Genomic DNA, 454388 nt, shown 5'->3' with positions numbered 1-454388 from the left:
CGCCCGGCAGTACCACCGGCCAGGCGGGCGATGTCGCGCTCGGCGCCACGCAGCAGCGGCAAGGTGGCATCGGCCAGTTGCAGCAGGCGCAGGCCGGCACTGGTGAAGCGGATCGGCTTGGTCTTGCGCATGAACAGCTGCATGCCCAGGCGCTCCTCCAGCTCCTTGAACTGATGGGACAGTGCCGATTGGGTCAGGTGCAGACGCTCGGCAGCCTCCACCAGGCTGTCGGCTTCGCGCAGGGCATGCAGGGTTTTCAGGTGGCGAATTTCCAGCACCGCAGGGCTCCATGAGTAAATTTTGAGATGAACACGAATTTATTGAGTTTGTCTCATGTTGGTCTGGCTGTCGACAATAGCGTCATCTTTTACAGGGAGGACGTTTTCTCATGGCACTGGCCCACAACCTTGGTTTCCCACGCATCGGCGCTGACCGCGAACTGAAAAAAGCCCAAGAGGCCTACTGGAAAGGCGATCTCGATCAGGCCGGCCTTGAAGCCGTTGGCCGCGAACTGCGCGCCCGTCACTGGCAGATGCAAAAAGACGCCGGGATCGAGCTGCTGCCGGTGGGCGATTTTGCCTGGTACGACCAGGTACTGAGCCATTCGCTGGCCTTCGGTGCCATCCCCGAGCGTTTTGCCAGTGCCTTGGGCAGTGATGGCCTGCCGACCCTTGATACCCTGTTTGCCATGGCCCGCGGCGCCAGCACCTGCTGTGGCGGCGCCCATGGGCAAACCCAGTATGCCCAGGAGCTGACCAAGTGGTTCGATACCAACTATCACTACCTGGTCCCGGAGTTCAGTGCCGACCAGCGCTTTGTCCTCAGTTGGGATCAGCTGTTCGACGAAGTCGCCGAAGCCCGGGCCCTGGGCCACGCGGTCAAACCGGTGCTGATCGGTCCGCTGACCTACCTGTGGCTGGGCAAGGCCAAGGGCGGCGAGTTCGACAAGCTTGACCTGCTGGAGCGCCTGCTGCCGGTCTATGGCGAAATCCTCAGCCGCCTGTCGCGCCAAGGCGTGGAATGGGTACAGATCGACGAGCCGATCCTTGGCCTGGACCTGCCGCAGGCATGGAAGAACGCCTTCGAGCGTGCCTACCACATCCTCCAGTACTCACCACTCAAGAAGCTGGTCGCGACCTACTTCAGCGGCCTGGAAGACAACCTGGGCCTGGCCGTCGGCCTGCCGGTGGATGGCCTGCACATCGACCTGGTGCGCGCCGCGGAGCAACTGCCAGCGGTGCTCGATCGCCTGCCGAGCTACAAAGTGCTGTCGCTGGGTGTGGTCAACGGCCGCAACGTCTGGCGCTGCGACCTGGACCAGGCACTGGAACAGCTGCAACAGGCCCAGCAACGCTTTGGAGCCAACCTGTGGGTCGCCGGCTCCTGCTCGCTGCTGCACAGCCCGGTGGACCTGGGCCGTGAAGACAAACTCGACGCCGAACTGAAAAGCTGGCTGGCCTTTGCCGTGCAGAAGTGCGAAGAAATCGCCGTGCTGGCCAAGGCTCTGGATACCCCGCACCTACCGGCGGTGCAGAACGCCCTGAGCCACAGCCGCATCGTACAGAAGAGCCGTACCGAGTCGCCACGCATTCACAAGCCGCAGGTTCAGGCCCGCCTGGCTGCGGTTACCGCTGCCGACAGCCAGCGCCAGTCAGCCTTTGCCCAACGTATCGAGGCTCAGCGCCAGCGCCTGCAACTGCCGGCCTTTCCGACCACCACCATTGGCTCGTTCCCGCAGACCTCGGCGATCCGCCTGGCGCGCCAGGCCTACAAGCAGGGCAAGCTGTCGGCCAACGACTACACCGACGCCATGCACAGCGAGATCCGCCATGCCGTGCAGGTGCAGGAGCGCCTTGGTCTGGACGTTCTGGTGCACGGCGAGGCTGAGCGCAACGACATGGTCGAGTACTTTGCCGAGCAACTGGACGGCTATGCCTTCACCCGTTTTGGCTGGGTCCAGAGCTACGGTTCGCGCTGCGTCAAACCTGCGATCATCTACGGCGACCTGAGCCGCCCGCAGGCCATGACTGTGGCGTGGATCGAATATGCCCAGAGGCTGACCAGCAAGGTCATGAAAGGCATGCTGACGGGCCCGGTGACCATGCTGATGTGGTCGTTCCCCCGTGAAGACGTGTCGCGCAAGGTCCAGGCCGAGCAACTGGCCCTGGCCATTCGCGACGAAGTGCAGGACTTGGAAGCGGCCGGCATCAAGATCGTGCAGATCGACGAAGCCGCGTTCCGCGAAGGCTTGCCGCTGCGTCGGGCGCAATGGCAGGAGTACCTGGACTGGGCGGTTGAGGCTTTTCGCCTGTGCGCAAGCGGCGTGCGCGACGAAACCCAGATTCACACCCACATGTGCTACAGCGAATTCAACGATGTGATTCAAGCCATCGCCGCCATGGACGCCGATGTCATCACTATCGAGACTTCGCGTTCGGACATGGAACTGCTGGAGGCCTTCGAAGCCTTTGACTACCCCAACGACATCGGTCCAGGCGTCTATGACATCCACTCCCCGCGAGTGCCAGATACCGCAGAGATGGTCGCGCTGATGCGCAAGGCGGCCGCACGAGTGCCCGCCGAGCGTTTGTGGGTCAACCCCGATTGCGGCCTGAAGACACGTGGCTGGCCGGAAACCGAGGCGGCGCTGGTCAATCTGGTGGCGGCGGCGCGGCAGTTGCGGGCAGAGCTGGCGTAAGGAGAACACCGGCGAGCCAGGACGGCTCGCCGGTGTTGCTGCAGTTTACAGGTGGGAAAAATGCATTTCAGCGGTCTGCGCTGAAATTACTCCACGCCAGACGGTGTCAGCACTGTTTGCTTGTTGCCACTGGGCACCCCGGTAGCGGTCTGCTGCGCGCTTGAGGTGTTTGGCATTGGCATTGGTGAACGGTGTTTGCGCTTTGCTGAAATGGAAATGGGCATACCAGAGTACGGGTTGCCCCGCAGCCGTCAGATCGCGGATCACGTATTCCTGCAGGTAATCGCGCGTTTTGAGCAATTGACGCTCCCCCTCGCGAGCGATGTCAACCTGCTGCTGTTCGAGCAAGTACAACAGATGGCCCTCATTGGGTTCGGCGCCGAGTTTGATCTGGGCGATGCGCAGCTCGACGCCTCGTTGACGTAACGCGGCTGCCTGGGTGCGCAGTTGTGCCGGTTGCGCAGCGGCCGTATCCAATTGCTGGATACGTCGTGCGCAATGCTCCAGTTCCTCAGCCTTGGTGTTCATCACGTGTTCAAGATCTGCTGGCAGCATGCCCTGACGCTGATAGCCATCAACACGCAGTCGATAATTGTCCAGCCCGCCGATCAGCTCGACAACAGTGCTTTGGAGGTCACGAAGCTCATTGGCACGCACGGGTGCCGGTGCGAGTTGGCGCTGCCAACGATCACCACTGGGGTGGTAGACCCTCAGGGCGTCGCCTTCTTCGCTCCGGGTGATGATGTGGCCGGGAAGTTGGTCGGTCGGCGGGATGTAATCACCTACCCGGTATTGCTCATCCACGGTCTGGAACAGGCGTGGGCCGCTATGGTTGCCGTGGGTGGCAGGCGCGGAATTGGGCAGACGGCGTATCTGCTTGTCGGTTTGGGCAATCAGCGTGTCCAGGTTCTGATGCAGTTGTTTCAGGTACTGCTCATCGAACATCTCGGGAAAGCTGGCGTAAGTGCTTCGTAGCTTGAGTTGGTACTGGCGATAGGCAGCATTGGCTTGCTCGTAAATGGCTTTACGTTGTTGGGCATTGGTCGCAATCTCTTGCAAGTTGACCAAAGTACCGCGCATTTCCTGAACGTCTTGTTCGAGCTGCCGCAGTTGCCGGTGCAGGTAGTCGGCCACGACCGAGGTGTTCTGGTAGCGTCGGGCGGCAATCATCAGGTGTGGAGATTTGTAGAACACGAAAAAGGCATCGCCGAGCTGTCGTTCAAGTATCGAGATCGATTGCGCCAGCGAGGTGAAGCTTTTCAAGTCATCCAAGTAGTCCTGGTGTGCTGGGAAGTGTTGTTTCAATGCTTCAATTGCGTTATCGAATTGCTGTCTGGAACTGGCAAGAAGCGCTCGGTATTCGTCGGTTGCGGGCTCCAGGGCCGCAAGTCTCTGGGCATTGTTCGCCTGGGCTTGTTTTGCACTGGCAAGTTCGGTTTTGAAGCGTGCATCGGTGTGGCTGGAGGGGCGCGGCGTTTGGGTGTTTCGGTGCCAGAGGGTGAGCTCACCCATGTCCGAGGCTAGCCGCTCTCGTAGGTCCAGTATTTCAACGGTAGTTTTGCGCAACTGCCGAAGTAACGGTGCCTGGTCAAGCAGATCGTCCAATGAGTCCAGCTGATAGCGAGTCTCCAGGGCGGCCTTTAGCAATGGTCGCGAACGATTGGCCTTCAGATTGATGGCATGGATCAATCGTTCGCAGATGAGGTTGGCGGTACGCGACATCTGTTGGTTACAGATAAGTTTTTGCGCGCGATTGCTGACTTCAGCATATTGCGCCAAGGTGGCATAGCTTTTCTTGGCGGCGAGGATGTCAGCCTGGCAGCGCTGCTCCAGAACCACCGGCATCTGCAGTTTTTCTGCAGGCAGGGCTGCCTCGTACCGCACGAATTCCTGGTTGGTACGTTGTATGCTGTTTTGCAGGTCCAACTCATCCGTCGCTGTTTGCAATGACAGCATGCGCTGGCGTCGGTAGTGCCTGTCGACCCAGATGCGCGGAAGTCTGTGGCGAATCGATTCCGGCCAGTAGGGGTCAAGCCGGTCAAAGGTTCGGCCGACAGACTGGAGCGCGCTGGCAGCAACGCCGCCACCGGCGCCACCGCCGTACAGGTGCACGCCATAGAGGGCGAAATGCGTATCCCATTGCCCTTCGGCCGAGAGTGCGATTGGGCGTTTCCAACCCTTGGTGGATGTCCCTTGCAAGCGCCAGGTATGGGCAGTGGTGTCCCATTGCACCTGGCATGGACGGTCGCCAATCAGAATGAAATCACCTTCGGCGTGGCGATAGATGCCCTGAAAACGACCCTCGGTGCCCAGCGTTGATGCAGACAAGGTGATGGGTTTCTCGTACTCATAGCCATCGAAGCGTCCCAGCAGGGGCTTGCTTGGGGGGGCTGCGAGAATGTTCTGCCGCAGCGCAGGGCTATCCAACTGGCGCAACTGGCGCAGCTTGGTCAAGCGACGAACCGCTGTGACCTTGGCGGGAATGGCAGGCAGCAGGTCCACGGCGGCATCGACCAGGCACATCAAGGCTGTGCCCAGTTCGTTCAGCGCCCGGTACGGCTGACCATTGACCAGCAGCGACCTGGCTTTGGCGCACGCATCAAAAAAGTCATACAGGCTGATCAGGCTACCCAGCACAGGTACGAAACTGAGCGTCATTTTCAGGTAATTGAACACCATGCCGCTCTGATGGGCGTAGTTTTCCAGCCAGAGCTCATCGTTGGAGCGCGAGGTTGCTCGATGAGCCTCGACCATCCGCCCCATTTGCGCGTCAAGCAGATGTTCGCTCAGTGAAGTGCTCCTCGGCCAGTCCGGCCCCAGCCCGATCATGCCGCTGTACCTGTTCTGCAATGCCTGGCGCATCCAGGCGCGATGGCTTGCAGGGCTGCCCTGCAAGGTGCGACTGGCGAGGTAGTCGATTTCACCGCTCTGCTTGGCCAGCTGATAAAGCCCGTCGCGTGCCGCTTCCAGGCTTGAATATTGGCGCAGGGCCAGAGACGGATGATCGGGACGGTAGAGCAGGGTGATACCGCTGTTGCGGTCGCTGATGAACGTCACCCCTGAGAGGGGGATCGCCTGGCCCTCGGTTTCGGGGTAACTGCCGGTCAGGTGGGCGGGAACCAGGCGAATGTCATACCCTTGTACTATGTAGTACGCAGCGCTGCTGGCGGTCACGCAAAGGTCGAAAATCCGCTGCCCTGTATCCGTCAGGTTGCCCTGCTCGCGGGCGATCAGGCTCTGAAGCTTGAGCATTTGTTCGATAGGCTTGGCCAGGCTCTCGCGACGGTATTGGCGCTCGAACGGCGTCTCCTCGGCGTCCAGGAACAGCCGGCGAATCTTGTCTTCGTAAAGTTTGGCAAGGTCCAGTTCACCGCTGAGCTTTTCCACATAGGCCTTGGTGATAGCGCTGTTCAAGCGTGCTCGCACTTCACTGTTGCTGGATCGGCTTTCCACTCTCATGAACTTCAACCGATTGCTCACTGTGGTATCGACGTTTTGCAGAAGCACGGTTTCCAGCAGATGATCGTGGCGCAGGGTACTGGGTAACAGCTGTATATCGGCTGCTACGGGGACCTGACCCGGCAAACCGGGGGCGGGTGGCGTCGGTACTTTTTCTTCCGAGGTGGTGTCCGGCAGGTTGAGCACGATGGCACTGCCGTCATGGCTGGGAAAATCAGCTTTCAAACGTTTTAGCAGGTGTTGACGGCAAAACAGCAGGCGATTGGGCAAGTCCCGGCTTATTACGCTCTGGGCCAGTTGCATGGCCTTGAGGTAGTCGACGATGTGCTGCTTGATCAGCACACGCTTGGCGTCCGATAGCGTGCTGAGCCAATCGGGCAGGGTCGCACCGGCCAAGGTGAGCGATTGTTTCTGTTCCTGCAGCATCCGGTAAGCCTGTTCACGGGCGGCATGCTGGGGAATCTGCAGTCGCTGTTCGAGGTCTTCACGGATGGCGGCGAGGGCATCCTGTGCCGGTGTTCCATTGGCGGCGGTGATTGCTTTGAGCTCCGCTGCTTGGCTACGGCTCAGGTGCAGGTCAAGTATCTGGCTGAGGACGTCGCCGGAAACCGGCTTGAGTCTCAAGGACTGCGCCGCAAGTTTCTGCACCCCCAGGCAACTTTCCAACACCTGGGTGTTCGCGCATCGCAGCAAGCCGCCGTGCTTGCCTGGCCAGTACAGGAGCAGGGTAGGCGGGGTGGCGAGACCTTCCTGCGCTGGGTTGCGGGCTATGACCAGCAGGGTATCCAGCGTATGTTCGCGGGGCTGCTCAACGACCTCTACCTGTTCGCTTTGGCTCAGAATCACATGGTTGGCAACGATGCTGGAACCCGGCTGTGGGAACGACTGTCCTTGATCGAGCAAGGTTTCTACCCAGCCCAGCTCTTCGCTGTCGATTTGCCCAAGCAGATGCTGAAAGCGGGCGTGGGCTCGCAGGCCGGTGTGATGGGCAGCAATCAGTTCGGCATTGGCGACGGGGGGCGCTTGACTGGTTCGCCAGGTGTCGTTGGCCAATTGATCGGCGATGGCACTCAGCGCAGCTTGCGTGGCGCTTTCCAGGGCGGTGTAGTGCGTATTCAGGGCGCTCTCGGAGACATCGCTCATCAGTTTGAGCTGGCTGCGGATCAATTGTGAACGCAGGGTTTGCGGCAGCTCATCTCCCAGTCCACCGAAGTCGTGCAAGGACGGTGCCGGGGTTGCGTCCAGATCCATTGTCGGCAGCGTTGGTGGCGCGCTTAGCAGTGACGTCCGGCGCCGGTCCAGGTCAAGGCTATCGGCCATGGACAAGGTAAATTCGGCCTGGCGCTGAAGATCGCTGCCCGGATTGTAATCCAGTGATTTCAGCTGTTTGCTCAAAAGGCCATCCACAAGCGTATCGAAACCGCCAACCAGGCCATCCTGTGCCTGGTAGCTGATGCGGTCGCCCTTGTTTCCTGCCAGCAACGTGGCCTCCAGATCCGCAGAGGTCGCGAATCGGGAAAAAGCGGGCTGGCTGTCAGGTTGGTAGAGGATGCGTGCTGGATCGTCTTCGATGCTGAACAGCATCAGCCCCGGCATCGCCTCGGCATTTTTTTGCAGCGTCTGGATCGTCAGTCGTTTGTCATCCAGGCGCAGCCACTCGGGGTTGTCGAGTACACCGATCACCGGGCGCAGAGCCTGGTGGGTGATGCTGCCCATGGTCTGGGCGGCCTGCATGGCCATCTGCAAGTGCCCCTTGTAGTGGGCCAGGGCATGGTTGCGGCGGCTGACCGGCGTACCCTCGGCGCGTGCGTCCCAGTACTCGTGCCAGCGCTGACGGACACTGGTAGGGATGTCCAGCTGTTGGAGTCGGGACAGCAGTTGGCTGGGACTCAGTTGTAGCAGTGGACTACCCGCTACCCGGCCAAAGACCTGGGCATCCTGGTCCAACTTCGTGGGCGGGGTCGGGTAATGGCGCGCGAAGGCAGCAAGGACAATCAGGTTGATGAAGGTGCGCGAGCCATTGGGCTCGAACAGCAGTCCGGTGACTTCAGGGTCCGTTTTGAAGTGGTCGCGCAGGGTCGTACGCAATGCTTCACGCACCCCCGGAGCATTGGCGACAAGTGTATTGAAGTTCTCACGGTGCACATTCCACTGGCCGATGCAGCGCTGCAGTGAGCTTGGATCAAGCCAGTTTGCGGGGGCGACGTGAGCAGGGTGAAGGGGGCTTGAGGCTGCGTCGTCGAGTGTTTCGCTCATGTTGGAATCTCCTGTCTGACCGCGCCGAAAATGGCGAGGGGCTATTGGACAGGACCCGCTTGTTCGCGCAGTGGTAGATAAATATCGGCACGACCATTGAGCGAGCTTCATCAAATTGTCACGCAACTGTGGCAGCGCGCTGGAACAAACTTCATCACACTCGCGCTCTACTGGGGATTTGCATTCTGGTGTTTGAGTCATGCGGGCGTTGCTGTTTTTACTTCTTGTTCTGTCGAGTGCATCGGCGGCCCTTGCCGGGGCGCGCTGTGATACTCAGGTGCCTGTGCAGCAGGCTCAACTGGCGCAGGTGAACCTGGTCTACCAGAGTGTCGGCCGTGCCTCGGATCCTGCGTTACTGCTGGTCATGGGCCTGGGCGGGCAACTGATCCATTGGCCCGACGACGTGGTCCAAGCCCTGTGCGAGCAGGGGTTCCGGGTCATTCGCTTCGATAACCGCGATGTTGGCCTGTCGAGCTGGAACCAGGCGCCGGCCAGCGCCAACCTGAGCTTCGAGCTGCTGCGTTTCAAGCTGGGGCTGTCGGTCGCCGCCCCTTACAGCCTGGCTGACATGGCCGAGGATGGCCTGCAGTTGATGGACGCCTTGGGTATCGAGCGTTTTCATGTGTTGGGCGTGAGCATGGGCGGGATGATTGCCCAGCATTTGGCGGCCATGGCCCCGCAACGGGTCGAGAGCCTGACCCTGATCATGTCCAGTTCCGGTGCTCAGGGCCTGCCGACGCCAGCACCGGCACTGGTGCAACTGCTGGCGCGGCGAGGGGCGCCGGATCGTCATACCGCCATCGAGCAGCAGGCCGACTTGCTTGCTGCCCTGGGCAGCCCTGAGGTAGCCGACGATCGCCAGGCACTGGTGCGCCAGGCCGCGCAATCCTACGACCGGGCCTTCAACCCTGAGGGCGCCAAACGCCAGATCCTGGCGATCCTGGCCGAGCCCAGCCGGGTTGAATTGCTCAATCGCCTGCGGCTACCGACCCTGGTGGTGCATGGCACGGCGGACCCGCTGCTGCCTGTGATGCACGGCGTGCACCTGGCCGCGCATATCCGTGGCAGTCAGTTACGGCTGATCCCGGGTTTGGCTCATCGTTTTCAGGCGCCGTTCAAGGGGGCGTTGCTGGGCGCAGTGTTGCCGTATCTGCAGTCGCAACGGCTGGCCGATACTCATCTTGCGGTGTACTGATCGCGGGGCAAGCCCTTCAGTGCAGCTTCACCCACAGGCTCACCAGCACTGTCGCCGCCACCAGCCAGGCCAGTGCCGCAAGCGCCAGTGCCGCCTCCAGGCGCAGGCGGTCGACCAGCAGGTACAGCGCCGCCAGGTAGACGAAGTAAGGGATGATGGACCACATGCCGAACACGATGGTGCTCTTCAGATCGTCCAGTGAGCGGCCTTTGCCGACGATGTAATGGGCGATCAGGGCGAAGGTCGGAAACAATGGCACCAGCCCGGCAATGTAGTAGTTGCGGGTTTTCGCCAGGGCGGCAAGGATCACCACCACGGCGGCGCCCAGGCAGGCTTTGAGTATCAGGTCCACAGTGCGTCTCGTTTCAGCGGTGGGTTAGCCCAGGCCATACTTCTTCACTTTGTCGAACAGGGTGGTCTTGGCCATGCCCAGCTCCTGGCTGGCCTGGCTGAGGTTGCCGCCGGTGCGCTGCAGGGCATCGCCGAGCAGGTTGCGCTCGAATGCCTCGACCGCCTCGGCAAAGCCCAGGCCCTGGTTGGTACTGGCGTCGGTCTTTTTGAATGCCGGCAGGCCCAGGGCATAGCGTTCGGCAACGTTGCGCAGTTCGCGGACGTTGCCTGGCCAGTCGTGGGCCATTAGCCGCGACAGGGTCTGGCTGTCCAGTTGCGGGGTTTCCCGGTCGAAGCGTAGCGACGACTGCTGCAGGAAGTGCTCGAACAGTTGCAGGATGTCTTCGCGGCGCTCGCGCAGTGGTGGCAGCTCCAGGGTCACTACGTTCAGCCGATAGTACAGGTCGCTACGAAACTGCCCGCTCTGGCCCAGGGCGTTGAGGTCGGACTTGGTCGCGGCAATCACCCGGCAATCGACGGCTATGCTCTGGTTCGACCCCAGGCGCTCCAGGGTGCGTTCCTGCAACACGCGCAGCAGTTTGATCTGCAGGTTCAGCGGCATGCTTTCGACTTCGTCGAGGAACAAGGTGCCGCCATTGGCGTGTTCGATCTTGCCGATCCGGCGTTTGCCGGCGCCGGTGAAGGCGTTGGCCTCATGACCGAAGATCTCGCTCTCGAACAGGTTCTCCGGCAACCCGCCGCAGTTCAGCGCCACGAAGGGTGCGCCCTGGCGGCGGCTGAAATCATGCAGGCAGCGCGCGACCAGCTCTTTGCCGGTACCGGTTTCGCCTTCGATCAGCACGTTGGCCGAGGTGTCGGCGACGTTGGCAATCAGTTCTCGCAGGTTCTGCATGGCCGGCGAGCGGCCGATGATCCGCCCCTCCAGGGTACTTTGCTCAGCCAACTGGCGGCGCAGGGCGAATACTTCCCGGGACAAGCCACGCTGCTCCAGGGCACGGCGCACCACTTCGACCAGGCGTTCCGGGGCGAACGGTTTTTCCATGAAGTCATAGGCGCCGTTGCGCATGGCGCCTACCGCCATGTCGATATCGCCGTGGCCGGTGATCAAAACCACCGGCAGGCTGCGGTCGCGGGCTTTCAGGCGGCTGAGCAGTTCCAGGCCATCGATGCCGGGCAGGCGGATATCGCTGACGACGATACCGGCAAAGTCATCGCCGATGCGTTGCAGGGCTTCTTCGGCACTGCCAACGCCTTCGCAGGCGATGTCTTCCAGGGCCAGTGCCTGCTGGCAGCCGAGCAGCACATGCGGGTCGTCTTCGACGATCAGGACGGTAAGGGGCGCTTGGTTCATAGGGACTCGGCTGATTCAGTGGGGGCATTGACCAGCGGCAGGCTGAGCACGAACGCGGTCCCGCCGCTGGCGGGGTGTTCGACACTGAGGCTGCCCTTGGCGGCGGCGGCAAGGCTGGCGGACAGGGTCAGCCCCAGGCCCAGGCCGTGCTCTCCCGGTTTGGTAGTGAAAAACGGTTCAAACAGGTGCTTGCGTGTTTCGTCATCGATGCCGTGACCATTATCGCGCACTCGCAGGCGGTACTTGTCGCCTTGCAGTTCGCCTTCAAGCCAGAGCTGCGGCAAGGGCTGCGCGGCCATGGCATCGAGGGCGTTGCCGATCAGGTTGACCAGGATCTGCTCGAGGCGGGTCTGGTCGATGGCCAGTTGCTGATCGTCGTAGTGACTGTGCAACTGCAGGTGGCAGCCGGCGATACGGTTGCCCAGTACCTGCAGGCTGGCCTCGACGGCTTTGTTCAACGAGGCCTTGCCGCTGTCTTCGCCGCGGCGGGCGAAGGAGCGCAGGCTGGCAGTGATGCGGCCCATGCGGTCGATCAGGTCGTTCATGGTGCGCAGGTTGGTGCTGACGGTTTCCAGTGCGCCACGCTCAAGAAAACGCACGCTGTTGCCCGACAAGGTGCGCAGGGCGGCCAGGGGCTGGTTCAGTTCATGGGCGATGCTGGTCGACATCTGGCCGATGGCTGCCAGCTTGCCGGCCTGAACCAGCTCGTCCTGGGCATGGCGCAGGGTCTGCTCGGCATGCCGGCGTTCGCGAATCTGGCCCTTCAGGCGCTCGTTGCTGGCGCGCAAGTCGGCGGTGCGCTCGGTAATTTTGCGCTCCAACTGGCTGTTGGCTTCTTCCAGCGCTTCACGGGCGGCCAGGCGGGTGGCAATCACTTTGCGCCGTTCGTTCCAGGCAATCAGCAAGATCGCCAGCAGGGCGAAGGCGACGCCGACCAGGATGCCTTGGACCATGGACTCGCGGCGCAGGTCCTGCAAGGGTGTGAGCAGAGTGAAGTGCCAGGGGGTGTCGTTCAGGCGCCGGGTTTGCGCAAGGTAAGCCACTTCGCGGCGACCATCGCCCAGTTCGGCATTGGCCGGGAAACTCAGTTTCTCGATGCCGTCGGCAAGTTTTTCACGCGACAGCGGTTGCAGTTCGTTCAGCGGCCACCAGTAATACTGCAGGCTGCGCGCCAGGCGCTCCTTGATTTCCGGGGTCAGTGGGCGCACTGACTTGAGCCGACGCGCCGGGTCGCTGGAGAGGATGATGATGCCGTTCTCGTCACTGACAAAGGCCTCCAGGCGTGCCCGTTGCCAGCGTTCTTCCATGGCCTCCAGGCGCACTTTGATCACCGCCACGCCAATGATCTTGCCGTGCTCTTCCAGGCCGTGGGCGAGGAAGTAGCCCGGCTCGCCGGTGGTGCTGCCGATGCCGTAGAAGCGCCCGGGCTGGCCACGCACGGCGTCCTGGAAGTAGGCGCGGAACGACAGGTCTTCACCGAGGAAGCTGTCGACATCGCGCCAGTTGCTGGTGGCCTGGACCCGGCCGCTGGTGTCGAGGACAAAGATCGCCCGGCTGCGGCTGCGGCGGTTCAGGCCCTCAAGGTATTCGTTGACCGCCTGGCGGTGTTCGCCGTCGGGTTCGGTGAGCAGGCTGGAAACGCTGTTTTCAAGCTCCAGCAGGCTCGGCAGGTAGGTGTACTTGTTGATTTCGCTCTCGACCGCGCGCGCGTGCAGCTCGAGCTGGCGCTCGCCGTTTTCGCTCAAGGTGCGGATGCCGTTGTGTTCGCTGATCATGAAGCCGGCCACACCCAGGCCGATCATCAACAGGACGATCAGGGGCGGGAACAGCAACTGGCGGATCAAACGGGGTTTCACGGCAAGGGCAGGCTTGGCAGGGCGAAAGAGCGTAGGGTCGCATTTCATCACAGTAGCCCGGTAACTAACAGCGCTGCCTGCCCGGCGTACACCGGACAGACAGCGTTGAGACCTCAGTGTTGCAGGATTTTGCTGAGGAAGTGCTGGGTACGCTGGTCGCGCGCGCTCTGGTCACCAAAGAACTCTTCCTTGGTGCAGTCTTCGATGATGTTGCCTTTGTCCATGAAGATCACCCGGTTGGCGACCTTGCGTGCGAAGCCCATTTCATGGGTTACGCACATCATGGTCATGCCTTCGTGGGCCAGCTCGACCATCACGTCCAGTACTTCGCTGACCATTTCCGGGTCCAGCGCCGAGGTTGGCTCGTCGAACAGCATGACGATCGGGTCCATCGACAGGGCGCGAGCAATGGCCACACGCTGCTGCTGGCCACCGGACAGTTGCCCTGGGTGCTTCTTGGCGTGGGCGCTGAGACCGACGCGCTCAAGCAGGGCCAGGCCCTTCTTGGTCGCTTCGGCTTCGCTGCGGCCCAACACCTTGCGCTGGGCAATGGTCAGGTTCTCGGTGATGGTCAGGTGCGGGAACAGCTCGAAATGCTGGAACACCATGCCGACTCGCGAACGCAGCTTGGGCAGGTTGGTCTTGGGGTCGGCAATCGAGGTGCCATCAACGATGATGTCACCCTTCTGGAACGGCTCCAGGGCGTTGACGCACTTGATCAGGGTCGACTTGCCCGAGCCCGACGGGCCGCAAACCACCACCACTTCGCCTTTCTTGACCTCGGTGTTGCAGTCGGTCAGAACCTGGAAGTCGCCGTACCACTTGTTGACGTTCTTGATGGAAATCATACGGTTATCCTTTTCTGCAGACGCTTGACCAGGAAGGAAGCGGAGAAGCTGATGACGAAGTAGACGACACCGGCGAAGATCAGAAACTCGTTGGAGCGGCCAACGATGTCACCACTGGCGCGTGCCGAGTTGAGGAAGTCGACCAGGCCGACGGTGTAGACCAGCGAGGTGTCCTGGAACAGGATGATGCTCTGTTGCAGCAGCAGCGGGGTCATCTTGCGAAACGCCTGGGGCAGGATGATCAGGCGCATGGTCTGGCCGTAGGTCATGCCCAGGGCCTGGGCTGCGCCCATCTGGCCCTTGGAAATCGACTGCACGCCCGCCCGGACGATTTCACAGAAGTACGCCGCCTCGAACATCATGAACGCCACGACGCAGGAGGTGAACGCACCGACCGGGGTGTCTTCGCCAGTGATCCAGCGCAACACGAACGGCACCGCCAGGTAGAACCAGGTGATCACCAGCAGCAACGGGATGGAGCGGAAGTAGTTGACGTAGGCGCCGGCAAAGCGTGACAGCAGCTTGTTCGATGACAAGCGCATCAGCGCCAGGATCGTGCCCAATGCAATGCCGCCAACAATGCCCATGACCATCAGTTGCAGGGTCATTTTCATGCCGTTCCACAGGCCCGGCATCGCTGGAATGATGTCACTGAAGTCCATTATTTGCCCCCCACGGAAATCAGGCCGGGTACGGCGACTTTCTTCTCGACCATACGCATCAGCAGCATCAGGCCCATGTTCAGGGTGAAGTAGATCAGGGTTGCCAGGGTGAAGGCTTCAAACAGGTTGGCCGAGAACTCGGCGGTCTGTTTGGTCTGCGCCAGCAACTCCATCAGGCCGATCAGCGAGGCCACCGAGGAGTTCTTGAACACGTTCAAGAATTCCGAGGTAAGCGGCGGAATGATGATCCGGTAGGCCTGTGGCAGCAGCACGTTCCAGTACACCTGCGGCAGGCTGAAGCCCATGGCGCGGGCAGCGGCTTCCTGGCCGCGGGGCAGCGCCTGGATACCGGTGCGTACCTGCTCGCACACCCGCGCGGCAGTGAACAGGCCCAGGCAGATGACCACGCTGATCAGTGCCGAAGTGGTCGGGTTGAGGTCTTGCTTGTACCACTCCTGCAGATTCTCGGGCAGCAGGTCAGGCACCAGGAAGTACCAGATGAACAGCTGCACCAGCAGCGGTACGTTACGAAAGAGTTCCACGTAGGCGGTGGCAATGCCCGATACCAGACGGTTCGGCACGGTACGCATGACGCCGAGTACCGAACCCAGCAGCAATGCAATGATCCAGGCGGCAATGGCAATGGCGATGGTCCAGCCCAGGCCGGTGATGTACCAGTCCAGATAGGTTTCGCTGCCCACGCCAGTGGACTTGAAGAATACGCCCCAGTCCCAGTTGTAATTCATCGGGGTCTCCCCTCAGATCGGTTTATTACGGGCACCTTCGAGCATCCGGGGGCGCTAGCGCCCTCGGATGAAAGGTTAGACACAAACTAGCTGGGGATCAGGACTTCTTGTCGTCTGCAGCTTTGTCGGTAGGATTGGCGATCAGCGCCTTGAGCTCGTCGCTCATCGGGAAGTTCAGGTTCAGGCCTTTAGGTGGGACTGGCTGGTTGAACCATTTGTCGTAGATTTTGTTGATCTCGCCCGATTTGTAGAGGTCAACGATGGCCTTGTCGACGGCAGCCTTGAACGGTGCGTCATCCTTGCGGACCATGCAGCCATAGATTTCATAGGACTGCGGGGTGCCGACGATTGCCCAGCCTTTGGGGTTCTTGGCCTTGGCCATTTCACCGGCGAGCAGCGCGTCGTCCATCATGAAGGCCACGGCGCGGCCTGACTCGAGCATCTGGAACGACTCACCATGGTCCTTGGCCGAGATGACGTTCATCTTCATCTGCTTGTCGGCGTTCATGGCCTTGAGGATGCGCTCGGAAGTGGTACCGGCGGTGGTTACCACGTTCTTGCCGGCCAGGTCCGGGAAGTCCTTGTACTTGGCGTTTTCTGGTTTGCCTTCTTCTGCCTTGGTCAGCAGGCGGGTGCCGACTTCGAAGATGCCGACCGAGAAACCGACCTGCTGCTGGCGCTCGACGTTGTTGGTGGTCGAGCCACACTCGACGTCAACGGTGCCGTTCTGTACCAGCGGGATACGGGTCTGGGAGGTGACCAGGTTGTATTTGACCTTCAGGTCCGGCTTGTTCAGGTCCTTTTTCAGGGCCTCGACGATTGCCAGCTGGATGTCATGGGAGTAACCGACGGGTTTGCCCGAAGCGTCGGCGATGTAGGAGAACGGAATGGAAGCGTCACGGTGCCCCAGGGTAATGGTGCCCGACTCGTTGATCTTTTTCAGGGTGCCGGTCAGTTCGGCAGCGAAGGCTGGCGTGCTGATCAAAGCGGCCGCAACAGCGGCGCCCAACAGATGGGGAACGATACGCATCAAAATTTCCTCGACGTTGTTTTTTTTATGAAGCCGTTGGCGGGCTCTTTCGTTCAGCGAACACTGCAGTGAAGCGTTTTGCGCATTCGGGTACTGAGTGTAGAGCATGACTCGTGCCAAGCCCTGATGTCGATCATAACGCCCTGAAAAAACGGGGGATTAATCTTTTTTGACGGCTTGTGCGAGGTAGGATTCGTCCGGATGACCGAATCAGGCGGTGTTTTTCGTTCGGAAAACCGAATCGCGGGGCAAGTCGGGCCGCCGCATCGCCGCTCCTACCAAATAGGGTAGGAGCGGGCTTGCCCCGCGATATGTTTCAACTGCTCAGGCAGCTTGAACCCGCGCGCGGTTCAGTTCCAGGCGCTGCAGGTAATCCTGCAAGGCCTGTTGTTCAGAGGCAGTGGTAAACAGCCCCAGCTTGCTTCGGCGCCAGAGGATATCGTCGGCATTGACCGCCCACTCCTCGCTGCACAGGTAATCCACTTCCCGGGTGAACAAACCACCACCAATGGCTTCACCCAGGTCCTGCGGGCCCTGTACGCCTTCAAGCAGGCGCCAGACGCGGCTACCGTAGGTGCGCGCCCAGCGCTTGGCAATCTCGGCCGGCAACCAGCCACAGCGGGCCAGGATAGCGTCGACCAGTGCCTGCGGGGTGCTCATGTCTTCGCCGCCCGGCAAGGGTGCGCTGGCGGTCCAGCTGCCGCGCATCTGGGTGAAGAAGGGCGCAAGCTCGCCCATGGCCGACTCGGCCAGTTTGCGGTAGGTGGTCAGCTTGCCGCCGAACACCGACAGCAGTGGAGCTTCACCGCTGCTGGCCGACAGTGCCAGGGTGTAGTCGCGGGTAACGGCCGACGGGTTGTCGGACTCGTCGTTGCACAGCGGGCGAACGCCGGCGTAGGTGTGGAGGATATCGGCGCGGCTGAGCTGATGGTTGAAGTGCTCGTTGACCACTTTGAGCAGGTAGTCGGTCTCGCCTTCGGTGATCGCCACCTTGGCTGGGTCGCCGGTGTACTCACGGTCGGTGGTGCCGATCAGGGTAAAGCGTTCCAGGTACGGAATGGCGAAGACGATGCGCTGGTCTTCGTTCTGCAGGATGTAGGCATGTTCGCCGTCGTACAGTTTCGGCACGATCAGGTGGCTGCCCTGGATCAGGCGGATGCCGTACGGCGCTTGCAGTTGCAGGTCGTCCTGGATGAACTTGGCCACCCACGGCCCAGCGGCATTGACCAGTGCGCGGGCACGAATCGACTGCTGGCTGCCGTCGGCGTTTTCCAGTTGCACGTTCCACACGCCATCGACCCGGCGAGCGCTGATGCAGCGGGTGCGGGTGCGAATGTCGGCGCCTTTTTCACGGGCGGCCATGGCGTTGAGCACCACCAGGCGGGCGTCATCCACGGCGCAGTCGGCGTACTCGAAGCCGCGGGTGATGCCAGGCTTGAGCGGGTTGCCCGGGCCGAAGCGCAGGCTGTTCGATGCACCAAGCTGCTTGCGCTTGCCCAGGTGATCGTAAAGGAACAGGCCGGCACGGATCATCCACGCCGGGCGCAGGTGCGGACGATGGGGCAGCACGAAACGCATCGGTTTGACGATGTGCGGCGCCTTGGCCAGCAGTACTTCGCGCTCGGCCAGGGCCTCGCGCACCAGGCGGAATTCGTAATGCTCAAGATAACGCAGGCCACCGTGGATCAGCTTGCTGCTGGCCGAGGAGGTGTGGCTGGCCAGGTCGTCTTTTTCGCAAAGGAACACAGAAAGACCGCGTCCGGCTGCATCGGCGGCAATCCCCACACCGTTGATGCCGCCGCCAATTACGGCGAGGTCATAGAGTTCGGCAAGGGCGGGCGATGGCAAGCTGGATTGGGACACGGGTGGCCTCCTGAAGGTCTTTCCGATATCGAATTTGAACGCTAATGTTCACTTTCGAAAATACTAGCGCAACAAAATGCGGCTCGCCAGTCACTTCCCATAGAAAATACTGATCAGATGACAAATAAATGAAAAATAACGAACATTCGCGCTGCCACCGTTGCGATGGCAGCGGGCAGTGGCTCAGACCACGTCGAGGCGGATCTTGTACTGGTTGAGCAATTGCGTGAGGGCGGGCACCGGCGCCTGGTCGGTGACCAGGCAGTCGATCAGGCTGATCGATCCCAGGCGCACCATGGCGTTGCGGCCGAACTTGCTCGAGTCGGCGGCGAGGATGACCTGGCGGGCATTGGCGATGATCGCCTGGGATACCCGGACTTCCTGGTAGTCGAAATCCAGCAGGCTGCCGTCTTCATCGATGCCGCTGATACCTACCAGGGCGAAGTCGACCTTGAACTGGTTGATGAAGTCGACGCTGGCCTGACCCACAACGCCGCCATCGCGGCGCACATTGCCACCGGCCAGCAGTACTTCGAAATCATCCTTGGCGCTGAGGATCGAGGCCACGTGCAGGTTGTTGGTGATGATTTTCAGATGGTTGTGGTTGAGCAGGGCGCGGGCGATGGATTCGGTGGTGGTGCCGATGTTGATGAACAGCGAGGCGTGATCGGGAATCTGCGCGGCAATGGCTTCGGCGATGCGCTGTTTCTCGTCGCGCATCTGGTCGGCGCGCATGGCATAGGCGGTGTTTTCGATACTGGAATCGTAGGCTGCGCCGCCGTGGTAGCGGCGTAGCAGATTGACTTCCGCCAACTGGTTGATATCACGGCGGATGGTTTGCGGGGTGACGACGAACAGCTGCGCCATTTCTTCGATACTGACATAGCCGCGTTCGCGGACCAGTTCGAGGATTTGTTGTTGGCGAGGAGGCAGATTCATGGGCGGTCCTTTGGGGCAGCCGGGCAAATTTCGCCATGAAAACAGCTTGAGCTTCAAGCCGCAAGCTACAAGCAAGAGCAACAGCGGTGCGCGGACTGCTTTGCTTCTTCTTGCAGCTTGAGGCTTGCAGCTTGCCGCTGCTTTAATCTTCGTGCGGTTCCCAGTCGCGAGTGCGATCCACGGCCTTCAACCAGCCGGCATAGAGTTTCTCTTTCTGCACTTCGTCCAGTTGCGGGCTGAACTCGCGCTCGATGATGGCCTTGCCGCGCAGTTCATCCAGGCTGCTCCAGAAGCCGCAGGCCAGGCCCGCCAGGTAGGCGGCGCCCAGGGCAGTGGTCTCGCGCATTTGCGGGCGCTCGACGCAGGTGCCGAGGATATCGGCCTGGAACTGCATGAGGAAGTTGTTGGCCACAGCGCCACCATCGACCCGCAGTTCGCTCAGGCGTTGGCCGCAGTCCTGTTGCATGGCATCGAGCACATCGCGGGTCTGGTAGGCGATCGACTCCAGGGCGGCGCGAATGATGTGATCGACCTTGACCCCGCGGGTCAGGCCGAACAGCGCACCACGGGCATATGGGTCCCAGTACGGCGCGCCAAGGCCGGTGAAGGCGGGCACCAGGTACACGCCGTTGCTGTCCTTGACCTTGCTGGCGAAGTATTCGGTGTCGTGGGCGTCGTTGACGATCTTCAGCTCGTCACGCAGCCACTGCACCGTGGAGCCACCGTTGAACACCGCACCTTCCAGGGCGTAGGCCACTTCACCACGCGGGCCGCAGGCGATGGTGGTGAGCAGGCCGTGGGAGGATTTGACCGCCTTGTCGCCGGTGTTCATCAGCAAGAAGCAACCGGTGCCGTAGGTGTTCTTGGCCTGGCCGGGCTCCACGCACATCTGGCCGAACAGCGCGGCCTGCTGGTCGCCGGCGATGCCGGCAATGGCGATACCGCTCTTGGTGCGACCGTAGACTTCCGAGGAGCTGCGTACCTCGGGCAACATCTGCCGCGGAATGTTCAGCACCTCAAGCATCTTCTCATCCCACTCCAGGGTGTGGATGTTGAAGAGCATGGTGCGCGAGGCGTTGGTGTAGTCGGTGACGTGCACCTTGCCGCCGGAGAATTTCCAGATCAGCCAGCTGTCGACGGTGCCGAACAACAGATCGCCGCGCTCGGCGCGCTCACGGGCGCCTTCGACGTTGTCGAGGATCCACTTGAGCTTGGTGCCGGAGAAGTAGGGGTCGGTGACCAGGCCGGTGGTCTCGCGGATGTATTCCTGCAGACCTTCGCGCTTGAGTTGCTCGCAGATCTCGGTGCTGCGTCGGCACTGCCAGACAATGGCGTTGTACACCGGGCGACCGGTTTCCTTGTCCCAGACCACCGTGGTTTCACGCTGGTTGGTGATACCGATAGCCGCCACCTGGTCGTGGCTCAGGCCTGCCTGGGCCAGGGCTTCGACCATGGTCGCGCTCTGGGTGGCGAAGATTTCCATCGGGTCGTGCTCGACCCAGCCGGCTTGTGGGTAGTGCTGTGCGAATTCGCGCTGCGAGGTGCCAACCACGTTGGCATCGCGGTCGAAAATGATGGCCCGCGAACTGGTCGTGCCCTGGTCCAGGGCAATGATGTAGTTCTTGTGCTGGGTGTCTGTCATATCGTTGGCCTTGCACTCAATAGGGTAGAGATCAGGGCAGGGCGAGCCTGGCTCGCCACTGCAGGCATCAGGATGCCTGGGTCTTGCCCTGAGGGTTGGCGTCGGTCTGGGCGCTTTCGCTCTCGGCAACCGGCAGGTTTCGGGCGATCACGCCACGATAAAGGGCTGCCCCAAGGCTTGCCCCTATGATCGGCGCAAAAACAGGAATCAGGAAATAGGGAATGTCACGACCGCCCGTAAAAGCGACTTCGCCCCAGCCGGCGAGGAAGGTCATCAGCTTGGGCCCGAAGTCCCGCGCCGGGTTCATCGCAAAGCCGGTCAGCGGGCCCATGGCACTGCCGATCACGGCGATCAGCAGGCCGATCAGCAGCGGTGCCATGGCGCCGCGCGGCAGGCCATTGTTGTCATCGGTCAGGGCCATGATCACCGCCATCAGTACGGCGGTAATGATTACTTCGACCAGGAAGGCCTGGCCGGTGGACAGCGCCGGGTGCGGGTAGGTGGAGAACACCGAGGCCAGCTCCAGGCTGGCCTGGCTGCCGCGGATCATTTCATGGGCCTGTTCGAAATCGAAGAACAGGTTGCTGTACAGCGTGTAAACCAACGCCGCACCGCAGAAGGCACCGGCGATCTGGGCGACGATATAGAACGGCAGCTTGTGCTTCTCGAAGCCGGCGAACAGGCACAGGGCGATGCTCACTGCCGGGTTCAGGTGCGCGCCGGAAACCCCGGCGGTCAGGTAGATCGCCATGCTGACGCCGACGCCCCAGATGATGCTGATTTCCCACAGGCCAAAGCTGGCACCCGCAACCTTGAGCGCAGCGACGCACCCGGTGCCGAAAAAGATCAGCAGCGCGGTGCCGAGAAATTCGGCCATGCACTGGCTTGAAAGTGTTGGTTGTCGCAGAGCAGTCGTCATTCGTTACCTCGGTTCTTGTTGTTGTGAGGCGCAGTGAGCGCTCGACAAAAACCCGACAGAAATCCCCATTTCGGTCGGGCGGCGGCAGAAAATGCACCTTATCGGAGCATGGCTATATTCAGAATCGAAAAAATATAGACAAGAAACGCTTATGTCAAAGGTCGAAAGTGAACGACCATTCACAATCTGACTATTGGTGGCGGTGATGGGCGTTGGTTGCGCTTGGGGTTTTGCCCTAAAGTAACCGGCGAAATGGCATTCACCCTTCTGCTTGGAGTCCTGCATGACCCCCGCCCTGGATCTGCTGAAAAAGGTTCGCGCCGACCACCACATTCACAGTTACGCGCATGACCCCAAGGCTGCTTCTTACGGCCTGGAAGCGGCTGAAAAGCTCAACCTTGAGCCTGCGCGGGTATTCAAGACTCTATTGGCCAGTAGCGAAAAGGGCGAGTTGCTGGTGGCAGTAGTGCCGGTGGCCGGTAGCCTGGATCTGAAGCACCTGGCCCAAGCTGCCGGGGTCAAGAAGTGCGAGATGGCCGACCCGGCCGCGGCTCAGCGCGCCACCGGTTACCTATTGGGCGGGATCAGCCCGCTGGGGCAGAAGAAACGCCTGCGTACCTTCATTGACCAGTCGGCTCAACTGTTTGAGCGCATTTACGTCAGTGCTGGCCGTCGGGGGCTGGAAGTCGAGTTGGCGCCGGGGGTGCTGGCCGAGCATACCCAAGGCACATTTGCCGCCATTGGCCGTGAATGATTGCCCGCTCCTGTGGGAGCGGGCTTGCCCCGCGATTAATCTTGATCAGACCGCCGAGCTATACCGGCGAACGCCGTTCTCCGGCACCGGCAGCTGCGCCGCCACGCTGCCGGGCACTGCGAACACCACCAGGTGGTCCGCAGCCACTTCAATGCTCACTTCGCTACCGACCTGATGGTCGTTGTGGCTCGGGAAGATCGCTTCGAGCTGGCTACCAGTAGGCAGTTGCAGGCGATACAGGGTCGAGGCACCGAGGAAGCTCTTGCCGACAATCAGCGCTTTGAGCTCGCTGTACGGGGCATGGATGATGTCGTCCGGGCGCAGCAGCACATCCACGGCGCTGCCAGGCGTCAGCGTATAGGCCCGGTTGCCGCGCAGCTCGCCCAGCTCGGTGCGTACCGACTCCGGGCTGGTCAACTGGCCGCGGATGAAATAGCCCTGGCCAATGAAGCTGGCCACGAATGGCGTCAGTGGTTCGTGGTAGAGGTTGTAGGGGGTATCCCACTGTTCCAGGCGACCTTCCTTGAACACGCCGACATGATCACTGACGGCGAAGGCTTCTTCCTGGTCGTGGGTCACCAGAATTGCGCTGGTGCCTCGGCTCTTGAGGATGTCGCGCACTTCGTGGCTCAGGCGCCGGCGCAGCTCTACGTCGAGGTTGGAAAACGGCTCATCGAGCAACAGCAGTTGTGGTTCAGGTGCCAGTGCGCGAGCCAGGGCCACACGTTGCTGCTGGCCGCCGGAAAGCTCGTGGGGGTAGCGTTTGCCCAGGCCGCCGAGCTTGACCAGCTCGAGCATCTCTTCGACCACCTGGCGCTGCTGCGGGTGCTTGCCGATGCCGAAGGCGATGTTCTCGGCCACGGTCAGGTGCGGGAACAGCGCGTAGTCCTGGAACACCATGCCGATCCGGCGCTTCTCCGGGGCCAGAGTGAACCCGGCCTTGGAGATGACCTCGCCGCCCAGCTGGATCTCGCCTTCGTGCACCGGCTCGAAACCGGCGATGGCGCGCAGGGTGGTGGTCTTGCCGCAACCTGAGGAGCCCAGCAGGCAACCAATGTCGCCAGCGTTGAGGTGCAGGTTGAGGTTCTGGACGATGCGCTGCTCGCCATAGCCACAGGCGAGCTCGCGCAGGTTAAGCAGTAAAGGTTGACTCATGCGTGGTGATAGGCCGGTTCAACAAGAAATTCGAGAAGCGCCTTCTGTGCATGCAAGCGGTTTTCGGCCTGGTCCCAGGCGACCGAGCGTGGGTCGTCGAGCAGGTCCAGGCTGATTTCCTCGCCGCGATGAGCGGGCAGGCAGTGCATGAACAGGGCATCGGGTGCTGCCAGGTCGAGCAGTTCGCGGGTTACCTGGTAAGGCGCGAACAAGGCCAGACGTCGTGCAGTTTCCTCTTCCTGACCCATGGAAGTCCAGACATCGGTGCTCACCAGGTGGGCACCGAGTACGGCATCCTTGGGTTCACGGAAGATCTGCACGCGCTCACCGGCCTGGGCCAGGAACTGCGGATCGGGCTCGAATTCGGCCGGGCAGGCGATGCGCAGCTGGAAGTCGAACTGAATGGCCGCCTCGATATAGCTGTTGCACATGTTGTTGCCGTCGCCGATCCAGGCAACGGTCTTGCCTTGGATCGCGCCGCGGTGCTCGAGGAAGGTCTGCATGTCGGCCAGCAACTGGCACGGGTGCAGGTCGTCGGACAAGCCGTTGATCACCGGTACCCGCGAGTTGGCGGCGAACTCGGTCAGGGTGCTGTGGGCGAAGGTGCGGATCATCACCGCATCGAGCATGCGCGACATGACGATGGCACAGTCGCCAATCGGCTCGCCACGGCCCAGCTGGGTGTCCCGTGGCGAGAGGAAGATGGCCTGGCCGCCGAGCTGGATCATGCCGGCTTCGAACGACAGGCGGGTGCGGGTCGAGGATTTTTCGAAGATCATCCCCAGTACGCGGTTTTTCAGTGGTTCGAACAGTACGCCGCGGTTACGCAGGTCCTTCAGCTCGATACCTCGACGGATCACACTGAGCAGTTCGTCGGGTGTGAAGTCCATCAGGGAGAGAAAGTGCCTAGCGCTCATGGTTGACTACCTTTTTGCAACAGACCGCAGGTCAGCGATACCGGTTTTTCAAAACAACGGGAGTGACCTGCGGCGAAAGCCGCACGGGGCGACGAATTAGGGGAAGACGCAATACTATAATTAAATGTCGCGTCATACCAAGAGGGGGATTCGTCGCCGATGTTTCAGGCGGTGTCTTAACCCATTGGTCAGAAGCTTTTTTTATACGTTACACCAGGGTTTTACACTGCCTGCCAGCGCCTTGGCAAACCCGGCAGCGGCCCGGCGCCGGATCGTTGTACCTGATGGCTTAAGATTCACGCCACGAACCTCTCTGGTGCGTGGGCAGGGGCGGGCCCATAGTCAGGTTCATTCCAGACGCCCGAAAGAGGTGGCCATGAACAAGACGCTGCATTACCGTGCCTGTCATCTGTGCGAAGCCATCTGTGGCTTGACCGTCGAAGTCACTCACACGCCTGGCGCTGCCCCGCGCATCAGCTCGATCAAAGGCGACCCCCAGGACAGCTTCAGTCGCGGTCATATCTGTCCCAAGGCGGTGGCCCTGCAAGATATTCAGAATGATCCTGATCGTCTGCGCGGACCGCACAAACGCGTTGCTGACCGCTGGCAAGCGATCAGTTGGGATGAGGCCTTCGAGCTGGCCGCACAGAAGCTATGGGCCATCCAGCAAGCCCATGGACAAAACGCCGTGGCTGTCTACCAGGGCAACCCCAGCGTGCACAACTACGGGCTGATGACCCACAGCAACTACTTTCTCGGCCTGCTCAAGACCCGCAACCGCTTTTCGGCCACTTCGGTGGACCAGTTGCCGCAACACCTGACCAGCTACCTGATGTACGGCCATGGCCTGTTGCTGCCGATCCCGGACATCGACAACACCGGGTTCATGTTGATTCTGGGCGGCAACCCGCTGGCCTCCAACGGCAGCATCATGACCGTGCCGGATGTCGAGAAGCGCCTCAAGGCGCTTCAGGCCCGTGGCGGCAAGCTGGTAGTGGTCGATCCGCGCCGTAGCGAGACGGCGGTCATGGCCGACCAGCATCTGTTCATTCGCCCAGGCGCGGATGCGGCGCTGCTCTGCGGCCTGCTCAACACTCTGTTTGCCGAGGGGCTGACCCGCCCATCGGCATTGCCGGTCACGGGTCTGGAGCAGGTGCAGGCAGCCATTGCACCGTTCACTGCCGAGGCGATGAGCCAGCTGTGCGGTGTCGAGGCCCCGGTGATTCGCCAGTTGGCCCGGGACTTTGCCGGCGCCGACAAGGCGGTCTGTTACGGGCGCATGGGGGTTTCGACCCAGGCCTTTGGCACCTTGTGCCATTGGCTGGTGCAGTTGCTCAACCTGGTCAGCGGCAACCTCGACCGGGTCGGTGGTGCCCTGTGCACCGAACCTGCGGTGGATCTGGTGGCCAGCACCTCGGGCGGGCATTTCAATGTCTGGCAGAGCCGGGTCTCGGGGCTGCCCGAGTATGGCGGCGAACTGCCGGTGGCGGCCCTGGCCGAGGAGATGCTGGTCGAAGGCGAGGGGCAGGTCCGCGCCCTGGTGACGGTCGCGGGTAATCCGGTACTGTCCACACCCAATGGTCGGCAGTTGGAGCGGGCCCTGGACGGCCTTGAGTTCATGCTCAGCATCGATCTGTACATCAATGAGACCACCCGGTACGCCGACCTGATCCTGCCGTCCACCTCGGCACTGGAGAACGATCACTACGACACCACCTTCAACCTGTTCGCGGTCCGCAACGTCAGCCGTTTCAATCGGGCCATCCTGCCCAAGCCCGAAGGCGCGCTGCATGACTGGGAGATCTTTGTCGGCCTGGCCAAGGCCTTTGCCGACCTGGCTGACAAGCCGTTGAAGCCCACCTTGGCGCCTGCGCAGATGATCGATATCGGCCTGCGCCAGGGCCGCTATGGTGACGCCTCGGCGTTCAAACTGTCGCTTGCGACCCTTGATCAGCACCCGCACGGCATCGACCTTGGAGCGCTGCAGCCGAACCTGGCGGCACGCTTGAAGACCGCTGACCAACGGATTCAAGCTGCACCACAGGAAATTCTCGACGACTTGCAGCGTTTTGCCCGGCAACAGCCGCTGGCGGCCGATCAACTGTTGCTGATCGGGCGACGCCACGTACGCAGCAACAATTCCTGGATGCACAACTATCATCGGCTGGTGAAAGGCAAGCCTCGTCATCAGTTGTTGATGCATCCGGATGACTTGGCTGGCCGCCAGTTGCGCGACGGCCAGCGGGTGCGGGTCAGTTCGCGGGTCGGGGAGATCGAGGTCGAGGTGCAGGCGTGCGACGACATGATGCCAGGGGTGGTCAGCTTGCCCCATGGCTTTGGTCATGCCCGTGCCGGGGTGCGCATGGGTATCGCCCAGGAACAGCCTGGCGCCAGCGCCAACGACCTCACCGATGAGCGCCAGCTGGATGCGTTGTCAGGCAATGCGGCGCTCAACGGCGTGCCAGTACAGGTGGTTGCGGCTTGATATCGGCAAGGCCGAGCGTCCTGGCCGGCTTTCCGATACAATGCGTCACCGTGCCGACAACCAGGTCGGAAAGTTCAGCCGCGAGGTGCTTCATGGATATCATCGAAACAATCAAAGAGCAGATTGCCAACAACACCATTCTGCTTTACATGAAAGGCTCGCCGAATGCCCCGCAGTGCGGCTTTTCGGCCAAGGCGGCGCAAGCCGTGATGGGTTGCGGCGAGAAATTCGCTTACGTGGATATCCTGCAGAACCCGGAAATCCGCGCCAACCTGCCAAAGTACGCCAACTGGCCGACCTTCCCGCAACTGTGGGTTGGCGGTGAGCTGGTCGGCGGTTCCGACATCATGGCCGAGATGTTCGCCAACGGCGAACTGCAGACCCTGATCAAGGACGCTGCTGCCAAAGCTGAGGCGGCCAAGGCCTGACCCCAGGTTTGGTCAAAAAAAGCCCCGCAGTGCGGGGCTTTTTTTGTGCCTGTAGGGCAGGGCGGTTAACTTACTCGCCCATCTGCGACTGCAGGTAATTCTCCAGGGTGATCTTGTCGATCAGGCTCAGCTGGGTTTCCAGCCAGTCGATGTGCTCTTCCTCGGCTTCGAGGATGTCTTCGAGCAGTTCACGGCTGCCGAAGTCGCCAACGGTCTCGCAGTGGGCGATGGCGGCCTTGAGGTCGACCAGGCCTTTTTGCTCGATCTTCAGGTCGCACTCGAGCATTTCCTTGGTGTGTTCACCAATCAGCAACTTGCCCAGGTCCTGGACGTTGGGGATGCCTTCGAGGAACAGAATGCGCTTGATCAGTTTGTCAGCGTGTTTCATCTCTTCGATGGATTCTTTGTACTCGTGCTTGCCGAGCTTTTCCAGACCCCAGTCTTCGTACATGCGGGCATGCAGGAAGTATTGGTTGATTGCGACCAGCTCGTTTCCGAGGATCTTGTTGAGATGCTGGATGACGCTAACGTCGCCTTTCATGATGGGGTCCTGCCCTATAAATGTGTCTATAAAGGCAAGTTTGAGCCTCGCAACTTCTACTGTCAAACCTAAGTTATTGAATAATAAATGAAAATTAATCGGAATAAGAATGTTTTTGTTCCGCGTTAAACTCCTAACTACTTGAATTACAGGCATAAAAAAACCGGACCCTGGGTCCGGTTCTTGGAATGTGCTGAATTATGCTGCAGTAAATTCTACAGGATAGGGCAGGGCAGCCTGGCTGACCTGAAGCTCGGTGAGGGTTTCGCGCACCACCTGTTTGGCCAGGCAGGCACATTTGCCACACTGGCTCGCCACGTTGGTGGCGCTTCTGACTTCCTTGTAACTGCAGCATCCTTCATAGATCGCATCGCGGATCTGTCCGTCGGTCACGCCAACACAAAGACACACATACATAGGGCTGACCATCGCTGGTAAAGGCTCAATGCGAAGAAGCTTAATGTTAATGAGAATGCTTGTCAAAGCTCTTTCTGCAACGGCCGGGCTAGAGCGACCGACGGCAGATTGTCGAGCATTCGGACTGAAACTCGGCGAGCAGCGCCGGGCGGTGTATGATGGTCGGCCATTTCGCTGCCGGGCCGCTGCATGCTGGCCCGTGCAAGATGATTCCACCCCATCAGGAGATATCGCATGAGCGTACTCGTTGGCAAAAATGCCCCGGACTTCACCGTTCCAGCTGTTCTGGGCAACGGCGAAATCGTCGACAGTTTCAACCTGGCTTCGGCCATCAAGGGCAAGTACGGCCTGGTGTTCTTCTACCCGCTGGACTTCACCTTCGTCTGCCCGTCCGAGCTGATCGCGCTGGATCACCGCATGGCCGAATTCAAGGCGCGCAACGTTGAAGTGATCGCGGTGTCGATCGACTCGCACTTCACCCACAACGCCTGGCGTAACACCCCGATCAATGCCGGTGGCATCGGTCAGGTCCAGTACATCATGGCGGCTGACATGAAGCACGACATCGCCAAGGCCTACGACGTAGAGTCCGAAGGCGGCGTCGCTTTCCGTGGCGCTTTCCTGATCGACGACAAGGGCGTTGTCCGCTCGCAGATCGTCAACGACCTGCCGCTGGGCCGTAACATGGACGAGCTGCTGCGTCTGGTTGACGCCCTGCAATTCCACGAAGAGCACGGCGAAGTCTGCCCTGCCAACTGGAAAAAAGGCGACAAGGGCATGACCGCTTCGCCAGAAGGCGTTGCCGCTTACCTGAGCGAGAACGCTGGCAAGCTGTAATTGCCAGGCATAAAAAACCGGCCTCGATGGCCGGTTTTTTTATGCCTGTAGGAGCGGGCTTGCCCCGCGATAGCTTTCTGTCAGCTACACCGCATCGCGGGACAAGCCCGCTCCTACAACATCAGTCGTTGAAGTCCTGCCAGCCGCCCATTTCCTTCCAGCGGTTGACGATGCCGCAGAACAGCTCGGCGGTCTTCTCGGTGTCGTAACGCGCCGAGTGCGCTTCACGGCCATCGAAGTCGATGTCGGCGCTCTGGCAGGCCCGCGCCAGCACGGTCTGGCCATAGGCAAGACCGGCCAGGGTGGCGGTGTCGAAGCTTGAGAACGGGTGGAACGGGTTGCGCTTCATGTCGTGGCGGGCCACGGCGGCGTTGAGGAAGCCCAGGTCGAAGCTGCTGTTGTGGCCGACCAGGATCGCCCGTTTGCAGCCGTTGGCCTTCAGTGCCTTGCGCACGCCACGGAAAATGTCGGTCAGGGCCGACTCTTCGCTCACCGCCATGCGCAGCGGGTGGTCAAGCTTGATCCCGGTGAACTCCAGGGCTGCTTGCTCGATGTTGGCGCCTTCAAAGGGCTCGACGCGGAAGAAATAGGTGTGTTCCGGGAACAGGAAGCCTTTCTCATCCATGCCGATGGTGACGGCGGCAATCTCCAGCAGGGCGTCGGTAGCGCTGTTGAAACCACCGGTTTCAACGTCGACCACTACCGGCAGGTAACCGCGAAAGCGTTCAGCCATTGGATGGCGCGGACCGCCGCCATGACCTTCCTGGTCGTCTTCGTACTGATCTTCGCTCACTCAGTTTCCTCCAGCAGGCGCCAGCGCAATTGTTCACCGGCGCGCAGCGGAATAACGGTCTGCTCGCCGAACGGCAAGCTGCTTGGGGCGGTCCAGCTGTCGCGGACCAGGGTAATGGTATCGGTGTTTGCCGGCAGGCCGTAGAAGGCCGGGCCGTGCAGGCTGGCGAAGCCTTCGAGTTTGTCCAGTGCGTTACGCTGCTCGAACGCCTCGGCGTACATCTCGATGGCGGCATAGGCGGTGTAGCAGCCGGCACAGCCGCAGGCGGCTTCCTTGGCGTGCTGGGCGTGGGGGGCCGAGTCGGTGCCGAGGAAGAACTTGCTGTTGCCGCTGGTGGCGGCGTCCAGCAAGGCCACCTGGTGGGTATTGCGCTTGAGGATCGGCAGGCAATAGAAGTGCGGACGAATCCCGCCCACCAGCATGTGGTTGCGGTTGTACAGCAGGTGCTGGGCGGTGATGGTCGCGCCAACGTTGGCCGCAGCCTCGTTGACGAACTGCACGGCATCGCTGGTGGTAATGTGCTCGAACACCACCTTGAGGGTCGGGAAGCGCTCGACCACTCGGCGCAGGTGTTCGTCGATGAACAGCTTCTCGCGGTCGAACACGTCGATTTCGCTGCGGGTCACCTCACCGTGGACCAACAGCAGCATGCCGACCTCGGCCATGGCTTCGAGCACCGGGAAGATCTTGTCGACGCTGGTCACGCCGGAATCGGAGTTGGTCGTCGCACCGGCCGGGTAGAGCTTGGCAGCATGGACAAAACCTGTGGCCTTGGCTGCGCGGATTTCCTCGGGCTGGGTGCGGTCGGTGAGGTACAGCACCATCAGCGGCTCGAAACGGCTTCCGGCAGGGCGTGCGGCGAGGATGCGCTCACGGTAGGCAGCGGCTTCGGCGGCATTGCGCACCGGTGGTACCAGGTTGGGCATGATGATTGCGCGGGCAAAGGTGCGCGCAACGTCGCCGACGGTATGTGGCAAAACAGCGCCATCACGAAGATGGATGTGCCAGTCGTCGGGACGCAGGAGGGTCAGGCGGTCGGACATTGGGGATTCCAGGCGGGTCGAACTCAAGGTGAATGCTACCGGAAAAGCCGGTTACGAGCACTCGCTATCAAGTTTTGCCGCGCTCGACCGATAGCATGCAGGTATACCGTGAAAATCTGTGGAGCCGCCCGTGCGCCAGCGTTATCTAGCCCTGCTCAGTGTGTTTGCCAGCATGCCCGCCATGGCACTCACCTTCCAGACTCGTCTGGAGAACATCGAGTGGAAGGTCGAAGGCGATCAGTTCGAATGTCGGCTGGTTCAACCCATTGCCGATTTCGGCAGCGGTGAGTTCGTTCGTCGCGCCGGCGAGCAGCCGACGTTCCAATTGCGATCAAGCAGCAATGTCCTCGGCACCGGCAACGCCACCCTGCTGGCGGCGGCTGCGCCGTGGCAGCCCGGGCGTGGCGATATCAACCTGGGGGCAGTGCGCATGGCCCGCAGCGGCGTGCTCTTTACCAGCTCCCAGGGCCAGGCCAGCCGCCTGATCAATGGCCTGCTCGATGGCCGCAGCACGGTGGTGCGCAACTACGCCGGCGAAGCCGGGCGGGCCATGGAAGTGCGGGTGCTGCCGGTCAAGTTCAGCAAGGCCTATGGGGACTACCAGGCCTGTGCGGCGAAACTCTTGCCGATGAACTATGACCAGGTGCGTCAGGCGCGGGTCGGCTTTCCGGGTGGTGGTATCGACCTGGACAGCGATGCCCGCGCACGCCTGGATGTAATCCTCGATTTCCTCAAGGCCGACCCGACGGTCAACCATATCCAACTCGACGGTCACTCCGACAACAGCGGCAATCGCCTGACCAACCGTGACCTGTCCCGGCGCCGGGCGCTGGCGGTCATGGAGTACCTCAAGGCCCACGGTGTCCCCGAAGAGCAGATCACCCTGCGCTTTCATGGCGAGCGCTATCCGCTGGCGAGCAACAACAGTGCAGCCAACCGCGCGCGCAACCGGCGGGTGAACATTGAGCTGGATCGGGTCACGCCGGTCGAAAAGCCGCAGGAAAAACCTGTCGAGCCTGTGGCCAAGCCACCGGTTGCACCGGCTGCCGCAACTGAAACGGTGAAGCCTGCAAGCAAGTCCTGAGCTGCGACCGTCCGTCGCAGCCTCGACAATTTTTGTCGCTTTGTCGTCACAAGCTGTCGCCCCACTGTAATTTTTGTCGCAAGGCCGGTAGAATCGACGGCTTTCCGTACAACCCCGTGGAGTGATGGCATGGCGGACGTAAAAAAGGTCGTACTGGCGTATTCCGGCGGCCTTGATACTTCGGTGATTCTCAAGTGGCTGCAGGATACCTACAACTGTGAAGTGGTGACCTTCACCGCTGACCTGGGTCAGGGCGAAGAGGTCGAACCGGCCCGCGCCAAGGCTCAGGCCATGGGCGTCAAGGAAATCTACATCGATGACCTGCGCGAAGAGTTCGTACGCGACTTCGTGTTCCCGATGTTCCGCGCCAACACCGTCTATGAAGGCGAGTACCTGCTGGGTACTTCCATCGCTCGTCCGCTGATCGCCAAGCGCCTGATCGAAATCGCCAACGAAACCGGGGCCGACGCCATCTCCCATGGAGCGACCGGCAAGGGTAACGACCAGGTCCGTTTCGAACTGGGCGCCTACGCGCTCAAGCCGGGCGTCAAGGTCATCGCGCCGTGGCGTGAATGGGACCTGCTGTCCCGTGAAAAGCTCATGGACTATGCCGAGAAGCACGGTATCCCGATCGAACGTCATGGCAAGAAGAAATCGCCGTACTCGATGGACGCCAACCTGCTGCACATCTCCTATGAAGGTGGCGTGCTGGAGGATACCTGGACCGAGCACGAAGAAGACATGTGGCGCTGGACCGTCTCCCCTGAGAACGCCCCTGATACCCCGCAATACCTGGAACTGACCTACCGTAACGGCGACATCGTTGCGCTGGACGGCGTCGAAATGACCCCGGCCACCGTGCTGGCGACGCTGAACAAGATCGGCGGTGCTCACGGTATCGGTCGTCTGGACATCGTCGAAAACCGTTACGTCGGCATGAAGTCCCGTGGCTGCTACGAAACCCCGGGCGGCACTATCATGCTGCGTGCTCACCGCGCCATCGAATCGATCACTCTGGACCGCGAAGTCGCTCACCTCAAAGACGAGCTGATGCCGAAATACGCCAGCCTGATCTACACCGGTTACTGGTGGAGCCCTGAGCGTCTGATGCTGCAGCAGATGATCGACGCTTCGCAGGTCAACGTGAATGGCGTTGTGCGCCTGAAACTGTACAAGGGCAACGTTATCGTTACCGGTCGCAAGTCCGACGACTCGCTGTTCGACGCCAACATCGCGACCTTCGAAGAAGATGGCGGCGCCTACAACCAGGCCGACGCGGCGGGCTTCATCAAGCTCAACGCCTTGCGCATGCGCATTGCAGCCAACAAGGGTCGGACTCTGGTCTGATCGCGGTAGCTCAGAAAACCCCGGCTTGCCGGGGTTTTTTTTGCCTGGACTATATGCAGGTAACTTCAGGTCTTGTTCAGCGCCTGAGTTATCAAGGTGATTTGAGCGCCGGTATTGAGGTTGTACAGAATCCATGTGTTGCCTGTCGGCTGGCCGGGTTTGATTGCTTGTAATGTGAAAAACTCCATGAGTTCACTGGCTGCCGGACCGCTCAGGGTGATGGACACTGTACTTTGCTCGGTACTGTCCGCTTTCAAGAACAAGGCGTTAGTGGGCTCGCCCCTTGTACTTATTGAAGTAACAGATTCCTTCGCTGGAGGCGCAGGCTCCGCCATAACTTGCATTTGCGCAGCGGCCGGCGCAGCGATTGTGTCGGTAACGGGATCGCTTGACTCGGGGGAGTACAGGGATTTGTTATTGAAGTTCAAGGTGAGAAAGAACAATACCGTGAGAAAGAACGGAAATCCCACCAGGAACCAGGTGTAGATGCCTTGGCTATCGGCACTGAGAAACGGCAACGAGGCCAGCGCCGAAGCCTCGATGACCCCAGCCAGAATCGCGATGACTGTCAGTGGGTGTTTCGGCTCGATCTTGCTCATGCACAGGCTACCTTGCTCGGCGACTCAGGTCCTTTATGGCAACAGGGTTTAACACATAGAACGGGCTGATCTGCAGTGTGACGTATTTCTTCGGGTGGTGTTATTGTCCAGGGCTTGTGCAAGGCGGTTTTGCATAATATTTGGATGCTGTTTTTATCAATCAGTGTTATAGGATTTTTCCTTCAGATAATAAGGCTGTGTGTAATAGTTTATTTTGAGTTCTAGTGATACCTTTATTCAGGAAGTGTTGGAAATGCGCGACATTGTTTAATTGCTGCGTCTTCGCAATGCTATTGAAATAGCGACGTGTAGGATAATTCTCATATGGCTGTAGGGCGCGTCTCTGCATGCAACTACTGGTTAGTGGCGCAATGTAATAAGTCATGCATCTAGGCTATTGTGAGTTCTCAAAAAAATAGAACAGCGAACAATTGGATTTGCCCATGAATAAAGTCCTGATCGTGGATGATCATCCGGTCATTCGCCTGGCTGTACGCATGTTGATGGAGCGGCATGGTTATGAAGTCATTGCGGAGACGGACAACGGCGTGGACGCGCTGCAGTTGGCGCGAGAGCATGGGCCGGACATCGTCATTCTTGATATCGGCATCCCCAAACTTGATGGACTTGAGGTCATCGCCAGGTTGACCGCCAATCACACCGGCATCAAGGTGCTGGTTCTCACCTCCCAGGCGCCCGGGCACTTTTCCATGCGTTGCATGCAGGCGGGTGCTGCCGGCTATGTCTGCAAGCAGCAGGACCTCACCGAGCTGCTCAGTGCCATCAAGGCGGTACTTTCCGGCTACAGTTACTTTCCCAACCAGGCGCTGCACTCGGTGCGTTCGAATCTTGGAGGTTCGAGCGAAGCAGATATGGTCGAACGCTTGTCGGGGCGGGAGATGATGGTGCTGCAGCAACTGGCCCGGGGCAAGACCAACAAGGAGATTGCCGATGGAATGTTTCTCAGCAACAAGACGGTCAGTACATACAAGACGCGTTTGTTGCTCAAGCTCAATGCGCGCTCGCTGGTTGACCTGATCGAACTGGCGCAGCGTAACGGCCTGGTTTGAGACACCCAGAAACAACAAAGCCTCCATTCAGGAGGCTTTGTTGATTTATGAACGTCGATCCGTCAGAGGTCGAAGTCGAAATCGGCCAGCTGTCTTTTCAAGCGACGCTCTTCCAGCATGTTATCGATGGTGCGGCGCTTGCTGAGGTTGGTCTTCGCTACTTCCACCGGCCTCTCGTCATCTGTGTCATCAGTGAGGGAGTCATCATCCAAAACCAGGTCTTCTTTATCGGTGCTCATAAGTCACTCCAAGCCAAGAGGGCCATTGGCGCACCTTATAGCGAGAAATGTTGACCGGGTAAAAAAGATTTTTTCAATCGACTGAGCAGGGTTTTCACTATCCGCTCAATCGTCCGAGGTTTTCTCCTTGTACTCGCACAAATCTTCGATGCGACAACTTCCACAGCGGGGCTTGCGCGCCTGGCACACATAGCGCCCATGCAGGATCAACCAGTGGTGGGCATCTAGCAGGTAAGCCTTGGGTACGAACTTCATCAAGGCCTTTTCAACCTCGAGGACTGTCTTGCCCGGAGCGATCCCGGTGCGGTTGCTGACCCGGAAAATATGCGTGTCGACGGCCATGGCCATTTGTCGAAACGCAGTGTTGAGCACCACGTTGGCGGTCTTGCGACCAACTCCGGGCAGGGCTTCCAGCGCCTCCCGGGTTTCTGGCACTTGGCTGCCGTGCTGCTCGATCAGCAGACGACAGGTTTCAATGACGTTTTTCGCCTTGCTGTTGTACAGGCCAATGGTCTTGATGTAAGCCGACAGGCCTTCGACGCCCAGGGCATAGATCGCTTCGGGGGTATTGGCAACCGGGTACAGTTTGGCCATGGCCTTGTTAACACTGACATCGGTGGCCTGGGCCGAGAGAATCACTGAAATCAGCAGTTCGAAAGGGCTGGTGTAGGCCAGCTCGGTTTTCGGCTCGGGGTTGTCTTCATGCAGCCTGCGAAAGATTTCCAGGCGTTTGGCGGCATTCATGGGGTCAAAGCGTTCCTTGACGACGTGAAGGGGCTCGCCTCTGGCAAACCCGGTTGTACAAGGCCAGTAACAGGCCCAGAAGAATCAGCGCACCCGGCAACAGGTTGGCCAGGCGCAGGTTGGCAACCTCGGTCAGGCCCTGGCGAACCAGGCCCATGGCAATGCACAGCAGGGCGAACGCTGCCAGTGTGAGCGCTGTACTTCGCCAGCGCAGGTCATCGTCACGGACGTACTCGAACAGCAGGCATTGTACGGCGACCAGCGCAGGATAAGAGCCCAGGGCAAGCGAAATGGGCAATCCCCAGGCACGCAGGCCCAGTTCCAGGCAGGTGACCAGCGAGGCTGCCAACAATGTGCTGGCAAGCAGGCCCGCGGTGCCGGCCAGCATCTTGCGCAACGGCGTCATGCTCAAGCGGTGCAGGCTTATGATCAGCACGCTGCACAGGGCGATCACGCAAGCTTGCAACGCCGTCTGGGTGGCGCCCAGCAGCGGCGCGATCAGTATCGTGAGCAGTCGGCTATTCATCGGCGCCTCCTGAGAGCAACTGCTGGCGATACTCATCGAAGTAGCGCAAGGCATCATGGCTGGCCTGGATGACTGCGCGGGAAGTCACGGTAGCACCGGCAAGCTGGTCGAACTGGCCATTGTCACGTTTGAGTGCCCAGGCGGTGTCCGAGGTGTTCTGCCGGCTGATGCCGGTAAAACCCTGCAACCAGGTGTTGCCAGGTTCCACCAGCTTGCCGCCCAGGCCTGGGGTCTCATGCTGCTGCAAGACTTTGATCGCCATAAGGCGACCGTTGGCGTCAATGGCGATCAGCAAGTCGAGCGGGCCGCCATAACCCTGACTCTGGCTGTGCAGCACAATAGCGCTGGGCTGGCCCTGCAAGGTGGCCAGATAGCCGCCGAGCAGGCGGCTGTGATCGAGGTTGGCAGCGGGTAGCCGCAAGGGGTGGTGCAGGGGTTGGTTGTCATAGCGCTGCGCTGGTAGCAGGCTCAACCAGCGTTGCGCCTTGAGCTGTTGCTCGGCGGTGGTAATGCGCGGGGCCGTGAAGTGCTGCCAAAGCACCACGCTGCCCAGGGTCAGCAGGGCCAGGGCCAGTAACACCGCTGCGCTACGCAGGGGGGAGGTGTTCATTTGGCCTCTCCCTGCCAACGCTCGAGCATCGGTACGCAGAGGTTCATCAGCAGCACGGCGAAGGCTGTGCCATCCGGGTAGCTGCCCCAGGTTCGAATCAGGTAGATGAGCACACCTGCGCCCGCGCCAAACAACAGCTTGGCCCTTGGGCTCCGTGGCCCTGAAACCGGCTCGGTGATGATAAAAAATGCTGCCAGCATGGTCGAACCCGAAAACAGATGCAGCAGCGGCGAGCCGTTGGAGTCCGACCCCGAGCCGTTCCAGCACAACAAACTGGCCACAAACAGGCTGGCCAGTAATCCCACCGGCGCATGCCAGCTGATCACCTTGCGCTGCAACAGCAGCAAACCGCCAAGCAGGAAGGCCAGGTTGACCACCTCGCTGCCCCGCCCGCCAACGTGACCAAAGCCCGGATGGCTGGCGAACAGCTCGTCCATGGTCAGGCTGCGGTTGTTGCGCAGCCCGTCGAGTACCGTGGCCTGTGCCCAGGCATCCACGTGTTCGCCCATGGGCAGGCCAAATACCTGTTCCAGCGTATCACCCAGGCCCAGTACCTGGGGGCCTGGCCACAGGGTCATGTGTTGCGGGAACGACACCAGCACCAGCGCGTAGCCAAGCATCGCCGGGTTGAACAGGTTCTTGCCGACACCGCCATAAAGTTGCTTGCCCAGGGTAATGGCAGCGCTGGCGGCAATCATCGGCAACCACCAGGGTGCATAGGTGGGCAGGGCTGCGCTGAGCAGCACGGCAGTGACCAGGGCGCTGCCGTCGTTGAGTGCCGGCAGGCAGGGGCGTTGTTGCAGTTTCAGCAGCACCGCTTCGCTTGCCAACGCCGCACTGGCGCACAGCAGCAGATTGAGCAGCAGCCCCCAGCCGTGTAGCCACAACAGGGTCAGCAACCCTGGGGCGCAGGCCAGCAACACCAGGCTCATGGTGCTGCGCAGGCGCTCGCTGTTATCGGCCATCGCCGGCTACCGGTTGCAGGGCCTGCAGGCGGGCCTGGGCCTGTTGCGCTGCGTTCTCGAGCTCTGCCAGTTGTGCTTGCTGGGCCGGTTCAGGCATATCGCCAAAAGCTGTCCTGGCCTTGTTCAGTTGCGCCCGGCTCATGGCTGCAGCGATCTTCGCTTGCTTGAGTGCGGTATCGGCGGCAGCGGCCTTCTGTGCCTTGACCCGTTCGATGGCAGCTTTGATCGGGTCGTCGACAACGGCGCTCGCGGGGGCAGCGCTGGCGTTGGCGCTACGCTGGCTGCGGGCCAGGCGCTCGGCCTGTTTGCGTGTTTCGTCGCGCTGCAGGCGCAGGTTGCGTTGCTCAAAGCGGCGTCGGGCCTGGTTGCGCTTGTGCTCGCGAGCTGCCAGCGCTTCGGCGCTGTGAGCCAGGCCGCCGACAATCGGCACGACATTGCTGTCGGTGCTCACCGGCAACAGATCAATGCAATCCACCGGGCACGGCGCCACGCACAGGTCACAGCCGGTGCATTCGGCGCTGATCACGGTGTGCATCAGTTTTGCCGCGCCGACGATGGCGTCCACCGGGCAGGCCTGGATACATTTGGTGCAGCCAATGCATTCGGCTTCGCGAATGTAGGCCACTTGCGCCGGTGCGCTGCCACGTTCGGGGTCGAGTTCGAGCACCGGAACCTGCAGCAGCCGGGCCAGGGCAGCGATGGTTTCGCCGCCGCCCGGAGGGCATTTGTTGATCGCTTCGCCCGCTGCCAGGCCTTCGGCATAAGGCCTGCAGCCAGGGTGGCCACACTTGCCGCATTGGGTCTGCGGCAGCAGGGCGTCGATGCGTTGAATCAGGCTCATGAAGTCAGTAATCCGTTGAAGCCGAGAAACGCCAGGGCCATCACGCCAGCGCCGATCAATTCGATCGGCAGGCCGCGAAAGACCGTGGGGATATCGTCATTGTCGCTGCGTTGGCGCAGATCGGCGAACAGGCTCAAGGCCAGCCAGAAGCCCAGGCCGCAGGCCACGCTCCAGCCCAGGATCTGCGTAACGCCATGGTCACCGGCATTGGCCTGAAGGCTCAAGCCCATCAGGGCCAGGTTGCTCAGCAGCAGTGGCGGCAAGCCGGCGAAGGGCAGGGCGGGCAGCAGACGCGTCAGCAATTTGAGTACAGGCGTGATCAGCAGGACGCTCAGCACCAGGAACATGATCAAGTACAGGTACTCAAGCTGCAGGGGTCGCAGCGCCAGGCGATGAAGCAGTTGCCCCAGCCCGGTCGCCATTACCAGTAACAGCAGGGTCGAAAGCCCCAGGGCATGAACCTGGCGCCGTCTCTGCTCGGGGCGGGTGTGCAGCAGCGGGTCGATGGCCAGCCCCTGGTGCAGGACCAGGTTATTGATCAGCGCGGCGCTGATCAGGGCCAGGATGAGTTCGCTCATGAGGGGGCCGAATGCTGAGGCTGAACGCCATTATCCGGCAATGACGCGAGGATGAGAACGCCCCGGCCGCAATCGGCCGGGGCGTAGGCCTTACTTGATGCGCTGACCGGGCTTGGCACCGCTGTCAGGGCTGAGCAGGTAGATCTCTTCACCGCCGGGGCCTGCGGCCATAACCATGCCTTCGGAGATGCCAAAGCGCATTTTGCGCGGCTTGAGGTTGGCGATCATCATGGTCAGGCGACCTTCGAGCTTGGCCGGGTCCGGGTAGGCCGACTTGATGCCGGAGAACACGTTGCGCTGTTCGTCGCCGATGTCCAGGGTGAGGCGCAGCAGCTTGTCGGCGCCTTCCACCGCTTCGGCCTTGAGAATCAAGGCAACCCGCAGGTCGACGGCGGCGAAGGTGTCGAAGTCGATCTCGGCCGACAGCGGGTCCTTGCTCAGTTCGCCATTGCCAGTGACAACGCTGGTCTGGCTGGCGGCCAGGTCTTCCTTGGAGGCAGCGGTCATGGCTTCGACCTTGGCCGGCTCGATACGGCTCATCAGCGCCTTGAACGGGTTGAGCTGATGGTTGCTCAGGCGGGACTCGTGGTCGGCCCAGGTCAGTGGGGCGACGTTGAGGAACGCCTCGGCGTCGGCGGCCAGCACTGGCAGTACCGGCTTGAGGAAAATCACCAGTTGGCGGAACAGGTTGATGCCCTGGGCGCAGATTGCCTGGACTTCATCCTGCTTGCCTTCCTGCTTGGCCAGCGACCAGGGTGCCTTGTCGGCAATCCAGGCGTTGGCGCGGTCGGCCAGGCCCATGATCTCGCGCATGGCGCGGGCGAAGTCGCGGCCTTCGTAGGCTTCGGCGATGCCTGGGGCGGCGGCGAGGAAGGCTTCGGTCAGCTCTGGTGCAGCGTCGCCTGCGACCATGACGCCATCGTTACCCTTGTGGATGAAGCCGGCACAACGGCTGGCGATATTGACCACCTTGCCGACCAGGTCGGAGTTGACCTTCTGGATGAAGTCTTCCAGGTTCAGGTCGAGGTCATCGACGCCGCGGCCCAGCTTGGAGGCGTAGTAGTAGCGCAGGTACTCCGGATCCAGGTGATCCAGGTAGGTGCGGGCCTTGATGAAGGTGCCACGGGACTTGGACATCTTCGCGCCGTTGACCGTCAGGTAACCGTGCACGTTGATCGCGGTCGGCTTGCGGTAGCCGGCGCCTTCGAGCATGGCAGGCCAGAACAGGGCGTGGAAGTTGACGATGTCCTTGCCGATGAAGTGGTACAGCTCGGCTTTGGAGTCCTTGTTCCAGAACGCGTCGAAGTCCAGCTCCGGGCGGCGGGCGCAGAGGTTCTTGAAGCTGGCCATGTAGCCGATCGGCGCGTCCAGCCAGACGTAGAAGTACTTGCCGGGCTCGTCAGGGATTTCGAAACCGAAGTACGGCGCATCACGGGAGATGTCCCATTCCTGCAAGCCTGAGTCCAGCCATTCGGCGATCTTGTTGGCCACCGCGTCCTGCAGGGTGCCGCTGCGGGTCCACTGCTGGAGCATGGCCTGAAAGTCCGGCAGCTTGAAGAAGAAGTGCTGCGAGTCCTTGAGTACCGGTGTGGCACCGGAGATCGCCGACTTGGGATTCTTCAGCTCGGTTGGGGCATAGGTGGCGCCGCATTTTTCGCAGTTGTCGCCGTACTGGTCTTCAGTGGCGCACTTGGGGCAGGTGCCCTTGATGAAGCGGTCGGCCAGGAACATTTTCTTGTCCGGGTCGAAGTACTGGGTGATCGAGCGCGTGGCAATGTGCCCGGCTTCCCGCAGCTTGAGGTAGATCTGGCTCGACAGCTCGCGGTTTTCTTCGGCGTGGGTCGAGTGGAAGTTGTCGAACTCGACCAGGAAGTCGGCGAAATCCCCGCTGTGCTCGGCCTGGACGGCGGCAATCAGTTGCTCGGGGGTGATGCCTTCCTTCTCGGCGCGCAGCATGATGGCCGAGCCGTGGGCGTCGTCAGCGCAGACGTAAATGCACTGGTTGCCGCGCAGCTTCTGGAAGCGCACCCACATGTCTGTCTGGATGTACTCGAGCATATGGCCAAGGTGAATGGAACCATTGGCATAGGGCAGGGCGCTGGTGACGAGAATCTGACGTGGCTCGGACATGGGGGCTCGGCTACTTTTTTCGGCTACTTGAGATGAAACGGTGATCGGCCACTATAAAACGCCGGGAAATTTATTTCACCCCATGGACGTATCTGAAGCGGGATGACGGGTTAGCATAGTGGCCTGTTTTGCTCAGTCTTTATCACGGGAGTCTCCATGAGTGCCGTCACTCGCGCAGCCGTCGAAGCCGTTCTTGGCCAATACACCGACCCTTACCTGAACCAGGACCCGGTCAGCGCCGGGTGCGTCCAGGCCATCGATATCCAGGGCGATCGCGTCAGCGTGCAACTGCAGCTGGGCTACGCCGCCGGGTTGTTCAAGAACGGTTGGGCGCAGGTTCTGCAAACGGCTGTCGAAGGCATCGACGGGGTTGCCTCGGCGCAGGTCGTGATCAACTGCGTGATTGCCGCACACAAGGCCCAGGCGCAGATCCCGGGCCTGGCCAACGTCAAGAACATCGTCGCCGTGGCCTCGGGCAAGGGCGGTGTCGGCAAGTCCACCACCGCCGCCAACCTGGCCCTGGCCCTGGCCCGCGAAGGTGCGCGGGTGGGGATTCTCGATGCTGATATCTATGGCCCGAGCCAGGGCGTGATGTTCGGTATCGCCGAAGGCACCCGGCCGCAGATTCGCGATCAGAAGTGGTTCGTACCGCTCAAGGCTCATGGCGTCGAGGTCATGTCCATGGCCTTTCTGACCGACGACAACACGCCGATGGTCTGGCGCGGGCCGATGGTTTCCGGCGCCTTGCTGCAACTGGTGACCCAGACTGCCTGGGACGACCTCGATTACCTGGTGATCGACATGCCGCCGGGCACCGGTGACATCCAGTTGACCCTGGCGCAGAAAGTTCCGGTGGCCGGTTCCGTCATCGTCACCACGCCACAGGACCTGGCACTGCTCGATGCCAGGAAAGGCGTGGAGATGTTCCGCAAGGTCAATATCCCGGTGCTGGGCGTGGTCGAGAACATGGCGGTGCACATCTGTTCCAACTGCGGCCATGCCGAACACCTGTTCGGTGAAGGGGGGGGCGAGAAGCTGGCGGCGCAGTACGGCGTCGAGCTGCTGGCATCCCTGCCGTTGTCGATGCTGATCCGCGAGCAGGCCGACAGCGGCAAGCCGACGGCGATTGCCGAGCCGGAAAGCCAGATTGCCATGGTGTACCAGGAGCTGGCCCGTCAGGTCGGTGCACGGATCGTGCTGCAGGAAGCGGCGGCACCGGCGATGCCGAATATCACCATCAGCGAAGACTGAGGTCAATTCATCGCGGGACAAGCCCGCTCCCAAAGATGTGGGAGCGGGCTTGCGCCGCGATGGGGCCTAAATCCAGGGCATAAAAAAAGCCCCACCTGTTAAGGGCGGGGCTTTCTTCAAGCTGTAAAGCGGAAGTTAGATAACTTCTACTTCTTCAGCCTGCATGCCTTTCTGACCGCGGGTAGCGATGAAAGAGACCGCTTGGCCTTCTTTCAGGCTCTTGAAGCCGTCAGCCTTGATGGCTTTGAAGTGTACGAACAGGTCGTCACCGGATTGTGGGGTGATGAAGCCGAAGCCTTTTTCATCGTTGAACCACTTAACGGTACCGGTTTGGCGATTGGACATGGTCTGTCTCCTTGGACAAAGTTAACTACGACTCAGGAAACGCCCTGGCCGAGACTGAGTGCAAAGAGGCAGAAAATTCATGAAGATGGGTTGATCGAGATCTTGCATCAGGTAGATATTCTCAGTGACACGTGCAGCACAGTGGCGTCACCTTAACCCTTTTTCCATAACGTGCCAATGGTCTTGTGAAGCTTTCTCATAATTCATGACTGACGGTGCTGCGGGCTCCCTTGCAGGCCCCGTGATACAAGGATCCGACGGTTGATGGCGCATGGAACTTTGAACCCGGCGCCGGGCCCGGTAAGATGCCCCACAGAATTTTTTCACCACGCAATTTCAGGACACCCCGCCATGAGCATCAAATCGGACAAGTGGATTCGCCGCATGGCGCAGGAACACGGCATGATCGAGCCGTTCGTCGAGCGCCAGGTGCGCGGCGAGAGCGACAACCGGCTGATCTCCTTCGGCGTCTCCAGCTACGGCTACGACGTGCGCTGCGCCGACGAATTCAAGGTGTTCACCAACATCAATTCGGCGACCGTCGATCCCAAAAACTTCGATGCCGGCAGTTTTGTCGACGTCAAGAGCGACGTCTGCATCATCCCGCCAAACTCCTTCGCTCTGGCCCGCACTGTCGAGTACTTCCGTATTCCGCGCAATGTGCTGACCATCTGCCTGGGCAAGAGCACCTATGCCCGTTGCGGTATCATCGTCAACGTCACCCCGCTTGAACCCGAGTGGGAAGGCCACGTGACCCTGGAGTTCTCCAACACCACCACGCTGCCGGCGAAGATCTACGCCAACGAAGGCGTGGCGCAAATGCTGTTCCTCGAGTCCGATGAAGAGTGTGAAGTGTCCTATAAGGACCGTGGCGGTAAATACCAGGGCCAGCGCGGCGTCACCCTGCCACGCACCTGAGGCGACAAAGCGAGGGAATTCCTCGCCGCCAGCAGACTCCAATGAGATGAACTGTTGCGCCCGGCACCAGGCCGGGCGCAGGTCACTCAGGAGCGCCTCATGAAACTCGACCCGACCATCAGTGCCAAGCTGGCCGTGCTGCAGCCCAACAGCGTCGGGGTGCTGGCCTGGTCGTTACTGGCCCATCCACACCCGCACAGCCTGCAGGCGGGTGGCGTGCCAGGCCAGCCTGATCCCGACACCCCCGACTCGCCGCAACCGGGCGATCATCCGCCGATGGAGCCGGGTGAGCCGACCTTGCCTGACGAGCCACCACCGGCGCCTGTCGCTTGACGCTTACTTGAGATTGCCGCTGAGGAACTGACGCAGGCGTTCGCTTTTCGGATTGCCCAGCACCTCGTCCGGCGGTCCTTGCTCCTCCACCAGGCCCTGGTGGAGGAACATCACTTGGCTTGCGACTTTGCGTGCGAAGGCCATTTCGTGAGTGACCATGATCATGGTCCGGCCTTCTTCGGCAAGGCCCTGAATCACCCGTAGCACTTCGCCGACCAACTCCGGATCGAGGGCCGAGGTCGGCTCATCGAACAGCATGACTTCCGGCTCCATGGCCAGGGCCCGGGCGATCGCCACCCGTTGCTGTTGACCGCCGGACAGGAACGCCGGGTACTGATCCGCCACCCGCGGCGCCAGGCCGACCTTGTCCAGGTAACGGCGGGCGCGCTCTTCAGCCTCATGCTTGCTGACCCCCAGCACCCGGCGCGGCGCCATGGCGATGTTTTCCAGCACGCTCAGGTGGCTCCACAGGTTGAAGTGCTGGAACACCATGGCCAGGCGTGTGCGCAGGCGCTGCAGTTCGTTCGGGTCGGTGACATGCAGGCCATGATGGTCCTGGGTCATGTGCACCGGTTTGCCGTCGAGGGTCATGCTGCCTTCGTTGGGTTGTTCGAGAAAGTTGATGCAGCGCAGGAAGGTGCTCTTGCCCGAGCCGCTGGCACCGATCAGGCAGATTACGTCGCCGGTCCTGGCCTTGAGTGAAACACCCTTGAGCACATGGTGATCGCCGTAGCGTTTGTGCAGGTCTTCGATGGTCAGTTTGTACATGCGCAGGCTCTAAAGGTGAAGGTTCAAGGCGACAGCAGGTAGCCGCTGCGGTAGGCCTGATTGCCTGCCACATGGGCGATGACCATGCCAGCGGTGGCCATGCGCCGTAGTGAGCGGGCATAGAGCAGGCCGGCCTGGGTGTTGCGTACCGGGGTGACGCGATCGCTCAGTGGGTCGATGACTTCGGCGATCAATTCACCGGCCTGCAGGTACTGGCCAGGTTTGACATGGAACACCAGCAGGCCGCCCATCGGGGTGGCCACCGGTTCCACGCCGGCCAGCGGTGTTGCCGGGTAGGGCAAGGCGGGCAGCGCGGCCGGCTCGCCTTCGATGGCGCCGTAGCGGGTCAGGTAGTCAAGGATCGCCGTACAGTCCTGTTCGGCCAATGGGTGGCTGACGTCGCCCTGGCCGCGCAACTCGACGGTCACCGAAAAACTGCCCTGGGGGATCGGGAACTGCTTGCCGAAACGTTGTTGCAGTTGCCACCAGACCAGGGTGAAGCACTCGTCGAACGATTGCCCGCCCGAATCGGTGGCCAGCAGGCTGGCCTGGGCACCGAGGTAGCGCGACAGCGGCTCGACCTGTGGCCAGGCCTCCGGTGTTGTGTACAGGTGCGCCACGGCTTCGAAGTCGCAGTGCAGGTCGAGCACCATCTCGGCGTCACAGGCCAGCCGTTGCAGGGTCAGGCGCTGGGATTGCAGCGGGGTGTGGGCAGTATGGGCATCCAGGGCGCGGCGCAGGCTTTCGCGGATCAAGGCAATGTTGTGCTGCGCATCCTGGCTCAGGTGCTCGGCAATCTGATCGCCAATCTGGTCGCTGAGGTCGACGAAATGGCGGTTGAAGTTCTCGCCGCTCTGCAGCTCGTAACGGCCCAATGGCACATCCATCAGCACCTGTTCCAGGCCTACCGGGTTGGCGATCGGTACCAGCACGATCTCGCGGCGCAGCAGGCCCTGGGCTTCAAACTCGGCCAGGCGCTGCTTGAGGTGCCAGGCCACCAGCATGCCGGGCAGTTCATCGGCGTGCAGCGAGGCCTGGATATACAGCTTGCCGGCGCCCCGGGGGCCGAAGTGGAAGCTGTGGATCTGGCGGGCGATGCCTGGAACCGGGGCCAGAATGTCGTGAGTCGAGTGATGCATATCAGTCCTAGTGGGTCGGTCCTAGAAAAGCCAGCCAGCGACGTTCGGCGATGCGGAACAGCCCTACCAGGGCGAAGGTCACGCACAGGTAGATCAGTGCGGCGATGCCGAACGACTGAAAGGTCAGAAATGTGGCCGAGTTGGCGTCGCGGGCGACCTTGAGGATGTCCGGCACGGTGGCAGTGAAGGCCACCGTGGTGGAGTGCAGCATCAGGATCACTTCGTTGCTGTAGTACGGCAGCGAGCGGCGCAGCGCCGACGGCATGATGATATAAGCATAAAGTTTCCAGCCGCGCAGGCCATAGGCCTTGGCGGCCTCGACTTCCCCATGGTTCATGCTGCGGATCGCCCCGGCGAAGATCTCTGTGGTATAGGCGCAGGTGTTGAGGGCAAAGGCGAGGATGGTGCAATTCATCGCATCGCGGAAAAAGCTGTCGAGCAGCGGCTGGGCACGCACTGCTTCCAGGCTGTAGATCCCGGTGTAGCAAATCAGCAGCTGGATATACAGCGGCGTGCCGCGGAACAGGTAGGTGTAGAACTGCACGGGCCAGCGAACCCAGAAGCGCGGCGACACCCGGGCAATCGACAGCGGGATCGAGACCACGAAGCCGATCGCCAGGGCTGCAGTGAGTAGCCACAGAGTCATGGCCAGGCCGGTGATGTGGGTGCCGTCGGTGTAGAGGAAGGCGCGCCAGTATTCCTGCAAGAGTTCGATCATCGGACGGCCTCCCGGGTGCCGACGTTATAGCGCCGTTCCAGCCAGCGCAGGGCGATGTTCGAGGCGCTGGTGATCAACAGGTAGATGAAGGCCGCGACCACCAGGAAGTAGAACAGCTGGTAGCTGCTCTTGCCGGCGTCCTGGGCGGCCTTGACCAGGTCGGCCAGGCCGATGATCGACACCAGGGCCGTGGCCTTGAGCATGACCATCCAATTGTTGCCGATGCCCGGCAGGGCGAAGCGCATCATTTGCGGGAAAACCACGAAGCGAAAGCGTTGCAAGCGTTTGAGGCCGTAGGCGGTGGCCGCTTCGACCTGGCCGCGGGGCACCGCGAGGATGGCACCGCGGAAGGTCTCGGTGAAGTACGCACCGTAGATGAAGCCCAGGGTGATGACCCCGGCGGCGAACGGATCGATCTCGATGTATTCCCACTCCATGGCGTCGGTCAGGGTGGTCAGCCAGGTTTGCAGGCTGTAGAAAATCAGCAGCATCAGCACCAGGTCAGGTACCCCGCGGATCAGCGTGGTGTAGGCCTGGGCGATCAGTCGCAGCGGGCGCAATGGCGAGAGCTTGGCGCTGGCGCCGAGCAGGCCCAGGCCGACGCTGACCAGCAGCGACATGAAGGAAAGTTTGATGGTCATCCAGGTGCCCTGCAGCAGCAAGGGGCCGAAGCCCTTCAAACTGAGTGCCGAGAGCCCCAAAAACTGCAGCAGGTCTTCGAACATGAACCGAACCTATGCCAGGTGGTAAGCGGTGAGTGTGGGAACGGGCTTGCCCCGCGATTGCGATTGGTCAGTCACATCGCATCGCGGGGCAAGCCCGCTCCTACTTGTTATTTGCCGCTGTAGAGGTTCAGGTCACCGAAGTGCTTTTTCTGGATCGTGGCGTAGGTGCCATCGTCGTGTAACGCTTTGATACCTTTGTTCAGGAGAGCCTGGAGCTCAGTGTTACCTTTTTTGATACCGACCGCAGTCTTGGACGGCAGCAGTTCGTCGTCGACCGGTTGGCTGACTTCATAGTCGGCGCCTTTTGGGGACTTGAGAAAGCCCAGTTCTGCCTGGAGCATGTCCTGGATCGAGGCATCCAGGCGCCCGGACGTCAGGTCGGCATAGACCTGGTCCTGGTTGGCGTAGGCCTGGGTCTTGACCCCGGCCTTGTCCAGCACGGCCTTGGCGTAGGCTTCCTGGATGGTGCCTTGCTCATAGCCAACGGTCTTGCCCTTGAGCGAGGCTGTGTCTGCGCTCAGGCCGGAACCTTTCTTGAACACCAGGGCAGTAGGGCCGGAGAACAGCTCACTGGAAAAGTCGATGACTTTTTCCCGCGCCGGGGTCACGGTCATGGACGAGATGACGCCATCGAACTTGTTGGCCTTGAGCCCCGGAATCATGCCGTCGAAGTCGCTTTCAACCCACTTGCACTTGACCTTGAGCTCGGCGCAGATGGCATTGCCCAGGTCGATATCGAAGCCGACCAGGTTACCGTCGGCGGCTTTCGATTCGAATGGAGCGTAGGACGGATCGACGCCGAAGCGCAGCTCCTTGTATTCCTTGGCCAGGGTGTTCCCCGCAGCCAGACACAACGCGAGTGCGGAAAGCGTCAGCCATGCTTTTTTCATTGTGTGTCCTTGGATTAGCAAAGTGTTGGGGTGGCACAAAGCCGTTACCGGTCGATGCCAGACAACACAGTGATAGCAAGTTTCACACCATATTCCAGGCCAGCCCCACATTCTGTGGGAGCTGGCCTTGCCAGCGATGGGCCGCAGCGCGGCCCTGAAATACCTTAGTACCGCGCATCCACCGGCTTGCCACCCTTGGGCCAGTCCTTGACCTTGTCCGGGAAGTCCGGCCGTGGCTGCTGCGAGAACCAGGCCGCGACATCCACCGCCTCCTGGTCGCTCAAGCCACCCTGGCCGAGGGGGAACTTCTCGTGAAAGCCAATCGGCATGTTGCGTTTGACGAAGGCGGCGGCGGTATAGGTGCGGGCCATGCCAGCGCCGATGTTGAACGACTGATCGCCCCACAGCGGCGGGTACACCAGGCTGCCGTCTTCACGGGCCAGGCCTTCACCGTTGCTGCCATGGCATACCGCGCATTGCTCGGCGTACACCTGTTTGCCGTTGTCCAGGTCCGGTTTGATCGCCGTATCGATCTTGCCAACACCGCGTCCGGCCACCTTGTCACCCGGTTGAGTGTTCATCTTCATCCAGTCGAAATAGGCCACCATCGCCTGCATGTCCGCCGATTGTGGCGGTATCGGCTTGCCATTCATCGAGCGGCGGAAGCAACCGTTGATGCGCTCTTCAAGAGTGACTTCCTTGCCCGCCCGGGGGGCGTAGCTGGGGAAGAACGCCGAGACACCGACAAATGGCGAGCCGTCGGCGACGGTGCCGGCGTTGAGGTGGCAACTGGTGCAGTTCAACGCGTTACCGACGTTATCGGGCAGCAATTCTCGGGTTTGCAGATGCAGGCGCATGCCACGGATCACCTGGTCGGCGTTGGCCGCCGCAAGCAGGTTGGCCAGGCGCGGGGTTTCGAACGCCGTCGAGTCGGTGGTTTGCGGGTTGAGCTGGTCACGCAGGGTCTTCACCTGCTTGGCGGTGATGGGCGAGCTGTTGTTGCCCCAGCGGCTGCGTACGAAGCTAAGGATTTCAGCGATTTCCTCATCGGCCAGGCGGGCGAACCCCGGCATGGTATAGACCCGTGAGTGGGTGGCGGTTTGCGCGGTTTCCCAGCCCGTGAGGGTGATGTGCAGCAAGGAGGTCGGGTTGGCCGAGGCGATGCTCGGGTTGCCGGCCAATGGCGGGAACAGGCCCTTGACCCCGTGGCCGTCGGGGCGGTGGCAATCGCTGCAGAACTGGGTGTAGCCCAGGCCGCCACGGCTGCTGAACAGGTCGTCCGGTGCGCTGGCTGCGGCCAGCGGAATATCCGGCATCGGCAGATCGTCCTTGCCCGGCGGCAGGGACTTCAGGTAGCTGGCGATGGCGACCAGGTCGACGTCACTGAAGTGCTGGGTACTGTGATGGATCACGTCGGCCATGTTGCCCGACACCGTGGCAAAGCGGTTCTGCCCGGTCTTGAGCAATTGTACGGTGTCTTCCACGGTCCACAGGTTGCGCAGGCTCAGGGCGCGCCAGTGTTCCACGGTTTCGCCGGCGAGGAAGTGCTTGCCGCTGCTACCGGCGTCGCTCATGGCCTTTTCCTGGAAGGCGATGCCGCGCGGGGTATGGCAGGCACCACAATGGCCCAGGCCCTGCACCAGGTAGGCACCACGGTTGAGCACTTCGTCCTTGGCAGGGTCGGGCGCGAAGGGTTCGGTGTCGACGAAGGCGAAGTTCCACAGCGACAGGCCCCAACGCATGTTGAACGGCCAGCTCATGTCGGCTTCCTGGTTGGACTGGCTGATCGGCGTCACGCCCTGCATCAGGTAGGCGTACAGGGCGCGCATGTCCGCTTCGCTCATTTTCGCGTAGGACGGGTAGGGCATTGCCGGGTAGAGGTTGGTCCCGTCGGGGGTAACCCCTTCGCGCATGGCCTTGTCGAACTGCTCGAAGCTGTAGCGGCCGATACCGGTGTCCGGGTCGGGGGTGATGTTGCTGGAGTAGATGGTGCCCATCGGCGTTTTCAGTTGCAGGCCGCCGGCCATTTCCGGGGCTTGCGGGGCGGTGTGGCAGGCGATGCAGTCACCCAGCTGGGCGATGTACTTGCCTCGGGCAAGCAGTTCGCTGTCGGCCGCCGCTGCCGGGGGCGGCTCGCTGGCGAGTACGGAGAACGAGAACACGGTCGTGGCCACCAGGGCCAGACGGGAGAAGGCGGATGCCATTGCATTATTCCTTTATTCACCTGGCCTGGGGTGGTCCCCTGGGCACAGGGCTGCAATCGTTTTTATGGTTCATCAGGCAGAGGCAGGTGACGAAACCTGGCTCAGTTTCGTTGTAAGGGATTTAAACGCGGGGGCTGTTGATATGGATCAGCGCAGCCGGCATTGCACCGGCTGCGCGTGCTATCGAGGGGTTACTTGCCGGGCACCAGGGTCAGGCGCTTGTTGCCGTAGGCGCGGTCGAAGTTCTGCGGTTGCAGCGGCAGGCTCATGTAACGGCCTTTGAACCAGGCATCCAGGCCATCGGCAAAGTGCGGGCTGGCCGGGTTGCCGGATTGGCCGCTGCTGCTTTGCAGTTGCAGCGGCTCGACCTGGCCGAAGTCCACCACCAGGCGCAGGGACGGTGCCAGCTGTGCGTTGAAGTCCTTGCCCCAGGCGTAGGGCGCAAGGTTCAGCGTGCTGTGGTCACCGCCACTGGCCAACGGGCTGCGGCTGAGCGCATCGCCCAGGCCGTGGAAGGTCGGCACCGGCCAGCGGTACTGATGCAACTTGCCCCACTGCCAGGCGCGCCGGTCATTGCCCAACTGCGCTTCGCCAGCGTTGACGGCCGCTGCCAGGCTACGAGCGAGGATGGTCGGCTTGTCTTCTTTTTGCGCGGTTTTCTGGTCGTCCCAGAACGGGCTGTCTTCGCGGCCGAGCAAATGGTCGGCCTGGGCCGAGTAGGACAGCCGGGCATTGCCGACGAACATCTGCCAGCTCGGGCTGGACTCGGGGCCCAGTTCGTCAAGGAAGGTCAGTTTGGCACTTTCCTGCAGGAACAACTCATACAGGGCGGCATCTGCCGAGGTGGTGCTCAGCCGACCGTCAAAGGCCATCAGCCGGGTGTAGGCCTCACGGGCCTTGTTGCGCTGCTCGGCAGGCAGGGCGTCGATCGCCTGCTTGAGCGGCTGGGCCATGCCGGGGGCTTCGAACATCTTTTTCAGCTTGTCGGCAAACAGCGTGGTCTGGTCGCTTTGCATCAGCATCAGGCTGCGGCTGTCGTGCTTGCCATTGCCGGCCAGCTGCGCCAGGCGCTCGGCGCGCTCGGGGTAGTACCAGCTGTTGGACAACTGCATGCCATAGCCTTTGGGCACACTGCGCTGGTTGGCATTGCCGATCCAGCCCTGGGGCGGGTCCTGGTCGTAGGGATGGAGCATCGGGTCGGCGTAACCGTCCCAATCGTAACGCCCGTCCCAGCCCGGCGAGGGTAGCAGGCCCTGGCCTTCTCGGCGGTTGGGGAAGCGTCCGCTGACCTGCCAGCCGATGTTGCTGGCGTCGGCAAACACGAAGTTCAGCGCCGCGGCGCCAATTTCACGGATGTTGTCAAAGGCGCGCTCGACATTCTGTGCCCGCGACAGGTTGAAGAACGCATCCAGGCTTTGATCGCCCTTGAGCTCGGGCATGCGCAGGGCCAAGCCCAGGCTTGCGTTCTGTGGCTGGCCGAGCAGGGCGCCGTGGCGGGTGTCGTACAGGGTTTCACGCAGCGGGCGCTGGCCCTTGATGAAGAAGGTTTCGTTGCGGGCCTGGGCCGGCAACCATTTGCCGTCGGCCTGGTACATCAGGCGGCTGCCTTCCTTGCGCAGTTTTTCCAGGAACAGGTCCTGGTTGTCGGCCATCACCGCACTGGCGCTCCAGGCCAGCTTGCCGTTGTAGCCCGAAAGTACCAGCGGCAGGCCGGCAATCGACACGCCTGCGGCCTGATACTTGGGCGAGCGGATCTGCACCGGGCTCATCGCCCAGGCGCCGAGGGTATCGCTGGCCATCAGGCTCTTGCCACTGCGGCTGCGCTGTGGGGCAATCGCCCAGTTGCTCGAGCCGGCAGTGCCGAGCAGGTTGAGCGCGGCCAGTTGCTCGCTGACGGCGGTCAGAGGCGCCAGGCCCGCGAGCTGGGTGTTCAGGTTCAGGCCTTTGAGTTTGTCGGTTTCGCCCAGGGCCAGCGGCTCGTCGGGGTAGCTGGGCAACAGCCAGGCCAGTTTGTCGGTACCGACTTTTTGCGCCAGGCCCAGGGCGGCGAGCTCCTCTTGCAGGTTGACCGACTGACTGAAGTTGTACAGGCAGAAGATCAGCGCCGAGTCTTCGGGCTTCCAGTACTCCGGGCGGTAACCGGTCTGTGCCAGTGGCGCTGGCAGCTTGTCGCGGTAGCGGAACAGGTAGGCGTTGACGCCGCGGGCGTACACCTCGAAGAAGCGCTTGAGACGGGGCGAGGCATCGGCGTACAACTGGTTGGCGCTGGCCTTGAGGTTGGCCGCACGCATCAGGCGGTCGACTTCCAGCACGTCGGCACCGGCCATTTCCGCCAGGCGGCCCTGAGCCAGCAAGCGCATGCCGACCATCTGCCCGATACGGTCACCGGCGTGGACATAACCCAGGGCGAACAGCGCGTCGTGGAAGTTGCTCGATTCGATCAGCGGCATGCCCATGGCGTTGCGGCGCACCGAAACATTCTGCGCCAGGCCCTTGAGCGGCTGCACACCTGTGCTCGGTAGTACGCTGTCACGCTGGCCGGCCATCTGGCAGCCACCCAGGCTGAGCAGCCCAAGCATCGCAACGGCTACGCCGAACCGGGGGGTAAAAGGGGGAAGGGCTGGCGCGGCCATGATCGGGCTCCTGCGGGGCGTGGCGGTAAAAGGCGCTACGTTAGTGAGCGCGAACACGCCATGCAAGCACAGTGCAGCCTTTATTTTCAGTCGCTGACGAGGTGTCGAGCCAGAAAGGGGACTAGCGGTCGCACCTGTACAGGGTACAAGCGGCGACCACTGTCAGAAGGCGGCTATCAGGCGCCGTGGCACTTCTTGAACTTCTTGCTGCTGCCGCATGGGCACGGATCGTTGCGGCCAACGTCCTTCAGGGCGTTGCGCACCGGCTCCTGGTGGCCGTGGTTGCAGTTCGGGCCGTGTACATGGCCATGGTCATGGTCGTGATGGTCATGATCGTGGTTGCAGTCTGGGCCATGGACATGGGGTTGCTGGGTCATCTTGGGTTACTCCGGAATAAGATCGCCGGGAATTATCTCACCACTGCGCGACAAGTGCAGGTCGCGGGCGAAGAATAATCCGCTGACCAGTTCACCTTCCAGGCGATAGCGCAATGGACCCTGGTTGCCTTTGAGCAGCTTTGCCAGGGGTTTGACCTGCTGCCAGAGGTTGGTGCGCACGGGGATCTTGAAGGTGCGCCGGGCGTGCGGGCCGACACTGCGCCACAGGCTGGCTTCGCCTTCGGTCAGCGGCAGGTCGTTGATCAGCACCTTGTAACCCAGGTAGCGGATGAACAGGCGGCTGTCGTTAGGGTTGTCGACCTGCACATGGAGCACGAACTCCTGCTGCAACAGGCGCATCTTCAAGGGTTCGACCTTGAGCAGATGTACCTGCGGGTCCTGATAGTCATCACCCAGCCAACTGGCGCAGCCCACCAGTTGCAGGAGCAGAGCGCCGACCAGCAACAGGCGGGCCATCAGGTTCAGCTTCCCAGGTAACTGGCGCAGCACTTCTTGAATTTCTGCCCGCTGTTACACGGGCAGGGATCGTTGCGCGTGGCCTTGAGGCCGACGGTGGGGTCAATGAAGTACCACTTGCCCAGGTTTTGCACGAAGGCCGAGCGTTCACGATGGCTATGTTCGCCGTCGTTATCGTGCCAGCGGGCGGTGAAGGTGACGAAGGCATGCTCGGGCTTGCCGCCGAACACTTCGGCGCTTTCCACTTCAAGGCCCAGCCAGGTGCTTTGCTGGCTCCAGGCCTTGATTGCCTCGCGATCAAGGCCGGCTTGCTGGGCCGGCAGGGTGGTGGCCACCAGATAGTCGACCAGGCCCAGCACATAGGCGCTGTAGCGCGAGCGCATCAGGGTCCGGGCGTCGGGGGCTGGCAGCCCTGCGTGATAATGCCCGCAACAGGTATCAAGCAGATCGCCACTGCCGCAGGGACACACCGAGACACTCATCGCTTCACCACCAGTACTTGCCAAAATTTTCCGGGTTGGCCCAGAACCTGGCGTTGAGCCAGTCCGGGACCTGCTTGTATTCACGTAGATCATAGGTGAACAGGTTCAGAACCTGTGAGTCACGCTGAAATTTCTCGCTGGCCTGCAGGGCCAGGGCAAAAAAGTCGGTTTCCTGCCAACCGCAGGCGCTCAGGTCGGCCAGCACCGCTATGCGGCTGGCATTGAGGTTGCGGATGCCGCCGAGCAGTTGCAGGCCATCGCGCTTGCTCAGGTGCTCGAGGCAATCGACCAGCAGCGCCAGGTCGAAGCGCTGGGTTGCCAGCTCCTCAGGCAGCGGGCCCGGTCTGGCCACGGCGATGTGCACCTGCGGATGCGCCTGGGCGAACGCTTCTAGCGCTGGGAATCGCTCGCCTATCAACAGCAGGCGTTGCGGCGCCTGGCGCTCGAGCAGGGCGGCAAGGGCTTGCTGCGGAGTACGCTGGGAAAAACCGTCAATCATCGGGAATCCTCGGTCAGATGCCGCAAGACTAACGGTCTGGTGCCACTTGGCATAGTGCTGCGCGGTCGCATCATGGCCTATTGCTGGCGGATATCAATGAGCGGGTCTTTACTCCCAGAGCATCGGTATTGCACCGATTCCCCCTAGGAGATGCAACAAAATGAGCATAGTACGCACAGCATTACCTCTGGTTCTGCTAACCAGCGTGTTGACTGGTTGTGCAGGTTTGCAAAAAACCGACTGGCCGAAGTGTGCTGCCGTCGGGGGTGTAGGCGGCGCAGCCCTGGGCGCTATCGAGAGTTCCAGCTGGGCTGGCTGGGGTGCGCTGATTGGCGCAGGCATGGCCGCGGGCTACTGCTGGGCCCACGGCGATGGCGACGAAGATGGCGATGGCGTTCCAGACAGCCGTGACAAGTGCCCGGGCACGCCACGCGGCGTGCAGGTCGATGCCAACGGTTGCCCACCGGAGCCGGTGGCAGTCGTGGAAGAAGTGGCCGTCGTCAAGGAGGAGGTTATCGTCATTCGCGATGTTCACTTCCAGTTTGACTCGGCCAAGCTGACCGCCAAGGACAAGGAGCGCCTCAACACCATCGCCACTCGCCTGAAAAACGAAGCGCCGAGTGCCCGTTTGAGTGTTACCGGCCACACCGACAGCAAAGGATCGGACGCCTATAACCAGAAGCTCTCGCAGGACCGCGCCCGGTCGGTGACGGATTATCTGATCGAGAGCGGTGTGCCGCGCAGCAGTTTCGTCTCGGTGCAGGGCGCGGGTGAAACCCAGCCGGTTGCCGACAACGCGACTGCAGATGGACGGGCGCAGAACCGTCGCACGGAAATTCGTATTGAGCGCTGAAGCGCCAGTGGCCTGCGGCTTGAGAAGTGCCGCAGGCCGGTCTTTACTCCTGTGTGACCGGTAGAGGCCGGTGACACAGGAGCAATTCTCATGAGTGTTCTTTCCAAGGCCACACTGCCGGTCCTGCTGGCTGCAAGCCTGCTTTCCGGTTGCGCGACCCACAGCGATGGCAGTGCCCCACTCAATCAAAGGACCTGGCCTGTCTGCAGCCTGCTTGGCGGGCTGGTCGGTGGCGGCCTGGGCGCCATCGAAAGCTCGGCCTGGGCTGCTGGTGCAGGTGCTGCTGGCGCGATTGCCGGTGGGCTGATCTGCTATGCCCAGGACGGTGACGAGGATGAAGACGGCGTGTTCGACCGTCGCGATCGTTGCCCCGATACCCCGGCCAATACCCCGGTCAGTCACACCGGTTGCCCGTTGCCGCAGTATCCGGTGACGCAGACGGCCCCAGAGCCTGCGCCAACTTCGGAGGTGATTACTCTCGACGACCAGGGGGCGGTGATGTTCGCCTTTGATTCGGCGCAGTTGACCGAAATGGCCCGTCAGAAGTTGCAGACACTGACCGGCAAGCTCACTGGTGCCAATGTAGTCAGCATCAAGGTCATCGGCCATACCGACAGCCAGGGTTCTGATACTTACAATCAGGCACTCTCCGAGCGGCGCGCCAGTAGCGTTGCCGAGTACCTGATCAGCCAAGGGATATCACCGTCGAAGGTGACCAGCCAGGGCCGTGGCGAGAGCGAGCCGATCGCCGATAACGCGACTGATGCAGGGCGCGCGCAGAATCGCAGGGTGGAATTGCACCTTAATTGATCAAGCCTCTGGCACAAGGCGCGTATCAGCCGTTACTGTTGCAGGCGATGTCAGCATGGCTGGCATCGCCACCGAAAAATAACAACGGGGGCATCCATGAAAGGCTTACTGGGGTTGGGCAAGGCCTTGACCGTAGTGTTCTGGTGGGTGGTGCTGGTTAACCTGCTTATCCCGCAGGAACATCCCTTCCATCTGCTGATCAATGCCGCCGGTGCTGCCTTGCTGGGCCTGCATGTGCTGGAGATACTGATATTCAATGGTTGCCTGCGCTCGCGCAGCCACCGTTGGTTCGATCGCTTGCAGATCCTGTTGGTGGGTATTTTTCACGTCCTTTCGATTCCAGCCCCCCGCAAGGAAGCTGCCCATGCGTAAATTGATCCTCCTGGCTGCGCTGTTCAGCCCTCTGGCACTGGCTGACGCAATCAGCGTTGCCGCCCATTCGGTGTTGCGCCTGCCAAACACCTCCAGCGTCGTGCATTTGCAACGCCTGGACGTGGCTGATTCGGCCACGTTGTTGTTGCCTGCGAGCCTGGTCGACTTCAAGGTCGATGAACTGCACCTGGGCCATGAAGCGCGGATTGCCATTGTCCCGGCGCAGGCCGCCCTGCAGATCGAGATCAAACGGGCGAGCCTGGGCGAGGGCAGCCAGCTTGTCGCCCATGGCGCGCCGGGTACTTACGAAAAGGCGGCAAAGGCTGGACGCAACCTGGAGTTGCAGGTGCATGAGCTGCAGGCTTCGACCCTGGCCATTGATGCCCGTGGCGGCGCCGGTGCTCCGGGATACGTCGGGCTTGATGGCGCCAACGGCAAGCCGGGTGGCTGCACCTGGGGCCAGGCCAGCCGTGGCGCCAATGGCGACAATGGCGGCAATGGTCATGATGGTGCCCCGGGTGGCCGGGTGCGGCTGGCGCTGCCTGCGAGTTTCCCGGCCGAGCGCATCGTGGTTCAGCTCGATGGCGGCGCGCCGGGCGTGGCAGGTGCTGCCGGTAAGCCAGGTGCCGGTGGTGCGAGCAAGGGTTGCCTGGTCTACAGCACCGCTGGCGGCGCTGCGGGCAAGCCCGGCATGGCGGGGCAACCGGGCTCGGCGGGGGCGGCTGGGGAGTTGATCCTGCAGCGCCTGTAAATGTGGGAGCGGGCTTGCCCCGCGAAGCAGACACCGCGATGGTTGGCACGGGCTTCGCCCGTGTTCGCGGGCAAGCCCGCTCCCACACGAATCTCGCCAGCTTTTAAAAAGCTGTGTAAAACAGTTCTCTCACCGAATAATTACCAAAGCACCCCACCCGACAGCACCACCGCAATCCCCAGCACCAGGTTGAACCCGACCATGCGCCGAATCCTGGCCATGGCCGCCGCTCCCGCAGGCCAGTCTTGGGCCTGTACCGCCTTGCTCAGTTCAGGGTACAGCAACGACTGAATGCGAAAGAACACGGCGAACATCGCAATAGCACCACCGATCATCACCTGGACATGCCGCGGAGTCGTTTCGAAGCTTGCGTATCGGGAGTTGATCATGATCACGCCGCTGATCGCCAGCAGCGCAATTGCTATCCATACCCATACGAAAAAACGCTGAAACACTTCTACCCACAAGCGCAGGCGAGCAGGGCCATCCAGGGCTGCAATCGCCGCTGGACGCAGGATCAGCCAGGCGAAGAACATCCCCCCGACCCACACCAGGGCGGCCAGAACATGCAGGCTATAGGTCAGGGCAAACACGGGCATGGGGATCTCCATTCGGCGTAAAGGGCAATAGCGGGGTATGATAGCGACCCAATCGAAACACTGAAAATTTATCCAGCCCTTCGGGCGCCCCGACACCATGATCAGCAACGAACTCAAAACCACGATTCAGGGCGCCTATTCGCGTTTTCTCGAAGCCAAGAGCCTCAAGCCGCGCTACGGCCAGCGCCTGATGATCGCCGAAGTGGCCAAGGTGCTCGGCGATATCGACTGTGACGATGAAGGCCGGCGTGTTGGCGAGCCGGCGGTGGTCGCGGTCGAGGCCGGTACCGGTACCGGCAAGACGGTGGCTTACAGCCTGGCTTCGATTCCGGCGGCCAAGGCGGCCGGCAAGCGCCTGGTGATCGCCACCGCCACGGTTGCCCTGCAAGAGCAGATCGTCTTCAAGGACCTGCCCGACCTGATGCGCAACAGTGGCCTGAATTTCAGCTTCGCCCTGGCCAAGGGCCGGGGCCGCTACCTGTGCCTGTCGAAACTCGACGTGCTGCTGCAAGAAGGCCAGGCGCAATCGGCCACCGCGCAGTTGTTTGAAGAGGAAGGCTTCAGGATCGAGGTCGACGAGGCCAGCCAGAAGCTGTTCACCAGCATGATCGAGAAGCTCGCCGGCAACCGCTGGGATGGCGATCGCGACAGCTGGCCCCAGGCCCTGGAAGACCAGGACTGGGCGCGCCTGACCACTGACCATAGCCAGTGCACCGGGCGCCATTGTCCGAACTTCGGCCAATGCACTTTCTACAAGGCCCGCGAAGGCATGGGCAAGGTCGATGTGATCGTCACCAACCATGACATGGTCCTGGCTGACCTGGCCCTGGGCGGCGGCGCGGTGCTGCCCGACCCGCGTGACACCATCTATGTGTTCGACGAAGGTCATCACCTGCCGGACAAGGCGATCGGCCACTTCGCCCATTACACCCGCCTGCGCTCCACCGCCGACTGGCTTGAGCAAACGGCCAAGAACCTGACCAAATTGCTTGCCCAGCACCCGCTACCGGGCGACCTGGGCAAACTGATCGAGCAGGTGCCGGAGCTGGCCCGCGAGATCAAGGCCCAGCAGCAGTTCATGTTCAGCGCGTGCGAGCAGGTTGCCGATTTCCGCCCGGGCGAAGACACGGAGGGCCGCGAGCGGCCGCGCCATCGCTTCGAAGGCGGTGTGGTGCCCGAGCACATGCGCGAGATGGGTATCGAGCTGAAGAAGGGCTTTTCGCGGCTCAACGACCTGTTCACCCGGTTGACCGAGCTGCTCAAGGAAGGCATGGACGCCGAGGTCAGCATCGGTATTCCCAGCCACCAGGCCGAAGAGTGGTACCCGTTGTTCGGCAGTCTGCTGATGCGCGCCCAGGGCAACTGGGAGCTGTGGACCGCCTTTACCGCCGAAGACCCCGAAGACAGCCCGCCCATGGCCCGCTGGCTGACCCTGGCCGAGAGCGGTGCGCTGTTCGATATCGAGGTCAATGCCAGCCCGATCCTTGCCGCCGAGATGCTCCGACGCAACTTGTGGAACGTCGCTCATGGCGCTCTGGTGACCTCGGCGACCCTCACTGCACTGGGCAAGTTCGACCGTTTCCGCATGCGTGCCGGGCTGCCCAAGACCGCCGTCACCAGTGTCGTGCCAAGCCCGTTCCATCATGTCGACGCCGGCGTGTTGCGCGTTCCGGACCTGCGTGCCGATCCGCGCGATGCCGCCGCCCACACGGCGGCGATTATCCGCGACCTGCCGGAACTGGTGGAAGGTTCGCGCGGCTCGCTGGTGCTGTTTTCCTCGCGCAAGCAGATGCAGGACGTGTTCGACGGCCTGGACCGCGATTGGCGCAAGCAGGTGTTTATCCAGGGCAACCTGTCCAAGCAGGAAACCCTCAACAAGCACAAGGCGCGGGTCGATGGCGGTGATTCCAGCGTATTGTTCGGCCTGGCCAGCTTTGCCGAAGGTGTCGACCTGCCAGGTGCCTATTGCGAGCACGTGGTGATTGCCAAGATCCCGTTCGCCGTGCCGGATGACCCGGTCGAGGCGGCCCTGGCCGAATGGATCGAGGCCAGGGGCGGCAATCCGTTCATGGAAATCGCCGTGCCGGACGCCTCGCTGCGGCTGATCCAGGCCTGCGGGCGCCTGCTGCGTACCGAAGAGGACCGCGGCACCATCACCCTGCTTGATCGCCGGGTGGTCACCCAGCGCTATGGCAAGGCTATTCTCAATGCGCTGCCGCCGTTTCGCCGGGAAATTTCCTGAAGCCCGGAGCGCAAGGCTCCGGGCGTTGTCTATTACTCAATTCAAGGCCCCATGGGCCCTCAAGGAGAGTTCCAGCCCTATGATTCGCCGTACCTTGCCTGCCGTCTTCGCACTGTTGTTCAGCTCGCCGCTGTTGGCCGCACAACAGACGCTGTTCAGCTTCGTTCGCCCGGCCGCCGTGGTCAATGTGGTGACCGAGGATGCCAGCCTGCCGCAGTACAACGCAGAGCAGACGGCCGAGGGCGAGGTGCTGCGCCGCGTGGTGTTCAACCCGGTGCAGCAGCCCAAGCTGCGCCTGAGCCCGCAAAGCGGGGCCTGGGACTGGTCCAGCGCCACGGCCATGACCTTGCGCCTGCAAAGCGCCATGGACTGGGCGCTGACCGTCGATGTGACGGTACAGAGCAGCGACGGCAAGACCCTCACCAGCCGCATCGACCTGCCAGCGGGCCCGGCGCAGACCGTCTACGTGCCGCTCAAGGCCAGTTCGCCCCTGAGCCAGGGCATGCGCGCCGGGCCGCCGATGCCCTGGGTGCATGAAGGCCAACGGGTATTGCTGACCAGCAGCTTTGGGGAGGTCGATCTCAAGCAGGTGGTATCGGTGACCTTGTCGATGAACAAGCCCAATGTTGCCCAGAGCATCCTTATCGAGCGCGTCGGTACCCAGGATGACGAGCTACTGCAAAAGGCCGTGTACAGCGACTTGATCGACGCTTATGGCCAGTCCACCCGCGACCGCTGGCCGGAGAAGATCGTCAGTGACGATCAGCTCAAGGCCGCCACCAGCCGTGAGCAACAGCAGCTCAAGGGCTGGCTGGGCGAACGCGGCAAGCTCAAGCTGGACAAGTTCGGCGGCATCGCTGAAGGTCCGGCCTTCGAGGGCAAGGGCTTCTTCCGCACCGAAAAACGCGAAGGTCGCTGGTACCTGGTGACCCCAGAAGGGCATCCTTTCTACTCCCTGGGCGTCAACACCGTGGCCGCCGACGGTGGTCGCACCTATGTGGCCGGGCGCGAAAGCATGTTCAGCGCGCTGCCTAAAACCGGTGAGGCGCTGGCGCAGTTTTATGGCGAGGGCAACAACAACGACGGCAACGGCTCGGCCCGTGGCCGCAACTTCAATCAGGGGCGCTGGTTTGACTTCTATGCCGCCAATATCGAGCGCAGCCATGGCATCCCGTGCACCGCGCAGGCGGCCAGCGACAAGGCCCCTGCGGTTGAATGCCCGGTGGCAAGCTTCGACAAGCAACGCTGGCAGGGGCATACCCTCGACCGCCTGCAGGCCTGGGGCTTCAATACCCTGGGTAACTGGAGCGAGCCGGCGCTGGGCCAGGCCGGGCGCATGCCCTACACCTTGCCGCTGTCGATTGTCGGCGACTACACCAGCATCAGTACCGGCATGGACTGGTGGGGCGGGATGCCCGACCCGTTTGACCCGCGCTTTGCCATGGCCACCGAACGTGCGGTGGCGATTGCCGCTCGCGACCACCGCGACGACCCGTGGCTGATCGGTTATTTTGCCGACAATGAACTGGCCTGGGCTGGCCCCGGTGATGACCCCAAGGCGCGCTATGCCCTGGCTTATGGCACCTTGCGCCTGACCACCGACGTGCCGGCCAAGCGTGCCTTCCTCAAGCAGTTGCGCGACAAGTACCGCAATCAGGCCGGGCTGTCCAAGGCCTGGGGTATCGACCTGCCCGCCTGGGAGTTGATGGAAGACCCAGGGTTCGAGCCGCCGCTGCCAAGCCCTGAACACCCGGAAATCGAGGCCGACTTCAAGTACTTCCAGAAGGTCTTCGCCGAAACCTATTTCAAGACCATTTCCGACTCGCTGAAATGGCATGCGCCCAATCACCTGCTACTCGGCGGCCGCTATGCCGTCAGCACCCCGGAAGCGGTCGCTGCTTGCGCCGAATACTGTGACGTCATCAGCTTCAACTTCTACACGCCCAAACCGCAGGATGGTTATGATTTCGACCAGCTCAAGGCACTGGACAAGCCGGTGCTGGTCTCCGAGTTCCAGTTTGGTTCCCGTGACCGTGGGCCGTTCTGGCCAGGGCCGATGGAAGTGGCCAAAGAAGAAGGCCGTGCACCTGCCTATGGCAGTTTTCTCAAGGCCGCGCTGGATGAGCCTTCGATTGTCGGCGTGCACTGGTTCCAGTACCTGGACCAGCCGGCCAGCGGTCGCCTGCTCGATGGCGAGAACGGCCACTTCGGTCTGGTCGGCATTACCGATGTGCCGTTCCAGGGTTTTGTCGACGGCGTGCGCAAGAGCAACCTGCAAACCCAGGCGCAATTTGGAAAGACCCTGCCAACTACAGAAAAAGGCGCCGCAGTGCCCTGACAGCGGTCGCCGGACGGACCGCCCGGCTTCTGTCTGTTCCCAAATCGTGCGCAGGCTGAAACAATGCACACCTTTTGAAAAGCCGGTTTCACGGGAGTTGCTGGGTGCAGATTCAGGGTCATTACGAGCTTAAGTTCGAAGCGGTACGTGAAGCCTTTGCGGCGCTGTTCGACGATCCTCAGGAGCGTGGCGCGGCGCTGTGCATCCAGGTCGGTGGCGAGACCGTCATCGACCTGTGGGCCGGCAGTGCTGACAAAGACGGCGCCGAGGCCTGGCACAGCGACACCATCGCCAACCTGTTTTCCTGCACCAAAATGTTCACCGCCGTGACCGCCCTGCAACTGGTCGGGGAGGGCAAGTTGGCCCTGGATGCGCCGGTGGCGCGCTACTGGCCCGAATTCGCCCAGGCCGACAAGCAAGGGATCACCCTGCGGCAACTGCTCAGCCATCGCGCCGGTGTGCCGGCCCTGCGTGAGTTGATGCCAGCCGAGGCCCTCTACGACTGGCAAACCATGGTCCAGGCGCTGGCTGCCGAAGCGCCGTGGTGGACCCCTGGTACCGCCCACGGCTATGCGGCCATCACCTTTGGCTGGCTGGTTGGGGAGTTGATCCGCCGCACCGATGGCCGCGAGCCTGGCGAGTCGATCGTCGCTCGTACCGCAAGGCCGCTGGGCCTGGACTTTCATATTGGCCTGGGCGAAGAGGACTTCCCCCGGGTCGCGCACATCGCCCGCGGCAAAGGCAACATGGGTGACGAGGCGGCCCAGCGCCTGCTCCAGGTCACTATGCGCGAGCCGCAAGCCCTGTCGACCCGGGCCTTTACCAATCCGCCAGGGATGCTTACCAGCGTCAACAAACCCGAGTGGAGACGCATGCAGCAACCGGCGGCCAACGGTCATGGCAACGCCCGCAGTCTCGCTGGCTTCTATGCCGGGCTGCTCGATGGCAGCTTGCTGGAGTCGGAGTTGCTGGATGAACTCACGCGTGAACACAGCCTGGGCCAGGACCAGACCTTGCTGACCCCGACCCGCTTTGGCCTTGGCTGCATGCTCGATCAGCCCAACGTTGCCAACGCCACCTTCGGCCTGGGCGCTCGCGCCTTCGGCCACCCTGGGGCGGGCGGCTCGGTAGGCTTTGCCGATCCGGAACATGATGTTTCCTTTGGCTTTGTTACCAATACCCTGGGCCCCTATGTGCTCATGGACCCTCGGGCGCAAAAGCTGGTGCGTGTTTTGGCCGGCTGCCTTTGATCGGTTAACCCCGATGTGGCTTGAACCCTTTGGCTATTCTGAATTCCAAAGCCCTGCATTGCTGGGCCAAATTTCTTTCATTTTCATGGTGTATCGCTGATGTCTTCGCATAAATCCTTAGCTCTCGCCCTGTGTCTGGCCGTCACCGGCTGCGCGCAGCATCCTCAGAAAGACGGGGCCGCTGATGCCGGATTCAACTGGTGGCCGTTTGGAGCGGATCAGGTCGTCGACAAGGAAGTGAAGGAAGTGGTAACCGAAAAAGTCGCCAAGGCCGACGCCAAGTCAGAAAACGCCAGCCGCTGGTGGTGGCCGTTTGGTGACAGCGACAAAAGCAAAGTCGCCGCCGCCCCCAAGATCGACCACAAGGCCACTCAGGCCTGGCTGGACAACTACGAGCCGAAGCTGCGCGAAGCCATCAAGGACAGCAAGTTCGAAGTCGAACGCCGTGAAGATGTGCTGGTCGTGACCGTGCCGGTCGACAGTTCCTACAACCCGGACCGCCCAGCCATGCTTCTGCCGGTCACCCTGGGCCCGATCACCCGTGTGGCCAAGGCCATCGAGACCGACAAGCAGACTGCCGTACTGGTCCTTGGCCATGCCGACACCAGTGGTGTTGCCGCAGCTAATACCAAGCTCAGCCAGGAGCGAGCCCAGTCGGTCGCCGCCATCTTCCGCCTCAGCGGCTTGCAGCGCGATCGCCTGATGTTGCGAGGCATGGGCTCGGAAATGCCGCGCGCGGCCAACGACAGCCTTGAAGGCCGTTCCCTGAACCGCCGCGTCGAACTGGTGCTGACGCCGCAGAACACCATGGTTGCGCTGCTGGCCAAGTACAAGCAGCCAACCCCGACGCCTGCTGAACTGGTTGCCGTGCAGGATGCCAAGGCACCCGCCAAGGCGGCGGCGAAACCGGCTGCCAAGCCTGCGGCCAAGGCGCCCGCGAAAAAAGCCACAGTTGCCAAGAAAGCCACACCCGCCAAAGCTGCTGCCAAGAAGCCCGCAGCAAAGCCTGCGGCGAAAAAGGCTGCCCCTGCGGCGAAAAAAGTCGCTGCCAACACCAGCCCTGCGAAGACCAACTGATCGTCAAGGAACGCAGTAATGACCCAGTCACTGGCCGATATGCGCCGCGATTACACCCGTGATGGCCTGACCGAAGAGCAGGCGCCGGAACAGCCCTTCGCGTTGTTTCGTCAGTGGTTCGATGACGCCGTGAAGACCGAGCAGCCTCCGGTGGAAGCCAATGCCATGACCCTGGCGACGGTGGATGCCGATGGCCGCCCACATTGCCGGATCGTCCTGCTCAAGGGCCTGGACGATCAGGGCTTCACCTTCTTCACCAACTATGACAGCGCCAAGGGCCAGCAACTGGTGGACAACCCGTTCGCGGCCATGACCTTCTTCTGGCCGGCGCTGGAGCGCCAGGTGCGTATCGAAGGCAAGGTAGAGAAGGTTACTGCGCAGGAATCGGACGAGTATTACCAGGTTCGCCCGCTGGGCAGCCGTCTGGGGGCCTGGGCCTCGCCGCAAAGCCGGGTGATCGCCGACCGCGCCGAGCTGGAGGGCCTGGTCAAGGCCACCGAACAGCGTTTTAGCGACAGCCAACCGCATTGCCCGAAGCACTGGGGTGGTTATCGTCTGCTGCCCGAGCGCATCGAGTTCTGGCAGGGGCGTGCCAGCCGCCTGCACGACCGCCTCAACTACCGCTTGCAGCAAGGCAACTGGCTGCGTGAGCGTCTCGCGCCTTAATCGGCCTGGTAACCGGCGGCCTCGCGTTCCAGCCAGGCCGCCAGTTCACTGCGTTTGACCTTTTGTGTCTTGGCGCTGTCCAGACGTTGTAGCATGAAAGCCTTCTTGCCTTCGTCCTGGCCTGCCAGCGACAAGGCCAGGTCGCGGTCCATCCAGCGCTTGATGCGAACGTAGATCCACCAGTGGAAGTACAGGCCTGCCACGGTGGTTATAACGACGATGAAGTAATCCATGTCTATCCTTGCGCTAGAAGTTTCTACAGGCTGCCCCGATAGCACAGGCTGTACGGAAGCTGAATGGAAGCAATTTTACCCCGCATGTGTCGTGACAGTCGTCAATGCGCGGAGTCTAATGAGCATCTGTCTTACGGAGATCATCCAATGCGTAAATCTGTTCTGCTGCTGGCAACCCTCACCACCATGTCGATGCTGCTGGGTGGTTGTGCCTCGAGCCTGACTGGCGATTCGTACTCCCGAGATGAAGCGCGCCGTGTGCAGACCGTGCGCATGGGCACCATCGAGTCCCTGCGACCGGTAAAAATCGAAGGTACCAAAACCCCGATCGGCGGTGGTGCCGGTGCGATCGTCGGCGGTGTCGCCGGTAGCGCGGTGGGTGGTGGTCGCGGCAGTATCGTTGCCGCCGTGATCGGTGCCGTGGCCGGTGGCCTGGCAGGTTCTGCAGCCGAAGAAGGCCTGACCCGCACCCAAGGTGTCGAGATCACCGTGCGTGAAGACGACGGTAGCATGCGTGCCTATGTGCAGGCGGTGCAGCAGAACGAAATCTTCCGTGTCGGCGAGCGGGTACGGATTATGACCGTCGACGGTACCAGCCGGGTGACTCACTGAGTTTTTCACCCCCATTAAAAACCCCGACGCGGCAATGCCGGTCGGGGTTTTTTATTGCCGTAAGGCTCAGGCCGTGACGGGCTTGCGACTCGACAGCGCGGTGATGCCATAGCCGATCAGCGCTGCAAGAATGGAGCCGGTGAGAATACCCATGCGGTCCATGCCGGCGTACTCGCTGCTACCTGGTAAGAAGGCCAGGGAGCCGACGAACAGACTCATGGTGAAGCCGATGCCGCAGAGAATCGCTACCCCCAGCACCTGGCCCCAGTTGGCGCCCGCAGGCAAGGCGGCCATGCCGGCCTTGATCGTCACCCAGGCGAAGCCGAACACCCCAAGGGTTTTGCCCAGCAGCAGGCCCACGGCAATACCCATCGGCACGTGGTGGGTGAAGCTTTCGAGGGTAACACCGGTGAGCGACACGCCGGCATTGGCAAAGGCGAATAGCGGCAAGATGCCATAAGCGACCCAGGGGTGCAGGGCATGCTCCAGGCTCAGCAGCGGCGAAGGCTCGGCGTTTTTGGTGCGCAATGGAATGCACAGTGCCAGGGTGACGCCCGCCAGCGTGGCATGTACGCCACTCTTGAGTACGCAGACCCAGAGGATCAGGCCGACCACCATGTACGGGCCGAGCTTGACCACGCCCATGCGGTTCATGGCGATCAGTACCAGCAGGCAGGCTGCCGCCAGGCCCAGCGACAGGCTCGACAAGGTGCCGGAGTAGAACAGGGCGATGACGATGATTGCACCCAGGTCGTCGATGATTGCCAGGGTCATCAGGAACAATTTGAGTGAGACCGGTACACGCTTGCCCAGCAGGGCCAGCACGCCAAGGGCGAAAGCGATGTCGGTGGCCATGGGGATGGCCCAGCCCGCCACAGCGGCCGGGTTGTCCTTGTTGAGGAACCAGTAGATCAGCGCCGGCACTACCATGCCGCCGATGGCAGCAGCACCCGGCAGGACGATCTGCGAGGGCTTGGACAGGTGGCCGTCAACCACCTCGCGCTTGACCTCGAGGCCGATCAACAGGAAGAACAGGGCCATCAATCCGTCGTTGATCCACAACAGCAGGGGCTTGGCGATTTTCAGCGCGCCGACCTGGGCGACCACGGGCACATCCAGCAGGCCGTTGTACAGGTACGACAGCGGCGAGTTGTTGATGATCAGGGCCAGGGCAGCTGCAGCAATCAGTAATAGACCGCTGGCAGCTTCCAACTGAAAGAAACGAGTGAAAGTGCTACGCAGGGGCAAGGGCAATCTCCATGAAGGTTCTGATAGGGCCACACCCTACCCTGAGGGGATATTCTTTAAAACAAAAACTATATTCGTTTTTGTTATAAGCTGTAACCAACTCACGCCAAGCAGCCTAGCAGTTGCGGTCGATAATTCACCGTGGCTGTATCTGTGGGAGCTATCAGAATTTTCCTAATATGTTCTGCTGAACTTCGTCTTTTATTGCCCGAGAATCGACCATGAACGATCACCGCCAGTGGGCCCGTGAAGCGATCCGTATTATCGAAGCGGATTTTCAACGCAGTGCCGACACCCATCTGATCCCGCTGCCGTTGCCTGGCTTTCCCGCCGTCGAGCTGTATTTCAAGGACGAGTCGAGCCACCCCACCGGCAGTCTCAAGCACCGGTTGGCGCGTTCATTGTTTCTGTATGCCCTGTGTAATGGCTGGTTGCGCCCGGGAGCGCCGGTGATCGAAGCGTCCAGCGGCTCGACGGCGATTTCCGAAGCCTATTTTGCACGCCTGCTCGGCCTGCCTTTCATCGCCGTGGTACCTGCCAGCACCTCGCAGGAAAAGATCGCCCAGATCGCTTTCTACGGTGGTCAGAGCCACCTGGTACAGGATCCGACACAGATCTACGCCGAATCTGAGCGCCTGGCCCGGGAAAGCGGCGGGCACTTCATGGACCAGTTTACCTATGCCGAGCGCGCCACCGACTGGCGGGCGAACAACAACATCGCCGAGTCGATCTTTGCCCAGATGCATTTTGAGCAGTTTCCCGAGCCGAGCTGGCTGATTTCCAGTCCGGGCACGGGCGGCACCACCGCCACCCTGGGCCGTTATGTACGTTATCGCCAGCATGCCACGCGGGTGCTGTGCGCCGATGCCGAACGCTCGGTGTTTTTCGACTGCTACACGAGCGGTGACCGCTCCTTGCGCCTGGACTGTGGTTCGCGCATTGAGGGCATCGGCCGGCCGCGGGTCGAGGCTTCGTTTTTACCGCAGGTGATCGACGCCATGGTCAAGGTACCGGACGCCTTGTCGCTGGCGGCCATGCATTACCTGGCACAGCGCCTGGGGCGGCGCGTCGGGGGCTCGAGCGGCACCAACCTGATCGGCGCCCTGGCGGCAGCGCAGCAGATGCGCGCCAAGGGGGAAGCCGGGTCGATCGTGGCGATTCTCTGCGATGGCGGCGATCGCTATGCGACCACCTACTATGACCAGGATTGGTTGAGCGGGCAGGGGTATCAGCTGGAAGGGTTGATCGAGGCGGTGACGGCTTGTGTCGAGCGTGGCGAGGCGTTGCCTGAGTCGGTGTTGCGCGAGGGCGTCTAAGAGCTATCGCGGGTCAAGCCCGCTCCCACAGAGTGTTTGCATCTCTTGTGGGAGCGGGCTTGCCCCGCGATAGCCCTATCAGGCCTGCAGCCCCAGCATGCTGCGCGCCACTGCTTCAGCAATGCGAATCCCGTCAACACCTGCCGACAGAATCCCGCCGGCATACCCTGCACCTTCACCCGCCGGGAACAGGCCCTTGAGGTTCAGGCTCTGCAGGCTGGCGTCACGGGTGATGCGCAGCGGCGATGAGGTACGGGTTTCGATACCGGTCAATACCGCATCAGGCAGATTGTAACCCTTGATCTGCCGATCGAAAGCCGGCAGCGCTTCACGAATGGCTTCGATGGCGAAGGCCGGCAGGCTCGGGGCCAGGTCGCCCAGGTTGACGCCCGGCTTATAAGACGGCTCGACACTGCCGATGGCCGTGGAAGGCCGCCCGGCAACGAAGTCACCGACCAGTTGCGCCGGCGCCTGGTAGTTGCTGCCACCGAGTACGTAAGCGAGGGCTTCGAGTTTTTCCTGCAGTTCGATGCCGGCCAGCGGGCCGCCCGGGTAGTCCTGCTCAGGGGTGATGCCAACGACAATGCCGGAGTTGGCATTGCGCTCGTTACGCGAGTACTGGCTCATGCCGTTGGTGACCACCCGGCCCGGCTCGCTGGTCGCGGCAACCACGGTGCCGCCCGGGCACATGCAGAAGCTGTAGACCGAACGGCCGTTCTTGGCGTGGTACACCAGCTTGTAGTCGGCGGCGCCAAGTTTCGGGTGGCCAGCGTACTTGCCCAGGCGTGCCTGGTCGATCAGCGATTGTGGGTGCTCGATACGGAAGCCAATGGAAAACGGCTTGGCCTCCATGAACACGCCGCGGGCATGCAGCATGCGGAAGGTGTCACGGGCACTGTGGCCCAGGGCCAGGGCCACATGCCGCGAATGCAACTGCTCGCCGCTTTCCAGGACCACGCCATTGAGCTGGCCGTCGTCCATCAGCAGGTCGGTGACTTTCTGTTCGAAACGCACTTCGCCGCCCAGGCTGATGATCTCTTCACGCATCTTCTCGACCATGCTGGTCAGGCGGAAGGTACCGATGTGCGGCTTGTTGATGTAAAGGATTTCGTCCGGGGCGCCGGCCTTGACGAACTCGTGCAGGACTTTGCGGCCATGGTGCTGTGGGTCTTTGATCTGGCTGTAGAGCTTGCCGTCGGAGAAGGTTCCGGCACCGCCTTCACCGAATTGCACGTTCGACTCGGGGTTGAGCACGCTTTTACGCCACAGGCCCCAGGTGTCCTTGGTGCGCTGGCGCACTTCCTTGCCACGTTCGAGGATGATCGGCTTGAAGCCCATCTGCGCCAGCAGCAGGCCGGCAAAGATCCCGCACGGGCCGAAACCGACAACGATGGGACGCTCCTGCAGGTCGGCCGGGGCCTGGCCCACCACTTTGTAGCTGACATCGGGAGCGATGTTGACGTTGTGGTCGTCGGCGAACTTTTGCAGCAGTTCGGCTTCGTTGCTCGCGTTCAGGTCGATGGTATAGATGAACAGCAGCTCGCTGTTCTTCTTGCGCGCATCGTAGCTGCGTTTGAACAGGGTGAAGTCCAGCAGTTGCTCGTCGCTGATCCCTAAGCGTTGCACGATGGCCTCGCGCAGGGCTTCATCAGGATGATCCAGCGGCAGCTTCAGTTCGGTGATTCGTAACATGGCAGGGTCCAGTATCCCGGCCATGAACGGCCGGCGGCTTTACACAAACCGCCAAGTATAAGCTGTTAGCCACCTTTGCAGGCAGGTTAAACGCAGGCGCCGATGATCAGTCGTTGCGCGAGCCGCCGTAGTAGGCGCAACCGCGCAGGGTCTGGCCGTTCACCCGCAGCTCGGCGCTCAGGTGCTGGACGCTGCCGGTGGCGCTGTCGACGCAGCGTTGCGGGGCGACCCAGAGCTCGACTTTCTGGCCGTTGGCTTCGGTGCTCAGGCTGAAGCGACCGTCGGGCAGTTGCTCCTCCAGGTAAGGCACGGCCAGCGACGGTTGGCCAAGACGCTCCAGGACCATGCCCTTGCCGCCGGCCTTGAGGCTCCAGTCTGGCTCATGGCCGCTGGCGCGCAGGGTCAGGCGCTTGAAGTTGGGGTCGCTGCAGGCACTGCTGGAGTGCTCCACGCGGTACAGGCGTTGCACATTCAACTGGCCGTCGTTGCCGGCCTTCTGGCTGGCAGAGAAATTCCCGCGCACATCGGCGAACAGCGTGCCGGGGGTGGCTGCCAGTGCGCTAGCTTCCTGCAGCAGGCCGGTGTTGCCGCTGTCATTGACGGCAAAGCGGCGGGTTTCTTCGCAGGGCTTGAACAGCAGTTGTCCGCCCTGGGCCGTCAGTTCGCCCTGCAGGCGGGTCTGACCGGTGGTGGAGGCGGCTTGCGGCTTTTCAGCCAGCAGCTGGCAGCCGGCAAACAGTGGCAACAAGGCGACAAGCAACAGCGAAGGGGCGGCACGCATCAAGCAAACTCCAGCATCTCGAGCAAAAGGTGCCGCCACGTTACGCAGGCTAACCGCCGATCACAAGCGTTAGCCCACCTGGTAGATCTGGCCGCTCTGCAAGCCTTCGACGCTCTTGGCATAAGCCAATGCCACGTCGGCGGCCGGCACCGGTTTGAATCCGCGGAAATACGGGGCATAGGCCGACATGGCTTCGACCAGTACGGTGGGGCTGACGGCATTGACCCGCAGGCCGCGAGGCAATTCGATGGCGGCGGCCTTGACGAAGGCATCGAGGGCGCCATTGACCAGCGCGGCCGAGGCGCCGGAGCGAATCGGGTCACGGTTGAGGATGCCGCTGGTAAAGGTGAACGAGCCACCATCATTGATGAACTCGCGGCCAATCAGCAGCAAGTTGACCTGGCCCATGAGCTTGTCATCCAGGCCCAGGGCAAAGTGTTCCGTGCTCATCTCCTCCAGGGGGGCGAAGGTCACGTTGCCGGCGGCGCAGACCAGGGCATCGAAACGTCCGGTCTGTTCGAACAGGCGGCGGATCGAGGCGCTGTCGCTGATGTCGACCTGGTAGTCGCCGCTGCTGCGGCCGATACGCAACACTTCATGGCGTTGCTCAAGCTCAGTGGCAACCGCCGAACCGATGGTACCGTTGGCGCCGATCAACAGGATTTTCATTGAACTGTTCCTCGTGGGTATGTGGAGTCAGGCTCAAGTCTAGGGTGGATTTTTCTGTAGATAAGCGTGCTAATAGGCAACCTTTGGTTTTCGTGTGGAAACAATCCATGAGCGACCTCGACGACCTCGCGGCCTTTGCCGTATTGATGGATGCCGGCAGTTTCACCCAGGCCGCGCAACAACTGGGTTGGAGCAAGGGGCAACTGTCCAAGCGCATCAGCGCCCTGGAGGCCAGCCACAGCGTCATATTGCTGCACCGCACAACACGCAGGCTCAGCCTGACGGCGGCTGGCGCCATGTTGCTACCTCAGGCGCAGGCACTGGTGCGGCAGATGGAAGGGGCGCGGCAGACCCTGGCCATGCTCAAGGACGAACTGGCGGGCCCGGTGCGTATCACCGTGCCGGTGTCGTTGGGCGAGACGTTTTTTGAAGGGCTGTTGCTGGAGTTTTCCAGCCGTTACCCGGATTTGCAGGTCGAGCTTGAGCTGAACAACGGTTATCGCGACCTGCTGGGAGATGGCTTCGACCTGGCGATTCGCACTGAAGTCGAGGATGACGCGCGCCTGGTTGCCCGCCCGTTGCTGGCCATGCAGGAGTTGACCTGTGCCAGCCCGCAGTATCTGCAGTGTCACGGCGAGCCGCGAGTGCCGGCCGAGCTGGGCAGCCATCGTTGCCTGCTCAACAGCCATTACAGCGGTCGTGAAGAGTGGTTATACCACCAGCAGCATGAACTGTTGCGGGTGCAGGTGGCTGGCAGCTTTGCCAGCAATCATTACAGCCTGCTGAAGAAGGCGGCGCTACTGGGCGCGGGGATCGCCCGTCTGCCCTCGTACATGCTGCACGCGGAACTGGCTGACGGCCGTTTGCAGTGGTTGCTGCGCGATTATCAGACGCGCAGCGTACCGTTGTTTCTGGTGCACCCCTATCAGGGCGGGATGCCCCAGCGGGTCCAGGTGCTGGCCGATTACCTGCTGAGTTGGTTCAGGCGCGGCAGTCAGGCATTGCAGACCCTGTAGGGTTTACATCTTGTCGTCGTGCATTTCGTTTTTCATCATCTTGTCGTTCTTTTCCATCTTTTTTTCCTTGGTCATGTCCATCTTCTTTTCGTCGGCCATTTTCTTGTCCATTTTCATGTCCTTGTCCATGCTCGCCTCCTTGCTCATGTTCATGTCATCGGCGGCGTGCACCAGGGGCAGGAAGGCCAGGCCCGAGCCCAGGGTGAGGATGAGGGCAGCGCTGCGAAAGGTCTTGTTCATGCTAAGGCTCCAGTAGAGGGAAGAGGTGAGGGCCAGTGTTCTGGCTCACCTGCAGCACTAGAGTCGCGTGCCCTGGAAGCGTTACAGCGGGCATGAAAAAAGGCCCGAAGGCCTTTTTTCATGTGTTGCACAGCGCCCATCAGCCACCCAGGTAAGCGTCGCGTACCTTGGGGTCGGTGAGCAGCGCTTCGCCGGTGCCTTCCATCACCACCCGGCCGTTTTCCAGTACATAGGCGCGGTCAGCGACCTTCAATGCCTGGTTGGCATTCTGCTCGACCAGGAACACCGTTACGCCATCACGGCGCAGTTGCTCGATGATGTCGAAGATCTGCTGGATGATGATTGGCGCCAGGCCCAGCGAAGGCTCGTCGAGCAACAGCAGTTTGGGCTTGCTCATCAGCGCCCGGCCGATGGCGAGCATCTGCTGCTCGCCCCCGGACATGGTGCCACCACGCTGGCTGAAGCGCTCCTTCAGGCGCGGGAACAGTTGCAGGACCTTGTCCATCTGCTCCTGGTAGTCGCCCTTGTCGGTGAAGAAGCCGCCCATGGCCAGGTTCTCCTCCACGGTCAGGCGGGCGAACACGCGGCGGCCCTCAGGGACCACGGCGATGCTTTTGCGCATGATGTGCGAGGACGACTGGCCGACCAGCTCTTCGCCCAGGTAGCGGATGCTGCCGCTGCTCGCCTGCGGCGAGCCGCAGAGGGTCATCAGCAGGGTCGACTTGCCGGCACCGTTGGCACCGATCAGGGTGACGATCTCACCCTGGCGGATCTCGACGTTGACGCTGTGCAGTGCCTGGATTTTGCCGTAGAAGGTGGAAACGTTTTCGAACTGCAGCATTTACGCTTCCCCCAGGTAGGCTTTGATCACTTCAGGGTTGTCGCGGATCTGTTCCGGCGTACCGTCGGCCAGGGGCGTGCCCTGGTTGATCACCACAATGTGGTCGGAGATGCTCATGACCAGCTTCATGTCGTGCTCGATCAGCAGCACCGTGACATTGTGCTCTTCGCGCAGCACGCTGATCAGCGCCTTGAGATCCTCGGTCTCTTTCGGGTTCAGGCCGGCCGCCGGTTCATCGAGCATGATGATCCGCGGACGGGTCATCATGCAGCGGGCGATCTCCAGACGCCGTTGCTGACCATAGGCAAGCGTGCCGGCGGGACGGTTGGCGAACTCGAGCAGGTTGACCTTCTCCAGCCAGTACCGTGCGTACTCCTTCGCTTCGAGCTCACTGCGGCGGAAGGACGGGGTCTTGAGCAGACCGGCGAGGAAGTTGGTATTGAGGTGCCGGTGCTGGGCGATCAGCAGGTTTTCCAGGGCGGTCATCTCTTTGAACAGGCGCACGTTCTGGAAGGTCCGCACCACGCCCTTGCGGGCGATCTCATGACCGGCCAGGCCCTGGATCGGTTGACCATCGAGCAGGATGGTGCCTTCACTGGGCTTGTAGAAGCCGGTCAGGCAGTTGAACACCGTGGTCTTGCCGGCGCCGTTCGGGCCGATCAACGCCACCACCTGTTTTTCCTTGACGGTCAGGGCCACGCCGTTGACCGCCAACAAGCCGCCGAAGCGCATGCTCAGGCCGCTGACTTGCAGAATTTCGCGGCTCATCGGCGCAGCTCCATATGTGGACGTTGCATAGGCAGCAGGCCTTGCGGACGCCAGATCATCATCAACACCATCAGCGCACCGAACATCAACATGCGGTATTCGCTGAATTCGCGCATCAGTTCAGGCAGCAGGATCATCACGATGGCCGCCAGAATCACGCCCAACTGAGAGCCCATGCCGCCCAACACGACGATAGCGAGGATGATGGCCGATTCGATGAAGGTGAACGACTCCGGTGTCACCAGGCCTTGGCGCGCGGCGAAGAAGCTGCCGGCGAAACCGGCGAAGCAGGCACCCAGGGTGAACGCCGACAGCTTGATCACGGTAGGGTTCAGACCCAGCGCGCGGCAGGCGATCTCGTCTTCACGCAGGGCTTCCCAGGCACGACCGATCGGCATGCGCAGCAGCCGGTTGATCACGAACAGCGCCAGCAGTGCCAGCAGCAGTGCTACCAGGTAGAGGAAGATCACCTTGTTGATCGAGTTGTACTGCAGGCCGAAGAACTCGTGGAAGGTCTGCATGCCCTCGGCGGCCTTGCGTTCGAAGGTCAGGCCGAAGAAGGTCGGTTTCTCGATGTTGCTGATCCCGTTTGGACCGCCGGTAAGACCGGTGAGGTTACGCAGGAACAGGCGGATGATCTCACCGAACCCCAGGGTCACGATGGCCAGGTAGTCACCGCGCAGACGCAGTACCGGGAAACCGAGCAAAAAGCCAAAGGTCGCCGCCATCAGGCCGGCAATCGGCAGGCAGATCCAGAAGCTCAGGCCGTAGTAGTGCGACAGCAGGGCGTAGCTGTAGGCGCCGACGGCGTAGAAGCCGACATAACCCAGGTCGAGCAGGCCCGCCAAACCGACCACGATGTTCAGGCCCAGGCCCAGCAACACGTAGATCAGGATCAGGGTGGCGATGTCGACCGCGCCGCGCGAGCCGAAGAACGGCCAGACCAGGGCAACCATGATCAGGCCGAGGATGACCCAGCGCTGAGTCTTGGGCAGGGTCAGGAAGTTGCTCACCGCCGGCGAGATCAGCTTGCGATCGGAGCGCCGCCGAGTAACGGTACTCCACTGCTTGTCAAACAGCACACGCAGGAACATCAGCACCGAGCACACGGCAATCACCGTGATAGTGAACGGCCCCTGACTGTGAACGATCAGGTTGATGCCGTCGATGCTGAGCTTGAGTCCCAGTACCGGGAAGGCCACGGCCCAGACCAGCAAGGCGCTGAAGAACGCCTGTTTGAGATTTTTGTTCATACTTTTTCAACCTCCGGACGGCCGAGAATGCCGGTCGGACGGAACAACAGCACGAGAACCAACAGGCCGAACGCCACCACGTCCTTGTACTGGTCACCGAAGATATCGGCACCAAAGGCTTCAGCCACCCCCAGCACCAGCCCACCGAGCATGGCGCCCGGAATACTGCCGATGCCGCCCAACACTGCCGCGGTGAAAGCCTTCAAGCCCACCAGAAAGCCGGCGTTGGGGTTGATCACGCCGTACTGCATGCTCAGCAGTACCGCCGCCACGGCGGCCAGGGCCGCACCGATGACGAAGGTCAGGGCGATGATGTTGTTGGTGTTGATGCCCAACAGGTTGGCCATCTTGATGTCTTCGGCACAGGCCCGGCAGGCCCGGCCCAGACGCGAGCGGGAGATGAACAGGGTCAAACCGGTCATGGCCACCAGGGTGACGATGAAAACCAGGATCTGCATGTAGGAGATCAGCACTTCCTCTGCGCCGCCCGGGCCGAAGGAGATGCTCCCAGGGATCAGGTTGGGGATGGACTTGTCCTTGGAGTCCTGGGATAGCAATACGGTGTTTTGCAGGAAAATCGACATACCGATGGCAGAAATCAGCGGGATCAACCGGTTGCTGTTACGCAACGGACGGTAGGCGACCCGTTCGATACTGTAGCCATAGGCACTGGTTACGAAGATCGTGGCGACGAAAGCGACGGTCATCAATATCGGCAGTGAATCAATACCCATCATGGCCAGCCCGGCAAGGGCAATGAACGCCACGTAGGAACCAATCATGTACACCTCGCCATGGGCGAAGTTGATCATTCCAATGATGCCGTAAACCATTGTGTAGCCAATGGCTATCAAGGCATAGGTGCTGCCAATGGTCAGGCCATTAACCAGCTGTTGGAAGAAGTGATAGATCTCAGGCATTACAGCGCTCCTAAAAACCTGATACGCATTTCACTGGTGGGGATGCCCCCGGCCCGGTCGTGTGGTCTTGGCCACTTTGGTACAGGCACTGTCAGCGAACCGCTGGTGACGGTTTTAAGATTTTCAGGTGAACCCGCTCCCGGATCGCGGGAACAAGGTCCATGAACCTCGTAAAACAAAGCCCACTGCTCGCACAGTGGGCTTGTGGTCATGTAGTCAGACGGGGTTACTGAGGAGAAACTTCGGTTTTAGGTTTGCCGAAATGCCATTCGTAGACCACGAATTTGAAGTCTTTCAGGTCGCCTTTGGCGTCGTACGACAGGTCACCGGTCGGGGTCTTGAAGGTACCGGCATGGATGGCTGCTGCTACCTTGTCGGAGTCTTCGGACTTGGCGGCCTTGATGCCTTCGGCGATCAGCTGGACAGCCGAGTAGGCCGGGAATACGAACGGGCCGCTAGGGTCTTTGCCATCTGCTTTGATAGCGTCGGCGATGGCCTTGTTCGCAGGGTCGGCATCGAAGGACTTGGGCAAGGTGACCAGCAGGCCTTCGGAGGCACCCTGGGCGATTTGCGAGATGGAGTCGTTACCAACACCTTCGGGGCCCATGAACTTGGCGTTCAGGCCTTTCTCTTTGGCTTGACGCAGGATCAGGCCCAGCTCCGGGTGGTAGCCGCCGTAGTAGACGAAGTCGACGTTGGCTTGCTTGAGCTTCTGGATGATCGAAGAGAAGTCCTTGTCGCCGGCGTTGAGGCCTTCGAACACGGCAACCTTGACGCCTTTGCCTTCGAGGGTGGTTTTGACGGCGCTGGCGATACCTTCACCGTACTGCTGTTTGTCGTGCAGTACCGCAACCACTTTCGGTTTGACGTGGTCGGCGATGTAGTTGCCGGCCGCCGGGCCCTGGGCGCTGTCCAGGCCGATGGTGCGGAAGATCAGCTTGTAGCCGCGGGAGGTGATTTCCGGGCTGGTGGCAGCCGGGGTGATCATGATCACGCCTTCATCTTCATAGATGTCGGACGCAGGCTGGGTGGAGCTGGAGCACAGGTGGCCGACCACGTACTTGACGCCGTCGTTGACCACTTTGTTGGCGACTGCCACGGCCTGTTTAGGGTCGCAGGCGTCATCGTATTCTTTGGCTTCAAGCATCTTGCCGTCGACGCCGCCCTTGGCGTTGATGTCCTTGATGGCCTGTTTTGCACCGATGAACTGCATGTCGCCGTACTGAGTGACCGGGCCGGTTTTCGGGCCGGCGATGCCGATCTTGATGGTATCGGCTGCAAACGAATGGCTGGCAACCCCGGCCAGTACCATTGCGGCAAACAGCTTGGAAATCTGCTTAGTAGCCTTACTCATAGTGCTCCACTCATTCTGTTGTAATTTTTATAGTCCTGGCGGCCAGAGCTTGAGGACCGGATCAGGTTCCATGGGAGGCCACGCCTCGCCACAGACCCGGATAACCCCCGGATCGGCCCTGGCAACTGTACCGGTACAGTGTAGAGCGCTGCTTTGTCGCTTGAAAAGCAGGCCCGCTGGGGCAAAAACCGGGGGTGTCGCCTAATCGACAGAAAGTTATATAAATGCGCCATCGTTTTGCCAGTTACTCTGGTCAAACCCGGGCATTTACCACCTTGTCGATCAATTACTTATTTTGAAACTGGGTTTTTCTGCAAAAATACCGACCTTTACTGCGGTCGAATTATTTCTGGTAGGAACCCATGACTGATCAAGCAAGCACCCTCTATGCCAAATTGCTCGGCGAGACGGCAACAATCGAGTGGAAAGCGCTGGAGCGTTTTTGGGCCAAGGGTGACCTGATTTGGGTCGACCCGAGCCTGGACCTGATCAAAGTTGCACAGGCAATGGCCGAAAACCGTAGCGATGCCTTTGCTAAGTGGCGTGATGATGGCACTGTCGGCGCGGTCACTGCGCAGCAGGCGCTAGACCTTCAGAGCCGCGATCCAGAGATCTGGGCAGTGGTCGTTTCGCCGTTTATCGTGATTCAGGAGAAGGCCAAAGGCTGATCGCGCGCCAAATTGGTGCGTGAAAATGCACAGCGAGGAGGTTTTGGTGCGCGGGACTGTTCAGCCAGGGTGGCTGTTGGTAACAGTTGGGTGTGCCGAGACAGTGCGGTAACAGTCTGATCGCGGGGCAAGCCCGCTCCTATGTGTAGGAGCGGGCTTGCCCCGCGATGCTTTCAATCAGTAATCAACTTTTCCGGTATGACTGTTCAACGAGATCACCCGGGTCTTGCCAATGCGGTGGCGGTAAATCTCACGCAGGTACTTCACCGCTTTCTTCACGCATTCGCGTGACAGCCGGATGTCATTGATCGAGACGAACTTGCTCTTGTCGTTGATCAGCTCGCGGTATTTTTTCTCGTACATCGGTTTGATCGCGTACCAGTTGGTATCGAGGATCTTCGCCGGGTTCTCGAACTCGTTGAGCAGGTCGTCGATGCGGTCTTCATCGAAGACGTCGCTGGTGATGAACTCGAGGACGGCATTGTCCAGGGTATCGTCGAAACGGTACGGGTTACGCGCAAAGCAGCGCTTGATGAAAGCCACGATCAGGGTCAGGAAGTCGTCTGACAGGCATGGGCTCTTGGCAATCAGGGTGGTCAGCGACAGGTTGGCCGAGGCACCGATCACCAGTGCATAGCGCTTGAGCGTGGTGTTGGGGAACAGGCTGTTGAGATGAGTCTTGAGCCGGTTCAGGTCCATGTAAGACAGCTTGTAGTCCTTGGGCAGGGACACGATCGACACAACCGACGAGCAGTTCTTGAAGAAATGCAGGTCGTGCAGCGCCGCCGCGTCATAACCGGAGGCCTGGTATTGCTCAAGGGCGGCGCGGTAGCGGCTGGACTCGATGGGCAGCAGGCTGATGCCTTCGATCGCCTGGGTCACCTTGTTGAAGTGCGGCAGGTCGATGGAGCGGAAGAACAGATCGTCGATGTTCAGCCTTGGTTGTTCTTTCTCGAACACCTTGAACTTGTCCGAGCTTGGCGACGGCTGTTCCGGTACTACCGATTCGGCATAGGCAATCGCCACCGGGCCTGCCAGGCTCATGAACAGGTCGTTGGCATCCAGGCGGATGGTTTCGCCAATGTCGATGCCGGCGCGACGGAAGTAGTTCTGGTCGTAGTCGGTGGTGACCGCCTGGGCGGTGAGGATGTTGAAGATCTGCTGGGAGATGTACTGGTTGGCGTGCTTCTCCATGGCATTGACATCAATGTTCTGGATGTTGCCGTCATCGTTCGCTTCGGCGTAGCGCATGATGTCGTTGGAAATCAGCATCATGGCGTTCCAGGGGCGGATACGACCCATGACGCTGGCTTCGCTGCTGTCCTCGTTGTCGAAGTTGTACGAGAAGTCCCACTCTTCGGACAGGTACTTGCACAGCAGCCGGCCGGCGTTGATGTGCAGGGCTTCGGACATTTCGCTGCGGTGATCGGAAATATTCGGCAGCACGCAGATGCCGCTGGTGAAGATCGGCTCGAAGACAAACGAATGACCGCTCTTGCCGTCGTTTTCGTCGGCCGGCTTGGTGTCGAAGGTCTTGTTCATGTACGAATACTGCTGGGCCAGGCCGAACTCCGAGGCCATGCCCGAACCGGTACCGCCACCGGCACTGAAGATGTAGAAGTACAGCCGCGACTGGTTGGCCTTGATCCCGCAGGAGTCGATCAGGTAGGAGTGGATCAGCTTCCAGTCGGCGCTGGAGAAGCGCTGGGTTTCCTTGTTGAGAATGATCTTGGCCAGGTACTGGCCGAGAATCGGCGCGTTACCGGCACCGCCTGCATGGACTTCGGAGAGGTCCATGATCTTCATTTTGCTGTAGTCGCGGATGAACCCGCTTTTTTCACCCTTGCGCGAAAAACGGATGCGGCCGGCGATGTCCTTGTCCAGGTCACCGAGCATTACCAGCGGCTCTACCAGGAACACTGGCTTGGCGCTCTTGTTCTGCACCAGGCGCAGGTTGTTGCGAATCCAGCGCGCGGGGCTGTAGTTCGGTTCGCTGCTGGCGCGGTCTTCGTTGTTGAATTCGTTGAGGTAAAAGGTCCTGGCGTTGTATACAAGTTCTGCAACATCCAAGGCGATGTTCGAGCCACAGCGGCCCAGGCCGATCAGGCACACCGAAGGGAATTGCTGGTCCAGGCGCAGTTGGGTGTCGTCTTCGACATGCACGCTGGGCGGGAACACCAGGTCACGCAGGCCGTCCAGGTTATCGAGGATGCGCTGGATATCGGTTTCGGTGTAGTACAGGTACTGCTGCGGGTTAAGCGTCCGCGGGCTGTAGTAACTCGAGCCGGGAGCGCTGTACGCGGGAGTGGATGAAGTCAGCTCGGAAACCGCGTTGGCAGAAGTAGTCTTGGAGGTCATTTTGCGCCATTTGCCTGGGGGTGGGTGGCTGTTCTAGTAGGTAGCATAGAGCCATCACTGGGTAAGGTTCGCGACTGTATCAGCGCGCATTTGGCGTGAGCGATAGGGGGGCACCCTATGCCGATGTAAGAGTTTTCCTTGTCACGCCTGCAAACTGAATCGTCCGATCAGTCAACTTCTTTAATTTGTCTGGAGCTATTCATGAGCACTGCACGTCCTTTGTTGGGGTTTGCCGGTATCGGTCTGATGGGATTGCCCATGTGCCGGCGACTGTTGGCAGCGGGTTATCCGCTGACGGTCTGGAACCGTTCGCCGGACAAATGCGCCGAACTGGTCGAGGCCGGCGCACGTCAGGTGGCAACCCCGGCCGAGCTGTGTCAGCACGCCGATGTGTTGATGCTGTGCCTGGCCGATACCGCAGTGGTACGCGAGGTGGTGTTTGGCCACGAGGGAATTGCCGCAGGTGGCAAGGCCGGCCAGTTGCTGGTGGATTTCTCCAGCCTGGAGCCGACGGCCACTCGGGAAATGGCCAGTGAACTGGCGACCAGCACCGGCATGGGCTGGCTCGATACACCGGTATCCGGCGGCACCCCGGGCGCCGAAGCCGGCACCCTGGTAATCATGGCCGGTGGTACGGCGGCAGATCTTGATCGGGTGCGGCCGATTTTGCTGACCCTCGGCCAGCGGGTCACCCACATGGGGCCGGTAGGCGCAGGGCAGGTGACCAAGGCGTGCAACCAGATGATCGTTGCCTGCAATGCCTTGGTAATTGCCGAAGTTGTAGCGCTGGCCGAGCAATCGGGCGTAGACGCCCGCCTGATCGCCGAAGCCCTGGCCGGCGGTTTTGCCGATTCAAAACCCTTGCAGATTCTCGCCCCGCAAATGGCCGAAAGCCGTTTCGAGCCAGTCAAGTGGCACGTGCGGACCTTGCTCAAGGACTTGGACAGCGCCGTGACGTTCTCCCGCGAGCAGGGCTCGGCGACGCCGATCAGCGGCCTGGCCGCGCAACTGATGCGCTTGCACGGTAGTCAGGGCTATCTGCAAAAAGATCCGGCGACATTGATTGATCTGTACCGGCAAAAGGATTGAACCGCTCCAGTGCCTGTTCATGGCGCTGGTTGAGTTCGCCCAGCACCGGGCGCAGCTCGCCCAGCGGTAGCGGTCGGCTGAGCAGGTAACCCTGGAGGTAATCGCAGCCATGCTGGGCAAGAAACTGGTACTGCTCGATGGTCTCGACACCTTCGGTGATGACTTGCAGATGCAGGGTATGGGCCATGACGATGATCGCCTGGACGATTTCCATGTCCTGTCGGCAGCGCGGTACATCTTGAATGAATGATCGATCGATCTTCAGCGTGTCCAGCGGCAGGCGTTTGAGGTAGGCCAGTGACGAGTAGCCGGTACCGAAGTCATCGATCGACAGCGATACACCCTGGGCCCGAATACCCTTGAGCAAGGCGATGGTGTTGTGAATGTTGCCCATCAGGGCGTTTTCGGTGACTTCCAGCTCCAGTTGGCGCGCCGGGATCCCGGCTTGGCGCAGAGCGTCCTCGACTTCCCAGGCCAGCTCTTCGCGAGCCAGGGTCAGCGCCGAGCAGTTGACCGTGACTTTCAGGCCGTCATAGCCATGACGGTTGAGCTGGGCGAGGTCGGCACAGGCATGGCGCAGTACCCACAAGTCCAGGTCGGCTATCAGGCCGTTGGCTTCGGCAATACCGATGAAACGGTCGGGGCTGAGCAATCCATGCTGCGGGTGCTGCCAGCGTACCAGCGCTTCAAGCTTGGCGACCTGGCCGGAGTGCAGGTCAAAAATCGGTTGGTAATGAATGCGCAAACCACGCTCTTCGAGCAGGGCGATACGCAGTTCTTCCTCTAGTTGCAGTTCCAGGGTTGCCCGGGTTTTCAGGTTACTGTTGAAGAAGTTGAGGATGTTGCGCCCGCAACCCTTGGATTGATACAGGGCCAGGTCGGCGTTTTTCAGCAGTTCTTCGCAACTGTGGCCGTCATCGGGGAATACGCTGATGCCGATGCTGGTGGTCATGACCATGCGCCGCCCGGCCAGGTCGATCGGCTCTTTCATCTTCTGCATGATGCGCTGGGCCAGGTGCCGGGCCTCATCACGGCTATGCAAGGCAGTGAGGATGCAGAACTCGTCGCCGCCAAACCGGGCGACCACGTCCTGGCTGCGGGTGGCGGTCTTTATCTGTGCGGCAATCACCTTGAGCAACTCGTCGCCCGCATCATGGCCAAGGCTGTCGTTGATGCGTTTGAAGTGGTCAATGTCCAGGAACATCACCGCCAGCATGCCATCATTGGCCGTTTGCTCGGCCAGGCGCTCGGCGAACACCTGGTTGAAACCCCGGCGATTGACCAGGTTGGTCAGTGCATCGTAATGGGCCGCCTGCTGCAGCGATACCCGCGCCTGGTCCAGTTGGCTAAGCAGTACGTTGACCCGGCGCAGGTCATGCTCCTTGCTTTGCAGCTTTTTGTCCGACAGTGCCGCGCTGATGCTGCTGGCGCTGATCAGCAGGGTAATAAAGGCAATCGTCAGGCTCAGTTGCAGGCTGTTGTCACTGACTGGCAGCGACAGTGGCGTATCGGGAGGGATCACCAGGGTCAATGCCGCCATCCCCAGCAGATGGGTAGCGACAATGCCGGCGGCGAGTATCAGGCTGGCGCCATATTTCATCACCAGGTAGAGCGTACCGCTGCCGTTACGAAAAAAACGCGCGAACAACAAGGCAGCAAGGCTGGTGGCAATGGCGGCGGCAGCCGAGGCTGCGACCAGGTCCGGGCGATAGAACTGCTGCGCAGTGGAGCGCATGGCGGCCATGCCGGTGTAGTGCATGGCAACGATACCCAGGCCAAAGCACACCGCTGCTTGCACATAGTGACGCGGCTGCAGTTCCTGGCGGCCCAGGGTATTCATGGCCATCCAGGCGGCCAGCAGCATGATCAACAACGAGGCGCCGGTCAGGGCGACGTCGAAGTGCACGTCCAGCGGGGTTTGCAGGGCCAGCATGCTGACGAAATGCATGGCCCAGATGCCGCCGGCCAGGCAGCAAGCACCTAACAGACGCCACTGGCGCTGGGCTGCCGGGAGTTCGACATGGCTCAGGCGCTCGGCCATGTCGAGTGTGGCGAAGCTGCCGGCACAAGCGATCAGGAACGCAAGCAGCAGCAGGTACGGGTTATGCCTGCAATCAATTAGGATTTGTCCGGTTGCCGGAAGTTCGGCGAGCATTTGCAGCCCCAGCCACTCCATAGCATCTCTCTTGGTCGAGTGTGCACGCGTGCCCCCATACCTCACTTGGAGACCGTTCTGCAGGAGTATAGGAAGGGATGATTAGTCCATCCTGAATAATGGCCAATTGATCTCTATGATTTGTTCATTGAGGTAATAGCGTCGGGTTCTAAAAGTGCAAATGGTTACAATTACCCGGTATCAGTGCGGTCAATGGTGGCAGACAGATCGCAGATTGCCTTCTAGATTGAGTCCGGCGTGCTGGAAAGCCCCGAACAATAATAAAGAGGGACTGATCGATGCAGAGCTCCACTCAAGCGGCGAACGCCTGGCGAATCCTGTTCCTGTTGTTTCTGGCCAACCTGTTCAACTTCTTCGATCGCACCATTCCCGCCATCATCATGGAGCCGATCCGCCTCGAGTGGCATCTGAGCGACTTCCAGATCGGTCTGATCGGCACTGCCTTTACCTTGGTCTACGCGATTGCCGGGCTACCACTGGGGCGGCTGGCCGACAACGGCTCGCGCAGCAAATTGATGGGCTGGGGTCTGGTGGCCTGGAGCGGGTTGACAGCGGTCAACGGCATGGTTGGCAGCTTCTGGAGCTTTTTGCTGGTGCGCATGGGGGTGGGGATCGGCGAGGCCAGTTATGCGCCGGCGGCCAACTCGCTGATCGGTGACCTGTTCCCGGCGCAGCGGCGGGCGCGGGCCATGGGTATTTTCATGCTCGGGCTGCCGCTGGGGTTGCTGCTGGCGTTCTTCAGCATTGGTGCAATGGTGCAGGCTTTTGACAGCTGGCGGGCGCCATTCTTCATCGCTGCAGTGCCGGGGCTGTTGTTGGCGGTGTTCATGTTCATGATCCGCGAGCCGGCGCGCGGGGCGGCAGAGCCGGTGGCGATTTCCCAGGCGCCACTGGACCGCCCCTTACGGAGGCTGTTGAGCATACCGACCTTTTGCTGGTTGGTGCTGGCGGGGCTGACCTTCAATTTTGCCAGCTACGCGTGCAACTCATTCATGGTACCGATGCTGCAGCGCTACTTCCTTCTCTCGCTGCAGCAGGCTGCGGTGGCCACCGGTTTGATTGTCGGCCTGACCGGCCTGGTGGGCCTGACCCTCGGTGGCTGGATTGCTGACAAGGTGCACCAGCGCTTTGCCAACGGGCGCTTGTTGTTCGGGGCCTTGAGTATGCTGGTAGCGACTGTGGCGACAGCCTGGGCGTTGCACGCCGGGCGGACCGAGATCGGCGTGTTCGTGGCCGTGTTTGGGGTTGGCTGGCTGTTTGCCTATAACTTCTACACCTGCGTTTACACCGCGATTCAGGATGTGGTGCAGCCACGACTAAGGGCTACGGCGATGGCATTGTTCTTTGCCGGGCTGTATCTGCTGGGTGGCGGCCTGGGGCCGGTGGTGGTCGGCGCGCTATCGGATCATTTTGCGCTGACAGCGATGCAGGCGGCGGGGGCAGTGCAGATGAGCGAGGCGTTCAAGGCTGAAGGCCTGCATGGCGCGATGTACCTGATACCGATTGCGTTGATGTTGACGCTGGGGTTCCTGTTGCTGGCCTCGCGGTGTTTTAGCCGGGATGCGCAACGGATGAGGGAAGGGATGGTGGCGGATAGTGAGGCGCTGGGCATCAAGCCTGTGGTGGCTTGAAAAACATCGCGGGGCAAGTCGCACCGCCGCTCCCACAGCGACATCCTGTGGGAGCGGCGGTGCGACGATTCGACTTGCCCCGCGATTGATTCGACGCGAATTAACCGGCGACCAGCACCCGAATCGCTTCCAGACGCAGCGCCGCTTTTTCCAGCATCGCCAAGCCTTGTTCACGTTGCTTGCGCAGCGCCTCGATTTCGCTGTCGCGCACGCTTGGGTTGACCGCTTGCAGCGCAGTCATGCGCGCCAGTTCTTCGTCGGTTTCCGCTGCCAGTCGCCGCTGGGCCTCAGCAACGCGTTCGGCATGCCGCGGCATGATCTTGGTTTCGCCACTGTTGATTCGTGGCGCCAGCACATCGCGCTGGGCCTGGATGAACTTGTTGGCGCTGGCCTTGGGCACGCTTTCGAGCTGGTCGTTGAGGGTCTCGAACGAGACCCGCGAAGCCAGATCATTACCGTTGGTGTCGAGCAGGCAGCGCAAGGCCGCCGGTGGCAGGTAACGGCCCAGTTGCAGGGCACGCGGCGCCACAACCTCACTGACGTACAGCAACTCCAGCAGGACAGTACCCGGCTTGAGCGCTTTGTTCTTGATCAAGGCTACCGAGGTGTTGCCCATCGAGCCGGACAGCACCAGGTCCATGCCGCCCTGGACCATCGGGTGCTCCCAGGTGATGAACTGCATGTCTTCGCGTGACAGCGCCTGGTTGCGGTCGTAGGTGATGGTCACGCCTTCGTCGTCGCCCAGCGGGAAGCTGGCGTCGAGCATTTTTTCGCTCGGTTTGAGGATCAGGGCGTTTTCCGAGTGGTCTTCGCTGTCGATGCCAAAGGCGTCGAACAGGGTTTCCATGTAGATCGGCAGGGCGAACTGGTCATCCTGCTCAAGGATCGCTTCGACCAGTTCCTGGCCTTCACCGGCGCCCCCGGAATTGAGTTCAAGCAGGCGGTCGCGGCCACTGTGCAGCTCGGCTTCAAGGCGCTCGCGCTCGGCACGGGCTTCGTCCACCAGCGCTTGCCATTCATCGTCGTCACCGCTTTCGAGCAGTGGCAGCAGGCGTGGGCCGAACTGATGTTGCAGGGCGTTACCGGTCGGGCAGGTGTTGAGGAAGGCGTTCAGGGCCTGGTTGTACCACTGGAACAGACGCTCTTGCGGGCTGTTCTGCAGGTGCGGAACATGCAGCTCGATGGTGTGCTTCTGGCCGATCCGGTCCAGACGGCCGATACGCTGCTCAAGCAGGTCCGGGTGGGCTGGCAGGTCGAACAGCACCAAGTGATGGGCAAACTGGAAGTTGCGGCCTTCACTGCCAATTTCCGAGCAGATCAATACCTGGGCACCGAACTCTTCGTCGGCAAAGTAGGCGGCGGCGCGGTCACGCTCAAGGATGCTCATGCCTTCATGGAACACCGTGGCTGGAATGCCGGAACGCACGCGCAGGGCGTCTTCCAGGTCCATGGCGGTTTCGGCGTGGGCACAGATCACCAGGACCTTGACCCGCTTGAGCATCTTCAGGGTGTCGATCAGCCAGTCGACCCGTGGATCAAAACGCCACCAGCGCTCCTCTTCACCGCCTTCGCCCTGGGACTGGAAGGCCACTTCCGGGTACAGCTCGGCGTGCTCGCCCAGCGGCAGCTCCATGTACTGGTCGGGGTTGGGTAGCGGGTAGGGGTGCAGGTTGCGTTCAGGAAAGCCCTGAACGGCGGCGCGGGTGTTACGGAACAGCACCCGGCCGGTGCCGTGGCGGTCCAGCAACTCGCGGATCAGGCGGGCACTGGCCTGGGTATCGCCATCGTTGACCGCTGCCAGCAGGGCTTCGCCTTCGGCGCCGAGGAAACCTTCGATGGTGGCGTGGGCCTTGGGCGACAGGCGGCCTTCGTCGAGCAGTTCCTGTACCGCTTCGGCTACCGGGCGATAGTGTTCGCTCTCGGCGCGGAAGGCGGCAAGGTCGTGGAAACGGTTCGGATCAAGCAGGCGCAGGCGCGCGAAGTGGCTGTCCTGGCCCAGTTGCTCCGGGGTTGCGGTGAGTAGCAGGACACCGGGGATGATCTCGGCCAGTTGCTCGACCAGGGCGTACTCGGGGCTGACCTGGTCTTCATGCCAGACCAGGTGGTGAGCCTCGTCGACCACCAGCAGGTCCCAGCCGGCGGCGAACAGTGCATCCTGGGCCTTTTCGTCTTCGGTCAGCCATTCCAGGGCGACCAGCGCCAGTTGGGCATCCTCGAAGGGGTTGCTGGCGTCGCTTTCGATAAAGCGCTCGGCATCGAACAGCGCGACCTGCAGGTTGAAGCGCCGACGCATTTCCACCAGCCATTGGTGCTGCAGGTTCTCCGGAACCAGGATCAGCACGCGGCTGGCGCGGCCCGAGAGCAACTGGCGATGAATGACCAGGCCGGCTTCGATGGTCTTGCCCAGGCCCACTTCGTCGGCCAGCAGTACCCGCGGGGCGATGCGGTCGGCCACTTCGCGGGCGATGTGCAACTGGTGGGCGATCGGTTGTGCGCGGGTGCCACCCAGGCCCCAGAGCGACGATTGCAGCTGACGGCTGGTGTGCTCCAGGGTGTTGTAGCGCAGCGAGAACCACGGCAGGGGGTCGATCTGCCCGGCGAACAGACGGTCGCTGGCCAGGCGGAACTGGATGAAGTTCGACAGCTGGGTTTCCGGCAGGGTGCGGGCCTGGTTCTGGGCGTCGAGGCCATGGTAGACCAGCAGGCCGTCGACATCCTCGACCTCGCGCACGGTCAGCTTCCAGCCCTCGAAATGAATGATCTGGTCGCCCGGCGAGAAACGCACGCGGGTCAGGGGCGCATTGCGCAGGGCGTACTGACGGGTGTCGCCAGTGGCCGGGTAGAGCACGGTCAACAAGCGGCCGTCCTGTGCCAGAACGGTCCCCAGGCCTAGCTCGGCTTCGCTGTCGCTGATCCAGCGTTGCCCCGGTTGATACTGCTGCGCCATACTGCCTGACTCCCGCCATGAAAAGCCGACTATCTTAACGGATAGCTCCGTGCAGACCAAAGAGTCTAGCAACTTCATCGACGAAAACCGCTGTCGCCAATGAGGGCCCGATACAGCCATGCCGATCTCCAACCCGTGGTTCATCCGAACGCTGGCCGTGGCGGGACTGCTACTGCTGGGTGCCTGTGACAAGAAAGGTTTCGAAATACTTGCGCCGATTCCCGCAGCGCAACTTGAAGCACTGGGCGTGCAATCGCCGGTGCAGAGCGTGCATTACCGCGACCAGGAGGGCGAAGGCTTGCTGGTGCTGAGCCGCAATGACGACCAGGTCCGCGACGAGGAAACCAATCAGGACGTCGATCGTGTAGTGCTCAGCGCAACACGCTATGAGCGCCAGGCCGATGACAGCTTCAAGCCGCACTGGAACATCGAGAGCGAAACCACGTGCCCCGGGCTCGACCTGGATGTCGGCTTTTACACCGATGTCAGTGGCGTCAGCGACCTCGACAATGACGGCGTGGCTGAACTGACCGTTGCCAGTCATGCCTTCTGCGGCGGTGGCGTCGATCCCCATGAGCTGCGTGTCGAGCTGCGCGAGGGCGAGGCCAGCTATGCTATCAATGGCCAGTCACTGATTGCGATCGAGGGCGAGGAACCCTATGGCGGCGAGCGCGAAGACAGCCCTTCGCTGCAGAGCGCGCCACAGGTGCTGCGCGATCATTTGAACGAGGTCTGGAATAAAGTGCTCAAGCGCCCGTGGAGCGAGGCCCAGCCTGCCCCGGCGGACGAGGAAGAGGACCAGTAACGGATAACTGTGACGTCACCCACACATTTGACCGCTGCTAGCTCAAGGCCCATGGCCATCAGCCGACATAGTTGGCGACAGGAGAACATCCCATGCTGCCGCCCCTCATCCCGCTCAGCGCTGCACCCGTGACACAGCAACTGGATCCGGTAAAGCCGACGCCGGACATCAAGCCCGTGGTCCCGGCGCAGCCGACTTCCAGTGACAGTGCCATCGACCTCAAGCACCGCGATCCGGAGCAGTCTGCCATTCTGCTGCGTGAAGAGCAGCGCCGTCACCAGCGCCGGCGCCAGTCGAGCCAGGATCAAGAACTCTATCAAGCGCTGCCCGGCGATGAAGTCAACGCCGACAACACCGTACCGGTAGCGCCCCTGATGGGCGAGCAGCCACGCCAGGGGCTGTTGGTGGACATCGAAGTCTGAGGGAGATGCAGCACTGGTCAGCGCCGCCTGCAGCCTGCATTATTGAGGCACCGCAGTCCGCTTTCCGAGCCCCCCATGAGCCAAGACGACAACCTGATCGACCTCGGTGCCGAACGAGCCCGAAGGGTCCACGACCGCAATGAAAAACGCCTGAACGAAGTTCGCCAGGCGTTCGAGCAGGCCATGCCGCTGGGCAAGGCGAAAAAGAAGCCCAAGGGCAAACCCAAGAAGCGTTGAAAACTTGATGCAGGTCAACCCTGCACCCGCCTTGCGCGCCCGGTTCCGGGCGCTATTGACCTCGGTCAATTTCCTCCCCCGCCCCATTCGTTACCTTAAGCCCATCGGACAGGTTCAGGCGAATGGAGGCCGACATGTTCTTCGATAATGTGGTTATCGCTGGAGTGGTTACAGTCGGGCTGATGTTGCTGTTCTTCGTCGGATTCGGAATTTTCATCTGGAAAGACTCGAACAAGCGCAAAGAGCGCTGATCCTTTCCAGTCACGAGCACGCAAGGCATTTAGGGCGACTTCGGTCGCCCATTTTTTTTGCCGGTGAAAAATCCGGTCAGTACCTCTGGACTATCAATAGTTAGCTAGCTAATAATTGTGCCCTGAACTTATTGTCTGATTCTGTCTATCTTTACACCACCGTCGTTCAAGGTGCGTCCCGTGCCCATCACGTTGCAGGCCCTGCTGGCGCCGAACAAACTTGCCGTGCAATTTGCCCTCAAGACCCTTTTCGGTGGTGGCCTGGCCCTTTGGCTGGCGCTGCGCTGGGGGTTGGAGCAACCGGCCTGGGCGCTGATGACCGCATTCATCGTCGCCCAGCCCTTGTCGGGGATGGTGGTGCAGAAGGGCCTGGCGCGCTTGCTGGGGACCTTGGTCGGCACCGTCATGTCGGTGCTGTTCATCGGTGCCTTCGCCCAGACGCCCTGGCTGTTTTTGCTGGCGCTGGCCCTGTGGCTGGCGCTGTGTACCGCCTGTTCCACCTTGCTGCGTAGCGCCTGGGCCTACGCATTCGTGCTGGCGGGGTACACGGTGGCAATTATCGCTTTGCCGGCGGTCAATCATCCGTTGCTGGTGTTTGACCAGGCGGTAGCCCGTTGCACCGAGATCTGCCTGGGGATTGTCTGCGCCACAGTCACTAGCGCCTTGCTCTGGCCCATGCGCGTCGAACAACAACTGAGCGGGCAAGCGCATCAGGCCTGGCAAAGTGGCTTGCAGGCCGCCAGTGCTGCGTTGCTCGGTGAAGAACAGGGGCGCAAGGGCCTGCTGGAAATCCTCGGGCGCATCGTCGCTGTTGACGCTCAACGTGAGCACGCCTGGTTCGAAGGCCGGCAGGGCCGCCAGCGGGCGCGGGCGATTCGCGGATTGAGCCAGAAGTTGCTGGTGCTGTTGCGTATTTCCCGCTCGGTACGCCGACAGTGGCGTCAGTTGGACGAGCAGCAGGCGCAGCACATGGCGCCATGGTTCGAAGAGGTTCACGGGCTACTGGCACGCCCCGACCAGGCTGGCCTGCTGTTGTTGCGCCAGCGGGTCTGGGATGCGGCCCATGACCCGCGCATCAGTTCTGCCGAGCACTACTGCCTGGCGCGCCTGAGCTTGCTGCTCGACAACGCCATGGCTGCAACCCTGGCCCTGCGTGCGGTGGAGGAGGGCAGCGCGACAAGCGAGGTGGCCGACAACCTGGCGGTCCATCGCGACCTGTCGCTGGCCTTGCTGTTCGGTTCACGCAGCGCCTTGGCGTTTCTGGCCATGGCCAGTTTCTGGCTGGCTACCGCCTGGCAGGCAGCTCCCGGAGGGTTGGTACTGACCTGTGTGGTCTGCAGCCTGTTTGCCAGCCGCGAGAATGGCGCACAGATTGGCATGAGTTTTCTGCGCGGGATCCTTCTGGCCATACCGGTCGCGTTTGTGGTCGGGCAGATCCTCCTGCCGGAGCTCAGCAGCTTTGCCATGCTCTGCCTGGCCATGGGCGTGCCGCTGTTCTTCGGCGCCCTGGGCATGGCCAATCCGAAGATCGGCGCCACGGCGACCTCCTACTGCCTGCACTTCATCGTGCTGGTGGCGCCGTTAAATGTCATGAACTTCGATGTGGCCTTCTTTCTCAACAGTGCCCAGGCCATGTTGATGGGCGTGGGGGCAGCGGTGCTGGCGTTCAAACTGCTGGTACTGCGCAACCCGGCCTGGCATGGAAAGCGCTTGCGCGCCGCCACCCAGAGCGACCTGGTGCGCCTGACCCGGCGTGACCTGCGCGGCGCCGACAGTTGGTTCGGTGGGCGCATGGCCGATCGCCTGCTGCAACTGGCTCGGCATTACACGGCCTTGCCCGAGCACGAGCGCGAGCGTTGGGACGATGGTGTACACGGCCTGGACATGGGCGATGAGCTGCTGCACCTGCGCCTGTGCCTGGCGGTTGCCGGAGCGCCGCTGGTGGCTGCCGAACGTGAGTATCTGCAACAGCTTGAGTCAGTCCTGGCCAGCGGCCCGGCCCCAGGCCGTGGCGCACGCCTGGACGCTGCCAGTGAGCAGTTCATCGAGGCTTTGCAAGCTGCTCCGAGCAGTGACCCGTTGCGCCTGGCAGTCGGTGCAGTCCTGCAATTGCAGAAGAGTTGGGGCCAGTGGTGCCGTCGACAGGAGGAAATTCATGGGCTTGCGTGAGTGGGCGCTGGGCGGCGTATTGCTCAGTCCGTTTCTGATTTATGTGCTATTGGCCCTGCTGCTGACCGGTGTGGTGCGCTTGCTGTTGCGCTACACCCCGCTGGGCCGCTGGGTCTGGCATGAGGCATTGTTCGACTGCGCGCTGTTCGTGTGTATTTTGACCCTGGTGACCCACGTGCTGGGGCCGTTATAAGGAGTGTGACCATGCGTGCTGCCGTACGTATCGCAGTAACCCTGTGCCTGGTGGCGGTGGCCATCTTTGCCGGCTGGAAGCTCTGGCAGTACTACATGCTCACGCCCTGGACCCGAGATGCGAAAATTCGCGCTGACGTGGTGATCATCGCCCCGGATGTGTCCGGCTGGGTGCGGGAGCTGAAGGTGCATGACAACCAGCAGGTCAAGTCTGGCGAGCTGCTCATGTCGATCGACCGCGACCGCTTCGAGGCTGCCCTGGACAAGGCCAACGCCGTGGCCGAAACCCGCCAGCAACAACTGCGCTTGCGCGAGCACGAAGCCTCGCGGCGCGCTGCGCTGGGGCCACAGGCAATCAGCGCCGAATTGCGTGAGAACGCCCAGATCAACGCCGCCGTCGCCCGTGGCCAACTGCGCGAGGCCCAGGCCGAGGTCAAGGTGGCGGCCATCAACCTGGCCCGCAGCCAGGTCAAGGCGCCACGCAGCGGGCACATCACCAACCTGCGCCTGGCCGAAGGCAACTACGTCAATGCCGGGCAGCCGGTGATGGCCCTGGTGGATGATTCGACCTTCTATGTCCAGGCCTACTTCGAAGAGACCAAGCTGCCGCGCATCCGCGTTGGCGACCCGGTCAAGGTCTGGCTGATGAGCGCTGGCGAGCCGATGCAGGGCCAGGTCGAAAGCATCAGTCGCGGCATCACCGACCGCAACGCCAACCCCGACAGCCAGTTGCTCGCCGAAGTCGAGCCGACCTTCAATTGGGTGCGTCTGGCCCAGCGCATTCCGGTGCGGATCAAGCTCGACCAGGTACCCGAAGGGGTCAAGCTGAGCGCAGGCATGACCGCCAGTGTGCAGGTGCGCGAAGATCAGTTGACACGCTGATCAAGGCTGCTGGCGGGTCGCGGCCAGGACGATTTCGCGAATACACACGTGTTGCGGTTGCCCGTAGGCATAGGCAATTGCCTGGGCAACATCCTCGGCGCTGAGCACCTGGCCGCCCATCTCGGTTTTCCAGGCCTGGTAACCCTGCTTGATCGTTTCATCGGTGGTGTGGCCGAGCAGTTCGGTCTCCACCGCGCCAGGAGCGATGGTTACCACGCGTACGTTGTGGGCAGCGACTTCTTCGCGCAGGTTTTCCGAAATGCCGTGAACGGCAAACTTGGTACCAACGTAGGCCACATGGTTGGGGAAGGTCTTGCGCCCGGCCACGGAACTGACGTTGATGATCGTGCCGTGGCGGCGCTCGATCATCCCGCCCACCAGCGCATGAATGCCGTTGAGCAACCCTTTGACGTTGACCTCAAGCATCTGCTCCCACTGGGCCGGATCCTGCTCGTGCATCTGCCCCAGCAGCATCACCCCGGCATTATTGACCAGGGCATCGGCGGGGCCATACAGCGCCTGGGCGTCGTTCACTGCGCTGACGAAGGCCTGGCGATCGCTGACATCCACGGCGCGGCACAGGCAATTGGGCAGTTCCAGTGCTTGCAGGCGGTCCAGACGGCGCGCCAGCAACAGCAGCGGGTGACCGGCGCCGGACAGCAAGCGTGCGGTGGCTTCGCCGATACCGGAGCTGGCACCGGTGATGATGATCAGGGGTTTGTGCATGGTCGTCTCCAAGGCATAATCGTTTTCAATGACTCTAGTGTAAGAACGCAAATTGCCTTTGAAAAACGGCATATTTCTAGAGGTGGCATCGGAAATAACTATGGATATTCGTCACCTCAAGGCGTTTCTCGCGGTGTTCGAGGAGCGCAACATCACCCTGGCCGCCCAGCGCTTGTGTGTTGCCCAGCCGACGTTGTCGGTGACCATTCGCCAGCTTGAGGATGAGTTGGGCGTGGCGTTGTTCCTGCGTAAGGCTCGTGGCGTCGAGGTCAGTGAGCACGCCCGGCAGTTGTATCCGCAGGCCCGGCGCATGGTTGCCGACGCCCAGGCCTTGAGCCGGCGCTTTCGCCAGCAAGAGCAGCGCCTGCCCTTGCAACTGGGCGTGGAGGCGGACATCGCCAGCAGCCAGGTTGAAGCTTTCGTTCGCCTGGCCACGCAGAGCGTTCCAGGTTTGTGCTTGACCCTGCTCGATGGCTGCGTAGGCGATGTGCGGCTTGGCGTTGAGGCTTTGTGCTGTGAAGACGAGCTGTTTCTGCCGTTGTGGGAAGAACCCTTCGTTCTGGCCATGGCTAACGGCAGCAACCAGCCCGAGCGCTGGATCAGTTGCCCGCAGCACTATGCTCATCAGCGTTTGCTTGGTTTCTATGCCGGGGCGGAGCAGGCCGGGCATGCTGGCTCGTTGCAGCAGGCGCTGCCGATGGTAGCGGCGGGGCTGGGCGCAGCATTGCTGCCGCAATCGTTGGTCGAGCGTCACCCCGGGTTGCACTGGCGTCCCAGCCCAGGTTCGGCGCTGACCCGGCGGGTCGGCCTGTGCTTCGCGGCTCAGGCCCTGCAACTGCCGGTACTGGCGCAGTTGCATCAGGCGTTGAGTGCTTGACCAGAGCGATGTGTACGGAGGGTCATAGGCTGGCTGGCTGATCTGTTGCGGGTACAACCCGATCCAATGGCAGGCGGAAGGTGAACAGCGTCCCGGCTTCGGCGCTCGATATCACCTCCATGCGTCCGCCATGCGCCAGGGCAATCTGGTTGGCAATGTACAGGCCCAGGCCCAGGCCGGGCTGTGGAGCATCGTCGCGAGGCCGCGTAAAAGGCTGAAACAGTTGCGCCATGACCTGCGGGGCAATGGGCGTGCCGAGGTTGTGCACACCCAGGACGAAAACCTGGTCGCGGATGTCGGCCATGACGTCCACCGGGCTATCGGCCGCGCCATGGACCAGGGCGTTGGCGACCAGGTTGGACAGCAGCTGGGTGACCCGTTCACGGTCGCAATGCATGCCGCCCAGATCGCTGATGTTCAGGCGGATCAAGCGCTCGGGGTGTATTCGCTGCAGCTCCGAGGCGACGTGCTTGAGGGCTTCAGCCAGGTCCGGACAAGCCTGGACGTTGATCATGATGCCGTTGCCCAGGCGGCCACGGGCAAAGTCCAGGACATCGCGTACCAACTGGTTGGCGCGTCGACCGCAGGTCAGGATGTGCTGGGCAATCGCGCGGCTCTTTTCATCCTGCAGGCGTTGGCTCAGCAGCTCGGCGCCAGCGGTGATGGCAAACAGCGGATTGCGCAGGTCGTGACCCAGGACGGCGATGAACTGCTCACGCAGATCGGCGATGGCGCGTTCTTCTACCAGTGCCTGTTCGGTCTGCTGGGCGTTCTCTTCACTTTCCATCTGGATCGACAGCAGTCGGGCGAAGGACTCCATCATCGGTTGGATGGCACTGCCTTTGAGTTCGGCAGGCAGGGGGTCAAGGGCGCAGATGGTGCCAAAGAAACTGCCGTCGGTGCGAAACACCGGCACCGAGATGTAGCTTTCGAATTTGTACTGGCGTGGGGTGTGGTGGTTGCAGTACAGCTCGTCGGTACTGGCCTTGTCGATCACAATGGTCTGGTGGCTGGCGCGGATCTCATGGCACAGGGTGGTGATCAGCTCCAGTTCGCCACCGACCTCCAGGCCAAAGCCCAGCGAGTCGAGCACGGCGCAGGCGGTCCAGTTGCTCTCGGTGACCCGGGCAACCGCCGCAAAGCGCATGCCGGTGGTCTCGCAGATGACCTGCAAGATGGCAGGTACTGCGTTGATACGGCTGATCGTGGCGATATCGGAAGTAACAGGGGTGTTCATGAATCATCCACGTTCGCTGACTGCAGGAAGGCGTTGAGAAGGTTAAGTCTAGCGAGCAACGGCTACTGCGGTGAAAAATCCTTTACCGAATGCGATGAATTTACATTAACCTTGGTTCCCGAGTTGCCCGGCAGAGTGCAACCACTTGCGCCCAGCGTGCCAATCCCCTTTTCAAGTGAGGTTTGACATGCACATCACATCCCAGGACATCTGCGCCGCTGCCGATCAGCTCAAGGGCTTCGTCGGGTTCCATCGCAAGCTTGGCAAACACATCGTGCGTTTTAGCGAAGACTCGTTCGGCATGGACGTGGCGGACGACAACATTATCCCCAGCAACGAATTTGTCTGGCAGGCCGCTGATGGCGAGGTCATGACCCTGAGCCGGGCGTTGATCGAGATTCTCTTGGCACAGAATGTCGATGAGCGGCTCAATGTTACCGAGCCGCTGCGGGTGTACCTGCGTCGCAAGGACTTGCCGCAGATCGCTGCGCAGCGACGGCTGCGGGCCTGATCGCGGGGCAAGCCCGCTCCACTGCTGGAGCGGCGATGCTTTCAGCCTTGCGCCGCCCAGACCGGCGGGATCCGCCCGCGCCAGGGCAACGCCTGTTCCAGTTGACCGGCCAGGCTCAGCAGCAGGCGCTCACCTGCTGCCCCGGCAGTAAACTGCATGCCAATCGGTAAGCCACTGGCCGCATCCTGGTACAACGGCACCGACATCGAGGGCGTGCCGCAAATGTTGGCCAGGGCAGTGAAGGGTGAGTGGTCGAACACCCGGTGCATCCAGCCCAGACCGTCAAGCGTTTCCTGGCCGGCGTTATAAGCCCCGATCACCGGCGGCAAGGTGCTGAGGGTTGGGCTGAGCAGCAGATCAAAGCGCTGGAAGAACCCGCCCAATTGCCGACTGACCAGGTTGCGCTGGTCCATCGCGGCCAGCAGGTCGGTGGCTGACAGCCCTTTACCATAACGGTGCAGGGCCAGGGTTGCCGGTTCCAGCCAGTCACTGTTGAGCGGGCGGCCGGTCTCGGAGCCCAGGCCATCGAGCCAGGCTGCGGTATTGCTGGCCCAGAAGCGCGCGTTCATCTCGACGAAAGCCTCCCAGGACAGGCCGATGTCCAGGTCCACGTGTTCGCAGTGGTGCCCCAGGTTTTCCAGGGTCTGGAGCAACTGCTCAAGCGCCTCGACCATCAGCGGATCGCTGTGCTGGCCATTGAGCGGATGCCTCTGCACGGCGATTCTCAAGGCCTCAGGCGCTTGCTTGAGCGCACTCAGGTAGCTGCCTTGTGCTGGCGCCGACAGGAACGGATCGCCAGCTTGCGCCCCGACCATGCAGTCGAGCAGCAAGGCGCTGTCGCGCACCGAACGGCTGAGTACGCCCTGCACTGCCAGGCCATTCCATGCTTCGTCCAGGAAGGGGCCCATGGAAATCAGCCCGCGGCCGGGCTTGAGCCCGAACAGACCGCAGGCCGCCGCCGGAACCCGGATCGAACCGCCGCCATCAGTGGCATGGGCAACCGGCACCATGCCGCTGGCGACCGCTGCCGCCGAGCCGCCGCTAGAGCCTCCGGCGCTGCGATTGAGGTCCCAGGGGTTGCGGGTCGGGCCGCACAAGCGGGATTCGGTGGTGGTGCTGATGGCCAGTTCAGGGATAGTTGTGCGCCCCAGGGTGAGCAACCCGGCTCGGCGAAAACGCTGCATCAGGAATGAGTCGGCAGTGCTGCCAGTACCTTGTGCCAGACGACTGCCGAACTCATGGGCACGTCCTTGCATGCTGATCGCCAGGTCCTTGATCAGAAACGGCACACCGTACAGCGGCCCTTCAGTTCGCGTGGGCAGCGATTCATCGTGCCAGTGTTCGGCCAGGGCGTTGACCTGCGGCTCCATGCTGGCGATCGCCTGCTGTGCGGCGGCTTGCACCTGATCGGCACTGACGTGCCCTTGAGCAATCAGTTCGGCCAGGCCGATGGCATCCAATTGCACATATTCACTCACCTTCATTGCGCACTCCCGGAACAATTGACGATAAAATACCGGTGGGTATCGAGCGATACTCATTGGTATAGAGTGATACTGATTAGTATCGTCGTCAACTGGAGTCTGCCCATGCGTTCGCAACGAATCGCCCGCTTGCCCCCGCGAGAGCGGGTCCTGGATGCCGCTCACGCCCTGTTTTCCAATGAAGGCATCAGCCGCGTCACGGTCGATGCCATTGCGGCCAAGGCTGAAACCACCAAGATGACCCTGTACCGGCATTTCGAGTCCAAGGAAGTGCTGGTGCTGGAGTGGCTGCGCCTGTTGATGGCCGAGTACGACGAGCTATGGGGGCGTCTGGCCGAGCAGTTCAGCGGTCAGCCGGCGCGGCAGATCCTCGGTTTTGCCGAGTTTCTGGTTCAGGAGCCGGTGCTTTCTTCGCACCGTGGTTGTGCCTACACCAACACCCTGGCAGAGCTGCCGGTGTGTGACAGCCCGGCGCGCGAGCTGATCGAGGCGCATAAGCGCCGCCAGGCGGCGCGCCTGGTGCGTTTGTGTGAAGAGGCAGGCTTGGCCGAGCCGCAGCAGAGCGCATTCGAACTGACGCTGCTGCTGGAGGGGGTACAGATCGTTGCGCAGAACAAAGGCTTTGACCAGGTCGGCCCGAACCTGCTCAAGCTGATACGGGGCCGATTGGGCTTGCCTGCCTAAGAAACGTCGGCGCGGCTGTTTTCTGAGGATTGCAGCAGCGCTTCGAAGGCCAGTTTGTCGATCGGCTTGCTCAGGTAGTAGCCCTGCACCTCATGGCATTGCTCCTTGCCCAGGGCCTTGAGTTGCTGCTCGGTTTCCACCCCTTCGGCAGTCACGGTCAGGCCCATGGCCTTGCCCAGGTTGATGATCGCCTGAACCACCGCGCGGTCGTTGCCGTCGCTGCTGAGCCCGGCGATAAAGCGCTTGTCGATCTTGATGCTGTCGAACGGGTAGGTGCGCAGGTAACCCAGCGACGAGTAACCGGTGCCGAAGTCATCCATGTTCAGGCGCACCCCCAACTCCTTGAGCGCGTTCATGGTGCCCAGTGCGCCTTCGATGTCGTTGAGCATCACATTCTCGGTGATTTCCAGCTCCAGGCGCTGGGCCGGGAAGCCGGTCTCGACCAGGATCTGGTGAACATCCTTGACCACATCGCTGCGCGAGAATTGCGCCGGAGACAGGTTGACCGAGACCAGTAGCTGCGCCGGCCAGTTGCGTGCGGTTTTGCAGGCTTCGTGCAGCACCCAGCGGCCCAGGGGCACGATCAGGTCGGTCTGCTCGGCCAGGGGAATGAACGTATCCGGGCCCAATAGGCCTTCGATTGGATGCTGCCAGCGCACCAAAGCCTCGACCGAGACGATCTCCAGGGTTTCCAGGCGATAGCGTGGCTGGTAATGGAGGACGAACTCGTTGTTCTTCAGCGCCTTGCGCAGGTCGTTTTCCAGTTGCCGGCGATACTGGATCTGCTCGTTCATCTCCGGGGAGAAGTAGCGCCAGGTGTTCTTGCCTTCGGCCTTGGCGTGATACAGGGCGATATCGGCGCAGCGGATCAGCTCGCCAGCATCAGTACCCTGCAAGCGCGTTTGCGCCACGCCCAGGCTGGCACCGATGTGCAGGGCCTGTTCTTCGTAGTAGATCGGTTGGTGCAGGTTGTCGATCAGACGGGCACAAAAGCGGTCGATCTCGTTGCGGCTGTCCATGCCATTCATCACCAGCACGAACTCGTCGCCGCCCAGGCGTGCCACCAGGTCGCCGTCACGAGTCGATTCGCGCAGGCGTGCGGCCACTTCCAGCAGCACGGCGTCGCCAGCGGGGTGGCCAAGGGAGTCGTTGATCGGCTTGAAACTGTCCAGGTCCAGCAGCAACAAGGTCAGCGGCGTGGCTTCCTGGCCCTTGAGCAGTGCCTGGTCAAGAAAGCGCGAGAGCTTGTTGCGGTTGGCCAGGCCCGTCAGTGCGTCGTGCATCGACAGGTGCTGGATGCGCGCATGGGCGGCCACTTCATCGGTGATGTCGCTGGCAGTGCCGCGATAACCGACCAGTTTGCCGTCGAACACAATCGAGCGCGCCGAAACCCGGCAAAAGCGCATCTGAGCGGTGTGGTCGCGGTAGGCGCAGCGCAGGTTGGCGACCTGTGGCGAGTCGGCATCGGCCTGATTGTCGAGCCACTGGATCAGCGGCGTGGTTTCGCAACTGAGCAACTGGTTGAGCGGCTGGCCCAGCCAGTCTTCGCTCTGAAAGCCCGTCACGGTGACAAAGCGCTGGGACAGGTAGCTCAGGCGATGATGACGGTCGGTTTCCCAGATCCAGTCCGATGCCGCCTCGGCCACTGCGCGAAACCGCTGCTCGCTGGCTTCCAGCGCCTGGTTACTGGCCTGCAGGCTGCGCAGGTTGGCGTCGATTTCGCGTGACGTGCGCAGGGCATAGCGGAAGAAGTACACCATCAGCAAGCCCAGTACCAGCATGGCGCCGAGCAGCGGCGGCAAGACCGCCCAAAGCAACTGATCGCCCGGACGCGGGGTAATCCAGTCGAGCCGGTAGCCGGTATCGCCCAGCAGCAAACTGGGTTGATCGGCCAGCGGTGCGTCGGCTTTTTCGATGTGCATGCCGGCCAGGCCGACGCCGGTGCCCAGGTGTGTGAGTTTTTCCGGGGTCAGTTGATCGACAAAAAGCATGACTGAGGTGGTTTGCGGATCGATTGACAGCACTTCATCATCCGGGCGAATGGCCGCGGCCACCAGCACTGCCGGCCAGCCATTGAACAGCACGTGCTCGGTGATCTGCTGGCGCTCGGCAGCGACGTTGCGCGCCTTGGCAATGATCGGCGCCAACGGATTCTCTATATAGGTGCTGGCCGGCGCCTTGCTCAACTGGCCCTTGAACAGGGCGTACTTGGTGGTCTGGTCATCGACGACGAATACCCCTTCATAGCCGCTGGCGCCGTACAGCGAGTCGCCGACGTTCTTCTCTTCATAGGCCCAGTGCAGGTCGGGGCTGCCATTGAGATGATCGTAGGCGGCGTTCCACACCGCATAGCTGGAGAGAAACTGGCGCGATGACTCCAGGCGCTGGTCCAGGGCTTTGTGGGCGTAAAAGCTGCTTTTATCCCGCTCGTTGGTATTGAGTATGGTCGCGATGTTGATCAACGCTCCCAGAGCAATCAGGCAGGCCAAGGCGAACAGCGCGGCGATGGCTTTGATGAGCTTGCCCGTCTGCAGGCTCGGGCGTTGGCTGGTTGGCGGAGCGTCGGCAATCCTGTCCATGCGCGGGCTGATCCTTGTTGAGCTGCATCCGGCGGCCATGCCGCACGGACGAAGGTTCACTCAGGATAGGCCAGCTTCAGCGTGGTGAGGTCGCAATGGGCGAAATTGACCTGGTTACGCCCGGCTTTCTTGGCGCGGTACAGCGCTTTGTCGGCTTCATTGAGCCAGGCTTCCGGGTCGGGCAGGGCATCGTTGCAACTGGCCAGGCCAATACTCAGGCTGATGCGCAGGTCCGGCAACTGCGGGTTGCGGTAGCTGCCGACCCGCTCGCGCAGTCGCTCCATGCTTTGCCTTGCGCTGTCCAGGCGGGTGTCCGGCAGGATCACACAGAACTCGTCGCCGCCGTAGCGCCCGGCCAGATCGTCCTCGCCCAGGGTGCGCTTGAGTTCATTGCTCAACTGATGCAGGACACAATCGCCGACCACGTGGCCATAGGTGTCGTTGATGGTCTTGAAGTGATCGATGTCGATGATCGCGATCACCGCGTCGCGCCGTTGTTGCTGGCAAATCTGGAACTTGAGCTGCAGCAGGTCTTTCCATGAGCCGTGGTTGAGCAGGCCAGTCAGGCTGTCGGTGCGGCTCAGTGCGCTCAGGCGACGTTTATGTTCGGCCAGCTTCATTGCCAGGCTGTAGCACACCCAGCCGACGGCCATGGGGTAAAGGGTCAGCATCGGCAGGCAGGCATAAACCTGCAGGGTGGTGGCGTGCAGTTGCAGCCCGGGGCCGAACAAGGCAATCGACAGCAGCATGCCCAGGCCCTGGATCAACAGGCCTTTGAAAAACAGGCGCTGACCACCGGCGGCGAAGTTGTTCATGGCCATCATTGCCAGGATGGTCACGCTCGGTAGCGGGTTGAATTGCAGGGTAGCGGTCCAGAACCCGCCCATCAGCGAGTCCAGTTGCAGGTTGCGGTACTCGCCGTGATAGGGGACGTTGGCGCGCAGGGCCAGTTGATAGGCCAGGTGCGGCCAGACCAGGCCGTTGAACAGCAGCAGGCCCCAAACCCAGGAGGGTAGGGCAAGGTTGGCGATCCCTGCCATGACGCTGAGCATGCCGATCCCCAGGCCGATGATGCGCGGCAGGTAGATCCTCCTGACAAATGAAAGTCCCTTGCCGCTTCTTTTTTCCATCATGGATGCTGGTCTGTTCCGGGGGCGCCGTTTATCGCATAAATTCTGCCAATATTGTTGAACAATCGCAGGCTATTGAAAAATGGCCTTACAAGCCATTTCACGGTTGATCCAATCACTGTGGGGTAACATGAAACTTACCTTCATCCTTGGAGTGTTTCTGCTCATGGCACCGCTGACCCCACAGGCCGGTGAACCGGCGCAACGCCAGGATGGGCGTTACCACAACCAGGCGCAGTTGCCGCAGGACGGCATGTTGAAAAAACTGCGCATCGGCTTGAAGTACCTGTTTCTGAAAAAGCCTGCCGACACCCGTCCCAGTGTCAGCATCGCCGTGCAACCCCTGAGCCGCCTGCAGTTGCTCGAGGCGCCGGACCACAGCGTCTGGCGCCTGGGGCATTCCACGGTACTGTTGAAACTGCGCGAGCGCTTCTTCATTACCGACCCGGTGTTCGCTGAACGCGCCTCGCCCGTGCAATGGGCCGGCCCGCGGCGTTTTCATCCGCCGCCACTGAAGCTTGACGAATTACCGCCACTCACCGCGGTGATCTTGTCTCACGACCATTTTGATCACCTCGACGAGCAGGCCATCCGCCAACTGGCAGAGCGCGCCGAGCACTTCATCACGCCGTTGGGCGTGGGGGACATCCTGATTGGCTGGGGTGTGCCGGCGGCCAAGGTCCGGCAGCTGGACTGGTGGCAGGAAACCAGCGTCGAAGGCGTGCGTTTAGTCGCAACCCCCGCGCAGCATTTTTCCGGGCGCGGTCTGTTCGACAGCAACAGTACCCTGTGGGCGTCCTGGGTGATCATCGATGAGCAACTGAAGGTGTTTTTCAGTGGCGACACCGGTTACTTCGACGGCTTCAAGGCCATCGGCAAGCAGTACGGCCCCTTCGACCTGACCCTGATCGAAACCGGCGCCTACAACGTCAACTGGCCCGATGTGCACATGCAGCCCGAGCAGAGTCTGCAGGCGCACCTGGACCTGCGCGGGCGCTGGATGTTGCCGATCCATAACGCAACCTTTGACCTGTCCAGCCACAGCTGGCATGAACCTCTCGACCGCATCCTGGCCTTGGCCAACGCAGCCCAGGTGCAATTGAGCACACCGCAGATTGGCGAACGGGTCAGCATCGAGCAGCCCCATAGCGGGCCAGCCTGGTGGCAGTCCAAGCCCCAGCGCGAACTGCGCAAGGGCGGCGAACGGGTGCTGGCGGCGCGAGAACCTTAGGTTTTGCTGCTTGTCGACGGCGATTTTTGCTGATCGGCAGAGGGTGGTTTGCCACTGTCGCTGCGCACCTGCGCGTGGCTGATCAGGGCGAAAATAAAGCTGCCGCCAATGATGTTGCCGACCAGGGTCGGTACGGCGAAGTCCAGCCAGAATGTGGCCCAGCTGGCTTCGCCGGCCCACACCAGGTATGACACTTCCACAGAGCCGACCACGATATGGGTGAAATCACCCAGGGCCATCAGGTAAGTGATCATCAGGATGATCCAGACCTTGGCGCTCTCCATCGACGGGATCATCCAGACCATGGTGGCGATCATCCAGCCGGAGATGATCCCTTTGGCGAACATCTGGTTCAGGTCGTTCTCCATGACCTTGCGGCCGACGTCGAGGAAGGCGATGTCGGTCTTGCTGTCGAAGATCGGCAAGTTGAGCATCACGTAGGCCACCAGGATGGTGCCAGCCAGGTTGCCGAGCAGTACAACTGACCATAAACGCAGCAAACGCCCGAAATTACGCATGCTCGGTTCGGTCATCACCGGCAGCACGGCGGTCAGGGTGTTTTCGGTAAACAGTTGCTGGCGGGCCAGGATCACTGCAAGGAATCCCGCCGAGTAACCGAGGCTGGCGATCACCTGACTGCTGTCATCTGCCGGCAAGCGTGAATAGAACAGCCCCATGGCCATCAGCGACAGGCCCATGGTCAACCCGGCGGCCAGCGCCGACCAGAACAGTGCGGCGAGGGTACGTTCAAGTTCCTGGTCACCCTGGTAACGAATGATCTCGTGCAACACCGCCGCGCGGGGTGGCTGGTTATTGCTGACTTCCTGCTCTTCGTCCGCAGACAGGCCCGGGGTTTTGCCGCTTTGCGCTTGGCTCATGGCGGTGGCTCTTGTGTAGGGTGCCTTATCTACAGATCGACGCCACGTTGATTAGTTGCCTGCCTGCAGCGTGTCGAGTGCCAGTTGCGCGACACTCAGGGGCGTGCGCGCGTCCTCAAACAAGTCATCCTCCAGGAACCAGGCCGCCGATAAGCCACCCCAGGCGATGATCCATTGCAGCATGCGCTGGCGGGGCAGGTCGGCCACTTGACAAACAATCTGCAAGCGTTGATGAAACAGCACTGGGTTGGTAGCGATGGCGTGGCTGGGGTCGCAGAAAAGATTGGCGTAGTCGAATGCGCGCTCGCCGTACAAACGCTTGGGATCGATGGCCAGCCAGCCTTTTTCACCGAAGTCGAGAATGTTGGCGTGGTGTATGTCGCCATGCAGCACGCATTCTTCCTGGGGGGAGTCGAGCAACTGCCGGGCGATATCGGCACAGGATTGATACAGGCCTCCCTGTTGTTCGGCGGCTGGCCACAAGCCGGCAAACCAGGGGCGTAACTCGACCAGGGGCGGTAGCGGTTTGTGACGTGGGGCGTGCAAGCGTGCGATGGCCGCACAGAGGATGCGCGTGGCTTCGGCGTCACGTCCCTGCTCGGCGTAAGCGGTCAGGGAGTTGGGGCCTTGCGCGCGCTCAAGCAACAAACCGTGATCGGCATGCTGCAGGACTGCGGCGGCGCCATTACCGTCCCACCACTTCATCAACAGGGCGCCGAATTGCTCCTCCGGCTCATGGGCAACCTTGAGCATTGCCGCCTTGCCTCTATAAAGGACGGGTAGCAAATGACTGCTATGGGTGATGATCGGCTCTCCATCAGCGATCAGCTCCCAGCGTTGTACGTAAGGTTCGAACATGGCGACCTCCTTTTCCGGCGCTTCTATCTATATAAAGCGAGTGATTATGCCTTTGTTTAATGGTTTTCAAATTAGCCCTTGACGTCCGATTTGGTTTCTCTATAATTCGCCCCACTTCCGGCGCAGTCGGAACTTAAAACTCCTTGAGTTTCAATGAGTTAGCAGTTCAGGGTGGTGTTGGAAGGGCTTCGATCGAAAGATCGCTAGCGGTGAAAAAAGGCGGTTGACAGCGGATTGAAACGCTGTAGAATTCGCCTCCCGCTAACGAGAGATCGCAGCGAGTCAAGTGCTTGAAGTGAAACGAAAAACTTCAAAATAAACGCTTGACAGATCCTGAGGAAAGCGTAGAATGCGCGCCTCGGTTGAGACGAAAAGCTCTTAACCAACCGCTCTTTAACAACTGAATCAAGCAATTCGTGTGGGTGCTTGTGAGTTCAGACTGATAGTCAAAAAGATTATCAGCATCACAAGTGGCTACACGAAAATCGAAAGATTTGAAAGTAAGTCATTTGAGATTGCTGAGCCAAGTTTAGGGTTTTCTCAAAACCCAAGCAGTATTGAACTGAAGAGTTTGATCATGGCTCAGATTGAACGCTGGCGGCAGGCCTAACACATGCAAGTCGAGCGGATGAGAAGAGCTTGCTCTTCGATTCAGCGGCGGACGGGTGAGTAATACCTAGGAATCTGCCTGGTAGTGGGGGACAACGTTTCGAAAGGAACGCTAATACCGCATACGCCCTACGGGGGAAAGCAGGGGACCTTCGGGCCTTGCGCTATCAGATGAGCCTAGGTCGGATTAGCTAGTTGGTGAGGTAATGGCTCACCAAGGCGACGATCCGTAACTGGTCTGAGAGGATGATCAGTCACACTGGAACTGAGACACGGTCCAGACTCCTACGGGAGGCAGCAGTGGGGAATATTGGACAATGGGCGAAAGCCTGATCCAGCCATGCCGCGTGTGTGAAGAAGGTCTTCGGATTGTAAAGCACTTTAAGTTGGGAGGAAGGGTACTTACCTAATACGTGAGTATTTTGACGTTACCGACAGAATAAGCACCGGCTAACTCTGTGCCAGCAGCCGCGGTAATACAGAGGGTGCAAGCGTTAATCGGAATTACTGGGCGTAAAGCGCGCGTAGGTGGTTCGTTAAGTTGGATGTGAAATCCCCGGGCTCAACCTGGGAACTGCATCCAAAACTGGCGAGCTAGAGTAGGGCAGAGGGTGGTGGAATTTCCTGTGTAGCGGTGAAATGCGTAGATATAGGAAGGAACACCAGTGGCGAAGGCGACCACCTGGGCTCATACTGACACTGAGGTGCGAAAGCGTGGGGAGCAAACAGGATTAGATACCCTGGTAGTCCACGCCGTAAACGATGTCAACTAGCCGTTGGAATCCTTGAGATTTTAGTGGCGCAGCTAACGCATTAAGTTGACCGCCTGGGGAGTACGGCCGCAAGGTTAAAACTCAAATGAATTGACGGGGGCCCGCACAAGCGGTGGAGCATGTGGTTTAATTCGAAGCAACGCGAAGAACCTTACCAGGCCTTGACATGCAGAGAACTTTCCAGAGATGGATTGGTGCCTTCGGGAACTCTGACACAGGTGCTGCATGGCTGTCGTCAGCTCGTGTCGTGAGATGTTGGGTTAAGTCCCGTAACGAGCGCAACCCTTGTCCTTAGTTACCAGCACGTTATGGTGGGCACTCTAAGGAGACTGCCGGTGACAAACCGGAGGAAGGTGGGGATGACGTCAAGTCATCATGGCCCTTACGGCCTGGGCTACACACGTGCTACAATGGTCGGTACAGAGGGTTGCCAAGCCGCGAGGTGGAGCTAATCTCACAAAACCGATCGTAGTCCGGATCGCAGTCTGCAACTCGACTGCGTGAAGTCGGAATCGCTAGTAATCGCGAATCAGAATGTCGCGGTGAATACGTTCCCGGGCCTTGTACACACCGCCCGTCACACCATGGGAGTGGGTTGCACCAGAAGTAGCTAGTCTAACCTTCGGGAGGACGGTTACCACGGTGTGATTCATGACTGGGGTGAAGTCGTAACAAGGTAGCCGTAGGGGAACCTGCGGCTGGATCACCTCCTTAATCGACAGACATCAGCTGTCTTATGAGCTCCCACACGAATTGCTTGATTCATTGAAGAAGACGATATCGGTAACAGCTCTTGACTGGGTCTGTAGCTCAGTTGGTTAGAGCGCACCCCTGATAAGGGTGAGGTCGGCAGTTCGAATCTGCCCAGACCCACCAGTTTCTTGTTGGGGCCATAGCTCAGCTGGGAGAGCGCCTGCCTTGCACGCAGGAGGTCAGCGGTTCGATCCCGCTTGGCTCCACCACCCCTTTGTTACCATGTCAAAGCTTAGAAATGAATATTCGCTTCGAATATTGATTTCTGAACTTTTTCAGAATCGTTCTTTAAAAATTTGGGTATGTGATAGAAAGATAGACTGGACAGCACTTTCACTGGTGTGTGTTCAGGCTAAGGTAAAATTTGTGAGTGATTACAAATTTTCGGCGAATGTTGTCTTCACAGTATAACCAGATTGCTTGGGGTTATATGGTCAAGTGAAGAAGCGCATACGGTGGATGCCTTGGCAGTCAGAGGCGATGAAAGACGTGGTAGCCTGCGATAAGCTTCGGGGAGTCGGCAAACAGACTTTGATCCGGAGATCTCTGAATGGGGGAACCCACTCAGCATAAGCTGAGTATCTTGTACTGAATACATAGGTGCAAGAGGCGAACCAGGGGAACTGAAACATCTAAGTACCCTGAGGAAAAGAAATCAACCGAGATTCCCTTAGTAGTGGCGAGCGAACGGGGACTAGCCCTTAAGTGGCTTTGAGATTAGCGGAACGCTCTGGAAAGTGCGGCCATAGTGGGTGATAGCCCTGTACGCGAAAATCTCTTGGTCATGAAATCGAGTAGGACGGAGCACGAGAAACTTTGTCTGAATATGGGGGGACCATCCTCCAAGGCTAAATACTACTGACTGACCGATAGTGAACCAGTACCGTGAGGGAAAGGCGAAAAGAACCCCGGAGAGGGGAGTGAAATAGATCCTGAAACCGTATGCGTACAAGCAGTGGGAGCCTACTTGTTAGGTGACTGCGTACCTTTTGTATAATGGGTCAGCGACTTATATTCAGTGGCGAGCTTAACCGAATAGGGGAGGCGTAGCGAAAGCGAGTGTTAATAGCGCGTTTAGTCGCTGGGTATAGACCCGAAACCGGGCGATCTATCCATGGGCAGGTTGAAGGTTAGGTAACACTGACTGGAGGACCGAACCGACTACCGTTGAAAAGTTAGCGGATGACCTGTGGATCGGAGTGAAAGGCTAATCAAGCTCGGAGATAGCTGGTTCTCCTCGAAAGCTATTTAGGTAGCGCCTCATGTATCACTGTAGGGGGTAGAGCACTGTTTCGGCTAGGGGGTCATCCCGACTTACCAAACCGATGCAAACTCCGAATACCTACAAGTGCCGAGCATGGGAGACACACGGCGGGTGCTAACGTCCGTCGTGAAAAGGGAAACAACCCAGACCGTCAGCTAAGGTCCCAAAGTTATGGTTAAGTGGGAAACGATGTGGGAAGGCTTAGACAGCTAGGAGGTTGGCTTAGAAGCAGCCACCCTTTAAAGAAAGCGTAATAGCTCACTAGTCGAGTCGGCCTGCGCGGAAGATGTAACGGGGCTCAAACCATACACCGAAGCTACGGGTGTCACTTAGGTGACGCGGTAGAGGAGCGTTCTGTAAGCCTGTGAAGGTGAGTTGAGAAGCTTGCTGGAGGTATCAGAAGTGCGAATGCTGACATGAGTAACGACAATGGGAGTGAAAAACTCCCACGCCGAAAGACCAAGGTTTCCTGCGCAACGTTAATCGACGCAGGGTTAGTCGGTCCCTAAGGCGAGGCTGAAAAGCGTAGTCGATGGAAAACAGGTTAATATTCCTGTACTTCTGGTTATTGCGATGGAGGGACGGAGAAGGCTAGGCCAGCTTGGCGTTGGTTGTCCAAGTTTAAGGTGGTAGGCTGAGATCTTAGGTAAATCCGGGATCTTAAGGCCGAGAGCTGATGACGAGTTGCCATTAGGCGACGAAGTGGTTGATGCCATGCTTCCAAGAAAAGCTTCTAAGCTTCAGGTAACCAGGAACCGTACCCCAAACCGACACAGGTGGTTGGGTAGAGAATACCAAGGCGCTTGAGAGAACTCGGGTGAAGGAACTAGGCAAAATGGCACCGTAACTTCGGGAGAAGGTGCGCCGGTGAGGGTGAAGGACTTGCTCCGTAAGCCCATGCCGGTCGAAGATACCAGGCCGCTGCGACTGTTTATTAAAAACACAGCACTCTGCAAACACGAAAGTGGACGTATAGGGTGTGACGCCTGCCCGGTGCCGGAAGGTTAATTGATGGGGTTAGCTAACGCGAAGCTCTTGATCGAAGCCCCGGTAAACGGCGGCCGTAACTATAACGGTCCTAAGGTAGCGAAATTCCTTGTCGGGTAAGTTCCGACCTGCACGAATGGCGTAACGATGGCGGCGCTGTCTCCACCCGAGACTCAGTGAAATTGAAATCGCTGTGAAGATGCAGTGTATCCGCGGCTAGACGGAAAGACCCCGTGAACCTTTACTATAGCTTTGCACTGGACTTTGAATTTGCTTGTGTAGGATAGGTGGGAGGCTTTGAAGCGTGGACGCCAGTTCGCGTGGAGCCATCCTTGAAATACCACCCTGGCAACTTTGAGGTTCTAACTCAGGTCCGTTATCCGGATCGAGGACAGTGTATGGTGGGTAGTTTGACTGGGGCGGTCTCCTCCTAAAGAGTAACGGAGGAGTACGAAGGTGCGCTCAGACCGGTCGGAAATCGGTCGTAGAGTATAAAGGCAAAAGCGCGCTTGACTGCGAGACAGACACGTCGAGCAGGTACGAAAGTAGGTCTTAGTGATCCGGTGGTTCTGTATGGAAGGGCCATCGCTCAACGGATAAAAGGTACTCCGGGGATAACAGGCTGATACCGCCCAAGAGTTCATATCGACGGCGGTGTTTGGCACCTCGATGTCGGCTCATCACATCCTGGGGCTGAAGCCGGTCCCAAGGGTATGGCTGTTCGCCATTTAAAGTGGTACGCGAGCTGGGTTTAGAACGTCGTGAGACAGTTCGGTCCCTATCTGCCGTGGACGTTTGAGATTTGAGAGGGGCTGCTCCTAGTACGAGAGGACCGGAGTGGACGAACCTCTGGTGTTCCGGTTGTCACGCCAGTGGCATTGCCGGGTAGCTATGTTCGGAAGAGATAACCGCTGAAAGCATCTAAGCGGGAAACTTGCCTCAAGATGAGATCTCACTGGAGCCTTGAGCTCCCTGAAGGGCCGTCGAAGACTACGACGTTGATAGGTTGGGTGTGTAAGCGCTGTGAGGCGTTGAGCTAACCAATACTAATTGCCCGTGAGGCTTGACCATATAACACCCAAGCAATTTGACTACTCGAAAGAGCATCAGATTGCGGTGTTGTGAAGACACAAAGCCGAGAATTTGTACCTCACAAACCATCACATACCCGATTCGCTGGAGTGTCTTAAACAAGACCTTCTGGCAACAGAATTTCTTGACGACCATAGAGCATTGGAACCACCTGATCCCATCCCGAACTCAGAAGTGAAACGATGCATCGCCGATGGTAGTGTGGGGTTTCCCCATGTGAGAGTAGGTCATCGTCAAGATTAAATTCCGAAACCCCTATCTGCGCATGCAGGTAGGGGTTTTGTCTTTTCCGCGCTCACAAAAATCTACGGGGCTGTGGGAGCGGCGATGCGGCGACCCGACTTGCCCCGCGATGCGATGTACCTGACAGAGAGCTATCGCGGGGCAAGGCCCGCTCCCACAGATCCGGTGTATATAGATCCAAGGGGGAAGATCACGTGGGAGCCGCGGGCCCCACGTGATCTCAGGCAGGTCGCTCAGACAAAGCGCTGAGGCACCGCGCCACGCGGCAGGCGGCTGCTGCCGGGCAGGCTGGTCAGGCGTGCACGCCAGTTGGCTTTGAAGCAGAACATGCTAGGGGCAGGGCTGGCATTGGCTGTACGCTGTTTGCGCAGCTCTGCCAGGGATGGGGTGGATTTCTTGGCCGAAGCCGGCGAATCCGTCTTGACCAGGGACCGCTGACAGGATTTGCAGGAAACCAGGTCAGGGGTGGAGGTGCTGGTGAGGTTATTACCGGCGCGACCGCAGGCGACGGTGTCGCTGCTGGTTGAGTAGTGCATTACCAAGCTGTACATCTCCAAACATATGAACAAAAGCCCTCTATTTTCGCACAGGTTGGCGGCAGATGCGGCGCCATCGTCAATGCGGTGCCGCAGGCTTGAGTCACACGCTTGGAGATCAGTGTTGGTTACAGCGGGGAGATGGTTCCAAGTGCGCCAATCGCAATGGCCAGCGCCAGAAAACCCACGACGAAGAATGCAAGCTTACCCATTGAGCGCTCCAGATGAAGGTTTGCGGTGCAGCGCCAGGCTGCAGCCGCGAAATACGCCCGGTAGAGCGAGGCGCAGGAACATTTTCCCTCTGGCGCTGTTACCGAAACAGATTCAGATGACGCTACAAAATACGGATCAGATTGGCCCGGACACTGTGGCTTCACGCCGCCAGGCACCTTCAGGTACTTCAATCTCACGCTCGGCTTGTGCCAACGCCAGCTTCAATCCCTCTACACCAAAGGGAATGCAATAAGCCGGCTTGGCCCGTTCGAACCGCCAGCTGTCATCCAGGCCTCCGGCATCAACCGCGTCGTAGCCCAGGTCATCGAGCAGCGTACTCACCACCGATTTCGCTTCACCATCGTCGCCGGCAATGGGCAGGGCACGCCGATCCGCGGCGCCCCGCAAACGTGCGTCTTTCTCCAGGTCCTGAGCAAGAATCGCGTTGAACACCTTCACCACACGCGAACCTGGCAGGTGCTCGGCCAGCAGACGAGTGGTAGTGGTTTCGAATCTGTCCAGCGCGGGAAAACGGCCGTCACGATCCGGGTAGTAGTTATTGGCGTCCATGACGATCTTGCCCTCCAACCACCGGGCCGGCACGCTATGGTAGTGGGCGAAGGGAATCGCCACCAATGCCAGCTCAGCGAATCGCGCAGCCTCCTCTGCATTGCCCACTTCACAGCCAGCAATGCCGCTGCGCACGCTACTCATGGTCTGCGGCCCACGTGAGTTGCTGAGCATCACCTCATGCCCGGCCGCCAGCGCCAGCTGTGCCACTGCCCGACCGATAAAGCCCGCCCCGATTATGCCGATACGCATGTCCTTGCTCCGTTGCTTGATAGGAGCGGATATGATGATTGGCAACCAGATGGAGATAAATTATCGATCTGGATCAAGTGTCGTTACCAGGAGTATGGAATCATGGATCGTCTGACCAGCATGGAAGCCTTTGTCGTGGCGGCCGAAGCCGGCTCCTACGCCAGCGCGGCGCTGCGTCTGGGCATGTCAGCACAGATGGTCGCCAAGCACGTGGCCGCTCTTGAGCAGCGCCTGGGCGCTCGCTTGCTCAACCGTACTACTCGGCGGCAGAGCCTGACCCAGCTTGGCAGCGCTTACTACGAGCGCTGCAAGCATATCCTCGGCGAGGCGCAGGCAGCCGATTCCCTGGCGCAGATCATGAACGACATGCCTCGGGGCAAACTGAAGGTCAGCGCGCCGGTGACCTTTGGCTCCTACAGCCTGATGCCGCTGGTGACCGACTTTTTGCGTCAGTACCCGCAGGTCGAGATAGACCTGCATTTGACTGACCGTCTCGTTGACCTGGTGGAGGAGGGCTTCGAGGTGGCGTTTCGCATCGGTCCGCTGAGCACGTCCAGCCTGACTGCAAGGCCGCTTGCCCCCTATCGGCTGGTGACTTGTGCCGCGCCGGCATATCTGGCGGCGCGTGGTGTACCGCAAAAACCCGCCGATCTGCATGAGCATGAATGCCTGGGGTATGCCTACTGGTCACGCCCCGCCGACCAGCAATGGCAGTTCATCCAGGGCGATACGGTACACAAGGTCCAGGTAAGCAGCCGTTTGCAGGTCAACGAGAGCAGGGCACTGATGTCGGCGGCGCTTGATGGCTTTGGCATCGTACTGGGCCCTGAGGACTTTCTTCGACCAGCGCTGTGCAGTGGCGAGCTGGTGCGGGTGCTGGTTGATTACCAGGCGCCCAGTCGACCGATGCATCTGCTGTACACGGCCAACCGGCAGCGAACCGCCAAACTGCGTCGATTCATTGAGGCCGTAATGGAGCGCTTCGCGGTGTCGTGATGATTATGGAAGTGAGGTTCAGCTTTCCATTCAGTATAAATAATGATTATCATTAACGATTATTTCTTGTGTCTAGATGATCATGCATACCAAGGAAGTAGTCGTCAGCCTCTATCGGGAACATTGCGGCTGGCTCAAGGGATGGTTGCAACAACGTTTGGGCTGCTCCAGCGACGCTGCTGACCTGGCGCATGACATCTTCGTCAAGGTACTCAACCGCAACCTTGATGACCTGCGTGAACCGCGAGCCTTTCTCAGGACCATCGCCCACGGTCTGATGGTCGACAAGGTGCGTCGCAAGGAACTCGAACGTGCCTACCTGACAACCCTGCAGCAGATGCCTGAAGCCCTGGGTGCGTCGCCTGAGCTGACCTGCTCGATCCTCGAAACCCTGTATGCCCTGGATCGAATGCTTACCAGTTTGCCGGTGAAAGTGCGTCAGGCCTTCCTGCTCTGCCAGGTGGACGGCCTGAAATACGCGCAAGCTGCCGAACGCCTGGGTGTCACCGTCAGTTCGATCAAGAAGTACATGCACACCGCCCTGTTGCGTTGCCTGGAGCTGGAACTGGAGCTGGAGGCATGAGCGCGCCACGTGGCGAACAGCAGAGCCTGAGCGAAGCGCTGGACTGGCTCATCGAGTTGCGCGAAGTACTGGATGACGACCCGCGGCACAGCCATTGGCAGGCCTGGTTGGCAGCCAGTGAGCACAATCGTGAAGCCTGGCTGCGCGTCGAGACGCTTGGCCAGCGCTTGTCAGGTGCCCAGGGGCGGCTTCTGCTGCATTCCTTGCAGGCGACACCGGTCCACGCATCTCGCCGTGCAGTTGTCGGCAAACTCTGCCTGTTGTTCGCAGGTACCGGCGTGCTGGCTTACAGCGGGCAACGCCTGGCCTGGCCGGAACTGAGCACGGACTACCACACCGGTACCGGTGAACTGCGCCAACTGACGTTGGACAATCACTTGCACCTGGCCATGAACACCGCCACGGCACTGGATATCCGCCATGACCGCGAAGGCACCCGGATTGCGCTGCTCAAGGGCGAGATCATGGTCGACTCGCGCCAGGTGTTGGCCGAGTCCACTCAGGTCCAGTTACCTCAAGCGCGACTTTGGGCTGGCCAGGCGCGCTTTGCGGTCCGAGCCCTGGAGGGCGATCTGCAGCGTGTCTGTGTTTATCAGGGGCAGCTCAGTGTCATCCATGGCGCCCAGGAGCAGCGTCTTGAAGGTGGCCAGCAACTGTTGTTCTCGGGCAATGATAGCCGTCGCCAGGAACTGCCCCTGGCCTCGGATGCCTGGACCCGTGGCTTGCTGATCAGTGATGGTATGCGCCTGGCAGAGTTCACCCAGGAACTGGACCGCTACCGCAGCGGCCGGCTGTACTGCGACCCGAAGGTCGCAGAACTGCGTGTTTCAGGTGTCTTTGACCTGAAAAACCCGGAACAGGTACTGGCGACCCTGAGCCAGGTGCTGCCGGTGAAGATGCAGTACCGTACCCGTTACTGGGCGACGCTGGTCCCGGTCGCCTGAAGGTTTGCGTGCTCAGGTGTCAACTCGAACAACTTGGGGTGGCGTCCCAGCAGTTGGCGACACAGCGCGTTGACCCTGGATAACTCGAGCTTGTGCAAACGCTCTGGGGCTTGAGCCAGGCTGCGGAAATCGTTGTCGACCATCGCCACCTGCGCCAGTGCTTCACTCCAGTAGACGGCGCTGCGACGTTGCTGAACCTGCTCGTTGAGCAGCGCCTGGCGGGCCTGTTGCAGTTCGGCTTGGCTGATCCCGTGCTCGGCCAACTCGCTCAGCACGGTTTGCGCCTTGGCGGTCAGTGCTTCGGCGCGCTCGGGGGAGGCGGTGAAGTTCAACCGCGCCAGGTAATAGGCCGACGGCAAGCGTGCCAGCAACTGGCTGAAACCAATGGCGTACACCCCCGACGCCTCATCGCGAATGGCCTGGCGTAAACGCTGGTTGGCCACTTTATCCACCAGTTGCAGTGCCAGGGCATCTTCCGCACGCCACTGTGCCGGGTTGCTGTAGAGCAGATTGACCATGGTCTTGGGGCTGCTCGACCAGGCGTATTCTTGCTGCAGGCTTTGCTGCAGTGGCTGCACACCCAGGTCACGCCAGTGCAGCAAAGGCCCTGGCGCCGTCGGCAGGCTGGCCAGCCAGGTGCGCGAAAGCTGTTCCAGGCGAGCCAGGTCCACTGGGCCAGACACCACCAGGGTCATGCCCTGACGTATGCCGAACAATCCGTGATAGGCCTGGCGCAACTGCTCGGCGTTGAAGTCTCGCCAGGGGCCCTGGGCATCGCTGACCAGGCGCTCGCCGTTGCTATAGGCGGTGCGGTTGATCGCATCCATGAAGCGCCGCTCCCCGGGCATGTTGTCCAGGCTTGCGGCGTAACGCTGGCGCATTTCCTCCAGCCGCTGGGGATCGAAGCGCGGTGCCGATAGCTTCAGGTGCAGCAGTTTGAACAGCGGTTCGAGCTGGTCGGCCGGTGCGCTGCCGCGCATTCCGTGGAACAGGCTTTCGCTGAACGGTTGCAGTTGCACCTGGCTGGCTTGCCCCAGGCGTGCCAGCTGCAAGGCTGAATAATTACCGTAGCCACTGCGCTCGGCCAGGCCCGTGGCCCAGTTGGCGAGGCCGGCCTGGTGGATGTCCTCCAGCGAAGTGCCGCCGCTCTGGCGCAGCTCCAGGCGCACATTGTCCTGCAGGGTCGAATCGGACTTGACGATGATCCGCAGGCCATTGCCCAGATGCCATTGCACCGCGCCCACTTCCGGCAGGGCAGCGGCTTTGCTCAGGCTGCCTTGAACGGGCGTCTTCAGCGTCAGTTGCTGGGTTGTTGCGCTATAGGGAAACGGCCCAGGCTGGCTGGACAAGGCTTTGTGCCAGCGTGCGGCCCATTGGCCATCGTCGGACTTTGGAGCATCGCCCTGAGGACCTACCAGGGCCAGTCGTGGCGATGCCTCGGCCAGCAGTTCGCTGACGGCCGCCTGCAGATGGAGTACCCCTATCGTTGGCAACCAGGCTTGCGTGATTTGCCATTGTTGACGCTTGTCGAACAGTGGCATCTGGAACTCGACGGCTTGCGCCAGGCCATCGGCCAGCACCTGGTTGGCGTAACGTTGTTGGCCAGCAGCCTGCTGCTCGAGCTTTTCCTGCAGGCGTTGCTTGGCCGCTTCGAGTTCTTGCACGCTCACAGGATGTTGGGCCATGCGCTGCAGTTCAGTGAACAACACCTCGGCGGCCTTGGCATAGTTGCCGTCGCGTGGGTGCAGCAGCATCCGGTACTGGCCGCGGCGAGCGTCAAGCAGGGTGGCGCGTTCTGTAACGCCGGCCTGGTTGAACAGCCCTTGCTCGACCAGCAGGTCAAGGCGCTCATCCAGCACACTCAGCCACAAGGCATCGATCAGATCACGCCATTGGCCGTTCTGGCTGTCCAGCGTGGCAGGCAGAGTGCGTTGCAGGACCAGTTGCAGCAGACGCTGGCTCTGTTCGGCATCGAACACCGAGGCTACGCGCAATGCCTTGGTATCGCGAAACTGGGCCGTGCTTGCCGGTGGCGCGGTTCCGCGCGGCTGGCCGGCGAACAGGGTATCGATGCGCTGGCGCAGTTGCGCCTCATCGAAGCGCCCGACCAGCAGCAAGGTCATGCGCTGGGGTTGGTACCAGTCGCGGTAAAAAGCCTGTGCCTGCTCCAGCGGGGCATGCCGAATGACCTCCAGGTCGCCGATGGGGCTGCGTTGTTGGTAGTCGCTGTCCTGGTACAGAAGGTCGTCGAGTTGTTGATTGATACGCTGGCCGACGCCCTGGCGCAGCCGCCATTCTTCGACGATCACTTCGCGCTCGGCTTCAAATGCCGCTGAATCGAAACTGAGCTGTGACGCCCAGTCAGCCATCAGCCGCAGGGCCAGATCGGCGTGGGCAGTGTCGTCGTCTGCCAGGGAAATCTTGTACAGAGTACTGTTGAAGCTCGTCGCGGCGTTGATGTCAGGGCCCAGGCTCATCCCCAGGCGTTCCAGTGCGGCCAGGCCAGCCTTGCCGGGGAAGTTGCGGCTGCCCTTGAACGCCATGTGTTCGACAAAATGCGCCAGGCCGCGTTGCTGCGTGCTCTCCTGCAGCGAACCGCTGGCCACCAGCAGGCGCAGTTCCACACCGTCGGTCTGGCGCGGTACCAGCATGACCCGCAGGCCGTTGGGCAAATGGTAGTCGCGCAGTTCAGGGCGTACCGGCAGTTCTGTACGGGGCGTCTCGGGCAATGGGGCGGCGCTGCGCGGCGTTGTGCTACTGCCACACGCCGTCAGGCCCAGCAGCATGCACAGCGTCAGAAGGGGTCTAGCGTTCATGGGCAAGGGCTTCCTCGGAAGGACGAGTCAGGGCGTCCAGGTCCACTACCTGGTCGGCATGCTCGGCAAGATGGGGTTGGTGGCTGGCCAGCAGGATCGCGCTGTCGACCAGATGGCGGCGCAGCAAGCCCAGCAAGCTGCTGGCGGCCGGGGGATCAAGGGCCGAAAGGCTTTCGTCGAGCAGCAGCAGGGCAGGGCGGTTGAGCAGCAGGCGGGCGACCAGCAGGCGCTGGCGTTCGCCGCCGCAAAGCCGCTGCATCCAATTGCTACAGTGAGCGAGTCGATCACGCCAATGGCCCATCCCGACTTCGTCCAGCGCCCAGTGCAAGCGTTCTTCGCTAAAAGCGCTGGGCGGGCTTGGATAGGCGAGCAGATCGGCCAGTGACCCATCCCCGAGGTAAGGATCCTGTGGCAGCCAGAATACCGGTGTGCGCCGTGCCAGTTGCCCATCGATGTGCGGCCAGTAGCCGGCCAGGGCGCGTAGCAGGGTGGATTTGCCCAGGCCGGAACGTCCGCGCAGCACGCTCAGGGTGCCTGGCTTCAGGCGCAGGTGCAGCATCGGCAGCAACGCTGAACCGTCGATACGCTGTACGGTGAGCCGTGCGTCCAGCAGTGCATCGCCTCTTGGAATGGGCGTTGCTGCCGTGGCCGGTAACGGCGCGTCCAGTTGGCTTGCAAAACCATGCAAGCGTTCGACGCAGGCCGACCAGGCGGCGATATCACGGTAGGCGTAGATGAACCAGCTCAATGCCGCAGCCACCTGGCCGAAAGCGGATTGAATGCGCATCAGCCCACCCAGTTGCAACTCGCCGGACAGGAACTTGGGCAGGGCGAAGAAGAACGGTGCCAGCAGGGTGGTCTGCTGGTAGCCAACGGTAAAGAACGCCAGGTTGCGTTCGGCACGCATCAAGTGGTACCAGTTGCCGATGACTTCGGCGAAGCGCGTGCGCAGTGCTTCACGCTCCTGGACCTCGCCGTGCTGGCCGGCGATGGCATCGGCATGACGGCGGCGCAGGATCAAAGCGCTGCGCAAGTCAGCCTCGCGCCTTTGCTGGCCGACGTTCAGGCCCTGCAAGGCGCCGCCGATCCAGTGGGTCAAGGCAATGCCGGCCAGGGTGTAGGCCAGGCACGTCCAGACCATGTAGCCGGGCAGCCGGTAAGTGTGCCCGGCAAGGCTGAAGCTAAAGGCGCCCGACAAGCTCCAGAGGATGCTGACGAAGGAAACCAGCGAGACCACTGAGCGGGTGAAGGACACCAGCAGCTTGAGCGAATGCTCGACCATCAGGCGCACATCATCGGCGATCCGCTGGTCCGGGTTGTCTGGCTCGCTGCCCGTAAGTTGCAGGCGATAATGATGACTGTCAGCCGACAGCCAGCGCGCGCACCAGTGTTCGGTCAGCCAGCCACGCCAGCGGATCAGCAGCAGCTTGCGCAGGTAGTCGGCATACACCACCACCAGAATCATTGCCATCACCAGGCCGACGAAGCTGTACAGCAGCGGGTACAGCGCCTTGCCGTCCAGCGCTTGCAGGGCATTGTAGAAGTCCCCGTTCCACTGGTTCATCCGCACACTGAACCACACGCTCAGCAGCGTCAGGCTGATCACCGCCGCCAGTAGCAACCAGGCCGGCAGCGCCGCGCGCGAGCGCCAGAAGGGCGCAGTGATGGCCCAGAACTGTCGAAGTCGTTTCATCAGGATTCACATCAGAAGTCGTAGGACAACCCCAGCCAGACCTGGCGGCCCGGTTGGTAGATTTTGTAAGTGCCACCGTTCCAGGACATCGTGTCGCTCTGGTTCTTGTTGTTCAGCACGTTGTTGACCTGGGCGTTGAAGCCCAGGCCGTGGGCGAACGCCGGCTTCCACTCAAGGCTGGTGTCCCAGCGCCACAGCGAACCGATCCGCGCCGAGCTGTACTTGCGGACACGCAGGTTGCTGTCAGGTAACGGGTAGTAGCCGTCCACGCCGGTGTCGTGCTTGTACACCTGATCGCGACTGCTCTCCCACGTCAGGCGGTTGAACAGCGACACGCTGTAGTCCTGCCAATCGGCCTGCCAGTCCAGGTTGAGTTTCCAGGGCGCGTTGAAGTCGCTGGCCGGCAGGTCCTTGGCATCGATCACCTTGCCCTCGAACCAGGCCTTGCTGGGGTCCAGTTTCATGCTCAGGTCGATTTCGCTGTAGCCCAGTTCCAGGGCCGTGTCGCTGCGCGTCTTCTGCCAGGCGAGGGCGGCGCTGAAACGGTGCTCGGCGTGCAAGCCGCGCAGCGGCTCGATCATGCTGACGCTCAGGTAGACGTTGTCGCTGTCGGTTTTGCTGTCGTTAACAAATTCCTTGACGCTGCGCTTGTCGGAGGCCCTGCTGTCAGGGTACTTGGGCCGGCTGCGCACTTCGTCGCGGTGCTTGCGGTTGACGTACTGCAAGGCCCACAGGCTGTTGCCCCAGCGCTGGTCGATACCGAGCATCAGCTCATCACTGTAAGGCGTTTTCAACTGGTCCAGGCCTTCATAGTCCGGTGTGGCGTCCCAGGTCCCGTCGCCTTCATCAATCATCGGCCAGCAACCGAAGTAACAGTGTTTGAGGCCACCGTTTTGTGCGCCATACAGCGCATAGGTCAACATTGAGCTGCCGTAGTAACGGTTGGCGCCGGCCTTGAGTACGGTCGCGCCGTTGCCGAAGGCGTCGAAGGACACCGACAGGCGTGGCGCCAGGTTGCTGCGCTCGACGAAATCGTCGCGATCCAGGCGCAGGCCGGGGCGAACGGTCAAGCGTCCCCAGTCCATTTCGTCCTCGGCGAACAGGTGGTAGCTGGTGTAGCGGGTGTTCGCGGTGCCGGCGAAGAAGGCATCCACCTGCCGCAGGTTGATGAACTCGTCCATCATCGTGAAGTTGGCGGCGTAATAGGTTTGCTCGCGCTCGAACTCCGCATCCACGCGGTTGAGCCCGGCACCCAGGGTAATGCGATGCCCAAGCCCGGCGGCGAAGATCCGGTCGAAGGCAAACTGCCCAGACAGCTCGAGGGTGTCCTGGTAGCTGTTCAGGCTGCCGGGGCCGCCGTAATCGTAAGTGCTAGGGTTGCGCCAATCGCTGGAGTCGAGCAACGAGACCCGGTAGTCGGTGTCGCTGTCGCGAATATCGGTCAGGTGCCGGTAGCTGGCGTTGAGTTCCAGTTGGCCCAGTGAGGTCAGGTGCTCCAGCTTGAGGATGCTGGCCAGGCCATCGTGGCTATTGTGGTAACCGGAGTTGGCCACGGTGTTCTGGAACATCTGCTCCTCGTAGCCTGAGTACAGCACTGTCCAGTGCACCGTAGTATCCGGGGTGGCGTACCAACTGAACTTGCTCGACAGGTTGTCGGACTGGCGCCGTTGCATGCGAGTACTCGCCGGATGGTTGAAACCGATCAGCTCTTCGCCCTCAAGCTCGAAGCCCAGCCCGCCGAGGTCACGCATGGGGATTTTCGAATCACGCCGCGAAGCGCTGACCACCACCCCGAGGTTTTCCGCCAACTGCGTTTCGCCCCAGAAGCCATAGTCGCTTTTCTGATAGTTGGGCTGGAAGCGCGAGGGGTGCGAGGCGCTGTTATTGGCACTGTCGAAGTCCAGGCTGTCGTCAGTGAAGGTGCGGTTCCAGTCGGCGTCGGTGTGCCGGTAGTAGATCCGCCCGGCCTGACCGCCGCGCCAACTGCGCGAAGTGGCCTCTACCACACCCCCGGTAAAGCCGCTGTAGCGAGCGGAGATGTTCGAATCATGGACTTCGAGGCTCTCGACCAGGCGGCTGTCCAGATAAAAGCCCTGCTCGCTGGAGGTGCCTGAAGCCAGGGTCACGCCGTTGCCAGCATCAACGGGGTCCAGGTCATTGTTCATGCGCATGCCGTCCAGGCTGAACAACCCCTGGTAGGGGCGTGAACCATGGATCGAGATCGAGTCGGGCTTGATTTCCCCCTGACTCATGCCGTTCTGGCTTTGATTGGAGAACTGCACCAGTGGATGGCTGCGCAGCAGATCGGTCAGGTTGCTGTTGGCCTGGGGGCGCTTTTCGATTTGCTCGGCGGTCAGCTTGAACGGGTGGGCGAAGCGGTTTTCTTCTTGCAGTTCAGGGCCGGTCACCGCGGTACTGGGCAGCCTCACGCTGTCGATTTTCTGCGCCTTGATCAGATAGCCGCCATCGGCTACTTCATAGGTCAGCCCGGTCCCGTCGAGCAGCAGTTGCAGGCCGGCCACCGCGCTGAAATTGCCTTGCAGTGGAGGTGCCTGGATCTTGTCGACCAGTCGCGCATCGAACGCCAGGCGAATCCCGGCATGCTCGGCAAAACGTGCCAGGCTCAAACCCAGCGGCCCGGCGGGCAGGGAAAAGTAACGTTTTTCAGCAGACTGCCCAACACTGCGCCCGGCTTCTTCGGCCAGGGCAGGAGGCACAGCAACCAGCAACAATGAAGCACACAGCAACGACGGAAGGTGGGGGTGATGACGGAACATCAATCGGGATCCTATGCAGTCTCGATGCAACTCCACCGAAGTGGAAATCATTATCGATTGCTGTGCCGATCCAGATTGAAAAAGGGACAAGGGTGTTCAGCAGATTTTCAGTGGGAGCAATTGCCTGGACTGGGAAAAGTCCGATGTCGGTGCCTAGGGTTCACCCGCGATTCGCTTGGCCAGTGCAGCATGACCGCTGGCATCGTCACTGCGGGATATCACCTGGATGACGGCCATGCGATCGCCGGAACCTGCGATAAAGGTGCTGTTCAGGGTTTTGCCGCCGCCCAGGGTCGCCGTACTGTCGACCCGGCGCACCCCCAGGCCGTTGCGGTTCAGGCGCGCTTCGCCGGTTTGTCGAAAGTCCGGCAGCGCGGCGCTCTGGCGGTCGACGAAACCGGTGACGGCGCCGTCGAGGAAGGCATCGTCGTTGTCGCCGGGGCGAGAGGCTTCGGGCAGCGGTTTCTCGATCACCATGACCACACGCTTTTCCTTGGCATTGGCATACAGGGTGCCCACGGCGCCAGCGCCTTCGCTGTTTTGCTCATCGGCGCTCAGGGGGCTGGCGTCAAAGCCTGCCGGCAGGCTGAAGCTGAACTTGCCACCGAGCACCGCGACCTTTACTGCCGGTGCCGGCTTGGCAGCGGTTTTGCTGGCGGCGTGCAGGTTCGGCAGGCCCAGCAGGGCGACCACGGCCAGGGTCAGCGTCAGGGTTCTTGTGTTGAAAAACGACATACAGCCTCTCATGGGTGCAGCGGGTAGCAGGATGGCTATGCTCACATAAACCTACTCACTCGGTAAGCCCCGGGTTTCCCGTCGGCCAGACGGTCATGACGGGCTGCCTTGAGGGGGCTATCGTTGCTTGTCCGGGCAACGACTACCAACAGAGGGCGGTGCCATGAACACCAGTGATCTACTCGAACAATTACTCCGGGCCGGGCAGGGCTCGCAAGCGCAACAAGGGAGCGGCGGCATGTCGTCGCAAGACCCCATGGGCGGTCTGGGCGGCTTGCTGGGCGGTCTGCTTGGCGGCAGCGGGGGAGGCGGTGGCAGCGGCGGACTCGGTGGTTTACTGGGCGGCCTGTTGGGGGGCGGTAACAGCAGTGGTGGCGGCTATTCCCAAGGGCGCTCCGGCGGTGGCACCAACTACGCCGCCCTGGCGTCGTTGGGCATGATGGCGTTCCAGGCCTACCAAAGCTGGCAGCGCAGCCAGGCGACGGCCCCGCAACAGCCGGTGCGTACCGTCGATCAATTGTCCGGCCCCGAGGCCGAGGACCATAGCCACGCGATCTTGCGCGCGCTGATTGCGGCAGCCAAGGCTGACGGACGCATCGACAAGCAGGAAGAACAGTTGATCTACGCTGAAATCAAACGTCAAACCAGCGACCCGCAACTGCAACAATGGCTGGACACGGAAGTCAGCAAGCCACTGGATGCTGCCGAGGTGGCCCAGTCGGCCCGGGACCCGGCCATGGCCGCGGAAATGTACCTGGCCAGCGTAATGCTGGTGGATGACCAGCAAGACGCAGAGCGGGCCTACCTTGATGAACTGGCCGGCGCACTGCAAATCGATGCGGATTTGCAGGTGCACCTGGAACAGCAGGCCAAGGGCACCGCCTAGCATGTAGGAGCGGGCTTGCCCCGCGATGCGCTGTAGCTGGTATATCTGCATCGCGGGGCAAGCCCGCTCCTACCGGCCGAGATCTGTTGCGCACAAAAAAGGCCGCCTCGCGGCAGCCTTCCTTGTAGCGTTCGAGCGGAGAATCAATCCCAGCTCAAAGCCCCACCCGTCTGATACTCAATCACTCGAGTCTCAAAGAAGTTCTTCTCCTTCTTCAAGTCCATGATCTCGCTCATCCACGGGAACGGGTTGGTGGTACCTGGGTACTCTTCCTTCAAGCCGATCTGCGACAGGCGACGGTTGGCGATGAACTTGAGGTAGTCCTCCATCATCGCCGCGTTCATGCCCAGTACGCCGCGCGGCATGGTGTCGCGAGCGTATTCGATTTCCAGCTGGGTGCCCTGCAGGATCATCTGCGAGGCTTCTTCCTTCATTTCGGCATCCCACAGGTGCGGGTTTTCGATCTTGATCTGGTTGATCACGTCGATACCGAAGTTCAGGTGCATGGACTCGTCACGCAGGATGTACTGGAACTGCTCGGCAACGCCGGTCATCTTGTTGCGGCGACCCATGGACAGGATCTGGGTGAAGCCGCAGTAGAAGAAGATGCCTTCCAGAACGCAGTAGTAGGCGATCAGGTTGCGCAGCAGTTCTTTGTCGGTCTCGACGGTACCGGTGTTGAATTCCGGATCGGAGATCGCGCGGGTGTAGCTCAGGCCCCAGGCGGCTTTTTTCGCGACCGACGGGATCTCGTGGTACATGTTGAAGATCTCGCCTTCATCCATGCCCAGCGATTCGATGCAGTACTGGTAGGCGTGGGTGTGGATCGCCTCTTCGAAAGCCTGGCGCAGGATGTACTGGCGGCACTCGGGGTTGGTGATCAGGCGGTACACGGCCAGGGCCAGGTTGTTGGCAACCAGGGAGTCGGCGGTGGAGAAGAAGCCCAGGTTGCGCATGACGATGCGACGCTCGTCGTCGGTCAGGCCTTCCGGGTTTTTCCACAGGGCGATGTCCGCGGTCATGTTGACCTCTTGCGGCATCCAGTGGTTGGCACAACCGTCCAGGTACTTCTGCCAGGCCCAGTCGTACTTGAACGGTACCAGCTGGTTGAGGTCGGCGCGGCAGTTGATCATGCGCTTTTCGTCAACCGCGACACGGGCAGCGGAACCTTCCAGCTCAGCCAGGCCTTCGGCGATGTCGAGCTTGTCGAGGGCAGCCTTGGCGCGCTTGACGGCTTCGGAGTCGTCAGCGGTGACGGCGCGGGCTTCCAGGGCGGCGACACCGCCGGCGCTGTCGAGTTTGTCGATACCTGCGGCAGCGGCTTGCGTGGCGGTGGTGCCTTTGGCGGCTTCTTCGCCTTCGTCTTTATCGAATTCGTCCCAGCTCAGCATGGTGGGTCTCCTGCTTGAGGGCCATATCAGTATGGCCGGTGGATCTTGGTTGCGGTGCTTGCGGTTGGGTACTGCTGTGCACGCAAAAACTTGGAATGCTTCCCAGGGGTGAGCCCTTGGGAGAGGTCGGGGTGGCCCCGACCTTATTGTTCAGCATTGTGGGAGGGGCGACGTTGTCGGCCCCATCGCGGGGCAAGCCCGCTCCCACCTGGCGTACTTATTGGCAGGCTTCGCAATCCGGCTCGTCGATCGCGCAAGCCTTCGGCACTGGCGCAGGGCCGGCTGCCTGGATGGGCGCGCTGTCGCCACCGCTGGACACGGCATTGAGCTTGCCGGTGTTGATGGTCGACTTCTCGGTGCTGGTCGCGGCCAGGGCACGGAGGTAGTAGGTGGTTTTCAGACCACGGTACCAGGCCATGCGGTAGGTGACGTCGAGTTTCTTGCCCGAAGCGCCGGCGATGTACAGGTTCAGCGACTGGGCCTGGTCGATCCACTTCTGACGGCGGCTGGCGGCGTCGACGATCCACTTGGTTTCCACTTCGAAGGCAGTCGCGTAGAGGTCTTTGAGCTCTTGCGGGATGCGCTCGATCTGCTGCACCGAACCGTCGTAGTACTTCAGGTCGTTGATCATGACCGAGTCCCACAGGCCACGGGCCTTGAGGTCGTGAACCAGGTACGGGTTGATCACGGTGAACTCGCCCGAGAGGTTCGATTTCACGTACAGGTTCTGGTAGGTCGGCTCGATGGACTGCGACACGCCGGTGATGTTGGCGATGGTCGCGGTTGGCGCGATGGCCATGATGTTCGAGTTACGAATACCTTTTTGTACGCGGGCGCGCACCGGGGCCCAGTCCAGGGTCTCGTTGAGGTCGACGTCGATGTACTTCTGGCCACGGGCCTCGATCAGGATCTGTTGCGAATCCAGCGGCAGGATGCCTTTGGACCACAGCGAGCCCTGGAAGGTCTCGTAGGCGCCACGCTCGTCGGCCAGGTCACAGGAGGCCTGGATGGCGAAGTAGCTGACCGCTTCCATCGACTTGTCGGCGAACTCGACGGCAGCGTCGGAACCGTAAGCGATGTGCTGCAGGTACAGCGCATCCTGGAAGCCCATGATGCCCAGGCCGACCGGACGGTGCTTGATGTTCGAGTTACGCGCTTGCGGCACCGAGTAGTAGTTGATGTCGATCACGTTGTCGAGCATGCGCACGGCGGTGTTGACGGTGCGTTGCAGCTTGGTGGTATCCAGCTTGCCATCGACAATGTGGTTCGGCAGGTTGATCGAGCCCAGGTTGCAGACCGCGATCTCGTCCTTGTTGGTGTTCAGGGTGATCTCGGTGCACAGGTTCGAGCTGTGGACCACACCCACGTGCTGCTGCGGCGAGCGCAGGTTGCACGGATCCTTGAAGGTCAGCCATGGGTGGCCGGTCTCGAACAGCATCGAGAGCATCTTGCGCCACAGGTCTTTGGCCTGGATGGTCTTGAACACCTTGATCTTGTTGTACTCGGTCAGGGCTTCGTAGTACTCGTAGCGCTCTTCGAAGGCCTTGCCGGTCAGGTCGTGCAGATCAGGTACTTCGTTCGGCGAGAACAGGGTCCACTTGCCGTCATCGAAGACGCGCTTCATGAACAGGTCAGGGATCCAGTTGGCGGTGTTCATGTCGTGGGTACGACGACGGTCATCACCGGTGTTCTTGCGCAGTTCGATGAATTCTTCGATGTCCAGGTGCCAGGTTTCCAGGTAGGCACAGACAGCGCCCTTGCGCTTGCCACCCTGGTTAACGGCGACGGCGGTGTCGTTGACCACTTTGAGGAACGGTACGACGCCCTGGGATTTGCCGTTGGTACCCTTGATGTAGGAGCCCAGTGCACGCACAGGGGTCCAGTCGTTGCCCAGGCCACCGGCGAATTTCGACAGCATGGCGTTGTCGTGGATCGCGTGGTAGATGCCCGACAGGTCGTCTGGCACGGTGGTCAGGTAGCAGCTCGACAGCTGTGGACGCAGGGTACCGGCGTTGAACAGGGTCGGGGTCGAAGCCATGTAGTCGAAGGACGACAACAGGTTGTAGAACTCGATGGCACGGGCTTCTTTGTCTTTCTCTTCCAGCGCCAGGCCCATGGCCACGCGCATGAAGAACACCTGAGGCAGTTCGAAGCGCACGCCATCCTTGTGGATGAAGTAACGGTCGTACAGGGTCTGCAGGCCCAGGTAGGTGAATTGCTGGTCGCGCTCGTGATTGATCGCCTTGCCCAGTTTGTCCAGGTCGAAGTCGGCCAGGGCAGGGTTGAGCAGTTCGAACTCGACACCCTTGGCGATGTAGGCAGGCAGGGCCTTGGCGTACAGGTCGGCCATTTCGTGGTGGGTGGCGCTGTCGGCGACTTCGAGGAAGCCCAGGCCTTCGGCACGCAGGGTATCCATCAGCAGGCGGGCGGTAACGAACGAGTAGTTCGGCTCACGCTCGACCAGGGTGCGGGCGGTCATCACCAGGGCGGTGTTGACGTCCTTGATGGCCACGCCGTCGTAGAGGTTCTTCAGGGTTTCGCGCTGGATCAGGTCGCCATCGACTTCGGCCAGGCCTTCGCAGGCTTCGCTGATGATGGTGTTCAGGCGGTTCATGTCCAGCGGCGCCAGGCTGCCGTCGGCCAGGGTGATGCGGATGCTTGGGTGCGGCTGCACGCTGGCGTCTTCGGCGTGGCCCCGGGTGGCACGCTCCTTGGCACGCTGGTCGCGGTAGATCACGTAGTCGCGGGCGACTTTCTGCTCGCCGGCACGCATCAGGGCCAGTTCGACCTGGTCCTGGATTTCTTCGATGTGGATGGTGCCGCCCGAAGGCATGCGACGCTTGAAGGTCGCGGTGACCTGTTCGGTCAGGCGGGCAACGGTGTCGTGGATGCGCGACGAGGCGGCAGCGGTGCCGCCTTCAACTGCGAGGAACGCCTTGGTGATGGCCACGGTGATCTTGTCGTCGGTGTAGGCGACAACAGTGCCGTTACGCTTGATCACGCGCAGTTGGCCGGGTGCGGTGGCTGCCAGATCCTGGTTCGAATCGGCGGCCTGCGGCGCCGCGGCCTGCGGGTTCTCGCGAGTTGTGTCGGTTTGCATGGGTGTCTCCACGTTCTCTAAGTTTGTGTAGGCGCTTTGTGAGCGCCAACCGTTCCATCCGAAAGCTCAACTACCGACCCCGAGGGCGCGCACGAACCAGAGGTTCGGGCATGCCGCGCGGGGCGGGAATACTCACTTCGGGACAGTTCAGGAATTAGGGCAAATGCTTGCCGCTCCCTGGCCGAAGTCAAAGGTCTTGAGTCCACGGCTCAAGACTGTTGCTGTCGAGTGCGCCGATGGCTTCACCCGTACCCGAAACAACACCCTCACGGGGCTTGCAGCGGACGCCTGCGCTGGAGCGGTTTGGCTGCTGATCTCTTCTAAAGTTCCGGCAAAAAACTACCCGTTGAGGGCTTGAGTTCTTTGCTTCACTTGTGCTTGGGATTTTCAGGAAACCCCAAGATATAGTGTTTTGTTTCTCTTGGGATACAAGATAATGCGGTCTTGGGGCTAATGCAAGGTCGGGCTCTGTGGATAACTTGTGCGTATTTTGTGAGTGATTTCACTCAACCCCTTGTAGGCCGCGTCTTAGCGCGGAATGACCGCCCGTCACCGATTTTTTCGCAGGTTGCAGGGCCTGAGGCAGATTTTGCGGGCGCGAACCCTACCACAAAAAATCGGCTTGTCCGAGCGGGTTTTCTGCGGGTTTTTTACTGCTGGTAACGGCGGTTGGCAGGCGTCGGTGCCCGACGTAGTATCCGGAGCCAATGTTGCCTTTCGGTGAAGTGGGCACTCTTTATAACAACACGCTGTTGAGGTGAGCCGTGGAGCAGAGCAGTCGGGTATTGATTGTCGAGGATGACCAGCGTCTGGCCGACCTCACCCGTGAATACCTGCAGGCCAATGGTTTTGCCGTGGATGTGGAGGGCAATGGTGCCCTGGCGGCGGCGCGGATCATTGCCGAGCAGCCGGACCTGGTGATCCTTGACCTGATGCTGCCTGGCGAGGACGGCCTGAGTATTTGCCGCAAGGTGCGCCAACAATACCCCGGGCCGATCCTGATGCTGACCGCGCGCAGCGACGACCTTGATCAGGTCCAGGGCCTGGACCTGGGCGCCGACGACTATGTCTGCAAGCCGGTGCGCCCGCGCTTGCTGCTGGCCCGCATCAACGCCCTGTTGCGTCGCAGCGAGGCTGTTGCCCAGGCGCCGCAAGCGCTGCAGTTCGGTCCGCTGCGGGTCGACAACAGCCTGCGCGAGGCCTGGCTGTACGACAGCGGCATCGAACTGACCAGCGCCGAGTTCGACCTTTTATGGCTGCTGGTGAGCAATGCCGGGCGCACGTTGTCGCGCGAGGAGATCTTCACCTCCCTGCGCGGTGTCGGCTATGACGGCCAGGATCGCTCCATTGATGTGCGCATTTCGCGTATCCGCCCGAAAATCGGTGACGACCCCGAGCACCCGCGGATGATCAAGACTATCCGCAGCAAGGGCTACCTGTTCGTCCGTGAAGCGGCCGAAGCCATGGGCCAGGCGCAATGAACTCGATCTTCCTGCGCATCTATGGCGGTATGCTCGCCGCCCTGGTGCTGGTGGCGGTGCTTGGCGTGCTCAGCCTGCACCTGCTCAACGAGGTGCGCGCCGGCCAGTACCGCGAGCGCTTGGCCCATGGCACCTTTACCCTGATGGCCGACAACCTGGCGACGCTTGACGGCGTCGAACGCCAGCGCACCCTGTTGATCTGGGAGCGCCTGCTCGGCATTCCACTGGAGTTGCAGGCGCTGAGCAGCACCGCCCTCGACGGCGGCCAGCGCAGCCAGTTGCAACGCGGCCAGGTGCTGGTGGAAAAGACCGGCCCGCACGCCGCCAGAGTGCTGCGCCAGGTGGCTGACCAGGATCTGCTGCTGGTTGGCGAGGTGCAGCAGATCAGTGAGCAACTGGCCCGCGCCACCATTTACCTGCTGGCCGATGAGCTGGTGCGCTACCCGGTCGCCGAGCAGCCCCAGCGCCTGGCTGCACTCAAGCAAAGCAAAGGCTTTGGCTTCGACCTGCGCTTGCAGCGGGTCAACCAGACCGACATGGATGAGGACCAGCGCCGGCGCATCGATGAAGGCGACACCGTGATGGCGCTGGGCAAGGACGGCGATTCGATCCGCGTGTTTGCCGGCCTGGTGGGTACACCCTGGGTGCTGGAAATCGGCCCGCTGTACCAGATGAACCCTTATCCGCCGCACCTGCTGGTATTGATTGCCGCGTTGGGTCTGTGCCTGATCGGCCTGATCGTCTACCTGCTGGTGCGCCAGTTGGAGCGGCGTCTGTCTGGGCTTGAAGCCGCCGCGACCCTGATTGCCCAGGGCAGCCTGGACACCCGCGTCGCCGCCGATGACGCCGATTCGGTCGGGCGTCTGGCGGCGGCGTTCAACGGCATGGCCGAGCACCTGCAGCGTTCACTGACCATCCAGCGCGAACTGGTGCGGGCGGTGTCCCATGAGTTGCGCACGCCAGTGGCGCGCCTGCGCTTTGGTCTGGAGATGATCGCCAGTGCCAGTACCGATCAGGCCCGGGACAAGTACCTGACCGGCATGGACGGCGATATCCAGGACCTGGACAAGCTGGTCGATGAAATGCTGACCTACGCCCGCCTCGAACAAGGCGCACCGGCCTTGCATTTCCAGCGGGTCGACCTGGATGCCCTGCTCGACCAGGTGATCGCCGAGCTGGCACCGTTGCGGCGTGAGGTGCAGGTGCTGCGCGGCCCCTGCCAGGGTGGCGAAAAAGGACCGGACGGGCAGGGGCCGTGGGTCGAGGCCGAGCCGCGCTACCTGCATCGGGCGCTGCAGAACCTGGTCAGCAACGCCATGCGCCACGCCGAGTCACAGGTCAGCCTCAGCTATCAGTTGGGCGTGCAGCGTTGCCGGATCGATGTCGAGGACGATGGTCCGGGTGTGCCGGAAAGCGTCTGGGAGCGTATTTTCACCCCCTTTACCCGGCTCGATGACAGCCGCGCTCGCGCGTCGGGCGGACACGGCCTGGGTTTGTCGATCGTGCGGCGGATCATCTATTGGCATGGTGGCCGGGCCTCGGTGGGGCACAGTGAGCGCCTGGGCGGCGCCTGTTTCAGCCTGAACTGGCCGCGCAACCAGGACGGCCCATGACCACACCGATTGCCCTGCCGGCGTTGCTCGATGAAGCCCGCTTTGATGCACTGCTGCTGGCACTGTATGGCCCGGTATTGATGCCGGCGCAGCGGCCGGTGCTGGTCTCGCAGTGGTCCAAATACTACTTCGCGTTGGTGTGGCGGATGTTGGCTGGCGGTGCACCCTTGTCGGCGTTCAGCCATACCACGGTGAGGCTGGATGGGCGCGGCTTGCCGCTTGCGCTGGATGCTGAGGGGGCGCCGTGCCAGGGCCTGCAGGCGCAGCTGGCGGAACACCTGCAGCCCATGGTTGCGCGCCTGGCGCAGTTGGGGCCGGTGCCAGAGGCGGTGCTGTGGGGCAATGCCGGCGATTGCCTGGATCAGGCCCTGCACGGCGGTGCGGGCCATGTAGGGTTCCAGGCACTTTTGGAAACGCCAGGCAGCCCTCTATATGCCGCCGTCAGCCAGGATGCTGCAGGCCGGCGCCGGCGCCGTACCTGCTGCTTGAGCTACAAGGTCGACTGGGTCGGGCATTGCGAGCATTGCCCGCTACTACCTTGATGCTCAGACGCTGACCAGGCTCAACAGTTGATCATCCTGCAGGCAGAACTGCCCCTCAAGTTCGCGACCGTGGTGCCACTGCGCTGACAGATCGGTCAGCAGGCGCAAGCGTGCATGACCCTCGGCAGACCACTCCAGTACTTCGGCGTGCTCGAAATAAAAGCGCTGCTTAACGATGGGGTAGAGGGCCTTGAACAGGCTTTCCTTGAGCGAGAAGGTCAGGGTCACGGTCAGGCCCAGTTGGCTGGGGTCCATGCGCTGGATTTCGGCTTCGGTGAGAATCTCCCGGGTCAGGCGCTCGGCGCGCTCGTCGCTGAGCAGGCTTTCCTGATCCAGGCCCAGGCCCAGGCAATCGCTGCTGCGCGCCACCACCGCAGCGGCCCAGCCTTTGCCATGGGTGATCGAGCCACAGATACCGGCCGGCCAGATGGGCGCGCGGTCTTCATCGGTACCCGGGACATAGTCGCGGCCATCGAGGCGCATCAAGGCCGCACGAGCGCACACCCGGCCGGCCAGGTATTCGGCCTGACGCTTCGCCACCGAGCGTTGCAGGCTGGTGGTCTGCTCGATACCGGCGCGGGCAAAGTCATCGCTGGCCAGCAGGGCGGGGTCGAACGGGCAACTGACCAGTACCGCACCGGGGACCGGGCGGGGCAGGGGCCAATCGTGCAGCAGCGGGGCGCAGCAGGTGGGCAGTCGATTCATGGCCGCTATTGTGCCGTGGGTGTTGTGGGCTTGCCAGTGAAGATAACCGGAGACGGCGTTGTAGATGAGGGGCGACCTTTCACGAAATCGTTTTGTTCAGCCTGGGTTAAGCAGCGGTTCAGTTCTGGTTCAGGGCTCCCTGCATAACCTTGACTCCGCACCCAACCACAGCGCCAGGCGCGGAGATAACATCATGAATGGATTCAATAAGCTGCTCATTGCAATGTCTGTATGCGGTGTCAGTAGCCTTGCACAGGCCTCCGATAGCACCTTCGTTGGCCTTGCTTACGGCAAGACCGGCATTAACATCGAGAAATCCAGTCAGCTCAAATCAAATTTGCACAATGCTCAAGCCAGCAGTGTCAACGATGGGGGAGGTACCTGGGGGCTGCGTATTGGCCAGCAGAATGAGGTGGCGCGCTACTACGCCACCTACGAGCAGACTTCTGGCAGGCGCGATGGCCTTAAACTGAGCCAGCAAAATTTACTCGGCAGCTACGATGCGTTTCTGCCGGTCACCCCCAGCACGCAGTTGTTCGGCGGTGTCACCATGGGCGTGACGAAGTTTACTCAACGCTCTCCCGGTTACAGTCGCGACTCCGACACTGGCTATGCCATCGGTGCTCAGGTAGGTGTGCTGCAGCACGTGTCGACAAACATGTCAATGGAGCTGGGGTATCGTTACTTGCGCAGCAATGCCAGCCCGGAAGTGGTTGAATATGGCACGAAATTGGGGTCGATTCAGCTCAACGGCAGTGCCCAGGGCTATCTGGCGGTCAACTACGCATTTTAAGCGGGTCAACGCGCGTCGAATTTGCCGGCCATGAGCTTGAGGTTCGGCGCGACATGACTGCTCAAGGGCATTTGTACGCAATAGCGTCAAAGCAGGTGGGCAGTCGATTCATTGTCGCCATAGTGCCGTGGGGCCGCTGCGCCGTCCGTCGTCGGCACCGCTGAAACAGATCTCAACGTTGCGGCTTGAAAATCCTCGTGAAGAACGCTTGCAGGTCTGCCACGAGCCCTTATCGGCCGACTTGTTGTAGCCACTATCCGGCCCACCATGCTCGCCATGGCTCAGCCGGTCGGCATCCGGGTTGGTAAAGCCATGCTTGGCTCCCGCAATGCTGACGAACTCATAAGTCGCCTCGGCCTTGTCCATTTCCTCCTTGAGTTTTCTACCTGCTCTGCCAGATCCCGGGCGCTTGCCATCGGCATCCTGGTAGGGGGGGGCACGGGTTTGCACCGCAGCCTGGGTCAGGTTGGCGGCGCCGATCAGGGCCAGAGCGGCAGACAATGCATGGTCGGCACCCCTGTGTGCGAGCAGATTGGCATTCGGTGCAACTGTTCAGCCGAGGTTCAGGAAGGGTTCAGCAGCGGTTCAGGACGGCGTGCGTACTCTAGCTTCCACACCAACACAGTGCATCACCTGGAGTACCACACCATGAAAAAGCTCAACACTCTGCTGCTCACCGTTGCTTTTCTTGGCGCCAGCGCCGCAGCTCAGGCCGCTGACACCACGTTTGCCGGTGTCACGTATGGCCAGACCAGCGACAAGATTAAAAAGTCCGGCATGCTCAGCAGCAACACCGACCACCTGAACACCGATGGCATCATCCGCAAGGACAGCACCTACGGCATCCGAGTCGGCCAGATGAACGACCAGGGCCGCTACTACCTTACCTACGACAACGTCTCCAACGACCACAGCGGCCTGAAAGTGCGTCAGGAAAACCTGCTGGGCAGCTACGATATGTTCTATCCGATGGGCAGCACCACCAAGCTGTTCGGTGGCGCCAGCGCCGGCCTGACCAAGATGAGCATGGAGTCCTCCGGCTACAGCCGCGACACCGACACCGGCTACGCCATCGGCCTGCAGGCCGGCGTGCTGCAACAAGTCAGCGACAATGCCTCGGTGGAACTGGGCTACCGTTACCTGCGCAGCAACGCCAGCACAGAGTTGTCCGAGCATGATGGCCCGAAAGTCGGCAGCCTGCGCCTGAACAGCAGCGCCCAGACTTACCTGTCGGCCAACTACGCATTCTAAGCCGCCTGGCGATGTCCGAACCGGTCTGCATGCGCACGACCGGTTCGCTGTTATTCTCAATCGGTCGACAACATTGACTGGCCAATCCAATGAGGGCCAGTGCGGGTCTGGAGGAGCGTATGAAACTGCTGGTGGTCGAGGATGAGGCACTCTTGCGTCATCACTTGTTCAGCCGCTTGACGGAGAGCGGGCATGTGGTCGAAGCGGTGGCGGATGCCGAGGAGGCCCTGTACCAGGCTGAGCAGTTCAACCATGACCTTGCAGTGATCGACCTGGGCTTGCCGGGCATGAGCGGGCTGGACCTGATCCGCCAGTTGCGCGGTCAGGGCAAGAGCTTCCCGATCCTGATCCTGACCGCCCGTGGCAACTGGCAGGACAAGGTCGAAGGCCTGGCCGCAGGCGCTGACGATTATGTGGTCAAACCCTTCCAGTTCGAGGAACTCGAAGCCCGCCTCAACGCCTTGCTACGACGCTCCAGCGGCTTTACCCAGTCGACCATCGCCGCAGGTCCCCTGGTGCTCGACCTCAATCGCAAGCAGGCCAGCCTCGACGAGCAGCCGGTGGCGCTTACGGCGTATGAGTACCGCATTCTCGAGTACCTGATGCGTCATCATCAGCAGGTGGTGGCCAAGGACCGGCTGATGGAACAACTGTACCCGGACGATGACGAGCGCGATCCGAATGTCATCGAGGTGCTGGTCGGTCGCCTGCGGCGCAAGCTTGAGGGCAACAACGGTTTCAAACCGATCGATACCGTGCGTGGTCTGGGTTACCTGTTTACCGAGCGTTGCCGATGATTCGTTCGTTACGCCTGCGCTTGATGCTGGCGGCTGCCGTGCTGGCGCTGCTGTTCATGCTCGGTTTGCTGCCTGCCTTGCAAAAAGCCTTCAGCCTGGCCTTGCAGGAGTCGATCGAACAGCGCCTGGCTTCGGATATCACCACGCTGATTTCCGCCGCGCGCATCGAGGACGGCAACCTGCAGATGCCGGTGCTGTTGCCCGACGAGAAATTCAACCTGCCCGACAGCCGTCTGCTCGGCTACATCTACGACCGCCAGGGCAACCTGGTGTGGCGCTCACGGGCCACGGCAGACGAGAACATCAACTACACCCCGCGCTATGACGGACGCGGCAACGAGTTCGCGCGCATTCGCCAGGATGATGGTGAGGAGTTCTTCGTTTACGACGTCGAGGTCAAGCTGCTCGGCGGCAAGAGCGCAGCCTTCAGTATCGTCGCTCTGCAGCCGCTGCGTGAGTACCAGCACACCCTCGATGGCCTGCGTGAAAAACTCTACCTGGGTTTTGGCGCGGCGTTGCTGGCGCTGCTGGTGCTGCTCTGGGCCGGTTTGACCTGGGGCCTGCGTTCGCTGCGGCAAATGAGCCGCGAGCTGGACGATGTCGAGTCCGGCGCCCGCGAGGGCCTGAGCGGCGAACACCCGCGTGAACTGCTGCGCCTGACTGACTCGCTCAACCGCCTGCTACGCAGCGAGCGTGAGCAGCGCCGGCGCTACCGTGACTCCCTGGGTGACCTGGCCCATAGTCTCAAAACCCCGTTGACCGTGCTCCAGGGCGTCAGTGAAAGCATGGCTCAGCGCCGCGAAGACCGTGAGCAGGCGCGAGTGTTGCAAAGCCAGATCGAGCGCATGAGCCAGCAGATCGACTACCAGCTGCAGCGCGCCAGCCTGCGCAAGAGCGGGCTGGTACGCCACCAGGTGCAGTTGCGGCCATTGCTCGACAGCTTGTGCAGCACCCTGGCCAAGGTCTATCGCGACAAGCATGTGCACATCAGCGTGGATGTACCGGAGCAGGCGCTGGTGCCGATGGAGCAGGGTGCCTTGCTCGAGTTGCTCGGCAACTTGCTGGAAAACGCTTATCGCCTGTGCCTGAGCCAGGTACGTGTCAGCTTGCAAGCCAGTGAAACCCAGGTGGTGCTGAGTATCGAGGACGACGGCCCTGGCGTGCCGCCCGACCAGCGGGAGCGCATCCTCCAGCGCGGCGAGCGTCTGGACCGGCAAAACCCGGGGCAGGGCATTGGTCTTGCGGTGGTCAAGGACATCATCGAAAGCTATGACGCCAGCCTGACCCTGGACGATTCGCCATTGGGCGGCGCGGCCTTTCGCATTCGCTTCGAGGTGGAGCGAAATACCTAGGCGGATTACCGCCATCATTGTCGGATTCTTTTCCGGGGCGTGCGGAAATCCGCCAACCTCGTCCCCTCAGCCTGCAACCTCGTTGTGCGGCGCAGCCCCGTAAAGCCGGGGCTTGCACCTTAAAAGCGCATTTTGGCATCGGCCTTGCTATGGACTCAGCAGAGTTCTGCCAGGCAGCTCGACACAACAAATCCCTCCAGTGCAGGAGGGTTCGCGCTTTAGGTACTGCGCATCCTGGGAAGGATGAGCCGGTACCCTTGAGGAATTAGCCATGACGACGCGTCAGCCACTGTACAAATCGCTGTATATCCAGGTGTTAGTAGCGATTACCATCGGTATCCTGCTGGGCCATTACTACCCTGAAACCGGCGTGGCCTTGAAGCCACTGGGTGACGGGTTCGTCAAACTGATCAAGATGGTCATCGCTCCGATCATCTTCTGCACCGTGGTCAGCGGCATCGCTGGCATGCAGAATATGAAATCGGTCGGCAAGACCGGTGGCTACGCGCTGCTCTACTTTGAAATCGTCTCGACTATCGCCCTGATCATCGGCCTGGTCGTGGTCAACGTGGTCAAACCTGGCGCCGGCATGCACATCGATGTCAGCACCCTGAACGCCAGCAGCGTGGCCGCCTATGCTGCCGCCGGCGCGCAGCAGACCACCGTCGGCTTCCTGCTCAACATCATCCCTAACACCGTAGTCGGTGCCTTTGCCAACGGCGACATCCTGCAAGTGCTGATGTTCTCGGTGATCTTCGGCTTCGCCCTGCATCGCCTGGGTGCCTACGGCAAGCCGCTGCTGGACCTGATCGACCGCTTCGCCCATGTCATGTTCAACATCATCAACATGATCATGAAGCTGGCGCCGGTCGGTGCCTTCGGTGCCATGGCCTTCACCATCGGCCAGTACGGCGTCGGCTCGCTGGTGCAGTTGGGCCAGTTGATGATCTGCTTCTACGTTACCTGCGTGCTGTTCATCCTGGTGGTACTTGGCGGTATCGCCCGCGCCCACGGTTTCAGCGTCCTCAAGCTGATCCGCTATATCCGTGAAGAACTGATGATCGTGCTGGGTACTTCCTCCTCGGAGTCGGCACTGCCACGCATGCTGACCAAGATGGAGCGTCTGGGGGCGAAAAAATCCGTGGTAGGCCTGGTGATCCCGACCGGCTACTCGTTCAACCTCGACGGTACCTCGATCTACCTGACCATGGCCGCTGTGTTCATCGCCCAGGCGACCGACACCACCATGGACATCACCCACCAGATCACCCTGCTGCTGGTACTGCTGGTGGCGTCCAAGGGGGCTGCAGGCGTTACCGGCAGTGGTTTCATCGTCCTCGCCGCGACCCTGTCGGCTGTTGGCCACCTGCCGGTTGCCGGCCTTGCGCTGATCCTCGGTATTGACCGCTTCATGTCCGAAGCCCGTGCCCTGACCAACCTGATCGGCAATGCCGTAGCCACCGTGGTCGTGGCCAAGTGGGTCAAGGAGCTGGACGAAGACAAGCTGCATTCCGAACTGGCTTCCGGTGGTTCGCCACTGGTCGACACCCGTCCGATGGATGATCTGGGCGTGGCTGAAGGTCCGGCGCGCTAAGGCATTCGGTAATGTAAAAAGCCCATCTTCGGATGGGCTTTTTTGTGTCTGCGCAGGTCTCATCGCGGGGCAAGCCCGCTCCTGCAGGTCCGCGATGCTTTTATTCCACCCGGGTCTCGCCGCTATACACCAGGGTATTGCGACACCGCCGGCACAGGTAGCGCCGCCCCTGGCGCACCAGGCTGTGGCGTTGGGCCGAGAACGGGAAGTCGCTGCCGGCGCAGGGGCAGCGGTAGATATAGCGGGTTACCGTGCGGCGCTTGACCGCGTAGTTGTGGCAGCGGTGCGGCGGCAGTTCATAGACCCCGCGCATGATCAGCTGCCATTCCTCGCCATGGGGCTGGATGCGCTCGCCGAACAGCTGATGGGCAACCAGGTGGGCCACCTCGTGGGGCACGGTCTGCTTGAGGAAGTCTTCGCTGTTTTCGCGGTACAGCTGCAGGTTGAAGCGCAGCAGGTTCTCATGCAGGTGTGCAACGCCGGCCTTCTGTCCGCGCAGCTTGAAGCTGACTTCAGGGCGCGGGAAGGGGCGTTTGAAAAAGCTTTCGGCTTGCTGGTAACAGGTTTCGACGCGGGATTTGAGCAGTTCGGGCATATCGGGGAACACTCCTGGTCGACAATTATGCCGCAAGCGCGGCGCGGCTGCCGAGCCACCTGTCAGCGCACAGCATCAGGCCGCCTTGCGGCGGCCTGAAGGTGTTGCACCTATGTTGCAGACGATTCTAATAGGTTGCGCTAGCTGGTGTAGACGGGCCCCACGCCCAGTCCCCAAACAATTACGGTGAAGGCCATGATGGCGACCAGCACCACCAGCCCTACCGCCAGTACTGAACTTGAGAACAGGAACCCCTCATCGGACGGAATGTTCATAAAGGTCGGCAAGCCGACATACAGCAGGTACACCGTGTAGCACACTGCTGCCGTACCGATGATCATGCCCAGCCACAGGTGCGGGTACAGGGCCGCCAGGCCGCCCACGAACAGCGGTGTTGCGGTATAGGTGGCAAAGGCAATGCAGCGTGCCAGGCTCGGGTTGGCGTCGTAGGTGCGGGCCATCCAGTGGATGAATGCGCCCATGACCGCCACGCCGCCGAGCATGGCCAGGTAGGACATGATGGTCATCCATAGCGCGCTTTCCTGGGTCAGCATGACCGGAGCGCGATCGCCGATGACCCAGCCGACCTGGGTGGTGCCGATGAACGCCGAAACCGCCGGGATCGCGGCGAGAATCAGAGTGTGGGTCAGGTACATGTGGCTGATGCTTTCTTCTTCACCGCGTATTTCTTTCCATTCCTGATCGGGATGGGTAAACAGCCCAACAACGTGATGGATCATGCCGGTCACTCCTGTCGTTGTTGCCATCGCCCCCCAGCGGAGCGCTTGCGGCCCCAAGTCTGGGCCAGAGGTTGGAGGTCACCTTTGTGTGGCCTTATGTCGCAGTATAGGAAGGCGTTCGCCGCATAAAGCCGGCTTTTTAGAGCAAATCGCGCTGTCAGGGCCGTGCTTAATCACAATGCAGTCTTTATCGGATTGGCCTACGCCCGCTGGCGGTTTAAGGGTAAAATGCTCGGCTTTTGTCACACCTCGCGGATTTCAAGCGCTATGGGCACCCTTTCGGTCAACCAGAACAAACTGCAAAAACGCCTGCGTCGTCTCGCCGGCGAAGCCATCACCGACTTCAACATGATCGAAGACGGTGACAAGGTCATGGTCTGCCTGTCCGGCGGCAAAGACAGCTACACCATGCTCGATGTTCTGCTGCACCTGCAGAAAGTGGCGCCGATCAAGTTCGACATCGTCGCGGTGAACATGGACCAGAAGCAGCCAGGCTTCCCCGAGCACGTGCTGCCGGCCTACCTGAAAGCCCTCGGCGTCGAGTATCACATCGTCGAGAAGGACACCTATTCGGTGGTCAAGGAATTGATCCCGGAAGGCAAAACCACCTGCTCGCTATGTTCGCGCCTGCGTCGCGGCACCCTGTACACCTTCGCCGACGAGATCGGCGCGACCAAGATGGCCCTGGGGCACCACCGCGACGACATCGTCGAGACCTTCTTTCTCAACATGTTCTTCAACGGCACCCTCAAGGCCATGCCACCCAAACTGCGGGCTGACGACGGGCGCAATGTGGTGATCCGTCCGCTGGCCTATTGCAGCGAGAAGGACATCCAGGCCTACTCGGACATGCGCGAATTCCCGATCATCCCGTGCAACCTCTGCGGCTCCCAGGAAAACCTGCAGCGCCAGGTGGTCAAGGACATGTTGGTGGAGTGGGAGCGCAAGACTCCAGGGCGCACCGAGAACATCTTCCGTGGCCTGCAGAACGTGGTGCCGTCGCAACTGGCTGACCGCAACCTGTTCGATTTCACCAGCCTGAAGATCGACGAGACGGCCACCCCGCGTTTTGTCGACGTACTGAACATCTGACGGCCATGCGTGACTACCAATGGCTGTATGAGTTCTGCCTGAATCGCTTCGGCTCGGCGGCGGCCCTGGAGGCCTTCCTGCCCCAGGCCAGAAGCCCCGAGCAACTGCGCGCGACCAGCGCCGACCGATACTTGTCGACCCTGGCCCTGCGCGTATTTCGCGCTGGTTTGAAACACAGCCTGGTGGACGCCAAATGGCCGGCCTTCGAGCAGGTGTTCTTCGGCTTCGACCCGGACAAGGTCGTGCTGATGGGCGCCGAGCACCTGGAGCGACTGATGCAGGACACGCGGATCATCCGCCACCTGGGCAAGCTCAAGAGCGTGCCGCGCAACGCACAGATGATCCTCGATATCGAGAAGCAACACGGCAGTTTCGGTGCGTTCATCGCCGACTGGCCGGTGACCGATATCGTCGGCCTGTGGAAGTATCTGGCCAAGCACGGCAACCAGTTGGGCGGGCTGTCGGCGCCGCGCTTCTTGCGCATGTGCGGCAAGGACACCTTCATCCCTACCGATGACATGGCTGCGGCCCTGATTGCTCAGAACATCATCGACAAGCCGCCGACCAGCCAGCGTGACCTGGCGCTGGTGCAGGACGCCTTCAACCAGTGGCATGCCGAGAGTGGGCGGCCGCTGTGCCAGCTGTCGGTGATGCTGGCGCATACCGTCAATCATTGAGTATTTATCGCGGGGCAAGCCCGCTCCCACAAGATTTCATTGAACCTGTGGGAGCGGGCTTGCCCCGCGATAAAATTACATCAACCTTCCCCCGCCATCCGCCGCTCATACTGAAAGCGCCAGCGCACGTACAGCAGCGCACTGACGAACAGCGCCAGGCTAATCGCCACTTCCAGCCAGCCGAACAGCGCCCGCGCCGGGTCGAACGCGGCCAGCACGCCCTTGATGAAGTACAGGTTGACCACAAAACAGGCCCAGGCATGAGCGCGGGCATTACCCAGCAGCATGCCCGGTAGCAGCAGCGCCAGCGGCACCAACTCGATCGCCAGGATCACCCCGACCCGTGCACCGTGCAGGTCGGCGAACAGCAGGTTGTTGAGGGTCAGCAAGGCGACCAGGCCGAAAAAGCTCGCCAGGCTCAGTGCCCGGGCCAGGCGCAAGCGTGGCATCAACCAATCGATCGAGGGCAGTACCTTGGGCTTTTTAGCCACGGCCGTTCTCCAGCAGTTTGGCCGTGCTCGCCAGGCGCTGGCCGAGGGCGCGGCACAGGGCGATCTCATCGGCATCCAGGTCGCGTTTGCCATCGGCGCCGGCATGGTGGCTGGCGCCATACGGTGTGCCGCCGCCACGGGTTTCCAGTAGCGCCGACTCGCTGTAGGGCAGGCCCATGATCAGCATGCCGTGGTGCATCAGCGGCAGCAGCATCGACAGCAGGGTCGACTCCTGGCCACCGTGCAGGCTGGCGGTGGAGGTGAATGCCGCCGCTGGCTTGCCGACCAGGCCGCCGCTCAACCACAGGCTGCTGGTGCCGTCGATGAAGTACTTGAGCGGGGCGGCCATGTTGCCAAAGCGCGTCGGGCTGCCCAGGGCCAGGCCCGAGCAATGGCGCAGGTCGTCCAGGGTGGCATACAGCGCGCCGGTTTCCGGGATGTCGGGGGCCACCGCTTCGCACTCGGTGGAGATCGCAGGTACCGTGCGGATGCGCGCTTCCAGCCCGGCCATCTCGACGCCGCGGGCAATTTGCCGGGCCATCTCGCTGGTCGAGCCGTGGCGGCTGTAGAACAGGATCAGGATATACGGCGCGCTCACGGCAGGATCTCCAGGACCTTCTCCGGTGGCCGGCCAATCACGGCTTTGTCGCCCGCGATCAGGATCGGCCGTTCGATCAGCTTGGGGTGCTGGACCATGGCGTCGATCAACTGCGCTTCGCTGAGGTTGGTGTCGGCCAGGTTGAGCGTCTTGTACTCGTCTTCACCGCTGCGCAGCAACTGGCGCGCGCTGATGTTCAGCTTGCCGAGCAAGGCCTTGAGCTCAACGGCCGTCGGCGGGGTTTCCAGGTAGCGCACCACGCTCGGGGCCAGGCCGCGAGCCTCGAGCAGTTCGAGGGCGCCACGGGATTTGGAGCAGCGTGGATTGTGATACAGGGTCAGGTCGGTCATGTTCGGGTCGCATCCAGCAGGGTGTGGCGGCTATTCTAACCGCAGCGACTTCGCATTTTGCTTGAATCTTCGAGAAGGATTGACCCATGACAAGGCGTTTGGCAGCAGCACTGGCCATCACCGCGAGCCTGTTGCTCGGCGGTTGCGGTGCAGATTACGGCCTGGACCAGCACGGTCAGGCAGTGAAAGCCGAGCAGATTGAAGGGCACTGGCTGGTGCTCAACTACTGGGCGGAATGGTGCGGCCCGTGCCGTATAGAGATTCCCGAACTCAACGCGGCTGCCAAGCAGTGGCAGGGGCAGGGCGTGCAGGTGCTGGGGGTGAACTTCGACGGCTTGCAGGGCGAAGAACTGAAAAAGGCCAGCGAAGCGCTGGGCATCGGCTTCACGGTACTGGCCAGCGATCCGGCCGAGCGTTACGAACTGCCGCGCAGCGAAGCCTTGCCGGTGACCTACATCATCGATGACAAGGGCAAGGTACGTGAGCAACTGATGGGCGAGCAGACGCTTGAGGGTTTGAACGCGAAGATCAAGGCGCTCAAGGGCGCTTGATTTCTGGTGCTTTCATCGCGGGGCATTTCAGCCTTCTTCAGGCCAGAAACGTAGCGGTTTGCCCTCGGCCGGCCAGAAGCGCACCTGCTCGATCGGCGAGATGTCCCAGCGCTGCACGGTTTCCAGGGCCTGGAGGAAGCGTTTCTCCTGCTCCATCAGTGCCGGTGCGCACAGCTTGCGGGTGCTGCCGACCTTACCGAAGGTCAGCTTGTCGCCTTCTAGCTGATAAGGCGCGAACCAATGGTTGCAGCCAGCATTGCCATAAGCGCGGCCGTCGCTGGCCAGGGTCAGGGTCAGATGGCTGTAGTCCATCAGCGGCCGCTCGCCAATCCACTCCAGCAGATAGCTGCGTTCCTGTTCCAGCTTCATTGGCTCGGCGGCGCAACCGAGCAGCGTCGTGCCGATCAGGGCCCAGAGCAACAGCGTTTTCACTGGGCCGTCTCCTTGCATTTCGGGCACAGGTGCTTGTCGGCGCGGCTGATCCAGCCCAGGTCGGCGATGCGTGCGCTGGCGGCCGGCTGTTGAGCCTTTTTGCCCAGCTTGGCGTCGACCGCGAACTCGAAGTTCAGGCTCGCCTGGCAGCTGTCGCAGTTGACCTCCCAGGTGTGGATCGCCAGTTCGCCGAATACCGGGCCGCTGGCCACTGCGACCCATTGGCCGGTCGGGTTGATCAGGTGGCGCACGGACTCCACCGTCAGGCGCATGGACAAATCCTTGCTGCCCTTGAGGGTCACCAGCAGAACGTCGCTCTTCTGGATCGAGCCACCGTTGCCGGTCACTTGATAACGGCCCGGCACCAGGGCGCGGCACTCGATCAGGGTGTGTTGCGGATTAAACAAGGTGTAGCGGAAATCGTGTTCGACCATGGGTCCTCCAAATCTGCCGCGTATCCTAGCATCAACCTTCGACCAAGTTCTGCGCATTGCCTGCCGCCCAGCGGGTAATGTTGTCCAGGGTGGTGGCGGCAATGGCGGCCAGCGCTTCGCGGGTGAGGAAGGCCTGGTGGGCGGTGACGATGACGTTGGGGAAGGTCAGCAACCGCGCCAGCACGTCGTCCTGCAAGGGCTGGTCGGAGCGGTCCTCGAAGAACAGCTGGGCTTCCTCCTCGTAGACATCCAGCCCCAGGTAGCCGAGCTGGCCGCTTTTCAGGGCCTCGATCAGCGCCGGGGTGTCGACCAGGGCGCCACGTCCGGTATTGATCAGCATCGCCCCGGGGGTAAGGTCGGCCAGGGTCCGGGCATTGATCAGGTGACGGGTAGCGTCGTTCAACGGGCAATGCAGGCTGATGACCTGGGCCTGGCGCAGTAGCTGCGGCAGGCTCAGGTAACGCGCGCCCAAGGCCAGCAATTCGGGGTTGGGGTAGGGGTCATAGGCCAGCAGTTGGCAACCGAAACCGGCCATGATCCGGGCGAACGCCGCGCCGATCTGCCCGGTGCCGACCACGCCAACGGTCTTGCCGTACAGGTCGAAGCCGGTCAGCCCGTGCAGGGTGAAGTCGCCTTCGCGGGTGCGGTTGTAGGCCCGGTGCAGGCGTCGGTTGAGCGCCAGAATCAGCGCCACTGCATGTTCGGCCACAGCATGGGGCGAGTAGGCGGGTACCCGCACCACGGCCAGGCCCAGGCGTTTGGCTGCAGCCAGGTCGACATGGTTGTAGCCGGCCGAGCGCAGGGCAATCAGGCGTGTGCCGGCGGCCGCCAGGCATTGCAGCACGCTAGCGCCGAGATCGTCGTTGATGAAGGCGCAGACCACTTCATGGCCAGCGGCCAACGCTGCGGTGTCTTCAGTCAGGCGCGCGGGCTGGAAGTGCAGCTCAAGCCCTGGCGCGGCAGTGGCCTGGGTGAAACTGTCCTGGTCGTAGGTCTGGCTGCTGAAAAACAATACGCGCATAGGATCGTCCTGAAAGCTTTGCCTGAAAGTTTAACCAATGGGCAAGGATCTAGCCTTGCTTCAAGTCAGCCAGGGCTCAGGCGCTCATGCGCGCCTGGGCCGTCAGCCGGGTGATGGCCCGATCCAGTTCGTCCAGGGCTTGCGGCGCCTGTGGGTCATCCTGCTTGAGCAAGGTTTCACTGCGTTGGCAGGCGGCGCGCAACTGGGGCACCCCGCAGTAGCGCGAGGCGCCATTGAGCCGGTGCACGCGCTCGATCATGGCATTGCGGTCGGCGGCCTCGCGGGCTACCCGGATTGCCTCGCGGTCGGACTCCAGCGAAGCCAGCAGCATGGCCAGCATGTCGGCGGCCAGGTCCGGTTTGCCAGCGGCCAGGCGCAGGCCTTCTTCGGGGTCCAGCACCTTGAGTTCAATGCTCTCGGGCGCTCGCTCCAGTGGCCGCTCCGGGCGCGGTGCGCCGAGGGCCAGGCCGGTCCACTTGAGTACCACCTGGGCCAGTTGGCGTTCGCTGATCGGTTTGGTCAGGTAGTCGTCCATGCCACTGTGCAGCAAGGCCCGTTTTTCGTTGGCCATGGCGTGGGCGGTCAGGGCAACGATCGGCAAGGCTGCGCCGCTCTGGCTGGTTTCCCAGCGGCGAATCTGCTCGGTACATTCGCGCCCGTCCATGCCAGGCATCTGCACGTCCATCAGCACCAGGTCAAAGCGCTCGTCCTGCACGGCTTGAACGGCCGCATAACCGCTGTCGACCGCTAGCACTTCGGCCCCCAGGTCCTCCAGCAGCGTCTGCACCAGCAGTAGATTGGCCGGGTTGTCATCGACGCACAGCACTTTGGGCAAGGGCTGGTCGGACACCGGTTTGCTGTCGCTGCCCGGGCGCCGTGGCTGGACCATCTCGACCAGTGCCCGGCGCAGCTTGCGGGTGCAGGCGGGTTTGGCCTGCAACTGGCTGTGGCCATTGGGCAGGTAAGGGTGGTACAGCGCCTGTTCGGTGGTCGGGCAGAGGACCAGCGGCTGGCAGGCGAGGCGTTCCAGTTGCTGGATGTACTGGCCCAGGCGTTCGGGCGAGAGGTCGTCGAGGCTTATCCCCAGCACCGCCAGCTCGAAGGGTTGCCCGGCCAGGATGGCGGCTTCGACCGCCTGCAGCAGTTGGTCCAGGGTGCTGAACAGGCTGACGCTCAGACCGCAGTCCTCCAGTTGATGCTCCAGTGCCTGACGCGCCAGCTCATGGCTGTCGACAATGGCCACCCGGCGCCCGACCAAGGGCTGCAGTGGCAGGTCTTCGGCGTCGTCACGGGCCTTGGGCAGGCTCAGGCTGATCCAGAACTGCGAACCTTCGCCTGGCGTGCTGTCAACGCCGATCTCGCCGCCCATCTGTTCGATCAGACGCTTGGAGATCACCAGGCCCAGGCCTGTGCCGCCGGGTTGGCGCGACAGCGAGTTATCAGCCTGGCTGAAAGCCTGGAACAGCGCGCGCACGTCCTGGGTGGACAAGCCGATGCCGGTGTCCTGGACGCTGATGCGCAACTGCACGCTGTCTTCGCGTTCTTCTTCGAGCATGGCGCGGGCGACGATGGTGCCTTCGCGGGTGAACTTGATGGCATTGCTCACCAGATTGGTGAGTATCTGCTTGAGTCGCAGCGGATCGCCGACCAGCGACAGCGGCGTGTCGCGATACACCAGGCTGACCAGTTCCAGCTGTTTGGCGTGGGCGGCCGGGGCGAGGATGGTCAGGGTGTCCTGAATCAGGTCGCGCAGATTGAACGGGATGCTGTCGAGCACCAGTTTTCCGGCCTCGATCTTGGAGAAGTCGAGGATCTCGTTGATGATCCCCAGCAAGCTGCCGGCGGATTTCTCGATGGTGCCCAGGTAGTCGAGCTGGCGCGGGGTCAGTTCGCTCTTCTGCAACAAATGGGTGAAACCGAGGATGCCATTGAGCGGGGTACGGATCTCATGGCTCATGTTGGCGAGGAACTCGGACTTGATCCGGCTGGCTTCCAGAGCCTCCTTGCGCGCCATGTCCAGCTCGATGTTCTGGATCTCGATGGTTTCCAGGTTCTGGCGCACATCTTCGGTGGCCTGGTCGATGCTGTGCTGCAGTTCCTCATGGGCGTTGTGCAGGGTTTCGGCCATGCGGTTGATTCCCGCGGCCAGTTCATCGAGCTCGTAGCTGCCCATGGCCGGCAGGCGTTCCTCGAGATTGCCATCTTTCAACTGGTTGACCGCATATTTGATCTGGCCGATCGGGCCATTTATCGTGCGGCTCATGCGCATGGCCAGCAGGGCGGTGGCGGCCAGACCCACAAGGATCAACAGCAGGCTGGTGAACAGGCTGCGGTAGCCGCGCAGCAGGGTGCCGTCGTGGGACAGTTCGATTTCCACCCAGCCGAGCAGGCGGTCGGCTTCGCCGGGGATCAGTTCGCCGGCCAGGTCGCGGTGGCGGCCGAAAACCGGCAACAGATAGCGGGTGGCGTCATTACCGGTGCGCTGCAGCAATTGCGTGCCACCACCGGTGGGCGCCTGGTTGAGCATGCTCGGGCCGGCATGGGCCAGGGCATTGCGATCGGGGCCGAGGAAAGCTACTGCGCGTACGTCGGATTGTTCCAGGGCCTGGGCGGCGATGCGTTCCAGTTGCGCCGGGTCGTGCCGCGCCAAGGCTGGTGCCACCAGCGGTGCCAGTTGCTCGGCAATCATCTTGCCGCGTTGCAGCAGTTGGGTCTGCAGCTCGTTCTGCTGCAGCCAGGTGAAATAGCCGCCCAGCACCAGCGCCATCAGGCCGGCCGGCAACAAGGCGAGCAACAGCACGCGGCTTCTGATCCCCAATCTATTCAGCACGCCACTCTCCTGTGCCCGGTAAGCGCTGTAAGCCCCCGTCAGCTCCTGCTGACGGACCAAGTCGGAAAAGTACCGCGCCTACTCGCGTAATGCACTCATTTGTATCTGCTTTTGTCGATTACCCGGTTCACCCCGGGCTTTGGTCGTGCGCTGGTTGCCTGTATTCGGTGAATGCCCAATAATCGCGTGATTGAGAATTGCTAGCATCGGCCAATGACTCCTGTATCCATTAGCACCTCCAACATCCTCGCCATCGAGGACGATCCGGTCCTCGGTGCCTACCTGCGTGAAGAACTGCAGCGCGGCGGCTGCAAGGTCACCTGGTGCCAGAATGGCCGCGACGGCCTGCAGGTTGCGCAAAACAGCTGCTTCGATGTGGTGCTGATGGACATCCTGCTGCCTGGCCTGGGCGGCCTGGAGGTGCTCGCGCAGCTGCGCCAGAGCAGGTCGACGCCGGTGATCCTGATGTCGGCCCTGGGCGCCGAGGCTGACCGTATCAGCGGGTTCCAGCGCGGCGCCGACGACTATTTGCCCAAACCGTTCAGCATGGTCGAGCTGCAAGTACGCATTGAAGCGATCCTGCGGCGGGTGGCACTGGAACGGCGCCATCAGCAACCCAACCCAGTGTTGCCCAGCCAGTTGCGCTTCGATGAAGAGGCCAATGATGTGTGTTACGCCGAGCAGTGGGCGGGCCTGACCCTGAGCGAGTACCGCCTGCTCGACACCCTGCAGCGCAGTGATGAAGAAGTGTTGAGCAAGGCCTTCCTCTACCAACAGGTGTTGCAGCGCGGTTATTCCCGCCATGACCGCAGCCTGGACATGCACGTCAGCCAGATCCGCCGCAAGCTCAAGGCCATCGGCTATCTGGAGCGCGAAGTGCGGACAGTGTGGGGCAAGGGTTATGTGCTCAGCAGCGCTGAGGTCAGCTGAAAATGCCCAACCGTCATTCGTTGTTCTGGAAACTGGCCATCCTGCTGGTGGGCTTCTGCCTGTTGATGATCGGCCTGAGCTGGACCTGGGGCCGGCACATGGACACGCAGAATGCCTTCCTCTCCGAGCAGGCCAAAAGCACGTTGCAAGCCTATGCCGGTGAAGCCGAGCAGGCCTGGTTGCAAGGCGGCCAGGCCGGTATCGACGCCTGGTTGAATGGGGTGCGCCAGAAAGAATCCGGTTGGGTCGGGGTGGTCGGCCCGGACCTGCAGTCCTTGAGCGGCACGCCACTGAACGAGGCGCAAAGCCGGCGCCTGACTTTTTTGCGCGGCATCGACTGGCCGGTGAGCCCACGTACGATCGGCATGCCGTGGATGCGCCTGCCGTTCCCGCAGCAACCACAACTGGGCACCCTGGTCATGGAACTGCCGCAGCGCCTGGCGCCGGGGCAGTACCGGGTACTGTGGCGGGTAGTGACCAATGGCATCATTCCGGGGCTGTTTACCTTGCTGCTGTGTGTCGGCCTCTATCGCATGCTGATCGTGCCGTTGATCCAGCTGCGCGAGCAGGCCAATGCCTGGCGCGCTGACCAGCTCTCGGCACGGGTCTCCAGCAGCACCACCAGCCGCCAGGACGAACTGGGTGAGCTAGGCCGCGCCTTCGATGACATGGCCGAACGCCTGCAGGGCACCGTGGCCCTGCAGCAACAGTTGTTGCGCGACCTCTCCCATGAGCTGCGCACGCCGTTGAGCCGCTTGCGCGTGGCGTGCGACAGTGAGGCTGATACCGAGCAACTGCGCGAACGCCTGGGCCGGGAGATCGATTGCATGCAGCGTCTGGTCGAGGACGCGCTGCAATTGGCCTGGCTCGACACCGAGCGGGCGCCCCTGAGCAAGGAACCGATCCAGGTTCAGGCCCTGTGGGAGATGCTGGCCGAAGATGCCTGCTATGAAAGTGCCTGGCAGCCCGCGCAGTTGAATTGCGTGCTGGACGCCTCCTGTTGGGTGCAGGGCAACCTCAACAGCTTGGCCCAGGCCCTGGAGAACATCTTGCGCAATGCCATCCGTCATTCGCCAGCCGGTGGCGTGATCCGCCTGGATGGGCGGCGCCAGGGCGATGACTGGTTGATCTGGCTGGAAGACCAGGGCGGCGGGGTGGCTGAAGCTGAGCTTGAGCGAATCTTTGCTCCCTTCACCCGCCTTGACGGGTCGCGGCCGGGAGACGGTGGTTTCGGCCTGGGCCTGAGCATTGCCCGCAATGCCATCGTCCGCCAGGGCGGGCGGTTATGGGCGCAGAACACTGGTCATGGCCTGCGGCTGAATATGGTCCTGAGTGCATGCTCACCTAACGTAGGAGCGGGCTTGCCCCGCGATAGGGTCGGAACATCCACCCCCAATCCTTGCTTATAGCTTGTGGCTATAAGCCCAACACATTGCGTGATATGGGCAAATCCCGTTTGCCGGTATGATAGGCGCCCCCGCAGTCTGGATTGCGAATACGCCATGACCTTGCAGTACCCAACCATCGCCGATTGCGTCGGCAACACGCCTCTGGTCCGCCTGCAGCGCATTGCCGGTGACACCAGCAATACTCTCCTGCTCAAGCTCGAAGGCAACAACCCGGCAGGCTCGGTCAAGGACCGGCCGGCGCTGTCGATGATCACCCGCGCCGAACTGCGTGGGCAGATCAAGCCGGGCGATACCCTGATCGAGGCGACCTCGGGCAATACCGGCATTGCGTTGGCCATGGCGGCGGCGATCAAGGGTTACAAGATGATCCTGATCATGCCTGACAACTCCAGTGCCGAGCGCAAGGCGGCCATGACCGCCTATGGCGCCGAGCTGATTCTGGTCAGCAAGGAGGAGGGCATGGAAGGCGCCCGCGACCTGGCCGACCGCCTGCAGGCCGAAGGCCGCGGCCTGGTGCTCGACCAGTTTGGCAATGGTGACAACCCCGAAGCCCACTACGTGAGCACCGGCCCGGAAATCTGGCGCCAGACCCAGGGCACCATTACCCACTTCGTCAGCTCCATGGGCACCACCGGCACCATCATGGGTTGCTCGCGCTACCTCAAGGAGCAGAACCCGGCGATCCAGATCGTTGGCCTGCAACCCATGGAAGGCTCGGCCATCCCCGGTATTCGCCGCTGGCCGCAGGAGTACCTGCCGAAGATCTACCAATCCGAGCGCGTTGACCGTGTGGTCGACATGGCCCAGAGCGAAGCCGAAGAAACCACCCGCCGGCTGGCCCGCGAAGAGGGCATTTTCTGTGGCGTGTCCTCCGGTGGTGCAGTGGCGGCGATGCTGCGCCTGTCCCGCGAGCTGGAAAACGCCGTGATGGTGGCGATCATTTGCGACCGTGGCGACCGTTATCTGTCGACCGGCATTTTCGATTCAGTGAACTGATGTCCAAGAATAAACGTAACAGCGGCCTGCGCTTTCAGCCGGCCGGCGGCACTCGTGCGCCCCAGATCCCCACCGGCAAGAAACAGCGCCTGAGCATCGAGCGCCTGGCCGGAGACGGCCGTGGCATTGCCTTTCTCGACGGGCGTACCTGGTTCGTCAGTGGTGCACTGGCCGAGGAAGACGTCGAAGCGCGGGTACTCAATACCCACGGCAAGGTGGTCGAGGCCCGCCTGGAGCGGGTGTTCAAAGCCAACCCGGCGCGCCGCGAAGCCCCCTGCAAGCACTTCGACCGCTGTGGCGGCTGCAACCTGCAGCACCTGCCCCATGCCGAGCAACTGGCGCTCAAGCAGCGCTTGCTGGCCGAGCAGTTGCAGCGGGTTGCCGGCGTGCAGCCCGAGCACTGGGCAGCGCCGCTGACCGGGCCGGAGTTCGGCTATCGGCGCCGGGCGCGGGTGGCGGTGCGCTGGGACAACAAGGCAAAAAATCTTGAAGTCGGCTTTCGCGCCGAAGCCAGTCAGGACATCGTCGCCATCGACGATTGCCTGGTGCTGGTACAACCCTTGCAGTCGATCATGCGTCATCTGCCGACCCTGTTGCGCAGTCTGAGCAAACCGCAGGTGGTGGGGCACGTCGAATTGTTCAGCGGTACCGCGTTGGCACTGCTGTTGCGCCATACCGCACCCCTGAGCGATGGTGATCTGGCGCGCCTTGAGACGTTCTGCGGCGAGGCAGGTGTGCAACTGTGGTTGCAAGGCGAGGGTGAACCTTTGCCGGTGGTTGCCGGTCAGAGCCTCGGTTTTGCTCTGCAACCCTGGAGCCTCGAGCTGGCCTACCGGCCTGGCGACTTCGTCCAGGTCAACGCCCAGGTCAACACCGCGATGATCGAGCAGGCCCTGGCCTGGCTGGCACCCCAGGCCGATGAGCGCGTGCTCGATCTGTTCTGTGGCCTGGGCAACTTTGCCCTGCCGCTGGCCCAGCAGGCGCGGGAGGTGGTGGCGGTCGAAGGGGTACAGGCGATGGTCGAGCGGGCGGCCGCCAATGCCCGTAGCAACAATTTGCATAACACACAGTTTTTTCAGGCCGATTTATCGCAGCCTTTGGCGGCGTCGGGCTGGGCCGCAGGAGGCTTTTCTGCGGTACTCTTGGACCCACCGCGTGATGGTGCATTTGAGGTTGTGCGAAAAATCGCAGACCTCGGCGCGAAACGTCTTGTTTATGTATCGTGCAATCCGGCGACCCTGGCCCGCGACACCGTCGAACTGGTCAGGCAGGGTTACCGGTTAAAAAGTGCCGGGATTCTCGACATGTTTCCTCAGACGGCGCATGTCGAAGCCATGGCGTTATTCGAAGCGGGTTAGCCAGGCTGACGCGTTCGGCGCTGCACCTTGGGTCCGGCAGGGGCAGCACCAGTGATTTCAGGCGCATCGCGAATGCGCTGTAGGGAAAGGTAAACAAAGATGGTACAGGTGAGAGTGCACCAGCCGGTCAACACCGACGGCAGTATCAATCTCGAAGCATGGCTGGATCATGTGGTGAGCGTCGACCTGGCGCTGGACCGGGAGGCCCTCAAGGCCGCTTGCGAGTTCGCCCAGGACGTCGAGAAGAAGGGCAACCTGGCCAAGCATTCCTGGGCCGATGGTACGTCGAGTTTCCAGGCCGGCCTGGAAATCGCCGAAATCCTTGCCGACCTCAAGCTCGACCAGGACTCGTTGGTCGCGGCGGTCATTTACCGCGCCGTGCGTGAAGGCAAGGTGACCCTGGCCGAGGTCGGCCAGCGTTTTGGTCCGGTAGTCTCCAAGCTGATCGACGGCGTGCTGCGCATGGCTGCCATCAGCGCCAGCCTCAGCCCGCGGCAGTCGCTGGTGCTGGGCTCGCAGGCGCAAGTCGAGAACCTGCGCAAGATGCTCGTGGCCATGGTCGACGACGTCCGTGTGGCCTTGATCAAGCTGGCCGAACGAACCTGCGCGATCCGTGCGGTCAAGGGCGCCGACGACGAAAAACGCAACCGCGTTGCCCGCGAAGTCTTTGACATCTATGCGCCGCTGGCCCATCGCCTGGGTATCGGTCATATCAAGTGGGAGCTGGAGGACTTGTCCTTTCGCTACCTGGAGCCCGACCAGTACAAGCAGATCGCCAAGCTCCTGCACGAGCGCCGGCTGGACCGCGAACGCTTTATCGGCGATGTGATGAACCAGTTGCAGAACGAGCTGCTGGCCACCGGGGTCAACGCCGACATCAGCGGACGGGCCAAGCACATTTACTCGATCTGGCGCAAAATGCAGCGCAAGGGCCTGGAATTCAGCCAGATCTACGACGTACGCGCCGTGCGCGTGCTGGTCCCGGAGATGCGCGACTGCTATACCGCGCTGGGCATTGTCCATACGCTGTGGCGGCACATTCCCAAGGAATTTGACGACTACATCGCCAACCCCAAGGAGAACGGCTACCGCTCGTTGCACACGGCGGTGATCGGTCCCGAGGGCAAGGTCCTCGAAGTGCAGATCCGCACCCACGCCATGCACGAGGAGGCCGAACTCGGTGTCTGCGCGCACTGGCGTTACAAGGGCACCGACGTCAAACCCAGCTCCAACCATTACGAAGAGAAAATCTCCTGGTTGCGCCAGGTGCTGGAGTGGCACGAAGAGCTCGGCGACATCGGTGGCCTGGCCGAGCAACTGCGGGTCGACATCGAGCCGGATCGGGTCTATGTGTTCACCCCCGATGGCCATGCCATCGACCTGCCCAAGGGCGCCACGCCGCTGGACTTCGCCTATCGGGTGCACACCGAGATCGGCCATAACTGCCGCGGGGCGAAGATCAACGGTCGTATCGTGCCGCTCAACTACAGCCTGCAGACCGGCGAGCAGGTCGAGATCATCACCAGCAAGCACGGCAACCCCAGCCGCGACTGGCTGAACTCCAACCTTGGCTACGTCACCACCTCGCGGGCGCGGGCGAAGATCGTCCACTGGTTCAAACTACAGGCCCGCGACCAGAACGTTGCCGCCGGCAAGACCCTGCTCGAGCGTGAGCTCAATCGCCTGGGCCTGCCCCAGGTCGACTTTGAGCGCCTGGCGGAAAAAGCCAACCTGCGCACTGCCGAAGACATGTTTGCCTCACTGGGGGCCGGCGACCTGCGCCTGGCGCACCTGGTCAACGCAGCCCAGCAACTGGTGGAGCCGGAGCGCAGCGACCATGTCGAGCTGGTGCCGCGCAAGGCAACCGGCTACAAGCCGGGCAAGCGTGGCGACATCCAGATCCAGGGCGTCGGCAACCTGCTCACGCAGATGGCCGGTTGCTGCCAGCCGCTGCCGGGCGATGCGATCGTTGGCTACATCACCCAGGGCCGCGGCGTGACCATCCACCGCCAGGACTGCGCCTCGGTGCTGCAACTGGCCGGGCGCGAGCCGGAGCGGATCATCCAGGTCAGCTGGGGGCCGGTGCCGGTACAGACCTACCCGGTGGATATCATCATCCGAGCCTACGACCGTCCGGGTTTGCTGCGTGACGTTTCCCAGGTCCTGCTCAACGAGCGGATCAACGTGCTGGCGGTCAACACCCGCTCGAACAAGGAAGACAACACCGCGCTGATGTCGCTGACCATCGAGATCCCCGGCCTGGATGCCCTTGGGCGCTTGCTGGGGCGGATTTCGCAACTGCCGAACATCATCGAGACGCGGCGCAACCGTACGCCTTGAAACCGTCATCGCGGGGCAAGCTCCGCTCCCACAGGTATCCTCTGTGGGAGCGGGCTTGCCCCGCGATAAGGAACCCGACATGTATACCCTAGACGACCTGCTCCACCTCATGGCCCGCCTGCGCGACCCGCAGCACGGCTGCCCGTGGGACCTCAAGCAGACCTACGCGACCATCGTCCCCTACACCCTCGAAGAAGCCTACGAAGTGGCCGACGCCATCGAGCGCAGCGACTTCGAGCACTTGCAGGGTGAACTCGGTGACCTGCTGTTCCAGGTGGTCTACTACAGCCAGTTGGCGCGTGAAGAAGGCCGGTTCGAGTTCGATGGCGTGGTCGACAGCATCACCCGCAAGCTGATCCGCCGTCACCCCCATGTGTTTCCTGCCGGCGAGCTGTACGCTGCACTGGATACGCCCAAGCTCGACGAAACCCAGGTCAAGCAGCGCTGGGAAGAAATCAAGGCCCAGGAGCGCGCCGAGAAGGGTGAGCCTGAACAGTTGTCGCTGCTCGATGATGTGCCGGCCGCATTGCCGGCCCTGTCGCGTGCAGCCAAACTGCAAAAGCGCGCGGCCCGGGTCGGCTTCGACTGGCCCGACGCCTTGCCGGTGCTGGACAAGGTGCGTGAAGAGCTCGATGAAGTGCTCCAGGCCATGGCCGACGACGACAGCGTGGCCCTGGCCGACGAGCTTGGCGACCTGCTGTTCGCGGCAGTCAACCTGGCCCGGCACTTGAAGGTCGACCCGGAAAACGCCCTGCGCGGGGCCAACAAAAAGTTTGAGCGACGTTTCCGTTTTATCGAACAGGCATTGCGCGACATAGGCCGTCCGATTGAAGATTGCACCCTCGAAGACATGGATGCGCTCTGGGGCGAAGCCAAACGTCAGGAAAAGAACCTGCCCAGCTGCGGCTGAGCTGTTGCATAAGTGAGTGAACGATGAGCCTTTCCCTTCGCGACCAATTGCTCAAGGCCGGTCTGGTCAACCAGAAACAGGTCAAGCAGGTCAGTAAAGATCAGAAGAAACAAAAGCGCCTGGAGCACAAAGGCCAGGTCGAAGTCGACGATACCCAGCAGCGGCTGGCCAAGGAAGCCATGGCCGAGAAAGCCAAGCGCGACCAGGAACTCAACCGCCAGCAGCAGGAGAAGGCTGAGCAGAAGGCCCGCGCCGCCCAGGTCAAGCAATTGATCGAGGTCTCGCGCCTGCCCAAGCTGACCACCGAGGACTACTACAACTTCGTTGACGACAAGAAGGTCAAGCGCCTGTCGGTCAATGCCCTGATGCGCAGCAAGCTGAGCAGCGGTTCGCTGGCCATCGTCGCTCATGGCGGCGGTTACGAAGTGATTCCCCGTGAGGCTGCCGTGAAGATCCAGGAGCGCGACCCGCAGCGTATCGTGCTGCTCAACACCCAGGTTGAAGCGCCGGATGCCGACGATCCGTACGCGGCCTACGTGATCCCTGACGATCTGATGTGGTAATGACGACAAACCCCGCTTCTGCGGGGTTTGTTTTTGCTGGAGGATGCTATGGCTGTTGCTGTCTGTTTTCGAGGTATTCCAGCTCGATACGGTAGCTGTGGGCTTCATGCTCGTTGTGGAACATGCCGACCAACTGATCCTGCTGATGCACGTCCCAGATGCGCAGGCCTGCAGCCAGGCCTTCGTGAGACATTTTGCTTTCGTCGCGCTCAGTTACTTTGACAGTCATCTGCAAACTCCACTTTCAGTTAACTGCGGCACCGTGTCGCAGGTCTCTTTTATAGAATTTGTTAGCAGGCTAAGTAAATGACTGGCGCATGAAACATCTTTCATGTCTGTAGGAGCGGGCTTGCCCCGCGATGCGATGGGACAGACAGCTCGCTCCTACCTGGGTATAAAAAGAAACCCCGCACAAGGCGGGGTTCCAGGTACTGCCAGCAAGCAGGGCGATCAGTTGCCCTTGACCGCCTTGCCATCGACCGTGCCATCCTGCAGCACGATCACGTACTCCTTGCCGTCGGTCTCGACCTGGCGCAGTTGCACCAGCAGGTAGTCCCAGTCCTTGGCGAACCACAGCTCGGTGATGCGCTTGCTCTGACTCGGGTCGCGCACGCGCTCGACCTTGATGGCATCGACCTGGCCGGTCTTGGTGGTGACTTTTTCGCTTCCCAGGACGCGGAAGTCGTAGGTATCGATCTCGTCTCCATCGACCACCTGGTAGCTCACGCTCTTCTTGCCCGCTGCCACGTCGTGCTGCAGGGCCAGTTGATAGGTGGACTTGTCCAGCACGCCGCGGTTGAGCGGCAGGTTGACTGCGTCACCGCGGTCGCTGCCAGTGATCTTCTTGCTGTTCCAGTCGAAATCCAGGTCGACTTTCTTGGCCTTGCCCAGGCCGCCACGTTCGAAGTGGTAGGTCTGCGGCAGCAGGGTGTCCTTGTCCAGGCGCAGGGTACTTTGCTCAATCAGGCTGGCGATCATCATCGACGCCTTGAAATTGAGGTTCCAGGTACCGTTGGCGTTCTTTTCCAGGCTGCGCTCGGCAGTGCCGCTCATGGGCAGCTGCTTCCAGTCGGCGGTGTAGCTGGCCGAGAAAGGCTTCAGATCGGCTGCCTGCAGCGGCAACGCGAGCACGGCAAGAGCGAAGAGCAGGGCGCGACGCATAATTTCTCCTAGGGTCGAATCAAGTGGCCGCTGGCCGCCAGGGGCTGGCCATCCAGTAGAGCACCGTGCTCGCCCAGGCGCAAACGGCCCTCGGCAAACCAGCGCACCGCCAGCGGATAGATCAGGTGTTCCTGGCTGTGAACCCGCTGTGCCAGACGTTCTGGCGTGTCATCCAACTCTACCGGTATTACTGCCTGTACGACCAGCGGCCCGCCATCGAGTTCCTCGGTGACGAAGTGCACGCTGCAGCCATGCTCGGCATCGCCGGCTTCCAGTGCCCGTTGATGGGTGTGCAGGCCTTTGTACTTGGGCAGCAGGGAAGGGTGGATATTCAGCAGGCGGCCCTGGTAGTGGCGCACGAAGCCGGCACTGAGGATGCGCATGAAGCCGGCCAGTACCACCAGTTGCGGCTGGTAGCTGTCGATCAGCTCGACCAGCGCCGTGTCGAATGCCTCGCGGCCGTCGAAGGCCTTGTGGTCGAGCACGGCGGTGGCGATACCGGCATCTTTGGCGCGCTGCAGGCCATAGGCATCGGCGCGGTTGGAGATGACTGCGCGGATCCGCACCGGGCTGTCGCCGGTGCGGAAGCTGTCGATCAATGCTTGCAGGTTGCTGCCGGTGCCAGACAACAGCACCACGACATCACAGGTCTTGCTCGGCATCAGTGTGCCTTGACGTTCTTCAGCTCGACCTGGGCAGCGCCTTCGGCAGCAACGCCGATCTGGCCGATGACCCAAGGCTGCTCGCCGGCTTCACGCAGGACGCTCAGGGCATTTTCGACCTGATCCTGGGCAACGCAGATGACCATGCCGACGCCGCAGTTCAGCACGCGGTGCATTTCGTGTTCGTCGACATTGCCTTGCTGTTGCAGCCAGTCGAATACCGCTGGACGCTGCCAGCTGGCGACATCGACCACGGCCTGGGCGCCTTTTGGCAGGACGCGCGGGATGTTGTCGAGCAGACCGCCGCCGGTGATGTGGGCCATGGCCTTGACCGCGCCGGTGTCCTTGATCAGCTTGAGCAACGACTTGACGTAGATGCGGGTCGGGGCCATCAGCAGCTCGGTCAGCGGCTTGCCGTCGAGCTGGATGTTTTCGATGTCGGCGCCGGCGACTTCGATGATCTTGCGGATCAGCGAGTAGCCGTTGGAGTGCGGGCCGGAGGATGGCAGGGCGATCAGCGCGTCGCCGGTCGCAACCTTGGAGCCGTCGATGATGTCGGCTTTTTCCACCACACCGACACAGAAACCGGCCAGGTCGTAGTCTTCGCCTTCGTACATGCCTGGCATTTCAGCGGTTTCGCCGCCGACCAGGGAGCAACCGGCCAGTTCGCAGCCGGCACCGATACCGGTGACCACGGTGGCGGCGATGTCGACATTGAGTTTGCCGGTGGCATAGTAGTCGAGGAAGAACAGCGGCTCGGCACCGCAGACCACCAGATCGTTTACGCACATGGCGACCAGGTCCTGGCCGATGCTGTCGTGCTTGTTCAGGTTCAGCGCCAGGCGCAGCTTGGTGCCGACGCCATCGGTGCCGGAGACCAGAACCGGCTGTTTGTAGCCGGCCGGGATCTCGCAGAGGGCGCCGAAACCGCCCAGGCCGCCCATGACTTCCGGGCGCGCCGTGCGCTTGGCAACGCCTTTGATGCGTTCGACCAATGCTTCACCGGCGTCGATGTCTACACCGGCGTCCTTGTAGCTCAGGGAGGGTTGCTTGCTCATGATCCAGGCCTTTAGGGGGGAGGGATTCAGGGGAATCGACCGTGACCTGCCAGGCAAGGCGGAGATAATCCGGCTGCCCGACCGTCGCCGGTCTGCGAAGGCGCGCGATTTTATCAGGGTTGCCCGGTAGCGGCCATCCTCAGGCCGACGGGCAGAGCCTTAATCTTGCGAAAAATACGCTTTAACAGTGTGCGACTGGTTGCCACGGCGCAGGCTGTATAAGGTATAGCAAAGGCGATGGGCAGAATTTACTGCCGCAGGTGAATGTTTTACCGGGTGCTGCGGTCTGAGCTGCGTCCGTTAGCTGCCTTCGCTTCTTCATTACCAGGACAGGAATCCTTCATGCGTTTGCGTAACTACCTGGCCGCCGGCTGTCTGGCCCTGTTCGGTCTCTCGGCCCAGGCTGAAACCCTCTCCGGCCTGTATCAGGTGCGCGAGCCGGTTAACGGCCAGGGCGCTGAAGCCCGTACCCAGGCCACCGAAAAAGCCCTTGAAACCCTGGTTTTGCGCCTGACCGGCGATGCCAAGGCCGCACAAAGCCCGGGCCTGGCTGCACTGCGTAAAGACCCGCAACAGATCATCAGCCAGTTCGGCTTCGAAGCCGGCCCGCCAGAAACCGTACTGGTCGACTTCGATCCGGGTAGCACCGAGCGTGCTTTGCGTCAGGCGGGCCTGGCGCTGTGGGGCAACAACCGGCCATCGATCCTTGGCTGGTGGTTGAACGACAGCCTCGAAGGCTCGAACCTGGTCGGCGATGGCCAGGGCAGCGCCGAGCCGTTGCGTCGCGCCGCCCAACACCGTGGCCTGCCGCTGCGCTTGCCACTGGCCGATTTGCAGGAGCAACTGGTGGCTACTGGCAAGAACCTCGAAGGCAGCGATCCGGCGCCACTGCGGGAGGCCTCCGAGCGCTATGGCGCTGACGCCTTGCTGGCGGTGCACGCCAGTGAAGCCGACGGCAAATGGCAGGGCAAGTGGCGCCTGTGGCTGGGCGACCAGCGCGAGCAGGGCAGTGCCGAAGGTGCCGATCAGGCTGCCCTGGCCGATGCGGTGATGCTGGCGGTCAGCAATCGCCTGGCGCCGCGTTTCGTCGCCCGTCCCGGTGCCAGCAGCGAGATGCAGGTGCAGGTCCAGGGCATGACCCTGGAGCGTTATGCCGAGCTGGGTCGGGTCCTCGAACCCTATGGTGCGCGGCTCAAGGAGGTGCAGGGCGATATCCTGACCTATCAGGTCACTGGCAACAGCGATCAACTGCGTGCGCAACTAGGCTTGGCCAAGCTTCAGGAGCTGCCCGCCGAAGCGCCTGCAGCACCTGTTGCAGCCGATCCGGCCAACCCCGGGGCAACCCAGGCCGCAGCCCCGCAACCATTCAACGGGCTGCGTTTTCGTTGGTAAACCCTGACCTGGCCGGGAGCCGTTCATGACCGATACACGTCGCTGGGTATGGCTGGGCGGAGGGTTGCTGTGCGCCGCCTTGCTCTATTGGCTGCACCCGATTCTTTCACCGTTTCTGGTCGGCATCCTGCTGGCCTACCTGGCCGACCCGCTGGTTGACCGCCTGGAGCGTGCCGGCTTGTCGCGCACCTGGGGCGTGGTGGTGGTGTTTGCCTTGTTCACCCTGTTACTGACCTTGCTGCTCTTGGTGCTGGTGCCGATGCTGGCCAGGCAACTGGTGCGTCTCTACGAGCTGGCGCCGCAGATGCTCGACTGGCTGCAGCATCAGGCCCTGCCCTGGGTGCAAGCGCGCCTTGGGCTGGCCGATGGTTTCTGGAAGTTCGACAAGATCAAGTCCGCCATCAGCGAGCACATGGGCCAGACCAGCGATATCGTCGGGGTGATCCTGTCCCAGGCCACCGCCTCGGGCCTGGCCCTGATCGGCTGGTTGGCCAACCTGGTGCTGATCCCGGTGGTGAGCTTCTACCTGTTGCGCGACTGGGACCTGATGATGGCCAAGATCCGCAGCCTGCTGCCGCGTCAGCGCGAGGAGCGGGTGGTGGCGTTGGCCGGCGAGTGTCACGAAGTGCTCGGTGCTTTCGTTCGCGGCCAACTGCTGGTGATGCTGGCATTGGGCATCATCTATGCCTCGGGGCTGATGCTGGTGGGGCTGGAGCTGGGCTTGTTGATCGGCCTGCTGGCGGGCCTGGCGGCGATCGTGCCGTACATGGGCTTCATTATTGGCATCGGCGCGGCGATGATCGCCGGGTTGTTCCAGTTTGGTGGTGATCCGTACCCGCTGCTTGGCATTGCCGCAGTGTTCATGATCGGTCAGGCCCTTGAGGGTATGGTGCTGACGCCGTTGCTGGTGGGTGACCGCATTGGCCTGCACCCGGTGGCGGTTATTTTCGCCATCCTCGCCGGCGGCGAAATGTTCGGCTTTACCGGGGTGTTGCTGGCCTTGCCGGTGGCGGCGGTGATCATGGTGCTGCTGCGGCACATTCATGACCTGTATAAAGAGTCGGACATGTATGCTGGCGAAATAGACCCGGATTTGTAAAAGGACACCCTGCGTGATGGAGCATGAAACGGACCACGCCTGCGCATTGGCAGGCGTGATGGACGCATTGCCGCTGCTGGCCGATGATCTCGACGAGGACGACGTGGCGGCGGCCCTGCAACAGCAGGGCTACTCGCGGCTGGATGCCGAGAAGCTCACGATGTTCGTGCCGTCGGCGTTCTCCTGGGTGGTGCTCAAACGCCTGGGGATCGTTTCGTTGCCCAACCACTTCGTCGCCTATGATGAGGACGACAAAGCGGTGAAAGTGCCCGTGGCCGGCCAGCATTATTTCACTGCGGCGCTGACCCTGGCTTACGAAACCTTCGAGCATGGCTGGAGCGCTGCCGTGCCGCGCAGCACCTTTGAGCGGGTTGCCGGGCGCAGTGCCGAAATGGACGCTGTCAACAAGGCGCTGGAGGAGCTGGGCTCGGTCGAGGGCGCTACGATACAACCCTTGGAGCTGTTTCGCCTGAGTGCAGAGGAACTGCTGGAGGATTGACCCATGTCCATCCCGCGTGCTGCGCAAGCCGTGCAAGCCTTTGATTTTGCTAACGCATTGTGCGGTCGGCGTCACGGGTATAAACTTTGCAGACTTTTCAAAAAAGGCCCCTTGCGGTTCTTCGGGACTGCCCAGCCAGCATGAAACCGATCCAGTTGCCCCTGGGTGTGCGTCTGCGTGATGACGCCACCTTCATCAACTACTACCCGGGTGCCAACGCCGCCGCTTTGGGCTACGTCGAGCGACTCTGCGAAGCCGACGCCGGCTGGACCGAAAGCCTGATCTACCTGTGGGGCAAGCAAGGCGTGGGCCGTACCCACCTGCTGCAAGCTGCTTGCCTGCGCTTTGAGCAACTGGGTGAGCCGGCGGTGTACCTGCCCCTGGCGCAACTGCTCGACCGCGGTGTCGAACTGCTCGATAACCTTGAACAGTACGAACTGGTCTGCCTCGACGACCTGCATGTGATTGCCGGCAAGCCGGAGTGGGAGGAGGCCATGTTCCACCTCTTCAACCGTTTGCGTGACAGCGGTCGACGCCTGTTGCTCGCGGCCTCCAGCTCGCCCCGGGAGTTGCCGATCAAGCTCGCTGACCTCAAGTCGCGGCTGACCCTGGCGCTGATCTTCCAGATGCGCGCGCTGTCTGACGAAGACAAGCTGCGCGCCCTGCAATTGCGTGCTTCGCGCCGTGGCCTGCACCTGACCGACGAGGTCGGGCACTTCATTCTCACCCGCGGTACCCGCAGCATGAGTGCACTGTTCGACCTGCTCGAACGCCTCGACCAGGCTTCCTTGCAGGCTCAGCGCAAGCTCACCATCCCGTTTTTGAAAGAGACTTTGGGCTGGTAAGGCAGGGGCTAGAGCCTCGACACATAAAAGTCACATTATTTTCGATTGAATTTGCAAATCGATGCGATAGAAGGCATAGTCTCGGCTTCTTTAAATTCCAGACACGGTCGTGCCCATGCTAAATCGCTTCGCACCCCTCGTGCCCCTCGCACTCGTGACCCTGCTATTTGGCTGCGCGACCACCGGTCCCGTATCGCAGCAGCAGGTTCAACCGCAACAGGTTTCCGCGCAAGCCTTGACCAAATCCTCCGTCCAGGCGACGTTCGAGGAAGAACTGGCTGCCGAAGCAGAGTTGCAAGATTTCGCCAGCAGCAAGCCTTACCAGCTGCCAGCCCTGGCCGACAACATTCTCGAGCGCGGCATGTCGCTGATCGGTACCCGTTACCGTTTCGGTGGTACCTCCGAGAACACCGGCTTTGATTGCAGCGGCTTCATCGGCTACCTGTTCCGCGAAGAAGCCGGCCTCAATCTGCCGCGCTCGACCCGCGAAATGATCAACGTCAAGGCACCGCTGGTTGCTCGCAACAACCTCAAGCCTGGTGACCTGCTGTTTTTTAGCACCAATGGTCGTGGCCGCGTCAGTCATGCCGGGATCTACCTGGGTGACGACCAGTTCATCCACTCCAGCAGCCGCCGCAGCGGTGGTGTGCGCATCGACAAGCTCGGTGATCGCTACTGGAGCAAGACCTTCATCGAAGCCAAGCGTGCACTGGCCATGGCTCCGGCTGCGACTACCCTCTCGCGCAACTGATCCTGCGACAGGTTCGATCACGGCGACGTAGCTGAAAAGCTCGTCGCCGTGCGTGTTTACAGAAAGCGTCTAATCTAAATTCTCAACTATTTTCGGCTCTAAGCCGGAGCGGCTTCAGACAGGATGTTCTGACCATGGCGATGATGGCGCGCCTCGCTGTACTTTCCCTCGCGGCACTGCTCGGTGCCTGCTCAAGTCATGCCCCGGCCCCGCGTAAAGTGGTTGAGCCGGCGATCATGGCCCCGCAAGTGTATTTCTCCCCGGTTGCCGAAGACGTGCTGTTTCGCGCCCTGGGCCTGGTTGGCACGCCGTACCGCTGGGGCGGCAACACCCCGGACTCGGGTTTCGATTGCAGTGGCCTGATTGGCTATGTGTACCGCGATGCCGCTGGCATCTCGCTGCCGCGCTCGACCCGTGAAATGATCGGCATCCGCGCCCCGAGCATCGAGCGCAACGACCTGCAGTCCGGTGACCTGGTGTTCTTTGCCACCAACGGCGGCTCCCAGGTCAGCCATGCCGGCATCTATGTCGGAGAAGGGCGCTTCGTCCATGCTCCAGCCACCGGCGGAACGGTGCGCCTGGACTACCTGTCCAACAGCTACTGGCAAAAAACCTACCTGAACGCCAAGCGCGTGCTGCAGCCTGCGCACCTGGCGCGCAACCCCTGAACCTTTCGAGGTAGACGATGACCGCTCAGACGCTCTACCTCGACGATTCGCTCTACCACTACCTGCAAAGCGTGTCGCTGCGCGAGACACCCTTGCTCGCCCGTTTGCGCGCTGAAACCCAGACGCTGCCCGAAGCGCGCTGGCAGGTGGCGCCGGAGCAGGGGCAACTGCTGGCGCTGCTGGTGCGCCTGATCGGTGCGCAACGGGTGATCGAGGTGGGTACCTTCACCGGCTACAGCGCTCTGTGCATGGCTCAGGCCATGGAGCACGGGCAGTTGCTCTGTTGTGATCTTGAAGGTAGCTACAACGCCGTGGCCTGGCGCTACTGGCAAGAGGCCGGGGTTGCCGAGCGTGTCGAGCTGCGCCTGGCGCCGGCGTTACAGACTTTGGCGACCCTGCCGGCAGAGCGCTACGACCTGATCTTCATCGATGCCGACAAGGCCAACTACCCGCACTACCTGGAAGAAGCGCTGCGCTTGCTGCGTCATGGTGGGCTGGTGCTGTTCGACAACACCTTATGGAGCGGGCGGGTGCTGGAGAAACAGCCGGACAGCGAAGACACCCGCGCGATTCAGGCATTGAACCATAAGCTCAAGGATGACCTGCGGGTGGACTTGTCGATGTTGCCGATTGGAGATGGTTTGACCCTGTGCCGTAAGCGCTGATCTCGCCCGTTTCAGGCCTGCTTGAGCAGCAGGGCGATGCCGGGGTGATACTGGCCGGCTTCGTTGTGCAGCTTGCGGTAGGCGTAGGGGAAGTACCAGGCAATGGCGCAGGCGTTGTGTTTTTGCAGGTCGTCGACCAAGTCCTGGAGCTCTTCGGGGCTGGCGTGCTGGCCGGCTTTCCAGGGGCTGGCGAACAGCGCGGCAACCTTGAGCTGGCTCGGCGCGGCGATCTGCCGGGCGGCATATACAGTCTCGGCCAGGGCGTTGTTGAGGTCGAGCTTGGCTATTTTCGGCCAGCGCTGGCTGGCTTGCAGGTAGGCGGCTTCTTCACGGCTGGCAATGTACAGGTCGCAGCGGCCTTCACGGTCACCGTCCTCGCGCTGCTTGCGGCTTTGATGCTGTTGCAGGGTCACCAGCTCAGCTTGCCAGGCTGCGGCGCAAAGTAGGCCGAGGTTAGCCTGGGCGCCGTGCCAGTAGGGCGCCTCGCCATCGCCGAGGGTCTGGTTGAAGCGGTCGATGCAATCGACCCAGCGTTCCAGGGCAGGGCGCAGGAATTCCAGGCGCGGGTTATTGATGATCAGGCCTTGCATGCTGCTCTCCCTTGTAGTTGTGATCGAGTACAGCCGAGATTGTGGCTATTTGATATCACTGAAGTCAGTGTTGCACAAGATGACAAAGGCGCCATTGATCCAGGCCAGTTCAGCGCCTTTCATTGACGCTCCGGGTGCAACCCTCTAACCTTCGCGACTTGTTTCAGGTGCTCTGCAGGCTGTGGCCTGGCAGGGTGAAACAGGGAAGCCGGTGGGCGCGCAGGGCGCGCGAATCCGGCGCTGCCCCCGCAACGGTAAGTGAGTCAAGGCTGCGCAGGGCCACTGGGGTCGTAACCCCGGGAAGGCGCGCGGCCCCGGGTGTTCATGACCCCGCTCACAAGCCCGGAGACCGGCCTGTAACAGTCAACGGCATCACGGAGGGTGATGCGCGGTTCCTCCGGCCTGTGCCGCAGCCCTGCGCGTTTTCCGTCTGCCATATCCATTCATCTGTCACGCCGATTCCTTCGCGCCCTTTGTGCAGCCATGGGCTGCCACGTTCGTTGCGGGTCGGCCGACAGTGGTTTGCGGAGAACCTCATGACTGAATCCACCGAACGCGACGAACGCCACCTGGCGCGCATGCAGCGTAAAAAGGCTGTGATCGACGAGCGCATTGCCAATTCCCCCAACGAGTGCGGTTTGCTGCTGGTGCTTACCGGCAACGGCAAGGGCAAGAGCAGTTCGGCCTTCGGCATGCTTGCCCGGGCCATGGGCCACGGTATGCAGTGCGGTGTGGTGCAGTTCATCAAGGGCCGTAACAGCACCGGTGAAGAGCTGTTCTTCCGGCGCTTCCCCGAGCAGGTGCGTTACCACGTGATGGGCGAGGGCTTTACCTGGGAAACCCAGGACCGCCAGCGTGACATCGCCGCTGCCGAAGCCGCCTGGGCAGTGTCGCGGCAGATGCTTCAGGACCCGTCGATCGCCTTTGTGCTGCTCGATGAGCTGAACATCGCCCTCAAGCATGGCTACCTCGACCTGGACCAGGTGCTCAGCGACCTGCAGGCCCGCCCACCAATGCAGCACGTAATCGTCACCGGTCGTGCGGCCAAGGATGAAATGATCGAACTGGCCGACACCGTCACTGAAATGGGCATGCTCAAGCACGCCTTCCAGGCCGGCATCCGCGCCCAGAAGGGCGTCGAACTATGAGTGATGCGCGCCATTGCCCGGCGGTGTTGATCGCCGCACCGGCTTCCGGCCAGGGCAAGACCACGGTGACTGCCGCGCTGGCGCGCCTGCATCGCAACCAGGGCCGCAAGGTCCGGGTATTCAAGTGCGGTCCGGACTTTCTCGACCCGATGATCCTTGAGCGCGCCAGCGGTGCGCCGGTGTATCAGCTTGACCTGTGGATGGTCGGCGAGCAGGAGAGCCGCAGGCTTTTGTGGGAAGCGGCGGCCGAGGCTGACCTGATCCTGATCGAAGGGGTCATGGGCTTGTTCGATGGCACGCCATCGAGCGCCGACCTGGCCCGACATTTTGGCGTACCGGTGCTGGCGGTGATCGATGGCACGGCCATGGCCCAGACCTTCGGCGCCCTGGCCCTGGGCCTGGCGCGTTATCAACCGGACCTGCCGTTTGCCGGGGTACTGGCCAACCGTGTCGGTACCCTGCGCCATGCCCAGTTGCTTGAAGGCAGCCTGACCCAAGGGCTGCGCTGGTATGGCGGGCTGTCGCGAGAAACCGGCATCGAGCTGCCGAGCCGCCACCTGGGTCTGGTCCAGGCCAGTGAGCTGAACGACCTCGATGCGCGCCTGGATGCCGCTGCAACTGCTCTGGGTGCCAGTTGCGATGCGGCTTTGCCGCCGGCGGTGAGCTTCGCCGCGCCGAGCGAAGTTGCCATCGAGCCTTTGCTGCAAGGCGTGCGCATTGCGGTCGCCCGCGACGAGGCCTTTGCCTTCACCTATGGCGCCAACCTCGACCTGTTGCGCGCCATGGGGGCGCAGCTGGCGTTCTTCTCACCGCTGCATGACGCAAGCTTGCCGCCGGCCGACAGCCTGTATCTGCCCGGTGGTTACCCGGAGCTGCATCACCAGGCGCTGGCCGCCAACACACCGATGCTCGAGGCCATTCGCGGCCACCATCACGCTGGTAAACCATTGCTCGCCGAATGCGGCGGCATGCTCTACCTGCTCGATGCTCTGACCGATGTGGCCGGTGAGCGCGCCGAGCTGCTTGGCCTGCTGGCTGGCGAGGCCGTGATGCAAAAGCGTCTGGCGGCCCTGGCCCTGCAAGCGGTAGAGCTGCCGGAAGGTACCCTGCGCGGGCACACCTACCATCATTCGCTAACCAGTACCGAGCTTGAACCGATTGCCCGTGGGCAGAGCCCCAACGGTGGCCGGGGCGCCGAGGCGGTGTACCGCTGCGGCCGGCTGACGGCTTCCTACGTGCATTTCTACTTTGCTTCCAACCCCCAGGCATCGGCGGCGCTGTTGTGTCCATGAACGAGCATGCTTTTACCGCAGCCGAGCGCGCTGCGGTTTATCGCGCCATCGGCGAGCGCCGTGATATGCGCCACTTCAGTGGTGGCGAAGTGGCCCCTGAAGTGCTCGCCCGCCTGCTTGAAGCCGCGCATCAGGCCCCCAGCGTTGGCCTGATGCAGCCCTGGCGGTTTATTCGCATTACCCGACCTGAACTGCGCCAAGGTATCCAGGCCCTGGTCGAAGAGGAGCGACTGCGCACCGCGCAGGCGCTGGGTGAGCGTTCCGACGACTTCATGAAACTCAAGGTCGAGGGCATCAACGACTGCGCCGAGCTGCTGGTCGCTGCGCTGATGGATGAGCGTGACGCACATATCTTCGGCCGTCGCACCTTGCCGGAAATGGACTTGGCGTCGCTGTCCTGTGCAATCCAGAACCTCTGGCTGGCGGCCCGCGCCGAAGGCCTGGGGATGGGCTGGGTATCGTTGTTCGAGCCCCAGGCCCTGGCCACGCTGCTGGGCATGCCGGCCGGCGCCAAACCGCTGGCGATCCTGTGCCTGGGCCCGGTGCAGGTGTTCTACCCGGCACCCATGCTGGTGCTCGAAGGCTGGGCCACGGCGCGGCCGCTGCATGAATTGTTGTTTGAAAACCAGTGGGGAGAGTCTTGATGAGTGTGGCTTTGCTGACGGTGGCCGGGGTGGCGTTGGATGCGCTGCTGGGTGAGCCCAAACGCCGGCATCCACTGGTGGCCTTCGGGCGCCTCGCTGCGCGCCTGGAGCAACGCTTCAATGCCGGCGGGCGTGGCTGGCGCAGTCATGGGGTTACGGCCTGGTTCCTGGCCGTGGTGCCGCTGACCTTCCTCGCCATGCTGCTGTCCTGGCTACCGTACATCGGCTGGCTGATTGAAGTGCTGGCGCTGTATTGCGCCCTGGGCCTGCGCAGCCTTGGTGAACATGTGACGCCAGTGGCCGAAGCCTTGCGCCAGGGTGATCTGGAAAAGGCGCGGCAGCGGGTGGGCTATCTGGTCAGCCGTGAAACCCGCGAACTCGATGAAACTGCCGTGGCTCGCGCCGCCACCGAGTCGGTGCTGGAGAACGGCAGTGATGCGGTGTTCGCCGCACTGTTCTGGTTTGTCGTCGCCGGTGTCCCCGGGGTGGTGCTATACCGCCTGAGCAACACCCTGGACGCGATGTGGGGCTATCGTAATGAACGCTTCGAACGCTTTGGCTGGGCCGCTGCGAAGATCGATGACCTGCTCAACTATGTTCCGGCACGCTTGGTGGCGTTGACCTACGCACTGCTGGGCAAAACCCGCCTGGCCCTGAGCTGTTGGCGACGCCAGGCGCCGTTGTGGGACAGCCCCAATGCTGGCCCGGTGATGGCGGCCGGGGCCGGGGCTTTGGGCGTCGAGCTGGGCGGCCCGGCGGTGTATCACGGCGAGTTGCATGAGCGCCCGCAACTGGGCGAGGGCCCACAGGCCGATGCCGAGGCTATCGGGCGCGGCTGGCGCCTGGTTTGCCAGGGTGTATGGTTGTGGTTGCTGTTGTTGTGCCTGGGGGCTGAATTCTATGCTTGAACACGGTGGTCGCCTGCAACGCGCAGTCCAGCAATATGGCATCGCCCGCGAAAACTGGCTGGACCTGTCCAGCGGCATTGCCCCCTGGCCCTATGCAATCCCCGAGATTCCGTTGCACGCCTGGGCACGCTTGCCGGAAACCGACGACGGTCTGGAACAGGCGGCCTGTGCGTACTACCAGGTCGAGCACCTGTTGCCGGTGGCCGGTTCCCAGGCCGCGATCCAGGCCTTGCCACGGCTGCGCCGCCCCGGCACGGTCGGTGTGCTGTCGCCCTGTTATGCCGAGCACGCCGAAGGCTGGCGCCGTGCCGGGCACCGGGTGCGTGAATTGTCGCAAGATCAGGTCGATTACTACCTCGACAGCCTCGATGTGCTGGTGGTGGTCAACCCCAACAACCCCACCGGGCTGTTGATCGGTGCCGAGCAACTGCTGGAATGGCATGGGCGCCTGGCTCGCCGTGGCGGCTGGCTGCTGGTCGATGAAGCGTTCATGGACAACGCCCCGCAGCACAGCATCGCCGCGCATGCCGAGCGCCCCGGGCTGATCGTGCTGCGCTCGTTCGGCAAGTTCTTTGGCCTGGCCGGCGTGCGCCTGGGCTTTGTCCTGGCGCAGCGCCAGCTGTTACAGCTGCTCGCCGAACAACTCGGGCCCTGGACCGTCAGCGGTCCGACCCGCATCCTTGGCCAGGCTTGCCTGCTCGATAGCGCCGCGCATCAGCAGCAGATTGTCCGCTGTGCCGCGGCCAGCCAGCGTCTGGCCGAGATCCTTGGCGGGGCCGGTTTTGCCCCCCATGGCAGTTGCGACCTGTTCCAGTACCTGGTCACCGAACAGGCGTTGCAATTGCATGAATTCATGGCCCGGCGCGGCATTCTCCTGCGGCTGTTCAGCCAGCCGCCCAGCCTGCGTTTCGGCTTGCCAGCCTGTGAAGAGGATTTCCAGCGCCTGGCCCAAGCCTTGAGCGAATACACCAAGGAACAACCATGACCACCCTGATGGTGCAAGGCACCACTTCCGATGCCGGCAAAAGCACCCTGGTGACCGCGCTGTGCCGCTGGCTGTTGCGTCAAGGCGTTGCCGTGGTGCCGTTCAAGCCGCAAAACATGGCGCTCAACAGCGCAGTCACCGCTGACGGGGGCGAAATCGGTCGAGCCCAGGCCGTCCAGGCCCAGGCCGCTGGCCTGGCGCCGCACACCGACATGAACCCGGTGCTGCTCAAGCCCAACAGCGACACCGGCGCCCAGGTGATCGTCCATGGCCGCGCAGTCACCAGCATGAACGCCGTGGCTTATCACGACTACAAGGTCATTGCCATGCAGGCCGTGCTGGCCTCGCACCAGCGCCTGAGCGCAGCTTATCCGGTGGTGATGGTCGAGGGTGCGGGCTCGCCGGCCGAGATCAACCTGCGTGCCGGTGACATCGCCAATATGGGTTTTGCCGAAGCAGTGGACTGCCCGGTGATCCTGATTGCCGATATCAACCGTGGCGGGGTCTTCGCTCACCTGGTCGGCACCCTCGAGTTGCTCTCGCCAAGCGAACAGGCGCGGGTCAAAGGCTTTGTCATCAACCGTTTTCGTGGCGATATCGCCTTGCTCCAGCCTGGCCTGGACTGGCTCGAAGAGCGTACCGGCAAGCCGGTGCTGGGCGTGCTGCCCTATGTGATGGACCTGCACCTGGAAGCCGAGGATGGCATTGATCAGCGCCAGGGCGTCAAGGCCGGGCGCCAGCTCAAGGTCATCGTGCCAGTATTGCCGCGTATCAGTAACCACACCGATTTCGATCCACTGCGCCTGCACCCGCAGGTCGATTTGCAGTTCATTGGCCCCGGCCAGCCGATTCCGCCGGCCGACCTGATCATACTGCCCGGCTCCAAGAGTGTGCGTGGCGATCTTGCGCAGTTGCGCGAGCGCGGTTGGGACGAGGCGATCAGCCGCCATCTGCGTTATGGCGGCAAGGTTCTGGGGATTTGCGGCGGGCTGCAGATGCTCGGTCAACGGGTGGAAGACCCCTTGGGCCTGGAAGGGCCGACGGGGGCCAGCGATGGCCTGGGCTTGCTGGAGTTTGTCACGGTGCTTGAGGCCCAGAAGCAGCTGCGTAATGTCGCCGGTACCCTGCAGCTGGAGCAGGCGGCCATCAGTGGCTACGAGATTCATGCCGGGGTGACCCGGGGGCCGGCACTGCAGCAAGCTGCGGTGCAACTGGACGACGGCCGTGCCGATGGCGCCATCAGCGCCGACGGTCAGGTCCTTGCCACCTACCTGCATGGCCTGTTCGAAGCGCCGCACTCCTGCGCGGCACTGTTGCGCTGGGCCGGGCTGCAAGAGGTCGAGCAGATCGACTATCACGCCCTGCGCGAGCGCGACATCGAACGCCTGGCCGATCTGGTCGAGCAGCACCTTGACACCGCGCGCCTGCGCCAACTCTGCGGACTGAACTGACATGCTCACCTTGATTCTTGGTGGCGCCCGTTCGGGCAAGAGCCGCTTGGCCGAACAACTGGCCGAGCGCAGCGGCCTGGCCGTCACCTATATCGCCACCAGTGAACCGCTCGATGGCGAGATGAACGCGCGGGTGCAGTTACACCGCGATAGGCGTCCGGCGCAGTGGGCATTGATCGAAGAGCCGCTGCAACTGGCTCATGTGCTGAGTGCCAACGCCAGCGCCGAGCGCTGCCTGCTGGTGGACTGCCTGACCTTGTGGCTGACCAACCTGCTGATGCTCGACGACCCCGAGCGCCTGGTGGCTGAACGTACGGCACTGCTCGACTGCCTGGCGCAGCTGCCGGGCGAGATCATCCTGGTCAGCAATGAGACCGGCCTGGGCGTGGTGCCCATGGGCGAGCTGACCCGCCGTTATGTCGATGAAGCCGGCTGGCTGCACCAAGCCATCGCCGAGCGCTGTCAGCGCGTGGTGCTGAGCGTCGCCGGCCTGCCGCTTACCCTGAAAGGACCTGCATTATGAGTCAAATTTGGTGGCTTGAAGCCTGTCGTCCTGTTGACCTGACTGTTCGCGAACAGGCCCAGGCACGTCAGCAGCAACTGACCAAACCAGCTGGCTCGCTGGGCCGCCTGGAGCACCTGGCGGTGCAACTGGCCGGTTTGCAAGGCCAGCTCAAACCCAGCGTCGAGCAGGTCTGGATCGCAATCTTTGCCGGCGATCATGGCGTGGTCGCCGAAGGCATCTCGGCCTATCCGCAAGCGGTGACCGGGCAGATGCTGCACAACTTCGTCAGCGGAGGCGCCGCCATCAGCGTGCTGGCGCGGCAGTTGAATGCCCAGCTCGAAGTAGTCGACCTGGGTACTGTAGACCTGGCTCTGGAACTGCCGGGGGTGCGCCACCTGCGCCTTGGCGCCGGCACGGCCAACTTCGCCCGTGTGCCGGCGATGAGTTACGAGCAGGGTGTACTGGCCCTGCAGGGCGGGCGCGAGAGTGCCTTGCGCGCGGCTGCCAGCGGTGCGCGGCTGTTCATCGGCGGCGAGATGGGCATTGGCAACACCACTGCCGCCAGTGCCCTGGCCTGCGCGGTGCTCGGCTGCCCGGCCACGGAACTCAGCGGCCCGGGCACGGGGCTGGACGCCGCCGGTGTGCGGCACAAGGCCGAGGTCATCGAGCGTGCATTGCAGCAGCATGCAGCGCTGGGGGACGACCCGCTGCAGCGCCTGTTCTGTTTTGGCGGCTTCGAGATCGCCGCACTGGTCGGTGCCTATCTGGGCTGCGCCCAGGCCGGTGTCGCGGTGCTGGTGGATGGCTTTATCTGCACGGTCGCCGCGCTAGTGGCGACGCGCATCAACCCGCAGTGCCGCGACTGGCTGCTGTTCGGCCATCGCGGCGCCGAGCCGGGGCATCGCCGGGTGCTCGCCGAGCTTGACGCCGAGCCGCTGCTGGAGCTGGGCCTGCGCCTGGGCGAGGGCAGTGGTGCGGCGCTGGCGGTACCGGTATTGCGCCTGGCCTGTGACCTGCACGGGCAGATGGCGACCTTTGCAGAAGCTGCGGTAGCGGACCGTCCGGCATGATCATCGACCTGCTGCGCCATGGTGAAACCGAACTGGGCGGCGGCCTGCGCGGCAGCCTCGACGATGCCCTGACCGTCAAGGGCTGGGCGCAGATGCGCGCAGCGGTGAAGGCTGGCGGCCCTTGGGATGCGCTGGTCAGCTCACCCTTGCAGCGCTGTGCGCGCTTTGCCGAAGAACTGGGTGCGCAGTTGCGCCTGCCATTGCACTTGGCGCCGGGGCTGCAAGAGCTGCATTTCGGTGAGTGGGAAGGACGCAGTGCGGCAGACCTGATGCTTACCCACGAAGCCGAGCTCGGCCAATTCTGGGCGGACCCCTACGCCTGCACACCGCCAGGCGGCGAGCCGGTGGCGGACTTCTCGAAACGGGTCTTGCAGGCCATCGATGCCTTGCACCAGGGGCATGCCGGCAAGCACCTGCTGCTGGTCACCCATGGTGGCGTGATGCGCCTTCTGCTGGCCCGGGCCCGTGGTTTGCCCCGTGAACAGCTGCTTCAGGTCGAAGTGTCCCACGGTGCCTTGCATCGCCTGGCGTATTCGGCGGATGGCAGCCTGCGCGAGGTAGTCTGAAGTGCTGCCCTTCTGGATCGCCCTGCAGTTTCTCAGCAGCTTGCCGGTGCGCCTGCCGGGCATGCCGGCGCCGGAGCAGATGGGCCGCTCGCTACTGTTCTACCCGTTGGTAGGGCTGTTGTTCGGGGCGGTGCTCTGGGGGCTGAACGCGCTGCTGGCGGGCAGCCCATTGCTGCTCCATGCCGCGCTGCTGCTCAGTGCCTGGGTGCTGCTCAGCGGCGCTTTGCACCTGGACGGCCTGGCCGACAGCGCCGATGCCTGGTTGGGTGGTTTCGGTGATCGCGAGCGCACCCTGCTGATCATGAAGGATCCGCGCAGCGGGCCGATTGCCGTGGTTACCCTGGGGTTGGTACTGCTGCTCAAGTTCTGTGCCTTGCTGGCGCTGATCGAACGCGGTGAGGGGCTGTTGCTGTTGCTTGCGCCGCTGATTGGCCGCGCGGCGTTGCTGGGCTTGTTCCTCTGTACGCCGTATGTGCGTAGCGGGGGGCTGGGCCAGGCACTTGCTGACCACTTGCCGCGTAGGGCAGGCGCGCTCGTGCTGCTGGCCAGCGCATTGCTTTGTGGGTTGCTGGCAGGGCTCGAAGGGCTGTGGGTGCTGGCAGTGGCCACACTGGTCTTCGCCTGGCTGCGACGCTTGATGGTGCGTCGTCTGGGCGGTACCACCGGAGACACCGCCGGGGCCCTGCTTGAGCTGCTGGAGCTGGCGGTATTGATCGCCCTGGTACTGTGAGCGGCGAATAAAAGCTTGCAGTTGCCCAGGTGCGGGTATATACACGCATTATGTTGACCAGCGAATGCATCTGCACCCATCTGCGTCGTGCTGCCCGTGGGGTGAGCCGGCATTACGACGAAGCCCTCGAAGGCTTCGCAATCAACGTCGCGCAGTTTTCTCTGTTGCGCCACCTGCGCCGTCTGGATCAACCGAGTATTTCCACCCTGGCTGAAGCCATGGGACTGGATCGCAGCACCCTGGGGCGCAACCTGCGGGTGCTGGAAGCCGATGGCCTGGTGGCCCTGGCCGAAGGGCAAGACCTGCGCAATCGCATCGTCTTGCTTACCGAGCAGGGTAGGGCCCGGCTGCAGGCGGCAGAACCTGCCTGGGAGCAGGCGCAAAGCGACTTGATCCAGACCCTCGGCGAAGGCCGGCGCGACGAGCTGGTGCGCTTGCTGGAGATGCTGGCCTGAGTTTTTAACGATTATAAGCGGGTATATACCCGTATAACCTTGCGGCACTCGGGAGACAACAACAATGACATCGGTATGGCGAACCAGTGGGTGGATTCTCCTCGGGGCGGCGCTGATCCTGGCGTTGTCGCTGGGCGTGCGGCATGGCTTTGGCCTGTTCCTGGCGCCGATGAGTGCCGACTTTGGCTGGGGTCGCGGGGTGTTTGCCTTTGCCATTGCCCTGCAGAACCTGATCTGGGGCCTGGCCCAGCCGTTTGCCGGGGCTCTGGCCGATCGCTTGGGCGCGGCCAAGGTGGTGCTGGTCGGCGGTATTCTCTATGCCGTCGGCCTGGTGCTGATGGGTATGTCCGACTCGGCCCTTAGTCTGTCGCTCAGTGCCGGCCTGTTGATCGGTATCGGCCTGTCAGGCACGTCATTCTCGGTGATTCTGGGGGTGGTCGGCCGGGCTGTGCCGGCAGAAAAACGCAGTATGGCCATGGGCATCGCCAGCGCCGCGGGCTCCTTCGGCCAGTTCGCCATGCTGCCTGGCACCCTGGGCCTGATCGGCTGGCTGGGGTGGTCGGCGGCATTGCTGGTGCTGGGCCTGCTGGTGGCTTTTATCGTGCCGCTGGTGGGCTTGCTGCGGGATCGGCCTTTGCCCAGTGATGGCAATGAGCAGACCCTGGGGCAGGCCCTGCGTGAAGCCTGCTCGCATTCGGGCTTCTGGTTGCTGGCCCTGGGCTTTTTCGTCTGTGGCTTCCAGGTGGTGTTCATCGGCGTGCATCTGCCAGCCTACCTGGTCGACCAGCACCTGCCCGCCACCATCGGTACCACGGTGCTGGCGCTGGTCGGGCTGTTCAATATCGTCGGCACCTACACCGCTGGCTGGCTCGGCGGGCGCATGTCCAAGCCGCGCCTGCTGACGGCCCTTTACCTGCTGCGCGCAGTGGTCATCGTACTGTTCCTGTGGGCGCCGATCACCGCGTTCAGCGCCTACCTGTTCGGTATCGCCATGGGCCTGCTGTGGCTGTCGACGGTGCCCTTGACCAATGGCACCGTCGCCACCTTGTTCGGTGTACGCAATCTGTCGATGCTGGGCGGCATCGTCTTCCTGTTCCATCAGTTGGGCGCCTTTCTCGGTGGCTGGCTGGGTGGGGTGGTGTATGACCAGACGGGCAACTACGACCTGGTCTGGCAGATTTCCATCCTGCTCAGTCTGCTCGCTGCCGCGCTCAACTGGCCGGTACGCGAGCGCCCGGTGGCACGCTTGCAGGCGCAAGCAGCATGAGCACCTTAGCTATTCGCGCCTTGCTTGGCCTTGCCGCATTGTCACTGCTGGTGCTGGCCTGGTGGGGCTGGCATGAGGGTGGCCTGGCGTTGATGCAGTTGGGCATGGGCGTGTGCTAGGAGTACTCTGATTTCTTCAGGCACGTTCGAGGGAGAGAGAAGATGCGCACACGCTGGATAGTGATTCCGCTGTTGACCCTGGCCGCCGCTGCCAATGCCCTGGCCGCCGATTGCCCGGCGCTGCTCAAGGGCACGCTGCCGGAACTGCGCGGCAAGGAACAGATCGATCTCTGCGAACGCTTTGCCGGCAAGCCGCTGGTGGTGGTCAACACTGCCAGTTATTGCGGCTTTGCTCCGCAGTTCGAAGGGCTCGAGAGTGTCTACAAGGAGTACCACGAGCAGGGCCTGGAAATGCTTGGGGTACCCTCCAATGACTTCAAGCAGGAAGACGCCGATGTCGAGAAAACTGCCAAGGTCTGTTACGCCAACTACGGCGTTACCTTCACCATGACCAAGGCCCAGCCAGTGCGCGGCGCGGACGCTACGCCGCTGTTCAAGGCGCTGGCCGAGCAGAGCAGCGCGCCGAAGTGGAATTTCTACAAGTACGTGGTCGATCGCAAGGGTAGGGTGGTGGCCAATTTCACCAGCCTGACCAAGCCGGATGATCCGGCGTTCACGGCGGCGATCGAGAAGGCCATCGCGTCCCAACCCTGAACGCAGTGCCGTTCAGCACGCATGAAAAAACCGCCAGAATCGGCGGTTTTTTTGTGCAGCATGCAATCACTCAGAAGCGGTAGGTGAGCGATGCACCCAGGCCGTGAGCGCTGTTTTCGTACTTGGCGTTGTAGGAGCCTTTGAAGTGCGCTGGATCGGTCGGGGAAGTGTTCTGGCGAACCTTGACGTCTTCTTCCATCAGGTAGGAATAGGCCAGGTCGACAGTCATGTCGTCGTTCGGGCTCCAGCCGGCACCGAGGCTGAACACCTTGCGGTCGCCGGTCGGGATACGTGGCGAGCGGTTGGCGTTGTTGGTAGGGGCCTGGTCGACGCTGAAGCCGGCGCGCAGGGTCCATTCCTTGTTCAGCTTGTAGGCTGCACCAATGGCGTGGGCCCAGGTATCGTGCCAGTTCTGCTCTTCGCTGATCTGGCCCAGGGCAGGTGCCAGAGCGGCAGGAACACCTTCGTTGTTGACGGTGATGGCTTCCAGGCGGCTCCAGCGCGTCCAGGTGCTACCGACATACAGTGTCCAGTTGGCATCCAGTTCGTGGGTGACGGAGAAGTCGACCGATTCCGGCGTTTTGATCTTCAGCGTGGCGTCAAACTTGCTGCCGTTGAATGGGCCGAAGCCGGAACCGCTGATCTTGGTGTCACCTTCAAGCTTGTAGTCGACCATCGAGTGATAGGTCAGGCCTACACGGGTGCTGTCCGTTGCCTGGACCAGCACACCGATGTTGTAGCCGATGGCGGTGTCATCACCGGAAATCTTGACCTTGCCGTCATCTATGCCCGGGGAGGTGCGTTTCAGCGCAGCCGACTCCAGGGTGCCATCGATACGGTTGATGGTCGGGCCGAAACCGATCGAGACCTTGTCGTTGAAGGCATAGCTGATGGTCGGTTGCAAGGTGACGACCTGGACTTCGCTCTTGTTGCCGAAGTAGCGGCCGGCAAAGCCGTTTTCATAGTCGGTTACCAGGCCGAACGGCACATACATGCCGAAGCCGAACGCCCAGTGGTCGTCGATAGGTTTGACGTAGAAACCCATCGGTACGCCGACGACTGGAACCATGTCGCCGTCGTTGCTGCCGCCGAAGGTGCCGCTGCCGCTGATATCGGACTTGGCGATGATGGCGGCGCCGCCGACAGTGACTTGTTCGCGTTTGAGGCGGGACATGCCGGCAGGGTTGCCGAACACGGTGCTGGCATCATCGGCAGAAGAAGAACGACCTGCGAAACCTGTGCCCATGCCACTGACGCTTTGTTCGTTGAGGGCGAAGCCGCTGGCGAACAGTTGAGTCGAGGCAAGAGTGACGGCGAGGCCGAGAGAGGTTTTGAGCATTACTTTTTTCATTATTAGAACTCCTTGAGATCTCCGGGGCGAAAATTACCAACATTTCACCCGCAGCGCTATAGGCTGTATCGCAGGAGATAGAGCGGTTTTGTAGGACAATCCGACCAAAATGGCTGGGATTTTCCGATTATGGAATGCAGTGACTGTCAGCAGGCCTGAAGAGTCACAGGAGCGATGCAGGTTTGCCAGGCGCAGGTGAAATCGCGCAGGCGTCCCTGGGGCTGAAAGGTTTGTCGCCAGATGCGTGCCAGGCCCAACAAATCGTCGGCGGCGGGGAGTTCGGGGGCTTGTTCTTCGATGAGCATCCAGGCGATGGCGGTGGCATAGCGCAGGTTGACCGTCAGCTCCAGGTGCGGGCCGCTGAGGAACGCATGTTGGCTGGCCAGGCCACGCACCAGGCTGGCAAGGTCCGGATCGCGGGCCAGGAACTGGTCCCAGAGGCTTTGGTGGCGGAGTTCGCCGATACGGTACAGGCCGTGGCCGCGACGGTCGTGCAGGGCCGAGCCCAGTGCTGACTGGCTGGCGGCGACCCCGAGCAGCAGGGCTTCGGCGCTTGGGCAATGACGACCCAGGTAGATCAGGGTCGGACGAATGACAAACTGGCTCAACTCGCTCGCGGCGATACCCATGATGCCCTCGAACTGTAATTGGCCGGCGGACGCTGGAGCTTGGCAGCTGGTGAGTCGGTCAGGCCCGCCGGAAGCGGCCTGTGCCGCTTGAGTTGAAGTGTAGTGTCATATTCACTCTGTAAAGGCCTGTTTTTAAAACATTTACGGCTTTTAGTTATAACTCATATGCCGTGCAGCGATTACACAAGCCCGCTCCTGCAGGCATAAAAAAGCCCCGCCAGAGGGCGGGGCTTGAGCGTTTGCAGCGTCGTGCGGGTCAGGCCACCAGGGCCTGACGGGTGCGCTCGATGACGGCCTGCAGCGGCTCGGCTTCGGAGTATTGCTCCGGGTACAGGCGCTCGCTGTGACGGGCAATGCCGTGCTCGTTGACCAGGGTGAAACTGAAGCCGCCTTTGCGCGACGCCAGGATCAAGCAGTTCAGAGGGGCAAATGCCTGGGAAAGGGTGCGAATGGCAGCCTGAGTATGGATAGAGTGATTCATAGTTATTAGATGTTCCTGCAATAGACACGGTTTCGATCCGTGCACATATAAAACGTTCCAGTAACGCGGGCATTTAAGCCGGTGCGCAGAACCTGACTGGAACAGGGCAGCCAGTTTTGGGCGCATTTATCATGTGGCGCTGGGGCTGACTGGTAGGTACGTCAGAGGACAGGCAACACGCCAGGGTCGGGTTCAATGCCGCTGGGTGAAGATCCTGATCAATCTGCAGGTTGGTTCGGTCAGAGTAAGAAGTGATTTACCTGGGGAACCATCGAGTGGGCCGGTCCTGGTTTCAACAGGCCTGTCCGAGGTGTGGAGCAGGGCACTGTAAGGACTGCTTTGGCCAGAATTGACTTTCAGCTTGGTACTAACGGCGGCAAGACTACAGCGTTTTTCTGGTCTTGGCAAGCCTGAGAGGTTTTTGTCTGGCGAGCCGATCAGTATGTCGCGTTCCAGGGCTCCTGTGAAGGGGTTATTCATCGGCCAGGTTGCCTCAGGAGGCAGGGAACGTGCCAATTTCGTGCAGGGAAGTGCCTCGTTCAAGGGCAGTTGTGCACACTTGGAGCAGCCGATGTTACAGCGCTGCAACAGCCCCTGAGCGGCTTGCCAATGACTTGGCTGTTGTCTTAAGTCAATGAAAAAAAACACTTATTTTAGCTGGTGAAAAAATCGACAGTTTGACTGGAGGCCCCATTCCATAGGGGTTTGCGGGGTGGTTTAGGGGGTTGTCCACCGAGTTATCCACAGCTTCTGTGGATTGTCCCAGGCGCTTGCTCTAGGACGGGCGTGCCAGCTTTTGCCGCCCTGTCCGACAATCCACCGACAGTCTTCTGGCAGGGAGAAAAAACCTGCGTTGACGTCAAGAATAAAACGCTGAAATATTTTGAAAAAAGTGCCGAAAAGCACCGGGCCATTGTCGGAAAAATGGAGTAGAGTGGCGCGCCTCTCGAGTTGCCTTCGCTGTTTTTTATGAAGTTTCGCTCCAAAACCCTCATTGCTCCTGCTGCCCAGCCCCCCCTGCCCGAGCCCAAGCGCTTCTCCTTGAAGGTTGCCTTGTGGTTGCTCGACAGCCCGCGCCTGGGTGACAACCCCAACGTCAAGCACTTTGCCGGGCGCCTGCTCAAGCAGCCGGCACGCCAGGGCGTCGTGGTGGCCCAGAGCCGATTGGGGCAGATGCTCTGCCGTGACTGCGGCAACGCCCGCGACCGCCGTATCGGCCATGAATTGCTGCGCCAGGCGGCGCGTGCTGGTGATCGTCGGGCTCAGCTCGAATACGGTCGGTTGTGCGCTCTGGGGCAACTGAACGAACCCGCCCAGGGCCGTTACTGGCTGGAGCAGGCTGCGGCCCAGGGCTCTCAGGAAGCCGTGCGCCTGCTCAAGCTACTGCCTCACGCCTGAATACGGATACAGGCCCAAGGCTGATAAGCTGAGCCGTTGATTGTTGGCCAAGGGGGATCGCAGTGGCGATGGCAGTGGATCTGACCAGCATTGTGCTGGGTGTCGTGGTGGCCGTAGTGCCGTGCCTGGGGCTGGTGCTGCAGGTGCAGCGGCGCCTGAGTGCACGCCAGGCTGAAGCCGCCTTGCTTGAAGAACGTCTGAGCAATGTACAGCTGGCTCAGGAAGGCTTGCTCGCGCAACTGGATGCCAGTCGGGATGAAATCAGCGACCTGAGCCAGGCCAACAGCACCAAGCAGGCCACCTTGGCAGCCCAGGCCCGCGAGTTGGAGCTGTTGCAGATCGATCGCGACGAAACCCGCGACGCCGCTCACGCCTGGCAGCTCGAACGCGTCGCCCGTGAAGCCGAGTTACGCCGCCTGGATGCCCAGTGTGCGGGCCTGAGCGCCGAACTGCGCGAACAGCAGGAAAGCCATCAGCAACGCCTCGACGATCTGCAGGGTTCGCGTGATGAACTGCGCGCGCAGTTCGCCGAGATGGCGACGAAAATCTTCGATGAGCGTGAACAGCGATTTGCTCAGACTAGCCAGCAGCACCTGGGGCAATTGCTCGATCCGCTCAAGGAGCGCATCCAGGCCTTCGAAAAGCGCGTAGAAGACAGCTATCAGCAAGAAGCCCGCGAACGCTTCTCGCTGGCCAAGGAACTGGAGCGCCTGCAACAACTCAACCTGCGCCTGAGCGATGAGGCCACCAACCTGACCCAGGCGCTCAAGGGCCAGAAGACCCAGGGCAACTGGGGCGAGCTGATTCTGGAGCGGGTGCTGGAGCACGCCGGGCTGGAGAAGGGCCGCGAGTACCAGACCCAGGTCAGCCTCAAGAGCGCCGATGGCGAGCGTTTCCAGCCTGACGTGCTGATCATGTTGCCGGGCGACAAGCAGGTAGTGGTCGACTCCAAGGTCAGCCTCACCGCCTACCAGCAGTACATTGCCGCCGATGACAGCGAGATCGCCCAGGCCGCGCTCAAGCAGCATGTGCTGTCGCTGCGCAATCACGTCAAAGGCCTGTCCGGCAAGGACTACAACCGCCTCGAAGGCTTGCACAGCCTGGATTTCGTCCTGCTCTTCGTGCCCATCGAAGCGGCGTTTTCAGCGGCCCTGCAGGCCGAACCGAACCTGTTCCAGGAAGCCTTTGACCGGCAGATCGTTATCGTCAGCCCGACCACGCTGTTGGCCACCCTGCGGGTGATCGACAGTTTGTGGAAGCAGGAGCGCCAGAGTCAGAATGCCCGGGAAATAGCCGAACGCGCAGGCTGGTTGTACGACAAGTTCGTGTTGTTCATCCAGGACCTGGACGAGCTGGGCAATCGCCTGCAGCAGGTCGACAAAGCCTACAGTGCGGCGCGCAACAAGCTCTGTGAAGGCCGTGGCAACCTGATCAGCCGCAGCGAGCAGCTCAAGCTACTGGGCGCCCGGGCCAGCAAGAGCCTGCCTGCCGACCTGCTCGAACGGGCCATGAGCGAAGGCGACCCGCTGGCCGCCAGCGTCCTTACTGGACCAGGCTCAGATGCCGATTGAGCAGTGCGCGCAAGGCTGCCGGCTTGACCGGCTTGGCCAGGTAGTCGAGGCCGGCGGCATGCACCTGGGCAACCGTCTCAGTGCGGCCGTCGGCGCTGATCACCACGCCAGGTACTGGTTCACCGAGGCGGGTGCGTAGCCAGGCCATCAGCTCAGTACCGACCTCACCATCGTCCAGGTGGTAGTCGACCAGTGCCAGGTGCGGGCGCAGGCCGTTTGCCAGCAAGGCCTCGCATTCTGCGCGGTTGCGCGCGGTGGACACCTGGCAGCCCCAACGGCTGAGCAGGCTGTTCATGCCGATGAGGATGCTGTCTTCGTTGTCGACACACAGCACCTGCAAGCCCGCCAGCGGCTGCCCGGCCTGTTCGGCGGGGCTGACTACCGCAGCGGCCGGTGCCGTGGCCAGCGGTACGCTGACGCGGAACACGCTGCCCTTGCCCGGCCAGGACTGCACCTCAAGCGGATGGCCAAGTACCTTGCACAGACCGTCAGCGATCGCCAGGCCCAGGCCCAGGCCTTTTTCCGCACGGGTTTGATGGCTGTCCAGGCGTTTGAATTCCTCGAAAATCACCTGCAGCTTGTCATCGGCGATGCCGCTGCCGCGGTCCCAGACCTCCAGCCACAGGCGGTCTTGCTGGCGGCGTACGCCAAGCAGGATCGGGCTCTTGCCATAGCGGAAGGCGTTGGTGAGGAAGTTCTGCAAAATCCGCCGCAGCAGTTTCATGTCGCTCTGCACCCGCAGGCGGCTGCCGCGCAGGCGGAAATCCAGGCCTTGCTGCTGGGCCAGGACCTTGAATTCGGCGCCCAGGGTGTCGAACAGCTCGTTGAGGGCGAAGGGCTTGGCGTCCGGGGTGATCTTGCCGTTTTCCAGGCGCGAGATGTCCAGCAGGTCGCTGATCAGCTCTTCGGCCGAGCGCAGTGAACTGTCCATGTGCTGGACCAGTTGCTGGGCATCGGCCGACAGGCCTTCGCCCTGATGCGAGAGCGCCGCCGAGAACAAGCGCGCGGCATTGAGCGGCTGCATCAGGTCGTGGCTGACCGCAGCAAGGAAGCGGGTCTTGGATTGGTTGGCTGCCTCGGCGTGGCTCTTGGCTTCGGTGAGCGCCTGGTTCAGTTGCGACAGCTCATGGGTGCGTTCGGCCACACGTTGTTCCAGGCTCTCATTGGCGCCCTTGAGCGCCTGTTCTGCTTCGCGGAACGGGGTGATGTCGGTAAAGCTCATGACAAAGCCGCCACCGGGCATCGGGTTGCCGATCAGCTCGATCACCCGGCCGTTGGGGAACAAGCGTTCGGACGTATGCGCCCGGCCCTGGCGCATCCAGTGCAGGCGCCTGGCCACATGCACCTGGGCCTCGCCCGGGCCGCACAGGCCGCGCTCGGCGTTGTAGCGGATGATGTCGGCAATCGGCCGGCCGACGCTGATCAGCCCGTCGGGGTAGTTGAACAGCTCCAAGTAGCGGCGGTTCCAGGCCACCAGGCGCAGCGACTGGTCGACCACGCTGATGCCCTGGCTGATGTTCTCGATCGCCCCTTGCAGCAGGGCGCGGTTGAACTGCAGGACCTCCGAGGCTTCGTCGGCGATGCGCACCACGTCCTCGAGTTGCATATCGCGGCCTTCAATGGCTGCCTTGACCACCGCACGGGTCGAGGAGGCACCGAGTACGCCGGCGAGCAGGCGCTCGGTGTGCTCGATCCAGTCGCCATCGGCGTTCTGGTTGGGGTTGAAGCCTTTGCCCTGGCGGTAGGCAAAACGGATGAAGCTCTGCCGCGCGCGTTCCTCGCCAACAAAGCGTGCGGCCAGGTGCAGCAGGTCGTCGATCTGCACCGCCAACAGCGAACGGCTGTTGGGCCGTGCGCTGGTTTGCTGGCCGATGAAGCGCCCGGCCTGCCAGTGTTCGGACACCCGGGTGCGCGAGAGGATCGACACCCAGGCAAACAGGGTGAAGTTACCCGCCAGCGACAGCACCACACCTTGGGTCAACGGGGTGATCGGCAGGTTCAGCGGGTTGCCGTGCAGCCAGGCCAGGCCCGGAAACAGCTCCAGCGGCCAGCCCAGGCTGTGGGCGGCAATCGGCAGCACCAGGGTGTAGAACCACAGGAACACCCCGGCAGCCAGGCCTGCGAACACCCCGCGACGGTTGGCCTGCTTCCAGTACAGGGCACCGAGCATGGCCGGGGTCAGCTGGGTCACGGCAGCAAAGGCGACCTGGCCGATGGTCGCAAGGCTGGCGGTGGAACCGAGCAAGCGGTAGCTCACATAAGCCAGCAAAAGGATGACCACGATGGTGACCCGGCGCACCGAGAGCATCCAGTGACGGAAGACCTCGAACGGCCGCTCGGCATTGTTACGCCGCAGCAACCAGGGCAGCAGCATGTCGTTGGAAACCATGGTCGACAGCGCAACGGCTTCGACGATGACCATGCCGGTGGCCGCCGAGGCACCACCGATAAACGCAAGCAGAGCCAGCGCCGGATGGGCTTCGGCCAGGGGCAGGCTGATGACGAAGGAGTCGGGCAGCACCGAGTCGGGCAGCAGCATCTGCCCGGCCAGGGCGATGGGCACCACGAACAGTGCGGCGAGGATCAGGTACATCGGGAACACCCAGCGCGCCAGGCGCAGGTCCTGGGGTTCGATGTTCTCCACCACGGTGACGTGGAATTGCCGTGGCAGGCAGATGATCGCCATCATCGCCACGCCGGTCTGCACGATCATCGACGGCCAGTTGATGGTCTCGCTCCAGAAGCCTTCCAGGCGCGGCGCCAGTTGCGCCTTGCTGAACAGGTCTTCGAAACCGTTGAACAGGCCGAAGGTGACGAAGGCGCCGACGGCGAGAAACGCCAGCAGCTTGACCAGCGACTCGAAGGCAATGGCCAGGACCATGCCACGGTGGTGTTCGGTGACGTCCAGGCTGCGGGTACCGAAGACGATCGAGAACAGCGCCAGCACCAGCGATACCACCAGCGCGGTGTCTTGTACGCGGCTGCCGGTGGCGTCGGCGCCCGCGCCGATCAGCAGGTTGACGCCGAGCACGATGCCCTTGAGCTGCAGGGCAATATAGGGCAGCACGCCGATCAGGCAGATCAGCGCCACCACCACCGCCAGGCTCTGGGACTTGCCGTAGCGGGCGGCGATGAAGTCGGCGATCGAGGTGATGTTTTCCTGTTTGCTGATCAGCACCATCTTCTGCAGCACCCAGGGCGCGAACAGCAGCAACAGCACCGGGCCCAGGTAGATCGGCAGGAACGCCCAGAGTTGTTCGGCGGCCTGGCCGACGGCGCCGAAGAAGGTCCAGCTGGTGCAGTACACCGCCAGCGACAGGCTGTACACCCAGGCACGCAGACGCGGCGGCAACGGTGTGCTGCGGCGATCGCCGTAGAAGGCGATGGCGAACATGATGGCCATATAGGCCAGGGCGACCACGGCGATCAGCCCACTGGACAGCGACATGACAACTCCGAAACAAAAGGTGATTCAGCCTGGCAGCGAACCTCGATCAATCAGTCTGGCACGCCGCCGAGGCTTCGTCAGCGCCGACGAAGGTCGCAGTGGCAGAGCGTCGCAGGCTTTACTCCATCCCAAGGTGTGTAGATACCTATGCACATCGCGGGGCAAGCCCGCTCCCACTGGTTCGCCGCCTTTGTGGGAGCGGGCTTGCCCCGCGATGCTTTTAGGCTGAGAAAATCCGTTGTACACCACTCCCATCAATCACAGCATCGATCAGTGCGCGGGCAGTCTCGATATTCTGGCCGGCACCAGCGACGATTGAGCGATCGTTGAGAGTGAGATGATCCAGCGCATCGCTCACCGTAGCTTCGGCACAGCGCAGTAGTTGGCCGGCGTGCAGCAGGGCCTCTTCGGCGGGTATACCTTCGCGAACACTGAACATGCGGTTGGTGCCGAACGATATGCTCGCGGTAATTGTCTTGGTCAAGTCGAGACTAGGGGGATCGGGGACGATTTTCTTCATGGGTAACCTCTGTCAGTGGCGCAACCATCTTTCGCTGCTAAACGAAAGGTGGCAGCTGTACGCGGGTTAGCAGACCGGTGACAGAGAACCGGCGCACCCGAAGGTGCCCCACGTACAACCGCCATAACAGGGGTGTTCGTAGATCTCTGTCATTCTCGGACTGCTAAATCCGTTCATTGGATTTTCCAACGACGACAGCAGCCTAGGTCCATGAAAGGCATGGCACAACAGAGCAACGGCGCCGGAAGTATGATTCAGAACGGTCTGACAGAAAACACTTACAACATTGCGATTTGTCGCTGCTGGTTGTGGGTTCTTTGTGCTCGGTCGGTAACGGACTCATCGCGGGGCAAGCCCGCTCCCACAACCTGTGGGAGCGGGCTTGCCCCGCGATGCTTTACTGTGGCGTTCGCCGAGCCCCCAGGTAGTAAAACAGCGCCGCCAGCAGCACCGACAGAATCAACAGGTAAAAGGTCGCCACCGGCACCAGATGCGCCAGGGCAAAGCCGCAGATAACCGGGCCCAGCGCCGCGCCGAGGTTGGACAGGTTCTGCGCGCCGTAATACACCCCACGCAGATGCTCCGGGGCAATGCTGTCGATGAACATGTACTCGGCCGGGATGACGATGATCTCGCCAAGGGTGAACACCAGCATCGCCAGGCACCAGACCAGCAGCGACTGGGCCAGCGAGAAGCCCAGCAGGCCGATCAGGAACAGTGCCATGCCGGCCATCAGCCAGGGCATCAACTGGCGGCTGCTGATGCGCCGACCAATCACGTACTGCAGGGCAATCACCGTCACGGCGTTGGTGGCCACCAGGTAGCTGATGTAGCGCGCCGCCTCGCTGGCGCTGCTGGTGACCACCAGGTACTGCGACAGGTAGGCGGTGAACTGGCCGAATACCACGGCGCTGAGAGCGCCACCGAGGGTGAAGCAGATCAGTCGGCGGTCTTTGACCAGCTGCACGCCGACACTGAGAAACCCGGCCTGCTCGCTGCCTTCGACCCGTGCTGGCGCCGAGCGCTCGCCCCAGCGCTGGTAACACAGGCACATGGCCAGGCCCAGCAGCGCCGAAAGCAAGAACGGCAAGTGATCGTCCAGCAACACCAGCGCCACGCCGACGAAGGGCCCGACCGCGTAGGCAACGTTGCTCAGGCTGTACTTGATCGAGAACACTTCGCTGCGCTCATCCAACGGTAGCAGCGTACAGAAACCGGCCTTGGCGGCGATATCCACTACCGCCAGCGCCAGGTTGATCAGCACCAGGCAGATAAAGAACAGGCTCAGTTCACGGCTCACCACCGCGCCAACAAACGCCAGGGTAAAGACCAGGGTCGCGGCAATGATCACCGTGTAGCTGCGCAGGGTATCGATCAGGTAGCCGCCGTACAGGCTCAGCAGCGAGGCGACAATCAAGGCGCCACCGATCATCAGGCCGATGCCACTGATGTCCAGGGCGAAGTTTTGCGCAAGGTAGACCACCAGGTAGGGCAGGGTGATTGCACGGGCCAAGGTAAGGATGAAGGTCGTGAGCAGCAGCAGGCGCACCTGTGCCGAGTAGCCTTTGATTGCAGTGAGCATTGTTAACTACGTCCTTGTTGTTATCGGCGACGATCATACCCGCGGGACAGTAAAATATGAATATCTGCAAAACCGATAACAGATAGAGAAATTACCCGTTATATAGATATATTTTCCAGGCATAAGATGAAGCCAACCTCATCAGAGGACAGGAGAATCCATCATGCCTTGCAGCCAAACCCGCACCTCGCCGTTACGCCCGCTGAGCCAGCTGGCGCACCCGCGTGAAGTGATCCGTCAGTTCACCCCCAACTGGTTCGCCGCCACCATGGGCACCGGCGTACTCGCCCTGGCCCTGGCGCAGGTCAATGTGCCGGGCCTGCATGGCCTGGCCGAATCCCTGTGGTTGCTGACCATCGGCCTGTTCGTGCTGTTTACCGTGCTCTACACCGCGCGCTGGGTGCTGTTCTTTGACGAGGCGCGGCGGATCTTCGCCCATTCCACGGTGTCGATGTTCTTCGGCACCATCCCCATGGGCCTTGCGACCATCCTCAACGGCTGCCTGGTGTTCGGCATCAATCGCTGGGGCGAGGGCATCCTGCCCTGGGTCGAGGCGCTGTGGTGGTTCGACGTCGGCCTGGCGCTGTTGTGCGGCGTGGCCATTCCCTACCTGATGTTCACCCGCCAGGAACACAGCATCGACCAGATGACCGCCGTGTGGCTGTTGCCGGTAGTGGCTGCGGAAGTTGCCGCTGCCAGCGGCGGCCTGCTGGCGCCGCATCTGGTGGATGCGCACCGGCAGTTTCAGGTGCTGATCACCAGCTATGTGCTGTGGGCGGTTTCGCTGCCGGTGGCATTCAGCATCCTCACCATTCTCATGCTGCGCATGGCCCTGCACAAACTGCCCCAGGCCAACATGGCCGCGTCGAGCTGGCTGGCCCTGGGGCCGATCGGTACCGGTGCCCTGGGCATGCTCCTGCTCGGCGCCGATGCCCCGGCGATCTTTGCCGCCAACGGCCTCGGCAGCCTGGGTGAAATCGCCCGTGGCCTGGGCCTGATTGCTGGCATCGTGCTGTGGGGGGCGGGCTTGTGGTGGTTGCTCACTGCCGTGCTGATCACCCTGCGCTACATCCGCCACGGCATGCCGTTCAACCTCGGCTGGTGGGGCTTTACCTTCCCCTTGGGTGTGTACACCCTGGCCACCCTGAAGCTGGCAGCCTGGTTGGGTTTGGGTTTCTTCCATGACATGGGTATGGTGCTGGTGGTGGCGCTGGCGGCGCTTTGGCTGCTGGTGACTGCCCTGACCCTGCGCGGCGCCTGGCATGGTGAGCTGTTCGTGTCGCCGTGCATTGCCGGTATGCACAAGTAGTTTGCAATTACCTGGGTGTTTGTGGCTTTGTGCGGCCTGCGCGTATCCAATAACAAAGCCCCACTCAGGTACACGGACGATGAGTCACTCTTCACAATTCAGCCTGCTTGGCAAACGGCGCTTCTTGCCGTTCTTCGTCACCCAGTCGCTGGGTGCATTCAACGATAACCTGTTCAAGCAGTCGGTCATCCTGCTGTTTCTCTACAAGCTTGCCAGTGCCAACGGCCAGGATGGCACCTTGTGGGTCAATGCCTGTGCCTTGATGTTCATCCTGCCGTTCTTCCTGTTCTCGGCACTGGCCGGGCAGTTTGGTGAGAAGTACGCCAAGGACGCGCTGATCCGCGTGATCAAACTGGCCGAGATCGCGATCATGGCGGTCGGCGCCATTGGCATCATGACCCAGAGCCCTGTGCTGATGCTCCTGGCGCTGTTCGGCATGGGCACGCATTCGGCGCTGTTCGGCCCGGTGAAGTACTCGATCATGCCCCAGGCGCTGCGCGAAGAGGAGCTGGTGGGCGGCAACGGCCTGGTGGAAATGGGCACCTTCCTGGCCATCCTGGCCGGTACCATTTGTGCCGGTGTGCTGATGTCCAGCGCCAACTATGGTGTCTGGGCCTCGTCGGCGGTGGTACTGGTGGCGGTGCTGGGCTATCTGGCCAGCCGCAGTATTCCGCGCGCCGCAGCGGCCACCCCAGCGCTGAAAATCAACTGGAACATCGCCAGCCAGACCCTCGCCACCCTGCGCCTGGGCCTCAAGCAGACACCAGCGGTGTCGCGCTCGATCGTCGGTAACTCGTGGTTCTGGTTCGTCGGCGCGGTGTACCTGACGCAGATTCCCGGTTACGCCCAGCAATGGCTGCATGGCGACGAGACCGTGGTCACCCTGATCCTCACCCTGTTCTCGGTGGGTATCGCCGTCGGTTCGCTGCTGTGCGAGCGCATGAGCGGGCACAAGGTGGAAATCGGCCTGGTGCCGTTTGGCTCCTTCGGCCTGAGCCTGTTCGGCTTGCTCTGGTGGTGGCACTCCGGTGAAATCCTGCCCGCTGCGGCGCCCTATGACTGGCTGGCCGTGCTGGGTATCGCCCAGGCCTGGTGGGTGCTGGGGGCGATTCTTGGCCTGGGCGTGTTTGGCGGCTTCTATATCGTGCCGCTGTATGCGTTGATCCAGTCGCGTACGCCTGAAGACCAGCGTTCGCGGGTGATCGCCGCCAACAACATCCTCAACGCGCTGTTCATGGTGATCTCGGCAATCTTCAGCGTGGTGCTGTTGAGTTTCCTTGAACTGAGCATCCCGCAGCTGTTCCTGGTGGTGTCGCTGCTCAACATTGCGGTGAACTTCTATATCTTCCGCATCGTCCCCGAGTTCACCATGCGCTTCATGATCTGGCTGCTCAGCCATTCCATGTACCGCGTCGAACACCGCGACCTGCAGCAGATTCCCGACCAGGGCGCCGCGCTGTTGGTGTGCAACCATGTGTCGTTCGTCGATGCGCTGTTGATTGGTGGCGCGGTGCGTCGGCCGATTCGCTTCGTCATGTACTACAAGATCTACCGCCTGCCGGTGCTCAACTTCATCTTCCGCACCGCCGGGGCGATCCCGATTGCCGGGCGCAGTGAAGACGCCGACACCTATGAGCGGGCGTTCAAGCAGATCGCTGCGTACCTGGCCGATGGTGAGCTGGTGTGCATCTTCCCGGAAGGCAAATTGACCAGCGACGGTGAAATCGACGAGTTCAAGGGCGGTTTGAGCCGGATCATTGAACAGACTCCGGTGCCGGTAATCCCGATGGCGTTGCAGGGCTTGTGGGGGAGTTTTTTCAGCCGGGATCCGGCCAAGGGCTTTTTCCGCCGCTTGTGGTCGCGGGTGACCCTGGTGGCCGGTGCTGCCGTCCCGGTAGAGGCGGCAGCGCCGGCGTTGCTGCGTGAGCGGGTCAGCGCATTGCGCGGCGACTCACGCTGAAGGGGCGGGGCAGGGTCAGCTGGCGCTGACCTTGAGCCCGACCAGGCCGCAGATGATCAGCGCGACACTGACCAGACGCACCAGGGCCATGGATTCGCCGAACAGGATGATCCCGGCGATCACCGTGCCGACGGCACCGACCCCGGTCCAGATCGCGTAGGCGGTGCCCAGCGGCAATTCCTTCATGGCCAGGCCCAGCAGGCCGAGGCTGATGACCATGGCGCCGATGGTCAGGACGGTGGGCAGCGGGCGGGAAAAGCCGTCGGTGTATTTCAGGCCGACGGCCCAGCCGACTTCGAACAGACCGGCGAAAAACAGGATGATCCAGGACATGCAGAGTCTCCATCAAGTGATGGGGCCGTCCCCGAAATGGTCACGCGGTGCGTCGTAAGGCCGTCCTCACAGTGGGCAGTATGGTGCCCAAGTTGGTTTTCGACTGCAAGCTGGGGGCCATCAGTACCATCACATCGCGGGTCAAGCCCGCTCCCACCCAGGATGATCAGGTCGCCGGATTTACGGCAGGTTCTGCCTCAGGCTCTTCCATGCGTCGGAACCAGGTCGACAACAACGCCCCGGAAATATTGTGCCAGACGCTGAACAGCGCGCTGGGCACCGCCGCCAGTGGCGAAAAATGCGCACTGGCCAGGGCTGCACCCAGCCCGGAGTTCTGCATGCCGACTTCCAGTGCCAGCGACTTGCGCTGGGCCAGCGGCAGCTTGAACAGCTTGCCGGTGACATAGCCAAGGATGAAACCAAAACCGTTGTGCAGCATCACCACTGCCATGATCAGCACGCCGGACTCGGCGATCTTCGCTTGGCTGGCGGCCACCACCGCGCAGACGATCATGACGATGCTGACCACCGACACCAGTGGCAACACCTGCACCGCCATTTGCACCCGTGCGCCCAGCAGCCGTTGCGCCAGCACGCCGAGCACGATCGGCAGCATGACCAACTGCAGGATCGACCAGAACATGTCGAGGAAAGACACCGGCAGCCAGGCCGAAGCCAGCAGCCAGATCAGCGCCGGCGTCAGCAGCGGGGCGAGCAGGGTGGTGACGGCGGCAATCGCCACGGCCAGGGCCAGGTCACCCTTGGCCAGCCAGGCCATGACGTTGGATGAGGTGCCGCTGGGGCAGCAGCCCACCAGGATTACGCCCACGGCGATTTCCGCCGGCAGCTGGAATAACTGGCACAACAGCCAGGCTACACCGGGCATGATCACGAAATGTGCGACCACGCCCAGGGCCACGCGCCAGGGCTGGCGGGCGACGGCGGCGAAGTCATCGAGTTTGAGGGTCAGGCCCATGCCGAACATGACCAGGCCGAGCAGCGGCACGATGGCGCTTTTGAGGCCGATGAACCATTGCGGTTGCAAGAAAGCCAGGATGGCGAACAACAGCACCCACCAGGCAAAGGTATTGCCGACGAAGCGGCTGAGGGCGGTAAGGGCACGCATCGGGAAGTTCCTTCTTATTATGTGCAACAACCGTGGGAGCAGGCCGTGCCGGCGATGAGGCCGGCACGGCTGTTACGGCGATCAGATCCCCTGGGGAATCTCCTCCCCACCCAACGCCTCGAACAGCGCCGGCAGGAACTCGCCAAAGGTCAGCATCATCAGGGTAAAGCTGGCATCGAGCTGGCCCAGGGCCTCGTCGCCGCCGTCTTCTTCGGCCTGGTCCTGCAGCAGTTCTTCAAAGCGCAGGCGCTTGATGACCATCTTGTCGTCGAGCACGAACGACAGTTTGTCCTGCCAGGCCAGCGACAGTTGCGTCACCACCTTGCCGGTGCCCAGATGCAGCTGGATCTCGTCGCTGGTCAGGTCCTGGCGTTTGCAGCGAACGATACCGCCGTCTTCGTGGGTGTCGCGCAGCTCGCACTCATCCAGCACATAGAAGTCAGGCGCTGCTTGCTGGGTCTTGACCCAGTCGGTCATGGTCGCGCTCGGGGCGATCTTCACGGTCACCGGACGTACTGGCAGCGAGCCGATAACTTCACGCAGGGTCGACAGCAGGTCTTCGGCGCGCTTGGCGCTGGCCGAGTTGACCAGGATCAGGCCTTGCTTGGGGGCGATGGCGGCGAAGATCATCGAGCGGCGAATAAAGGCACGCGGCAGGAAGGCCTGGATGATCTCGTCCTTGATCTGGTCGCGCTCCTTCTTATAGACCTTGCGCATCTGCTCGGCTTCGATCTCGTCGATCTTCTCTTTAACCGCATCGCGCACCACGCTGCCCGGCAGGATGCGTTCTTCTTTACGTGCGGCGATCAGCAGGAAGTCACCGCTGACATGCACCAGCGGTGCATCTTCACCTTTGCCGAACGGGGCGACGAAGCCATAGGTGGTCAACTCCTGGCTGGCGCAGGGGCGAGCCGGCTTGCTGGCCAGGGCGGTTTCCAGTGCCTCGGGGTCGAACGGGATGTCCTGGGTCAGGCGGTAGGTCAGCAGGTTTTTGAACCACATGGGGTGAATCTCTCCTCAACACATAAGGAGGGCATTAAACTCCGAGCGGGCGCTTCAGGCCAAGCACCGCTAAGTCTTTGGAACGCCTGAAAATTTTTTTTAAAAAAGTGCTTGCCAGAGTGTTCGGTGCTCCGTAGAATGCGCGCCACACCGAGACGAAGGGTGATTAGCTCAGCTGGGAGAGCATCTGCCTTACAAGCAGAGGGTCGGCGGTTCGATCCCGTCATCACCCACCACTTCTCAGTGTATAGCGCAGCGGTAGTTCAGTCGGTTAGAATACCGGCCTGTCACGCCGGGGGTCGCGGGTTCGAGTCCCGTCCGCTGCGCCATATTCAGCTTCAGGGCCCACTGAACACCCTGAAGCAACAATGAAAGCGACCTTAGGGTCGCTTTTTTTGTTTCTGGAATTCGTCCAGAATCCACCAGTACGCTGGGACGCTACTGTTTTTCTCCGTGCCAGCCCCACTTCTGAGCAAGAGATCGAACATGCAGGATGCAAGCACTTCCCCGGCGCCAATGCTGGGTATCGACCTGGGTACCACCAACAGCCTGGTGGCGGTCTGGCAGGATGGCCGGGCCCAGCTGATTCCCAATGCCCTGGGCGACATGCTCACCCCTTCGGTGGTGAGCATCGATGAAGACGGCAGCATCCTGGTCGGCAAGGCCGCCCGTTCACGCCTGACCACTCATCCGCAGCGCACCGCCGCCGCCTTCAAGCGCTTCATGGGCAGCGAGAAAAAAATCAGCCTCGGTGAGCAAGCCTTCAGCCCTGAAGAGCTTTCGGCGCTGGTGCTCGGCGCCCTCAAGGCGGATGCCGAAGCCTTCCTCGGCTGCCCGATCAGCGAGGCGGTGATTTCCGTGCCGGCCTATTTCAGCGACGAGCAGCGCAAACGCACAAGCTTTGCTGCCGAGCTTGCCGGGCTGAAAGTCCAGCGCCTGATCAACGAACCGACTGCTGCGGCCATGGCCTATGGCCTGCACGAGCAGAAGTTCGAACGCACGCTGATCTTCGACCTCGGTGGCGGCACGTTTGACGTCACGGTGCTGGAATACGCGCTGCCGTTGATCGAGGTGCATGCCTCGACCGGCGACAACTTCCTCGGTGGCGAAGACTTTACCGCCGCCTTGCTCCAGGCCTGCCTGCAAGATTGGCAACTCAAGCCTGCAATGCTTGCACCCCAGGCCCTGGCCAGCCTTGCCGATGCCATCGAGCAGCTCAAGTGCAAACTGGGCGCGGGCGAACAGCACCTGAGCTGGAACGGTGACGGTGTCAGCCGCCAGTGGTCGCTCGATGAAGCCCGCGCGCAGCAGATCTGGGCGCCGTTGCTGGCGCGCATTCGTGCACCGATCGAGCAGGCCCTGCGCGATGCCCGCCTGCGTGCCAGCGACCTCGACAGCCTGGTGCTGGTCGGTGGCGCCACGCGCATGCCGGTGATCCAGCAGATGGTCTCGACCCTGTTTGGTCGCCTGCCTTACCGTCACCTCGACCCGGACACCATCGTTGCCCTCGGTGCCGCCACCCAGGCGGCGTGCAAGGCGCGCGATTCGGCGATCGAAGAGTTGATCCTCACCGATGTCTGCCCTTACACCCTGGGTATCGCCGCGATGGATGGCGAATACCAGACCGAGATCTTTGCGCCGATCATCGACCGCAACACCGTGATTCCTACCTCACGGATCAAGCCGTTCTACAGCACCCACGTTGACCAGAAAGTGATCGGTATCCGCGTCTATCAAGGTGAACGGCCGTGGGTCGAAGACAATATCTTCGTCGACTCCTTCAAGATCCCGCTGACCCCGAACGGCAAGATCCAGCGCCTGGACGTGCGCTTTAGCTATGACATCAATGGCCTGCTGGAGGTCGACGTCACCTTGCCGGGGACCGGCGAGCAGTTCAGCCATGTGATCGATCGCAGCCCCACCGGGCTTGATGAAGCGGCGCGCCAAGCCAGCCACGAGCGCCTGGCCGGGCTGAAAATCCACCCGCGCGACGCCTTGCCCAACCGCACCTTGCTGGCGCGCCTGGAAAGGGCCTGGGCACAGAGCCTGGGGGCTGAACGCGATGCGATTGGCGACTGGCTCAACGAATTCAGCGCGATCCTGGCTGGCCAGGAGTCGAGCGAGATCGCCGGCGCTCGCCAGCGCCTCATCGAGGCGCTGGACGACATGCGTTACTGACCGTTGAGCCGCCGCAGGGCGGCTTGCAGGCCACCCTGCAGGTTGTCCTGGGGCTGATTGACGGGCGGCACGCCATAACGGTTGGGCAGCGGCTCGCCCGGCAGGAGCAACAGCACCAGCGGCAAGAAGTGCAGGAACGGGATCAGCATCACGAAGATGATCATCATCGGGATGCCCCGGCCGATGTCGTGCAGGCGACGCAAGGTGGCGCTGCCGAGCAGGCCGACGAACAGCAGGCCGAAGAAGATCTGCTCGACCATGCTGCCGGCCATCAGGGTCAGGATCGGCCCGAGAATGACACTCCCGACTACTTGCACGGCATAGCCCTTGCGGCCCAGGCGGCTGCCCAGTTTCCATACATGGGTGGCCGGTACTGGCTGGCTGCCGGCATTGGCCAGTAACAGACGCTCGGACCACGACAGCAGGGCGGTCAGGGCTGCGCGAATCCCGGTGTCCATGCCCGGGTAATCCTTGCCCCGTTGCAATTCCTTGAGCACCTTGGCCCGCGGTACCCCGGCGCTACCGTAACGCGCCAGGTCCTTGAGGGTATCGAGCATGCTGTAGAACAGCGTGCTGTTGATCAGTTCGTCCTCTTCGAGCACCTTGCGCGGCGGGCGCACCGGCTCGCCCTTGATCAGGCCGTTGCGAAACGGTTCGAACCAGGCATCCGGACAGGTCATGGTGGAGATACGCCGCAGCAGGCTGCCGTGCTGTTCGGCGCTCAGGCTCGGGTCATGATAGAGGACGCCGCACAGCACCATCAGGCCCAGCACGTCATCATCAAAGGCCCGCGGATCGTTTTCCAGGCAGGCGTACAGCTTCAGGTTGCTGGGCAGCTTGCTGCTGTCCAGGGCTTGCTGCACGGTGAACAGACGTTCTGCGATAAACGCTTGCAATGGGTCATTGTCGTCCAGCCAGCCGAGCAGGCCGTCGGCATTGCCTTGCTGTTGGCGCAGTTGCAGGAGCAACTGTTGCAGCCCGCTGAACGGATGCTCGGCCGGGTACGGCAGGCTGGCCAGCAGTTGTACCGGCGCCATCGCCAGCCAGCGCTCTGGTTGCTCGACCAGGGCAAGCATGTACAGGTTCTGCCGGTGCCAGGTCCACAGGCCGTCGTCGGCAGGCGGGCGCGGCAGTTCGATGCCGGCTTCGGCGAGGTCCGAAAGCAACTGCACGGCGAAGGGCGTCGGCATCAGGTTGGCCGGTTTGATCCGTGCGGTGAGTTTCGGCAGGGTGGCGGCCGGGTAGCTGCGTACCCGCCGCAGCCAGTCACGGGCGACCGCCAGGCCGCTGCCATCGCACAGTTCCTCGGGCAGTTGCGGCTGCGCCGAAGGGCTGTTGATGAAGGCGGTCAGGGCCAGGGCCAGCGGTGACTGCTCGAGCCAGCGCAACTGTTGCGCGGCCTGGTACTTGAAGCCTTCGATGATCAGCAGGTCCAGCGGGTCATCACCCAGCGGCTCGTCCAGAATCTGCCGCAGCAGGCCGCTGTCACCACGGTGCAGTGCCCAGGCATGGCGGTACAGGCGGTGCAGTTGGCGGTCCGGCTGGTCGTCGAGCAACCAGGCCAGCAGCGGCAGTTCGTCTTTGCCGTCCAGGCGCCATTTGATGAACTCGCCAGCAATACCCGGGTGTTCGTCACGTGCGGCTTCGAACCAGCGCGTCAGGGTTTCCGGGCGTTGCGACGGGCTGCCCCAGATCTGCGCCGGATCGCTCAGGTCTTGCGGCCATGCGTGCACCGGCTCCAGGCGGTCCAGGGCCTGGATCAACAGTGGCAGGCGCTGCGGTTGATGCTGGGCGCACAGGTTCAGCAACCAGCGTCCGGCTTCCGGGTGCTGGTGCTCGCGCCACAGGCGGGTCCAGCACTGGCGGGCGAGTTCTTCCTGATCGGTGTCGCTGGCCTGGCAGGCCAGCATGTACAGCAGGTCGATATCGTCCGGTGCCTGGCGTTGTTGCTCGGCGACCATGGCAAAGAACGTCGGGCTGCCGATGCCGGCCTGGCACAGCTTGACCAGCAGGCTGTGGATATAGGCCTGGTCATCCGGCAAAGGCACGCAGGTGTGCAGGGTGACGAAGCTTTCGAACTCGAACAGCGGCCGGGTGTGGTAGAGGTAATCCAGGTTCCTGGCATACCACAGGGCTTCCACTTGCGCCTCTACCGACCAGTGCTTCATCACACGGGTGTCGAACGGGTCCGGCTCGCTGATGCGTTCGAGGAATTCGTCGGCCTGGCGCGGATCTTCCAGGCGCAGCACTTCGTTTTCCCAGCCCAGGTGACGGGCCATCAGTTGCACGCAGGCGTGCGACAACGGGCCGGTTTCCATCAGCTTGTACAGCAGGTGCCAGCTGACCTGCTCCTGGTCGCCCAGGGTCAGGATGCTCAAGCCATCGATGAAGGCCTGCCAGGCCGGTGGGTCGAAGCGCCGGCTCGGGTCGGCGAACAGCTTGGCGAAGTCGCTCATGGTCTGTTCGATCAGGGCATTGCGTGCAGGTCTGGGCTCGTCGTGCTCAGGGCGCTCTGGGGCCTCATCCTGCTCATCGCGGGCCAGGCTCAGGGCGAGCTCGTAGGCTTCGCGCAGGGCCTGGAAACCTTGCGGATCGGTTTCCGGGTGGTGCTGCGGCAACAGCGCGCGGTACGCGCCGCGGATGACATCGGGGTCGTTGGTCGGCTCGATGCCCAGGCGAATCCAGCAGCTCATGACCAGCCTCCTTGCAGGGTGTCAGGGCGTTCCGGCAGGTTCAGCGGCAGGTCCCAGGGGATACTGGCGAAAAAGTCCAGGGCGTCGTGGCTCAGGTTCATCATGATGCAGCGGTTCCAGTGCTCGCTGCCCTGGCGCTCCAGGCTCTGGGCCAGTTCTTCGTCACTGGCGCTGGAGCAGTTCCACAGCGCCTTGCCAAACAGGTAGCCGGCCAGGTAGCGGTCCCAGCTGTTGTAGTAGTGCCGGGCACGCAGGGCCAGGCGGCCTTGCAGCCAGTGGCTTTCATCGATGGACAGGTAGCCCTTGCGCAAGCCGGCACGCAGCAGGTAACCCATGCGCCCCAGGTCCCAGGCGCGCACGCCGCCCTGGCCACAGTCAGCGAGGGTGCGCCGGGCGAACTCGTACTGGATGCGCTTGCGCGGGGTCAGCGCTTCAAGCACCTGCGGCCATTCGCTGGGCAGGCAGCGCGCGGCTTGCCAGTAGGCGTCCTTGAGCTCCAGGGCGTGGCCGGTGTCGGCCATGCTGAGCATGTTCAGCAGCTCCTGGCGATTGTTGATGCCCCACCATTTTTTCAGGTCGGTTTCATCTTCGTCGTAGGTCTCGAAGTAGGTCGCGGCGGTGTAGCTGGCGCCGTTGAGGGCGGCCATGGGGGCGGAAAGGGCGTACAGCCAGTGCTGCTCGATTTCTTCCATGAAAAAACTCCGGGGCCGGTAGAGGAGTGTGCGGGTGCCGGCCGTAATGGCGCGGATTGTAGAGAGCCGCGCGGCGCGCGGCAAATGCCATGCAATGGTGCAAGCGGGCCCAATGCGGTGCAGCCTGCCAGCTGCGTTTGAACACCTGAGCCCCGCACAGCAAGGCCTGGTCGATTCTGGCGCGGCCCTTGCTACAGCTTGGGTATCCGGCAATCAACGCAGATTGCCCCGTTCACGACAAAGGCGCCGTGTTGCCCCGCTTGTTTGCACAAGCCGGGGCAGCAGGGCGCTTTTTGTTTGCGCAATCAGGAGGTAGGCCGATGAGCAGCACCAGCGTGCGCAGTGTGTGCCCGTATTGTGGCGTCGGTTGTGGCATCGTCATGAGCGTCGAAGACGGGCGGGTGACCAAGGTTACCGGCGACAAGCAGCATCCGAGCAATTTTGGCCGCTTGTGCACCAAGGGCCTGACCGCTCATCAACCGCTGCGCGAGTCCGGGCGTATGGAGCATGCTTATGTGCGTGACTTGCGTCAGCGCGACCCGGTGCAAGGCAGCATCGATACCGCCATCGAGCAGGCCGCCCTGCGTTTGCGGGCGATTATCGATGAGCATGGGCCCGACGCCCTGGGTTTTTATGTCTCCGGGCAACTGTCCCTGGAGGCCCAGTACCTGATCAACAAGCTGGCCAAGGGCTTTGTCCGCAGCCGGCATGTCGAGTCCAATTCGCGCTTGTGCATGGCCAGCGCCAGCAGCGGTTACAAGTTGTCCCTGGGCGCCGACGGGCCGCCGGGCAGCTACCAGGACTTTGACCGCGCCGAGGTGTTCCTGGTGATTGGCGCGAACATGGCCGATTGTCACCCGATCCTGTTCTTGCGCCTGCTCGACCGGCTCAAGGCCGGAGCCCGGTTGATCGTCGTCGACCCCAGGCAAAGCGCTACCGCCGACAAGGCCGACCTGTTCCTGCAGATCAAGCCAGGCACCGACCTGGCGCTGCTCAATGGACTGCTCTATCTGTTGCTGGAAAACGGTCAGTGCGACGCCGATTTCATCCAGCGCTACACCGAAGGCTGGGAAGCCATGCCGGCTTTTCTGGCTGACTACACGCCGCAGCGGGTCGCCGCCATCACCGGCCTGCGCGAAGCCGATATCCGCCAGGCTGCGCAGTGGCTCGGCCGCGCGCCGCAGTGGATGAGCTGCTGGACCATGGGCCTGAACCAGAGCATCCATGGCACCTGGCAAACCAACGCCTTGTGCAACCTGCACCTGGCCACCGGCGCCATCTGCCGGCCGGGCAGCGGACCGTTCTCGCTGACCGGGCAGCCCAACGCCATGGGCGGGCGCGAAATGGGCTATATGGGCCCGGGTTTGCCCGGACAGCGCTCGGCACTGGTGGCGGCAGACCGGGCGTTTGCCGAGCAGCTCTGGCAGATCCCTGCCGGCAGCCTGCGCAGCGAAGCCGGTGACGGTACCGTGGCGCTGTTCGAAAACCTTGCCAGTGGGCAGGTCAAAGCCTGCTGGATCATCTGCAGCAACCCGGTGGCCAGCGTCGCCAACCGCCAGCAGGTGATTGACGGCTTACAGGCGGCGCAACTGGTGATTGTCCAGGATGCCTTCCTCGACACCGAGACCAACCGCTACGCCGATATTCTGCTGCCGGCGGCACTGTGGGCCGAAGGCGAGGGCGTGATGGTCAACTCCGAACGCAACCTGACCCTGATGAACCAGGCCGTCCAGGCGCCGGGCGAGAGCCTGCCCGACTGGCAGATCATCGCCCGCGTGGCCTGCGCCATGGGCTACGCCGAGGCTTTCAGCTACGCCAGTGCCGAGGCGGTGTTCGACGAGCTGCGTCAGGCCTGGAACCCGGCCACCGGTTACGACGTGCGCGGGGTCAGCTACACCCGCTTGCGCAAGGCGCCGCAGCAGTGGCCGTGTGAGCCAGGACGCGCCGACCACCGCAGCCCGCTGCGCTATTGCAACGATGGCCGCAGCCAGGCCCTGCTGCACGATGCGCACGGTGAGGTCCCGGCGATTGCCTTCCCCACCGACAGCGGCAAGGCGCGTTTTTTTGCCCGGCCGTGCCTGCCGGCCGCTGAGCTACCAGACGCTGACTTCCCACTGGTGCTCAACACCGGACGGGTCCAGCACCAGTGGCACACCCTGACCAAGACCGGCAAGGTGGCGGCGCTGAACAAGCTCGACCCGGGACCCTTCGTGGAAATTCACCCTGAAGATGCGCAACGCCTGGGCATCGCCGAGAAGGACCAGGTACAGGTGCGCTCACGGCGCGGGCAGGCGCTGCTGCCGGCACGAATTACCACGCGGGTTTTGCCGGGCAACTGCTTTGCGCCGTTTCACTGGAATGATGTCTATGGCAACCATTTGGCGATCAACGCGGTCACCAGCGACGCGGTCGATCCGCTGTCGCTGCAACCGGCCTTCAAGTACTGCGCGGTAGCCTTGAGCCGGGTTGCAGGCGAGCGTATCGATGCCACCCAGCTCGATCATCCGCCCGTGTCGGTTCAGGACAAGCACCTGCTGCTGTGGGCCTCGCAAACCGGCAATGGCCAGGCCCTGGCCGAGCAGTGTGCCGAGCGCCTGCGCCAGGTCGGTTTGTCGGTGCATTTGAGCTGTATGGAGGACGTGGCCCTGGAACAGCTGGACAGCCCTGCCAGCCTGCTGCTGATTGCCAGTACCTTTGGTGACGGTGATGCCCCGGACAGTGGCGCGGCGTTCTGGCGTGGCCTGCATGGCGAGCACTCCCAACGCTGCGCCGGCTTGCCCTATGCAGTGCTGGCCCTGGGGGATTCAAGCTACGAGCAGTTTTGCGGTTTTGGTCGCAAGCTCGATCAGCGCCTGGCAGAGCTGGGGGCCGAGCGCTTGCTGGAACGGGTCGATTGCGAAGGCGACGTCAACGAGCCGGCCGGGCAATGGCTGCAGGCGTTGCTGGGCAAACTGGGCCATGGTCAGTTGTTGCTTGAAGCACCAGTGCCAGCGCCAGCCGCCAGCGGTTTCAGTAAAACCAGGCCGTTGGCAACCACCCTGGTCGGCAACTATCTGCTCAACGGTCCCGGCGCGGTCAAGGAAACCCGCCAGTTGGTATTCGACCTGGGCGCAAGCGGCTTCACGTACCAGGCCGGTGACGCCCTGGGCGTGTGGCCGCGCAACTGTCCGGCACTGGTCGATGAACTGCTGACTGCGACCCGCTTCGATGGCAGCCGCAGCGTCAGCCTCAAGGGCCAGGCCGACATGCCGCTGGCCGAGGCACTGTTGGAGCACCTGGAGATTGCCCGCATCACCGCGCCATTGCTCGAGGCCTTCGCGCTTGGCGATACACCGCTGCGCGAGTTGCTTGAGCCGCACAACAAGGCGGCGCTCAAAGACTGGCTGTGGGGCAAGCAACTGATTGACCTGGTGCACCTGTGCAAGCCCCAGCTGAGCCTGGATACCTGGCTGAGCCTGCTCAAGCCCCTGCAGCCAAGGCTGTACTCGATCAGTTCGAGCCAGATGCTGCATCCGGATCAAGTGCACCTGACGGTTTCCACCGTGCGTTATGGCCAGCGCAAGGGCGTGTGCTCGACCTACCTGGCTGATCGCAGCGAGCCCGGCCGCGTAGACATTTTTACCCAACCGACGTCCCACTTTCGCTTGCCTGGTGACAGCGCTGCGCCAGTGATCATGGTTGGTCCGGGTACGGGTGTGGCGCCGTTCAGGGCGTTCCTGCAGGAGCGTCAGGCACAGGGGGCTACAGGGCGCAACTGGCTGCTGTTCGGTGAGCAGCAAGCCGCCACCGACTTCTACTATCGCGACGAGCTGCTGGCCTGGCAGCGCGATGGCCACCTGACCCGCCTGGATACCGCGTTCTCCCGCGACCAGGCGCAGAAGATCTACGTGCAGCAACGCATGCTCGAACAGGGCGCCGAGCTGTGGCGCTGGCTGGAGGAAGGTGGGCATTTTTACATCTGTGGTGATGCTGAACGCATGGCCAGGGATGTCGATGTCGCGCTCAAGCAGGTGGTGCATCAATACGGCGGCATGAGTGTGGAACGGGCAGAGGCCTATGTCGGCGAACTGAGTCGCACCAAGCGCTACCTGCGCGACGTGTACTGAGTGCCCCATAAGGGGGAGCCCTGCACCAGCCTGGGTCGATATCGGCCGCGGTGAAACCTGTACAAACCCCGGTTTCAAAGGCCTTGGCAGTTGGCACGCTCCCTGCTTTTACAGAGTGACAACGTCCTCGCGGGTCAATGGCGATTCGCAACCGGGACTACAAAAACGACCAGGCAAAGGCGCCTGGAGCTTCGGCTCCAGGCGCCTTTTTTGTTTATCGGGGTTGGCCCCCAGCAGCAAAGCCACCGTGAATGGCCTTGAGTGAGGATCGGGTATGAATGGGTTTACCAGCATCGCAACGCGGCAACAGCTGATCATCGTCGGCAACGGCATGGTCGGTCATCACTGCGTCGAGCAACTGATCGAACGTGCAGCCCTGGGCCGCTTCGAGGTGCGTGTGTTCGGTGAAGAGCGCCAGCGCGCCTACGACCGCGTGCACCTGTCGGAGTACTTCACCGGCAGCGATGCCGAAGCTCTGGCGCTGGGGGAGGCCGACTTGTATGCCGGGCACGGTATTCACCTGCACCTGGGCGAGCCGGTGCTGGAGATTGATCGCGAGCGCTGTGAGGTTGTCACTGCCGCCGGGCGCTACCCCTACGATCAGTTGGTCCTGGCCACTGGCTCCTATCCATTCGTGCCGCCGATCGAAGGCTCGCACGGTGCGGCGCGCCTGGTCTATCGCACCCTCGATGATCTCGATGCTATCCGCGCCGCCGCCAGCGGAGCCCGCCGTGGCGTGGTGGTCGGCGGTGGCCTGCTGGGCCTTGAGGCGGCCAATGCCTTGAAGTCGCTGGGCCTGCAAGCCCACGTGGTGGAGTTCGCTCCACGCCTGATGCCGGTGCAACTGGATGCTGAAGGCGGCGCGGCCTTGCGCGCGCAGATCGAAGCCCTGGGGGTTGGCGTGCATCTGGCGCGGGCGACCCAATCGATCGTTGCCGGTGAAACGTATCGCTACCGGATGAACTTCGACGGTGGTGAGTTTCTCGAGACCGACCTGATCGTGTTCTCCGCCGGTATCCGCCCGCAGGACGCCCTGGGCCGCAGCAGTGGCCTGGAAGTCGCGCCGCGCGGCGGGGTGGTGATCGACAGTGGCTGTCGCAGCAGCGACCCACGCATCTTTGCCATCGGCGAATGCGCGTCCTGGAATGGCAGTGTCTTCGGCTTGGTCGCACCGGGCTACAGCATGGCGCGCAACGTGGCAGCGGCGCTGGCCGGTGAAGATGCAGGCAGTTTCACCGGTGCCGACATGTCGACCAAACTCAAGCTGCTGGGCGTTGATGTCGGCTCCATTGGTGATGCCCATGGCGCGACCCCGGGTGCGCGCAGTTATCGCTTTATCGACGAAGCAGCGTCGGCCTACCGCCGCCTGGTGGTCGATGCCAGCGGCAAGCGGGTGATCGGCGCGGTGCTGGTCGGCGACAACAGCTATTACGACACCCTGCTGCAATACGTGCAGAACGGCATTGCCTTGCCCGCCGATCCGGCCGCGCTGATCCTGCCGCAATCGGCCGGGGCGCCAGCGTTGGGCGCCGATGCCTTGCCCGCCAGCGCAACCATTTGCTCGTGCCACAACGTCAGCAAGGGCGCGATCTGCGCGGCCATCGACAGCGGTTGTGGCGAGCTTGCCCAGCTCAAGCAGCAGACCAAGGCCTGCACAGGTTGCGGCGGGTGTGCAGCGTTGCTCAAGCAAGTCTTCGAACACGAACTGATCGCCCGTGGTGTCAGCGTCGACAAGAGCCTGTGCGAACATTTCGCCTACACCCGCCAGGAGCTGTACGCCCTGGTGCGGGTCGAAGGCATTGTCAGCTTCGACGAAATGCTGGCCAGGCATGGTCGCGGTCATGTCGGCTGCGACATCTGCAAGCCCACGGTCGGCTCGATCCTCGCCTCGTGCTGGAACCAGCCGATCATGGAGCCGTCGTTGGTACCGCTGCAGGACACCAACGACACCTTCATGGCCAATATGCAGAAGAACGGCACCTACTCGGTGGTGCCGCGGATTCCCGGCGGCGAAATCACCCCCGAGAAACTGATCGTCATTGGCGAGGTGGCGAAAAAATATGACCTCTACACCAAGATCACCGGCGGCCAGCGCATCGACCTGTTCGGCGCCCAATTGCATGAACTGCCCCAGATCTGGGCCGAGCTGATTGCCGCAGGTTTCGAGACCGGCCACGCCTACGGCAAATCGACGCGCACGGTGAAATCCTGCGTCGGCAGCACCTGGTGCCGCTACGGCGTGCAGGACAGCGTGGGCATGGCCCTGACCCTGGAAGACCGCTACAAGGGCCTGCGTTCGCCGCACAAGCTCAAGTTCGCGGTGTCCGGCTGTACCCGCGAATGCGCCGAAGCGCAGAGCAAGGACATCGGCGTGATCGCCACCGAGAAGGGCTGGAACCTGTACATCTGTGGCAACGGCGGCATGCGCCCGCGGCATGCCGAACTGTTCGCCACCGATCTGGACGACGCCGGCCTGATCCGCATCATCGACCGCGTGCTGATGTTCTACATCCGCACCGCCGACAAACTGCAGCGCACCTCGGTGTGGCGTGAAAGCCTGGAGGGCGGGCTGGACTACCTCAAACAGGTAATCCTCGACGACAGCCTGGGCCTGGGCGCAGAGCTCGAAGCGCAGATGCAACTGGTGGTCGATCGCTATGAATGCGAGTGGGCCAACGCCCTGAAAGACCCGGACAAGCTCAAGCGTTTTCGCACCTTCGTCAACGACCAGCGCCCGGACCCGGGCGTGCACTTTGTCCGCGAGCGTGGCCAGCGCCGGCCCATTGCTGCCGGTGAACTTCACTTGATCCCGACCACCGAGGAGGTGCTCTGATGAGCCAGTCCAACGCTGCAGTAGCTGTTCAGGCGCAACAATGGCAGACGGTCTGCACCCGCGCCGATCTGGTCGCCCAGTCCGGGGTGGTGGTGTGGTTCGATGACCGTCAGGTGGCGCTGTTCTACCTGCCCGGGCAGGCCACGCCGGTGTTTGCCGTGGACAACCATGACCCAAGGTCCGGAGCCAATGTGATTGGTCGCGGGCTGATCGGCGAGCTCAAGGGCGAGCTGGTGGTGGCGGCGCCGTTGTACAAGCAGCATTTCTGCTTGAAAGATGGGCGCTGCCTGGAGGACCCGCAGCAGGCGCTGCAGGTGTGGCCGGTGCGGATCAATGGTGAGCAGGTGGAGTTGGCATGGGGTGGGGTGGGAGCGGGCTTGCCCCGCGATGGGCATCGGTATCTACACAGCTCTAATCCTGATCTATGAAGATGGCTCAGGGGTGGTCTGCGCATGTGTGCTTATCCAGTTGATGTGGCGAGGCTGCCGGCTCCTTCCGGGTACGACTCACCCTCATAGGTAACAAATCAGTTCACGCACATAGGTAACAGTTTTTAACTGGCAGGGTCGGCTTCTGATTTTTCGCGATGTCAGGAGGCCGAGTGGAGCACCGATGGAGGGGGTGCAGGCCCATGGATGGGCCGTAAAGCGCCGAGGGACATGGATGTCCCTTCGGCGCGGCCCCCGGAGTCGGTGCGTAAGGAGGGAACCCGGAGCGCAGCGCAGGGCCGGATGATTGAGCGAGCGGTTTTGCTCACTTTTTCCAAGAAAAAAGTGAGCCGCCGTAAGGGCGGAAGGGGCCGGCAGTGTCGCTACATCAACTGGATAAGCACGCATATCAAGAGCCAATAGGCTGACTCGTTAGAGATGTGTAGATACCGATGCCGCGATGGGAGGTGACTGACTGAGTGCCATCGCGGGGCAAGTCGGGGCGCCGCATCGCCGCTCCCACCCACTCGAACTGCGATAAACTCGCGCAATGAACCTCGACACCCGGATCAAATTCCGCCACCTGCTGTGCTTTCTCGAAATTGCCCGCCAGGGCAGTTTCGCCAAGGCCGCCGATGCCATGGCGATCAGTCAGCCGGCCATCTCCAAAACCCTCAAGGAGCTTGAAGACCTGCTGCAGACGCGGCTGTTCGAGCGCAGCAAGCAGGGCGTCGAGCTGACCCCGGCCGGGGTGCGTTTCATGCGTTACGCCGGCCCCAGCGTGCAGGCCCTGCGTGAGGGGGTGAGTACGCTGCGCGGTGAAGAGCACGCGCCGCCCCAGGTGCGCGTTGGCGTGCTGTCGACCGTCGAAAGCCTGCTGATGCCCGAAGTGCTCTGCCGCCTGCACCAGCGCCACGCGGCCCTGGTGGTCAGCGTCGCCACCGGCCCCAGTGCACACCTGCTGGGGCAGTTGCACGTGGGCGAGCTGGATCTGGTGATCGGGCGCATGACCGACAGCCCGCAGATCCAGGGGCTGCTGTTCGAGCACCTGTACAGCGAGTCGATGTCGCTGGTGGTGCGCCCGGGTCACCCCTTGCTCGGCCGCCAGCCGATCGAGCGCAGCCAGGTCGGGCGCTACCCGCTGGTGTTGCCATTGGCCGGCACGACCATCCGCAAGCACGCCGACAGCCTGTTCGTGCAGTGCGCCATCGAGCAACCGGCGCAACGCCTGGAAACCCTGTCGCCGGCCCTCAGCCGGCGTTATGTGCAGGGCAGCGATGCAGTCTGGGTCGCACCGCGCGATGCTGTGCGGGTCGATCTCAGCCGCGGTGAGCTGTGCGAGCTGGACCTGGGCGTCAGCGAGCCGGGCGGTTCGGTCGGCATCTGCAGCAACGCCGCCTTACCCCTGGCGCTGCCGGCACAGTGGCTGTGTGCGGTGGTGCGCGAAGTGGCGGGGCAGTATCGCGATGGCGGTAATCCTTGAGCATCGATACAAACTGCTACAAAACCTCATCGACGAATTTGCCCAAGCGCCTGCTCCCGTCAATACTGGCCACTGGCTGCAGTGGAGGATGAAGAAGGTTTAATCTGGCTGAACTTATCCGGGTTTTCTTGCTCTCATGCCGGTAGCCATTGGTCGTGGCCGCCTGATAAGCTCGCGGCTTTACTCGATTGCCCTATTGGCGCATGAACAAGGAAATAGCATGAAACAGCATCGGTTGGCGGCTGCGGTTGCCCTGGTTAGCCTGGTACTGGCGGGTTGCGATTCGCAGACCAGCGTCGAGCTGAAGACCCCGGCACAAAAAGCCTCCTACGGTATTGGCCTGAACATGGGCAAGAGCCTGGCTCAGGAAGGCATGGACGATCTTGATTCGAAAGCTGTCGCTCAAGGTATCGAAGATGCTGTCGGCAAGAAAGAACAGAAGATCAAGGACGAAGAGCTGGTTGAAGCCTTCGCCGCCTTGCAGAAGCGCGCTGAAGAGCGCCTGGTCAAGATGAGCGAAGAGTCGGCCGCTTCGGGCAAGAAGTTCCTTGAAGAAAACGGCAAGAAGGCTGGCGTGGTCACCACCGCTTCGGGCCTGCAGTACGAAGTGATCAAGAAGGCCGACGGCGCCCAGCCTAAGCCGACTGACGTGGTCACCGTCCACTACGAAGGCAAGCTGGTCGATGGCAAGGTCTTCGACAGCTCCGTCGAGCGTGGCAGCCCGATCGACCTGCCGGTCAGCGGCGTGATCCCGGGTTGGGTCGAAGGCCTGCAACTGATGCACGTGGGTGAGAAGTACAAGCTGTACATCCCATCCGACCTGGCTTACGGCGCCCAGAGCCCGAGCCCGATGATCCCGGCCAACTCGGTGCTGGTGTTCGAGCTGGAACTGCTGGGTATCAAGGACCAGGCCAAGGCTGATGCCGAGCCTGTCGATCCTGCTGCCGAGTAAGGCTGGCTGATCCCTGCAACGCCCCGTCTCGACGGGGCGTTGTCGTTTATGGCGGTGAGCGAACCCTGATCGCCAGGCAAGGTCTGAAAACTGCGTGGCGATGAATCAGGGCGCGACAGGCAAAACGTTTGCGCAATTGAAACAGGTGTGTAAAAAACGCCCGATTTAACCCGGACCCTTGCCGGGCGGGCGCCTTGAGCCTGAAACTGAGCTCTGTTCACAAGGTTATCCACAATTATTGTGGATAACCTTCCTTGGCACTGGCCCTGGAGGCCGTATGAAAGCACCGTGGAATTTCGCTCGATTTCTGCCGTTGGCCGAGCGCTTGCTCAGTCGTGGGCGCCTACCGGCGCTGATTTTTGCCGTGGCGCGTAAAGGCCCGCGGTTGGGCAAGCTGCGCGAGGATGTGCGCCTGATGCAGGCGCTGTGCCTGGCCTGGTGGCGCGGCGAGTACCGGGCCATCAGCCCCAAGGCGCTGATCACCGTGGTGGCGGGGCTGCTGTACTTTGTCAGCCCGCTGGACGCGATCCCCGACTGGTTGCTGGGCGTGGGCATGCTCGATGACATTGCCGTGCTGGCCTGGGTGATGAAAGCCGTGTCCGATGAGCTGGCCGCTTTCAGCGCCTGGCGCAGCCGTCAGGCACCGGAAAAACTGCGGGTGGTCGAGCGCCTGCCCGACACCCCTGAAGCCCTGCGTCTGGAGCAGGAAAAAAGCTGATCACATCGCCCCCCTGCACACCCTTGTTGGCTGGTAATATAATTGGCATAAGGATTATGCCTACCGATTACATATCGTAATCCTACAAGGGGGTTGTAATGGGTATTCAGGTCATCAACCGAGACGGTCAACCCGAGTACGCGGTTGTTCCCTGGGAGCAGTACCAGGCCTTGCTTAAGGCTGCCGGGCAAGGCGAGCCGGTTGCCGCCGCAAACACAGTTTCCAGTGCCCCGGACAACGCCAGCCTGCCGCCTTTCAGCGAGCTTGCGCGTTTGCGCGAGGGCAAGGGCCTGGCGCCGGAGCAGTTGGCACGCAGTGTCGGCATCAGCCCGGTGTACCTGGCGCTGATCGAAAGCGGTGAACGCCTGCCGGACGCCGCGATCCGCCGCAGCCTGGCCTGGGAGCTGGGAGTGGTTGGCTGGAGCGAGCCGTCGTGAGCGTGCGGATCAGTCGCCAACACTGGGATGGCCTGCTCGGCGAGCTGGATGTTGCCCGCCGCCAACGCCACTTGCTGACCTATCGTGCGCTGCTTGAGCGCCTGCAATTGCCCAGCCCGGCCATGCAGACCCTGACCGCCGCCCTGGAGCACCTGGCGGCGCTGGACGCCCGTGCCGAGCAGCCTCTGCGCAGTTCTCTGGTGATCAGCCAGGGCGCCAGCCGTTTGCCGCGTACCGGCTTCTTCGAATGCGTCGAGCGCCTGGGGCGTTTTTCCGGTCCGTCCGACGGCATGGCCGCGGCGTCCTGGCATGCCTCTGAAGTGGTGCGGGTGTTCGAGTACAGCTACCCCGAACACGAAGAAGCTTGAGCGGTGGGCACGGTATCGATCAGGTACAGGCTGTGCCCAGGCACCTCCTTGGCCTGATGCTTGGCCTGTGACGCCAGTTCGGCCAACTGCCCGGCATCGAGCCCGGTGCAGGCCTGCGGGTGCAAGCGCACCACGCCGATCGACAGCGACAACAGGGCAAACTCCTGGCGCCGACCCTGGCGGTCGGTGGCAATGAAACACCCTGCCTGCAGGTGTTCGGCACGGTAGAAGCGCCGGCACTGTTTCTGAAAGTCCTCCAGCAACCGCTGCAACCGCTGCTGCCAATCCTCTGACCCCAGCACCAGCATGAAATCGTCACCGCCGATGTGGCCGACGAAATCCCGGCTCGGGTCGACCCGTTCGTTCAGGCACTGGGCCAGGCACAGCAGTACTTCATCGCCACGGGCATAACCGTAGATATCGTTGAATGGCTTGAAGCTGTCGATATCCACGTAGCAGATCGTCGCCGCCCGCTGCTGTTGCAGCAGGCGGGTCAGGCACTGCTGGATCGGCACGTTGCCCGGCAGCAGGGTTAGCGGGTTGGCGTAGCGGGCCTGCTGGATCTTTTGCTCGGTGATCAGCTTGAGCACGTCGATCACCCGCCCCAGGCCCAGGTAACAGCCGTTGTGGGTGATGATGAAATCCTCTTCGATGCGCTGCCGGGCGCGGCTGGTGAGCAGCCGGCTGACCTGTTGCAGTGACTGACCCAGGTCCACCGCCAGAAAATCATCGCTCATCAAGCGGCTGATCGGCTTGCGTGCAAACAGCTCGGTGGCGAACGGCTTGAGCAGGGCATCGGAGAGCGAATGGCGATGGACGATGCCACAGGGTTGCAGGGCTTGATCAAGCACCGCCAGGGAGTTGAGATTGGCCTGGCTGCGGAACAGTTCGAGCACCTGCGGTGTAGGGGCGTCACGGTTCACGGCGGGCTGCTCGATCAGCAGGGCGCCGAGGGTGGTGCTGTCTTCCGCGAGGCTGTGCAGCGCCTGTGGCGGCTGCCCGAGCAGGCCCTGTACGTCCCGCGCCGCCAGTTCCTGCGGGCGGCCGAGCAAGTAGCCCTGGACCAGGTCGACGCCCATCTCGGTCAGCACCTTGAGCTCTTCGGCCAGTTCGATACCTTCGGCAATCACCTGGGCTCGCGACGCCCGGGCGATCTGCAGGATCGAGCCGACGAACTCGCGCTTGAGCGCATCCAGGTGAATACCATCGATGAAGTGACGGTCGATCTTGACGTAGTCCGGGCGCAGCTCCGACCACAGGCGCAGGCTCGAATAGCCAGCGCCGAGGTCGTCGAGGGCGATGGAAAAGCCCATGTCGCGGTAATGGTGCAGGGCGTTGAACAGTAGCTGGAAGTCGTCGGTCGGGGTTTGCTCGGTGAGTTCGATCACTACTCGGCTGGGCGGCACGCCAAGCTCGTGGAGCATCTTCAGGGTACGCCCGGACTGGTAGTGCGGCTCAAGCAGGGATTCGGGCGAGACGTTGAGGAACAGCTTGCCTGCCAGGTTCTGCTGGCTGAAGCGCCGGCAAGCGCTCTCACGGCAGGCGGCCTCCAGCTCGGTCAGGCGTCCGGCCTGGCGGGCCACGGCAAACAGGTTGAGCGGCGAGTGCAGGGGGCTGTTGGAAGGCCCGCGGCTCAATGCCTCGTAGCCGAAGATGCGCCGTTCGGAAAGGCAGACGATGGGTTGGAACAGGCTGTGCAAGCCGCTTTGAGCCAGGATGGTGCTCAACGCGCTGAGCTGTTCGTTGACGGTCATGGCAGGGCTACCTTGAAAAAAAGGGGCTGAGCACTTGCGGCGCCCAGCCCCTTATTTCACGACAGTCTAATGACTATTTGATGACGCAATCATGCGCGATCACATTATTTTGCCATCACTGCTTTACGGGTTGTTCCTCGCCACCTGGGAATTGAGGCCCAGGTAATCCAGCAGGATCAGCCCGGACTCCTTCAGGTAGGCGTCGTCTTCGGGCTTGGTGTCATCCGGCTCAACCGGCAGCGCGTCTTCGTCTTCCTTCTTCAGTTCCTTGAGCGGCTCTTCGCCCTTGGCCTTGCGTCGGGTGTTCTCCAGCGCCAGTTGCTTGCTTTCGATGTCGGCATGCTGGGCACGACGGGCGGCTTCATTGAGGCTGACGGTTTTCTCGTTCATCAGCTTCTGGGTCAGCGCCAGGCGGTCGCGGATATAGACGAACTCCGGATCCTTGGCCGTACGGGTGTCGTGACGGGCCTTGAGCTGGGCCAGGAACGGCTTGAACGGGTCGACCGCAGGCCTGATCGCCGGGCGGATGGTGTCCCATGGCATGGCTTCGGGCAGGGCGCTTTCGCCGATTTCCTTGGTGTCGATGATCGACGGGTAATCGATGTCCGGCAGCACGCCCTGGTGCTGGGTGCTCTGCCCGGAAACCCGGTAGAACTTGGCCAGGGTCAGTTTCAGCTCGCCATGGTTGAGCGGCTGGATGGTCTGTACCGTGCCCTTGCCGAAGGTCTGCCCGCCGAGGATCAACGCGCGATGGTAGTCTTGCATGGCGCCGGCGAAAATCTCCGAAGCCGAGGCCGACAGGCGGTTGACCACCAGGGCCAGTGGGCCTTTGTAGAAGGCGCCGCTGTTCTCGTCTTCGAGCACGTCGACGCGGCCGTCGCTGTTGCGCACCAGCACCGTCGGGCCCTTGTCGATGAACAGGCTGGTCAGCTCGGTGGCTTCCTGCAGCGAGCCGCCGCCGTTGTTGCGCAGGTCGATGACCACGCCGTCGACTTTTTCCTTCTGCAGTTCGGTGAGCAGTTTTTTCACATCGCGGGTGGTGCTCTTGTACTCCGGATCGCCGGCACGGAAGGCCTTGAAGTCCAGGTAGAAGGCCGGGATCTCGATGATCCCGAGCTTGTAGTCACGCCCGTCCTGCTTGAGCTTGAGCACCGACTTTTTCGCCGCCTGCTCTTCGAGCTTCACTGCCTCACGGGTGATCGGCACGATCTTGGTGGTCTGGTCGTTCGGCGCGTTGCTGGCCGGGATGATTTCCAGGCGTACCACCGAGCCTTTCGGTCCGCGGATCAGCTTGACCACTTCATCCAGGCGCCAGCCGATCACATCGACCATTTCCTTGTTGCCCTGGGCCACGCCGATGATCTTGTCGGCCGGTGCCACCAGCTTGGTCTTGGCGGCAGGGCCGGCTGGCACCAGGCGCACGATCTTGACCTGGTCATTGTCGCTTTGCAGCACGGCGCCGATACCTTCGAGCGACAGGCTCATGTTGATATCGAAGTTTTCCGCGTTATCGGGCGACAGGTAATTGGTGTGCGGGTCGTAAGACTGGGCGAAGGTGTTGATGTAGGCCTGGAAGATGTCTTCGGCGCGGGTCTGGTCCAGGCGTGTAAGCTGGTTCTTGTAGCGCTTGGTCAGCAGTTCCTGGATCGCCTTGGGTTCTTTGCCGGCGATCTTCAGACGCAGCACTTCATCCTTGACGCGTTTGCGCCAGAGGTCGTCGAGCTCGGCCTGGTTCTTCATCCACGGCGCGTCCTTGCGGTCGATCAGCAAGGTCTCCTGGGTGGTGAAGTCGAAGTTGTCGACGCCCTTGCCCAGTTCGGCCAGGGCGAAATCCAGACGCGATTTGACCCGGTCCAGGTAACGCTTGTAGATGGTGAAGCCAGGGTCGAGATTGCCGCTCTTGAGGAAATCGTCGAACTGGGTCTTCCACTTGTCGAACTCGGCGATATCGCTGGCCAGGAAATAACTGCGCGCAGGGTCGAGGAGTTTCAGGTAGCTGTCGTAGATGATCACCGAGCGCGCATCGTTGAGCGGCGGCTTGCTGTAGTGGTGGCGCTTGAGCAGCTCGACCACGTTGAGGCTGGCGACCACTTCGTCGCGGTCGGGCTGGAGTTTGTCCCAGCTATTGGCGGCCATTACATTGCCCGCCAGCGGCAGACTGCCCAGACCGATCAACAGGGCGAGGGTGGTGCTTGGCAGTAAATGCTTCATGCTGATTCGACGTAGGGACAATTGATCACGCATATTAGGCCGTCTTTGGATTCGCCGGTTCCATGAAAACCGGACGCATAATGCAAAAAGCCCGGGGCTACAAGCACCCGGGCTCAGTCATGACTCAACTATGGAGGCACTGTGAAGGCATTGCAAGGCGTTGACGGACATGTGGAGTGGGTTGCGACGACAAGTCCAACTTGCGATATCGGTCAAGTACGAATTCGCGTGGCCGCCGCCGGCCTCAATCGTGCCGACCTGCTGCAACGTGCCGGGCTCTACCCGCCACCGGCGGGGGCCAGCGAGTTTCTCGGCCTGGAGTGCTCGGGCGTCATCACTGAAGTCGGTGCCGGTTCGTCCTGGCAAATCGGTGACCGGGTCTGTGCCTTGCTCGCCGGTGGCGGCATGGCCGAAGAGGTGGTGGTCGACGGTCGCCACGTGCTGCCGGTGCCCGAAGGTTTGAGCCTGCAGGAAGCGGCAGCGATCCCCGAGGTGTATGCCACCGCCTGGCTCAATGTGTTTCAGCTGGCCGGGCTCAAGCCAGGTGAGAAGGTGTTGCTGCATGCCGGTGCCAGCGGCGTCGGCTCGGCGGCGATCCAGTTGTGCAAGGCCTTCGGCAGCCCGTGCTGGGTCAGTGTCGGTTCGCCTGAGCGGCTGGCCTACTGTGAAGCGCTGGGGGCCAGCGGCGGGGTGGTGCGCGGCGAAGACCTCAACGCCCTGAACGAGCTTGCCCCGTTCAACGTGATCCTCGACCCGGTGGGCGCCACCTATGCCGAGCTCAACCTCAAGCTGCTGGCCCGCGACGGCCGCTGGGTGATCATCGGCCTGATGGGCGGGCGCAAGGCAGAGCTGGACCTGGCGCAACTGCTGAGCAAGCGCGTGCAGGTGCTGGGCTCGACCTTGCGTACCCGTGACGATCAGTTCAAGGCTGATCTGCTCAGTGACCTGGGCCAGCAGGTGTGGCCGCTTTTCACTGAGGGCCGGCTCAAGCCGCAACTGGCCAAGGCCTTCCCGATCAAGGATGCTGAAGCGGCGTTTGCCGAGCTGGCCAGCAACCAGGTGGCGGGCAAGCTGGTATTGGTGATCGACGAGAGTCTGGTGTAAACCGCTGATCGCGGGGCAAGCCCGCTCCTACAGGGTTCAATTCGACCTTGTAGGAGCGGGCTTGCCCCGCGATGAGGCCCTCAGACCCAGGTGTGAATCGGCCAGCCAGCCTTTTCGGCATGCTCACGCAACACCGGATCCGGATTGACCACATGCGGGAAATCCACCTTCAGCAACAACGGCAAATCGTTACGTGAATCCGAGTAGAAACTCGCGCCTTCCAGATTCTCTTCCTCCTGATCCAGCCACTCCAGCAAGCGGGTGATCTTGCCTTCACGGTAGGTCAGCACACCCTTGGTCATGCCGCTATAAACACCGTGTTTCACTTCCAGTTCGATGCCGAGAATTTCATCGATACCCAGGCGTTCGGCAATCGGCCCCACCAGGTGGGTACCCGAGGCGGAAATCACCAGGATCCGGTCGCCGGCCTTGCGGTGGGCGGCAAGGGTGCGGGTCGCCTCAGAGAAGATGATCGGTTCGATGACGTCTTCCACCCAGGGGCCGATCAAGTGCTCGACTTCTTCCGGTGTGCGGCCGATCAGCGGTTCCAGGCTGAAGGTCATGTAGTCCTCCATGCGCAGCTTGCCATGGCTGTAGGCGTCCATCAGCTCGTTGTTCCTACGCATGAACGACGCTGGGTCGACCCAGCCCAAACGGCCCATCTGTTCGCTCCAGAGCGTGGCGCAGTCACCGTGGATCAGGGTTTCATCCAGATCGAAAATCGCGAGTGCCATGTTCAGAAAAACTCCTGTGCAACCCTCAGGCGACTTCGCAGAGGGCGGTGGGATCGATCGACAAGGATACCCGCTGGCCGTCCGGGTGCAGGTCGGCGGACGAGCGGTTGAGCACATCGACCAGCAATTCTACCCCGCGCGCTTGAACCCGGTAGCGGATCACGTTGCCCAGCAGGCTGTGGCTGCGTACCAGCCCCTCCAGCTCGCCGGAAAGACTCAGGGCGATGGCTTCCGGGCGGATCGCCAGGCGGCTGTTTACCGGGCGCTGCAGCAAGCGGCTGGCGCTGTCGGCATCGAGCAGGTTGTAGTTGCCGATAAAGCCTGCGGCAAACGCGTCCACCGGCGCGGTGTAGAGGGTTTCGGCATCGCCACTCTGGACGATGCGGCCCTGGTTCATGAGGAAGATGCGGTCCGACATGGTCAGGGCTTCTTCCTGGTCATGGGTGACGAAAATGGTGGTCAGGCCCAGCTCGCGCTGGATGGCGCGGATCTGTTCGCGCAGGTGCTTGCGAATGCGCGCATCCAGTGCCGACAGCGGCTCGTCGAGCAACAGCAGGCGAGGGCGGGTCACCAGCGAACGGGCCAGGGCCACGCGCTGGCACTGGCCGCCGGAGAGCTGGTGCGGGTAGCGGCGGGCAAAGTCCTGCAGCTCGACCAGTTGCAGCACCTCGCGCACCCGCGCCTGGCTGTCGTCGGGGTTGACCTTTTGCATGCGCAGGCCGAAGGCGACATTCTGTTCGACGGTCATGTTGGGGAACAGCGCGTAGCTCTGGAACACCATGCCGATCCCGCGTTTTTGCGGGCTCAGCGGCACCAGGTCGTTGCCATCGAGCAGGATGCGCCCGCTGTCCACTGCGGTCAGCCCGGCAATGCAGCGCAGCAGGGTGGACTTGCCGCAACCGGACGGGCCGAGCAGGGTGACGAATTCGCCGCGTTCGATCTGGCAGTTGATGTCGTTGAACACCGGGCTTGCGGCATAGCTTTTTTGCAGATTCTGTACGCTGACAAAGCTCATATCAGGACTTGTCCTTGTTCAGGCGGTTGGCGGCCCAGGTCAGCACCAGCACGAAGAGGAAATAGGAAACCACCAGGGCACTGTTGAAGTGGCCACTGCTGTTGCGCATGTTGTTGAGGTACACCTGCAGGGTTTCGTAGCGGGTGCCGACCAGCAGGTTGGCGAACACGAACTCGCCGAACAGGAACGAGAACGACAGCAGCAGGGCAACCATCAAGCCCTTGCGCAGGTTCGGCAGCACCACCAGAAAGGCGGCCTGGAAGGTGCTGGCGCCGAGCAGTTGGGCCGCGTCCATCAGGTCGCGCAGGTTGATTGCCTGCAGGTTGTTGGTGATCGCCCGGTACATGAACGGCAGGGCCACGGTGAAGTAGCAGCCGATCAGGATCCACGGTGTGCCGACCATGGCCATGGGTCCGGAGCCATACAGCTGCAGCAGGCCCACCGACGACACTACCGGCGGTACCGCGAAGGGCAGCAGGATCAGAATGTTCATCAACGCGTCGAGCCGTGGAAAGTGGTAATGCACCACGAACAGCAGCGGCAAGATCAGCAGCACCGACAGCAGCAGGGCACCGACGCAGACCAGCAGGGACTGGCCGAACGCGGCAAGAAAACGCGGGTCGCTCCACAGTGCCAGGTACCATTTGAAGGTCAGGCCACTGGGCAGCAGGCTGGCCGACCAACTGGTGGCCAGCGAGTAGAGCAGGGTGCCGGCCAGCGGCAGCAGCAGGATGATGAACAGCAGGTAGACCACCAGGCGGTGGTACAGCGGCGAGGTGCCCGGTTCAGCGCGCGACATGGTAGCTCCGCTTCAACAGCCATTGATGGACAACGGTCACCAGGGTCATCAGCCCGACCAGGATGACCGCCAGGGCGCTGGCCAGGTTCGGGTCCAGCGAGATGTCGCCGGCCACCAGCGCGGCGATGCGGATCGGCAGCACGTTGAAGTTGCCGGTGGTCAGCGCATACACCGTGGCGTAGGCGCCCAGCGCGTTGGCCAGAAGGATCACGAAGGTGCCCAGCAACGCCGGTGTCAGCACGGGCAGGCCGATCAGTCGCCAGTATTGCCAGGCGTTGGCGCCGAGCAGCTCGGCCGACTCGCGCCAGTCTTCACGCAGGGCGTCGAAGGCCGGGTACAGCAGCAGTACGCCCAGCGGGATCTGGAAATAGGTGTAGAGGATGATCAGGCCGGTCTTGGAGTAGAGGTTGAAGTCTTCGATGATCCCGGCCTGCTTGAGCAGCAGGGTCAACGCGCCGTTGAAACCGAGCAGGATGATGAAGGCGAAGGCCAGCGGTACCCCGGAGAAGTTGCTGGTCATGTTGGCGAAGGCGTTGACGAAGTCGCGCAGGCGCGAATCGACCCGGCGCAACGAGTAGCTGCCGAGGATCGCGATGCCGATGCCGAACAGGCTCGACCAGAAGCTGATTTCCAGGCTGTGCTGGATCGCCTGGCGATAGAACTTCGAATTGAACACCTTGCTGAAGTTGTCCAGGCCCCAGCTCGATTCCACCTGCACGCTGTGGAGCATGACCCAGGCCAGCGGGGCGATCTGGAAGATGATGAAAAACACTGCGAAAGGCAGCAGGCAGAGCAGGGCCAGCCATTTGCCGCGCTTGATCGAATTCACTTGAGCAGCTCCCGGCAGACCGGTTTGTCGTGAGGCACGCCGAGCAGTTCGCAGAGGGTGCCGCACAGTTCGGTTTGCAGCGGCTTGGCGGCGGGGTCGAGGCTGAATGCCTCACCGAAGACGAACAGCGGTACTTCACGCTCTTCGGCCAGCAGGCCGTTGTGCGAGCGGTCGTTGTTCATGCCGTGGTCGGCAGTGACCAGGACCTGGTAACCCTCTTCGAGCCAGGTGCGCAGGTAGTCGGCCAGGAGGATATCGGCGCTGCGCGCACTGTTGCGGTACTGGCTGCTGTCCAGGCCATGGCGGTGGCCGGCGTCGTCGATGTTCATCGGGTGCACCAGGAGGAAGTTCGGTGCATGACGGCGGCGCAGGTACTCCGCGTCGGCGAACAGGTGCGAATCCGGGTAATGGTCGGCGTAGTAGAAAAGCCCGTGCTGGATCGGCAGCTTGGGGGCGTGGGTGTGACGGTCGCGCAGCGGGTCGAAGGGCGAGCGGTTGTACAGCTCGCTGATCCAGTGATAAGCCGCCGCTGCCGTGCCCAGGCCGGCTTCGCGGGCGTAGTGGAACACGCTGCGCTGGTTGGACAGGCGGTTGACGTTGTTGTGGACGATGCCGCTGTCGATCGGGGCGACGCCGGTGAGGATGCATTCGTACAGTGGCCGCGACAATGACGGCAGCTCGCACTCGAGCCGGTACAGCGCGGCGCGGTCGGCTTCGACATAGGCGTGCAGATGGCCCATGGCGTGGTGCGCGACCTGATGGTTGAGGCCATCGAGCAGGACCAGGATGACGTTGTGTTTCATAGGGACTCCGCAGAGGGTGGGGTGCCACGAGCTATAAGCTTCAAGCTATAAGCTGCAAGCCGACCGTGCGCCGGCCGGCTCTTTCTTGCTGTGGCTCAGTCACTCCATCTCGATGATCACTTGCTCCTGCCACTTCTGCGGCAGTGCCTTGGAGGTCGCTTCCCACGCTGCTGCATCCTTGATCGGCTGTACGGCTTTGTACTGCTCGTTGGGTAGCAACTTGGCCTGTACATCGGCCGGCAGCGTCAGGTGCTCGGCACGGATCGGCCGGGCGTGACCTTCGGCCAGGTTGATCTGCCCGGCATCGCTGAAGATGTACTCGCGGGTCAGCTTGGCGGCGTTGGGGTGTTTCGCGTACTTGTTGATGATGGTGGTGTAGCCGGAGATCACCGAACCGTCAGACGGGATCAGCACTTCGAAGCGCTTCGGGTCGATCTGCTGGCGGTAGCTCAGGCCGTTGAAATCCCAGACCACGCCGACTTCGATTTCGCCCTTCTCCAGGGTCTGGATGGTCGGGTTGGCCAGCGACAGGCGCTTCTGCTGCGCCAGCTTGGTGAACAGCTGCAGGCCCGGTTCGATGTTCTTCTCGTCGCCCTTGTAGGCAATGGCGGCGGCCAGCACACCGTTGGCGGCCTGGGCGGCGGTACCGACGTCACCGATGGCGACCTTGTACTTGCCCTTTTCCAGGTCATGCCAGGTTTTCGGGATATCTTCTTCCTTCACCAACTGCTTGTTGATGATGAAGGCGATGGTGCCGGTATAGGCCAATGCCCAGTGGCCGTCCTTGTCCTTGGCCCAGTCCGGTACCTGCTCCCAGGTGCTTGGCTTGTACGGCTGGGTCACACCCTTGGCCACGGCGATCGGGCCGAAGGCGGCGCCGACGTCACCGATATCGGCACTGGCGTTGTCTTTTTCAGCGTCGAACTTGGCTACTTCCTGGGCCGAGCTCATGTCGGTGTCCATGTGCTTGAGGCCGTATTTTTTCGCAAGGTCCTCCCAGGTGCCTTTCCAGTTGGCCCAGGCATCGGGCATGCCTACGCTGTTGACCGTGCCTTCCTTGCGGGCGGCGTCCTCGAGGGCCGCAAGGTCAGTGTTGGCGGCCATGGCCGCGGTACAGAAAGCGATACTCGAGCCTAACAGTGACGCCAGAAAAAGCTGTTTCATCCGAAGCTCCTTGATGGGTGCCGTGCAAAACGCAAAAGGTGGTGTTGGACGTTGTTGCGGTTCGGTTGGTCTAGGTCAGCAATACCTGCGCCAAGGTAGGCCTGTTGCATGACAATTTGATGTCCAGGCTCGCTGTCGGCCAGGGTTTTCGCCCCTGAAAATCAAGCGTAGACCACCTTGACTGTCATCTGAGATTCATCTGAGTTGCCTAGGCTTGCACTATTCTCATAGCCCTGAAGGCGCCAAATGGGTGCGCTTGCGGAGCTGGACTAGTCCAGATAGGTAACCTTTGATGCAGCCACTGCCACCACGAGCAGTAACAGCCATCTGTCATGCCCTGCAGGAGCAGATCGAGCATGGCCTGTTGTCGCCCGGCTGCAAGCTGCCGGCCGAACGCAAGCTCAGCGAGGTGTTCGACACCACGCGTATCACCCTGCGTGAGGCGCTGGTGCAACTGGAGGCCCGTGGGCTGATTTACCGGGAGGAACGGCGCGGCTGGTTTGTCGCGCCGCAGCGCCTGACCTACGACCTGATCGAGCGCAGCCACTTTCACGCCATGGTCCGCGCCCAGGGCCGCGAGGCGCACACTGAGCTGTTGTCGGCGCGCCTGCTGCCGGCGGCGGCATCGGTGTGCGCACGGTTGCAGTTGGCGCCGCTGTCGAGCGTGATCCAGATCTGCCGCGTACGGCGAATCGACGGGCGCGCTGTGCTGTATGCCGAGCACTACCTGAACCCGGAGTATTTTCCGGGCATTCTGGAGCACGACCTGAGCCGGTCGCTGACCGAGCTGTATGCCGACCTTTACGGCATCGAGTACGGCCGCGTGCGGTTCGAAATTTTGCCGACTGCTTTGCCGGTGGCTGCGGCGTTGGCGCTGAAGGTTTCGGCCGGCAGCCCCGGGCTGCACATCACCCGGGTCAACAGTGACCAGCACGGGCGGCTGATCGACTGTGACCTGGAGTATTGGCGCCATGATGCGATTCGCATCAAGGCCGAGGCGCAATGATGCTGTGAGGCAAATCGCGGGGCAAGCCCGTTCCACAGCGATCACATCAAGCCCTGTGGGAGCGGGCTTGCCCCGCGATCAGCCGCTCGCCCCGCCTGTCGTCACCTGCACCGACAACCTCGGAGTGGCCAGGTCCAGGCCGGCTTCATCGAGCTGACGCTTGAGCGCCAGGTTGAATGCCCGCGACACTTCCCACTGCTTGATCGGTGCGGTCTTGAAACGTGCGCGCAGAATCGCCGAGCCCGACTCGAAACTCTCCACGCCCTGCAGCTCCAGCGGCGACCAGATGTTGCGGCGCATCAACGGGTCGTTGCGCATCTTCTGCCCGACATCGCGGATCAGGCTGATCGCCTGGTCGATGTTCATGCTGTGCGGAATGGCCACCCGGAAGATCGCGTAGCCGAACTCGCGGGAGTAGTTCTTGATGCTTTTGATCTCGCTGAACGGAATGGTGTGGACGATGCCGTCGATATCGCGCAGGCGCACGGTGCGGATGGTCAGGCCCTCGACCGTGCCCAGGTGGCCGCCGACATCGACGTAGTCATCGATGGCCAGGGAGTCTTCAATGATGATGAACAGCCCGGTGATCAGGTCGGCGACCAGCGACTGCGCGCCAAAACCGATGGCCAGGCCGATGACACCGGCACCGGCCAGCAGCGGGGTAACGTTCATGCCCATGTTGGCCAGGGCGACGATCACCGCGATGATGAAGATCGCCACGAACAGCACATTGCGGATCAGCGGCATCATGGTTTGTGCGCGGGCATTGGCCAGGCCTTTGCGCGAGCGGGTGAGTGCGTGGTGCACGGCGGTGTCGGCGAGAATCCACACCAGCCAGGCGGCGATCAAAGTGCCGGCCAGGCCTAGCAGGCGCACCGCCACTTCATGGCCTTCGCCTTCGGCAAAACCGATCAGCGAAAAGCCCCAGACGCGCAGACCCAGTTCGATGAACACAAGCCAGATAGCCAGATGCACCAGGGTGTAGGTGAAGCTCTTCAAGCGTTCCGAGTACACCGCCTGACGACGGTTGGCCCGCTGCGGCTTGAGTGCGTGGCGACGGACCAGGCCGTTGATGACCATGCACAGGATCACCAGCACCGTGCACATCAGCGACTGGCGCAGGGCGGTGCTGGTGTCGCCGGCGGAAATGAAGGTGGCGAACAACGAAATCGCCACCAGCACCAGCGCGGGCAGGTACCAGAAGGTGCCGAGGATTTCGATGGTGTCGCTCAGCGCCCGGCGAGTCAGGCGCCGTGACAGCGGCTGGTTGCGGATCAGGTGGGCGATGGGGCGGCGAAAACGCAGGATGAACAGCCCGGTGGACAGCCCGGCAAGGATGTTGGCCAGGGTCGCCAAGGTATGTGAGAGGTGATCACCCAGGGCACTGGCCATGCGCGGATCGTTCATGGCCTCGCCAAAGGCGGCGAAGCTGCCGATCAGCCACAGCGGGCGAAACGCCTGATGGCGAAGAATGTGCAAGGCACGGTGGCGGTGCGGGCCGTCGAGCAGGGAGAAGGCGATGACGCAGATCGCCGAGAAGCAGGTGCCCACCACCAGCGCATACGCCAGGACCATGGCCATCGACTTGCCCAGGGACGAGGGCAGGGCGAAGCTCAGGTACACGGTGATCACCAGTGCTACCAGCCAGGGGCCGAGCTTGCGCAGGGCAAAGCGCACCAGGTCCCAGGTGCGCGGATGCTGCGGCAGTTCTTCGGTGAGGCCAAAGCGCAGGCGTAGCTGGTGGCCAGCCCAGTTCAGGGCGTAGGCCAGCAGACTCCAGAGGGCGATGATCGCGGCGAAGCCAAACAGGATCGGCGGCCATTCGTGCCAGGGCACCAGGCGGGCGTCGAACTCGATCTGCGCCAGCTCCAGTTCACGGCTCCAGCGATTGAACGGGCTGGCCTCACCACTGAACTGTTTCTCCAGCTCGTTGAAGGTGCTGCCGATCAGGCCCAACACACCTTGCTCGACGCTGGGTTGGGCCTGCTTGCTGCTATCGCGCAGTTTTTTCAGGTCGGCCAGCAGTTTGCTGCGTTGCTGGTCGTTCTCCAGGGTCTTGATCACCTCGTCCAGTGACTGGCCCAGGGGTTCTGTGGCTTCTGGCTGCGCCTTGCTGCCACCGCCGAGCAAGCCCGGCAAGCCTGCGGCGTGCGCCGGGGCAATGAAGAGCAAGGGCAGGAGCAACAGGACAATGCGGAAAAAGGCAGGCACCGGACAATCAACCTCAAAACGATCAATCGCCCGAGTGTAGAGTATTTGTCAGTTGAGTTTCTCGAGGATCTTCCAGCACATGATGCCAATCATGCCCAGGGTGCCGATCCACATCATCAGCACGCCGATATTGCGATCGCGCAGGTTGAAGCCCACGGTCAGCAGGATCAGGCCGGCGATGACCGGAAGGAACAGCGATTGGAAGGCTGACATGCGGCAAGGTCCTTGTGCTTGAGAGTTATGGCTCAAGCATAGCGGGATTCGCCGGTGAGGGGTTTGATCGGGGTCAGGCCCGCTCCCACAGTGTAGGAGCGGGCTTGACCCGCGATGGGGGCATCAAGGCAAATCGCGACTGCGATAGAACGCCGTCAGCACCTTGACCAGGTGCGCCAGGTCATGGCTGCCGCACAGCTCGCGGATCGAGTGCATGGCGAAGGTCGGCAGGCCGATGTCGACGGTGCGTACGCCCAGGTGGCTGGCGGTGATCGGGCCGATGGTCGAGCCGCAGCCCATGTCGCTGCGTACCACGAAGCTCTGCACCGGGACTTCCTCGGCCATGCACAGGTGGCGGAAGAAACCGGCGGTTTCGCTGTTGGTGGCGTAGCGCTGGTTGTTGTTGACCTTGATCACCGGGCCGGCATTGAGCTTGGGCCCGTGGTTGCCGTCGTGCTTGTCGGCGTAGTTGGGGTGCACGCCGTGGGCGTTGTCGGCCGAGACCAGCAGCGAGCGCTGGATGGCCCGGACGAAGTCGTCACCCTCAGGCAGCAGGCGGCGCAGGGTTTGCTCGAGCATCGGGCCGTCGGCGCCACAGGCCGAACAGGAGCCCACTTCTTCGTGGTCGTTGCACACCAGCACGCAGGTTTCGTCGCTGTCAGCACCGAGCAGCGCTTGCAGGCCGGCATAGCAGGACAACAGGTTGTCCAGGCGCGCGCCGGCGATGAATTCGCCATGCAGGCCGATCAGGGCGGCGCTCTGGGTGTCGTAGAAACTCAGCTCGTAGTCCAGCACCACATCGGCGTTCAGGCCGTGCTCGCGGGCCAGTTGCTCGGTGAGCAGGGCGCGAAAGTCCACGCGCTCGTCACCGGCGACCTGGGCCAGGATCGGCGGCAGCTCGGTCTGTGGATTGATCGTCCAGCCTTCGTTGGCGGTGCGGTTGAGGTGAATGGCCAGGTTCGGGATCACCGCGATCGGCAGCTTGAAGTCGACCAGCTGGCTTTCAACCTTGCCGTCACGGCGGAAGGTAACCCGTCCGGCCAGCGACAGGTCACGGTCGAACCACGGCGCGAGCAGGGCGCCGCCGTAGACTTCCACGCCCAGTTGCCAGAAACCCTGGCGCTGCAGTTCAGGTTGCGGCTTGACCCGCAGGCACGGGCTGTCGGTGTGGGCACCGACCAGGCGGATACCGTCGAGCAACGGCGAGTGACGGCCGAGCTTGAAGGCGATGATCGAGGAATCGTTGCGGGTCAGGTAGTAGCGACCGCCGGCCACGGTGGCCCAGCTGTCGCGCTCGTCCAGGCGCTGGTAACCGGCGGCATCGAGGCGCTGGGCCAGGGCGGCGGTGGCATGGAACGGCGTAGGGGAGGCCTTGAGGAAGTCGATCAGGCCTTGATTCAGTGCATCGCGCATAGGTCACTCCAGACAGCAGTGGCGCGAGTTTAGCCTAGTTGGGGAGGGATTTGTGCTGACTGTATCGCGGGGCAAGCCCGCTCCCACAAAGCCTGTGGGAGTGGGTGGCTCAGAACGGTGCCGGACACTCGAAGCGCAGGCGCTCGCCGCTGACCGGATGGGTAAAGCTCAGCATGCTGGCATGCAGGCACAGCCGCTCATGGGCCGCCAGCGCCTCGGGATAGGCATACAGGCGATCGCCCAGAAGCGGGTGACCGATCGACAGCATGTGCACGCGCAACTGGTGCGAGCGCCCGGTGATCGGCGTCAGCTCGACTCGGCAATGATCGCCACAGCGCTCGACGATACGCCAGAAGGTCAGGGCATGCTTGCCCTGTTCATGATCGACCACGTGCCGCGGCTTGGTTGGCGGGTCATAGCGCAGCGGCAGGTCGATGCTGCCGCTGTCCAGCGCCGGTTGGCCCCAGCACAAGGCGGTGTAGGCTTTCTCGGTCTCGCGGTCGTGAAACTGCCGGGACAGCTCGCGGTGGCTGTCGGCGTCGCGGGCCAGGAGGATGATCCCCGAGGTTTCCCAGTCCAGGCGGTGGACGATCAGGGCATCGGGGTAGCCGTTTTCCTGCAGGCGGGTGATCAGGCAATCCTTGTTGTCTTCGGCCCGGCCCGGCACGGACAGCAGCAGGGTCGGCTTGTTGATCACCAGGATGGCGGCATCTTCATGCAGGATGTGAACGTTGGACAGCGGCATTGCGTGTTCCAAAATAGTTGTGGGAGCGGCGATGCGGCGCCCCGACTTGCCCCGCGATGCGATATGACTGACAGATCGCTATCGCGGGGCAAGCCCGCTCCCACAAGGTGCCCGAAAACGCTATCAGCGATCGGGCAGGGTGATGTTGAGTTCCAGGATCGAGCAGCTGCCCTGGTTTTCCAGAGCGACCTGCACATCATCGGAGCCGATGTTGACGTACTTGCGGATCACTTCCACCAGTTCCTTCTGCAGGGCTGGCAGGTAGTCCGGAGTACTGCGCTGACCGCGCTCGTGCGCCACGATGATCTGTAGACGCTCTTTCGCGACCGAGGCGGTGCTTACTTTTTTGCTGGCACGAAAGAAGTCAAAAAGGTTCATTGGTTAGTTGCCTCCAAACAGGCGCTCGAAGAATCCCTTCTTCTTCACATCAAGGAACCGATGTTCCACGTTTTTGCCCAGCAGGCGGTCAACGGTATCGCTGTAGGCCTGGCCAGCGTCGCTCTGATCATCGAGGATCACCGGCACGCCCTGGTTGGATGCCTTGAGCACCGCCTGGGATTCGGGGATCACGCCCAGCAGGGCCACCGAGAGGATTTCCTTGACGTCTTCGACGCCGAGCATTTCGCCCTGGCTGACGCGCTCCGGGTGGTAGCGGGTGATCAGCAGGTGTTCGCGGATCGGGTCTTCGTTGCGTTCGGCGCGGCGCGATTTGCTCGCCAGCAGGCCCAGCATACGGTCCGAGTCGCGTACCGAGGAGACTTCCGGGTTGGTCACGACGATCGCTTCGTCAGCGAAGTACATGGCCAGGTGGGCGCCTTTCTCGATACCGGCCGGCGAGTCGCAGACCACGTATTCGAAGTCCTCTTTGAGCTGCATCAGGACCTTTTCCACGCCTTCCTGGGTCAGCGCGTCCTTGTCGCGGGTCTGGCTTGCAGCCAGCACGTACAGGTTCTCAAGGCGCTTGTCCTTGATCAGTGCCTGCTGCAGGTTGGCTTCGCCGTTGACCACGTTGACGAAGTCGTACACCACGCGGCGTTCGCAGCCCATGATCAGGTCGAGGTTACGCAGGCCGACGTCGAAGTCGACGATGACAGTCTTGTGCCCGCGCAGAGCGAGGCCGGTACCAATAGCGGCGCTGGTGGTGGTCTTACCCACACCACCCTTGCCGGATGTAACCACGAGAATCTTGGCCAAGGTGTTTCACCCCTAAAGAAAAGGACGTCGAGTCCCAAAAAATACAAAAAACGGCAACATCGGAAAAAGTTGCGCAGAAAATGGCGGCAAGTATCCGTTAAAGACGGGTGATGTTCAACACGTCACCGGACAGGCTGACCTGCACCCCGGCCCCCCACAGCGGATCGCGGCGCAGGTCTTCGGAGACCTTGTATTGCCCGGCGATCGAGACCATCTCGGCGGTCAGCTGCTGACAGAAGATCCGCGCCCGGGTGTTGCCCTTGATCCCGGCCAGTGCCCGCCCACGCATTGCACCGTACACATGGATGTTGCCATCGGCGAGAAGTTCCGCACCCGGGCTGACCGACGACACCACCACCAGGTCGCCCCCTTGGGCGTAGATCTGCTGGCCACCCCGTACCGGCGTGGTGATGATCTTGGTCGGGCGGATGGCCGGCTCCGGCGGCGCCACGGGTACGGGCGCAGGCTCGGGCTTTTTCACTTCCGGCTCAGGCTCCAGCGGCCGCTCACGGGCGCCGGACGGTGGCAGCACCGGCAGGTCGATGGCGATTGCCGCGGCAATGTCTTCGATACGGCTGGCGCGGATCGCCAGGGTGCGCAGGCCGTGGTGGCGGCAGACGCGCATCAGCCCGGGGAGATCGACCGCGCCTTCACCGGCCGGCAGCTTGTCCAGGGCCAGCACCAGCGGGGTATTGCTGAAGAAATTCGGTGCCTGGGCGACCTTGGCCGCCAACTGCCGGTCGAGGCCTTCGAGGTTGTTCCGGGCAAGCTCGAGCACGGTTATGGCAAGCATGCTGCCCTTGAGCTGGAACACGGGGTCTTGGTCTGGCGTTTGGGTTTGGCTCATGGTCTGCATTAGGGCGGCTTGTTACGAAAAAGTGCTCAGACTTATAACGAGAACACCGGTTGGCCGCAACCCGTGCCGAACCGTTGTAGAATGCCCGGCCCTTGTCTTTCCGGAATCTTTAATGGATCGCCCGCGTTTTCGTCGTTACTTTCTGCACCCGCGCTTCTGGCCGCTGTGGCTGGGCCTGGGCCTGCTGTGGCTGATCGTGCAGCTGCCGTACCCGGCATTGCTGGCGCTCGGCCGTGCCCTGGGGGCGCTGATGTACCGGGTGGCCGGCGAGCGCCGCTCTATTGCGGCGCGCAACCTGGAACTGTGTTTCCCCGAGCTACCGTCCGTCGAACGGCAGCGTCTGCTCAAGGAAAACTTTGCTTCCACCGGCATCGCCTTCTTCGAAATGGCCATGAGCTGGTGGTGGCCAAAGGCCCGTCTGGCGCGCCTGGCGCACATCGAAGGGCTGGAACACCTGCAGGCCGCGCAGCGTGATGGCCAGGGGGCGATCCTCATGGCCCTGCACTTCACCACCCTGGAAATCGGCGCCGCCTTGCTGGGCCAGGAACACACCATCGACGGCATGTACCGCGAACACGGCAACCCGGTGTTCGATTTCATTCAGCGTCGGGGCCGCGAGCGGCATAATCTCGACTCGCTGGCGGTAGAGCGCGAGGATGTACGCGGCATGCTCAAGTTGCTGCGCGCCGGGCGCGCCATCTGGTATGCACCGGATCAGGACTACGGCGCCAAGCAGAGCCTGTTCGTGCCGTTGTTCGGCATCGAGGCGGCGACCGTCACCGCCACCACCAAGTTTGCCCGGCTGGGCAAGGCTCGGGTGATCCCTTTCACCCAGCAGCGTCTGGCCGATGGCAGCGGTTACCGGCTGGTGATTCATCCGCCGCTGGCAGACTTTCCCGGGGAGAGCGAAGAGGCCGATTGCCTGCGCATCAACCAGTGGATCGAAGCGGCGCTGCGCGAATGCCCGGAGCAGTACCTGTGGGCGCACCGGCGCTTCAAGTCGCGCCCGCCGGGGGCGCCGAAGCTCTACGAAAAGCGGCGTTGAGGCTATCGCGGGGGTGAGGTGACCTCTGTGGGAGCGGGCTTGCCCCGCGATGAATTCACCCAAAATCCAGGAAGGTAAAATGGCTGAACCTGTCACCGGCTTGATCCTCTCCGGCGGTGGTGCCCGCGCCGCCTACCAGGTCGGTGTGCTGGCCGGCATCGCCGACCTGTTGCCGCCCGGTGCGGTCAACCCCTTCCCGGTGATCGTCGGCACATCGGCTGGCGCCATCAATGCCGTGACCCTGGCCAGCGGTGCCATGCACTTTGCTGACGCGGTCCGCCGCCTGACCAGTTTCTGGCAGGGCTTTCGCAGCCATCAGGTATTGCGCAGCGACTGGCCTGGGGTCATCCGCCAGGCCAGCCGGTTTGTCGGTCACAGCCTGCTCGGCCTCGGTGCGCCAGTGCCGGTGGCGCTGCTCGACAGCTCGCCATTGCGCAAACTGCTCACCCAGCACCTGGACATGAACGGCATTGGCCAGGCTATCGAGCAACAGCACCTGCGCGCTGTAGCGGTGACGGCCTTCGGTTACGAATCGGGCCAAGCGGTGACCTTTTATCAGGGCAAAGGCGCCATCGACCCCTGGCTGCGGCACCGGCGCATTGGCCTGCCCACTGACCTTCGTATCGAGCACCTGCTGGCAAGCTCGGCGATCCCCTTGTTGTTTGCCCCGGTCAAGCTGGGTGAAGAGTTCTTCGGTGACGGTGCGGTGCGCCAGTCGGCGCCGATCAGCCCGGCGCTGCACTTGGGGGCCAGCCGCGTGCTGGTGGTCGGGGTCAGCGGCAACCCGCAGCGGCCCAACGAGGGCGAGATGCGCCAGCGTATCTTCAGTGGCCAGCAACCGAGCCTGGCGCAGATCGGCGGGCACATGCTCAACAGCACCTTCATCGACAGCCTGGAAGACGATATCGAGCTGCTGCAGCGCCTCAACCACCTAAGCCACCTGATGCCCGAGCACCTGGAGCGTCGACGCCTGGGCCTGGCGCCGGTCGAGGTGCTGGTGGTCGCGCCAAGCCAGCCACTGGACGAGATTGCCGCCCGTCACCGGCGCGAGCTGCCCGCGGCCCTGAGGCTGTTCCTGCGTGGGCCGGGGGCGACCAAAACCAGTGGTGCCGGCGTGCTCAGCTACCTGTTGTTCGAAGCCGGTTACTGCAGTGAGCTGATCGAGCTCGGACGTCGCGACGCGCTGGCCAAGCGCCGCGAGCTGTGCGGCTTTCTCGGCCTGCCGCCTGGCTGAGGCGGCTTACTCGGCGATCTGCAACTGGCGCGCCGAGGTGTAGACATAACGCACCTTCTCGTACTCGAACGGCGAGTTCATCTGGCCATAACGGAAGTTGGTGGTGTAACGCTTGTCGACACCGCGCAGGACCCACAACTCCGGATGGTTGCTGCTGACCTCGGCGACGTTGAGGAAGTTGATCCAGTTCTCGGCGCTGTAATCCACCACCAGGCCACCGGTGTCGCGCAGGTTCGACGGGCCGAGGATCGGCAGCATCAGGTACGGGCCGTCGGGCACGCCATAGAAACCCAGGGTCTGGCCGAAGTCTTCGCTCTGGTGCGGCAGGCCCATCTTGGTGGCCGGGTCCCACAGGCCGGCGATGCCGATGGTGGTGTTGAGCAGCAGGCGCGCGCTGATCTCCATCGAGCGCTTGCCCTTTAACTGCAGCAGGCTGTTGAACAGGTTTGGCACATCGCCGACGTTGCTGAAGAAGTTGCTGACGCCAGTGCGCACGAAGTGCGGGGTGATGTAGCGGTAGCCATTGACCACCGGCAGGAACACCCATTGGTCGAAGCGGTAGTTGAAGTGGTAGATCCGCCGGTTCATCGACTCCAGCGGGTCATAGATGTTCAGCGCCGCCAGGGTCGAGCGTTCGAACTCGCGCTGGTCCAGGCCCGGGTTGAATTTCAGGGCCTTGAGCGGTTCGGTGAAACCGTCGGTGTCTACGGGATCGGCTTCGATGACACTGGCGCGCGGCGCGGTTTCTTCGGCTGCCTGGGCCAGCCCGCAGGCCAGCAGTGCGCTAATGATGAGTAGGCGTTTAACCACGGAAGAACTCCAGCATGTCGTCGCTGTTGACGCGGTAATTGAGGTTGCCGCAATGGCCGCCGTGAGGGTACAGGGTCAGGCGCTCACCAAACACGTTGCGCAAAAAGCCCAGATCGCCGGGGCCGAGGATGACGTCGTCGGCATTGTGCATCACAGCAATTTTCGGGCTCTTTTGCAGGTAATCCTTGAGCGCGTAGAGGCTGACCTGGTCGATCAGCTGCAACAGGCTGCCACCGTCGGTTCGGGCGCGCCACATGGGGATTACCTGCTCGGTCAGGTAGCAGTCGAAGTCGCATTGCAAGGCACGCTTGAAGAACGGCGTGAGGCTGCTGCTTTCGGTGATCGGGTACTTGGGTGGAATGATCAGGCCACGGCGGTTGATCAGGTCGGAGGTGAAGGCGATATCGGATGCCGAGAAGCGGAACGACGTGCCGATGACCATCGCCATCTGTTCATTGGACAGGTGCTGGCGCGATTGCTGGAAGTCATAGAGCAGGGCGTCGTTGAGGTCGATGTAGCCCTTCTGCTGGAAGTAGCGAGTCAGCTTGTTGAGCACCAGCTCATAAAAAGTGGTGCTGTTGTTGACGCCCTTGACCTCGGTCTGCACCAGCTTGTCGAGGTTGCTGATCGAGGTGTAGAGGTTGACCGGTGGGTTGAGCAGCAGCACGCGCTTGAAGTTGAAGCTGCGCCGGGTTTCGTCCAGGTGGCTGACGAAGGCCGCATCCAGGGCGCCGAGGCTGTAGCCGCTGAGGTAGTACTCGCTGACCGGCAGGCGCGGATGCTGGGCGCGCACGCCCTGCATCACCCGGTAAAGGTCTTCGGCGTCTTCGCTGCTCACCCCCGGGGTGGCGTGGCGCGAGGCGGCGGTGATGAAGTCGAAGCTGGTTGGCGACGACAGTTGCACCACGTGGTAGCCGGCCTTGTAGTAGAGTTTTTTCAGGTACTCGTTAATGCTGCTGGAGTAGGGCGCGCCGGTGCCGGCAATCAGGAAGATCAGCGGCGCTTCATGGTCCTGGCGGGCCAGGCGGTACTTGAGCTTTTTTACCGCCCAGAAGTTGTCGGGCAGGGTAAAGGCCCGCTCAGGGCGCATATTGAGGCTGTAATCGGATTGGGTAATGTCGTCGTCGCTGGGGAGCTCCGGGCGCAGCTCTGGCGGCGTCGTGGCGATGGTCGCTTCGAACGGGTTGGTCAACGGGTAGCCATAGCTGGCGGCGTCGATGGTTTGTGCCCAAGCGCACGCACTCGAGATTAAGCCACCCAACAGGGCGGCGAGGCGCAGAGAACGAAGCATGACGGATCCCCAAAAAAGCAGCAGCAAAGTGCATTACGCAGGCTAGGACCATGAGGGCCCCGGCAAAGTTGCCTGGCGCTCCGGCATTTATCGTCGCAGATGTTGCCGCCGTCCATTAAGGGCTCGCAACAATTGGTTCCATTTGTCTTCAGGATAAAGTAGCTGAGTCCGGCGCTTTTGCCTTGCATAGACGCCCCGGACGATTATGCTGGGCGCCGATTTTCACCTTTCTGGAGTGTCGCATGTTCCGCCGTTTACCGCTGATCGCTTTGCTGGTGTTCCTGCCGTTTTGGCTGGTGGCGAGCTATGGGCTGCGTTACGTGCTGATGGAAGATGCCCACTGGGTGGCGACCTGCGCCGAACAGGCGCAACTGTGGGGCTGCCAGGCACGCTCGGTCATGGGCTTGATGATCCACTTCAGGGTACTGGCCTGGTCGGCCCTGGGCCTGGCGCTGTTGGCCATGCTGGTGCCGGGGCGCGCAGGCTGGCGCCTGGCGGTGGTGGCACTGGTGTGCGGGATTCCGGCGTTGGTGTTGTATACCGCAAGTATCGCGGTGTTTGCGGTGGTGCTGGCAGGGCTGCGCATGGTGCGGCGTTAGTTGCCTTATCGCGGGGCAAGCTCGCTCCCACTGCAGGAGCGGGCTTGCCCCGCGATGACTTACTGCTGAAGCCGGACCCTCAGGCTACGCCACAACGCCGCCACCATCAGCACGCTGACCCCGGCCCAGACCAGTGCCTGCTGGTTGCCCAGCCCTTCCTGCCACAGCTGTGGGCCAATGCCACCACCGATGATCAACGCCAGCAAGGCCGCTTCGGCCCGGCGCGCCGCCACCGGACGCACCAGGTACACCACCGCTGGCAACAGCAAGGCCGGGCTTGGGAAGCTGCGATAACGCGGGTCGAACACCAGTGCCAGCATGCTCACCGCCGCCGCGAAACCGGCCGCCAGCAGCCACCAGCCGGCACGCGCTTCAAGCCAGGCAAAGGCCCGCTCGCGAAAGCCCTGACGCTGGGCCAGGGCCAGGACGCCATGGGCCAGCACCAGCAGGTTCAGGCCCACCAGCACAATCGCCCAGACCCACTCACCGACAAAGCGGCTGTTGATGCGTAGCTGTTCGCCCCACAGGCCCAGGCTGGCCGCACCCAGTGCCGCCAGCAGCGGCACCAGCAAGGCGCTCCGGGTTCCGCGGACACGGCCTGCCAGTAACAAGGTAGCGCCGAACAGCACGACACCGGCCCCCAGCCACTGCGGCCAGAACGCAAGGTTGCTCACCGGTCCTTCAAGAATGCCCTTGTCCTGGCGGTCGGCGTCATACAGGCCCCAATAGCCACCGACGGCCCCTTCACTGGCACGCTTCCACGGCTGGTCGAACGCTTCGATCAGGTTGTACTTCCAGCCCTGCTGTTCGGCCATGGCGACAAAACCACGGATGAAGCGCGCTTCGTTGACCCGACTGGGCAGGGCGGTTTCGCGCTGGCGACCTTCGCTGGGCCAGCCCGTCTCGCCAATGACGATGTCCTTGGGGGCGAAGCGGTTGCCGAACACCTGGCGGATTTCACCAACATGCACCAAGGCATCGTTAATACTCTTGGGGTCATCTTCCCAGTAGGGCAGCAGATGGATGGTCAAAAAATCCACCGTCGGGGCGATCTCGGGGTGCTGCAGCCAGAACTCCCAGACATCGGCGTAGGTCACCGGCACGCTGACCTGGCTTTTGACCTGGTTGATCAGCGCTGCCAGTTGCGGGCCGGTGACTTCCTTGCGCAGCAGGGTTTCGTTGCCGACGATCACTGCGCTGACCACATCCGGGTTGGCATTGGCCGAGGCGATCAAGGCTTTGACCTCTTTCTGCGAGTCCACCGGGTTGGCGTTGATCCAGGCACCGAGCATTACCTTCAGGCCATGCTTGCGGGCCAGTTCCGGAATGGCTTCAAGGCCGGTCATCGAGTAAGTACGGATGCACTCGAAGCGCTGGGCGAGCAAGGCCAGGTCGGCGTCCATGCGCGCCGGGCGCAATTGGAAGGGCTGGTCGAACGGCGACTGGTCTTTGTCGAACGGTGTGTAGGAGGCGCACTGCAACTTGTGCGAGGCGCTGGCCGCATCCGCCAGCACCACCGGTTTGCCCAGGCCGTACCACAGGCCTCCGAGGGCAAACAGGCCCAATAGGCAGGCGAACAGGTAGGGTAAGAGCGGAAAGCGCGCAGTCGAGAGCATGGATCGGACCGTCAGGGAGCAAAGCTGCCAATAGTACCTGCAAATGACCCGGGCCAAAGCCTTGGGTGTTGCTTGATGTAACGATCCACGTTGCTGGCGATGTGATGTCGTTTCTCGTTGCCTTGAGGTCGTTACCAGAGCAGGTCACCGACCATGCGCGGTTGATGATGCAGCTTCCGTGACGTGACGAGGGGATGCTTGGATGAAAATGCGACGACTCCTGGGGGTGGGCACCGCCCTGGTAATGGCCATTGGCGCGGGGCATGCGCTGGCCAAGGAAGTGAGCATCGGCTATGTCGATGGCTGGTCCGACAGTGTGGCGACCACCAACGTCGCCGCCGAAGTCATCCGGCAGAAACTCGGCTATGACGTCAAACTGCAGGCCGTGGCCACCGGCATCATGTGGCAGGGCGTGGCCACCGGCAAGCTCGACGCCATGCTCTCGGCCTGGCTGCCGGTAACTCACGGTGAATACTGGACCAAGAACAAGGACAACGTGGTCGACTACGGCCCCAACTTCAAGGACGCCAAGATCGGCCTGATCGTCCCCGAGTACGTCAAGGCGCAATCGCTTGCCGACCTCAAGACCGATGACAGCTTCAAGAAGAAGATCGTCGGTATCGACGCAGGCTCCGGTGTCATGCTCAAGACTGACCAGGCCATCAAAGACTACGACCTCACCGGCTATAAGCTGCAGGCCAGCTCTGGCGCAGCAATGACCGCCGAACTGGGCCGCGCCTATGCCAAGCAGCAATCGATCGCGGTGACCGGCTGGGTGCCGCACTGGATGTTCGCCAAGTGGAAGCTCAAGTTCCTCGAAGACCCCAAAGGCGTGTATGGCGCCGCTGAAACCGTCAACAGCATCGGCAGCAAGGAACTGGACACCAAGGCGCCGGAAGTGGCCGCGTTCCTGAAGAAGTTCCAGTGGCAGTCCAAGGACGAGATCGGCGAGGTCATGTTGGCCATTCAAGAGGGTGCAAAACCCGAGGCCGCCGCCAAGGACTGGGTGGCCAAGCACCCCGAACGGGTAGCGGAGTGGATCAGCAAGTAATGGCCTAAGGCTTCTATCTGGCACCTTCCAGGGCCGCGACAGCGAAAACGCTGTCGCGGCCCTTGTCGTTTCAGGCTGTTACCGAATCGGTAAAAGAGTTTTGCATCTAAGACTAAGGTCGTCTGGAGTGCGTTCGAAGGCAGCATAAAGTGGAGTGGGTTCTACCTAATCTGTGCTGCGAGGACAAAAACAATGAACGACAGCATTTATCTCTCGATACAAAACAGCCCGCGGTTCAAGGAGCTGGTTTCAAAACGCGAACGTTTCGCCTGGATACTCTCGGCGATCATGCTCGGCCTCTATTCCGCCTTCATCCTGTTGATTGCCTATGGTCCGCATGTATTGGGTGCCAAGCTCAGCCCTGAGTCTTCGATCACCTGGGGTATTCCTCTGGGCGTCGGTCTGATCATCTCGGCCTTCATTCTCACGGCCATCTACGTGCGTCGCGCCAACGGCGAGTTCGACGAGATGAACAAGGCGATCCTCAAGGAGGCTCAGCAATGATCCGGCGTCTACTGGCAACCCTGGCCTTCGGCGTTTTTGCACCCGCCGTCTGGGCCGCTGACGCCCTCACCGGCGCGGTGCAGAAACAACCCTTGAACGTGTCGGCGATCGTCATGTTCGTCGCCTTTGTCGGTGCCACCCTGTGCATCACCTACTGGGCGTCCAAGCGCAACAAGTCCGCCTCCGACTACTATGCTGCCGGCGGGCGCATCACCGGTTTCCAGAACGGCCTGGCAATTGCCGGTGACTACATGTCGGCAGCTTCTTTCCTGGGTATTTCCGCCCTGGTGTTCACCTCTGGCTATGATGGCCTGATCTACTCGATCGGCTTTCTGGTCGGCTGGCCGATCATTCTCTTCCTGATCGCCGAGCGCCTGCGCAACCTGGGTAAATACACCTTTGCCGACGTTGCCTCGTATCGCCTGGGGCAGAAGGAAATCCGCACCCTGTCGGCCTCGGGCTCGTTGGTGGTGGTGGCCTTCTATCTGATTGCGCAGATGGTTGGCGCAGGCAAACTGATCCAGTTGCTGTTCGGCCTGGACTACCATGTCGCGGTGATTCTGGTCGGCATCCTGATGTGCATGTACGTGCTGTTCGGCGGCATGCTTGCGACCACCTGGGTACAGATCATCAAGGCGGTGCTGCTGCTCTCCGGTGCCAGCTTCATGGCGCTGATGGTGATGAAGCACGTCAACTTCGACTTCAACGCGCTGTTCTCCGAAGCGATCAAGGTTCACCCCAAAGGTGAGGCGATCATGAGTCCGGGAGGCCTGGTCAAGGATCCGATTTCGGCGTTCTCCCTCGGCCTGGCCCTGATGTTCGGTACCGCTGGCCTGCCGCATATCCTGATGCGCTTCTTCACTGTCAGCGACGCCAAAGAAGCGCGCAAGAGCGTGCTGTACGCCACCGGTTTCATCGGTTACTTCTACATCCTGACCTTTATCATCGGCTTCGGCGCGATCCTGCTGGTCAGCACCAACCCGCAGTTCAAGGACGCCGCTGGCGCCCTGATCGGCGGCAACAACATGGCAGCGGTGCACCTGGCCGACGCCGTGGGTGGCAGTGTGTTCCTCGGTTTCATCTCGGCAGTGGCCTTCGCCACCATCCTGGCAGTGGTTGCCGGCTTGACCCTGGCCGGTGCCTCGGCGGTGTCCCATGACCTGTATGCCAGCGTGATCAAGAAGGGCAAGGCCAACGAGAAGGATGAAATCCGCGTCTCGAAGATCACCACCATCGCCTTGGGCGTCCTGGCGATCGGTCTGGGTATCCTGTTTGAAAGCCAGAACATTGCCTTCATGGTTGGCCTGGCGTTCTCCATCGCTGCCAGCTGTAACTTCCCGGTGCTGCTGCTGTCGATGTACTGGAAGAAACTGACCACCCGTGGCGCCATGATCGGCGGCTGGATGGGGCTGATCAGTGCCGTGGCGCTGATGATCCTCGGTCCGACCATCTGGGTGCAGATCCTCGGCCACGAGAAGGCGATCTACCCGTATGAGTACCCGGCGCTGTTCTCGATGATCATTGCCTTCACCGGTATCTGGTTCTTCTCGATCACCGACAAGTCCAAGGCCGCCGATGATGAACGTGCGCTGTTCTTCCCGCAGTTCGTTCGCTCGCAGACTGGCCTGGGTGCCAGCGGTGCGGTGTCTCACTAAGTAAGCAAAAGGCAGCTTATGGCTGCCTCTCTAGCTGCAAGCTGCAAGCTGCAAGCCGCAAGTTGAAGCCGTACGCGTACTGCTTTGACTTGCGGCTTGCAGCTTATGGCTTGCAGCTTTTCTATATCTTGCCGAGCAACAACAGGATCAACAGGATGATCAGCACCGTACCGATGATGCCGGACGGCCCATAACCCCAACTTCTGGAATGCGGAAAGACGGGTAAGCCACCGATCAACAGCAGAATCAGGATGATGATAAGTATGGTGCCCATGGCAGTTTCCTTGTTTGGCTTGAGAAGTAGGCGTTACGCTGCAATCCATCTCTTCGGTCATGTGTTTCATGCCCGCCTGTTACTTCCGACTGCCGCCGGTGGCTAAAAGTTTTATCGGTTGCCAACTCAGCACGTTCACCGCTGTTTGCCCCGGCCATTCAGCATCCTGATACAGCGTGGGTAGCGGCCCTGCCTTCGCTACACTGGCCTGAACTTTCCAGAACCGTACAAGGCAGCCTGCTATGCAAAAGCGCATGATGATTACCGGTGCAGGCTCAGGGCTTGGGCGCGAAATCGCCTTGCGCTGGGCGCGCGAGGGGTGGCGACTGGCCTTGGCCGATGTCAACGAGGCCGGCCTCAAGCAGACCCTGGCGCTGGTGCGTGAGACAGACGCCGACGGTTTTGTGCAGCGCTGCGATGTGCGTGACTACAGCCAGCTCACGGCGCTGGCCCAGGCCTGCGAAGAAAGGTTCGGTGGCATCGATGTGATCGTCAACAACGCCGGGGTGGCCTCCGGTGGCTTTTTCGCCGAGCTGTCGCTGGAGGACTGGGACTGGCAGATCGCCGTCAACCTGATGGGCGTGGTCAAGGGCTGCAAGGCGTTCCTGCCGCTGCTCGAACGCAGCAAGGGCACGATCATCAACATCGCCTCCATGGCAGCCCTGATGCAGGGCCCGGCGATGAGCAACTATAACGTCGCCAAGGCCGGCGTGCTGGCGCTGTCGGAAAGCCTGCTGATTGAGCTGCGCCAGCAGGAAGTCGCGGTGCACGTGGTATGCCCGTCGTTCTTTCAGACCAACCTGCTCGACTCGTTCCGCGGCCCGACCCCGGCAATGAAAGCCCAGGTCGGCAAACTGCTGGAAAGCTCGCCGATCAGCGCCGCCGATATCGCCGACTACATCCACCAGCAAGTGGCTGCCGGCGAGTTCCTGATCTTGCCCCATGAGCAGGGGCGTGAAGCCTGGAAGCTCAAACAGCGCAATCCGCAGATGCTCTACGATGAAATGGCTGGCATGGCCGAGAAAATGCGCGCCAAGGCCCGGCCTTCCCAGGCGTGAGCCTCGGCATCAGGTATTCTTGGCCACCTTTTGAGTAGCCTTGAGTACCTGGTGTGATCAATTACCTGTGGTTTTTCCTTGCGGCGGTCTTCGAGATCGCCGGTTGTTATGCCTTTTACATGTGGCTGCGCCTGGGCAAGAGCGCTTGGTGGATCGCCCCGGCCTTGCTCAGCCTGACCCTGTTCGCCCTGATCCTCACCCGAGTCGAGGCCGCTTACGCCGGGCGTGCCTATGCCGCCTATGGCGGAGTCTACATTGTCACTTCGCTACTGTGGCTGGCGCTCATCGAGCGTGCCCGGCCATTGGGCAGCGACTGGATCGGCGCGCTCCTGTGTGTGCTGGGCGCCAGTATCATCGTTCTGGGGCCGCGCTTGCAGAGCGCCTGAGTGAGCGAAAATGCAATAAATCTGTAGGCAAATTCACCCAGAAAAGTGGGATTTGTCTAATTCGCCGCGTGAGCATTGAAGGCGTCTGACACCCCATGCAGTCTCCGAACTTCCTGACTAGTGGAGGACCGGAGCATGTTGGTAATAGGACGAGAAATAGGTGAAATCATCGCCATCGACGATCACATCAAGATCACCGTGCTGTCGGTGGAAGGCAACACGGTGCGCTTCGGCATCAGCGCGCCACGGCACATCGAAGTGCACCGGGCGGAGATCTACAAGCGCATTGTCGAGCAACTGGCCAAGCAGGCCGGCTGAGTCAGTCGAGCAGTTCCCTGGGCACGTCATGCTTGGCCAGTAACTGGCACTGCTGGCTTTCCAGATCGAAGAGGATGAACGCCTGCTTTTTTGCCAATGCCTGGCGCACTCGCAGCACACGGGTTTCCAGCGGCGTGTCGTCACCGTTGTCGGTGCCGTCGCGGGTGACGAAATCCTCGATCAGGCGGGTGAGGGTCTCGGCTTCCAGTTGGTCGTAGGGAATCAGCATGAACAGGACAGGTCTGGCGAATAGGTCCCGTCATGCTACGCGAAACCTGTCCTGGCTGTGTAGGCGCTAGTGCTTGTTGCCGACCAGGGTGTCGACTGCCGGCACGCGGGTATCGCTTTCCATCTGCGTATCGTGCTCTAGCTGATGGCTGAAGCTCTCCAGTGAACTGCCGCTGGCGTGCGAGTCGCTGGCGAACACCGGCGGGCTGAGCAGGTAGGCAGTCAGCAGGCGGCTCAGTGCTGCCAGGCTGTCGATGTGGGTGCGCTCGTAGCCATGGGTGGCGTCGCAGCCGAAGGCCAGCAGGGCAGTGCGGATGTCGTGGCCGGCAGTAATCGCTGAATGCGCATCGCTGAAGTAGTAGCGGAACACATCACGGCGCGCCGGCAGTTCGTGTTCGCGGGCAAGCTTGAGCAAATGACGCGACAGGTGATAGTCGTAGGGGCCGGCAGAGTCCTGCATGGCCACGCTTACCGCATGTTCGCTGGAGTGTTGCCCGGGGGCCACCGGTGCGATGTCGATACCGACGAACTCGCTGACGTCCCAGGGCAGGGCTGCGGCCGCGCCTGAGCCGGTTTCTTCGGTGATGGTGAACAACGGGTGGCAGTCGATCAGTGGCTGGGCGCCGCTGTCGACCACAGCCTTGAGCGACGCCAGCAGCGCCGCGACACCGGCTTTGTCATCCAGGTGTCGAGCGCTGATGTGGCCGCTTTCGGTGAATTCGGGTAGGGGATCGAAGGCGACGAAGTCACCGATGCCAATCCCCAGCGATTCGCAATCGGCACGGGTGGTGCAGTAGGCGTCCAGGCGCAGTTCGATGTGCTCCCAACTGACCGGCATCTGGTCGATGGCGGTATTGAACGCGTGCCCGCTGGCCATCAGCGGCAGTACGCTGCCGCGCAGCACGCCGCTGTCGGTAAACAGGCTGACGCGGCTGCCTTCGGCGAAGCGGCTGGACCAGCAACCCACCGCGGCCAGTGACAGCTGGCCATTGTCCTGGATCGCTCGCACGCTGGCGCCAATGGTGTCCAGGTGCGCGGACACCGCCCGGTCGGGGGAGCTCTTGCACCCCTTGAGGGTGGCGCGGATGGTGCCGCGGCGGGTCAGCTCGAAAGGGATGCCGAGCTCTTCCAGGCGCTCGGCGACATAACGCACGATGGTGTCGGTAAAGCCGGTGGGGCTGGGAATGGCGAGCATCTCCAGGAGGACTTTCTGCAGGTAGTTGAGGTCCGGTTCGGGGCTCTGTTCTGGCATGTGAACTCCTGTGCTCAGTGCGCGGGTCGGCTGTGCGGGAACAGCAGGTCGATGAAGCGTTCGGCAGTCGGTTGTGGTTCGTGGTTGGCCAGGCCAACCCGTTCGTTGGCTTCGATGAACACGTGGTCGGGCTGGTCGGCGGCCTTGACCATCAGGTCCAGGCCCACCACGCCAATGTCCAGGGCGCGGGCGGCGCGGATGGCGGCGTCCACCAGCACCGGGTGCAGGCGCTCGGTGACATCCTCCAGGCAGCCGCCGGTGTGCAGGTTGGCCGTGCCGCGTACGGCCAGGCGCTGGCCGGCGGGTAGCACGCTGTCGTAGTCGACGCCGGCGGCGTGCAGAGTGCGTTGGGTTTCGTGGTCCAGCGGGATGCGGCTTTCACCGGCGGTCGCCGCTTGACGCCGGCGGCTCTGCGCCTCGATCAGAGCGCCGACGGCGTGCTGGCCGTCGCCGATGATCTGCGCCGGGTGACGGATGGCGGCGGCCACCACCTCGAATCCGATGACCACGATGCGCAGGTCAAGGCCAGGGTGAAAGCTTTCCAGCAGCACCCGGCTGCCGAAACGCCGGGCGCTTTCTACCGCTGCAGTGATTTCCTTCAAGGTTCTCAGGTTGACTGCCACGCCATTGCCTTGCTCGCCATCCAGCGGTTTGACCACCACCGCGCCGTGGTCCTCGAGGAAGGCCAGGTTGTCATCGGCATTGCCGGCCAGTTGCTGCGCCGGCACTTGCAGGCCGGCGCTGGCGAGCGCCTTGTGGGTCAGGCTCTTGTCCTGGCACAAGGTCATGCTCACCGCGCTGGTCAGGTCGCTGAGGGACTCGCGGCAGCGTACCCGCCGGCCGCCATGAATGAGGGTAAACAAGCCCGCTTCGGCATCATCGACTTGTACGTCGATGCCACGCCGGTAAGCCTCCTCGACGATAATCCGCGCATAGGGGTTGAGCCCGGCTTCGGGGCCGGGGCCGAGGAACAGCGGCTGGTTGATGCCGTTCTTGCGCTTGACTGCGAAGGTTGGCAGGTTGCGAAAGCCGAGCTTGGCGTACAGGCGTTTGGCCTGGCGATTGTCATGCAGCACCGAGAGGTCCAGGCAGCTCAGGCCGCGGCTCATGAAGTGCTCGATCAGGTGGCGCACCAGCACTTCACCGACGCCGGGGCGGGTACAGTGCGGGTCCACCGCCAGGCACCAGAGGCTGCCGCCGTGTTCCGGGTCGGCAAAGGCCTTATGGTGATTCAGGCCCATGACGCTACCGATGACTGCGCCGCTGTCTTCGTCTTCGGCCAGCCAGTACACCGGCCCGCCCTGGTGGCGCGGGGTCAGGCGCTCGGGGTTGATTGGCAGCATGCTGCGGGTTTGGTACAGGGCGTTGAGCGCTTGCCAGTCGCTGTCGCTCTGCGCGCGGCGGATACGAAAGCCGCGAAACACCCGCTGCGCCGGGCGGTAGTCGCTGAACCACAGGCGCAGGGTGTCGGACGGGTCGAGGAACAGTTGCTGCGGGGCCTGGGCCAGCACTTGCTGCGGTGCTGCGACATACAAGGCGATATCGCGCTCGCCGGGGCGCTCGTCGAGCAGGGCGGCGACCAGGCTGGCCGGGTCGGGGTAGGTGTGGCCGATCAACAGCCGCCCCCAGCCGCAGTGCAACGAGCGCGGCTGATCGTGGGGCTGGCTGCCATCACCGGCGTGTTGTGCCTGCAGTCGTTCATAGGACGGCACCTGGCCGCGCAGCAGGCGCTGGCCGTAAGGTGAGGCATGGGCTTTCATCGTTCAGATTCCTTGTGCGCTGAGCCACAGGTTCAAGGCTGCCAGTTGCCACAGCTTGGAGCCGCGCAGCGGCGTCAACTGGCCATGGGGATCGCTGAGCAGGCGGTCCAGCGCCGCCGGGTTGAACAGGCCACGGTCCTGGCTGGGGTCAAGCAGCAGTTCGCGTACCCAGTCCAGAGTCGCACCCTGCAGGTGCTTGAGGCCCGGTACCGGGAAGTAGCCCTTCTTGCGGTCGATGACTTCGCTGGGGATCACCCCTCGTGCGGCTTCCTTGAGCACGTGCTTGCCGCCGTCGGGCAGTTTGAAGCGTGCCGGGATCCGCGCCGACAGCTCGACCAGGCGGTAGTCGAGGAACGGTGTGCGCGCCTCCAGGCCCCAGGCCATGGTCATGTTGTCAACCCGTTTGACCGGGTCGTCGACCAGCATCACCGTGCTGTCCAGGCGCAGGGCTTTGTCCACCGCGTCACTGGCGCCGGGTTGGGCAAAGTGCTGGCGGACGAAATCGCCGGCGGCATCGTGATCAAGCAGCCAGGACGGTTGCACGGTGGCGGCATAGTCGTCGTAGCTGCGGTCGAAGAACGCCTCACGATAGGCCGCGAACGGATCGCGGGCGCCGTCCACCTGCTGATACCAGTGGTAGCCGGCGAACAGCTCGTCGGCGCCCTGGCCGCTTTGCACCACCTTGCAGTGCTTGGCCACTTCCCGCGACAGCAGGTAGAAGGCAATGCAGTCATGGCTGACCATCGGCTCGCTCATGGCCTGGAAGGCTGCGGGCAACTGCTCGATGATCTCCCGCTCATCGATGCGCAACTGATGATGGCGGGTGCCGTAGTGACGGGCGATCAGGTCGGAGTACTGGAACTCGTCGCCGCGCTCGCCACCGCCATCCTCGAATCCGATGGAAAAGGTCGACAGATCATCGACGCCGCCCTCGCGCAGCAGGCCGACCAGCAGGCTTGAATCGACGCCGCCGGACAGCAGCACACCGACATCCACGGCGGCGCGCTGACGAATCGCTACCGCCTGGCGCGTGCTGTCGAGCACGCGCTCGCGCCAGTCTTCCAGGCTCAGGTCCTGTTCATCGGTGCGCGGCCCATAGTGCAACTGCCACCACACGTGCTGCTGGCAGCGGCCCTGGGCGTCGATGCGCATCCAGCTCGCTGGGGGCAGTTTCTCGATATTGGCCAGCAAGGTGCGTGGCGCCGGCACCACGGCGTGGAAGTTCAGGTAGTGGTTGAGTGCTACCGGGTCGAGCACCGGGTTGATGTCGCCACCTTTGAGCAGCGCCGGCAGGCTTGAAGCAAAGCGCAGACGTTCGGCGGTGCGCGACAAGTACAGGGGCTTGACCCCGAGGCGGTCGCGAGCAAGAAACAGCTGCTGGCTGTCACGCTCCCAGATCGCCAGGGCAAACATGCCATTGAGGCGCGGCAACAGGTCAGCGCCCCAGGCGTGATAGCCCTTGAGCAGTACTTCGGTATCGCCGTTCGAATAGAAGGCATAGCCGAGGCGTTCCAGCTCGCTGCGCAGTTCCGGGAAGTTGTAGATTGCGCCATTGAAGGCCAGCGCCAGGCCCAGTTGGTTATCGACCATGGGCTGGGCCGAGGCGTCGGACAGGTCCATGATCTTCAGCCGCCGATGGCCCAGGGCAATCGGGCCCTGGCTATGAAAGCCCCAGGCGTCGGGGCCGCGGGGTGCCAGGTGATGGGTGATTCGCTCGACCGCGGCGAGGTCCGCCGGGCGGGGTGGGTGGGCAACAGGGGTGAAACGAAACTCTCCAGCTAATCCGCACATAAGTCCTTACCGGTTTTGCCGTTGGGGAAGATGCCCACAGCGCGGGCACATGAAAACTGACCGGTGCGGATAGCGAGAGTTTTAGATCAATCGGTTATAAGTGCTTAACCTTGCTTGCCCTTGCCGCGAATCAACTCACGCAACATAAAACGATTCGGATGGCAGGCCTCGGCGACGGCGCGGGGCACTGGCAGCGGTGCGTTGTCGGCCCAGGCGGCGATCATTTCGCCTGACAGTGGCGCGGTGATCAGCCCGCGTGAGCCATGGCCGCTGTTGACGAACAGGCCGTCAAGCCAGGGGCAGGGCGTATCGGGGATCTGCCGGGCATCCCGGGCCAGCACGGCGTAGTCCTGGTTGAACTGGGCCTGGTCGGCCAGTGGGCCGACAATCGGCAGGTAGTCGGGGCTGGTGCAGCGAAACGCGGCGCGGCCCTGCAGCTCGTGGGGGTCAAGGCTGTGTGCGCCCAGGCGCTCGGCCAGGTCGCTGGAAATCTCTTCGAGCAGGCCAAGGTTGCCCACGTGCTCACCGGTGGTGGGCGTCAGGTCGGTACTGTGGAAGTCGAAACTGGCACCCAGGGTGTGCGCACCATTGCGCGGCGGCGCCACGTAGCCATCGGCGCAGACCACGGTGGCCAGGGACTGGCTGCGTGTGGTGACCGGCAGGCGGGTGATCTGCCCGCGAATGCGCTTGAGTGGCAGGGCCGCGCAAGGCTCGAAACGCTGGATCTCGGCGGCGGTGGCCAACACCACCAGCGGCGCACTGGCCAGCAGTTTGTCACTTTCCCAGGCCTGCCACAGGCCGTCGACCTTGCGCAATTGCAATACCTGATGGTGGGGTAGCAGGGTAATGTTCGGGTGTTGCAACTGCGCCTGGCACAGCGCCGGTGGATGCACCCAGCCCGCTTCGGGATAGAACAGCCCGCCACTGCCCAAGGCCACCCCTGCCAGTTGCTCGGCCTGCTCACGTTCAAGGCGTTGCAGCAATTGCGGATTGAAGGCTTCGGCCAGTTGTTGCTGGCGTTGCTCTTCTTTGGCGTCGAAGGCCAGTTGCAAAACCCCGCAGCCGTCCCAGTCCTGGCCACGTTGCAGGCTTTCGAGCAGCCGCCGGGTGTAGCCGAAGCCACTGAGGATCAAGCGCGACAATGCCGTGCCATGCGCCGACAGCTTGAGGTACAGCACCCCTTGCGGGTTGCCCGAAGCCTCGGCCGCCGCTGTGGCGTGACGCTCCAGCACCTTCACCTGCCAACCCCGTGCGGCGAGGCTGGCGGCGCTCGCGCAACCGGCCAGGCCAGCGCCGATCACCAGGGCCTGGCGCGGCCCGTTTGGCGCGGGCGGGCGGGCAAACCACGGGGCGCTCGCGGGTGGCTGCGGTTGTTCGGGTGGCCAGCCGTTGAAGGTGCCGCGCAGGACTTCCCATTTCTTGCCGATGCCGGGAATGCGCTTCATGGTAAAGCCCACAGCGATCAGGCCACGGCGTACCCAGCCGGTGCTGGTGAAGGTGCCGAGGGTGGCGCCGGGCGCCGACAGCCGGCCGATCTGGGCGAACAGTTCCGGGGTCCACATTTCCGGGTTCTTGGCCGGGGCAAAGCCGTCGAGGAACCAGGCATCGACCTGTGCGTCGAGCTGCGGCAACTGCTCCAGCACGTCTCCGATCATCAGGGTCAGGCGCACTCGGCCCTGTTCAAACACGAATGGCTGGAAGCCCGCGTGCACTGCCACGTACTGGGTCAGCAACGGGTGGCTGAACGGTGCCAGCGTTGGCCACAGGGCCAGGGCGCGGCTGAGGTCGGCGCGGGTCAGGGGGAATTTTTCCACGCTGATGAAATGCAAGCGAGCATCCGCCGGGGCACACTCGGCAAACAGCTGCCAGGCACAGAAGAAGTTCAAGCCGGTGCCGAAGCCGGTTTCGCCGATCACCAGGCACTGGCCCGGTTGCAGCGCACTGAAACGCTGGCGCAGGTCGTTCTGGTCGATGAACACGTGACGGGTTTCCTCCAGGCTCTGCTCCTTGGAGAAATAGATGTCGTCGTATTGGCGCGAGTGGGGGCGGCCCTGCTCATCCCAGTCGATCTGGGCGTATTGGGTTGCTTCGGTCATGTTCGGCTCAGCTCAGGCAAGACGGCTATTTTAGCTGATCAGCGCAAGGCTGTTTGACCTGTGGCAGGCTTTGTTTTGTGCCGACAAAGGTTTCGACAATCCGCTAGTCTTGCTTATCCATGTAGGGAGCCTGGTATGTTCGAATCCGCTGAAATTGGTCACGCCATCGACAAAGACACCTATGACGCCGAGGTCCCGGCGCTGCGTGAAGCGCTGCTCGAAGCCCAGTTCGAGCTCAAGCAGCAGGCGCGATTCCCGGTGATTGTGCTGATCAACGGCATTGAAGGCGCCGGCAAGGGCGAGACGGTCAAGCTGCTCAATGAATGGATGGACCCGCGCCTGATCGAGGTGCGCACCTTCGACCAGCAGACTGACGAAGAGCTCGCCCGTCCACCGGCCTGGCGTTACTGGCGGGCGTTGCCGGCCAAGGGGCGGATGGGCGTGTTTTTCGGCAACTGGTACAGCCAGATGCTCCAGGGGCGGGTGCATGGCCAGTTCAAGGACGCCGTGCTCGACCAGGCCATCCGTGGTGCCGAACGCCTGGAGGAGATGCTCTGCGATGAAGGCGCGCTGATTTTCAAGTTCTGGTTTCACCTGTCCAAGAAGCAGATGAAGGCCCGCCTCAAGGCGCTCAAGGATGACCCGTTGCACAGCTGGCGGATCAGCCCGCTGGACTGGCAGCAGTCCGAGACCTACGACCGCTTTGTGCGTTTTGGTGAGCGCGTGCTGCGCCAGACCAGCCGTGACTACGCACCCTGGCATGTGATCGAAGGCGTCGATCCGCATTACCGCAGCCTGGCCGTGGGCAAGATTCTGCTCGAAGGCTTGCAGGCCGCCCTCAAGGCCAATCATGCGCCGATCCATCAGGCCAACATTGCCCCGCTGGGCGAAAGCATCGACCAGCGCAGCCTGCTCGGCAGCCTCGATCTGAGCTTGCGCCTGGACAAAGACGACTATCAGGAACAACTGATTACCGAACAGGCACGCCTGGCCGGTCTGCTGCGTGACAAGCGCATGCGTCGGCATGCGCTGATTGCGGTGTTCGAGGGCAACGACGCGGCAGGCAAGGGCGGTGCCATTCGCCGCGTGGCGGCGGCGCTCGACCCGCGTCAGTACCGCATCGTGCCGATAGCCGCACCTACTGAGGAGGAGCGCGCGCAGCCTTACCTGTGGCGCTTCTGGCGGCACATTCCGGCGCGCGGCAAGTTCACCGTGTTCGACCGCTCCTGGTATGGCCGGGTGCTGGTCGAGCGGGTCGAAGGCTTTTGCAGCCGCGCGGACTGGATGCGCGCCTACGGTGAGATCAACGATTTTGAAGAGCAATTGAGCAACGCCGGCGTCGTGGTGGTGAAGTTCTGGTTGTCGATCGACGAGCAGACCCAGCTCGAACGCTTCCAGGAGCGGGAACAGATCCCGTTCAAGCGCTTCAAGATCACCGAGGAGGATTGGCGCAACCGCGAAAAATGGGGGCAGTACGCCGAAGCGGTGGGCGACATGGTCGATCGCACCAGCACCGAAATCGCGCCCTGGACCCTGGTCGAGGCCAATGACAAGCGCTGGGCGCGGGTCAAGGTGTTGCGCACCGTTAATGAGGCCCTGGAGACGGCGTTCAAGAAGCACAAGAAATAGCCAATCGCGGGGTAGAAGCGGGCTTGCCCCGCGATCCATACGAACTGAAGGAATGAAGTACTGAATTCTTTTCCGCATTCTTGCCTGTTTCCCCACCAGAGCACCCCGTAGAATCCAGTTCTCCCCCACCCAAGGGCTGTCGAGGCTGGTTATGCATATTTCTTCCGGACGCTGGCTTTACGGCCTGTGCTTGTCACTGCTGACTGCCTTGCTCTGGGGCATCCTGCCGATCAAACTCAAGCAGGTGCTGCAGGTGATGGACCCGATCACCGTGACCTGGTTTCGCCTGCTGGTGTCCGGTGGCTTGCTGCTGGCCTGGTTGGCGGCGAGCAAGCGTCTGCCTTCGTTCAAACCACTCGGGCGCAAGGGTTGGGGCCTGGTGCTGCTGGCCACCTGCGGCCTGGTCGGCAACTATGTGCTGTACCTGGTCGGGCTCAAGTTGCTCAGCCCCGGTACGGCGCAACTGGTGGTGCAGATGGGGCCGGTGTTGTTGCTGGTGGCCAGTGTGTTCCTGTTCAAGGAGCGCTTCAGCCTGGGGCAGGGCATGGGCCTGGTGATATTGCTGATCGGCTTCGGCCTGTTCTTCAATCAACGTCTTGAGGAGTTGCTGACTTCTTTGAGCATCTACACCACGGGCGTGCTGACCATCCTGCTGGCCACCACCATCTGGGTGTTCTATGCCCTGAGCCAGAAGCAGCTGCTGACGGTGTGGAATTCGATGCAGGTGATGATGGTCATCTATCTGTGCTGCGCGGTGCTGCTGACGCCCTGGGTGCATCCGCTCCAGGCGCTGGCACTGAGCCCATTACAAGGCTGGCTGCTGCTGGCGTGCTGCCTGAACACCCTGGTGGCCTACGGTGCCTTTGCCGAGGCACTGGCGCACTGGGAAGCGTCCCGGGTCAGCGCGACTCTGGCGGTGACGCCGCTGATCACCTTCGTCGCTGTGGCCCTGGCGGCCTGGTTCTGGCCGGACTATGTGCACGCCGAGCAGATCAACACCTTGGGCTATATCGGAGCCCTGGTGGTGGTGCTGGGGTCGGCGCTGACCGCCCTGGGCCCGTCGATCGTGGCCGGCTGGCGGGCCAGGCGCGTACGCCTGGCCCGTTGACTCAGCCTTTGGCGCCCGGTTCGAGCATTTTTTCCGGGCGCACCCACTGGTCGAACTGCTCGTTGCTCAGGTAGCCCAGGCTCAAGGCCGCCTCGCGCAGGGTAGTGCCTTCGCTGTAGGCCTTCTTGGCGATTTCTGCGGCCTTGTCGTAGCCGATATGCGGGTTGAGCGCAGTCACCAGCATCAGCCCGCGCTCCAGGTGCGCAGCCATCTGCTCGGTATCCGCTTCCAGGCCGGCAATGCAGTGCTGCTGGAAGTTGCTACAACCATCGGCCAGCAGTTCGATGGACTGCAGCAGGTTGTGGATGATCACCGGCTTGAACACATTCAACTGCAAATGCCCTTGGCTGGCGGCAAAACCGATCGTGGTGTCATTGCCCAGCACTTGGCAGGCCAGCATCGACAGGGCCTCGCACTGGGTCGGATTGACCTTGCCAGGCATGATCGAGCTGCCTGGCTCGTTTGCCGGCAGGCGCACCTCGGCAATGCCGCCACGGGGCCCGGAGCCAAGCAGGCGCAGGTCGTTGGCCAGTTTCATCAAGGCCACGGCCAGGGTTTTCAGGCCGCCGGCGAGGGTGGTCAGCGGTTCATGACCGGCCAGAGCGGCGAACTTGTTGGGCGCGGTAACGAACGGCAGGCCGCAGAGGGCGGCCAGCTCGGCGGCAATGGCTTCGGCAAAACCGTGCGGGGCGTTCAGCCCCGTGCCTACTGCGGTGCCGCCCTGGGCCAGTTCGCAGACTGCTGGCAGGGCCGAACGTATGGCGCGCTGGGCGTAGTCGAGCTGGGCAACGTAGGCCGAAAGTTCCTGGCCGAAGGTGATCGGCGTGGCGTCCATCATATGGGTACGGCCGGTTTTCACCAGGTGCTGATGACGCACCGCCAGCTCCGCCAGCCCTGCCGACAGCTCGCTGATCGCCGGCAGCAGCGTGTGCTGCACCGCCTGGGCGGCGGCAATGTGCATGGCGGTAGGGAAGCAGTCATTGGAGCTTTGCGAGCGGTTGACGTGATCGTTGGGGTGTACTGGCGCCTTGCCGCCACGGCCCTTGCCCGCCAGTTCGTTGGCACGACCGGCGATCACCTCGTTGACGTTCATGTTGCTCTGGGTGCCACTGCCGGTTTGCCAGACGACGAGTGGAAACTGGTCGTCAAGCTGGCCGTCGAGCACTTCGTCAGCGGCCTGTTCGATCAAGCGGGCGATGTCCGCCGCAAGGTCTCCGTTGCGGCTGTTGACCCGGGCAGCGGCTTTCTTGATCAGTGCCAGGGCATGCAAAACGGCCAGTGGCATACGCTGCTTGCCGATGGCAAAGTTGATCAGCGAGCGCTGCGTCTGGGCTCCCCAGTAGGCATCGTCAGGAACTTCGACCGGCCCGAGGCTGTCAGTTTCGATACGGCTCATGCTGCGCTCACTCCCTTGTGGTCTGAATTCGCAGTTTAGGTCCTTATTTGGCGTAGCGGTTCCATTGCGCGTCGACCCACTTGAGCACTGTGCCACTGTCGGCGCAGAATGCTCTATTCTGGGGTACTACCTCTTCTGTCTATTGAAGGAATTCCGATGACCCGTCTTCGCGCCCTCTGCACTGCTGTAGCGCTGGTCTGCGCCAGCGGCCAGGTGCTTGCAGATACCGCCAGCCACAACGCCAGTGCTGAAAAATTCCTCATGATGGCGCATGCCGACAAGCTCGGTACTCCGGTCTACATGCAGGTGCAACAGATGTTCGCCCAGCGTTTCGAGCAGACCAAGGCCCCGGCCTCGAAGAAATCCGTGCTCGACAGCTATCAGGCCAAGGCCAACGCTGCCCTTGACCAGGCCATCGGCTGGAACAAGCTCAAGCCGGACATGGTCAAGCTCTACACCACTACCTTCACTGAAAGCGAGTTGAAGGACCTGGTCGCGTTCTACCAGTCGCCTCTGGGCAAGAAAGTCCTGGAGAAGATGCCGCAAGTGACCCAGCAATCGGCCCAGCTCACCCAGCAGAAACTGGAAAGCGCGGTACCGGTGGTCAACAAGCTGCTGGCTGACATGACCAAGGAACTCGATCCGAATGCCGGCAAGGCCGCGCCGGCCAAGAAGTAACTCGCGGAGCCTGATATGACCATGCAGCAAAAGATCGAGCAGAGCCTGCAGGCGCTGGCGCCAAAGCACCTGCAGGTGCTCGATGAAAGCCACATGCACAGCCGTGGCCAGCAGACCCACTACAAGGCGGTGCTGGTGAGCGAGCAGTTCGAGGGGCTCAATAGCGTCAAGCGTCACCAAAAGGTCTACGCCACCCTGGGTGAGCTGATGGGCCAGTTCCACGCCCTGGCGCTGCACACCTACACGCCGCAGGAATGGCAGGCAATCGGCGTAGCGCCGGCATCACCGACCTGCGCCGGTGGTAGCAAGCACTGATTTCCTTGTCAGGTTTTTGCTAGAATGACTAACGCGCCGCTTGTCGGCGCGTTTTTATTTGGCATCCGGTCCGCCCTTTGCGAGGGTGACCACCTGGAGAAGTTTCTGCATGTCCCACACTATCGTCGTTGCGGCGCTGTACAAATTCGTCACCCTCAAAGATTACGTCGAGCTGCGCGAGCCGCTGCTCGAGAGCATGATGGCCAACGGCATCAAGGGCACTTTGTTGCTGGCCGAGGAAGGTATCAACGGCACGGTTTCCGGTACCCGTGAAGGTATCGACGGCCTGCTGGCCTGGCTGCGCAGCGATGCGCGCCTGGTCGATGTCGACCACAAGGAATCCTACTGCGATGAACAGCCGTTCTACCGCACCAAGGTCAAGCTCAAGAAAGAGATTGTCACCCTCGGCGTACCGGGCGTGGACCCGAACTACAAAGTCGGTACCTACGTCGAGCCCCAGGACTGGAACGCGCTGATCAGCGACCCTGAAGTGCTGCTGATCGATACCCGCAACGACTACGAAGTGGCGATCGGTACCTTCGAAGGCGCGATCGACCCCAAGACCACCACCTTCCGTGAGTTCCCCGAGTACATCAAGGCCAACTTCGATCCGGCCAAGCACAAGAAGGTGGCGATGTTCTGCACCGGCGGCATTCGCTGCGAGAAAGCCTCCAGCTATATGCTCGGCGAGGGTTTCGAAGAGGTCTATCATCTAAAGGGCGGGATCCTCAAATACCTCGAAGAGGTACCCCAGGATGAAAGCCGCTGGGAGGGTGACTGCTTTGTGTTCGACAACCGGGTCACCGTGCGTCACGACCTGAGCGAAGGTGACTACGACCAGTGTCATGCCTGCCGCACCCCGATCAGCGTGGAGGAGCGTGCGTCCGAGCACTATTCGCCAGGCATCAGCTGCCCGCATTGCTGGGACAGCCTGAGCGAAAAGACCCGGCGCAGTGCCATTGACCGGCAGAAGCAGATCGAGCTGGCCAAGGCGCGCAATCAGCCTCACCCGATCGGTCACAACTACCGCAAAGTTGCCGAGGCCTGATTGATGTCCGCACGCCTGCTGTATGTGATGGACCCGATGTGCTCCTGGTGCTGGGGTTTTGCCCCGGTCGCCGAAGCCTTGATCGCCCAGGCGCAGGCGGCAGGTGTGCCGACCCAGGTGGTGCTGGGTGGCCTGCGCTCGGGCAGCCGGGCACTGGATGCCGCGACCCGTGGCTATATCCTCGATCACTGGCAGGCGGTGCACGAGGCCACCGGGCAGACGTTCCGGTTCGAGGGTGCGCTGCCGGACGGTTTTGTTTACGACACCGAGCCTGCCTGTCGGGCCCTGGTCACCGCCCGCAGCCTTGACCCGCAGCATGTCGGTGCCTTGCTCAAGCTGATCCAGCAAGCCTTCTACCAGCGTGGCGAAGACGTTACCCGTGCACCGTTGCTGGTGGAGCTGGCTGAACAGGCCGGTTACGAACGCGCAGCCTTTGCCGATGCCTTCACCCGCGCCGAACAACGTTCGGCCACGGCGGCCGACTTCTCCTGGGTCCAGGACCTGGGCATCGCCGGCTTCCCGACCCTGCTGGCCGAGCGCAATGGCCAGCTGGCCTTGCTGACCAACGGCTACCAGGCCCTCGACGCCCTCGAACCACTGCTCGGCCGCTGGCTCAAGCAGGCTGCCTGTGCTTGACCTGCCGGGTTCACCCGACCCGGTACCAGGGCCAGGTCCTGTGCAAGCTGATCGCTTGAGCTGGGCAGAAATCCGCCGCCTGGCCCTGCGTCATAAAAAAGCGCTGTGGATCGCCAATGGTGTGGCCGTGCTGGCGGCGTTGTGCAGCGTGCCGATTCCCTTGCTGCTGCCGTTGCTGGTCGATGAAGTGCTGCTGGGCCATGGCGATGCGGCGCTGAAGTGGATGAACCAGTTCCTCCCCGGCAGTTGGCAGGTTGCCGCCGGCTACATCGGCCTGATGCTGGCATTCACCTTGACCCTGCGTTGCGCAGCCCTGGCGTTCAACGTTGTGCAGGCCAAGCTGTTCGCGGGGCTGGCCAAGGATATCGTCTATCGCTTGCGCATCCGTCTGATCGAGCGGCTCAAACGCATCTCCCTCAGCGAATACGAAAGCCTGGGTAGCGGTACCGTGACCACTCACCTGGTCACCGACCTGGACACCCTCGACAAGTTCGTTGGCGAAACCCTCAGCCGCTTTCTGGTGGCCATGCTGACCCTGACCGGCACCGCTGCCATCCTGATGTGGATGCACTGGCAACTGGCGCTGCTGATTCTGCTGTTCAACCCGCTGGTGATTTTTGCCACAGTGCAACTGGGCAAGCGGGTCAAGCACTTGAAAAAGCTGGAGAACGACAGCACGTCGCGCTTCACCCAGGCGCTGACCGAAACCCTGGATGCGATCCAGGAGATCCGCGCCAGTAATCGCCAGGGCTATTTCCTCGGCCGCCTTGGCCTGCGTGCCCAGGAAGTGCGCAACTATGCGGTCGCCTCACAATGGAAAAGCGATGCCAGTGGGCGTGCCAGTGGCTTGCTGTTCCAGTTCGGCATCGATATTTTCCGCGCCGCGGCGATGCTTACGGTGCTGTTCTCGGATTTGTCGATCGGGCAGATGCTCGCAGTGTTCAGCTACCTGTGGTTCATGATCGGCCCGGTCGAGCAACTGCTCAACCTGCAGTACGCCTATTACGCTGCCGGCGGCGCCCTGAGCCGGCTCAACGAGCTGCTGGCGCGTGCCGACGAGCCGCAATATGCCGGCGGTATCGACCCGTTCAAGGGCCGCGACACCGTGGGCCTGGAAGTGCAGGGCCTGCGCTTTGCCTATAGCGATGAGCCGGTGCTCGATCAGCTCAACCTGTCGATCGCCCCGGGTGAGAAGGTGGCGATCGTCGGTGCCAGCGGCGGTGGCAAGAGCACCCTGGTGCAACTGCTGCTGGGCTTGTACAGCGCCCAGGCCGGGACCATCCGTTTTGGTGGCTCGACCCTGCAGGAAATCGGCCTGGAAACCCTGCGTGAGCACGTCGCGGTGGTACTGCAGCATCCGTCACTGTTCAATGACACCGTGCGTGCCAACCTGACCATGGGCCGTGACTGCAGTGATGAGGCCTGCTGGCAGGCGCTGGCCATCGCCCAGCTCGACACCACCATTGCGGCCTTGCCGCAAGGCCTGGACAGCGTGGTTGGCCGCTCCGGGGTGCGTTTGTCCGGTGGCCAGCGCCAGCGCCTGGCAATTGCGCGGATGGTGCTGGCCGAGCCCAAGGTGGTGATCCTCGACGAGGCCACCTCGGCGCTGGATGCGGCCACCGAATACAACCTGCACCAGGCCTTGAGCCGTTTTCTCAGCGCCCGAACCACCCTGATCATTGCCCACCGTCTGTCGGCGGTAAAGCAGGCGGACCGGGTGCTGGTGTTCGACGGCGGCCATGTTGCCGAGGACGGCGACCACCAACAATTGATCGCCGAAGGTGGCTTGTACGCCAAGTTGTACGGCCATTTGCAACAGAGTTAGGGCAAATTGCCGTGCAGGCGAGAAAAGCACTCCTGGTTTAGTGGCAAATAGCCTAGGCTGTGCTTTGGTAGGTGGGATTCATCCGGCTCTGTTGCAAGGGACCTCATGAAGCGAAAACGGACTCTCGAAGCGCCAAAGTTGTTGGGCATAATCTGGCCATTTGTTGCCGTGGTGCTGTTTCAGGCCTTGCTCGGGAGCATCAGCCTGTACGCGCTATCGGCCGTGCGTGGTTATGTGGCGGGGGAGAGTCTGTGGTCCAAGGGCCAGAAGGATGCCATCTATTACCTCAATCAGTACGCTGACAGCCGTGACGAGGCGATCTTTCAGAAGTATCGCAAGGCCATAGGCGTGCCTCAGGGCGGCCATGACCTGCGCGTGGCCCTCGACCTCGCCACCCCGGATATCGACGCTGCCCGCCGCGGCATTCTCCAGGGTGGCAACCATCCCGACGACGTGTCCAGTGTGATCTGGCTTTACCTGAACTTTCATCAGGTCAGCTATATGCAGAAAGCCATCGAGCTGTGGTCGGTCGGTGATGGGTTCCTGCGTCAGCTCGATGAAGTGGCCGAGCAAATGCACAGCGGATTTCGCGCAGGCCAGGCCGATGCCCGTAGTGTCGCCGGCTGGAAAGCGCAGATTGCGGCGATCAACGATGCCGTGACCCCAGCCGCGCGGGCCTTCAGTGATGCCTTGGGCGAAGGTTCGCGGATGTTGCTGCAGGTGCTGCTGGTCACCAACCTTGCCACCGCCTTGTTCCTGATTGCCCTGGCCTGGATGCGCTCGAGCAAGTTGCTGGCCCAGCGCCAGGCCTTTGCCAATGCCCTGGAAGTGGAGAAGGAGCGGGCGCAGATCACCCTTGAGTCGATCGGCGATGGCGTCATCACCACCGATGTCGAAGGCTGCATTGCCTACATGAACCCGGCTGCCGAACAGCTGACCCACTGGCATGCGGCCCAGGCCCAGGGCCTGCCCCTGGCCGCATTGTTCAGCCTGCTCGACGAAAATGCCGAAAAAGACAGCCTGACCTTGGTCGAGTGCGTGCTCGAAGGCGGCCTCAAAGGCGGCAGTGAACACACCAAGCTGATCCAGCGCCTGGACGGCAGTACAGTGTCGGTCACCCTGGTCGGGGCGCCGATCATCACCGAGGGCAAGGTCAGCGGCATCGTTCTGGTGCTGCACGACATGACCCAGGAGCGCCAGTACATCGCCAACCTGTCCTGGCAGGCGACCCATGATGCCCTCACCGGGCTGGCCAACCGCCGCGAGTTCGAGTACCGCCTGGAGCTTGCGCTCAATGCGATGGCGCGCAAGCCGGCGCGTCATTCCTTGATGTTTCTCGACCTGGACCAGTTCAAGCTGGTCAATGACACCTGTGGTCATGCCGCAGGGGATGAACTGCTGCGGCATATCTGCGCGGTATTGCAGGCCGGCCTGCGCGAAGGCGACACCCTGGCGCGGCTGGGAGGTGACGAATTCGGCATCCTGCTGGAGAACTGCCCTCAGGATCAGGCTGAGCGTATCGCCGAAAGCCTGCGCCAGGCGGTGCAGAGCCTGCACTTTGTGTGGAAGGGGCGGCCGTTCATGACCACCGTGAGCCTGGGCCTGGTGCATATCGCCCAAGGGCCGACGACCCTGGAAGCCTCGCTGCGGGCGGCCGACATGGCCTGCTACATGGCCAAGGAAAAGGGCCGCAACCGCGTGCAGGTGTATCACGCCGATGACAGCGAGCTGTCCATGCGTTTTGGCGAAATGGCCTGGATCCAGCGCCTGCATGTGGCCCTGGAAGAAAACCGCTTCTGCCTCTATGCCCAGGAAATCGCTGCCCTCGGCCCCCATGAGGGCGCCGGTCATATCGAGATCCTTCTGCGCCTGCATGATGAAAGTGGGCGGATCATCCTTCCGGACAGCTTCATTCCCGCCGCCGAGCGTTATGGCCTGATGACCGCGCTGGACCGCTGGGTGGTACGCAGTGTGTTCAAGGTCATTCGCCAATGCCTGGACGAGGAGCGCGAAGGCCCGTTGGCCATGTGTGCCATCAACCTGTCGGGCAGCAGTATCGGCGATGACAAGTTTCTCGAGTACTTGCAGCGACTGTTCAGCGAGTTTGCCATCCCGCCGCACATGATTTGTTTCGAAATCACTGAAACCAGCGCGATCGCCAACCTGGGCAGTGCCATTCGCTTTATCAACGAGCTCAAGGGCCTAGGTTGCCGGTTCTCGCTGGATGACTTCTGCGCCGGGATGTCGTCGTTCGCATATTTGAAGCATTTGCCTGTAGACTTCCTGAAAATCGACGGAAGTTTCGTCAAGGACATGCTCGATGACCCGATCAACCGGGCCATGGTCGAGGTGATCAATCACATCGGCCACGTGATGGGCAAGCGCACCATCGCCGAGTTCGTCGAAACTCCGTTGATCGAACAGGCCCTGCAGGAGATTGGCGTCGACTACGCCCAGGGATACCTGATCGAGCGGCCACAGGTGTTCACCTGTGACAGCTTGCAGCGCAAACGGATTGCTGCAAGGCCCCTGATGTTCAAGGCGCCGGGGACCTTTCGCTGAGATCCACCGATAATCACAAGGAACAAGGAGCTGACAGTGATTGACGCGTTTATTCGTACGGGCCCATTGATGGACCCCAGCAGTTACCCGCTTTGGGCCCAGCAGTTGATCAAGGACTGCAGCGAGAGCAAGCGTCGGGTGGTGGAGCATGAACTCTATCAACGCATGCGTGACGGCCGCCTCAGTGGCCGGACCATGCGCCAGTACCTGATCGGCGGCTGGCCGGTGGTCGAGCAGTTCTCCCTGTACATGGCCAAAAACCTCACCAAGACCCAATACGCCCGCCACCCTGGCGAGGACATGGCGCGTCGCTGGCTGATGCGCAATATCCGCGTCGAGCTCAATCATGCCGACTACTGGCTGTACTGGGCCCAGGCCCATGGTGTCAGCCTGGAAGACCTGCAAGCCCAGGACGTACCCAGTGAGCTCAATGCGCTGAGTGACTGGTGCTGGCATACCTGCGCCACCGATTCGCTGGTGGTGGCCGTTGCGGCCACCAACTACGCCATCGAAGGTGCAACCGGTGAGTGGTCGGCGGTGGTTTGCTCGACCGGCGTCTACGCCCAGGGCTTCCCGGAAGAGGGCCGCAAGCGCGCCATGAAGTGGCTGAAGATGCACGCGCAGTACGATGACGCGCATCCTTGGGAGGCGCTGGAGATTGTCTGTACCCTGGCCGGTAACAATCCGTCGGTGGCGTTGCAGAAAGAGTTGCGCCGGGCGATCTGCAAGAGCTACGACTACATGTTCCTGTTCCTCGAACGCTGCATCCAGCAAGAGCAGGAACAGCGCCAGCCCGCCCGGGCCCGGGCGGAACTGGCCGAGGGCTGAGCTTACTGGGCGTTGAACGCCTGGCCGTTGATGCCGGTGCTGTCTGGACCCATCAGGTACAGGTAGACCGGCATGATCTGCTCGGGTAGCGGGTTGTTTTCCGGGGTTTCCGCAGGGTAGGCCTGGGCGCGCATGCTGGTACGGGTGGCACCCGGGTTGACGCTGTTGGCGCGTACCGGCGCGACACCTTCAAGCTCGTCGGCGAGGGTCTGCATCAGGCCCTCGGTGGCGAACTTAGACACCCCATAGGCACCCCAGTAGGCTCGGCCTTTGCGCCCGACGCTGCTGGAGGTGAAGATCACCGAGCCATCCTGCGAGAGCTTGAGCAGCGGCAGCAGGGTGCTGGTGAGCATGAACATGGCATTGACGTTGACCTGCATCACGCGCATGAAGTTGTCGCCCGAGAGCTGCTCCAGCGGCGTGCGTGGGCCGATGATCGAGGCGTTGTGCAACAGGCCGTCGATATGGCCGAACTCGGCTTCGATCATTGCTGCCAGCTCGTCGTACTGGTGCGGCAGGGCGGTTTCCAGGTTGAACGGGATGACCGCAGGCTTGGGGTGGCCGGCTGCTTCGATCTCGTCGTAGACCTGGCTCAGGTTGGCTTCGGTCTTGCCCAGCAGCAAGACGGTGGCGCCATGGGCGGCATAGCTCTTGGCCGCAGCCGCACCGATGCCACGACCGGCGCCGGTGACCAGGATGGTCCGGCCTTTGAGCAGGTCGGGGCGGGCAGCGTAATCGAACATGGGGTTACCTCTTGAATGTGTTGACTTATCGCGGGGCAAGCCCGCTCCTACAGGGTGGGTATGGTCACTGTGGGAGCGGGCTTGCCCCGCGATCCTTGTCTGAAATCAGCAGCCGCAAAGCGCGTTATCGAGCACCTTGCGCAGCTCCAGCGGATGATCGACCACCACATCCGCGCCCCAGTTGTTGGGGTTGTCGTCAGGGTGAATATAGCCGTAGCGCACCGCCGCAGTACGGGTGCCGGCATCGCGGCCCGACTCGATGTCGCGCAGGTCGTCGCCGACGAACAGCACGCTGGCCGGGTCCAGGTTGAGGGTCTTGCAGGCAAGGATCAGCGGTTCGGGGTCCGGCTTGCTGTTCTTCACATGGTCCGGGCAGATCAACAGCGCCGAACGCTCGCTCAGGCCCAGCTGCTGCATGATCGGCTCGGCAAAGCGCACCGGTTTGTTGGTGACTACGCCCCAGATCAAATTGCCTTTCTCGATGTCGGCCAGCAATTGGGCCATCCCATCGTAGAGTTTGCTGTGCACCGCGCAACCTTGCTGGTAGCGCTCGAGAAACTCCAGGCGCAGGGCCTCGAAGCCTTCGGCGTCCGGGTCGAGGTTGAAGGTCGCCGACACCATGGCCTTGGCCCCGCCCGAGACCACGTCGCGGATTTTTTGTGCGTCGATGGCCGGCAGGCCGCGCTCGGTGAGCATGGCCTGGCAGATGGCGATGAAGTCCGGCGCCGTGTCGAGCAGGGTGCCGTCCATGTCGAAAAGTACCGCTCGCAAACGCATGCTCATTCCTCGCGCAGGGTCTGGATCATGTAGTTGACGTCAACGTCGTTGGCCAGCTTGTAGTGCTTGGTCAGCGGGTTGTAGGTCAGGCCGATGATGTCCTTGACGCTCAGGCCGGCATCGCGGCTCCAGGCGCCGAGCTCGGACGGGCGGATGAATTTCTTGAAGTCGTGGGTGCCGCGCGGCAGCAGCTTCATGATGTATTCGGCGCCGATGATGGCGAACAGGTAGGCCTTGGGGTTGCGGTTGATGGTCGAGAAGAACACCTGGCCGCCGGGCTTGACCATGCGAAAACACGCGCGGATCACCGAGGAGGGGTCTGGTACGTGCTCAAGCATCTCAAGGCAGGTGACCACGTCGAACTGCTCGGGCATTTCTTCGGCCAGGGCCTCGGCGGTGATCTGCCGGTACTCGACGTTGACCCCGGATTCGAGTTGGTGCAACTGGGCCACGGCCAGCGGCGCCTCGCCCATGTCGATGCCGGTCACGGTGGCGCCGCGCTGGGCCATGGCCTCGCTGAGGATGCCGCCGCCGCAGCCGACGTCGAGGACCTTCTTGCCGGCCAGTTTGACGCGTTCGTCTATCCAGTTGACCCGCAGCGGGTTGATGTCGTGCAGTGGCTTGAACTCGCTCTCGCGGTCCCACCAGCGGTGAGCCAGGGCTTCGAACTTGGCGATTTCGGCGTGGTCGACGTTGCTCATGGAACAGTCCTCTGAAACTTGGATAATTTGCTCTTGCCCGCCAGCACTGGCTGCCGGGCGCTTATTCGTTGCGCTCGCCGATCCGCTGGCCCCAGGCGCAGGCGGTGGCGTGCAGGGCTTGTTCGTCCAGGCGGGTCAGGCGCCGGTCGTCAAGCAGTGGCTTGCCGGCGACCCAGACGTGCTTCACGCAGTCCCGGCCGCTGGCGTAGATCAATTGCGAAACCGGGTCGTACACCGGTTGCTGGGCCAGGCCGGACAGGTCGAAGGCGACCAGGTCGGCGGCCTTGCCGATTTCCAGTGAGCCGGTAATCGCTTCCAGGCCCAGGGCCCGAGCGCCGTTGAGGGTTGCCATGCGCAGCGCCCGATGGGCATCCAGGGCGCTGGCCGAACCTGCGACGGCTTTGGCCAGCAGGGCCGCGGTGCGGGTTTCGCCGAGCAGGTCGAGGTCATTGTTGCTGGCCGCGCCATCGGTACCGACGGCAACGTTGACCCCGGCCTGCCACAAGCGCTCGACCGGGCAGAAACCGCTGGCCAGCTTGAGGTTGGACTCCGGGCAGTGCACCACACTGGTGTTGCTTTCTACCAGCAGGGCCAGGTCTTCGTCGCTGACCTGGGTCATGTGAACCGCCTGCAGGCGCGGGCCGAGCAGGCCGAGGCGGGCAAGCCGGGCCAGGGGGCGCTCGCCGCGGGTGCGCAGCGACTGCTCGACTTCGACGGCGGTTTCATGGATGTGCATGTGGATCGGTGCGTCCAGCTCTTCGGCGATGACGCGGATCTTTTCCAGGTTGGCGTCGCTGACCGTGTACGGTGCATGCGGGCCCAGGGCTACACTGATGCGAGGGTGGTGGCGCAGGTCGCCGAACAGCTCGATGCCCTGCTGCAGGGCTTCTTCGGTGCTGCGCGCGCCAGGGAACGGGAAGTCCAGCAGGGGCACGGCAATCTGCGCGCGGATGCCGCTGTGGTGCACGCGCTCGCTGGCCACCTTGGGGTAGAAGTACATGTCGCTGAAGCAGGTGATGCCGCCCTTGAGCTGCTCGGCGATGGCCAGGTCCGTACCGTCGCGCACGAAGTCTTCATCGACCCAGCGCCCTTCGGCTGGCCAGATGTGCTCTTGGAGCCAGGTCATCAGTGGCTGGTCATCGGCCAGGCCGCGGAACAGGGTCATTGCCGCATGGCCGTGGGCGTTGATCAGCCCCGGGCTGAGCAGGCAGCCCGGCAGTTCGCGGGTTTGGCTCGCGATGAAGGCCTGGGCCTGGCTGCGCGGGCCGATGAATACGATCTGCCCGTCGCGGATGCCCAGGGCATGCTCCTTCAATACCACCCCGGCAGGTTCGACCGGCACCAGCCAGGTAGGCAGGAGCAGCAGGTCGAGCGGCGTAGCGGGTTTGGGCATGACAGGTTTCCCTGGGCGACTGGCGGTGAAGGCGAAGTATACCCGAGCGTCCGCGCCTGGGGCTCGCTATAATCGTGCGCTTTTGATGTCCGAATGATGGAGTGAGGCATGCGCGATCGACTAATGGCCGCAGAGAAGGTGAAAGCCATTGATTGGCGCGATGGCACCCTTTATCTGCTTGACCAGCGCGCACTGCCGTCGACGCAGGTCTGGCTGGCCTGTAGCGATGCCGCTGCAGTAGCCGAGGCCATTCGCACGATGGCGGTACGCGGGGCGCCCGCCATCGGTATCAGCGCCGCCTATGGCCTGGCCCTGGCGATTCGCCAGCGCCTGGCTGTAGGGGGTGACTGGGAGATGGCCCTGGAAGAGGATTTCGAGCTGCTGGTGCATGCCCGACCGACCGGCGCCAACCTGTTCTGGGCCTTGAACCGCATGCGCGAGCGCCTGTTACGGCTCAAGGAGGGCGATGACGTGCTGGCCATCATGGAGGCCGAAGCCATGGCCATCCATGACAGCGACCGTGAAGCCAATCTGACCATGGCGCAGTTGGGCGTCGACCTGATCCGCAAGCACCAGGGCAACGAGCAGGCGGTGCTCACCCATGGCAATGCCGGGGCCTTGGCCACCGGCGGCTTCGGGACCGCCCTGGGGGTAGTGCGCGCCGCTTATCTGGAAGGCATGATCGAGCGGGTCTATGTCGATGAAACCCGCCCCTGGCTGCAGGGCTCGCGGCTGAGTGCCTGGGAATTGGCAGCCGAGGGCATCCCGGCCACAGTCACCGCCGACTCCGCTGCAGCCCACCTGATGAAAACCAAGGGCATCACCTGGGTGATCGTCGGCGCCGATCGCATCACTGCCAATGGCGATGTGGCGAGCAAGATCGGGACTTACCAGCTGGCGGTCAATGCCATGCACCATGGTGTGCGCTTCATGGTCGTGGCACCGAGCTCGAGCATCGACATGAATCTGGAGAGCGGCGAGGATATCCTGCTCGAAGAACGCGGCGCCAGCGAGCTGCTGGCGTTTGCTGGCCAGTCGCCGGATGCGCCTTTGGAGGCCTTCAACCCGGTGTTCGACGTAACCCCGGCGGATTTGATCGACGTGATCATCACCGAGAAAGGCATCGTCGAGCGCCCGGATACGGTGAAGATGGCGCAACTGATGTGCCGCAAGCGTTTGCATTGAGTGTTTGCCCCCGTCTGCGGCCTGCTGTGGCGGCTAACGGGCGTTATCGACGAGCAGTAGGGTAGTAGTGCCGCAGGCTACTCCCACCCTCTGGGCGATTGTGGTAACATCCGACGGTTTCCAAGGTCGCCTTAAGGGGCTGCCTTTACTGCGCAGATCCATGGCATAACTCGTTGATTTGTCGTAAGTCGCTGCAAGGAGTCACTTTGCAGCGGCGAGCTTCGTTCGTCCCATATGGATGTGACGAGGTTTCACCAGAAAAAGGAATCAGGCTTCTCATGGGCGAACTGGCCAAAGAAATCCTCCCGGTCAATATCGAAGACGAACTGAGACAGTCCTACCTCGACTACGCGATGAGCGTCATTGTCGGGCGTGCACTGCCCGATGCGCGTGATGGCTTGAAGCCCGTGCATCGCCGCGTTCTGTATGCGATGAGCGAACTGGGTAACGACTGGAACAAACCGTACAAGAAATCCGCCCGTGTGGTCGGTGACGTGATCGGTAAGTATCACCCGCATGGTGATACCGCTGTTTACGACACCATCGTACGTATGGCTCAGCCATTCTCGCTGCGTTACCTGCTGGTCGACGGCCAGGGTAACTTTGGTTCGGTCGACGGCGACAACGCCGCCGCCATGCGATACACCGAAGTGCGCATGACCAAGCTGGCCCACGAGCTGCTGGCCGACCTGCACAAAGAGACGGTCGACTGGGTACCCAACTACGACGGTACCGAGCAGATCCCGGCGGTCATGCCGACCAAGATTCCCAATCTGCTGGTCAACGGTTCCAGCGGTATCGCCGTGGGCATGGCGACCAACATTCCGCCACACAACCTCGGTGAAGTCATCGACGGTTGCCTGGCACTGATCGACAATGCCGACATCACCGTCGATGAGCTGATGCAGTTCATCCCCGGTCCCGACTTCCCGACCGCGGCGATCATCAACGGCCGCCAGGGCATCATCGAGGCGTACCGTACCGGTCGCGGCAAGATCTACATGCGCGCCCGCTCGATGGTCGAAGACATCGACAAGGTTGGCGGTCGCCAGCAGATCGTTGTCACCGAGCTGCCTTATCAGCTGAACAAGGCACGCTTGATCGAGAAGATCGCCGAGCTGGTCAAGGAAAAGAAACTCGAAGGCATCACCGAGCTGCGTGACGAGTCCGACAAGGACGGTATGCGTATCGTCATCGAGCTGCGTCGTGGCGAAGTGCCTGAGGTCATCCTCAACAATCTCTACGCCCAGACCCAGTTGCAGGCCGTGTTCGGCATCAACATCGTCGCCCTGATCGACGGTCGTCCACGGGTCCTGAACCTCAAGGATCTGCTCGAGGCGTTCGTGCGTCATCGCCGCGAAGTGGTGACCCGTCGTACCGTGTTCGAACTGCGCAAGGCGCGCGAGCGTGGTCACATCCTTGAAGGCCAGGCGGTTGCCCTGTCCAACATCGATCCGGTGATCGCCCTGATCAAGGCCTCGCCGACGCCGTCCGAGGCCAAGGAAGCGCTGATCAGCACGCCGTGGGAATCCAGCGCCGTGCAGGTGATGGTTGAGCGCGCCGGTGCCGACTCCTGTCGCCCGGAAAACCTCGATCCGCAATTCGGTCTGCGTGATGGCAAGTACTTCCTGTCGCCGGAACAGGCCCAGGCCATTCTGGACCTGCGCCTGCACCGCCTGACCGGCCTTGAGCACGAGAAGCTGCTGGCCGAGTACCAGGAGATCCTCAACCAGATCGGCGAGCTGATTCGCATCCTCAACAGCGCCGAGCGCCTGATGGAAGTGATCCGCGAAGAGCTGGAGCTGATCCGCGCCGAATACGGCGACGTGCGCCGCACCGAGATCCTCGATGCGCGCCTGGACCTGACCCTGGGTGACATGATTCCGGAAGAAGACCGGGTTGTGACCATCTCCCATGGCGGCTACGCCAAGACCCAGCCGCTGGCCGCCTACCAGGCCCAGCGTCGCGGTGGTAAAGGCAAGTCGGCTACTGGCGTCAAGGACGAGGACTACATCTCCCACCTGCTGGTTGCCAACAGCCACACCACCTTGCTGCTGTTCTCCAGCAAGGGCAAGGTGTACTGGCTCAAGACCTATGAAATCCCGGAAGCCTCCCGTGCCGCGCGCGGTCGACCGCTGGTCAACCTGCTGCCGCTGGACGAGGGTGAGTACATTTCGACCATGTTGCCGGTCGAGGAGTACACCGAAGGTCACTTCATCTTCATGGCTACCGCCAACGGTACCGTGAAGAAGACCCCGCTGGAGTCCTTCAGCCGTCAGCGCAGTGTCGGCCTGATCGCCCTGGAGCTGGACGAAGGCGACGTGCTGATCTCCGCAGCCATCACCGATGGCGAGCGTGAGGTCATGCTGTTCTCTGATGCTGGCAAGGTTACCCGCTTCAAGGAGTCCGACGTTCGCGCCATGGGCCGTACCGCCCGCGGTGTGCGCGGCATGCGCCTGGCCGAAGGGCAGAAGCTGATCTCCATGATCATCCCCGAAGAAGGCAGCCAGATCCTCACCGCTTCCGAGCGTGGCTATGGCAAGCGTACTGAAATCGCCGAGTTCCCGGAGTACAAGCGTGGTGGTCAGGGCGTTATCGCCATGGTCAGCAACGATCGCAATGGCCGTCTGGTCGGTGCCGTGCAGGTGCAGGATGGTGAGGAAATCATGCTGATTTCCGACCAGGGCACCCTGGTTCGTACCCGCGTCGGTGAAGTGTCCAGCCTGGGCCGTAACACCCAGGGCGTGACCCTCATCAAGCTGGCCAGCGACGAGACCCTGGTAGGGCTGGAACGGGTCCAGGAGCCGTCCGAAGAGGAAGGCGACGAGGACTTCGACGCCGAGGTGGATGGCGCTGACGTGGATGCAGATGCTGCACCACAGGCCGACGCCGCAGCCGACGAAGAGGCTCAGCCGGAATAAAATTAGTAGCGCAACCCTGATGGGGGAAGGCCGCGGCAGTGGAGCACAGCTCGCTGCCACGGTCGGCTCCTGCGGACATCGAGAGCAGAGCGAGAGTGGATGTGAGCAAACGAGCCTTTAACTTCTGCGCAGGCCCTGCTGCGCTCCCTGACGCTGTACTGCAGCGCGCCCAGGCTGAAATGCTGAACTGGCGTGACAAAGGCCTGTCGGTGATGGAGATGAGTCACCGAAGCGATGACTACGTGGCCATCGCCGAAAAGGCCGAGCAGGACCTGCGCGACCTGATGTCCATTCCTGCCAATTACAAGGTGCTGTTCCTGCAGGGCGGTGCGAGCCAGCAGTTCGCCGAAATCCCGCTCAACCTGCTGCCTGAAAACGGCACCGCCGACTATATCGAAACCGGTATCTGGTCGAAAAAAGCCATCGAGGAAGCCCGTCGCTACGGCAATATCAACGTTGCGGCCAGCGCCAAGGCATACGACTACCTGGCCATCCCTGGCCAGAACGAATGGAACCTGAGCAGCAACGCCGCCTATGTGCACTACGCCTCGAACGAGACCATTGGTGGTCTGGAGTTCGACTGGGTGCCGCAGACCGGTGACGTGCCGCTGGTGGTCGACATGTCCTCGGACATTCTTTCGCGCCCGATCAATGTTTCCGATTTCGGCCTGATCTATGCCGGCGCCCAGAAAAACATCGGCCCGAGCGGCCTGGTGGTGGTGATCGTCCGTGAAGACCTGCTTGGCCGTGCCCGCAGCAGCTGCCCGACCATGCTCGACTACAAGGTCGCAGCCGACAACGGCTCGATGTACAACACCCCGGCGACCTACTCCTGGTACCTGTCCGGGCTGGTGTTCGAGTGGCTCAAGGAGCAGGGTGGCGTCGAGGCCATGGAGCAGCGCAATCGGGCCAAGAAAGACCGGCTGTATGGTTTCATCGACAGCAGCGCGTTCTACACCAACCCGATCAACGTCAACGCCCGTTCGTGGATGAACGTACCGTTCCGCCTGGCCGACGAACGCCTGGACAAGGCCTTCCTCGCCGGTGCCGACGCCCGTGGTTTGCTGAATCTCAAGGGGCACCGTTCGGTTGGCGGCATGCGTGCCTCGATCTATAACGCGCTTGGCCTGGATGCCGTTGAAGCGCTGGTTGACTACATGGCTGAATTCGAGAAGGAGCACGGATGATGTCGGAACAGGAACTCAAGGCGCTGCGGGTACGCATTGACAGTCTCGACGAGAAGATTCTCGAGCTGATCAGTGACCGTGCCCGTTGCGCGCAGGAAGTGGCGCGGGTCAAGACCGCGACCCTGGCCGAAGGCGAGGCGCCGGTGTTCTACCGCCCCGAGCGCGAGGCGCAGGTGCTCAAGCGCGTCATGCAGCGTAATCAGGGGCCGCTGGGCAACGAAGAGATGGCGCGGCTGTTCCGCGAAATCATGTCATCGTGCCTGGCCCTGGAGCAGCCGCTGAAGATTGCCTACCTCGGTCCTGAGGGTACCTTTACCCAGGCTGCAGCCATGAAACACTTTGGTCATGCGGTGATCAGCAAGCCGATGGCGGCGATCGACGAAGTGTTCCGTGAAGTGGCGGCCGGCGCCGTCAACTTTGGCGTGGTGCCCGTGGAGAACTCCACCGAAGGTGCGGTCAACCACACCCTTGACAGCTTCCTTGAGCACGACATGGTGATCTGTGGCGAAGTCGAGCTGCGTATTCACCACCATCTGCTGGTGGGCGAGAACACCAAGACCGACAGCATCAGCCGGATCTACTCCCACGCCCAGTCGCTGGCCCAGTGCCGCAAGTGGCTGGATGCCCATTACCCGAATGTCGAGCGCGTAGCGGTGTCGAGCAATGCCGAGGCAGCCAAGCGGGTCAAGGGTGAGTGGAACTCGGCGGCCATCGCCGGCGACATGGCGGCAGGTCTGTACGGCTTGACCCGTCTGGCCGAGAAGATCGAAGACCGTCCGGACAACTCCACGCGTTTTCTGATGATCGGCAACCAGGAAGTGCCGCCGACCGGCGACGACAAGACCTCGATCATTGTCTCCATGAGCAACAAGCCGGGCGCCTTGCACGAGTTGCTGGTGCCGTTCCACGAAAACGGTATCGACCTGACCCGTATCGAGACCCGTCCGTCGCGCAGTGGTAAATGGACCTACGTGTTCTTCATCGATTTCGTCGGCCACCACCGTGATCCGCTGATCAAGGCCGTGCTGGAGCAGATCAGTCAGGAAGCCGTGGCCCTGAAGGTGCTGGGTTCCTACCCCAAGGCGGTACTCTGAGGTTATGAGTGGCGTACATGCAGTTTTGAACAGGGTCCAGCTCCGTGGTTGAAGTCGTGGTAAACAAGCCTGAGCCGATCATCGGCCGGCTGGTGGTGGTCGGATTGGGCCTGATCGGCGGTTCCTTCGCCAAGGGGCTACGTGAAAGCGGCCTGTGTCGCGAAGTGGTCGGTGTCGATCTGGATCCGCAGTCGCGCAAGCTGGCGGTGGAGTTGGGCGTGGTCGACCGCTGTGAAGAAGACCTTGCCGCTGCGTGCGTCGGCGCTGATGTCATTCAGCTTGCGGTGCCGATCCTGGCCATGGAGAAGCTGCTCGCGCGCCTGGCCGGGCTTGATCTGGGGCAGGCGGTGTTGACCGACGTGGGCAGCGCCAAGGGCAATGTCGTGCGCGCTGCGCGCCAGGCCCTGGCCGCGCATCTGCCGCGTTTCGTCCCCGGGCATCCGATTGCGGGCTCCGAGCAGAGCGGGGTGGAGGCATCCAATGCCTCACTGTTCCGTCGTCACAAGGTCATTCTCACGCCGCTGGCAGAAACCGATCCGACCGCGCTGGCACTGGTTGACCAGCTCTGGCGTGCGCTGGAGGCTGATGTCGAGCATATGCAGGTCGAGCGTCACGACGAAGTGCTGGCTGCTACCAGTCATCTGCCACACCTGCTGGCCTTCGGCCTGGTCGATTCCCTGGCCAAGCGTAATGAAAACCTCGATATCTTCCGTTACGCTGCCGGAGGTTTCCGCGATTTCACGAGAATCGCCGGAAGCGACCCGGTCATGTGGCACGACATCTTTCTCGCCAATCGCGAAGCTGTCCTGCGCACACTGGATACATTTCGCAGCGACCTCGACGCCTTGCGCGACGCGGTCGATGCAGGGGATGGGCATCAATTGCTGGGCGTCTTCACGCGCGCCCGGGTTGCCCGCGAACACTTCAGTAAAATCCTGGCCCGCCGGGCCTATGTGGACGCTATGAATTCCAACGACCTGATTTTCCTGGCAAACCCTGGTGGCCGCGTGTCCGGCCGTATTCGCGTACCAGGTGACAAATCGATTTCCCATCGCTCGATCATGCTTGGCTCCCTGGCCGAAGGCACCACTGAAGTGGAAGGTTTTCTCGAGGGCGAAGACGCCCTGGCGACCTTGCAGGCCTTCCGTGACATGGGTGTGGTCATTGAAGGCCCGCATCATGGCCGAGTGACCATTCATGGCGTTGGCCTCAATGGCCTGAAGCCGCCACCGGGCCCGATCTACCTGGGCAACTCCGGCACCTCGATGCGCCTGCTGTCCGGCCTGCTGGCCGCTCAGTCGTTCGACACCGTACTGACCGGTGATGCCTCGCTGTCCAAGCGGCCGATGAACCGTGTCGCCAACCCGCTGCGGGAAATGGGTGCGGTGATCGAGACCGCCGCTGAAGGTCGTCCACCGATGACCATTCGCGGAGGCCACACGCTCAAGGCCCTGACCTACACGCTGCCGATGGCCAGTGCCCAGGTCAAATCCTGCCTGCTGCTGGCTGGCCTGTATGCCCAGGGCAAGACCACCGTTACCGAGCCTGCGCCGACCCGCGACCATACCGAGCGCATGCTCCGCGGTTTTGGCTACAGCGTGAATGTCGAAGGTCCTACCGCTTCCCTGGAATCCGGCGGCAAGCTTTCGGCCACCCATATTGAGGTGCCGGCAGACATTTCCTCGGCGGCTTTCTTCCTGGTGGCAGCATCGATCGCCGAAGGTTCCGAACTGCTGCTCGAGCACGTAGGCATCAACCCGACCCGTACCGGTGTGATTGATATCCTCAATCTGATGGGCGGCAACATCACCCTGGAAAACCAGCGTGAAGTCGGCGGTGAGCCGGTGGCCGATCTGCGCGTGCGAGGGGCTAAACTCAAGGGTATCGAGATCCCCGAGCACCTGGTGCCATTGGCCATCGACGAGTTCCCGGTGCTGTTCGTCGCTGCAGCCTGTGCCGAAGGTCGTACCGTGCTGCGTGGCGCCGAAGAGCTGCGGGTCAAGGAGTCGGACCGCATCCAGGTCATGGCCGATGGCCTGCTGGCTCTGGGCGTGAAGTGCGAGCCGACTCCGGACGGCATCATCATCGACGGTGGTGTGATTGGCGGCGGTGAAGTGCATGGTCATGGCGACCATCGCATTTCCATGGCCTTCAGCGTTGCCTCGCTGCGTGCTACCGCGCCGATCCGCATCCATGACTGTGCCAACGTCGCGACTTCTTTCCCGAACTTCCTGGCGCTGTGCGCCGAAGTTGGCATCCGTGTTGCTGAAGAGGGCAAGTCGTGAGCGTGAATGCACCGGTCATCACCATCGACGGTCCTAGTGGTTCGGGCAAGGGTACCGTGGCGGGCCTGCTCGCCCGCGAGTTGGGCTGGAAGCTGCTGGACTCCGGTGCGCTGTATCGCCTGCTGGCGTTTGCGGCGAGCAATCACGGCGTCGACATGACCAATGAAGAGCTGCTGGTAAGGCTGGCTGCGCATCTGGACGTGCAGTTTATTGCCGCCGAGCCGGGCAAGTTGCAGCAGATCATTCTTGAAGGCGAGGATGTCAGCAATGTCATCCGCACCGAAACAGTAGGTGCTGGTGCCTCCCTGGTGGCTTCGCTGCCGGCGGTGCGCGATGCCTTGCTGCAGCGCCAGCGGGCGTTCCAGGAGGCGCCGGGGCTGATTGCCGATGGTCGCGACATGGGCACCGTGGTGTTCCCGGACGCACCGCTGAAGGTATTTCTGACCGCGAGTGCCGAGGAGCGGGCCCGCCGTCGTTACTTGCAGTTGAAGGGCAAGGGCGAAGATGTTAGTCTGTCGAGTCTGCTAGATGAGATCCGTGCGCGTGATGAGCGTGACACCCAGCGCGCAGTGGCCCCGCTCAAGCCGGCGGCCGATGCGATCCAGCTGGATTCCACGGAGTTGTCCATCGAGCAGGTGTTGCAACGCATCAAGAGCGAGATTGCCCTGCGCGATATCGCCTGATGACCAGGGAAGCAGGCAGGGGCACCAGTCAACGTCCTGTCGGCTTTCCTTTATATGAACGAAACCCACATTGTCTGGAATGTGGCTGATGGGCGTTTCTACCGCCCTAATCTACAGGAATTAAAATGAGCGAAAGCTTTGCAGAACTCTTTGAAGAAAGCCTGAAAACCCTCAATCTTCAGCCGGGTGCGATCATCACCGGTATCGTTGTCGACATCGACGGCGACTGGGTTACCGTACACGCTGGCCTGAAGTCCGAGGGTGTCATCCCGCTCGAGCAGTTCTACAACGAAGCTGGTGAACTGACCATCAAGGTCGGTGACGAAGTTCACGTTGCGCTGGACGCGGTCGAAGACGGCTTTGGCGAAACCAAACTGTCCCGTGAAAAAGCCAAGCGCGCCGAGTGCTGGATTGTTCTGGAAGCAGCTTTCGCCGCCGAAGAAGTGGTCAAGGGCGTTATCAACGGTAAGGTTAAGGGCGGCTTCACTGTCGACGTTAACGGCATCCGTGCGTTCCTGCCTGGTTCCCTGGTTGATGTCCGCCCAGTGCGCGACACCACCCACCTGGAAGGCAAAGAGCTGGAATTCAAGGTCATCAAACTGGACCAGAAGCGCAACAACGTTGTCGTTTCCCGTCGCAGCGTCCTGGAAGCCGAGAACAGCGCCGAGCGCGAAGCTCTGCTCGAATCCCTGCAGGAAGGCCAGCAAGTCAAAGGTATCGTCAAGAACCTCACCGACTACGGCGCATTCGTTGACCTGGGCGGCGTTGATGGCCTGCTGCACATCACCGACATGGCTTGGAAGCGTATCAAGCACCCATCGGAAATCGTCAACGTTGGCGACGAGATCGATGTCAAGGTTCTGAAGTACGATCGCGAGCGTAACCGTGTATCCCTGGGTCTGAAGCAACTGGGTGAAGACCCATGGGTTGCTATCAAGGCTCGTTACCCAGAAAGCACTCGCGTCATGGCGCGTGTTACCAACCTGACCGACTACGGCTGCTTCGCAGAGCTGGAAGAAGGCGTGGAAGGCCTGGTACACGTTTCCGAAATGGACTGGACCAACAAGAACATCCATCCTTCGAAAGTCGTACAAGTCGGCGACGAAGTGGAAGTCATGGTTCTGGACATCGACGAAGAGCGTCGTCGTATCTCCCTGGGCATCAAGCAGTGCAAGTCCAACCCATGGGAAGACTTCTCTGGCCAGTTCAACAAGGGCGACAAGATCTCCGGCACCATCAAGTCGATCACCGATTTCGGTATCTTCATTGGTCTGGACGGTGGCATCGACGGCCTGGTTCACCTGTCGGACATCTCCTGGAACGAAGTCGGCGAAGAAGCCGTACGTCGCTTCAAGAAGGGCGACGAGCTGGACACCGTCATCCTGTCGGTTGACCCAGAGCGCGAGCGTATCTCCCTGGGTATCAAGCAACTGGAAAGCGATCCGTTCTCCGAGTACGTTGCTTCGAACGACAAGGGTGCAATCGTCAAGGGTGTTGTAAAAGAAGTTGACGCCAAAGGCGCCATCATCACCCTGGCCGACGACATCGAAGCCACTCTGAAAGCTTCCGAAATCAGCCGTGACCGCGTTGAAGACGCACGTAACGTCCTGAAGGAAGGCGAAGAGATCGAAGCGAAGATCATCAGCGTTGACCGCAAATCGCGCGTCATCCAGCTGTCGATCAAGTCGAAAGACGACGCTGACGAGAAAGAAGCTATCCAGAGCCTGAAAGAAACTGCTCCGGAAGCTGCTGACACCACCATGGCTGCGCTGCTGCGTCAGGCAATGGCCAAACAGAACTAAGTTCTGCTGGTGTTTAAGAAAGGGCGACTTCGGTCGCCCTTTTTTGTGTCTGAAGTTTGCGCCTGGGGCTGGAACCCTTGCGCCAGTGAGCTTCGGTGAAATTGGTGTCAAAGAGCTATCATCTACTGCAGCAAAGCGTGTGTCTTCAAATTCCGTTTAAGTCAAGAACCACCCTGTTCAAATCCCTCAGGTCATGCTAAAAACTACGAAGCAATGATCTAGCTGCTTGATAAAGAAGGGAAAAATATGACGAAGTCGGAGCTGATCGAACGTATTGTCACCCATCAAGGGCTGCTCTCATCCAAGGATGTCGAGCTGGCCATCAAGACCATGCTTGAGCAAATGTCCCAGTGCCTGGCCACTGGCGACCGCATCGAGATCCGCGGTTTCGGCAGCTTCTCCCTGCATTACCGCGCCCCGCGCGTAGGCCGTAACCCGAAAACCGGCCAGTCCGTCAGCCTGGATGGCAAGTTTGTGCCACACTTCAAGCCAGGTAAGGAGCTGCGGGATCGGGTGAATGAAGAAGAAGGGCAGCACGAAGATTGAATCGGATGAAAAGGAGCGCCCGTGCGGAACTTTAAGCGGTTGTTTTTGGTCGTATTTTTGTTATTGCTCATGGCTGTCGTGATGGTATTTGTCCTAGAAAATCAGCTGGCGGCGCAGTTACAATTTTTGGGCTGGACATTGCCACAGTTACCAGTGTCGGTTTATCTCTTGCTGGCGTTATGTGTAGGGCTTGTTGTTGGTCCGCTGTTGACCGTATTTTCCCGCCGAGGTCCGCTGAAATAGGTCTAGACTGGTGTTGAGTTCGGGTAGTTACGGCTGACATCGCGCTGGACCATTCGGTTTATTTTTAAAGTATGTTGCCAAGGCAAAAGTGGCTATCTCCTCGGTTATTAGTAGTTCGGCCGGGTGGGGTTATGAGAAAAATAAAAGGAAAATGTGTATATGCATGAAAAGCAACCGAGTCCTGGTGCTGCCGATGAGATCGATTTGTATGAGCTGGGCGTAAAATTTTCACGTCAGTGGGTTTTGATCGCGGCTTCTATCGTGTTGTGTTTTGGTATTGCAGGTGCTTACGCGTTGCTCGCAGAGCCGACCTATGAGGCGAAGGCATTTGTTTTGCCACCTACACAGAATGATATTGCCGATTTCAACTACGGCCGTACCAATGAGTCAGAAATGAATCGTTACGACGTCAAACAGGTCTATGACGTTTTTCTGCGAAATCTGCAAGCTGAGTCATTGCGTCGCCAGTTTTTCAAGGATATCTATCTGCCTTCCTTGAGTGAGTCTGAGCGAAAGAAACCGATGGACTCGCTGTACTCTGAATTTTCCAAAAAACTCTTGATTACCTCCGTAGCCAAACCGGGGTCAGATCGTTATGCGGTAACGGTTCAGGGCAATGATCCTGCCGTTGCCAAGGAATGGGCGGAGCACTACTTGGAGCGGGCGGGCAGTGTGGCAAAGGCGGAGATGATCAAGAACGTCAACCGTGAAGCTGAGGTTCGCGCGCGTAACCTGAATCAAAGAATCGGTACATTGCGGGAAAGCGGGCAAAAAGTTCGTGAAGACCTTATTGTGCAGTTACGTGAGGCGCTGGCAGTGTCCCGGGCTATTGGTCTTGAAAAGCCGCCGATTATTTCCGGCAACCTGTCTTCTGAGGTCTCGGCAGGCATGGATGGTGAGTTGACCTACATGCGAGGAAGTAAAGCGCTCGAGGCTGAAATCAGAAACCTCGAGGAGCGCAAGTCTGATGACCCGTTTATCAAACAATTGCGTGAGTTGCAGGTTGCCTATAGCTTTTACAAAAACCTTGAGGTTGCTCCTGAAGGGGTGGAGGTGTATCGATTGGATGGACCTATCCAGCAGCCTGACGAACCCATCAAACCGAAAAAATCCGCCGTGCTAATTGTCGGTCTTCTCTTGGGCGTAGTGCTTGGGTTCTTGATTGCAGCGCTTCGTATTTTTTTCTTTGACCAACGGAAGGCTAGGGTCTAGGCCTCTGTTGCGAGGGCTGCGACGGCGAAAATTTTTTTGTTACGATTCTCAAACAGGGTTAGGGATGGCAAAATGCTTCAGTTCTCGAAGGACAGACAGTGGTAGCCGGGTTTGAGGCTCGGCATCTGAAGGTGAAGAAGTAGAATTTGCCAATCGACCTGTCTGGAGCGCGAGCCTGAGGTTTACTTTCCAAGGCAGGTCTGATAGTGAGTAGTGTTAGCCGTATCCCTCCCGTAGCCGAATCAGATGAAATAGAGTTGTTTGCTCTTGTTGAGTCGGTTTGGAAGCAAAAAAACTTTGTGCTTGTTATTGCCGCGCTGATTGCCGGAGCAGCTGCGCTTTATGCATTTCTAGCAACGCCCGAATATCGAGTTGCCAGCGTCTTGCGTCCGGTAGCATTAAAAGAGCTTGATGCCTTGAATCGTTCGGGCATTTATAGTTTGGCGCCAGAGGCAGCGTTGCTCAAGGTTGGTGGGGCGTTGGACTCCTACGAGATGCGCCTGGAGTTCTTCAAGGCAAACCCAGATCTCTTCAAGGCTATTGAAGAGCCTGGCAATAGTTTTGATCAGAACTTTGAGGCGTTCAACAAGAAGTCTCTGCGTGTCACCGTCAATAATGGTAGCAAACTTGCCGGGCTGCCATCTTCGGTAGCCCTGGAATTGGACTATCCGGAAAAAATTGATGGTGTGCAAATTCTCAACAGCTTTGTGGATTTCGCCGTAGCTACAGAGCGGCAGAAACTGGCGAGTGATTTCGAAGTTGTTTTGAAGAATCGTATCACCGAACTCGATAAAAAAATTGACGCCGCGCGGGCCACTTACGAGTTGGACAAGGAAGTAAAGATTGCGCGCCTACAGGAGGTCGATGATCTGCGTCGTGCTCAACTGCAAGACGAGTTGAATGCGCTGCGTCAGCAGTTGAAGCTGTTGCGCAAAGATCGGATTGCACAGTTGACCGAGGCTATTGGGATTGCGCGCGCGTTGGGTATTGTCAAGCCAACCACCCCTTCTGCATTGGCAGAAGCTGAGCATGCCGCGTCCGCTCGTGTAATGCGAACAGAAGTCAATAACCAGCAAATTCCATTATATTTCATGGGGACAGAGGCGCTGGAGGCAGAGCGTGCTGCGTTGCTGCAGCGCAAGTCTGATGAGTTTACCGAGGCTCGGGTTGCCCAGATTTTCAAAGAGTTGCAGATGCTCCAGGTCAATCGTGAAATCCAGGTTCTGAAAAGACGGTCGAATGAAGATATCTTCCTCGCTGATGTAGAGTCGTTGCGTAACGAGTATCTCCGTTTGAGCACCCTTCAAATTGATGTCAATCAGTTGCAGCTTGTTGGTATTGATCGCCGGGCTGTTCAGCCCACTGCACCGGTTAAACCACAAAAGATGATGGTCATTGTCTTGGGTTTAATGCTGGGGTTGATCCTCGGGACGGTCTGCGCTTTGGTTCGGCAGTTCCTTCGGATCAAGAATATGGCCCGTGTTACACGTGCAAGTCTTGATCTGGGGGCGCCCACATTGCCTGCTGTTGCTGCCAAAGGGCTGCAGCGGGACTGATGAGGTCGTCAGTGCTTGCTGTGTTTTTTCGAGTTTTTTGAAGCGATTTCTATCGCTGTACCGAGTCTCGCTGCCTTCATCGCTGGGGCGGCGGGAGGCCGTGCAATCTTTATTCTGGGTTGTCCAGCCATGACACTGCTGCTTGCTCAGTGCTCTCAGGTTCCGCTTCCGGGTTGATGTGCCTATAGTTGCAATTGGGTGTATCTGCGAGGCGGAGCCCATTCTATAATGCTGGGTTTATGGTGCCCTGTCTTATCCGGGTGGTGGCACTTTGTCTACAGGCTTGGCGGTCGTAGAAGTCATCAGGTTTCTTTTGGAAGGTCAAGAGCTAAGGATTCTCGTGCGATCATTGTTTGAGTGTAAGACGCGACTCTGTCTAGGCCTTCCAGTGCTCAATACAGGGTGCACGAGATCGTGACCGGGCGAGCAGTCGTCGCTGGCGAGGGGAATCCACCGTCATCCAAAAGCGCGTGGATGTCCGTCGTCACGCACGGGCTCCTGTCCCTGTTCGCAGCACCTGCTGGGAACCCTGGTTTGTTGCATTCATCGACCGAGATCCATTTGTCTTTGCGTCTCTTAAGCTGCCTAATGGTTTGGGCGGGCAGTCGATTTGACTGTGCTGGCGCCGAAGGACAGGGATGGCTGTCTTGTAACTCGGTTGAATCCTGACGATGCAGGTTTCTATGGGGGCTTCGCTCTGCGTGCAGCAGTTGATTGCAAATTGCCTTCATTTCGTTGCAGGGAGGCCGGCAAGGTGCTGCGCAGTGCAAGATGCCATACAATGGACCAATTTCATAAATCTGAATGGAGTAACCCTCTTTGAGACTTACACAAACTAAGCTTTCAGAAGTTGTCGTCATTGAAGCGGATGTCTACGAAGACGATCGCGGTTGGTTTATGGAGAGTTTCAACGAGGCTCGCTTTCATGGCGGGTTGCAAGCGTTGGCATTGCAAGTGCCCAAGCCCTTTGTCCAGGATAATCACTCTTGCTCCAAGCGTGGAGTGTTACGTGGCTTGCATTACCAACGTGCACCTCATGCCCAAGGCAAACTGGTGCGGGTCACGCAAGGTGCGGCCTTCGATGTCGCGGTGGATATCCGCAAAGGCTCCAAGACCTTTGGGCAATGGGTTGGGGTTGAGCTTAGCGCCAGCAATAAACGTATGCTGTGGATCCCGGAAGGCTTCGCGCATGGTTTTCTGGCATTGGAAGACAACACGCACTTCCATTATAAAACGACTGACTACTATGCGAAGCAATCCGAAGCCGCGATTCTTTGGAATGACCCTGATCTGAATATTGACTGGCCTGCACTTGATGTATTGATCGTCAATCAAAAGGATCAGGAAGCGCCACGGTTGTCTCAGATCGAGGGCGAGTAAATGAGTTTGATTAAGTGGATTGATTTTCAGATTCTTGGCGACGAACGAGGTAGCTTGGTTTCTATCGAACAAGGTAAAGTCATTCCGTTTGAAATCAAGCGAATCTATTATCTCTACCATACTGGTGAGGGCGTCAGTCGGGGTTATCACGCTCATCGTCAGTTAAAGCAAGTTGCTATCTGCGTTTCTGGAAAATGCAGAATGATTTTGGACAATGGGACGGTTCGTGAAGAAGTCTGGCTTGATTGCCCAACTAAAGGCTTGTTGATCGAAAGTATGATGTGGCGAGAAATGCATGACTTTAGTGCTGATTGTGTGCTGTTGGTCATTGCAAGCCATCTTTATGATGAAAGTGATTACATTCGCAACTATCAGCAATTTATAGAAGCTCAGGAAGTGGGTGTTACTGTATGAAAATTTTGATCGCGGGCGCCGGTGGCGCGCCGTCTGAAGGTGTGATTTTTTCGCTGCTGTGTAATCCGGAAAATGAAGTCATCGGCATGGGCTCGGAGCCCAGTGATCTGATTTTGTCCAGAGCATCTCGAAAGTACTATGTACCTAACGCCGATTCACCTGACTACAAGGCTCGGTTGTTGGAGGTCCTGGCACTCGAAAAACCGGATCTGATTCATTTTCAAAATGATCTCGAAGTTTTTCATGCTTCGCAAATTCGTGATGACATCCTGGCTACCGGGACCAAAGTGTTCATGCCAGAGCACAGTGTGATTGATACCTGTGTTTTTAAGCACAAGTCCTACGAGGCTTTTGTCAAGGCCGGTGTCAAGGTGCCGAAGAACCTTGTCATCAATAACCCGGAAGACCTCAAGCAAGCCTTTGCCGAACTGGGCGATGAGTCCGGCAAAATCTGGCTCCGGGCCTCCTCAATCGGTGGCGGTGGCAAGGGGTCTTTGCCCACCAACAACTTTGAGCTGGCCAAGGCCTGGATTGATCACTATTCCGGCTGGGGCGACTTTATTGCTGCCCAGATGCTGACCTCGAAAACGGTCACCTGGCTTTCCATCTGGCATGAAGGTCAACTGGTTGTCGCTCAATCCAGAGCCCGGCAGGGGTGGACCCACGGCAATCGTACGATCTCTGGCGTTACCGGTGTGACCAAGGTGGGCATGACCTGTGATGACGAAGTTGTCAACGATGTCTCCATGCGTGCGATAAAGGCTGTTTCGGACAGGCCACACGGTATCTTCGGTGTGGACATGGCCTATGACAAGGACGGCTACCCGAATCCGACTGAAATCAACATCTCGCGCTTTTTCACCACGGTTCGTTTCTTTACCGAGGCGGGGCTGAACTTGCCGGAAATTTTCAAGTGCATTGCCCTGAAGCAACCGTTGCCAGCATTTGAAAAGGTTCTCAATCCATTGCCGGCCGGCCTGATGTGGATGAGGGGGATGGATACCGAGCCACGCTTGGTGACCAGTCAGGAAATGGAAGAACGGATTATTTTTCCATGAAAATTCTACTGACCGGAGCAGGTGGATTTGTTGGTGGCCACCTGCTGAGAACGGCAATTGAAACATTTGGTCATGATAATGTCGTTGCTTTGACAAGTCGTGAGCTTGACGGCGTCCAATCTGTTGTGGCGAAAGGTCATGATCTTTCGCAGCTCGGACCTGACAGGTTCAATGATATCGATGTGCTGATTCATGCAGGTGCCTTTACGCCAAAGAGCGGTCAGGAAGCGAATGATATCGAGGCCTGTGGTCGCAATATCAGCTTCACTGAAAACCTGCTCAGGTTCCAGTTTGCCTCACTCAAGAAAGTCGTCTTTACCAGCACGCTGGATGTGTACGCAGCGGCAGAGCGCATTTCTGAGTCGACGCCGCTCGCGCCGGCAACGCTTTACGGTGCGTCAAAGCTGTATGGCGAAAAGATGGTTGAGGTCTTCGCCAGTCAGCGATCGATCAGCCATGAAATCTTGCGCTTGGGCCACATCTATGGCCCGGGCGAAGAGGCCTACCAGAAGATTCTGCCACTGACGATCTCCAATATCTTGTCCGGCAAACCGGTACAGATATGGGGTGGCGGTGAGGAACTCCGCAGCTTTATCTATATTGAAGACATCGTCAGTGCGATTCTCAAGGCGGTCACATGTGATACCGGAGAACGCGTTATCAATATCGTTGGTGGAGCGCCAATCAGCATCAAGGCGCTCGTCGAGAAACTGGTAGTCATCAGTGGTCGTTCGGTGCAGGTCAATCATCAAGCAGTCTCAACCAGGGGGCGGGATTTTGTTTTTGACAACCGTTTGCTGAAAAAAACATTGCTCGCTGAAGAGTATGATTTTGATCGAGGTTTGACTGCAGAGTTCAATCACATGCTACTCAAACTGCAATCAGTGCAAGATCATTAATAATATATCCATTGTTTCATCGCTCCCTGTCGAGGCTCTACAGTGAAAAAAGTAAATACAGTATTTCTTGATCTGGATGGGCCTCTACTGGACGGTAATGTCCGGCACTTCCATTGCTACCGCAGCATTCTGGAGCAGGCAGGATTCACGCCAATAGATGCAACTACCTATTGGCAGCTGAAGCGCGAAACCATCAATCGCCGGGAGCTTTTGGCTCTTTCCGGTGCAGAGGCCTTGTACGACGACTTCCTGGTCCGCTGGCTTGAAATGATCGAGTCGCCGCAGGCTCTTGAGCTGGACACGGTTCAGCCGGGTGCGCTGGAATGCTTACGTCACTGGAAGCAGCAAGGCAAGAGACTGGTGCTGGTCACGCTGAGGAAGGATGCGCAGGCACTTCAAGTACAGTTGGATGCTGCCGGGTTGAGTGCTTATCTGGATAAGGTCCTTGTGTGCACCCATCAAAGCGCTGGAGAGGGCAAGGCGCAAGCCGTGCGTGACTACCTTGGTGGTGACCTTGTCGCCAATGAGTCCGTCTGGATTGGTGATACCGAGGTTGATGCGCAAGCCGCAGGCGAGCTAGGGGTGGATGTATTCCTGGTAACAAACGGGCTCAGAAGTCAGCAGATTCTAGAGCGACTGGGCAGTGGAAAAATCGTCGACTCTATTGTCTCAGCTCGAGACTATATTTCGTAATTGAACCGCGCTAACGAATAGAATACAAGTGGAGTAGAACATGATTTCTTTCCTTGACCTCGCTGCTGTCAATCGGCAGTTCAGAGATGAGTTGATTCAAGCTGCGACAGACGTTATTGATTCGGGTTGGTATATACACGGACGTAGTCTCGAAGCATTTGAGGGTGCGTTTGCTGACTACTGTGGGGCGCGTAATTGCATCGGTGTTGCCAATGGCCTGGATGCATTGATCTTGACCATTCGTGCGTGGAAAGAATTGGGTAAATTGCGCGAAGGTGATGAGGTTATTGTTCCCGCCAATACCTACATTGCCAGTGTACTTGCCATCACTGAAAACAAACTCGTCCCGGTACTGGTTGAGCCTGATGCACAGACGTTCAACCTGTGCCCCGACAATGTTCGTGCCGCGATTACACCCAAAACCCGTCTGATCCTGGCTGTTCATTTGTATGGGCAGTTAGCGCCTATGCCGCAACTTAAAGAGATTGCGAAGGCGCATGATCTGCTTATTCTTGAGGATTCGGCACAAGCGCATGGCGCCTTGCTGGAGGGTAAAAAAGCGGGTGCTTGGGGTGATGCATCCGGTTTCAGTTTTTACCCAGGTAAAAACCTGGGAGCGCTAGGCGATGCCGGTGCTGTAACAACCAATGATGATGAGTTAGCCAGTACTATCCGGGCGCTGGGTAACTACGGTTCACACGAAAAGTACAAAAATCTCTACCAAGGTGTAAATAGTCGACTGGACGAACTCCAGGCTGCGCTGCTCAGCGTTAAGCTCAAGTATTTGGATGAGCATACTCAGCATCGCCGGAAAATTGTCAATCGTTACTTGCAAGGCATCAAAAATGATGCGATTCGCTTGCCATTGGCCTCCACCGTGGATGCTGCTTCGTATTCGCAGCATGTCTGGCATCTCTTCGTGATCCGTAGTTCGCAACGCGAGAAGTTGCAGGCACATTTGAGCAGCCTCGGTATTCAGACCATCATTCATTATCCTATTCCACCGCACAAACAGTTGGCATACGCGGATATGAACGGGCAGTCGTATCCTCTGACTGAAATGATTCATCAGGAGGTCTTGAGCCTTCCGCTCAGCCCGGTGATGAGTCTTGAGGATGCTGATAAAGTGATCGAAGCATGTAATCGCTTTGTGTCGTAAGGTGATTTGAACCTATGACGCTGATAAAAACCAGTATGTTGAATGGTATCGCAGTCATCATAAAGATGTTGACGTTACTCGGTATCAACAAGGTACTTGCTGTTTACGTGGGGCCGGCCGGCTATGCGGCGCTCGGGCAGTTTCAGAATGCGGTGCAGATGATGACCACTTTTGCCAGTGGGGCGATCAATACTGGCGTGACCAAGTACACTGCCGAGTACCATGAACAGCCGGAAAAACAGCACAGCATCTGGCGAACGGCGGGTTCGATTGCGTTAATCGGCTCGTTGCTGGCTTCACTGATCATTGCGCTTCTCAATAAACAGCTGGCCTACTGGTTTTTAAAGGACGAAAATTTTGGCGGCGTCTTTCTTTGGTTTGCCGCCACCTTGGTTCTCTTCACCCTGAATACCCTCCTCTTGGCGATTCTCAATGGCAAGAAGGAGGTGTTGTCGTACGTAATTGCCAACATTGCGGGTAGTGTATTTGCACTGCTGATAACGGTGTTAATGACGCTGGCTTGGGGGCTTTACGGTGCACTGGTAGCGCTCGCGGTCTATCAGTCCTTGGCGTTTTTTGTGACGCTGTGGCTGTGCCGCAAGGCGCCTTGGTTCCGAGTCAGTTATCTGTTTGGCGCCATAGAAAAACCGGCACTTGTCAATTTGTCAAAGTTTACCTTGATGGCCTTGGCCTCAGCGATCTGTGTTCCGGTCAGCCATATTCTGGTGCGTGACCATCTGGGAACCACATTGGGCTGGGAGTTCGCAGGTTACTGGGAAGCCTTGTGGCGAATGAGCTCCGCTTACCTGATTGTCGCCACGACGACATTAAGTGTCTATTTTTTGCCACGCTTGTCTGAAGTGTCAGAGCCTGGGGCGTTGAGGCGTGAAATCGCTCAAGGCTACAAGTTGATTTTGCCGGTGTCTGCGCTCTGCGGTTTGATCATCTACCTATTTCGAGACCTGATTATCTCGATTCTGTTTACGCCTGAATTTTCTCCAATGCGCGATTTGTTTGCCTGGCAAATGATTGGCGACAGCTTGAAGATTGGAAGTTGGCTGTTAGCTTATCTGATGCTGGGCAAGGCAATGTTCAAGCGCTTTATCGCCTTGGAGGTTATTTCCGCATCAGGGTTTGTTTTTCTCACCTATGGCTTCACAGGGTGGCTGGGCCTGGAAGGTGTTGCGATGGCGCATGCACTGATTTACCTGATTTATTGGGTGATGGTATGGCGTGCGACTGCCCCACTGATGAAGCGTGATGTCCAAATTGCAGGGAGTGATGTGTGAGTAGCTATTCTCCAAAATTGTCGGTAATGATTGTGACTTACAATCAGGTCGATTTGATCGGTGAGACGATTGAAAGTGTCGTCTCCCAAGGCTATCCGAATTTGGAGGTTGTGGTTGCAGACGACGCCTCCACGGATGGAACGCAGGCGGTTATCAACGAGTATCAGAAAAAATACCCGTTGCAAGTCAAGCCGGTATTCAATCCGATCAATCTCGGCGTTACCGGTAACTCGAACGCGGCCTTTAACGCCTGTACGGGTGAGCTGCTTGCCGTGTTGGGTGGGGATGACCTCTTTTTACCTGGTAAAATTCAAGCTCAAGTAGCGCTTTTTGAAGATCCGGAAGTGGTGCTTTCCTATCACTCCGTTGAAGTATTTGTTCATCAAACTGGCGAAGTTCTGTTTACGACCAATACGACAGAAAAAGAACGGGTAAGCGACGTTTACGATTTGATTGCGAAGTGCGGTATTCCAGGTGCCTCGTCGTTGATGGTCAGGCGCTCAGCCTGCCCGGCGTATGGGTTTGATACGAGATTCCCTGTTGTTTCTGACTGGATGTTCTGTATCGAGGTAGGACTCAACGGTAAGATCAAGGAGTTACCAGGTATCTACGGAAAGTACAGAAAGCATGGCCTGGGTGCAAGTGAGAGAACATTTGAACTGCTCGATGAGTCGCTGCGAACGCTAGACATCATCCAGGCACGCTATCCTGATGACCCGAAGATTCGTCGAGCCTGCCAGGCCGGCGCCTATCGTTATCTGCTGGGCGAGCTGTACAGGCAGGTAGTCAAGAAGAATCCAGACAAGGTCAGGCAGCTGGCGCCGTACTTTCTGGCGTACTCTTCAGGACTCAAGCGCCTGATGACCAGGATTGCCCTGGCTGTGTTGGCTAACAAAACCTTCATTGGCATTGTGGTCGGCCCACTGCAGAAGTTGAAATCGACGTTGAAGCGAAATGTCTGAGTTGTGATCCGGGTGCAGACGTTGCCGGTGAAGTTTGAGTTACGTCCGGCTGAGTTGTTATATTAGGGGCGATGAAGTGCTCAGTATTTTAAAATTTAGAAACGTTTACTTGCTGCCTATTGTTGGGCTAATACTGTTCTACATTGTCCCTTCTGCGCTGGGTGTGTTTTTTGGTGAGCGCAAACTGGCATTCGAACTGCTCTTGTTGTCCATGATGAGTGTCATGGTCTATTATTTTGCCTACGTTGTATTTAGAGGGCGTTGGTTTACAGCATTCTATGGCGGTGTATTAAAGGTTCGTGTGGGGTGGGCCTTCTTTTCCTGGGTCATTCTGGGCGCATATTTCTCTGTTATCGTTTATGCCGCCATCACTGCGCCCGGTATCGCACTATTCGAGGCGCTCAAGGGTGGGTCGCTGTCTGATATTTCCGGGCTGCGCGAAGAGTTCCTGCGCACCCGAGAGGGGTGGGAGCGAGGCCTGCTCTACGTGTATGCGATTGGTGTCTCGTCGTTGATGCCATTGGTTATTTCCCAGCTATTTATTACTCGTTCACGTTGGCGTTTTGCGGTACTTGGAGCCTTCCTGTTCTCCTTGGCCCTGACCCTTGAGAAGTCGAGGGCGCTGGTTGCAATGCTTCCGTTGGTCGTGATCTTCGTGAATACCGGAAACAAGAAGAAGGCCTATGCGGTCATGCTCTGGTTGGTGCTGTTGATTGCATTGGTCAGTGTTATTGCCCGGGGTGCCTTTGTTTCCGATGATGGTGCGCAGGAAGTTAATCCAATGTCTGGGGTGCCCGATGAATATAATTTGTTTGTTGGGGAAACCTCGCAGATTTATTACATCATCAATCGTATCTGGTATATCCCTTATGTTACTGCCATCGATTGGCTGCGTTATCGCGAAACTGTCTTGAATGACGAAAGTACGCATGGTAAGTCGATCAGCGCTATTGCCTGGATCTCTGGCGAGGAAAGAGTCAATCTCGAGCAAGAAGTCTTCGCCTTTCAGTGGGGGCAGAATGAGACAGGTACAGGCTCCGCCAATACAGTGTTCTATGTCGATGCTTACCTTAGCTTCGACTATTTAGGGGTGCTGCTCTACTCAATAATACTGGCCTTTTGCGTGCGCGTCTGTGTGTGCTCTGCCAATAAGGCGCTGATCGCATGCCTGGCCATTTCAGTATATTATGTGTGCTTCAATTCGCTGTCTGCGGTGTTGTTTAGCGGTGGGCTTGGGTTTATTTTTATTCTTGCGCTGTTCTTCAGGATCATCAGCGTAGAGAACGACAACCGTGAGTGAGGGATTTATGTCGGATTTGGTGCTGGTTACAGGAGGGGCGGGCTTCATTGGTTCGCACCTGGTCCCCAAGATTCTCGCCGCAGGCAAGCAGGTGAGGATTCTGGATTGCCTTTCTCCTCAGATTCATGGGCACCTCCCCAAGGACCTGGAGTGGCTCGAATCCCCGGGTATCGACTTCCGCCGCGGTAGCGTGACCAGCCTTGACGATTGGAGCAAGGCGCTGCAGGGCGTTTCGGCCGTTGTCCACCTGGCTGCCGAAACCGGCACAGGGCAGTCGATGTATGAAATTGCGCGCTACAACGAAGTCAACTCGCAGGGCACTGCATTGCTCTTCGAAGCGCTGGTGAAGATGTCGGAGCATCAGGTCAAGCGAGTCGTTTTGGCTTCCAGCCGTTCCGTCTACGGTGAAGGTGCGTATGTCAGCCCAGCCTTGAATGGTGCCCGGGTCTGTCCTCTGGCCCGTACGGGTGAAGCCTTGGGTAAATCCGAGTGGGAACCTGTGTGTCCAGAGACCGGTGCTGCGTTGACCTTGGTAGCGACCCAGGAATCCGACCAGATTGCACCTTCTTCTTTCTATGCGGCTACAAAGTACGCCCAAGAAGATCTCGTCCGTATCGGTTGTCAGTCGATGGGAATTGGCTTCTCTATTTTCCGCTTGCAGAACGTTTATGGTGAGCGTCAATCGCTCAACAATCCGTACACTGGAATCCTGTCAATTTTCTCCACCAAGATTCGCCGCGCAAGCGAGCTACCGTTGTTTGAAGACGGTGCTGAGAGTCGCGATTTCGTTCACGTCGATGACGTCACTGATGCGGTATTGGCGGGTTTGACAGTCGATCAAGCGCCTAATGCTGTCATTAACGTTGGCAGTGGTATCGCTACGTCGGTCAAGGAGGTCGCAGAAGAGCTCTCGCGCGCATTCGGAAAAGAACCCAATGTCGTTGTGACGGGGCAGTTCAGAATTGGTGATATTCGCCATAACTATGCGGATATTACGCGCTTGAAGAACCTGCTGGGAGTAAACCCCAAGGTGACGTTGCAGCAGGGCCTGCGCCGTTTTGCCGACTGGGTTTCGCAGCAACCGCTACCTGAAGATTTGCTGGAACGCGCAAATCAGGAACTCCGTGACCGTAAATTGATGAAGTAAGGGAAGGTCAATGGAGCAAGAAGATCTGGGGTTGCGCAGTGTGCTGGTAATGGATGCGAAGCGCCACCGTGAATTGTTTGGCCACACAAGTAGCACTTCATCGTTCAGGCTGTGGTGTGGGATGCTATCACCGCGCTTTGCCCCAGTCTTGCTCTATCGGCTTGCTTATGCGTGTCAGTCGAAGGGACTGCGGATAGGTGCACGCTTTTTTTCGATGCTCAATACGTTGGTGTTTGGTATCGAAATTGCGACCCAATGCAAGATTGGCCCGGGGCTATTTTTCCCTCATACACACGGTACCGTCATCGGTGCCCTGTGCATTGGGAAGAACGCCGTTATCTATCAGGGTGTCACCCTGGGCGCGCGCGACTTGGACTTCACCTTCAGCGAGCTTCATCGCCCTGTCGTAGGTGATAACGCCTACATTGGTGCAGGTGCCAAAATATTGGGCGGTGTTCGTATTGGTGACAACGTTGTTGTCGGCGCCAACTCGGTTGTACTGAAGTCGGTTGAGGACAACGCGGTGATGGCTGGCGTGCCGGCAAAAATAATCAAGCTCCGGGATTTGTAGTGTGAAATATCCATTGGATAATAAAAAAGTTCTCTACATTGCACCGCGTTTTTTCGGGTATGAGAACGAAATCAAGAATGAACTGGAGCGTCGCGGGGCAAAAGTCGACTTCCTTCTGGATCGGCCTTTTGAAAGCGCTTTCATGAAGGCGGTCACCCGGTTTCGCAGGGACTGGGTTATCGGCGCGGCTAATAAGTACTACCGCCAATCCGTCTCAGCGCTGAACGCAGCCGAGTATGACTTTGTCTTCGTGATCAGTGGTCAGACGCTTTCGGCTGAAGTGCTGGAAGAATGGCGAAGTACTTTTGTCAACGCGAAGTTTGTTCTCTATATGTGGGACTCATTCGCCAATCGTCAATCGGCCCTTGATAACCTCAAATTTTTTGATAGCGTACTGTCGTTCGATAGAACAGACGCAGATAAGTACGGTCTGCGCTTTCGACCGCTGTTCTTTTCTTCGGGGTTTGAGCAGGCCAACACGTCCTCTCTGGACATCGATGTCAGTTTCATTGGTACAGCGCACTCGGACCGCTACTCGGTTGTTTCAAAGGTGGACCGCTGCCTGGGGCACGATGTCAAAAAGCACTGGTACCTGTTTCTCCAGGCGAAGTGGGTGTATTGGGCTTACCTGCTGATCAATCCGACATTTCGTTCGGCAAAAATAGCGCACTTCAAGTTTGAGTCCCTGGCCAAACAGGATGTTCAGGCAGTATTCAATTCCTCTAAAGCGATTCTCGATGTTGAGCATCCTCATCAGACGGGGTTAACCATGCGCACGTTGGAAACATTGGGCGCCAGGAAGAAACTAATCACTACCAATTCAAGCGTGAAAACTTACGATTTTTACTCGGAGCAGAATATCTGCGTCATTGACCGGTTAGCGCCAGAGATCCCCAATTCATTTTTACATACTGAATACAAGGATGTTAGCCCTGAACTCTACCAGAAGTACCGTTTGGAAGGATGGCTTGACGAAATTCTTCAGGCAGCGGAAGAAGACGGTATTGCTCGTAAATGATCAAGTGGTCAAGCGCTCGTAATATCGATTGTTGCGACGTTTTGATGCGCTAGATTAATAAGTATTGCAGGTGGCATGAGCGCTCAGTCTGAAAGCGTCTCCCTTGCGGGTCAGTTATTTGAGGATGTATGTATATGATTTGGTGGCTTTTGTTTATTACACTTTCATTAGCCTGGACCCTCACTGGCCTGCTACGGCGTTATGCGCTTGCGCGAAACCTGATGGACGTCCCCAACCAGCGTAGCTCCCATACGGTCGCTACCCCCCGCGGCGGCGGTGTGGCAATTGTTCTCGCTTTTCTGCTGGCATTGGTCTTCTTGTTGGGCAATGGTCAGCTTTCAGCGTCGGCGTTTTATGGCCTTGCAGGTAGTGGCGCTTTGGTCGCGATCATCGGTTTTCTTGATGACCATGGACATATTGCCGCGCGCTGGCGTCTGCTCGGGCATTTTTCCGCCGCGTCGATTGCGCTGATCTTTCAAGGCGGTTTGTCTCCTGTGCTGTTGTTTGGTACGACCTACGACCTGGGTATCGCCGGAGATGTGTTGGCAGCGGTATTTCTGGTTTGGATGCTGAACCTCTACAACTTCATGGATGGCATTGACGGTCTGGCCAGCGTCGAGGCTGTGACCACCTGTTTGTCCGGGGCTCTGCTCTACCTGCTCGTAGCGCAACCGGGGGAAGCGTTTCTACCTCTGATGCTTGCTGCGGCGACTGCCGGTTTCCTGATTTGGAACTTTCCACCTGCCAAGATTTTCATGGGTGATGCGGGTAGCGGGTTTTTGGGTATCACGCTGGGCGTCCTGGTACTGTCAGCACTCGCGGTAGATCCTGCACTATTCTGGGGATGGTTGATTCTTCTGGGTGTGTTTGTCGTTGACGCTACAACGACCTTGCTGCGTAGGCTGCTGCGAGGAGACCGAGTTTACGAGGCCCACCGTAGTCACGCCTATCAGTACGCTTCCCGGCAGTTGGGTAGCCATCGACCGGTCACCCTGGCGGTTCTGTTCATCAATGTGGTTTGGCTCCTGCCATTGGCCTGTTCAGTTTCGCTTGGCTATCTGGATGGGCTGCTCGGCGTTCTGGTGGCTTATGCAGGCCTGTTTGTATTGGCGTTGAAATTCAAAGCGGGCGTCAAAGAAAATTGATCCGCAACCGTGGGGGTGTGCTTACCAGCACCGCGCCAGGAAGAAGGATTTTCTTTTTCGGCATTAGCTGAATGCTGATTGATGAGTGTTGAGGTTTTTATGGTTAGAAACATTCGAGGCACCTTGCTTCAGCTACCTAGGCGGCAGAAGCGACTACTACAGGTCTTGGCTGACGTTCTCCTGGTTTGGGGCGCCTTGTGGCTGGCGTTTGTTGTCCGCTTGGGTTTGGATGAGATGGTCAATCCCATCCTCGAGCACACCTGGTTGTTTCTAAGCGCGCCGGTTGTGACGATCCCATTGTTCATTCGGCTTGGCATGTATCGCGCTGTCATGCGTTATTTCGGAAACGATGCGCTGATTGTTATTGTCAAAGCCGTCACCTTGTCGGCATTGATTCTCGGCGTCCTTGTCTATTGGTACAGCAATCATCAAACCGTCGTTCCCCGGTCGATCATTTTCAACTATTGGTGGATTAGCCTGGTCATGATTGGTGGCTTGCGCTTGGCCATGCGTCAATATTTCATGGGCGATTGGTTTACCGCTGCACAACATGTCCCCTTCGCCAAGCGGGACGACGGCCTGACGAAAGTTGCAGTTTATGGTGCTGGCGCCGCAGGTAATCAATTGGTTGCCGCTCTGCGCATGGGACGAGTTATGCGCCCGGTGGCCTTTATCGATGACGATGCCAGTATCGCTGATCGGGTCATTTCCGGCCTGCAGGTGTACAAGCCCAAGCATATTATGCGGATGATCGAGATGTCGGGTGCGCAGGAGATCTTGCTAGCCATCCCGTCCGCCTCTCGCGCCAGGCGCCGGGAGATTCTCGCTTACCTCGAAGGGTTCCCTCTGCATGTTCGAAGTGTGCCAGGGTTCATGGACCTCGCCAGTGGCTTGGTCAAGGTAGATGATATTCAGGAAGTTGATATTGCTGACTTGCTGGGGCGTGATGCTGTGCCTGCTCAGCATGACCTGCTGGAGCGCTGCATTGCCGGGCAAACGGTGCTTGTTACCGGGGCCGGCGGTTCAATCGGCTCCGAGCTTTGTCGACAAATCCTGGTCTTGGGCCCGACAACACTTCTGTTGTTCGAACACAGTGAGTTTAATCTCTACTCGGTATTGTCTGAGCTTGAGCAACGGGTCGCCAGGGAATCACTATCGGTAAAGCTAGTTCCCATTCTGGGGAGTATCCGAGATCATGAAAAATTGTTGGATATTCTCACCACCTGGCAGGTCGATACTGTTTATCACGCGGCAGCGTACAAGCATGTTCCGATGGTTGAGCACAATATCGCTGAGGGTATTCTCAACAATGTAATGGGGACGTTGAATACTGCCCAAGCAGCGTTGCAGGCCGGCGTGCCGAATTTTGTGCTGATTTCAACTGATAAAGCGGTCCGTCCAACGAATGTCATGGGCAGTACCAAGCGCTTGGCAGAACTGACGCTCCAGGCATTGAGTGCGGAGAGCAATCCTGCCTTTTTCGGTTGCGCCTCTGGCGAGAAGCACGTAAACCGCACCCGCTTTACCATGGTACGTTTCGGTAACGTACTGGGCTCTTCTGGCTCGGTTATCCCGCTGTTTCATAAGCAAATCAAGTCCGGCGGCCCATTGACGGTCACCCATCCGAAGATCACTCGCTATTTCATGACTATTCCGGAAGCCGCCCAGCTCGTTATTCAGGCAGGATCCATGGGAGTGGGCGGAGACGTTTTTGTGCTGGACATGGGTGAACCGGTCAAGATCGTCGAGCTTGCCGAGAAAATGATTCATCTTTCGGGCTTGAGTGTTCGTTCGGAAAAGAATCCACACGGCGACCTGGCAATTGAATTCACGGGCTTGCGGCCCGGCGAAAAGCTGTATGAGGAATTGTTGATCGGTGACAATGTTGTGGCAACCCAACATCCAATGATCATGCGGGCAAATGAAGATTTGCTGCCGTGGCCGTTCCTCAAGGGAAAACTCAGCGAGTTGCTGGATGCGCTCGAGAAAGATGATTACGCGCGTGTTCGTCAATTGCTGAGGGAAACAGTGAGTGGGTATGCTCCTGATGGCGAAATTGTTGACTGGCTGTACCAGCAGCGTCGCTTGAGACCACGGTAGTAGCGGTAAGCGTACGTGTAGTCCATCGTGGCTTGGAGGGGCTTGGAAGGCCCCTCGGTTTCGATCTTTCACGCGACAGCTGTCCGTTAAAACGGTAAATTTTTAGACTGTCCATAACTGTAGCGATGCACAATGGCGGATCATTGTCACCGTAGGCAGTGGTGAGAGACGTTAGGCACGAGCAAGGCGAGTATTATGTCACTAGAGAATTCGAGTAAAGCCAGGAAGTTTAGATTCGATATAAACGGCTTGCGCGCCTGGGCGGTCGTTTCAGTCGTGTTGTATCATTTTGGTATTCCTGGTTTTAATGCCGGATTTGTGGGTGTTGATATATTTTTTGTTATATCTGGTTTTTTGATGACCAGTATAATTATTGAAGGGCTTGAGAGTAATAAAGGCCTTTCTCTTTTTGGTTTCTATTTGGCGCGAGCCAAACGAATTGTTCCTGCATTGGCAGCGTTGTGTGTTGTTTTGATGGTCCTCGGTTGGTTCTTCCTGCCGGCCTTTGAGTACGGCGCGCTGGGGGTTCAAGTTATCAGTGCGCTGGGTTTCTTCTCGAACATAAAATTCTGGCGTGAAACCGACTATTTTTCTGATGCTTCCCAGGATCAGTGGTTGTTACACACGTGGTCACTGTCAGTAGAGTGGCAATTCTACCTGTTGCTGCCTTTGTTGTTGTGGTGTGTATGGCGACTCAAGGCAGGTCGGCCGACGGCGTTGGGTGTCGTGCTTACTCTGTTTTTTGCTTCGCTTGGGTTGTCGGCGTTACTGTCTTCCAGCAACCCCGCCTTTGGGTTTTACTTACTGCCTACACGCACGTGGGAAATGCTTGCAGGGTCGCTTGTTTACTTTCTTGCTCACCGTGTTTCGCCGCGACCGCGGGTTCGACAAATCATCGAGTTGTCTGGGTTTTTGTTGATCGCTGTGTCAATTGTTGTTTTCGACACCCGCAGTGTCTGGCCAGGTTGGTTGGCGACAGTCCCGGTGCTTGGCACGGCCTTGATTATTTTCGCCGCACGGCAAGACTCTATCTGGACCGGTACGCGCATCGCTCAGTGGTTGGGTAATTGCTCTTATTCTCTATACCTTTGGCATTGGCCGATAGTAGTAGTTCTGGTCTACGCGGATCTCAAAGGCAATATGGCGGCCACTGTAGCAGGGCTTGGGTTGACGCTGCTGCTGGGCTGGGTGTCGTATGCATGGATCGAAAAGCACTCTCGGGACCTGTTGAGTCGCATTGGTAGTTTTTCCAGTGCCTCGGTAATCGCGGTATTCACCCTGATCATTGTAGTTCCCTGTCTGCTCATCAAGCTTCAGGGCGGAGTGGTAGGGCGCGTACCTGCGCCGATCGATGCGGTCTATAACGAAGCCAGTGACAAGAACCCACGTCTGGTCGAGTGTTTTTCCGTCGGTAACAAACCTGTTCCAGGTTGCACATACGGTGGCGAAAACCTCGGTGTCATTGTCATCGGGGATAGCCATGCGGCCTCTATTATGCGTGCGCTTGAACACGCGCTGCCGAGCAAAGATCTTCATGTTCTGGACTGGAGCCTGAATGCGTGTCCGACAGTCATGGGTATAAAAAGTACGGAGGATGGTGAGCGCTGCGGTCGGTTCATTGAGCAGGCGGTGAAGATGCAAGAAACCTTGCCAGCACAAGCGCCGGTTGTAATTTTGAACCGTAGCTCTCTGTACCTCATGGGGCCGAACGAGCCTGGGAGGGAGAATGAAGTGCCTGTCACGCCTTACTATTTCAGCGTGCCGTATGCTGCGCGCACCCCGGAGTATCAAAGTGCCTTGAGCCAAGGGGTAATCGATACCGCTTGCACGTTGGCTAAATCGCGTACGGTTTATATGCTTCGGCCGATCCCGGAAATGAAGCGTTCGGTGCCGAAGCTGATGGGCAGGGCGCTGATGTTTGGCAAACCCCTGGAGCTGTCGGTATCCCAAGACGAGTACCGTGAACGCAACAGGATTGCTTGGGACGCCCAGGATGCGGCGGCGCAAAAGTGTGGTGTGAAAATTCTCGATCCGACACCGTACTTTTGCCAAAACGGCCTATGTAATGGTGCGCACGGAGGGATACCTCTGTATTACGACGATGACCATCTCAGTGAAAAAGGCGCTGCGTTGTTGATTCCGATGTTCCGGACAATTTTTGAATCGCCGAACGCCAGTGCCATTGTTGATCATTGATTCGCTGCGGGCGAGTCTGAAGCTGCAGCGCCACTGTATGAGTCTCGATGCTGAGCTCCTGATTTTTCGGGAGCCAGCAATTGAACGTGTGGCATCGGATGGCGCCGTAGAAGCGGCGGTTGGGTCTTTATCACAATTGCTAACATACTCATCAGGCCGAGCGATGGGCGTCCCGAAAGTCTAAAACACCGGCGTTTTGCCGGCGCGCGGCGGTTCGTCAGGGGCTGGTTTTATTTGGTCAAATTTTGCCTGGTCTTTGCAGTTTGACTCTCATCGGGGACGTTCTAGGTTTCAGAGGCAGCAAGGAAAAGCTGCCTTCGAAATTACCTCCTAGGAGTCCTACCTTATGATGCGCAATTCTGTCCTTTCTTACCTGCTGCTTCCGCTGTTTACAGCAGTGTCCCTGTCGACCTATGCGGCACCTCCCTCTGAGCTCAATCCCTCACCTGTCGTGACCACTGCGCAACCGGTGGCCAAACTAGATCTGAATACTGCCGATGCGACTACCTTGCAAACCACCCTCATCGGTATCGGTAAAACCAAGGCAGAGGCCATTGTTTCCTACCGCGAGGCTAATGGAGCCTTTACTTCGGTAGATGAGCTCTTGGAGATTAAAGGCATCGGCAATGCGTTGTTGGAGCGCAATCGCGACAAACTGACAATCCACTAATCAGTTGGATCAAGTTGGGCCGATCATTGATCGGCCTACTTTGATGAATCGGAGATGGTCTAAGTGGCGTCAGTTTCATTCAGGGGTCATCTGTCCTGCGCATCCTTGGCATCCATTTCAGCATTGCGCTCATGAACCCGCTTGAGCTGTTCCTCGGTCAGGGGCAGCTTTTTCGCGGTATCGCGCAACAGCATCAAACCACCGACAATAGAGCCAATGGCGAGTACCAGAATCAACCAGGCATACCAGGGCATGTCGCTCTCCTTTTGAACAGCGAATGACGCTGCTTCATAGAATTGGAGCAACCACATCATTCATTGGTTCAATTATAGGGGGTGGGTGGCGACAGGGCCATTTCGCGATCATCGGCCCCCCACGGGCCGCTGCTTCGTTTACAATGCGCGCCGTTCAAGACTTGCCAAGAGACCTGCCCATGTCCGCCTGCCAGACGCCCATCATTGTCGCCCTGGATTTTCCTACCCGTGACGCCGCCCTGAAGCTGGCCGATCAGCTCGATCCTGCCCTGTGCCGGGTCAAGGTCGGCAAGGAGCTGTTCACCAGCAGCGCATCGGGCATTGTCGAAACCTTGGTCGAGAAGGGCTTCGAAGTGTTCCTCGACCTGAAATTCCATGATATTCCCAACACTACCGCCATGGCCGTCAAGGCTGCCGCGGAAATGGGCGTGTGGATGGTCAATGTGCACTGCTCCGGTGGTTTGCGCATGATGACGGCCTGCCGTGAGGTGCTGGCCCAGCGCAGCGGCCCGCAGCCGCTGCTGATCGGTGTGACCGTGCTGACCAGTATGGAGCGCGAGGACCTGGTCGTTATCGGTCTGGACATCGAGCCGCAGGAACAGGTGCTGCGCTTGGCGGCTCTGGCCGAAAAGGCCGGCATGGACGGGCTGGTGTGCTCGGCCCTGGAAGCACCAGCGCTGAAGGCCGCGCACCCGTCGCTGCAATTGGTGACCCCGGGGATCCGCCCCGCAGGTAGCGCCCAGGACGACCAGCGTCGCATCCTGACCCCGCGCCAGGCCCTGGATGCCGGCTCCGACTACCTGGTGATCGGTCGCCCGATCAGCCAGGCTGCCGATCCGGCCCAGGCCCTGGCGGCAGTGGTCGCGCAAATCAGGGCTTAAGCACCAGCTTGCCGAAATTTTCCCCGCTGAACAGCTTCAACAGCGTCTCGGGGAAAGTTTCCAGCCCTTGGACCACGTCTTCCTTGCTCTTGACTTGGCCGCTTGCCAGCCAGCCGGCCATCTCCTGGGCCGCCTTGCCATAGTTGGCGGCATGGTCCATCACTACGAAGCCCTCCATACGTGCGCGGTTGACCAGCAGTGACAGGTAGTTGGCCGGTCCTTTGACCGCCTGCTTGTTGTTGTACTGGCTGATGGCGCCACAGATCACCACCCGGGCCTTGAAATTGAGGCGGCTGAGCACGGCATCGAGAATGTCGCCGCCAACGTTGTCAAAAAACACGTCGACGCCTTTGGGGCACTCGCGCTTGAGTCCTTCCAGGACATCTTCGGCCTTGTAGTCGATGGCCCCGTCAAAGCCCAGTTCGTCCTTGAGGTACTGGCACTTCTCGGCCCCACCGGCAATACCCACCACGCGACAACCCTTGAGTTTGGCGATCTGCCCGGCAATGCTGCCGACCGCGCCCGCGGCGCCGGAGATCACCACGGTTTCTCCCGTTTTTGGGGCGCCGACATCGAGCAGGGCGAAGTAGGCGGTCATGCCGGTCATGCCCAAGGCAGACAGGTAACGCGGTAGGGGCGCCAGTTTCGGGTCGATCTTGTAAAACCCTTGCGGTTCGCCGACAAAATAATCCTGGATGCCCAGCGCGCCATTGACGTGATCACCGACGGCATAGCCCGGGTGATTCGAGACAATTACCTCGCCGACGCCCAGGGCGCGCATGACTTGGCCAAGGCCCACCGGCGGGATATAAGACTTGCCTTCGTTCATCCAGCCGCGCATGGCCGGGTCCAGGGACAGGTAGAGGTTCTTCACCAGAATCTGGCCTTCAGCAGGTTGTGCCACCGGCACCTGTTCGTAGGTAAAGTCGTCGCGGCTGACAGCACCGGTCGGGCGTTTGGCGAGGAGGAAGCGGCGGTTGGTCTGGGCAGTCATGGCAAGCTCTCGTTTGAAGGGCAATGCTTGTTGATAGACCCTGATTGGTTCCACGGCAAGGTTTACCCGCCTGGCGAATGCAGTGCAATCCACCGTGCTGATCGATCGGGGTGGAGACAATCACTCACGCCGATAGTGCTTCAACCGGCGTCCTGATGATGCTGCCCAATGCTGTGGAACGCTGCCTAGACTCCTGATCACTGACCTCACATTGTTACAGGAGCTAGCGATGAGCATGAGTTTTTCCGGCCAGGTTGCCCTGGTCACTGGTGGTGCTGCGGGGATTGGTCGGGCGACGGCGCTGGCGTTTGCCGCCGAGGGTTTGCAAGTGGTGGTGGCTGACCTGGATGCGGCGGGGGGCGAGGGTACGGTCGAGTTGATCCGCAACAATGGCGGTGAGGCTTTGTTCGTCAGTTGCAACGTTACCCGCGAGGCTGATGTACGGCAACTGATGGGGCGTACGCTCGAGGCTTACGGGCGCCTGGACTACGCCTTCAACAACGCCGGCATCGAGATCGAGCAGGGTCGCCTGGCCGAAGGCAGCGAGGCCGAGTTTGACGCAATCATGGGCGTCAATGTCAAAGGTGTTTGGCTGTGCATGAAGTATCAATTGCCGTTGCTGCTGGCCCAGGGCGGTGGCGCGATCGTCAACACGGCATCGGTCGCCGGGCTGGGGGCGGCGCCGAAGATGAGTATCTACAGCGCTTCCAAACATGCAGTGATTGGCCTGACCAAGTCGGCTGCGATCGAATACGCCAAGAAGAAAATTCGCGTCAACGCCGTGTGCCCGGCGGTGATCGACACCGATATGTTCCGCCGCGCCTATGAAGCCGACCCGCGTAAGGCTGAATTTGCCGCGGCCATGCACCCGGTCGGGCGCATTGGCAAGGTCGAGGAAATCGCCAGTGCCGTGCTCTACCTGTGCAGCGATGGCGCGGCCTTTACTACCGGCCAGGCCCTGGCGGTCGATGGTGGTGCCACGGCTATTTGACGGCTGCCAGCGTCGGCACGGCGATGGCCTGGTGGCTGCGTGCCAGTGCCAGGCCAACCAGCAGGCAACCGGCTAGCAGCAGCAGGCCGAACACCAGCAGGGCGGTACCCGCGCCGAGGCGGTCGACCAGCAGCCCGGTAAGAATGACTGGCAGGCTGAAACCCATGTAGGCAAGGAGGAAGAAGCCTGCGCTTGCGCGGGTTTTTTGTTCGCCGGCCAGGGTATTCACCGCCGAGAGACCGCCGAGGTAGATAAAACCGTAGCAGGCGCTGCTGGCCGCGACGGTGCCCAGCAACACAGCCGTTAGCGCGCCGCTGTCCGCGCCCCAGGCCAGCAGCGCGTAGCTGCAAGGCAGGATTACCAGGCCGATGGCCGTAGCCCGCATCGGCGCCAGGCGCTTGGCCAGCGGCTGGAACAATAACCCGCAACTGATCACGCAAAAGGTCGAGAACCCGGACCAACCGGCCAGATCATGCTGCTTGAGGATCGATGGCAGCAGGGCGATCACCAGGCCGACACAGGCCCAGGCCAGCAGGATCGCCAGGCCGTAGGGCAGGCTGCCAGCAGGATAGCTGGGCAGGCGTAGCAGGGCGGCGGTTGGCTCCAGGCGCCGATCGGGTAGCCGCCAGACCGCCACCATCGCCAGGCCGGCCAGCAGCATCTGCAGGTAGAAACTGCCCGGTGTCAGGCTTGGTCCGTTGAGCAGGAACAGGCTGGTCAGGGCTGCGCCCAGGCCGAAGCCCAACGAGGTGCTGGCAGTGACCCAAGTGGCAGCATTACGGTTATCACCGCCGTGCATCAGCTCGCTCATGTAGGCCGTGCCCGTGGCCGAGGCCAGTGCGGTACCGATACCGAGCAGCAGGCGTGCCAGGCCCAGTGTTTCAAGACCGGGTGCCAACAGCATCAGCAGTGTGGCGAGCATCGACAAGGCCAGGGCGGTGAGAATCAGCGGGCGGCGCCCGAGCCGGTCTGCCAGGCCACCGAGCAACATCAGCACGGGGATGACCCCCAGTACATACCCGGAAAAGGCCATCGCCGTGGCGCCGGCGCCGTAGCCGGAAAGCTCTGCGTAAGTGGTGTACAGCGGTGCCTGCAAGTTGACCGCGAAGGTGATCAGGCACAAGGCGAAAGCCAGTAGGACAGGGTGGCGCTGGGTGGGCATGGTCGGCTCCTCATCGATGGGTCGACTATCCGGCGATCACTCGCCGCTCACAAGGCACACGGGTGCGGGTTTTGTGATTAACTGTTCGGACAAAATAAACGAACACTTCCTCATGAACCTCTGCCTTGATCGCCACTCATCCCTCCCGCTGGTGCAGCAACTGACCGAGCAGTTGCAGGCCTGGATTGAAACGCAGCGCCTGCGTCCCGGTAGCCGTTTGCCATCGATTCGGCAACTGGCCCGGGAACACAACGTCAGTCAATCTTGCGTGATCGAAGCCTATGATCGGCTAGTGGCGGCGGGGTGGTTGCAGGCGCGTCATGGCGCGGGCTTTTTTGTCGCTGAACAGCGGCTGAAGGTGCCCCTGGTTGACCCGCCGATCCGCGATGAGGCATTCGCCAGCCGCTGGCAACAGTTCACCCAGGATCCGGCCGCGTTACTCAACCTGTGCTGTGGTTGGGTGCCGACGAGCTGGCGAGCTACCGAGGCCATTGCCCAGGCGGTGCGCCAGGTCAGTCGCGGCGCGCTCGAAGACCTCATCGATTACTGCCCGCCGCTGGGCCTGGCCAGCCTGCGCAGCCAGTTGCACAAAGGTTTGGGGCAGATCGGGATTGAGGCCGCGCCTGAGCAGATTCTCACCACCCAAGGCGCGAGCCATGCACTGGATCTGCTGGTGCGCACCTTGCTCAGGCCGGGCGACAAAGTGTTGGTGGAACGCCCGGGTTACTACAATCTGTTCAGCCTGTTGCGTCAGCATCAGGTCCAGATGCTCGAAGTGCCACGCACGCCCCACGGCCCCGATCTGCTGGTACTGGAGGCTCTGCTCAAGGAACATCGGCCACGTTGCCTGTACATTAACAGCCTGTACCAGAACCCCACCGGCAGCAGCTTGTCGCCCAAGGTTGCCTATCGTTTGCTGGAGCTGGCCCGTGAACATGACCTGCTGATTATCGAGGACGACATCTACGCCGACTTTCAGGACGGCGCAGTGACCCGCCTGGCAACCCTGGATGCCGAGCAGCGGGTGATCTACCTGGCCAGTTTCTCCAAGACCTTGAGCAGTTCGCTACGGGTCGGCTACCTGGTGGGCAGGCCTGAGCTGATCGCCCGTCTGGCGGAGCTGAAAATGGTCAGTGGCTTGGGCACTTCGCGTTTCACTGAGCAGGTGGTGGCGCAGATGCTGGGTAATGGCAGTTATCGCAAAAGCACAGCGCGCCTGCGTCTGCGCCTGGCTCAGCATATGGCCAAGGCTCTGGGGCAACTGGAGACTTACGGCTGGGAAGTGTTTGCCGAGCCCTATGGTGGCATGTTCGTCTGGGCGCGTTGTCCGGGACGAAGTTTTGCCGAGCTCTGCCGCGAGGCGCAGACCTGTTCGGTGCTGCTGGCACCAGGCAACGCCTTCGATCCCCAGGGTGCTGACAGCGATTGGTTGAGGATCAATGTCGCCTATGCCCAGGACTTGCGGGCGCAAGCGTTCTTTCAGGCTGCCGGACGACCTCGGCTGTCCTGAAAGCGACGCAACTGTAGCTTTTTGCCATTATTGCGCCGCCAGGATCTTGTGTCGCAAGCCCTGGTATTGCCACTCTGCAGCCTTGACGCATTTGCGCTCAGCAGGGGGACGTGCGATGAATTCGGCCAAGCGTGGTTTTTTCGCCAACCTCGGCATGGCCCGCAAGCTGGGGCTGGGGTTTGCACTGGTGTTGCTGTTGACTGCAGTGGTCGCGGCCGTGGGCGTTGCTGCACTGCAGAGTGTTGGGCAGCGTTTTGAGGGTTTGAAGCAGATGGCGGCGCTCAACACCGCACTGCTGGAGACGCGTCTGCAGGAGCAGGTGTTCGCCCTGCGTTCGGACCCCAAGGCGGTGGAAACCGTGCACCAGCGCGTTGAGGCCTTGCAGGCGCAAGCACGAGCGCTGGGGCAACTGAGCGGCGTCGAGCAGGCGTTGACTGACTATCGGCAGGCCTTCGACCAGTTCGTCGAGCTGACCCAGGCCAAGGAGCTGGCGCTGGACATGGCCAGTTGGTCGGTCGCAAGCGTTGCCAACAACCTGGATGTACTGCAGGCCGGGCTGGCCGACGACGGCACGTACACCCTCAAGAACTCTCAGGGCCAGCAAGGCGCCGAGTTCGTCGAACAGGCCGGTCAGGTGGCCCAGGTTGCCCGGCTGATGCTGCAGGCCATGGATGAGGCGCGGGTGCGGCTGGAGCAGAGCCGCAAAGGCGCCGAGGATGCGCGCCAGGGGCGCATCGAGCAGACCGACCAGGCCGCTGCCCTGGTCGAGCAGTTGAAAGCGGCGGTGAGCGATGCCGGCTACCAGAGCGTGCTGGGTGAGGTCAGCACGCATATCGCCAGTTTCAGTGAGAAGCTTGCCGAGTACACCGACCTGCTCGGTCGCGAGCAGCAACTCAAGGTGCAATTGCAGGCGCGCGCCCGGCAGGTCACGGGCCAGGTCGATCAAGCCTACGCCGCCGAAGACCAGGCCATGCAAAACGAGCTGAGGAACAATGCCTTGTTGATCCTCGGTGCCTCGCTGTTGGCACTGTTGGTGGGGGTGCTGGCGGCCTGGTCGATCACCCGTGCCGTGGTCGGGCCGCTGCGCCAGGTCATGGGCCGTGCCCAGCAAATTGCTGCCGGCGACCTGCGCGGTGACCTGAGTGTCGATCGGCGCGATGAAGTCGGTCAGTTGCTGCTGGCCATGCAACAGATGGGCAGCGGCTTGAGTGCGATCGTCAGTGGTTTGCAAAACGGCATCGAGCAACTGGCGAGCAATGCCCAGTCGCTGTCGGCGGTCACCGAGCAGACCAATCGCGAGGTCAACAGCCAGAAGGACGAAACCGAGCAGGTGGCCACCGCCATGCAGCAGATGACCGCCACTGTGCATGACGTTGCGCGCAATGCCGAAGAGGCCGCCCAGGCGGCGCAAACCGCCGACGACAAGGTCGAGAGTGGCCAGCAGGTGGTGCGCCAGAGCATGCAGCGTATCGAGCAGTTGGCCAGCGCTGCCGACTCGGCCAGTCAGAGCATCGAGAATCTGAGTGGTGAAGTGCAGAACATCGGTCAGGTGCTTGAGGTGATCAAAAGTGTCGCCGAACAGACCAACCTGCTGGCGCTCAACGCCGCCATCGAGGCAGCTCGGGCAGGGGAGCAGGGGCGGGGTTTTGCTGTGGTCGCCGATGAAGTCCGCGCACTGGCACGGCGTACCCAGCAATCGACCGAGGAAATCGAGCGCCTGGTCAGCAGTTTGCGCAACGGTACTCAAGCGTCGGTAGCGCAGATCCGGGGCAGTGCCGAGCTGGTAAAGTTGGCGGTAGCCGATGCCCTGCACACCGAAAGCGCGCTGGGCAGCATTGCTGCGGCGGTGTCGTTGATCCAGCAGATGAACCAGCAGATTGCCGCGGCGGCGCAGCAGCAGAGTTCGGTGGCGGAGGAAATCAACCGCAGTGTCACCCAGATTCGCAGCAGTGCCGATCAGTCGGCATTGGCCATGCAGGGCAACGCCAGCTCAAGTATTGAACTTGCGCAGTTGGGGAATGACTTGAAAGGCATGGTCGGGCATTTCCGCCTGTAACGGTCAGGGGCTGCAAAGCAGCCCCCATGGTTCTCAGACCGATTTGCGCCAGTTGAGAATCATCAGCGTCAGCACTCCGGCAACAATCCCCCAGAACGCCGAACCGATCGAGAACAGGGTAAAGCCCGAAGCGGTGACCATGAAGGTGATCAACGCCGCCTCGCGTTCCCTGGCCTCGTTCATGGCCACGGTCAGGCCGTTCATGATCGAACCGAACAGCGCCAGTGCTGCGATCGACAACACCAGCTCCTTGGGCAGGGCGGCGAACAGGGCCGCCAGGGTGGCGCCAAAGACCCCGGCGATGCCATAGAAGATCCCGCACCAGACCGCTGCGGTGTAGCGCTTGCTTGGGTCTTCATGGGCATGCGGGCCGGTGCAGATCGCGGCGCTGATGGCCGCCAGGTTGATACCATGGGAGCCGAACGGCGCCAGCAGCAGCGACGCCAGGCCGGTGATCGAAATCAGCGGTGAGGCCGGCACCTGATAACCGTCTGCGCGCAGCACGGCGACGCCCGGCATGTTCTGCGAGGTCATGGCGACCACGAACAGCGGAATGCCTATGCTGATGGTCGCCGCGAGGGAGAAGTGTGGCGTGGTCCATACCGGCGTGGCCACTTCCAGGCTGAAGCCGCTGAAGTCGAGCAGGCCCATTGCACCAGAGAGCACAGTCCCGACGATCAGGGCTGCGAGCACCGAGTAACGTGGCGACAACCGCTTGATCAGCAGGTAACTGAAGAACATACCCAGCACCAGGGTGGTACGGTGCTGGGCGGCAATGAATATCTCGCTGCCGATCTTGAACAGGATCCCGGCCAGCAATGCCGAGGCAAGCGATGCTGGAATGCGTTTGACCAGCCGCTCGAAGCTGCCGGTCATCCCGCAGATCACCACCAGCACCGCGCAGGTGATGTAGGCGCCAATGGCTTCGCCGTAGCTGACCCCGCCCAGGCTGGTGATCAGCAAGGCTGCGCCGGGGGTCGACCAGGCGACGGTAATCGGCGTGCGATAGCGTAGCGAAAGGCCGATGCTGCACACCGCCATGCCGATCGACAGCGCCCAGATCCACGAAGAGATTTGCCCCGTGGTCAAGCCGGCAGCCTGGCCGGCCTGGAACATCAGCACCAGAGAGCTGGTATAACCGGTGAGCATAGCGATGAAGCCCGCCACTACCGCTGATGGCGAGGAGTCGGCCAAAGGGCGCAATTGCGCGGAGGTGGCGTCGGGCATGGGGCATTCCTTGTTGTGGATGTAAGCAGTTTTTTCAGACTACCGCGCACAGTGTTGACCTTTGCCATACAGCAGGCATTGCAATTAGCCGTACAGTCGCCAACTATGGGCGCGGGTTCGATTTAGCATTACGAAGAGGGGGAGCGATGTACAAGGTTTACGGCGACTACCAGTCGGGCAACTGCTACAAGATCAAGCTCATGTTGCACCTGCTTGGCCTGCCTTATGAGTGGCACTCGGTGGATATCCTCAAGGGCGAGACGGAAACTCCGGCATTCCTGGCCATGAACCCCAACGGCAAGGTGCCGGTACTGGAGCTTGAGGATGGCACTTATCTGTGGGAGTCCAACGCGATTCTCAACTTCCTCGCCGATGGCAGCGCGTTCCTGCCCACCGAACCGCGCTTGCGTACCCAGGTGCTGCAATGGCAGTTCTTCGAGCAGTACAGCCACGAGCCGTACATCGCCGTGGCGCGCTTCATCCAGTTCTACCTGGGGCTACCGCAAGAGCGGCTGGAGGAATACAAGACCCTGCACAAAGGCGGCTACAAGGCCTTGCGGGTGATGGAGAAACAGCTGCAGCTAACGCCCTACCTGGTGGGTGATACCTACTCGATCGCCGATGTGGCGCTGTACGCCTATACCCATGTCGCCCATCAGGGTGGTTTCGACCTTGACGCTTATCCGGGCGTCCAGGCATGGCTGGCGCGCGTGGCCAGCCATCCCCGTCATGTGACCATGCTCGGTTGAGCGATCAGGCGGCAAAACGCTTGTTGAGGTAGTCGATGATCACCTTGGACTCATACATCCAGGTGGTCTTGCCATCTTCCTCGATGCGCAGGCACGGCACCTTGATCTTGCCGCCTTCGGCAAGCAGGGTCTGGCGGTCCTGTTCGTTGTTCTTGGCGTCGCGCAGCGTCACCGGCACGTTCAGGCGGTGCAGGGTGCGGCGGGTTTTCACGCAGAACGGGCAGGCGTGAAACTGGTACAGGCTCAGGCTCTCGGCCTGCTGCTCGACCCGGGCCTGGGCGGCCGGGTCGCGCTTGAGCTTGGCCGGGCGGCTGATCCAGTCAGCGAACACAATCAACTGACCCAGGCCGACACGCAGTGCTTTGACGATCATGGCAACTCCTCAGGATAAAAAAAGCCGACCCGCAAGGGTCGGCTCGCAGTCTGGCCCGATTACTTGATCAGGCTGAGAAACTCGCTGCGGGTCGCGGCGTTTTCACGGAATTCACCGAGCATCACCGAGGTGATCATGGTCGAGTTCTGTTTTTCCACACCGCGCATCATCATGCACATGTGCTTGGCCTCGATGACCACCGCCACGCCCAGGGCGCCGGTGACCTGCTGGATCGCCTCGGCAACCTGGCGGCTGAGGTTTTCCTGGATCTGCAGGCGACGCGCATACATGTCGACGATCCGCGCCACCTTAGACAGCCCCAGGACCTTGCCGTCAGGGATGTAGGCGACGTGAGCCTTGCCGATGAACGGCAGCATGTGGTGCTCGCACAACGAGTACAGCTCAATGTCCTTGACCAGGACCATCTCGCTGTTATCGGAGCTGAACAGAGCGCCGTTGGTCACTTCTTCCAGGGTTTGCTCATAACCGCGGCAAAGGTACTGCATGGCCTTCGCAGCCCGCTTGGGCGTGTCGAGCAGGCCCTCGCGGGAGACATCCTCGCCAAGCTGGCCAAGGATCGCGGTGTAGTTCTGTTCCAGGGACATGGATCTACCTGTGGGATTTATCGCAAACGCGAAGGGTACGGCGGCGGCGGCGGCGCTGCAAGTACGGCTTACTCGTCACGGCCTTCAAGCATGGTTCGCTTGAGCATGACATACACCGCGCCAGTGCCGCCATGGCGGGCCTGGCACGAGGTGAAACCGAGCACTTGCGGGTGCTGTCGCAGCCAAGTATTTACGTGGCTCTTGATCATCGGTCGCTTGCCATCCAGGCGCACGGCCTTGCCGTGGGTGACGCGCACGCAGCGTACTTCGAAGCGGGTGGCCTCGGCGAGGAAGGCCCACAAGGTTTCCCGGGCCTTTTCGACCGTCATGCCGTGCAGGTCAAGGCTGCCTTCAAAGCCAATCTGACCGAGCTTGAGCTTGCGCATCTGGCTTTCCTGGACGCCGTCACGGCTCCAGTGCAGATCGTCTTCGGGGCCGACGTCGATGACAAACTGGTCGGACAAGCCATCGACCACGCTCTGGTCGCTACGTACTGTCGCGGCCTGGCGCAGGCTCGCCAGCTTCTTGCGGTCGGCTTTGGGTTTGCCGACTTCGGCGCGATCGTGGGTGATCGGCTTGACGCCGCGCATCTCGCTTTTGAACAGGGAAAAATCGTCGTCTTGCATGTAAGCCTCCGCCTGGGCGGCGTAGTTTACGCGACTCCCCCTGGGCGTGCAGTCAATCGTGTTTTTTCATCAGGTGCGGTGACAGGTTGAGCTCGCGGCGCCTGCGCAAGCGCAAGCGGCTGCGGCGCCAGAACCAGATGCCCAGGTACAGCAGCAACAGGCCAAGGCCCAGCAGCACGCTGGCGCCAGCCGGGTTGGCATTGAGCTCGCCGAGGGCTGCGGGTCGGCCCAGCAGGCTGGCGGCGCCGGCCATGGCCAGGAGCACCCCGGCAGTTGCCAGCAGCGCCGAAAACGCTGCAGCCAGGCGCATGCCCCAGTTACGGGGTGTGCGTGGGCGCAAGCGCTTGGCATCGAAACCATCGGATATTTTCATTCCGATTTCCTCTATGGATATCCGGTGTTGGACCGAAAAGCCTGGAGGTGGTTCCGCCCGGCGGCCGGGCGGTCGCTCAGATCAGGCTGGCAGTCGGCGCCACACAGGCGAAGTTGTCGGCCATGATCGCCATTTCGCTCTGCTGGATCTGCGCCGCAGGAATGACGCCGTCCTTGAAAGGCAGGTCGCGGGTGGCACAGGCATCCTCGATCAGGGTGCAGCGATAACCGTAGTCCTTGGCCCGGCGTACGGTGGTGCTGACGCTGGAGTGGCTCATGAAACCGCAGACGATCAGGTCCAGGTGACCGTACTTCTGCAGGGTCTCGTGCAAGGTAGTGTTCTTGAAGGCGTTGGGCATGCGCTTCTCGATGATCATTTCATCCCCCGCAGGCTCCAGGCCCGGGATGAATTCTCCGCGCGGGCCCTGTGGGTCGAACATGCCGCCGACGGTACCCAGGTGACGCACGTGGATGATCGGGCGCCCGGCCTTGCGGGCCGCCTCAAGCATTTTAGCGATGTTGGCCACGGCTGTGTCCATGCCCGAGAGCGCCAGGGGACCGTTCAGGTACTCCTTTTGCGCATCGATAATCACCAGGCTGGCGTTGTTCAGCTTGGCCGGCGGATAGCCGCGGCCGCTGAGGTGGAACATCGTCATTGGAACAGACATCAAGGGCTCCTTTGGATGGGGCTTTTACCCTATTGTCCCCTGCCTGAGCACTTATGTGAATCGCTTAGCGTACAACCTGCGTCGTTAGTGGCCTGCAGCCACCTTGGCGAAATCCTTACAGGGTGTTTTTGCCGATCATTTCTTCTGCCGGGCTGTTAGAATTGCGGGTCGTCTTTCAAGGAGTCTGTTGTGATCACTTCTCGCTTGCGCACCCTGCGCGATCATATCCGTTGGGCCGTCAGCCGTTTCCATGAGCATGGCCTGTTTTTCGGTCATGGCGCCGACAACGCCTGGGATGAAGCGCGGCTGCTGGTGCTAGGTTCGGTCCATCTGCCCTGGGAGGTCGCCGATGCCTACCTTGACTGCCAACTGGAAGACGACGAGCTGGTCAACCTGCAGCGCCTGCTCAAGCGCCGCATCGAAGACCGCGTGCCCACCGCCTATCTGTTGGGTGAGGCCTGGTTCTGCGGTTTGTCGTTCATTGTCGACGAGCGGGTGCTGATTCCGCGTTCACCCATCGGCGAGCTGATCGAAAAACGCTTCGAGCCGTGGTTGGCCAGCGAGCCGGCACGCATCCTTGATCTGTGCACCGGGTCCGGTTGCATCGGTATCGTCAGCGCCGAAGTTTTCCCCGACGCTGAAGTGGTGCTCGCCGACCTGTCCTTCGAGGCGCTGGAAGTCGCCAACCAGAACATCGAGCGTCACGGCCTGGAAGAGCGCGTCTTTACTGTCCAGGGCGACGGTTTCGCCGGTCTGCCAGGGCAGCGCTTTGACCTGATCCTGTCCAATCCGCCTTATGTCGATGCCGAAGATTTTGCCGACATGCCGGATGAGTATCACCACGAACCGGAGCTGGGCCTGGCCTGTGGCAACGATGGCCTGGACCTGGTGCGGCGGATGCTGGCCGAAGCGGCCGATCACCTGACCGAGAAGGGCCTGCTGATTGTCGAGGTGGGCAACAGCCAGGTGCATGTCGAGGCGCTGTATCCGCAAGTGGATTTCGCCTGGCTGGAGTTCGAGCGCGGTGGGCACGGGGTGTTCATGCTCACGGCTGAGCAGTGCCGGCAGCATCAGGGGTTGTTTGCTTCGAAGGTGTAAGGTTGCAGACTTGCTCTGAATCTATCGCGGGGCAAGTCGGACCGCCGCACCGCCGCTCCCACGTGGGAGCGGGCTTGCCCCGCGATGCTTTCTAGCGGTGAGTGGCAATCCAGATCAGTAAGCCGGCCTGAAACACCGCAAAGGCCACCAGGCAGGTAATGGTAAAACGCAGCCCGCTGTCTTCACGGCGGTACTTGCTGACCCGCTCGTCACGCTCGCGCAATTGCGTCTCTTTTTCCTGCAAGTTGTGCTCGGCCTGCTGCAGCATCTGCGCGGCATCGAGTATCTCGACCCGTTGCACCTTGTCGCTGTTGAAGCCGCCCTTGAGCTCGCCGACCTGCACATCGACAAAGCGTCCCTTCAGGTGCTGGGCATCAGCATACTCGACCTCCAGGCCATGGCTGCGCAGCACATGGTCACGGCGCAGGCGAGTGTCTTCGTTGAGCGCGTCCTTGTTCGGCAGAGCTGCGCCCTCGACCCGGTAGTGTGGCCATTTGCGTTGCGCCCAGATCACTGCCTGGTTGAGCAAAAAACGCCCCAGGCCGCGGTTCAGCGGCTCCATCTGCAAGCCGGCGTCGGGGCTGAAGGTCACGCGCTTTTCGTCATGGTCGACCCACACATCCAGGTGGTTCTGTTCCTTGCGCACTTTTTGGGCCGGTAACTGGATAGCCATGCGCAGCAGGCTGGTCTGCTTGTTGTGGCGCTCGGCGTAGCCGTACTGGACAAAACGCAGCGGCCGCGCACCGCTGTTGCGATCGGTCGGCAGCGGCGCCAGGCGCAGCATCTGGAAGTGTTCGGGGGCAACATCGGCCCAGGGCAGGGGGGCAACTTCCGCTGCTGTCTGTTCGGCAGTCTTCTGGGCGGTATCCTGGGGGGCGGCTTCGGTCATCACGGCAATCCTCATGTGCGCAGCAGGCTGGTCGCATTGACGATGCCAGCACCGCTGTATCGGCAGGGCTGGTCTGGACTGGAGCGTAATTTCTGCGATTTGGCCTCAGCTGGCGGGCAACCGCTGAATGAAGTCGACAACGCGCTGGCCCAGTTCGGCCGCTTGCGGTAGTCGCGGGTCAAGGTAGCTGTCGCGTTGCTGGCTGATTTGCTCGGGGGCAATGCGCAGCATGTGGTTCATGCCTTTGATCAACGCAAGCTCGGCATCCGGCTTGGCCGCCTTGAGGATCTCGGCGTTGTCGACGCTGACCTGGAAATCATGGGTGCCCTGGATGATCAGCGCCGGTACCTTGACCTTGGCAAAGGCCTCGGCCGGGTCCTGGCGGAACAGCGAAATCAGGTAGGGCTGCACGCTGGGGCGCAGTACGTCCTGCAGGGGCAGCGGCACGCGGGAGGAGGTCTTGCCGTTTTTCAGGCGGTCGAGGATGTCTGTGGCACTGGCCATGTAGCGCCCAGGTATGCGATCGAACATCTGTGCCCGCAATGCCTTGTCGATCGGCCAGCCACTGCCGGCGACGCTGATCACCGCGCTGGCGCCGCTTTGCTCGGCAGCAAGGCTTGCGATCAGCGCGCCTTCACTGTGGCCGAGCAGGATCAGGCGACCGAAACGCGGGTCAGCCTTGATTTTCTGGCTCCAGGCCACGGCATCAGCGACATAGCGTTCCACCGTCAGATCGCGCTCATCCGGAGTGGCCGCAAGGCTCGCAGCGACACCGCGCTTGTCGTAGCGCACGCTGGCGATATTGTTTTTCGCCAGGGTCAGGGCCAGTTGCTTGAGGTTGTCGGTATCGCCGCCGTACGGGTTGTTGCCGTCGCGATCGGTCGGCCCGGAGCCGGCAATGATCAATACCACCGGTGGCGGCTGCTCGGTGCGCGGCAACAACAGGCTGCCGTGGAGTACGCCGCTGCCGGTATCGAGGCTGATCGGGCGTTGCAATACGGTGGGGGCGGCAGCCTGGACCAGGCTACTGAACAGCAGGGCGATTACCGCAACAATACGCAACATCATCAGGCCACTATCGAGAAAGTTCCGTTTGGACCGGGCCGGGCGCAGAAGGTTCGCCTTCAGGGATGAACTGAATGGTTAGCCTGCGTATACTGGCGGCCTTGTTCACATCTGGCTGATTCGCGGAGCGTCCTGCATGTCCGGCAATACCTACGGCAAGCTGTTCACTGTCACCACCGCTGGCGAAAGCCATGGTCCGGCGTTGGTCGCCATTGTCGATGGCTGCCCGCCGGGCCTGGAAATTTCCCTGGCCGACCTGCAGCACGACCTGGACCGGCGCAAGCCCGGCACCAGCCGCCACACCACCCAGCGTCAGGAAGCCGACGAAGTCGAAATCCTCTCCGGGGTGTTCGAGGGGCGCACCACCGGTTGCTCCATCGGCCTGCTGATTCGCAACACCGACCAGAAGTCCAAGGACTACTCGGCGATCAAGGACCTGTTCCGCCCGGCCCATGCCGACTACACCTACCACCACAAGTACGGTGAGCGCGATTACCGTGGCGGCGGCCGCAGCTCGGCGCGCGAAACCGCCATGCGCGTGGCCGCTGGCGCCATCGCCAAGAAGTATCTGGCCAGCCAGGGTATCCGCATCCGCGGCTACATGAGCCAGCTCGGTCCGATCGAAATCCCTTTCAAGACCTGGGATTCGGTGGAGCACAACGCCTTTTTCAGCCCTGACCCGGACAAGGTTCCGGAACTTGAGGCCTACATGGATCAACTGCGCCGTGACCAGGATTCGGTCGGGGCGAAGATCACCGTGGTTGCCGAGGGTGTCATGCCGGGCCTGGGCGAGCCGATCTTCGATCGCCTGGATGCCGAGCTTGCCCACGCGCTGATGAGCATCAACGCGGTCAAGGGCGTGGAGATCGGCGCAGGCTTTGCCAGTGTTGCCCAGCGGGGTACCGAGCACCGTGACGAGCTCACTCCTGAAGGCTTTCTGAGCAACAATGCCGGCGGCATTCTCGGCGGCATTTCCTCTGGCCAGCCGATCGTTGCCCACCTGGCCCTCAAGCCGACGTCGAGCATCACCACCCCGGGCCGTTCCATCGATGTCGATGGCAATCCGGTCGAGGTCATTACCAAGGGCCGTCACGATCCTTGCGTGGGGATCCGCGCCACGCCGATTGCCGAAGCGATGATGGCTATCGTGTTGATGGATCACCTGCTGCGCCACCGTGGGCAGAACGCCGATGTACGCGTGAAAACCCCGGTGCTGGGCCAGCTGTAATGCTGGCATCTGCCATTCGTGCTGCGGCTCGTTGAGCCGTGGCGCCGATTCCGTACTGGCGGCTGTCCAGTTTCTACCTGTTCTACTTCGCCTTGCTCGGCTCGACTGCGCCGTTTCTGGCGCTGTATTTCGATCATCTGGGCTTTTCCAGCGCGCGCATCGGCGAACTGGTGGCCATCCCAATGCTGATGCGCTGCGTGGCCCCCAACCTGTGGGGCTGGTTGGGCGACCGCAGTGGCCAACGGCTGTTGATCGTACGCCTGGGCGCCTTGTCGACTCTGGCGACCTTTTCGCTGATCTTCTTCGGTAAAAGTTACGCCTGGCTGGCGCTGGTGATGGCCCTGCATGCCTTCTTCTGGCATGCGGTGCTGCCGCAGTTCGAGGTCATTACCCTAGCCCACCTGCAAGGGCAGACTGCCCGTTACAGCCAGGTGCGGCTGTGGGGCTCGATCGGCTTTATCCTCACCGTGGTCGGTCTTGGTCGGCTGTTCGACGGGGTGAGCCTGGATATCTACCCGGTCGCCCTGGTCATCATCATGGCCGGCATCGTTGTCGCCAGCCTCTGGGTACCCAACGCACAACCGCCGGGGCAGAACGATCGGGCAAGTGGCGGTGGTTTTCTCAAACAGCTGGCCAGCCCCGGGGTAGCGGCGTTCTACCTGTGCGTGGCGCTGATGCAACTAAGCCATGGCCCGTACTACACCTTTCTGACCCTGCACCTTGAGCACCTGGGCTATAGCCGCGGCACCATCGGCGTGCTCTGGGCCCTGGGGGTGGTGGCCGAGGTGCTGATGTTCCTGGTCATGAGCTGGATTCTGGCGCGGGTGTCGTTGCGCCGGGTGCTGCTGGCCAGTTTGCTTCTGGCGGCTTTGCGCTGGGTATTGCTGGGCAACTTTGCCGAGCACCTTGTGGTGTTGTTGCTTGCCCAGCTGCTGCATGCCGCCACCTTTGGCAGCTTCCACGCTGCCGCCATTGCTTTCGTGCAACGCAGCTTCGCTGCCCGCCAGCAGGGCCAGGGCCAGGCATTGTATGCGGCCCTGGCCGGAACCGGTGGGGCCATGGGCGCCGTGTACTCGGGGTACAGCTGGAACCTGCTGGGCGCGGCTACCACCTTTGGTATTGCCAGCGTCGCAGCCCTGGCCGCAGCCGTTATCATTGCGCTTCGAATGAAAGAGGACAGGGCATGAGCCTTGGCCGTGAACCGGTAGTAAGGAGTTGCCCCGATGAGCAGCCTTAGCGTGTATCACCAGTCCACCCCGGACATTCCCAACAAGGTGCTGACTCACCTGGAGGATATCGCCGCTACCCTTGCCGAGCAGGGCGTGCGTTTCGAGCGTTGGCAGGCTGGCGCTTCAATCCCGGCGGGTGCCAGCGATGAACAGGTGATCGGCGCGTATCAACACAGTCTCGATGCGCTGAAGGCCGAGAAAGGTTATGTCGGTGTCGAGGTGACCCGCGAAGCAGACGTAAGCTTGCTTGCCGAGCACACTTGTGAGGAGGACCAGCTGTACTTTTTCGCCGCCGGGCGCGGGATGTTCAGCTTGCGGATCGAGGACTACATCTACGCGGTGTTGTGCGAGAAGGGTGACCTGATCGGCGTTCCGTCAGGGGTTCGGCAGTGGCGCGATATGGGAGAGGAGCCGCGGTTTGTGGCGATCCGGGTGTTTAACCAGGTTCAGGGTTCAGCTGCCAGGTTTACTGGCGATACGATCGCAGCAGACTTTCCTAGGCTGGATGACTGAGTGATCGCTATCGCGGGGCAAGCCCGCTCCCACCGTCTGTGGGGGCGGGCTACTGCTTACCGGTAAGTTGGCAAGGCAAACCGCTGCTGGCTCTGCAACATTGTAATCACCGGCAGCTCACTGGCCTGCTCGGCCAGGTCGCGGCGAATCGCACTGATCGCCCACGACAACTGTTCGGCACTGTGCAGTTGTGCATAAGAAATCGAGCGCCGGGTCTGGGTGCCGTCGGCTGCGCGCAGGGTCAGTAGAATTCCGCCATCGGGGCGCGCCTGGGTGGTCACTTCATGAGCGCTGAATACCGAGGCGAATTTTTCCTGGATGAGGTCCATATCAACTCCTGACTGTTAGTGGCAGACATGGAGTGATGGGTGCAGTGAGTGTGCCAGTTTCTTTATTGTAAAAAACACATACAAATCAATTACTTATAAATTTACCGGAAGGGCGCTAACGTGCATTGTGCACGGCCGTGCATTTTGCACAGTGCATTTTGCATGGTTGTTCGGCCAATAGATTTCAACTGTCATGGCCATGGTTTATCCACCATTGACCCCGCGCGCGCCCTGACCAAGACTTGGGCTTTTCCGATAGCCAGGAGGTTCCCCATGTCAGACCAACGTAGCCCCACGCCCATGAACGACGACGAGGCGGCAGCGTTCGCCGAGGAGGTCTTTGACCGGGCGCGCAAGGGCGACGCGGCGATGCTTGAGCGCTTGCTGGAAAAGGGGCTGCCGGTGAACCTGCGCAATGGCAATGGCGATACCTTGCTGATGCTTGCCAGCTACCATGGGCATCGGGAGGCCGTTACGGTACTGCTCGACCATGGTGCCGACCCGCAGATCGCCAATGACAAGGGCCAGTTGCCCATTGCTGGCGCCGCGTTCAAGGGTGACCTGGAGATGGTTCAACTGCTGGTGCACAGAGGCGCCGAGATCGACGGCACGTCCGCCGATGGCCGCACCGCGCTGATGATGGCGGCAATGTTCAACCGCACCGTGATCGTCGATTATCTGCTGGCCAGGGGCGCCAACCCCCGGCATCGCGACGCCCGTGGCACTGACGCCCTGGGTGCGGCGCAAACCATGGGCGCGGCCCAGACTACCGAGCAGTTGCTCAAGCTGCTCGGCTAACCCCTGGGGGCCTTTTGCGGCTATCCTTGGCGACTTTTTTCAGCGTCGCAGGGCCCTTTCATGAAATCCCAATTGGTCGAACTCATCGGCAAAATCAGCGCCGGCTGCATGCGCGAGGACGACATCGCGCGTATCGCCGACGAAGCCGCCCAGGCCTACGCCGACCCGCAGGCGTTTCTCGCCGCCAACCCGGACATCAACTACGACGACAGCTTCCCGATCCCGCTGGGTGAGTGGATTGTCGTCGGCAGCCTGCCCGATACCGTGCTGTTCCAGGCCGATACCTATCAGGACCTGTTCGCCCAGATCGTCGACTCCTTCGACCAGAGCGTGGCATTCAACCTCAAGCCCAAGCAACTGGCCAAGGTCGAGGCGCTGACCGCACTCAATCGTATCCAGGTGCAGATGGGCGCAATGAACAAGGAAGCCGGTGGCTATGTGCTGATGAACTTCAGCCAGTTGCTCGATGATGAGCTGCAGATGGTGCTGGTCGGCAACCACGACTTGCCACGGGTGCTGGAGCTTTGCGCCGAGGTCGGTATCGCTGCAGCGCCGGCCCTGGAAGCGCTGCGGGTTGCCGTGCACGTTTAACCCAGGGCGGTATCGAGGAACATCATCACCGCAAAGCCGCCCATCAGGCCCAGGGTTGCCGAGGTCTGGTGGCCGTTGCGGTGGGTTTCCGGGATCACCTCGTGGGACACCACAAAGATCATCGCCCCGGCCGCCAGGCCCATGCTCACCGGGTAGGCGATGGCAAAGCCGGTGGAAATGCCCAGGCCGATCACGGCGCCAATGGGCTCCATCAGGCCCGAGCCGATCGCCACCAATGCCGCCTTGAAGGTTGAAAGCCCGGTTGCGCGCAGTGCCAGGGCCACGGCCAGGCCTTCGGGGATGTCCTGGATGGCGATGGCGCTGGTCAACGGCAGGCCGACATTGAGGTCACCGTTGGCAAAGCTGACGCCGATGGCCATGCCTTCTGGCAAGTTGTGCAGAGTAATCGCCAGCACGAACAGCCATACCCGATTGATCCGCTCCGCCTGCGGGCCGCACGGGCCGGTGCTTTCATGTTCGTGCGGGGTGAAGCGGTCGAGGCCGAGCATCAGCAACACGCCAAGGCCCATTCCCACCACCACTGTCAGCGCCGCGTAAGGGCCGTTGCCAGTGATTTCGCGGGCGGCGTCGAGGCCGGGCAGAATCAGCGAGAACGAACTGGCGGCGAGCATCATGCCGGCGGCAAAGCCGAGCATCACATCCTGGGTGCGCGCGCTTATCTCGCGCAGCACTACGGCCATGACCGCGCCAAGGGCGGTGGCGGCAAATCCGGCGAGGCCGCCGAGCAGGGCCATGTGCAGGTTTTGCTGATGATCGCCGTGCACCGCGTTCCAGGCGCTGGCGATCAACAGGCCAAATACCACCAGCAAGCTCAGGCCCAGGCCGGCGCTGAGCCACGGGCTGTTTTGCGCCTGTTGCAACCAGGCACTCCAGAGCGGGACTGGGGCGGGGCTACTGTGGCTGTGGGCGGGTGGCATAAGGACCTCTCTGGCGCAGTTCAATGAATCGAGTGTAACCAGCGAAGCGGGGCAGCTGCGAACGATTCGCCTCTATGGGCCTGATAGCCAGCTATCCTGAGGGCAGACTCGATCAAGGGAGCAACACTATGGGTTCCACGTTCAATAGCCTGGTTGGCCTGATCATCCTTGCCCTGGACATCTGGGCAATCATCAATGTGATCAAGAGCGGTGCCAGCGGTGGCGCCAAGATTCTCTGGGTCCTGCTGATCCTGCTGCTGCCGGTGCTTGGCCTGATTATCTGGGCGATTGCCGGGCCGCGAGGGAATGTGCGGTTGTAGGAGCGGGCTTGCCCCGCGATGATCTTCAGATCAACCAGGTCCCCTCCAGCTCCAACAGGATCTGCTTGCGCTCGATCCCCCCGGCAAACCCGGTGAGGGTGCCGTTGCTACCAATCACCCGATGACAGGGGATGATGATTGCAATCGGGTTGGCGCCATTGGCGGTGCCCACTGCCCGCACCGATTTGGGGTTGCCAATGTCCAGGGCAAGCTCGCCATAGCTGCAGGTGGTGCCATAGGGAATACGCTGCAGGGCCTGCCACACTTGCTGTTGAAACGGCGTTCCCTGGGGCGCCAGGGGCACCTGGAATGCCTCGCGCTTGCGTGCGAAGTACTCGTCCAGCTGGCGCGCCACGTTGTCCAGCTGGCTGCAGGCCGGCTGCCAGTCTTCAGCCAGTTCCCACGGCTGGGCGGCGTCCATGTGCAGCATGCGCAAGCCCTGTTCATCGCCTGCCAACAGCAGCGGGCCAAGCGGGCTTGGTAGGTAGCGATAAAACATGGCGTAATGATCTCTCTGCGGATAACCCTGATTCTATTACGAAATTTTCACAAACGATTGCCGACAATTTGCCCGCGCAATTATCCGTTCGCCGAATGACCGTGCAACGCACTCGCGTTTAGGGCACATTTGCCGATTCGTTTTACCGCCTTCCTTGAACCTGAACCCTAGGGATCTTCCAATTCATGGCTAACACGGACGCCTTGAGTCAACAGCGGGCTGCGTCGCGCCCGTTGCAACCGACGCTGAAATCACACCTGGCCTACACCTTGCTGTGCGGCCTGGTGATCATGCTGATGCTCAGTCTGGTCCGCCTGGCCTTGCTGGTCTACAACAGCGACATGATCGGTGACACGCCGATGTCGACGGTAGCCGAAGGTTTTCTCAATGGCCTGCGCTTCGACCTGCGGGTCGTGGTGTACCTGAGCATTCCGCTGCTGCTGGCGGTCCTCAGTGCCCGGGCCATGGCCGCACGCGGCCTGTTCCGCGCCTGGCTGACCATCGCTTCGAGCATCGTCATGTTCCTCGGCCTGATGGAGATGGACTTCTATCGCGAGTTCCACCAGCGCCTCAACGGCCTGGTGTTCCAGTACGTCAAGGAAGACCCGAAAACCGTGCTGAGCATGCTCTGGTACGGTTTCCCGGTGGTGCGCTACCTGCTGGCCTGGGCCTTCGGCACCTGGCTGCTCAGCCTGCTGTTCAAGGGCATCGACCGCCTGACCCGGCCCCGTGGCGTGTATGACAGCCAAGTGGGTGCGCGTAGCGTAGCGCCCTGGTATGTGCGCGGCGTGGTGTTCTTCATGATCCTGCTGGTGGCCGTGATCGCTGCCCGCGGCACCCTGCGCCAGGGCCCGCCCATGCGTTGGGGCGACGCCTTCACCACCGACTCGAACTTCGTCAACCAGCTGGGCCTGAACGGCACCCTGACCCTGATCGATGCGGCCAAGAGCCGTTTCGGTGAAGACCGCGCCAACGTCTGGAAGTCGACCATCGAGCAGGGGCTGGCCACCCAGACCGTGCGCGACATGCTGCTGACGCCCAACGACAAGCTGGTCGATGCCGACAGCGCCGCCGTGCGCCGCGACTTCACCCCGCCGGCGAGCAATACCCTGCCGATCAAGAACGTCGTGGTGATTCTCATGGAGAGCTTCGCCGGTCATTCGGTAGGCGCCCTGGGCAGCCCGCATAACATCACCCCGTACTTCGACAAGCTGGCGAAAGAGGGCTTGCTGTTCGACCGCTTCTTCTCCAACGGCACCCATACCCACCAGGGCATGTTCGCCACCATGGCCTGCTACCCGAACCTGCCAGGCTTCGAGTACCTGATGCAGACCCCGGAAGGCGGCCACAAGCTGTCGGGCCTGCCGGCGCTGCTCAGCGCCCGTGACTACGACGACGTCTATGTCTACAACGGCGACTTTGCCTGGGACAACCAGTCCGGTTTCTTCGGCAACCAGGGTATGACCACCTTCATCGGCCGTAATGACTTCGTCAATCCGGTGTTCTCCGACCCGACCTGGGGTGTGTCCGACCAGGACATGTTCGACCGTGGCAACGAAGAACTGGCCAAGCACGATGGCAAGAAGCCGATCTACGCGCTACTGCAGACCCTGTCCAACCACACGCCGTATGCGCTGCCCAAGGAGCTGCCGGTCGAGAAGGTCACAGGCCAGGGCCGCCTGGACGAGCACCTGACCGCCATGCGCTACTCCGACTGGGCCCTGGGCCAGTTCTTCGAGAAGGCGCGCAAGGAGCCTTACTTCAAGGAGACCCTGTTCGTCATCGTCGGCGACCATGGCTTTGGCAACCAACAGCAGGTCACCGAGATGGACCTGGGGCGTTTCAACGTGCCGCTGCTGCTGATCGCTCCGGGTATCCAGGAGAAGTTCGGTGCGCTCAACCACACCGTCGGTACCCAGATCGACATCGTGCCGACCATCATGGGCCGTCTGGGCGGTGAAACCCGTCACCAGTGCTGGGGCCGTGACCTGCTCAACCTGCCGGCCGGTGATCCGGGCTTCGGCATGATCAAGCCGTCGGGCAGCGAGCAGATCGTTGGCCTGATCAGGGGTGATCGCATCCTGATCGAGTCCAAGGACATGACGCCACGCATGTACCGTTACGAGCTGGGTGCCAACTTCAAGGCCGAGCTGATTGAAAGTCCGGACCAGCCGCAGTTGCTGCAAAAGCTTGAATCGTTCATCCAGACGGCAACCAAGAGTCTGCTGGATAACACTGCCGGTGTAGTACACGGCACGCCCGAATAACCATGTTGCTGGCGCAGTAAACAGGACCCCGGCTTGCCGGGGTCTTGGCTTTTTGGGCCATGAATGCTCAAATCGCGCGCCTCAGCAAACGTGGGGCTGCAACGGCTCCCATCAAAAAAGGATTTTTGCGTGCGAGTGTTGGTTTTGATTGCCTGCCTGTGTCATTCACTGTTGGCAATGGCCGAAGTGGCGCCGCCGGATTACCAGACGCCCCCCGGCTGGCGCACCGAATGCATCGGCCGGGTGCAATTCGATGTGCCCAAGGACATTGCCTGGCACCTTTCCAGTGGTTACTGGCAATACTACAATTTCGAGCTCCCCGACCCCACGATCACCCCCGGGGACAAGCAGATTGCCTACGGCGAAGGGGTGACTGGCGAGCTGCCCTTTCTGGTCGACATCGAGGTCAGTCCGTTGACCACCCGTGCACTCTACGAGCAGATCCGCTATGTGCAGAGCCTTACCCGTAACCCGGCGCAGGAACGGGTGGTGAAGGCACAGATGGAGGCGCTGGATGCCGCCATGATTGCGGCCCGTGACGATGAAACGCGCTACAGGGCCCTGAGTGATCAGTATTTCGACTTGCGTGAAAAGCTTGAGCGCATAGGCTATGTGAATTCCCAGCTGGTGGTGCTTGACGACATGATCAAGCAATTTACTGCCGAGGGGCGGCCGGTGGCGAAGTTGCAGGTCGAGCGCGATGCCTTCTTCGAGGAGCAGGCGCAGTGGCCGACCGATACAGAGTACGAACATGAGCGCTTTATCGAGCTGGGTGTGCCGGATGCCTCTGCAAACTGGTATGCAGGCAATCTGACTGCCTACCTGTGGCGCGAGCAACGCATCTACCGTTTCAAATTCTACAGTGGCGCCAATACGGCTACAGATTCCGCTGCGCTGGCCCGGCTGGAGCCCAGGGCGCGTGCTGTGCTGGCCGCGTTCCGCACCCGCAAGCAATACGAAATCCCCCAGGACAACGGCTTCTGTGTGCCCTACGGCTTCATCGCCGACGATGGCACACCGCGACATGCCATCACCCTGGGCCTCAACCCGGCAGACAATCCCACGCTGCTGCACCGCCTGAGCATGAGCAGTGACAGCGACAAGGCCGTCGAGATGGTGCCGATGCTGCTGGATCGACTGATTGCCAACCCGTTTCCCATGCAGCTCAGTGTCGACAAGTTCGGGCCCTCCAGCGTGCGGATCGGTGCCGCCAAGGGCAGGTTCGGCGGCGCACGCTTTCGCGCTTATGACCCTGACAGTTTCAAGCCGGCGGCCGCTGAAACGTTCAGGATGGTCGCCGGTGTCTTGTCCACCGAGTACCAGCCCACCGTGGTGCTGGGAGTGATCAACGAACACACCGAGCCGCCGCTTGCGTTCGAGCCCTCCAGGGACGATTTTCTGCGCACGCTGCAAAGCATCCGCGCGCTGCCGGGTGGTCACCGCTTCGAGCCGCAAGCCGACTGAACAACCACCCCGGGGCGAGGTCAACGGAAGGTAGGCCAGATTCACCCTGAACATCGGTACAGAGGAGAGTCCAATGAAAGACTGGGTCATTACCTTTGTTGACCAGAAGGGCGAGTGCACCACGCTGCCGCTCACCGCAGAGCTTGAGCCGAGTATCGAAGAGGCTGCGCGGTTGATTCGTTCCCACCTGTTCCCGGTCATGGACGAACTTGACCTCAATGATTTCCAGGACCGCGCATCGTCGCCCACGGCCAAATGGCTGAAGGAGCAGAGCGGGGTGGAGATCACTGCCATCACGCAAGCACCCTGAACCCGCATGCCGGCTGGCACGCCGGGCGATCAGGCGCTACGCTGCAGGCAAGGTCGGGCGATTTTTCTGATTGCCCGGGCTTGCCGATCCACGTCACGCAACAGCTCGAATTGCCCCCGCACGGCTTGTGTGGCGGGCAGGTGCGTTTTGCACTGAAAGTCTATCCATCGGTAGTGAGGAGGACGATTCATGAGCAGCCAATACGAGGACATCAGCAGCACGGTCTTGCGTCGGATGAAAGAAGGCGGGTTCAACTTCGCACAAATTCATCCCATCGAATTTTATGCGGTATTTCCGGACGAGGCACGGGCGCGGCGAGCGGCAGGAAAGTTTCGCGGCGAATCACTCAGTGCCCAGGTGCATGAGCGCGATGATGGCGCCTGGCATCTGGAGCTGAGCAAGGTGATGTTTGCAACCTATGGCGGTATCGACGCGTTCGAACAGGATTTCGAAGCGGTGATTGCCCCGCTGGGCGGTGAAATCGAGGGCTGGGGCGTCAAGCAGGAGCGGCAACTGGCCTGACGTCAGTAGGAGCGGGCTTGCCCCGCGATTGCAGTCGCGCGCTTCGCAATGAAGCGCTTATGTCAAAGCAATCGGAACGGTTGCACAGATCTGGTGCAACCGTTCTTCGTTTAAAACGCAACGTATTGAATAACAAGGAATTATGCCGCTGGCACGGGGCTTGCGATGGCTCGGGTGCACGGGTGACAAGGAGTTCGGCATGATCCGCACTTTTTACGACGAAATGTACGCCGCTGACGGCCAGGTCCGTCCGCACTACCGGGAATTCGCCCGCTGGTTATCCGAGACCCCGCCGGAGCTGCTGGCCCAGCGTCGACGTGAAGCCGACCTGCTGTTCCATCGTGCCGGCATCACCTTCACCCTCTATGGAGACGAGCAGGGCACCGAGCGGCTGATTCCTTTCGACACCATCGCGCGCAGCATCCCAGCCAGTGAATGGCGGGTGGTGGAGCGCGGTTGCATTCAGCGGGTCAAGGCGTTGAACCTGTTTCTCGCCGACCTGTACCACGATCAGCGGATTATCCGCGCCGGGATCATTCCGGCCGAGCAGGTCCTGGCCAATGATCAGTACCAACTGGCGATGCAGGGCCTGGACTTGCACCGCGACATCTACGCGCATGTTTCCGGGGTCGACCTGGTGCGCGACAGCGATGGCAGTTACTACGTGCTTGAGGACAACCTGCGCACCCCCAGCGGCGTCAGCTACATGCTCGAAGACCGCAAGATGATGATGCGCCTGTTCCCCGAGCTGTTTGCCGTCCAGCGCATCGCCCCCATTGATCATTACCCCAACCTGTTGCTCGATACCCTCAAGAGCTCCAGCCCGCTGGATAACCCCAGCGTGGTGGTGCTGACGCCTGGACGTTTCAACAGCGCGTTCTTCGAGCACGCCTTCCTCGCCCGCGAGATGGGCGTCGAACTGGTCGAGGGCGCCGACCTGTTCGTGCGCGATGAGCGGGTGTTCATGCGCACCACCGACGGCCCCAAGGCCGTGGATGTGATCTACCGGCGCCTCGACGATGCCTTCCTCGACCCATTGGCCTTCAACCCCGATTCGATGCTCGGCGTGCCCGGGCTGCTGGCGGCCTATCGCTGCGGCAACGTGGTACTGGCCAATGCCATCGGTACCGGGGTGGCCGACGACAAGTCGATCTATCCCTACGTCACCGACATGATCCGTTTCTACCTCGACGAGGAGCCGATTCTGAAGAACGTGCCGACCTGGCAGTGCCGCAAGCCCGAAGAGCTGTCCCATGTGCTGGCCCACCTGCCGGAGCTGGTAGTCAAGGAAACCCAGGGCTCCGGCGGCTACGGCATGCTGGTGGGCCCGGCTGCGACCCGTGCCGAGATCGAGGCGTTCGCCGCACGAATCAAAGCCCGCCCGGCGGCTTACATCGCCCAGCCGACGCTATCGCTGTCGACCTGCCCGACCTTTGTCGAAAACGGCATCGCCCCCCGTCATATCGATCTGCGTCCTTTTGTGCTGTCCGGGCGTGAGACCCGGGTGGTACCTGGCGGCCTGACCCGGGTCGCCCTGCGTGAAGGCTCGCTGGTGGTCAACTCGTCCCAGGGCGGCGGTACCAAGGACACCTGGGTGGTCGAGGATTAAGCCATGCTGAGTAGAACTGCCTCCGATTTGTACTGGATGTCGCGTTATCTTGAGCGGGCCGAAAACCTCGCGCGGATGCTCGATGTCAGCTATTCACTGTCGCTGATGCCCCAGGACGGTCGCGGCGATGGCCTGGATGAACTGGCCATGCCGCTGCTGATCACCGGCACCCTCGATGATTACCTGGAGCGCCACGGACAATTGCATGCCGAGCGCCTGTTGCACTTCTTTGCCCTGGACCCGGAAAACCCGGCGAGCATCTACAGCTGCCTGGGCGCCGCACGGGCCAGTGCCCACGCGGTACGTGGGCGGATCACCGCTGACATGTGGGAAAACATCAACGCTACCTGGCTGGAGATTCGCGGTATCGCCGAGCAAGGCCTGGGGCGCTATGGCATGAGCCGTTTCTGTGAGTGGGTCAAGGAGCGCTCGCACCTGTTTCGCGGTGCCACCTACGGCACCATCATGCGCAATGACGCCTTTCGCTTCATTCGCCTGGGCACTTTCATCGAGCGCGCCGACAACACTTTGCGCCTGCTCGATGCCCGCTACGAAATGCTCGGCGACGAGGCCGAGGCGGTCAGCGACAGTTCGGCGCGCGGCTATTACCAATGGAGCGCCTTGCTGCGTGCGCTGTCGTCATTCGAGGCGTACACCGAAATCTACCGTGACGCACCGGCCGCTCGCCATGTCGCCGAATTGCTGCTGTTGCGCGCCGATGTACCGCGTTCGCTGCGCGCTTGCACCGAGGAAATCGACCAGATCCTCGCCAGCCTGCCCGGTGGCAACGGCCGCCCGGCCCAGCGCCTGGCCGCCGAGGTGGACGCCCGCCTGCGCTACACCTCGATCGATGAAATCCTCGCCGAGGGCCTGCACCCCTGGCTGACCCATTACATCCCGCTGGTGCGTGAACTGGGTAATGCCATTCACAGTGCCTACCTGGAGGCTGTATGAGACTGACCATTAGCCACGAAACCGCCTACCACTACGACGACCAGGTGCGCGCCAGCATCCAGTACCTGCGCCTGACGCCCCATGACAGCGAGCGCCAGCAGGTGCTCAGCTGGCATTTGGAGCTGCCGCGCCCGGTGCGGGCGCAACTCGACCCGTTCGGCAATATTCTGCACGTGCTGAGCCTGGAGGAGCCGCATTGCGACCTGGTCATTGGCGCCCGTGGCCTGGTGGACATCGATGAAAGCCGTGAAGCGGAGCACGAACTGCAGTCGCCGCTGCCGTTTCTGCGCTTTACCCGGCTTACCGAGGCCGATGAAGCCTTGCGCGCCTTCGCCAGCCAGCAATGTCGCAAACGTCGCGATCGTTCGGCGCTGATCGAACTGATGAATGCCCTGAACCAGCGCATGGTCTATCGGCCCGGCAGCACCGCTGTGGACACCAGCGCTGCCCAGGCATTTGCTGGCGGAGCAGGGGTTTGCCAGGACCATACCCATGCGTTTCTCACCTGCGCGCGCAGCCTGGGGGTGCCGGCGCGCTATGTGTCCGGCTACCTGTTCGACAGCGACAGCCAGCAGATGGCCAGCCACGCCTGGGCCGAAGCCTGGCTGGACGATGCCTGGTACAGCTTTGATGTCACCAACCAATTGGCCCGGCCCGAACGGCACCTGAAGCTGGCGGTGGGCCTGGACTACCTGGATGCCTGTCCGGTGCGCGGCATGCGCCGTGGTGGTGGCTTTGAACAGATGCACGCCAAGGTACTGGTGACGCCGACGATCACTGCCCAGCAGCAATAAACATCAGGACTTGCGTGTGGCCATGTGGCGCAGGTAGGCCAGCAGGGCATCCAGTTCGCTGTCGCTGATCACCGACTCGGCAAAGCCGGGCATCTTCGCTTGCGGCCACTGGCGCAAACTTTGCGGGTCGCGGATATAGCGGCGCAGGAAGTCGGCTTGAAAGTATTCGGTCGGGTTGTGCGGCAGGTTCAGGTCCGGTCCGAACTGGGCGTCACCGGCGCCGTTGAGGCGATGGCAGGCCAGGCAGTTCTTCTGGAACACAGCAAAGCCCTGGTTGACCGGGTCATTGGCAGCCAGGCCTGGCGCCGGGCGCATGGCCGGGAAACGCTCGGCCACTGCCGCCAGGCGGCGAATGCTGGCGACCTGGAAGGGCCACTGTTCCGGGCTGATGCGTCCGGCTTGCGGGTGGGTCCAGACCAGATAAAACGGCCCGGCGCCGGGCTTGCCCTTGGCCAGCGGTGGCCAGGGCCGCGCAGGGTCTTCAATGGCCAGCCAGGCCCGCGCGGGGCCGTCCTTGAGCAAGGGTGCAGCCGGCATCTCGGCGGCGAAGCCATCCAGGGCGATGGCTTGCAGGTGATCATCGGCCTTGACCCCAGGCAAGAGTGCCGCCAGCGGCACCGCACGGTAGTGCATGGTTTTTTTGTAGGAAACATCGTTGTCGATCTGGATATCCTGCGCCTGCGGGTGTGCGAGCAGTTCGGCGCTCTGCCATTGACGGCTGCCGTCGCCCAGGTCCAGGGTCAATTGCGCGGCCCCGACGGGCAGGCAGAGCAGGGCGAGCAGCAAGCTCAAATATTGGCGCATGGGCGGTCTCCAACCATCAAGGTCGGCAGATTACCTGTATACAACCGGCTTGGGCCAGGTACAGACCCAGGAGGGGGACATGCTGCTCAGCCAAACAGACGTGAAAGGTTCGGCAGGATCAACAGCAGTGTGGTGGCAAAAAGTATGAGCCCGGCTTGACGTACTTTGTGTTGTTTGAACATGGCTGACCGCCTTTTTGTTGTTATTCCTGCGTGCCCAGTGGCTTCCTTGTCATCGATCTGGCGTACATCACCGAAACGTTTAGACGCGAACCGTTGCTAATGGGTATACAGCTAACCTTAGGGTCAACGTCACCCGTGCTTTAGAACGCTTTCGTCTGTACTTATTTTTTTTCGATGTTTTTTGGCTATGAGGCTTAATGCCATCTCGTAGTTATTCCCTTGCTAGACGCTTGCAGGCCTCCAGCGAGTGGATCCACAGTCGATGACCGTTCGTCCGAGTATCATACTTGCCTGCGCGGCTGATTCGGGGCAGGCTTTACGGGGCAATCCCGCCTTTGTCGTTCAGGACTATCTCTATGTCGCTACGCATCTGCATCCTGGAAACCGACGTCCTGCGACCGGAGCTGGTCGAGCAGTATCAGGGCTACGGACGGATGTTCGAGCAGCTGTTTACCCGCCAGCCAATCGCCGCCGAGTTTCGCGTCTACAACGTGTTGAACGACGAGTATCCCGAGGATGACCAGACGTTCGATGCCTACCTGGTCACGGGCAGCAAAGCCGACTCGTTCGCCAATGATCCGTGGATCGAGAAGCTCAAGGCGTTTCTGCTGGAGCGCTATCAGCGTGGCGACAAATTGCTTGGCGTGTGTTTCGGTCATCAGTTGCTGGCGCTGCTCTTGGGTGGCAAGAGCGAACGCGCGCACCAGGGCTGGGGGGTGGGCATCCACCGTTACCTGATGAACGCCAAGGCGCCATGGATGAGCCCGCAGGTCGAAGAACTGACCTTGCTGATCAGCCATCAGGACCAGGTCACCCGCCTGCCGGAAAACGCCACGGTGATCGCCTCCAGCGATTTCTGCCCCAACGCCGCCTATCACATTGGCGACCAGGTGCTGTGCTTCCAGGGCCACCCGGAGTTCATCCACGACTATTCGCGGGCGCTGCTTGAATTGCGCCAGGATAGCCTCGGTCAGGAGGTCTACCGCAAGGGCCTCGACAGCCTGGCGCACGAGCACCAGGGCATTACCGTGGCCGAGTGGATGATGCGCTTCGTGGCGCACAAGCCTCAGGGCAGTTCGGCCTGAGGCCTGCCGCTATAGCCAGCCGGAGCGCTTGAAGCTGGCATACAGCGCCGTGCAACCCACGGCGATCCCGCCCAGCACGGCAAAGTAGCCGTAGTGCCAGCCCAGTTCCGGCATGTTCTGGAAGTTCATCCCGTAGATCCCCGCCACTGCCGTGGGGAACGCCAGGATTGCCGCCCAGGCGGCGAATTTGCGCTGCACGATGCTCTGGCGTGACGACTCCAGCAGCATGCCGATCTCGATGGTCTGGCTGGCGATATCGCGAATCCCGGCCAGGTCTTCCATCTGCCGGGTGACGTGGATCTGCACATCGCGAAAGTATGGGCGCATGTTCTTGTCGATAAACGGGAAGGTCAGGCGCTGCAGTTCTTCGCTGACCTCGACCATCGGCGCCACGTAGCGGCGCAGGCGCAGGATGTCGCGGCGCAAGCTGTGGATGCGCTGGATGTCTTCTTCCTTGAGCGAGCCGCTGAGTACGCTTTGCTCCAGCTCCTCGATCTCGCCATGAATGGCTTCGCTGACCGGCTGATAGTTTTCGGTGACAAAGTCGAGCAGGGCGTAAAGCACGAAGTCTTCGCCGTGCTCAAGCAGCAGCGGCCGGGCCTCGCAGCGCTGGCGCACCAGGGCGTAGGATTTCGAGTGACCGTTGCGCGCGGTGATGATGTAGCCGTTGCCGGCGAAGATATGGGTTTCGATGAACTCCAGCTTGCCTTCATGGCGCACCGGCGAATAGGTGACGATGAACAGGGCATCGCCGAAAGTCTCGAGCTTGGGCCGGCTGTGTTTTTCCAGCGCGTCCTCGATGGCCAGCTCATGCAGGTTGAACTGGCGTTGCAGGTTGGCCAGCTCCTGGGCGTTGGGCTCTTCCAGGCCGATCCAGACGAAATGCCCGGGTTTGCTTGCCCACTGGCTGCCTTCGTCGAGGCTGATGTTGGTGACCTTTCTGCCGGCGCTGTACACCGCCGCTGCAACGACTCGACCCATGGTTGTCCGCTTCTTCAATTAACCGTGCCAGTAGCTTGGGCTGACCGGCACGATTCGGCAACCGTTCACACCAGGGTCAATTCACCTTCCATGCGATCGATGCACTGCTGCATCTGCAGGCGGCACTGTTCGGCCAGGGCCGGCACGTCCTGCTGGGTGAGGCCGCTGGTGGCAATCGGCGCCAGCGAACGGATGATCACCTTGCTGCGGCGCCAGCCGTTGAGGCTCAGGCGACTGGCGTAGCGGCTGACGCACACCGGCACGATCGGCACACCGGCCTCGACGGCCATATGGAAGGCGCCTTTCTTGAAGGGAATCAACTGTTCGCCCGGGTTGCGCGTGCCTTCCGGGAAGACCCAGATCGAGGTGTTGTCTTCGCTCAGGGTGCGGGTGGTGGTCTGCATCGCCCGGCGCGCCTGATAGGCGTTGCCACGATCGACCAGGACATTGCCGCCCAGCCAGAACAACTGGCCAAACAGCGGGACCCATTTCAGGCTTTTTTTGCCGATGCACACGGTGCGCCGCGGAACCACGTGGCCGAGCACGAACAGATCGTGGTTGGACTGGTGGTTGGCAATGATCACGCAACCGGGCGGCTGGTCAAACAGCGGGCCGACTTCGGCCTTGATCTCGATGCGCATCAACCAGGTGGCAGGCAGGCCATAGAGGCGCGCACAGATTCGGCTGTTGTCCGGGTTGAACGGTCGGCACAGGCCAACCAGCACACCGAGAACACCGGCCAGGAGAAAATGCAGCCCCAACAGGAACATGCGGATAAGAAAGAGCATTCGTACGACTCATAGCTGGCAAACGCGGCGCAGTGTACGGATGTGCACTTCTATCGGCAAACGCTCATTGGGGTCGGCAGGCCTGATTACACAATTAGTTGCAATCAGGCCTTGGTAGGGGTCAGCCCAGGTGTTCCTGGTCGCGCATGATCGCGTCGTCGAGGATATCCAGCAGTGCTTTGCGCACCTTGAGCTTGGTGTGCTTGTGGGCGTTCATGTTGATCTTCTTCAACTGGCGTGCCGCCGCCAGCGCAGTTTCCTGCAGCTGTTCAATGGGCACTACCTTGTCGAGGAAGCCGGCGTCCACAGCGTTGAGCGGGTCGAACATTTCGGCGTTGATCACCGAGCGGTGGAACGCCGAGCGACGCAGGCGATCACGGGCCAGTTCGATGCCGGCGTGGTGCATGGTCATGCCGATCTGCACTTCGTTCAGGCCGATGCTGAACGGGCCTTCGACGCCGATACGGTAGTCGGCCGAGAGCAACAGGAACGCGCCTTTGGCCACGGCGTGGCCCGGGCAGGCGACGATGATCGGGAAGGGGTGCGAGAGCATGCGCCGGGCCAGGGTCGAACCTGCGGTGACCAGGCTGACGGCTTCCTTGGGGCCGGCGGTCATGACTTTCAGATCATAGCCACCGGAGAGAATGCCCGGTTGGCCGGTGATGATTACCACCGCGCGGTCTTGCACGGCCTGGTCGAGGGCGGCATTGAAGGCCTGGATGACGTCAGGCGAGATGGCGTTGACCTTGCCGTTGTTCAGGGTCAGGGTCGCAATGCCGTCTTCGAGGTGGTAGGTAATCAGCTCACTCATGACAGGGTTCCTTTAGGGAGAGTGGGGCAGACGTTACTCAGGCAAGTGCCCCAGGTAAAGCGCTGTGACTGACTGGCCGGTCAGCCTGCAAGGCGCTTGCCTTGTCTGGCGGGCCCGGGCAGAACCGGGCTACCAAAGCACGCCAGAGAATGGCGGCTTTGCCCTGCGTGCTCGGTTTTTTTGCCTGATTGGCTTAAGCACATGAAAATTCTGAAAAAAACCTTTGCCATCAGAACCTCTTTCGACTACATTAGCGCGCCTCGACAGGCTGAATAGCTTGAAGAGAAACGGTGAAGTGTCCGAGTGGCTGAAGGAGCACGCCTGGAAAGTGTGTATACAGGAAACTGTATCAAGGGTTCGAATCCCTTCTTCACCGCCATATCTAGAAAAGCCCCCGACCTGAACAAGGCCGGGGGCTTTTTGTTTTGCCCATGAAAAAGGATGTTTCAGATGCTCAAAGAATGTTTCACCAAAGCGCAGATCCTTGCCGCAGAACAACTGCTGACCTTGATCAGCCCGACGGCCGAAATGGCCAGCCAGCACGTGCAGGCCCTGCGCGAGGTCGAGCTGGATGAAGATGACGCCGAAGAGTTCGAGGACGATCCGCAGCAACTGATGTGGATTGTCAAGGACGTGGCTGACTGGGAGTCGGTGTTCTTTGTCGATTGGAAGGACACCGAGTCGTTCGTGCAGAGCGTGCAGGAGCTGGCGCAGGCGCGCGATGCCGAAGTCACTTTCGGTGTCGAGGACGCGGAAGATGAAGACTTCCTCGAAGGCACCACAGTACCGGAGCTGATGGTCATTGCTCACGACGAACTGCACAAGCAGGGCCTGGTGTTGTGGAACTGGTCCACCGACGGCGACTGCTACAGCGGTTTCATCACCCCTGCGGATGTGGCGGCGCGCCTGGTCGAGCTGGGCGAGGTACTGGAAGTGGAGATTCGTGAGGGTAGTGAGCCGTTCTGATGGCGCTGTCTTCATCGCGGGTCAAGCCCGCTCCCACAGTTTGGATGTTGAACCTGTGGGAGCGGGCTTGCCCCGCGATAGGACCCTCAGAAACTCATGGAAGCTGAAACCCGCGCTGTCCGTGGCGCCCCCTGAAACAGATAGCCATCCCCCAGATACTCCCCGGCATCGCGCCAGTAGCGTTTATCGAAGACGTTATCCACCATCAGTCGCAGCACCGTGTCGTAGCCGCCAATCCGGGTGCTGTAGCGACTGCCCAGGTCAAACACCGCGTAGCTGCCCACTGCCACCGTGCCCGCCTGGTTGGCGTACTTGCTGGCGCTGTAGCGCGCCCCGCCGAGCAGGGCCAGGCCCGCAACCGGCAGACTGTAGTCGGCCTGCACGGCAGCACGGAAGTTCGGTACGTTCAGCGCTTGATGATCTTCAAAATCCGCCGTGCCGCTGTTCTTGACCCGTGCCCGAATTGCGGCGGCGCTGGCATTGACCTGCAGGTTCGAGGTCAGCCAGCCGCTGGCGCCCAGTTCCAGGCCGATGTTCTTTTGCTGGCCTTGCTGCACATAGGTGAAATGACCCGCACCGTCAGGTTGTGAATACTGATAGGCCTGACGCAGCTGGAACAGGGCTGCGCTCAGGCTCAGGCGCTGCCAGTCGCGCTTGATGCCGACCTCCAATTGATGGGACAGGGTCGGGGCCAGGATCTGCGCGCTGTTGCTGGTAAACCAGGGGGCAGTACCGCCGGCAGACAATCCTTTGCTGTAGCTGGTGTACAGCGAGATGTCAGCACGTGGTTTGTAGATCAGCGCGGCGTTGGGTAGCAGTTGATAGTCACGGGTGTGGCGGCTGGGGCTACCGTCTTCGGCAAAGGTCTTTTCATCCAGGCGTACCAGGCGCGCGCCCAGCACGGTTTGCCAGTGATCATTGAGGCTGATTCGATCGCTGGCGAATATCCCGTACTGCCGGCTATCGAGCCTGCGCGTGCTGTGGCCAGGCGACTTCTCGGACGGGTCAAGCGCTGGTGTTTGTTGGTAGATATTGCCGCTGCCGATCCACTCATTGAAGTAGGGACGCTGGTCGAGGGTTCGGCGCTGGGCGCTGCTGCCAACAGTCAGTTCATGGCCAATACCCTGGGTATCGAAGCGGCCATTGAGCGTCACCTGGGCCTCGTCGGTGCGCCGTGTGTCGTCGGGGCTGCGGTAGTCATAGATGTCATAGTCGCCTGCTTCACTGAAGTGGGCACCCTCGCTCGAACCCCAGGCAAACGAGCTGTAGTCATCGATCACCACCTTGCTGCGCGAGGCGCTGACGATGCCTGTCCAGTTGTCACTCAAGCGATATTCGAAGCGTCCGCCAAGGTTGAGCGAATCGATGCTCACCGGGTTGGCCCAGTGCTGGTAAGCCAGGCGATCGTGCGGGTCGATGCCGTGGGGCAGGCTGTTGCCACCGAGCAACTGATAGCCGGGCACTGAACGCTGCTCACGCTGCTGGTACTCGGCGTCCAGTTGCAGCACCGCGTCGGGGTTGATCTGCCAGTCGAACGCCAGGGAGGCGAAATCACGCTTGCCGTCGGCGTGATCGACGTAGGAGCGGATGTCCTCATGCGCGAGGTTGGCGCGCAGGCCGAACTGGCGCTGGCTGCCGAACCAGCCGCCCAGGTCGGTGGCGAGGTAGCGCTCCCCCTGCTCGTTGCTCGACACCGTCACCGAGTGCACCTCCTCCGGGCGCTTGGTGACGTAGTTGATCAGGCCGCCCGGTTCCGCTACGCCGCTTTGCAAGCCCGAAAGGCCCTTGAGCAGCTCTACTTGTTTTTTGTTTTCAAGGGCCACGTTCTGCTCACCGGCGATGGTCTGGCCGTTGATCTTGTAGCTGCTGGCGGCATTGAGCTCGAAGCCGCGCACGTTGAAGTTTTCGTAGTAGCCGATGGGGGCGTAGCTTTCACCGACCGAGGCGTCGCTTTGCAGCACCTCGCTGAGCTTGCGTACCTGGCGATCGGCGAGCAGTTGCTCATTGAATACTGCAATCGATGCCGGAGTATCCAGCACAGGCGCCGGCTGCCAGCCGCCGACCGCAGCCTCGCGGGCCTGATAGCCCTCGCTGTAGGTTTCGGACACCTGCACCGGCGCCAGGGTGATGCGATCCTGGGCCAGGCTGTGCCAGGCCGGCAACGCCAGGCTCAGGCTAAGCAGGCGCATGGGCAGGCGAGGGCGGGGCAGGGTCATGCAGAAGCTCCTTGAAGACGAACACAGACGCGCCGTTATCGTTCGGCTGCTGTCCACGGGCTGGATGCCCGATACGCAGAGGGAAATGGGCGGGCAAGGTAAACCTGCCGACATTGCGCCGGGCAGGCGGGAGCGCAATCTTAGCAGGGGCGGCTGACGGGCGGCGCCCCTGTTTTCAATCGATTGCCATTGTCATGAACGAACGAGTGTCATGCGGATTCAGCCGTTGGCTGCTGCCTGGGCATGCCGTCGCCAGTTGCCATCGATTTTCGACCAGGTCTTCTTGTCGGTGATGGCCATCAGCTTGCGGCCATCCTTGAAGGTTGCCAGGAAGGTCACCTCCTCTTCCTTGCCGCCTAGCCACAGGCCTGCGATCAGCCCGACCGGGCCTGCAACCAGGGCGCCGGCCATGCCCCAGCCCAGGGCACCGCCCAGGCTGCGGCTGGACTCCAGATTGGCGAGGACCAGATCGGTAATGCGCGTAAGGGCGATTTTCTCGCCCGGTGAGGGGCTGCGGGCGGTCTTGAGTGTGAGCGATCCATTGCGGTACTCGCCTTCACCTTGCAAGAAATCGCCGGATTGAACCGTGAGTCTTGTCATAAGGGCATCCAGGATAAAAGGGCTTTTGACCAATCCCTACTCAGCGCCAGCGGCCGACACAAGTCAATGCTCAGGCGACGGAGGGTCAAGGGGGCAGTTGTAGTCAAAAAGTAATACGCACAATCGCAGTGCATAGAACAGAAGTATATATAGGTCGCTTTTTTGTAAAAAAAGTTCGACTTTTACTATAAAACCCGGTGGTCACAACTCGTCTTGGCACACGCTTTTGAGTGTATTTCGTTTGCGCAAATTGACCTGCCTAAGTTGGTGTTTTTGCAATCTGCCTACATGAATATTTGGCGTCAAAAAAAGCTGGACAGCTCATTTCGTAGTGTGTCAGTTTTCTCCGGCCTCAAGTAAGGCGAGTGATAGGACGATCTCGCCGCGGGAGCGTCCTATCGGACAACAACTGCTTTTTGTGTAAACAAGGAAGTGTCTGTATGTCTAAAGTCAAAGAGAGCGCTATTGGTTTTGCCGGTTCTGTTTTGCAGCCGCACGGTGCGAGTTCTGCTTACGGCCTGATCAATAGCTTCAGCCATCAGTATGATCGTGGCGGCAGCGCCTTGGTCAATGGCAAAAAGTCGTTCACGGTGGATCAAGCGGCAGACAACCTGCTGCGTGCCAACGCCGCCTGGGATGACCTGAACGACAACGGTAGCATCAACCTGACCTACACCTTTCTGACCTCGGCACCGGCCGGGTTCGCCAGCCGTGGGCTGGGTTCCTTCAGCGCCTTCTCGGCGCAGCAGAAGGCCCAGGCCAAGCTGTCCATGGAGTCGTGGGCGGATGTTGCCAAGGTAACGTTTGATGAGGCGCGTTCAGGCGGCGACGGTCACATGACCTTTGCCAACTTCAGCGCCAGCAACGGCGGCGCCGCGTTTGCCTACCTGCCTAACAGCGCGCGCAAGGGCGAGTCCTGGTACCTGATCAACAAGGATTACCAGGCCAACGTCAACCCGCAGGACGGCAACTATGGTCGTCAGACCCTGACCCATGAGATCGGCCACTCGCTGGGTCTGCTTCATCCCGGTGACTACAACGCCGGGCAGGGCGTCCCGACTTACAAAGATGCGGTCTACGCTCAGGACACCCGCGGCTACAGCGTGATGAGCTACTGGAGCGAGAGCAATACCAGCCAGAACTTCACCAAGGGTGGTGTTCAGGTGTACTCCTCGGCGCCACTGATGGATGACATCGCGGCCATCCAGAAGCTCTATGGTGCCAACTACGCGACTCGCTCCGGCGACACCGTGTACGGCTTCAACTCCACCGCTGAGCGCGATTTCTACTCGGCCACTTCGGCGTCGTCGAAAGTCGTTTTCTCGGTGTGGGACGGTGGCGGCAACGACACCCTGGACTTCTCCGGTTTTACCCAAAACCAGAAGATCAACCTCAATGACGCGTCGTTCTCCGATGTCGGCGGCATGATTGGCAATATTTCCATTGCCAAGGGTGTCATCGTCGAGAACGCCATCGGTGGCTCGGGCAACGACCTGCTGATCGGCAACGCCGTGGCCAACGAGCTCAAGGGCGGTGCCGGTAACGACATCATCTACGGCGCCGGTGGCGGTGACAAACTCTGGGGTGGTGCCGGTTCCGACACCTTCGTCTTCGCTGCCAGCAGCGATTCGACCCCGAGCAATCCCGACCGGATCATGGATTTTGTCAGCGGCCAGGACAAGATCGATCTGTCGGCAATCTCGGCCTTTGCTGTCAGCAAGCTGCCGCTGCAGTTCGTTGATGCCTTCACCGGGCATGCCGGCGAGGCAGTGCTGAGCTTCGATCAGGCAAGCAACCTCGGTAGCCTGTCGATCGACTTCACCGGCAACAGCCTGTCTGATTTCCTGGTGACTACCGTAGGTCAGGCGGTCGCCACGGATATCGTGGTCTGATAGCAAGCTGAAGGGGCGGCGCTGTTGCGCCGCCTTTTCTGAGGCAGGCAGATAATGGCTCTCAAGCGAATGATCGCGCTCGGCGCGATTCCCCTGATGTTGATGACCGAGGTTGGCATGGCAAGCAGTCTCTTACTCCCCACTCCCGCGCAATTGGCCGGTGACTGGACGTTGTACCCTGAAGGCGATCGCGCTGCCGGTTGTGAGCTGCAACTGGAAGCCTCGCAAAGCTTGCGCGGCGACCTGGACTGCGTGGAAAAGTTGATCGGCGCGCGTCCCGGTGGCTGGCTGCCGACCCCCGACACGGTGGCATTGCTCGATGGCAGTGGCAGCGCACTGGTGCACTTCAATCGTGATGCGCCAGGTCTCTTCACCTGGACCTCGCCATCGCAAAAGATACTGTGGTTGGAACGTAAGAATAAAGATTAAAAACTTGTAGGTGATTGCCGATTTTTCAGGGATAGAAAGGCGGACGATGAACAGGCCGAATAATAAAGCCGGTGCGCTCTTGTGGGCGGCACTGGCAGATCACAAGTCCACGCTGATCAGTGTGGGTTGTTTTACCGCATTGATTAACCTGCTCATGCTGGTGCCCTCGATTTATATGCTGCAAGTCTATGATCGAGTACTGTCTTCACAAAATGAGACCACCCTGTGGATGTTGACCTTGATGGTGGTCGGCTTCTTTGTATTTATGGGGGCGCTGGAGGCGATCCGCAGTTTCATTGTTATTCGAGTGGGCAACCAGTTGGAACAGCGCTTTAACCTGAGCGTGTACCGGGCGGCCTTTGAGCGCAACTTGCGTCAGGGTGATGGTCAGGCCGGGCAAGCACTCAATGACCTGACCCAGGTGAGGCAATTTGTCACCGGTCCTGCACTGTTTGCCTTCTTTGATGCGCCGTGGTTTCCGATCTATCTGGCGGTGATGTTCCTGTTCAACGTCTGGTTGGGCGTCATGGCTTGCGCCGGGGCGCTGCTGCTGATTGTCCTGGCGGTGCTCAACGAGCGCCTGACCCACAAGCCGCTGATTGAAGCCAGCGGTTTCCAGCAGCAGTCCACGCACCTGGCCAGCAGCCAGTTGCACAATGCCGAGAGCATCCAGGCCATGGGCATGCTTGGCGCTTTGCGCCAGCGCTGGTTTGCCTTGCATTCGCGCTTTCTGACCTTGCAGAACCAGGCCAGCGACACCTCGGCTGTCATCACCGCGATCAGCAAGTCGTTGCGCTTGTGCCTGCAGTCGCTGGTGTTGGGCCTGGGCGCCTTGCTGGTGATCGAAGGGCAGATGACGCCGGGGATGATGATCGCCGGGTCGATCCTCATGGGCCGGGTACTGAGTCCCATCGATCAGTTGATTGCCGTGTGGAAGCAGTGGAGTGGGGCGCACATGGCCTACAAACACCTGGACGGCCTGCTGCGCGCGTTTCCCGAGCCGCCAGCACCGATGCCCTTGCCAGCGCCAAGCGGGCGCCTGAGTTTCGAGCAGGTCAGTGCCGGCCCGCCAGGCAAGCGCGTGGCCACCTTGCAGCAAATCAGCTTCAACCTGGGGGCCGGGGAAGTGCTTGGCGTGCTGGGCACGTCCGGTTCCGGCAAGTCGACCCTGGCCAAGGTGCTGGTAGGCGTCTGGCCAACCCTGGCCGGCACCGTACGCCTGGACGGCGCCGACCTGCACCGTTGGGACCGTGAGGACCTGGGCCCGTACATTGGCTACCTGCCGCAGAATATCGAATTGCTGCGTGGCAGCATTGCCGAAAACATCGCCCGCTTTGCCGAGCTGGACGGCCTCAAGGTGGTCGAGGCTGCGCGTCAGGCCGGCGTGCATGAGCTGATCCTGCGCCTGCCGCAAGGCTACGACACGCGCCTGGGTGAAGACGGCGGCGACCTCTCCGGCGGGCAGAAGCAGCGCATCGCCCTGGCCCGTGCCCTCTACGGTGGGCCGAGCCTGATTGTGCTGGATGAACCCAACTCAAACCTCGACACCAGCGGCGAAGCGGCACTGGCCACTGCCATTGCGCAGATGAAAGCCCAGGGCCGCACCGTGGTGCTGGTGACCCATCGCTCGGCCGCCCTGGCCCAGGCAGACAAGTTGCTGGTGCTCAGCGAAGGCCGCATGCAGGCCTTCGGTCCGGCCAATGAAGTCTTGCAGGCCCTGAGCCGTGCTCAGGAACAGGTGCAGCGCCAGCCCGCCAATGCCGCGCTGGCGACCGGAGGTGGCGCATGAGCCGCGTGGACAAGAGTCGCAGTGCCCGTTTTTATGTGCGCCTGGGTTGGTTGCTGACCTTGGTCGGCTTTGGTGGCTTCATCGCCTGGGCGACCCTGGCGCCGCTTGATCAGGGCATTGCCGTGCAGGGCACGGTGGTGGTCTCGGGCAAGCGCAAGGCCGTGCAGTCGGCGGCCGGCGGCGTGGTCAGCCGCATCCTGGTCCGCGAAGGTCAGCGGGTGACCCAGGGCCAGCCGCTGTTTCGCCTCGACCAGACCCAGGTTCAGGCTGATGTTCAGGCGCTGCAAGCCCAGTACCGGTTGGCCTGGGCCAGCCTGGCCCGTTGGCAGAGCGAGCGCGATAACCTCGGCGAAATCATCTTTCCCGAGCCGCTGAGCAGCAACCCTGACCCGCAATTGAGCCTGGTGCTGGAGAGCCAGCGCCAGTTGTTCAGCAGCCGCCGTGACGCCCAGGCCCGCGAGCAGGCTGCGCTGCGGGCCAGTATCGATGGCGCGGTGGCGCAACTGGCCGGCATGCGCCGCGCCCACGGTGACTTGCAGGCCCAGGCCGACTCGTTGCGCGAGCAACTGGAGAACCTCAAGCCGTTGGCCAGCCAGGGTTACATTCCGCGCAACCGCTTGCTGGAGTACCAGCGTCAGTTGTCCCAGGTCCAGCGTGACCTGGCGCAGAACAGCGGTGACAGCGCGCGGCTGGAGCAGGGCATTGTCGAGTCGCGGCTGAACCTGCAACAGCGCCGCGAGGAGTATCAGAAAGAAGTGCGCAGCCAGTTGGCCGAGGCACAGCTCAAAAGCGTGACCCTCGAACAACAGCTGGCCTCGGCCGGCTTTGACCTGCAACACAGCGAGATTCTCGCTCCGGCCGACGGTATTGCGGTCAACCTTGCTGTGCATACCGAGGGCGCGGTGATACGCGCCGGTGAAACCCTGCTCGAGGTGGTGCCCCAGGGCACTGCCCTGGAGGTCGAAGGGCGGCTGCCGGTCAACCTTGTGGATAAAGTCGCAATGCAGTTGCCTGTGGATATCCTTTTCACCGCCTTCAACCAGAGCAGCACGCCGCGGGTCTCCGGCGAGGTGGCATTGATTTCCGCTGACCAGTTGCTCGACGACAAGACCGGCCAGCCGTATTACGTACTGCGCAGCAGTGTCAGCGAACAGGCGCTGGCGCGCCTTGACGGCCTGGTGATCAAACCGGGCATGCCTGCAGAACTGTTTGTGCGTACCGGCGAGCGCTCGATGCTCAACTACCTGTTCAAACCCCTGCTCGACCGGGCAGGTACCGCGTTGACCGAACAATAAGGAAGCCCGTGCATGAAAAGCTTGATGACCGGGCTGCTGGCGGCGTTCGCCCTGACAACAGGTGCGCACGCGCAGACCATGGGGCCGTTTCAGGTGTATGAACAGGCGCTGCATAAGGACCCGGTGTTCCTTGGCGCGCTCAAGGCCCGCGAAGCCGGGCAGGAAAACCGCGCCATTGGGCGCGCCGGCTTGCTGCCGAACCTGTCGTACAACTACAACAAGGGCCGCAACGATTCAAAAGCCCGTTATCTGGGCGATTCGCGGCGCGAAGATGAAGACCGCCATTACAACAGCTATGGTTCGACCTTCATCCTCCAGCAGCCCTTGTTCGACTACGAGGCCTATGCCAACTACCGCAAGGGTGTGGCCCAGGCACTGTTTGCCGACGAGGAGTTTCGCGGTAAAAGCCAGGAACTGTTGGTGCGGGTGATGAGCAGTTACACCCAGGCGTTGTTCGCTCAGGACCAGATCAGTATCAGCGTTGCCAGCAAGCAGGCTTATCACCAGCAGTTCGAGCAGAACCAGCAACTGTTCCAGCAGGGCGAGGGCACCCGTACCGACATCCTCGAAGCCCAGGCCCGTTATGAGCTGGCTGACGCCGAGGAAATCCAGGCGCGCGATGACCAGGACGCGGCCCTGCGCGAGCTGGGCGCGCTGATCGGCGAGCCCGCAGCGTTGATCGACGAGTTGGCGCCGCTCAACGACGGTTTTACTCTGCTAGCGCTGCAACCTGCGACCTATGAGGCCTGGCATGAGCTGGCCCTGGCCAACAATCCGCAACTGGCGTCCCAGCGCCAGGCCCTGGAAGTGGCCGGGTTCGAAGTGGAGCGCAACCGCGCAGGCCACCTGCCCAAGGTATCCGCCTACGCCACTTCGCGGCAGATGCAATCGGACAGTGGCAACACCTACAACCAGCGCTACGACACCAACACCATTGGCATCGAAGTCAGCCTGCCGCTGTTTGCCGGCGGTGGTGTGTCGGCGGCCACCCGTCAGGCCAGTCGCAACCTGGAGCAGGCCGAGTACGAGCTGGACGGCAGTACTCGGGCAACCCTGATCGAGCTGCGTCGTCAGTACAACGCCTGTCAGTCCGGCGTCAGCCGCCTGCGTGCCTATGAGCGGGCGCTGACCTCGGCCCAGGCGCTGGTGCAATCGACGCGTCAGAGTGTACTGGGGGGCGAGCGGGTCAACCTCGATGTACTCAATGCCGAGCAGCAACTGGCGACCACTCGCCGCGACCTGGCCCAGGCCCGCTACGATTACCTGCTGGCCTGGATCAAGCTGCATTATTACGCCGGAACCTTGCGCGAAGAGCACCTGGCCCAGGTCGATGAGGCTTTCCTGCGCCGTTAGGCGGTACCCAGGCGCAAGACGCGTTGGCGTTCGGCCAGGCCCCAGACCAGCAGGGCCAGGGCGCCAATGCTCAGCCCGGCGACGACGATGCCGTCCCAGCCATAACGCTGGAACAGTTGCGTGCCCAGCAACGAGCCGAGTGCGCCGCCGATAAAGTAGCAGGTGATGTAGCCGGCATTCAGGCGGTTGCGGGCTTCCGGGCGCAGGGCAATCACGGCGTTCTGGTTGCTCACGTGTACCAGTTGCACCGCAAGGTCGAGCATCAGCACCCCGGCCAGCAACGCCACCAGCGACGACTGGGCAAAGGCCAGCGGCAGCCAGGAGAACAGCAGTGCCAGCAAGCCAACCGTAGTGCCCAGCGGGCCTTGGCCACGGTCGGCCAGGCGTCCGGCCCAGTTGGCCGACAGGGCGCCGGCGGCACCGGCCAGGCCAAACAGGCCAATCACCGCATCGGAGTAGTGGTACGGCTCGGCCGACAGCAGGAACGCCAGCGGCGTCCAGAACAAGGCGAACAGGCTGAACGACAACAGGCCCAGCAACGAGCGCAAGCGCAGGATCGGCTCATCGATGAACAGGCGAAACACCGAGCCCAGCAGCGCCGGATAGCTCAGCCCGGCATGCTGATGGCGCTCGGGCAGGGCGCGGAACAAGGCGATCGCCGACAGCCCCATCAACGCCGCGGCCAGCAGGTAGATGCTGCGCCAGCTGCCCAGCTCGGCCATGAAACCTGCGGCCGTGCGCGCCAGCAGAATGCCCAGCAGCAGCCCGCTCATCAGGGTGCCGACCACCCGTCCGCGTTGCGCGGGGTCGCTCAGGCCAGCCGCCATGGGTACCAGCACCTGAGCAACCACCGAAAACAGACCGGTGAGGGTGGTGCCGATCAGCAGCCACGCCAGGCTTGGCGAAAAGGCGCTGATCAACAGGCCCAGGGTGCTGATGGCAATCATGCTGACGATCAGCTTGCGCTGCTCGAACAAATCGCCCAGTGGTGCGAGCAGCAACAGCCCGGCGCCATAGCTCAGTTGCGCAGCGATGACGATGGCCCCGGCGCTGGCGGTGGTCAGGCCGAAATGTTCGGCGATGCTGTGCAGCAGGGGTTGCGCGTAGTAATTACTGGCGACGGCAAGGCCGGTGGCGGTCGCCATCAGCAGAATCAGGCCGCGGCTCAGGGTATGGCTGGAAGAGGTCATGGACCGTCTCGATCAGTGGCAGTTGGGAAGTGACAGTATCGGAAATGCGTTAGCATGACGCCAATGTATCGTTTTCATTCTATCCATCTTGAAAATAGATCAATCCATGAACCTCAAGCAGATTGAGTATGCCCTCGCGGTGGCCGATTCCGGCAGCTTCACCCGCGCCGCCGAGCGTTGTCATGTGGTGCAGTCGGCCCTGAGCCATCAGGTTGCCCGGCTCGAAGAGACCCTGGGCGTCAGCCTGTTCGAGCGCAGTTCGCGGCGCGTGCGTCTGACCCCGGCGGGCGAAGCCTTCGTGCACAGCGCCCGACCCGCACTGGAAGCTACCCGGCGGATTGCCGAGGATGTTGCCGCGGCCTGCGGTGAGGTGCGCGGGCAATTGTCCGTCGGTGAGATTACCTCGCTGACCGAACTGGATCTGGTCGATCTGCTGGCTGATTTTCATGCCCAGCACCCGCGGGTGGATATCCGCTGGCTGATGGCCAAGAGCGAACTGCTGATCGCCGATGTGCGCGAGCGGCGCCTGGACGTGGGCTTTATCGGGGTCTGGCCGGGCGAGCGACTGGACGGTGTCGAGCACCGCCTGCTGGCCGAAGAACAGTTGGTGGCGGTGATGGCCCTCGAGCACCCTTTGGCGGGCGTGGCGCGCTTGTCCCTGGCCGATCTGCAAGCACAGCCGCTGGTGGATTTTCCGGCCGGTAGCGGTGCCCGCCGGCAGACCGACGAGGCCTTTGCCGTCGCCGGGGTGCGCCATCGGGTGCAGTTCGAAATAACCAATATCCGCCTGGTGGAAAAATTCGCCAAGCGCGGCCTGGCTATCGGCCTGGTGCCGGCGCGGATCGCCAACAGTTTCAATGGCGTGGCAGTGGTCGCGCTCGAGGATGCGCCGGTACGTCACGTGTATGCGATCTGGTCGAGGCACCCGACCCCGGCCGCCAGGGCGTTTGTCCAGTTGGTTGAACAACGCCTGGCGGGCCGGGATCATCATTGACTGGCCTCAGGCCGCGAAGCCGCCATCGATGGTCAGGCTGGCGCCGGTAATGTAGGCCGCTTCGGGGCCGGCCAGGTAAGCGACGAAGCTGGCGATTTCGTCGACATGGCCGTAACGGCCCACTGCCATCAAGCCCATCAGGCTTTCGGCGAACTCGCCCTGGGCCGGGTTCATGTCGGTGTCCACCGGGCCGGGCTGGACGTTGTTGATAGTGATGCCCAATGGCCCAAGATCGCGGGCCAGGCCACGGGTCAGGCCGACCAGCGCCGACTTGCTCATGGCATAGGGGCCGCCGCCGGCGAAGGGCATGCGTTCGGCATTGGTGCTGCCGATGTTGATGATTCGCCCGCCCGGGCCCATGTGCCGAGCGGCGGCTTGGGTGGCAACGAAGACGCTGCGCACATTTACCGCCAGGGTGCGGTCGAAGTCTTCCAGGCTGAAACCCGCCAGCGGCCCGACTGCCAGTACCCCGGCGTTGTTGACCAGGATATCCAGGCCACCGAAGGCCTCGACCGTGTCCTGCACTGCCTGCTGCACGGCGCTGGCGTCGGCGCTATCGGCCTTGATGGCCAGGGCCTTGCCGCCGGCGGCGATGATGCTGCGTTGCAAGGCATCGGCCTGGGCCGTGGCGTTGGCGTAGGTGAAGGCGACACTGGCGCCTTCGGCGGCCAGGCGTTTGACGATGGCCGCGCCAATACCGCGCGAACCGCCCTGGATCAGGGCTGTTTTGCCGTGGAGGCTGGATTGGGTCGACATGCTGTGCTCCCGAAAGAACAAGGCCGGATGCCTTGGATGACGCCCAGTATTGGCCGCAGATTACCCTGCCGGTAGCCACTAATCGCTATAGTCTGTGTAAACCAGAAGTATGGAATCGCCGCAATGGAGTCGTTCAGCAGCATCGAGTGTTTTGTCCGCAGTGCCGAAGTCGGCAGCTTTGCCGAAGCGGCGCGGCGCCTGAGTCTGACCCCGGCGGCGGTGGGCAAGAACGTCGCCCGGCTGGAAGCGCGCCTGGGCGTGCGCTTGTTCCAGCGCAGCACCCGGCGCCTGACCCTGACCGAAGCCGGGCAGCGTTTTCTTGCGGAGGTGGCCGCAAGTTTTCAGACCATCCAGTATGCCGTGGCCAATCTGGCCAGTGCCGAAGGGCAGCCGGCCGGCACCTTGAAAGTGAGCATGGGCACGGTGTTCGGCTGCTTATACATCGTGCCACTGCTCGCAGAGTTTCTGCGCCGCTATCCGGCGATCAGTCCGGACTGGCATTTCGACAACCGTCAGGTCGACCTGATCGGTCAGGGCTTTGATGCGGCCATTGGTGGTGGTTTCGATCTGCCGCAAGGGGTGGTCGCGCGCAAGCTGACCCCGGCGCACCGGATCCTGGTAGCTGCGCCGGCATATTTGCAGGAGCATCCGCCGATTACTCAGCCTGCCGATTTGCACGCGCTCGATGGCATCCTCATTCGTTCACCGCAGACCGGGCGTGTGCGTTCCTGGCCGCTGACCAGCCGCGAGCGGGAGCAGAGCCCTTTGAGCCTGCGTTTGCGCATGACCATGAGTGACTCGCAAGCCGCCTGTGCGGCGGCGGAGCAGGGGTTGGGCGTGGCGCTGGTGAGCATGCCGTTTGCCGTGCCGTACCTGCAGGCTGGCCGGCTACAGCGAGTGTTACCGGACTGGTATGTGGATGACGGCAATATCTCGCTGTATTACGCCGAGCATAAATTGCTCCCGGGCAAGACCCGGGCCTTTGTCGACTTTGTCATCGAGCAGTTTGCCCGGCAGGGGCTGGCGCAGCGCTTCGATGCATTGGGTTCTTTATGAGCTGGCTGCCGCCGCTACACACTTGTAGGAGCGGCGATTGACCCGCGATAGCATTCGCTCAGCTACAGCGCATCGCGGGGCAAGGCCCGCTCCCACGTTCCCGGTCACAGAACCTCGAGGATGTAGTAACGCTGTGGCACCCCGCCCAGCACCAGGCTGACCTCATCTTCTTCAACTTTTCCGAGCAAATGCTGCCCCAGTGGCGAACGCGGAGTGATCACCGTGACCAGCTGTTCGCCCTGGCCAATCTTCAGCCCCGCGCCTTCGGGGCCGAGGAACAGCCGCTGGCAACTGCCATTTTCAGCCTCCAGGGTCACCAGGTTGCTGACCTGGATGCCGCGCTGCGGGTCATAGTCGCGTAGCAGCAACTGCTGGTACGCCGCCCGCGCCTGGCGGATTTCCTCCATGCGCCGGGCTTGGCCGGTGGCCAGGTACGAAGCCTCCAGGCCCAGGGTGTCGTACTTGTTTTCGGCGATGTTCTCTTCGGCGGTAGCCGCTTCATAGGCGGTTTGCGCTGCGCGCTGGGCAACGTCCAGATCAAGGCCCAGGGTGTCGATGATGCGTTGCAGCAAGTCGGCTTTGGTCATGGTGTCAGTTACAGAATTCGAGAACGAGGGCGCGGCTCTTTTCGCTCGGCGCGGTGCGGTCCTGTTGCAGCCAGAACTGGCACTTGGGGTTGGACAGGTTGCGCGGGTTGCCTTGCATCTGTTCCTGCGCCTGCTGAACTTCCTGTTTGCGCAGGATCTGCTTGTAGTGCTCGAACATCTGCTGCTGCGGATCTGTTGCTGCCGGGGCCGCGGCAGGCGGCGTGACCACCTGGCTGATGGGCTCCAGCGTCTGAGGCCACTGACGCCCGGCCAGCCACAGGCTCAGGGCGATGGCTAGCGCGCCAAGCCACAGGCCCAGGGCGATACACAGGATCAATTGCAGCGGCTTGAGGGTGATCTTCAATTCGCGGGGGCGGGGCATGATGGCCTCCTGGCCAGGGCAGGGGTGGCCATTGTCGCATGGCCGCGTGGATTTTTTACCTACCATGCTTTTGTCTGCGATGATTTACCCGGACAATCGGCGCTTTTTCCAAGGGGCCGCGATGAAAGCGCACTGGGACATCTTCTGTTGTGTCGTCGACAATTACGGCGACATCGGCGTGACCTGGCGCCTGGCCCGGCAACTGGTGGCCGAGCAGGGGCTGGCGGTGCGCTTGTGGGTGGATGACCTGAAGGCGTTCGTGCGCATCTGTCCCGAGGCCCGGGCCGATCTCGCCCAGCAATGGCAGCAGGGTGTGGATGTGCGCCAATGGCCCACCCAGTGGCAGGACACGGCGGTAGCTGATGTAGTCATTGGTGCATTCGCCTGCCAGCTGCCGCCTGCCTATGTGCAGGGCATGCTCGAACAAGCCCGTGCGCCGCTGTGGCTGAATCTGGATTATCTCAGCGCCGAGGACTGGGTCGAAGGTTGCCATGGTTTGCCGTCACCCCAGGCCAATGGCCTGCGCAAGGTATTTTTCTTTCCGGGCTTTACCCCGAAAACCGGCGGCTTGCTGCGTGAAGCGGATTTACTGTCACGGCGCGACGCGCTGCAGTCGGACCCGGCCGTACGCAACGGGTTTCTGCAGGGGCTAGGCATAATGCCTGAGCATAACGCTCGGCTGATTTCACTGTTCGCCTACGAAAATCCCGGCGTGGCCAGCTGGCTCGATGCCCTGGCGGGTGACAGCCGTGCCAATCACCTGCTGGTGCCTGAAGGCCGGGTGCTGGGCGACGTCAAGGCCTGGCTTGGCGAGCAGGTGCTGACGGTGGGCAGTATTGCCCGACGGGGCGCACTGACCGTGCAGATCCTGCCTTTCGTCAGCCAGGATGATTATGACCGCCTGCTGTGGTGTTGCGACTTCAATGCGGTGCGTGGCGAGGATTCCTTTATTCGTGCGCAATGGGCCGCACGGCCGCTGCTGTGGCATATCTATGTGCAGGAAGAGTACGCCCACTGGGAGAAACTCGAAGCGTTTCTTGATTTGTATGTCCAGGGTTTGTCCGCTCCGGCTGCCGCAGCGCTGGTGCAACTGTGGCGGGCCTGGAACATGGACAGCGACATGGGGCAGGCCTGGCAACAACTGCTGATGCACTGGGATGAACTGCACCGCCACGCCCGCCGCTGGAGCGCAGTACAGGCCGCTCAGCCGGACCTTGCCACGGCGCTGGTACAGTTTTACCGAAATTGGCTATGATATGCGGCCTCGATTTTTGTAAATCCATCCAAATTCGGATATATCGCAATGAAAACTGGTAAAGAACTGAAACCCGGTACCGTGATCCGTATCGACAACGATCCATGGCTGGTTCAGAAGGCTGAATTCACCAAGTCGGGCCGTAACAGCGCGATCATGAAGACCAAGCTGAAGAACCTGCTGACCGGCTACAAGACCGAAACCGTCTACTCGGCCGACGACAAGCTGGACGACGTGATCCTGGATCGCAAAGAAGCGACCCTGTCGTTCATCAACGGTGACACCTACACCTTCATGGACACCACCGACTACACCATGTACGAGCTGAACGCCGAAGACATCGAGGCCGTTCTGCCGTTCATCGAAGAAGGCATGGAAGACGTCTGCGAAGCAGTGTTCTTTGAAGAGCGTCTGGTTTCGGTTGATCTGCCAACCACCATCGTTCGTCAGGTTGACTACACCGAAGGTTCCGCTCGCGGCGACACTTCGGGCAAGGTCATGAAGCCTGCCAAACTGAAGAACGGCACCGAGCTGAGCGTTGCTGACTTCATCGAAATCGGTGACTGGATCGAGATCGACACTCGCGAAGGCGGCTCCTACAAGGGCCGTGCCAAGGTCTAAGCCTGGCATTGCTGCGAAATCGAAAAACCCGGCCTTGGCCGGGTTTTTTTATGCCTTGCGTTTGTCGATCAGACAGTGACGTGCAGGCGTACGTCGACATTGCCACGGGTAGCGTTGGAGTACGGGCAGACCTGGTGAGCGGCGTCCACCAGCTTTTGCGCCTCAGCCTGCGCAAGGCCTGGCAGGTTGATGTGCAGGTCGATATCCAGACCGAAACCACCCGGAATCTGGCCGATGCCAACCTTGGCGGTGATCGCGCTGTCAGCCGGCAGGGCTTTTTTCTCCTGGCCGGCGACAAACTTCAAGGCGCCGATGAAGCAGGCCGAGTAGCCGGCGGCAAACAGTTGCTCGGGGTTGGTGCCATCACCACCTGCGCCGCCCAACTCTTTGGGGGTGCTCAGCTTGACTTCCAGTTTACCGTCGCTGGAACGCGAACTACCGTCGCGGCCACCGGTGGATTTGGCTTCGGCGATGTAAAGCGCAGTGACCTTTTGCATGTTGTGCCTCGCGTGTGAGTTGCGCCGTGGCGCTGAGTGGGTGTGAGAATTAAATTAGCGCGCAATTATTTAGCGCGCAAGATAATTTTTCGACTGACCTACCAACGGTCATTTCTCAGCATAGCGTCTAGAGGCTTTTTTGCAGGTTGGCGCGCAGTGCCAGCAAGTCGGCCTGCAGTTGTTGCAGGCGTTCGAGGTTCTCGCCACTGGCGGCCAGGATGCAGGGGGGCACGTCTTTGGCACGGGCTTGCAAGGCGCGGCCCTGTTCGCTCAGTTGCACCAGCACCACGCGTTCATCTGCGTGGCTACGGGTGCGCTTGAGCAGGCCCTCGGCCTCCAGGCGCTTGAGCAATGGCGTCAGTGAACCCGGATCGGTGAGCAGACGCTGACTGATCTCTCCTACAGTCAAACCATCGCGTTCCCAGAGGACCAGCATCGCCAGGTACTGTGGGTACGTCAGTCCGAGTTGCTGCAGCAGTGGCTTGTACACCTTGGTCATCAGCAGTGATGTCGAGTGCAGGGCGAAGCACACCTGGTTGTCCAGAAGCAGTTCGTCGCAGGCAACAGGTGCTTTGGGGTCGGTGTTCATGCACATCCTTGAGTGGGTTGAGTGGTATAAATTTAGCACGCAAGTCATTAGTGCACTTACTGCCAGCGCAGCTCGCTCTGCAGTGCCAGGTCCCAGGGTGGAACAGGGCTGAAGCGACTCTTGAGGAATTCGAGCAGCAAACGGCTGCGAGAGTTCGTTTCATGTTCCAGGCGCAGGGCATAAATACCACTGCTTTCGGCGCCGGGCAGGCCGTCGTCGCAGAACAGCGGCAGCAATTCACCGCGCAGCAGGTACTCACTGATCAACCAGGTGGGCAGGTGGGCAATGCCCAGGCCGGCCAAGGCGCCGAACAGCAAGGTTTCCGCGTTGTTGGCGCTCATGCGCATGCGCGTTGGGCGATGCAGGCGCATCTGCCCTTGTACCGCAAAGCGCCAGGCGAAGGGCGGGGCCAGGCCGTCCCAGTCCAGGCCATCGTGTTCGGGCAGTTGCGCGGGGCTTGCGGGAATGCCGCGTTGGGCCAGGTAAGCGGGGCTGGCGCAGGCGATACGGACCATGTAGGCCAGTGGTGTGGCCACCAGGCGGGTATCGGCCAAGGGGCCGGCGCGCAGCACCAGGTCGACTTCGCCCAGATGCGAGCCGTGCAGGTCGACGAAGCTGTCGATCAGGCGCAGTTGCACGTCCAGGCCGGGGTAGGCCACGAGAAAATCGGCGATGGCCGGGGCCAGGTGGCGGCGACCGAAGGCGGCCGGAGCGTCGATACGAATCAGGCCTTCCGGCGCATTGCTCAACGACACCGCTTCAGCGCGGGCCAGGCGCAGTTCCTCGACAATACGCCGGGCGCGTTCGGCGAAGGCATTGCCGGCCGGTGTCGGGCGCACCGCGTGGGTGCTGCGAATGAACAGACGGCTGCCAACTGCGCTTTCCAGGCTGTCGATACGTCGGGCCACCGCTGAAGGCGTCAGCGGATGACGGCGGGCGGTGGCGGAAAAGCTGCCGGTTTCCAGCACATCAAGAAACAGGCTGAGTTGTTCAGTCAGAGCGTCCGGATTCATGTGGTCTCCTGCTTTTGCGTAAATGGCATAGCCATTGTGCGTTGCTGTGCGTTTCCCCGCTAGCGCCTGCTCGGTAGCATGCAGCCATTGATATTCCAGAGAAACGGCAATGATCGAGTGGGCGATGTACATAGCGCTGGGCGCGGCACTGGGCACAGTGGGCGGGTTGTTCGGCATCGGTGGCGGACTGATTGCGATTCCGGCGTTGGGGGTGCTGTTCGGTCTGGACCAGCAATTGGCCCAGGGCACGGCGTTGGTGATGGTGGTGCCCAATGTGTTGCTGGCGCTCTGGCGCTACCACCAGCGCAATCGCATCGAACTCAAGCATGCCGTGCCTCTGGCCGTGACCAGCTTCGCCTTTGCCTGGCTAGGTTCGGTCTGGGCGGTGGGGGTCGACGCCCAGGCGATGCGCTTGGGCTTCGTGCTGTTCCTGGTGGCGCTGGCGGCCTGGAACCTGGCGCGGATGTTCATGCGCAGCGCCCAACCTTCGCCTGAGCTGCGTCAGGCCTGGCCATGGCTGGGCGTGCTGGGCAGCGGCGCCGGAGTTTTGGGCGGGCTGTTCGGCGTGGGCGGGGCGGTGGTTGCCACTCCGGTGCTGACCAGCGTGTTCGGCACCACCCAGGTGGTTGCCCAGGGGTTGTCACTGGCGTTGGCCGCCCCCAGTACCGCCGTCACCTTGCTGACCTACGCTGTGCATCAGCACGTGCAGTGGAGCATGGGTGTACCGCTGGCGGTCGGTGGCCTGCTGAGCATCAGTTGGGGGGTGAAACTGGCTCATGCCCTGCCGGAAAAAGTCCTGCGTTCACTGTTCTGCGGCTTTCTGGTGCTCTGCGCAGTGATGCTGGCTTTCAAGATCTGAAGCCTTCGATGATGTAGTCGGCCAGGCAGTCGGTCATTTCCGACTGTGTGGTGCGGTTGCGCAGCAGCATGATGCTGGCGGTGGGCAACGGTGGCAGGCCCTCGGCTTCACCAATGATCTGCAAATCGCTGGTGATCAGGCTCTGCAGTTGCGCAGTGACGGCCAGGCCGGCACTGACCACGGCCATGATCGCCGCGGTGCTGGCACTGGTGTAGGCGATCCGGTACTCCTTCTCGACGGCATCCAGGGCGTTGCAGGCCCAGGTCCGGCAGCAGCAATCGCAATTGAACATCGCCAGCGGCAGCGGGCTGTGCTCGTGGGGGCAGAAGCCCTGGGCCTGCACCCAAACCGCGCGTTCGCGGCGCAGCAATTCACCGACTTCGTTGCCCGGCTCACGGGTGATGATGGTCAGGTCCAGGTCCTGGCGTTGCATCAACTGCCGCGAGCTGTCGCACTGCACCTCGACCTGGATCAGCGGATAGGTCTGGGCGAAGCTTGAAAGAATGCCGGGTAAAAAACGCATGGCGTAGTCGTCCGGCGTGCCGATGCGCACCACGCCGACCATGTGCGGCATGCGCAAAGTATTGAACACCTCGCCGTGCAACTTGAGGATGCGCCGGGCATAGCCGAGCAGCACCTGACCCTCGGCAGTCAGGCGCACCTGGCGGCCATCACGCTCGAACAGCTGGCGCTGGATGATGTCTTCTTCCAGGCGCTTCATCTGCATGCTCACCGCCGACTGGGTACGGTTGACCACTTCACCTGCACGGGTAAAACCACCGTGTTCGGCAATGGCGACGAAGGTGCGCAGCACGTCGGAATCGATACTCTGGTACTGGGACAAGGCATCAATCTCTTAGATGTATGACATAAGAAACATTCGTTGGATTGATCTTATGCTCGGTCTGACACTGTCGTCATCCCAACCAAGAGGGTAAGGCGATGAAAGGTCAGAAATCGTTTGTTCTGCAGTACTCAACGTCCCGGCACGGCTGGTTTGTGCACTTCATGCATACGATGGCCGAGCACCTGATGCGCTGGCGCCAACTGCACCGCGAGCGCCGCGAACTGGCGCGCCTGAGCGACGCGGCGCTGGACGATATCGGTCTGAGCCGGGCGGATATCCTGCGAGAGGTGGAGCGGCCATTCTGGGATGACCCCCTGAAAAAATGAGTCGCGTCATCGAGGTGCCACGACTAGTGTAAGTGGGCTTGTTCACAAGGAGCCGGGCATGCCCACCACACAGTCCCTTTCCCTGGCCCAGGCACGCCGCCTGGCGTTATCCGCACAAGGCTTCCACAACCGGCAGACGAGCCCGGCGATCGGCGCCGCGCAGGTGAAACGGATGATCGACCGACTGGGTGTGGTGCAGATCGATTCGGTCAATGCCCTGGTGCGTTCTCACTACCTTCCGCTGTTTTCCCGTCTCGGCAGTTATCCACAGGCGTTGCTCGATCAACTGGCCTGGGGCCGCAACCGCCAACGCAAGCTGTTCGAATACTGGGGCCATGAGGCTTCGTTGCTGCCGCTGGAAGTGTATCCTTTGATGCGCTGGCGTATGGACCGAGCGCGCCAGGGCCAGGGGATCTATCAACAGCTGGCGCGTTTTGCCCGTGAGCAGCAACCAACGATCGCCCGGGTGCTGGCGGCGGTGACCGAGCAGGGCGCCTTGGGCGCTGGCAGCCTGTCGACCCGCCAGGAGCGTGCCGGACCCTGGTGGGACTGGAGCGCCGAGAAGCACGCACTGGAGTGGTTGTTTGCCGCAGGATTGGTCAATGTCGCCGGGCGCCGTGGTTTTGAACGCCTGTACGATTTGCCTGAACGGGTGCTGCCAGCGGTCTTGCTTGAGCAGCCGCCAATGGCGGAAGCTGAGGCTCAGCGCGGACTGTTGGTACATTCCGCTGCTGCGTTGGGCGTGGCCACCGAAAAGGACCTGCGGGACTACTTTCGCTTGGCCCCCGGCGACAGCCGTGCACGGCTGGCCGAGCTGGTCGAGGAGGGGACGTTGCAGGTCTGTGCAGTGCAGGGCTGGACCCAAGCCGGTTACTGCCTGGGTTCGCCGCGGGTACCGCGCAAGGTGAGCGCCAGCGCCTTGCTTTCGCCCTTTGATTCACTGGTGTGGGAGCGCGAGCGCACCGAGCGGCTGTTCGATTTTCGCTACCGGCTGGAGATCTACACCCCTGTACACAAGCGCGTATATGGCTATTACGTGTTGCCGTTCCTGCACAACGAACGGATTGCTGCGCGGGTCGACCTGCGTGCCGAGCGCGCCAATGATCGTCTGGTGGTACACGCGGTGCATGAAGAGGCACTTGGGCTGGATGACGCGGGCATGCAGGCCCTGGCCAACAGCCTGCAACGAATGGCCAGCTGGCTGGGCCTGGCCGAGGTGCAACTGAACTGCCCGCGGGCCAGCGCCGCACGCTTGCGCGTGGCGCTGGCCTGCGGCGGCTTCAGCGACGAACCTGCTTGAGGGTTTCGGCGATCAGGAAGGCCAGTTCCAGCGACTGATCGGCGTTCATCCGTGGGTCGCAATGGGTGTGATAACGGTCCGAGAGCGCGTCTTCGGTGATGGGGCGTGCGCCGCCGATGCATTCGGTGACGTTCTGTCCGGTCATCTCGATATGAATGCCGCCAGCATGGCTGCCCTCGGCCTGGTGCACCTGGAAGAACTGCTTGACCTCGCTGAGGATCTGGGCGAAATCGCGGGTTTTGTAGCCGGTGCTGGCTTTGATCGTGTTGCCGTGCATCGGGTCGGAGCTCCACAGCACTTTGCGGCCTTCGCGTTCGACGCTGCGGATCAGCGCCGGCAGGTGTTCGCCGACCTTGTTCGCGCCCATGCGCACTATCAGGTTGAGGCGCCCCGGGTCGTTGTCCGGGTTGAGCACATCGATCAGGCGGATCAACTCGTCGGTGTTCATGGTCGGGCCGACCTTGACCCCGATCGGGTTGTTGACCCCGCGCAGGAATTCGACATGCGCGCCATCGAGCTGGCGCGTGCGATCGCCAATCCAGAGCATGTGCGCCGAGCAGTCGTAATAGTCGTTGGTCAGGCTGTCGCGACGCACGAAGGCTTCTTCGTAGTTGAGCAGCAGCGCTTCGTGAGCGGTGAAAAAACTGGTTTCGCGCAATTGCGGCGAACTGTCCAGGCCGCAGGCGCGCATGAAAGCCAGGGTCTCGTCGATGCGGTCGGCCAGCTGGCTGTATTTTTCCGCCAGGGCCGAATTGGCGATGAAGTCCAGGTTCCATTTGTGCACCTGGTGCAAGTCGGCAAAACCGCCCTGGGCAAAGGCGCGCAGCAGGTTGAGGCTGGCGGTGGACTGGTGATAGGCCTGCAGTAAGCGTTCGGGGTCGGGGATCCGGCTCTTTTCGTCAAAGCCGATGCCATTGACGATATCGCCACGGTAGGCCGGCAGGGTGACTGCGCCGATGGTTTCATCGCCTGCCGAACGCGGCTTGGCAAACTGCCCGGCCATGCGCCCGACCTTGACCACCGGGCAGCCGGCGGCAAAGGTCATGACAATGGCCATCTGCAGCAATACTTTGAAGGTGTCGCGAATCTTTGCTGCGGAAAACTCGGCAAAGCTTTCGGCGCAGTCGCCCCCTTGCAACAGGAATGCGCGGCCCTGGGTCACTTCGGCAAACTGCCGACGCAGTTCCCGGGCTTCGCCGGCAAACACCAGCGGCGGATAGCTGGCCAGCGTCTGCTCGACTTTGAGCAGGTGGGCCGCATCGGGGTAGCTTGGTTGTTGCTGGATCGGCAGGGCGCGCCAGCTGTCAGGACTCCAGGGGTGGTTCATCACGGGCTCGATCTGGTCGGAAAAGGGCTGTTTGCCATGTTAACAGTTGCCGCGTGCCTTGTTGCACTGGCGCTGTTGGCGGACAATGGCGGTTTTTTGCTTGGCACAGCGGCGCTTGCCGGGAGACAGCATGACAGAGCAACGGGTGGAGCGGCTGCTGGCCCAGGTGCACGATCAATACGGCACCATCAGTGTGCTGGAGGTCGATGACTATCGCTTTCTCGAATTCGGCGAGGCGATCGAACAGAGCTGCGTGTTCACCGCCGATCCCAGTTGGCTGGAGTACGACTACACCCGCGCCATGTTGATTGGCGCGCTGGCCCACGCGGAGCCTGAAAGCGCGCTGTTTCTGGGTCTGGGCGCCGGCACCCTGACCCAGGCGTGCCTGAAGTTCCTGCCGCTCGAAGACGTCGAAGCCATCGAGCTGCGCCCGGATGTGCCGCGCCTGGCCATCGAGTACATGGGCCTGGACGATGACCCGCGTTTGTATATACGCATTGGCGATGCCATGGAGTTGCTGGAAAGCGCTGAATCTGCCGACCTGATCTTTGTCGACCTGTACACCGATCACGGCCCCGGCGTTGCGCACCTGGCTTGGCGTTTTCTTGAAGATTGCCAGAGGCGTCTGAACCCCGGTGGATGGCTGGTGATCAACCAGTGGGCCAGCGATGATGGCAAACCCCTGGGCGCGGCGTTGCTGCGCGGGCTGTATCATCGCCACTACTGGGAGCTGCCGGTCAAGGAGGGCAATGTGATTCTCATGGTGCCCGCCGACCTCGACCAGCAGCTCGACCTGCCGGGTCTCGGCGCCCGGGCGCAGGCGCTGGCACCGCAGTTGGGCTACTCGTTGCAACCGCTGATCGGCGCGATTCGTCCGGCGTCCTGAGGCGCGTCACTGTGTCACTGGCGGAAAATCGATTCAGCCGACAGTCTCGCCATCTTTCCGGGCCCGCCGTCACGAGGCCTGGGGCTGGCGTGTTTCATTAAAAAAAACTCCCGTAAATGGCGAATTCAGGTATAGTACGCGCCGGTCTTTTACCAGACCTCGTTTAAGGTAGTGCAATTTCCCGAAGCCAGCTTCGGCTGCGCGTCCGCCACGCGGACTCTCCTTGACGTTCCTTTTTTCTTCAATCGTTTTCGCAAATCCCCGCCGACAAAGCTGCCAGGGTGACCTTCGGGTCTTACAAGGCATGTGCAGCTTTGGAGCATGGGTCTTTGCGGATGCACTTAGAGGCAGACCCATGACCCAGGAAACCGGCGGCTTCGCCGCTCTCGATCTTCATCCGAGCATTGTTGCTGCAGTGTTGGCTACCGGCTACGAAGAGCCGTCCGCCATTCAGCAGCAATCGATCCCGATTATTCTCGCTGGTCACGACATGATCGGTCAGGCGCAGACAGGTACCGGTAAAACCGCTGCTTTCGCCCTGCCAATCCTGAACCGTATCGACCCGAGCAAGCGCGAGCCGCAAGCCCTGATCCTGGCGCCAACCCGTGAGTTGGCGCTGCAAGTAGCCACCGCTTTTGAAACCTACGCCAAGCAGATGCCGGGCGTAACCGTGGTGGCCGTATACGGTGGTGCCCCGATGGGCCCACAACTCAAAGCTATCCGTAACGGCGCGCAAATCGTCGTTGCAACCCCGGGCCGTCTGTGCGACCACCTGCGTCGCGACGAGAAGGTCCTGGCAACCGTCAACCATCTGGTGCTCGACGAAGCTGACGAAATGCTCAAGCTGGGCTTCATGGACGACCTCGAAGTGATCTTCAAGGCCATGCCGGAAACCCGCCAGACCGTACTGTTCTCGGCGACTCTGCCTGCTTCGATCCGCGCAATTGCCGAGCGTCACCTGCGTGATCCGAAGCACGTCAAGATCCAGACCAAGACTCAGACTGTCACTGCGATCGAGCAAGCTCACCTCATGGTCCATGCCGACCAGAAGGTCTCCGCTGTCCTGCGTCTGCTGGAAGTGGAAGAGTTCGACGCGCTGATCGCCTTCGTACGTACCAAGCAAGCCACCCTGGACCTGGCCAGCGCTCTGGAAGCCAAAGGCTACAAAGCCGCTGCGCTGAACGGTGACATTGCCCAGAACCAGCGTGAGCGCGTTATCGACTCGCTCAAGGATGGCCGCCTGGACATCGTCGTCGCTACCGACGTCGCTGCCCGTGGTCTGGACGTACCGCGCATCACTCACGTGTTCAACGTCGACATGCCGTACGACCCGGAGTCCTACGTTCACCGTATCGGCCGTACCGGCCGTGCCGGTCGCGAAGGCCGTGCGCTGCTGCTGGTAACGCCACGTGAGCGTCGCATGCTGCAGGTGATCGAGCGTGTTACCGGCCAGAAAGTTGCCGAGGTTCGCCTGCCGAACGCCCAGGCGGTTCTGGATGCACGCATCAAGAAACTGACCAACAGCCTGGCGCCGCTGGTTGCTGACGCTGAGTCGACCCACGGTGACTTGCTGGATCGTCTGACTGCCGACATCGGTTGCAGTCCGCGCGCCCTGGCCGCTGCCCTGCTGCGCAAGGCTACCAACGGTCAGGCCCTGACCCTGGACGCTGTGGAGAAAGAGCAGCCGCTGGTTCCGAACTCCGCCCCGCGTGAGCGCACTGGTGATCGTCCAGACCGTGGCGAGCGTGAGCGTCGTGCACCGATGCCGTTGGGCGAAGGTCGTGCTCGCTGCCGTACCGCGCTGGGCGCGCGTGACGGTATCGCCGCCAAGAACCTGCTGGGCGCCATCCTCAACGAAGGCGGCCTGGCCCGCGAAGCGATCGGTCGCATCCAGGTGCGCGACAGCTTCAGCCTGGTCGAGCTGCCGGAAGAAGGCCTGGAGCGTCTGCTGACCAAGCTCAAGGACACTCGTGTTGCCGGCAAGCAGCTGAAGCTGCGCCGCTACCGCGAAGACTGATCCGCGAGCGATAAAAAAATCCCCGACTGAGTCGGGGATTTTTTTTGCCTGGTAGGCGCGGTATTGAGGATCAGCCGAACCGGTAGATATCCATTCCCAGTGCCCCCAGTGTGAAGCCCTGGTGGGCAATCCTGAACTGCCCGCCCGCACCTCGGGCGAAGTACAGCGGCAACAAATGTTCATCACTTGGATGGTTGCGCACTGCAAAGGGGGCTTGCTGTCGGTAGTCATGCAGGGCAGGGGTGTCGTCGCCTGACAGTTTGTCGATCATCCAGTCGCGAAAGGCCAGGGCCCAGGGCTCGACGCTTTCCGGGCCCGCCTGCCAGTCCAGTTCGCGCAGGTTGTGGGTGATGCTGCCCGAGCCGATCAGCAGGATGCCTTCATCGCGCAGTTGCGCCAAAGCCCGGCCCACCCGCTCCTGCAGCTCAGGGCCCCGCTGGCTGGGCAGAGAAATCTGTACCACGGGGATGTCTGCAGTCGGGTACATCAGCGACAACGGGACCCAGGCGCCGTGATCGAAAGGGCGCTTGGCGTCCAGGCCGGCAGGCAGGTCGGCGGCGCCCAGCAGGGCTTTGATGCGTTCGGCCAGGGCTGGCTCGCCGGGCGCCGGATACTGCACGGCATACAGAGCCGCAGGAAAGCCACCGAAATCATGCCAGGTCTGCGGTTGGGGATTGCTGGATACCCACAGCTCGCGGCTCTCCCAGTGCGCCGAGACCACAACGATGGCCTTGGGTCGTGGCAGCTCTGCAGCCAGGCACGCCAGGGCCGGGCCGCTGGCCCCGGGCTCGAGGGCAAGCATGGGGGAGCCGTGAGAAATAAACAGGCTGGGCAGCATGGGCTAGGTCCTGGGGGTTAAGATAGGTTCATCTTCCGGTAGATCAATGATCGGATTCCAATATAAGTTTTTGCACCATTCCATCGAAAAATTAGAGGTATGCCATGCAGGCAGCGTTCTGGCACAAGCGTTGGGCGGACAATCAGATCGGCTTTCATCAGGGGCAGGTCAATGCTCACCTGCAACAACACTGGTCGGCGCTTGGCCTGGTGCAGGGCAGCAAGGTGCTGGTGCCTCTGTGTGGCAAGAGCCTGGACCTGGCCTGGTTGGCCGGGCAGGGGTATCAGGTGCTGGGGGTCGAGCTTTCCCAGCTTGCGGTAGAGGACTTTTTCCGTGGCCAGCAGCTACAGCCGCAGGTTGATGAGCACGGCGCTTTCAAGGTCTACCGCAGTGGCAACCTGCAGCTCTGGTGTGGCGACTTCTTCGCCCTCAGCGCCGCAGACCTGGCCGACTGCACCGGGCTGTACGACCGTGCGGCAGTGATTGCCTTGCCGCCAGCCATGCGCGAGCGTTACGCCGCATTGCTGACGGCGAATCTGCCGCAGGCATGCAAGGGCTTGATGGTTACCTTGGACTACGATCAGCTGAAGCTCGATGGGCCGCCTTTTGCGGTGGGGGATGCTGAAACGCGGCGGCTGTTTGCTGCTTGGCAGCCGCAGGCGTTGCAGGCCCAGGACATCATTGGCCAAAGCCCCAAGTTCGAGCAGGCCGGGGTGGCCCAATTGTTCGAGCGGGTCTATCGCCTGCAGCGTTGAAACGCAAAAGGGCGACCGAAGTCGCCCTTTTTTCTACCGATTCCGATTAGCCGCGACGACGAAGGGCTTCGATACGGTCTTCCAGTGGTGGGTGGCTCATCAGCAAGCCTGCCAGGCCCTGCTTGAGGCCGCCGTTGATGCCGAAAGCATTCAAGGTGTCGGGCATGTGCACTGGCACGCCTTGCTCAGAGCGCAGGCGCTGCAGGGCGCCGATCATCGCGTTTGTGCCGGCCAGGCGCGCACCGGCTTCGTCTGCGCGGTACTCGCGTTTGCGCGAGAACCACATGACGATGATGCTGGCCAGGATACCCAGCACCAGTTCGGCGACGATGGTCGCAATGTAGTAGGCGATGCCCTGGCCTTCTTCGTTCTTGAAGATCACCTTGTCGACGAAGTTGCCGATGATGCGGGCAAAGAACATCACAAAGGTGTTGACCACGCCCTGCACCAGGGCGAGGGTGACCATGTCGCCGTTGGCCACGTGGCCGATTTCATGGGCCAGCACGGCGCGCACTTCATCGGGCGAAAAACGCTCGAGCAGGCCCTGGCTGACTGCAACCAGAGCGTCGTTGCGGTTCCAGCCGGTAGCGAAGGCGTTGGCCTCGTAGGCTGGGAAGATACCCACTTCCGGCATCTTGATGCCGGCTTCGCGGGACAGTTCTTCGACGGTCTGCAGCAGCCATTGTTCGTGGCGGGTGCGCGGTTGGCTGATGATCTGGGTGCCAGTGCTCATCTTCGCCATCCACTTGGAGATGAACAGCGAGATCAGCGAGCCGGCAAAACCGAACACCGCGCAGAAAATCAGCAACTGGTCGAGTTTGAGGTCAACGCCGTTGGCCGCCATGAACCCGTTGAAGCCAAACAGGCTCAGGGTAATGCTGGCAATCAGCACAACCGCGAGGTTGGTGGCCACAAACAGTAAGATGCGCATCATGGTTGTTACGTTCTCCTGACGGATAAAAGTGTCACGTATGCGGGGTATATAAGGTGCGCGCTGCGGTGATTCAACCGGGCGACTATTTCAAACTGTGTACTTGTCTGCATTGCAGGCGCGTTCCATCAACCCGCACGCCAGAGCGGCGGGTGTTGAAAAGGCTAAATGCTTGGTCTGTAAGGTCTGTACCTGGATCGGTACAGACCATTCCATATCAACTGTAGGCTACTGCTGATATGTCTTCAGGAAGTTTCCGATACGGCCGATGGCCTGCTCCAGGTCATCGACCCGTGGCAGGGTCACCACGCGGAAGTGATCCGGCCAAGGCCAGTTGAAGGCGGTGCCCTGAACAATCAGCAGCTTTTCCGAGAGCAACAGGTCAAGGACGAATTTCTCGTCGTTGTGGATCGGGCAGACCTTCGGATCGATGCGCGGGAAGGCGTACAGCGCACCCATGGGTTTGACGCAACTGACCCCGGGTATGCTGTTGAGCAGCTCCCAGGTGCGGTTGCGCTGTTCCAGCAGGCGGCCCTGGGGCAGCACCAGGTCGTTGATGCTCTGGTAGCCACCGAGGGCGGTCTGGATGGCATGCTGGCTCGGTACGTTGGCACACAGGCGCATGTTGGCCAGCATGTCGATGCCTTCGATGTAGCTCTGGGCATGCAGCTTGGGCCCGGAGATGGCCAGCCAGCCGGAACGGAAGCCCGCCACCCGGTAAGATTTGGACAGGCCGTTGAAGGTCAGGCAGAGCAGGTCCGGTGCCAGCGAAGCGGTGCTGATGTGCACGGCTTCGTCATAGAGAATCTTGTCGTAGATCTCGTCGGAGAACACCACCAGGTTGTGCTGGCGGGCCAGCTCCAGCATGCCCAGCAGCAGCTCGCGCGAGTACACGGCGCCAGTCGGGTTGTTCGGGTTGATGATCACCAGGGCCTTGGTGTTGGAGGTGATCTTGGCCTTGATGTCGTCAAGGTCCGGGAACCAGTCGGCCTGCTCGTCGCACAGGTAGTGCACCGGGTTGCCGCCGGCCAGGCTCACCGCAGCGGTCCACAGCGGGTAATCCGGCGCCGGGATCAGTACTTCGTCACCATTGTTGAGCAGGGCCTGCATCGACATCACGATCAGTTCGGAGACGCCGTTGCCCAGGTAGATGTCTTCAATGCCGACACCTTCAACCTGCTTTTGCTGGTAGTACTGCATCACCGCCTTGCGCGCGCTGAACAGGCCTTTGGAGTCGCTGTAGCCCTGGGCGGTCGGCAGGTTGCGGATCACATCCTGGAGGATTTCGTCCGGCGCCTCGAAACCAAAGGGCGCCGGGTTGCCGATGTTCAGCTTGAGGATGCGATGGCCTTCCTCTTCCAGGCGTTTGGCGTGCTTGAGCACCGGGCCGCGAATGTCATAGCAGACATTGGCGAGCTTGTTCGATTTGCTGACCTGCATGATGTGATCCCGATTAGAAAAGATCGTCGCGCAACGCGCGGTGAAAACGTTTGAAATACGTGTGACGCGGGTGCCAGACTGATGCCTGATGAGGCGCAATAATATACGTGCCGCCCGCCCTGTGGAAAAGCCATGGCGCGGGGTTTTTGGACAGATGAGGCCTGATGATGGAAAAACTCGAGAAAACCCTGGAAGAATGGCGCGCCATGCTCGACCCCGAGCAGTACAACGTGTGTCGCCTGAAGGGCACCGAGCGGCCGTTCAGTGGCAAGTACAATGGCACCAAGATCGACGGTGTCTACCATTGCATTTGCTGCAACGAGCCATTGTTCGACTCGAACGCCAAGTTTGACTCCGGATGTGGCTGGCCCAGTTTCTACGAACCGATTGCCGACAGTGCGATGATCGAGATCCGCGACACCTCCCACGGCATGATCCGTACTGAAGTCACTTGCGCCAAGTGCGATGCCCATCTGGGGCATGTATTTCCTGACGGTCCGCCGCCGACCGGGCTACGCTACTGCATCAACTCGGTCTGCCTGGACCTGGTACCGCGCTGAATAAAGGAGAAAGGTCATGGCCGACGCACTGCTGAAGATTCCCTGCATTACCCTCAACGGCGAGCAAAGAGCCCTGGCCGATTACCCTGCCAAGGCGCTGCTGGTGGTCAATACCGCCAGCCAGTGCGGGTTTACCCCGCAGTACAAGGGCCTGGAGCAGCTCTGGCAGCGTTATCGCGAGCAGGGGCTGGTGGTGCTGGGCTTTCCCTGCAACCAGTTCGGCAAGCAGGAACCGGGCGATGCGCAGGCCATTGCGCAATTTTGCGAGCTCAATTTTGGTGTCAGCTTCCCGCTGTTTAGCAAGATCGAGGTCAACGGCGATAGTGCCCATCCACTGTTCGTCGAACTGAAAAAGCGTGCTCCTGGCTTGTTTGGTTCCCAAGGGATCAAGTGGAACTTCACCAAGTTCCTGCTCGATCCGGTCACCGGCAAGGTCACGCGCTACGCGCCGAGCACCAAGCCCGATGCGCTGACCGGCTCGATCGAAAAGCTGCTCAGGTAGCGGTCAACGGTACCCAGTGGTCGATCAACGCCAGCAGCTCCTCGCGGCGAAACGGTTTGGCCAGGTAATCGCTCATGCCTGCCGCCCGGCAGCGTTCGCGCTCTTCGGGCATGGCGTTGGCGGTCAGGGCGACGATGGGCAGGTCTGGCCAGCGACCGCTCTGGCGAATGCGCCGGCTGGCCTCATAGCCATCCATCACTGGCATGTTGCAATCCATCAGCACCAGCTCGAAGGCCCCCTGTTCGAGTTGCTCAAGGGCTTCGGCGCCATGGGCGGCGACGCTGACTTCGCAGCCGAGCTTGGCCAGCATGCCCTTGGCCACCAATTGGTTCACCGGATTGTCCTCGACCAGCAGGATGCGTGCGCGACGTTCGCTGGCCTGGGCGCCATCGAGCGGTGACGGGTTGATGCTGTCGGCACCGTGCAAGGTGCGTCGCAGGGTTTGGTACAGGGCATTGCGCGCCAGGGGGCGAGCCTGCTGCTGCAAAGGCGCCAGGTGTGCAGCCTGTTCGCCGGGCAGGAAGTTGCCGTAGGCGGTCACCAGCAAAATTGGCGCACTGATGTGCGGACGCAGGCTGAACAGACAATCCAGATCATCAGTGATCAGCAGGTCCGGGGTGGCGTGGTGAAGCTGCGTCGGGCTGTCGTAGCGCTGGTAGTCCAGACCCCAGCTGGGCAGTAGCATTTGTAGCAGTTCGGCCAGGCCGCTACTGGAACTGCTGATTGCCACAATGCTGCCGCGCAATGAGGGCGCAGGTACCGCTGCGCTATGGCTGGGCAGCGGCAGTTCGGCGCTGAACTGGCTGCCAAACCCGGCTTCGGAACTGATGCTCAAGCGCCCCTGCATGGCTTCACAGAGGTTATTGGTCAGCGCAAGGCCCAGGCCGGTGCCGCCATACTGGCGGGTGATGCCGGCGCCAGCCTGGGTGAAGGGCTGGAAGATGCGTACCTGGGCTTCGCTGGGGATACCGATCCCGGTATCACAGACGTCAAGGCGAACGCCCCCGGGGTAGCTGCTCAGGCGCACATCGACACGGCCGAAGCGGGTGAATTTCAAGGCGTTGGACAGCAAGTTACTGACGATCTGCCGCACGCGGGTCGGGTCGCCCAGCACCATCGAAGGAAACTGCGGATCGATCAGGCAGGTCAGCTCGACACTCGGCGCGGCATTTTGTGAAAGCAGGTTGGCCGTGTCTTCGACCAGGGCGCCAAGGTCGAAGGGGATGCGTTCGAGTTCCAACTGCCCGGCATCGAATTTGGACAGGTCGAGAATATCATTGAGCAGCTCCACCAGTACCTTGCCCGAGTCGTGGGCAATCGACAGTTGCTGGCGTTGCTCGGCATTGAGCGAGCTGTCCAGCGACAGGGCGATCATGCCCAGCAGGCCGTTGAGCGGTGTGCGGATCTCATGGCTCATGTTGGCCAGGAAGGCCGCGCGGGCCTGGGCCATGTCCAGCGCCCGGCGCCGGGCTTCTTCGAGTTCTTCGTTGGACTGGCTGAGGCGGGTGTTGCTGGCCTTGAGCTCGTTGGTGCGTGCCGAGACGATATTCTCCAGTTCATTGAGGTAGTCGGTCAGGCGGTTTTCGGCGTTGCGCCGCTGCTGGATCTCGGTGGCCATGCTGACGAACTGCTGGTTGGCGACTTTGACCAGCACACCGATTTCGTCGTGCTCGTGGCCCGGCGGGAACGACAGCTTGGATTGTGCCGGGTTGCGTGAGTCGCTGTTGCTCAGGGCGCTGATGACCCGTACCAGTGGCTGGGTCAGCATGATGTAGAACAGGCCGAGAAGAATGCCGGTCAGGATCAGGCTGCGCATGAAGCCGTTGAGCAGGGTAACTTCGGCGCGCTTGAGAAAGCGGCTGCCGAAGGCGAAGGTGTCGACCTCCAGGTACAGGGTGCCAAGGTACTCGTCAGGCATATGGCTGAGAAACAGTCGATCCTGGAACTGGCGCGAATCACTGAACAGGAAGTCGCTGATCAGCCGGTAGCTGCTTTCCTGGCGGGGGCGCTGAACATCGGCAAGTACCGTCTCGTTGTTGTCGATCAGCCAGGCGCGGGTGATCGCCGGTGATTGCAGCAGGCCGCGGGTCAGCTCCTGGGCCAGCTCGGCGTCGATGTTGTAGGCAATGCGCGAGGCCGGGTTATGGCTGATTTGTAGTAGCGCCTGCATCTCGCGGTTGATGGAGGCGTCTTCACTGGCATAATCGATACCGATCTGGATGAGACTGAGCAATGTACCCAGGATGAAGCCGACAAGGACTGTCAGCCGGGCTTGCTTGTAGGACAGGCGATTGGTGAACTTGATATCCATGAGTCCCGAGCCAGTTTCACGTTCCGTGCGCTGCGCAAGCATAGCCGATCAGCCCCGGCTGCTGGCACGCCCTGTCACACATTCAGCGGTGCTTTTGTCCTTGTATCTGTCTTGAGGAAGTCTTGTGGACTCACGTTTGAATGCTTTTCTGGAGCGCGCCGAAACCGTGCTCGCTCGTCTTGAACCGCTGCTGCCGGCACTGCGCCCGAGCATCGACTGGTCCGAGTGCCTGGCTGCACGCTGGCAGCGCGACGGTCGCAGCGGCTATTTGTTGCCACTGCAGGTCAGCCTCGACATGCGCTTGTCCGACCTGATCGGTGTCGATCAGCAGCGCGAACAACTGGGCCGCAACACCCGCCAGTTTCTCGATGGCATGCCGGCCAACCATGCCTTGCTCTGGGGCTCGCGCGGTACCGGCAAGTCGTCGCTGGTCCGGGCGCTACTGGCCGAGCACGCCGGGGCCGGCCTGCGCCTGATCGAGATCGAGCGCGATCACCTGGCCGACCTGCCGCGGGTGGTCGAGCAATTGCAGAAACTGCCGCAACGCTTTGTGCTGTTCTGCGACGACCTTTCGTTCGAGGCCGGGGAGGGCGATTACCGGGTGCTCAAGAGCGTGCTCGATGGCTCGCTCGAACAGGCGCCGGATAACGTACTGCTGTATGCCACCTCGAACCGCCGGCACCTGGTGCCGGAAAAACAGAGCGACAACGAAAACTGGAAGATGGTCGACGGTGAACTGCATCCGAACGAGGCGGTGGAAGACAAGATCGCCCTGTCGGACCGATTTGGTCTGTGGCTGTCGTTCTATCCTTTTACCCAGGAGCATTTCCTCAACGTGGTCGAGCACTGGATCACCGAGCTTGCGCAGCGCGCGGGCCTGGACTGGCGTCGCGATGAGGAACTGGAAATACTCGCTGTGCGCTGGGCGACCGGGCGCGGCAACCGTAATGGCCGTTGTGCCTACCAGTTCGCCCGTTATTGGGTCGGGCTGAAATTGCTGGAGCAAAAATCATGATCGACCTCAACGCTACCGGCGCCGGCCTTGAAGGCTATGGCCTGCTGGCGGCACAGCTGGAAGCCCTGCTTGCCGATGAACGCGACTTCATCGCCAACGCTGCGCAGTTTTCGGCGTTTCTCTACAGCCAGGTCGATGACCTGAACTGGGCTGGTTTCTACCTCAATCGCAACGAGCAACTGCTGCTTGGGCCTTTCCAGGGGCAAGTGGCCTGCGTGCGCATTCCCTTCGGGCGTGGCGTGTGCGGTACGGCGGCGGCCACCCGGCAAACCCAGCGGGTAGAAGACGTGCACGCGTTTGCCGGGCATATCGCTTGTGACAGTGCGTCGAACAGTGAGCTGGTGATTCCGCTGGTCAAGGACGGGCGGCTGATTGGCGTACTGGACCTGGACAGCCCGAAGCTTGCGCGTTTCAGTGAAGTTGATCAGGCGGGGTTAGAGCGCTTGGCGGGGATTTTCTTGCGTTTGACGGATTGCTGACAATCGCGGGGCAAGCTCGCTCCCACAGAGAGTGCTGTGGGAGCGGGCTTGCCCCGCGAAATGTATCAGTCGTAGATGACCTTTTTCTTCCAGTCTTCGGTAGTGTCGGTCTTCAGACCTTCGGTCAGGGCATTGTTGTCGTCTTCGGCCGGCTCCAGCTGGCTGAGCACCTGGGCATTGGCCCGGGCCAGGAGTTTCTCCATATAGTCGAGCTGCTCGCGGTACAGCGTCGGGTCAGGCTGCTTGCGCAGGTACTGCACACCGCGTTCGAAGGCCAGGCGTGCGTGACCCGGCTGGTTCTGTTGCAGCGCCTGCTGGCCGAGGTTGTTGAAAAACTCGATATGCAGCAGCACGAGGATATGGCGGATTTCCTTGACCCAGTACTTGGCTTCGTTGGTGGGCAGGAAGCCCTCCTGGGCGGCGCGGGTAATCTGGTTGTGCATGCCTTCGAGCAAAAAGCGCACATCCTTGGCCCGGGCTTCGGTCTGGATCGGCATTGGCGGGTTGTTGACCGGCAGCGCTTCACCCTTGGCAATCAGGCCTTCGAGTTCACTGATGCGCGCGCGTATATCGCGGCTGTGCTTGTCCAGTGCCAGTTGGCGCTGGTTGAGATTGAGCTCCAGGCGGGTCAGCAGCAGCTTGAGTGCCGGGGTCATCAATTGGCCGGGGAAGGTTTCGGTGATTTCGCCACAACGGCGCAAGCGATCCGCCAGCTCGATCTTCAGCCGGGCACGCTCGAGCTTGTTGTTCTCGACCACGTTGTTCAGGTAGCCGATCACGATCAGTAACGCGATTCCCGCTACTATAAGCAGGGTGATCAGAAGTGGTGTCACCGTTAACGCCTCATACAGGATGATTTACTGTTTGAGTGTAGTGGCTAAGCATTTGGCCGGATAGAGCTGTTTGGCGGTTGCTCGCAAGCGATTAATGGCCTTTTGCTCTTTGATTGCCGTGGCTGCTGGGCCGCAGGCGGGTAGGGGTGCCAGAAAAAAATCGTCAAGCGCCCGGCGCGCGAAGCCAGGGCGCAAGGCCGTAAAGCGTCGGGAAGTCATTGATTTAAATAAATTTATACAGAGGGGTTGACGACTTCCCAAAGCATCCCTAGAATGCGCGCCACTTGCAGCGTAAAGCACACAGCGAAACGCGGCAGGGAGTGAAGTTGTAGTGTGTCCCCTTCGTCTAGTGGCCTAGGACACCGCCCTTTCACGGCGGTAACAGGGGTTCGAGTCCCCTAGGGGACGCCAATGCGGGAATAGCTCAGTTGGTAGAGCACGACCTTGCCAAGGTCGGGGTCGCGAGTTCGAGTCTCGTTTCCCGCTCCAGTTTACAAAGGCTTTGCTTAACGGCAGGGCTTGTAAAAACCCAGCGTCAGATCTCACGGTTTGAGTTGGTAACTGAAGCATGCGTTGCATGTTTCGGGCGTCGTCCCCTTCGTCTAGTGGCCTAGGACACCGCCCTTTCACGGCGGTAACAGGGGTTCGAGTCCCCTAGGGGACGCCATTTTTGCGGGAATAGCTCAGTTGGTAGAGCACGACCTTGCCAAGGTCGGGGTCGCGAGTTCGAGTCTCGTTTCCCGCTCCAAATATGGTGCTCCAGCGTTTGATAGCGCTGTAGTGATAGAAGCAGGGCGTAAAGCCCTGGTTTCTCGCCGGGTTAACCGGTCGCTACACAGTTTGCGGGAATAGCTCAGTTGGTAGAGCACGACCTTGCCAAGGTCGGGGTCGCGAGTTCGAGTCTCGTTTCCCGCTCCAAATAAAGAAACGCCGTTCGATTGAACGGCGTTTTTTTTCGTCCGGATTTTTCGGGTTAAGCGATGTACTTGAAATGCAGGCGAGTCGTGCTGTCGTTTGTTTTCAGCTCCGCGTGCAAAATCGCCTCTGACGGGCAGCCGTCGGCAAAAAGAATGCACTCGATACCGGTGTTCGCCTCGTTGGTCTGGAAGTTGTCGATAAAGGGACGCCCCCCTCCGATCTGCTGCTGAGCTTGGTTGCGGGCGCAGATTGCCAGGGATCGAGCGTCGGGGAAGCAGTCATCGAGTGCTTCGTAGATTTCTTCAATCACTGCGGGCGAGATCTGGTGCCGCAGCCTTAAGGTTTCGCTGTCTCGACAGGAAATAGCGCTGACGAAGTCGTGAAGCACTTCGTATTCATGATCGGTTAAAGGCGCATCCATCCGTACCTTCTCCATCCATGTAGTGTTTTGCCAACACAGCAGGCGGTGAATTGCTCACCGCCTGGACCCTCTGAATCAGTGCTTGCTGTCGTCGTCCGACATGTTCAGTAGCTGTTTTTCCTGGTTCCAGTCGAAGGGCTCGTCATTTTGCTCGGCTTCGAAGCGGCGCTCTTCCAGTTCCTGGTACATGTCCAGTTCGTTCTCCGGCATGAAGTGCAGGCAGTCGCCGCCAAAGAACCACAGCAGGTCGCGTGGCACCAGGTGCGCGACCTGTGGATAGCGCTGGATGACCTGGCACATCAGGTCCTGGCCAAGATAAGTGCTTTCCGGGTCGACGGGCAGTTGCAGCATCAAGTCGTCGAAGCGCTCCAGAAACAGCGCGTGGCTTTCTTCCGGCACCTGCTCGGCTTCGCCCAGGGCAACCAGGATGGTGCGCAGGTGGGTGAGCAGGGCGAGATGGTATTCCAGGCGATCGGTAGCCATGCTGGCAGTCCTCTTGAGCAAAAACGGGCGCGGGAGTATACGGCTCCCGGCGCCCGATGTCCCGGCCCTTAGCGAATCTTGCCGTCGGCCGGTAGCAGTTGCTCCTTGTCGAAGGCATCGACATCGATTACCTGGCGTCGCGCCGTTTCCGCGGCCTGCAGGCTTTGCGCCTCGTTGGCTTGCAGTACGCCGGCGTGCAGGGCTGCATCGATGATCGATTCGCCGGGAGCGGGGGCAAGCTGGCCGCTCTTGACTGCCAGATGCATTTTTTTGCGCAACGGCTCGCCGGCGCTGAGTTGGTCGTAGGCGTGCTGCAGGGCGGCGACCGGATCGCCATCCGCTTGCGGCCGGTAGCAACCGGCGAGCAGTTCTTCAAGCGCCGGGTCACCTTTGGCCCTGCCGATCAGCTCGGCGATCTCGGCGTCCAGTCCATCGCTCGGGCCGGTATGGCGACGGCCGAAGGGGAAGACCACCAGGCGCAGGCCGCAACCGAGCAGGCGGTTGGGGAAGTTGTCGAGCAGCCGGTCCAGGGCTTTTTCGGCCTGGCCGAGGCTTTCTTCCAGGGCCCAGCGTAGGAGTGGTTGCAGGTGCTCGGGCGAGTTCAGGTCGTGGTAGCGCTTGAGCGCCGCCGAGCCCAGGTACAGGTGGCTGAGTACATCGCCCAGGCGCGCTGACAAGCGCTCGCGGCGCTTGAGTTCGCCGCCGAGCAGCATCATGCACAAGTCGGCCAGCAGGGCGAAGGCGGCCGCCTGGCGGTTGAGCGCGCGAAAGTAGCCCTGGCTCAGGGCGTCACCCGGGACCTTCTCGAAATGCCCCAGGCCCAGGCCAAGCACCAAGGTGCTGGCGGCGTTGCCTACGGCAAAGCCGATGTGCTGCATCAGCAACTGATCGAACGCCTTGAGCGCCTGGTCGTGGTCCTCGCGACCGGCCAGGGCCATCTCCTTGAGCACGAACGGATGGCAGCGAATCGCACCCTGGCCGAAGATCATCAGGTTGCGCGAGAGGATGTTGGCGCCCTCGACGGTGATGAAGATCGGCGCGCCTTGCCAATTGCGTCCCAGGTAGTTGTTGGGGCCCATGATGATGCCTTTGCCGCCGTGGACATCCATGGCGTGCTGGATGCATTCGCGCCCGCGCTCGGTGAGGTGGTACTTGAGAATCGCCGAGAGTACCGAGGGCTTTTCGCCCAGGTCCACGGCCTTGGCGGTGAGCAGGCGGGCGCTGTCCATGAGGAAGGCGTTACCGCCGATACGGGCCAAGGATTCCTGGATGCCTTCGAAGGCTGCCAGTGGCACATTGAATTGCTCGCGGATGCGCGCGTACTGGCCGGTGACCAGGCTGGTGTACTTGGCCGCGCCGGTGCCGACCGCCGGCAGGGAGATCGAACGGCCCACCGACAGGCAGTTCATCAGCATCATCCAGCCCTTGCCGAGCATGGCCTGGCCGCCGATGAGAAAGTCCAGTGGCACGAACACGTCCTTGCCGCTGTTGGGGCCGTTCATGAACGCCGCACCCAGGGGCAGGTGACGCTTGCCGATCTCGACGCCGGGGGTGTCGGTGGGGATCAAGGCCAGGCTGATACCCAGTTCTTCTTTGTCGCTGAGCAGGTGCTCGGGGTCATAGGCCTTGAAGGCAAGGCCCAGCAGGGTGGCGACCGGGCCGAGGGTGATATAGCGCTTCTCCCAGTTCAGGCGCAGGCCGATGACCTCCTCGCCTTGCCACTGGCCCTTGCAGATGATGCCGGTATCGGGCATCGCCCCGGCATCGGAGCCGGCCAGCGGGCCGGTAAGGGCGAAGCAGGGGATTTCCTCGCCACGGGCCAGACGTGGCAGGTAGTGCTGGCGTTGCTCGTCAGTGCCGTAGTGCAGCAGCAGTTCGGCCGGGCCCAGGGAGTTGGGGACCATCACGGTCGAGGCGAGGTCGCCGCTGCGGGTCGCCAGCTTCATCGCCACTTGCGAGTGGGCGTAGGCCGAAAAGCCCTTGCCGCCATACTCCTTGGGGATGATCAGGGCAAAGAAACCGTGACTCTTGATGTGCTCCCAGGCCGCTGGCGGCAGGTCCAGATCCTGGCCGATCTGCCAGTCGCTGACCATGGCGCAGAGTTCTTCGGTGGGGCCATCGATGAACGCCTGTTCTTCTTCACTGAGTTCGGCCTTGGAGTAGCCGAGCAGGGTGTTCCAGTTCGGGCGGCCGCTGAACAGCTCGCCGTCCCACCACACGGTGCCGGCGTCGATGGCTTCGCGTTCGGTCTGCGACATCGGCGGCAGGGTGCGCTGGAACCAGCTGAACAAGGGCGCGGTGAGCACTTTGCGACGAAGCTCGGGCAGCAGCAGAGGGGCAGCCACTGCCGCCAGCAGCAGCCAGAAAATCGTCAGCAGCCAGCCCGGTGCGTGACTGAAGACACCCATCGCCAGCAAGTACAGGGCAACGATGCCCAGCGCCGGCAAGGCAGCCAGGCGACGGTGGGCCAGGTAGGCCGCGCCGATCACCAGGACCACTAACCACAACAGCAACATAGCAATTCCTCCGTGAACCATCGGGGCATTTCGCCATCCATCGAAGCTTAGACTGCATCCGCTAAACGGCTTGTCTGAACAGTGACAGGGCATGTGCTCAAGAGTTCGGCCCAATGCCAAACGATTGCCAGCACAAGCGCCTGGAGTAGACTGGGCGACCAACAAAATCATCAGGGAATCGTGATGCTCAAGATTTGGGGTAGGAAGAACTCGACAAATGTCAGGAAGGCACTGTGGTGCGCCGAGGAGCTCGGTCTTGAGTATGAGTCGATCGATGCCGGAGGCGCTTTCGGTCTGGTCAATGAGCCGCAGTACCGCGCGCTGAACCCCAATGGCCTGGTGCCGATGATCGAAGACGACGGTCTGGTGCTCTGGGAGTCCAATGCCATTGTCCGTTACCTGTCGGCGCAGTACGGCAGTGAGCGGGGTTGGTACGAGGTGGATGCACGCAAGCGAGCCGAGGCCGACAAGTGGATGGACTGGGTGACCTCGTCTCTGGCTACACCGTTCCGCCCTTTGTTCTGGGGCATCGTGCGTACGCCTGCCGAGCAGCAGGACTGGGTGGCGATCAATGCCGCGCACAAGACCTGCGCGCAGTTGCTGTCGATTGCTGACCAGGCCCTGGCGCACAGGCCTTACTTGTCTGGCGAGCAACTGGGCATGGGTGATATCCCGCTGGGCTGCTTTGCCTATGCCTGGTTCCAGATGCCTATCGAGCGCCCCGAGATGCGTCACTTGCGCGCCTGGTATGAGCGCTTGCAGGAACGTCCGGCCTACCAGGCGGCGGTGATGACGGCGCTGACCTGATCATTGCGCTAAACCTGATAGTTATTATCGATACACATGACTGTACTTGTCAGGCCTGCACAAGCACCATGGTCATATTCACTGCGGCCGGGTCTTGCCCGGCCGCGTCTAGAACCTTCCAAACTGGTACGCGACCCGCTATGAGTTCTGCTCTGTCCATAAGGCAGCTAACCAAAACCTACGGCAACGGTTTCCAGGCCCTCAAGGGTATTGACCTGGATGTCGCCGAGGGTGACTTCTTTGCCTTGCTCGGCCCCAACGGGGCCGGTAAATCCACCACCATCGGCATCCTCTCGACCCTGGTCAACAAGACCAGCGGCAGCGTCAATATCTTCGGCCACGATCTTGATCGACAGCCTGCCGCGCTCAAGCGTTGCATTGGCGTGGTGCCGCAGGAATTCAACTTCAACCAGTTCGAGAAGACCTTCGACATCGTCGTGACCCAGGCCGGTTACTACGGCATCCCGGCCAAGGTGGCCAGGGAGCGTGCCGAGCAATACCTGACCCAGCTCGGCCTGTGGGACAAGCGTGATGTACCGTCGCGCTCGCTGTCCGGTGGCATGAAGCGCCGGTTGATGATCGCCCGCGCCCTGGTTCATGAGCCGCGCCTGCTGATCCTCGATGAGCCAACGGCGGGTGTCGACATCGAACTGCGCCGTTCGATGTGGAGCTTTCTCACCGAGCTCAACCAGAAAGGCATCACCATCATCCTCACCACCCATTATCTGGAAGAGGCTGAGCAGCTGTGCCGTCACATCGGCATCATCGACCATGGCACCATCGTCGAGAACACCAGCATGCGTGCCTTGCTCGGCAAGCTGCATGTCGAGACTTTCGTGCTCGACCTCAAGCATGACCTGCCCCAGGCGCCAAGCCTGATCGATTACCCGTGCCGCTTGATCACCCCGCACACCCTGGAAGTGCAAGTCGACAAGGAAGTGGGCATCACCGCGCTGTTCGGCCAGCTGGCGCTGCAGAACATCGAAGTGCAAAGCCTGCGCAACAAGACCAATCGTCTCGAGGAGCTGTTTGTGTCCCTGGTTGAGAAAAACCTGGCAAAGGTGGCGGTATGAGTTCGGAGCTGAGCGCCAACCTGGTCGCCCTCAATACCATCGTCTACCGCGAAGTGCGCCGTTTCACCCGGATCTGGCCACAGACCCTGCTGCCACCGGCGATCACCATGGTCCTGTACTTCGTGATCTTCGGTAACCTGATCGGCCGGCAGATCGGTGACATGGGTGGCTTCACCTATATGGAGTACATCGTCCCGGGGCTGATCATGATGTCGGTGATCACCAACTCCTACGGCAACGTGGTGTCGAGCTTCTTTGGTAGCAAGTTCCAGCGCTCGATCGAAGAGCTGATGGTCTCGCCCGTTTCGCCGCACACCATTCTCGTTGGCTACACCCTGGGTGGCGTATTGCGCGGCCTGGCGGTGGGGGTGATCGTCACCTTGCTGTCGTTGTTCTTCACCGACTTGCAGGTGCACCATCTGGGTGTGACCATTGTCGTGGTGCTGCTGACAGCGACGATCTTTTCGTTGCTGGGCTTTATCAACGCGGTGTTCGCTCGCAACTTCGATGACATCTCGATCATCCCGACTTTTGTGCTGACGCCGCTGACCTACCTGGGCGGGGTGTTCTACTCGATTACCCTGCTGCCACCATTCTGGCAGGCGGTGTCGATGGCCAACCCGGTGCTGCACATGGTCAACTCGTTCCGCTACGGCATTCTCGGCGTGTCGGATATCCGCATCGGCGTGGCCATCAGCTTCATGCTGGTTGCCACGGCGGTGCTGTATGTCGGGTGTGCTCGGCTACTGGTCAGCGGACGAGGAATGCGTACCTGACTGCTTGTTTTTGCGCCGGCGCCACTGCCTGCCTACCCACCAGCGCCAGTAGAGCATGGTCAGGCAGTAGGCGAGGGCGCCGAGCAGTACGCCACACACCACCGAGCCGAGCAGGAACGGCTGCCACAAGGTCGACAGCTGGTCGGTGATCCATTCGAAGGTGAGTTCTTCAGGCAGGGTGCGGGGCGGGATCTGCATCAGCCAGGCGCCCATCTGGTAGGTGCAGAAGAACACCGGCGGCATGGTGATCGGGTTGGTCAGCCACACCAGGCTGACCGCGATCGGCATGTTGCCGCGCACCATGATTGCCAGGCTGGCAGCCAGCAGCATCTGCATCGGAACCGGAATGAACGCGGCGAACAGGCCGACGGCCATGGCGCGAGCGACCGAGTGCCGGTTGAGGTGCCAGAGGTTGGGGTCGTGCAACAGCCGGCCGAGAAAGCGTAAGGATTTGTGTTCCCTGATGCTGGTCGGATCGGGCATGTAGCGTTTGAAGAGACGACGCGGCATGAGGGGTCTCGGCAATCTGAAGGGTGCCAGTATGCACGGATTCTAAAAGTGCCTTGTTCAGACTTTGTGACAATTATTTAGCGAGCACTCGCCGTCACTGATCTAAGCCTCAGAAGGTGGTTTACTTCTGGAGCTTCAGGATTATGCGCACAGGGATGTTGGCGCTTGCGCTCGGGCTGCTCAGCCTCGGGTTGCTACCGGCTTTACCGTCCGTCTGGACACTTGTCCTGCTGATCGCTTTCGGGATTTGCTGCCTGGCTGCCAAGCTATGGTCGATTGGACTTTTTCTGCTGGGATTGAGCTGGGCCTGCGTCTCGGCGCAATTGGCGCTGGATGAGCGCCTGGCCGCGCCGCTCGATGGCCGTACTCTATGGATAGAAGGCCGGATCACCGGTTTGCCGGAGCAAGGCACGCGCTCCGTGAGATTCGAGTTGAGCGATGCCCAGTCGCGCCGCGGACCATTGCCAAGGCGCATGCAGCTCAGCTGGTTCGGTGGCCCAGTTGTCAACAGCGGTGAATATTGGCGATTGGCCGTCAGCCTCAAGCGACCCTCCGGCTTGCTCAATCCTCACGGCCCGGATCAGGAGGCCAGTCTGTTGGCCCGGCGCGTCGGCGCCACCGGCAGCGTCAAGGCTGGCGAGCGCCTCCTGCCAGCAACAGCGGCCTGGCGCAATGACCTGCGCCAGCGCTTGCTGGCCGTCGATGCCCAGGGCCGGGAGGCGGCGCTGGTGGCGTTGATTATCGGTGATGGCGGCGGGCTCGCACGGCAAGACTGGCAAGCCCTGCAAGCCACCGGCACGGTGCACCTGCTGGTGATTTCAGGCCAGCATATAGGCCTGCTGGCCGGGTTGGTGTACGCCTTGATTGCCGGGCTGGCGCGCCTGGGCTGGTGGCCGCAGCGGCTGCCCTGGTTGCCTTGGGCCTGTGTGCTGGCATTCGCCGCAGCCCTGGCCTATGGCGTGCTGGCCGGGTTTCAGGTGCCGGTGCAGCGGGCCTGCATGATGCTGGCCATGGTGCTGCTCTGGCGTCTGCGTTTTCGTCACCTGGGCGTTGGCTTGCCGCTGTTGCTGGCGCTCAACGCAGTGCTGCTATGGGAGCCGCTGGCCAGCTTGCAGCCAGGCTTGTGGCTGTCATTCATGGCCGTTGCAGTGCTGATTTTCATCTTCAGCGGCCGCCTGGGCGCCTGGAATCCCTGGCTGGCCTGGAGCCGCGCCCAATGGTTGATCGCCATCGGCTTGTTGCCAGTGTTGCTGGCGCAAGGTCTGCCAGTGAGCCTGACAGCGCCGCTGATCAACCTGCTGGCCGTACCGTGGATCAGTCTTGCGGTATTGCCGGCGGCGCTGCTGGGTACCCTGTTGCTGCCTGTGCCCTATGTGGGCGAAGGGCTGTTATGGCTGGCGGGCGGATTGCTGGACGGCTTGTTTCGCCTGCTGGTTGAAGTCGCGGCCTGGCAGCCGGCCTGGCTGCCCGAGCCGCTGCCGTTCTGGGCCTGGTTGCTGGTATGCCTGGGGGCTTGGCTGCTGCTGTTGCCACACGGCCTGCCCATGCGCCTGCTCGGTTGGCCGTTGTTACTGCTGGCTGTGTTTACGCCCAGAGAACGCGTGCCCCTGGGTCAAGCCGAAGTCTGGCAGCTGGATGTCGGCCAGGGGCTGGCATTTGTCCTGCGTACGCGTCACCACGCCATGCTCTACGATGCCGGGCCCGCCATGGGCGATTTCGATCTGGGGGAGCGGGTGGTGTTGCCCAGCTTGCGCAAGCTGGGTGTGCGCAGGCTGGACTTGATGCTGCTCAGCCATGCCGATGCCGACCACGCCGGTGGTGCCCGCGCTGTGCAGCGTGGCTTGCCGGTGTTGCGGGTGCTCGGTGGTGAAGCGGCGGCATTGCCTGAAGCGCTCAAGGCGCAGCCCTGCAACAGCGGCGAACGGTGGCAGTGGGACGGGGTGAATTTTTCCCTTTGGCAATGGCGTGACGCCAGCGACAGCAACCAGGACTCCTGTGTGCTGTTGGTCGAGGCTCGAGGTGAAAAGCTGCTGCTCACCGGCGATCTCGATGCCCGTGGTGAACGGGCCTGGACGCGCGACTGGCAGGCGAGCCGGGTCGATTGGCTACAGTCCCCGCATCACGGCAGTCGCAGTTCCTCCAGCGAGGCATTGCTCAAGGCCACCGCTCCGCGCGGCGTGCTGATTTCACGTGGGCGCTACAACGCCTTCGGTCATCCCCATCCGCAGGTACTGGCGCGCTATCGGACGCACGGTATCCAGGCCTACGACAGTGTCGAATACGGTGCGCTGCGCCTGCGCCTGGGTAGCTTTGGCGAACCAGAGGGGCTGCGTGCCCAGCGACGTTTCTGGCGCGACCCCAGATGACGACCTTCGGCAGATGAGCCCCCTTGGGTCCTATGGTAAAGTGGCGGACTTTTTTTAGGGGATGCTTACTGTGTGGGAATTGGTCAAGTCTGGTGGCTGGATGATGCTGCCGATCATTCTGAGCTCCATCGCCGCCATGGCGATCGTCGCCGAGCGTCTCTGGACCCTGCGCGCCAGCCGGGTCACACCACCGCACCTGCTGGGCCAGGTGTGGATGTGGATCAAGGACAAGCAACTTACCAGTGACAAGCTCAAGGCCCTGCGCGCCGATTCGCCCCTGGGCGAAATCCTTGCCGCCGGCCTTGCCAACTCGCGCCATGGCCGCGAGATCATGAAGGAATGCATCGAAGAGGCGGCTGCCCGGGTTATCCATGAGCTTGAGCGTTACATCAATGCCCTGGGCACCATCGCTGCCATGGCGCCGCTGCTCGGCCTGCTCGGCACCGTGCTGGGCATGATCGACATCTTCAGTGCCTTCATGGGCACCGGTATGACCACCAATGCCGCAGTGCTGGCCGGCGGTATCTCCAAGGCGCTGATTACCACGGCAGCGGGCCTGATGGTGGGTATCCCGTCGGTGTTCTTCCACCGTTTCCTGCAGCGCCGCATCGATGAACTGGTGGTCGGCATGGAGCAGGAGGCGATCAAGCTGGTCGAAGTGGTGCAGGGCGATCGTGATGTCGATCTCAGCGAGGTCAAGGCGTGAAGTTTCGACGCAAGGCACGGGAGACCGTGGACATCAACCTGGCCTCGTTGATCGATGTGGTGTTCATCCTGCTGCTGTTCTTCGTGGTCACCACCACCTTCACTCGCGAGACCCAGTTGCGCGTCGAGTTGCCGGAATCGGTAAGCGGCGCGCCGGCACCGGATTCGGAACTCAAGCAACTGGATATCACCATCAGCGCTGACGGTGTCTACTCGGTGAACAACCACCTGTTGCCCAAGAGCGATCTGGCGACCCTGAGTGAAGCCCTGCAGCAGGAATCTGCAGGTGATACCAAACTGCCGTTGTCGATCAGCGCCGACGGCAAGACCCCGCATCAGGCGGTGGTGACTGCCATGGATGCGGCCGGCAAGCTCGGTTTCAGCCAGTTGCGCATGACCACCGTCGAGGCGGCTCAGGGGACGCCCTGATGGCCCTTGCCGACCGTTTGCTCGCGGCCTGGTACGCGGGGCATCCGGCGCTGGCGCTGCTGCGTCCGCTCGAAGCCCTGTATCGTCAAGTAGTGCAGGGCAAGCGCGCGCGCTTTCTCAGTGGTGAAAGCCCCAGCTACCGCGCCCCGGTGCCGGTGATCGTGGTGGGTAACATCACGGTTGGCGGTACCGGCAAGACGCCGATGATCCTCTGGATGATCGAGCATTGCCGCCAGCAAGGCCTGCGCGTCGGTGTGGTCAGTCGCGGTTATGGCGCCAAGCCGCCGCAGTTGCCGTGGCGCGTGTGTGCCGAGCAGAGCGCGGCGCAAGCGGGTGACGAGCCTTTGCTGATTGTCCAGCGTAGCGGCGTGCCACTGATGATCGACCCCGACCGTTCGCGTGCGGTGCAGGCGCTGCTGGCCAGTGAGGCGCTGGACCTGATCCTGTGCGACGACGGTATGCAACATTACCGCCTGGCCCGCGATCTGGAGCTGGTGCTGATCGATGCCGCCCGGGGGCTGGGCAACCGCCGCTGTCTGCCGGCCGGCCCTCTGCGCGAACCGGTCGAGCGTCTGCAGGCCGTTGATGCGGTGCTCTACAATGGCGCCACGGTGGACCGCGAAGACGGGTTTGCCTTTGCCCTGCAACCTGCCGCGCTGGTCAACCTGCGCACCGGCGAGCGCCACGGCCTCGACCGCTTTGCGCCAGGCCAGGCGCTGCACGCCGTGGCCGGCATTGGCAACCCGCAACGTTTCTTCAATACCTTGCAGGGGCTAAACTGGCGTCCTGTGCCACACCCTTTTGCCGATCATGCCCAGTACAGCGCCCAGGCCTTGAGCTTCAGCCCTGCGCTGCCCCTGGTCATGACCGAGAAGGACGCGGTCAAATGCCGCGCCTTCGCTGCCGACGACTGGTGGTACCTTGCGGTCGATGCTGTGCCTTCGCCGGCCTTCCAGGCCTGGTTCGACACACAGCTCGCCCGCTTGCTGCCCGCGTCGCGGCTCTCCTGATTCGTTTCTTTTTCCGGCCACTGGCCTGAGGAATTTCCATGGACACCAAACTGCTCGATATCCTCGCTTGCCCGATCTGCAAGGGTCCGCTCAAGCTCAGCGCCGACAAGACCGAGCTGATCAGCAAGGGCGCGGGCCTCGCCTACCCGATCCGTGACGGTATCCCGGTCATGCTTGAGAGCGAAGCGCGCACCCTGACCGACGACGAGCGCCTGGACAAATGAGCCTGGCCTTTACCGTGGTGATTCCGGCGCGCCTGCGTTCCACGCGCTTGCCCGGCAAGCCGTTGCTGCTGATTGCCGGCAAGCCGATGATCCAGCACGTCTGGGAGCAGGCCCGCAAGAGCAGCGCCAGCCGCGTGGTGATCGCCACCGACGACACAGATATCCTCAAGGCCTGCGAGGCCTTCGGCGCCGAAGTGCTGATGACCCGCGAAGACCATGACTCCGGTACCGACCGCCTGGCCGAAGTGGCGGCCAAGCTGGGCCTGGCCGCCGATGCCATCGTGGTCAATGTCCAGGGTGATGAGCCGCTGATTCCACCGGTGATCATCGATCAGGTGGCGGCTAACCTGGCGGCCCATCCTGAAGCCGGCATTGCCACCCTGGCCGAGCCGATCAGCGATGTCGAAGCTCTGTTCAACCCCAATGCGGTCAAGGTGGTCAGCGATTGCAACGGCCTGGCCCTGACCTTCAGCCGGGCACCGTTGCCGTGGGCGCGGGACGCCTTTGCCCAGAGTCGTGAACAGATGCCGCAGGGCGTGCCGTATCGCCGTCACATCGGCATGTACGCCTACCGCGCCGGCTTCCTGCAGGACTTCGTCGCCTGGGGGCCGTGCTGGCTGGAGAAGACCGAGTCGCTGGAGCAGTTGCGGGCGCTTTGGCATGGTGTGCGTATTCACGTTGCCGATGCCATCGATCCGCCACCCGTAGGCGTCGACACTCCTGAAGACCTGGAGCGCGTTCGGCGCTTGCTGGAGGCCTGATGCGGGTTCTGTTCGTGTGCCTTGGCAATATCTGCCGTTCGCCCACCGCCGAGGGCGTACTGCGTCAGCAATTGCAGGCGCAAGGTTTGGGCGAGCGGATTGAAGTGGCGTCGGCCGGTACCGGTGACTGGCATGTCGGCAAGCAGCCCGATATCCGTACCTGCCGCACCGCACGCATGCGTGGCTATGATTTGTCGCAGCAGCGTGCGCAGCAGCTCAAGGCTGCGCACTTCAACGACTACGATCTGATCCTGGCCATGGACAAGAGTAATCTTGGCCATTTGCAGGCCATGCGCCCCGCCACGGCCAAAGCCGAGCTGGACCTGTTCCTGCGCCGCTATGACGGTGCACTGGATGAGGTGCCGGATCCTTACTATGGCGCCGAGCAGGATTTCGAAGAGGTCCTCGACCTGATTGAAGTCGCCTGCAAGCATTTGGTCATCGAACTCAAGGGCCGTCTATGAGCGGGCAGTGGCAACAACAGGTATCGCTCAAGCCGTACAACACGTTTGGTATCGACGTTAAGGCCCGGTTTTTCACCGAAGCCCACAACGACGATGAGGTACGCCAGGCTCTGGCCCAGGCGGCTGGGCAGGACGTGCCGGTGCTGGTGATAGGCGGTGGCAGCAACTTGTTGCTGACTGCCGATGTTCAGTCACTGGTACTGCGCATGGCCAGCCGTGGCCTGCGCATCCTGTCTGATGACGGTGAGCGAGTGGTGGTCGAGGCCGAAGCGGGCGAACCCTGGCATCCGTTCGTGCAATGGAGCCTGTCCCAGGGCTTGGCTGGGCTTGAGAACCTCAGCTTGATCCCGGGTACGGTCGGTGCTGCACCGATGCAGAACATTGGCGCTTACGGCGTCGAGATCAAGGACGTATTTGTCGGCCTCACTGCGCTGGACCGCCAGACCGGCGAGTTGCGTGACTTCAGTCTGGAAGAATGTGGCTTTGCTTACCGTGACAGCCTGTTCAAGCGTAATCCTGGGCGCTGGTTGATCCTGCGCGTGCGCTTTGCCTTGAGCCGGATGATGCATGCGCACCTGGATTATGGCCCAGTGCGTCAGCGTTTGAGCGAGCAAGGTGTCGACCAGCCGACTGCGCAGAATGTCAGTGATGCGATTTGCAGTATCCGTCGGGAAAAACTGCCTGATCCCATCGAGCTGGGTAATGCCGGGAGTTTCTTCAAGAACCCGGTGGTGGCAGCAGTGCTTGCCGACAAGATCCGTTTGCAGCACCCAGGGCTGGTGGCTTATCCACAGGCTGATGGCCAGTATAAGCTGGCTGCCGGCTGGTTGATCGAGCAGGCGGGCTGGAAGGGGCATCGCGAAGGCGATGCCGGGGTGCATCGTTTGCAGTCGCTGGTGCTGGTCAATTATGGCCAGGCGACCGGTGTGCAGTTGCATCAACTGGCGCAGAAGATCCAGGCCGATATCCTCGAGCGCTTCGGGGTTGAACTGGAGATGGAGCCGAATCTGTACTGAGCCCACAGGCAATAAAAAAGCCCCGCCAGTTACCTGGCGGGGCTTTTTTTCAGCCTGGATGATCAGACGAGCGGTTTATGCTCTTCTGCGGTTTCCAGTTTTTCCTCGACCCCTTCTTCGGCCGGTGCAGCAGGCGCTTCTTCAGCGACTACAGCAGCGCTAGCGTCGGCGGCGGCCACTGCAGCGGCGGCTGCGGCAGCTTCGGCTTCACGCTTGCGACGGCGTACTTCACGTGGATCGTTCGGTGCGCGACCGTTGCTGGTCAGCGCACTGGCCTCTGCTTCAAGCGCAGGTGCAGGCTCTTCAGCCGGTGCTGGCTCGATGACTGGTGCAGGTGCCTCTACCGCTTCTGCAACCACCACCGGCTCGACCGCCACTGGTGCCTGAACTTCAGGCGCAGGCTCCACTGCCGCAACAGGCTCCAGTACTTCAGTTGGCACAGCAACCACAGGCGCTTCGATCGCAGGTGCGATGCTGGCTTCTACCGGCACTTCGACCGGCGCAATGAAGGGTTGCTCGATAACCGGTTCGACCGCGACTTCAACGACCTGGACGGCCTCGGCTGCTTCGGCCACTTCAGGGGTTTCAACCACTGGCTGAACGGCTTCCACGACAACGGTCTCGGTCGCCGCGACTTCAGCTACGGCTTGCTCTTCGACGGTGACAGTGGCGAGTTCGGCCTGCTGGTTGGCTTGGGCTTCGGCAGCGGCGCTGATGTTGCTGGTGGCAACAGCGGCGGTCACGGTCAGGCCAGCGGCCAGGTCGGCACCCAGCTCGGTGGCTTGTGGCTGCTCTTCGCTGCCGTCTTCGGAGCCTTCTACCAGGTTGCCGTTGGCATCGCGTTGACGCTCACGACGGTTGCTGCGACGACGCTGGCCGCGGGAGCGACGGCGAGGGCGTTCGCCTTCGGTGCCTTCCTGGTTGTCATCTTGCAGCAGCTCTTCGTTCGGCAGCTCCTCTTCAGCAACCTCAGCAGCCTGTTCGGCTGGACGCGGCTGACGCTCTTCACGTGGCGGGCGCGGTTGACGCTCTTCACGTGGTGCACGTTCTTCGCGCGGTGCGCGCTCTTCACGTGGTGCGCGTTCTTCGCGTGGTGCACGCTCTTCACGAGGCTGACGCTCTTCACGCGGAGCGCGCTCAGGGCGTTCTTCACGCACGGTCGGGGCGGCGGCGTCCAGAGGCTCGCGCAGTTCGCGGACCGGGCGGTCCTCGCGGGAGCGGCGTTCTTCACGTGGTGCGCGTGGTTGACGCTCTTCACGCGGCTGGCGTGGCGCGCGCTCTTCACGGACCGGTGCTTCTTCGCGAGCTTCGCGTGGTTGACGCTCTTCGCGTGGGGCGCGTTCGGCACGCTCTTCGCGCGGTTTGCGATCTTCTTCGCGACGGCCGTTGCGGTTACGGCTCTGCTGGCGACCGTTGCGACGCTCTTCGTTGCGCTGCGGGCGTTCACTGGCCGGCTTCTCGGCAACCACTGGCGCAGCTGCGACAGGCTCTTCCTTGCCGGCGAACAGGCTCACCAGCGACTTCACCAAGCCTTTGAACAGGCTTGGCTCAGGGGTGTGCTGAGCGGGGGCGGCGACTGGCGCGGCAGCTTCGCTTGGCACTGGGGCGTTGGCGCGGGCCGGAGCGGTCTTGACCGCGGCTTCCTGGCGCACCAGGGTACGGGTAGCGGCAGTCGGCTGGGCCTCTTCGGTCTCGGCGGCAGCGATTTCGTAGCTGGACTGGCTGCTCATGGCCTCCGGGCTGTCGTCGCGCAGGCGCTGGACTTCAAAGTGCGGGGTTTCCAGGTGATCGTTCGGCAGGATGACGATACGGGCCCGGGTGCGCAGTTCGATCTTGGTGATCGAGTTGCGCTTTTCGTTGAGCAGGAAGGCTGCAACCGGAATCGGCACTTGGGCGCGGACTTCGGCGGTGCGGTCTTTCAGGGCTTCTTCTTCGATCAGGCGCAGGATCGCCAGCGACAGCGATTCGACGTCACGGATGATGCCGGTACCGCTGCAGCGCGGGCAGACGATGCCGCTGCTTTCGCCCAGCGATGGGCGCAGGCGCTGACGGGACATCTCCAGCAGGCCGAAACGCGAGATGCGGCCGACCTGTACGCGGGCGCGGTCGGCTTCCAGGCATTCGCGGACTTTTTCTTCCACGGCGCGCTGGTTCTTGGCTGGGGTCATGTCGATGAAGTCGATCACGATCAGGCCGCCGATGTCACGCAGGCGCAACTGGCGGGCGATTTCCTCAGCCGCTTCCAGGTTGGTCTGCAGGGCGGTTTCCTCGATGTCGCTGCCTTTGGTGGCGCGGGCCGAGTTGATGTCGATGGACACCAGGGCTTCGGTCGGGTCGATGACGATCGAGCCACCGGACGGCAGGTCGACGACACGCTGGAAGGCGGTCTCGATCTGGCTTTCGATCTGGAAGCGGTTGAACAGCGGTACGCTGTCTTCGTACAACTTGATCTTGCTGGCGTACTGCGGCATGACCTGGCGGATGAAGGTCAGGGCTTCTTCCTGGGCGTCGATGCTGTCGATCAGTACTTCGCCGATATCCTGACGCAGGTAGTCACGGATGGCGCGGATGATGACATTGCTTTCCTGGTAGATCAGGAACGGCGCGGCGCGGTCCAGGGAGGCTTCCTTGATCGCGGTCCACAGCTGCAGCAGGTAGTCGAGGTCCCATTGCATTTCTTCGCTGCTGCGGCCAAGGCCGGCAGTGCGCACGATCAGGCCCATGTCGGCAGGGGCGACCAGGCCGTTGAGGGCTTCGCGCAGTTCGTTGCGCTCTTCGCCTTCGATACGACGGGAAATGCCACCGGCACGCGGGTTGTTCGGCATCAGGACCAGGTAGCGACCGGCCAGGCTGATGAAGGTGGTCAGGGCTGCGCCCTTGTTGCCGCGCTCTTCTTTCTCGACCTGGACGATGACTTCCTGGCCTTCGCTGAGTACGTCCTTGATGTTCACCCGGCCTTCGGGCGACTTCTTGAAGTATTCGCGGGAGATTTCCTTCAGCGGCAGAAAGCCGTGGCGTTCGGAGCCGAAGTCGACGAAAGCGGCTTCCAGGCTAGGTTCGATCCGGGTAATCCGGCCTTTGTAGATGTTGGCCTTTTTCTGCTCACGCGCGCCGGACTCGATGTCCAGGTCGTAGAGACGTTGGCCGTCCACCAGAGCTACACGCAACTCTTCGGGTTGAGTTGCGTTAATCAGCATTCTTTTCATGTAATACCGTCGGTTTCCGGGCTGCCGGAAACGGCGTTCGGCACACACGACTTCTCACGGTCTGTGTCAGGTGCGCAAGGGGTGGCGGGCCACCCCCGTGTCCAGCAACTTTCGAGTCCGACTGGTCACCCAGTACTGCCGAAGTCGCGACGACGCGTCCTGCTTGCTGTGGTGTCAAATGCACTCAGTCAGGAGGAGGAATCAGCCTTCGGCCGTGGACGCCCGCAGGGCATCTTGATCAAGACCGGGTCCGGTCGCCAGGCCAATAGGCCGGTGGACTGGACGCAGTACTACACGGTCCGACGGTTGTGCATCTCCACCCTACACGTATCCCTGATAATTCGGGTGCTGCCGCGCGCTGAATCCGCAACGGGTTGCATTTTCGCCAGCTCCATACGGGAGCCTGCGCCTTTTATATCCAAGGCTGGTATTTCCGAAGCCGTCGCCATGACTGCGTGAAATTGACGGCACTGACAGAGTGGCAGCGAAAAAAAACGTGGGGGAGGGTGAAATACCGCTCTTGTAGTTTTTTATCGGTCTTCTCTGCGCGGCGCTGGTGGCGATTCCAGGCATTTCTGTAAACTGGCGAAAGCCCCGTCGGACGGCCTCGCGTCCTCGAGAATTGCGTCGGTCAGGGCCGGCTGAAAGCCGTGAGTCCGCTGGCCAGCCGCTTTTGGCGGCGTTCGCGACTATAGCAGCAATCATTAAGTGCTTCAAATCCATAAAAAATTGTTATGATTGGCAAATGACGACTAATGCCCCTCCGACCTCCGGCGTCCAGCTGATTGAGGTCGCGCCGGAACTTGCCGGCCAACGAATCGATAATTTTCTTGTAACCAAGCTCAAGGGTGTGCCCAAGACCTTGATTTATCGCATTTTGCGTAAAGGCGAAGTGCGCGTGAACAAGGGCCGGATCAAGCCCGAGTACAAGTTGCAGGCCGGTGACATCGTGCGCGTGCCGCCCGTTCGTCTGCCTGAGCGCGACGAGCCGGTGCCGGTGGCCCAGGGCTTGCTTGAGCGCCTCGAGGCGGCGATTGTCTACGAAGACAAGGCCCTGATTGTGCTCAACAAGCCTGCCGGCATCGCCGTACACGGTGGTAGCGGCTTGAGCTTCGGCGTGATCGAAGCCTTTCGTCAGATGCGCCCGGATGCCAAGGAGCTGGAACTGGTTCATCGACTGGATCGCGACACCTCCGGCCTGTTGATGATCGCCAAGAAGCGCAGCATGTTGCGTCACCTGCACGCGGCCCTGCGCGGTGACGGTGTCGACAAGCGCTACATGGCCCTGGTCCGCGGGCATTGGGCGACGGCCAAGAAGCAGGTCAACGCACCGCTGCTCAAGAGCAATCTGCGTTCTGGTGAGCGCATGGTCGAGGTCAATGACGAGGGCAAGGAAGCGCTGACGATTTTCCGCGTACTGCGCCGCTTTGGCGAGTTCGCCACCATTGTCGAAGCGCGGCCGATCACTGGGCGTACCCACCAGATTCGCGTGCATGCACTGCATGCCGGGCATTGTATTGCCGGTGACAGCAAGTATGGCGAGGATGACTTTACCCGCGAGATTCGTGACCTGGGTGGCAAGCGCCTGTTCCTGCATGCCTACGCCCTGACCGTGCCGCTGCCCGATGGTGGTGAGCTCAAGCTCGAGGCGCCGGTGGACGATATGTGGGCCAAGACCGTGGAGCGCCTGAGTGCAGCGTGATTACGACCTGCTGATTTTTGACTGGGACGGCACGCTGGCCGACTCCATTGGTCGGATTGTCGAGGCCATGCACCTGGCCGCCGGTCGCGCAGGCTATACCACCTGCGCTGATGAGGCGGTCAAGGGCATTATCGGCCTGGCATTGCCCGAGGCCATCAGTGTGCTCTATCCGCACCTCGATGCTGCTCAGGTGGCGGGGTTTCGCCAGCACTACGCAGACGTCTACATGGCCCTGGATGACCAGCCTTCTCCGCTGTTCGAGGGTGTGGTCGAGTCGCTGGAGGCCTTTCGTGCCGAGGGTTACCGCCTGGCGGTAGCAACCGGTAAGGCTCGTCGCGGCCTGGATCGGGTTCTGCGTGCCAATGGCTGGACGGATTACTTTGATATCACCCGCGCTGCTGACGAGAGTCGCGGCAAGCCCCATCCGCAGATGCTCGAGGAGATCCTTGCCCATTGCCGGGTCGAACCGCAGCGTGCGTTGATGGTCGGAGATTCATCGTTCGACCTGTTGATGGCCAGCAATGCTGGCATGCACTCGGTGGCGGTTGGCTATGGGGCCATGTCGCTGGAGGTCTTGAGTGCCTTCGGGCCGCAGGTGGGTATCGATCATTTTTCACAGTTGCAGGCGTGGCTGAGCAAGTCGCCTGCAAATTCCAGGGTAGGTGAGCATGGCTGACGAGTGGAAGGCGCCAAGCGCCGAAGGCAACGAAGATTCGAAGAGCTGGAAGCTGCTGGAGAAGACGCTCCTGGCTGGTGTTCAGGAGCAGCGCCGGGCACGGCGCTGGGGGATTTTCTTCAAGCTGCTGACCTTCGTCTACCTGTTCGGCATTCTGGCCTTGTTCACGCCGCTGATGAGCATGGACAAGGCGGCGTCGCGCAGTGTCAGTCATACCGCGCTGGTCGAGGTGCGCGGCATGATCGCCGACCAGGAGCCGGCCAGTGCCGACAATATCGTCGGCGGCCTGCGCGAGGCATTCAAGGATCCGAAAACCAAAGCGGTGATCCTGCGCATCAACAGTCCGGGTGGTAGCCCGGTGCAGTCGGGCTACATCTACGATGAAATCCGCCGCCTGCGCGCCGAATACCCGGCCATCAAGCTGTATGCGGTCATCAGTGATCTCGGTGCTTCGGGGGCCTACTACATTGCCAGTGCCGCTGATCAGATCTATGCGGACAAGGCCAGCCTGGTGGGCTCCATTGGTGTGACGGCGGCCGGTTACGGGTTTGTCGGCACCATGGAAAAACTGGGTGTCGAGCGTCGTACCTACACGGCGGGCGAGCACAAGGCTTTCCTGGATCCGTTCCAGCCGCAGAAGCCTGAAGAAACGGCCTTCTGGCAGGGTGTGCTGGAAACCACCCATCAGCAGTTCATTGCCAGTGTCAAGCAGGGGCGTGGCGAGCGCCTCAAGGACAAGGAGCACCCTGAGCTGTTCAGTGGTCTGATCTGGTCGGGCGAACAGGCTCTGGCCCTGGGCCTGGTGGATGGTCTGGGTGGTGCCAGTTACGTGGCGCGTGAGGTGGTGGGCGAGAAGGAGCTGGTTGACTTCACTGTCGAAGAGTCGCCGTTCGATCGCTTCTCCAAGCGCCTGGGTGCCAGTGTTGCCGAGCACCTGGCCATGTGGATGGGCTTTCAGGGGCCATCGCTGCGCTGAGTGTGGTGCGGCATGAAAAAACCGGCCCTTCGAGGCCGGTTTTTTGTGTGTGTCCTGCAGGTGTCAAGGCAGGCTTATGCCTTCAGCCTGCAGCATGTCCACCAGGCGAATCAGTGGCAGTCCGATCAGGCTGGTGGCATCCACGCCGTGGGTGCTCTGGAACAGGCTTACGCCCAGGCCTTCGGCTTTGAAGCTGCCGGCGCAGTCATAGGGTTGTTCGGCGCGTAGGTAGCGCTCAATGCGTGGCAGATCAAGTTCGCGCATATTCACGGTGAAGGGCACGCAGTCGACCTGGCAGTGGCCAGTAGCGCTGTTGAGCAGCGCAAGGCCGGTGAGAAAGGTCACATGATTGCCGCTTGCTGCCAGTAATTGCTCGCAGGCGCGCTCAAAGGTGTGCGGTTTTCCGAGAATCTGCTCGCCGAGCACGGCGACCTGGTCCGAGCCGATGATCAAATGGCTGGGGTGGCTGGCGGCCAGGGTCTGGGCTTTGTCCCTGGCCAGGCGCTTGACCAGGTCCAGGGCGGGTTCTTCGTCCAGGCGTTGTTCGTCGATATCCGGGGAAGCCCAGGTGAAGGGTAGGTGCAGGTGTGCGAGCAGTTCGCGCCGGTAAGGTGAGCTGGAAGCCAGTAATAAAGGCAGCATGATAGACTCCTGGGCAGGTAAAACGATTCTAACATGCTGAACGGGGCCGAATTTCCTTTGACAGGGGCGGGGGTCATCCCTAGAATGCTGCGCCTATGTTGAATGACCCGATTCCACCTCACGTTGACCCGCGCAAATTGGCCGATCGTGGTGTTTCCCTCGAAGGAACGCTGCAGCTCGCCGATTTGGAGAGACTCTGCGACCCGCTTTCCGATACTGTCGGTACGGTGCAGGCTAAATTCAATTTTGAGCGCGACGAGCAGAAGGCTGTGGTTATCCACACCGACCTGAGCGTCGAGGTCAAGATGGTTTGCCAGCGTTGTCTTGAGCTGGTCACCCTGCCGATCCACAGCGAAACTACTTACGCTGTGGTGAAGGAGGGTGCGAATACCCAGTCGTTGCCGAAAGGTTATGACGTGCTGGAACTGGGCGAAGATCCTTTGGATCTGCAGGCCTTGGTCGAGGAGGAGCTTTTGCTTGCCTTGCCTATCGTGCCTGCTCATCATCCGGAAGAATGCCAGCAGCCGGCGGGCGCCGATGAGCCCGAACCGAGCAAGGACGAGGTAACACGGTCCAACCCGTTCAGTGTATTGGCGCAGTTAAAGCGTGACCCAAACGTTTAGGAGTTAATCAATTATGGCTGTTCAGCAGAACAAAAAATCCCGCTCTGCCCGTGACATGCGCCGTTCGCACGACGCCCTCTCGGAAAACGCTCTGTCCGTAGAGAAAACCACTGGTGAAGTGCACCTGCGTCACCACGTATCGCCAGAAGGCGTATACCGTGGTCGTAAAGTGATCGACAAGGGCGCTGACGAGTAATCCTTGTCCGCTCAGATCATCGCGATTGACGCAATGGGCGGGGACTTCGGTCCCCGCAACATTGTTCAGGCAAGTATTGCTTGCCTATCGGCTACCCCCTCGCTGCACCTGGCCCTCGTCGGTCAACCCTCCCTCCTTGAAGATCTTGTCGCTGGCCAGTCGGCAGCGGATCGCGCGCGTCTGCAGATCGTGGCGGCTAGCGAAGTGATCGGCATGGACGAGCGGCCGTCCCAGGCGCTGCGTGGCAAGCCCGATTCGTCCATGCGCGTAGCCCTCGAATTATTGCGTGATGGCAAGGTCCAGGCCTGCGTGAGCGCCGGTAACACCGGTGCGCTGATGGCGCTGTCGCGCTATGTCTTGAAAACCCTGCCCGGCATTGATCGCCCGGCCATGGTTGCCGCCATTCCCACTCAGGCCGGTTATTGCCAGTTGCTCGACCTTGGTGCCAACGTCGACTGCAGTGCGCAAAACCTCTATCAGTTCGCCGTGATGGGCTCGGTGGCCGCCCAGGCCCTGGGTATTGCTCGGCCGCGGGTTGCCTTACTCAATGTCGGTACCGAAGACATCAAGGGTAATCAGCAAGTCAAGCTTGCCGCCAATCTGCTACAGAACGCCCGGGGGCTGAACTACATCGGCTTCGTTGAAGGTGACGGGTTGTATCGCGGCGAGGCGGACGTGGTGGTGTGTGACGGTTTTGTCGGCAACATCCTGCTCAAGTCCAGCGAAGGCCTGGCGACCATGATCGGTTCGCGTATCGAGGCACTGTTCAAGGGCGGTTTCGCTGCGCGCCTGGCGGGTGCCGTGGCCATGCCGCTGCTGCGCCGGTTGCAGGCTGACCTGGCGCCGGCGCGACATAATGGCGCAAGCTTTCTTGGCCTACAGGGTATCGTCATCAAAAGTCATGGTTCTGCCGGCGTACAAGGCTTTCAGAGCGCCATCCAGCGCGCGCTGATCGAGATCCAGGAGGATCTGCCGCAACGCCTGCATGGTCGCCTGGAAGACCTGTTGCTTTAGGCATATGCCTCGGGAAGTGGTTAAATGTGACCGCTTGGTCTTCGTTACCATCCAACTCTTCAGTTTCTTGTGCTCAGCCTGGTGCTGGGCGCTTTATTTCCGACGACAAGATCACTAGGGGCTTGTTCAATGTCTGCATCCCTCGCATTCGTCTTTCCCGGTCAAGGTTCGCAGTCCCTCGGCATGCTCGCCGAGCTGGGCGCCCAGTATCCGCTGGTTATTGATACCTTCCGTGAGGCCTCCGAGGCTCTGGGCTATGACCTCTGGGCACTGACCCAGAACGGTCCGGAAGAGCAACTCAACCAAACCGACAAAACCCAGCCGGCCATCCTCACCGCCTCGATCGCCTTGTGGCGCTTGTGGCTGGCCGAGGGTGGTGCGCGCCCGGCATTCGTTTCCGGTCACAGCCTGGGCGAATACAGCGCCCTGGTTGCCGCTGGCAGCCTGAGCCTGGGTGATGCTGTGAAGCTGGTCAAGCGCCGTGGCGAACTCATGCAGGAAGCCGTGCCGGCCGGGCAGGGCGCCATGGCGGCGATCCTCGGCCTGGACGACGCAGTCGTCGTGGGTATTTGCGCAGAAGCTGCTCAGGGCGAAGTGGTCAGTGCGGTCAACTTCAACTCGCCAGGTCAGGTTGTGATCGCTGGCGCCAAGGCGGCCGTCGAGCGCGCCATGGAAGCCTGCAAGGCCGCTGGTGCCAAGCGTGCCCTGCCACTGCCGGTCAGCGTGCCGTCGCATTGCGAGCTGATGCGTCCGGCTGCCGAGCGCTTTGCCGAATCGGTCAATGCCATCGACTGGCAGGTCCCGCAGATTCCGGTGGTGCAAAACGTCACTGCGGCGGTCGCCGCAGACCTGGCTGGCCTTAAGCAAGACCTGCTGGCACAGCTCTACCAGCCAGTACGTTGGGTTGAGTGCGTCCAGGCCCTGGCCGCCAATGGCGCGGTAAACCTGGTCGAATGCGGCCCGGGCAAGGTCCTGGCTGGTCTGAACAAGCGTTGCGCCGAAGGCGTCACCACTTACAACCTCAACACCCCGGACGCAGTCGCCGCCACCCGCGCGGCGCTGGCCTGATTTAGGAGAAACTTGCATGAGCCTGCAAGGTAAAGTTGCACTGGTTACCGGCGCCAGCCGTGGTATTGGCCAGGCTATCGCCCTGGAACTGGGCCGTCTGGGCGCTACCGTGATCGGTACCGCGACCTCCGCCTCGGGTGCTGAGCGTATCGCTGCAACCCTCAAGGAACATGGCATTGCCGGTACGGGCCTTGAGCTGAACGTGACCAGCGACGAGTCGGTCACCGCAACCCTGGCCAAGATCCAGGAGCAGTTCGGTGCACCGACCATTCTGGTCAACAACGCCGGTATCACCCGTGACAACCTCATGATGCGCATGAAGGACGACGAGTGGTTCGACGTCATCGACACCAACCTGAACAGCCTTTACCGTCTGTCCAAGGGCGTGCTGCGTGGCATGACCAAGGCGCGTTGGGGTCGTATCATCAGCATCGGCTCGGTGGTCGGTGCCATGGGTAACGCCGGTCAGGTCAACTACGCCGCCGCCAAGGCCGGCCTGGAAGGTTTCAGTCGCGCCCTGGCGCGTGAAGTCGGTTCCCGTGCGATTACTGTCAACTCGGTGACTCCGGGCTTCATCGACACCGACATGACCCGCGAGCTGCCAGAAGCTCAGCGTGAAGCGCTGCAGACCCAGATCCCCCTGGGGCGTCTGGGCCAGGCACAGGAGATCGCCAATGTGGTGGCTTTCCTGGCCTCCGAAGGCGCAGGCTATGTGACCGGCGCGACCATTCCGGTCAACGGCGGCATGTACATGTAAAATTGAATGTGACGGATTGCTTCAAAAAAATGTCATACGAGCGGTCTAAAATCCGTTATAAAGCTGCAACCAGATTCTAGTTGGTTGGCAGGTGTGGTCTTGCAAGGCGTGTTGCGCTTGAAAAGCAGACGTCTTTCTATACACTTACACACCGGCCAGCTGCCTGACATATGTCCATTAGGAGTGAAAACAAGGTATGAGCACCATCGAAGAACGCGTCAAGAAAATCGTCGCCGAGCAACTGGGCGTTAAAGAAGAAGAAGTAGTGAACACCGCTTCCTTCGTTGAAGATCTGGGTGCCGATTCCCTTGACACCGTTGAGCTGGTGATGGCTCTGGAAGAGGAATTCGAGACCGAAATCCCTGACGAAGAAGCCGAGAAGATCACTACTGTTCAAGCTGCTATCGACTACGTCAACAGCCACCAGGCCTAAGACGTTGTAGTCGTCGCTTCTTGTCATGGAAAAACCGCACTGCCTTCGCCGGCGTGCGGTTTTTTCTTTACAAGAGATGTAGTCAATTGAATAAGGAGAGTGCTGTGTCGCGTAGACGCGTCGTGGTCACCGGTATGGGTATGCTGTCGCCACTGGGTACGGATGTGCCGAGCAGTTGGCAGGGCATTCTGGCTGGCCGCAGTGGCATAGGTCTGATCGAGCATACTGACCTGTCTGCCTACTCCACCCGTTTTGGCGGCTCGGTGAAGGGCTTTGAAGTCGAGCAGTACCTGTCGGTCAAGGAAGCCCGCAAGCTTGATCTGTTCATTCAGTACGGCCTGGCAGCCGGTTTTCAGGCAGTGCGTAATGCCGGCCTGGAAGTGACCGATGCCAACCGCGAGCGCATCGGCGTTGCCATGGGCTCGGGTATCGGTGGCCTGACCAACATCGAAGAAACCAGCCGGACCTTGCATGATCAGGGCCCGCGGCGCATTTCGCCATTCTTCGTGCCGGGTTCGATCATCAACATGATTTCCGGTTTCCTGTCGATCCACCTGGGTGTACAGGGGCCTAACTACGCTATCTCCACCGCTTGCACCACCGGTACCCACTGTATCGGCATGGCTGCGCGCAACATTGCCTTCGGTGAAGCCGACGTGATGATTGCCGGCGGTGCGGAAATGGCTGCCTGCGGTCTGGGCATGGGCGGTTTCGGTGCCTCGCGGGCGCTGTCGACCCGCAATGACGATCCGACCCGGGCCAGCCGTCCCTGGGACAAGGGCCGTGATGGCTTTGTCCTGGCCGACGGTGCCGGTGCGCTGGTACTCGAAGAGCTCGAGCACGCCAAGGCCCGTGGCGCAACCATCTATGCCGAGCTGGTTGGCTTTGGCATGAGTGGCGATGCCTATCACATGACCTCGCCGCCGGAAGACGGCAGTGGCGCTGCGCGCTGCATGGCCAACGCCTTGCGCGATGCCGGCCTGAATGCCAGTGACGTTGATTACATCAACGCCCACGGCACTTCGACGCCGGCCGGTGACCTGGCCGAAGCGTCGGCGATCAAGTCGGTATTCGGTGATCACGCTTATAAGTTGGCGGTCAGCTCGACCAAGTCGATGACCGGTCATCTGCTCGGCGCCGCCGGTGCGGTCGAGGCGATCTTCAGCGTGCTGTCGATCAACAGCCAGGTGGCACCGCCGACCATCAACCTGGATGAGCCGAGCGACGGTTGCGACCTCGACTTCGTGCCGCACCAGGCGCGCAATATGCCGATAGAGGTGGTGCTGTCCAACTCCTTTGGTTTTGGTGGCACCAACGGCTCGCTGGTATTCCGCCGGTTCGCCGGCTGATGCACAGCTGGGTCGATGGTCAGCCGGCAGATGCACTGACGTTGCAAAGCCGGGGGCTGGCCTATGGCGATGGTCTGTTCGAGACCATCGCCGTACGCGCCGGTCGGCCATCGTTGCTCGAGTATCACCTCGAGCGCCTGGCGCTGGGGTGCCAGCGCCTGGGCATCTGCGCCGATCAAGGCCTGATTCGCGACGAGCTCTGCCGTTATGCCGGCCTGCTGGGTGACGGCGTGCTCAAGCTGATCGTTACCCGTGGCGACAGTCAGCGCGGTTACGCGCCAGCCGCTGGCGTGGCGCCACGGCGTATTCTCCAGGGCAATCCCTTGCCCACTTATTCCCAAGAGCATTCCGAGCAGGGCGTTCGCCTGTTCGACTGCCAGACGCGTCTGGCCGAGCAACCATTGCTGGCCGGCCTGAAACACCTCAATCGCCTTGAGCAGGTCCTGGCCCGAGCCGAATGGCAGGATGCCGGGTACGCCGAAGGTTTGATGCGCGATGTTTCCGGGCGCATCATCGAAGGGGTGTATAGCAACCTGTTCCTGGTGCGCGCCGGTCAACTGTTGACTGCCGACCTCGGCCGTTGTGGCGTGGCCGGAGTGATGCGTGCTGCCTTGCTCGATCATGCCAGGGGCGTCGCAATCCCTGTGCAGATAACCGATCTAAGTCTGCAGGATCTGCAGGAGGCTGACGAAGTGTTTGTCTGCAACAGCGTCTACGGCATCTGGCCGGTACAGGCTTTTGCATCGCTGAACTGGCCGCCGGGGCCGCTCACCCGTAAACTGCAGGCCATTGCCCGTACGCTACTGGATGCTTGATTTGTGAGACGTAAATTCTTGGTGCTGCTGGAGACCGGGTTGATCCTGGCCGGCCTGCTGTTGGGGTATTCGGCCTGGAAGGTAAATTCGGCGTTGGAGCAGCCCCTGCACGTGTCCCAGGAGCAGTTGCTCGACGTGCCCACCGGTACCACGCCTAACCGTATGTTCTACCGCATGCAGAATGATGGCGTGCTCGACGATGCTTTCTGGTTGCGCCTGTACTGGCGTTTCAATATGGCTGGTGTGCCGCTGCACACTGGCGAATACCGCATGACTCCGGGCATGACCGTGCGCGAGCTGTTCGAGGTCTGGCGCCGCGGTGAGGTGGTGCAGTACACCCTGACCCTGGTCGAAGGCTGGAATTTCCGCCAGGTGCGTGCGGCGCTGGCCAAGCATGAGAAAATCAAGAAAACCATCGATGGCCTGAGCGACGCCGAGGTCATGGACAAGCTCGGCCATCCTGGCGTGTTCCCTGAAGGACGATTCTTCCCTGATACCTACCGCTTCGTGCGCGGCATGAGCGATGTGGAGTTCTTGCAACAGGCCTATGCGCGCCTGGAAGAAGTACTGGCCAAGGAGTGGGCTGAGCGCTCCAGCGACGTGCCATATCGCGATCCGTACCAGGCGCTGATCATGGCTTCGCTGGTCGAGAAGGAAACTGGTGTGCCGCAAGAGCGCGGGCAGATTGCCGGGGTGTTCGTGCGACGCATGCGCATCGGCATGCTGCTGCAGACTGACCCGACGGTAATCTACGGTATGGGCGAGCGTTACAACGGCAAGATCACCCGTGCCGACCTGCGCGAGCCGACGCCGTACAATACTTACACCAATGCCGGTCTGCCGCCGACGCCGATTGCCATGGTTGGCCGCGAAGCGATTCATGCCGCGTTGAACCCGACGCCGGGCAGCAGCCTGTATTTCGTTGCCCGTGGCGATGGTAGCCATGTGTTCTCCGATGACCTCGATGCACACAATTCGGCTGTGCGCGAATACCAGATCAAGCGCCGCGCCGACTACCGTTCGAGCCCGGCACCTGTTACCGAACCTGAACCCGAGGCCCAGCCGCAGACGCCGCAATCGCCGGACGTCGGCCCTGAGCCGGTGCCTGAGCAACCGGCGCCGGCCAGCGAAGCTGCCTCACCGCAATGATCAACTGTAAGGATTGCCTGTGAGCGGCTTGTTTATCACCCTGGAAGGTCCCGAAGGCGCGGGCAAGAGCACCAACCGCGAGTACCTCGCCGAGCACTTGCGCGCTGCGGGCCTGGATGTCGTGCTGACCCGTGAGCCTGGCGGCACACCGCTGGCGGAAAAAGTCCGCGAACTGCTGCTGACCCCCAGCGACGAGAAAATGGATGCCGACACCGAGCTGCTGCTGGTATTCGCCGCCCGTGCCCAGCACTTGGCCGAAGTGATTCGCCCGGCCCTGGCTCGTGGTGCTGTGGTGCTGTGTGACCGTTTCACCGATGCCACCTACGCATATCAGGGCGGCGGCCGCGGCCTGTCGCTTGCGCGTATTGCCACCCTGGAGACCTTCGTCCAGGGTGATTTGCGCCCGGATCTGACCCTGGTGTTCGACCTGCCGGTGGAAATCGGCCTGTCCCGCGCTGCCGCCCGTGGCCGCCTGGACCGTTTCGAGCAAGAAGGCCGGGCCTTCTTCGAAGCCGTGCGCCAGGCCTACCTGGCCCGCGCCCAGGCTGCGCCGCAGCAATACCGGCTGATCGATGCCGCGCTGCCGCTGGCCCAGGTGCAGCAGTCGCTGGACTCCTTGCTGCCACAGATCCTGGAGCGTTGCCGTGGCTGAGGCGTTTCCCTGGCAACAGGCCTTGTGGCAGCAACTGGCCGGGCGTACCCAGCATGCCCATGCCTACCTGCTGCATGGCCCGCAAGGCATTGGCAAGCGAGCCATGGCCGAGCGCCTGATGGCCTTGTTGCTGTGCCAGCGTCCGGAAGCCCTGAAGGCTTGCGGGCAATGCAAGTCGTGCCTGTTGCTCGCCGCGGGAAGCCATCCGGACAATTACGTGCTGGAGCCGGAGGAGGCTGACAAGCCGATCAAGGTCGACCAGGTGCGCGACCTGGTGTCCTTCGTAGTGCAGACCGCGCAGTTGGGCGGGCGCAAGGTGGTGCTGATCGAGCCGGTCGAGGCCATGAACGTCAACGCCGCCAACGCCTTGCTTAAAAGCCTCGAAGAGCCTTCGGGCAATACCGTACTGCTATTGGTCAGCCATCAGCCCAGCCGCTTGCTGGCAACCATCAAGAGCCGCTGTCAGCAGCAGGCTTGCCCGCTGCCGAGCCGTGAGCAAAGCCTGGCCTGGCTCGAGCAGGCCTTGCCCGACTGCGATGAGCAGGAGCGCCTGGAACTGCTGAGCCTGGCAGCCGGTTCGCCGTTGGCCGCGGTCAGCCTGCAGGCCCAGGGTGTGCGCGAGCAGCGTGCACTGGTGGTTGAGGGCGTAAAGAAGTTGCTCAAGCAGCAGCAATCGCCCAGCCAGTTGGCCGAAGCCTGGAATGCCATTCCCTTGTTACAGCTGTTCGACTGGTTCTGCGACTGGTCCAACCTGGTCTTGCGTTATCAGTTGACCCAGGACGAAGAGGGTTTAGGCTTGATCGATATGCGCAAAGTGGTCCAGTACCTGGCGCAAAAGAGCAACCAGGGCAAGGTCCTGGAGATCCAGGACTGGATTCTGGCCCAGCGCCAGAAGGTGCTGGGCAAGGCTAACCTCAATCGGGTGCTGTTGCTCGAGGCGCTGCTGGCGTCCTGGGCAATGTTGCCTGGCCAGCGTTGAGCTGACCGTTCCTTCATTCCTTTTCAGCGTTGTCATGTGCCCATGCTTGTAGATTCCCATTGCCACCTCGATCGTCTTGATCTCACTGCCCATCAGGGCTCCCTCGATGCGGCTCTGGATGCGGCCCGCGCGCGTGGCGTCGGGCACTTCCTGTGCATCGGCATCAGCGCCGACAACGCCCAGGCGGTCAAGGACCTGAGCGAGCGCTACAGTGACGTCGACTGCTCGGTGGGCATCCACCCGCTCGATCTCACGCCTGATGGTGCGCCGCCGCTGGACTGGTTGCTCAAGGAGCTGGAACATCCGCACGTGGTGGCCATTGGCGAGACCGGTCTGGACTACCACTACGAGCCGGAAGCGGCGCAGGTGCAGCAGGACTCGTTCCGCCTGCACCTGGAGGCGGCCAAGGTCACGGGCAAGCCGGTGGTCATTCACACCCGAGCGGCGCGCGCCGACACCTTGAGCCTGCTGCGCGAGGCCGACTTGAGCCAGGCCGGGGTGCTGCACTGCTTCACCGAAGACTGGGACATGGCCAGGGCGGCGCTGGACCTTGGCTATTACATTTCGCTGTCGGGCATCGTCACCTTCCGCAATGCCGATGCGTTGCGCGATGTGGCCCGGCAGGTGCCGGCCGATCGGCTGCTGGTGGAGACCGACTCGCCATACCTGGCGCCGATCCCTTACCGCGGCAAGGCCAACCTGCCGCAGTACGTGCGCGAAGTGGCGGAGTTCGTGGCCATGGTGCGTGGTGAAAGCTATGAGCAACTGGCCGCGCAGACGACGGCCAACTTCAAGCGACTGTTCCCGTTGGCCCGGGTAGCCTGAACAGCTTTTGTAGGGGCGGGCTTGCCCCGCGATGGCCATAGGTATCTACACATCTCTAGCGAGTCAGCCTATTGGCTCGTGCTTATCCAGTTGATGTGGCGACGCTACCGGCCCCTTCCGCCCTTACGTGAACTGACCCCCTCCATCGGTGCTCCACTCGGCCTCCTGACATCGCGAAAAATCAAAAGCCAGATCAACAGCACAATTCGCTTCGCTCTTGCTGGCTGAGGTCGTACACCACATTTGTGTTCACACCGCGCTGTTGATCTTGATCTTGATCAGCAGCGACTTCAGTAGGCCGAGTGGAGCACCGATGGAGGGGGTGGAGGGCCATGGATGGCCCGCAAAGCGCCAACGGGCAGGAAGCCCGTGTGACGCGGCCCCCGGAGTCGGTGCGCAAGGAGGGAGCCCGAAGCGCAGCGTAGGGCCGGATGCGGGAGCAGGCGGTTTTGATTCCTTTTGCCAAGATGTACAGACTGGAGACATGGTGAACGCATGTGCGGGGTAAGCCCGCTCCTACGGCCGGTAAAAATCATAGGCAAAAAAAACCCGGGTTCTGGGGGGTGAATCCGGGTTAAGACCATTAGGAGTAAAACAAAGGCACGCGGTCCCTGAGCACCTTTATCGGCGCGCAACATGGGGGGATGTGCTGCGCCAACACCTGAAGTATTGGTCAGGATTGGCGCGCCGCCAGCAACAGTTGCTCGTTTTTTAAACAGATTTGGAATACGCCCGCCGCTGCTGAGCACTCATTGCTTTGCGATTTCTCGGACAATGGCCAGAGTTTCGTCGATCACCTGTCTGGATGTGTAGAAGTGCGGGGAAAACCGTACTCCGGGGCCACGCACCATGCACACCACCTGATGCTGCTTGAGCTGCTGATAGACCTGGGTGTTTGTAACCCCCGCAATGCTGAAGGAAACAATCCCTGCGCGGCGCCTCAGTTCCTGCGGGCTGTGCAGGCGCACCCCGGGGATTGCTGTCAGGCCTTGGTGCAGCCATTGCACCCGTTCCTGCAGCGCTGCCGCCACTTGATCCATGCCCACCTCTTCGAGTAGCGACAGGCTGGCCTCGAGCGCCACTGCACCGAGCATGTTCGGGCTGCCGCACTCAAAGCGTCGGGCGCTGTGGGCGGGTTGCCACTCGCTGCGGTTGTAGTCGCCCAGGTGTTCGAGCATGTGCCAGCCATACTCGCTGAGCTTGAGCAGTGGGCGAACCTCGGCGCGGCAGTAGAACACGCCCAGGCCTTCCGGGCCGAGCATCCATTTGTGCCCATCAGCCATGGCAAAATCGCACTGACAGGCCTGGACGTCGAAGGGCAGGGCGCCCAGTTGCTGAATGGCGTCGATGCAGAACAGTATTTCCCGTTCACGACAGCCTTGCCCCAGGCGCACCAGATCCAGGCGCAGGCCGCTGGCAAACTGTACGGCGCTGATCGCCAGCAGGCGCACCTTGGGGCCGCAGGCTGCCAGCAAGGCGCCTTCCGGGTCGTTGCCCTTGAGGTTTACCTGGATGACGCTGACACCTTTGTCGGCCAGGGCTTCCCAGACGATCCGGTTGGAGGGGAACTCTTCGGTGCTGATAACAACCTGGTCACCGGCCTGCCAATCGATGCCGAAGGCGACGAATGACAGCGCCTCGGAGGTATTCTTGACCAGAGCGATATCATCCGTCGACGGCGCATTCGTCAGCCGCATCAAGCGTTCACGTAAACTCTGCTCCGTGGTAAGCCAGTCCGGATAGTTCCTTGCGCCGAGTAAAACGTTCTCGCTGGCGAAGCGTGAAACGGCCAGGCTAGCGCGTCTGGGCCAGGGTGCGACGGCTGCATGATTCAGATAGCGCAGGCCCGGGGCTTGCTCAAACTCATCAAGAAACATCAACATGGTTGGATGATCCGTGCATTTTGCCGCAAGTTAGGCATAATAACCGGCTTCGATTTTGATCCAGTCCTTCTTATGCAGAAAGAACCTCGTAAGGTCCGTGAGTTTCGTCGCCGAGAGCAAGAAATTCTCGATACCGCGCTCAAGCTGTTTCTCGAACAGGGTGAAGACAGTGTCACCGTCGAGATGATCGCTGATGCCGTGGGTATCGGCAAAGGCACGATCTACAAGCACTTCAAATCCAAGGCGGAGATCTATCTGCGCCTGATGCTCGACTATGAGCGCGATTTGAACGAACTGCTGCACTCTGCCGACGTCGACCGCGACAAGGAAGCCCTGTCGCGTGCCTACTTCGAATTCCGCATGCGTGACCCGCAGCGTTATCGGCTGTTCGACCGTCTTGAAGAGAAGGTGGTCAAGGGCAACCAGGTGCCGGAGATGGTCGAGGAGCTGCACAAGATCCGCGCCTCCAACTTCGACCGCCTGACCCTGCTGATCAAGGGCCGCATCAGCGAAGGCAAGCTTGAGGATGTGCCGCCGTACTTCCACTATTGTGCAGCCTGGGCGCTGGTGCATGGCGCGGTGGCGCTGTATCACTCGCCGTTCTGGAGCAATGTGCTGGAAGATCAGGAAGGCTTCTTCCAGTTCCTCATGGACATCGGCGTGCGCATGGGCAACAAGCGCAAGCGCGACCCGGATAGCGCTGGTAGCTGAGACATTCAGCCAAACCATCGCGCTACTGGGATGAGGAGCTGAGGAATATACTCAGGTATGAGGCTTGCAAAAACCTGATTTTTGAGTCAGGTTTTGCAGGCCCGATTCACCCATGCCGGAGTCATCCATGATCGTCGACCGCCAAGGCAGGCGTTTTCGCAATTTGCGTGTCAGCCTGACGGCTGCCTGCAACTACGCCTGTACCTATTGTGTGCCGGACGGCAAGCGGCTGGTGGCTGCCCAGGACGAGCTCTCGGCTGAGGCCATGGCCCGTGGCGTGGCTTACCTGGTGGAGGCCGCCGGCATCGAGCGGGTGCGCGTCACCGGTGGCGAGCCGCTGGTCAGTCCAAAACTTGAAACCTTCCTCAGCTCGATTGCCACCCTCGGCCTGGATGAAATCAGCCTGACCACCAATGGCCAGTTGCTGGCACGCAAACTGCCCGTGCTGCGCGCAGCGGGTATCCGCCGCCTCAATGTTTCCCTCGACACCCTCGACCCGGATGCTTTCCGGCGCATTGCCCGTGGCGGCGACCTGGCGACGGTGCTCGATGGCATGAACCAGGCCAGCGCCGCCGGCATGCAGATCAAGGTCAACATGGTGCCCTTGCGCGGGCAGAACTTCGATCAGGTCTTGCCGCTGCTGGAATATTGCCTGGCCCATGGCTATGAGCTTCGCTTCATCGAGTTGATGCGCATGGGACACCTGGCCCGCGACAACAATGCCTTTTTGCAGCAGTTCGTCAGCCTCGAGCACTTGCTGCAGTTGATCGGTGGGCAGTACGAGTACCTGCAGGCCAATGCCCCGGTGGATGCCACCGCCTTGCGTTATCAGATCCCGGGGCTCGGCTACTTTGGCGTGATCGCCAACGAGAGCGTGCCGTTCTGCCGCACCTGTTCGCGTTTGCGGCTGTCCTCCACCGGTTGGCTGCACGGCTGCCTGTCCTCGAGCAACCGTCACTTTATCGGCGATTTGCTCGACAAGCCGCGCCACCAGGCGTTGCCGGCGCTGCAGGGCTTGCTGGTCAAAGCCCTTGGCGACAAGCAAACAGTGGCATTTTCCGGTGGCGCGACGGTGATGAAGATCATTGGCGGCTAAGACTGGCGCAAAAGCTGCATCTGCCAGCTGTTCGCCGGTTTTCCGTCACCGGCCACTGGAGGATAGATGCGTAGCCTGGTTTTGCTGCTGGCGCTGATGGCGCTGGGCGGCTGCATGAATGTCAGCGATATGGGCGAGGGTGCCCGTTATCACATGAGCGATGCCGGTCTGCTCGATCACAGCGATACCCGTCGCTCGCTGTCGGTGCGCCTGCAGCCTGATTCATTCATTTACATTGGCCAGGGTGCCTTCGTGCCGCCGGGCAAGGGCCCGTATCCGCGCCCCAACGTCGTGGCTGAAGAGGCCTTCAACGGCTTTCTCGAGTATTTCCCCATGGTCCGCCGTGCCCCGGCGCCGCTGGGCCTGGAGCAGGCGCTGATCGAAGCGCGTGAAGTGGGCGCGCATTACCTGTTGTACACACGCTTCGCCCGTACCGACGATCGTATCGGCAATGGCGATGAGTGGTATGACGAGCAGGCGGTCGACCGTCTGGGGATCGATACCGGTGTGGTGCAACTGATGCTGATCGAAACCAGCACCCGTTACCTGATCGATACTGCGCGGATCAAAAGCCGCGGCGGTTTGCTGACGTTCCACGACAACAAGCCGGAAGATTTGCTCAGGCCCCCGCTTGAGGATTACGCTCGCAGTCTGTTGGGCATGAGTCGTTAAGGAGAGCGGAATGCGGGACACCGGCAAGGCCAATGATCTGCTGGCGCAGATTCCCAAGGCAGAAAAGGGCCTGCCGCCCGTGCATCTGTGGAACCCGGATTTTTGCGGCGATATCGATATGCGCATCGCCCGTGACGGTACCTGGTATTACCTGGGTACGCCGATCGGGCGCAAGCCGATGGTACGGTTGTTCTCGACCATTATCCGTCGCGATGGTGATGACTACTTCCTGGTGACACCGGTGGAGAAGGTCGGCATCAAGGTCGATGACGCGCCTTTTGTCGCGGTCAGCCTTGAAGTGCAGGGCGAAGGCGAGCAGCAACGGCTGCGCTTTACCAGTAACGTCGACGATCAGGTCGAGGCTGGCCCCGAGCATCCGCTGCGCTTTGAAATCGATGCGCAAACCCAGGAGCCTTCGCCGTATGTGCTCATGCGCAGCAACCTCGAAGCGCTGATCCATCGCAACGTCTTCTACCAGTTGGTCGAGCTGGCGGTGCCACGGCAGATCGATGGCCAGCAGTGGCTGGGGGTCTGGAGTGGCGGGCGTTTCTACCCCATCGGCCGGGCCGATTAGCCTCCGCGTTTTTCCCCGAATTGGACCTTTGTAGTCGTGGAGTGCCGGCATAACCTGCAGGCATCCACTGACGCATGAGGTACAGCCAATGAAATCCCGTCTATTGCCGATCAGCACTCTGATCGCCGCCAGTCTGTTCACCATTCCCGGTGCCTGGGCCCATGGTCAGGAAGGCCAGGAAGCAGTCAACATCCTCCAGCAGCAGTTGCCGAGCAATGCGCCAGGCAAAAAAGCGGTCATGCTTACCGTCAGCTATGCGCCTGGGCAGAAATCCGTTCCCCATCAGCATCCTGGCGCGGTCATGGCCTATGTGCTCGAAGGTACGGTGATTTCACAGCTCAAAGGCGAGCAACCTGCCACTTACAAGACCGGGGATTACTGGTACGAGCCACCGGGCTCGGTGCACCTGATGTCGAGCAACGCCAGCCAGACCCAGCCGGCCAAGCTGCTAGTGTGGAGCCTGGTGGATGAGCGGCTGCTGGTGACCGAGCCGTACAAGCGCTAGTTGATATTGTCCTGGGTACGGGGCAGCGGCATCATCGTCGTTGGTACTGATTAACACGAGGAAAGGAAGCCATGCCCGCTCTGGATATCTATCAACACAATCGACAGGCCTGGGACCGGCTGGCCGCCCAGGACTGTCAGTGGTCGCAGCCGGTAAGTGCCGAGGTCATCGCTGCGGCCCGCGAGGGGGACTGGTCGGTGCATTTGACCCCTGGATCGTTGCCGCCAGGCTGGTTGGCCGACGTGCAAGGCCTGCGGGTGTTGTGCCTGGCAGCTGCCGGTGGCCAGCAAGCGCCGGTGCTGGCAGCGGCAGGGGCGCAGGTCACCGTCTTCGATGCGTCCGCGGCCCAGCTTGAGCAGGATCGTCGTGTGGCTGCGCGCGACGGGCTACAACTCGATCTGGTTCAGGGCGACATGCGCGACCTTTCGCTGTTTGCCGATCAATCGTTCGACCTGATCTTCCATCCGATCTCCAACCTGTACGTGCCGGATGTGCGGCCGGTGTGGCGGGAGTGTTTCCGGGTGCTGGTCGGGGGAGGGCGATTGCTGTCGAGTTTCTACAACCCGGTGGTGTTCGTCGCTGACCGTGACCCGCAGTATGCCGAGCAGGGTTTGATCAAGCCGCGTTTTACCCAGCCATATGCCGACATTAGCGATCTGCCGTCAGAGGCCCTTGCGGCCAAGCTTGAGCGTGGCGAGGCACTGGTGTTTGGTCACAGCCTGGCGGACCAGATTGGTGGGCAGTTGGTAGCAGGGTTCGTGCTCGAAGGTTTTCATGAGGATGCGCAGCCGGTTCCGCGCTTTCTGATCGACCGGTACCTGCCGACGTTCATCGCCACCTGCGCAAGAAAGCCTTGAGGGCAGAAACGAAAAAACCTCCAGTGCTCAGGGCAACTGGAGGCTTTTCAGGTGTTTGGCTCCGCGACCAGGACTCGAACCTGGGACCCAATGATTAACAGTCATTTGCTCTACCGACTGAGCTATCGCGGAATCTGTGGCGTATCTTACTGATTGCTAAGGGGAAGTCAAGCCTCCCCTATGCAATTGAGTAATTAAAGGACTTCGACGATCGCCTTGGTCACCCCATGGATGTTGCTCTGGTTCAGGGTTGCCACGCAGATGCGGCCGGTATCCAGTGCATAGATGCCGAACTCGTTTTTCAGGCGCGCCACTTGCTCGACGCTCAGGCCCGAGTAGGAGAACATGCCGCGCTGACGGCCGACGAAGCTGAAGTCACGCTTGGCGCCGTACTCGGCCAGCAGTTCGACCATCTGCTTGCGCATGCCGTGGATACGCTGGCGCATTTCGCCCAGCTCGTCTTCCCACATCTTGCGCAGTTCCGGGCTGTTGAGCACGGTGGCGACAATGGTGGCGCCGTGGGTCGGCGGGTTGGAGTAGTTGGTGCGGATCACGCGCTTGACCTGGGACAGCACGCGCGCGCTTTCTTCCTTCGACTCGGTGACGATGGACAGGGCGCCGACGCGCTCGCCGTACAACGAGAAGGATTTGGAGAACGAGCTGGAAACGAAGAAGTTCAGGCCCGACTCGGCGAACAGGCGCACGGCGAAGGCGTCTTCATGAATGCCGTCGCCAAAGCCCTGGTAGGCCATGTCGAGGAACGGCACGTGGCCCTTGGCCTTGACCACTTCAAGCACGTTTTTCCAGTCGTCCAGGCTCAGGTCGACACCGGTCGGGTTGTGGCAGCAAGCGTGCAGCACGATGATCGAGCCGGACGGCAGGGCATTGAGGTCTTCGAGCATGCCGCTGCGGTTGACGTCATTGCTGGCGGCATCGTAGTAGCGATAGTTCTGCACCGGGAAACCGGCGGTTTCGAACAATGCGCGGTGGTTTTCCCAGCTCGGGTCGCTGATGGCGACTACGGCGTTCGGCGACAGCTGCTTGAGGAAGTCGGCGCCGATCTTCAGGGCACCGGTGCCACCGACGGCCTGGGTGGTGATCACGCGACCGGCGCTCAGCAGCGGCGATTCGGCACCGAACAGCAGTTTTTGCACGGCCTGATCGTAAGCGACGATACCGTCGATCGGCAGGTAGCCGCGGGAAGCGTGCTGGGCAGCGCGCTGGGTTTCGGCTTCGATCACTGCACGCAGCAGTGGGATACGCCCTTCTTCGTTGCAGTAAACACCTACACCCAGGTTGACCTTGTTGCTACGGGTATCGGCGTTGAAAGCTTCGTTGAGGCCCAGAATGGGATCGCGTGGTGCCAGCTCGACAGCGGAAAACAGGCTCATTTTTACCTTGGCTCTGAATGGAGAGTGGAAGAGGGCGCACGCTCCAGTCGCTTGCACTAGAGCGGTGCACAAACGGGGAGTCAGTATAGTGATACCGACCGGTCACGGCGACAGTCTGTCGCAGCTTTTCCTGCTATTTGGCCGAATATTTTTCGACCGTTAGTCGTTTTGCCCAGTCCATTGTCAGAAATGCCCACAACACTGAGTTGAAACTGGCGCTTGTGGCCCTAAGTTCGGTATAAATACTGTCTATAAATACAGTTGCCTGCGCCTGCGATGAAAGCATCGCGATCACACAGAGGTTTGTCATGTCCGAGTTCCAGCTCGTCACCCGTTTCCAGCCAGCCGGCGACCAGCCTGAGGCGATTCGCCTGATGGTCGAGGGAATCGAGGCGGGCCTTGCACACCAGACCCTGCTCGGGGTGACCGGTTCGGGCAAGACCTTCAGCATCGCCAACGTGATCGCCCAGGTACAGCGACCGACCCTGGTGCTGGCGCCGAACAAGACCCTGGCAGCGCAGTTGTACGGCGAGTTCAAGGCGTTCTTCCCGAACAACGCCGTGGAATATTTCGTTTCCTATTACGACTACTACCAGCCCGAAGCCTACGTGCCGTCCTCCGATACCTTCATCGAGAAGGATTCCTCGATCAACGACCATATCGAGCAGATGCGCCTTTCGGCGACCAAGGCGCTGCTGGAGCGGCGCGATGCGATCATCGTCACCACCGTGTCGTGCATCTATGGCCTGGGCAGCCCGGAAACCTACCTGAAGATGGTCCTGCATGTGGACCGTGGCGATAAACTCGACCAGCGCGCGCTGCTGCGCCGTCTGGCCGACCTGCAGTACACCCGCAACGAGATGGACTTTGCCCGCGCCACCTTTCGCGTGCGCGGTGATGTGATCGATGTCTTTCCGGCTGAATCGGACCTGGAAGCTATCCGTATCGAGCTGTTCGACGACGAGGTGGAAAACATCGCCGCTTTCGACCCGCTGACCGGCGAGGTGATCCGCAAGCTGCCGCGCTTCACCTTCTACCCCAAGAGCCATTACGTGACCCCGCGCGAGACTCTGCTCGAGGCAGTGGACGGCATCAAGGAGGAGCTGGCCCAGCGCCTTGAATACCTGCACAAGGCCAACAAGCTGGTCGAAGCCCAGCGCCTGGAGCAGCGCACCCGATTCGACCTGGAGATGATCCTTGAGCTGGGCTACTGCAACGGCATCGAAAACTACTCGCGCTACCTCTCCGGGCGTCCGGCCGGGGCGCCGCCACCGACCCTCTACGATTACCTGCCGGATGACGCCCTGCTGGTGATCGATGAGTCCCACGTCAGCGTTCCTCAGGTCGGCGCGATGTACAAGGGCGACCGTTCACGCAAGGAAACCCTGGTCGAGTACGGTTTTCGCCTGCCCTCGGCGCTGGACAACCGGCCGATGCGCTTTGACGAGTGGGAGCACGTCAGCCCGCAGACCATCTTTGTCTCGGCGACCCCGGGCAACTATGAGGCCGAGCATGCCGGTCGGGTGGTCGAGCAGGTGGTACGGCCGACCGGCCTGGTCGACCCGCAGGTCGAAGTGCGCCCGGCCACTACCCAGGTCGATGACCTGCTGTCGGAGATCCGCAAGCGCGTGGCCGTGGAGGAGCGCGTGCTGGTCACCACCCTGACCAAGCGCATGGCCGAGGACCTCACCGACTATCTGGCCGACCACGACGTGCGCGTACGCTACCTGCACTCGGACATCGACACCGTGGAGCGAGTCGAGATCATTCGCGACCTGCGCCTGGGGACCTTCGATGTGCTGGTGGGCATCAACCTGCTGCGTGAAGGCCTGGACATGCCTGAGGTGTCGCTGGTGGCGATTCTGGATGCCGACAAGGAAGGTTTCCTGCGCTCGGAGCGCTCGCTGATCCAGACCATTGGTCGCGCCGCGCGTAACCTCAACGGCCGGGCAATTCTTTATGCCGACCGGGTGACTGGTTCGATGGAGCGGGCCATCGGTGAGACCGAACGGCGTCGCGACAAGCAGATCGCCTTCAACGCCGCAAATGGCATCGTGCCCAAGGGCGTGGTCAAGGACATCACCGACATCATGGAAGGCGCCAACGTGCCCGGCTCGCGCAGCAAAAAGCGCAAGGGCATGGCCAAGGCGGCAGAGGAGAGCGCCCGTTACGAGGCCGAGCTGCGCTCGCCAGGCGAGATTGCCAAGCGCATCAAGCAACTGGAAGAGAAGATGTACCAGCTGGCGCGGGACCTGGAGTTCGAGGCGGCGGCGCAGCTGCGCGACGAGATTACCGCGTTGCGCGAGCGGATGATTACTGCCTGAGGGCTCTATCGCGGGGCAAGCCCGCTCCCACAGGTAGGCTCTTCACTGGGCCTTGTGGGAGCGGGCTTGCCCCGCGATCAGTGCGCTTCTCCGGCCTTCAAGCCCTGCGGCAATTTACGTGTCATCACCACCGCCACCATGCTGATCGCCAAACCGATTCCGACAAAATGAAAGGCGTCGTTATAGGCCATGATCATTGCCTGCTGGTGGGTGATCTCACTTAGCTTGCCCAGCGCCGCGGTATCGCTGCCCAGGCGTTCGGCCAACTGCGCCAGGCGCTCGGCGACCTGTGGGTTGTTCGGCACGATGGACTCGCGCAGGTAATCGAAGTACACCTTGGCCCGTGCATCGAGCAGGGTCGCCAGCAAGGCAATGCCAATGGCGCCACCCAGGTTGCGCAGGATGTTGAACAGGCTCGAGGCCGAGCCTGCATCCTGGGGCTGGATATAGGCGGTGGCAATCAGCGAGATGGTCACCATGATCATCGGTTGGCCAAGGGCGCGGATGATCTGGATGTGGTTGAACTGCTCGCCGGCAAAATCCGGGTTGAGTACCCCGGAACCGAAGCTGGCCAGGCCGAACAGGCCAAAACCCAAGGTGCAGAGAATCTTCGGCGAAATCACCTTCATCAACTGCGGCACCAGCGGTATCAGGAACAGCTGCGGAACCCCCATCCACATGATCACTTCACCGATCTGCAGGGCGTTGTAGTTCTGGATCTGCGCCAGGTACAAGGGCAGCAGGTAGATCGAGCCGTACAGACCCACACCCATCCCCAGGCTGGCGATGCTCGACAGGCCGAAGTTGCGGTTGCCGAGAATGCGCAGGTTGATCAGCGGGTTGGGTTTGGAGAACTGCACAATCACAAAGGTGATCAGGCTCAACAGGGCGATGCTGCCCAGGGTGACGATCAGGCTCGATTCCAGCCAGTCCTTGCGGTGACCTTCTTCGAGGAACACCTGCAAGCAGCCAAGGCCGACGCCGAGGGTAAGGATGCCGGCATAATCGGTGCTTTTGAGCAGTTCCCAGTGCGCTTCTTTCTTCTCCAGGCCGTACAGCAAGCCGCCGATCATGATCAGCCCTGGCGGGATGTTGATGTAGAAGATGTACTCCCAGCCCCAGTTCTCGGTCAGCCACCCACCCAGGGTCGGGCCGATCGAAGGGGCGAAGGTGGCAGTCATGGCGAACATCGCCATGCCTTTGGCGCGGTGGTGTTCGGGCAGCTTGATCAGGGTCAGGGTGAAGGCCAGGGGGATCAGCGCACCTCCGGTAAAGCCCTGCAGGGCGCGGAAGATGATCATGCTCTCCAGGTTCCAGGCCATCGAGCACAGCAGTGATGAGCCCAGAAAGCCCAGTGACACCCACACCGCCAGGCGTCGCGCCGACAGCAATTGCACCAGCCAGGCGGTGAGGGGGATCATGATGATCTCGGCCACCAGGTAGGAGGTGGAGATCCACGAGCCTTCCTCCAGGGTCGCCGACAGGGCGCCCTGAATGTCCTTGAGCGAAGAGTTGGTGATCTGGATGTCCAGTACCGCCATGAAAGCGCCGAGCATCACGCTCATGACGGCGATCCAGTCGCGCCGGCTGGGTTCGCCGACGGGGCGGATCAGCGAATCACCGGCCATGGTCGGCGCTGTCGCGGATGTCGACCGTGACGGTCACCGACATGCCCGGACGGATCTTGCCGTGCAGCGGGTTGTCGGTGGCGAAAGTCAGTTTCACCGGAATGCGCTGCACCACCTTGGTGAAGTTGCCAGTAGCGTTGTCCGGTGGCAGCAGGCTGAACTGTGCGCCGGAGGCGGCGAACAGGCTGTCGACCCGGGCCGTGATCGGCGTGTCCGGGTAACTGTCGAACAGCAGCTCGGCGCTTTGTCCGGGTTGCATGTGGCCGATCTGGGTCTCCTTGAAATTAGCCTGAATCCAGATGTCTTGATCGGGAACGATCGACAGCAGGTAGGCGCCGGCCTGCACCACCTGGCCGTTACGCGCGGCGCGTTGGCCGATGATGCCGCTGATTGGAGCGTGGATGTCGCTGCGGGTCAGGTTCAGTTCGGCCTGGGCCAGGTCGGCGCGGGCGTTGACGATTTGCGCGTCCAGGCGCTTGATTTCAGCGCTCAGGGCGTTGACCTGCTGGCGCTGGCCCTGCAGGTCGGCCTGGGCCTTGCTGACCTGGGAGCGCGCCACGTGGTTTTCGGCCGACAGCGTGGTCACCCGTTCTTCCGAGACAAAGCCCGGCTTGCGCAGGGCCTCGGCACGGTTGAGGTCCAGTTGCGCACGGCCGAGGGTGGCCTGGTTGGCGGCGACCTGGGCTTGCCCGGCGGCAATCAGGCTGGCTTGCTGGGTCAGCCGGCTTTCGGCCTGCAGGCGTTCGGCTTCGCGGGTGTCGAGGGCGGCGCGGGCGCGTTCCACGGCCAGGCGAAAATCCTCGGGCTCCAGGCGCACCAGCAGGTCGCCCTTGGCTACGTGCTGGTTGTCGTGCACCAACACTTGGTCGATGCGCGCGCTCAGCTGGCTGGAAACCCGGGTGATTTCGCCCTGCACGTAGGCATTGTCGGTGCTTTCATAGAAGCGCCCCTTGAAGTACCAATGTGCAAGGAAGGCGAGGGCAATGATTGCAACCAGGGTGAGGAAAATCAGCAGGCGACGCTTGAGTTGGGCAGGCATGAGGATAATCGTTAAAAAAGTGTAAGCAAATTTAACCGTGATTGAATTCGTTGCTACAAGTGCCGATCGTGCCCATTGCTGGAGCCCGGTGCCCGCTCCCTGTTAACATCCAACCTTTGTTTCATCTCTAGTTCGAGACTGTCCATGACCACCGTTCGCACGCGTATCGCGCCTTCGCCTACTGGCGATCCCCACGTCGGCACCGCTTACATCGCCCTGTTCAACTACTGCTTTGCCAAGCAGCATGGCGGCGAGTTCATCCTGCGTATCGAAGATACCGACCAGTTGCGCTCGACCCGCGAGTCGGAACAGCAGATCTTCGACGCCCTGCGCTGGCTCGGCATCGAGTGGAGCGAAGGTCCGGACGTCGGCGGCCCTCATGGCCCGTACCGGCAGAGCGAGCGGGGCGATATCTACAAGCAGTACGCCCAGCAACTGGTTGACCTGGGCCATGCCTTCCCGTGCTTTTGCACCGCCGAAGAGCTGGACCAGATGCGCGCCGAGCAAATGGCTCGTGGCGAAACCCCGCGGTACGACGGTCGCGCCTTGCTGCTGTCGGCAGAAGAAGTGCAGCGCCGCCTGGCTGCTGGCGAACCGCATGTGATCCGCATGAAAGTGCCGACCGAAGGCGTCTGCGTGGTTCCGGACATGCTCCGTGGCGACGTCGAGATCCCGTGGGACCGCATGGACATGCAGGTGCTGATGAAGACCGACGGCCTGCCGACCTACTTCCTGGCCAACGTCGTCGATGACCACCTGATGGGCATCACCCACGTGCTGCGCGGCGAAGAGTGGCTGCCGTCGGCGCCCAAGCTGATCAAGCTGTACGAGTACTTCGGTTGGGAACAACCGACCTTGTGCTACATGCCGCTGCTGCGTAACCCAGACAAGAGCAAGCTGTCCAAGCGCAAGAACCCGACCTCGGTGACCTTCTACGAGCGCATGGGCTTCATGCCTGAAGCGATGCTCAACTACCTGGGTCGCATGGGCTGGTCGATGCCGGACGAGCGCGAGAAGTTCTCCCTGGCCGAGATGGTCGAACATTTCGACCTGTCGCGGGTTTCCCTGGGCGGGCCAATCTTCGATATCGAGAAGCTGTCGTGGCTCAATGGCCAGTGGCTGCGCGAGCTGCCGGTGGAAGAATTCGCCGCCCGCCTGCACAAGTGGGCGTTCAACAGCGACTACATGATGCAGATCGCGCCGCACGTGCAGGGCAGGGTAGAGACCTTCAGCCAGGTCGTGCCGCTGGGTGGTTTCTTCTTCGAAGGTGCCCTCAAGCTCGATGCCAAGCTGTTTGAAAGCAAGAAGCTGTCGGCCGACCAGGTACGCCAGGTCATCCAGTTGATCCTGTGGAAGCTCGAAAGCCTGCGCCAGTGGGAAAAAGACCGTATCACCGGGTGCATCCAGGCGGTGGTAGAGGCTCTGGAGCTGAAACTGCGTGATGCCATGCCGCTGATGTTTGCCGCGATCACCGGCCAGGCCAGCTCGGTCTCGGTGCTCGATGCCATGGAAATCCTTGGCCCGGACCTGACCCGCTACCGCCTGCGCCAGGCCCTGGACCTGCTCGGTGGTGTGTCGAAGAAAGAAAACAAGGAGTGGGAAAAGCTGTTGGGCACCATCGCCTGATTGCCGGCAAGCCCGCTCCTGCAGAACCGGTGGGAGCGGGCTTGCCCCGCGAAGAGGCCCGCAAACCCCCGTAAAATCGGGGTGTTTCACTCGGTCGGGCGGTAAGTGTTTGTTATCTCGGAAATTTTTTTTGAATTTTGTTGAAAATATATTTGACAGGTTCGCCATCCGATCTTAATATGCGCCCCGTCCACAGCGATGAACGAAAACGAAACGCGAAGCACCCAGCCAAGCGATTCAGTTCAAAGCGACATTGTGGGGCTATAGCTCAGCTGGGAGAGCGCCTGCATGGCATGCAGGAGGTCAGCGGTTCGATCCCGCTTAGCTCCACCAAATTCCGATTCGTAGTCAGCTAGACTGATTGCGAAATCAACCGGGTTCCAGCGACCGGGTTGGTAAGGTAAGAAGGTTCGTCCCCTTCGTCTAGTGGCCTAGGACACCGCCCTTTCACGGCGGTAACAGGGGTTCGAGTCCCCTAGGGGACGCCAGTTTTACACAAGCAACGTCGAAAGAGGTTGCTGGGCCGCGAGGCTAGAAATCTGGGGCTATAGCTCAGCTGGGAGAGCGCCTGCATGGCATGCAGGAGGTCAGCGGTTCGATCCCGCTTAGCTCCACCAATTTTGCCAGGATTCGTGAAAACGGATCTGTACGAAGGTTACAAGTCCCCTTCGTCTAGTGGCCTAGGACACCGCCCTTTCACGGCGGTAACAGGGGTTCGAGTCCCCTAGGGGACGCCATTTTACCCACTTTGTGGGATTCGAGGCTCATTCGATTATTGAATGAGCCTTTTGTTTTTGCCTCGAAAAAACTTCCCCTGAAACTTTTCTGCTGACGCGACAAGCGGCAGCATTTTCTGCTTGCAGAAAAATATTATGAGAATAATATTCTAGCCATAATATTTTGGAGGCGAGCATGAACGACAAAAAGGCCAAGACCCGCGAACGGATTCTCGATGCCGCCTGCAGTGCGTTGATCCAGCACGGCCCGGCCGAGCCCAGCGTCAATCAGGTGATGGGCGCTGCCGGCCTGACCGTTGGAGGGTTTTACGCGCACTTCGACAGCAAGGACGCGCTGATGCTCGAAGCCTTTCGCCAGTTGCTTGGCGAACGTCGGGCGTTGCTCGCGGAAGTTGACCCGAGCATGAGCGGTGAGGCACGTCGCGCCCTGGTGGCTGCCTTTTATCTGTCGCGCAAGCACCGTGATGCCACCGAGCGCGCTTGCCCGCTGCCGACCTCCCTGGGCGAGATGGCGCGCCTGCCGGAAGCATTTCGAGCGGTGCTGGCCGAACACATCGAGCTGATGATGGCCAATCTCGCCGACAGCCCGGAAGAGGCCGACAAGGTCCTGGCCGACATGGCCCTGATGATCGGTGGCCTGGCCTTGGCCCGTGCCCTGGGCACGGATGAATTGTCTGACCGTATCCTGCGTGCCGCCAAGTCGGCGGTTGTCTGAACCACGCGCTATCCACCGGAGTGAAGCGATGAATACCTTGAGCTGGATTCGTAGCGTCAACGGCACCCTCGGGCATCTCGCGCCCGAACATATCGCGCGCAAGATGCGCCGGGCCTTCATGACCCCGCGCAACCGGCCGCCGCGGGACTGGGAATTGCCGCTGCTGGCCCGCGCCGAGCGCATTACCTTGCGTTTCGGGCTCTCGGCGTTGCGCTGGGGTCAGGGCCCAACCGTACTGCTGATGCACGGTTGGGAAGGGCGTCCGACCCAGTTTGCCCACCTGATCGACAGCCTGGTCGACGCCGGTTACACCGCAGTCGCCCTGGAAGGCCCGGCTCACGGCCACTCGCCGGGCAACGAAGCCAATGTGGTGCTATTCGCCCGCGCCTTGCTGGAAGCCGCCGCAGAGCTGCCGCCGTTAAAGGCCGTGATTGGCCATTCCATGGGCGGCGCCAGTATGCTCCTGGCTCTGCAATGGGGCTTGCGTGCTGACGTGGCGGTAAGCATCGCCGCGCCGGCGCAGTTGCTGGGTGTCATTCGCGGGTTTGCCCGCCACCTGGGCATGCCAGCCCGGGCGCGGGCGGCGTTCATCCGCCAGATCGAGCGTGATGTCGGCGTGCAGATTTCCCGCCTTGATGTCAGTGGCTACCAACTGGAGCTGCCCGGCTTGATCGTGCATGCCGAGGACGACCAACTGGTACCGGTCAACGAGTCCGATGCCATCCACCGTGCCTGGTTCGACAGCCGCCTGCTGCGCCTGCCCGACGGCGGCCACCTGCGTGTGCTGGCCGACCCGCAACTGCGCGAAGGGGTGCTGGCACTGCTGCAGCGCAGCAGCTCACCGGCGCGGCAATCGGCCTGAGCATCCGGTACACTCTGCCCGTTCACCACGGATCTGGAGCGGGCATGAGTTGGGATCTGGCAACACCGTTCATCATCGACCTGCGGGTCGCTGCCGACGACATCGACGGTCTCGGCCACGCCAACAATGCGGTCTACGTCACCTGGCTTGAGCGTTGCGCCTGGCGCCACTCCCAGCGCCTGGGGCTGGACCTGGTCGAGTACCGGCGCCTGGACCGGGCCATGGCTGTGGTCCGGCACGAAATCGACTATCTCGCCGCGGCCTATGAAGACGATGAGTTGCAACTGGCAACCTGGATCGTCGACTGGGACCAACGGCTGAAAATGACCCGGCGTTTCCAGCTGGTGCGGCCGAGCGACGGCACCACCTTGCTGCGCGCGCAAACCACCTTCGTCTGCATCGAGTTATCCAGCGGGCGGCCCAAGCGCATGCCGGTGGAGTTCATTGAGGGTTATGGGCCGGCGCTGATGGCCGGGGCGCTGTAGGCCGCGGATTTTGCTAGACTGCCGGCCTTTTTCAGCCGAGATGCAACTCATGCAAATTGCCCTGGCCCCGATGGAGGGGCTGGTCGACGACATTCTTCGCGACGTTCTGACCCAGGTCGGCGGTATCGACTGGTGTGTCACCGAATTCATTCGGGTCTGCGACCGCTTGTTGCCGGCGGCCACCTTCGAAAAGCTCGCGCCGGAGCTGAGCCAGGGCGCTCGCACTGCAGCCGGTGTGCCGTTGCGTGTGCAATTGCTCGGTTCCGACCCGGTGTGCCTGGCCGAGAATGCGGTGCTGGCCTGCGAGCTGGGCGCACCGGTGATCGACCTCAACTTCGGCTGCCCGGCCAAGACCGTGAACAAGTCCCGGGGCGGGGCGGTGCTGCTCAAGGAGCCGGAGCTGCTGCACGCGATCCTGCGTGAAGTGCGCCGCGCGGTGCCTGCGCATATCCCGGTGACGGCCAAGATGCGCCTGGGCTTCGACAGCCCTGACGGCGCACTGGACTGCGCCCGGGCCCTGGCCGAAGGCGGCGCCGAGCAGTTGGTGGTGCACGCGCGGACCAAGGTCGACGGCTACAAGCCGCCTGCCCATTGGGAGTGGGTGGCGCGGGTGCAGGAGGTGGTCAAGGTGCCGGTGTATGCCAATGGCGAGGTCTGGACCCTGGAAGACTGGCGGCGTTGCCGCGAAGTCAGCGGCGTCGAAGACATCATGCTGGGGCGTGGCCTGGTTTCGCGTCCGGACCTTGCCCGGCAGATCGCCGCTGAACGTGATGGTGTCGAGTTCGTGCCGATGGATTGGCAAAGCTTGTTGCCGCTGATCCAGGATTTCTGGGGCCAGGCCCGGGCGCAGATGACCCCGCGCCAGGCGCCAGGGCGCTTGAAGCAGTGGGTGGCGATGCTGACCCGCACCTACCCCGAGGCGGTGGCGTTGTTCACCGAGTTGCGCCGGGAAACCGACTGTGACCGGGTCGGGCAGCTGATCGGTGTGCCGGTCAGCGAGGCGGCCTGAAAAAATTTTTGCAGGGTTGCTTGAAAAGCAGGCGAGGGTCCTTATCTAGGGAGTACGCGATGCCGAAGTCGGGTCGCGCTACTACACAACCTCGCTGATTTTCAGGAGATGTACCATGACTACTGCTTTTTCTCTGGCTCCACTGTTCCGTCATTCCGTGGGTTTCGACCGTTTCAATGACTTGTTCGAATCTGCGGCGCGTAATGAGGCGGGTAGCAGCTACCCTCCCTACAACGTTGAAAAACATGGCGATGACCACTATCGAATCGTCGTTGCTGCGGCAGGTTTCCAGGAGCAGGATCTGGATCTGCAAGTGGAAAAAGGCGTCTTGACCGTGACCGGCGGCAAGCGTGACAGCAACGCTGAAAGCGTTACCTATCTGCATCAGGGCATTGCCCAGCGGGCGTTCAAGTTGTCGTTCCGCCTGGCGGACCATATCGAGGTCAAGGCGGCTGGTTTGGCCAATGGGCTGCTCAGCATCGACCTGCTGAGGATTGTGCCGGAAGAGGCCAAGGCCAAGCGGATCCCGATCAATGGGGATGGCAAGCCTGCTCTGAATTGATTGTTGTTGTGGATGAGGGCACCTTCGGGTGCCCTTTTTGTTGCCTTATTTTGGGCTTGCATGACTCAGTGGGAGCGGGCTTGCCCCGCGATTCGATTTGGCAGGCAGAATGCTATCGCGGGGCAAGCCTGCTCCTACATTTTCGCTGTTTCAGTATCCCGCCGGCGCTTCAAGCAACAATGCGCGAAACTCCCCCAGCGGCAGCGGTCGGCTGTGCAGGTAGCCTTGGTACAAGTGGCAGCCCAGCCGCTCAAGAAACTCCAGTTGCTCCGACAATTCAACCCCTTCGGCAATCACCGCCAGGTCCAGGCTGCGGGCCATGGCGACGATGGCGCGGACGATTTCGGCGTCGTTGGGGTCCACGGGGGCGTCGCGGACGAAGGATTGGTCGATCTTCAAGGCATCCACCGGCAGGCGTTTGAGGTAAGTCAGCGAGGAATAGCCGGTGCCAAAGTCATCCATGGCAAAGCTGACGCCAAACGCCTTGAGTTCGCGCATTTTGCTGATGGTGTCTTCCAGGTTCTGGATGACGATGCCTTCGGTGATCTCCAGCTTGAGAATTTTGTGCGGCAGGCGGAAGTCGTCGAGGCTGCGCATCACCCGCTCAACAAAGTCGTTCTGGCGGAACTGCCGCGGGCTGATGTTCACGCACAGGCTGAAGTCATCGCCATCGATCAGTCCGTCGCGCAGCATGCCGGCACAGGCATCGCAGGCTTCGTCGAGGATCCAGCTGCCCACTTCAAGGATCAGCCCGCTTTCTTCCAGAACCTGGATGAACTGTGCCGGTGGCTGCTGGCCCAGTTGCGGGTGGTGCCAGCGCAACAGCACTTCGGCGCCGACGATGCGGTTGTCGCGGGCATCGACCTGGGGCTGGAAGTGCAGGGCCAGTTCGCCGCGGGCCAGGGCCAGACGCAGGTCGTTTTCCATGCGCAGGCGCTCGCTGGCGGCCTTTTGCATGGTGGTGTGGAACATTTGCGTGGTGTTGCGCCCGGAGTCCTTGGCCCGGTACAGGGCGATGTCGGCGCGTTTGAGCAGGTCGGCCGGGGTCGAACCGTGGTCGGGAATCAGCGCCATGCCGATGCTCGGGGTGACTTGCAGGCGCTGGCCGTCCAGTGACATCGGTTCGGCCAGCAGTTCACGCAGGGTGTCTGCCAGTTCGCGAACCTTTTCCGTGACCTCCTCGCGGCTGCCTTCCAGGCCGCTGAGCAATACCACGAACTCATCGCCGCCCAGGCGTGCGACGGTGTCTTCCAGGCGCACGCTGGCTTCCAGGCGCGCGGTGATGATCTTGAGCACCGTGTCGCCGACCGGATGGCCAAGGGAGTCGTTGATGTGCTTGAAGTGATCGAGGTCGAGGAACAGCAGAGCGCCGCGCAGGTTGTGGCGCTTGAGCAGGGCGATCTGCTGGCTCAGGCGGTCCATCAGCAGGGCACGGTTGGGCAGGTTGGTCAGCGGGTCGTGGTAGGCCAGGTGGCGGATTTGCGCCTGGGCGTTCTTCAGTTGGCTGACGTCGCGGGCGGTGAGCAACAGGCATTCGGTTTCGTTGAGGTTGATCGGCTCGATCGACACTTCGACGGTGAGGATGTCGCCGCGCTTGTTGCGTCCGAGCATTTCCCGGTGGTGCACCCGGCCCTTGTCCTGGAACTCATTGAGCAGTGCGGCGCGTTGCTTGTCGTCGGCCCAGATGCCGATGTCGTGTACGGTCTGGCCGATCACTTCGGCGGCGTTGTAGCCGGTCAGGCGGCAGAAGCCATCGTTGACCTCCAGGTAGCGGCCGCTGTCGCGCTCGGTGATGGTGATGGCGTCGGGGCTTGAGTGAAAGGCCTTGGCGAACTTTTCTTCGCTGGCCTTGAGCGCCGCTTCAGCACGCTGCTGCTGGGTGATGTCGCGCAGGGTGGTGACGCTGCAGGGCTGGTTGTCGACCTTGATCAGGCGGCTGGATATCACGCAGGTCAGCGGCTGGCCGTCCTTGTGATTGACCACCACGGCAACGTTGTTCAGGGCCTGGTCGCGGATCACCCGCTCGATGCGCCGGGCGCGTTCGGCCGACTCGGCCCACAGGCCGATCTGTTCGGCAGTGTTGCCCAGTACCTGCTCGGTATTCCAGCCAAACACCTGGGTAAAGGCCGGGTTGATCTCGATGAACTGGCCGTTGTCCTGGCGGGTGACGCAAATCGGGTCGGGGCTGGCCTGGAACAGGCTGGCGAACTTTTCTTCGGAGCTGGTCAGGCGTTGTTCGCGCTCAACCTGCTCGGTGATGTCCAGCAGGGTGCCGGCCATGCGCAGCGGGTTGCCCTGTTCATCGCGGTACAGCCGGGCGCGGCTTTCGATAAAGCGCGAGCTGCCGTCCTCCATCTGGATGCGGTAGGTGATCTGGTAATTGCCGGCCGGGCCTTCGCGCAGGCTGCGATAGGCCTGGCGCATGGTGCTGCGCTCCATTTCCGGCACACCTTCGAAGAATGACTCGAAGGATTCGTGAAAGGGCACAGGCTCAAGGCCGTGCAGTTCGGCCGCGCGCGCCGAGCCGTAGAGCATGCCGCTGGGAATGTGCCAGTCCCAGGTGCCCAATTGCGCCGAATCCAGGGCCAGGTCCAGGCGCTCCTGGCTGTCTTTGAGCGCTTGTTCTGCGCGCTTGTGTTCGCTGGTATCGACGAAGGTGCTGAGCAGGTAGGCGATGCCTTCGAGCTCGATGTTCTGGGTGCAGAGTATGCCGTCGTGGATTTCACCGCTGCTGCCGCGAAACTGCACTTCGAGGGTGACCGGGCCGCTGGTGCCGCTGGTCGCCGCCAGTACCTGCTGGCGTTGCTGGGGGTGCACCCACAGGCCGAGCTCCACGGTGCTCTTGTTGACGATCTGATGGCCCGGCCAGCCGAGGATATGCTCGAAGTGCTGGTTGACCTCGTAGATCATGCCGTCGGCGCGGCGGGTCAGCAGAATGACGTTGGGGCTCAGGTGAAAGAGCGTGGCAAAGCGCTTTTCCGAGTTGATCAGCGCCGATTCGCGTTCACGCTGGCGGGTGATCTCGCGGATGACGCCGACCATCTGTCGCCGGCCGTTGGGGTCCTTGGTCATGCTGCCATTGATTTCCAGCCAGTGCAGGCTGCCGTCGGGCCAGCGAATGCGATGGCGCAGGGCCTGTTCCACCGGCTCGCCATTGACCACCGCATGAAATGCCTGCAGGGCGCGCGGGCGGTCTTCCATGGGTACCAGTTCAAGGTAGTCCAGGTCATTGGGCAGGGGCTGGTGCGGATCAAAGCCGAACAGCGCCTGGGTGCCGCGCGACCAGCTGATCTGGCCGGTCTCGACATCCCAGAACCAGGCACCCAGGCGCGCACCGTTAAGCGCCGCCAGCAGTTGCGGGGCGTTTTCCCAGGTTTGCTCCGATTCCTGGGGGTCCGCCGCATGGATTCGAAGCATGCGCGGGAAGCGGTTTGCTGATTTGGGCATCGATACCAGACCTTTGGCAGATAACGCGTCCTTGAGCGGGCAGGCTTGCCCGGGTGTTACCTCAATTGTTCAAGGGGCTTGCATGGCTGTCGAGCAATGCCATAAAGGCCCTGGCGGCATTCGATAGCGTTCGTTCGGTGTGCAGAATGTAGCCTAGCTGGCGCGATAGCTGTATGCCCGGCAAGGCGATGGGCGCCACCTGCTCATCGAGCATAGTACGTGGCAGCACGCTCCATGCCAGGCCGATGGAAACCATCATTTTGATGGTTTCCAGGTAGTTGGTGCTCATGGCGATGTTCGGCGTCAGGCCCTGGGCCTCGAACAGGCGCTGGACAATGTGGTGGGTAAATGTGTTGCCGCCGGGAAAAACTGCCGGGTGATGGGCAATGTCGGCAAGGGTTACCGCATCTTTGCACGCCAACGGGTGCTCCGGGGCGGCAACGAAATCCAGTGGGTCGTTCCACACTGGCACCGTGCGGATAAGGTTACGGGGTTCGGGGGCCAGGGTTATCACGGCAATTTCCGCGCGGCCATGGAGTATTTCATCGTAGGCAGCTTCTGAATCCAAGAACTGAATATCCAGTGCCACTGCTGGGTGCTGGCGAGTGAAAGTCCGCAAAAGCGAGGGTAAGCGGTGCAAGCCGATATGATGGCTTGTGGCCAGGGTCAGGCGACCAGCAACTTCGCCCGTAAGATTGGTCAAGGCCCGGCGTGTATCATCCAGCACGTTGATAATTTGATAGGCGCGCGGCAGCAGGGCGCGGCCGGCTTCGGTGAGGTTGACTTCACGCCCGAGGCGATCGAACAGGCGCACATCCAGCTGTTGTTCCAGCCCGGCGATGCGTTTGCTGACTGCCGGCTGGGTCAGGTGCAAGCGTTCGCCTGCGGCAGAGAACCCCCCTGTTTCGGCCACAGCTATAAAGGCATTGAGATTGGCCAGGTCCATCTCTTTGTATTCCTTTAGGTTATCCAAAGCATAAATAATATGAATTTGAGTTATTCAATTTACCGACATAGCATCGTCCGTACAAGCCAAGGGGTTATTGGCATAGAAAGACGCTGATGAGGAACAGTCTGATGGCCGGCAAAACGCTTTACGACAAGCTCTGGGATTCGCATTTGGTCAAGCAGCGCGACGATGGTTCGGCGCTGATCTACATCGACCGTCACATCATTCACGAAGTGACGTCGCCGCAAGCCTTCGAAGGCCTGCGCCTGGCCAATCGAAAACCCTGGCGCATCGATGCCAACATTGCCACGCCTGATCACAACGTGCCGACCACCCCGGAGCGCAAGGGCGGTATCGACGCCATTGTCGACCAGGTCTCGCGTTTGCAGGTTCAGACCCTCGATGAAAACTGTGACGAGTATGGCATCGTCGAATTCAAGATGAATGACGTGCGTCAGGGCATTGTCCACGTCATCGGTCCGGAGCAGGGCGCAACCTTGCCCGGCATGACCGTGGTCTGTGGCGACTCGCACACCTCGACCCACGGCGCGTTCGGCGCCCTGGCCCATGGCATCGGCACCTCCGAGGTCGAGCACGTGCTCGCGACCCAGTGCCTGGTGGCCAAGAAGATGAAAAACATGCTGGTGCGCGTCGAAGGCCAATTGCCGTTCGGCGTCACCGCCAAGGACATCGTCCTCGCCGTGATTGGCAAGATCGGCACTGCCGGCGGCAACGGCCATGCGATGGAGTTCGCCGGCAGCGCCATCCGCGCGTTGTCGGTCGAAGGCCGCATGACCATCTGCAACATGTCCATTGAGGCCGGTGCCCGGGTTGGCCTGGTAGCCACCGATGAAAAGACTGTCGCCTACGTCAAGGGTCGCCCTTACGCGCCCAAAGGCGAGCATTGGGCGCAAGCGGTCCAAGCCTGGAAAGACCTGGTATCCGACGCCGATGCAGTGTTCGATACGGTAATCGAGCTGGACGCTGCGCAGATCAAGCCGCAGGTCAGCTGGGGCACTTCGCCCGAGATGGTCCTGGCCGTTGACCAATGCGTGCCAGACCCGGCTGCCGAAGCCGATCTGGTCAAGCGTGGCTCCATCGAGCGCGCCTTGAAGTACATGGGCCTGAGCGCCAACCAGGCGATTACCGACATCCAGCTCGACCGGGTGTTCATCGGCTCCTGCACCAACTCGCGCATCGAAGACCTGCGCGCCGCCGCGGAAATCGCCAAGGGCCGCAAGGTGGCCGCGACCATCAAGCAGGCGATCGTGGTGCCGGGCTCGGGCCTGGTCAAGGCCCAGGCCGAACAGGAAGGCCTGGACAAGATTTTCCTCGAGGCGGGTTTTGAGTGGCGGGAACCGGGTTGCTCGATGTGCCTGGCGATGAATCCCGACCGCCTGGAGAGTGGCGAGCATTGCGCCTCCACCTCCAACCGCAACTTTGAAGGGCGCCAGGGCGCCGGTGGCCGTACCCACCTGGTCAGCCCGGCGATGGCCGCCGCTGCTGCTGTTACCGGCCGTTTTGTCGATGTACGCGAGTTGATCCAAGGGAGCGCAGCATGAAAGCCTTTACCCAGCACACCGGCCTCGTCGCGCCACTGGACCGTGCCAACGTCGACACCGACCAGATCATTCCCAAGCAGTTCTTGAAGTCGATCAAGCGCACCGGCTTTGGTCCCAACCTGTTCGACGAGTGGCGCTACCTGGATGTCGGCCAGCCATACCAGGACAACAGCAAGCGCCCGCAGAACGCGGATTTCGTGCTGAACCATGCGCGTTATCAAGGTGCCAGCGTGTTGCTCGCCCGCGAGAACTTCGGTTGCGGCTCAAGCCGTGAACATGCGCCCTGGGCCTTGGAAGAATATGGCTTTCGCAGCATCATCGCGCCGAGCTACGCCGACATCTTCTTCAACAACAGCTTCAAGAACGGCTTGCTGCCGATCATCCTCAGCGAGCAGGAAGTCGATGAGCTGTTCAAGCAGGTCGAAGCCGAGCCTGGCTATCAGCTGAACGTGGACCTGCAGGCGCAGACTGTGACCCGTCCGGACGGCAAGGTGTTGAGCTTCGAGATCGACGCGTTTCGCAAGCACTGCCTGCTCAACGGCCTGGATGACATCGGCCTGACCTTGCAGGATGGTGATGCAATTGCCGCGTTCGAGGCCAAGCATCGGGCCAGCCAGCCGTGGTTGTTTCGTGACGCTTGAGTGAAGCTTTCGCGGGGTAAGCCCGCTCCCACGGAGGTAGGAGCGGGCTTGCCCCGCGATTATAAGGCCCCAGGAGATCTCAATGACCAGCACCACCCATAAGGACGTCGTCCAGCGCCAGTTCGGCGAGCAGGCCAATGCCTACCTGAGCAGCGCCGTGCATGCCCAGGGCAGTGAGTTTGCCCTGTTGCAGGCAGAGCTTGCCGGCCAAGGTCGCGCGCGTTTGCTGGACCTTGGCTGTGGCGCTGGCCATGTGAGTTTTCATGTTGCCCCGCTGGTGCGTGAAGTGGTGGCCTACGACCTGTCGCAGCAGATGCTCGATGTGGTCGCCGCCGCTGCCACCGAGCGCGGGCTGGAAAACGTTGTCACTGAGCGTGGCGCCGCCGAGCGCCTGCCATTTGCCGATGGATCGTTCGACTTTGTCTTCAGCCGCTACTCGGCGCACCACTGGAGCGACCTGGGCCTGGCCCTGCGGGAAGTGCGCCGGGTGCTCAAACCTGGGGGCGTGGCAGCGTTCATCGACGTGATGTCGCCGGGCAGCCCGCTGCTCGACACCTACTTGCAAAGCGTCGAAGTGTTGCGCGATACCAGCCATGTACGCGATTACTCGGCCAGTGAATGGTTGCAGCAGGTCAGCGAAGCCGGCCTGTTCACCCGTAGCCACAGCCGTCAGCGCTTGCGCCTGGAGTACAGCTCCTGGGTCGAGCGCATGCGCACCCCCGACGTGATGCGTGGCGCCATTCGCCAATTGCAACAGGCGATGGGCGAAGAAGTACGGCAGTATTACCAGATTGAAGCCGATGGCTCGTTCAGCACCGATGTCGTGGTGCTCTGGGCCGAACGCTAGGTTTTTTCCGGCAGGCCAACAGGGCGTGCCGCTTGAATTGAATAGAGGAACGCATGAACAAGCAGATTCTGATTCTTCCAGGTGATGGCATTGGTCCGGAAATCATGGCCGAGGCGGTCAAGGTTCTGGAGCTGGCCAACGACAAGTTCCAGCTCGGCTTCAGCCTTGCCCACGACGTGATCGGTGGCGCGGCCATCGACAAGCACGGCGTGCCGCTGGCCGACGAAACCCTGGAGCGCGCCCGCAAGGCGGACGCGGTATTGCTCGGCGCTGTCGGCGGACCGAAGTGGGACAAGATCGAGCGCGATATTCGCCCGGAACGCGGCTTGCTGAAAATCCGTTCGCAACTGGGCCTGTTCGCCAACCTGCGCCCGGCGATCCTCTACCCGCAACTGGCCGATGCCTCCTCGCTCAAGCCGGAAATCGTCGCGGGTCTGGACATTCTGATCGTGCGTGAGCTGACCGGCGGCATCTACTTCGGCGCGCCGCGCGGCACCCGTGAGCTGGAGGGCGGTGAGCGCCAGTCCTACGACACCCTGCCATACAGCGAAAGCGAAATCCGCCGTATCGCCCGGGTCGGTTTCGACATGGCCCGTGTGCGCGGCAAGAAGCTCTGCTCGGTGGACAAGGCCAACGTCCTGGCTTCCAGCCAGCTGTGGCGTGAAATCGTCGAGGAAGTGGCCAAGGATTACCCGGACGTCGAGCTCAGCCACATGTACGTCGACAACGCCGCCATGCAGCTGGTGCGTGCGCCCAAGCAGTTCGACGTGATGGTCACCGACAACATGTTCGGCGACATCCTGTCGGATGAAGCTTCCATGCTCACCGGCTCCATTGGCATGCTGCCATCAGCGTCGCTGGATGCCGACAACAAGGGCATGTACGAGCCTTGCCATGGCTCGGCACCCGACATCGCCGGCCAGGGTATTGCCAACCCGCTGGCGACCATCCTTTCGGTGTCGATGATGCTGCGTTACAGCTTCAACCAGCAGGTGGCCGCCGAGGCCATTGAACAGGCCGTCAGCCTGGTATTGGATCAGGGGCTGCGCACCGGCGACATCTGGTCGAACGGTTGCAGCAAGGTAGGTACGCAGGAAATGGGCGACGCAGTAGTCGCAGCGCTGCGGAATCTGTAATCTCTCGGGCCCGCTGCTGTTTTTCCATGTGAAGCAGCGGCCCACTTTTTAGCAAAGGTGTAGTTGCGATGAAACGTGTAGGTCTGATCGGTTGGCGCGGCATGGTCGGTTCCGTGCTCATGCAGCGGATGCTGGAAGAGCAGGACTTTGATCTTATCGAGCCGGTGTTCTTCACCACCTCCAACGTCGGTGGCCAGGGTCCTGCGGTGGGCAAGGATATTGCCCCGCTCAAGGACGCTTACAGCATTGAAGAGCTCAAGACCCTCGATGTGATCCTGACCTGTCAGGGCGGCGACTACACCAACGAAGTCTTCCCCAAGCTGCGCGAAGCCGGCTGGCAGGGCTACTGGATCGACGCCGCCTCCAGCCTGCGCATGCAGGATGATGCGGTCATCGTCCTCGACCCGGTCAACCGCAAGGTCATCGATCAGCAGCTCGACGCCGGTACCAAGAACTACATCGGCGGCAACTGCACCGTCAGCCTGATGCTGATGGGCCTGGGCGGCCTGTTCGAGGCTGGCCTGGTCGAGTGGATGAGCGCCATGACCTATCAGGCCGCTTCGGGCGCCGGTGCGCAGAACATGCGCGAGCTGATCCGCCAGATGGGCGCGACCCACGCCGCCGTGGCCGATGACCTGGCCAACCCGGCCAGCGCCATCCTCGACATCGACCGCAAGGTTGCCGAGGCCATGCGCAGTGAAGCCTACCCGACCGAGAACTTCGGCGTACCGCTGGCCGGTAGCCTGATCCCGTGGATCGACAAAGAGTTGCCCAACGGCCAGAGCCGCGAAGAGTGGAAGGCCCAGGCCGAGACCAACAAGATCCTTGGCCGCTTCAAGAGCCCGATCCCGGTCGACGGCATCTGCGTGCGCATCGGCGCCATGCGTTGCCACAGCCAGGCGCTGACCATCAAGCTGAACAAGGACGTGCCGATCGCCGACATCGAAGGCATGATCAGCCAGCACAACCCTTGGGTGAAACTGGTGCCGAATCAGCGCGAAATCAGCATGCAGGAGCTCAGCCCGACCAACGTCACCGGTACCCTGAACATCCCGGTGGGCCGCCTGCGCAAGCTGAACATGGGTTCCCAGTACCTGGGCGCCTTCACCGTCGGTGACCAGTTGCTGTGGGGCGCGGCCGAGCCGCTGCGGCGCATGCTGCGGATCCTGCTGGAGCGTTGATCGCCACGCAGAGTTGAATAGAAGCCCGTGCCGGAAACTGCGCGGGCTTTTTTGTGGGTGCAGTCATCGCGGGCAAGTCGGGACGCCGCACCGCCGCTCCCACTGTGGGAGCGGCGGTGCGGCGTCCCGACTTGCCCCGCGATTGCGGTGTCCTGCCAATGCAAATCCAAGTAAAGTGCCGCTCCCGCCGTTCCAGCAGAGGATTTTTCCATGACCCAGCTTCTTGATATCGCCGTCATCGGTGCCACCGGTACCGTCGGTGAAACCCTCGTGCAGATCCTCGATGAGTGCGATTTCCCGGTCGGCACCCTGCATCTGCTGGCCAGTAACGAATCGGCGGGTAGTAGCGTGATGTTTCGCGGCAAGAATCAGCGCGTGCGTGAAGTCGACAGCTTCGACTTCAGCAAGGTCAAGCTGGCCTTCTTTGCCGCAGGCCCTGCGGTAACCCGCAGTTTCGCCCCGAAGGCCCAGGCAGCCGGTTGTGCGGTAATTGACCTGTCTGGCGGCCTGTCGGCCGAGCAGGCGCCAGCCGTGGTGCCCGAAGCCAACCCGGCGCGGCTCGACAGCCTCAAGGCGCCGCTGCAACTGAGCAGCCCGAGCAGCGCTGCGATCGCTTTGGCAGTCACCCTGGCACCGCTCAAGGGCCTGCTGGAACTTGAGCGCATCAACGTCACCGCGTGCCTGGCGGTTTCTGCCCAAGGCCGCGAGGCGGTCAACGAGCTGGCCCGGCAGACTGCCGAACTGCTCAACGCCCGTCCGCTGGAGCCACGCTTTTTCGATCGGCAGATGGCTTTCAACCTGCTGGCCCAGGTTGGCGGCAGCGATGCCGAGGGCCATGGCGGCCTGGAGCGTCGCCTGGTCAGCGAGTTGCGCGAAGTGCTCGCCTTGCCTTCACTGAAGATTTCCGTGACCTGCGTTCAAGTCCCGGTGTTTTTCGGCGATAGCTACAGTGTGTCCGTGCAAAGCCGCACGCCGGTCGACCTGGCGGCGGTCAACGCCGCGCTGGAAGCTGCTCAGAGCATCGAGCTGGTGGAGGAGGGTGATTATCCGACGCCGGTGGGTGACGCAGTGGGCCAGGACGTGGTCTATGTTGGACGGGTACGCGGTGGAATCGACGAGGCTGAACAGCTCAACCTCTGGCTGACCACTGATAATGTGCGCAAAGGCGCGGCCCTGAACGCAGTTCAGCTGGCGCAATTGTTGATAAAAGGCCTTGTGTAAAAGATACTTGCCGACAATTTGCCCCACTTGTTCTCGGTTGCCGGGGAAGGTTCATTCAAAGGAAGAGGTCATGCTTCGAATTCGCAAACTGGTCTTAGCAATAGCCGCGGCGTCGGCGCTGTCGTCCGGTATGGCGCATGCCCTCGGGTTGGGCGAGCTGACGTTGAAGTCAGCGCAGAATCAACCTCTGGATGCCGAGATCGAATTGCTCGATGTCCGTGACCTGACGGCGGCGGAAGTGGCGCCGAGCCTGGCGCCGCCTGAAGAGTTCGCCAAGGCCGGTGTCGAGCGCCAGGCATTTCTCAATGACCTGACCTTCACCACGGTGATCAATCCCAACGGCAAGAGCGTGTTGCGGGTGACCTCGAGTCAGCCGCTGCCGGCGCCGATGGTCAAGTTCCTGGTCCAGGTCATGTGGCCCAACGGTCGCCTGCTGCGTGACTACAGCATGCTGATCGATCCGGCCAAGTTCAACACCCCGGCCGGGCAGCCTGCGCCGGCGGGCGTTGCGCCTGCAGTGACCGCGGCCAACTACACCACCGTGCGTCGCGACACCCTGTGGGAAATCGCCTCGAAAGCCCGTCAAGGCGGTTCGGTGCAGCAGACCATGCTGGCCATCCAGGCGCTGAACCCGGATGCCTTCATCAATGGCAACATCAACCTGCTCAAGACCGGTCAGGTGCTGCGCCTGCCTGATCAGCAGCAGATCGCCAGTATTCCCCAAGGCCAGGCCATCACCGAGGTTGCCGAGCAGTACGCTGCCTGGCGCGAAGGCCGGCGCCTGGGGCCACGCGCCCGCCAGCTCGACGCCACCCGGCGCAGCGGCACCGAGGCTGCGCCAGCGCGAATTGCCAATCAGGACAACCTCAAGCTGGTCGCCCCCGGCAGCAAGGCCGCAGCGGGCAGCAAAGGGCTCAACGACAAGCTGGCGGTGGCCCAGGAAAGCCTGGACACCAGCCGTCGTGACAATGAAGAACTGAAAAGCCGCATGGTCGACCTGCAGAGCCAGCTGGACAAGCTGCAGCGGCTGATTGCGCTGAAGAACGACCAGTTGGCCAAGCTCGAAGCCCAGGGTATGGCCGAGGCTGCTGCACCTGAAACGCCCGCAGCGCCGGCGCCAGCGATCACTGCCGAGCTGCAGCCGGCCCCGGCGCCTGAGCAGCCTGTGGCCACGCCAGCCCCGGCTGCGGTTGATACCGCTCCGGTTGAACCGGCGACTGCCGAGCAGGCGCCGGCCGACTCGAACAAGATGCTCGACGATCTGCTCGGCAACCCGTTGCTACTGGCGCTGATCGCCGGCTCCGCCTTGCTGGTGCTGTTGCTTGTGCTGCTGTTGCTGGCGCGCAAGCGCAAAGCCGATCAGGAAGCGGAAAAACACCTGCGCATGGCCCGTGCCCTGGCCGAAGAGAGTGATCGCGCGCCAGACCTGGACCTGCCGCCAAGCAGCTTTGAAGGCCTGGAAGTGGCCGCGCCCAATGTGACCCTGGCGCCAGCGGTGGTCGCGGCCTCGGCGGCGGCGGCCACTGCGGCCGCGCTGCCTGCTGAAGAGCCGGTGGTGGTTGCCCAGCCTGAGCCAAGCAAGCCGGTGCAAGGGCCGATTGCCGCGCCCCTGGTCGCCCCGGCCGCCAGCGCGCCAGCGCCGACGGGTGATGCGCTGCTCGACGAAGTGGAGCTGAGTATCGCCCGTGGTCGCCTGAATCACGCTGCCGACCTGCTCGAGCCTGCTGTTGCCGCAGCCCCCGAGCGCAGCGACCTGCGCCTGAAGCTGATGGAAGTCTATGCCCGCCAAGGCGATCGTGACGGCTTTGTCGGTCATGAGCGCCAGTTGATCGCCACCGGCCAGAACCATGCCGATGTCGAGAACCTGAAAAGCCGCTTCCCGGCCATGCTTGCGGTGGCTGCGGCCGGTGTCAGCGCTGCGGCGCTGGCGGCCGAGCTGGATGCCCAGTACGTACAGGAGCTGCTGCAGGACGAGGCGCCTGCCGAGCCGGTCGCTGAAGTCGAGCCGGTCGTCGAGGCTGAGGCGCTCGCTGAGCCTGAAACTGCTGTTGAAGCGTCGCTGGATGACCTTGAGGCTTTGCCTGAAGACGACCTGGACAGCGCTTTTGACCTGAGCCTGGATGACGACCTGCAAGGCCTGGAACTGGACGAGCCGCCATTGCTCGATGAGCCTGCGCAGGCCGTCGAAGCGCCGCAGGCTGCAGAAATCGCCAGCGAAGCCAGTACCGCTCAGCCGGACTTCGACGCCTTGCTCGAAGAGCATCTTGCCCAGCCTGAGCCGGCCCTGGACGATCTCGCTGATTTCGACCTCGACGTTGCCGGCGACGAGCCTGCGCCGCAGCCGGGCAGCGACAGCGTCGACATTGCCGCCGAATTGGCTGCGTTCGACGAGACCATGCCCGAGTTCGATCCGCTAAGTGAGCTGGACCTGCCGGAAGACTTCGACCTTTCGTTGTCGCTGGACGAGTCGGAGGCGGACAAGCACTTCGCCTCGGAGCTCGATGACGTCAACGCCGAACTCGACAAGTTGTCGCAAAGCCTCGAACAGCCCTCGCTCGAACCAAGCTTCACCGAAGCGGACGCCGCCTTGGGTGACGACCTGGGCGATGACTTCGACTTCCTTTCCGGCGCCGATGAAGTGGCCACCAAGCTGGACCTGGCCCGAGCCTATATCGACATGGGCGATCATGACGGGGCTCGCGACATCCTCGACGAAGTGCGCAAGGACGGCAGCGATGCCCAGCGCCAGGAAGCCGACGAGCTGCTCTCGCGTCTGGTTTGAGTTCAGCCCTTGTAGCGACAACGGCAGCCCATGTGGCTGCCGTTGTCGTTATAATTCCCGCCATCTGCTAAACCGATAGGCTGTATCCCCTTGGAAATCATAGATAACGCCGCTGACGAAGTGGCGGCCGAAGGCTTCTTTCGCATCGCCTTGGGCGTTGAGTACAAAGGCTCGCGCTATCGCGGCTGGCAGCGTCAGGCCAGCGGCGTGGCGAGCGTGCAGCAAACCCTGGAAGAAGCCTTGTCGCGGGTTGCCGATTCGCCGGTCATCGTGCAGTGTGCCGGACGCACCGATGCTGGCGTGCACGCTTGCGGCCAGGTGGTGCATTTCGATACCCAGGCGGTGCGCAGCATGAAGGGCTGGACCATGGGCGCCAATATCAACTTGCCCCATGACATCAGCGTGTCCTGGGCCAAGCAAATGCCCGCGCACTTTCATGCGCGCTTCAAGGCCATTGCCCGGCGTTATCGCTATGTGATCTACAACGACCAGATTCGCCCGGCGCACCTGGGCGAAGAGGTAACCTGGAACCACCGCCCACTGGACGTCGAGCGCATGGCCCTGGCCGCCGAGTACCTGGTCGGCATCCATGACTTCAGTGCTTTTCGCGCCGGCCAGTGCCAGGCCAAGTCGCCGGTCAAGAACATTCATCACCTGCGGGTCAGCCGCCATGGCCGGATGATCGTGCTCGACATCCGTGGCAGTGCCTTCCTCCACCATATGGTGCGCAACATTGCCGGTGTACTGATGACCATCGGCGCTGGCGAGCGACCACCGGAGTGGGCGCGGGAAGTGCTGGAGAGCCGCGATCGGCGCGCCGGCGGTGTGACGGCGCATCCGTACGGGCTGTACCTGGTGCAGGTCGAGTACCACGACGAGTTCGAACTGCCCCAGCGTTACATCGGCCCACACTTCATCACCGGCTACGAGGGATTGACGGGCTGACGGCCCGCAAGCCATTTGATAACATCCGGGACTTTCCGCTTTCTGCTGAGGTTCACAGCTCATGAGCGCCGTTCGCAGCAAAATCTGCGGCATTACCCGTATCGAGGATGCGCTGGCCGCAGCCGAGGCGGGCGCTGACGCCATCGGCCTGGTGTTCTATGCCAAAAGCCCGCGGGCGGTCGATGTGCAGCAGGCGCGGGCGATCATTGCCGCGCTGCCGCCGTTTGTCACTACCGTGGGTCTGTTCGTCGACGCCAGCCGCTGCGAGCTGACGGAAATCCTCGAGGCGGTGCCGCTGGACCTGCTGCAGTTCCATGGCGACGAGACCCCGGCCGATTGCGCAGGTTTCAACCGCCCCTGGATCAAGGCCTTGCGCGTGCGCCCGGGCGACGATCTGGAAGCCAGCTGCAAGTTGTACAGCGGTGCCAGCGGTATCCTCCTCGATACCTACGTGGCCGGTGTGCCAGGCGGTACCGGCGAAGCGTTCGACTGGTCGCTGGTACCCAAGCGCCTGAGCAAGCCGATTATCCTCGCCGGCGGCCTGTCGCCTGACAACGTGGCCCAGGCTATCGGGCAGGTGCGGCCGTACGCGGTGGATGTCAGCGGGGGCGTGGAACAGGCCAAGGGCATCAAGGACCCGGCGCGGATCGAGGCATTCATTAACGCGGTCAAGCAGGCGTGAAGTCGTTGAGTGCTGCGGATGTGACGGCTGGCCGCGCGCCATCGTCCATAGCTTTCGCAGCCCGGTGCTGCCGGATCGTGCCCATGGGCCGGTCGAAATTACCGGGCGACGCTACAGGCGTCGCCCTAACAGGTTGACGAGGGTGCGTATCGGGGTGGCTCGCTGCAGGCGGGCGCCGGAGCCGGGCCCTCATCGCGTCATACACGAATTGAGCTCAAGGGCATACGCGCGAACTGGCAGCCATAGCCTGCCGGTCGCCGCTACTGGAGAAAGAAAGCATGAGCAACTGGTTAGTAGACAAACTGATCCCTTCGATCATGCGTTCCGAGGTGAAGAAGAGTTCGGTCCCTGAAGGCCTGTGGCACAAGTGCCCGTCCTGCGAGGCTGTGCTGTATCGCCCGGAGCTGGAAAAGACCCTGGATGTCTGCCCTAAGTGCAACCATCACATGCGTATCGGCGCCCGCGCCCGCATCGATATCTTCCTGGACGCCGAAGGCCGCGCCGAGCTGGGTGCCGACCTTGAGCCGGTCGATCGCCTGAAGTTTCGCGATGGCAAGAAGTACAAGGACCGCCTGACCGGGGCCCAGAAGCAGACCGGTGAGAAAGATGCACTGATTTCCATGAGCGGTACCCTGCTGGGCATGCCGATCGTGGTCAGCGCCTTCGAATTCTCCTTCATGGGTGGTTCCATGGGTGCCATCGTCGGCGAGCGTTTTGTGCGTGCCGCCAACTATGCCCTGGAAAACCGCTGCCCGATGGTCTGTTTCTCGGCCTCCGGTGGTGCGCGCATGCAGGAAGCGCTGATCTCGCTGATGCAGATGGCCAAGACCTCGGCGGTGCTGGCGCGCCTGCGTGAAGAAGGCATTCCGTTCATCTCGGTGCTGACCGATCCGGTCTACGGCGGCGTTTCCGCAAGCCTGGCAATGCTCGGCGACGTCATTGTCGGTGAGCCCAAGGCGCTGATCGGCTTTGCCGGCCCACGGGTGATCGAGCAGACCGTACGCGAGAAGCTGCCAGAAGGCTTCCAGCGCAGCGAGTTCCTGCTGGAGCACGGCGCCATCGACATGATCATCCCGCGTCAGGAACTGCGTCAGCGCCTGGGCAACCTGCTGGCACAGATGATGGGCCTGCCGACGCCAACATTCGTCGCACCGGTCCTTGAGCCAATCGTCGTGCCGCCGGCGCCTGCCACCGTATGACCCAACGTACCCTTGGCGACTGGCTCGCCTACCTCGAGCAGTTGCATCCGTCGGCCATCGACATGGGCCTTGCGCGTTCGCAACAGGTCGCTGCGCGGCTCGGGCTGGGCCAGCCGGCGCCACGGGTAATCACCGTGACCGGCACCAATGGCAAGGGTTCGACCTGCGCCTTCGTCGCCGCTTTACTGCGCGCCCAGGGCCTCAAGGTCGGCGTCTACAGCTCGCCGCACCTGCTGCGTTACAACGAGCGGGTGCAGATCAACGGCACTGAAGCCGCTGATGAGCAACTGTGTGAAGCCTTTGCTGCCGTCGAGGCGGCTCGCGGCGAAATCTCCCTGACCTATTTCGAAGCCGGCACCCTGGCGGCGCTCTGGCTGTTCAAGCAGGCGGCGCTCGACGCCGTAGTGCTCGAGGTCGGCCTGGGCGGGCGCCTGGACACGGTCAATATCGTTGATGCCGACCTGGCGCTGGTCACCAGCATCGGCGTCGATCATATCGATTATCTGGGCGATACCCGCGAGTTGGTGGCCTTCGAGAAGGCCGGGATCTTCCGTCAGGGCAAGCCGGCCCTGTGTGGTGACCTCAACCCACCTCAGCCGCTACTCGACAAGGCCCGCGAGCTGGGCTGCCCGTTCTCTTTGCGTGGACGTGACTTCGACCTCGCCAGCAGCGACCGGTACTGGCAGTGGCGGGGCGTTGACAGTCGCGGGCAGGTGGTCGAGCTGCACGACCTGCCGCTGCTCGACCTGCCAATGGAAAACGCCGCCCTGGCGCTGCAGGCCTACCTGCTGCTCGACCTGCCGTGGGATGCCGCGCAGATTGCCGAGGCCCTGCGCAGCACGCGCATGGTTGGCCGCCTTGATCGTCGGGCGTTCACCTGGCAAGGCAAGCCTTTGACTATCCTCATGGATGTCGGGCACAACCCGCACGCCGCCGAGTACCTGGCTCAGCGCCTGGCTGCCCGGCCGGTGTCGGGCAGGCGCCTGGCGGTGTTCGGCTTGCTGGCTGACAAGGACCTTGAGGGCGTGATCAGGCCGCTGCGCAAGCAGGTCGAGGCCTGGGCCGTGGCGCCGCTGGATACTGCTCGCAGCCGGCCGGCAAGCGAGTTGCACGCGGCGCTGACGAACCTTGGTGCTGTCGTGCAGTCTTACACCAGTGTTGCACAGGCCCTGGAAGGGCAGTGCGCACAGGCAACGGCGGATGACGAAATCCTGCTGTTCGGATCATTTTTCTGTGTCGGCGAAGCCTTGCAGTGGCTCGACCGGCAGGCCACGGAGGACGGGGCAAATGGCATTGCTGGATAAAGTGGTCAAGCAACGGATGGTCGGAGCGCTGGTGCTGGTGGCGCTGGCGGTGATTTTCCTGCCGATGCTGTTCTCTCGCGAGGACGAAATGCGCCAGGTGCGTGTCGAAGCCCCAGAGGCCCCGGCTGCACCGACCCTGCCGCACGTGCAGGTGGAGCCGGTGCAGGTGCCGGAGCCGCAGGTCTTGCCTGAGGAGCCGGTGATCGTCGAGCAACCCGCTGCACCGGTGCAGGCACCGAGCACGCCGATTGCTCCAGCGCCAAGTGCCACACCCGTGCCGGCCCCGGCCCCGGCAGCACCGGTTGTCGCGGCAAAACCGGCCGCGCCAACGCCAGCCAAGGTGGAAACCAAACCGGCAGTCAAGCCAGCAGCGAGCAAGATCGACACCAACGGCCTGCCGGTCAGCTGGTCGATCCAGATGGCCAGCCTGGCCAACCGTGCCAGTGCCGACAACCTGCAGAAAACCCTGCGCAGCCAGGGTTACAACGCCTATATCCGTTCGGCCGAAGGCATGAACCGGGTGTATGTCGGGCCGTTGATCGAGCGCGCCGAGGCCGAGCGCCTGCGTGATGTGATCAACCGTCAGCAGAAGCTAAAGGGCTTTGTCGTACGCTTCCAGCCCGAGCGCAGTTGAATCCTTGCCGCCCGGCCCGCACCGGGCGCTAAATCACTGCTTACCGACAGCCCGTTGCTCTGGTAAAATGCGCCGCCTTATCCGTTTGCAGGCAACACTGTGGCATTTACCTGGGTCGACTGGGCGATTCTCGCGATTATCGCCATTTCTTCGCTGATCAGTCTCAAGCGCGGCTTTGTCAAAGAGGCCTTGTCGCTGCTTACCTGGATCATCGCCGGTGCCGTGGCCTGGATGTTCGGTGGCTCGCTGTCGCAGTACCTGGAGCCTTATATCCAGACGCCTTCGGCCCGGGTCATCGGCGGTTGCGCCATTCTTTTCGTCGCCACCCTGCTGGTGGGGGCCATGATCAATTTTCTCATCGGCGAGCTGATTCGCGTCACCGGGCTATCCGGGACCGATCGCTTCCTGGGCATGGCCTTCGGCGCCGCCCGCGGGGCCTTGCTGGTGGTCGTGGCGGTCGGGCTGTTGAGCCTGGGGCCGGTACAACAGGATCAGTGGTGGCAGGAGTCTCGCCTCCTGCCACAATTTCTATTGGTGGCTGACTGGTCGAAAAACCTCATTCTGGGGTTCACCAGTCAGTGGCTAGCCAGCGGGATCAGCGCACCGGCTGATCTCCCGTTCCAGGAACAGCTGCTGGGGCCCAAAACGCCTTGAGCGCTGTTCAGTCCAGTTTCATTAAGTAGGGGTTGCGTCGCATGTGTGGCATCGTCGGTATCGTCGGTAAGTCGAACGTCAATCAGGCGCTGTATGACGCGCTAACCGTCCTCCAGCATCGCGGCCAGGACGCTGCCGGTATTGTGACCAGCCATGATGGCCGGTTATTCCTGCGCAAGGACAACGGCCTGGTCCGTGACGTGTTCCAGCAGCGCCATATGCAGCGCCTGGTCGGTCACATGGGTATCGGCCACGTGCGTTACCCGACTGCGGGCAGCTCGACCTCGGCCGAGGCCCAGCCGTTCTACGTCAACTCGCCCTACGGCATCACCCTGGCGCACAACGGCAACCTGACCAACGTCGAACAGTTGGCCAAGGAAATCTACGAGTCCGACCTGCGCCACGTCAACACCAACTCCGACTCGGAAGTGCTGCTCAACGTCTTCGCCCATGAGCTGGCGGTGCGTGGCAAGCTGCAACCGACCGAAGAAGACGTGTTCGCTGCCGTCACCGACGTACACAACCGTTGCGTTGGCGGTTACGCCGTGGTGGCGATGATCACCGGCTACGGCATCGTCGGTTTCCGCGACCCCAACGGCATCCGTCCGATCGTGTTCGGCCAGCGTCACACCGACGAAGGCGTCGAGTACATGATCGCTTCCGAAAGCGTGTCCCTGGACGTGCTGGGCTTTACCCTGATCCGTGACCTGGCCCCGGGCGAAGCGGTGTACATCACTGAAGAGGGCAAGCTGCACACCCGTCAGTGCGCGACCAACCCGCAACTGTCGCCGTGCATCTTCGAGCACGTCTACCTGGCCCGTCCTGACTCGATCATCGACGGCGTCTCGGTCTACAAGGCGCGCCTGCGCATGGGTGAGAAACTCGCCGAGAAGATCCTGCGCGAGCGCCCTGACCATGACATCGACGTGGTCATCCCGATTCCTGACACCAGCCGCACCGCGGCGCTGGAACTGGCCAACCACCTGGGCGTCAAGTTCCGCGAAGGCTTCGTCAAGAACCGCTACATCGGCCGTACCTTCATCATGCCCGGCCAGGCCGCGCGCAAGAAATCGGTACGCCAGAAACTCAACGCCATTGAACTGGAATTCCGCGGCAAGAACGTGATGCTGGTGGACGACTCGATCGTGCGCGGCACCACCTGCAAGCAGATCATCCAGATGGCCCGCGAAGCCGGCGCGAAAAACGTCTACTTCTGCTCGGCCGCCCCGGCGGTACGCTTCCCTAACGTCTACGGCATCGACATGCCAAGCGCCCACGAGCTGATCGCACACAACCGCAGCACCCAGGATGTCGCCGAACTGATCGGCGCCGACTGGCTGGTCTACCAGGACTTGCCGGACCTGATCGAAGCGGTCGGCGGTGGCAAGATCAAGATCGAGCATTTCGATTGTGCGGTGTTCGACGGCAAGTACGTCACCGGCGACATCGACGAAGCCTACCTGGACAAGATCGAGCAGGCGCGCAACGACGCCTCCAAGGTCAAGAACCAGGCGGTCAGCGCGATCATCGACCTCTACAACAACTGAGTTAGGAGCAGCGGCATGACACAGGAATGGGATGCCGGGCGCCTGGACAGCGACCTCGAAGGGGTCGCTTTCGATACGCTGGCGGTACGCGCCGGCCAGCATCGCACGCCGGAAGGTGAGCACAGCGATCCGCTGTTCTTCACCTCCAGCTACGTGTTCCGTACGGCGGCCGATGCCGCCGCGCGGTTCGCCGGTGATGTTCCAGGCAACGTCTATTCACGCTACACCAACCCGACCGTGCGTGCTTTCGAAGAGCGCATCGCCGCCCTTGAAGGCGCCGAACAGGCGGTTGCCACCTCCACCGGGATGTCGGCGATCCTCTCGACCGTCATGGCCCTGTGCAGCGCGGGCGACCATGTACTGGTTTCGCAGAGCGTGTTCGGTTCGACCATCAGTCTGTTCGAGAAGTACTTCAAGCGCTTCGGCGTGCAGGTCGACTACGTGCCGCTGACCGATCTGGCCTGCTGGGACCAGGCGATCAAGGCCAACACCAAGCTGCTGTTCGTCGAATCGCCGTCCAACCCGTTGGCCGAACTGGTCGATATTGCCGCACTGGCCGAGATCGCCCATGCCAAGGGTGCGCAACTGGTGGTCGACAACTGCTTCAGCACCCCGGCCTTGCAGCAACCACTGAAGCTGGGCGCCGACATCGTCGTGCACTCGGCGACCAAGTTCATCGACGGCCAAGGCCGTTGCATGGGCGGTGTGGTGGCCGGGCGCAGCGAGCAGATGAAGGAAGTGGTGGGCTTTCTGCGCACCGCCGGGCCGTCGCTGAGCCCGTTCAATGCCTGGATCTTCCTCAAGGGCCTGGAGACCCTCAACCTGCGCATGCGTGCCCATTGCGCCAACGCCCAGGCCCTGGCCGCGTGGCTGGAGCAGCAGGACGGCATCGACAAGGTGCATTACGCAGGTCTTGAGAGCCATCCGCAGCATGCGCTGGCCAAGCAGCAGATGAGCGGCTTCGGTGCGGTGGTGAGCTTCGAGGTCAAGGGTGGCAAAGAGGGCGCCTGGCGCTTCATCGATGCCACCCGGTTGATTTCGATCACCGCCAACCTGGGGGACAGCAAGACCACCATCACCCACCCGGCAACAACCTCCCATGGCCGTCTGTCGCCGCAGGAGCGTGAGGCGGCCGGTATTCGCGACAGCCTGATCCGGGTTGCCGTGGGCCTGGAAGACGTCGTTGACCTCAAGGCCGACCTGGCCCGCGGGCTGGCGGCGCTGTGATCGACTGGTCGGTGGGCGACAGCAGCCATAACGGCCGCGTCGCCCTGGTCACCGGCGCGGCGCGGGGCATTGGCCTGGGTATTGCCGCCTGGCTGATCAGCGAAGGCTGGCAGGTGGTGCTCACCGACCTCGACCGTGCCCGCGGCGCGAAAGTGGCCAAGGTGCTCGGTGACAACGCCTGGTTCGTCGGCATGGATGTCGCCGACGAAACCCAGGTGATGACCGGCGTTGCCCAAGTGCTGGGCCAGTTTGGCCGGCTCGACGCCCTGGTGTGCAACGCGGCGATTGCCGACCCGCACAACACCACCCTCGAAAGCCTGAGCCTTGCGCACTGGAACCGGGTGCTGGCGGTCAACCTCGGCGGCCCGATGCTGCTGGCCAAGCACTGTGCACCGTACCTGCGTGCCCATTGCGGGGCGATCGTCAACCTGGCGTCGACCCGCGCCGGGCAGTCGGAACCTGACACCGAAGCTTATGCTGCGAGCAAGGGCGGGCTGCTGGCCCTGACCCATGCCCTGGCCATGAGCCTGGGCCCGGAGATTCGCGTCAATGCGGTAAGCCCTGGCTGGATCGATGCCCGTGATCCGGCCCAGCGCCGTGCCGAGCCCCTGACCGAGGCCGACCATGCCCAGCATCCGGCGGGCAGGGTAGGGACGGTAGAGGACGTGGCGGCGATGGTGGCCTGGTTGCTGTCGCGCAATGCCGGCTTCGTCACTGGCCAGGAATTCGTGGTCGACGGCGGCATGACCAAGAAGATGATCTACAAGTAACACTGCTTTTTTTGCCCTTTTTGAAAAAAACTTCAATGGGGGTATTGACTTAGGTTCGATACCTGCGTAAATTTCGCCACCTCAGCGAAGCACACGGGTGATTAGCTCAGCCGGGAGAGCATCTGCCTTACAAGCAGAGGGTCGGCGGTTCGATCCCGTCATCACCCACCACTTCCTGAGATGTTCCTGGTTCGACATGTTCGCAAGAAGATGTCACCTGAGAGGAACCGGACGATAGTCCACACTGCGCGGCGGTAGTTCAGTCGGTTAGAATACCGGCCTGTCACGCCGGGGGTCGCGGGTTCGAGTCCCGTCCGCCGCGCCATTATTCTCCAGATCGGTTTAACGACCGGTTTGAGGTTCCAGGGCTGAACAGCCTTGAAGCCAGATCCCAGTTTCAAGCAGGCGCAAGCCTGTACGATACGCAGCGGTAGTTCAGTCGGTTAGAATACCGGCCTGTCACGCCGGGGGTCGCGGGTTCGAGTCCCGTCCGCTGCGCCATCTTCGCTTCGAGGCCCTTGAACTCCTCGAAGCAGCAAAGAGAGCGACCTTAGGTTGCTTTTTTTGTGCCCGGGTTTGCAGCCTTTGCGCAGCCCGGGTGAGCACGACACGCAGCGGTAGTTCAGTCGGTTAGAATACCGGCCTGTCACGCCGGGGGTCGCGGGTTCGAGTCCCGTCCGCTGCGCCATATTGCAACACCAAAACAAGCGACCTCCGGGTCGCTTTTTTTGTGCCTGTGGATTTTGTATCCACTGTAGGAGCGGGCTTGCCCCGCGAAGAGGCCCGAATGACCAACACCCATCCCCCTGCAGCCGTTATGCTAGAGCCTCCAGTCTTCCACTGAGGTTCAGGATGAACAATCTTCAAGACTCGATTGCGGTAATCACCGGTGCTGGACGCGGCCTGGGTGCAGCCGTGGCTATCTGCCTGGCTGACGCCGGTTGCAAGGTGGTGCTCTGTGGCCGCAACGAGGCGGCGCTGGCCCAGGTCGCTGCCACCATCGAAACCCGCACCGCTCAATTACCGGCCACAGTCCAGGTCGATCTCGCCGACAGCGCCAGCGTCACCCGTGCCACGCACACCATCAGCCAACGCTTTCCCACCGTCGACCTGTTGATCAACAACGGCGCCATGTGGCTGGAGCAGAACGAGCAAGGCTATACGCCCGAGGACGTTCACGGCGTGATCAACGCCGCAGTCACCGGTACCTTCCTCTTCACCCAGGGCCTGCTGGCGTCCCTGGGCCGCTCCCGGCGCCCGGACATCGTCACCATTGGCTCGATCAGCGCTTTGCCCAATGCCGCCTTGCATAGCGTCTCAGTGCCGTTCTACGCTGCCAAGCAAGCCCAGCGCGCGTTGGCCGAGGGTTTGCACCAGCAACTGGCAGGCACGCCGATCCGCTCTGTGTGCGTGCACCCGCCATACTTGGACGATATCTCGCCGACTGAACCTGCCTGGGAGGCGGCCGCCCAGCGACAAAAGGGCGAGCGCGGCAGCAACCGTGACGTGGTCGAGGCGGTGCTGTTTGCCGTGACCCGGCCACGGCATATCAGCCTGTCGTCGATCGTTATCGACAGCGATGACGGCGGCCTGTTCGGCTGATCCACAGCTCAAACCCGAAAGCGTGCCACCAGTTGTTGCAGTTCACTACCCAGGCGTGCCAGTTGCACCGACGAGGCGGCAGTCTGTTGTGAAGCGGTCGAAGACTGTTCGGCTACATCACGCACGCTGAGCACGCTGCGGTTGATCGATTCGGCGACGGTGCTCTGCTGTTCGGCGGCGGTGGCGATCTGCAGGTTCATGGCCTGGATGCTGGTCACGGTGCGGGTGATGGCCTGCAGCTCGATGCCGGCCTGGTTGGCCAGCGCCACGGTGCCGCCGACCTGTTGCTGGTTGTTGAGCATCATTTCGGCGGCCTTCTGCGCGCCCTGTTGCAAGGAGACGATCAGCGCTTCGATCTGCGCTGTCGACTGCTGGGTGCGCTGGGCCAGCCCGCGCACCTCATCGGCCACCACGGCAAAACCGCGACCGGCCTCGCCAGCCCGTGCCGCTTCGATAGCGGCGTTGAGGGCCAGGAGGTTGGTCTGCTCGGCGATGGCGTTGATCACTGTCATCACCGTGCCAATGCGCTCGCTTTCTTCAGACAGCTGGCTGACCGCGCTGGCCGAGTTGCCGATGTCATCGGCCAACTGGCCGATCTGGTCCAGGGCCTGCTGCACCACGCGGTTGCCCTGTTTGGCCTGGTTGTCGGCCTGGCGCGTGGCTTGGTTGGCTTCTTCGGCGTTACGCGCGACTTCCTGAACGGTGGCGACCATCTCGCTCATTGCCGTGGCCACCTGGTCGGTTTCGACCTTCTGGCTGCTGATGCCGGTGCTGGTCTGTTCGGTGATGGTCGACAGTTGTTCGGCAGCGGTCGACAACTGGCGGGTGACCTGCCCGGCCTGGCCAAGCATGTCGCGCAGATTGCTGCTGCTTTGCGTCAGGGCCTGTAGCAGTTGGCCGAACTCGTCGCGGCGTGGTTCGCTGGCTATGCTGGTCAGGTCGCCTTCGCCAATGCGCCGGGCAAGCTCCACTGCCTGGCGCAGCGGATGGGTAACCTGGCGGATGATCAAGGCACTGATCAGCACGCCCAGCACCAGGGCGCTGAACAGCAAGGCGAGCATCAGGCTGCGGCTGTGGCTGGACTCCTCGGTGCTTTTCTGGTTTTGCAGGGTAATCAACTGGTTGATTGCCTCCAGGCCCCGGTACAGGGTGTCCAGCAGTTGGTCGTGCAAACGGGTCTGTAGTTGGGCGCCACTGGTGGTCGCTCTGAGTTGCTCGAACTGGTCCAGGTACTGCTTGAGCCCCTCGCCAGTGGCGTTGAGCAGGCGCTGTGAGTCGTTGTCTGTCAGGGCGGCCAGGTTTTCCTCGATCAACCGGCTGGCCTCCTGGTGGGCATGGACCAGTTGGCCGACAAAGGTGCTTTCGCGGCGTTGCTCGAAGCTCAGTTGGGCGGCGCGCATCTCATTGAGGTAGTCGAGGATGTAATTCACCGACACCAGGCGCTCAGCCCGTTGGGTCAAGGTGTTCAGGCTGCTGATGGCGGTGATGGCAAGCAGTGCCATCAATAACAGAATGGGCGAAAAGCCAAGCAGCAACTTGATTTTCACAGAGAGGTTTTTCACTGCGGCAACTCCTGTCGACGTGAGGAGTGAGCGATGGCTAGTTGCCAGCGTAGTCGCAAAGTGTGCAAGACAAAAGCCGGATGGATCCGATCGTTTAGTAGGGTTTTTGTGAGCTAAATGTGGGTTTGTCGACCAACGGTCAGCGCCCGCCCGCAGGGGGATTGTTGATCTCCTGGATGAATTTTCTGCGGTGATTGACAGCCTACGGTTTCAGCATTCCGTCGATGTGTTGCACAATAGGCACCGATCGTTTTCCTCAGGATGTGCAATGTCAAAGTCAACCGTCTGCAGTGCGCTCGGGCTGGCCCTTGTGCTGGCGGGTGTTTCCGGCTGTTCTTCGAAGAAGGCCGCCATTTACGAACACGAGAATTTCGACGACTCGGGTACCTTCTCGCGCAGCTTTGCGGTGAGTGAAGCCGGTACCTGCGAGGCCGCGCGCCGCGCCTTGCTCAGCCAGGGCTACATCATCACCAGCAGCGACGCCGGCCAGGTCAATGGCAACAAGAGCTTTCAGCAAACCGGTGATGCGCACCTGCAAATCAGCTTCAACGTGGTGTGCGCTCGTGACAGCGGCGACGAGCAGCGCTCGACCATGTTCGCCAACGCCCTGCAGGACCGCTACGCGCTGAAAAAATCCAACACCTCGGCCAGCCTCGGCGTAGGGGTGCTGGGTTCGGTGTCGATGCCGATCGGCTCCAGTGACGATTCGATGGTCAAGGTGGCCAGCGAGACCGTCACCTCGGCCAAGTTCTACGAGCGTTACTTCGCACTGGTCGAAAGCTTCCTGCCCAAGGAAGACAAGAAAAAGGCCGAGCCCAAGCCTACGGCCAAGCCGGCAGTGGAGCTGGGTGTGCCGGAGACGGCGCCGGTCGCTCCAGCCGCGGCCCTGGCGCCGACGCCTGCCCAGGAGGCCCCTGCGGCGGCTGCGGTACCGGTCAGCGAGCCTGCTCCGGCCCCGGCTGGCGAGGCACCTGCCGCGCCCGTGGTGGATGACAGCAGCGGCTCGCAGCCAGTGCCACCACCGGCAGAGGCCGCACCGATCAGCGTCCAGGACAGCACCACGCCGGCAGCCGTCGAGCCGACGCCAAGCGCTACCCCGGCAGCACCAGCTGACAGCACTGTGCAGGCGCCGCTGTAAATCCTCCAGGGTCTGCTACGTTGTTTTGATAAGCGTCATTGTCATTTTTCCTTCATCACGGCACTTTAGGCTCGTTGACGAATCTATGACATGAATGAGAAACGACGGAGCAGATGATGGACGACTATCAAGAAGAACTACTCGAATACCGCGCCAGTGAGCTCGACCCGGTCGAGCCCGCCGAAGACGCCACCGAGCTGTAATCAGCCGGTGCGCCGCTGACTGCGGCGAAATTCACCCGGGGTGATGCCGCTCCAGCGCTTGAAGGCGCGTTGAAAGGCCTCGGCCGAAGCAAATCCGAGCAAGTAGGCTATTTCGCCAAAGGCCAGTTCCGTGTCGCGGATATAGGTCATGGCCAGGTCGCGGCGGGTGTCGTTGAGGATTGCACGAAACTGCGTGCCTTCCTCGGCCAGCTTGCGTCGCAGGGTCCAGGTCGGCAGTTGCAGGTGCCTGGCCACTTCCTCCAGGTCCGGTTCCCGACCCCCGTTGAGCAGCGGCCCCAGCAGGTGGGCAATGCGCTCGCCCAGGCTGCGGATCCGCGTGCGCTGTTCAAGCTCTGCCTCACACAGTTGCAACAGGTGCTGCCAGGTGCTCGGGCAGTGCGCCGGGTTGCGCAGCGCCAGGCTCGCACGGCTGAGGCGTATCTGGTTGGTCTGCGCGGCAAATTGTACCGGGGAGTTGCTCAAGGCCTGGTACTGGGCGGCATAGGCGGGTGCCTCGAACTCGATCTCGACCCGTTCGGCCAGCACGGCTTGCCCGACCAGGCTCGACAGCTGGGCCAGCCAGCCGGCCAGCAGCGAATCCACCACAAAGCGGTTATAGGCGTTGTACGGGCTGATCGAATAGAACCGCAGCCAGGCGCCGCCGCTGTCTTCATGAAAGCTTGAATGCCCCCGGTAATTGGCCGCGTACAGCGGCTCGAAGCGCAGCAGGGCGCGCGCCGCATCGCCAACCGTCGGCGCTTGCGCCGCAGTGACGCCGGCCAGGCCCGCCTGGCTCAGGCGGCTGATGCGGCCCATATGCAACCCCAGGGCCGGGTCGGCGCTCAGCTCGATGGCGGCATGGCCCAGGTGCATGTAGCGCGGGATCGACAGGCGCGCACCGGCTTGGGCCAGGCGCGCCGGGTCCAGGCCATAGCGCTCGAGCAGTGGCGTCGGATCGATTGCGCGTTGCTGCAGGGTTTCACTCAGCGGCTGGATAAAGCCGACCGACAGCTCGCCCAGACGCACGCGGGGGCGGTTCATGGCCTACAACCAGACATTGAGCAGGCGTGCGCCCGGGCTGGCAGTGCCGGCGAAGTTCACCCCGTTGAGCTGGGCAAAGCCCTGGCCATCGGCGCTCACATCCCAGAAGCGTCCGCGCAGGAACACACTCATGCTGCTGACCTTGGCGGCATTGGCATCCAGGGTCAGGCGCTGCCAGGCATCACGCTCATTGACCTGGCCGGGCTTGAGGGCAAGCGAGGAGGCCAGCGGCTGGTGGCGGTTGCCACGCCAGGGCGCGTTCCAGCTGTCGTGACCGCTGAGGAACACCGGGTTGGCGACGATCTGGGCGAACTGGTTGACCAGTTGCTGCTGGTTGCTCGGGTACCAGCTGTCGCTGCCAACCAGCACGCCGAGGCGCCCGGCAGGGGTTTGCAGCACTTGCGGGGGCTGGTCGGTGCCGCTGCTGATAAAGCGCCGCACGTCGCTGTCCGGGTGCTGCTGCCGCTGTGGCTGGCCAAGCACCGAGCCGTCGCTGGCAAACACCAGGCTGGCGTTGTACAGGGCGCCAGAACCGATGCGCAGGGTGCCGCGCTCAACGTAGGGTTCAGGCAGGACAATGGAGCCGGCCACCAGGGTCACGCCAAACTCCTTGGCCAGGCCACCGAACAATTGCTGGTAGTCCTCGGCCATCTGCCCGGCTTTCATCCGCAGGTGGGCATCGGCGCGCCGGTCGTCACCCTCGGCGCCGAGCATGGCCAGGCCGTAGCGCAGCGGGTTGCTCAGCTCCAGCCATTGCAGGGCTTCGCGCTGTTGGGTGACCTGGTACAGCTCGTTTTTCTCGCCGCGGGCCCACAGCCAGGTGCCGATGTGTTCGGGCAGGATGACAATGGTCTTGGCGTTGACCAGGCCCTGGGCGCGGGCGTGCTCAAGGTAGGCGGCGAGCTTGCGGTGCAGGCGTTGCAGGCTCTGGTAGTCGCCGGGATACAGCTGCGGCTCGACCCCCAGCAGGTTGCCGTGGTCGGCCGGCACGCCTTCGCTCAGGGCCAGCTCGATGCGCAGGTCCGACAGGTAGTGCCCGGCCGGGCGCTGTTCGGTCCAGAACCCGTAGCCACTCAGGGCGGCAATGACAACCAGCGCCAGGGCGCTTAACAGAAGTTTTCGCATGAAACGTGACAGCGCCGACGAGGGATTCGGCCCTTAGGGTAGACCTCGGGTGCAGTAGGATCAATAACTTGTCACTTTCAGTCATTGAGCCGCGCCCGCTGGCTCTTTAATGTCGGCCTCAGATAACTGACGGGCCCCGCCAGCCTTGGCGAGGCGCCCGCATTCCGTGATTACGCTTGTTGTGGAGTTCACTATGGCCGCCGCTCAATACCCGCATTTGCTCGCCCCGCTGGACCTGGGTTTCACCACCTTGCGCAACCGCACCCTGATGGGCTCGATGCACACCGGCCTTGAAGAAAAGCCCGGCGGTTTCGAGCGCATGGCGGCCTATTTTGCCGAGCGCGCCCGTGGCGGCGTCGGCCTGATGGTGACTGGCGGCATCGGCCCGAACGTGGAGGGTGGGGTGTATTCCGGCGCGGCCAAGCTGAGCACCCCGGAGGAAGCCGATAAACATCGTATCGTTACCAAAGCAGTGCATGAGGCCGGTGGCAAGATCTGCATGCAGATCCTTCACGCCGGCCGCTATGCCTACAGCCCGAAATCGGTAGCACCCAGCGCGATTCAGGCGCCGATCAATCCGTTCAAGCCGCGCGAGCTGGATGAAGAGGGCATCGAGAAGCAGATCCAGGACTTCGTCACCTGTTCGCTGCTTGCGCAAAGCGCCGAGTACGACGGCGTCGAGATCATGGGCTCCGAAGGCTATTTCATCAATCAGTTCCTTGCCGCCCACACCAACCAGCGTACTGACCGCTGGGGTGGCAGCTACGAGAACCGCATGCGCCTGGCCGTGGAGATTGTCCGCCGTGTGCGTGAAGCGGTAGGGCCGAACTTCATCATCATTTTCCGCCTGTCGATGCTCGATCTGGTCGAGGGCGGCAGCAGTTGGGAAGAGATCGTGCAACTGGCCAAGGCTGTGGAACAGGCCGGTGCGACCCTGATCAACACCGGTATCGGCTGGCACGAAGCGCGGATCCCGACCATCGCCACCAAGGTGCCGCGCGCAGCCTTCAGCAAGGTCACCGCCAAGCTGCGTGGCGCGGTGCAGATCCCGCTGATCACCACCAACCGCATCAACACTCCGGAAGTCGCCGAGCAGATCCTTGCCGAAGGCGATGCCGACATGGTGTCGATGGCGCGGCCGTTCCTCGCCGACCCGGAGTTCGTCAACAAGGCCGCCGCCGGCCGTGGCGACGAGATCAACACCTGCATCGGCTGCAACCAGGCCTGCCTGGACCACACCTTCGGCGGCAAGCTGACCAGTTGCCTGGTCAACCCGCGTGCCTGCCATGAAACCGAACTCAACTACCTGCCGGTCACCCAGGTCAAGCGCATTGCCGTTGTGGGCGCAGGCCCTGCGGGCCTGGCTGCTGCCACCGTTGCGGCCGAGCGCGGCCATGAAGTGACCCTGTTCGATTCAGCCAGCGAGATCGGCGGCCAGTTCAACGTGGCCAAGCGCGTGCCGGGCAAAGAGGAGTTCTATGAAACCTTGCGCTACTTCAAGCGCAAGCTGCAGACCACCGGTGTCGAGTTGCGCCTGAACACCCGCGTCGATGCCGAGCAGCTGGCGGCGGGCGGCTTTGACGAGATCATCCTCGCCACCGGTATCGCGCCGCGCCTGCCGGCCATCCCCGGCATCGAGCATGGCAAGGTGCTGAGCTACCTGGACGTGCTGCTGCAGCGCAAGCCGGTGGGGCAGAAGGTCGCGGTGATTGGCGCCGGTGGTATCGGCTTTGACGTCTCCGAGTACCTGGTGCACCAGGGCGTGGCCACCAGCCAGGACCGCGAGGCGTTCTGGAAGGAGTGGGGCATCGATACTCATCTTGAAGCCCGCGGTGGTGTGGCCGGGATCAAGGCCGAGCCCCATGCGCCAGCGCGTCAGGTGTTCCTGCTGCAGCGCAAAAAGACCAAGGTCGGCGACGGCCTGGGCAAGACCACCGGCTGGATTCACCGCACCGGTCTCAAGAACAAGCAGGTGCAGATGCTCAACAGCGTTGAATACCTGAGCATCGACGACGCCGGTCTGCACATCCGCGTCGCCGAGGGCGAGCCGCAGCTGCTGCCGGTGGATAACATCGTCATCTGCGCCGGTCAGGATCCGCTGCGCGAACTGCAGGATGGCCTGATCGCCGCCGGTCAGTCGGTGCACCTGATCGGCGGCGCCGATGTCGCCGCCGAACTGGACGCCAAGCGCGCCATCAACCAGGGGGCGCGCCTGGCCGCCGAACTCTGATCGGCGCAGCGGGGCGGGCTGTCGGGCCCGCCTCGCTGTTACACTGCGCGCCCCTGGCAGCCCTGTTGTGCCCCGCCCATGATCGGCCGATTCGACGACCTTCCCCTCGCGCCCCTGCAACCCTTGCCCTTTGACTGGCTACGCCGCCATGGCGTGGAGCTGGCGGTGTTGCGCCTGGACCTGATCGACCCGCTGATCAGCGGCAACAAGTGGTTCAAGCTGCTCGAACACCTGCGGGTTGCCCAGGCCCAGGGTGCGCCCGGGGTGATCAGCCTCGGCGGTGCCCATTCCAATCACTTGCATGCCCTGGCGTCGGCCGGCAAACGCTTTGGTTTCGCCACCGTTGGCCTGTTGCGCGGGCACGCCCAGGACACGCCGACCGTGCGCGACCTGCAGGCCTTTGGCATGCAGTTGCACTGGCTCGGCTATGGCGGCTATCGCGAGCGTCATCAGCCGGGGTTCTGGCAACCTTGGCAGGCGCTTTACCCGGGCTGGCACTGTGTTGCCGAGGGTGGGGGCGGGCCCCTGGGCGCCAAGGGCTGTGGGCTGATTGTCGAGCAGGCGCAAGCGCAATTGGCGGCGCTGGGCTGGGCGGAGTACCACGGCTGGTGGCTGGCGGCCGGTACCGGTACCACCCTGGCTGGGATGGTCTTGGCCGAGGCGGGCAGGCACGAGGTCCATGGTGCCTTGGCCGTGCCGCTGGATCACGGCGTGCCCGAGGCTGTGCAAGCGTTGGTGGGCACAGCCGGTTACCACCTGCATGAGGCCTGCCGTGGCGGCTTTGGCAAAGTCGATGACGAGCTGTTGGCGTTCATGGCCGAGTGCGAGGCGCAGGCGGCCATGCCACTGGAGCCGCTGTACACCGCCAAGGCCTTGCTGGCGCTGCGTCGGGAGGTCGAAGCCGGCGCCTTTGGCCCCGGCACCCGGCTGATCTTTCTGCACAGCGGCGGCCTGCAGGGCCGCCGCGGTTTTGCCTAGTTGTTGCGCGGCAGCATGCGCAGCAGGGTGTTATCGCGCTGCACGTAGTGATGGAACAGGCCGGCAATTGCATGCAAGCCGATCAGCCAGTAGCCCCAGCTACCGATGCGCTCGTGCCAACCCTTGATGAACTTGGCCAGGTCCGGGTCCGGGGCGATCAGCGCCGGCAGCTCGAAGCCATAGAACGGGATTGGCTTGTTGGCGGCGCTGAGCAGCAGCCAGCCGGCCAGTGGCAGGCCGATCATCAGCAAGTACAGGGCCAGGTGCATCAGGTGCGCAAGGCCCGTCTGCCAGGCTGGCGGCGCCGGGATGATCGGCGGGGTGGGGCGGCCGATGCGCAGGGCCAGGCGCAACCAGACCAGCACGAATACCGTCAGGCCGAGCATGAAGTGCAGGTCTTTCATCAAGGCGCGCTCGGCGCTGTCCTTGGGAAACAGGCCGCGCAGTTCGATAAAGGCGTAGACCGCCGCCAGCAGCACCAGCATCAGCCAGTGCAGGGCAATCGACAGGCCGCCGTAGCGCGCCTGGTGTTGGCTCAGTGTCATGGGTGTTCCTCTTCATCAGGTCGAAGTCCGCGCTCTTGTGGCGCGGTCAGCTAACTGTAATCGCTTGCCAGCCGATTACCCGGCCATTGCAGCAGAAACTGATCACCGTGGCCTTGATCTGTCGCTAGAATCCGGCGCTTGTGCCCCCTTTTCTACAAGGTTCATGCTGATGGCATCGCTGATCTTCCTGCTGACCATTACCCTGGTGATCTGGCAGCCCCGTGGCCTGGGCGTTGGCTGGAGCGCCACTGGCGGCGCGTTGCTGGCATTGCTGTGCGGGGTGGTGCAGTGGAGCGACATCCCGGTGGTCTGGCAGATCATCTGGAACGCCACCGGCACTTTCATCGCCCTGATCATCATCAGCCTGCTGCTCGATGCCGCTGGCTTCTTTGCCTGGGCGGCGCTGCATGTGGCGCGCTGGGGG

414 protein-coding genes, 19 tRNA genes, 3 rRNA genes, 5 pseudogenes and 1 riboswitch (2 of these 442 cut by a window edge) are annotated in these 454388 nt (G+C 61.5%); of the genes and pseudogenes, 264 read left to right on the top strand and 177 right to left on the bottom strand.

All coding sequences use genetic code 11. The annotated features are described in order from the left end of the window. Positions 1–278, bottom strand: partial view of a transcriptional regulator MetR gene (gene metR / locus EXN22_RS21670; RefSeq protein WP_130265980.1) — the 5' portion only. The gene continues 640 nt to the left of window position 1, outside the view; the window shows 278 of its 918 coding nt (coding positions 1–278); it begins with the start codon at positions 276–278; its stop codon lies off the left edge, out of view. 110 nt (positions 279–388) lie between these two features. Here metR and metE point away from each other — a divergent pair, with 110 nt between their 5' ends. Further along, positions 389–2698, top strand: a complete 2310-nt coding sequence (gene metE, locus EXN22_RS21665) for a 5-methyltetrahydropteroyltriglutamate--homocysteine S-methyltransferase (RefSeq protein WP_130265979.1) — start codon at positions 389–391, stop codon at positions 2696–2698. A gap of 45 nt (positions 2699–2743) precedes the next feature. On the opposite strand, the gene EXN22_RS21660 is transcribed toward metE, so the two are convergent. Next, a complete protein-coding gene (locus EXN22_RS21660) occupies positions 2744–8614 on the bottom strand; it encodes a dermonecrotic toxin domain-containing protein (RefSeq protein WP_130265978.1) in 5871 nt (1956 codons plus the stop codon). On the opposite strand from EXN22_RS21660, the gene EXN22_RS21655 reads away from it, so the two are divergent. Beyond that, positions 8613–9608, top strand: a complete 996-nt coding sequence (locus tag EXN22_RS21655; protein WP_130265977.1) for an alpha/beta fold hydrolase — start codon at positions 8613–8615, stop codon at positions 9606–9608. The two genes, EXN22_RS21660 and EXN22_RS21655, sit on opposite strands and share 2 nt — an antisense overlap. A 16-nt stretch (positions 9609–9624) precedes the next feature. Here EXN22_RS21655 and EXN22_RS21650 read toward each other — a convergent pair whose 3' ends face one another. From EXN22_RS21650 to EXN22_RS21600, 11 genes are all read right to left on the bottom strand, one after another. Next, positions 9625–9951, bottom strand: coding sequence for a GlpM family protein (locus EXN22_RS21650; RefSeq protein WP_165392287.1), 327 nt, complete (start codon positions 9949–9951; stop codon positions 9625–9627). 33 nt (positions 9952–9984) lie between these two features. Continuing rightward, entirely contained in the window at positions 9985–11259 is a 1275-nt protein-coding gene (gene aauR, locus EXN22_RS21645) for a two-component response regulator AauR (RefSeq protein WP_233281744.1), read from the bottom strand. Positions 11260–11306: 47 nt separating this feature from the next. Next, positions 11307–13214 (bottom strand): two-component sensor histidine kinase AauS, encoded by a 1908-nt coding sequence (gene aauS, locus EXN22_RS21640; protein WP_130265974.1) that lies wholly within the window; start codon positions 13212–13214, stop codon positions 11307–11309. A 65-nt stretch (positions 13215–13279) separates the two neighbouring features. Further along, positions 13280–14014, bottom strand: a complete 735-nt coding sequence (locus tag EXN22_RS21635) for an amino acid ABC transporter ATP-binding protein (RefSeq protein WP_130265973.1) — start codon at positions 14012–14014, stop codon at positions 13280–13282. Next, a complete protein-coding gene (locus tag EXN22_RS21630; protein WP_165392286.1) occupies positions 14011–14679 on the bottom strand; it encodes an amino acid ABC transporter permease in 669 nt (222 codons plus the stop codon). The genes EXN22_RS21635 and EXN22_RS21630 overlap by 4 nt, the downstream gene beginning before the upstream one ends. After that, positions 14676–15422, bottom strand: a complete 747-nt coding sequence (locus EXN22_RS21625; RefSeq protein ID WP_130265971.1) for an amino acid ABC transporter permease — start codon at positions 15420–15422, stop codon at positions 14676–14678. Before EXN22_RS21625 ends, EXN22_RS21630 begins: the two co-directional genes overlap by 4 nt. A 97-nt stretch (positions 15423–15519) precedes the next feature. After that, positions 15520–16452, bottom strand: a complete 933-nt coding sequence (locus EXN22_RS21620) for a glutamate/aspartate ABC transporter substrate-binding protein (protein WP_130265970.1) — start codon at positions 16450–16452, stop codon at positions 15520–15522. A 324-nt stretch (positions 16453–16776) separates the two neighbouring features. Next, positions 16777–18315 carry a glycerol-3-phosphate dehydrogenase gene (gene glpD, locus EXN22_RS21615; protein WP_130265969.1) on the bottom strand — a complete coding sequence of 513 codons (1539 nt, stop codon included), beginning with the start codon at positions 18313–18315 and terminating at the stop codon, positions 16777–16779. 183 nt (positions 18316–18498) lie between these two features. Further along, complete coding sequence (locus EXN22_RS21610; protein ID WP_028943470.1) at positions 18499–19254, bottom strand: DeoR/GlpR family transcriptional regulator; 756 nt, start codon at positions 19252–19254, stop codon at positions 18499–18501. 142 nt (positions 19255–19396) lie between these two features. After that, on the bottom strand, positions 19397–20896 hold the full coding sequence (gene glpK / locus EXN22_RS21605; RefSeq protein ID WP_130265968.1) for a glycerol kinase GlpK: 1500 nt from the start codon (positions 20894–20896) through the stop codon (positions 19397–19399). A 67-nt stretch (positions 20897–20963) separates the two neighbouring features. Further along, positions 20964–21815, bottom strand: coding sequence for an MIP/aquaporin family protein (locus EXN22_RS21600; protein WP_130265967.1), 852 nt, complete (start codon positions 21813–21815; stop codon positions 20964–20966). A gap of 283 nt (positions 21816–22098) precedes the next feature. On the opposite strand from EXN22_RS21600, the gene ybaK reads away from it, so the two are divergent. After that, positions 22099–22569 (top strand): Cys-tRNA(Pro) deacylase, encoded by a 471-nt coding sequence (gene ybaK, locus EXN22_RS21595; protein ID WP_130265966.1) that lies wholly within the window; start codon positions 22099–22101, stop codon positions 22567–22569. Positions 22570–22614: 45 nt separating this feature from the next. Here the strand turns inward: ybaK and EXN22_RS21590 are convergent, their stop codons facing one another. Both EXN22_RS21590 and argF read right to left on the bottom strand, forming a co-directional pair. After that, positions 22615–23724, bottom strand: coding sequence for an ABC transporter ATP-binding protein (locus EXN22_RS21590; RefSeq protein ID WP_130265965.1), 1110 nt, complete (start codon positions 23722–23724; stop codon positions 22615–22617). Next, on the bottom strand, positions 23721–24641 hold the full coding sequence (gene argF, locus EXN22_RS21585) for an ornithine carbamoyltransferase (RefSeq protein ID WP_130265964.1): 921 nt from the start codon (positions 24639–24641) through the stop codon (positions 23721–23723). The genes EXN22_RS21590 and argF overlap by 4 nt, the downstream gene beginning before the upstream one ends. 376 nt (positions 24642–25017) lie before the next feature. Between argF and EXN22_RS21580 the strand changes: the two genes are divergently transcribed. Both EXN22_RS21580 and grxD read left to right on the top strand, forming a co-directional pair. Continuing rightward, positions 25018–27126, top strand: a complete 2109-nt coding sequence (locus tag EXN22_RS21580) for a molybdopterin oxidoreductase family protein (protein ID WP_130265963.1) — start codon at positions 25018–25020, stop codon at positions 27124–27126. Positions 27127–27218: 92 nt separating this feature from the next. Then, positions 27219–27554, top strand: coding sequence for a Grx4 family monothiol glutaredoxin (grxD, locus tag EXN22_RS21575; protein ID WP_038999109.1), 336 nt, complete (start codon positions 27219–27221; stop codon positions 27552–27554). A gap of 70 nt (positions 27555–27624) precedes the next feature. On the opposite strand, the gene bfr is transcribed toward grxD, so the two are convergent. Further along, positions 27625–28095 (bottom strand): bacterioferritin, encoded by a 471-nt coding sequence (bfr, locus tag EXN22_RS21570; RefSeq protein ID WP_010221036.1) that lies wholly within the window; start codon positions 28093–28095, stop codon positions 27625–27627. Positions 28096–28293: 198 nt separating this feature from the next. Beyond that, complete coding sequence (locus tag EXN22_RS21565; RefSeq protein WP_010221037.1) at positions 28294–28512, bottom strand: bacterioferritin-associated ferredoxin; 219 nt, start codon at positions 28510–28512, stop codon at positions 28294–28296. A gap of 234 nt (positions 28513–28746) precedes the next feature. Between EXN22_RS21565 and EXN22_RS21560 the strand changes: the two genes are divergently transcribed. Beyond that, positions 28747–29349, top strand: a complete 603-nt coding sequence (locus EXN22_RS21560; RefSeq protein ID WP_010221038.1) for a peroxiredoxin — start codon at positions 28747–28749, stop codon at positions 29347–29349. 121 nt (positions 29350–29470) lie between these two features. Here EXN22_RS21560 and rnt read toward each other — a convergent pair whose 3' ends face one another. Together rnt and pyrC are read right to left on the bottom strand one after the other, a co-directional pair. Then, positions 29471–30082 carry a ribonuclease T gene (gene rnt, locus EXN22_RS21555; RefSeq protein ID WP_267954172.1) on the bottom strand — a complete coding sequence of 204 codons (612 nt, stop codon included), beginning with the start codon at positions 30080–30082 and terminating at the stop codon, positions 29471–29473. A gap of 56 nt (positions 30083–30138) precedes the next feature. Beyond that, positions 30139–31185, bottom strand: a complete 1047-nt coding sequence (pyrC, locus tag EXN22_RS21550; protein WP_130265962.1) for a dihydroorotase — start codon at positions 31183–31185, stop codon at positions 30139–30141. 130 nt (positions 31186–31315) lie between these two features. Between pyrC and EXN22_RS21545 the strand changes: the two genes are divergently transcribed. Continuing rightward, a complete protein-coding gene (locus EXN22_RS21545) occupies positions 31316–32269 on the top strand; it encodes a flagellar protein MotY (RefSeq protein ID WP_130265961.1) in 954 nt (317 codons plus the stop codon). Positions 32270–32398: 129 nt separating this feature from the next. Next, a complete protein-coding gene (locus EXN22_RS21540) occupies positions 32399–33616 on the top strand; it encodes an argininosuccinate synthase (protein WP_130265960.1) in 1218 nt (405 codons plus the stop codon). A 65-nt stretch (positions 33617–33681) separates the two neighbouring features. Here EXN22_RS21540 and EXN22_RS21535 read toward each other — a convergent pair whose 3' ends face one another. After that, a complete protein-coding gene (locus EXN22_RS21535; protein ID WP_130265959.1) occupies positions 33682–34215 on the bottom strand; it encodes a hypothetical protein in 534 nt (177 codons plus the stop codon). 443 nt (positions 34216–34658) lie between these two features. On the opposite strand from EXN22_RS21535, the gene EXN22_RS21530 reads away from it, so the two are divergent. Next, positions 34659–35285 carry a response regulator transcription factor gene (locus tag EXN22_RS21530; RefSeq protein WP_130265958.1) on the top strand — a complete coding sequence of 209 codons (627 nt, stop codon included), beginning with the start codon at positions 34659–34661 and terminating at the stop codon, positions 35283–35285. Between the two features lie 62 nt (positions 35286–35347). Here the strand turns inward: EXN22_RS21530 and EXN22_RS26245 are convergent, their stop codons facing one another. The 8 genes and pseudogenes from EXN22_RS26245 to metG all read right to left on the bottom strand — a co-directional run bounded on the left by EXN22_RS26245 (position 35348) and on the right by metG (position 41918). Further along, positions 35348–35524 (bottom strand): PA3496 family putative envelope integrity protein, encoded by a 177-nt coding sequence (locus tag EXN22_RS26245; protein WP_165392248.1) that lies wholly within the window; start codon positions 35522–35524, stop codon positions 35348–35350. Between the two features lie 105 nt (positions 35525–35629). After that, entirely contained in the window at positions 35630–36268 is a 639-nt protein-coding gene (nth, locus tag EXN22_RS21525; protein ID WP_130265957.1) for an endonuclease III, read from the bottom strand. 4 nt (positions 36269–36272) lie between these two features. Further along, positions 36273–36794: an Rnf-Nqr domain containing protein gene (locus EXN22_RS21520; RefSeq protein WP_130265956.1), complete on the bottom strand. Its 522-nt coding sequence runs from the start codon at positions 36792–36794 to the stop codon at positions 36273–36275. Beyond that, a complete protein-coding gene (locus EXN22_RS21515; protein ID WP_130265955.1) occupies positions 36787–37404 on the bottom strand; it encodes an RnfABCDGE type electron transport complex subunit G in 618 nt (205 codons plus the stop codon). Before EXN22_RS21515 ends, EXN22_RS21520 begins: the two co-directional genes overlap by 8 nt. Further along, positions 37401–38369, bottom strand: coding sequence for an RnfABCDGE type electron transport complex subunit D (locus EXN22_RS21510; RefSeq protein ID WP_130265954.1), 969 nt, complete (start codon positions 38367–38369; stop codon positions 37401–37403). Before EXN22_RS21510 ends, EXN22_RS21515 begins: the two co-directional genes overlap by 4 nt. A gap of 10 nt (positions 38370–38379) precedes the next feature. After that, a pseudogene (gene rsxB, locus EXN22_RS21505) lies at positions 38380–39210 on the bottom strand (electron transport complex subunit RsxB); the annotation flags it as partial. Next, positions 39207–39788: an Rnf-Nqr domain containing protein gene (locus EXN22_RS21500; RefSeq protein WP_130265952.1), complete on the bottom strand. Its 582-nt coding sequence runs from the start codon at positions 39786–39788 to the stop codon at positions 39207–39209. The gene EXN22_RS21500 and the pseudogene rsxB, both read right to left, overlap by 4 nt. Before the next feature lie 90 nt (positions 39789–39878). Next, on the bottom strand, positions 39879–41918 hold the full coding sequence (metG, locus tag EXN22_RS21495) for a methionine--tRNA ligase (protein ID WP_130265951.1): 2040 nt from the start codon (positions 41916–41918) through the stop codon (positions 39879–39881). 156 nt (positions 41919–42074) lie between these two features. On the opposite strand from metG, the gene apbC reads away from it, so the two are divergent. Then, positions 42075–43169, top strand: a complete 1095-nt coding sequence (gene apbC / locus EXN22_RS21490; protein ID WP_130265950.1) for an iron-sulfur cluster carrier protein ApbC — start codon at positions 42075–42077, stop codon at positions 43167–43169. A gap of 135 nt (positions 43170–43304) precedes the next feature. Here apbC and EXN22_RS21485 read toward each other — a convergent pair whose 3' ends face one another. Further along, on the bottom strand, positions 43305–43514 hold the full coding sequence (locus EXN22_RS21485) for a cold-shock protein (RefSeq protein WP_010221054.1): 210 nt from the start codon (positions 43512–43514) through the stop codon (positions 43305–43307). 351 nt (positions 43515–43865) lie between these two features. Between EXN22_RS21485 and dcd the strand changes: the two genes are divergently transcribed. Together dcd and EXN22_RS21475 are read left to right on the top strand one after the other, a co-directional pair. Further along, positions 43866–44432, top strand: a complete 567-nt coding sequence (dcd, locus tag EXN22_RS21480; protein WP_028943496.1) for a dCTP deaminase — start codon at positions 43866–43868, stop codon at positions 44430–44432. Between the two features lie 99 nt (positions 44433–44531). Next, complete coding sequence (locus EXN22_RS21475) at positions 44532–44765, top strand: hypothetical protein (protein WP_130265949.1); 234 nt, start codon at positions 44532–44534, stop codon at positions 44763–44765. A 3-nt stretch (positions 44766–44768) separates the two neighbouring features. On the opposite strand, the gene EXN22_RS21470 is transcribed toward EXN22_RS21475, so the two are convergent. From EXN22_RS21470 to EXN22_RS21420, 11 genes are all read right to left on the bottom strand, one after another. After that, complete coding sequence (locus EXN22_RS21470; RefSeq protein ID WP_130265948.1) at positions 44769–45533, bottom strand: ABC transporter ATP-binding protein; 765 nt, start codon at positions 45531–45533, stop codon at positions 44769–44771. A 23-nt stretch (positions 45534–45556) separates the two neighbouring features. Then, entirely contained in the window at positions 45557–46672 is a 1116-nt protein-coding gene (locus EXN22_RS21465) for a succinylglutamate desuccinylase/aspartoacylase family protein (protein WP_130265947.1), read from the bottom strand. 7 nt (positions 46673–46679) lie between these two features. After that, positions 46680–47390 carry an ABC transporter permease gene (locus tag EXN22_RS21460; protein WP_038999132.1) on the bottom strand — a complete coding sequence of 237 codons (711 nt, stop codon included), beginning with the start codon at positions 47388–47390 and terminating at the stop codon, positions 46680–46682. Continuing rightward, on the bottom strand, positions 47387–48115 hold the full coding sequence (locus tag EXN22_RS21455; RefSeq protein ID WP_130265946.1) for an ABC transporter permease: 729 nt from the start codon (positions 48113–48115) through the stop codon (positions 47387–47389). Before EXN22_RS21455 ends, EXN22_RS21460 begins: the two co-directional genes overlap by 4 nt. 107 nt (positions 48116–48222) lie before the next feature. Next, on the bottom strand, positions 48223–49005 hold the full coding sequence (locus EXN22_RS21450) for a transporter substrate-binding domain-containing protein (protein WP_130265945.1): 783 nt from the start codon (positions 49003–49005) through the stop codon (positions 48223–48225). 164 nt (positions 49006–49169) lie between these two features. Next, the gene (locus tag EXN22_RS21445; protein ID WP_130265944.1) at positions 49170–51209 is read right to left on the bottom strand and encodes a c-type cytochrome; all 2040 of its coding nucleotides are present in this window, start codon (positions 51207–51209) and stop codon (positions 49170–49172) included. A 191-nt stretch (positions 51210–51400) separates the two neighbouring features. Continuing rightward, on the bottom strand, positions 51401–53842 hold the full coding sequence (locus tag EXN22_RS21440) for a penicillin acylase family protein (protein WP_130265943.1): 2442 nt from the start codon (positions 53840–53842) through the stop codon (positions 51401–51403). Between the two features lie 176 nt (positions 53843–54018). After that, the gene (locus tag EXN22_RS21435; protein ID WP_130265942.1) at positions 54019–54219 is read right to left on the bottom strand and encodes an SEC-C metal-binding domain-containing protein; all 201 of its coding nucleotides are present in this window, start codon (positions 54217–54219) and stop codon (positions 54019–54021) included. A 6-nt stretch (positions 54220–54225) separates the two neighbouring features. Beyond that, positions 54226–54696 (bottom strand): LEA type 2 family protein, encoded by a 471-nt coding sequence (locus tag EXN22_RS21430; protein WP_130265941.1) that lies wholly within the window; start codon positions 54694–54696, stop codon positions 54226–54228. Positions 54697–54701: 5 nt separating this feature from the next. Then, a complete protein-coding gene (locus tag EXN22_RS21425; RefSeq protein ID WP_130265940.1) occupies positions 54702–55178 on the bottom strand; it encodes a YchJ family protein in 477 nt (158 codons plus the stop codon). A gap of 4 nt (positions 55179–55182) precedes the next feature. Next, on the bottom strand, positions 55183–55677 hold the full coding sequence (locus EXN22_RS21420; RefSeq protein ID WP_130265939.1) for a DUF6231 family protein: 495 nt from the start codon (positions 55675–55677) through the stop codon (positions 55183–55185). Between the two features lie 160 nt (positions 55678–55837). On the opposite strand from EXN22_RS21420, the gene EXN22_RS21415 reads away from it, so the two are divergent. From EXN22_RS21415 to EXN22_RS21400, 4 genes are all read left to right on the top strand, one after another. Then, positions 55838–56530, top strand: coding sequence for an OmpA family protein (locus tag EXN22_RS21415; protein ID WP_130265938.1), 693 nt, complete (start codon positions 55838–55840; stop codon positions 56528–56530). A gap of 90 nt (positions 56531–56620) precedes the next feature. Continuing rightward, positions 56621–57340, top strand: a complete 720-nt coding sequence (locus tag EXN22_RS21410) for an OmpA family protein (protein WP_130265937.1) — start codon at positions 56621–56623, stop codon at positions 57338–57340. Between the two features lie 96 nt (positions 57341–57436). Continuing rightward, a complete protein-coding gene (locus tag EXN22_RS21405; RefSeq protein WP_130265936.1) occupies positions 57437–57712 on the top strand; it encodes a DUF1145 domain-containing protein in 276 nt (91 codons plus the stop codon). Beyond that, positions 57705–58463: a collagen-like protein gene (locus tag EXN22_RS21400; protein ID WP_130265935.1), complete on the top strand. Its 759-nt coding sequence runs from the start codon at positions 57705–57707 to the stop codon at positions 58461–58463. Before EXN22_RS21405 ends, EXN22_RS21400 begins: the two co-directional genes overlap by 8 nt. Before the next feature lie 140 nt (positions 58464–58603). On the opposite strand, the gene EXN22_RS21395 is transcribed toward EXN22_RS21400, so the two are convergent. After that, the gene (locus EXN22_RS21395; protein WP_130265934.1) at positions 58604–59062 is read right to left on the bottom strand and encodes a CopD family protein; all 459 of its coding nucleotides are present in this window, start codon (positions 59060–59062) and stop codon (positions 58604–58606) included. A 97-nt stretch (positions 59063–59159) separates the two neighbouring features. Between EXN22_RS21395 and dinG the strand changes: the two genes are divergently transcribed. The 5 genes from dinG (at position 59160) to pdxH (ending at position 66635) form a co-directional block, all read left to right on the top strand. Then, positions 59160–61304: an ATP-dependent DNA helicase DinG gene (dinG, locus tag EXN22_RS21390; RefSeq protein ID WP_130265933.1), complete on the top strand. Its 2145-nt coding sequence runs from the start codon at positions 59160–59162 to the stop codon at positions 61302–61304. Positions 61305–61383: 79 nt separating this feature from the next. Next, on the top strand, positions 61384–63642 hold the full coding sequence (locus EXN22_RS21385; protein ID WP_130265932.1) for a beta-galactosidase: 2259 nt from the start codon (positions 61384–61386) through the stop codon (positions 63640–63642). Positions 63643–63746: 104 nt separating this feature from the next. Then, complete coding sequence (locus EXN22_RS21380; protein WP_130265931.1) at positions 63747–64892, top strand: serine hydrolase domain-containing protein; 1146 nt, start codon at positions 63747–63749, stop codon at positions 64890–64892. Between the two features lie 99 nt (positions 64893–64991). Further along, positions 64992–65969: an OmpA family protein gene (locus EXN22_RS21375; RefSeq protein ID WP_130265930.1), complete on the top strand. Its 978-nt coding sequence runs from the start codon at positions 64992–64994 to the stop codon at positions 65967–65969. A gap of 18 nt (positions 65970–65987) precedes the next feature. Next, a complete protein-coding gene (gene pdxH / locus EXN22_RS21370) occupies positions 65988–66635 on the top strand; it encodes a pyridoxamine 5'-phosphate oxidase (RefSeq protein ID WP_130265929.1) in 648 nt (215 codons plus the stop codon). Here pdxH and EXN22_RS21365 read toward each other — a convergent pair. Then, positions 66632–66868, bottom strand: coding sequence for a hypothetical protein (locus tag EXN22_RS21365; RefSeq protein ID WP_130265928.1), 237 nt, complete (start codon positions 66866–66868; stop codon positions 66632–66634). The two genes, pdxH and EXN22_RS21365, sit on opposite strands and share 4 nt — an antisense overlap. Before the next feature lie 147 nt (positions 66869–67015). Between EXN22_RS21365 and EXN22_RS21360 the strand changes: the two genes are divergently transcribed. Next, positions 67016–67480, top strand: coding sequence for an outer membrane lipoprotein (locus EXN22_RS21360; protein WP_130265927.1), 465 nt, complete (start codon positions 67016–67018; stop codon positions 67478–67480). 66 nt (positions 67481–67546) lie between these two features. On the opposite strand, the gene nhaA is transcribed toward EXN22_RS21360, so the two are convergent. Then, positions 67547–68728 carry a Na+/H+ antiporter NhaA gene (gene nhaA, locus EXN22_RS21355; RefSeq protein WP_130265926.1) on the bottom strand — a complete coding sequence of 394 codons (1182 nt, stop codon included), beginning with the start codon at positions 68726–68728 and terminating at the stop codon, positions 67547–67549. 221 nt (positions 68729–68949) lie between these two features. On the opposite strand from nhaA, the gene EXN22_RS21350 reads away from it, so the two are divergent. Next, a complete protein-coding gene (locus EXN22_RS21350; protein ID WP_130265925.1) occupies positions 68950–70044 on the top strand; it encodes a PLP-dependent cysteine synthase family protein in 1095 nt (364 codons plus the stop codon). 78 nt (positions 70045–70122) lie between these two features. Here EXN22_RS21350 and EXN22_RS21345 read toward each other — a convergent pair whose 3' ends face one another. The 3 genes from EXN22_RS21345 to EXN22_RS21335 form a co-directional block, all read right to left on the bottom strand. Further along, positions 70123–71736 (bottom strand): NAD(P)/FAD-dependent oxidoreductase, encoded by a 1614-nt coding sequence (locus EXN22_RS21345; RefSeq protein ID WP_130265924.1) that lies wholly within the window; start codon positions 71734–71736, stop codon positions 70123–70125. 106 nt (positions 71737–71842) lie between these two features. Continuing rightward, positions 71843–72517 (bottom strand): COG3650 family protein, encoded by a 675-nt coding sequence (locus tag EXN22_RS21340; RefSeq protein WP_130265923.1) that lies wholly within the window; start codon positions 72515–72517, stop codon positions 71843–71845. A gap of 69 nt (positions 72518–72586) precedes the next feature. Beyond that, positions 72587–73186, bottom strand: a complete 600-nt coding sequence (locus EXN22_RS21335) for a short chain dehydrogenase (protein WP_130265922.1) — start codon at positions 73184–73186, stop codon at positions 72587–72589. Positions 73187–73293: 107 nt separating this feature from the next. On the opposite strand from EXN22_RS21335, the gene EXN22_RS21330 reads away from it, so the two are divergent. Continuing rightward, positions 73294–74202 carry a LysR family transcriptional regulator gene (locus EXN22_RS21330; protein ID WP_130265921.1) on the top strand — a complete coding sequence of 303 codons (909 nt, stop codon included), beginning with the start codon at positions 73294–73296 and terminating at the stop codon, positions 74200–74202. Positions 74203–74205: 3 nt separating this feature from the next. Here the strand turns inward: EXN22_RS21330 and EXN22_RS21325 are convergent, their stop codons facing one another. The 6 genes from EXN22_RS21325 to EXN22_RS21295 form a co-directional block, all read right to left on the bottom strand. Continuing rightward, on the bottom strand, positions 74206–74442 hold the full coding sequence (locus EXN22_RS21325) for a hypothetical protein (protein ID WP_130265920.1): 237 nt from the start codon (positions 74440–74442) through the stop codon (positions 74206–74208). A 139-nt stretch (positions 74443–74581) separates the two neighbouring features. Continuing rightward, positions 74582–75283 carry an ABC transporter ATP-binding protein gene (locus tag EXN22_RS21320; protein ID WP_130265919.1) on the bottom strand — a complete coding sequence of 234 codons (702 nt, stop codon included), beginning with the start codon at positions 75281–75283 and terminating at the stop codon, positions 74582–74584. After that, complete coding sequence (gene livG, locus EXN22_RS21315; RefSeq protein WP_130265918.1) at positions 75284–76051, bottom strand: high-affinity branched-chain amino acid ABC transporter ATP-binding protein LivG; 768 nt, start codon at positions 76049–76051, stop codon at positions 75284–75286. It abuts the gene before it with no gap. Next, complete coding sequence (locus EXN22_RS21310; protein ID WP_130265917.1) at positions 76048–77304, bottom strand: high-affinity branched-chain amino acid ABC transporter permease LivM; 1257 nt, start codon at positions 77302–77304, stop codon at positions 76048–76050. Before EXN22_RS21310 ends, livG begins: the two co-directional genes overlap by 4 nt. After that, positions 77301–78224, bottom strand: coding sequence for a high-affinity branched-chain amino acid ABC transporter permease LivH (gene livH / locus EXN22_RS21305; protein WP_045185823.1), 924 nt, complete (start codon positions 78222–78224; stop codon positions 77301–77303). Before livH ends, EXN22_RS21310 begins: the two co-directional genes overlap by 4 nt. A gap of 226 nt (positions 78225–78450) precedes the next feature. Beyond that, positions 78451–79578 (bottom strand): branched-chain amino acid ABC transporter substrate-binding protein, encoded by a 1128-nt coding sequence (locus EXN22_RS21295; protein WP_130265916.1) that lies wholly within the window; start codon positions 79576–79578, stop codon positions 78451–78453. A 362-nt stretch (positions 79579–79940) separates the two neighbouring features. Here EXN22_RS21295 and EXN22_RS21290 point away from each other — a divergent pair, with 362 nt between their 5' ends. Beyond that, complete coding sequence (locus EXN22_RS21290) at positions 79941–80246, top strand: DUF2288 domain-containing protein (protein WP_130265915.1); 306 nt, start codon at positions 79941–79943, stop codon at positions 80244–80246. A 177-nt stretch (positions 80247–80423) separates the two neighbouring features. Here EXN22_RS21290 and EXN22_RS21285 read toward each other — a convergent pair whose 3' ends face one another. Next, complete coding sequence (locus EXN22_RS21285; RefSeq protein WP_130265914.1) at positions 80424–82604, bottom strand: hypothetical protein; 2181 nt, start codon at positions 82602–82604, stop codon at positions 80424–80426. Between the two features lie 201 nt (positions 82605–82805). Here EXN22_RS21285 and EXN22_RS21280 point away from each other — a divergent pair, with 201 nt between their 5' ends. Then, positions 82806–83693, top strand: coding sequence for an NAD(P)-dependent oxidoreductase (locus EXN22_RS21280; RefSeq protein ID WP_130265913.1), 888 nt, complete (start codon positions 82806–82808; stop codon positions 83691–83693). On the opposite strand, the gene EXN22_RS21275 is transcribed toward EXN22_RS21280, so the two are convergent. Continuing rightward, the gene (locus tag EXN22_RS21275; RefSeq protein WP_130265912.1) at positions 83593–85869 is read right to left on the bottom strand and encodes a putative bifunctional diguanylate cyclase/phosphodiesterase; all 2277 of its coding nucleotides are present in this window, start codon (positions 85867–85869) and stop codon (positions 83593–83595) included. The two genes, EXN22_RS21280 and EXN22_RS21275, sit on opposite strands and share 101 nt — an antisense overlap. A 278-nt stretch (positions 85870–86147) precedes the next feature. Between EXN22_RS21275 and EXN22_RS21270 the strand changes: the two genes are divergently transcribed. Continuing rightward, positions 86148–87500, top strand: coding sequence for a spinster family MFS transporter (locus EXN22_RS21270; RefSeq protein WP_130265911.1), 1353 nt, complete (start codon positions 86148–86150; stop codon positions 87498–87500). Between the two features lie 100 nt (positions 87501–87600). On the opposite strand, the gene rapA is transcribed toward EXN22_RS21270, so the two are convergent. Next, on the bottom strand, positions 87601–90447 hold the full coding sequence (rapA, locus tag EXN22_RS21265; protein WP_130265910.1) for an RNA polymerase-associated protein RapA: 2847 nt from the start codon (positions 90445–90447) through the stop codon (positions 87601–87603). 118 nt (positions 90448–90565) lie between these two features. Here rapA and EXN22_RS21260 point away from each other — a divergent pair, with 118 nt between their 5' ends. From EXN22_RS21260 to EXN22_RS21240, 7 genes are all read left to right on the top strand, one after another. Next, positions 90566–91252, top strand: a complete 687-nt coding sequence (locus EXN22_RS21260) for a M949_RS01915 family surface polysaccharide biosynthesis protein (protein WP_130265909.1) — start codon at positions 90566–90568, stop codon at positions 91250–91252. 92 nt (positions 91253–91344) lie between these two features. Next, positions 91345–91674 carry an aspartate-semialdehyde dehydrogenase gene (locus EXN22_RS21255; RefSeq protein WP_130265908.1) on the top strand — a complete coding sequence of 110 codons (330 nt, stop codon included), beginning with the start codon at positions 91345–91347 and terminating at the stop codon, positions 91672–91674. A gap of 75 nt (positions 91675–91749) precedes the next feature. Continuing rightward, the gene (locus EXN22_RS26240) at positions 91750–91911 is read left to right on the top strand and encodes a hypothetical protein (protein ID WP_165392247.1); all 162 of its coding nucleotides are present in this window, start codon (positions 91750–91752) and stop codon (positions 91909–91911) included. Positions 91912–92045: 134 nt separating this feature from the next. Beyond that, positions 92046–92162, top strand: a complete 117-nt coding sequence (ccoM, locus tag EXN22_RS26555) for a cytochrome c oxidase subunit CcoM (protein ID WP_325053295.1) — start codon at positions 92046–92048, stop codon at positions 92160–92162. A 180-nt stretch (positions 92163–92342) separates the two neighbouring features. Continuing rightward, positions 92343–94331: an FUSC family protein gene (locus tag EXN22_RS21250; protein WP_130265907.1), complete on the top strand. Its 1989-nt coding sequence runs from the start codon at positions 92343–92345 to the stop codon at positions 94329–94331. Continuing rightward, entirely contained in the window at positions 94318–94524 is a 207-nt protein-coding gene (locus EXN22_RS21245) for a DUF1656 domain-containing protein (RefSeq protein ID WP_130265906.1), read from the top strand. The genes EXN22_RS21250 and EXN22_RS21245 overlap by 14 nt, the downstream gene beginning before the upstream one ends. An 11-nt stretch (positions 94525–94535) precedes the next feature. Next, complete coding sequence (locus tag EXN22_RS21240; RefSeq protein WP_130265905.1) at positions 94536–95405, top strand: efflux RND transporter periplasmic adaptor subunit; 870 nt, start codon at positions 94536–94538, stop codon at positions 95403–95405. Here EXN22_RS21240 and EXN22_RS21235 read toward each other — a convergent pair whose 3' ends face one another. Continuing rightward, the gene (locus EXN22_RS21235; RefSeq protein ID WP_130265904.1) at positions 95406–96131 is read right to left on the bottom strand and encodes an SDR family oxidoreductase; all 726 of its coding nucleotides are present in this window, start codon (positions 96129–96131) and stop codon (positions 95406–95408) included. A gap of 100 nt (positions 96132–96231) precedes the next feature. On the opposite strand from EXN22_RS21235, the gene EXN22_RS21230 reads away from it, so the two are divergent. Continuing rightward, the gene (locus EXN22_RS21230) at positions 96232–97008 is read left to right on the top strand and encodes a LysR family transcriptional regulator (protein ID WP_130265903.1); all 777 of its coding nucleotides are present in this window, start codon (positions 96232–96234) and stop codon (positions 97006–97008) included. 22 nt (positions 97009–97030) lie between these two features. On the opposite strand, the gene EXN22_RS21225 is transcribed toward EXN22_RS21230, so the two are convergent. Next, positions 97031–98245, bottom strand: coding sequence for a GAF domain-containing sensor histidine kinase (locus EXN22_RS21225; RefSeq protein ID WP_130265902.1), 1215 nt, complete (start codon positions 98243–98245; stop codon positions 97031–97033). A gap of 187 nt (positions 98246–98432) precedes the next feature. On the opposite strand from EXN22_RS21225, the gene EXN22_RS21220 reads away from it, so the two are divergent. Beyond that, positions 98433–98756: a DUF2025 family protein gene (locus EXN22_RS21220; RefSeq protein WP_130265901.1), complete on the top strand. Its 324-nt coding sequence runs from the start codon at positions 98433–98435 to the stop codon at positions 98754–98756. A 41-nt stretch (positions 98757–98797) separates the two neighbouring features. On the opposite strand, the gene EXN22_RS21215 is transcribed toward EXN22_RS21220, so the two are convergent. Beyond that, on the bottom strand, positions 98798–100240 hold the full coding sequence (locus EXN22_RS21215) for an amidase (RefSeq protein WP_130265900.1): 1443 nt from the start codon (positions 100238–100240) through the stop codon (positions 98798–98800). Positions 100241–100345: 105 nt separating this feature from the next. On the opposite strand from EXN22_RS21215, the gene EXN22_RS21210 reads away from it, so the two are divergent. Further along, a complete protein-coding gene (locus EXN22_RS21210; RefSeq protein ID WP_130265899.1) occupies positions 100346–100924 on the top strand; it encodes a TetR/AcrR family transcriptional regulator in 579 nt (192 codons plus the stop codon). Here EXN22_RS21210 and EXN22_RS21205 read toward each other — a convergent pair. Next, a complete protein-coding gene (locus tag EXN22_RS21205) occupies positions 100921–103503 on the bottom strand; it encodes a bifunctional diguanylate cyclase/phosphodiesterase (protein ID WP_130265898.1) in 2583 nt (860 codons plus the stop codon). The two genes, EXN22_RS21210 and EXN22_RS21205, sit on opposite strands and share 4 nt — an antisense overlap. A 56-nt stretch (positions 103504–103559) precedes the next feature. After that, entirely contained in the window at positions 103560–104633 is a 1074-nt protein-coding gene (locus tag EXN22_RS21200; RefSeq protein ID WP_130266878.1) for a diguanylate cyclase, read from the bottom strand. A 130-nt stretch (positions 104634–104763) separates the two neighbouring features. On the opposite strand from EXN22_RS21200, the gene EXN22_RS21195 reads away from it, so the two are divergent. Continuing rightward, positions 104764–105864: an MBL fold metallo-hydrolase gene (locus EXN22_RS21195; RefSeq protein WP_130265897.1), complete on the top strand. Its 1101-nt coding sequence runs from the start codon at positions 104764–104766 to the stop codon at positions 105862–105864. Here the strand turns inward: EXN22_RS21195 and EXN22_RS21190 are convergent. Both EXN22_RS21190 and EXN22_RS21185 read right to left on the bottom strand, forming a co-directional pair. Then, positions 105861–106742, bottom strand: coding sequence for a formate/nitrite transporter family protein (locus tag EXN22_RS21190; RefSeq protein WP_130265896.1), 882 nt, complete (start codon positions 106740–106742; stop codon positions 105861–105863). The genes EXN22_RS21195 and EXN22_RS21190 overlap by 4 nt on opposite strands. A 51-nt stretch (positions 106743–106793) precedes the next feature. Beyond that, a complete protein-coding gene (locus EXN22_RS21185; protein WP_130265895.1) occupies positions 106794–107600 on the bottom strand; it encodes an aminoglycoside phosphotransferase family protein in 807 nt (268 codons plus the stop codon). A gap of 559 nt (positions 107601–108159) precedes the next feature. On the opposite strand from EXN22_RS21185, the gene EXN22_RS21175 reads away from it, so the two are divergent. The 5 genes from EXN22_RS21175 (at position 108160) to rrf (ending at position 113317) form a co-directional block, all read left to right on the top strand. Beyond that, positions 108160–109696 (top strand): 16S ribosomal RNA (locus EXN22_RS21175). Between the two features lie 85 nt (positions 109697–109781). Next, positions 109782–109858 (top strand) — tRNA-Ile (locus EXN22_RS21170). 10 nt (positions 109859–109868) lie between these two features. Next, a tRNA-Ala gene (locus EXN22_RS21165) sits at positions 109869–109944 on the top strand. 223 nt (positions 109945–110167) lie between these two features. Continuing rightward, a 23S ribosomal RNA gene (locus EXN22_RS21160) occupies positions 110168–113057 on the top strand. A 144-nt stretch (positions 113058–113201) separates the two neighbouring features. Then, a 5S ribosomal RNA gene (gene rrf / locus EXN22_RS21155) occupies positions 113202–113317 on the top strand. The 16S, 23S and 5S rRNA genes sit together here with 2 tRNA genes alongside, the layout of an rRNA operon. 237 nt (positions 113318–113554) lie before the next feature. Here rrf and EXN22_RS21150 read toward each other — a convergent pair. Together EXN22_RS21150 and EXN22_RS21145 are read right to left on the bottom strand one after the other, a co-directional pair. Then, on the bottom strand, positions 113555–113857 hold the full coding sequence (locus EXN22_RS21150; RefSeq protein WP_130265894.1) for a hypothetical protein: 303 nt from the start codon (positions 113855–113857) through the stop codon (positions 113555–113557). A 348-nt stretch (positions 113858–114205) separates the two neighbouring features. After that, complete coding sequence (locus EXN22_RS21145; RefSeq protein ID WP_130265893.1) at positions 114206–114892, bottom strand: NADPH-dependent F420 reductase; 687 nt, start codon at positions 114890–114892, stop codon at positions 114206–114208. A 102-nt stretch (positions 114893–114994) separates the two neighbouring features. Here EXN22_RS21145 and EXN22_RS21140 point away from each other — a divergent pair, with 102 nt between their 5' ends. From EXN22_RS21140 to EXN22_RS21130, 3 genes are all read left to right on the top strand, one after another. Next, positions 114995–115888, top strand: a complete 894-nt coding sequence (locus EXN22_RS21140; RefSeq protein WP_130265892.1) for a LysR family transcriptional regulator — start codon at positions 114995–114997, stop codon at positions 115886–115888. Between the two features lie 76 nt (positions 115889–115964). Next, entirely contained in the window at positions 115965–116471 is a 507-nt protein-coding gene (locus tag EXN22_RS21135) for a sigma-70 family RNA polymerase sigma factor (protein ID WP_165392246.1), read from the top strand. Then, positions 116468–117415: a FecR domain-containing protein gene (locus EXN22_RS21130; RefSeq protein ID WP_130265891.1), complete on the top strand. Its 948-nt coding sequence runs from the start codon at positions 116468–116470 to the stop codon at positions 117413–117415. Before EXN22_RS21135 ends, EXN22_RS21130 begins: the two co-directional genes overlap by 4 nt. On the opposite strand, the gene EXN22_RS21125 is transcribed toward EXN22_RS21130, so the two are convergent. The 4 genes from EXN22_RS21125 to EXN22_RS21110 form a co-directional block, all read right to left on the bottom strand. Then, positions 117385–120231, bottom strand: coding sequence for a M16 family metallopeptidase (locus EXN22_RS21125; RefSeq protein WP_218567653.1), 2847 nt, complete (start codon positions 120229–120231; stop codon positions 117385–117387). The two genes, EXN22_RS21130 and EXN22_RS21125, sit on opposite strands and share 31 nt — an antisense overlap. Next, a complete protein-coding gene (locus EXN22_RS21120; RefSeq protein ID WP_130265890.1) occupies positions 120221–121924 on the bottom strand; it encodes an ABC transporter ATP-binding protein/permease in 1704 nt (567 codons plus the stop codon). The genes EXN22_RS21125 and EXN22_RS21120 overlap by 11 nt, the downstream gene beginning before the upstream one ends. Before the next feature lie 11 nt (positions 121925–121935). After that, positions 121936–124701, bottom strand: coding sequence for a TonB-dependent receptor (locus tag EXN22_RS21115; protein WP_165392245.1), 2766 nt, complete (start codon positions 124699–124701; stop codon positions 121936–121938). A 153-nt stretch (positions 124702–124854) separates the two neighbouring features. Then, positions 124855–125436 carry a DcrB/PsbP domain-containing protein gene (locus tag EXN22_RS21110; RefSeq protein ID WP_130265888.1) on the bottom strand — a complete coding sequence of 194 codons (582 nt, stop codon included), beginning with the start codon at positions 125434–125436 and terminating at the stop codon, positions 124855–124857. Between the two features lie 163 nt (positions 125437–125599). On the opposite strand from EXN22_RS21110, the gene EXN22_RS21105 reads away from it, so the two are divergent. Next, positions 125600–126322 carry a tellurite resistance TerB family protein gene (locus EXN22_RS21105; RefSeq protein ID WP_130265887.1) on the top strand — a complete coding sequence of 241 codons (723 nt, stop codon included), beginning with the start codon at positions 125600–125602 and terminating at the stop codon, positions 126320–126322. A 143-nt stretch (positions 126323–126465) separates the two neighbouring features. Here the strand turns inward: EXN22_RS21105 and EXN22_RS21100 are convergent, their stop codons facing one another. Together EXN22_RS21100 and EXN22_RS21095 are read right to left on the bottom strand one after the other, a co-directional pair. Beyond that, positions 126466–127713, bottom strand: coding sequence for a ribonucleotide-diphosphate reductase subunit beta (locus tag EXN22_RS21100; protein ID WP_130265886.1), 1248 nt, complete (start codon positions 127711–127713; stop codon positions 126466–126468). A 217-nt stretch (positions 127714–127930) separates the two neighbouring features. Further along, positions 127931–130813 (bottom strand): ribonucleoside-diphosphate reductase subunit alpha, encoded by a 2883-nt coding sequence (locus EXN22_RS21095; RefSeq protein ID WP_130265885.1) that lies wholly within the window; start codon positions 130811–130813, stop codon positions 127931–127933. Between the two features lie 764 nt (positions 130814–131577). Between EXN22_RS21095 and EXN22_RS21090 the strand changes: the two genes are divergently transcribed. The 3 genes from EXN22_RS21090 to fhuF are packed head-to-tail and all read left to right on the top strand — an operon-like array spanning position 131578 to position 134449. Next, on the top strand, positions 131578–132294 hold the full coding sequence (locus EXN22_RS21090) for a response regulator transcription factor (protein WP_130265884.1): 717 nt from the start codon (positions 131578–131580) through the stop codon (positions 132292–132294). Beyond that, entirely contained in the window at positions 132291–133907 is a 1617-nt protein-coding gene (locus EXN22_RS21085; protein WP_130265883.1) for an ATP-binding protein, read from the top strand. The genes EXN22_RS21090 and EXN22_RS21085 overlap by 4 nt, the downstream gene beginning before the upstream one ends. Then, on the top strand, positions 133904–134449 hold the full coding sequence (fhuF, locus tag EXN22_RS21080; protein ID WP_130265882.1) for a siderophore-iron reductase FhuF: 546 nt from the start codon (positions 133904–133906) through the stop codon (positions 134447–134449). The genes EXN22_RS21085 and fhuF overlap by 4 nt, the downstream gene beginning before the upstream one ends. A 3-nt stretch (positions 134450–134452) precedes the next feature. Here the strand turns inward: fhuF and EXN22_RS21075 are convergent, their stop codons facing one another. Then, positions 134453–135154: a 4'-phosphopantetheinyl transferase family protein gene (locus EXN22_RS21075; protein WP_130265881.1), complete on the bottom strand. Its 702-nt coding sequence runs from the start codon at positions 135152–135154 to the stop codon at positions 134453–134455. Between the two features lie 193 nt (positions 135155–135347). Between EXN22_RS21075 and EXN22_RS21070 the strand changes: the two genes are divergently transcribed. Continuing rightward, the gene (locus EXN22_RS21070) at positions 135348–135947 is read left to right on the top strand and encodes a porin family protein (protein ID WP_130265880.1); all 600 of its coding nucleotides are present in this window, start codon (positions 135348–135350) and stop codon (positions 135945–135947) included. A 172-nt stretch (positions 135948–136119) separates the two neighbouring features. Here the strand turns inward: EXN22_RS21070 and EXN22_RS21065 are convergent. Next, a pseudogene (locus tag EXN22_RS21065) lies at positions 136120–136322 on the bottom strand (dienelactone hydrolase family protein); the annotation flags it as partial. A 273-nt stretch (positions 136323–136595) separates the two neighbouring features. Here EXN22_RS21065 and EXN22_RS21060 point away from each other — a divergent pair. The 4 genes from EXN22_RS21060 (at position 136596) to EXN22_RS21045 (ending at position 140941) form a co-directional block, all read left to right on the top strand. Continuing rightward, on the top strand, positions 136596–137198 hold the full coding sequence (locus EXN22_RS21060; RefSeq protein ID WP_130265879.1) for an outer membrane protein: 603 nt from the start codon (positions 136596–136598) through the stop codon (positions 137196–137198). Between the two features lie 119 nt (positions 137199–137317). Then, entirely contained in the window at positions 137318–137995 is a 678-nt protein-coding gene (locus tag EXN22_RS21055; protein ID WP_130265878.1) for a response regulator, read from the top strand. Continuing rightward, the gene (locus EXN22_RS21050) at positions 137992–139347 is read left to right on the top strand and encodes an ATP-binding protein (RefSeq protein WP_130265877.1); all 1356 of its coding nucleotides are present in this window, start codon (positions 137992–137994) and stop codon (positions 139345–139347) included. Before EXN22_RS21055 ends, EXN22_RS21050 begins: the two co-directional genes overlap by 4 nt. Before the next feature lie 271 nt (positions 139348–139618). Beyond that, the gene (locus tag EXN22_RS21045; protein ID WP_130265876.1) at positions 139619–140941 is read left to right on the top strand and encodes a dicarboxylate/amino acid:cation symporter; all 1323 of its coding nucleotides are present in this window, start codon (positions 139619–139621) and stop codon (positions 140939–140941) included. Positions 140942–141041: 100 nt separating this feature from the next. On the opposite strand, the gene EXN22_RS21040 is transcribed toward EXN22_RS21045, so the two are convergent. Further along, positions 141042–141536, bottom strand: coding sequence for a SprT family zinc-dependent metalloprotease (locus EXN22_RS21040; protein ID WP_130265875.1), 495 nt, complete (start codon positions 141534–141536; stop codon positions 141042–141044). Positions 141537–141676: 140 nt separating this feature from the next. Next, positions 141677–142276, bottom strand: coding sequence for a Yip1 family protein (locus EXN22_RS21035; protein WP_130265874.1), 600 nt, complete (start codon positions 142274–142276; stop codon positions 141677–141679). A 267-nt stretch (positions 142277–142543) separates the two neighbouring features. Between EXN22_RS21035 and ttcA the strand changes: the two genes are divergently transcribed. After that, positions 142544–143368 (top strand): tRNA 2-thiocytidine(32) synthetase TtcA, encoded by an 825-nt coding sequence (gene ttcA / locus EXN22_RS21030; protein WP_130265873.1) that lies wholly within the window; start codon positions 142544–142546, stop codon positions 143366–143368. A 5-nt stretch (positions 143369–143373) separates the two neighbouring features. Further along, positions 143374–144045: a DNA-3-methyladenine glycosylase I gene (locus EXN22_RS21025; protein WP_130265872.1), complete on the top strand. Its 672-nt coding sequence runs from the start codon at positions 143374–143376 to the stop codon at positions 144043–144045. Between the two features lie 80 nt (positions 144046–144125). Here EXN22_RS21025 and EXN22_RS21020 read toward each other — a convergent pair whose 3' ends face one another. From EXN22_RS21020 to arsC, 3 genes are read right to left on the bottom strand one after another with little or no spacing between them, the layout of a single operon-like run. After that, entirely contained in the window at positions 144126–144536 is a 411-nt protein-coding gene (locus EXN22_RS21020) for a DUF2069 domain-containing protein (RefSeq protein ID WP_130265871.1), read from the bottom strand. Then, complete coding sequence (wrbA, locus tag EXN22_RS21015; protein WP_010220380.1) at positions 144529–145134, bottom strand: NAD(P)H:quinone oxidoreductase; 606 nt, start codon at positions 145132–145134, stop codon at positions 144529–144531. The genes EXN22_RS21020 and wrbA overlap by 8 nt, the downstream gene beginning before the upstream one ends. Then, the gene (arsC, locus tag EXN22_RS21010; protein WP_130265870.1) at positions 145131–145484 is read right to left on the bottom strand and encodes an arsenate reductase (glutaredoxin); all 354 of its coding nucleotides are present in this window, start codon (positions 145482–145484) and stop codon (positions 145131–145133) included. Before arsC ends, wrbA begins: the two co-directional genes overlap by 4 nt. Positions 145485–145570: 86 nt before the next feature. Here arsC and EXN22_RS21005 point away from each other — a divergent pair, with 86 nt between their 5' ends. Further along, positions 145571–146035 carry a TlpA disulfide reductase family protein gene (locus EXN22_RS21005; protein ID WP_130265869.1) on the top strand — a complete coding sequence of 155 codons (465 nt, stop codon included), beginning with the start codon at positions 145571–145573 and terminating at the stop codon, positions 146033–146035. Between the two features lie 27 nt (positions 146036–146062). On the opposite strand, the gene EXN22_RS21000 is transcribed toward EXN22_RS21005, so the two are convergent. The 4 genes from EXN22_RS21000 to EXN22_RS20985 form a co-directional block, all read right to left on the bottom strand. Continuing rightward, positions 146063–146467 carry an META domain-containing protein gene (locus tag EXN22_RS21000; protein WP_130265868.1) on the bottom strand — a complete coding sequence of 135 codons (405 nt, stop codon included), beginning with the start codon at positions 146465–146467 and terminating at the stop codon, positions 146063–146065. After that, positions 146464–146901, bottom strand: coding sequence for a hypothetical protein (locus EXN22_RS20995; RefSeq protein WP_130265867.1), 438 nt, complete (start codon positions 146899–146901; stop codon positions 146464–146466). The genes EXN22_RS21000 and EXN22_RS20995 overlap by 4 nt, the downstream gene beginning before the upstream one ends. 31 nt (positions 146902–146932) lie before the next feature. Next, on the bottom strand, positions 146933–147922 hold the full coding sequence (locus tag EXN22_RS20990) for a 2-hydroxyacid dehydrogenase (protein WP_130265866.1): 990 nt from the start codon (positions 147920–147922) through the stop codon (positions 146933–146935). 76 nt (positions 147923–147998) lie between these two features. Then, complete coding sequence (locus EXN22_RS20985) at positions 147999–150752, bottom strand: response regulator (protein WP_130265865.1); 2754 nt, start codon at positions 150750–150752, stop codon at positions 147999–148001. A 213-nt stretch (positions 150753–150965) separates the two neighbouring features. Between EXN22_RS20985 and EXN22_RS20980 the strand changes: the two genes are divergently transcribed. From EXN22_RS20980 to EXN22_RS20950, 7 genes are all read left to right on the top strand, one after another. Continuing rightward, positions 150966–151682 (top strand): response regulator transcription factor, encoded by a 717-nt coding sequence (locus EXN22_RS20980; RefSeq protein ID WP_130265864.1) that lies wholly within the window; start codon positions 150966–150968, stop codon positions 151680–151682. 2 nt (positions 151683–151684) lie between these two features. After that, on the top strand, positions 151685–153091 hold the full coding sequence (locus EXN22_RS20975) for a sensor histidine kinase (protein ID WP_233281658.1): 1407 nt from the start codon (positions 151685–151687) through the stop codon (positions 153089–153091). Positions 153092–153184: 93 nt separating this feature from the next. Beyond that, positions 153185–154087 (top strand): cysteine synthase CysM, encoded by a 903-nt coding sequence (cysM, locus tag EXN22_RS20970; RefSeq protein WP_130265863.1) that lies wholly within the window; start codon positions 153185–153187, stop codon positions 154085–154087. Continuing rightward, positions 154087–155445 (top strand): 23S rRNA (uracil(1939)-C(5))-methyltransferase RlmD, encoded by a 1359-nt coding sequence (gene rlmD / locus EXN22_RS20965; RefSeq protein WP_130265862.1) that lies wholly within the window; start codon positions 154087–154089, stop codon positions 155443–155445. Before cysM ends, rlmD begins: the two co-directional genes overlap by 1 nt. 99 nt (positions 155446–155544) lie before the next feature. Then, positions 155545–157785 (top strand): GTP diphosphokinase, encoded by a 2241-nt coding sequence (gene relA / locus EXN22_RS20960; protein ID WP_130265861.1) that lies wholly within the window; start codon positions 155545–155547, stop codon positions 157783–157785. 79 nt (positions 157786–157864) lie between these two features. Further along, positions 157865–158695, top strand: a complete 831-nt coding sequence (gene mazG, locus EXN22_RS20955; protein ID WP_130265860.1) for a nucleoside triphosphate pyrophosphohydrolase — start codon at positions 157865–157867, stop codon at positions 158693–158695. A 23-nt stretch (positions 158696–158718) separates the two neighbouring features. After that, positions 158719–159258 carry a DUF2058 domain-containing protein gene (locus tag EXN22_RS20950; RefSeq protein ID WP_130265859.1) on the top strand — a complete coding sequence of 180 codons (540 nt, stop codon included), beginning with the start codon at positions 158719–158721 and terminating at the stop codon, positions 159256–159258. A 46-nt stretch (positions 159259–159304) separates the two neighbouring features. On the opposite strand, the gene EXN22_RS20945 is transcribed toward EXN22_RS20950, so the two are convergent. The 4 genes from EXN22_RS20945 to purM form a co-directional block, all read right to left on the bottom strand. Beyond that, entirely contained in the window at positions 159305–159487 is a 183-nt protein-coding gene (locus EXN22_RS20945) for a hypothetical protein (protein WP_130265858.1), read from the bottom strand. A gap of 221 nt (positions 159488–159708) precedes the next feature. After that, positions 159709–160419, bottom strand: a complete 711-nt coding sequence (locus EXN22_RS20940; protein ID WP_130265857.1) for a DUF3108 domain-containing protein — start codon at positions 160417–160419, stop codon at positions 159709–159711. Between the two features lie 8 nt (positions 160420–160427). Further along, positions 160428–161081 (bottom strand): phosphoribosylglycinamide formyltransferase, encoded by a 654-nt coding sequence (purN, locus tag EXN22_RS20935; RefSeq protein WP_130265856.1) that lies wholly within the window; start codon positions 161079–161081, stop codon positions 160428–160430. Then, a complete protein-coding gene (gene purM / locus EXN22_RS20930) occupies positions 161081–162139 on the bottom strand; it encodes a phosphoribosylformylglycinamidine cyclo-ligase (RefSeq protein ID WP_130265855.1) in 1059 nt (352 codons plus the stop codon). The genes purN and purM overlap by 1 nt, the downstream gene beginning before the upstream one ends. 342 nt (positions 162140–162481) lie before the next feature. On the opposite strand from purM, the gene EXN22_RS20925 reads away from it, so the two are divergent. The 7 genes from EXN22_RS20925 (at position 162482) to EXN22_RS20895 (ending at position 168058) form a co-directional block, all read left to right on the top strand. Beyond that, entirely contained in the window at positions 162482–163531 is a 1050-nt protein-coding gene (locus EXN22_RS20925) for a DUF2066 domain-containing protein (RefSeq protein WP_130265854.1), read from the top strand. 25 nt (positions 163532–163556) lie between these two features. Next, positions 163557–164630, top strand: a complete 1074-nt coding sequence (locus tag EXN22_RS20920) for an AI-2E family transporter (protein ID WP_130265853.1) — start codon at positions 163557–163559, stop codon at positions 164628–164630. A gap of 16 nt (positions 164631–164646) precedes the next feature. Beyond that, entirely contained in the window at positions 164647–165129 is a 483-nt protein-coding gene (locus EXN22_RS20915) for a hypothetical protein (RefSeq protein ID WP_130265852.1), read from the top strand. Positions 165130–165269: 140 nt separating this feature from the next. Then, positions 165270–165974 (top strand): DnaA regulatory inactivator Hda, encoded by a 705-nt coding sequence (gene hda / locus EXN22_RS20910; protein ID WP_010220358.1) that lies wholly within the window; start codon positions 165270–165272, stop codon positions 165972–165974. A 115-nt stretch (positions 165975–166089) separates the two neighbouring features. After that, positions 166090–166725, top strand: a complete 636-nt coding sequence (locus EXN22_RS20905; RefSeq protein WP_130265851.1) for a C40 family peptidase — start codon at positions 166090–166092, stop codon at positions 166723–166725. A 134-nt stretch (positions 166726–166859) separates the two neighbouring features. Next, on the top strand, positions 166860–167393 hold the full coding sequence (locus EXN22_RS20900) for a C40 family peptidase (protein ID WP_130265850.1): 534 nt from the start codon (positions 166860–166862) through the stop codon (positions 167391–167393). A gap of 17 nt (positions 167394–167410) precedes the next feature. Then, positions 167411–168058, top strand: coding sequence for an O-methyltransferase (locus tag EXN22_RS20895; RefSeq protein WP_130265849.1), 648 nt, complete (start codon positions 167411–167413; stop codon positions 168056–168058). An 11-nt stretch (positions 168059–168069) separates the two neighbouring features. Here EXN22_RS20895 and EXN22_RS20890 read toward each other — a convergent pair whose 3' ends face one another. Beyond that, positions 168070–168648: a hypothetical protein gene (locus EXN22_RS20890; protein WP_130265848.1), complete on the bottom strand. Its 579-nt coding sequence runs from the start codon at positions 168646–168648 to the stop codon at positions 168070–168072. Positions 168649–168796: 148 nt separating this feature from the next. Further along, positions 168797–169020: riboswitch (cobalamin riboswitch) on the top strand. Positions 169021–169184: 164 nt separating this feature from the next. Here EXN22_RS20890 and cobO point away from each other — a divergent pair. The 14 genes from cobO (at position 169185) to EXN22_RS20825 (ending at position 180382) form a co-directional block, all read left to right on the top strand. Next, positions 169185–169796, top strand: a complete 612-nt coding sequence (cobO, locus tag EXN22_RS20885) for a cob(I)yrinic acid a,c-diamide adenosyltransferase (protein ID WP_130265847.1) — start codon at positions 169185–169187, stop codon at positions 169794–169796. Continuing rightward, positions 169793–171088: a cobyrinate a,c-diamide synthase gene (locus EXN22_RS20880; protein ID WP_130265846.1), complete on the top strand. Its 1296-nt coding sequence runs from the start codon at positions 169793–169795 to the stop codon at positions 171086–171088. The genes cobO and EXN22_RS20880 overlap by 4 nt, the downstream gene beginning before the upstream one ends. Next, entirely contained in the window at positions 171079–171732 is a 654-nt protein-coding gene (gene bluB / locus EXN22_RS20875) for a 5,6-dimethylbenzimidazole synthase (RefSeq protein WP_165392244.1), read from the top strand. The genes EXN22_RS20880 and bluB overlap by 10 nt, the downstream gene beginning before the upstream one ends. Then, a complete protein-coding gene (gene cbiB / locus EXN22_RS20870; RefSeq protein WP_130265844.1) occupies positions 171732–172640 on the top strand; it encodes an adenosylcobinamide-phosphate synthase CbiB in 909 nt (302 codons plus the stop codon). Before bluB ends, cbiB begins: the two co-directional genes overlap by 1 nt. After that, on the top strand, positions 172633–173625 hold the full coding sequence (gene cobD / locus EXN22_RS20865) for a threonine-phosphate decarboxylase CobD (RefSeq protein WP_130265843.1): 993 nt from the start codon (positions 172633–172635) through the stop codon (positions 173623–173625). Before cbiB ends, cobD begins: the two co-directional genes overlap by 8 nt. Next, positions 173622–175076 (top strand): cobyric acid synthase, encoded by a 1455-nt coding sequence (locus tag EXN22_RS20860; protein WP_130265842.1) that lies wholly within the window; start codon positions 173622–173624, stop codon positions 175074–175076. The genes cobD and EXN22_RS20860 overlap by 4 nt, the downstream gene beginning before the upstream one ends. A 1-nt stretch (position 175077) precedes the next feature. Then, positions 175078–175599 (top strand): bifunctional adenosylcobinamide kinase/adenosylcobinamide-phosphate guanylyltransferase, encoded by a 522-nt coding sequence (cobU, locus tag EXN22_RS20855; protein WP_130265841.1) that lies wholly within the window; start codon positions 175078–175080, stop codon positions 175597–175599. Then, positions 175596–176651 carry a nicotinate-nucleotide--dimethylbenzimidazole phosphoribosyltransferase gene (gene cobT / locus EXN22_RS20850; protein WP_130265840.1) on the top strand — a complete coding sequence of 352 codons (1056 nt, stop codon included), beginning with the start codon at positions 175596–175598 and terminating at the stop codon, positions 176649–176651. The genes cobU and cobT overlap by 4 nt, the downstream gene beginning before the upstream one ends. After that, positions 176648–177217, top strand: a complete 570-nt coding sequence (gene cobC, locus EXN22_RS20845) for an alpha-ribazole phosphatase family protein (RefSeq protein WP_130265839.1) — start codon at positions 176648–176650, stop codon at positions 177215–177217. The genes cobT and cobC overlap by 4 nt, the downstream gene beginning before the upstream one ends. 1 nt (position 177218) lies before the next feature. Next, positions 177219–177947 (top strand): adenosylcobinamide-GDP ribazoletransferase, encoded by a 729-nt coding sequence (locus tag EXN22_RS20840; protein ID WP_130265838.1) that lies wholly within the window; start codon positions 177219–177221, stop codon positions 177945–177947. Positions 177948–177997: 50 nt separating this feature from the next. Further along, positions 177998–178402: a MarR family winged helix-turn-helix transcriptional regulator gene (locus EXN22_RS20835; RefSeq protein WP_130265837.1), complete on the top strand. Its 405-nt coding sequence runs from the start codon at positions 177998–178000 to the stop codon at positions 178400–178402. 64 nt (positions 178403–178466) lie between these two features. Next, positions 178467–179669 carry an MFS transporter gene (locus EXN22_RS20830; protein WP_130265836.1) on the top strand — a complete coding sequence of 401 codons (1203 nt, stop codon included), beginning with the start codon at positions 178467–178469 and terminating at the stop codon, positions 179667–179669. Beyond that, a complete protein-coding gene (locus tag EXN22_RS26505) occupies positions 179666–179788 on the top strand; it encodes a hypothetical protein (RefSeq protein WP_267903241.1) in 123 nt (40 codons plus the stop codon). The genes EXN22_RS20830 and EXN22_RS26505 overlap by 4 nt, the downstream gene beginning before the upstream one ends. Before the next feature lie 42 nt (positions 179789–179830). Further along, the gene (locus EXN22_RS20825; RefSeq protein ID WP_130265835.1) at positions 179831–180382 is read left to right on the top strand and encodes a glutathione peroxidase; all 552 of its coding nucleotides are present in this window, start codon (positions 179831–179833) and stop codon (positions 180380–180382) included. Between the two features lie 70 nt (positions 180383–180452). Here EXN22_RS20825 and EXN22_RS20820 read toward each other — a convergent pair whose 3' ends face one another. The 3 genes from EXN22_RS20820 to EXN22_RS20810 all read right to left on the bottom strand — a co-directional run bounded on the left by EXN22_RS20820 (position 180453) and on the right by EXN22_RS20810 (position 182843). Next, positions 180453–181733, bottom strand: a complete 1281-nt coding sequence (locus EXN22_RS20820; protein ID WP_130265834.1) for an OmpP1/FadL family transporter — start codon at positions 181731–181733, stop codon at positions 180453–180455. A 146-nt stretch (positions 181734–181879) separates the two neighbouring features. After that, positions 181880–182362 carry a hypothetical protein gene (locus EXN22_RS20815; RefSeq protein ID WP_130265833.1) on the bottom strand — a complete coding sequence of 161 codons (483 nt, stop codon included), beginning with the start codon at positions 182360–182362 and terminating at the stop codon, positions 181880–181882. A 256-nt stretch (positions 182363–182618) separates the two neighbouring features. Then, entirely contained in the window at positions 182619–182843 is a 225-nt protein-coding gene (locus EXN22_RS20810) for a hypothetical protein (protein WP_010224272.1), read from the bottom strand. Positions 182844–183629: 786 nt separating this feature from the next. On the opposite strand from EXN22_RS20810, the gene EXN22_RS26235 reads away from it, so the two are divergent. The 3 genes from EXN22_RS26235 to rmuC all read left to right on the top strand — a co-directional run bounded on the left by EXN22_RS26235 (position 183630) and on the right by rmuC (position 185812). Then, entirely contained in the window at positions 183630–183776 is a 147-nt protein-coding gene (locus EXN22_RS26235) for a hypothetical protein (RefSeq protein ID WP_165392243.1), read from the top strand. Positions 183777–183812: 36 nt separating this feature from the next. Then, positions 183813–184241, top strand: a complete 429-nt coding sequence (locus tag EXN22_RS20805; protein WP_130265832.1) for a tetratricopeptide repeat protein — start codon at positions 183813–183815, stop codon at positions 184239–184241. Between the two features lie 182 nt (positions 184242–184423). Continuing rightward, complete coding sequence (gene rmuC, locus EXN22_RS20800; protein ID WP_165392285.1) at positions 184424–185812, top strand: DNA recombination protein RmuC; 1389 nt, start codon at positions 184424–184426, stop codon at positions 185810–185812. Here the strand turns inward: rmuC and EXN22_RS20795 are convergent. The 3 genes from EXN22_RS20795 to EXN22_RS20785 form a co-directional block, all read right to left on the bottom strand. Further along, the gene (locus EXN22_RS20795; RefSeq protein ID WP_130265830.1) at positions 185784–189260 is read right to left on the bottom strand and encodes a PAS domain-containing hybrid sensor histidine kinase/response regulator; all 3477 of its coding nucleotides are present in this window, start codon (positions 189258–189260) and stop codon (positions 185784–185786) included. The two genes, rmuC and EXN22_RS20795, sit on opposite strands and share 29 nt — an antisense overlap. Before the next feature lie 220 nt (positions 189261–189480). Further along, entirely contained in the window at positions 189481–189780 is a 300-nt protein-coding gene (locus EXN22_RS20790) for a DUF6124 family protein (protein ID WP_130265829.1), read from the bottom strand. Between the two features lie 397 nt (positions 189781–190177). Next, positions 190178–191362 carry an MFS transporter gene (locus EXN22_RS20785; RefSeq protein ID WP_130265828.1) on the bottom strand — a complete coding sequence of 395 codons (1185 nt, stop codon included), beginning with the start codon at positions 191360–191362 and terminating at the stop codon, positions 190178–190180. A gap of 163 nt (positions 191363–191525) precedes the next feature. On the opposite strand from EXN22_RS20785, the gene EXN22_RS20780 reads away from it, so the two are divergent. Beyond that, complete coding sequence (locus EXN22_RS20780; protein WP_130265827.1) at positions 191526–192671, top strand: TDT family transporter; 1146 nt, start codon at positions 191526–191528, stop codon at positions 192669–192671. Positions 192672–192750: 79 nt separating this feature from the next. Next, positions 192751–194631: an MFS transporter gene (locus EXN22_RS20775; protein ID WP_130265826.1), complete on the top strand. Its 1881-nt coding sequence runs from the start codon at positions 192751–192753 to the stop codon at positions 194629–194631. 15 nt (positions 194632–194646) lie between these two features. Here EXN22_RS20775 and sugE read toward each other — a convergent pair whose 3' ends face one another. From sugE to rdgC, 3 genes are all read right to left on the bottom strand, one after another. Continuing rightward, a complete protein-coding gene (sugE, locus tag EXN22_RS20770; protein ID WP_130265825.1) occupies positions 194647–194964 on the bottom strand; it encodes a quaternary ammonium compound efflux SMR transporter SugE in 318 nt (105 codons plus the stop codon). Between the two features lie 166 nt (positions 194965–195130). Then, positions 195131–196090, bottom strand: a complete 960-nt coding sequence (locus tag EXN22_RS20765) for a bile acid:sodium symporter family protein (protein ID WP_130265824.1) — start codon at positions 196088–196090, stop codon at positions 195131–195133. Positions 196091–196171: 81 nt separating this feature from the next. After that, positions 196172–197092: a recombination-associated protein RdgC gene (rdgC, locus tag EXN22_RS20760; RefSeq protein WP_045195499.1), complete on the bottom strand. Its 921-nt coding sequence runs from the start codon at positions 197090–197092 to the stop codon at positions 196172–196174. A 160-nt stretch (positions 197093–197252) separates the two neighbouring features. Between rdgC and EXN22_RS20755 the strand changes: the two genes are divergently transcribed. The 3 genes from EXN22_RS20755 (at position 197253) to EXN22_RS20745 (ending at position 199270) form a co-directional block, all read left to right on the top strand. Continuing rightward, positions 197253–197328, top strand: a tRNA-Val gene (locus EXN22_RS20755). A 16-nt stretch (positions 197329–197344) separates the two neighbouring features. Beyond that, positions 197345–197421: transfer RNA gene (locus tag EXN22_RS20750), tRNA-Asp, on the top strand. Positions 197422–197578: 157 nt separating this feature from the next. After that, positions 197579–199270 (top strand): molecular chaperone HscC, encoded by a 1692-nt coding sequence (locus tag EXN22_RS20745; RefSeq protein ID WP_130265823.1) that lies wholly within the window; start codon positions 197579–197581, stop codon positions 199268–199270. Here the strand turns inward: EXN22_RS20745 and EXN22_RS20740 are convergent. Beyond that, positions 199264–201963 (bottom strand): DUF805 domain-containing protein, encoded by a 2700-nt coding sequence (locus EXN22_RS20740; RefSeq protein ID WP_130265822.1) that lies wholly within the window; start codon positions 201961–201963, stop codon positions 199264–199266. The genes EXN22_RS20745 and EXN22_RS20740 overlap by 7 nt on opposite strands. Then, positions 201960–202655 (bottom strand): DUF1266 domain-containing protein, encoded by a 696-nt coding sequence (locus tag EXN22_RS20735; protein ID WP_130265821.1) that lies wholly within the window; start codon positions 202653–202655, stop codon positions 201960–201962. The genes EXN22_RS20740 and EXN22_RS20735 overlap by 4 nt, the downstream gene beginning before the upstream one ends. Before the next feature lie 320 nt (positions 202656–202975). Between EXN22_RS20735 and EXN22_RS20730 the strand changes: the two genes are divergently transcribed. From EXN22_RS20730 to EXN22_RS20695, 8 genes and pseudogenes are all read left to right on the top strand, one after another. Next, complete coding sequence (locus tag EXN22_RS20730) at positions 202976–206761, top strand: bifunctional nitrate reductase/sulfite reductase flavoprotein subunit alpha (protein ID WP_130265820.1); 3786 nt, start codon at positions 202976–202978, stop codon at positions 206759–206761. Positions 206762–207035: 274 nt separating this feature from the next. Then, positions 207036–209594 (top strand): nitrite reductase large subunit NirB, encoded by a 2559-nt coding sequence (nirB, locus tag EXN22_RS20725; RefSeq protein WP_130265819.1) that lies wholly within the window; start codon positions 207036–207038, stop codon positions 209592–209594. Then, a pseudogene (gene nirD, locus EXN22_RS20720) lies at positions 209594–209950 on the top strand (nitrite reductase small subunit NirD); the annotation flags it as partial. The gene nirB and the pseudogene nirD, both read left to right, overlap by 1 nt. A gap of 622 nt (positions 209951–210572) precedes the next feature. Next, positions 210573–211505, top strand: coding sequence for a pca operon transcription factor PcaQ (gene pcaQ / locus EXN22_RS20715; protein ID WP_130265817.1), 933 nt, complete (start codon positions 210573–210575; stop codon positions 211503–211505). Positions 211506–211725: 220 nt separating this feature from the next. Continuing rightward, positions 211726–212457: an FKBP-type peptidyl-prolyl cis-trans isomerase gene (locus tag EXN22_RS20710; RefSeq protein ID WP_130265816.1), complete on the top strand. Its 732-nt coding sequence runs from the start codon at positions 211726–211728 to the stop codon at positions 212455–212457. A gap of 277 nt (positions 212458–212734) precedes the next feature. Further along, positions 212735–213175 (top strand): YkvA family protein, encoded by a 441-nt coding sequence (locus EXN22_RS20705; protein ID WP_115085779.1) that lies wholly within the window; start codon positions 212735–212737, stop codon positions 213173–213175. A 98-nt stretch (positions 213176–213273) separates the two neighbouring features. Beyond that, positions 213274–213612 carry a helix-turn-helix domain-containing protein gene (locus EXN22_RS20700; RefSeq protein ID WP_130265815.1) on the top strand — a complete coding sequence of 113 codons (339 nt, stop codon included), beginning with the start codon at positions 213274–213276 and terminating at the stop codon, positions 213610–213612. Next, the gene (locus tag EXN22_RS20695; protein ID WP_130265814.1) at positions 213609–213980 is read left to right on the top strand and encodes a hypothetical protein; all 372 of its coding nucleotides are present in this window, start codon (positions 213609–213611) and stop codon (positions 213978–213980) included. The genes EXN22_RS20700 and EXN22_RS20695 overlap by 4 nt, the downstream gene beginning before the upstream one ends. Here the strand turns inward: EXN22_RS20695 and EXN22_RS20690 are convergent. Both EXN22_RS20690 and EXN22_RS20685 read right to left on the bottom strand, forming a co-directional pair. Beyond that, positions 213956–215734 (bottom strand): bifunctional diguanylate cyclase/phosphodiesterase, encoded by a 1779-nt coding sequence (locus EXN22_RS20690; RefSeq protein ID WP_130265813.1) that lies wholly within the window; start codon positions 215732–215734, stop codon positions 213956–213958. The two genes, EXN22_RS20695 and EXN22_RS20690, sit on opposite strands and share 25 nt — an antisense overlap. A gap of 123 nt (positions 215735–215857) precedes the next feature. Further along, a complete protein-coding gene (locus EXN22_RS20685; protein ID WP_165392242.1) occupies positions 215858–217945 on the bottom strand; it encodes a carboxy terminal-processing peptidase in 2088 nt (695 codons plus the stop codon). A 141-nt stretch (positions 217946–218086) separates the two neighbouring features. Between EXN22_RS20685 and EXN22_RS20680 the strand changes: the two genes are divergently transcribed. Then, complete coding sequence (locus EXN22_RS20680; RefSeq protein ID WP_130265811.1) at positions 218087–219049, top strand: zinc-binding dehydrogenase; 963 nt, start codon at positions 218087–218089, stop codon at positions 219047–219049. Positions 219050–219129: 80 nt separating this feature from the next. On the opposite strand, the gene EXN22_RS20675 is transcribed toward EXN22_RS20680, so the two are convergent. From EXN22_RS20675 to EXN22_RS20650, 6 genes are all read right to left on the bottom strand, one after another. Continuing rightward, positions 219130–219783 (bottom strand): HAD family hydrolase, encoded by a 654-nt coding sequence (locus EXN22_RS20675; RefSeq protein ID WP_130265810.1) that lies wholly within the window; start codon positions 219781–219783, stop codon positions 219130–219132. 25 nt (positions 219784–219808) lie between these two features. Further along, positions 219809–220798 (bottom strand): ABC transporter ATP-binding protein, encoded by a 990-nt coding sequence (locus tag EXN22_RS20670; RefSeq protein ID WP_130265809.1) that lies wholly within the window; start codon positions 220796–220798, stop codon positions 219809–219811. Position 220799: 1 nt separating this feature from the next. Then, positions 220800–221597 (bottom strand): ABC transporter permease, encoded by a 798-nt coding sequence (locus EXN22_RS20665; protein ID WP_130265808.1) that lies wholly within the window; start codon positions 221595–221597, stop codon positions 220800–220802. Continuing rightward, positions 221584–222417 carry an ABC transporter permease gene (locus tag EXN22_RS20660; RefSeq protein ID WP_130266875.1) on the bottom strand — a complete coding sequence of 278 codons (834 nt, stop codon included), beginning with the start codon at positions 222415–222417 and terminating at the stop codon, positions 221584–221586. Before EXN22_RS20660 ends, EXN22_RS20665 begins: the two co-directional genes overlap by 14 nt. 5 nt (positions 222418–222422) lie before the next feature. Then, the gene (locus EXN22_RS20655; protein ID WP_130265807.1) at positions 222423–223229 is read right to left on the bottom strand and encodes an alkaline phosphatase family protein; all 807 of its coding nucleotides are present in this window, start codon (positions 223227–223229) and stop codon (positions 222423–222425) included. A gap of 99 nt (positions 223230–223328) precedes the next feature. Continuing rightward, positions 223329–224393 (bottom strand): ABC transporter substrate-binding protein, encoded by a 1065-nt coding sequence (locus EXN22_RS20650; RefSeq protein WP_130265806.1) that lies wholly within the window; start codon positions 224391–224393, stop codon positions 223329–223331. A gap of 292 nt (positions 224394–224685) precedes the next feature. On the opposite strand from EXN22_RS20650, the gene EXN22_RS20645 reads away from it, so the two are divergent. Continuing rightward, a complete protein-coding gene (locus EXN22_RS20645) occupies positions 224686–225399 on the top strand; it encodes a UTRA domain-containing protein (RefSeq protein WP_130265805.1) in 714 nt (237 codons plus the stop codon). Positions 225400–225477: 78 nt separating this feature from the next. Here EXN22_RS20645 and EXN22_RS20640 read toward each other — a convergent pair whose 3' ends face one another. The 7 genes from EXN22_RS20640 to minC form a co-directional block, all read right to left on the bottom strand. Continuing rightward, positions 225478–227610, bottom strand: a complete 2133-nt coding sequence (locus tag EXN22_RS20640) for a mechanosensitive ion channel family protein (protein ID WP_130265804.1) — start codon at positions 227608–227610, stop codon at positions 225478–225480. Between the two features lie 48 nt (positions 227611–227658). Beyond that, positions 227659–227823, bottom strand: coding sequence for a hypothetical protein (locus tag EXN22_RS26230; protein WP_010224196.1), 165 nt, complete (start codon positions 227821–227823; stop codon positions 227659–227661). Positions 227824–227946: 123 nt separating this feature from the next. Next, positions 227947–229236: a M18 family aminopeptidase gene (locus EXN22_RS20635; protein WP_130265803.1), complete on the bottom strand. Its 1290-nt coding sequence runs from the start codon at positions 229234–229236 to the stop codon at positions 227947–227949. A 109-nt stretch (positions 229237–229345) separates the two neighbouring features. After that, a complete protein-coding gene (locus tag EXN22_RS20630; protein WP_130265802.1) occupies positions 229346–229981 on the bottom strand; it encodes an RluA family pseudouridine synthase in 636 nt (211 codons plus the stop codon). Positions 229982–230104: 123 nt separating this feature from the next. Continuing rightward, entirely contained in the window at positions 230105–230359 is a 255-nt protein-coding gene (minE, locus tag EXN22_RS20625; protein ID WP_010224188.1) for a cell division topological specificity factor MinE, read from the bottom strand. 3 nt (positions 230360–230362) lie between these two features. Next, positions 230363–231175 carry a septum site-determining protein MinD gene (gene minD, locus EXN22_RS20620; RefSeq protein ID WP_107025977.1) on the bottom strand — a complete coding sequence of 271 codons (813 nt, stop codon included), beginning with the start codon at positions 231173–231175 and terminating at the stop codon, positions 230363–230365. A 97-nt stretch (positions 231176–231272) separates the two neighbouring features. After that, a complete protein-coding gene (minC, locus tag EXN22_RS20615; protein ID WP_407691937.1) occupies positions 231273–232031 on the bottom strand; it encodes a septum site-determining protein MinC in 759 nt (252 codons plus the stop codon). Positions 232032–232143: 112 nt separating this feature from the next. On the opposite strand from minC, the gene EXN22_RS20610 reads away from it, so the two are divergent. Further along, a complete protein-coding gene (locus tag EXN22_RS20610; protein WP_130265800.1) occupies positions 232144–233076 on the top strand; it encodes a lipid A biosynthesis lauroyl acyltransferase in 933 nt (310 codons plus the stop codon). A 79-nt stretch (positions 233077–233155) separates the two neighbouring features. Next, positions 233156–234310 carry a patatin-like phospholipase family protein gene (locus EXN22_RS20605; protein WP_130265799.1) on the top strand — a complete coding sequence of 385 codons (1155 nt, stop codon included), beginning with the start codon at positions 233156–233158 and terminating at the stop codon, positions 234308–234310. 6 nt (positions 234311–234316) lie between these two features. Here EXN22_RS20605 and EXN22_RS20600 read toward each other — a convergent pair whose 3' ends face one another. Together EXN22_RS20600 and EXN22_RS20595 are read right to left on the bottom strand one after the other, a co-directional pair. Then, positions 234317–235120, bottom strand: coding sequence for an MlaA family lipoprotein (locus EXN22_RS20600; RefSeq protein WP_130265798.1), 804 nt, complete (start codon positions 235118–235120; stop codon positions 234317–234319). Further along, complete coding sequence (locus EXN22_RS20595; RefSeq protein ID WP_130265797.1) at positions 235113–236411, bottom strand: serine/threonine protein kinase; 1299 nt, start codon at positions 236409–236411, stop codon at positions 235113–235115. Before EXN22_RS20595 ends, EXN22_RS20600 begins: the two co-directional genes overlap by 8 nt. 242 nt (positions 236412–236653) lie before the next feature. Here EXN22_RS20595 and EXN22_RS20590 point away from each other — a divergent pair, with 242 nt between their 5' ends. After that, the gene (locus tag EXN22_RS20590; protein ID WP_130265796.1) at positions 236654–237010 is read left to right on the top strand and encodes a hypothetical protein; all 357 of its coding nucleotides are present in this window, start codon (positions 236654–236656) and stop codon (positions 237008–237010) included. Between the two features lie 59 nt (positions 237011–237069). Here EXN22_RS20590 and EXN22_RS20585 read toward each other — a convergent pair whose 3' ends face one another. After that, positions 237070–238626, bottom strand: a complete 1557-nt coding sequence (locus EXN22_RS20585; RefSeq protein WP_130265795.1) for a glycoside hydrolase family 17 protein — start codon at positions 238624–238626, stop codon at positions 237070–237072. 202 nt (positions 238627–238828) lie between these two features. Between EXN22_RS20585 and EXN22_RS20580 the strand changes: the two genes are divergently transcribed. The 3 genes from EXN22_RS20580 (at position 238829) to EXN22_RS20570 (ending at position 241836) form a co-directional block, all read left to right on the top strand. Further along, entirely contained in the window at positions 238829–239677 is an 849-nt protein-coding gene (locus tag EXN22_RS20580) for a glycine betaine ABC transporter substrate-binding protein (RefSeq protein ID WP_130265794.1), read from the top strand. A 192-nt stretch (positions 239678–239869) separates the two neighbouring features. Continuing rightward, positions 239870–240181, top strand: coding sequence for a DUF485 domain-containing protein (locus tag EXN22_RS20575; RefSeq protein ID WP_130265793.1), 312 nt, complete (start codon positions 239870–239872; stop codon positions 240179–240181). Continuing rightward, on the top strand, positions 240178–241836 hold the full coding sequence (locus EXN22_RS20570; protein WP_130265792.1) for a cation acetate symporter: 1659 nt from the start codon (positions 240178–240180) through the stop codon (positions 241834–241836). Before EXN22_RS20575 ends, EXN22_RS20570 begins: the two co-directional genes overlap by 4 nt. Before the next feature lie 121 nt (positions 241837–241957). Here EXN22_RS20570 and EXN22_RS20565 read toward each other — a convergent pair whose 3' ends face one another. Beyond that, on the bottom strand, positions 241958–242110 hold the full coding sequence (locus tag EXN22_RS20565) for a DUF3309 family protein (RefSeq protein ID WP_010224169.1): 153 nt from the start codon (positions 242108–242110) through the stop codon (positions 241958–241960). Positions 242111–242352: 242 nt separating this feature from the next. On the opposite strand from EXN22_RS20565, the gene EXN22_RS20560 reads away from it, so the two are divergent. From EXN22_RS20560 to csrA, 3 genes are all read left to right on the top strand, one after another. Beyond that, a complete protein-coding gene (locus EXN22_RS20560) occupies positions 242353–243168 on the top strand; it encodes an SDR family oxidoreductase (RefSeq protein WP_130265791.1) in 816 nt (271 codons plus the stop codon). Positions 243169–243221: 53 nt separating this feature from the next. Continuing rightward, positions 243222–243554: a YnfA family protein gene (locus tag EXN22_RS20555; protein ID WP_130265790.1), complete on the top strand. Its 333-nt coding sequence runs from the start codon at positions 243222–243224 to the stop codon at positions 243552–243554. Positions 243555–243689: 135 nt separating this feature from the next. Beyond that, positions 243690–243872 (top strand): carbon storage regulator CsrA, encoded by a 183-nt coding sequence (gene csrA, locus EXN22_RS20550; RefSeq protein WP_130265789.1) that lies wholly within the window; start codon positions 243690–243692, stop codon positions 243870–243872. Between the two features lies 1 nt (position 243873). Here the strand turns inward: csrA and EXN22_RS20545 are convergent, their stop codons facing one another. The 5 genes from EXN22_RS20545 to mnmC form a co-directional block, all read right to left on the bottom strand. After that, entirely contained in the window at positions 243874–244101 is a 228-nt protein-coding gene (locus tag EXN22_RS20545; protein WP_123567164.1) for a YheU family protein, read from the bottom strand. 66 nt (positions 244102–244167) lie between these two features. Next, positions 244168–245352, bottom strand: coding sequence for an osmoprotectant NAGGN system M42 family peptidase (locus EXN22_RS20540; protein WP_130265788.1), 1185 nt, complete (start codon positions 245350–245352; stop codon positions 244168–244170). Between the two features lie 14 nt (positions 245353–245366). Then, positions 245367–247112, bottom strand: coding sequence for an N-acetylglutaminylglutamine synthetase (gene ngg, locus EXN22_RS20535; protein ID WP_130265787.1), 1746 nt, complete (start codon positions 247110–247112; stop codon positions 245367–245369). A gap of 3 nt (positions 247113–247115) precedes the next feature. Beyond that, positions 247116–248903, bottom strand: a complete 1788-nt coding sequence (locus EXN22_RS20530) for an N-acetylglutaminylglutamine amidotransferase (RefSeq protein ID WP_130265786.1) — start codon at positions 248901–248903, stop codon at positions 247116–247118. A 104-nt stretch (positions 248904–249007) separates the two neighbouring features. Further along, positions 249008–250999, bottom strand: coding sequence for a bifunctional tRNA (5-methylaminomethyl-2-thiouridine)(34)-methyltransferase MnmD/FAD-dependent 5-carboxymethylaminomethyl-2-thiouridine(34) oxidoreductase MnmC (mnmC, locus tag EXN22_RS20525; RefSeq protein ID WP_130265785.1), 1992 nt, complete (start codon positions 250997–250999; stop codon positions 249008–249010). A gap of 135 nt (positions 251000–251134) precedes the next feature. Between mnmC and pap the strand changes: the two genes are divergently transcribed. Next, a complete protein-coding gene (pap, locus tag EXN22_RS20520) occupies positions 251135–252628 on the top strand; it encodes a polyphosphate:AMP phosphotransferase (protein WP_130265784.1) in 1494 nt (497 codons plus the stop codon). 151 nt (positions 252629–252779) lie between these two features. Beyond that, a complete protein-coding gene (locus EXN22_RS20515; RefSeq protein WP_130265783.1) occupies positions 252780–253736 on the top strand; it encodes a DMT family transporter in 957 nt (318 codons plus the stop codon). Between the two features lies 1 nt (position 253737). On the opposite strand, the gene EXN22_RS20510 is transcribed toward EXN22_RS20515, so the two are convergent. Further along, positions 253738–255132 carry a class II fumarate hydratase gene (locus tag EXN22_RS20510; RefSeq protein WP_130265782.1) on the bottom strand — a complete coding sequence of 465 codons (1395 nt, stop codon included), beginning with the start codon at positions 255130–255132 and terminating at the stop codon, positions 253738–253740. 156 nt (positions 255133–255288) lie between these two features. On the opposite strand from EXN22_RS20510, the gene EXN22_RS20505 reads away from it, so the two are divergent. The 7 genes from EXN22_RS20505 (at position 255289) to EXN22_RS20475 (ending at position 263024) form a co-directional block, all read left to right on the top strand. Continuing rightward, complete coding sequence (locus EXN22_RS20505) at positions 255289–255810, top strand: DUF2059 domain-containing protein (RefSeq protein WP_130265781.1); 522 nt, start codon at positions 255289–255291, stop codon at positions 255808–255810. 15 nt (positions 255811–255825) lie between these two features. After that, positions 255826–256125: a BolA family protein gene (locus tag EXN22_RS20500; RefSeq protein WP_130265780.1), complete on the top strand. Its 300-nt coding sequence runs from the start codon at positions 255826–255828 to the stop codon at positions 256123–256125. Positions 256126–256234: 109 nt separating this feature from the next. Further along, the gene (gene trhO / locus EXN22_RS20495) at positions 256235–257173 is read left to right on the top strand and encodes an oxygen-dependent tRNA uridine(34) hydroxylase TrhO (RefSeq protein ID WP_130265779.1); all 939 of its coding nucleotides are present in this window, start codon (positions 256235–256237) and stop codon (positions 257171–257173) included. Between the two features lie 3 nt (positions 257174–257176). Further along, on the top strand, positions 257177–257809 hold the full coding sequence (locus EXN22_RS20490; protein ID WP_130265778.1) for a DsbA family protein: 633 nt from the start codon (positions 257177–257179) through the stop codon (positions 257807–257809). Further along, the gene (locus tag EXN22_RS20485) at positions 257802–259634 is read left to right on the top strand and encodes an ABC transporter ATP-binding protein (RefSeq protein WP_130265777.1); all 1833 of its coding nucleotides are present in this window, start codon (positions 257802–257804) and stop codon (positions 259632–259634) included. Before EXN22_RS20490 ends, EXN22_RS20485 begins: the two co-directional genes overlap by 8 nt. 105 nt (positions 259635–259739) lie before the next feature. Continuing rightward, complete coding sequence (locus EXN22_RS20480) at positions 259740–262196, top strand: EAL domain-containing protein (protein ID WP_130265776.1); 2457 nt, start codon at positions 259740–259742, stop codon at positions 262194–262196. A 69-nt stretch (positions 262197–262265) separates the two neighbouring features. Then, complete coding sequence (locus EXN22_RS20475; protein WP_407691980.1) at positions 262266–263024, top strand: TenA family transcriptional regulator; 759 nt, start codon at positions 262266–262268, stop codon at positions 263022–263024. A gap of 2 nt (positions 263025–263026) precedes the next feature. On the opposite strand, the gene EXN22_RS20470 is transcribed toward EXN22_RS20475, so the two are convergent. From EXN22_RS20470 to EXN22_RS20455, 4 genes are all read right to left on the bottom strand, one after another. Beyond that, a complete protein-coding gene (locus EXN22_RS20470) occupies positions 263027–263767 on the bottom strand; it encodes a YciK family oxidoreductase (protein WP_130265774.1) in 741 nt (246 codons plus the stop codon). A 105-nt stretch (positions 263768–263872) separates the two neighbouring features. Continuing rightward, entirely contained in the window at positions 263873–264544 is a 672-nt protein-coding gene (mupP, locus tag EXN22_RS20465; protein ID WP_130265773.1) for an N-acetylmuramic acid 6-phosphate phosphatase MupP, read from the bottom strand. Between the two features lie 2 nt (positions 264545–264546). Beyond that, positions 264547–265245: a bifunctional 2-polyprenyl-6-hydroxyphenol methylase/3-demethylubiquinol 3-O-methyltransferase UbiG gene (gene ubiG, locus EXN22_RS20460; RefSeq protein WP_130265772.1), complete on the bottom strand. Its 699-nt coding sequence runs from the start codon at positions 265243–265245 to the stop codon at positions 264547–264549. Positions 265246–265306: 61 nt separating this feature from the next. Further along, complete coding sequence (locus EXN22_RS20455; protein WP_130265771.1) at positions 265307–266638, bottom strand: TRZ/ATZ family hydrolase; 1332 nt, start codon at positions 266636–266638, stop codon at positions 265307–265309. 108 nt (positions 266639–266746) lie between these two features. Here EXN22_RS20455 and mtnA point away from each other — a divergent pair, with 108 nt between their 5' ends. From mtnA to EXN22_RS20320, 27 genes are all read left to right on the top strand, one after another. Continuing rightward, entirely contained in the window at positions 266747–267823 is a 1077-nt protein-coding gene (gene mtnA / locus EXN22_RS20450) for an S-methyl-5-thioribose-1-phosphate isomerase (protein ID WP_130265770.1), read from the top strand. Positions 267824–268101: 278 nt separating this feature from the next. Then, the gene (gene gyrA, locus EXN22_RS20445) at positions 268102–270744 is read left to right on the top strand and encodes a DNA gyrase subunit A (RefSeq protein ID WP_130265769.1); all 2643 of its coding nucleotides are present in this window, start codon (positions 268102–268104) and stop codon (positions 270742–270744) included. A 101-nt stretch (positions 270745–270845) separates the two neighbouring features. Beyond that, positions 270846–271931 carry a 3-phosphoserine/phosphohydroxythreonine transaminase gene (gene serC, locus EXN22_RS20440; protein WP_130265768.1) on the top strand — a complete coding sequence of 362 codons (1086 nt, stop codon included), beginning with the start codon at positions 270846–270848 and terminating at the stop codon, positions 271929–271931. After that, entirely contained in the window at positions 271931–273025 is a 1095-nt protein-coding gene (gene pheA, locus EXN22_RS20435) for a prephenate dehydratase (protein WP_130266874.1), read from the top strand. Before serC ends, pheA begins: the two co-directional genes overlap by 1 nt. Before the next feature lie 44 nt (positions 273026–273069). Further along, positions 273070–275310, top strand: a complete 2241-nt coding sequence (locus EXN22_RS20430; protein WP_130265767.1) for a bifunctional prephenate dehydrogenase/3-phosphoshikimate 1-carboxyvinyltransferase — start codon at positions 273070–273072, stop codon at positions 275308–275310. Next, a complete protein-coding gene (cmk, locus tag EXN22_RS20425) occupies positions 275307–275993 on the top strand; it encodes a (d)CMP kinase (RefSeq protein WP_130265766.1) in 687 nt (228 codons plus the stop codon). The genes EXN22_RS20430 and cmk overlap by 4 nt, the downstream gene beginning before the upstream one ends. A 125-nt stretch (positions 275994–276118) precedes the next feature. Then, the gene (gene rpsA, locus EXN22_RS20420) at positions 276119–277795 is read left to right on the top strand and encodes a 30S ribosomal protein S1 (RefSeq protein ID WP_130265765.1); all 1677 of its coding nucleotides are present in this window, start codon (positions 276119–276121) and stop codon (positions 277793–277795) included. 246 nt (positions 277796–278041) lie between these two features. Next, on the top strand, positions 278042–278341 hold the full coding sequence (gene ihfB, locus EXN22_RS20415) for an integration host factor subunit beta (RefSeq protein ID WP_010224135.1): 300 nt from the start codon (positions 278042–278044) through the stop codon (positions 278339–278341). A gap of 21 nt (positions 278342–278362) precedes the next feature. Then, positions 278363–278584, top strand: a complete 222-nt coding sequence (locus EXN22_RS20410) for a lipopolysaccharide assembly protein LapA domain-containing protein (RefSeq protein ID WP_130265764.1) — start codon at positions 278363–278365, stop codon at positions 278582–278584. Positions 278585–278743: 159 nt separating this feature from the next. Continuing rightward, on the top strand, positions 278744–279796 hold the full coding sequence (locus EXN22_RS20405) for an LPS O-antigen chain length determinant protein WzzB (RefSeq protein WP_130265763.1): 1053 nt from the start codon (positions 278744–278746) through the stop codon (positions 279794–279796). 206 nt (positions 279797–280002) lie between these two features. Then, positions 280003–281352, top strand: a complete 1350-nt coding sequence (locus tag EXN22_RS20400; protein ID WP_130265762.1) for a GNVR domain-containing protein — start codon at positions 280003–280005, stop codon at positions 281350–281352. A gap of 819 nt (positions 281353–282171) precedes the next feature. Next, a complete protein-coding gene (rfbC, locus tag EXN22_RS20395; protein WP_130265761.1) occupies positions 282172–282732 on the top strand; it encodes a dTDP-4-dehydrorhamnose 3,5-epimerase in 561 nt (186 codons plus the stop codon). Further along, entirely contained in the window at positions 282733–283146 is a 414-nt protein-coding gene (locus EXN22_RS20390; RefSeq protein ID WP_130265760.1) for a sugar 3,4-ketoisomerase, read from the top strand. It abuts the gene before it with no gap. Continuing rightward, complete coding sequence (locus tag EXN22_RS20385) at positions 283143–284204, top strand: ATP-grasp domain-containing protein (protein ID WP_130265759.1); 1062 nt, start codon at positions 283143–283145, stop codon at positions 284202–284204. Before EXN22_RS20390 ends, EXN22_RS20385 begins: the two co-directional genes overlap by 4 nt. Beyond that, entirely contained in the window at positions 284201–285103 is a 903-nt protein-coding gene (locus tag EXN22_RS20380) for an NAD-dependent epimerase/dehydratase family protein (protein ID WP_130265758.1), read from the top strand. The genes EXN22_RS20385 and EXN22_RS20380 overlap by 4 nt, the downstream gene beginning before the upstream one ends. Positions 285104–285145: 42 nt before the next feature. Next, on the top strand, positions 285146–285796 hold the full coding sequence (locus EXN22_RS20375; protein ID WP_165392241.1) for an HAD family hydrolase: 651 nt from the start codon (positions 285146–285148) through the stop codon (positions 285794–285796). A gap of 40 nt (positions 285797–285836) precedes the next feature. After that, complete coding sequence (locus EXN22_RS20370) at positions 285837–286955, top strand: DegT/DnrJ/EryC1/StrS family aminotransferase (RefSeq protein ID WP_130265756.1); 1119 nt, start codon at positions 285837–285839, stop codon at positions 286953–286955. A 14-nt stretch (positions 286956–286969) separates the two neighbouring features. After that, positions 286970–288244 carry an O-antigen translocase gene (locus tag EXN22_RS20365; protein ID WP_130265755.1) on the top strand — a complete coding sequence of 425 codons (1275 nt, stop codon included), beginning with the start codon at positions 286970–286972 and terminating at the stop codon, positions 288242–288244. After that, positions 288241–289206: a glycosyltransferase family 2 protein gene (locus tag EXN22_RS20360; protein ID WP_130265754.1), complete on the top strand. Its 966-nt coding sequence runs from the start codon at positions 288241–288243 to the stop codon at positions 289204–289206. Before EXN22_RS20365 ends, EXN22_RS20360 begins: the two co-directional genes overlap by 4 nt. Positions 289207–289282: 76 nt before the next feature. Continuing rightward, complete coding sequence (locus EXN22_RS20355; protein ID WP_130265753.1) at positions 289283–290506, top strand: hypothetical protein; 1224 nt, start codon at positions 289283–289285, stop codon at positions 290504–290506. 7 nt (positions 290507–290513) lie between these two features. Further along, entirely contained in the window at positions 290514–291653 is a 1140-nt protein-coding gene (locus EXN22_RS20350) for an NAD-dependent epimerase/dehydratase family protein (RefSeq protein WP_130265752.1), read from the top strand. 10 nt (positions 291654–291663) lie between these two features. Beyond that, positions 291664–292224: a serine O-acetyltransferase gene (locus EXN22_RS26455; protein WP_130265751.1), complete on the top strand. Its 561-nt coding sequence runs from the start codon at positions 291664–291666 to the stop codon at positions 292222–292224. Between the two features lies 1 nt (position 292225). After that, entirely contained in the window at positions 292226–293242 is a 1017-nt protein-coding gene (locus tag EXN22_RS20340) for a CgeB family protein (protein WP_130265750.1), read from the top strand. A 134-nt stretch (positions 293243–293376) separates the two neighbouring features. Continuing rightward, positions 293377–294387 carry an MraY family glycosyltransferase gene (locus EXN22_RS20335; RefSeq protein ID WP_130265749.1) on the top strand — a complete coding sequence of 337 codons (1011 nt, stop codon included), beginning with the start codon at positions 293377–293379 and terminating at the stop codon, positions 294385–294387. 99 nt (positions 294388–294486) lie between these two features. Continuing rightward, complete coding sequence (locus EXN22_RS20330) at positions 294487–296487, top strand: polysaccharide biosynthesis protein (RefSeq protein WP_130266873.1); 2001 nt, start codon at positions 294487–294489, stop codon at positions 296485–296487. 195 nt (positions 296488–296682) lie between these two features. Continuing rightward, positions 296683–298683: an acyltransferase family protein gene (locus EXN22_RS20325; protein ID WP_130265748.1), complete on the top strand. Its 2001-nt coding sequence runs from the start codon at positions 296683–296685 to the stop codon at positions 298681–298683. A gap of 349 nt (positions 298684–299032) precedes the next feature. Continuing rightward, entirely contained in the window at positions 299033–299353 is a 321-nt protein-coding gene (locus EXN22_RS20320) for a ComEA family DNA-binding protein (RefSeq protein WP_130266872.1), read from the top strand. A gap of 86 nt (positions 299354–299439) precedes the next feature. On the opposite strand, the gene EXN22_RS20315 is transcribed toward EXN22_RS20320, so the two are convergent. Beyond that, positions 299440–299607, bottom strand: coding sequence for a DUF2897 family protein (locus tag EXN22_RS20315; RefSeq protein ID WP_010224101.1), 168 nt, complete (start codon positions 299605–299607; stop codon positions 299440–299442). A 179-nt stretch (positions 299608–299786) separates the two neighbouring features. On the opposite strand from EXN22_RS20315, the gene pyrF reads away from it, so the two are divergent. Further along, complete coding sequence (gene pyrF, locus EXN22_RS20310; RefSeq protein ID WP_130265747.1) at positions 299787–300488, top strand: orotidine-5'-phosphate decarboxylase; 702 nt, start codon at positions 299787–299789, stop codon at positions 300486–300488. Here the strand turns inward: pyrF and EXN22_RS20305 are convergent. Further along, positions 300478–301482 carry an NADP-dependent oxidoreductase gene (locus EXN22_RS20305; protein WP_130265746.1) on the bottom strand — a complete coding sequence of 335 codons (1005 nt, stop codon included), beginning with the start codon at positions 301480–301482 and terminating at the stop codon, positions 300478–300480. The genes pyrF and EXN22_RS20305 overlap by 11 nt on opposite strands. 229 nt (positions 301483–301711) lie before the next feature. On the opposite strand from EXN22_RS20305, the gene EXN22_RS20300 reads away from it, so the two are divergent. Next, a complete protein-coding gene (locus EXN22_RS20300) occupies positions 301712–302473 on the top strand; it encodes an SDR family oxidoreductase (protein WP_130265745.1) in 762 nt (253 codons plus the stop codon). Here EXN22_RS20300 and EXN22_RS20295 read toward each other — a convergent pair. Then, on the bottom strand, positions 302466–303635 hold the full coding sequence (locus tag EXN22_RS20295) for an MFS transporter (RefSeq protein ID WP_130265744.1): 1170 nt from the start codon (positions 303633–303635) through the stop codon (positions 302466–302468). The genes EXN22_RS20300 and EXN22_RS20295 overlap by 8 nt on opposite strands. A 112-nt stretch (positions 303636–303747) precedes the next feature. Here EXN22_RS20295 and EXN22_RS20290 point away from each other — a divergent pair, with 112 nt between their 5' ends. The 3 genes and pseudogenes from EXN22_RS20290 (at position 303748) to EXN22_RS26755 (ending at position 307201) form a co-directional block, all read left to right on the top strand. Next, positions 303748–305145, top strand: coding sequence for an aminotransferase-like domain-containing protein (locus tag EXN22_RS20290; RefSeq protein ID WP_130265743.1), 1398 nt, complete (start codon positions 303748–303750; stop codon positions 305143–305145). Beyond that, positions 305075–306292: pseudogene (locus EXN22_RS26760) on the top strand (hypothetical protein); the annotation flags it as partial. The gene EXN22_RS20290 and the pseudogene EXN22_RS26760, both read left to right, overlap by 71 nt. A gap of 36 nt (positions 306293–306328) precedes the next feature. Next, positions 306329–307201, top strand: a complete 873-nt coding sequence (locus EXN22_RS26755; protein WP_407691979.1) for a methyl-accepting chemotaxis protein — start codon at positions 306329–306331, stop codon at positions 307199–307201. Positions 307202–307234: 33 nt separating this feature from the next. On the opposite strand, the gene EXN22_RS20280 is transcribed toward EXN22_RS26755, so the two are convergent. Further along, a complete protein-coding gene (locus EXN22_RS20280; RefSeq protein WP_130265741.1) occupies positions 307235–308428 on the bottom strand; it encodes a benzoate/H(+) symporter BenE family transporter in 1194 nt (397 codons plus the stop codon). Positions 308429–308574: 146 nt separating this feature from the next. Here EXN22_RS20280 and EXN22_RS20275 point away from each other — a divergent pair, with 146 nt between their 5' ends. Then, a complete protein-coding gene (locus EXN22_RS20275; protein ID WP_130265740.1) occupies positions 308575–309177 on the top strand; it encodes a glutathione S-transferase family protein in 603 nt (200 codons plus the stop codon). A 4-nt stretch (positions 309178–309181) separates the two neighbouring features. Here the strand turns inward: EXN22_RS20275 and EXN22_RS20270 are convergent, their stop codons facing one another. The 5 genes from EXN22_RS20270 to EXN22_RS20250 form a co-directional block, all read right to left on the bottom strand. Beyond that, on the bottom strand, positions 309182–309550 hold the full coding sequence (locus EXN22_RS20270) for a glutathione S-transferase N-terminal domain-containing protein (protein WP_130265739.1): 369 nt from the start codon (positions 309548–309550) through the stop codon (positions 309182–309184). A gap of 59 nt (positions 309551–309609) precedes the next feature. Then, a complete protein-coding gene (gene folE / locus EXN22_RS20265; protein ID WP_045195310.1) occupies positions 309610–310155 on the bottom strand; it encodes a GTP cyclohydrolase I FolE in 546 nt (181 codons plus the stop codon). Positions 310156–310223: 68 nt separating this feature from the next. Beyond that, the gene (locus EXN22_RS20260; protein ID WP_130265738.1) at positions 310224–310781 is read right to left on the bottom strand and encodes a Smr/MutS family protein; all 558 of its coding nucleotides are present in this window, start codon (positions 310779–310781) and stop codon (positions 310224–310226) included. A gap of 52 nt (positions 310782–310833) precedes the next feature. Further along, positions 310834–311154: a hypothetical protein gene (locus EXN22_RS20255; protein ID WP_130265737.1), complete on the bottom strand. Its 321-nt coding sequence runs from the start codon at positions 311152–311154 to the stop codon at positions 310834–310836. 76 nt (positions 311155–311230) lie between these two features. Then, positions 311231–311821, bottom strand: a complete 591-nt coding sequence (locus tag EXN22_RS20250) for a cysteine hydrolase family protein (RefSeq protein WP_130265736.1) — start codon at positions 311819–311821, stop codon at positions 311231–311233. Positions 311822–312010: 189 nt separating this feature from the next. Here EXN22_RS20250 and prmB point away from each other — a divergent pair, with 189 nt between their 5' ends. Further along, positions 312011–312919, top strand: coding sequence for a 50S ribosomal protein L3 N(5)-glutamine methyltransferase (prmB, locus tag EXN22_RS20245; RefSeq protein ID WP_130265735.1), 909 nt, complete (start codon positions 312011–312013; stop codon positions 312917–312919). 91 nt (positions 312920–313010) lie between these two features. Here prmB and EXN22_RS20240 read toward each other — a convergent pair whose 3' ends face one another. Both EXN22_RS20240 and EXN22_RS20235 read right to left on the bottom strand, forming a co-directional pair. Next, complete coding sequence (locus EXN22_RS20240) at positions 313011–313808, bottom strand: hypothetical protein (protein WP_130265734.1); 798 nt, start codon at positions 313806–313808, stop codon at positions 313011–313013. Between the two features lie 105 nt (positions 313809–313913). Next, positions 313914–314876, bottom strand: a complete 963-nt coding sequence (locus EXN22_RS20235; RefSeq protein ID WP_130265733.1) for an alpha/beta hydrolase — start codon at positions 314874–314876, stop codon at positions 313914–313916. Between the two features lie 133 nt (positions 314877–315009). Here EXN22_RS20235 and aroC point away from each other — a divergent pair, with 133 nt between their 5' ends. The 3 genes from aroC to EXN22_RS20220 are packed head-to-tail and all read left to right on the top strand — an operon-like array spanning position 315010 to position 317843. Continuing rightward, complete coding sequence (gene aroC, locus EXN22_RS20230) at positions 315010–316101, top strand: chorismate synthase (protein ID WP_130265732.1); 1092 nt, start codon at positions 315010–315012, stop codon at positions 316099–316101. Positions 316102–316139: 38 nt separating this feature from the next. Further along, positions 316140–317288, top strand: a complete 1149-nt coding sequence (locus EXN22_RS20225; RefSeq protein ID WP_130265731.1) for an MFS transporter — start codon at positions 316140–316142, stop codon at positions 317286–317288. 36 nt (positions 317289–317324) lie between these two features. Further along, positions 317325–317843 carry an acireductone dioxygenase gene (locus EXN22_RS20220; RefSeq protein ID WP_130265730.1) on the top strand — a complete coding sequence of 173 codons (519 nt, stop codon included), beginning with the start codon at positions 317325–317327 and terminating at the stop codon, positions 317841–317843. Between the two features lie 56 nt (positions 317844–317899). On the opposite strand, the gene EXN22_RS20215 is transcribed toward EXN22_RS20220, so the two are convergent. Beyond that, complete coding sequence (locus EXN22_RS20215) at positions 317900–318172, bottom strand: DUF3509 domain-containing protein (RefSeq protein ID WP_130265729.1); 273 nt, start codon at positions 318170–318172, stop codon at positions 317900–317902. A 273-nt stretch (positions 318173–318445) separates the two neighbouring features. Here EXN22_RS20215 and EXN22_RS20210 point away from each other — a divergent pair, with 273 nt between their 5' ends. Together EXN22_RS20210 and EXN22_RS20205 are read left to right on the top strand one after the other, a co-directional pair. Continuing rightward, a complete protein-coding gene (locus EXN22_RS20210) occupies positions 318446–318970 on the top strand; it encodes an ankyrin repeat domain-containing protein (protein WP_130265728.1) in 525 nt (174 codons plus the stop codon). Between the two features lie 60 nt (positions 318971–319030). Beyond that, positions 319031–319561, top strand: a complete 531-nt coding sequence (locus tag EXN22_RS20205; RefSeq protein WP_130265727.1) for a hypothetical protein — start codon at positions 319031–319033, stop codon at positions 319559–319561. Here EXN22_RS20205 and EXN22_RS20200 read toward each other — a convergent pair. Next, entirely contained in the window at positions 319558–320499 is a 942-nt protein-coding gene (locus EXN22_RS20200) for a ZIP family metal transporter (protein WP_130265726.1), read from the bottom strand. The two genes, EXN22_RS20205 and EXN22_RS20200, sit on opposite strands and share 4 nt — an antisense overlap. A gap of 128 nt (positions 320500–320627) precedes the next feature. Here EXN22_RS20200 and EXN22_RS20195 point away from each other — a divergent pair, with 128 nt between their 5' ends. Continuing rightward, a complete protein-coding gene (locus EXN22_RS20195; protein ID WP_130265725.1) occupies positions 320628–320819 on the top strand; it encodes a PLDc N-terminal domain-containing protein in 192 nt (63 codons plus the stop codon). Between the two features lie 25 nt (positions 320820–320844). Here EXN22_RS20195 and EXN22_RS20190 read toward each other — a convergent pair whose 3' ends face one another. Next, positions 320845–321318 (bottom strand): methylated-DNA--[protein]-cysteine S-methyltransferase, encoded by a 474-nt coding sequence (locus EXN22_RS20190; protein WP_130265724.1) that lies wholly within the window; start codon positions 321316–321318, stop codon positions 320845–320847. A gap of 185 nt (positions 321319–321503) precedes the next feature. Between EXN22_RS20190 and EXN22_RS20185 the strand changes: the two genes are divergently transcribed. The 7 genes from EXN22_RS20185 to EXN22_RS20155 all read left to right on the top strand — a co-directional run bounded on the left by EXN22_RS20185 (position 321504) and on the right by EXN22_RS20155 (position 329238). Further along, a complete protein-coding gene (locus EXN22_RS20185; RefSeq protein WP_130265723.1) occupies positions 321504–323585 on the top strand; it encodes an LTA synthase family protein in 2082 nt (693 codons plus the stop codon). 63 nt (positions 323586–323648) lie between these two features. Continuing rightward, the gene (locus EXN22_RS20180) at positions 323649–325049 is read left to right on the top strand and encodes a T6SS immunity protein Tli4 family protein (protein ID WP_130265722.1); all 1401 of its coding nucleotides are present in this window, start codon (positions 323649–323651) and stop codon (positions 325047–325049) included. Between the two features lie 73 nt (positions 325050–325122). Continuing rightward, complete coding sequence (locus tag EXN22_RS20175) at positions 325123–325359, top strand: hypothetical protein (protein ID WP_130265721.1); 237 nt, start codon at positions 325123–325125, stop codon at positions 325357–325359. A gap of 189 nt (positions 325360–325548) precedes the next feature. Further along, entirely contained in the window at positions 325549–325881 is a 333-nt protein-coding gene (locus EXN22_RS20170; RefSeq protein WP_130265720.1) for a ribonuclease E inhibitor RraB, read from the top strand. A 199-nt stretch (positions 325882–326080) separates the two neighbouring features. Continuing rightward, complete coding sequence (locus tag EXN22_RS20165; protein ID WP_130265719.1) at positions 326081–327490, top strand: circularly permuted type 2 ATP-grasp protein; 1410 nt, start codon at positions 326081–326083, stop codon at positions 327488–327490. Between the two features lie 3 nt (positions 327491–327493). Further along, positions 327494–328444 (top strand): alpha-E domain-containing protein, encoded by a 951-nt coding sequence (locus EXN22_RS20160; RefSeq protein ID WP_130265718.1) that lies wholly within the window; start codon positions 327494–327496, stop codon positions 328442–328444. Continuing rightward, positions 328441–329238 carry a transglutaminase family protein gene (locus EXN22_RS20155; RefSeq protein WP_130265717.1) on the top strand — a complete coding sequence of 266 codons (798 nt, stop codon included), beginning with the start codon at positions 328441–328443 and terminating at the stop codon, positions 329236–329238. The genes EXN22_RS20160 and EXN22_RS20155 overlap by 4 nt, the downstream gene beginning before the upstream one ends. A gap of 3 nt (positions 329239–329241) precedes the next feature. Here EXN22_RS20155 and EXN22_RS20150 read toward each other — a convergent pair whose 3' ends face one another. Continuing rightward, positions 329242–330042, bottom strand: a complete 801-nt coding sequence (locus EXN22_RS20150; protein WP_130265716.1) for a cytochrome c — start codon at positions 330040–330042, stop codon at positions 329242–329244. A 538-nt stretch (positions 330043–330580) separates the two neighbouring features. Between EXN22_RS20150 and EXN22_RS20145 the strand changes: the two genes are divergently transcribed. Next, on the top strand, positions 330581–331309 hold the full coding sequence (locus EXN22_RS20145) for an amidotransferase (protein ID WP_130265715.1): 729 nt from the start codon (positions 330581–330583) through the stop codon (positions 331307–331309). 9 nt (positions 331310–331318) lie between these two features. Here EXN22_RS20145 and EXN22_RS20140 read toward each other — a convergent pair whose 3' ends face one another. From EXN22_RS20140 to EXN22_RS20130, 3 genes are all read right to left on the bottom strand, one after another. Next, complete coding sequence (locus tag EXN22_RS20140) at positions 331319–332290, bottom strand: magnesium and cobalt transport protein CorA (RefSeq protein ID WP_130265714.1); 972 nt, start codon at positions 332288–332290, stop codon at positions 331319–331321. A gap of 65 nt (positions 332291–332355) precedes the next feature. Continuing rightward, positions 332356–333078: a lysophospholipid acyltransferase family protein gene (locus EXN22_RS20135; protein WP_130265713.1), complete on the bottom strand. Its 723-nt coding sequence runs from the start codon at positions 333076–333078 to the stop codon at positions 332356–332358. 121 nt (positions 333079–333199) lie between these two features. Next, a complete protein-coding gene (locus EXN22_RS20130; protein WP_130265712.1) occupies positions 333200–333889 on the bottom strand; it encodes a crotonase/enoyl-CoA hydratase family protein in 690 nt (229 codons plus the stop codon). 289 nt (positions 333890–334178) lie between these two features. Here EXN22_RS20130 and EXN22_RS20125 point away from each other — a divergent pair. Continuing rightward, positions 334179–334268: transfer RNA gene (locus tag EXN22_RS20125), tRNA-Ser, on the top strand. A 71-nt stretch (positions 334269–334339) separates the two neighbouring features. Next, positions 334340–334855, top strand: a complete 516-nt coding sequence (locus EXN22_RS20120; RefSeq protein WP_130265711.1) for a DUF6630 family protein — start codon at positions 334340–334342, stop codon at positions 334853–334855. Between the two features lie 86 nt (positions 334856–334941). Here EXN22_RS20120 and EXN22_RS20115 read toward each other — a convergent pair whose 3' ends face one another. Together EXN22_RS20115 and EXN22_RS20110 are read right to left on the bottom strand one after the other, a co-directional pair. Then, the gene (locus EXN22_RS20115) at positions 334942–337071 is read right to left on the bottom strand and encodes a TonB-dependent siderophore receptor (RefSeq protein ID WP_130265710.1); all 2130 of its coding nucleotides are present in this window, start codon (positions 337069–337071) and stop codon (positions 334942–334944) included. A 219-nt stretch (positions 337072–337290) separates the two neighbouring features. After that, the gene (locus EXN22_RS20110; protein ID WP_130265709.1) at positions 337291–337671 is read right to left on the bottom strand and encodes a hypothetical protein; all 381 of its coding nucleotides are present in this window, start codon (positions 337669–337671) and stop codon (positions 337291–337293) included. Positions 337672–338111: 440 nt separating this feature from the next. Between EXN22_RS20110 and EXN22_RS20105 the strand changes: the two genes are divergently transcribed. The 5 genes from EXN22_RS20105 to EXN22_RS20085 are packed head-to-tail and all read left to right on the top strand — an operon-like array spanning position 338112 to position 344429. Beyond that, positions 338112–339563 carry a serralysin family metalloprotease gene (locus EXN22_RS20105; protein ID WP_130265708.1) on the top strand — a complete coding sequence of 484 codons (1452 nt, stop codon included), beginning with the start codon at positions 338112–338114 and terminating at the stop codon, positions 339561–339563. 54 nt (positions 339564–339617) lie between these two features. After that, positions 339618–339992 carry an AprI/Inh family metalloprotease inhibitor gene (locus tag EXN22_RS20100; protein ID WP_233281657.1) on the top strand — a complete coding sequence of 125 codons (375 nt, stop codon included), beginning with the start codon at positions 339618–339620 and terminating at the stop codon, positions 339990–339992. A 46-nt stretch (positions 339993–340038) separates the two neighbouring features. Continuing rightward, entirely contained in the window at positions 340039–341781 is a 1743-nt protein-coding gene (locus EXN22_RS20095) for a type I secretion system permease/ATPase (RefSeq protein WP_130265706.1), read from the top strand. After that, entirely contained in the window at positions 341778–343076 is a 1299-nt protein-coding gene (locus EXN22_RS20090; protein ID WP_130265705.1) for an HlyD family type I secretion periplasmic adaptor subunit, read from the top strand. Before EXN22_RS20095 ends, EXN22_RS20090 begins: the two co-directional genes overlap by 4 nt. Positions 343077–343088: 12 nt before the next feature. Continuing rightward, on the top strand, positions 343089–344429 hold the full coding sequence (locus EXN22_RS20085; protein ID WP_130265704.1) for a TolC family outer membrane protein: 1341 nt from the start codon (positions 343089–343091) through the stop codon (positions 344427–344429). On the opposite strand, the gene EXN22_RS20080 is transcribed toward EXN22_RS20085, so the two are convergent. Beyond that, the gene (locus EXN22_RS20080; protein ID WP_130265703.1) at positions 344426–345619 is read right to left on the bottom strand and encodes an MFS transporter; all 1194 of its coding nucleotides are present in this window, start codon (positions 345617–345619) and stop codon (positions 344426–344428) included. The genes EXN22_RS20085 and EXN22_RS20080 overlap by 4 nt on opposite strands. Before the next feature lie 106 nt (positions 345620–345725). Between EXN22_RS20080 and EXN22_RS20075 the strand changes: the two genes are divergently transcribed. Then, positions 345726–346613 (top strand): LysR family transcriptional regulator, encoded by an 888-nt coding sequence (locus EXN22_RS20075; RefSeq protein ID WP_130265702.1) that lies wholly within the window; start codon positions 345726–345728, stop codon positions 346611–346613. A 6-nt stretch (positions 346614–346619) separates the two neighbouring features. On the opposite strand, the gene EXN22_RS20070 is transcribed toward EXN22_RS20075, so the two are convergent. Continuing rightward, positions 346620–347369, bottom strand: a complete 750-nt coding sequence (locus EXN22_RS20070) for a 3-oxoacyl-ACP reductase family protein (RefSeq protein WP_130265701.1) — start codon at positions 347367–347369, stop codon at positions 346620–346622. A 123-nt stretch (positions 347370–347492) separates the two neighbouring features. On the opposite strand from EXN22_RS20070, the gene EXN22_RS20065 reads away from it, so the two are divergent. After that, positions 347493–348425: a LysR family transcriptional regulator gene (locus EXN22_RS20065; RefSeq protein ID WP_130265700.1), complete on the top strand. Its 933-nt coding sequence runs from the start codon at positions 347493–347495 to the stop codon at positions 348423–348425. Between the two features lie 104 nt (positions 348426–348529). Here EXN22_RS20065 and EXN22_RS20060 read toward each other — a convergent pair whose 3' ends face one another. Both EXN22_RS20060 and EXN22_RS20055 read right to left on the bottom strand, forming a co-directional pair. Further along, positions 348530–349012, bottom strand: coding sequence for a GreA/GreB family elongation factor (locus tag EXN22_RS20060; protein WP_130265699.1), 483 nt, complete (start codon positions 349010–349012; stop codon positions 348530–348532). A 4-nt stretch (positions 349013–349016) separates the two neighbouring features. Then, positions 349017–349394, bottom strand: coding sequence for a hypothetical protein (locus tag EXN22_RS20055; protein WP_130265698.1), 378 nt, complete (start codon positions 349392–349394; stop codon positions 349017–349019). 121 nt (positions 349395–349515) lie between these two features. On the opposite strand from EXN22_RS20055, the gene earP reads away from it, so the two are divergent. Both earP and EXN22_RS20045 read left to right on the top strand, forming a co-directional pair. Beyond that, the gene (gene earP / locus EXN22_RS20050) at positions 349516–350649 is read left to right on the top strand and encodes an elongation factor P maturation arginine rhamnosyltransferase EarP (RefSeq protein WP_130265697.1); all 1134 of its coding nucleotides are present in this window, start codon (positions 349516–349518) and stop codon (positions 350647–350649) included. 48 nt (positions 350650–350697) lie between these two features. Beyond that, the gene (locus tag EXN22_RS20045; RefSeq protein ID WP_038994110.1) at positions 350698–351270 is read left to right on the top strand and encodes an elongation factor P; all 573 of its coding nucleotides are present in this window, start codon (positions 350698–350700) and stop codon (positions 351268–351270) included. Between the two features lie 68 nt (positions 351271–351338). Here the strand turns inward: EXN22_RS20045 and EXN22_RS20040 are convergent, their stop codons facing one another. The 3 genes from EXN22_RS20040 to EXN22_RS20030 form a co-directional block, all read right to left on the bottom strand. Beyond that, positions 351339–351767: an organic hydroperoxide resistance protein gene (locus tag EXN22_RS20040; protein ID WP_130265696.1), complete on the bottom strand. Its 429-nt coding sequence runs from the start codon at positions 351765–351767 to the stop codon at positions 351339–351341. 127 nt (positions 351768–351894) lie between these two features. Next, positions 351895–352356 (bottom strand): MarR family winged helix-turn-helix transcriptional regulator, encoded by a 462-nt coding sequence (locus EXN22_RS20035; RefSeq protein ID WP_130265695.1) that lies wholly within the window; start codon positions 352354–352356, stop codon positions 351895–351897. Positions 352357–352412: 56 nt separating this feature from the next. Further along, entirely contained in the window at positions 352413–353369 is a 957-nt protein-coding gene (locus EXN22_RS20030) for a LysR family transcriptional regulator (RefSeq protein WP_130265694.1), read from the bottom strand. 109 nt (positions 353370–353478) lie between these two features. Between EXN22_RS20030 and EXN22_RS20025 the strand changes: the two genes are divergently transcribed. After that, positions 353479–354228 (top strand): sulfite exporter TauE/SafE family protein, encoded by a 750-nt coding sequence (locus EXN22_RS20025; RefSeq protein WP_130265693.1) that lies wholly within the window; start codon positions 353479–353481, stop codon positions 354226–354228. Here the strand turns inward: EXN22_RS20025 and EXN22_RS20020 are convergent. Then, complete coding sequence (locus tag EXN22_RS20020; protein WP_130265692.1) at positions 354218–355072, bottom strand: LysR family transcriptional regulator; 855 nt, start codon at positions 355070–355072, stop codon at positions 354218–354220. The genes EXN22_RS20025 and EXN22_RS20020 overlap by 11 nt on opposite strands. A gap of 98 nt (positions 355073–355170) precedes the next feature. On the opposite strand from EXN22_RS20020, the gene EXN22_RS20015 reads away from it, so the two are divergent. Next, entirely contained in the window at positions 355171–355401 is a 231-nt protein-coding gene (locus tag EXN22_RS20015; RefSeq protein WP_130265691.1) for a DUF1127 domain-containing protein, read from the top strand. Positions 355402–355459: 58 nt separating this feature from the next. After that, entirely contained in the window at positions 355460–356701 is a 1242-nt protein-coding gene (locus EXN22_RS20010) for a winged helix-turn-helix domain-containing protein (RefSeq protein WP_130265690.1), read from the top strand. On the opposite strand, the gene EXN22_RS20005 is transcribed toward EXN22_RS20010, so the two are convergent. Next, complete coding sequence (locus EXN22_RS20005) at positions 356682–358028, bottom strand: class II 3-deoxy-7-phosphoheptulonate synthase (protein WP_130265689.1); 1347 nt, start codon at positions 358026–358028, stop codon at positions 356682–356684. The two genes, EXN22_RS20010 and EXN22_RS20005, sit on opposite strands and share 20 nt — an antisense overlap. Before the next feature lie 130 nt (positions 358029–358158). Here EXN22_RS20005 and EXN22_RS20000 point away from each other — a divergent pair, with 130 nt between their 5' ends. Then, complete coding sequence (locus EXN22_RS20000) at positions 358159–358914, top strand: spermidine synthase (RefSeq protein WP_130265688.1); 756 nt, start codon at positions 358159–358161, stop codon at positions 358912–358914. A gap of 321 nt (positions 358915–359235) precedes the next feature. Beyond that, positions 359236–360931, top strand: a pseudogene (locus EXN22_RS19995) (DEAD/DEAH box helicase). A gap of 70 nt (positions 360932–361001) precedes the next feature. On the opposite strand, the gene EXN22_RS19990 reads toward EXN22_RS19995, so the two are convergent. Then, a complete protein-coding gene (locus EXN22_RS19990) occupies positions 361002–361769 on the bottom strand; it encodes a DODA-type extradiol aromatic ring-opening family dioxygenase (RefSeq protein ID WP_130265686.1) in 768 nt (255 codons plus the stop codon). 104 nt (positions 361770–361873) lie between these two features. Here EXN22_RS19990 and EXN22_RS19985 point away from each other — a divergent pair, with 104 nt between their 5' ends. Then, positions 361874–362524, top strand: a complete 651-nt coding sequence (locus EXN22_RS19985) for a thiopurine S-methyltransferase (RefSeq protein WP_130265685.1) — start codon at positions 361874–361876, stop codon at positions 362522–362524. A gap of 46 nt (positions 362525–362570) precedes the next feature. Here the strand turns inward: EXN22_RS19985 and htpX are convergent, their stop codons facing one another. Further along, positions 362571–363458, bottom strand: coding sequence for a protease HtpX (htpX, locus tag EXN22_RS19980; protein WP_130265684.1), 888 nt, complete (start codon positions 363456–363458; stop codon positions 362571–362573). Between the two features lie 225 nt (positions 363459–363683). Further along, on the bottom strand, positions 363684–364895 hold the full coding sequence (locus EXN22_RS19975; RefSeq protein WP_130265683.1) for a pyridoxal phosphate-dependent aminotransferase: 1212 nt from the start codon (positions 364893–364895) through the stop codon (positions 363684–363686). 167 nt (positions 364896–365062) lie between these two features. Here EXN22_RS19975 and msrB point away from each other — a divergent pair, with 167 nt between their 5' ends. Next, on the top strand, positions 365063–365455 hold the full coding sequence (msrB, locus tag EXN22_RS19970) for a peptide-methionine (R)-S-oxide reductase MsrB (RefSeq protein WP_130266871.1): 393 nt from the start codon (positions 365063–365065) through the stop codon (positions 365453–365455). 16 nt (positions 365456–365471) lie between these two features. After that, complete coding sequence (locus tag EXN22_RS19965) at positions 365472–365957, top strand: glutathione peroxidase (RefSeq protein WP_130265682.1); 486 nt, start codon at positions 365472–365474, stop codon at positions 365955–365957. Here EXN22_RS19965 and EXN22_RS19960 read toward each other — a convergent pair. Further along, entirely contained in the window at positions 365950–368310 is a 2361-nt protein-coding gene (locus EXN22_RS19960) for a response regulator (protein ID WP_177414037.1), read from the bottom strand. The two genes, EXN22_RS19965 and EXN22_RS19960, sit on opposite strands and share 8 nt — an antisense overlap. Positions 368311–368392: 82 nt before the next feature. Here EXN22_RS19960 and EXN22_RS19955 point away from each other — a divergent pair, with 82 nt between their 5' ends. Both EXN22_RS19955 and EXN22_RS19950 read left to right on the top strand, forming a co-directional pair. Further along, the gene (locus tag EXN22_RS19955) at positions 368393–369283 is read left to right on the top strand and encodes an ATP-binding protein (RefSeq protein WP_130265680.1); all 891 of its coding nucleotides are present in this window, start codon (positions 368393–368395) and stop codon (positions 369281–369283) included. Beyond that, a complete protein-coding gene (locus tag EXN22_RS19950; protein WP_130265679.1) occupies positions 369280–369762 on the top strand; it encodes a GAF domain-containing protein in 483 nt (160 codons plus the stop codon). The genes EXN22_RS19955 and EXN22_RS19950 overlap by 4 nt, the downstream gene beginning before the upstream one ends. Positions 369763–369827: 65 nt before the next feature. Here EXN22_RS19950 and EXN22_RS19945 read toward each other — a convergent pair whose 3' ends face one another. Next, positions 369828–370595 carry a hypothetical protein gene (locus tag EXN22_RS19945; RefSeq protein ID WP_130265678.1) on the bottom strand — a complete coding sequence of 256 codons (768 nt, stop codon included), beginning with the start codon at positions 370593–370595 and terminating at the stop codon, positions 369828–369830. A gap of 335 nt (positions 370596–370930) precedes the next feature. Between EXN22_RS19945 and EXN22_RS19940 the strand changes: the two genes are divergently transcribed. From EXN22_RS19940 to EXN22_RS19920, 5 genes are all read left to right on the top strand, one after another. Beyond that, positions 370931–371006 (top strand) — tRNA-Glu (locus tag EXN22_RS19940). A gap of 2 nt (positions 371007–371008) precedes the next feature. Beyond that, positions 371009–371084: transfer RNA gene (locus tag EXN22_RS19935), tRNA-Gly, on the top strand. Positions 371085–371186: 102 nt separating this feature from the next. Continuing rightward, positions 371187–371262: transfer RNA gene (locus EXN22_RS19930), tRNA-Glu, on the top strand. Positions 371263–371267: 5 nt separating this feature from the next. Next, positions 371268–371343: transfer RNA gene (locus tag EXN22_RS19925), tRNA-Gly, on the top strand. Positions 371344–371437: 94 nt separating this feature from the next. Next, a tRNA-Gly gene (locus EXN22_RS19920) sits at positions 371438–371513 on the top strand. 55 nt (positions 371514–371568) lie between these two features. On the opposite strand, the gene EXN22_RS19915 is transcribed toward EXN22_RS19920, so the two are convergent. The 3 genes from EXN22_RS19915 to EXN22_RS19905 form a co-directional block, all read right to left on the bottom strand. Next, positions 371569–371934 (bottom strand): hypothetical protein, encoded by a 366-nt coding sequence (locus tag EXN22_RS19915; RefSeq protein WP_130265677.1) that lies wholly within the window; start codon positions 371932–371934, stop codon positions 371569–371571. Between the two features lie 75 nt (positions 371935–372009). Further along, on the bottom strand, positions 372010–372417 hold the full coding sequence (locus EXN22_RS19910; protein ID WP_130265676.1) for a PA2817 family protein: 408 nt from the start codon (positions 372415–372417) through the stop codon (positions 372010–372012). Positions 372418–372485: 68 nt separating this feature from the next. Continuing rightward, complete coding sequence (locus EXN22_RS19905; RefSeq protein ID WP_130265675.1) at positions 372486–374933, bottom strand: acyl-CoA dehydrogenase; 2448 nt, start codon at positions 374931–374933, stop codon at positions 372486–372488. Positions 374934–375116: 183 nt separating this feature from the next. Between EXN22_RS19905 and EXN22_RS19900 the strand changes: the two genes are divergently transcribed. From EXN22_RS19900 to EXN22_RS19890, 3 genes are all read left to right on the top strand, one after another. After that, a complete protein-coding gene (locus EXN22_RS19900) occupies positions 375117–375740 on the top strand; it encodes a glutathione S-transferase family protein (protein ID WP_130265674.1) in 624 nt (207 codons plus the stop codon). A gap of 140 nt (positions 375741–375880) precedes the next feature. Further along, entirely contained in the window at positions 375881–376813 is a 933-nt protein-coding gene (locus EXN22_RS19895) for an ABC transporter ATP-binding protein (protein ID WP_130265673.1), read from the top strand. Then, on the top strand, positions 376810–377589 hold the full coding sequence (locus EXN22_RS19890; RefSeq protein WP_130265672.1) for an ABC transporter permease: 780 nt from the start codon (positions 376810–376812) through the stop codon (positions 377587–377589). Before EXN22_RS19895 ends, EXN22_RS19890 begins: the two co-directional genes overlap by 4 nt. Here EXN22_RS19890 and EXN22_RS19885 read toward each other — a convergent pair. Further along, the gene (locus EXN22_RS19885) at positions 377557–378099 is read right to left on the bottom strand and encodes a DUF2062 domain-containing protein (RefSeq protein WP_130265671.1); all 543 of its coding nucleotides are present in this window, start codon (positions 378097–378099) and stop codon (positions 377557–377559) included. The two genes, EXN22_RS19890 and EXN22_RS19885, sit on opposite strands and share 33 nt — an antisense overlap. Positions 378100–378242: 143 nt before the next feature. Here EXN22_RS19885 and EXN22_RS19880 point away from each other — a divergent pair, with 143 nt between their 5' ends. From EXN22_RS19880 to murB, 8 genes are all read left to right on the top strand, one after another. Next, a complete protein-coding gene (locus EXN22_RS19880; protein WP_130265670.1) occupies positions 378243–380465 on the top strand; it encodes a DNA internalization-related competence protein ComEC/Rec2 in 2223 nt (740 codons plus the stop codon). A gap of 70 nt (positions 380466–380535) precedes the next feature. Continuing rightward, positions 380536–381171 (top strand): MotA/TolQ/ExbB proton channel family protein, encoded by a 636-nt coding sequence (locus EXN22_RS19875; RefSeq protein WP_130265669.1) that lies wholly within the window; start codon positions 380536–380538, stop codon positions 381169–381171. Continuing rightward, complete coding sequence (locus EXN22_RS19870) at positions 381168–381599, top strand: ExbD/TolR family protein (RefSeq protein ID WP_130265668.1); 432 nt, start codon at positions 381168–381170, stop codon at positions 381597–381599. Before EXN22_RS19875 ends, EXN22_RS19870 begins: the two co-directional genes overlap by 4 nt. Beyond that, positions 381599–382609: a tetraacyldisaccharide 4'-kinase gene (gene lpxK, locus EXN22_RS19865; RefSeq protein WP_130265667.1), complete on the top strand. Its 1011-nt coding sequence runs from the start codon at positions 381599–381601 to the stop codon at positions 382607–382609. The genes EXN22_RS19870 and lpxK overlap by 1 nt, the downstream gene beginning before the upstream one ends. Before the next feature lie 38 nt (positions 382610–382647). Then, positions 382648–382833 carry a Trm112 family protein gene (locus EXN22_RS19860; protein WP_038994143.1) on the top strand — a complete coding sequence of 62 codons (186 nt, stop codon included), beginning with the start codon at positions 382648–382650 and terminating at the stop codon, positions 382831–382833. After that, complete coding sequence (gene kdsB, locus EXN22_RS19855) at positions 382830–383594, top strand: 3-deoxy-manno-octulosonate cytidylyltransferase (protein ID WP_130265666.1); 765 nt, start codon at positions 382830–382832, stop codon at positions 383592–383594. The genes EXN22_RS19860 and kdsB overlap by 4 nt, the downstream gene beginning before the upstream one ends. Then, a complete protein-coding gene (locus tag EXN22_RS19850; RefSeq protein ID WP_130265665.1) occupies positions 383594–384058 on the top strand; it encodes a low molecular weight protein-tyrosine-phosphatase in 465 nt (154 codons plus the stop codon). The genes kdsB and EXN22_RS19850 overlap by 1 nt, the downstream gene beginning before the upstream one ends. Next, the gene (gene murB / locus EXN22_RS19845) at positions 384055–385074 is read left to right on the top strand and encodes a UDP-N-acetylmuramate dehydrogenase (protein WP_130265664.1); all 1020 of its coding nucleotides are present in this window, start codon (positions 384055–384057) and stop codon (positions 385072–385074) included. The genes EXN22_RS19850 and murB overlap by 4 nt, the downstream gene beginning before the upstream one ends. 62 nt (positions 385075–385136) lie before the next feature. On the opposite strand, the gene rne is transcribed toward murB, so the two are convergent. Further along, complete coding sequence (gene rne, locus EXN22_RS19840; RefSeq protein ID WP_233281656.1) at positions 385137–388280, bottom strand: ribonuclease E; 3144 nt, start codon at positions 388278–388280, stop codon at positions 385137–385139. A 745-nt stretch (positions 388281–389025) separates the two neighbouring features. Between rne and rluC the strand changes: the two genes are divergently transcribed. Genes rluC through EXN22_RS19825 form a run of 3 tightly spaced genes read left to right on the top strand, consistent with a single transcriptional unit; the run spans position 389026 to position 391634 of the window. After that, on the top strand, positions 389026–389982 hold the full coding sequence (rluC, locus tag EXN22_RS19835; RefSeq protein ID WP_130265662.1) for a 23S rRNA pseudouridine(955/2504/2580) synthase RluC: 957 nt from the start codon (positions 389026–389028) through the stop codon (positions 389980–389982). Beyond that, complete coding sequence (locus EXN22_RS19830) at positions 389972–390658, top strand: HAD family hydrolase (protein WP_130265661.1); 687 nt, start codon at positions 389972–389974, stop codon at positions 390656–390658. The genes rluC and EXN22_RS19830 overlap by 11 nt, the downstream gene beginning before the upstream one ends. Continuing rightward, positions 390651–391634 carry a S49 family peptidase gene (locus tag EXN22_RS19825; RefSeq protein WP_130265660.1) on the top strand — a complete coding sequence of 328 codons (984 nt, stop codon included), beginning with the start codon at positions 390651–390653 and terminating at the stop codon, positions 391632–391634. Before EXN22_RS19830 ends, EXN22_RS19825 begins: the two co-directional genes overlap by 8 nt. Before the next feature lie 63 nt (positions 391635–391697). On the opposite strand, the gene EXN22_RS19820 is transcribed toward EXN22_RS19825, so the two are convergent. Further along, positions 391698–392276, bottom strand: coding sequence for a Maf family protein (locus EXN22_RS19820; RefSeq protein ID WP_130265659.1), 579 nt, complete (start codon positions 392274–392276; stop codon positions 391698–391700). 95 nt (positions 392277–392371) lie between these two features. Between EXN22_RS19820 and EXN22_RS19815 the strand changes: the two genes are divergently transcribed. From EXN22_RS19815 to EXN22_RS19760, 12 genes are all read left to right on the top strand, one after another. Beyond that, positions 392372–392899 (top strand): YceD family protein, encoded by a 528-nt coding sequence (locus EXN22_RS19815; RefSeq protein WP_130265658.1) that lies wholly within the window; start codon positions 392372–392374, stop codon positions 392897–392899. 13 nt (positions 392900–392912) lie between these two features. Then, on the top strand, positions 392913–393095 hold the full coding sequence (gene rpmF, locus EXN22_RS19810) for a 50S ribosomal protein L32 (RefSeq protein ID WP_010223221.1): 183 nt from the start codon (positions 392913–392915) through the stop codon (positions 393093–393095). Positions 393096–393098: 3 nt separating this feature from the next. Further along, positions 393099–394109, top strand: coding sequence for a phosphate acyltransferase PlsX (gene plsX / locus EXN22_RS19805; protein ID WP_130265657.1), 1011 nt, complete (start codon positions 393099–393101; stop codon positions 394107–394109). A 129-nt stretch (positions 394110–394238) separates the two neighbouring features. After that, positions 394239–395177: an ACP S-malonyltransferase gene (fabD, locus tag EXN22_RS19800; protein WP_130265656.1), complete on the top strand. Its 939-nt coding sequence runs from the start codon at positions 394239–394241 to the stop codon at positions 395175–395177. 16 nt (positions 395178–395193) lie between these two features. Continuing rightward, positions 395194–395934 (top strand): 3-oxoacyl-ACP reductase FabG, encoded by a 741-nt coding sequence (gene fabG, locus EXN22_RS19795; RefSeq protein WP_130265655.1) that lies wholly within the window; start codon positions 395194–395196, stop codon positions 395932–395934. A gap of 196 nt (positions 395935–396130) precedes the next feature. After that, a complete protein-coding gene (gene acpP / locus EXN22_RS19790; protein WP_004884578.1) occupies positions 396131–396367 on the top strand; it encodes an acyl carrier protein in 237 nt (78 codons plus the stop codon). Between the two features lie 104 nt (positions 396368–396471). Further along, positions 396472–397716, top strand: a complete 1245-nt coding sequence (gene fabF, locus EXN22_RS19785; RefSeq protein WP_130265654.1) for a beta-ketoacyl-ACP synthase II — start codon at positions 396472–396474, stop codon at positions 397714–397716. Beyond that, positions 397716–398531: an aminodeoxychorismate lyase gene (gene pabC / locus EXN22_RS19780; protein WP_130265653.1), complete on the top strand. Its 816-nt coding sequence runs from the start codon at positions 397716–397718 to the stop codon at positions 398529–398531. The genes fabF and pabC overlap by 1 nt, the downstream gene beginning before the upstream one ends. Before the next feature lie 3 nt (positions 398532–398534). Continuing rightward, positions 398535–399680, top strand: coding sequence for an endolytic transglycosylase MltG (gene mltG / locus EXN22_RS19775; protein ID WP_130265652.1), 1146 nt, complete (start codon positions 398535–398537; stop codon positions 399678–399680). A 19-nt stretch (positions 399681–399699) separates the two neighbouring features. Further along, positions 399700–400332, top strand: a complete 633-nt coding sequence (gene tmk / locus EXN22_RS19770) for a dTMP kinase (RefSeq protein WP_130265651.1) — start codon at positions 399700–399702, stop codon at positions 400330–400332. After that, on the top strand, positions 400325–401311 hold the full coding sequence (locus EXN22_RS19765) for a DNA polymerase III subunit delta' (RefSeq protein ID WP_130265650.1): 987 nt from the start codon (positions 400325–400327) through the stop codon (positions 401309–401311). The genes tmk and EXN22_RS19765 overlap by 8 nt, the downstream gene beginning before the upstream one ends. A 42-nt stretch (positions 401312–401353) precedes the next feature. Continuing rightward, entirely contained in the window at positions 401354–402136 is a 783-nt protein-coding gene (locus tag EXN22_RS19760; protein ID WP_130265649.1) for a TatD family hydrolase, read from the top strand. A gap of 749 nt (positions 402137–402885) precedes the next feature. Here the strand turns inward: EXN22_RS19760 and EXN22_RS19755 are convergent. After that, a complete protein-coding gene (locus EXN22_RS19755; RefSeq protein ID WP_130265648.1) occupies positions 402886–404019 on the bottom strand; it encodes an aminotransferase class V-fold PLP-dependent enzyme in 1134 nt (377 codons plus the stop codon). A gap of 72 nt (positions 404020–404091) precedes the next feature. Between EXN22_RS19755 and EXN22_RS19750 the strand changes: the two genes are divergently transcribed. From EXN22_RS19750 to EXN22_RS19725, 6 genes are all read left to right on the top strand, one after another. After that, complete coding sequence (locus EXN22_RS19750; protein WP_130265647.1) at positions 404092–404730, top strand: TetR/AcrR family transcriptional regulator; 639 nt, start codon at positions 404092–404094, stop codon at positions 404728–404730. A 127-nt stretch (positions 404731–404857) separates the two neighbouring features. Further along, entirely contained in the window at positions 404858–405826 is a 969-nt protein-coding gene (locus EXN22_RS19745) for a GTP 3',8-cyclase MoaA (RefSeq protein WP_130265646.1), read from the top strand. 66 nt (positions 405827–405892) lie between these two features. Then, a complete protein-coding gene (locus EXN22_RS19740) occupies positions 405893–406498 on the top strand; it encodes a DUF4823 domain-containing protein (RefSeq protein WP_130265645.1) in 606 nt (201 codons plus the stop codon). A 10-nt stretch (positions 406499–406508) separates the two neighbouring features. Then, on the top strand, positions 406509–407072 hold the full coding sequence (locus tag EXN22_RS19735; RefSeq protein ID WP_130265644.1) for a DUF1285 domain-containing protein: 564 nt from the start codon (positions 406509–406511) through the stop codon (positions 407070–407072). A gap of 88 nt (positions 407073–407160) precedes the next feature. After that, positions 407161–407577, top strand: coding sequence for a cupin domain-containing protein (locus EXN22_RS19730; RefSeq protein WP_130265643.1), 417 nt, complete (start codon positions 407161–407163; stop codon positions 407575–407577). A gap of 71 nt (positions 407578–407648) precedes the next feature. Next, positions 407649–408434 carry a class I SAM-dependent methyltransferase gene (locus tag EXN22_RS19725; RefSeq protein WP_130265642.1) on the top strand — a complete coding sequence of 262 codons (786 nt, stop codon included), beginning with the start codon at positions 407649–407651 and terminating at the stop codon, positions 408432–408434. Positions 408435–408490: 56 nt separating this feature from the next. Here the strand turns inward: EXN22_RS19725 and EXN22_RS19720 are convergent. Continuing rightward, a tRNA-Asn gene (locus tag EXN22_RS19720) sits at positions 408491–408566 on the bottom strand. A 62-nt stretch (positions 408567–408628) separates the two neighbouring features. Next, positions 408629–409825 (bottom strand): amino acid aminotransferase, encoded by a 1197-nt coding sequence (locus tag EXN22_RS19715; RefSeq protein ID WP_130265641.1) that lies wholly within the window; start codon positions 409823–409825, stop codon positions 408629–408631. Between the two features lie 308 nt (positions 409826–410133). Here EXN22_RS19715 and uvrB point away from each other — a divergent pair, with 308 nt between their 5' ends. After that, positions 410134–412149: an excinuclease ABC subunit UvrB gene (uvrB, locus tag EXN22_RS19710; protein ID WP_130265640.1), complete on the top strand. Its 2016-nt coding sequence runs from the start codon at positions 410134–410136 to the stop codon at positions 412147–412149. 77 nt (positions 412150–412226) lie between these two features. On the opposite strand, the gene EXN22_RS19705 is transcribed toward uvrB, so the two are convergent. Further along, positions 412227–413777 carry an MDR family MFS transporter gene (locus EXN22_RS19705; protein WP_130265639.1) on the bottom strand — a complete coding sequence of 517 codons (1551 nt, stop codon included), beginning with the start codon at positions 413775–413777 and terminating at the stop codon, positions 412227–412229. Then, the gene (locus EXN22_RS19700) at positions 413767–414816 is read right to left on the bottom strand and encodes an HlyD family secretion protein (protein WP_130265638.1); all 1050 of its coding nucleotides are present in this window, start codon (positions 414814–414816) and stop codon (positions 413767–413769) included. Before EXN22_RS19700 ends, EXN22_RS19705 begins: the two co-directional genes overlap by 11 nt. A gap of 144 nt (positions 414817–414960) precedes the next feature. Between EXN22_RS19700 and gltX the strand changes: the two genes are divergently transcribed. The 10 genes from gltX (at position 414961) to EXN22_RS19650 (ending at position 420812) form a co-directional block, all read left to right on the top strand. After that, entirely contained in the window at positions 414961–416442 is a 1482-nt protein-coding gene (gltX, locus tag EXN22_RS19695; protein WP_130265637.1) for a glutamate--tRNA ligase, read from the top strand. Positions 416443–416699: 257 nt separating this feature from the next. Then, a tRNA-Ala gene (locus tag EXN22_RS19690) sits at positions 416700–416775 on the top strand. A gap of 79 nt (positions 416776–416854) precedes the next feature. Next, positions 416855–416930 (top strand) — tRNA-Glu (locus EXN22_RS19685). Positions 416931–416983: 53 nt separating this feature from the next. Continuing rightward, positions 416984–417059 (top strand) — tRNA-Ala (locus EXN22_RS19680). Positions 417060–417103: 44 nt separating this feature from the next. Next, positions 417104–417179 (top strand) — tRNA-Glu (locus EXN22_RS19675). A 175-nt stretch (positions 417180–417354) separates the two neighbouring features. Further along, on the top strand, positions 417355–417894 hold the full coding sequence (locus EXN22_RS19670) for a TetR/AcrR family transcriptional regulator (protein ID WP_130265636.1): 540 nt from the start codon (positions 417355–417357) through the stop codon (positions 417892–417894). A 28-nt stretch (positions 417895–417922) separates the two neighbouring features. Further along, on the top strand, positions 417923–418756 hold the full coding sequence (locus tag EXN22_RS19665) for an alpha/beta fold hydrolase (RefSeq protein WP_130265635.1): 834 nt from the start codon (positions 417923–417925) through the stop codon (positions 418754–418756). 44 nt (positions 418757–418800) lie between these two features. Continuing rightward, positions 418801–419241 carry an acyl-CoA thioesterase gene (locus EXN22_RS19660; protein WP_130265634.1) on the top strand — a complete coding sequence of 147 codons (441 nt, stop codon included), beginning with the start codon at positions 418801–418803 and terminating at the stop codon, positions 419239–419241. 49 nt (positions 419242–419290) lie between these two features. Then, positions 419291–420250: a tRNA dihydrouridine synthase gene (locus EXN22_RS19655; RefSeq protein WP_130265633.1), complete on the top strand. Its 960-nt coding sequence runs from the start codon at positions 419291–419293 to the stop codon at positions 420248–420250. Positions 420251–420365: 115 nt separating this feature from the next. Continuing rightward, on the top strand, positions 420366–420812 hold the full coding sequence (locus EXN22_RS19650) for an Hsp20 family protein (RefSeq protein WP_010223248.1): 447 nt from the start codon (positions 420366–420368) through the stop codon (positions 420810–420812). A 150-nt stretch (positions 420813–420962) separates the two neighbouring features. On the opposite strand, the gene EXN22_RS19645 is transcribed toward EXN22_RS19650, so the two are convergent. Both EXN22_RS19645 and EXN22_RS19640 read right to left on the bottom strand, forming a co-directional pair. Further along, positions 420963–424259 (bottom strand): sensor domain-containing protein, encoded by a 3297-nt coding sequence (locus tag EXN22_RS19645; RefSeq protein WP_130265632.1) that lies wholly within the window; start codon positions 424257–424259, stop codon positions 420963–420965. 61 nt (positions 424260–424320) lie between these two features. Continuing rightward, a complete protein-coding gene (locus EXN22_RS19640; protein WP_130265631.1) occupies positions 424321–425205 on the bottom strand; it encodes a LysR family transcriptional regulator in 885 nt (294 codons plus the stop codon). Between the two features lie 131 nt (positions 425206–425336). On the opposite strand from EXN22_RS19640, the gene leuC reads away from it, so the two are divergent. The 21 genes from leuC (at position 425337) to EXN22_RS19535 (ending at position 445142) form a co-directional block, all read left to right on the top strand. After that, on the top strand, positions 425337–426770 hold the full coding sequence (gene leuC / locus EXN22_RS19635) for a 3-isopropylmalate dehydratase large subunit (protein WP_130265630.1): 1434 nt from the start codon (positions 425337–425339) through the stop codon (positions 426768–426770). After that, positions 426767–427411, top strand: coding sequence for a 3-isopropylmalate dehydratase small subunit (leuD, locus tag EXN22_RS19630; protein ID WP_130265629.1), 645 nt, complete (start codon positions 426767–426769; stop codon positions 427409–427411). The genes leuC and leuD overlap by 4 nt, the downstream gene beginning before the upstream one ends. Positions 427412–427493: 82 nt before the next feature. After that, entirely contained in the window at positions 427494–428258 is a 765-nt protein-coding gene (locus EXN22_RS19625) for a class I SAM-dependent methyltransferase (RefSeq protein ID WP_130265628.1), read from the top strand. Between the two features lie 53 nt (positions 428259–428311). Next, a complete protein-coding gene (leuB, locus tag EXN22_RS19620; RefSeq protein WP_130265627.1) occupies positions 428312–429394 on the top strand; it encodes a 3-isopropylmalate dehydrogenase in 1083 nt (360 codons plus the stop codon). Positions 429395–429462: 68 nt separating this feature from the next. After that, entirely contained in the window at positions 429463–430575 is a 1113-nt protein-coding gene (gene asd, locus EXN22_RS19615) for an aspartate-semialdehyde dehydrogenase (RefSeq protein ID WP_010223256.1), read from the top strand. A gap of 210 nt (positions 430576–430785) precedes the next feature. Next, the gene (locus EXN22_RS19610; protein WP_130265626.1) at positions 430786–431796 is read left to right on the top strand and encodes an aspartate-semialdehyde dehydrogenase; all 1011 of its coding nucleotides are present in this window, start codon (positions 430786–430788) and stop codon (positions 431794–431796) included. Positions 431797–431866: 70 nt separating this feature from the next. Next, positions 431867–434578 carry a FimV/HubP family polar landmark protein gene (locus tag EXN22_RS19605; RefSeq protein ID WP_130265625.1) on the top strand — a complete coding sequence of 904 codons (2712 nt, stop codon included), beginning with the start codon at positions 431867–431869 and terminating at the stop codon, positions 434576–434578. A 120-nt stretch (positions 434579–434698) separates the two neighbouring features. Next, positions 434699–435523, top strand: a complete 825-nt coding sequence (gene truA / locus EXN22_RS19600; RefSeq protein WP_130266870.1) for a tRNA pseudouridine(38-40) synthase TruA — start codon at positions 434699–434701, stop codon at positions 435521–435523. Positions 435524–435584: 61 nt separating this feature from the next. Next, complete coding sequence (locus EXN22_RS19595; protein ID WP_130265624.1) at positions 435585–436205, top strand: phosphoribosylanthranilate isomerase; 621 nt, start codon at positions 435585–435587, stop codon at positions 436203–436205. A gap of 278 nt (positions 436206–436483) precedes the next feature. After that, entirely contained in the window at positions 436484–437404 is a 921-nt protein-coding gene (gene accD, locus EXN22_RS19590) for an acetyl-CoA carboxylase, carboxyltransferase subunit beta (RefSeq protein ID WP_130265623.1), read from the top strand. Next, positions 437401–438708, top strand: coding sequence for a bifunctional tetrahydrofolate synthase/dihydrofolate synthase (gene folC / locus EXN22_RS19585; protein WP_130265622.1), 1308 nt, complete (start codon positions 437401–437403; stop codon positions 438706–438708). Before accD ends, folC begins: the two co-directional genes overlap by 4 nt. After that, positions 438692–439342: an SPOR domain-containing protein gene (locus EXN22_RS19580; protein WP_130265621.1), complete on the top strand. Its 651-nt coding sequence runs from the start codon at positions 438692–438694 to the stop codon at positions 439340–439342. The genes folC and EXN22_RS19580 overlap by 17 nt, the downstream gene beginning before the upstream one ends. Before the next feature lie 99 nt (positions 439343–439441). Beyond that, complete coding sequence (locus tag EXN22_RS19575; protein WP_130265620.1) at positions 439442–439996, top strand: CvpA family protein; 555 nt, start codon at positions 439442–439444, stop codon at positions 439994–439996. A gap of 41 nt (positions 439997–440037) precedes the next feature. Then, on the top strand, positions 440038–441543 hold the full coding sequence (purF, locus tag EXN22_RS19570) for an amidophosphoribosyltransferase (RefSeq protein ID WP_115085991.1): 1506 nt from the start codon (positions 440038–440040) through the stop codon (positions 441541–441543). 15 nt (positions 441544–441558) lie between these two features. After that, complete coding sequence (locus EXN22_RS19565; protein WP_130265619.1) at positions 441559–442770, top strand: O-succinylhomoserine sulfhydrylase; 1212 nt, start codon at positions 441559–441561, stop codon at positions 442768–442770. Positions 442771–442781: 11 nt separating this feature from the next. Then, positions 442782–443540: an SDR family oxidoreductase gene (locus EXN22_RS19560; RefSeq protein WP_177414082.1), complete on the top strand. Its 759-nt coding sequence runs from the start codon at positions 442782–442784 to the stop codon at positions 443538–443540. Between the two features lie 95 nt (positions 443541–443635). Further along, positions 443636–443711: transfer RNA gene (locus EXN22_RS19555), tRNA-Val, on the top strand. 77 nt (positions 443712–443788) lie between these two features. Beyond that, positions 443789–443865, top strand: a tRNA-Asp gene (locus EXN22_RS19550). 99 nt (positions 443866–443964) lie between these two features. Further along, positions 443965–444041, top strand: a tRNA-Asp gene (locus tag EXN22_RS19545). A 110-nt stretch (positions 444042–444151) separates the two neighbouring features. Beyond that, positions 444152–444228 (top strand) — tRNA-Asp (locus tag EXN22_RS19540). Positions 444229–444392: 164 nt separating this feature from the next. Further along, a complete protein-coding gene (locus EXN22_RS19535) occupies positions 444393–445142 on the top strand; it encodes an SDR family oxidoreductase (protein ID WP_130265617.1) in 750 nt (249 codons plus the stop codon). Positions 445143–445150: 8 nt separating this feature from the next. Here the strand turns inward: EXN22_RS19535 and EXN22_RS19530 are convergent, their stop codons facing one another. Next, the gene (locus tag EXN22_RS19530; protein ID WP_233281655.1) at positions 445151–446704 is read right to left on the bottom strand and encodes a methyl-accepting chemotaxis protein; all 1554 of its coding nucleotides are present in this window, start codon (positions 446702–446704) and stop codon (positions 445151–445153) included. Positions 446705–446972: 268 nt separating this feature from the next. On the opposite strand from EXN22_RS19530, the gene EXN22_RS19525 reads away from it, so the two are divergent. After that, positions 446973–447842: a DUF2242 domain-containing protein gene (locus EXN22_RS19525; protein ID WP_130265616.1), complete on the top strand. Its 870-nt coding sequence runs from the start codon at positions 446973–446975 to the stop codon at positions 447840–447842. Positions 447843–448045: 203 nt separating this feature from the next. On the opposite strand, the gene EXN22_RS19520 is transcribed toward EXN22_RS19525, so the two are convergent. Together EXN22_RS19520 and EXN22_RS19515 are read right to left on the bottom strand one after the other, a co-directional pair. Next, a complete protein-coding gene (locus EXN22_RS19520) occupies positions 448046–449086 on the bottom strand; it encodes an AraC family transcriptional regulator (protein WP_130265615.1) in 1041 nt (346 codons plus the stop codon). Positions 449087–449089: 3 nt separating this feature from the next. Next, on the bottom strand, positions 449090–450211 hold the full coding sequence (locus EXN22_RS19515) for a nitrilase-related carbon-nitrogen hydrolase (RefSeq protein ID WP_130265614.1): 1122 nt from the start codon (positions 450209–450211) through the stop codon (positions 449090–449092). Between the two features lie 193 nt (positions 450212–450404). On the opposite strand from EXN22_RS19515, the gene EXN22_RS19510 reads away from it, so the two are divergent. Then, on the top strand, positions 450405–452441 hold the full coding sequence (locus tag EXN22_RS19510; RefSeq protein WP_130265613.1) for an NADPH-dependent 2,4-dienoyl-CoA reductase: 2037 nt from the start codon (positions 450405–450407) through the stop codon (positions 452439–452441). Positions 452442–452519: 78 nt separating this feature from the next. Then, positions 452520–453419 carry a 1-aminocyclopropane-1-carboxylate deaminase/D-cysteine desulfhydrase gene (locus tag EXN22_RS19505; RefSeq protein ID WP_130265612.1) on the top strand — a complete coding sequence of 300 codons (900 nt, stop codon included), beginning with the start codon at positions 452520–452522 and terminating at the stop codon, positions 453417–453419. On the opposite strand, the gene EXN22_RS19500 is transcribed toward EXN22_RS19505, so the two are convergent. Next, entirely contained in the window at positions 453416–453964 is a 549-nt protein-coding gene (locus EXN22_RS19500) for a cytochrome b (protein WP_130265611.1), read from the bottom strand. The genes EXN22_RS19505 and EXN22_RS19500 overlap by 4 nt on opposite strands. 163 nt (positions 453965–454127) lie before the next feature. Between EXN22_RS19500 and EXN22_RS19495 the strand changes: the two genes are divergently transcribed. Further along, a protein-coding gene (locus EXN22_RS19495) for an arsenic transporter (RefSeq protein WP_130265610.1) crosses the window boundary here: on the top strand, positions 454128–454388 show its 5' portion. Its footprint extends 1026 nt past the window's final position; 261 of the gene's 1287 nt are visible here — the first part of the coding sequence; its start codon is at positions 454128–454130; its stop codon lies beyond the right edge, outside the window.

Source organism: Pseudomonas tructae, assembly GCF_004214895.1.
In the GTDB taxonomy this organism is placed as follows: Bacteria; Pseudomonadota; Gammaproteobacteria; order Pseudomonadales; family Pseudomonadaceae; genus Aquipseudomonas; species Aquipseudomonas tructae.
Note: the sequence above shows the minus strand (reverse complement) of the source record. Positions and strands in the feature narration are given on the sequence as shown.

Coding starts and splice junctions, on each gene's coding strand:
- EXN22_RS20210 (WP_130265728.1), top strand. CDS start 318,446: ATGTCAGACCAACGTAGCCCCACGCCCATGAACGACGACGAGGCGGCA.
- EXN22_RS20795 (WP_130265830.1), bottom strand. CDS start 189,260: ATGTCGCTGTCCAGTGGGCTGATCGCCGTGGTCGCCCTGGCCTATATG.
- EXN22_RS20035 (WP_130265695.1), bottom strand. CDS start 352,356: ATGAACACCGACCCCAAAGCACCTGTTGCCTGCGACGAACTGCTTCTG.
- EXN22_RS20780 (WP_130265827.1), top strand. CDS start 191,526: ATGCCTTGCAGCCAAACCCGCACCTCGCCGTTACGCCCGCTGAGCCAG.
- EXN22_RS21610 (WP_028943470.1), bottom strand. CDS start 19,254: ATGAATCTGCCTCCTCGCCAACAACAAATCCTCGAACTGGTCCGCGAA.
- EXN22_RS20500 (WP_130265780.1), top strand. CDS start 255,826: ATGACCATGCAGCAAAAGATCGAGCAGAGCCTGCAGGCGCTGGCGCCA.
- EXN22_RS21465 (WP_130265947.1), bottom strand. CDS start 46,672: ATGCATCACTCGACTCACGACATTCTGGCCCCGGTTCCAGGCATCGCC.
- EXN22_RS20390 (WP_130265760.1), top strand. CDS start 282,733: ATGAGTTTGATTAAGTGGATTGATTTTCAGATTCTTGGCGACGAACGA.
- EXN22_RS20530 (WP_130265786.1), bottom strand. CDS start 248,903: ATGTGCGGATTAGCTGGAGAGTTTCGTTTCACCCCTGTTGCCCACCCA.
- EXN22_RS21345 (WP_130265924.1), bottom strand. CDS start 71,736: ATGTTACGAATCACCGAACTGAAGCTGCCGCTGGATCATCCTGATGAA.
- EXN22_RS20235 (WP_130265733.1), bottom strand. CDS start 314,876: ATGATGTTGCGTATTGTTGCGGTAATCGCCCTGCTGTTCAGTAGCCTG.
- EXN22_RS20385 (WP_130265759.1), top strand. CDS start 283,143: ATGAAAATTTTGATCGCGGGCGCCGGTGGCGCGCCGTCTGAAGGTGTG.
- EXN22_RS21405 (WP_130265936.1), top strand. CDS start 57,437: ATGAAAGGCTTACTGGGGTTGGGCAAGGCCTTGACCGTAGTGTTCTGG.
- EXN22_RS20710 (WP_130265816.1), top strand. CDS start 211,726: ATGAAACAGCATCGGTTGGCGGCTGCGGTTGCCCTGGTTAGCCTGGTA.
- cobD (WP_130265843.1), top strand. CDS start 172,633: ATGCTTGAACACGGTGGTCGCCTGCAACGCGCAGTCCAGCAATATGGC.
- EXN22_RS20825 (WP_130265835.1), top strand. CDS start 179,831: ATGCGCACACGCTGGATAGTGATTCCGCTGTTGACCCTGGCCGCCGCT.
- msrB (WP_130266871.1), top strand. CDS start 365,063: ATGGAAAAACTCGAGAAAACCCTGGAAGAATGGCGCGCCATGCTCGAC.
- EXN22_RS20665 (WP_130265808.1), bottom strand. CDS start 221,597: ATGTCGCGCGCTGAACCGGGCACCTCGCCGCTGTACCACCGCCTGGTG.
- EXN22_RS19950 (WP_130265679.1), top strand. CDS start 369,280: ATGATCGACCTCAACGCTACCGGCGCCGGCCTTGAAGGCTATGGCCTG.
- EXN22_RS20040 (WP_130265696.1), bottom strand. CDS start 351,767: ATGCAAAAGGTCACTGCGCTTTACATCGCCGAAGCCAAATCCACCGGT.
- EXN22_RS21135 (WP_165392246.1), top strand. CDS start 115,965: ATGATCATGCATACCAAGGAAGTAGTCGTCAGCCTCTATCGGGAACAT.
- EXN22_RS20570 (WP_130265792.1), top strand. CDS start 240,178: ATGATCCGGCGTCTACTGGCAACCCTGGCCTTCGGCGTTTTTGCACCC.
- EXN22_RS20260 (WP_130265738.1), bottom strand. CDS start 310,781: ATGCAAGACGACGATTTTTCCCTGTTCAAAAGCGAGATGCGCGGCGTC.
- EXN22_RS21100 (WP_130265886.1), bottom strand. CDS start 127,713: ATGCTGAGCTGGGACGAATTCGATAAAGACGAAGGCGAAGAAGCCGCC.
- EXN22_RS20685 (WP_165392242.1), bottom strand. CDS start 217,945: ATGAAGCATTTACTGCCAAGCACCACCCTCGCCCTGTTGATCGGTCTG.
- mtnA (WP_130265770.1), top strand. CDS start 266,747: ATGCGCGATCGACTAATGGCCGCAGAGAAGGTGAAAGCCATTGATTGG.
- EXN22_RS26505 (WP_267903241.1), top strand. CDS start 179,666: ATGAGCACCTTAGCTATTCGCGCCTTGCTTGGCCTTGCCGCATTGTCA.
- EXN22_RS20200 (WP_130265726.1), bottom strand. CDS start 320,499: ATGCCACCCGCCCACAGCCACAGTAGCCCCGCCCCAGTCCCGCTCTGG.
- EXN22_RS20075 (WP_130265702.1), top strand. CDS start 345,726: ATGAACCTCAAGCAGATTGAGTATGCCCTCGCGGTGGCCGATTCCGGC.
- purF (WP_115085991.1), top strand. CDS start 440,038: ATGTGTGGCATCGTCGGTATCGTCGGTAAGTCGAACGTCAATCAGGCG.
- EXN22_RS20610 (WP_130265800.1), top strand. CDS start 232,144: ATGGATCGCCCGCGTTTTCGTCGTTACTTTCTGCACCCGCGCTTCTGG.
- minC (WP_407691937.1), bottom strand. CDS start 232,031: ATGCAGACCATGAGCCAAACCCAAACGCCAGACCAAGACCCCGTGTTC.
- EXN22_RS21195 (WP_130265897.1), top strand. CDS start 104,764: ATGAAACTTACCTTCATCCTTGGAGTGTTTCTGCTCATGGCACCGCTG.
- rne (WP_233281656.1), bottom strand. CDS start 388,280: ATGAAAAGAATGCTGATTAACGCAACTCAACCCGAAGAGTTGCGTGTA.
- EXN22_RS20220 (WP_130265730.1), top strand. CDS start 317,325: ATGAGCAGCCTTAGCGTGTATCACCAGTCCACCCCGGACATTCCCAAC.
- cbiB (WP_130265844.1), top strand. CDS start 171,732: ATGAGTGTGGCTTTGCTGACGGTGGCCGGGGTGGCGTTGGATGCGCTG.
- EXN22_RS21340 (WP_130265923.1), bottom strand. CDS start 72,517: ATGCGTGCCGCCCCTTCGCTGTTGCTTGTCGCCTTGTTGCCACTGTTT.
- EXN22_RS20480 (WP_130265776.1), top strand. CDS start 259,740: ATGAAGCGAAAACGGACTCTCGAAGCGCCAAAGTTGTTGGGCATAATC.
- rnt (WP_267954172.1), bottom strand. CDS start 30,082: ATGGCTGAACGCTTTCGCGGTTACCTGCCGGTAGTGGTCGACGTTGAA.
- EXN22_RS21600 (WP_130265967.1), bottom strand. CDS start 21,815: ATGACGACTGCTCTGCGACAACCAACACTTTCAAGCCAGTGCATGGCC.
- ngg (WP_130265787.1), bottom strand. CDS start 247,112: ATGAAAGCCCATGCCTCACCTTACGGCCAGCGCCTGCTGCGCGGCCAG.
- EXN22_RS20160 (WP_130265718.1), top strand. CDS start 327,494: ATGCTGAGTAGAACTGCCTCCGATTTGTACTGGATGTCGCGTTATCTT.
- argF (WP_130265964.1), bottom strand. CDS start 24,641: ATGAGCGCTAGGCACTTTCTCTCCCTGATGGACTTCACACCCGACGAA.
- EXN22_RS20180 (WP_130265722.1), top strand. CDS start 323,649: ATGCTCAAATCGCGCGCCTCAGCAAACGTGGGGCTGCAACGGCTCCCA.
- cobT (WP_130265840.1), top strand. CDS start 175,596: ATGAGTCAAATTTGGTGGCTTGAAGCCTGTCGTCCTGTTGACCTGACT.
- EXN22_RS20130 (WP_130265712.1), bottom strand. CDS start 333,889: ATGAGTGAGCTGATTACCTACCACCTCGAAGACGGCATTGCGACCCTG.
- gyrA (WP_130265769.1), top strand. CDS start 268,102: ATGGGCGAACTGGCCAAAGAAATCCTCCCGGTCAATATCGAAGACGAA.
- EXN22_RS19705 (WP_130265639.1), bottom strand. CDS start 413,777: ATGGCCGGTGATTCGCTGATCCGCCCCGTCGGCGAACCCAGCCGGCGC.
- EXN22_RS20155 (WP_130265717.1), top strand. CDS start 328,441: ATGAGACTGACCATTAGCCACGAAACCGCCTACCACTACGACGACCAG.
- EXN22_RS26240 (WP_165392247.1), top strand. CDS start 91,750: ATGAGCCAAGACGACAACCTGATCGACCTCGGTGCCGAACGAGCCCGA.
- pdxH (WP_130265929.1), top strand. CDS start 65,988: ATGACCCAGTCACTGGCCGATATGCGCCGCGATTACACCCGTGATGGC.
- EXN22_RS20005 (WP_130265689.1), bottom strand. CDS start 358,028: ATGAACCACCCCTGGAGTCCTGACAGCTGGCGCGCCCTGCCGATCCAG.
- EXN22_RS19820 (WP_130265659.1), bottom strand. CDS start 392,276: ATGCTGCCTTTATTACTGGCTTCCAGCTCACCTTACCGGCGCGAACTG.
- csrA (WP_130265789.1), top strand. CDS start 243,690: ATGTTGGTAATAGGACGAGAAATAGGTGAAATCATCGCCATCGACGAT.
- EXN22_RS19700 (WP_130265638.1), bottom strand. CDS start 414,816: ATGCCTGCCCAACTCAAGCGTCGCCTGCTGATTTTCCTCACCCTGGTT.
- rpmF (WP_010223221.1), top strand. CDS start 392,913: ATGGCTGTTCAGCAGAACAAAAAATCCCGCTCTGCCCGTGACATGCGC.
- EXN22_RS20080 (WP_130265703.1), bottom strand. CDS start 345,619: ATGACCTCTTCCAGCCATACCCTGAGCCGCGGCCTGATTCTGCTGATG.
- livG (WP_130265918.1), bottom strand. CDS start 76,051: ATGAGCCGCGAAATTCTGCAAGTCAGCGGCCTGAGCATGCGCTTCGGC.
- EXN22_RS20090 (WP_130265705.1), top strand. CDS start 341,778: ATGAGCCGCGTGGACAAGAGTCGCAGTGCCCGTTTTTATGTGCGCCTG.
- pheA (WP_130266874.1), top strand. CDS start 271,931: ATGTCGGAACAGGAACTCAAGGCGCTGCGGGTACGCATTGACAGTCTC.
- EXN22_RS19715 (WP_130265641.1), bottom strand. CDS start 409,825: ATGAGCCTGTTTTCCGCTGTCGAGCTGGCACCACGCGATCCCATTCTG.
- EXN22_RS20295 (WP_130265744.1), bottom strand. CDS start 303,635: ATGCCCACCCAGCGCCACCCTGTCCTACTGGCTTTCGCCTTGTGCCTG.
- metG (WP_130265951.1), bottom strand. CDS start 41,918: ATGTCCGAGCCACGTCAGATTCTCGTCACCAGCGCCCTGCCCTATGCC.
- EXN22_RS19670 (WP_130265636.1), top strand. CDS start 417,355: ATGAACGACAAAAAGGCCAAGACCCGCGAACGGATTCTCGATGCCGCC.
- EXN22_RS20575 (WP_130265793.1), top strand. CDS start 239,870: ATGAACGACAGCATTTATCTCTCGATACAAAACAGCCCGCGGTTCAAG.
- EXN22_RS21560 (WP_010221038.1), top strand. CDS start 28,747: ATGAGCGTACTCGTTGGCAAAAATGCCCCGGACTTCACCGTTCCAGCT.
- EXN22_RS20810 (WP_010224272.1), bottom strand. CDS start 182,843: ATGAATCACTCTATCCATACTCAGGCTGCCATTCGCACCCTTTCCCAG.
- EXN22_RS20735 (WP_130265821.1), bottom strand. CDS start 202,655: ATGGAAGAAATCGAGCAGCACTGGCTGTACGCCCTTTCCGCCCCCATG.
- EXN22_RS20215 (WP_130265729.1), bottom strand. CDS start 318,172: ATGGACCTCATCCAGGAAAAATTCGCCTCGGTATTCAGCGCTCATGAA.
- EXN22_RS19975 (WP_130265683.1), bottom strand. CDS start 364,895: ATGCAGGTCAGCAAATCGAACAAGCTCGCCAATGTCTGCTATGACATT.
- purN (WP_130265856.1), bottom strand. CDS start 161,081: ATGCCGAGCAAGACCTGTGATGTCGTGGTGCTGTTGTCTGGCACCGGC.
- EXN22_RS19580 (WP_130265621.1), top strand. CDS start 438,692: ATGGCATTGCTGGATAAAGTGGTCAAGCAACGGATGGTCGGAGCGCTG.
- EXN22_RS21515 (WP_130265955.1), bottom strand. CDS start 37,404: ATGAACACCTCCCCCCTGCGTAGCGCAGCGGTGTTACTGGCCCTGGCC.
- EXN22_RS20775 (WP_130265826.1), top strand. CDS start 192,751: ATGAGTCACTCTTCACAATTCAGCCTGCTTGGCAAACGGCGCTTCTTG.
- EXN22_RS20510 (WP_130265782.1), bottom strand. CDS start 255,132: ATGAGCCGTATCGAAACTGACAGCCTCGGGCCGGTCGAAGTTCCTGAC.
- EXN22_RS21400 (WP_130265935.1), top strand. CDS start 57,705: ATGCGTAAATTGATCCTCCTGGCTGCGCTGTTCAGCCCTCTGGCACTG.
- EXN22_RS21255 (WP_130265908.1), top strand. CDS start 91,345: ATGCTGCCGCCCCTCATCCCGCTCAGCGCTGCACCCGTGACACAGCAA.
- EXN22_RS20940 (WP_130265857.1), bottom strand. CDS start 160,419: ATGCGTCGCGCCCTGCTCTTCGCTCTTGCCGTGCTCGCGTTGCCGCTG.
- EXN22_RS20915 (WP_130265852.1), top strand. CDS start 164,647: ATGGAGCATGAAACGGACCACGCCTGCGCATTGGCAGGCGTGATGGAC.
- EXN22_RS20370 (WP_130265756.1), top strand. CDS start 285,837: ATGATTTCTTTCCTTGACCTCGCTGCTGTCAATCGGCAGTTCAGAGAT.
- EXN22_RS21455 (WP_130265946.1), bottom strand. CDS start 48,115: ATGTTCGAAGACCTGCTGCAGTTTTTGGGGCTCTCGGCACTCAGTTTG.
- rapA (WP_130265910.1), bottom strand. CDS start 90,447: ATGGCGCAGCAGTATCAACCGGGGCAACGCTGGATCAGCGACAGCGAA.
- EXN22_RS20705 (WP_115085779.1), top strand. CDS start 212,735: ATGAAAGCACCGTGGAATTTCGCTCGATTTCTGCCGTTGGCCGAGCGC.
- EXN22_RS21415 (WP_130265938.1), top strand. CDS start 55,838: ATGAGCATAGTACGCACAGCATTACCTCTGGTTCTGCTAACCAGCGTG.
- lpxK (WP_130265667.1), top strand. CDS start 381,599: ATGGCCCTTGCCGACCGTTTGCTCGCGGCCTGGTACGCGGGGCATCCG.
- EXN22_RS21325 (WP_130265920.1), bottom strand. CDS start 74,442: ATGAACAAGACCTTTCGCAGCGCTGCCCTCATCCTCACCCTGGGCTCG.
- EXN22_RS21635 (WP_130265973.1), bottom strand. CDS start 14,014: ATGATTTCCATCAAGAACGTCAACAAGTGGTACGGCGACTTCCAGGTT.
- EXN22_RS21050 (WP_130265877.1), top strand. CDS start 137,992: ATGATTCGTTCGTTACGCCTGCGCTTGATGCTGGCGGCTGCCGTGCTG.
- glpK (WP_130265968.1), bottom strand. CDS start 20,896: ATGACAGACACCCAGCACAAGAACTACATCATTGCCCTGGACCAGGGC.
- EXN22_RS19640 (WP_130265631.1), bottom strand. CDS start 425,205: ATGGACCTGGCCAATCTCAATGCCTTTATAGCTGTGGCCGAAACAGGG.
- EXN22_RS20455 (WP_130265771.1), bottom strand. CDS start 266,638: ATGCCCAAACCCGCTACGCCGCTCGACCTGCTGCTCCTGCCTACCTGG.
- EXN22_RS19595 (WP_130265624.1), top strand. CDS start 435,585: ATGAGCGCCGTTCGCAGCAAAATCTGCGGCATTACCCGTATCGAGGAT.
- EXN22_RS20350 (WP_130265752.1), top strand. CDS start 290,514: ATGTCGGATTTGGTGCTGGTTACAGGAGGGGCGGGCTTCATTGGTTCG.
- EXN22_RS19905 (WP_130265675.1), bottom strand. CDS start 374,933: ATGTTGCTGTTGTGGTTAGTGGTCCTGGTGATCGGCGCGGCCTACCTG.
- fhuF (WP_130265882.1), top strand. CDS start 133,904: ATGACCACACCGATTGCCCTGCCGGCGTTGCTCGATGAAGCCCGCTTT.
- livH (WP_045185823.1), bottom strand. CDS start 78,224: ATGCCTGAGATCTATCACTTCTTCCAACAGCTGGTTAATGGCCTGACC.
- EXN22_RS19730 (WP_130265643.1), top strand. CDS start 407,161: ATGAAATCCCGTCTATTGCCGATCAGCACTCTGATCGCCGCCAGTCTG.
- EXN22_RS21245 (WP_130265906.1), top strand. CDS start 94,318: ATGGGCTTGCGTGAGTGGGCGCTGGGCGGCGTATTGCTCAGTCCGTTT.
- EXN22_RS21005 (WP_130265869.1), top strand. CDS start 145,571: ATGACAAGGCGTTTGGCAGCAGCACTGGCCATCACCGCGAGCCTGTTG.
- EXN22_RS21655 (WP_130265977.1), top strand. CDS start 8,613: ATGCGGGCGTTGCTGTTTTTACTTCTTGTTCTGTCGAGTGCATCGGCG.
- EXN22_RS19825 (WP_130265660.1), top strand. CDS start 390,651: ATGGCTGACGAGTGGAAGGCGCCAAGCGCCGAAGGCAACGAAGATTCG.
- EXN22_RS21215 (WP_130265900.1), bottom strand. CDS start 100,240: ATGAAGGTGAGTGAATATGTGCAATTGGATGCCATCGGCCTGGCCGAA.
- EXN22_RS20505 (WP_130265781.1), top strand. CDS start 255,289: ATGACCCGTCTTCGCGCCCTCTGCACTGCTGTAGCGCTGGTCTGCGCC.
- EXN22_RS21075 (WP_130265881.1), bottom strand. CDS start 135,154: ATGAATCGACTGCCCACCTGCTGCGCCCCGCTGCTGCACGATTGGCCC.
- relA (WP_130265861.1), top strand. CDS start 155,545: ATGGTACAGGTGAGAGTGCACCAGCCGGTCAACACCGACGGCAGTATC.
- EXN22_RS21445 (WP_130265944.1), bottom strand. CDS start 51,209: ATGGCATCCGCCTTCTCCCGTCTGGCCCTGGTGGCCACGACCGTGTTC.
- acpP (WP_004884578.1), top strand. CDS start 396,131: ATGAGCACCATCGAAGAACGCGTCAAGAAAATCGTCGCCGAGCAACTG.
- EXN22_RS19745 (WP_130265646.1), top strand. CDS start 404,858: ATGATCGTCGACCGCCAAGGCAGGCGTTTTCGCAATTTGCGTGTCAGC.
- EXN22_RS21185 (WP_130265895.1), bottom strand. CDS start 107,600: ATGTTCGAACCTTACGTACAACGCTGGGAGCTGATCGCTGATGGAGAG.
- EXN22_RS20925 (WP_130265854.1), top strand. CDS start 162,482: ATGCGTTTGCGTAACTACCTGGCCGCCGGCTGTCTGGCCCTGTTCGGT.
- EXN22_RS20115 (WP_130265710.1), bottom strand. CDS start 337,071: ATGACCCTGCCCCGCCCTCGCCTGCCCATGCGCCTGCTTAGCCTGAGC.
- EXN22_RS19660 (WP_130265634.1), top strand. CDS start 418,801: ATGAGTTGGGATCTGGCAACACCGTTCATCATCGACCTGCGGGTCGCT.
- pabC (WP_130265653.1), top strand. CDS start 397,716: ATGCACAGCTGGGTCGATGGTCAGCCGGCAGATGCACTGACGTTGCAA.
- EXN22_RS20830 (WP_130265836.1), top strand. CDS start 178,467: ATGACATCGGTATGGCGAACCAGTGGGTGGATTCTCCTCGGGGCGGCG.
- EXN22_RS20320 (WP_130266872.1), top strand. CDS start 299,033: ATGCGCAATTCTGTCCTTTCTTACCTGCTGCTTCCGCTGTTTACAGCA.
- EXN22_RS21225 (WP_130265902.1), bottom strand. CDS start 98,245: ATGAACACCCCTGTTACTTCCGATATCGCCACGATCAGCCGTATCAAC.
- EXN22_RS19985 (WP_130265685.1), top strand. CDS start 361,874: ATGCAGGCAGCGTTCTGGCACAAGCGTTGGGCGGACAATCAGATCGGC.
- EXN22_RS21055 (WP_130265878.1), top strand. CDS start 137,318: ATGAAACTGCTGGTGGTCGAGGATGAGGCACTCTTGCGTCATCACTTG.
- EXN22_RS21230 (WP_130265903.1), top strand. CDS start 96,232: ATGGATATTCGTCACCTCAAGGCGTTTCTCGCGGTGTTCGAGGAGCGC.
- aroC (WP_130265732.1), top strand. CDS start 315,010: ATGTCCGGCAATACCTACGGCAAGCTGTTCACTGTCACCACCGCTGGC.
- EXN22_RS20975 (WP_233281658.1), top strand. CDS start 151,685: ATGCCCAACCGTCATTCGTTGTTCTGGAAACTGGCCATCCTGCTGGTG.
- EXN22_RS19910 (WP_130265676.1), bottom strand. CDS start 372,417: ATGGCTACCGATCGCCTGGAATACCATCTCGCCCTGCTCACCCACCTG.
- EXN22_RS20805 (WP_130265832.1), top strand. CDS start 183,813: ATGAAGTTTCGCTCCAAAACCCTCATTGCTCCTGCTGCCCAGCCCCCC.
- leuC (WP_130265630.1), top strand. CDS start 425,337: ATGGCCGGCAAAACGCTTTACGACAAGCTCTGGGATTCGCATTTGGTC.
- EXN22_RS21450 (WP_130265945.1), bottom strand. CDS start 49,005: ATGAAAAAAGCATGGCTGACGCTTTCCGCACTCGCGTTGTGTCTGGCT.
- EXN22_RS19755 (WP_130265648.1), bottom strand. CDS start 404,019: ATGTTGATGTTTCTTGATGAGTTTGAGCAAGCCCCGGGCCTGCGCTAT.
- EXN22_RS20470 (WP_130265774.1), bottom strand. CDS start 263,767: ATGTTCGATTACGCTGCCCGCCCCGACCTGCTCAAAGGCCGGACCATC.
- EXN22_RS19625 (WP_130265628.1), top strand. CDS start 427,494: ATGACCAGCACCACCCATAAGGACGTCGTCCAGCGCCAGTTCGGCGAG.
- EXN22_RS21150 (WP_130265894.1), bottom strand. CDS start 113,857: ATGCACTACTCAACCAGCAGCGACACCGTCGCCTGCGGTCGCGCCGGT.
- EXN22_RS20065 (WP_130265700.1), top strand. CDS start 347,493: ATGGAGTCGTTCAGCAGCATCGAGTGTTTTGTCCGCAGTGCCGAAGTC.
- EXN22_RS20475 (WP_407691980.1), top strand. CDS start 262,266: ATGGACCCCAGCAGTTACCCGCTTTGGGCCCAGCAGTTGATCAAGGAC.
- EXN22_RS20690 (WP_130265813.1), bottom strand. CDS start 215,734: ATGACCGTCAACGAACAGCTCAGCGCGTTGAGCACCATCCTGGCTCAA.
- EXN22_RS20790 (WP_130265829.1), bottom strand. CDS start 189,780: ATGAAGAAAATCGTCCCCGATCCCCCTAGTCTCGACTTGACCAAGACA.
- EXN22_RS20255 (WP_130265737.1), bottom strand. CDS start 311,154: ATGAAAATATCCGATGGTTTCGATGCCAAGCGCTTGCGCCCACGCACA.
- EXN22_RS21275 (WP_130265912.1), bottom strand. CDS start 85,869: ATGGAGTGGCTGGGGCTGCAAATGCTCGCCGAACTTCCGGCAACCGGA.
- ihfB (WP_010224135.1), top strand. CDS start 278,042: ATGACGAAGTCGGAGCTGATCGAACGTATTGTCACCCATCAAGGGCTG.
- EXN22_RS21070 (WP_130265880.1), top strand. CDS start 135,348: ATGAATGGATTCAATAAGCTGCTCATTGCAATGTCTGTATGCGGTGTC.
- EXN22_RS21375 (WP_130265930.1), top strand. CDS start 64,992: ATGTCTTCGCATAAATCCTTAGCTCTCGCCCTGTGTCTGGCCGTCACC.
- EXN22_RS20645 (WP_130265805.1), top strand. CDS start 224,686: ATGCAGCCACTGCCACCACGAGCAGTAACAGCCATCTGTCATGCCCTG.
- EXN22_RS21210 (WP_130265899.1), top strand. CDS start 100,346: ATGCGTTCGCAACGAATCGCCCGCTTGCCCCCGCGAGAGCGGGTCCTG.
- EXN22_RS21385 (WP_130265932.1), top strand. CDS start 61,384: ATGATTCGCCGTACCTTGCCTGCCGTCTTCGCACTGTTGTTCAGCTCG.
- EXN22_RS21360 (WP_130265927.1), top strand. CDS start 67,016: ATGCGTAAATCTGTTCTGCTGCTGGCAACCCTCACCACCATGTCGATG.
- EXN22_RS21310 (WP_130265917.1), bottom strand. CDS start 77,304: ATGAACAAAAATCTCAAACAGGCGTTCTTCAGCGCCTTGCTGGTCTGG.
- EXN22_RS21435 (WP_130265942.1), bottom strand. CDS start 54,219: ATGACCCAGCAACCCCATGTCCATGGCCCAGACTGCAACCACGATCAT.
- dinG (WP_130265933.1), top strand. CDS start 59,160: ATGATCAGCAACGAACTCAAAACCACGATTCAGGGCGCCTATTCGCGT.
- ybaK (WP_130265966.1), top strand. CDS start 22,099: ATGACCCCCGCCCTGGATCTGCTGAAAAAGGTTCGCGCCGACCACCAC.
- EXN22_RS21580 (WP_130265963.1), top strand. CDS start 25,018: ATGAACAAGACGCTGCATTACCGTGCCTGTCATCTGTGCGAAGCCATC.
- trhO (WP_130265779.1), top strand. CDS start 256,235: ATGTCCCACACTATCGTCGTTGCGGCGCTGTACAAATTCGTCACCCTC.
- EXN22_RS20585 (WP_130265795.1), bottom strand. CDS start 238,626: ATGCTCTCGACTGCGCGCTTTCCGCTCTTACCCTACCTGTTCGCCTGC.
- EXN22_RS19610 (WP_130265626.1), top strand. CDS start 430,786: ATGACCCAGCTTCTTGATATCGCCGTCATCGGTGCCACCGGTACCGTC.
- EXN22_RS21620 (WP_130265970.1), bottom strand. CDS start 16,452: ATGCGTATCGTTCCCCATCTGTTGGGCGCCGCTGTTGCGGCCGCTTTG.
- arsC (WP_130265870.1), bottom strand. CDS start 145,484: ATGACCGACCTGACCCTGTATCACAATCCACGCTGCTCCAAATCCCGT.
- EXN22_RS20205 (WP_130265727.1), top strand. CDS start 319,031: ATGAAATCCCAATTGGTCGAACTCATCGGCAAAATCAGCGCCGGCTGC.
- EXN22_RS20325 (WP_130265748.1), top strand. CDS start 296,683: ATGTCACTAGAGAATTCGAGTAAAGCCAGGAAGTTTAGATTCGATATA.
- EXN22_RS21285 (WP_130265914.1), bottom strand. CDS start 82,604: ATGACCTCCAAGACTACTTCTGCCAACGCGGTTTCCGAGCTGACTTCA.
- cobC (WP_130265839.1), top strand. CDS start 176,648: ATGATCATCGACCTGCTGCGCCATGGTGAAACCGAACTGGGCGGCGGC.
- EXN22_RS21475 (WP_130265949.1), top strand. CDS start 44,532: ATGAAACTCGACCCGACCATCAGTGCCAAGCTGGCCGTGCTGCAGCCC.
- EXN22_RS21235 (WP_130265904.1), bottom strand. CDS start 96,131: ATGCACAAACCCCTGATCATCATCACCGGTGCCAGCTCCGGTATCGGC.
- EXN22_RS21420 (WP_130265939.1), bottom strand. CDS start 55,677: ATGATTGACGGTTTTTCCCAGCGTACTCCGCAGCAAGCCCTTGCCGCC.
- EXN22_RS21590 (WP_130265965.1), bottom strand. CDS start 23,724: ATGAGTCAACCTTTACTGCTTAACCTGCGCGAGCTCGCCTGTGGCTAT.
- EXN22_RS21540 (WP_130265960.1), top strand. CDS start 32,399: ATGGCGGACGTAAAAAAGGTCGTACTGGCGTATTCCGGCGGCCTTGAT.
- EXN22_RS20995 (WP_130265867.1), bottom strand. CDS start 146,901: ATGGTCGAACACGATTTCCGCTACACCTTGTTTAATCCGCAACACACC.
- EXN22_RS26755 (WP_407691979.1), top strand. CDS start 306,329: ATGCAACAGATGGGCAGCGGCTTGAGTGCGATCGTCAGTGGTTTGCAA.
- EXN22_RS20515 (WP_130265783.1), top strand. CDS start 252,780: ATGCATATTTCTTCCGGACGCTGGCTTTACGGCCTGTGCTTGTCACTG.
- EXN22_RS21440 (WP_130265943.1), bottom strand. CDS start 53,842: ATGGCCGCGCCAGCCCTTCCCCCTTTTACCCCCCGGTTCGGCGTAGCC.
- EXN22_RS21530 (WP_130265958.1), top strand. CDS start 34,659: ATGAATAAAGTCCTGATCGTGGATGATCATCCGGTCATTCGCCTGGCT.
- EXN22_RS21350 (WP_130265925.1), top strand. CDS start 68,950: ATGAACGATCACCGCCAGTGGGCCCGTGAAGCGATCCGTATTATCGAA.
- EXN22_RS19750 (WP_130265647.1), top strand. CDS start 404,092: ATGCAGAAAGAACCTCGTAAGGTCCGTGAGTTTCGTCGCCGAGAGCAA.
- EXN22_RS20185 (WP_130265723.1), top strand. CDS start 321,504: ATGGCTAACACGGACGCCTTGAGTCAACAGCGGGCTGCGTCGCGCCCG.
- EXN22_RS20860 (WP_130265842.1), top strand. CDS start 173,622: ATGACCACCCTGATGGTGCAAGGCACCACTTCCGATGCCGGCAAAAGC.
- EXN22_RS20165 (WP_130265719.1), top strand. CDS start 326,081: ATGATCCGCACTTTTTACGACGAAATGTACGCCGCTGACGGCCAGGTC.
- EXN22_RS21140 (WP_130265892.1), top strand. CDS start 114,995: ATGGATCGTCTGACCAGCATGGAAGCCTTTGTCGTGGCGGCCGAAGCC.
- EXN22_RS20335 (WP_130265749.1), top strand. CDS start 293,377: ATGATTTGGTGGCTTTTGTTTATTACACTTTCATTAGCCTGGACCCTC.
- EXN22_RS19900 (WP_130265674.1), top strand. CDS start 375,117: ATGCTCAAGATTTGGGGTAGGAAGAACTCGACAAATGTCAGGAAGGCA.
- EXN22_RS20540 (WP_130265788.1), bottom strand. CDS start 245,352: ATGCCAGAACAGAGCCCCGAACCGGACCTCAACTACCTGCAGAAAGTC.
- EXN22_RS20305 (WP_130265746.1), bottom strand. CDS start 301,482: ATGACTGCCCAGACCAACCGCCGCTTCCTCCTCGCCAAACGCCCGACC.
- EXN22_RS20195 (WP_130265725.1), top strand. CDS start 320,628: ATGGGTTCCACGTTCAATAGCCTGGTTGGCCTGATCATCCTTGCCCTG.
- ttcA (WP_130265873.1), top strand. CDS start 142,544: ATGGGCACCCTTTCGGTCAACCAGAACAAACTGCAAAAACGCCTGCGT.
- EXN22_RS21335 (WP_130265922.1), bottom strand. CDS start 73,186: ATGAAAATCCTGTTGATCGGCGCCAACGGTACCATCGGTTCGGCGGTT.
- folE (WP_045195310.1), bottom strand. CDS start 310,155: ATGTCCCTGGAACAGAACTACACCGCGATCCTTGGCCAGCTTGGCGAG.
- EXN22_RS20950 (WP_130265859.1), top strand. CDS start 158,719: ATGAGCCTTTCCCTTCGCGACCAATTGCTCAAGGCCGGTCTGGTCAAC.
- EXN22_RS20060 (WP_130265699.1), bottom strand. CDS start 349,012: ATGACCAAAGCCGACTTGCTGCAACGCATCATCGACACCCTGGGCCTT.
- EXN22_RS20655 (WP_130265807.1), bottom strand. CDS start 223,229: ATGAAACACAACGTCATCCTGGTCCTGCTCGATGGCCTCAACCATCAG.
- EXN22_RS19520 (WP_130265615.1), bottom strand. CDS start 449,086: ATGAACCGCCCCCGCGTGCGTCTGGGCGAGCTGTCGGTCGGCTTTATC.
- EXN22_RS20250 (WP_130265736.1), bottom strand. CDS start 311,821: ATGTCTGTTCCAATGACGATGTTCCACCTCAGCGGCCGCGGCTATCCG.
- EXN22_RS21395 (WP_130265934.1), bottom strand. CDS start 59,062: ATGCCCGTGTTTGCCCTGACCTATAGCCTGCATGTTCTGGCCGCCCTG.
- cysM (WP_130265863.1), top strand. CDS start 153,185: ATGACCTTGCAGTACCCAACCATCGCCGATTGCGTCGGCAACACGCCT.
- EXN22_RS20095 (WP_130265706.1), top strand. CDS start 340,039: ATGAACAGGCCGAATAATAAAGCCGGTGCGCTCTTGTGGGCGGCACTG.
- EXN22_RS20900 (WP_130265850.1), top strand. CDS start 166,860: ATGGCGATGATGGCGCGCCTCGCTGTACTTTCCCTCGCGGCACTGCTC.
- EXN22_RS21485 (WP_010221054.1), bottom strand. CDS start 43,514: ATGTCCAATCGCCAAACCGGTACCGTTAAGTGGTTCAACGATGAAAAA.
- EXN22_RS21190 (WP_130265896.1), bottom strand. CDS start 106,742: ATGAGCCAAGCGCAAAGCGGCAAAACCCCGGGCCTGTCTGCGGACGAA.
- EXN22_RS20630 (WP_130265802.1), bottom strand. CDS start 229,981: ATGCCGCTGTCCAACGTTCACATCCTGCATGAAGATGCCGCCATCCTG.
- metE (WP_130265979.1), top strand. CDS start 389: ATGGCACTGGCCCACAACCTTGGTTTCCCACGCATCGGCGCTGACCGC.
- EXN22_RS21460 (WP_038999132.1), bottom strand. CDS start 47,390: ATGATCGAACTCTTGCAGGAATACTGGCGCGCCTTCCTCTACACCGAC.
- EXN22_RS21045 (WP_130265876.1), top strand. CDS start 139,619: ATGACGACGCGTCAGCCACTGTACAAATCGCTGTATATCCAGGTGTTA.
- EXN22_RS20980 (WP_130265864.1), top strand. CDS start 150,966: ATGACTCCTGTATCCATTAGCACCTCCAACATCCTCGCCATCGAGGAC.
- EXN22_RS20560 (WP_130265791.1), top strand. CDS start 242,353: ATGCAAAAGCGCATGATGATTACCGGTGCAGGCTCAGGGCTTGGGCGC.
- fabD (WP_130265656.1), top strand. CDS start 394,239: ATGTCTGCATCCCTCGCATTCGTCTTTCCCGGTCAAGGTTCGCAGTCC.
- EXN22_RS21040 (WP_130265875.1), bottom strand. CDS start 141,536: ATGCCCGAACTGCTCAAATCCCGCGTCGAAACCTGTTACCAGCAAGCC.
- EXN22_RS20880 (WP_130265846.1), top strand. CDS start 169,793: ATGAGTGATGCGCGCCATTGCCCGGCGGTGTTGATCGCCGCACCGGCT.
- pcaQ (WP_130265817.1), top strand. CDS start 210,573: ATGAACCTCGACACCCGGATCAAATTCCGCCACCTGCTGTGCTTTCTC.
- EXN22_RS20605 (WP_130265799.1), top strand. CDS start 233,156: ATGGCTGAACCTGTCACCGGCTTGATCCTCTCCGGCGGTGGTGCCCGC.
- EXN22_RS20675 (WP_130265810.1), bottom strand. CDS start 219,783: ATGGCACTCGCGATTTTCGATCTGGATGAAACCCTGATCCACGGTGAC.
- EXN22_RS21330 (WP_130265921.1), top strand. CDS start 73,294: ATGAGCGACCTCGACGACCTCGCGGCCTTTGCCGTATTGATGGATGCC.
- EXN22_RS20275 (WP_130265740.1), top strand. CDS start 308,575: ATGTACAAGGTTTACGGCGACTACCAGTCGGGCAACTGCTACAAGATC.
- EXN22_RS20135 (WP_130265713.1), bottom strand. CDS start 333,078: ATGCTCTTTCTTATCCGCATGTTCCTGTTGGGGCTGCATTTTCTCCTG.
- EXN22_RS20290 (WP_130265743.1), top strand. CDS start 303,748: ATGAACCTCTGCCTTGATCGCCACTCATCCCTCCCGCTGGTGCAGCAA.
- EXN22_RS21025 (WP_130265872.1), top strand. CDS start 143,374: ATGCGTGACTACCAATGGCTGTATGAGTTCTGCCTGAATCGCTTCGGC.
- EXN22_RS20100 (WP_233281657.1), top strand. CDS start 339,618: ATGGCTCTCAAGCGAATGATCGCGCTCGGCGCGATTCCCCTGATGTTG.
- bfr (WP_010221036.1), bottom strand. CDS start 28,095: ATGAAAGGCGACGTTAGCGTCATCCAGCATCTCAACAAGATCCTCGGA.
- EXN22_RS20405 (WP_130265763.1), top strand. CDS start 278,744: ATGCATGAAAAGCAACCGAGTCCTGGTGCTGCCGATGAGATCGATTTG.
- asd (WP_010223256.1), top strand. CDS start 429,463: ATGAAACGTGTAGGTCTGATCGGTTGGCGCGGCATGGTCGGTTCCGTG.
- EXN22_RS21295 (WP_130265916.1), bottom strand. CDS start 79,578: ATGAGTAAGGCTACTAAGCAGATTTCCAAGCTGTTTGCCGCAATGGTA.
- EXN22_RS21565 (WP_010221037.1), bottom strand. CDS start 28,512: ATGTATGTGTGTCTTTGTGTTGGCGTGACCGACGGACAGATCCGCGAT.
- EXN22_RS20545 (WP_123567164.1), bottom strand. CDS start 244,101: ATGCTGATTCCCTACGACCAACTGGAAGCCGAGACCCTCACCCGCCTG.
- EXN22_RS20025 (WP_130265693.1), top strand. CDS start 353,479: ATGATCGAGTGGGCGATGTACATAGCGCTGGGCGCGGCACTGGGCACA.
- ubiG (WP_130265772.1), bottom strand. CDS start 265,245: ATGAGCAACGTCGACCACGCCGAAATCGCCAAGTTCGAAGCCCTGGCT.
- EXN22_RS21430 (WP_130265941.1), bottom strand. CDS start 54,696: ATGGCCCGCCTGTTGCTGGTCGGCGCTCTGCTCCTGCAACTGGTGGGC.
- EXN22_RS20085 (WP_130265704.1), top strand. CDS start 343,089: ATGAAAAGCTTGATGACCGGGCTGCTGGCGGCGTTCGCCCTGACAACA.
- EXN22_RS21035 (WP_130265874.1), bottom strand. CDS start 142,276: ATGATCCATCACGTTGTTGGGCTGTTTACCCATCCCGATCAGGAATGG.
- EXN22_RS21410 (WP_130265937.1), top strand. CDS start 56,621: ATGAGTGTTCTTTCCAAGGCCACACTGCCGGTCCTGCTGGCTGCAAGC.
- EXN22_RS21120 (WP_130265890.1), bottom strand. CDS start 121,924: ATGAAACGACTTCGACAGTTCTGGGCCATCACTGCGCCCTTCTGGCGC.
- EXN22_RS19890 (WP_130265672.1), top strand. CDS start 376,810: ATGAGTTCGGAGCTGAGCGCCAACCTGGTCGCCCTCAATACCATCGTC.
- EXN22_RS20030 (WP_130265694.1), bottom strand. CDS start 353,369: ATGAATCCGGACGCTCTGACTGAACAACTCAGCCTGTTTCTTGATGTG.
- EXN22_RS21660 (WP_130265978.1), bottom strand. CDS start 8,614: ATGACTCAAACACCAGAATGCAAATCCCCAGTAGAGCGCGAGTGTGAT.
- ccoM (WP_325053295.1), top strand. CDS start 92,046: ATGTTCTTCGATAATGTGGTTATCGCTGGAGTGGTTACAGTCGGGCTG.
- EXN22_RS21130 (WP_130265891.1), top strand. CDS start 116,468: ATGAGCGCGCCACGTGGCGAACAGCAGAGCCTGAGCGAAGCGCTGGAC.
- EXN22_RS26245 (WP_165392248.1), bottom strand. CDS start 35,524: ATGAGCACCGATAAAGAAGACCTGGTTTTGGATGATGACTCCCTCACT.
- EXN22_RS20120 (WP_130265711.1), top strand. CDS start 334,340: ATGCTCAAAGAATGTTTCACCAAAGCGCAGATCCTTGCCGCAGAACAA.
- sugE (WP_130265825.1), bottom strand. CDS start 194,964: ATGTCCTGGATCATCCTGTTTTTCGCCGGTCTGTTCGAAGTCGGCTGG.
- EXN22_RS19850 (WP_130265665.1), top strand. CDS start 383,594: ATGCGGGTTCTGTTCGTGTGCCTTGGCAATATCTGCCGTTCGCCCACC.
- EXN22_RS21425 (WP_130265940.1), bottom strand. CDS start 55,178: ATGAGTGTCTCGGTGTGTCCCTGCGGCAGTGGCGATCTGCTTGATACC.
- EXN22_RS21145 (WP_130265893.1), bottom strand. CDS start 114,892: ATGCGTATCGGCATAATCGGGGCGGGCTTTATCGGTCGGGCAGTGGCA.
- EXN22_RS19565 (WP_130265619.1), top strand. CDS start 441,559: ATGACACAGGAATGGGATGCCGGGCGCCTGGACAGCGACCTCGAAGGG.
- EXN22_RS20835 (WP_130265837.1), top strand. CDS start 177,998: ATGTTGACCAGCGAATGCATCTGCACCCATCTGCGTCGTGCTGCCCGT.
- EXN22_RS21085 (WP_130265883.1), top strand. CDS start 132,291: ATGAACTCGATCTTCCTGCGCATCTATGGCGGTATGCTCGCCGCCCTG.
- EXN22_RS20315 (WP_010224101.1), bottom strand. CDS start 299,607: ATGCCCTGGTATGCCTGGTTGATTCTGGTACTCGCCATTGGCTCTATT.
- EXN22_RS20170 (WP_130265720.1), top strand. CDS start 325,549: ATGAGCAGCCAATACGAGGACATCAGCAGCACGGTCTTGCGTCGGATG.
- EXN22_RS20905 (WP_130265851.1), top strand. CDS start 166,090: ATGCTAAATCGCTTCGCACCCCTCGTGCCCCTCGCACTCGTGACCCTG.
- EXN22_RS19645 (WP_130265632.1), bottom strand. CDS start 424,259: ATGCCCAAATCAGCAAACCGCTTCCCGCGCATGCTTCGAATCCATGCG.
- mnmC (WP_130265785.1), bottom strand. CDS start 250,999: ATGACCGAAGCAACCCAATACGCCCAGATCGACTGGGATGAGCAGGGC.
- EXN22_RS21105 (WP_130265887.1), top strand. CDS start 125,600: ATGAACACCAGTGATCTACTCGAACAATTACTCCGGGCCGGGCAGGGC.
- EXN22_RS20015 (WP_130265691.1), top strand. CDS start 355,171: ATGAAAGGTCAGAAATCGTTTGTTCTGCAGTACTCAACGTCCCGGCAC.
- EXN22_RS21220 (WP_130265901.1), top strand. CDS start 98,433: ATGCACATCACATCCCAGGACATCTGCGCCGCTGCCGATCAGCTCAAG.
- EXN22_RS19505 (WP_130265612.1), top strand. CDS start 452,520: ATGATCGGCCGATTCGACGACCTTCCCCTCGCGCCCCTGCAACCCTTG.
- EXN22_RS20145 (WP_130265715.1), top strand. CDS start 330,581: ATGTCGCTACGCATCTGCATCCTGGAAACCGACGTCCTGCGACCGGAG.
- EXN22_RS20110 (WP_130265709.1), bottom strand. CDS start 337,671: ATGACAAGACTCACGGTTCAATCCGGCGATTTCTTGCAAGGTGAAGGC.
- EXN22_RS20045 (WP_038994110.1), top strand. CDS start 350,698: ATGAAAACTGGTAAAGAACTGAAACCCGGTACCGTGATCCGTATCGAC.
- EXN22_RS20010 (WP_130265690.1), top strand. CDS start 355,460: ATGCCCACCACACAGTCCCTTTCCCTGGCCCAGGCACGCCGCCTGGCG.
- EXN22_RS20745 (WP_130265823.1), top strand. CDS start 197,579: ATGCAGGATGCAAGCACTTCCCCGGCGCCAATGCTGGGTATCGACCTG.
- EXN22_RS21270 (WP_130265911.1), top strand. CDS start 86,148: ATGCAGAGCTCCACTCAAGCGGCGAACGCCTGGCGAATCCTGTTCCTG.
- EXN22_RS19515 (WP_130265614.1), bottom strand. CDS start 450,211: ATGCGAAAACTTCTGTTAAGCGCCCTGGCGCTGGTTGTCATTGCCGCC.
- EXN22_RS21510 (WP_130265954.1), bottom strand. CDS start 38,369: ATGGCCGATAACAGCGAGCGCCTGCGCAGCACCATGAGCCTGGTGTTG.
- EXN22_RS20070 (WP_130265701.1), bottom strand. CDS start 347,369: ATGTCGACCCAATCCAGCCTCCACGGCAAAACAGCCCTGATCCAGGGC.
- purM (WP_130265855.1), bottom strand. CDS start 162,139: ATGAGCAAGCAACCCTCCCTGAGCTACAAGGACGCCGGTGTAGACATC.
- minE (WP_010224188.1), bottom strand. CDS start 230,359: ATGAACCTTTTTGACTTCTTTCGTGCCAGCAAAAAAGTAAGCACCGCC.
- EXN22_RS20280 (WP_130265741.1), bottom strand. CDS start 308,428: ATGCCCGACGCCACCTCCGCGCAATTGCGCCCTTTGGCCGACTCCTCG.
- EXN22_RS21290 (WP_130265915.1), top strand. CDS start 79,941: ATGACTGATCAAGCAAGCACCCTCTATGCCAAATTGCTCGGCGAGACG.
- pyrC (WP_130265962.1), bottom strand. CDS start 31,185: ATGTCCGACCGCCTGACCCTCCTGCGTCCCGACGACTGGCACATCCAT.
- EXN22_RS21365 (WP_130265928.1), bottom strand. CDS start 66,868: ATGGATTACTTCATCGTCGTTATAACCACCGTGGCAGGCCTGTACTTC.
- EXN22_RS21500 (WP_130265952.1), bottom strand. CDS start 39,788: ATGAGCGAACTCATCCTGGCCCTGATCAGCGCCGCGCTGATCAATAAC.
- murB (WP_130265664.1), top strand. CDS start 384,055: ATGAGCGGGCAGTGGCAACAACAGGTATCGCTCAAGCCGTACAACACG.
- nirB (WP_130265819.1), top strand. CDS start 207,036: ATGAATGGGTTTACCAGCATCGCAACGCGGCAACAGCTGATCATCGTC.
- EXN22_RS19500 (WP_130265611.1), bottom strand. CDS start 453,964: ATGACACTGAGCCAACACCAGGCGCGCTACGGCGGCCTGTCGATTGCC.
- EXN22_RS20595 (WP_130265797.1), bottom strand. CDS start 236,411: ATGCTTCGTTCTCTGCGCCTCGCCGCCCTGTTGGGTGGCTTAATCTCG.
- EXN22_RS21470 (WP_130265948.1), bottom strand. CDS start 45,533: ATGTACAAACTGACCATCGAAGACCTGCACAAACGCTACGGCGATCAC.
- EXN22_RS21520 (WP_130265956.1), bottom strand. CDS start 36,794: ATGAATAGCCGACTGCTCACGATACTGATCGCGCCGCTGCTGGGCGCC.
- EXN22_RS20140 (WP_130265714.1), bottom strand. CDS start 332,290: ATGGGTCGAGTCGTTGCAGCGGCGGTGTACAGCGCCGGCAGAAAGGTC.
- kdsB (WP_130265666.1), top strand. CDS start 382,830: ATGAGCCTGGCCTTTACCGTGGTGATTCCGGCGCGCCTGCGTTCCACG.
- EXN22_RS19740 (WP_130265645.1), top strand. CDS start 405,893: ATGCGTAGCCTGGTTTTGCTGCTGGCGCTGATGGCGCTGGGCGGCTGC.
- EXN22_RS21280 (WP_130265913.1), top strand. CDS start 82,806: ATGAGCACTGCACGTCCTTTGTTGGGGTTTGCCGGTATCGGTCTGATG.
- EXN22_RS21200 (WP_130266878.1), bottom strand. CDS start 104,633: ATGGAAAAAAGAAGCGGCAAGGGACTTTCATTTGTCAGGAGGATCTAC.
- EXN22_RS20380 (WP_130265758.1), top strand. CDS start 284,201: ATGAAAATTCTACTGACCGGAGCAGGTGGATTTGTTGGTGGCCACCTG.
- hda (WP_010220358.1), top strand. CDS start 165,270: ATGAAACCGATCCAGTTGCCCCTGGGTGTGCGTCTGCGTGATGACGCC.
- EXN22_RS21320 (WP_130265919.1), bottom strand. CDS start 75,283: ATGCTGCAGTTCGAAAACGTTTCCACCTTCTACGGCAAAATCCAGGCA.
- EXN22_RS19650 (WP_010223248.1), top strand. CDS start 420,366: ATGACTACTGCTTTTTCTCTGGCTCCACTGTTCCGTCATTCCGTGGGT.
- leuB (WP_130265627.1), top strand. CDS start 428,312: ATGAACAAGCAGATTCTGATTCTTCCAGGTGATGGCATTGGTCCGGAA.
- EXN22_RS19990 (WP_130265686.1), bottom strand. CDS start 361,769: ATGCTGCCCAGCCTGTTTATTTCTCACGGCTCCCCCATGCTTGCCCTC.
- EXN22_RS20990 (WP_130265866.1), bottom strand. CDS start 147,922: ATGCGCGTATTGTTTTTCAGCAGCCAGACCTACGACCAGGACAGTTTC.
- EXN22_RS20895 (WP_130265849.1), top strand. CDS start 167,411: ATGACCGCTCAGACGCTCTACCTCGACGATTCGCTCTACCACTACCTG.
- rdgC (WP_045195499.1), bottom strand. CDS start 197,092: ATGTGGTTCAAAAACCTGCTGACCTACCGCCTGACCCAGGACATCCCG.
- EXN22_RS20000 (WP_130265688.1), top strand. CDS start 358,159: ATGACAGAGCAACGGGTGGAGCGGCTGCTGGCCCAGGTGCACGATCAA.
- EXN22_RS20670 (WP_130265809.1), bottom strand. CDS start 220,798: ATGAGCTTTGTCAGCGTACAGAATCTGCAAAAAAGCTATGCCGCAAGC.
- EXN22_RS20150 (WP_130265716.1), bottom strand. CDS start 330,042: ATGCGCCAATATTTGAGCTTGCTGCTCGCCCTGCTCTGCCTGCCCGTC.
- dcd (WP_028943496.1), top strand. CDS start 43,866: ATGAGCATCAAATCGGACAAGTGGATTCGCCGCATGGCGCAGGAACAC.
- EXN22_RS20190 (WP_130265724.1), bottom strand. CDS start 321,318: ATGTTTTATCGCTACCTACCAAGCCCGCTTGGCCCGCTGCTGTTGGCA.
- EXN22_RS19525 (WP_130265616.1), top strand. CDS start 446,973: ATGTCAAAGTCAACCGTCTGCAGTGCGCTCGGGCTGGCCCTTGTGCTG.
- EXN22_RS20055 (WP_130265698.1), bottom strand. CDS start 349,394: ATGCCCCGCCCCCGCGAATTGAAGATCACCCTCAAGCCGCTGCAATTG.
- EXN22_RS19915 (WP_130265677.1), bottom strand. CDS start 371,934: ATGGATGCGCCTTTAACCGATCATGAATACGAAGTGCTTCACGACTTC.
- EXN22_RS21205 (WP_130265898.1), bottom strand. CDS start 103,503: ATGGACAGGATTGCCGACGCTCCGCCAACCAGCCAACGCCCGAGCCTG.
- EXN22_RS20920 (WP_130265853.1), top strand. CDS start 163,557: ATGACCGATACACGTCGCTGGGTATGGCTGGGCGGAGGGTTGCTGTGC.
- uvrB (WP_130265640.1), top strand. CDS start 410,134: ATGTCCGAGTTCCAGCTCGTCACCCGTTTCCAGCCAGCCGGCGACCAG.
- EXN22_RS19885 (WP_130265671.1), bottom strand. CDS start 378,099: ATGCCGCGTCGTCTCTTCAAACGCTACATGCCCGATCCGACCAGCATC.
- EXN22_RS21095 (WP_130265885.1), bottom strand. CDS start 130,813: ATGCAAACCGACACAACTCGCGAGAACCCGCAGGCCGCGGCGCCGCAG.
- accD (WP_130265623.1), top strand. CDS start 436,484: ATGAGCAACTGGTTAGTAGACAAACTGATCCCTTCGATCATGCGTTCC.
- folC (WP_130265622.1), top strand. CDS start 437,401: ATGACCCAACGTACCCTTGGCGACTGGCTCGCCTACCTCGAGCAGTTG.
- mazG (WP_130265860.1), top strand. CDS start 157,865: ATGTATACCCTAGACGACCTGCTCCACCTCATGGCCCGCCTGCGCGAC.
- rlmD (WP_130265862.1), top strand. CDS start 154,087: ATGTCCAAGAATAAACGTAACAGCGGCCTGCGCTTTCAGCCGGCCGGC.
- EXN22_RS21115 (WP_165392245.1), bottom strand. CDS start 124,701: ATGTTCCGTCATCACCCCCACCTTCCGTCGTTGCTGTGTGCTTCATTG.
- EXN22_RS19895 (WP_130265673.1), top strand. CDS start 375,881: ATGAGTTCTGCTCTGTCCATAAGGCAGCTAACCAAAACCTACGGCAAC.
- aauS (WP_130265974.1), bottom strand. CDS start 13,214: ATGAAATGCGACCCTACGCTCTTTCGCCCTGCCAAGCCTGCCCTTGCC.
- EXN22_RS21125 (WP_218567653.1), bottom strand. CDS start 120,231: ATGAACGCTAGACCCCTTCTGACGCTGTGCATGCTGCTGGGCCTGACG.
- EXN22_RS20650 (WP_130265806.1), bottom strand. CDS start 224,393: ATGAAACAGCTTTTTCTGGCGTCACTGTTAGGCTCGAGTATCGCTTTC.
- earP (WP_130265697.1), top strand. CDS start 349,516: ATGAAAGCGCACTGGGACATCTTCTGTTGTGTCGTCGACAATTACGGC.
- EXN22_RS19815 (WP_130265658.1), top strand. CDS start 392,372: ATGTTGAATGACCCGATTCCACCTCACGTTGACCCGCGCAAATTGGCC.
- EXN22_RS20590 (WP_130265796.1), top strand. CDS start 236,654: ATGTTCCGCCGTTTACCGCTGATCGCTTTGCTGGTGTTCCTGCCGTTT.
- grxD (WP_038999109.1), top strand. CDS start 27,219: ATGGATATCATCGAAACAATCAAAGAGCAGATTGCCAACAACACCATT.
- htpX (WP_130265684.1), bottom strand. CDS start 363,458: ATGATGCGCATCTTACTGTTTGTGGCCACCAACCTCGCGGTTGTGCTG.
- EXN22_RS20785 (WP_130265828.1), bottom strand. CDS start 191,362: ATGCTCACTGCAATCAAAGGCTACTCGGCACAGGTGCGCCTGCTGCTG.
- EXN22_RS20565 (WP_010224169.1), bottom strand. CDS start 242,110: ATGGGCACCATACTTATCATCATCCTGATTCTGCTGTTGATCGGTGGC.
- EXN22_RS20730 (WP_130265820.1), top strand. CDS start 202,976: ATGAGCAGCACCAGCGTGCGCAGTGTGTGCCCGTATTGTGGCGTCGGT.
- EXN22_RS20700 (WP_130265815.1), top strand. CDS start 213,274: ATGGGTATTCAGGTCATCAACCGAGACGGTCAACCCGAGTACGCGGTT.
- EXN22_RS19605 (WP_130265625.1), top strand. CDS start 431,867: ATGCTTCGAATTCGCAAACTGGTCTTAGCAATAGCCGCGGCGTCGGCG.
- EXN22_RS21625 (WP_130265971.1), bottom strand. CDS start 15,422: ATGAATTACAACTGGGACTGGGGCGTATTCTTCAAGTCCACTGGCGTG.
- gltX (WP_130265637.1), top strand. CDS start 414,961: ATGACCACCGTTCGCACGCGTATCGCGCCTTCGCCTACTGGCGATCCC.
- EXN22_RS19760 (WP_130265649.1), top strand. CDS start 401,354: ATGCTTGTAGATTCCCATTGCCACCTCGATCGTCTTGATCTCACTGCC.
- rluC (WP_130265662.1), top strand. CDS start 389,026: ATGACGACTAATGCCCCTCCGACCTCCGGCGTCCAGCTGATTGAGGTC.
- mupP (WP_130265773.1), bottom strand. CDS start 264,544: ATGCGTTTGCGAGCGGTACTTTTCGACATGGACGGCACCCTGCTCGAC.
- EXN22_RS20330 (WP_130266873.1), top strand. CDS start 294,487: ATGGTTAGAAACATTCGAGGCACCTTGCTTCAGCTACCTAGGCGGCAG.
- EXN22_RS19665 (WP_130265635.1), top strand. CDS start 417,923: ATGAATACCTTGAGCTGGATTCGTAGCGTCAACGGCACCCTCGGGCAT.
- EXN22_RS19860 (WP_038994143.1), top strand. CDS start 382,648: ATGGACACCAAACTGCTCGATATCCTCGCTTGCCCGATCTGCAAGGGT.
- EXN22_RS21110 (WP_130265888.1), bottom strand. CDS start 125,436: ATGTCGTTTTTCAACACAAGAACCCTGACGCTGACCCTGGCCGTGGTC.
- EXN22_RS20365 (WP_130265755.1), top strand. CDS start 286,970: ATGACGCTGATAAAAACCAGTATGTTGAATGGTATCGCAGTCATCATA.
- EXN22_RS21240 (WP_130265905.1), top strand. CDS start 94,536: ATGCGTGCTGCCGTACGTATCGCAGTAACCCTGTGCCTGGTGGCGGTG.
- leuD (WP_130265629.1), top strand. CDS start 426,767: ATGAAAGCCTTTACCCAGCACACCGGCCTCGTCGCGCCACTGGACCGT.
- EXN22_RS20490 (WP_130265778.1), top strand. CDS start 257,177: ATGTCCGCACGCCTGCTGTATGTGATGGACCCGATGTGCTCCTGGTGC.
- EXN22_RS20890 (WP_130265848.1), bottom strand. CDS start 168,648: ATGCAAGGCCTGATCATCAATAACCCGCGCCTGGAATTCCTGCGCCCT.
- EXN22_RS20175 (WP_130265721.1), top strand. CDS start 325,123: ATGAAAGACTGGGTCATTACCTTTGTTGACCAGAAGGGCGAGTGCACC.
- EXN22_RS19535 (WP_130265617.1), top strand. CDS start 444,393: ATGAACAATCTTCAAGACTCGATTGCGGTAATCACCGGTGCTGGACGC.
- EXN22_RS21060 (WP_130265879.1), top strand. CDS start 136,596: ATGAAAAAGCTCAACACTCTGCTGCTCACCGTTGCTTTTCTTGGCGCC.
- EXN22_RS20740 (WP_130265822.1), bottom strand. CDS start 201,963: ATGAGCTGCTGGATTCGCCTGGGCATCGAGCCGACCAACGACCCCGAT.
- nth (WP_130265957.1), bottom strand. CDS start 36,268: ATGAATGCCGCCAAACGCCTGGAAATCTTTCGCAGGCTGCATGAAGAC.
- cobO (WP_130265847.1), top strand. CDS start 169,185: ATGACTGAATCCACCGAACGCGACGAACGCCACCTGGCGCGCATGCAG.
- EXN22_RS19965 (WP_130265682.1), top strand. CDS start 365,472: ATGGCCGACGCACTGCTGAAGATTCCCTGCATTACCCTCAACGGCGAG.
- EXN22_RS19735 (WP_130265644.1), top strand. CDS start 406,509: ATGCGGGACACCGGCAAGGCCAATGATCTGCTGGCGCAGATTCCCAAG.
- EXN22_RS21535 (WP_130265959.1), bottom strand. CDS start 34,215: ATGAGCAAGATCGAGCCGAAACACCCACTGACAGTCATCGCGATTCTG.
- pyrF (WP_130265747.1), top strand. CDS start 299,787: ATGTCCGCCTGCCAGACGCCCATCATTGTCGCCCTGGATTTTCCTACC.
- EXN22_RS21260 (WP_130265909.1), top strand. CDS start 90,566: ATGCCGATCTCCAACCCGTGGTTCATCCGAACGCTGGCCGTGGCGGGA.
- EXN22_RS19880 (WP_130265670.1), top strand. CDS start 378,243: ATGCGCACAGGGATGTTGGCGCTTGCGCTCGGGCTGCTCAGCCTCGGG.
- EXN22_RS26230 (WP_010224196.1), bottom strand. CDS start 227,823: ATGTCAGCCTTCCAATCGCTGTTCCTTCCGGTCATCGCCGGCCTGATC.
- EXN22_RS20765 (WP_130265824.1), bottom strand. CDS start 196,090: ATGCGTGCCCTTACCGCCCTCAGCCGCTTCGTCGGCAATACCTTTGCC.
- apbC (WP_130265950.1), top strand. CDS start 42,075: ATGAGTGCCGTCACTCGCGCAGCCGTCGAAGCCGTTCTTGGCCAATAC.
- pap (WP_130265784.1), top strand. CDS start 251,135: ATGTTCGAATCCGCTGAAATTGGTCACGCCATCGACAAAGACACCTAT.
- EXN22_RS20580 (WP_130265794.1), top strand. CDS start 238,829: ATGAAAATGCGACGACTCCTGGGGGTGGGCACCGCCCTGGTAATGGCC.
- cobU (WP_130265841.1), top strand. CDS start 175,078: ATGCTCACCTTGATTCTTGGTGGCGCCCGTTCGGGCAAGAGCCGCTTG.
- EXN22_RS20945 (WP_130265858.1), bottom strand. CDS start 159,487: ATGACTGTCAAAGTAACTGAGCGCGACGAAAGCAAAATGTCTCACGAA.
- EXN22_RS20240 (WP_130265734.1), bottom strand. CDS start 313,808: ATGACCGAAGCCGCCCCCCAGGATACCGCCCAGAAGACTGCCGAACAG.
- EXN22_RS19655 (WP_130265633.1), top strand. CDS start 419,291: ATGCAAATTGCCCTGGCCCCGATGGAGGGGCTGGTCGACGACATTCTT.
- EXN22_RS20635 (WP_130265803.1), bottom strand. CDS start 229,236: ATGCGCGATGCACTGAATCAAGGCCTGATCGACTTCCTCAAGGCCTCC.
- EXN22_RS26455 (WP_130265751.1), top strand. CDS start 291,664: ATGGAGCAAGAAGATCTGGGGTTGCGCAGTGTGCTGGTAATGGATGCG.
- EXN22_RS19725 (WP_130265642.1), top strand. CDS start 407,649: ATGCCCGCTCTGGATATCTATCAACACAATCGACAGGCCTGGGACCGG.
- EXN22_RS20300 (WP_130265745.1), top strand. CDS start 301,712: ATGAGCATGAGTTTTTCCGGCCAGGTTGCCCTGGTCACTGGTGGTGCT.
- EXN22_RS20105 (WP_130265708.1), top strand. CDS start 338,112: ATGTCTAAAGTCAAAGAGAGCGCTATTGGTTTTGCCGGTTCTGTTTTG.
- EXN22_RS19960 (WP_177414037.1), bottom strand. CDS start 368,310: ATGCTTGCGCAGCGCACGGAACGTGAAACTGGCTCGGGACTCATGGAT.
- fabG (WP_130265655.1), top strand. CDS start 395,194: ATGAGCCTGCAAGGTAAAGTTGCACTGGTTACCGGCGCCAGCCGTGGT.
- EXN22_RS20815 (WP_130265833.1), bottom strand. CDS start 182,362: ATGGGTATCGCCGCGAGCGAGTTGAGCCAGTTTGTCATTCGTCCGACC.
- EXN22_RS20270 (WP_130265739.1), bottom strand. CDS start 309,550: ATGATCGTCAAAGCACTGCGTGTCGGCCTGGGTCAGTTGATTGTGTTC.
- rpsA (WP_130265765.1), top strand. CDS start 276,119: ATGAGCGAAAGCTTTGCAGAACTCTTTGAAGAAAGCCTGAAAACCCTC.
- EXN22_RS20820 (WP_130265834.1), bottom strand. CDS start 181,733: ATGAAAAAAGTAATGCTCAAAACCTCTCTCGGCCTCGCCGTCACTCTT.
- EXN22_RS19510 (WP_130265613.1), top strand. CDS start 450,405: ATGGCCGCCGCTCAATACCCGCATTTGCTCGCCCCGCTGGACCTGGGT.